The 457068-nt window shown below is 65.4% G+C and carries 414 protein-coding genes, 6 tRNA genes and 8 pseudogenes (2 of these 428 running past the window's edge); 215 read left to right on the top strand and 213 right to left on the bottom strand.

Features of this window, described 5'->3' with window-relative positions:
- From ABIC16_RS07700 to ABIC16_RS07685, 4 genes are all read right to left on the bottom strand, one after another.
- On the bottom strand, nt 1-596 hold the 5' portion of the coding sequence (locus ABIC16_RS07700; protein ID WP_354290642.1) for a hypothetical protein. The gene continues 541 nt to the left of window position 1, outside the view; the window shows 596 of its 1137 coding nt (coding positions 1-596); it begins with the start codon at nt 594-596; its stop codon lies beyond the left edge, outside the window.
- A gap of 178 nt (nt 597-774) precedes the next feature.
- Entirely contained in the window at nt 775-1902 is a 1128-nt protein-coding gene (locus ABIC16_RS07695) for a glycoside hydrolase family 130 protein (protein ID WP_354290641.1), read from the bottom strand.
- Nucleotides 1899-2657, bottom strand: a complete 759-nt coding sequence (locus ABIC16_RS07690) for an SDR family oxidoreductase (RefSeq protein ID WP_354290640.1) — start codon at nt 2655-2657, stop codon at nt 1899-1901. Before ABIC16_RS07690 ends, ABIC16_RS07695 begins: the two co-directional genes overlap by 4 nt.
- Before the next feature lie 36 nt (nt 2658-2693).
- On the bottom strand, nt 2694-3569 hold the full coding sequence (locus ABIC16_RS07685; protein ID WP_354290639.1) for an alpha/beta fold hydrolase: 876 nt from the start codon (nt 3567-3569) through the stop codon (nt 2694-2696).
- A 37-nt stretch (nt 3570-3606) separates the two neighbouring features.
- On the opposite strand from ABIC16_RS07685, the gene ABIC16_RS07680 reads away from it, so the two are divergent.
- The gene (locus ABIC16_RS07680) at nt 3607-4968 is read left to right on the top strand and encodes a protein adenylyltransferase SelO (RefSeq protein WP_354290638.1); all 1362 of its coding nucleotides are present in this window, start codon (nt 3607-3609) and stop codon (nt 4966-4968) included.
- A 51-nt stretch (nt 4969-5019) separates the two neighbouring features.
- On the top strand, nt 5020-6432 hold the full coding sequence (gene astD, locus ABIC16_RS07675; protein ID WP_354290637.1) for a succinylglutamate-semialdehyde dehydrogenase: 1413 nt from the start codon (nt 5020-5022) through the stop codon (nt 6430-6432).
- 44 nt (nt 6433-6476) lie between these two features.
- On the opposite strand, the gene ABIC16_RS07670 is transcribed toward astD, so the two are convergent.
- The 6 genes from ABIC16_RS07670 to ABIC16_RS07645 form a co-directional block, all read right to left on the bottom strand.
- Nucleotides 6477-6794, bottom strand: a complete 318-nt coding sequence (locus tag ABIC16_RS07670) for a hypothetical protein (RefSeq protein ID WP_354290636.1) — start codon at nt 6792-6794, stop codon at nt 6477-6479.
- 105 nt (nt 6795-6899) lie between these two features.
- Nucleotides 6900-7454: a F0F1 ATP synthase subunit B family protein gene (locus ABIC16_RS07665; RefSeq protein ID WP_354290635.1), complete on the bottom strand. Its 555-nt coding sequence runs from the start codon at nt 7452-7454 to the stop codon at nt 6900-6902.
- On the bottom strand, nt 7447-7941 hold the full coding sequence (locus ABIC16_RS07660; RefSeq protein WP_354290634.1) for a F0F1 ATP synthase subunit B family protein: 495 nt from the start codon (nt 7939-7941) through the stop codon (nt 7447-7449). Before ABIC16_RS07660 ends, ABIC16_RS07665 begins: the two co-directional genes overlap by 8 nt.
- A gap of 19 nt (nt 7942-7960) precedes the next feature.
- Nucleotides 7961-8173, bottom strand: coding sequence for a F0F1 ATP synthase subunit C (locus ABIC16_RS07655; protein ID WP_354280586.1), 213 nt, complete (start codon nt 8171-8173; stop codon nt 7961-7963).
- A 60-nt stretch (nt 8174-8233) separates the two neighbouring features.
- Nucleotides 8234-8992: a F0F1 ATP synthase subunit A gene (locus tag ABIC16_RS07650; protein WP_354292275.1), complete on the bottom strand. Its 759-nt coding sequence runs from the start codon at nt 8990-8992 to the stop codon at nt 8234-8236.
- Nucleotides 8993-9012: 20 nt separating this feature from the next.
- Nucleotides 9013-9297 (bottom strand): AtpZ/AtpI family protein, encoded by a 285-nt coding sequence (locus tag ABIC16_RS07645; RefSeq protein WP_354290633.1) that lies wholly within the window; start codon nt 9295-9297, stop codon nt 9013-9015.
- 218 nt (nt 9298-9515) lie between these two features.
- Here ABIC16_RS07645 and radC point away from each other — a divergent pair, with 218 nt between their 5' ends.
- The 4 genes from radC (at nt 9516) to arsH (ending at nt 11841) form a co-directional block, all read left to right on the top strand.
- Nucleotides 9516-10208 (top strand): RadC family protein, encoded by a 693-nt coding sequence (radC, locus tag ABIC16_RS07640; protein ID WP_354290632.1) that lies wholly within the window; start codon nt 9516-9518, stop codon nt 10206-10208.
- A 44-nt stretch (nt 10209-10252) separates the two neighbouring features.
- Nucleotides 10253-10585: an ArsR/SmtB family transcription factor gene (locus ABIC16_RS07635; protein ID WP_354290631.1), complete on the top strand. Its 333-nt coding sequence runs from the start codon at nt 10253-10255 to the stop codon at nt 10583-10585.
- A 13-nt stretch (nt 10586-10598) separates the two neighbouring features.
- Nucleotides 10599-11039, top strand: coding sequence for an arsenate reductase (glutaredoxin) (arsC, locus tag ABIC16_RS07630; protein ID WP_354290630.1), 441 nt, complete (start codon nt 10599-10601; stop codon nt 11037-11039).
- A gap of 64 nt (nt 11040-11103) precedes the next feature.
- A complete protein-coding gene (gene arsH, locus ABIC16_RS07625; RefSeq protein WP_354290629.1) occupies nt 11104-11841 on the top strand; it encodes an arsenical resistance protein ArsH in 738 nt (245 codons plus the stop codon).
- Between the two features lie 235 nt (nt 11842-12076).
- Here arsH and ABIC16_RS07620 read toward each other — a convergent pair whose 3' ends face one another.
- Entirely contained in the window at nt 12077-12529 is a 453-nt protein-coding gene (locus ABIC16_RS07620) for an EF-hand domain-containing protein (RefSeq protein ID WP_354290628.1), read from the bottom strand.
- A 237-nt stretch (nt 12530-12766) separates the two neighbouring features.
- Between ABIC16_RS07620 and purB the strand changes: the two genes are divergently transcribed.
- Nucleotides 12767-14086, top strand: coding sequence for an adenylosuccinate lyase (purB, locus tag ABIC16_RS07615; protein WP_354290627.1), 1320 nt, complete (start codon nt 12767-12769; stop codon nt 14084-14086).
- Nucleotides 14087-14433: 347 nt separating this feature from the next.
- On the opposite strand, the gene dnaJ is transcribed toward purB, so the two are convergent.
- Nucleotides 14434-15558 (bottom strand): molecular chaperone DnaJ, encoded by a 1125-nt coding sequence (dnaJ, locus tag ABIC16_RS07610; RefSeq protein WP_354290626.1) that lies wholly within the window; start codon nt 15556-15558, stop codon nt 14434-14436.
- Between the two features lie 121 nt (nt 15559-15679).
- A complete protein-coding gene (gene dnaK / locus ABIC16_RS07605; protein WP_354290625.1) occupies nt 15680-17581 on the bottom strand; it encodes a molecular chaperone DnaK in 1902 nt (633 codons plus the stop codon).
- 162 nt (nt 17582-17743) lie between these two features.
- Here dnaK and ABIC16_RS07600 point away from each other — a divergent pair, with 162 nt between their 5' ends.
- On the top strand, nt 17744-18190 hold the full coding sequence (locus ABIC16_RS07600) for a copper chaperone PCu(A)C (RefSeq protein WP_277969650.1): 447 nt from the start codon (nt 17744-17746) through the stop codon (nt 18188-18190).
- 9 nt (nt 18191-18199) lie between these two features.
- The gene (locus ABIC16_RS07595; RefSeq protein WP_354290624.1) at nt 18200-18667 is read left to right on the top strand and encodes a vgr related protein; all 468 of its coding nucleotides are present in this window, start codon (nt 18200-18202) and stop codon (nt 18665-18667) included.
- A 74-nt stretch (nt 18668-18741) separates the two neighbouring features.
- Here the strand turns inward: ABIC16_RS07595 and ABIC16_RS07590 are convergent, their stop codons facing one another.
- The 3 genes from ABIC16_RS07590 to glmU all read right to left on the bottom strand — a co-directional run bounded on the left by ABIC16_RS07590 (nt 18742) and on the right by glmU (nt 22891).
- Entirely contained in the window at nt 18742-19650 is a 909-nt protein-coding gene (locus ABIC16_RS07590; protein ID WP_354290623.1) for an ROK family protein, read from the bottom strand.
- Nucleotides 19647-21470 (bottom strand): glutamine--fructose-6-phosphate transaminase (isomerizing), encoded by a 1824-nt coding sequence (gene glmS / locus ABIC16_RS07585; protein ID WP_354290622.1) that lies wholly within the window; start codon nt 21468-21470, stop codon nt 19647-19649. The genes ABIC16_RS07590 and glmS overlap by 4 nt, the downstream gene beginning before the upstream one ends.
- Nucleotides 21471-21541: 71 nt before the next feature.
- Nucleotides 21542-22891: a bifunctional UDP-N-acetylglucosamine diphosphorylase/glucosamine-1-phosphate N-acetyltransferase GlmU gene (gene glmU, locus ABIC16_RS07580; protein ID WP_354290621.1), complete on the bottom strand. Its 1350-nt coding sequence runs from the start codon at nt 22889-22891 to the stop codon at nt 21542-21544.
- 62 nt (nt 22892-22953) lie between these two features.
- Between glmU and ABIC16_RS07575 the strand changes: the two genes are divergently transcribed.
- Nucleotides 22954-23628, top strand: coding sequence for an HAD family hydrolase (locus ABIC16_RS07575; RefSeq protein ID WP_354290620.1), 675 nt, complete (start codon nt 22954-22956; stop codon nt 23626-23628).
- Here the strand turns inward: ABIC16_RS07575 and ABIC16_RS07570 are convergent.
- Genes ABIC16_RS07570 through ABIC16_RS07555 form a run of 4 tightly spaced genes read right to left on the bottom strand, consistent with a single transcriptional unit; the run spans nt 23620 to nt 26175 of the window.
- Nucleotides 23620-24630 carry a nucleotidyltransferase domain-containing protein gene (locus ABIC16_RS07570; protein WP_354290619.1) on the bottom strand — a complete coding sequence of 337 codons (1011 nt, stop codon included), beginning with the start codon at nt 24628-24630 and terminating at the stop codon, nt 23620-23622. The two genes, ABIC16_RS07575 and ABIC16_RS07570, sit on opposite strands and share 9 nt — an antisense overlap.
- Nucleotides 24615-25511: an HprK-related kinase A gene (locus ABIC16_RS07565; protein ID WP_354290618.1), complete on the bottom strand. Its 897-nt coding sequence runs from the start codon at nt 25509-25511 to the stop codon at nt 24615-24617. Before ABIC16_RS07565 ends, ABIC16_RS07570 begins: the two co-directional genes overlap by 16 nt.
- A complete protein-coding gene (locus tag ABIC16_RS07560) occupies nt 25478-25774 on the bottom strand; it encodes an HPr-rel-A system PqqD family peptide chaperone (protein WP_277969658.1) in 297 nt (98 codons plus the stop codon). The genes ABIC16_RS07565 and ABIC16_RS07560 overlap by 34 nt, the downstream gene beginning before the upstream one ends.
- Before the next feature lie 8 nt (nt 25775-25782).
- Nucleotides 25783-26175 carry a hypothetical protein gene (locus tag ABIC16_RS07555; RefSeq protein ID WP_277969659.1) on the bottom strand — a complete coding sequence of 131 codons (393 nt, stop codon included), beginning with the start codon at nt 26173-26175 and terminating at the stop codon, nt 25783-25785.
- Nucleotides 26176-26331: 156 nt separating this feature from the next.
- Between ABIC16_RS07555 and ABIC16_RS07550 the strand changes: the two genes are divergently transcribed.
- The 9 genes from ABIC16_RS07550 to ABIC16_RS07510 all read left to right on the top strand — a co-directional run bounded on the left by ABIC16_RS07550 (nt 26332) and on the right by ABIC16_RS07510 (nt 35217).
- Nucleotides 26332-27600: an ATP-binding protein gene (locus tag ABIC16_RS07550; protein ID WP_354290617.1), complete on the top strand. Its 1269-nt coding sequence runs from the start codon at nt 26332-26334 to the stop codon at nt 27598-27600.
- 92 nt (nt 27601-27692) lie between these two features.
- Nucleotides 27693-28769 (top strand): substrate-binding domain-containing protein, encoded by a 1077-nt coding sequence (locus tag ABIC16_RS07545; RefSeq protein WP_354290616.1) that lies wholly within the window; start codon nt 27693-27695, stop codon nt 28767-28769.
- Between the two features lie 32 nt (nt 28770-28801).
- Nucleotides 28802-30178, top strand: coding sequence for a phosphate ABC transporter permease subunit PstC (gene pstC, locus ABIC16_RS07540; protein ID WP_354290615.1), 1377 nt, complete (start codon nt 28802-28804; stop codon nt 30176-30178).
- Nucleotides 30171-31469 carry a phosphate ABC transporter permease PstA gene (gene pstA, locus ABIC16_RS07535; protein WP_354290614.1) on the top strand — a complete coding sequence of 433 codons (1299 nt, stop codon included), beginning with the start codon at nt 30171-30173 and terminating at the stop codon, nt 31467-31469. The genes pstC and pstA overlap by 8 nt, the downstream gene beginning before the upstream one ends.
- Nucleotides 31466-32236, top strand: a complete 771-nt coding sequence (gene pstB / locus ABIC16_RS07530) for a phosphate ABC transporter ATP-binding protein PstB (protein WP_354290613.1) — start codon at nt 31466-31468, stop codon at nt 32234-32236. Before pstA ends, pstB begins: the two co-directional genes overlap by 4 nt.
- An 11-nt stretch (nt 32237-32247) precedes the next feature.
- A complete protein-coding gene (phoU, locus tag ABIC16_RS07525; protein ID WP_277969665.1) occupies nt 32248-32952 on the top strand; it encodes a phosphate signaling complex protein PhoU in 705 nt (234 codons plus the stop codon).
- Nucleotides 32953-32965: 13 nt separating this feature from the next.
- Entirely contained in the window at nt 32966-33658 is a 693-nt protein-coding gene (phoB, locus tag ABIC16_RS07520; protein ID WP_010187105.1) for a phosphate regulon transcriptional regulator PhoB, read from the top strand.
- An 84-nt stretch (nt 33659-33742) separates the two neighbouring features.
- Nucleotides 33743-34132 carry a hypothetical protein gene (locus ABIC16_RS07515; protein ID WP_354290612.1) on the top strand — a complete coding sequence of 130 codons (390 nt, stop codon included), beginning with the start codon at nt 33743-33745 and terminating at the stop codon, nt 34130-34132.
- A 185-nt stretch (nt 34133-34317) separates the two neighbouring features.
- On the top strand, nt 34318-35217 hold the full coding sequence (locus ABIC16_RS07510; RefSeq protein ID WP_354290611.1) for an SDR family NAD(P)-dependent oxidoreductase: 900 nt from the start codon (nt 34318-34320) through the stop codon (nt 35215-35217).
- A 125-nt stretch (nt 35218-35342) separates the two neighbouring features.
- Here ABIC16_RS07510 and ABIC16_RS07505 read toward each other — a convergent pair whose 3' ends face one another.
- Together ABIC16_RS07505 and epsC are read right to left on the bottom strand one after the other, a co-directional pair.
- Nucleotides 35343-35687 carry a DUF2794 domain-containing protein gene (locus ABIC16_RS07505; protein ID WP_277969668.1) on the bottom strand — a complete coding sequence of 115 codons (345 nt, stop codon included), beginning with the start codon at nt 35685-35687 and terminating at the stop codon, nt 35343-35345.
- The gene (gene epsC / locus ABIC16_RS07500; RefSeq protein WP_277969669.1) at nt 35687-36367 is read right to left on the bottom strand and encodes a serine O-acetyltransferase EpsC; all 681 of its coding nucleotides are present in this window, start codon (nt 36365-36367) and stop codon (nt 35687-35689) included. The genes ABIC16_RS07505 and epsC overlap by 1 nt, the downstream gene beginning before the upstream one ends.
- Before the next feature lie 159 nt (nt 36368-36526).
- Between epsC and ABIC16_RS07495 the strand changes: the two genes are divergently transcribed.
- On the top strand, nt 36527-37306 hold the full coding sequence (locus ABIC16_RS07495) for a sulfite exporter TauE/SafE family protein (RefSeq protein ID WP_277969670.1): 780 nt from the start codon (nt 36527-36529) through the stop codon (nt 37304-37306).
- A 63-nt stretch (nt 37307-37369) separates the two neighbouring features.
- Here ABIC16_RS07495 and ahpD read toward each other — a convergent pair whose 3' ends face one another.
- Both ahpD and ABIC16_RS07485 read right to left on the bottom strand, forming a co-directional pair.
- Nucleotides 37370-37891: an alkylhydroperoxidase, AhpD family gene (gene ahpD, locus ABIC16_RS07490; RefSeq protein WP_277969671.1), complete on the bottom strand. Its 522-nt coding sequence runs from the start codon at nt 37889-37891 to the stop codon at nt 37370-37372.
- 129 nt (nt 37892-38020) lie between these two features.
- The gene (locus tag ABIC16_RS07485; protein ID WP_242137481.1) at nt 38021-38563 is read right to left on the bottom strand and encodes a peroxiredoxin; all 543 of its coding nucleotides are present in this window, start codon (nt 38561-38563) and stop codon (nt 38021-38023) included.
- Between the two features lie 151 nt (nt 38564-38714).
- On the opposite strand from ABIC16_RS07485, the gene ABIC16_RS07480 reads away from it, so the two are divergent.
- Both ABIC16_RS07480 and ABIC16_RS07475 read left to right on the top strand, forming a co-directional pair.
- Nucleotides 38715-39614, top strand: coding sequence for a hydrogen peroxide-inducible genes activator (locus ABIC16_RS07480; RefSeq protein WP_277969672.1), 900 nt, complete (start codon nt 38715-38717; stop codon nt 39612-39614).
- A 76-nt stretch (nt 39615-39690) separates the two neighbouring features.
- Nucleotides 39691-40374: a fasciclin domain-containing protein gene (locus tag ABIC16_RS07475; protein ID WP_354290610.1), complete on the top strand. Its 684-nt coding sequence runs from the start codon at nt 39691-39693 to the stop codon at nt 40372-40374.
- Here ABIC16_RS07475 and ABIC16_RS07470 read toward each other — a convergent pair.
- From ABIC16_RS07470 to pgsA, 3 genes are read right to left on the bottom strand one after another with little or no spacing between them, the layout of a single operon-like run.
- Nucleotides 40371-40811: a molybdenum cofactor biosynthesis protein MoaE gene (locus tag ABIC16_RS07470; protein ID WP_277969674.1), complete on the bottom strand. Its 441-nt coding sequence runs from the start codon at nt 40809-40811 to the stop codon at nt 40371-40373. The two genes, ABIC16_RS07475 and ABIC16_RS07470, sit on opposite strands and share 4 nt — an antisense overlap.
- Nucleotides 40808-41065: a molybdopterin converting factor subunit 1 gene (moaD, locus tag ABIC16_RS07465; RefSeq protein ID WP_277969675.1), complete on the bottom strand. Its 258-nt coding sequence runs from the start codon at nt 41063-41065 to the stop codon at nt 40808-40810. The genes ABIC16_RS07470 and moaD overlap by 4 nt, the downstream gene beginning before the upstream one ends.
- A 3-nt stretch (nt 41066-41068) precedes the next feature.
- Nucleotides 41069-41635, bottom strand: coding sequence for a CDP-diacylglycerol--glycerol-3-phosphate 3-phosphatidyltransferase (gene pgsA / locus ABIC16_RS07460; protein ID WP_277969676.1), 567 nt, complete (start codon nt 41633-41635; stop codon nt 41069-41071).
- A 152-nt stretch (nt 41636-41787) separates the two neighbouring features.
- Between pgsA and ABIC16_RS07455 the strand changes: the two genes are divergently transcribed.
- Complete coding sequence (locus ABIC16_RS07455; RefSeq protein WP_277969677.1) at nt 41788-43077, top strand: MFS transporter; 1290 nt, start codon at nt 41788-41790, stop codon at nt 43075-43077.
- A gap of 31 nt (nt 43078-43108) precedes the next feature.
- On the opposite strand, the gene ABIC16_RS07450 is transcribed toward ABIC16_RS07455, so the two are convergent.
- Nucleotides 43109-43276, bottom strand: coding sequence for a hypothetical protein (locus tag ABIC16_RS07450; RefSeq protein WP_277969678.1), 168 nt, complete (start codon nt 43274-43276; stop codon nt 43109-43111).
- A 176-nt stretch (nt 43277-43452) separates the two neighbouring features.
- Here ABIC16_RS07450 and ABIC16_RS07445 point away from each other — a divergent pair, with 176 nt between their 5' ends.
- From ABIC16_RS07445 to ABIC16_RS07435, 3 genes are all read left to right on the top strand, one after another.
- Nucleotides 43453-45243, top strand: coding sequence for a sensor domain-containing diguanylate cyclase (locus tag ABIC16_RS07445; protein ID WP_354290609.1), 1791 nt, complete (start codon nt 43453-43455; stop codon nt 45241-45243).
- Between the two features lie 40 nt (nt 45244-45283).
- On the top strand, nt 45284-46975 hold the full coding sequence (locus tag ABIC16_RS07440; protein ID WP_502958291.1) for a M28 family metallopeptidase: 1692 nt from the start codon (nt 45284-45286) through the stop codon (nt 46973-46975).
- A gap of 258 nt (nt 46976-47233) precedes the next feature.
- Entirely contained in the window at nt 47234-48268 is a 1035-nt protein-coding gene (locus ABIC16_RS07435) for an alpha/beta fold hydrolase (RefSeq protein WP_354290608.1), read from the top strand.
- Here ABIC16_RS07435 and ABIC16_RS07430 read toward each other — a convergent pair.
- From ABIC16_RS07430 to ABIC16_RS07420, 3 genes are all read right to left on the bottom strand, one after another.
- Nucleotides 48265-50226 (bottom strand): glycoside hydrolase family 127 protein, encoded by a 1962-nt coding sequence (locus ABIC16_RS07430; RefSeq protein WP_354290607.1) that lies wholly within the window; start codon nt 50224-50226, stop codon nt 48265-48267. The two genes, ABIC16_RS07435 and ABIC16_RS07430, sit on opposite strands and share 4 nt — an antisense overlap.
- Nucleotides 50227-50294: 68 nt before the next feature.
- On the bottom strand, nt 50295-51086 hold the full coding sequence (locus ABIC16_RS07425; RefSeq protein WP_277968776.1) for an IclR family transcriptional regulator: 792 nt from the start codon (nt 51084-51086) through the stop codon (nt 50295-50297).
- Nucleotides 51087-51118: 32 nt separating this feature from the next.
- Nucleotides 51119-53557, bottom strand: coding sequence for a glycoside hydrolase family 95 protein (locus tag ABIC16_RS07420; protein WP_354290606.1), 2439 nt, complete (start codon nt 53555-53557; stop codon nt 51119-51121).
- Nucleotides 53558-53727: 170 nt separating this feature from the next.
- Between ABIC16_RS07420 and ABIC16_RS07415 the strand changes: the two genes are divergently transcribed.
- A complete protein-coding gene (locus ABIC16_RS07415) occupies nt 53728-54738 on the top strand; it encodes a zinc-binding alcohol dehydrogenase family protein (protein ID WP_354290605.1) in 1011 nt (336 codons plus the stop codon).
- Nucleotides 54739-54820: 82 nt separating this feature from the next.
- Here ABIC16_RS07415 and ABIC16_RS07410 read toward each other — a convergent pair whose 3' ends face one another.
- Together ABIC16_RS07410 and ABIC16_RS07405 are read right to left on the bottom strand one after the other, a co-directional pair.
- The gene (locus ABIC16_RS07410; RefSeq protein WP_354290604.1) at nt 54821-55114 is read right to left on the bottom strand and encodes a GIY-YIG nuclease family protein; all 294 of its coding nucleotides are present in this window, start codon (nt 55112-55114) and stop codon (nt 54821-54823) included.
- A 1009-nt stretch (nt 55115-56123) separates the two neighbouring features.
- Nucleotides 56124-56417: a GIY-YIG nuclease family protein gene (locus tag ABIC16_RS07405; protein WP_354290603.1), complete on the bottom strand. Its 294-nt coding sequence runs from the start codon at nt 56415-56417 to the stop codon at nt 56124-56126.
- 312 nt (nt 56418-56729) lie between these two features.
- On the opposite strand from ABIC16_RS07405, the gene ABIC16_RS07400 reads away from it, so the two are divergent.
- Nucleotides 56730-58748 (top strand): glycoside hydrolase family 43 protein, encoded by a 2019-nt coding sequence (locus tag ABIC16_RS07400; protein WP_354290602.1) that lies wholly within the window; start codon nt 56730-56732, stop codon nt 58746-58748.
- Here the strand turns inward: ABIC16_RS07400 and ABIC16_RS07395 are convergent.
- From ABIC16_RS07395 to ABIC16_RS07385, 3 genes are all read right to left on the bottom strand, one after another.
- The gene (locus ABIC16_RS07395; RefSeq protein WP_354290601.1) at nt 58741-59694 is read right to left on the bottom strand and encodes an aspartyl/asparaginyl beta-hydroxylase domain-containing protein; all 954 of its coding nucleotides are present in this window, start codon (nt 59692-59694) and stop codon (nt 58741-58743) included. The genes ABIC16_RS07400 and ABIC16_RS07395 overlap by 8 nt on opposite strands.
- Before the next feature lie 359 nt (nt 59695-60053).
- Nucleotides 60054-61616: an alpha-N-arabinofuranosidase gene (locus tag ABIC16_RS07390; RefSeq protein ID WP_354290600.1), complete on the bottom strand. Its 1563-nt coding sequence runs from the start codon at nt 61614-61616 to the stop codon at nt 60054-60056.
- 52 nt (nt 61617-61668) lie between these two features.
- Nucleotides 61669-64899 carry a glycoside hydrolase family 2 TIM barrel-domain containing protein gene (locus ABIC16_RS07385; protein ID WP_354290599.1) on the bottom strand — a complete coding sequence of 1077 codons (3231 nt, stop codon included), beginning with the start codon at nt 64897-64899 and terminating at the stop codon, nt 61669-61671.
- A gap of 491 nt (nt 64900-65390) precedes the next feature.
- On the opposite strand from ABIC16_RS07385, the gene ABIC16_RS07380 reads away from it, so the two are divergent.
- The 7 genes from ABIC16_RS07380 to ABIC16_RS07350 all read left to right on the top strand — a co-directional run bounded on the left by ABIC16_RS07380 (nt 65391) and on the right by ABIC16_RS07350 (nt 70977).
- Entirely contained in the window at nt 65391-66113 is a 723-nt protein-coding gene (locus tag ABIC16_RS07380; protein ID WP_354290598.1) for a FadR/GntR family transcriptional regulator, read from the top strand.
- A gap of 55 nt (nt 66114-66168) precedes the next feature.
- On the top strand, nt 66169-67527 hold the full coding sequence (locus tag ABIC16_RS07375; protein WP_354290597.1) for a glycoside hydrolase family 27 protein: 1359 nt from the start codon (nt 66169-66171) through the stop codon (nt 67525-67527).
- Nucleotides 67528-67613: 86 nt separating this feature from the next.
- Nucleotides 67614-69110 (top strand): helix-turn-helix transcriptional regulator, encoded by a 1497-nt coding sequence (locus ABIC16_RS07370; protein ID WP_354290596.1) that lies wholly within the window; start codon nt 67614-67616, stop codon nt 69108-69110.
- A gap of 127 nt (nt 69111-69237) precedes the next feature.
- Nucleotides 69238-69417 carry a CsbD family protein gene (locus ABIC16_RS07365; protein ID WP_277968764.1) on the top strand — a complete coding sequence of 60 codons (180 nt, stop codon included), beginning with the start codon at nt 69238-69240 and terminating at the stop codon, nt 69415-69417.
- A 58-nt stretch (nt 69418-69475) separates the two neighbouring features.
- A complete protein-coding gene (locus ABIC16_RS07360; protein WP_354290595.1) occupies nt 69476-70387 on the top strand; it encodes a hypothetical protein in 912 nt (303 codons plus the stop codon).
- 136 nt (nt 70388-70523) lie between these two features.
- A complete protein-coding gene (locus ABIC16_RS07355) occupies nt 70524-70790 on the top strand; it encodes a CsbD family protein (protein WP_277968762.1) in 267 nt (88 codons plus the stop codon).
- Nucleotides 70791-70833: 43 nt separating this feature from the next.
- Entirely contained in the window at nt 70834-70977 is a 144-nt protein-coding gene (locus tag ABIC16_RS07350) for an entericidin A/B family lipoprotein (protein ID WP_277968761.1), read from the top strand.
- Between the two features lie 49 nt (nt 70978-71026).
- Here the strand turns inward: ABIC16_RS07350 and ABIC16_RS07345 are convergent, their stop codons facing one another.
- The 6 genes and pseudogenes from ABIC16_RS07345 to ABIC16_RS07320 all read right to left on the bottom strand — a co-directional run bounded on the left by ABIC16_RS07345 (nt 71027) and on the right by ABIC16_RS07320 (nt 77120).
- A complete protein-coding gene (locus ABIC16_RS07345) occupies nt 71027-71896 on the bottom strand; it encodes an RDD family protein (protein ID WP_354290594.1) in 870 nt (289 codons plus the stop codon).
- A pseudogene (locus ABIC16_RS07340) lies at nt 71877-72907 on the bottom strand (stage II sporulation protein M). The gene ABIC16_RS07345 and the pseudogene ABIC16_RS07340 overlap by 20 nt, the downstream one beginning before the upstream one ends.
- Nucleotides 72904-74214, bottom strand: a complete 1311-nt coding sequence (locus tag ABIC16_RS07335) for a DUF58 domain-containing protein (protein WP_354290593.1) — start codon at nt 74212-74214, stop codon at nt 72904-72906. The pseudogene ABIC16_RS07340 and the gene ABIC16_RS07335 overlap by 4 nt, the downstream one beginning before the upstream one ends.
- Before the next feature lie 31 nt (nt 74215-74245).
- Entirely contained in the window at nt 74246-75217 is a 972-nt protein-coding gene (locus ABIC16_RS07330; protein ID WP_502958290.1) for an AAA family ATPase, read from the bottom strand.
- The gene (locus ABIC16_RS07325) at nt 75199-76419 is read right to left on the bottom strand and encodes a hypothetical protein (RefSeq protein ID WP_354290591.1); all 1221 of its coding nucleotides are present in this window, start codon (nt 76417-76419) and stop codon (nt 75199-75201) included. Before ABIC16_RS07325 ends, ABIC16_RS07330 begins: the two co-directional genes overlap by 19 nt.
- Nucleotides 76416-77120 carry a DUF4129 domain-containing protein gene (locus ABIC16_RS07320; RefSeq protein WP_354290590.1) on the bottom strand — a complete coding sequence of 235 codons (705 nt, stop codon included), beginning with the start codon at nt 77118-77120 and terminating at the stop codon, nt 76416-76418. The genes ABIC16_RS07325 and ABIC16_RS07320 overlap by 4 nt, the downstream gene beginning before the upstream one ends.
- Before the next feature lie 160 nt (nt 77121-77280).
- On the opposite strand from ABIC16_RS07320, the gene ABIC16_RS07315 reads away from it, so the two are divergent.
- The 3 genes from ABIC16_RS07315 to hpnN all read left to right on the top strand — a co-directional run bounded on the left by ABIC16_RS07315 (nt 77281) and on the right by hpnN (nt 81206).
- Nucleotides 77281-78066 carry a DUF7847 domain-containing protein gene (locus ABIC16_RS07315; RefSeq protein WP_354290589.1) on the top strand — a complete coding sequence of 262 codons (786 nt, stop codon included), beginning with the start codon at nt 77281-77283 and terminating at the stop codon, nt 78064-78066.
- A 62-nt stretch (nt 78067-78128) separates the two neighbouring features.
- Nucleotides 78129-78614, top strand: coding sequence for a DUF2141 domain-containing protein (locus ABIC16_RS07310; RefSeq protein ID WP_354290588.1), 486 nt, complete (start codon nt 78129-78131; stop codon nt 78612-78614).
- Between the two features lie 3 nt (nt 78615-78617).
- Nucleotides 78618-81206, top strand: coding sequence for a hopanoid transporter HpnN (hpnN, locus tag ABIC16_RS07305; protein ID WP_354290587.1), 2589 nt, complete (start codon nt 78618-78620; stop codon nt 81204-81206).
- 75 nt (nt 81207-81281) lie between these two features.
- Here hpnN and ABIC16_RS07300 read toward each other — a convergent pair whose 3' ends face one another.
- Both ABIC16_RS07300 and ABIC16_RS07295 read right to left on the bottom strand, forming a co-directional pair.
- A complete protein-coding gene (locus ABIC16_RS07300; protein WP_354290586.1) occupies nt 81282-82301 on the bottom strand; it encodes an MlaA family lipoprotein in 1020 nt (339 codons plus the stop codon).
- Between the two features lie 50 nt (nt 82302-82351).
- Nucleotides 82352-82957 (bottom strand): ABC transporter substrate-binding protein, encoded by a 606-nt coding sequence (locus ABIC16_RS07295; protein ID WP_277968750.1) that lies wholly within the window; start codon nt 82955-82957, stop codon nt 82352-82354.
- Nucleotides 82958-83252: 295 nt separating this feature from the next.
- On the opposite strand from ABIC16_RS07295, the gene ispH reads away from it, so the two are divergent.
- From ispH to ABIC16_RS07280, 3 genes are all read left to right on the top strand, one after another.
- Nucleotides 83253-84212: a 4-hydroxy-3-methylbut-2-enyl diphosphate reductase gene (gene ispH, locus ABIC16_RS07290; RefSeq protein ID WP_277968749.1), complete on the top strand. Its 960-nt coding sequence runs from the start codon at nt 83253-83255 to the stop codon at nt 84210-84212.
- Nucleotides 84213-84220: 8 nt separating this feature from the next.
- Nucleotides 84221-85366, top strand: a complete 1146-nt coding sequence (hpnH, locus tag ABIC16_RS07285; protein WP_354290585.1) for an adenosyl-hopene transferase HpnH — start codon at nt 84221-84223, stop codon at nt 85364-85366.
- A 73-nt stretch (nt 85367-85439) separates the two neighbouring features.
- Nucleotides 85440-85757, top strand: a complete 318-nt coding sequence (locus ABIC16_RS07280; RefSeq protein WP_277968747.1) for a hypothetical protein — start codon at nt 85440-85442, stop codon at nt 85755-85757.
- 39 nt (nt 85758-85796) lie between these two features.
- Here ABIC16_RS07280 and ABIC16_RS07275 read toward each other — a convergent pair whose 3' ends face one another.
- From ABIC16_RS07275 to hpnA, 7 genes are all read right to left on the bottom strand, one after another.
- Nucleotides 85797-86555, bottom strand: coding sequence for a phosphorylase family protein (locus ABIC16_RS07275; RefSeq protein WP_354290584.1), 759 nt, complete (start codon nt 86553-86555; stop codon nt 85797-85799).
- Complete coding sequence (locus tag ABIC16_RS07270; RefSeq protein ID WP_354290583.1) at nt 86552-88648, bottom strand: terpene cyclase/mutase family protein; 2097 nt, start codon at nt 88646-88648, stop codon at nt 86552-86554. Before ABIC16_RS07270 ends, ABIC16_RS07275 begins: the two co-directional genes overlap by 4 nt.
- 10 nt (nt 88649-88658) lie before the next feature.
- Nucleotides 88659-89927 (bottom strand): hydroxysqualene dehydroxylase HpnE, encoded by a 1269-nt coding sequence (gene hpnE / locus ABIC16_RS07265; protein WP_354290582.1) that lies wholly within the window; start codon nt 89925-89927, stop codon nt 88659-88661.
- Nucleotides 89924-90763 (bottom strand): presqualene diphosphate synthase HpnD, encoded by an 840-nt coding sequence (hpnD, locus tag ABIC16_RS07260; RefSeq protein ID WP_354290581.1) that lies wholly within the window; start codon nt 90761-90763, stop codon nt 89924-89926. The genes hpnE and hpnD overlap by 4 nt, the downstream gene beginning before the upstream one ends.
- Nucleotides 90760-91599: a squalene synthase HpnC gene (hpnC, locus tag ABIC16_RS07255; protein ID WP_354290580.1), complete on the bottom strand. Its 840-nt coding sequence runs from the start codon at nt 91597-91599 to the stop codon at nt 90760-90762. Before hpnC ends, hpnD begins: the two co-directional genes overlap by 4 nt.
- Nucleotides 91596-92759, bottom strand: coding sequence for a glycosyltransferase (locus tag ABIC16_RS07250; protein ID WP_354290579.1), 1164 nt, complete (start codon nt 92757-92759; stop codon nt 91596-91598). The genes hpnC and ABIC16_RS07250 overlap by 4 nt, the downstream gene beginning before the upstream one ends.
- Nucleotides 92760-93144: 385 nt before the next feature.
- The gene (hpnA, locus tag ABIC16_RS07245) at nt 93145-94119 is read right to left on the bottom strand and encodes a hopanoid-associated sugar epimerase (protein ID WP_502958342.1); all 975 of its coding nucleotides are present in this window, start codon (nt 94117-94119) and stop codon (nt 93145-93147) included.
- Between the two features lie 182 nt (nt 94120-94301).
- Here hpnA and hpnI point away from each other — a divergent pair, with 182 nt between their 5' ends.
- From hpnI to ABIC16_RS07220, 5 genes are read left to right on the top strand one after another with little or no spacing between them, the layout of a single operon-like run.
- The gene (gene hpnI, locus ABIC16_RS07240) at nt 94302-95480 is read left to right on the top strand and encodes a bacteriohopanetetrol glucosamine biosynthesis glycosyltransferase HpnI (RefSeq protein ID WP_354290577.1); all 1179 of its coding nucleotides are present in this window, start codon (nt 94302-94304) and stop codon (nt 95478-95480) included.
- A complete protein-coding gene (hpnJ, locus tag ABIC16_RS07235; RefSeq protein ID WP_277968738.1) occupies nt 95477-96922 on the top strand; it encodes a hopanoid biosynthesis associated radical SAM protein HpnJ in 1446 nt (481 codons plus the stop codon). Before hpnI ends, hpnJ begins: the two co-directional genes overlap by 4 nt.
- 13 nt (nt 96923-96935) lie before the next feature.
- The gene (locus tag ABIC16_RS07230) at nt 96936-97133 is read left to right on the top strand and encodes a hypothetical protein (RefSeq protein WP_277968737.1); all 198 of its coding nucleotides are present in this window, start codon (nt 96936-96938) and stop codon (nt 97131-97133) included.
- Nucleotides 97130-97954, top strand: coding sequence for a hopanoid biosynthesis-associated protein HpnK (hpnK, locus tag ABIC16_RS07225; protein ID WP_354290576.1), 825 nt, complete (start codon nt 97130-97132; stop codon nt 97952-97954). The genes ABIC16_RS07230 and hpnK overlap by 4 nt, the downstream gene beginning before the upstream one ends.
- Nucleotides 97955-97969: 15 nt before the next feature.
- Nucleotides 97970-98866 carry a ferritin-like domain-containing protein gene (locus ABIC16_RS07220; RefSeq protein ID WP_354290575.1) on the top strand — a complete coding sequence of 299 codons (897 nt, stop codon included), beginning with the start codon at nt 97970-97972 and terminating at the stop codon, nt 98864-98866.
- Between the two features lie 28 nt (nt 98867-98894).
- Here the strand turns inward: ABIC16_RS07220 and ABIC16_RS07215 are convergent, their stop codons facing one another.
- The gene (locus tag ABIC16_RS07215; protein ID WP_354290574.1) at nt 98895-100292 is read right to left on the bottom strand and encodes a methyl-accepting chemotaxis protein; all 1398 of its coding nucleotides are present in this window, start codon (nt 100290-100292) and stop codon (nt 98895-98897) included.
- Between the two features lie 249 nt (nt 100293-100541).
- Here ABIC16_RS07215 and ABIC16_RS07210 point away from each other — a divergent pair, with 249 nt between their 5' ends.
- A complete protein-coding gene (locus ABIC16_RS07210) occupies nt 100542-101516 on the top strand; it encodes a lysylphosphatidylglycerol synthase domain-containing protein (RefSeq protein ID WP_354290573.1) in 975 nt (324 codons plus the stop codon).
- 182 nt (nt 101517-101698) lie between these two features.
- On the opposite strand, the gene ABIC16_RS07205 is transcribed toward ABIC16_RS07210, so the two are convergent.
- Together ABIC16_RS07205 and ABIC16_RS07200 are read right to left on the bottom strand one after the other, a co-directional pair.
- Nucleotides 101699-102082, bottom strand: a complete 384-nt coding sequence (locus tag ABIC16_RS07205; protein ID WP_354290572.1) for a winged helix-turn-helix domain-containing protein — start codon at nt 102080-102082, stop codon at nt 101699-101701.
- A complete protein-coding gene (locus tag ABIC16_RS07200) occupies nt 102082-102288 on the bottom strand; it encodes a TOBE domain-containing protein (protein WP_277968731.1) in 207 nt (68 codons plus the stop codon). The genes ABIC16_RS07205 and ABIC16_RS07200 overlap by 1 nt, the downstream gene beginning before the upstream one ends.
- Before the next feature lie 97 nt (nt 102289-102385).
- Here ABIC16_RS07200 and ABIC16_RS07195 point away from each other — a divergent pair, with 97 nt between their 5' ends.
- Nucleotides 102386-104443 (top strand): NAD(+) synthase, encoded by a 2058-nt coding sequence (locus ABIC16_RS07195; RefSeq protein WP_354290571.1) that lies wholly within the window; start codon nt 102386-102388, stop codon nt 104441-104443.
- 84 nt (nt 104444-104527) lie between these two features.
- Here the strand turns inward: ABIC16_RS07195 and ABIC16_RS07190 are convergent, their stop codons facing one another.
- Nucleotides 104528-104860 carry a DUF6481 family protein gene (locus ABIC16_RS07190; protein ID WP_277968729.1) on the bottom strand — a complete coding sequence of 111 codons (333 nt, stop codon included), beginning with the start codon at nt 104858-104860 and terminating at the stop codon, nt 104528-104530.
- A gap of 36 nt (nt 104861-104896) precedes the next feature.
- Nucleotides 104897-104986, bottom strand: a tRNA-Ser gene (locus ABIC16_RS07185).
- 149 nt (nt 104987-105135) lie between these two features.
- Between ABIC16_RS07185 and hspQ the strand changes: the two genes are divergently transcribed.
- The 6 genes from hspQ (at nt 105136) to ABIC16_RS07155 (ending at nt 109584) form a co-directional block, all read left to right on the top strand.
- Nucleotides 105136-105516, top strand: coding sequence for a heat shock protein HspQ (hspQ, locus tag ABIC16_RS07180; protein WP_277968728.1), 381 nt, complete (start codon nt 105136-105138; stop codon nt 105514-105516).
- 163 nt (nt 105517-105679) lie between these two features.
- A complete protein-coding gene (gene rplU / locus ABIC16_RS07175) occupies nt 105680-106030 on the top strand; it encodes a 50S ribosomal protein L21 (RefSeq protein ID WP_010162753.1) in 351 nt (116 codons plus the stop codon).
- Nucleotides 106031-106043: 13 nt separating this feature from the next.
- Nucleotides 106044-106313 carry a 50S ribosomal protein L27 gene (gene rpmA / locus ABIC16_RS07170; protein WP_277968727.1) on the top strand — a complete coding sequence of 90 codons (270 nt, stop codon included), beginning with the start codon at nt 106044-106046 and terminating at the stop codon, nt 106311-106313.
- Between the two features lie 165 nt (nt 106314-106478).
- Nucleotides 106479-107015: a GNAT family N-acetyltransferase gene (locus ABIC16_RS07165; RefSeq protein WP_354290570.1), complete on the top strand. Its 537-nt coding sequence runs from the start codon at nt 106479-106481 to the stop codon at nt 107013-107015.
- Nucleotides 107016-107284: 269 nt separating this feature from the next.
- Nucleotides 107285-107845 (top strand): gluconate 2-dehydrogenase subunit 3 family protein, encoded by a 561-nt coding sequence (locus ABIC16_RS07160; protein ID WP_354290569.1) that lies wholly within the window; start codon nt 107285-107287, stop codon nt 107843-107845.
- Between the two features lie 62 nt (nt 107846-107907).
- Nucleotides 107908-109584 carry a GMC oxidoreductase gene (locus tag ABIC16_RS07155; RefSeq protein WP_354290568.1) on the top strand — a complete coding sequence of 559 codons (1677 nt, stop codon included), beginning with the start codon at nt 107908-107910 and terminating at the stop codon, nt 109582-109584.
- A gap of 30 nt (nt 109585-109614) precedes the next feature.
- Here the strand turns inward: ABIC16_RS07155 and ABIC16_RS07150 are convergent, their stop codons facing one another.
- A complete protein-coding gene (locus ABIC16_RS07150) occupies nt 109615-110475 on the bottom strand; it encodes a metal-dependent hydrolase (RefSeq protein WP_354290567.1) in 861 nt (286 codons plus the stop codon).
- A gap of 85 nt (nt 110476-110560) precedes the next feature.
- On the opposite strand from ABIC16_RS07150, the gene ABIC16_RS07145 reads away from it, so the two are divergent.
- From ABIC16_RS07145 to lptG, 10 genes are all read left to right on the top strand, one after another.
- Nucleotides 110561-111172, top strand: coding sequence for a TetR family transcriptional regulator (locus tag ABIC16_RS07145; RefSeq protein ID WP_277968722.1), 612 nt, complete (start codon nt 110561-110563; stop codon nt 111170-111172).
- Nucleotides 111173-111189: 17 nt separating this feature from the next.
- The gene (gene obgE / locus ABIC16_RS07140) at nt 111190-112236 is read left to right on the top strand and encodes a GTPase ObgE (RefSeq protein WP_354290566.1); all 1047 of its coding nucleotides are present in this window, start codon (nt 111190-111192) and stop codon (nt 112234-112236) included.
- A 29-nt stretch (nt 112237-112265) separates the two neighbouring features.
- Nucleotides 112266-112823: a Uma2 family endonuclease gene (locus tag ABIC16_RS07135; RefSeq protein WP_354290565.1), complete on the top strand. Its 558-nt coding sequence runs from the start codon at nt 112266-112268 to the stop codon at nt 112821-112823.
- 47 nt (nt 112824-112870) lie between these two features.
- Nucleotides 112871-113977, top strand: a complete 1107-nt coding sequence (gene proB, locus ABIC16_RS07130; RefSeq protein WP_354290564.1) for a glutamate 5-kinase — start codon at nt 112871-112873, stop codon at nt 113975-113977.
- The gene (locus ABIC16_RS07125; RefSeq protein WP_354290563.1) at nt 113974-114888 is read left to right on the top strand and encodes an NAD-dependent epimerase/dehydratase family protein; all 915 of its coding nucleotides are present in this window, start codon (nt 113974-113976) and stop codon (nt 114886-114888) included. The genes proB and ABIC16_RS07125 overlap by 4 nt, the downstream gene beginning before the upstream one ends.
- Nucleotides 114889-114947: 59 nt before the next feature.
- Nucleotides 114948-115190, top strand: a complete 243-nt coding sequence (locus tag ABIC16_RS07120) for an acyl carrier protein (protein WP_010185174.1) — start codon at nt 114948-114950, stop codon at nt 115188-115190.
- Between the two features lie 7 nt (nt 115191-115197).
- The gene (spt, locus tag ABIC16_RS07115; protein ID WP_277968717.1) at nt 115198-116457 is read left to right on the top strand and encodes a serine palmitoyltransferase; all 1260 of its coding nucleotides are present in this window, start codon (nt 115198-115200) and stop codon (nt 116455-116457) included.
- 56 nt (nt 116458-116513) lie between these two features.
- Nucleotides 116514-118466, top strand: coding sequence for an ATP-binding protein (locus tag ABIC16_RS07110; protein ID WP_354290562.1), 1953 nt, complete (start codon nt 116514-116516; stop codon nt 118464-118466).
- Nucleotides 118467-118615: 149 nt separating this feature from the next.
- On the top strand, nt 118616-119809 hold the full coding sequence (gene lptF, locus ABIC16_RS07105; protein WP_277968715.1) for an LPS export ABC transporter permease LptF: 1194 nt from the start codon (nt 118616-118618) through the stop codon (nt 119807-119809).
- Nucleotides 119806-120900, top strand: a complete 1095-nt coding sequence (gene lptG / locus ABIC16_RS07100) for an LPS export ABC transporter permease LptG (protein WP_354290561.1) — start codon at nt 119806-119808, stop codon at nt 120898-120900. The genes lptF and lptG overlap by 4 nt, the downstream gene beginning before the upstream one ends.
- Before the next feature lie 6 nt (nt 120901-120906).
- Here lptG and ABIC16_RS07095 read toward each other — a convergent pair whose 3' ends face one another.
- A complete protein-coding gene (locus tag ABIC16_RS07095) occupies nt 120907-122016 on the bottom strand; it encodes a fatty acid desaturase family protein (RefSeq protein WP_354290560.1) in 1110 nt (369 codons plus the stop codon).
- 134 nt (nt 122017-122150) lie between these two features.
- Between ABIC16_RS07095 and ABIC16_RS07090 the strand changes: the two are divergent.
- A pseudogene (locus ABIC16_RS07090) lies at nt 122151-123309 on the top strand (GNAT family protein).
- Between the two features lie 56 nt (nt 123310-123365).
- On the opposite strand, the gene ABIC16_RS07085 reads toward ABIC16_RS07090, so the two are convergent.
- The 7 genes from ABIC16_RS07085 to ABIC16_RS07055 all read right to left on the bottom strand — a co-directional run bounded on the left by ABIC16_RS07085 (nt 123366) and on the right by ABIC16_RS07055 (nt 130397).
- A complete protein-coding gene (locus ABIC16_RS07085) occupies nt 123366-123641 on the bottom strand; it encodes a hypothetical protein (RefSeq protein ID WP_354290559.1) in 276 nt (91 codons plus the stop codon).
- A 178-nt stretch (nt 123642-123819) separates the two neighbouring features.
- Entirely contained in the window at nt 123820-124635 is an 816-nt protein-coding gene (locus ABIC16_RS07080; RefSeq protein WP_354290558.1) for a transporter, read from the bottom strand.
- Nucleotides 124632-125411: an exodeoxyribonuclease III gene (gene xth, locus ABIC16_RS07075; protein WP_354290557.1), complete on the bottom strand. Its 780-nt coding sequence runs from the start codon at nt 125409-125411 to the stop codon at nt 124632-124634. Before xth ends, ABIC16_RS07080 begins: the two co-directional genes overlap by 4 nt.
- Before the next feature lie 30 nt (nt 125412-125441).
- Complete coding sequence (gene erpA / locus ABIC16_RS07070; RefSeq protein ID WP_354290556.1) at nt 125442-125783, bottom strand: iron-sulfur cluster insertion protein ErpA; 342 nt, start codon at nt 125781-125783, stop codon at nt 125442-125444.
- A 57-nt stretch (nt 125784-125840) separates the two neighbouring features.
- Nucleotides 125841-127052 (bottom strand): M23 family metallopeptidase, encoded by a 1212-nt coding sequence (locus tag ABIC16_RS07065; RefSeq protein ID WP_354290555.1) that lies wholly within the window; start codon nt 127050-127052, stop codon nt 125841-125843.
- A 208-nt stretch (nt 127053-127260) separates the two neighbouring features.
- Nucleotides 127261-127731: a peroxiredoxin gene (locus tag ABIC16_RS07060; protein WP_354290554.1), complete on the bottom strand. Its 471-nt coding sequence runs from the start codon at nt 127729-127731 to the stop codon at nt 127261-127263.
- Nucleotides 127728-130397, bottom strand: a complete 2670-nt coding sequence (locus ABIC16_RS07055) for a bifunctional [glutamine synthetase] adenylyltransferase/[glutamine synthetase]-adenylyl-L-tyrosine phosphorylase (protein ID WP_354290553.1) — start codon at nt 130395-130397, stop codon at nt 127728-127730. Before ABIC16_RS07055 ends, ABIC16_RS07060 begins: the two co-directional genes overlap by 4 nt.
- Before the next feature lie 82 nt (nt 130398-130479).
- Between ABIC16_RS07055 and ABIC16_RS07050 the strand changes: the two genes are divergently transcribed.
- The gene (locus ABIC16_RS07050; protein WP_354290552.1) at nt 130480-130701 is read left to right on the top strand and encodes a hypothetical protein; all 222 of its coding nucleotides are present in this window, start codon (nt 130480-130482) and stop codon (nt 130699-130701) included.
- On the opposite strand, the pseudogene ABIC16_RS07045 reads toward ABIC16_RS07050, so the two are convergent.
- Both ABIC16_RS07045 and ABIC16_RS07040 read right to left on the bottom strand, forming a co-directional pair.
- Nucleotides 130682-131327 (bottom strand): annotated as a pseudogene (locus ABIC16_RS07045) (sigma-70 family RNA polymerase sigma factor). The gene ABIC16_RS07050 and the pseudogene ABIC16_RS07045 sit on opposite strands and share 20 nt — an antisense overlap.
- Before the next feature lie 340 nt (nt 131328-131667).
- Nucleotides 131668-132474, bottom strand: a complete 807-nt coding sequence (locus ABIC16_RS07040; protein ID WP_277968702.1) for a response regulator — start codon at nt 132472-132474, stop codon at nt 131668-131670.
- A gap of 172 nt (nt 132475-132646) precedes the next feature.
- On the opposite strand from ABIC16_RS07040, the gene ABIC16_RS07035 reads away from it, so the two are divergent.
- From ABIC16_RS07035 to ABIC16_RS07025, 3 genes are all read left to right on the top strand, one after another.
- Entirely contained in the window at nt 132647-132916 is a 270-nt protein-coding gene (locus ABIC16_RS07035) for a NepR family anti-sigma factor (protein ID WP_354290551.1), read from the top strand.
- A gap of 7 nt (nt 132917-132923) precedes the next feature.
- A complete protein-coding gene (locus ABIC16_RS07030; protein ID WP_354290550.1) occupies nt 132924-134507 on the top strand; it encodes a sensor histidine kinase in 1584 nt (527 codons plus the stop codon).
- 305 nt (nt 134508-134812) lie between these two features.
- Complete coding sequence (locus ABIC16_RS07025) at nt 134813-134947, top strand: entericidin A/B family lipoprotein (protein ID WP_277968699.1); 135 nt, start codon at nt 134813-134815, stop codon at nt 134945-134947.
- 88 nt (nt 134948-135035) lie between these two features.
- On the opposite strand, the gene tatC is transcribed toward ABIC16_RS07025, so the two are convergent.
- The 8 genes from tatC to argS all read right to left on the bottom strand — a co-directional run bounded on the left by tatC (nt 135036) and on the right by argS (nt 141562).
- Entirely contained in the window at nt 135036-135815 is a 780-nt protein-coding gene (gene tatC, locus ABIC16_RS07020; RefSeq protein ID WP_277968698.1) for a twin-arginine translocase subunit TatC, read from the bottom strand.
- Nucleotides 135812-136285 (bottom strand): twin-arginine translocase TatA/TatE family subunit, encoded by a 474-nt coding sequence (locus ABIC16_RS07015; RefSeq protein ID WP_354290549.1) that lies wholly within the window; start codon nt 136283-136285, stop codon nt 135812-135814. The genes tatC and ABIC16_RS07015 overlap by 4 nt, the downstream gene beginning before the upstream one ends.
- Before the next feature lie 18 nt (nt 136286-136303).
- Nucleotides 136304-136540: a twin-arginine translocase TatA/TatE family subunit gene (locus ABIC16_RS07010; protein WP_010162721.1), complete on the bottom strand. Its 237-nt coding sequence runs from the start codon at nt 136538-136540 to the stop codon at nt 136304-136306.
- Between the two features lie 27 nt (nt 136541-136567).
- Complete coding sequence (gene scpB / locus ABIC16_RS07005) at nt 136568-137143, bottom strand: SMC-Scp complex subunit ScpB (RefSeq protein ID WP_354290548.1); 576 nt, start codon at nt 137141-137143, stop codon at nt 136568-136570.
- A complete protein-coding gene (locus ABIC16_RS07000) occupies nt 137140-137880 on the bottom strand; it encodes a segregation and condensation protein A (protein ID WP_277968695.1) in 741 nt (246 codons plus the stop codon). The genes scpB and ABIC16_RS07000 overlap by 4 nt, the downstream gene beginning before the upstream one ends.
- A 224-nt stretch (nt 137881-138104) precedes the next feature.
- Nucleotides 138105-139112, bottom strand: a complete 1008-nt coding sequence (locus tag ABIC16_RS06995; RefSeq protein ID WP_354290547.1) for a glycoside hydrolase family 3 N-terminal domain-containing protein — start codon at nt 139110-139112, stop codon at nt 138105-138107.
- A 48-nt stretch (nt 139113-139160) separates the two neighbouring features.
- The gene (locus ABIC16_RS06990) at nt 139161-139838 is read right to left on the bottom strand and encodes an SPOR domain-containing protein (RefSeq protein WP_354290546.1); all 678 of its coding nucleotides are present in this window, start codon (nt 139836-139838) and stop codon (nt 139161-139163) included.
- Nucleotides 139838-141562, bottom strand: coding sequence for an arginine--tRNA ligase (gene argS, locus ABIC16_RS06985; RefSeq protein WP_354290545.1), 1725 nt, complete (start codon nt 141560-141562; stop codon nt 139838-139840). The genes ABIC16_RS06990 and argS overlap by 1 nt, the downstream gene beginning before the upstream one ends.
- Nucleotides 141563-141731: 169 nt before the next feature.
- On the opposite strand from argS, the gene ABIC16_RS06980 reads away from it, so the two are divergent.
- Nucleotides 141732-143642: a CocE/NonD family hydrolase gene (locus ABIC16_RS06980; protein WP_354290544.1), complete on the top strand. Its 1911-nt coding sequence runs from the start codon at nt 141732-141734 to the stop codon at nt 143640-143642.
- Nucleotides 143643-143841: 199 nt separating this feature from the next.
- Here ABIC16_RS06980 and ABIC16_RS06975 read toward each other — a convergent pair whose 3' ends face one another.
- On the bottom strand, nt 143842-144990 hold the full coding sequence (locus ABIC16_RS06975) for a DUF1501 domain-containing protein (RefSeq protein ID WP_354290543.1): 1149 nt from the start codon (nt 144988-144990) through the stop codon (nt 143842-143844).
- A 5-nt stretch (nt 144991-144995) separates the two neighbouring features.
- Nucleotides 144996-146501 (bottom strand): DUF1800 domain-containing protein, encoded by a 1506-nt coding sequence (locus ABIC16_RS06970; RefSeq protein ID WP_354290542.1) that lies wholly within the window; start codon nt 146499-146501, stop codon nt 144996-144998.
- A 205-nt stretch (nt 146502-146706) separates the two neighbouring features.
- Here ABIC16_RS06970 and ABIC16_RS06965 point away from each other — a divergent pair, with 205 nt between their 5' ends.
- Complete coding sequence (locus ABIC16_RS06965; RefSeq protein WP_354290541.1) at nt 146707-147003, top strand: hypothetical protein; 297 nt, start codon at nt 146707-146709, stop codon at nt 147001-147003.
- Nucleotides 147004-147058: 55 nt separating this feature from the next.
- Here ABIC16_RS06965 and ABIC16_RS06960 read toward each other — a convergent pair whose 3' ends face one another.
- The 21 genes from ABIC16_RS06960 to ABIC16_RS06860 form a co-directional block, all read right to left on the bottom strand.
- The gene (locus tag ABIC16_RS06960; protein ID WP_354290540.1) at nt 147059-148240 is read right to left on the bottom strand and encodes a deoxyguanosinetriphosphate triphosphohydrolase; all 1182 of its coding nucleotides are present in this window, start codon (nt 148238-148240) and stop codon (nt 147059-147061) included.
- Nucleotides 148237-150459, bottom strand: coding sequence for an SPOR domain-containing protein (locus tag ABIC16_RS06955; RefSeq protein ID WP_354290539.1), 2223 nt, complete (start codon nt 150457-150459; stop codon nt 148237-148239). The genes ABIC16_RS06960 and ABIC16_RS06955 overlap by 4 nt, the downstream gene beginning before the upstream one ends.
- A 154-nt stretch (nt 150460-150613) precedes the next feature.
- Nucleotides 150614-152083, bottom strand: coding sequence for a cell division protein FtsZ (gene ftsZ, locus ABIC16_RS06950; protein ID WP_277968685.1), 1470 nt, complete (start codon nt 152081-152083; stop codon nt 150614-150616).
- A gap of 115 nt (nt 152084-152198) precedes the next feature.
- Entirely contained in the window at nt 152199-153461 is a 1263-nt protein-coding gene (gene ftsA / locus ABIC16_RS06945; RefSeq protein ID WP_277968684.1) for a cell division protein FtsA, read from the bottom strand.
- A gap of 39 nt (nt 153462-153500) precedes the next feature.
- Complete coding sequence (locus ABIC16_RS06940) at nt 153501-154499, bottom strand: cell division protein FtsQ/DivIB (RefSeq protein WP_354290538.1); 999 nt, start codon at nt 154497-154499, stop codon at nt 153501-153503.
- On the bottom strand, nt 154496-155440 hold the full coding sequence (locus tag ABIC16_RS06935; protein ID WP_354290537.1) for a D-alanine--D-alanine ligase: 945 nt from the start codon (nt 155438-155440) through the stop codon (nt 154496-154498). The genes ABIC16_RS06940 and ABIC16_RS06935 overlap by 4 nt, the downstream gene beginning before the upstream one ends.
- Nucleotides 155437-156348, bottom strand: a complete 912-nt coding sequence (gene murB / locus ABIC16_RS06930) for a UDP-N-acetylmuramate dehydrogenase (RefSeq protein WP_354290536.1) — start codon at nt 156346-156348, stop codon at nt 155437-155439. The genes ABIC16_RS06935 and murB overlap by 4 nt, the downstream gene beginning before the upstream one ends.
- A gap of 3 nt (nt 156349-156351) precedes the next feature.
- Nucleotides 156352-156546 (bottom strand): hypothetical protein, encoded by a 195-nt coding sequence (locus ABIC16_RS06925; protein WP_354290535.1) that lies wholly within the window; start codon nt 156544-156546, stop codon nt 156352-156354.
- Nucleotides 156543-157961 carry a UDP-N-acetylmuramate--L-alanine ligase gene (gene murC, locus ABIC16_RS06920; protein WP_354290534.1) on the bottom strand — a complete coding sequence of 473 codons (1419 nt, stop codon included), beginning with the start codon at nt 157959-157961 and terminating at the stop codon, nt 156543-156545. Before murC ends, ABIC16_RS06925 begins: the two co-directional genes overlap by 4 nt.
- The gene (gene murG, locus ABIC16_RS06915; RefSeq protein ID WP_354290533.1) at nt 157958-159118 is read right to left on the bottom strand and encodes an undecaprenyldiphospho-muramoylpentapeptide beta-N-acetylglucosaminyltransferase; all 1161 of its coding nucleotides are present in this window, start codon (nt 159116-159118) and stop codon (nt 157958-157960) included. The genes murC and murG overlap by 4 nt, the downstream gene beginning before the upstream one ends.
- Complete coding sequence (locus ABIC16_RS06910) at nt 159115-160329, bottom strand: FtsW/RodA/SpoVE family cell cycle protein (protein WP_277968779.1); 1215 nt, start codon at nt 160327-160329, stop codon at nt 159115-159117. The genes murG and ABIC16_RS06910 overlap by 4 nt, the downstream gene beginning before the upstream one ends.
- Nucleotides 160330-160334: 5 nt before the next feature.
- Nucleotides 160335-161723, bottom strand: coding sequence for a UDP-N-acetylmuramoyl-L-alanine--D-glutamate ligase (gene murD / locus ABIC16_RS06905; protein WP_354290532.1), 1389 nt, complete (start codon nt 161721-161723; stop codon nt 160335-160337).
- Between the two features lie 145 nt (nt 161724-161868).
- Nucleotides 161869-162939, bottom strand: coding sequence for a phospho-N-acetylmuramoyl-pentapeptide-transferase (gene mraY / locus ABIC16_RS06900; RefSeq protein ID WP_354290531.1), 1071 nt, complete (start codon nt 162937-162939; stop codon nt 161869-161871).
- Nucleotides 162939-164315, bottom strand: coding sequence for a UDP-N-acetylmuramoyl-tripeptide--D-alanyl-D-alanine ligase (locus ABIC16_RS06895; RefSeq protein ID WP_354290530.1), 1377 nt, complete (start codon nt 164313-164315; stop codon nt 162939-162941). Before ABIC16_RS06895 ends, mraY begins: the two co-directional genes overlap by 1 nt.
- Nucleotides 164312-165739: a UDP-N-acetylmuramoyl-L-alanyl-D-glutamate--2,6-diaminopimelate ligase gene (locus ABIC16_RS06890; RefSeq protein WP_354290529.1), complete on the bottom strand. Its 1428-nt coding sequence runs from the start codon at nt 165737-165739 to the stop codon at nt 164312-164314. Before ABIC16_RS06890 ends, ABIC16_RS06895 begins: the two co-directional genes overlap by 4 nt.
- Nucleotides 165740-165749: 10 nt before the next feature.
- The gene (locus ABIC16_RS06885; RefSeq protein ID WP_277968674.1) at nt 165750-167480 is read right to left on the bottom strand and encodes a peptidoglycan D,D-transpeptidase FtsI family protein; all 1731 of its coding nucleotides are present in this window, start codon (nt 167478-167480) and stop codon (nt 165750-165752) included.
- On the bottom strand, nt 167477-168136 hold the full coding sequence (locus ABIC16_RS06880; protein WP_277968673.1) for a hypothetical protein: 660 nt from the start codon (nt 168134-168136) through the stop codon (nt 167477-167479). Before ABIC16_RS06880 ends, ABIC16_RS06885 begins: the two co-directional genes overlap by 4 nt.
- The gene (gene rsmH, locus ABIC16_RS06875; RefSeq protein ID WP_277968672.1) at nt 168136-169092 is read right to left on the bottom strand and encodes a 16S rRNA (cytosine(1402)-N(4))-methyltransferase RsmH; all 957 of its coding nucleotides are present in this window, start codon (nt 169090-169092) and stop codon (nt 168136-168138) included. Before rsmH ends, ABIC16_RS06880 begins: the two co-directional genes overlap by 1 nt.
- Nucleotides 169089-169589 carry a division/cell wall cluster transcriptional repressor MraZ gene (locus tag ABIC16_RS06870; RefSeq protein ID WP_277968671.1) on the bottom strand — a complete coding sequence of 167 codons (501 nt, stop codon included), beginning with the start codon at nt 169587-169589 and terminating at the stop codon, nt 169089-169091. The genes rsmH and ABIC16_RS06870 overlap by 4 nt, the downstream gene beginning before the upstream one ends.
- Before the next feature lie 362 nt (nt 169590-169951).
- On the bottom strand, nt 169952-170269 hold the full coding sequence (locus ABIC16_RS06865; protein WP_277968670.1) for a hypothetical protein: 318 nt from the start codon (nt 170267-170269) through the stop codon (nt 169952-169954).
- 50 nt (nt 170270-170319) lie between these two features.
- Nucleotides 170320-171312, bottom strand: coding sequence for a cysteine synthase A (locus ABIC16_RS06860; RefSeq protein ID WP_354290528.1), 993 nt, complete (start codon nt 171310-171312; stop codon nt 170320-170322).
- A gap of 126 nt (nt 171313-171438) precedes the next feature.
- On the opposite strand from ABIC16_RS06860, the gene ABIC16_RS06855 reads away from it, so the two are divergent.
- The 4 genes and pseudogenes from ABIC16_RS06855 to aat all read left to right on the top strand — a co-directional run bounded on the left by ABIC16_RS06855 (nt 171439) and on the right by aat (nt 174792).
- A complete protein-coding gene (locus tag ABIC16_RS06855) occupies nt 171439-172758 on the top strand; it encodes a Y-family DNA polymerase (RefSeq protein ID WP_354290527.1) in 1320 nt (439 codons plus the stop codon).
- Entirely contained in the window at nt 172758-173237 is a 480-nt protein-coding gene (locus ABIC16_RS06850; RefSeq protein WP_502958289.1) for a hypothetical protein, read from the top strand. Before ABIC16_RS06855 ends, ABIC16_RS06850 begins: the two co-directional genes overlap by 1 nt.
- Before the next feature lie 37 nt (nt 173238-173274).
- A pseudogene (locus ABIC16_RS06845) lies at nt 173275-174031 on the top strand (ParA family protein).
- A complete protein-coding gene (aat, locus tag ABIC16_RS06840; protein ID WP_354290526.1) occupies nt 174028-174792 on the top strand; it encodes a leucyl/phenylalanyl-tRNA--protein transferase in 765 nt (254 codons plus the stop codon). Before ABIC16_RS06845 ends, aat begins: the two are co-directional and overlap by 4 nt.
- A gap of 35 nt (nt 174793-174827) precedes the next feature.
- On the opposite strand, the pseudogene ABIC16_RS06835 reads toward aat, so the two are convergent.
- The 5 genes and pseudogenes from ABIC16_RS06835 to ABIC16_RS06815 form a co-directional block, all read right to left on the bottom strand.
- Nucleotides 174828-175061, bottom strand: a pseudogene (locus ABIC16_RS06835) (DUF2155 domain-containing protein); the annotation flags it as partial.
- A 191-nt stretch (nt 175062-175252) separates the two neighbouring features.
- The gene (locus ABIC16_RS06830; protein WP_277968664.1) at nt 175253-175645 is read right to left on the bottom strand and encodes an NADH:ubiquinone oxidoreductase subunit NDUFA12; all 393 of its coding nucleotides are present in this window, start codon (nt 175643-175645) and stop codon (nt 175253-175255) included.
- 42 nt (nt 175646-175687) lie between these two features.
- A complete protein-coding gene (locus ABIC16_RS06825) occupies nt 175688-176185 on the bottom strand; it encodes a DUF192 domain-containing protein (RefSeq protein WP_277968663.1) in 498 nt (165 codons plus the stop codon).
- Nucleotides 176186-176194: 9 nt separating this feature from the next.
- A complete protein-coding gene (locus ABIC16_RS06820; RefSeq protein ID WP_277968662.1) occupies nt 176195-176785 on the bottom strand; it encodes a cold-shock protein in 591 nt (196 codons plus the stop codon).
- Between the two features lie 124 nt (nt 176786-176909).
- Nucleotides 176910-177461 (bottom strand): regulatory protein RecX, encoded by a 552-nt coding sequence (locus ABIC16_RS06815; RefSeq protein ID WP_354290525.1) that lies wholly within the window; start codon nt 177459-177461, stop codon nt 176910-176912.
- Between the two features lie 120 nt (nt 177462-177581).
- On the opposite strand from ABIC16_RS06815, the gene ABIC16_RS06810 reads away from it, so the two are divergent.
- From ABIC16_RS06810 to ABIC16_RS06755, 12 genes are all read left to right on the top strand, one after another.
- Entirely contained in the window at nt 177582-179351 is a 1770-nt protein-coding gene (locus ABIC16_RS06810; protein WP_277968660.1) for a fatty acyl-AMP ligase, read from the top strand.
- Between the two features lie 88 nt (nt 179352-179439).
- Nucleotides 179440-181797 (top strand): putative bifunctional diguanylate cyclase/phosphodiesterase, encoded by a 2358-nt coding sequence (locus tag ABIC16_RS06805; protein ID WP_354290524.1) that lies wholly within the window; start codon nt 179440-179442, stop codon nt 181795-181797.
- 44 nt (nt 181798-181841) lie between these two features.
- Nucleotides 181842-181918, top strand: a tRNA-Trp gene (locus tag ABIC16_RS06800).
- Between the two features lie 164 nt (nt 181919-182082).
- Nucleotides 182083-182280 (top strand): preprotein translocase subunit SecE, encoded by a 198-nt coding sequence (gene secE, locus ABIC16_RS06795; protein WP_131527009.1) that lies wholly within the window; start codon nt 182083-182085, stop codon nt 182278-182280.
- 16 nt (nt 182281-182296) lie between these two features.
- Nucleotides 182297-182836, top strand: a complete 540-nt coding sequence (gene nusG, locus ABIC16_RS06790) for a transcription termination/antitermination protein NusG (RefSeq protein WP_131527007.1) — start codon at nt 182297-182299, stop codon at nt 182834-182836.
- A gap of 115 nt (nt 182837-182951) precedes the next feature.
- Nucleotides 182952-184412: an esterase-like activity of phytase family protein gene (locus ABIC16_RS06785; RefSeq protein ID WP_354290523.1), complete on the top strand. Its 1461-nt coding sequence runs from the start codon at nt 182952-182954 to the stop codon at nt 184410-184412.
- A 135-nt stretch (nt 184413-184547) separates the two neighbouring features.
- Nucleotides 184548-185327 (top strand): molybdate ABC transporter substrate-binding protein, encoded by a 780-nt coding sequence (gene modA, locus ABIC16_RS06780; protein WP_354290522.1) that lies wholly within the window; start codon nt 184548-184550, stop codon nt 185325-185327.
- Nucleotides 185328-185330: 3 nt separating this feature from the next.
- A complete protein-coding gene (gene modB / locus ABIC16_RS06775; RefSeq protein ID WP_354290521.1) occupies nt 185331-186014 on the top strand; it encodes a molybdate ABC transporter permease subunit in 684 nt (227 codons plus the stop codon).
- Nucleotides 186011-186784 carry a molybdenum ABC transporter ATP-binding protein gene (gene modC, locus ABIC16_RS06770; protein WP_354290520.1) on the top strand — a complete coding sequence of 258 codons (774 nt, stop codon included), beginning with the start codon at nt 186011-186013 and terminating at the stop codon, nt 186782-186784. Before modB ends, modC begins: the two co-directional genes overlap by 4 nt.
- Nucleotides 186785-186905: 121 nt before the next feature.
- Nucleotides 186906-187586 (top strand): 50S ribosomal protein L25/general stress protein Ctc, encoded by a 681-nt coding sequence (locus tag ABIC16_RS06765; protein WP_354290519.1) that lies wholly within the window; start codon nt 186906-186908, stop codon nt 187584-187586.
- A 169-nt stretch (nt 187587-187755) separates the two neighbouring features.
- On the top strand, nt 187756-188331 hold the full coding sequence (gene pth, locus ABIC16_RS06760; RefSeq protein WP_354290518.1) for an aminoacyl-tRNA hydrolase: 576 nt from the start codon (nt 187756-187758) through the stop codon (nt 188329-188331).
- Nucleotides 188328-188936, top strand: coding sequence for a TIGR02466 family protein (locus ABIC16_RS06755; RefSeq protein WP_277968652.1), 609 nt, complete (start codon nt 188328-188330; stop codon nt 188934-188936). The genes pth and ABIC16_RS06755 overlap by 4 nt, the downstream gene beginning before the upstream one ends.
- Nucleotides 188937-188963: 27 nt before the next feature.
- Here the strand turns inward: ABIC16_RS06755 and ABIC16_RS06750 are convergent, their stop codons facing one another.
- Entirely contained in the window at nt 188964-189599 is a 636-nt protein-coding gene (locus tag ABIC16_RS06750; RefSeq protein ID WP_354290517.1) for a hypothetical protein, read from the bottom strand.
- A gap of 189 nt (nt 189600-189788) precedes the next feature.
- Between ABIC16_RS06750 and ychF the strand changes: the two genes are divergently transcribed.
- From ychF to ABIC16_RS06725, 5 genes are read left to right on the top strand one after another with little or no spacing between them, the layout of a single operon-like run.
- A complete protein-coding gene (gene ychF, locus ABIC16_RS06745) occupies nt 189789-190889 on the top strand; it encodes a redox-regulated ATPase YchF (protein WP_277968650.1) in 1101 nt (366 codons plus the stop codon).
- On the top strand, nt 190889-191260 hold the full coding sequence (locus ABIC16_RS06740) for a hypothetical protein (RefSeq protein WP_354290516.1): 372 nt from the start codon (nt 190889-190891) through the stop codon (nt 191258-191260). Before ychF ends, ABIC16_RS06740 begins: the two co-directional genes overlap by 1 nt.
- Before the next feature lie 58 nt (nt 191261-191318).
- Nucleotides 191319-192908: a hypothetical protein gene (locus ABIC16_RS06735; protein ID WP_354290515.1), complete on the top strand. Its 1590-nt coding sequence runs from the start codon at nt 191319-191321 to the stop codon at nt 192906-192908.
- A gap of 42 nt (nt 192909-192950) precedes the next feature.
- Nucleotides 192951-194213, top strand: coding sequence for an alkaline phosphatase family protein (locus ABIC16_RS06730; protein ID WP_354290514.1), 1263 nt, complete (start codon nt 192951-192953; stop codon nt 194211-194213).
- A gap of 53 nt (nt 194214-194266) precedes the next feature.
- Entirely contained in the window at nt 194267-194716 is a 450-nt protein-coding gene (locus ABIC16_RS06725) for a MaoC family dehydratase (RefSeq protein ID WP_277968646.1), read from the top strand.
- 8 nt (nt 194717-194724) lie between these two features.
- Here ABIC16_RS06725 and ABIC16_RS06720 read toward each other — a convergent pair whose 3' ends face one another.
- The 5 genes from ABIC16_RS06720 to petA form a co-directional block, all read right to left on the bottom strand.
- Nucleotides 194725-195231 (bottom strand): hypothetical protein, encoded by a 507-nt coding sequence (locus ABIC16_RS06720; RefSeq protein ID WP_354290513.1) that lies wholly within the window; start codon nt 195229-195231, stop codon nt 194725-194727.
- 81 nt (nt 195232-195312) lie between these two features.
- Nucleotides 195313-195843, bottom strand: coding sequence for an adenine phosphoribosyltransferase (locus ABIC16_RS06715; RefSeq protein WP_354290512.1), 531 nt, complete (start codon nt 195841-195843; stop codon nt 195313-195315).
- A 131-nt stretch (nt 195844-195974) separates the two neighbouring features.
- The gene (locus ABIC16_RS06710) at nt 195975-196793 is read right to left on the bottom strand and encodes a cytochrome c1 (protein WP_354290511.1); all 819 of its coding nucleotides are present in this window, start codon (nt 196791-196793) and stop codon (nt 195975-195977) included.
- A gap of 14 nt (nt 196794-196807) precedes the next feature.
- A complete protein-coding gene (locus ABIC16_RS06705; RefSeq protein WP_354290510.1) occupies nt 196808-198112 on the bottom strand; it encodes a cytochrome b in 1305 nt (434 codons plus the stop codon).
- A 10-nt stretch (nt 198113-198122) separates the two neighbouring features.
- Nucleotides 198123-198698, bottom strand: coding sequence for a ubiquinol-cytochrome c reductase iron-sulfur subunit (petA, locus tag ABIC16_RS06700; RefSeq protein ID WP_354290509.1), 576 nt, complete (start codon nt 198696-198698; stop codon nt 198123-198125).
- Nucleotides 198699-198888: 190 nt separating this feature from the next.
- Between petA and ABIC16_RS06695 the strand changes: the two genes are divergently transcribed.
- From ABIC16_RS06695 to ABIC16_RS06685, 3 genes are all read left to right on the top strand, one after another.
- Nucleotides 198889-199344: a tRNA (cytidine(34)-2'-O)-methyltransferase gene (locus tag ABIC16_RS06695; protein WP_354290508.1), complete on the top strand. Its 456-nt coding sequence runs from the start codon at nt 198889-198891 to the stop codon at nt 199342-199344.
- Nucleotides 199345-199472: 128 nt separating this feature from the next.
- Nucleotides 199473-200318: an oxygen-dependent coproporphyrinogen oxidase gene (gene hemF / locus ABIC16_RS06690; RefSeq protein ID WP_354290507.1), complete on the top strand. Its 846-nt coding sequence runs from the start codon at nt 199473-199475 to the stop codon at nt 200316-200318.
- A 16-nt stretch (nt 200319-200334) separates the two neighbouring features.
- Nucleotides 200335-200925, top strand: a complete 591-nt coding sequence (locus ABIC16_RS06685) for a GNAT family N-acetyltransferase (protein WP_277968638.1) — start codon at nt 200335-200337, stop codon at nt 200923-200925.
- Here the strand turns inward: ABIC16_RS06685 and ABIC16_RS06680 are convergent.
- Nucleotides 200898-201635, bottom strand: a complete 738-nt coding sequence (locus tag ABIC16_RS06680) for a hypothetical protein (RefSeq protein ID WP_354290506.1) — start codon at nt 201633-201635, stop codon at nt 200898-200900. The genes ABIC16_RS06685 and ABIC16_RS06680 overlap by 28 nt on opposite strands.
- A gap of 8 nt (nt 201636-201643) precedes the next feature.
- Nucleotides 201644-202498 (bottom strand): hypothetical protein, encoded by an 855-nt coding sequence (locus ABIC16_RS06675; RefSeq protein WP_354290505.1) that lies wholly within the window; start codon nt 202496-202498, stop codon nt 201644-201646.
- Between the two features lie 155 nt (nt 202499-202653).
- On the opposite strand from ABIC16_RS06675, the gene lipB reads away from it, so the two are divergent.
- The 3 genes from lipB (at nt 202654) to ABIC16_RS06660 (ending at nt 204606) form a co-directional block, all read left to right on the top strand.
- Nucleotides 202654-203334 carry a lipoyl(octanoyl) transferase LipB gene (gene lipB / locus ABIC16_RS06670; protein WP_354290504.1) on the top strand — a complete coding sequence of 227 codons (681 nt, stop codon included), beginning with the start codon at nt 202654-202656 and terminating at the stop codon, nt 203332-203334.
- A 95-nt stretch (nt 203335-203429) separates the two neighbouring features.
- A complete protein-coding gene (locus ABIC16_RS06665) occupies nt 203430-203693 on the top strand; it encodes a hypothetical protein (protein ID WP_277968634.1) in 264 nt (87 codons plus the stop codon).
- Between the two features lie 238 nt (nt 203694-203931).
- Nucleotides 203932-204606: a hypothetical protein gene (locus tag ABIC16_RS06660; RefSeq protein WP_277968633.1), complete on the top strand. Its 675-nt coding sequence runs from the start codon at nt 203932-203934 to the stop codon at nt 204604-204606.
- Nucleotides 204607-204673: 67 nt separating this feature from the next.
- Here the strand turns inward: ABIC16_RS06660 and queE are convergent, their stop codons facing one another.
- The 7 genes from queE to ABIC16_RS06625 form a co-directional block, all read right to left on the bottom strand.
- On the bottom strand, nt 204674-205306 hold the full coding sequence (gene queE / locus ABIC16_RS06655) for a 7-carboxy-7-deazaguanine synthase (protein ID WP_354290503.1): 633 nt from the start codon (nt 205304-205306) through the stop codon (nt 204674-204676).
- Nucleotides 205307-205310: 4 nt separating this feature from the next.
- Nucleotides 205311-206009 (bottom strand): 7-cyano-7-deazaguanine synthase QueC, encoded by a 699-nt coding sequence (gene queC, locus ABIC16_RS06650; RefSeq protein WP_354290502.1) that lies wholly within the window; start codon nt 206007-206009, stop codon nt 205311-205313.
- Nucleotides 206010-206217: 208 nt separating this feature from the next.
- A complete protein-coding gene (locus tag ABIC16_RS06645; RefSeq protein WP_277968630.1) occupies nt 206218-206643 on the bottom strand; it encodes a DUF3617 domain-containing protein in 426 nt (141 codons plus the stop codon).
- A gap of 82 nt (nt 206644-206725) precedes the next feature.
- Complete coding sequence (hslO, locus tag ABIC16_RS06640) at nt 206726-207661, bottom strand: Hsp33 family molecular chaperone HslO (protein WP_354290501.1); 936 nt, start codon at nt 207659-207661, stop codon at nt 206726-206728.
- A gap of 154 nt (nt 207662-207815) precedes the next feature.
- Nucleotides 207816-208733: an ornithine carbamoyltransferase gene (argF, locus tag ABIC16_RS06635; RefSeq protein ID WP_277968628.1), complete on the bottom strand. Its 918-nt coding sequence runs from the start codon at nt 208731-208733 to the stop codon at nt 207816-207818.
- Nucleotides 208734-208878: 145 nt separating this feature from the next.
- A complete protein-coding gene (locus tag ABIC16_RS06630) occupies nt 208879-210078 on the bottom strand; it encodes an aspartate aminotransferase family protein (RefSeq protein ID WP_354290500.1) in 1200 nt (399 codons plus the stop codon).
- Between the two features lie 290 nt (nt 210079-210368).
- The gene (locus ABIC16_RS06625) at nt 210369-211223 is read right to left on the bottom strand and encodes an ABC transporter permease (RefSeq protein ID WP_354290499.1); all 855 of its coding nucleotides are present in this window, start codon (nt 211221-211223) and stop codon (nt 210369-210371) included.
- 83 nt (nt 211224-211306) lie between these two features.
- On the opposite strand from ABIC16_RS06625, the gene ABIC16_RS06620 reads away from it, so the two are divergent.
- Nucleotides 211307-212062 carry a GcrA family cell cycle regulator gene (locus ABIC16_RS06620; RefSeq protein ID WP_354290498.1) on the top strand — a complete coding sequence of 252 codons (756 nt, stop codon included), beginning with the start codon at nt 211307-211309 and terminating at the stop codon, nt 212060-212062.
- 179 nt (nt 212063-212241) lie between these two features.
- On the opposite strand, the gene ABIC16_RS06615 is transcribed toward ABIC16_RS06620, so the two are convergent.
- Nucleotides 212242-213078, bottom strand: a complete 837-nt coding sequence (locus ABIC16_RS06615; RefSeq protein WP_277969389.1) for an outer membrane protein — start codon at nt 213076-213078, stop codon at nt 212242-212244.
- A gap of 162 nt (nt 213079-213240) precedes the next feature.
- Here ABIC16_RS06615 and parE point away from each other — a divergent pair, with 162 nt between their 5' ends.
- Together parE and ABIC16_RS06605 are read left to right on the top strand one after the other, a co-directional pair.
- Nucleotides 213241-215223 carry a DNA topoisomerase IV subunit B gene (gene parE / locus ABIC16_RS06610; protein WP_354290497.1) on the top strand — a complete coding sequence of 661 codons (1983 nt, stop codon included), beginning with the start codon at nt 213241-213243 and terminating at the stop codon, nt 215221-215223.
- Nucleotides 215224-215252: 29 nt separating this feature from the next.
- Nucleotides 215253-216488 carry a hypothetical protein gene (locus ABIC16_RS06605; RefSeq protein WP_354290496.1) on the top strand — a complete coding sequence of 412 codons (1236 nt, stop codon included), beginning with the start codon at nt 215253-215255 and terminating at the stop codon, nt 216486-216488.
- Nucleotides 216489-216535: 47 nt separating this feature from the next.
- Here the strand turns inward: ABIC16_RS06605 and ABIC16_RS06600 are convergent, their stop codons facing one another.
- The 6 genes from ABIC16_RS06600 to metZ all read right to left on the bottom strand — a co-directional run bounded on the left by ABIC16_RS06600 (nt 216536) and on the right by metZ (nt 222398).
- Nucleotides 216536-218986: a PhoX family protein gene (locus tag ABIC16_RS06600; protein ID WP_354292273.1), complete on the bottom strand. Its 2451-nt coding sequence runs from the start codon at nt 218984-218986 to the stop codon at nt 216536-216538.
- Nucleotides 218987-219133: 147 nt separating this feature from the next.
- The gene (locus tag ABIC16_RS06595; RefSeq protein ID WP_354290495.1) at nt 219134-219397 is read right to left on the bottom strand and encodes a hypothetical protein; all 264 of its coding nucleotides are present in this window, start codon (nt 219395-219397) and stop codon (nt 219134-219136) included.
- Nucleotides 219394-219906, bottom strand: a complete 513-nt coding sequence (locus tag ABIC16_RS06590) for a GNAT family N-acetyltransferase (RefSeq protein ID WP_354290494.1) — start codon at nt 219904-219906, stop codon at nt 219394-219396. Before ABIC16_RS06590 ends, ABIC16_RS06595 begins: the two co-directional genes overlap by 4 nt.
- A 15-nt stretch (nt 219907-219921) precedes the next feature.
- Nucleotides 219922-220728, bottom strand: coding sequence for a LysR family transcriptional regulator (locus tag ABIC16_RS06585; protein WP_354290493.1), 807 nt, complete (start codon nt 220726-220728; stop codon nt 219922-219924).
- Between the two features lie 25 nt (nt 220729-220753).
- The gene (apaG, locus tag ABIC16_RS06580) at nt 220754-221152 is read right to left on the bottom strand and encodes a Co2+/Mg2+ efflux facilitator ApaG/CorD (protein ID WP_277969396.1); all 399 of its coding nucleotides are present in this window, start codon (nt 221150-221152) and stop codon (nt 220754-220756) included.
- A gap of 40 nt (nt 221153-221192) precedes the next feature.
- Complete coding sequence (gene metZ / locus ABIC16_RS06575) at nt 221193-222398, bottom strand: O-succinylhomoserine sulfhydrylase (RefSeq protein ID WP_354290492.1); 1206 nt, start codon at nt 222396-222398, stop codon at nt 221193-221195.
- Between the two features lie 59 nt (nt 222399-222457).
- Between metZ and ABIC16_RS06570 the strand changes: the two genes are divergently transcribed.
- Nucleotides 222458-223777, top strand: coding sequence for a phospholipid carrier-dependent glycosyltransferase (locus tag ABIC16_RS06570; RefSeq protein WP_502958288.1), 1320 nt, complete (start codon nt 222458-222460; stop codon nt 223775-223777).
- A 323-nt stretch (nt 223778-224100) separates the two neighbouring features.
- Here ABIC16_RS06570 and ABIC16_RS06565 read toward each other — a convergent pair whose 3' ends face one another.
- The gene (locus ABIC16_RS06565; RefSeq protein WP_277969399.1) at nt 224101-224370 is read right to left on the bottom strand and encodes a hypothetical protein; all 270 of its coding nucleotides are present in this window, start codon (nt 224368-224370) and stop codon (nt 224101-224103) included.
- Nucleotides 224371-224543: 173 nt separating this feature from the next.
- A complete protein-coding gene (locus ABIC16_RS06560) occupies nt 224544-225545 on the bottom strand; it encodes an NAD(P)H-quinone oxidoreductase (protein WP_354290490.1) in 1002 nt (333 codons plus the stop codon).
- A gap of 96 nt (nt 225546-225641) precedes the next feature.
- On the opposite strand from ABIC16_RS06560, the gene ABIC16_RS06555 reads away from it, so the two are divergent.
- From ABIC16_RS06555 to ABIC16_RS06495, 13 genes are all read left to right on the top strand, one after another.
- Nucleotides 225642-225839: a DUF1192 domain-containing protein gene (locus tag ABIC16_RS06555; RefSeq protein ID WP_277969400.1), complete on the top strand. Its 198-nt coding sequence runs from the start codon at nt 225642-225644 to the stop codon at nt 225837-225839.
- Between the two features lie 125 nt (nt 225840-225964).
- Nucleotides 225965-228280 carry an ATP-dependent Clp protease ATP-binding subunit ClpA gene (clpA, locus tag ABIC16_RS06550; RefSeq protein ID WP_354290489.1) on the top strand — a complete coding sequence of 772 codons (2316 nt, stop codon included), beginning with the start codon at nt 225965-225967 and terminating at the stop codon, nt 228278-228280.
- 357 nt (nt 228281-228637) lie between these two features.
- Nucleotides 228638-230299, top strand: a complete 1662-nt coding sequence (locus ABIC16_RS06545; protein ID WP_354290488.1) for a sensor domain-containing diguanylate cyclase — start codon at nt 228638-228640, stop codon at nt 230297-230299.
- A 31-nt stretch (nt 230300-230330) separates the two neighbouring features.
- Nucleotides 230331-230531 carry a hypothetical protein gene (locus ABIC16_RS06540; protein WP_277969403.1) on the top strand — a complete coding sequence of 67 codons (201 nt, stop codon included), beginning with the start codon at nt 230331-230333 and terminating at the stop codon, nt 230529-230531.
- Nucleotides 230532-230613: 82 nt separating this feature from the next.
- Nucleotides 230614-232320 (top strand): long-chain-fatty-acid--CoA ligase, encoded by a 1707-nt coding sequence (locus tag ABIC16_RS06535; RefSeq protein WP_354290487.1) that lies wholly within the window; start codon nt 230614-230616, stop codon nt 232318-232320.
- Between the two features lie 135 nt (nt 232321-232455).
- Nucleotides 232456-233067 carry a glutathione S-transferase family protein gene (locus tag ABIC16_RS06530; RefSeq protein WP_354290486.1) on the top strand — a complete coding sequence of 204 codons (612 nt, stop codon included), beginning with the start codon at nt 232456-232458 and terminating at the stop codon, nt 233065-233067.
- An 87-nt stretch (nt 233068-233154) separates the two neighbouring features.
- Nucleotides 233155-234057, top strand: coding sequence for a UDP-2,3-diacylglucosamine diphosphatase (locus tag ABIC16_RS06525; protein WP_354290485.1), 903 nt, complete (start codon nt 233155-233157; stop codon nt 234055-234057).
- A 5-nt stretch (nt 234058-234062) separates the two neighbouring features.
- Nucleotides 234063-235100, top strand: coding sequence for a glycosyltransferase family 4 protein (locus ABIC16_RS06520; protein WP_354292272.1), 1038 nt, complete (start codon nt 234063-234065; stop codon nt 235098-235100).
- Between the two features lie 184 nt (nt 235101-235284).
- The gene (locus ABIC16_RS06515) at nt 235285-235965 is read left to right on the top strand and encodes a DUF1013 domain-containing protein (RefSeq protein ID WP_277969407.1); all 681 of its coding nucleotides are present in this window, start codon (nt 235285-235287) and stop codon (nt 235963-235965) included.
- A 119-nt stretch (nt 235966-236084) separates the two neighbouring features.
- Nucleotides 236085-237230 (top strand): tRNA guanosine(34) transglycosylase Tgt, encoded by a 1146-nt coding sequence (tgt, locus tag ABIC16_RS06510; RefSeq protein WP_354290484.1) that lies wholly within the window; start codon nt 236085-236087, stop codon nt 237228-237230.
- A 15-nt stretch (nt 237231-237245) separates the two neighbouring features.
- Complete coding sequence (locus ABIC16_RS06505; RefSeq protein ID WP_354290483.1) at nt 237246-237434, top strand: hypothetical protein; 189 nt, start codon at nt 237246-237248, stop codon at nt 237432-237434.
- A 218-nt stretch (nt 237435-237652) separates the two neighbouring features.
- The gene (locus ABIC16_RS06500; protein WP_354290482.1) at nt 237653-240478 is read left to right on the top strand and encodes a M16 family metallopeptidase; all 2826 of its coding nucleotides are present in this window, start codon (nt 237653-237655) and stop codon (nt 240476-240478) included.
- A gap of 183 nt (nt 240479-240661) precedes the next feature.
- Nucleotides 240662-241630: a cell wall hydrolase gene (locus ABIC16_RS06495; protein ID WP_354290481.1), complete on the top strand. Its 969-nt coding sequence runs from the start codon at nt 240662-240664 to the stop codon at nt 241628-241630.
- Between the two features lie 120 nt (nt 241631-241750).
- Here the strand turns inward: ABIC16_RS06495 and ABIC16_RS06490 are convergent, their stop codons facing one another.
- The 3 genes from ABIC16_RS06490 to ABIC16_RS06480 all read right to left on the bottom strand — a co-directional run bounded on the left by ABIC16_RS06490 (nt 241751) and on the right by ABIC16_RS06480 (nt 244698).
- Nucleotides 241751-243664, bottom strand: coding sequence for a S9 family peptidase (locus ABIC16_RS06490; RefSeq protein ID WP_354290480.1), 1914 nt, complete (start codon nt 243662-243664; stop codon nt 241751-241753).
- Nucleotides 243665-243727: 63 nt separating this feature from the next.
- Complete coding sequence (locus ABIC16_RS06485) at nt 243728-244141, bottom strand: holin family protein (RefSeq protein WP_277969413.1); 414 nt, start codon at nt 244139-244141, stop codon at nt 243728-243730.
- A gap of 17 nt (nt 244142-244158) precedes the next feature.
- Entirely contained in the window at nt 244159-244698 is a 540-nt protein-coding gene (locus tag ABIC16_RS06480) for a glycoside hydrolase family 108 protein (RefSeq protein ID WP_354290479.1), read from the bottom strand.
- 216 nt (nt 244699-244914) lie between these two features.
- Between ABIC16_RS06480 and ABIC16_RS06475 the strand changes: the two genes are divergently transcribed.
- The 3 genes from ABIC16_RS06475 to ABIC16_RS06465 are packed head-to-tail and all read left to right on the top strand — an operon-like array spanning nt 244915 to nt 249475.
- The gene (locus tag ABIC16_RS06475) at nt 244915-247404 is read left to right on the top strand and encodes a PAS domain S-box protein (RefSeq protein ID WP_354290478.1); all 2490 of its coding nucleotides are present in this window, start codon (nt 244915-244917) and stop codon (nt 247402-247404) included.
- Between the two features lie 34 nt (nt 247405-247438).
- On the top strand, nt 247439-248749 hold the full coding sequence (locus ABIC16_RS06470; RefSeq protein WP_354290477.1) for an ATP-binding protein: 1311 nt from the start codon (nt 247439-247441) through the stop codon (nt 248747-248749).
- A gap of 3 nt (nt 248750-248752) precedes the next feature.
- Entirely contained in the window at nt 248753-249475 is a 723-nt protein-coding gene (locus ABIC16_RS06465; protein ID WP_354290476.1) for a response regulator, read from the top strand.
- Between the two features lie 44 nt (nt 249476-249519).
- Here the strand turns inward: ABIC16_RS06465 and ABIC16_RS06460 are convergent, their stop codons facing one another.
- Nucleotides 249520-250131: a response regulator transcription factor gene (locus ABIC16_RS06460; protein ID WP_277969483.1), complete on the bottom strand. Its 612-nt coding sequence runs from the start codon at nt 250129-250131 to the stop codon at nt 249520-249522.
- A 128-nt stretch (nt 250132-250259) separates the two neighbouring features.
- Between ABIC16_RS06460 and ABIC16_RS06455 the strand changes: the two genes are divergently transcribed.
- A complete protein-coding gene (locus ABIC16_RS06455; RefSeq protein ID WP_354290475.1) occupies nt 250260-251657 on the top strand; it encodes a hypothetical protein in 1398 nt (465 codons plus the stop codon).
- Nucleotides 251658-251660: 3 nt separating this feature from the next.
- Here the strand turns inward: ABIC16_RS06455 and ABIC16_RS06450 are convergent, their stop codons facing one another.
- The 4 genes from ABIC16_RS06450 to ABIC16_RS06435 form a co-directional block, all read right to left on the bottom strand.
- Nucleotides 251661-252014: a hypothetical protein gene (locus tag ABIC16_RS06450; RefSeq protein WP_354290474.1), complete on the bottom strand. Its 354-nt coding sequence runs from the start codon at nt 252012-252014 to the stop codon at nt 251661-251663.
- 380 nt (nt 252015-252394) lie between these two features.
- Nucleotides 252395-252471: transfer RNA gene (locus tag ABIC16_RS06445), tRNA-Pro, on the bottom strand.
- Between the two features lie 42 nt (nt 252472-252513).
- Nucleotides 252514-253221, bottom strand: a complete 708-nt coding sequence (locus ABIC16_RS06440) for a periplasmic substrate-binding domain-containing protein (protein WP_354290473.1) — start codon at nt 253219-253221, stop codon at nt 252514-252516.
- 43 nt (nt 253222-253264) lie between these two features.
- Nucleotides 253265-253576, bottom strand: a complete 312-nt coding sequence (locus ABIC16_RS06435) for a putative quinol monooxygenase (protein ID WP_277969420.1) — start codon at nt 253574-253576, stop codon at nt 253265-253267.
- Nucleotides 253577-253715: 139 nt separating this feature from the next.
- Here ABIC16_RS06435 and yajC point away from each other — a divergent pair, with 139 nt between their 5' ends.
- The 5 genes from yajC to ABIC16_RS06410 all read left to right on the top strand — a co-directional run bounded on the left by yajC (nt 253716) and on the right by ABIC16_RS06410 (nt 258269).
- Nucleotides 253716-254057: a preprotein translocase subunit YajC gene (gene yajC / locus ABIC16_RS06430; protein WP_277969421.1), complete on the top strand. Its 342-nt coding sequence runs from the start codon at nt 253716-253718 to the stop codon at nt 254055-254057.
- 4 nt (nt 254058-254061) lie between these two features.
- Nucleotides 254062-255648: a protein translocase subunit SecD gene (gene secD, locus ABIC16_RS06425; RefSeq protein ID WP_277969422.1), complete on the top strand. Its 1587-nt coding sequence runs from the start codon at nt 254062-254064 to the stop codon at nt 255646-255648.
- Between the two features lie 13 nt (nt 255649-255661).
- Nucleotides 255662-256615 carry a protein translocase subunit SecF gene (gene secF / locus ABIC16_RS06420; protein ID WP_277969423.1) on the top strand — a complete coding sequence of 318 codons (954 nt, stop codon included), beginning with the start codon at nt 255662-255664 and terminating at the stop codon, nt 256613-256615.
- Complete coding sequence (locus ABIC16_RS06415) at nt 256615-256995, top strand: Mth938-like domain-containing protein (protein WP_354290472.1); 381 nt, start codon at nt 256615-256617, stop codon at nt 256993-256995. Before secF ends, ABIC16_RS06415 begins: the two co-directional genes overlap by 1 nt.
- Nucleotides 256996-257087: 92 nt before the next feature.
- Nucleotides 257088-258269: a DUF3089 domain-containing protein gene (locus tag ABIC16_RS06410; protein WP_354290471.1), complete on the top strand. Its 1182-nt coding sequence runs from the start codon at nt 257088-257090 to the stop codon at nt 258267-258269.
- Here the strand turns inward: ABIC16_RS06410 and ABIC16_RS06405 are convergent.
- The 4 genes from ABIC16_RS06405 to mutM all read right to left on the bottom strand — a co-directional run bounded on the left by ABIC16_RS06405 (nt 258255) and on the right by mutM (nt 262573).
- Nucleotides 258255-259427 (bottom strand): glycosyltransferase, encoded by a 1173-nt coding sequence (locus ABIC16_RS06405; RefSeq protein WP_354290470.1) that lies wholly within the window; start codon nt 259425-259427, stop codon nt 258255-258257. The genes ABIC16_RS06410 and ABIC16_RS06405 overlap by 15 nt on opposite strands.
- A 93-nt stretch (nt 259428-259520) precedes the next feature.
- A complete protein-coding gene (gene dnaA / locus ABIC16_RS06400; protein WP_354292271.1) occupies nt 259521-260924 on the bottom strand; it encodes a chromosomal replication initiator protein DnaA in 1404 nt (467 codons plus the stop codon).
- 468 nt (nt 260925-261392) lie between these two features.
- The gene (gene rpsT / locus ABIC16_RS06395) at nt 261393-261656 is read right to left on the bottom strand and encodes a 30S ribosomal protein S20 (RefSeq protein WP_277969427.1); all 264 of its coding nucleotides are present in this window, start codon (nt 261654-261656) and stop codon (nt 261393-261395) included.
- 107 nt (nt 261657-261763) lie between these two features.
- Nucleotides 261764-262573: a bifunctional DNA-formamidopyrimidine glycosylase/DNA-(apurinic or apyrimidinic site) lyase gene (gene mutM / locus ABIC16_RS06390; protein ID WP_354290469.1), complete on the bottom strand. Its 810-nt coding sequence runs from the start codon at nt 262571-262573 to the stop codon at nt 261764-261766.
- A 56-nt stretch (nt 262574-262629) separates the two neighbouring features.
- On the opposite strand from mutM, the gene ABIC16_RS06385 reads away from it, so the two are divergent.
- The 4 genes and pseudogenes from ABIC16_RS06385 (at nt 262630) to coaBC (ending at nt 267338) form a co-directional block, all read left to right on the top strand.
- Nucleotides 262630-263361, top strand: coding sequence for a class I SAM-dependent methyltransferase (locus tag ABIC16_RS06385; protein ID WP_354290468.1), 732 nt, complete (start codon nt 262630-262632; stop codon nt 263359-263361).
- Between the two features lie 139 nt (nt 263362-263500).
- A complete protein-coding gene (ubiB, locus tag ABIC16_RS06380) occupies nt 263501-265033 on the top strand; it encodes a 2-polyprenylphenol 6-hydroxylase (RefSeq protein ID WP_277969430.1) in 1533 nt (510 codons plus the stop codon).
- Complete coding sequence (locus tag ABIC16_RS06375) at nt 265024-266160, top strand: hypothetical protein (protein ID WP_354290467.1); 1137 nt, start codon at nt 265024-265026, stop codon at nt 266158-266160. Before ubiB ends, ABIC16_RS06375 begins: the two co-directional genes overlap by 10 nt.
- A pseudogene (gene coaBC, locus ABIC16_RS06370) lies at nt 266157-267338 on the top strand (bifunctional phosphopantothenoylcysteine decarboxylase/phosphopantothenate--cysteine ligase CoaBC). The gene ABIC16_RS06375 and the pseudogene coaBC overlap by 4 nt, the downstream one beginning before the upstream one ends.
- A gap of 52 nt (nt 267339-267390) precedes the next feature.
- Here the strand turns inward: coaBC and ABIC16_RS06365 are convergent.
- Nucleotides 267391-267618, bottom strand: a complete 228-nt coding sequence (locus ABIC16_RS06365; protein ID WP_354290466.1) for a DUF3072 domain-containing protein — start codon at nt 267616-267618, stop codon at nt 267391-267393.
- A gap of 144 nt (nt 267619-267762) precedes the next feature.
- Between ABIC16_RS06365 and dut the strand changes: the two genes are divergently transcribed.
- From dut to wecC, 5 genes are read left to right on the top strand one after another with little or no spacing between them, the layout of a single operon-like run.
- The gene (gene dut, locus ABIC16_RS06360) at nt 267763-268212 is read left to right on the top strand and encodes a dUTP diphosphatase (protein ID WP_354290465.1); all 450 of its coding nucleotides are present in this window, start codon (nt 267763-267765) and stop codon (nt 268210-268212) included.
- The gene (locus ABIC16_RS06355; RefSeq protein WP_277969434.1) at nt 268209-268601 is read left to right on the top strand and encodes a hypothetical protein; all 393 of its coding nucleotides are present in this window, start codon (nt 268209-268211) and stop codon (nt 268599-268601) included. The genes dut and ABIC16_RS06355 overlap by 4 nt, the downstream gene beginning before the upstream one ends.
- 11 nt (nt 268602-268612) lie before the next feature.
- Nucleotides 268613-269365 carry a HesA/MoeB/ThiF family protein gene (locus ABIC16_RS06350; RefSeq protein WP_277969435.1) on the top strand — a complete coding sequence of 251 codons (753 nt, stop codon included), beginning with the start codon at nt 268613-268615 and terminating at the stop codon, nt 269363-269365.
- A gap of 35 nt (nt 269366-269400) precedes the next feature.
- The gene (gene wecB, locus ABIC16_RS06345; protein WP_354290464.1) at nt 269401-270552 is read left to right on the top strand and encodes a non-hydrolyzing UDP-N-acetylglucosamine 2-epimerase; all 1152 of its coding nucleotides are present in this window, start codon (nt 269401-269403) and stop codon (nt 270550-270552) included.
- Nucleotides 270536-271831: a UDP-N-acetyl-D-mannosamine dehydrogenase gene (wecC, locus tag ABIC16_RS06340; RefSeq protein ID WP_354290463.1), complete on the top strand. Its 1296-nt coding sequence runs from the start codon at nt 270536-270538 to the stop codon at nt 271829-271831. The genes wecB and wecC overlap by 17 nt, the downstream gene beginning before the upstream one ends.
- Before the next feature lie 45 nt (nt 271832-271876).
- On the opposite strand, the gene mnmA is transcribed toward wecC, so the two are convergent.
- Nucleotides 271877-273004 (bottom strand): tRNA 2-thiouridine(34) synthase MnmA, encoded by a 1128-nt coding sequence (gene mnmA / locus ABIC16_RS06335; RefSeq protein ID WP_354290462.1) that lies wholly within the window; start codon nt 273002-273004, stop codon nt 271877-271879.
- A gap of 123 nt (nt 273005-273127) precedes the next feature.
- Between mnmA and ABIC16_RS06330 the strand changes: the two genes are divergently transcribed.
- The 3 genes from ABIC16_RS06330 (at nt 273128) to ABIC16_RS06320 (ending at nt 274127) form a co-directional block, all read left to right on the top strand.
- Nucleotides 273128-273361 carry a hypothetical protein gene (locus ABIC16_RS06330; RefSeq protein WP_277969439.1) on the top strand — a complete coding sequence of 78 codons (234 nt, stop codon included), beginning with the start codon at nt 273128-273130 and terminating at the stop codon, nt 273359-273361.
- A 106-nt stretch (nt 273362-273467) separates the two neighbouring features.
- Nucleotides 273468-273767 carry a CtrA inhibitor SciP gene (sciP, locus tag ABIC16_RS06325; RefSeq protein WP_277969440.1) on the top strand — a complete coding sequence of 100 codons (300 nt, stop codon included), beginning with the start codon at nt 273468-273470 and terminating at the stop codon, nt 273765-273767.
- A gap of 105 nt (nt 273768-273872) precedes the next feature.
- Complete coding sequence (locus ABIC16_RS06320; protein ID WP_277969441.1) at nt 273873-274127, top strand: GlsB/YeaQ/YmgE family stress response membrane protein; 255 nt, start codon at nt 273873-273875, stop codon at nt 274125-274127.
- A 78-nt stretch (nt 274128-274205) separates the two neighbouring features.
- Here the strand turns inward: ABIC16_RS06320 and ABIC16_RS06315 are convergent, their stop codons facing one another.
- The 6 genes from ABIC16_RS06315 to rpiA all read right to left on the bottom strand — a co-directional run bounded on the left by ABIC16_RS06315 (nt 274206) and on the right by rpiA (nt 280827).
- A complete protein-coding gene (locus ABIC16_RS06315) occupies nt 274206-274925 on the bottom strand; it encodes an SIMPL domain-containing protein (RefSeq protein ID WP_277969442.1) in 720 nt (239 codons plus the stop codon).
- A gap of 104 nt (nt 274926-275029) precedes the next feature.
- Nucleotides 275030-275839 (bottom strand): HAD family hydrolase, encoded by an 810-nt coding sequence (locus tag ABIC16_RS06310; protein ID WP_354290461.1) that lies wholly within the window; start codon nt 275837-275839, stop codon nt 275030-275032.
- Nucleotides 275836-276819: a phosphogluconate dehydrogenase (NAD(+)-dependent, decarboxylating) gene (gene gnd / locus ABIC16_RS06305; RefSeq protein WP_354290460.1), complete on the bottom strand. Its 984-nt coding sequence runs from the start codon at nt 276817-276819 to the stop codon at nt 275836-275838. Before gnd ends, ABIC16_RS06310 begins: the two co-directional genes overlap by 4 nt.
- Before the next feature lie 87 nt (nt 276820-276906).
- Nucleotides 276907-278016, bottom strand: a complete 1110-nt coding sequence (gene tal / locus ABIC16_RS06300; RefSeq protein WP_277969445.1) for a transaldolase — start codon at nt 278014-278016, stop codon at nt 276907-276909.
- Nucleotides 278016-280097 (bottom strand): transketolase, encoded by a 2082-nt coding sequence (gene tkt / locus ABIC16_RS06295; protein ID WP_354290459.1) that lies wholly within the window; start codon nt 280095-280097, stop codon nt 278016-278018. Before tkt ends, tal begins: the two co-directional genes overlap by 1 nt.
- 70 nt (nt 280098-280167) lie before the next feature.
- A complete protein-coding gene (gene rpiA, locus ABIC16_RS06290) occupies nt 280168-280827 on the bottom strand; it encodes a ribose-5-phosphate isomerase RpiA (RefSeq protein ID WP_354290458.1) in 660 nt (219 codons plus the stop codon).
- Nucleotides 280828-280930: 103 nt separating this feature from the next.
- Here rpiA and ABIC16_RS06285 point away from each other — a divergent pair, with 103 nt between their 5' ends.
- Together ABIC16_RS06285 and msrA are read left to right on the top strand one after the other, a co-directional pair.
- On the top strand, nt 280931-281560 hold the full coding sequence (locus tag ABIC16_RS06285; protein ID WP_354290457.1) for a DedA family protein: 630 nt from the start codon (nt 280931-280933) through the stop codon (nt 281558-281560).
- Between the two features lie 83 nt (nt 281561-281643).
- Nucleotides 281644-282303: a peptide-methionine (S)-S-oxide reductase MsrA gene (msrA, locus tag ABIC16_RS06280; protein ID WP_354290456.1), complete on the top strand. Its 660-nt coding sequence runs from the start codon at nt 281644-281646 to the stop codon at nt 282301-282303.
- A gap of 57 nt (nt 282304-282360) precedes the next feature.
- On the opposite strand, the gene pdeM is transcribed toward msrA, so the two are convergent.
- Complete coding sequence (gene pdeM / locus ABIC16_RS06275) at nt 282361-283023, bottom strand: ligase-associated DNA damage response endonuclease PdeM (RefSeq protein ID WP_354292270.1); 663 nt, start codon at nt 283021-283023, stop codon at nt 282361-282363.
- A 113-nt stretch (nt 283024-283136) separates the two neighbouring features.
- Between pdeM and ABIC16_RS06270 the strand changes: the two genes are divergently transcribed.
- Nucleotides 283137-285083 carry a potassium transporter Kup gene (locus tag ABIC16_RS06270; protein ID WP_354290455.1) on the top strand — a complete coding sequence of 649 codons (1947 nt, stop codon included), beginning with the start codon at nt 283137-283139 and terminating at the stop codon, nt 285081-285083.
- A gap of 34 nt (nt 285084-285117) precedes the next feature.
- Here the strand turns inward: ABIC16_RS06270 and ABIC16_RS06265 are convergent, their stop codons facing one another.
- Complete coding sequence (locus ABIC16_RS06265) at nt 285118-286230, bottom strand: glycoside hydrolase family 68 protein (RefSeq protein WP_354290454.1); 1113 nt, start codon at nt 286228-286230, stop codon at nt 285118-285120.
- Nucleotides 286231-286301: 71 nt separating this feature from the next.
- Nucleotides 286302-288779 (bottom strand): TonB-dependent receptor domain-containing protein, encoded by a 2478-nt coding sequence (locus tag ABIC16_RS06260; protein ID WP_354290453.1) that lies wholly within the window; start codon nt 288777-288779, stop codon nt 286302-286304.
- A 153-nt stretch (nt 288780-288932) separates the two neighbouring features.
- Between ABIC16_RS06260 and ABIC16_RS06255 the strand changes: the two genes are divergently transcribed.
- A complete protein-coding gene (locus tag ABIC16_RS06255; protein WP_354290452.1) occupies nt 288933-290258 on the top strand; it encodes an MFS transporter in 1326 nt (441 codons plus the stop codon).
- Here the strand turns inward: ABIC16_RS06255 and ABIC16_RS06250 are convergent, their stop codons facing one another.
- The 3 genes from ABIC16_RS06250 to ABIC16_RS06240 form a co-directional block, all read right to left on the bottom strand.
- Nucleotides 290259-291266 carry a substrate-binding domain-containing protein gene (locus ABIC16_RS06250; RefSeq protein WP_277969454.1) on the bottom strand — a complete coding sequence of 336 codons (1008 nt, stop codon included), beginning with the start codon at nt 291264-291266 and terminating at the stop codon, nt 290259-290261.
- Between the two features lie 146 nt (nt 291267-291412).
- Nucleotides 291413-292717: an OmpP1/FadL family transporter gene (locus ABIC16_RS06245; RefSeq protein WP_354290451.1), complete on the bottom strand. Its 1305-nt coding sequence runs from the start codon at nt 292715-292717 to the stop codon at nt 291413-291415.
- 37 nt (nt 292718-292754) lie between these two features.
- Nucleotides 292755-293165 carry a DUF2147 domain-containing protein gene (locus tag ABIC16_RS06240; RefSeq protein WP_354290450.1) on the bottom strand — a complete coding sequence of 137 codons (411 nt, stop codon included), beginning with the start codon at nt 293163-293165 and terminating at the stop codon, nt 292755-292757.
- Between the two features lie 386 nt (nt 293166-293551).
- Here ABIC16_RS06240 and ABIC16_RS06235 point away from each other — a divergent pair, with 386 nt between their 5' ends.
- Entirely contained in the window at nt 293552-293974 is a 423-nt protein-coding gene (locus ABIC16_RS06235; protein ID WP_277969457.1) for a MerR family transcriptional regulator, read from the top strand.
- On the opposite strand, the gene ABIC16_RS06230 is transcribed toward ABIC16_RS06235, so the two are convergent.
- Complete coding sequence (locus ABIC16_RS06230; RefSeq protein WP_354290449.1) at nt 293964-294875, bottom strand: c-type cytochrome; 912 nt, start codon at nt 294873-294875, stop codon at nt 293964-293966. The two genes, ABIC16_RS06235 and ABIC16_RS06230, sit on opposite strands and share 11 nt — an antisense overlap.
- Before the next feature lie 175 nt (nt 294876-295050).
- Between ABIC16_RS06230 and ABIC16_RS06225 the strand changes: the two genes are divergently transcribed.
- From ABIC16_RS06225 to dinB, 4 genes are read left to right on the top strand one after another with little or no spacing between them, the layout of a single operon-like run.
- The gene (locus tag ABIC16_RS06225) at nt 295051-296238 is read left to right on the top strand and encodes an 8-amino-7-oxononanoate synthase (RefSeq protein ID WP_354290448.1); all 1188 of its coding nucleotides are present in this window, start codon (nt 295051-295053) and stop codon (nt 296236-296238) included.
- Nucleotides 296235-296864, top strand: a complete 630-nt coding sequence (gene bioD / locus ABIC16_RS06220; RefSeq protein WP_354290447.1) for a dethiobiotin synthase — start codon at nt 296235-296237, stop codon at nt 296862-296864. The genes ABIC16_RS06225 and bioD overlap by 4 nt, the downstream gene beginning before the upstream one ends.
- Entirely contained in the window at nt 296861-298117 is a 1257-nt protein-coding gene (locus tag ABIC16_RS06215; protein WP_354290446.1) for an adenosylmethionine--8-amino-7-oxononanoate transaminase, read from the top strand. Before bioD ends, ABIC16_RS06215 begins: the two co-directional genes overlap by 4 nt.
- Before the next feature lie 47 nt (nt 298118-298164).
- Nucleotides 298165-299253 carry a DNA polymerase IV gene (gene dinB / locus ABIC16_RS06210; protein ID WP_354290445.1) on the top strand — a complete coding sequence of 363 codons (1089 nt, stop codon included), beginning with the start codon at nt 298165-298167 and terminating at the stop codon, nt 299251-299253.
- Nucleotides 299254-299260: 7 nt separating this feature from the next.
- On the opposite strand, the gene ABIC16_RS06205 is transcribed toward dinB, so the two are convergent.
- Nucleotides 299261-299809 (bottom strand): hypothetical protein, encoded by a 549-nt coding sequence (locus ABIC16_RS06205; RefSeq protein WP_354290444.1) that lies wholly within the window; start codon nt 299807-299809, stop codon nt 299261-299263.
- 286 nt (nt 299810-300095) lie between these two features.
- Here ABIC16_RS06205 and ABIC16_RS06200 point away from each other — a divergent pair, with 286 nt between their 5' ends.
- On the top strand, nt 300096-300809 hold the full coding sequence (locus ABIC16_RS06200; RefSeq protein ID WP_354290443.1) for a PEPxxWA-CTERM sorting domain-containing protein: 714 nt from the start codon (nt 300096-300098) through the stop codon (nt 300807-300809).
- Nucleotides 300810-300851: 42 nt separating this feature from the next.
- Here ABIC16_RS06200 and ABIC16_RS06195 read toward each other — a convergent pair whose 3' ends face one another.
- From ABIC16_RS06195 to ABIC16_RS06185, 3 genes are all read right to left on the bottom strand, one after another.
- Nucleotides 300852-301394, bottom strand: coding sequence for a retropepsin-like aspartic protease family protein (locus tag ABIC16_RS06195; protein ID WP_354290442.1), 543 nt, complete (start codon nt 301392-301394; stop codon nt 300852-300854).
- Nucleotides 301395-301453: 59 nt separating this feature from the next.
- Nucleotides 301454-302362, bottom strand: coding sequence for a hypothetical protein (locus tag ABIC16_RS06190; protein ID WP_354290441.1), 909 nt, complete (start codon nt 302360-302362; stop codon nt 301454-301456).
- A gap of 443 nt (nt 302363-302805) precedes the next feature.
- Nucleotides 302806-305154: an FdhF/YdeP family oxidoreductase gene (locus ABIC16_RS06185; protein ID WP_277969466.1), complete on the bottom strand. Its 2349-nt coding sequence runs from the start codon at nt 305152-305154 to the stop codon at nt 302806-302808.
- A gap of 162 nt (nt 305155-305316) precedes the next feature.
- Between ABIC16_RS06185 and fdhD the strand changes: the two genes are divergently transcribed.
- Both fdhD and mobA read left to right on the top strand, forming a co-directional pair.
- The gene (fdhD, locus tag ABIC16_RS06180) at nt 305317-306138 is read left to right on the top strand and encodes a formate dehydrogenase accessory sulfurtransferase FdhD (RefSeq protein ID WP_354290440.1); all 822 of its coding nucleotides are present in this window, start codon (nt 305317-305319) and stop codon (nt 306136-306138) included.
- Complete coding sequence (gene mobA, locus ABIC16_RS06175) at nt 306135-306674, top strand: molybdenum cofactor guanylyltransferase (protein WP_354290439.1); 540 nt, start codon at nt 306135-306137, stop codon at nt 306672-306674. Before fdhD ends, mobA begins: the two co-directional genes overlap by 4 nt.
- A 9-nt stretch (nt 306675-306683) precedes the next feature.
- Here mobA and ABIC16_RS06170 read toward each other — a convergent pair whose 3' ends face one another.
- A complete protein-coding gene (locus ABIC16_RS06170) occupies nt 306684-307847 on the bottom strand; it encodes a molybdopterin-binding protein (protein WP_354290438.1) in 1164 nt (387 codons plus the stop codon).
- A gap of 596 nt (nt 307848-308443) precedes the next feature.
- Between ABIC16_RS06170 and ABIC16_RS06165 the strand changes: the two genes are divergently transcribed.
- From ABIC16_RS06165 to ABIC16_RS06145, 5 genes are all read left to right on the top strand, one after another.
- Nucleotides 308444-309742: a sugar transferase gene (locus ABIC16_RS06165; RefSeq protein ID WP_354290437.1), complete on the top strand. Its 1299-nt coding sequence runs from the start codon at nt 308444-308446 to the stop codon at nt 309740-309742.
- A 158-nt stretch (nt 309743-309900) separates the two neighbouring features.
- On the top strand, nt 309901-310140 hold the full coding sequence (locus ABIC16_RS06160) for an XrtV sorting system accessory protein (protein ID WP_277969487.1): 240 nt from the start codon (nt 309901-309903) through the stop codon (nt 310138-310140).
- Between the two features lie 138 nt (nt 310141-310278).
- Nucleotides 310279-311169, top strand: a complete 891-nt coding sequence (gene xrtV / locus ABIC16_RS06155; protein WP_277969471.1) for an exosortase V — start codon at nt 310279-310281, stop codon at nt 311167-311169.
- Entirely contained in the window at nt 311166-311882 is a 717-nt protein-coding gene (gene epsI / locus ABIC16_RS06150) for an exosortase-associated protein EpsI, V-type (protein WP_354290436.1), read from the top strand. Before xrtV ends, epsI begins: the two co-directional genes overlap by 4 nt.
- A 51-nt stretch (nt 311883-311933) precedes the next feature.
- On the top strand, nt 311934-312803 hold the full coding sequence (locus ABIC16_RS06145; RefSeq protein ID WP_354290435.1) for a SurA N-terminal domain-containing protein: 870 nt from the start codon (nt 311934-311936) through the stop codon (nt 312801-312803).
- 85 nt (nt 312804-312888) lie between these two features.
- On the opposite strand, the gene ABIC16_RS06140 is transcribed toward ABIC16_RS06145, so the two are convergent.
- A complete protein-coding gene (locus tag ABIC16_RS06140; protein ID WP_354290434.1) occupies nt 312889-314373 on the bottom strand; it encodes a tetratricopeptide repeat protein in 1485 nt (494 codons plus the stop codon).
- Between the two features lie 203 nt (nt 314374-314576).
- Here ABIC16_RS06140 and ABIC16_RS06135 point away from each other — a divergent pair, with 203 nt between their 5' ends.
- From ABIC16_RS06135 to ABIC16_RS06115, 5 genes are all read left to right on the top strand, one after another.
- Nucleotides 314577-315182 (top strand): polysaccharide biosynthesis/export family protein, encoded by a 606-nt coding sequence (locus ABIC16_RS06135; protein WP_277969475.1) that lies wholly within the window; start codon nt 314577-314579, stop codon nt 315180-315182.
- Nucleotides 315179-316474, top strand: a complete 1296-nt coding sequence (locus ABIC16_RS06130; RefSeq protein ID WP_354290433.1) for a hypothetical protein — start codon at nt 315179-315181, stop codon at nt 316472-316474. Before ABIC16_RS06135 ends, ABIC16_RS06130 begins: the two co-directional genes overlap by 4 nt.
- Nucleotides 316471-317907 carry a GumC family protein gene (locus ABIC16_RS06125; protein WP_277969477.1) on the top strand — a complete coding sequence of 479 codons (1437 nt, stop codon included), beginning with the start codon at nt 316471-316473 and terminating at the stop codon, nt 317905-317907. Before ABIC16_RS06130 ends, ABIC16_RS06125 begins: the two co-directional genes overlap by 4 nt.
- A 33-nt stretch (nt 317908-317940) precedes the next feature.
- Nucleotides 317941-318738 (top strand): CpsD/CapB family tyrosine-protein kinase, encoded by a 798-nt coding sequence (locus tag ABIC16_RS06120; RefSeq protein WP_277969478.1) that lies wholly within the window; start codon nt 317941-317943, stop codon nt 318736-318738.
- Between the two features lie 114 nt (nt 318739-318852).
- On the top strand, nt 318853-320034 hold the full coding sequence (locus tag ABIC16_RS06115) for a glycosyltransferase family 2 protein (protein ID WP_354290432.1): 1182 nt from the start codon (nt 318853-318855) through the stop codon (nt 320032-320034).
- Between the two features lie 64 nt (nt 320035-320098).
- Here the strand turns inward: ABIC16_RS06115 and ABIC16_RS06110 are convergent, their stop codons facing one another.
- Genes ABIC16_RS06110 through ABIC16_RS06100 form a run of 3 tightly spaced genes read right to left on the bottom strand, consistent with a single transcriptional unit; the run spans nt 320099 to nt 322730 of the window.
- Nucleotides 320099-321154 carry a glycosyltransferase gene (locus ABIC16_RS06110; protein WP_354290431.1) on the bottom strand — a complete coding sequence of 352 codons (1056 nt, stop codon included), beginning with the start codon at nt 321152-321154 and terminating at the stop codon, nt 320099-320101.
- Entirely contained in the window at nt 321151-321681 is a 531-nt protein-coding gene (locus ABIC16_RS06105; protein WP_354290430.1) for a serine O-acetyltransferase, read from the bottom strand. Before ABIC16_RS06105 ends, ABIC16_RS06110 begins: the two co-directional genes overlap by 4 nt.
- The gene (locus ABIC16_RS06100; RefSeq protein WP_354290429.1) at nt 321678-322730 is read right to left on the bottom strand and encodes a glycosyltransferase family 2 protein; all 1053 of its coding nucleotides are present in this window, start codon (nt 322728-322730) and stop codon (nt 321678-321680) included. Before ABIC16_RS06100 ends, ABIC16_RS06105 begins: the two co-directional genes overlap by 4 nt.
- 128 nt (nt 322731-322858) lie before the next feature.
- Between ABIC16_RS06100 and ABIC16_RS06095 the strand changes: the two genes are divergently transcribed.
- On the top strand, nt 322859-323650 hold the full coding sequence (locus tag ABIC16_RS06095) for a WecB/TagA/CpsF family glycosyltransferase (protein ID WP_502958287.1): 792 nt from the start codon (nt 322859-322861) through the stop codon (nt 323648-323650).
- A gap of 50 nt (nt 323651-323700) precedes the next feature.
- Here the strand turns inward: ABIC16_RS06095 and ABIC16_RS06090 are convergent, their stop codons facing one another.
- A complete protein-coding gene (locus tag ABIC16_RS06090) occupies nt 323701-326433 on the bottom strand; it encodes a calcium-binding protein (protein ID WP_354290427.1) in 2733 nt (910 codons plus the stop codon).
- 823 nt (nt 326434-327256) lie between these two features.
- Between ABIC16_RS06090 and ABIC16_RS06085 the strand changes: the two genes are divergently transcribed.
- Complete coding sequence (locus ABIC16_RS06085; protein WP_354290426.1) at nt 327257-328795, top strand: O-antigen ligase family protein; 1539 nt, start codon at nt 327257-327259, stop codon at nt 328793-328795.
- Here the strand turns inward: ABIC16_RS06085 and ABIC16_RS06080 are convergent.
- On the bottom strand, nt 328776-330110 hold the full coding sequence (locus ABIC16_RS06080) for an oligosaccharide flippase family protein (RefSeq protein ID WP_354290425.1): 1335 nt from the start codon (nt 330108-330110) through the stop codon (nt 328776-328778). The genes ABIC16_RS06085 and ABIC16_RS06080 overlap by 20 nt on opposite strands.
- Before the next feature lie 139 nt (nt 330111-330249).
- On the opposite strand from ABIC16_RS06080, the gene ABIC16_RS06075 reads away from it, so the two are divergent.
- Together ABIC16_RS06075 and ABIC16_RS06070 are read left to right on the top strand one after the other, a co-directional pair.
- Nucleotides 330250-331968, top strand: a complete 1719-nt coding sequence (locus ABIC16_RS06075) for a hypothetical protein (RefSeq protein WP_354290424.1) — start codon at nt 330250-330252, stop codon at nt 331966-331968.
- 38 nt (nt 331969-332006) lie between these two features.
- The gene (locus tag ABIC16_RS06070; RefSeq protein WP_354290423.1) at nt 332007-333092 is read left to right on the top strand and encodes a glycosyltransferase family 4 protein; all 1086 of its coding nucleotides are present in this window, start codon (nt 332007-332009) and stop codon (nt 333090-333092) included.
- Between the two features lie 15 nt (nt 333093-333107).
- On the opposite strand, the gene ABIC16_RS06065 is transcribed toward ABIC16_RS06070, so the two are convergent.
- Together ABIC16_RS06065 and ABIC16_RS06060 are read right to left on the bottom strand one after the other, a co-directional pair.
- Nucleotides 333108-334502 carry an HlyD family type I secretion periplasmic adaptor subunit gene (locus ABIC16_RS06065; protein WP_354290422.1) on the bottom strand — a complete coding sequence of 465 codons (1395 nt, stop codon included), beginning with the start codon at nt 334500-334502 and terminating at the stop codon, nt 333108-333110.
- Nucleotides 334499-336400, bottom strand: a complete 1902-nt coding sequence (locus ABIC16_RS06060; RefSeq protein ID WP_354290421.1) for a type I secretion system permease/ATPase — start codon at nt 336398-336400, stop codon at nt 334499-334501. The genes ABIC16_RS06065 and ABIC16_RS06060 overlap by 4 nt, the downstream gene beginning before the upstream one ends.
- Before the next feature lie 563 nt (nt 336401-336963).
- Here ABIC16_RS06060 and ABIC16_RS06055 point away from each other — a divergent pair.
- From ABIC16_RS06055 to prsR, 4 genes are all read left to right on the top strand, one after another.
- Nucleotides 336964-337422: a pilus assembly protein PilZ gene (locus ABIC16_RS06055; RefSeq protein ID WP_354290420.1), complete on the top strand. Its 459-nt coding sequence runs from the start codon at nt 336964-336966 to the stop codon at nt 337420-337422.
- Between the two features lie 612 nt (nt 337423-338034).
- Nucleotides 338035-338901: a PEPxxWA-CTERM sorting domain-containing protein gene (locus ABIC16_RS06050; protein ID WP_354290419.1), complete on the top strand. Its 867-nt coding sequence runs from the start codon at nt 338035-338037 to the stop codon at nt 338899-338901.
- A gap of 165 nt (nt 338902-339066) precedes the next feature.
- Complete coding sequence (gene prsK / locus ABIC16_RS06045) at nt 339067-341103, top strand: XrtA/PEP-CTERM system histidine kinase PrsK (RefSeq protein WP_354290418.1); 2037 nt, start codon at nt 339067-339069, stop codon at nt 341101-341103.
- Between the two features lie 3 nt (nt 341104-341106).
- Nucleotides 341107-342483, top strand: coding sequence for a PEP-CTERM-box response regulator transcription factor (prsR, locus tag ABIC16_RS06040; protein ID WP_502958286.1), 1377 nt, complete (start codon nt 341107-341109; stop codon nt 342481-342483).
- Nucleotides 342484-342551: 68 nt separating this feature from the next.
- On the opposite strand, the gene rfbB is transcribed toward prsR, so the two are convergent.
- The 8 genes from rfbB to ABIC16_RS06000 form a co-directional block, all read right to left on the bottom strand.
- Entirely contained in the window at nt 342552-343625 is a 1074-nt protein-coding gene (rfbB, locus tag ABIC16_RS06035; RefSeq protein WP_354290417.1) for a dTDP-glucose 4,6-dehydratase, read from the bottom strand.
- Complete coding sequence (rfbD, locus tag ABIC16_RS06030) at nt 343618-344475, bottom strand: dTDP-4-dehydrorhamnose reductase (RefSeq protein WP_354290416.1); 858 nt, start codon at nt 344473-344475, stop codon at nt 343618-343620. The genes rfbB and rfbD overlap by 8 nt, the downstream gene beginning before the upstream one ends.
- Nucleotides 344472-345017 (bottom strand): dTDP-4-dehydrorhamnose 3,5-epimerase, encoded by a 546-nt coding sequence (gene rfbC / locus ABIC16_RS06025; RefSeq protein ID WP_354290415.1) that lies wholly within the window; start codon nt 345015-345017, stop codon nt 344472-344474. The genes rfbD and rfbC overlap by 4 nt, the downstream gene beginning before the upstream one ends.
- Complete coding sequence (rfbA, locus tag ABIC16_RS06020) at nt 345011-345907, bottom strand: glucose-1-phosphate thymidylyltransferase RfbA (protein ID WP_277970635.1); 897 nt, start codon at nt 345905-345907, stop codon at nt 345011-345013. The genes rfbC and rfbA overlap by 7 nt, the downstream gene beginning before the upstream one ends.
- Nucleotides 345908-345999: 92 nt before the next feature.
- The gene (locus ABIC16_RS06015; protein ID WP_354290414.1) at nt 346000-347022 is read right to left on the bottom strand and encodes an SDR family NAD(P)-dependent oxidoreductase; all 1023 of its coding nucleotides are present in this window, start codon (nt 347020-347022) and stop codon (nt 346000-346002) included.
- 115 nt (nt 347023-347137) lie between these two features.
- Nucleotides 347138-347770, bottom strand: coding sequence for a Smr/MutS family protein (locus ABIC16_RS06010; RefSeq protein ID WP_354290413.1), 633 nt, complete (start codon nt 347768-347770; stop codon nt 347138-347140).
- Nucleotides 347745-348992 carry a murein transglycosylase A gene (gene mltA, locus ABIC16_RS06005; protein WP_502958341.1) on the bottom strand — a complete coding sequence of 416 codons (1248 nt, stop codon included), beginning with the start codon at nt 348990-348992 and terminating at the stop codon, nt 347745-347747. Before mltA ends, ABIC16_RS06010 begins: the two co-directional genes overlap by 26 nt.
- 29 nt (nt 348993-349021) lie before the next feature.
- Nucleotides 349022-349666 (bottom strand): Tim44/TimA family putative adaptor protein, encoded by a 645-nt coding sequence (locus tag ABIC16_RS06000; protein ID WP_354290412.1) that lies wholly within the window; start codon nt 349664-349666, stop codon nt 349022-349024.
- Between the two features lie 181 nt (nt 349667-349847).
- Here ABIC16_RS06000 and secB point away from each other — a divergent pair, with 181 nt between their 5' ends.
- The 3 genes from secB (at nt 349848) to trpS (ending at nt 353027) form a co-directional block, all read left to right on the top strand.
- A complete protein-coding gene (gene secB / locus ABIC16_RS05995) occupies nt 349848-350363 on the top strand; it encodes a protein-export chaperone SecB (protein WP_354290411.1) in 516 nt (171 codons plus the stop codon).
- A gap of 80 nt (nt 350364-350443) precedes the next feature.
- Nucleotides 350444-352009: a murein biosynthesis integral membrane protein MurJ gene (murJ, locus tag ABIC16_RS05990; protein ID WP_354290410.1), complete on the top strand. Its 1566-nt coding sequence runs from the start codon at nt 350444-350446 to the stop codon at nt 352007-352009.
- A 16-nt stretch (nt 352010-352025) separates the two neighbouring features.
- Nucleotides 352026-353027 carry a tryptophan--tRNA ligase gene (trpS, locus tag ABIC16_RS05985; protein ID WP_277970628.1) on the top strand — a complete coding sequence of 334 codons (1002 nt, stop codon included), beginning with the start codon at nt 352026-352028 and terminating at the stop codon, nt 353025-353027.
- 42 nt (nt 353028-353069) lie between these two features.
- On the opposite strand, the gene ABIC16_RS05980 is transcribed toward trpS, so the two are convergent.
- On the bottom strand, nt 353070-353894 hold the full coding sequence (locus tag ABIC16_RS05980) for a class I mannose-6-phosphate isomerase (protein ID WP_354290409.1): 825 nt from the start codon (nt 353892-353894) through the stop codon (nt 353070-353072).
- 170 nt (nt 353895-354064) lie between these two features.
- On the opposite strand from ABIC16_RS05980, the gene ABIC16_RS05975 reads away from it, so the two are divergent.
- The 6 genes from ABIC16_RS05975 to ABIC16_RS05950 all read left to right on the top strand — a co-directional run bounded on the left by ABIC16_RS05975 (nt 354065) and on the right by ABIC16_RS05950 (nt 363334).
- A complete protein-coding gene (locus ABIC16_RS05975) occupies nt 354065-355006 on the top strand; it encodes an outer membrane protein assembly factor BamD (protein WP_354290408.1) in 942 nt (313 codons plus the stop codon).
- A gap of 82 nt (nt 355007-355088) precedes the next feature.
- Complete coding sequence (gene recN / locus ABIC16_RS05970; RefSeq protein WP_354290407.1) at nt 355089-356753, top strand: DNA repair protein RecN; 1665 nt, start codon at nt 355089-355091, stop codon at nt 356751-356753.
- Nucleotides 356754-357173: 420 nt separating this feature from the next.
- Nucleotides 357174-357380 carry a cold-shock protein gene (locus ABIC16_RS05965; RefSeq protein ID WP_010164742.1) on the top strand — a complete coding sequence of 69 codons (207 nt, stop codon included), beginning with the start codon at nt 357174-357176 and terminating at the stop codon, nt 357378-357380.
- 107 nt (nt 357381-357487) lie between these two features.
- Nucleotides 357488-357685, top strand: coding sequence for a hypothetical protein (locus ABIC16_RS05960; RefSeq protein ID WP_277970624.1), 198 nt, complete (start codon nt 357488-357490; stop codon nt 357683-357685).
- 37 nt (nt 357686-357722) lie between these two features.
- Nucleotides 357723-359873, top strand: a complete 2151-nt coding sequence (ligA, locus tag ABIC16_RS05955) for an NAD-dependent DNA ligase LigA (RefSeq protein ID WP_354290406.1) — start codon at nt 357723-357725, stop codon at nt 359871-359873.
- A gap of 167 nt (nt 359874-360040) precedes the next feature.
- Nucleotides 360041-363334 carry a TonB-dependent receptor gene (locus tag ABIC16_RS05950; protein ID WP_354290405.1) on the top strand — a complete coding sequence of 1098 codons (3294 nt, stop codon included), beginning with the start codon at nt 360041-360043 and terminating at the stop codon, nt 363332-363334.
- Between the two features lie 217 nt (nt 363335-363551).
- On the opposite strand, the gene ABIC16_RS05945 is transcribed toward ABIC16_RS05950, so the two are convergent.
- The gene (locus tag ABIC16_RS05945; RefSeq protein WP_502958340.1) at nt 363552-364148 is read right to left on the bottom strand and encodes an HD domain-containing protein; all 597 of its coding nucleotides are present in this window, start codon (nt 364146-364148) and stop codon (nt 363552-363554) included.
- 113 nt (nt 364149-364261) lie between these two features.
- On the opposite strand from ABIC16_RS05945, the gene ABIC16_RS05940 reads away from it, so the two are divergent.
- Both ABIC16_RS05940 and ABIC16_RS05935 read left to right on the top strand, forming a co-directional pair.
- Entirely contained in the window at nt 364262-365386 is a 1125-nt protein-coding gene (locus ABIC16_RS05940) for a sensor histidine kinase (RefSeq protein ID WP_354290403.1), read from the top strand.
- Nucleotides 365383-366183, top strand: coding sequence for a LytR/AlgR family response regulator transcription factor (locus tag ABIC16_RS05935; protein WP_277970619.1), 801 nt, complete (start codon nt 365383-365385; stop codon nt 366181-366183). The genes ABIC16_RS05940 and ABIC16_RS05935 overlap by 4 nt, the downstream gene beginning before the upstream one ends.
- Before the next feature lie 127 nt (nt 366184-366310).
- Here ABIC16_RS05935 and ABIC16_RS05930 read toward each other — a convergent pair whose 3' ends face one another.
- Nucleotides 366311-367528: a carbohydrate porin gene (locus ABIC16_RS05930; RefSeq protein ID WP_354290402.1), complete on the bottom strand. Its 1218-nt coding sequence runs from the start codon at nt 367526-367528 to the stop codon at nt 366311-366313.
- 109 nt (nt 367529-367637) lie between these two features.
- Between ABIC16_RS05930 and ABIC16_RS05925 the strand changes: the two genes are divergently transcribed.
- Nucleotides 367638-369374 carry a methyl-accepting chemotaxis protein gene (locus tag ABIC16_RS05925; RefSeq protein ID WP_354290401.1) on the top strand — a complete coding sequence of 579 codons (1737 nt, stop codon included), beginning with the start codon at nt 367638-367640 and terminating at the stop codon, nt 369372-369374.
- Between the two features lie 18 nt (nt 369375-369392).
- On the opposite strand, the gene ABIC16_RS05920 is transcribed toward ABIC16_RS05925, so the two are convergent.
- Nucleotides 369393-369695: a DUF3297 family protein gene (locus ABIC16_RS05920; RefSeq protein WP_502958285.1), complete on the bottom strand. Its 303-nt coding sequence runs from the start codon at nt 369693-369695 to the stop codon at nt 369393-369395.
- An 88-nt stretch (nt 369696-369783) separates the two neighbouring features.
- Complete coding sequence (locus ABIC16_RS05915) at nt 369784-370218, bottom strand: hypothetical protein (protein ID WP_277970615.1); 435 nt, start codon at nt 370216-370218, stop codon at nt 369784-369786.
- A gap of 247 nt (nt 370219-370465) precedes the next feature.
- Here ABIC16_RS05915 and ABIC16_RS05910 point away from each other — a divergent pair, with 247 nt between their 5' ends.
- Nucleotides 370466-370657 carry a hypothetical protein gene (locus tag ABIC16_RS05910; protein ID WP_277970614.1) on the top strand — a complete coding sequence of 64 codons (192 nt, stop codon included), beginning with the start codon at nt 370466-370468 and terminating at the stop codon, nt 370655-370657.
- Between the two features lie 30 nt (nt 370658-370687).
- Here the strand turns inward: ABIC16_RS05910 and ABIC16_RS05905 are convergent, their stop codons facing one another.
- Complete coding sequence (locus ABIC16_RS05905) at nt 370688-371008, bottom strand: hypothetical protein (protein WP_277970613.1); 321 nt, start codon at nt 371006-371008, stop codon at nt 370688-370690.
- A gap of 211 nt (nt 371009-371219) precedes the next feature.
- On the opposite strand from ABIC16_RS05905, the gene ABIC16_RS05900 reads away from it, so the two are divergent.
- The gene (locus tag ABIC16_RS05900) at nt 371220-372983 is read left to right on the top strand and encodes an aspartyl protease family protein (protein WP_354290400.1); all 1764 of its coding nucleotides are present in this window, start codon (nt 371220-371222) and stop codon (nt 372981-372983) included.
- Nucleotides 372984-373046: 63 nt separating this feature from the next.
- Here ABIC16_RS05900 and ABIC16_RS05895 read toward each other — a convergent pair whose 3' ends face one another.
- From ABIC16_RS05895 to ABIC16_RS05865, 7 genes are all read right to left on the bottom strand, one after another.
- Nucleotides 373047-375896, bottom strand: coding sequence for a TonB-dependent receptor domain-containing protein (locus ABIC16_RS05895; protein WP_502958284.1), 2850 nt, complete (start codon nt 375894-375896; stop codon nt 373047-373049).
- A 196-nt stretch (nt 375897-376092) separates the two neighbouring features.
- Complete coding sequence (locus ABIC16_RS05890; RefSeq protein ID WP_354290398.1) at nt 376093-377184, bottom strand: hypothetical protein; 1092 nt, start codon at nt 377182-377184, stop codon at nt 376093-376095.
- Nucleotides 377185-377282: 98 nt separating this feature from the next.
- Nucleotides 377283-378122: a DUF1828 domain-containing protein gene (locus ABIC16_RS05885; protein ID WP_354290397.1), complete on the bottom strand. Its 840-nt coding sequence runs from the start codon at nt 378120-378122 to the stop codon at nt 377283-377285.
- A 747-nt stretch (nt 378123-378869) separates the two neighbouring features.
- Nucleotides 378870-379130 carry a type II toxin-antitoxin system Phd/YefM family antitoxin gene (locus ABIC16_RS05880; protein ID WP_354290396.1) on the bottom strand — a complete coding sequence of 87 codons (261 nt, stop codon included), beginning with the start codon at nt 379128-379130 and terminating at the stop codon, nt 378870-378872.
- Between the two features lie 158 nt (nt 379131-379288).
- On the bottom strand, nt 379289-381133 hold the full coding sequence (gene typA, locus ABIC16_RS05875; protein WP_354290395.1) for a translational GTPase TypA: 1845 nt from the start codon (nt 381131-381133) through the stop codon (nt 379289-379291).
- A gap of 145 nt (nt 381134-381278) precedes the next feature.
- Nucleotides 381279-381983: a 2OG-Fe(II) oxygenase gene (locus ABIC16_RS05870; protein ID WP_354290394.1), complete on the bottom strand. Its 705-nt coding sequence runs from the start codon at nt 381981-381983 to the stop codon at nt 381279-381281.
- 239 nt (nt 381984-382222) lie between these two features.
- Nucleotides 382223-384610 carry a TonB-dependent receptor gene (locus tag ABIC16_RS05865; protein WP_354290393.1) on the bottom strand — a complete coding sequence of 796 codons (2388 nt, stop codon included), beginning with the start codon at nt 384608-384610 and terminating at the stop codon, nt 382223-382225.
- A 174-nt stretch (nt 384611-384784) separates the two neighbouring features.
- Here ABIC16_RS05865 and ABIC16_RS05860 point away from each other — a divergent pair, with 174 nt between their 5' ends.
- Together ABIC16_RS05860 and ABIC16_RS05855 are read left to right on the top strand one after the other, a co-directional pair.
- Nucleotides 384785-385996, top strand: coding sequence for a toxic anion resistance protein (locus tag ABIC16_RS05860; RefSeq protein ID WP_277971395.1), 1212 nt, complete (start codon nt 384785-384787; stop codon nt 385994-385996).
- A gap of 4 nt (nt 385997-386000) precedes the next feature.
- Complete coding sequence (locus ABIC16_RS05855; protein ID WP_277971396.1) at nt 386001-386687, top strand: hypothetical protein; 687 nt, start codon at nt 386001-386003, stop codon at nt 386685-386687.
- An 85-nt stretch (nt 386688-386772) separates the two neighbouring features.
- Here ABIC16_RS05855 and ABIC16_RS05850 read toward each other — a convergent pair whose 3' ends face one another.
- Nucleotides 386773-387348: a PEPxxWA-CTERM sorting domain-containing protein gene (locus ABIC16_RS05850; RefSeq protein WP_277971397.1), complete on the bottom strand. Its 576-nt coding sequence runs from the start codon at nt 387346-387348 to the stop codon at nt 386773-386775.
- A 930-nt stretch (nt 387349-388278) separates the two neighbouring features.
- On the opposite strand from ABIC16_RS05850, the gene ABIC16_RS05845 reads away from it, so the two are divergent.
- Nucleotides 388279-389922, top strand: coding sequence for a bacterial transcriptional activator domain-containing protein (locus ABIC16_RS05845; protein ID WP_354290392.1), 1644 nt, complete (start codon nt 388279-388281; stop codon nt 389920-389922).
- A 127-nt stretch (nt 389923-390049) separates the two neighbouring features.
- On the opposite strand, the gene ABIC16_RS05840 is transcribed toward ABIC16_RS05845, so the two are convergent.
- A complete protein-coding gene (locus tag ABIC16_RS05840) occupies nt 390050-391225 on the bottom strand; it encodes a hypothetical protein (protein ID WP_354290391.1) in 1176 nt (391 codons plus the stop codon).
- Between the two features lie 355 nt (nt 391226-391580).
- On the opposite strand from ABIC16_RS05840, the pseudogene rpoB reads away from it, so the two are divergent.
- The 4 genes and pseudogenes from rpoB to ABIC16_RS05820 all read left to right on the top strand — a co-directional run bounded on the left by rpoB (nt 391581) and on the right by ABIC16_RS05820 (nt 404150).
- Nucleotides 391581-395766 (top strand): annotated as a pseudogene (gene rpoB, locus ABIC16_RS05835) (DNA-directed RNA polymerase subunit beta).
- Between the two features lie 170 nt (nt 395767-395936).
- Nucleotides 395937-400229 (top strand): DNA-directed RNA polymerase subunit beta', encoded by a 4293-nt coding sequence (rpoC, locus tag ABIC16_RS05830; RefSeq protein WP_354290390.1) that lies wholly within the window; start codon nt 395937-395939, stop codon nt 400227-400229.
- Nucleotides 400230-400720: 491 nt separating this feature from the next.
- On the top strand, nt 400721-403510 hold the full coding sequence (locus tag ABIC16_RS05825; RefSeq protein ID WP_354290389.1) for a TonB-dependent receptor: 2790 nt from the start codon (nt 400721-400723) through the stop codon (nt 403508-403510).
- Nucleotides 403511-403601: 91 nt separating this feature from the next.
- Nucleotides 403602-404150: a pseudouridine synthase gene (locus tag ABIC16_RS05820; protein WP_354290388.1), complete on the top strand. Its 549-nt coding sequence runs from the start codon at nt 403602-403604 to the stop codon at nt 404148-404150.
- 146 nt (nt 404151-404296) lie between these two features.
- Here the strand turns inward: ABIC16_RS05820 and ABIC16_RS05815 are convergent, their stop codons facing one another.
- The 4 genes from ABIC16_RS05815 to ABIC16_RS05800 form a co-directional block, all read right to left on the bottom strand.
- Nucleotides 404297-405076 (bottom strand): 3'(2'),5'-bisphosphate nucleotidase CysQ, encoded by a 780-nt coding sequence (locus ABIC16_RS05815; RefSeq protein WP_354290387.1) that lies wholly within the window; start codon nt 405074-405076, stop codon nt 404297-404299.
- Nucleotides 405069-406424: a TldD/PmbA family protein gene (locus ABIC16_RS05810; protein ID WP_354290386.1), complete on the bottom strand. Its 1356-nt coding sequence runs from the start codon at nt 406422-406424 to the stop codon at nt 405069-405071. The genes ABIC16_RS05815 and ABIC16_RS05810 overlap by 8 nt, the downstream gene beginning before the upstream one ends.
- Before the next feature lie 74 nt (nt 406425-406498).
- Entirely contained in the window at nt 406499-407425 is a 927-nt protein-coding gene (gene ubiA / locus ABIC16_RS05805; RefSeq protein WP_354290385.1) for a 4-hydroxybenzoate octaprenyltransferase, read from the bottom strand.
- 147 nt (nt 407426-407572) lie between these two features.
- A complete protein-coding gene (locus ABIC16_RS05800; RefSeq protein ID WP_277971512.1) occupies nt 407573-407887 on the bottom strand; it encodes a hypothetical protein in 315 nt (104 codons plus the stop codon).
- Between the two features lie 276 nt (nt 407888-408163).
- On the opposite strand from ABIC16_RS05800, the gene ABIC16_RS05795 reads away from it, so the two are divergent.
- Nucleotides 408164-408319 carry a hypothetical protein gene (locus ABIC16_RS05795; RefSeq protein WP_354290384.1) on the top strand — a complete coding sequence of 52 codons (156 nt, stop codon included), beginning with the start codon at nt 408164-408166 and terminating at the stop codon, nt 408317-408319.
- On the opposite strand, the gene ABIC16_RS05790 is transcribed toward ABIC16_RS05795, so the two are convergent.
- Together ABIC16_RS05790 and ABIC16_RS05785 are read right to left on the bottom strand one after the other, a co-directional pair.
- Nucleotides 408316-408738 (bottom strand): hypothetical protein, encoded by a 423-nt coding sequence (locus ABIC16_RS05790; protein WP_354290383.1) that lies wholly within the window; start codon nt 408736-408738, stop codon nt 408316-408318. The two genes, ABIC16_RS05795 and ABIC16_RS05790, sit on opposite strands and share 4 nt — an antisense overlap.
- Before the next feature lie 317 nt (nt 408739-409055).
- A complete protein-coding gene (locus ABIC16_RS05785) occupies nt 409056-409721 on the bottom strand; it encodes a YoaK family protein (protein ID WP_354290382.1) in 666 nt (221 codons plus the stop codon).
- 124 nt (nt 409722-409845) lie between these two features.
- Between ABIC16_RS05785 and ABIC16_RS05780 the strand changes: the two genes are divergently transcribed.
- Together ABIC16_RS05780 and ABIC16_RS05775 are read left to right on the top strand one after the other, a co-directional pair.
- Entirely contained in the window at nt 409846-410586 is a 741-nt protein-coding gene (locus tag ABIC16_RS05780) for a 16S rRNA (uracil(1498)-N(3))-methyltransferase (protein ID WP_354290381.1), read from the top strand.
- A 54-nt stretch (nt 410587-410640) separates the two neighbouring features.
- Nucleotides 410641-412014 carry a glutamate--cysteine ligase gene (locus tag ABIC16_RS05775; RefSeq protein WP_354290380.1) on the top strand — a complete coding sequence of 458 codons (1374 nt, stop codon included), beginning with the start codon at nt 410641-410643 and terminating at the stop codon, nt 412012-412014.
- Between the two features lies 1 nt (nt 412015).
- Here the strand turns inward: ABIC16_RS05775 and ABIC16_RS05770 are convergent, their stop codons facing one another.
- The gene (locus ABIC16_RS05770) at nt 412016-412285 is read right to left on the bottom strand and encodes a hypothetical protein (RefSeq protein ID WP_277970208.1); all 270 of its coding nucleotides are present in this window, start codon (nt 412283-412285) and stop codon (nt 412016-412018) included.
- A 116-nt stretch (nt 412286-412401) separates the two neighbouring features.
- Here ABIC16_RS05770 and ABIC16_RS05765 point away from each other — a divergent pair, with 116 nt between their 5' ends.
- The gene (locus ABIC16_RS05765; protein ID WP_354292266.1) at nt 412402-413112 is read left to right on the top strand and encodes a PAS domain-containing protein; all 711 of its coding nucleotides are present in this window, start codon (nt 412402-412404) and stop codon (nt 413110-413112) included.
- A gap of 15 nt (nt 413113-413127) precedes the next feature.
- On the opposite strand, the gene mmsB is transcribed toward ABIC16_RS05765, so the two are convergent.
- The 5 genes from mmsB to ABIC16_RS05740 form a co-directional block, all read right to left on the bottom strand.
- Complete coding sequence (gene mmsB, locus ABIC16_RS05760) at nt 413128-414006, bottom strand: 3-hydroxyisobutyrate dehydrogenase (protein WP_354290379.1); 879 nt, start codon at nt 414004-414006, stop codon at nt 413128-413130.
- A gap of 135 nt (nt 414007-414141) precedes the next feature.
- Entirely contained in the window at nt 414142-414915 is a 774-nt protein-coding gene (locus ABIC16_RS05755; RefSeq protein WP_354290378.1) for an enoyl-CoA hydratase, read from the bottom strand.
- Complete coding sequence (locus ABIC16_RS05750) at nt 414912-415955, bottom strand: enoyl-CoA hydratase/isomerase family protein (RefSeq protein ID WP_354290377.1); 1044 nt, start codon at nt 415953-415955, stop codon at nt 414912-414914. Before ABIC16_RS05750 ends, ABIC16_RS05755 begins: the two co-directional genes overlap by 4 nt.
- Before the next feature lie 108 nt (nt 415956-416063).
- Nucleotides 416064-417209, bottom strand: coding sequence for an acyl-CoA dehydrogenase family protein (locus ABIC16_RS05745; RefSeq protein ID WP_354290376.1), 1146 nt, complete (start codon nt 417207-417209; stop codon nt 416064-416066).
- Nucleotides 417210-417249: 40 nt separating this feature from the next.
- Nucleotides 417250-418761, bottom strand: a complete 1512-nt coding sequence (locus ABIC16_RS05740; protein WP_354290375.1) for a CoA-acylating methylmalonate-semialdehyde dehydrogenase — start codon at nt 418759-418761, stop codon at nt 417250-417252.
- Between the two features lie 385 nt (nt 418762-419146).
- Between ABIC16_RS05740 and ABIC16_RS05735 the strand changes: the two genes are divergently transcribed.
- Both ABIC16_RS05735 and ABIC16_RS05730 read left to right on the top strand, forming a co-directional pair.
- Nucleotides 419147-419269, top strand: a complete 123-nt coding sequence (locus ABIC16_RS05735; RefSeq protein WP_277970202.1) for a hypothetical protein — start codon at nt 419147-419149, stop codon at nt 419267-419269.
- Between the two features lie 191 nt (nt 419270-419460).
- Nucleotides 419461-419534, top strand: a tRNA-Gly gene (locus ABIC16_RS05730).
- Between the two features lie 43 nt (nt 419535-419577).
- Here ABIC16_RS05730 and ABIC16_RS05725 read toward each other — a convergent pair.
- Entirely contained in the window at nt 419578-420135 is a 558-nt protein-coding gene (locus ABIC16_RS05725) for a Rossmann-fold NAD(P)-binding domain-containing protein (RefSeq protein WP_354290374.1), read from the bottom strand.
- Between the two features lie 280 nt (nt 420136-420415).
- A tRNA-Tyr gene (locus ABIC16_RS05720) sits at nt 420416-420501 on the bottom strand.
- Nucleotides 420502-420690: 189 nt separating this feature from the next.
- Between ABIC16_RS05720 and ABIC16_RS05715 the strand changes: the two genes are divergently transcribed.
- Both ABIC16_RS05715 and rlmB read left to right on the top strand, forming a co-directional pair.
- The gene (locus ABIC16_RS05715) at nt 420691-422304 is read left to right on the top strand and encodes a M20/M25/M40 family metallo-hydrolase (protein WP_354290373.1); all 1614 of its coding nucleotides are present in this window, start codon (nt 420691-420693) and stop codon (nt 422302-422304) included.
- A gap of 40 nt (nt 422305-422344) precedes the next feature.
- Nucleotides 422345-423091 carry a 23S rRNA (guanosine(2251)-2'-O)-methyltransferase RlmB gene (rlmB, locus tag ABIC16_RS05710; RefSeq protein WP_354281818.1) on the top strand — a complete coding sequence of 249 codons (747 nt, stop codon included), beginning with the start codon at nt 422345-422347 and terminating at the stop codon, nt 423089-423091.
- Nucleotides 423092-423150: 59 nt separating this feature from the next.
- Here rlmB and ABIC16_RS05705 read toward each other — a convergent pair whose 3' ends face one another.
- Entirely contained in the window at nt 423151-423468 is a 318-nt protein-coding gene (locus tag ABIC16_RS05705) for a 2Fe-2S iron-sulfur cluster-binding protein (RefSeq protein ID WP_277970198.1), read from the bottom strand.
- 81 nt (nt 423469-423549) lie between these two features.
- Between ABIC16_RS05705 and ABIC16_RS05700 the strand changes: the two genes are divergently transcribed.
- From ABIC16_RS05700 to ABIC16_RS05690, 3 genes are read left to right on the top strand one after another with little or no spacing between them, the layout of a single operon-like run.
- A complete protein-coding gene (locus ABIC16_RS05700) occupies nt 423550-424173 on the top strand; it encodes a DNA-3-methyladenine glycosylase family protein (protein WP_277970197.1) in 624 nt (207 codons plus the stop codon).
- Complete coding sequence (locus ABIC16_RS05695; RefSeq protein WP_354290372.1) at nt 424173-424523, top strand: hypothetical protein; 351 nt, start codon at nt 424173-424175, stop codon at nt 424521-424523. Before ABIC16_RS05700 ends, ABIC16_RS05695 begins: the two co-directional genes overlap by 1 nt.
- Nucleotides 424520-425389 carry an S-methyl-5'-thioadenosine phosphorylase gene (locus ABIC16_RS05690; RefSeq protein WP_354290371.1) on the top strand — a complete coding sequence of 290 codons (870 nt, stop codon included), beginning with the start codon at nt 424520-424522 and terminating at the stop codon, nt 425387-425389. The genes ABIC16_RS05695 and ABIC16_RS05690 overlap by 4 nt, the downstream gene beginning before the upstream one ends.
- 239 nt (nt 425390-425628) lie before the next feature.
- Here ABIC16_RS05690 and ABIC16_RS05685 read toward each other — a convergent pair.
- The 5 genes and pseudogenes from ABIC16_RS05685 to ABIC16_RS05665 all read right to left on the bottom strand — a co-directional run bounded on the left by ABIC16_RS05685 (nt 425629) and on the right by ABIC16_RS05665 (nt 433880).
- Nucleotides 425629-426448, bottom strand: a pseudogene (locus ABIC16_RS05685) (HpcH/HpaI aldolase/citrate lyase family protein).
- Nucleotides 426445-427995 carry an efflux transporter outer membrane subunit gene (locus ABIC16_RS05680; RefSeq protein ID WP_354290370.1) on the bottom strand — a complete coding sequence of 517 codons (1551 nt, stop codon included), beginning with the start codon at nt 427993-427995 and terminating at the stop codon, nt 426445-426447. The pseudogene ABIC16_RS05685 and the gene ABIC16_RS05680 overlap by 4 nt, the downstream one beginning before the upstream one ends.
- Complete coding sequence (locus ABIC16_RS05675) at nt 427992-431192, bottom strand: efflux RND transporter permease subunit (protein WP_354290369.1); 3201 nt, start codon at nt 431190-431192, stop codon at nt 427992-427994. The genes ABIC16_RS05680 and ABIC16_RS05675 overlap by 4 nt, the downstream gene beginning before the upstream one ends.
- Nucleotides 431193-431202: 10 nt before the next feature.
- A complete protein-coding gene (locus ABIC16_RS05670) occupies nt 431203-432408 on the bottom strand; it encodes an efflux RND transporter periplasmic adaptor subunit (protein ID WP_277970191.1) in 1206 nt (401 codons plus the stop codon).
- Nucleotides 432409-432611: 203 nt separating this feature from the next.
- A complete protein-coding gene (locus tag ABIC16_RS05665; RefSeq protein WP_354290368.1) occupies nt 432612-433880 on the bottom strand; it encodes a metal-dependent hydrolase family protein in 1269 nt (422 codons plus the stop codon).
- 48 nt (nt 433881-433928) lie between these two features.
- On the opposite strand from ABIC16_RS05665, the gene ABIC16_RS05660 reads away from it, so the two are divergent.
- The 4 genes from ABIC16_RS05660 to ABIC16_RS05645 all read left to right on the top strand — a co-directional run bounded on the left by ABIC16_RS05660 (nt 433929) and on the right by ABIC16_RS05645 (nt 442110).
- On the top strand, nt 433929-436139 hold the full coding sequence (locus ABIC16_RS05660; protein WP_354290367.1) for a penicillin acylase family protein: 2211 nt from the start codon (nt 433929-433931) through the stop codon (nt 436137-436139).
- Nucleotides 436140-436391: 252 nt separating this feature from the next.
- Nucleotides 436392-437576 carry an efflux RND transporter periplasmic adaptor subunit gene (locus ABIC16_RS05655; RefSeq protein WP_277970189.1) on the top strand — a complete coding sequence of 395 codons (1185 nt, stop codon included), beginning with the start codon at nt 436392-436394 and terminating at the stop codon, nt 437574-437576.
- Between the two features lie 4 nt (nt 437577-437580).
- Nucleotides 437581-440748 carry an efflux RND transporter permease subunit gene (locus ABIC16_RS05650; protein WP_277970188.1) on the top strand — a complete coding sequence of 1056 codons (3168 nt, stop codon included), beginning with the start codon at nt 437581-437583 and terminating at the stop codon, nt 440746-440748.
- Nucleotides 440749-440835: 87 nt separating this feature from the next.
- On the top strand, nt 440836-442110 hold the full coding sequence (locus tag ABIC16_RS05645; protein ID WP_354292265.1) for a DUF445 domain-containing protein: 1275 nt from the start codon (nt 440836-440838) through the stop codon (nt 442108-442110).
- Nucleotides 442111-442132: 22 nt separating this feature from the next.
- On the opposite strand, the gene ABIC16_RS05640 is transcribed toward ABIC16_RS05645, so the two are convergent.
- A complete protein-coding gene (locus ABIC16_RS05640) occupies nt 442133-442804 on the bottom strand; it encodes an HAD family hydrolase (protein ID WP_277970187.1) in 672 nt (223 codons plus the stop codon).
- 62 nt (nt 442805-442866) lie between these two features.
- Between ABIC16_RS05640 and ABIC16_RS05635 the strand changes: the two genes are divergently transcribed.
- The 4 genes from ABIC16_RS05635 to ABIC16_RS05620 are packed head-to-tail and all read left to right on the top strand — an operon-like array spanning nt 442867 to nt 446371.
- Entirely contained in the window at nt 442867-443964 is a 1098-nt protein-coding gene (locus ABIC16_RS05635) for an ABC transporter permease (RefSeq protein ID WP_277970186.1), read from the top strand.
- On the top strand, nt 443964-444797 hold the full coding sequence (locus ABIC16_RS05630; RefSeq protein ID WP_277970185.1) for an ABC transporter ATP-binding protein: 834 nt from the start codon (nt 443964-443966) through the stop codon (nt 444795-444797). The genes ABIC16_RS05635 and ABIC16_RS05630 overlap by 1 nt, the downstream gene beginning before the upstream one ends.
- Before the next feature lie 3 nt (nt 444798-444800).
- Nucleotides 444801-445772 carry an MlaD family protein gene (locus tag ABIC16_RS05625; protein WP_277970184.1) on the top strand — a complete coding sequence of 324 codons (972 nt, stop codon included), beginning with the start codon at nt 444801-444803 and terminating at the stop codon, nt 445770-445772.
- Nucleotides 445769-446371: an ABC-type transport auxiliary lipoprotein family protein gene (locus ABIC16_RS05620; RefSeq protein WP_277970183.1), complete on the top strand. Its 603-nt coding sequence runs from the start codon at nt 445769-445771 to the stop codon at nt 446369-446371. The genes ABIC16_RS05625 and ABIC16_RS05620 overlap by 4 nt, the downstream gene beginning before the upstream one ends.
- A 15-nt stretch (nt 446372-446386) precedes the next feature.
- Here the strand turns inward: ABIC16_RS05620 and ABIC16_RS05615 are convergent, their stop codons facing one another.
- A complete protein-coding gene (locus ABIC16_RS05615) occupies nt 446387-447283 on the bottom strand; it encodes a peptidylprolyl isomerase (protein WP_354290366.1) in 897 nt (298 codons plus the stop codon).
- Between the two features lie 121 nt (nt 447284-447404).
- On the opposite strand from ABIC16_RS05615, the gene ABIC16_RS05610 reads away from it, so the two are divergent.
- From ABIC16_RS05610 to ABIC16_RS05590, 5 genes are all read left to right on the top strand, one after another.
- Nucleotides 447405-447495 (top strand) — tRNA-Ser (locus ABIC16_RS05610).
- Between the two features lie 321 nt (nt 447496-447816).
- The gene (locus ABIC16_RS05605; protein ID WP_354290365.1) at nt 447817-448455 is read left to right on the top strand and encodes a GntR family transcriptional regulator; all 639 of its coding nucleotides are present in this window, start codon (nt 447817-447819) and stop codon (nt 448453-448455) included.
- A 155-nt stretch (nt 448456-448610) separates the two neighbouring features.
- Entirely contained in the window at nt 448611-449957 is a 1347-nt protein-coding gene (locus ABIC16_RS05600) for an amidohydrolase family protein (RefSeq protein ID WP_354290364.1), read from the top strand.
- On the top strand, nt 449954-451273 hold the full coding sequence (locus tag ABIC16_RS05595) for an MFS transporter (protein WP_354290363.1): 1320 nt from the start codon (nt 449954-449956) through the stop codon (nt 451271-451273). The genes ABIC16_RS05600 and ABIC16_RS05595 overlap by 4 nt, the downstream gene beginning before the upstream one ends.
- A complete protein-coding gene (locus tag ABIC16_RS05590; RefSeq protein WP_354290362.1) occupies nt 451270-451695 on the top strand; it encodes a c-type cytochrome in 426 nt (141 codons plus the stop codon). Before ABIC16_RS05595 ends, ABIC16_RS05590 begins: the two co-directional genes overlap by 4 nt.
- Before the next feature lie 47 nt (nt 451696-451742).
- Here ABIC16_RS05590 and ABIC16_RS05585 read toward each other — a convergent pair whose 3' ends face one another.
- The gene (locus ABIC16_RS05585; protein WP_354290361.1) at nt 451743-451877 is read right to left on the bottom strand and encodes a hypothetical protein; all 135 of its coding nucleotides are present in this window, start codon (nt 451875-451877) and stop codon (nt 451743-451745) included.
- On the opposite strand from ABIC16_RS05585, the gene ABIC16_RS05580 reads away from it, so the two are divergent.
- The 4 genes in view from ABIC16_RS05580 to ABIC16_RS05565 are tightly spaced (at most 55 nt apart) and all read left to right on the top strand, a layout consistent with a single transcriptional unit that may run on beyond the window.
- Nucleotides 451876-452928 carry an iron-containing alcohol dehydrogenase gene (locus ABIC16_RS05580; protein WP_354290360.1) on the top strand — a complete coding sequence of 351 codons (1053 nt, stop codon included), beginning with the start codon at nt 451876-451878 and terminating at the stop codon, nt 452926-452928. The two genes, ABIC16_RS05585 and ABIC16_RS05580, sit on opposite strands and share 2 nt — an antisense overlap.
- Before the next feature lie 15 nt (nt 452929-452943).
- Complete coding sequence (locus ABIC16_RS05575) at nt 452944-454428, top strand: NAD-dependent succinate-semialdehyde dehydrogenase (protein ID WP_354290359.1); 1485 nt, start codon at nt 452944-452946, stop codon at nt 454426-454428.
- 55 nt (nt 454429-454483) lie between these two features.
- Nucleotides 454484-456631: an outer membrane protein assembly factor BamB family protein gene (locus ABIC16_RS05570; RefSeq protein ID WP_354290358.1), complete on the top strand. Its 2148-nt coding sequence runs from the start codon at nt 454484-454486 to the stop codon at nt 456629-456631.
- A protein-coding gene (locus tag ABIC16_RS05565) for a c-type cytochrome (RefSeq protein ID WP_354290357.1) crosses the window boundary here: on the top strand, nt 456628-457068 show its 5' portion. The gene runs 12 nt beyond the window's last position; only the first 441 of its 453 coding nucleotides appear in the window; the start codon lies at nt 456628-456630; its stop codon lies off the right edge, out of view. The genes ABIC16_RS05570 and ABIC16_RS05565 overlap by 4 nt, the downstream gene beginning before the upstream one ends.

The following is a 457068-nucleotide window of genomic DNA, read 5'->3' as shown; positions in this document are numbered from 1 at the left end:
TTTGCGATCGGACGCGCTTCGGCTTCGGCCATGAGTCGGGCTGCACCGGCAGTGTCGCCTCGCGCGTTGGCCAGTCCAACGCGACGTAGCGTCGCCTGCAAAGCGAGCGATGCGTTTCCTTCGGCCAAGGCGTGGCGCTCTACCGTTTTATACGAAATCTCGGCATTATCCGCATCGTGCTTCCCCAGCCACATATCGCCGATCGCAAACATGGCATCGACGACGGCAGGGTCATCACCGGGCAGATTGTCGCGAAGCGTCTGAACCCGCTGGCCGACTGCCCGCTTGAACGCATCCATATCACCGTCGTGCAAGGACACGGTGGCATAAGCTTCGTAGAGGGCTGAAACCGGTTTGGGATCGGTCGCGGCGTGGCGTTTGTTACGAGATATGGCCGCCTCGAGCGTACGCCGCGCCTTGATGTACGCGCCGTCTCGGAACTGTCGCTCGGCGAAGGCAATCGACACTTGCGCATCCCGCAACGGAGTACAGGTCTGCTTGACGCACGCTGCGTAGGCTTCCGAAAGCCGCGTGCCAGAGACAATGATATCGGGCGACGCACTCTGTAGCGACACCAAGAGGAATAAAGCGATCATCAATCACCTTCCAAGTTCATTCAGAACGAGTTCCGCCGCACGCCTCACGTGACACCAATGTCTCTACTGCATACCCCCTACCTTTTGCATCATCAACAGCAGGTTACGTAATTAAGCGAATCTGGCTGAAGCCCCCCTTCGAAGAACGTGACTCTTCTTTTCTTTTTGCGTAATACTACTAAGCGAACAGCGTCTTCGGCAGATGCGAGATCCGGCACGCCAGATCAGCCTCGCCGCTCGCGACAACATAATGATCCCCCGCATCGGCGATGCCCGTGGTGAAGACGACGTTGTCGATATACATCTGGTCGCGCAGCGGATCGGTCAGCGCAGGGTTGGCTTCGATCAGCGCGTCGTGGCTGGTGTGGAGTACCCGGCTCGGATCGTCGCGGTCCAGCAGCGACCAATAGGTCCGATACACCCCGACCACGCCCATCGGCTCGACCCCGTGCCACAGGCTGAGCCAGCCGCCGCCATCGGGCCCGTCGACCAGGATCGGCGGGGTGCCGCCGCCCATCCGCGCGGTCGCCATGGTCGCCGCATGCGGGCGGATGCCGGGGCGCTCGTGCGGCTTCCAGTGAAGCGCGTCGGGCGAGGTCGACAGGTTGATCGAAGGCCCCGCGCGCCACTCGCTCCCCGGCGGGTAGGCGAAATACAGGTCGCCCAAGGGCCGCGTCTGCGCCCAGTATTTGCCGCCGACCAGCCCTTCGAAGATCAGCATGTCCTTGTTCTGGTGATCGAGCACGATCCCCTCGAGCGTCCAGTCGATCGCATTGTCCGAGCTGTAGAGTGTCGTCGAATGCCGCTCCGGGCTGACCGAACAGGTCGTCATCAGATATCGGTCGCCGACCTTGCTGATCCGCGCATCCTCCACCCCGTAGCATTGGTAGGACGCACGCGGCGCGATCGCCTTGTCGTAATGCACCGCCACCACCGCGGTCCCGTCGGTATTGAGCTCCACCGGCAACAGCCACGACAGCGACGTCAGCGCCATCACCTTCCACCCGCCGCCACGCATCATGAACTTGCGCGGGTCAGCGGTGTCGACGAACTCGATCGGCCAGGCGTCGAGGCAGAAGCCGCCGTCATGCCAGCGGATCGCGTGAATCTGCTGGTCCTTGATCGGGGTCCGCAACGCTTCGGCGATCCGCACCATCAGCAGCAGATTGCCGTTGGGCAACCGCGTCATACCTGGATTGAACGCGCCCAGCACATAGGTTTCCGAATCGATCTGCCCCGCTAGCGGGGACTTGCTCAGATCGACATCGGCGGGGGTGAAAATCAGCGCGTCATGGGTGAAGGTCATTCCGAATCCTGATTCCGCGGCGAAATTGTCAGCTGCTGGATAACCGTTCGACGCGGCTGCGTCAGGATGTAATGCACCCCGACCGCGATATCCTCCGCGCGGAGTGACGTTTCGTCGCGGATCTTCTCGCGCTGCTGTTCGGGCGGGGTGTCCGGTTCCTGCATCGTCGATCCGGTCAGTCCCGGCTCGACCAGCGAGACGCGAATGCCTTTAGGCCCCATCTCGCGACGGAATGCCTCTGCGAAGCCCTGAATGCCGTATTTAATCCCGGCATAGACGGTCGAATTGGGGCCGAGCACATGCGCGCTCATCGACCCGATCAGCACGATGTCGCCTTCGTCACCAATCGCGGGAATCGAGGCGTGCGCGGTCATCAGATAGCCGGTAAAATTGGTCGCGATGGCATAGCGCACCGCCTCCTCCGACATGTCGCTCAAGCCTTCCGCGGCGATCGCGGCGTTGATCACCGAAACGTCGAAACCGCCGAGATGCGCCTTGCCCGCCTCGACGAACGCCTTGGGGCTGGCCTCTTCCGACAGATCGAGCGTGATCCCGTCGCCCTCGCCGACCTCGCGGATCCGCGCGAGCGCATCGGCAAGATGCTCCTCGCTCCGACCGCAGATAAAGACGCGCGCGCCTTCGCTCGCGAGCAGCACCGCGATCGCGCGGCCGATCCCGGTGGTGCCGCCGGTGATGATCACCCGCTTGCCCTTCAGGCTTGGCATCTTGGTGTGCGCGTCGGACAGGTCGGTCATGCAGGGGCTCCCGGGTTCACTCCCTTCCGAGACGCCTCAGCCAGCAGCGGGTTCCGGTACGATCCGCGCCAGCAACCGATCGATCGCGGCGATTGCCTCGGGTTCATCGAGCGTCGGGGCATGGCCGATCGCCGGGATCGTCACCAGTTCGCCCTGCTCCAGCACGCCCGCCATCCGGTCCGCGACGCTCGCCGCGAACACGTCCGAGGTCGCCCCGCGCAGGACCAGCGTCGGCACCGCCCTGAGCCCGTCGAGCGCGCGCCACATATCCGGCCCGGCCTCGTTGCCAGGGACGCGGAACGGCTCGGCGATCTTCATGTCGTAATCGAGCACGATTCGCCCCGCGCTGTTGAGCCGATAGAGCCGCTTCGCCATCGCGAGCCAGTCCTCGAGCTGGAAAGCCGGATAGACCGACTCATTCGCCTCCGCGACCGCGCGCGCGGCGTGGAGCCAGGTCGGCCAGGTATTCGACTTGCCGACGTAACCGCGAATCCGCGACAGACCCTCGGGCATGATCTCCGGGCCGACGTCGTTGAGCACCACGCCCGCCAGAGTCGCGCGCGCGGTTCCGGCGAGCAGCATCGTCACGATCCCGCCGAGCGACGTGCCGATCGCGACATAGCGCTCCACCCCCAGTTCCGCGAGCAGCCCCTCGATATCCTGGACGTAGGTCAGGGGCACGTAGCTCATCGGATCCTTGGCGTAGCCGCTGTCGCCGCGTCCGCGCAGATCGACCGTGATGACTCGCCAGGCCGGCGACAAACGCCGCGCGAGCGCGTCATAATCGCGCGCATTCCGCGTCAATCCGGGCAGACATAGCAGCGGAGGGCGCGTATTCGGCCCGGGATAGTCACGATAATGCAGTCTTACGCCGTCGTTTGACCACCAATATCGGTTTTCATAGGGTGGCATGGTTGCGTCCTGCGGTTGGAGCCCTCCATATTCACGTATGGACACCCCCCCGCAACCCTATCGCCCGGAAACCACGATCCTGGATCTCGGCGACGCTTTCTACGACCCAGTGGTCGCGGCACATTTCCCCGAAACGCACCTGCGCTTCCGCAACGATTCGGCGGCGGCGGAAGTCGGGCTGGAAAGTCTGGGCGGCGCGGAGTGGATCGAGCATTTCGGCCGCTTCGTCCCGCTGCCGGGCAGCCTCGAGAAGCCGCTCGCGCTGCGCTATCACGGCCATCAGTTCCGCAACTACAACCCCGAAATCGGTGACGGGCGCGGGTTCCTGTTCGCGCAGCTGCGCGACCGCGACGACCGGCTGATGGACCTCGCCACCAAGGGGTCGGGCACGACGCCGTGGAGCCGCTTCGGCGACGGGCGCCTGACGCTGAAAGGCGGGATGCGCGAAGTGCTCGCCACCGAAATGCTTGAAGCGCTGGGCGTTCCCACCTCGCGCAGCTTCTCGCTTATCGAAACCGGCGAGGAACTCGAGCGCAACGACGAACCCTCCCCGACGCGGTCCGCGGTGCTGGTGCGATTGAGCCACAGCCATGTCCGCATCGGCACGTTCCAGCGCCTCGCCTATCTGCGCGATGCGGAGAACATGACCCGGCTGGTCGGCTACGTGCTCCGCAACCTGTACGACGAGGAACCGGGCGACAACGCCCCGGCGCGTCTGCTCGATCTCGTCGTCGGCCGCACCGCCACGCTCGCAGCCAGCTACATGGCGGCGGGGTTCGTCCACGGCGTGCTCAACACCGACAACATCAACGTCACGGGCGAGAGCTTCGATTACGGCCCGTGGCGCTGGGCACCGACATGGGACCCGGCCTTCACCGCCGCCTATTTCGATCACGCCGGACTCTATGCGTTCGGTCGGCAGCCTGAGGCGATCCACTGGAATGTCATGCAACTCGCGGTCGCCTTGCGCGCGGTCAGCGAAGCGCAGCCGTTGATCGACATCCTCGAGACGTTCCCGGAGCGTTATCAGCGCGCAGTGTCGGACGCGATCCTGTGGCGGCTCGGCGTCGTCCCGCGGGAACCGACGCGCGACCGTGCGCTGGTCCAGACGATCGAACAGGCGCTGACGCGGAGCGAAACCGGGATCGACCGCTTCTTCTTCGACGCATTCGGGGGCACCGCGCCGGAGGGCGCGGCATCCGACGACCTTCGCGCCGCGCTTGTCGGCTATGCGCCGCGCAAGCCCCGTGCGCATGCCTACTGGTCCGGCGTGCCGTGTTCGATGTTGATCGACGAAGTCGAGGCGATCTGGTCCGCGATCGCCGAGCGCGACGATTGGGGCCCCTTTCACGCCAAGATCGACGCCATCCGCCAAATGGGCGAGGCCCTTGCGGGGTGAAGGTGCGTCAGGAAAGTGGATTAACCCTGAATTCTGGGGCAAGACTCGCCAATGTCGAGTGATCTGCTTTCCTACGAACCCGCCACCGGTGCCCTGCTGTGGCAAAGCCCGATCGGGGATACTGACGTCGAAGTCGCGGCGGCGCGCGCGAGCTGGGCTAGCTGGGCGGCGCAGCCGCTCACCAACCGGATCGAAACGCTGCGCCGTTTCGCCAACGTGGTCCGCGCGCGGGCGGACGCCTTTGCCGACCTGATCGCGCGCGAGACCGGCAAACCCTTGTGGGAAGCCCGGACCGAGGTCGAGACGGTCATCGCCAAGGTCGACATTTCGGTCACCGCTTATGCCGACCGGACGCCGCAGCGTCGGCTCGATACACAGATGGCGGGGCGGATGGCGCTGCGCCACAAGCCGCATGGCGTGTTGGCGGTCCTCGGACCCTATAATTTCCCCGCGCATCTGCCCAACGGCCACATCGTCCCCGCGCTGCTCGCTGGCAATGCCGTGGTGTTCAAACCCTCCGAAAAGACGCCCGCAACCGGCGCGTTCCTGGTCGACTGCTACCGCGCGGGTGGCGTCCCGGAAGGATGCATCCGGCTGCTCGTCGGCGGCGCTGACGAGGGCAAGGCGCTGGCTGCGCACGACGGGATCGACGGGCTGTTGTTCACCGGCTCCGCGCCGACCGGAATCGCACTTAACCGCGCCTTTGCCACGCGCCCGGAAAAGATCCTCGCGCTCGAAATGGGCGGCAACAACCCGATCATCGTGTGGGATTCACCCGATCTTCAGGCGGCTGCCGTCATCATCGTCCAGTCCGCGTTTACCAGCGCAGGTCAGCGCTGCACCGCCGCACGCCGGTTGATCGTCGACCAGAAACTGTACGACCCGCTGATGGACGAAGTCACCAAGCTGGTCGGCCGGGTCATCGTCGATGAACCCCATGCGAACCCGGCACCGTTCATGGGGCCGGTCATCGACAATCACGCCGCCGATATGCTCAGCGAGAGTTTTCTCGAACTGATGATGCGCGGCGGGCGGGCGATCCGTCACCTCGAACGCCCGGTCCCCGACCGGCCGTTCCTGCGCCCTGCGCTGATCGACACGACCGAGCTTAGCGAACGCCCCGACATCGAACTGTTCGGACCGATCCTGCAGGTGATTCGTGCGGCGAGCTTCGAGGATGCGATCGTCGAGGCGAACAACACGCGCTACGGCCTGTCCGCGTCGCTGCTGAGCCAGAACCCCAAGCTGTACGATCAGTTCTGGGCGAATGCGCGCGCGGGGATCGTCAATTGGAACAAGCCGACCAACGGCGCCTCGTCGGGCGCGCCGTTCGGCGGAATCGGCTGGTCGGGCAACCATCGTCCAAGCGCCTATTACGCCGCCGACTATTGCGCCTATCCGGTCGTTTCGAACGAAGCCGACCAGGCACGGGCCAGCATCGGCGTGGGCCTGCGCGACGACTGATCGAATTCCCGGCTCTTTGAAGGCCGGGAATCCAGGACACGACTTTACTTCAGGACGGCCAGGTCCGCCTTGACCTTGACCAGGGCCTCGTCGGTCAGCGCGCCGCCCGACAGCGGTTGCACCTGTGACAGCGACATGCTCTTGAACTGATCGTACATCGGGTGCGCGGTGATGTTGTTGAGGTCCGCGTCGAGCACCTTCTTCGCGGCAGGATCCGCAGCGATCGTCTCGATCGGCGTATCGAGCGTGAATTTCGCGATGGGCGTAGCGGCGGCTGCAACTGGCGCAGCGGACGGCGCCGACTGTGCTGCCAAAGGGGCGGCGGACGCCAGGACGACCGCAGCAAGAACGATGGATTTCATGACGGAGCCTCGTTGAGTGACGACGGCGCGAATCGCCGTGGCTCGCCACCCTAGCTCCGAGTTATGACAAGGGAAATGGAACGCACCGGGCCAGCCGGCGCGCGATCAGTTGAGGCGACCCAGGCCAGCGATCGTGCGGTCGACCAGCGCCTTGTCGGCGTCTGCGCCGTGGCGTTCGGCGATGACCGTCGATGCGACCCGTGCGGCGGCATCGGCCGCCTGCGCACGGACTTCAGCGATGGCGCCACGCTGCGCGGCGGAAATCTGGTCCTGCGCCATCGTCTGGCGACGCGCGACCAGTTCGGTAAGGTCAGCTTCGGCCTTCGCAACCATTGCGGCAGCTTCGGCCTCGGCATGCTTGACGATCGCGGCGGCATCGCCAGCGCTTGCCGCGTCGCGTGCCTTCGCGGCGACGAGCAGCGCCTCGGCTTCGGCCCGCAACCGCGAGGCCTCGTCGAGTTGCGAACGAATCTTCTCGATCTGGCCGTCCAGCATCCGGGCAACCAGGCCCGGTACGTTCTTCCAGAGCAACAGCCCGATCACGACCAGCATCGACAGCGCGACCCAACCGGCTGCGTTGATGCCGAGCGCGGTCGGCTCGTGATGGAGTTCGGCGACGCCCGTCGTTGCTACCGTGTGTACGGTCGAACCCTCAGCCATGCGCCAATTCCGTCTTCACACGCGCTTCGATCGTCGAACGATCCACCGCCACGCCCGAAAGCTTGGCAATGATCGCTTCGACCGCATCGGTCGTTGCTGTTTCAATCTCGGCGAAGGCCTGCGTCTTGGACGCTGCGACCTGCGCGGTTGCGGCGGCAAGCTGTGCCTGCATCGCCGCATCGCTTGCCTTGAGCTTGGCCTCGGTATTCGCGGTGGCGCGATCCTTGGCCTCGCCCAGCGCCAGGGCAGCCTTCGACCGGGCGTTTTCGAGCCCGGTCTGATAGGCTGCCTCGACGGCGTGCGCTTGCGCGCGCGCAGCCTCTGCCGCGGCGATGTCGCCGTCGATCCGGCCGTTACGATCGTCGATCGTCGCCTCGATCTTGGGGACCATCGCCTTGCCGATCCCGAAATAGATCAGCGCGAATACGATCGCCAGCCAGAAGAGCTGAGAAGCGTAGATCGCGGAAATCTGGTCTAGCTGCGGCATCGGATGCGCTCGCTCTTACTTAGCGGACGACGAAGAGGATGAGGATCGCGACGACGAACGCGATCAGGCCGAGCAGCTCCGATGCTGCGAAGCCGATGAACAGGCGACCCTGCTGGCCGTCTGCTGCGCCCGGGTTGCGGAGTGCGCCCTCGAGGAACGAACCGAACACGTTGCCGACGCCGAGTGCCGCGAGGCCGACACCGATCGCTGCCAGGCCGGCACCGATGTACATTGCACCAAGATCAGTCATGTTAAGCTCCTTAGAATACAGTCAGATGGGTGTTGAAAACGATTAGTGCAGATGCACCGCGTCGTGCAGGTACAGCGACGTGAGCAAGGCAAAGACATAAGCCTGGATCGCGCAGACCAGCAGCTCGAGCGCGCTGACGCCGACGATCATGATGAAGCTGAATACGCTGACGATCGGGCCGAGCGCGCCGCCTGCGTTGATGCCCTGCACCACGAAGCTGCCGAACACTTCGAGCAGGATGTGCCCTGCGGTCATCGCGACGAACAGTCGCAGCGCGAGGCTGAACGGGCGGACCATGAACGACACGAACTCGACCGGGATGATGACGGGCATCAGCCAGCCGGGCGCGCCGTGCGGCACGAACAGCGAGAAGAACTTGAGGCCGTGCTTCGCGAAGCCGACGACCAGCACGATCGCGAACGACAGGAACGCCAGGATTGCGGTAACCGTGATGTGGCTCGTCACCGCGAAGGTGTGCAGCCCCGGCAAGATCGCGAGCGGCATGACACCGATAAGATTGGCGAACAGGATGAAGAAGAACAGCGAGAAAATGTAGGGCGCGAACTTCTTGCCGCCCGAACCGATGTTCACGGTGACCATCGAATCGATGAAGCTCACCGCGTTCTCGGCCAACACCTGCCAGCGGCCGGGGATGAGCTGGCGCTTGAGACCCCCCGCCATGAATACCGCCAGCAACACGAACACGACGACCATGAACAGCGCCGAGTTGGTGAAGGAGACGTCGTAACCGAACAGCTCGATATGGCGGCCCAGGACGGGCTCCACCATGAACTGTTCCATCGGATCGATTTTGCCGGCGCTCACTCCGCGCGCTCCTTCGAAATCTTCATGATGTTCATGAACGCTCCAACGACGGCCAGCGCCAGCACGATGAGCAAAGCCCACGGGCTGGTCCCGAACCACGAATCGATCGCCCAGCCAAGAATACCACCGCCGAGCAACGCTCCAAGCAACAACGCGAGAACGCGCGTGCCCTGACCGTAGCCCTTTGCCTGCGGCACCACGCCCTGGCCACGCGCCTGCGATGCCGCACGTGCCGAGGCAATGCGGGCTTCGAGGTCGTCGGTCGGGCGGTTATCGGCCAAAGGGGCGCCTATCCTGATAAGAAAACGCCGCCGTGCCTCATGGCACCGCGACGATATGTGCGGGAAACAGGGGCAACCCCCGTGTGACGGATCGTTTAAGAAGCAGACCGGGGGGTGTCAACCATTGGTCGCGCTCCGGCCCTTACACCTTCCGGCCTGTGCAACCAAGTCCAGCCCCGCGTTGCTTCGTCGCAAGCGTAACGATACGTCTGGCTGCGATGCGCGCGCCAGCCCCTCCCCTCCCCGACCAGGCCGGTCACCGTGCGCGCCTGCGGGAGCGGCTGTTCCGGCAGGGGGAAGAGGCGCTGCTCGATCATGAACTGGTCGAATACCTGCTCGCGCTGGCGATCCCCCGCCGCGACACCAAGCCGCTCGCCAAAGCGCTGATTGCCGAGTTCGGCGGCATCGGCGCTTTGTTCAGCGCCGAACCCGAAGCCCTGATGCGAGTCTCCGGGATGGGCGACACATCCGCCGCTGCGATCAAGATCGTCCAGGCAGCGGCCTTGCGTCTGCTACGGGTCGAGGCGAGCACGCGGCCGGTCCTCGCAAGCTGGCAGGCGCTGCTCGACTATCTTCACGCCGATATGGCACACCGGACCAACGAGCGCGTCCGCGTGCTCCACCTCAACGCGCGCAACATGCTGCTGCGCGATGAAGTGATGAGCGACGGCTCGATCGACGAAGCCGCATTATATGTGCGCGAAGTGATCCGCCGGGCGATCGATCTCGGATCCGCCGCGATCATTCTGGTGCACAATCACCCGAGCGGCGATCCCGCCCCCAGCCGCGCCGACATCGACATCACGCGCCGTGTCGCCGAAGCGGGAAAACGGTTGGGAATCGCGTTGCACGATCACGTCATCATCGCGCGATCGGGGCATTCGAGCCTGCGGGCAATGGGGCTGCTGTAGCGAAGAGGGGTTGCGCTGGCGGACCCATCGTCTAATCTGGATATATGAAATCCACTTTAGCCATCGCCGCGTTGGGTGCGCTCGCCCAGGGAACCCGGCTCGACACATTCCGCTTGCTGACGCGTCACGTGCCTGAGGGCTTGCCGGCCGGCGAAATCGCGCGACAACTCGACGTGCCCCAGAATACGATGTCCGCGCATCTGGCGATCCTGACGCGCGCCGGACTCGTGCAATTCGAACGGCGCGGCCGAATCATCCTGTACCGCGCAGACCTCGATGCGATTCGCGGCCTGATGGTGTTTCTGGTGCAGGACTGCTGCGCGGGCAACGCCGACCTGTGCACGCCGCTGATCGCAGATCTAACCCCGACGTGTTGAGAAAGGGCCCCTTATGGCCACGCCGAACATCACCGCTGTCACCATCTATCACAATCCGAAATGCGGCACCTCCCGCAACACACTCGGTCTGATCCGCAACGCCGGGATCGAACCGACGGTCATCGAATATCTGAAGACGCCTCCTACCCGTTCAACGCTCATCGATTTGATCAAACGGGCCGGGATCAGCCCCCGTGCCTTGCTCCGCACGAAAGAGGCGCCATACGCCGAGCTCGGCCTGGCAAATGAAACGGTGTCCGACGATGTGATCGTCGACGCGATGATGGCACACCCTATTCTCATCAACCGACCGTTGGTCGTCTCTCCGCTCGGCGTGAAACTGTGCCGACCATCCGAAGAAGTGCTCGATCTGCTTCCGACGCCGCAACAAGGCGCCTTTGCGAAAGAGGACGGCGAAGCCGTTATCGATTCGGCCGGTCAACGCATCGGCTGACATCTGGCTTCCGGGCGCGCCGCCGACACGGTGAGCGCCCCCTTATTATGAAAGACCACCGTCGATGCCTCTTCGCCCCCTGCCCGACCCCGACGATTTGCCAGCGCTCGACAGGCGCTATACCCATGCGCGCCCCGCATTGGGACTAGGCGCAGGCGACCCACCGCCGCGGATCCTGTTGCTGTACGGATCGCTGCGGGAGCGCTCCTTCTCGCGGCTTTGCGTCGAGGAAGCCGCCCGGCTCCTGCAATTCTTCGGGTGCGAGACGCGGATCTTCGATCCGTCGACGTTGCCGTTGCCCGATCAGGTCCCCGGTGACGATCATCCCGCGGTGCACGAATTGCGGCAGCTGTCTTTATGGTCCGAGGGCCAGGTGTGGTGCAGCCCGGAACGGCATGGCCAGATCACCGGGATCATGAAGCTCCAGATCGATCATCTGCCGCTGGCGATGGGCGGAATGCGCCCGACGCAGGGCCGCACGCTGGCGGTGATGCAAGTCTCGGCCGGTTCGCAATCCTTCAACAGCGTCAATGCGTTGCGCGTACTCGGCCGGTGGATGCGGATGGTGACGATCCCCAACCAGTCGAGCGTCGCCAAGGCCTTCGCCGAATTCGACGACGCGGGCCGCATGAAGCCGTCGAGCTATTACGACCGGATCGTCGACGTAATGGAGGAACTCGTCCGCTTCACCGTGCTGTTGCGTCCGCACGATGCGCAGCTGGTCGATCGCTATTCGGAACGGAAGGAAGCCGGGCGCGTGATCGACCCGGCGACCGATCTTGCGAGCATCGCCGGGCGCTGAGCGTGCGACGCGTTGGCTGCGACGCAAGCTTCGGCAGCCTCGCAGACTGGTGGCCCCCTCCGTTCGCCCTGAGCGCAGTCGAAGGGCCTGCTCGAAACGGGCAAACCCCAGCGCGGAGCAGTGCTTCGACTTCGCTCAGCACGAACGGGGTGAGAGGAAAGAGTGAAGCGCGGGCACATAGTAATGCCCCCCCCATCGCGCGCTGCAAACACGCGATGAGGGGGCGACCTATCGATCAGCCGGCGGCGGACAGGAAGCTCGTCAACTCGCCCTTCGACACCTTCTTGTTCTTGTCGAAATCGGCCTGCGCAAAGGCGGTCGCGACCCAGGTCTTGGTCGCGGGCGCGGTCGCCTTGGTCGACGGGTCGCTCGCCGTCTTGAGTGCGACCATCCAGGCGCTGAACTCGGTGGCGCTCAGCGAGCCGTCGCCGTTCTTGTCATAGTTCGGAAATTCAGTCCCGACGACATCGGCGATCTGCGCGCCGCTCGCGGGTTGCGCTTCAGCTGCCTGCGCGGGTGCCGATTCGGGCGCGGTCGGCGCCTGCCCTGCAGGTACGGCCTGAGTCGGACTTGTATTCGTCGTGTCCGGCTGCGCGTCGGTAGGAACAGTGGTCGATGGCTGCGTGACCTGTGCAAGTACGGGTGCAGACACCAGGACAGCACCGGCAATAATGATCGACTTCAGCATTACGCGTCTCCTTGACTCGGATCGAACGGGTTTCTCACCCCTCGATACCTCTGCCCTCTTATGCTGCACGATACCGCATATTGCTATGCCTAGAGCCTTTTGGGGCCGGATTTGAAGCCTCGCTCCGTCCCTGCTAACGCCCTGCTCATCCAGTTGCGTGCCGAATCCGCGATGGGCCGATCCGGCCCCTTGTCCGGCACATGACCCCGCCCGCTCCGTTTTGACGAAGGATTGCCGATGGTCCCCCGCTATTCCCGCCCCGCGATGACCGCGATCTGGACGCCCGAAGCCCGCTTCCGCATCTGGTTCGAGATCGAAGCGCACGCGACCGAGGCGCTCGCCGACCTTGGCGTCGTCCCGCGCAAGGCGGCGGACGCACTATGGGCGTGGTGGGCGACCAAGCCCGAGATCGACGTCGCCGCGATCGATGCGATCGAAGCGGTCACCAAGCACGACGTGATCGCCTTCCTCACTTGGGTCGCCGAGCAAGTCGGCGACGAAGCGCGCTTCATGCACCAGGGGATGACCTCGTCCGACGTCCTCGACACTTGCCTTGCGGTGCAGTTGGCGCAGGCGGCGGATCTACTGATCGCCGACATCGACGCGCTACTCGCAGCACTTTCGGTCCGCGCGCATGAGCACAAGATGACCCCGACGATCGGGCGCAGCCACGGAATCCATGCCGAACCAGTCACATTCGGTCTCAAACTGGCGCAGGCCTATGCCGAATTCGCGCGGAACCGGGAGCGTTTGGTCGCTGCACGGGCGGATATTGCAACATGCGCGATCTCGGGTGCGGTCGGCACCTTCGCCAACATCGACCCACGCGTCGAAGAGCATGTCGCCGCGAAGCTTGGCCTGACCGTCGAGCCGGTCTCGACCCAAGTCATCCCGCGCGACCGTCATGCGATGTTCTTCGCGACGTTGGGCGTGATCGCCTCGTCGATCGAGCGCCTCGCGACCGAAGTGCGCCATCTCCAGCGCACCGAAGTGCTGGAAGCGGAAGAGTATTTCGCGCCAGGGCAGAAGGGCTCGTCGGCCATGCCGCACAAGCGCAACCCCGTGCTGACCGAGAATCTGACCGGCCTCGCGCGGATGGTGCGTGGCTATGTCACCCCCGCGCTCGAGAACGTCGCGCTGTGGCATGAGCGCGACATCAGCCATTCGTCGGTCGAGCGCTATATCGGCCCAGATGCGACGATCACGCTCGACTTCGCGCTTGGGCGGATGACCGGGGTGATCGAGAAGCTCCTCGTCTATCCGGTGCGGATGGAGAAGAATCTCAACAAGATGGGCGGTCTCGTCCATTCGCAGCGCGTACTGCTCGCGCTGACACAGGCCGGGGTGAGCCGCGAGGATTCGTATCGCCTCGTCCAGCGCAACGCGATGAAGGTATGGGAATCGGATGGCGAACTGTCGCTGCTCGAACTACTCAAGGCCGATCCGGAAGTGACGGCTGCCCTGTCGGTCGCGGAGATCGAGGACAAATTCGATCTCGGCTATCACCTGAAGCACGTCGACACGATCTTCGCCCGCGTGTTCGGAGCCAAAGGTTAACGGTTTGTCGACAAAAATGCGCTGCTCAACGTGCAAATGCTGCAACTGCGAATGCGAGTAATAATGTTGCTCAGATAAGCAACAATCTCCAAATGCCTCCGTGCCGGGATGAACCGGCACGGAGACCTTACAATGCGCATTCTACAGAACCTGGCCAGCGGCCTTATTGCCGTGGCCGGTGTCGCGCTGGTGGCCGAAGTCCTGATCTTCTAACCACCCGACCGCTCGACCGCCCCTTGCGACAAGGGGCGGGAGAAGCGCGTTAAGTTTCGGATTTCTCGCCGGCAAACCAGGAAGAGGTGGCGCCATATCGCACCACCCCGCGCTCCCCGGATCGTCGCCCCAACCTACACCCAGGCGCTCTTCACCTTCTTGAAGAACCCGCTCGTCTGCGGGCACTCCTTGCCCGTTTCCGTCGCACGGAACTCCTCGAGCAACTCGCGCTGACGCGCAGTCAGGCTGGTCGGCGTCTCGACCTCGACGCGGATCACCAGATCGCCGCGCCCACGCCCCTGCAGCACGGGCATGCCCGCGCCCCGCTGGCGCAACTCACGTCCACTCTGGGTCCCGGCCGGGATCTTGATCGCATGGCGCACGCCATCCGGCCCCGGAATCGTGACCTCACCCCCGAGCGCCGCCGTCGTAAAGCTGATCGGCGTGCGTGCGAACAGCGTCGTCCCCTCGCGCTCGAACAGCGGATGCCGCGCGACGTGCAGGAAAATATACAGATCGCCCGCCGGCGCACCGCGCAGGCCCGCCTCGCCCTCGCCGGTCAAGCGCACGCGCGTGCCCTCATCGACGCCCGCCGGAATATTGACGGTGCGTGTCTTGGTCTGGTCGATCCGACCCTCGCCGTGGCACGCGCCGCACGGATCCGCGATCATCTGCCCCGCGCCGTGGCACGTCGGGCAGGTCCGCTCGACGACGAAGAAACCCTGCTGCGCGCGAACCTTGCCGTGGCCGTGGCAGGTCGTGCAGGTCTTGGCCGAGGTGCCGCGCGTCGCGCCGCTGCCGTCGCACACGTCACACGCTGCCGACACATCGATCGTGATGTCGGTCGCCTTGCCATGGAACGCCTCTTCCAGCGTGATTTCCATGTCGTAGCGCAAGTCGGCGCCACGCCGCGGTCCGCGCGTGGCGCCGCCACCGCGCTGACCACCCATGAACTCGCCGAAGATATTCTCGAAGATATCGGAGAACCCGCCGAAGTCCTGCGCGCCGCCACCTGCACCGCCGCCGCCCTGGCGGAACGCGTCATGTCCAAAACGGTCATAGGCCGCGCGCTTCTGCGGATCTTTCAGGCAGTCGTACGCCTCGCTGATCGCCTTGAAACGGGCCTCGGACTCGTTGCAACCGGGGTTGCGATCCGGGTGATATTTCATCGCCAGCTTGCGATAGGACGTCTTGATCGTCCCGTCGTCGGCGGTGCGCTCGCATTCGAGCAGTTCGTAGAAATCGACTTCGGTGCTCATGTCAGGCCCTCAAACCGGGAGCGGACGGGCGTCCGACAGGAAGCGGCCTCGCGCCGTTCCGCCGAACGCCGTGCCGTCTCGCACGGTGCCCCCGCCCGATCGCGGGCGGGGGCGTTCGTACTTACGCCTTGGTGTCGTCGACTTCGGAGAATTCCGCGTCGACCACGTCGTCCTTCGGTGCCGCCGCACCGTCGGCGGCGGGCGAAGCATCGGCCTGCGCCTGCTTCTCGTAGATCGCCTGACCAAGCTTCATCGCAACCTGACCGAGGGCTTCGGCCTTGGCCTTCATCGCCTCGGGATCGCCACTTTCGACCGCGGTCTTGGCTTCGGCGATCGCCGCTTCGATCTCGCCCTTGAGCGACGCGTCGACCTTGTCGGCATTGTCGGCAAGCTGGCGCTCGGTTGTGTGGATCAGGCTCTCGGCGTTGTTCTTCGCCTCGGCCGATGCACGGCGCTTCTTGTCGTCCTCGGCGAACTGCTCGGCGTCGCGAACCATCTGCTCGATGTCGCGATCCGACAGGCCACCCGATGCCTGGATGCGGATCTGCTGCTCCTTGCCGGTGCCCTTGTCCTTCGCCGACACGTTGACGAGGCCGTTGGCATCGATGTCGAACGTAACCTCGATCTGCGGCACGCCGCGCGGTGCGGGCGGGATGCCGACCAGGTCGAACTGGCCGAGGATCTTGTTGTCCGCCGCCATTTCGCGCTCACCCTGGAAGACGCGGATGGTGACCGCACCCTGGTTGTCGTCCGCGGTCGAATAGGTCTGCGACTTCTTGGTTGGGATCGTCGTGTTGCGATCGATCATCCGGGTGAACACGCCACCCAGCGTCTCGATACCGAGCGACAGCGGCGTCACGTCGAGCAACAGCACGTCCTTGACGTCGCCCTGCAGCACGCCCGCCTGGATCGCAGCACCCATCGCCACGACCTCATCCGGGTTGACGCCCGAATGCGGCTCCTTGCCAAAGAAGTCCTTCACGACCTGACGGACCTTGGGCATGCGCGTCATGCCGCCGACGAGGACGACTTCGCTGATGTCGGCCGACTTTACGCCCGCATCCGCCATCGCCTTCTTGCACGGCTCGAGCGTACGCTGGATCAGGTCCTCGACCAGACGCTCGAGATCCGAACGCGTGATCGCCTTGACGAGATGCTTAGGACCCGTCGCGTCCGCGGTGATGAACGGCAGGTTGACTTCGGTCGTGGCTGCCGACGACAGCTCGATCTTCGCCTTCTCGGCTGCTTCCTTCAGACGCTGGAGCGCCAGCTTGTCCTTGGTGAGGTCGATCCCCTCGGCCTTCTTGAAGTCTTCCGACAGGAAGTTGAGCAACTTGTTGTCGAAATCTTCGCCGCCGAGGAAGGTATCGCCGTTGGTTGCCTTCACTTCGAACACGCCGTCGCCGATCTCGAGGATCGAGATGTCGAAGGTACCGCCGCCGAGGTCATAGACCGCGATCGTCTTGTTGGTGTCCTTGTCGAGACCATACGCGAGCGCCGCTGCGGTCGGCTCGTTGATGATGCGGAGGACTTCGAGACCGGCGATCTGCCCGGCGTCCTTGGTCGCCTGGCGCTGCGCGTCGTTGAAGTAGGCCGGCACGGTGATGACCGCCTGCGTGACCGTTTCGCCGAGATAGGCTTCCGCGGTTTCCTTCATCTTCTGCAGCGTGAACGCAGAGATCTGCGACGGCGAATATTCCTTGCCGCCGGCACCGACCCATGCGTCGCCGTTATTGCCGCGCACGATGTTGTACGGGACCAGCTCGGTGTCCTTCTTGGTGATCGGGTCGTCGAAACGACGGCCGATCAGGCGCTTCACCGCGAAGATCGTGTTTTCCGGGTTGGTCACTGCCTGGCGCTTGGCCGGCTGGCCGACCAGTCGCTCGCCATCCTTGGCGAACGCGACGATCGACGGCGTAGTGCGCGCGCCTTCTGCGTTTTCAATAACCTTCGGCTTGCCGCCTTCCATCACGGATACGCAGCTGTTGGTCGTGCCGAGATCAATTCCGATTACTTTTGCCATTGGTCCTCTTGGGCCCCCGTCAGTCAAAAAATGGACGTTCAGCCATGCCCTCGAAATGAGCGGCACAGCCCGTTACTCCAGCGATATAGGGGGGCTTTCGCTTGTCGCAAGATTTCCGCACGCCTAGAGACGCAGTTCGGTTCCCAATGCGGGAGATTAGATTTGAACTGGCGGATTTTTACGGTTTTCCCGTTGGCTGGGCTGGCGGCGTGCCACGAACCGCCGACTCTGTCGGTCGATCACGGCTATGTCCGCCTGGGCACGATGCCGAGCCGACCCTCGGCCGGGTACTTCACGATCCATGGCGGGCCGACCGAAACGACGCTGATCGCGGTCAACAGCCCGGTCGCGGTAAAGAGCGAACTGCATGAATCGATGACCGCGGGCGGCATGGCGACGATGAAGCCGCTCGGCGACCTGAAGATCCCTGCGCTGTCGACGACCGAGTTCAAACCCGGCGGCAAGCACCTGATGCTGTTCGACATGAACCCCGGGATCAAGCCGGGCCGACCGATCACGCTGACGTTCACCTTCTCGGACGGTCGCCGGATCGACTCGCTCGTACCCACGATCGCGCCGGGCGCTCCCGCGCCAACGTTCAAGGACTGACACGGCACCATGGCGCGCGCACCGAAGCGGACGCTGACCAACGGCGAGATTACGCTTGCGCAAAGCGTGTTCGGAGACGCGATCGATTATGAAAAGGTCCGCCTGACCCAACGCAAATGGGCCTTCTTTCAACCGCGCGAAACGGTGATGGCGCCGACCGGGTGCATCTGCTTCCATCCCAAGGGGTCCCTGTATCACGACGATTTTTCGTGCGGGAATCTCGATGCGCAGGGCCTGCTGATCCACGAGCTGACGCATATCTGGCAGACCCAGCGCGGCATATTCCTTCCGCTCGTCCGCCATCCGTTCTGCCGCTACGATTATGCGATCAGACCGGGACTGCCGCTCAAACGATACGGGATCGAGCAGCAGGCGGAGATCGTCCGGCATACCTTCGTCCTGCGCCGGGGCGGGTTCATCAGAGGCGCCTTGCCGCTGGATACGTACGAAAGCATCCTGCCGTTCCGACCCGTGTAGGACGGTCGTACCCTATCGCCGTCGCGGCTACCCGAGCCCGCGCACGACCCCGTGCCGCCGCCGAGCAAACCGCGCTAAAAAGTTTTAAAGGTTGAACCTTTGCTCAGCGCACGAACCCCGAGCTCGATCGCGCCAAGCGGCCCCGCCATGCCGCCGAGCTCGGCGGGAACGACGAAGGCGTCGATCGGCAGGAGGCCGCGCGCGTTGCCATAGCCCGCAAGGCTATCGACCAGCCGCTCGCGGATCAGCCCGAACAGATGCGGCACGCCGACCATCACCCCCCCGCCCATCACGATCCGCCGCGGGATCCCGGTCAGCACGAGGGTATGGCAAAGCTGCGCCAGCGCGTGCGCGACGCCGTCCCACGTCGGATCACCGATCGCAATGTCCTGCGCGGGCGTGCCGGTCCGCGCGCGGATCGCGGTGCCCGACGCGAGACCCTCGAGACAGTCGCCGTGGAACGGGCAGGATCCGCCCCAGCTATCCCCCGCAAGCCGGACCGGACGGATATGCCCGAGTTCCGAATGGGTCAGCCCCGCCACCGGATTCCCGCCGAGCACCAGCCCGATACCCAGCCCGGTTCCAACCGTGACATACGCATGATCGGCCACCGTCCTGGACGCACCCCAGCGCCCTTCGCCGAGCGCCGCGCCGGCAACATCGCTGTCGAACCCCGTCGGCACGCCTGCGACGCGCGCGAGGCGTTGCCCCACGTCGGTGTCCGACCAGTTCGGCTTCGGCGTCGCGGTGATGAAACCGTGTTTCGGGTCGGCCGGATCGAGCGAAACAGGCCCGAAGCTCGCGATCCCCAACGCTTCGAACCCCGACCAGCGCGCGAGCACCGCCTCGACTGCGCCGAGCGTCTCCTCCGGGGTCGTCGTCGGGATCGTTACCGTGTCGCGAACATCGTCCGGCCCGCTTGCAAGCACGCAGATAACCTTGGTCCCGCCGAGCTCGATCCCGGCCACGAGGGGCGTGCTCATTCGACCGTCACCGACTTGGCGAGATTGCGTGGTTGATCCACATCCGTCCCCTTGATGACCGCGACGTGATAGGCGAGCAACTGCACCGGCACCGCATAGACCAGCGGCGCGATCAGCGGGTGAACCTTCGGCATGGTGATCGTCGCGAGGCAGCCGTCGCCTGCGGCCTGGATACCGTCGTAATCCGAGATCAGCACGACCTTGCCGCCGCGCGCCTGGACTTCCTGCATGTTGCTGACGGTCTTGTCGAACAGCGGGCCGGACGGCGCGATGACGATGACCGGGACGTTCTCGTCGATCAGCGCGATCGGGCCGTGCTTCATCTCGCCCGCGGCATAACCTTCCGCGTGGATGTAGCTGATTTCCTTGAGCTTTAACGCACCTTCCAGCGCGAGCGGATAATCCGTCCCGCGCCCCAGATACAGCACGTCGCGCGCGACCGCGACATGGTGCGCCATCGCCTCGATCGCCTCGTCATACGCCAGCGCGCCGTTGAGCGCGGCCGGGGCTTCGGCGAGATGCTTGACGATCATCCGCTCCTCGGCCGGCGAAAGCTTGCCCTTGGCACGGGCGAGATTGGCGGCAAGCGCAGCAAGCACCGCAAGCTGGCACGTGAACGCCTTGGTCGACGCGACACCAATTTCGGGACCGGCGTGGGTCGGGAGCAGCAGGTCGGCTTCGCGCGCCATCGAGCTGGTCGGCACGTTGACGACGACCGCGATCGTCTGCCCTTCGGACTTCGCATGGCGGAGCGCGGCGAGCGTATCCGCGGTCTCGCCCGACTGGCTGATGAACAGTGCGAGACCGCCCTCCTCCATCACCGGCGCGCGGTAGCGGAATTCGGACGCGACATCGAGGTCGACCGGCACGCGCGCGAACTGTTCGAACCAGTATTTGGCGACCATGCCCGCATAGAAGCTGGTCCCGCACGCGACGATCGTGACGCGCTTGATCGTCGACAGGTCGAACTCGGGGATCGGGAGCGTGACACGCTCCTCCATCCGCTGGAGATACGAGCGCAGCGTCTGCGCGACGACGATCGGCTGCTCGTAAATCTCCTTGAGCATGTAATGCTTGTGGTTGCCCTTGGAGACGAGATCGCCGGTCACCCCCGAGATCGTGATCGCGCGTTCGACCGGCGTGTTGTCGCGGTCATAGACCTGCGCACCGTCGCGCGTCAGCACGACCCAGTCGCCCTCGTCGAGATACGCGATCCGCTGCGTCAGCGGCGCGAGCGCGAGCGCGTCCGAGCCAAGGTACATCTCGCCCTCGCCGTGCCCGACGACCAGCGGCGAGCCGAGCCGCGCGCCGATCAGCAGATCGGGATGCTGGCGGAACAGGATCGCGAGCGCGAACGCGCCATGCAGTCGCGGCAAAATCTCGCGCACCGCCTCGATCGGACCGAGCCCGGCCTCGACCTTTTCGCTGATCAGATGCGCGACGACTTCGGTGTCGGTCTCGCTCGTAAACGTCCGGCCGCGCGCTATCAGCTCATCGCGGAGCGGCTTGAAGTTCTCGATGATGCCGTTGTGGACCACCGCGACTTCGCCGGTCGCGTGCGGGTGCGCATTGTTGGTGGTCGGCCCGCCGTGCGTCGCCCAGCGCGTGTGCGCGATCCCGGTCTTGCCCGGCAGCGGATGCGCCGCCAGCTCGTTCGCCAGGTTGATCAGCTTACCCGAAGCGCGGCGCCGTTCGATTGCCCCGTCGAAATCGGTCGCGATACCGGCCGAGTCATACCCGCGATATTCGAGCCGCTTGAGCCCGTCGAGCAGACGATCGGCGACGTCTTGCGTGCTCAGGATACCAACGATGCCACACATGCGCTTGTCTCGAGACTAGAGGATATGAAGGATGCGAAAAATAGATGCGTGAACTAGAGAGGCCGTGGGCGTCACTTGCCAGCCTTCTTGGCCCGCATCGCCGTCCGGAACCGCGTTGCCCAGCCAACCCGCGACTCCTGCTTCGCGCGCGCAACGGCCAGAGCCTCGGGCGCAACGTCGGCGGTGATGACCGAGCCCGCACCGACGATCGCGCCGTCCCCGATCGAAACCGGGGCGACCAGTGCGCTGTTCGACCCGATGAACGCACCCGCGCCAATCACGGTACGGCTTTTGAAGAAGCCGTCGTAATTGCAGGTGATCGTCCCCGCGCCAATGTTCGCGCCGGGCCCGATGTCGGCATCGCCGAGATAGGTCAGGTGGTTCGCCTTGGCACCCCTGCCGAGCGTCGCCTGCTTCATTTCGACGAAATTGCCGACGTGCGCATCCTCGCCGACGACCGCACCGGGGCGGAGCCGCGCATACGGACCGATCGCGGCACCGGTACCGATCGTCGCGCCCTCGATATGGCTGAACCCGCGGAGCTTCACCCCGTCGCCGACCGTGACCCCCGGGCCAAAGAAGACGTGCGGTTCGATCACGACATCCCGCCCGATCTGCGTGTCATGCGCGAACCAGACGGTTTCGGGGGCGATCAGTGTCGCGCCATCCGCCATCGCGCGCGTGCGCCGCTGCACCTGCCAGTCCGCCTCGACCGCGGCGAGCTCGGCGCGGCTGTTGACCCCGGCCACTTCGTTCGCGCTCGTTTCGATCACCGCGGACTTTCGCCCGTCGCTTGCCGCCAGCATGACGATGTCGGGCAGATAATATTCCCCCGCCGCATTGTCGTTCCCGACGCGCGCAAGCAACGCGAACAGATCGACGCTGCGCACCGCCATCAACCCCGAATTGCACAGGTCGACCGCGCGTTCCGCATCGGTCGCGTCCTTATACTCGACCATCTTCTCGATCACGCCACCGTGCGCGACAATGCGGCCATACGCCCCGGCGTTCTCGGGCCGGAACCCCAGCACGACGGTGGCCGGCGCGTCGGCTTCGTTCAGCCGGTCGAGCATCGCGCGCATCGTCGCGGTCGAAACCAGCGGAACGTCGCCGTACAGGATCAGGACATCGCCAGCGAACCCGGCCAGCGCGTGTTCGGCCTGCGCCACCGCGTGCCCCGTGCCCAGCTGCTCCGCCTGAAGCGCGGTCGCGATGCCGAGCGGCGCGACCGCCGCCTCGACCTGTTCGCGTCCCGCCCCGGTGACGACGACGGTATGCGTCGGGTTCAATGCCGAAACGCTGTCGATCAAGTGCAACAGCATCGCTCGCCCGGCGATCGGATGGAGCACCTTGTGCAGGTCGCTTTTCATGCGGGTACCCTTGCCAGCGGCAAGGACGATAGCGGCAACAGAACGGTCCATGGGGCAAAGTCCTGCCACGACAATCTTGCCAATACCATAGCAAGCCTGCCACGCAGTACGGCATGACGACAAAATCCTTCGAGATCGTGGGCTTCGACCTGGATGGCACGCTGGTCGACAGCAGCGGCGACCTGACCGCCGCAGTCAACGACACCCTGGCGGCGGCAGGGCGCGCACCGCTGACCGTCGCGCAGGTCAAGACGATGGTCGGCGGCGGCGCGAAACACATGCTCAAACAGGGGCTGGAGGCGACCGGCGGGATCGACGAGGACGCGTTCCGCCCGCTCTATAAGCGAATGCTCGCCTATTACGGCGATCATTTGTCGGTGCACACCCGCCCATTCCCCGGCGCCGTCGCAGCGCTCGATGCGCTGGCGGAGCGCGGCGTGCGCGTGGCCGTCTGCACCAACAAGTTCGAATCCTTCGCGACCCGACTGCTCACCGATCTGGGACTGATCGATCGGTTCGCCTGTATCGTCGGCGGCGATACGCTCGGTCCGGGCCTGTCCAAGCCCGATCGCGCGCCGATCGACGAGATGATCCGTCGCGCCGGCGGTGGTCGCACCGCCTTCGTCGGGGATTCGATCTACGACATCATGGCGGCCCGCAACGCCGGCATCCCCGGAATCGCGGTGAGCTTCGGGTTCCTGCTCGAACCCATCGAGCAAATGGGGGCAGATGCGGTGATCGATTCGTTCGACGACCTCATCCCGACGCTGGACCGCCTGTCAGCCTGACGAAGGCCCCGCCCCGCCCCCACGCCACTTGGTCCACAAATGCCGCGCGAGCAGCCCGGGGGGCATCCGCAGCCAGTGCGACCGGATATAGAACGCCATCCGCGTGACCGGTCGGGTGGCGCGTCCCCATCCATCCCGCGCGGTCAGCCGGAACAGGTAGATCCGATCGATCCCGCCGACCGAACCCTCTTTGCCGTACAGCGCCGTCGCCAGCCGCACGGCGCGCGCGACTTCCCGCTCCAGCCCGTGATGGCGTGCCCGCTCTTCCAGCCCGTCGGTCCCGCATTCCTCGATCAGGCAGTGGACGTCCCACAGGTTGCGCATCCCCCCGGCCAGATCGCCATCGGCAAACAGATGCGCGGCGGCGTGAACCAGCATGTCGAGCGGCGACAGCGCGAACATGCCGGGCGCGATCTCGACCGCGTCGGCCAGCAGCGCGACAGGATCCGGCGTGATTCGCGCGGTCGGCGGCAGAATCGTGTGGTGCACGTCGATCATCCGGTCGCGATCGCGGTGGATCAGCGGGGGGAGCTCGTGCATCCAGGTACGATAATAAGCGTCGTCATACGGGTCGGGTTTGACCCACTCCCACCCGGCATCCAGCAGAGCCGCCTCGACCCGCGCGAGCGCGTTCTTCGGCACGAGGATGTCGAGGTCCCCGATCGAACGCCCCAGCCCCGCGCGCAACCCGGCGACCGCGAACGCCGTGCCTTTCAACAGGATCAGCCGTTCGCCGACATGCGACAGCACCCGCCGGGCCACTTCGGCTTCCCACGTCGCGGCAATCTGCCCCTGCGCGGCGGACGTGCGCGCGTCGTCCAGGATCCGCGCGACCTGTGCCGGGACGGCGACCCCCTGCAACCGCGCGGCCAGCGTGCCGATCATCTGTTCCGCACGCGCGATGGCGATCAGACCCGTCCATCCGGCAGCCTCCAGATCGGCGGCGCGCGCCGGGGTCCGCATCACCGACGCGAGCAACCAGCCGTCTACAGCGCGGCCCATGCGGCCTCCACCTGGTCGATCGCGGTGTCGGTATCGGGGTAATCGATCGCGAACGCCGGCAGCGTGGTGACCATCCTGGTCAGCGTATCGAAGCCCCGCTCACCCAGCGCGACATAATTGGTCGATGCCTGCGTCAGCCGCACGAACACTTCGCTCGGCAGGACGGCGCGGGTCGCGCGGGCGTAGCCGAAGCTGGGGAACAGAATCGCGGCGGGCCGCGCGGGGCAGTCCATCTTCGCGACCGCCGTCGTGTCGGGAATCAGATGCCGGATCGTCCCCTTGGGCGTATGCTCGAGCAGCGGCCCCAGCCGCCGTTCGGGAACTTCGGCGGCGATCGTCGCGACGCCCGCGTTCTTCAGGCTGACCGCGCGGGGAAAGGCGTGGACGAGGCCGGTGCGGGGGTCGATCAACGCGAATTCGTCCGCCATCAGGCGCCATCCGCGCAGCGACAACAGCGCGGCGAGCGTCGACTTGCCCGCGCCGGACGCACCGGTGAGGATCATCGCCTGCCCTTCGCGCTCGACCACCGCCGCGTGCAGCAGCAGGTAATGCCGCTGGCCCAGCGCCATTTGCAGGTTCATCCCCATCTCGGCGGCGAGCAACCCCTGCGCGAGTGGCAGCGGCGCGGCTTCGGGCAGGACATAGTCCCCGCCGATCATCACCGCCGGCCGGACGAACCGCCGCCACGGCCGGGCCGCGAACAGCCGCACCGAAAAGTCGGCGATCCCGCCATGCGGCGCGGGATACGCCGCGTAGACGCGCTCCAACGCGGCGATCGGCCCGCGCCAGTCCGAGCCGATGCGAAACCCGACCGGCCCGACCCGCACCGAAAAGACATGCCGCACGCTCAAAGCCCCGGTTCGCAGGACACCAGCCCGCATGCGACCAGCTCGTCGAGCCGCGCCTCCAGCGCCGCCGCATCGGCATCCTCGAGCGTATAGAGCGCGCCCAACCGCGCCATCAGCGACGGCAACGTCTGTCCGGCTTCGCCCAGCGCGGCGAGGATTTCGGGCGCGGGTGCGGCGAGCAGGTGCGTGATCCCCGACGCCCGATGATAGACTGCGGAGAAACTATCGAGATGGACGATGCTCAGCGTCTCGGGACGCGCCATGCGGTACGTCAGCCGCGGATCGTCCCCATCCATGCGGTCCCTCAGCCGCGCGGCATTTGCAACGACGCAAAGCAGGTAAAGCCGCTCGTCCCCGATTGTAGCCGCCGGATGTAGTTGACGTAGGCCCGGCTCTGGCTCGAATTCGTCCCGGGCAACTGCCCACCGGCAAGCGCGGTGCGCACGTCCTCGCCCTTGAACGGTCGTCCGGGCGGGGCAAACGCGCCCTGCGTGCCGGCGGGAACGGTGCTGCCGTCGGCGGCGATATAGCTGCCGGCGCGCCCCGCATCCGGTACCGGGATTTCACAGGTCGAGATGGACGCGGTCGTCGCGGCAAGCGCCGGACGGATCGATACGACCGCAGCCGCCGAAACCGCGCCGAGCATCAGCGCGCGGCGACGCGGTGCCATAGGAGCATCGGGCAGATCATCGTTCATCGTCGTCAGCCCTTCCACATCCGGGATTCGCTGGCAAGCGCGGGGCGCCCCCCGGATCGCGCTTGGCGTCTCTTCCCGGCACACCGCAGTCTCGCCAGGCGAACGCGTGCACCGTGGTTGCTTCCGCCCGCTGCGAACACTCGCTAAGGCACGCGGATGCTGCATGGTTTCGGGTCTCGCACAGTTACCGCCATCGGGCTCGTCATCGTTGCGGCGATTGCGGTGTTCCTCCTGGAATGGAATCTGCAGGCCGCGATCATCTCGCTCGTCGGCGGTGTCGCGGCGGCGCTGGTCGCGACCGGGACGGGCGACCAGCCGATCGAGCTCCCCCGCGAACCCGAGGTCGTGCCCGCCCCCCCCACCCCCGATCTTCAGGAAGTGATCGAATCGGTGCTGGGACCGGTGTTGATCATTGCCGACGGGCTCGTCTCCCACGCCAATGCCGCTGCGCTCGGGTTGCTCGGCCATCACATCGTCGGGGAGGATGTCCGCGTCGCGATCCGGCACCCCGGTGCCGCCGAACGGCTCGCAGGGCCGCTGGCCACCACGCCGCAGGAACCGGTCAACCTCGTCGGGCTTGGCGCGCGTGACCAGCATTGGGAAATGCACGTCAGCGGCACCACGAACGGACAGCGGATCGTCCATCTGATCGATCGTACCGGCAGCCATGCTGCGGAGCGGATGCGCGTCGATTTCGTCGCCAACGCCAGCCACGAACTGCGCACTCCGCTAGCGTCGATCCTCGGCTATATCGAGACGCTCGGCGACGACAAGGCGGGCGAGGACGCGCAGGTGCGCGGGCGGTTCCTGAAGATCATGTTCGACGAAGCACGACGGATGCAGCGGTTGATCGAGGATCTCATCTCGCTCAGCCGGATCGAGTCCGAAAAATATCGCTTGCCCGATCGCGCGGTCGATCTGGCCGAACTGATCGGCGAAGTCCGCTCCGAACTGCTCGACGCGCAGGACAAACGCAGCCGGGACATCGTCGCCGATCTCGACCTCGGCGTCGCGCCCGTCGCCGGGGACCGCGCGCAACTCAGCCAGATCCTCCACAATCTGATCGGCAATGCGATGAAATACGGTCGCACCGGCACCCCGGTGACGATCAAGCTGTGGAGCGACCCGCTCGGAATGGTGCGGATCAGCGTCGTCGACGAAGGCGACGGCATCGCGCCCGAACATCTCCCACGGCTCACCGAGCGCTTCTACCGGGTCGATCCCGGCCGCAGCCGCGCCGCCGGCGGCACCGGGCTGGGGCTCGCGATCGTCAAGCACATCGTCGAACGCCACCGGGGCCGGTTCGACGTCGCCAGCACCGTCGGGGTCGGCACGACCGTCACCCTGATGCTGCCGCCCCACCAGAAAACCACCGCCGCCATCGCCGCAGCGACGCATTCCGACGCCCCTGTCATCAAACGGTAACGCGAACGTCACAGAGGCAGCCTGAGACGATGGTAGTCGGCTCCAGGCGTCTTTTCTTTCGCCTAGCGATTCGACGGCCACAGGGGATCACGATGAACCGGAAACACGCGAATGTCTCGACCGTCGCGAGCCTCTTGGGGGCGGTCGCAGCGATCGGTATGCTGGCGGGCTGTCAGGACCAGGCCAATGGCGGCGGCGCCGGGTCGCGCGATCATATCACCGTGGTCGGGTCGTCCACGGTATTCCCGTTCACCACCATGGTCGCCGAGCGCCTCGTCAACAACCGGCCCGGCACCAAGGCTCCGGCGATCGAATCGACCGGGACCGGCGGCGGGATGAAACTGTTCTGCGCCGGAGTCGGCGCCGCGCATCCCGACATCGAGGACGCCTCGCGCCGGATGAAGGCGAGCGAGTACCGGACGTGCGTCGCCAACGGCGTCACCAAGATCATCGAAGTGCAGATCGGCCTGGACGGAATCGCCTTCGCCGAGGCGAAGAACGGCCCGAAACTGCAACTGACCGCGGTCGACCTGTACAAGGCGCTCGCCGCGCAGCCGAACGGCCAGCCCAACACCGCCAAGACCTGGAAAGACGTCAACCCGGCGCTCCCCGCGATCCAGATCCAGGTCTATGGCCCGCCCTCCACCAGCGGCACGCGCGACGCCTTCGCCGAACTGATCCTCGCGCGCGGTTGCGAGGCGATCCGTCCGCAAATGGCGGCGCTCAAGGAAAAGGACGCACCCGCCTTCGCCAAGGCGTGCACCGCGATCCGCGAGGACGGCGCCTATGTCGACGCGGGCGAGAACGACAATCTGATCGTCCAGAAACTCCAGTCCAACCCGAATGCGATCGGCATCTTCGGCTATTCGTACCTGGAGCAGAACAACGACAAGCTCACCGGCGTGCCGCTCAACGGCGTCGCACCGACCTATGAGACGATCGCGCGCGGCGCCTATCCCGGATCGCGCCCGCTGTATCTGTACGTCAAGGCGGCGCATCTCAGCGCGATCAAGGGCCTGCGCGAGTTCCTCGACCTGTACGCCGCCTCGTGGGAACCCGGCGGTCCGCTGGCCGCCAAGGGGCTGATCGCAGCACCCGAAGACGTGCGCAAACGCAACGCGCAAGTCGTCAAGACCGGCGCGCTCGTCGATCCGTCGCAGCTGCTGTAATCCGTCCTCCAGCCCGAAATCGAGCCTGAAGCGTGTCCTTACTCGCCTTATTCCTGGTCGTTGCCGGACTCGGCCTGATCGGCTGGCTGACCGCGCGGATGCGCGCGGTCGCGTTCCGCCGCGGCAGCACTGCGCGGTTCAGTTCGCTGCCGTCGCACTTCGGCGGCTATGTCGCCTTGTGGACGGTGCTGCCCGCGGCGCTGTTCCTCGCGGTCTGGGCGGCGACGTCCCCTGCCTTGGTCACCAACAGCGTGCTCAAGGACCCGATCGCCGCGCAATTGCCGCCCCCCGGGTTCGACCGCGCGGCGATCCTGTCGGAAGCGCGCAGCCTTGCCGCGGGCACCAGTTTCGGCGCGTTCAACCCACTGGCTGAGAAACTCGCACCGTCCTATGCGGTGGCACAGACCCAGATCGACTGGATCGGCACCGCGGTTGCGCTGCTGCTCGTCTTTGCCACCGGCGGCTTCGCCTATACCCGCGTCCGCCCCGATTTCCGGGCGCGGACGAAGGTCGAGTTCGTCGTGATGGGCGGGCTGCTCGCCGCCTCCCTGATCGCGATCCTGACCACGCTCGGGATCGTCGCGTCGCTGCTGTTCGAATCGTGGCGCTTCTTCGAGATCGTGCCGATCACGGACTTCCTGTTCGGCACGCACTGGAGCCCGCAGGTGATCGACCCCGCCGATCCCGGCGCGACGCTCGGCGCGGTCCCGTTGTTCTGGGGCACCTTCCTGATCGGCGCGGTGATCGCGATGATCGTCGCGATCCCGTTCGGATTGATGAGCGCGGTCTATCTCACGCAATATGCGAGCGGCGCGGCACGCCGCTGGATGAAGCCGATCCTCGAGATCCTCGCGGGCGTGCCGACCGTCGTCTACGGCTATTTCGCCGCGCTGACGGTCGCCCCTGCGGTCCGCGATTTCGCGGTGTCGATCGGCGTCACTTGGGCCAGTTCGGAAAGCGCGCTCGCCGCCGGCCTGGTGATGGGGGTGATGATCATCCCGTTCGTATCCTCGATGGCGGACGATTCGCTGGCGGCAGTCCCCGCCTCGATGCGCGACGGCAGCCTCGCGATGGGGGCGACTTCGTCCGAGACGATCCGCCGCGTCCTGCTCCCCGCGGCCCTGCCCGGGGTGGTCGGCGGCGTGCTGCTCGCGGTGTCGCGCGCGATCGGCGAGACGATGATCGTGGTGATGGCCGCCTCCGGTGTCGCCACGCTGACGCTCAACCCGTTCGCCAGCGCGACCACGGTGACCAAGCAGATCGTCGACTTGCTCACCGGCGAAGCCGAGTTCGACAGCCCCAAGACGCTCGCCGCCTTTGCGCTGGGCCTCACGCTGTTCGTCATCACCCTGCTGCTCAACATCGTCGCCCTCACGGTCGTCAAACGGTATCGCGAAGCTTATGAGTGAAACCCTCGTCGCCCAGCTCCCGGTCGGTCCCGCCGAACCCGCCGAGCGCGCCCCGACCGACTGGCGCACGCAATCGATGCAGCGCCGCATCCGGCAACGTTATGCGGCGGAACGGCGCTTCCGGCTGCTCGGCATGGCCGCGGTCGTCCTGTCCGCGGGCTTCCTCGCCGTGCTGCTCGTAACGATGATCTACAACGGCGCGAGCGGTTTCCTGCGGACGGAGATCGCGCTGCCGGTCGATTTCGCGAACGCCGGACTGACCGTCGATCCCGCGCGGCTCAAGGGTCCCGGCGCGGATCTCGCGCTTGCCGGCGCGGGCGTCGAGAACGCCACCAAGACCGCCGCGATCGCCGCGTTCGGCGCACAGGGCAGCGATCTGCTGTCGGACGGCGCCTGGCTGTCGGTGCGCGCCGCGATCAAGCGCGATCCGGCGATCATGCGCGGACGCTGGATCGTCTGGGTGCCCGCCTCCGACGCGATCGACATCGCCGCCAAGCGCACCGGCACCCCCGAGAACGAAGCGATCGTCGCGCGGTTCAAACAGCGCAATGCCATCGCGACGGGGTTCAACTGGCCGTTCCTGACCGCGTCGGATTCCAACGATTCGACGCGCGCCGGGATCTGGGGCGCGTTCAAGGGGTCGCTGTTCACGATGATCGTGACGTTGCTGATCGCCTTTCCGATCGGCGTGCTCTCGGCACTTTACCTCGAGGAATATGCCCCGCGGAACCGCTGGACCGATCTCATCGAAGTCTCGATCAACAACCTCGCGGCGGTGCCGTCGATCATCTTCGGTCTGCTCGGGCTCGCGGTGTTCCTCGGCACGTTCGGCCTGCCCCGCTCCGCGCCGATCGTCGGCGGTCTTACGCTCGCGCTGATGACGATGCCGGTGATCGTCATCGCCGGGCGCAACGCGATCAAGGGCGTACCCCCGTCGATCCGCGACGCGGCGCTGGGGATCGGGGCGAGCCCGATCCAGGTCGTGTTCCACCACGTCCTGCCGCTCGCGCTGCCCGGCATCCTGACCGGCACGATCATCGGCATGGCCCGCGCGCTGGGGGAAACCGCCCCGCTGCTGATGATCGGGATGCGCGCGTTCATTTCTGCGCCGCCAGCCGGGCTGTCCGATCCGTCGACCGTGCTGCCGGTGCAGATCTTCCTCTGGTCGGATCAGATCGACCGCGGCTTCGTCGAAAAGACCAGCGCGGCGATCATCGTCCTGCTGGTGTTCCTGCTCGCGATGAACGGCATCGCGATCTACCTCCGCAACAAATTCGAGACTCGCTGGTGACCATATCCAACCAACACAAGATCTGCGCCAAACGGGTCAGCGTCTATTATGGGGCGAAGAAGGCGATCGACGACGTGTCGCTCAATTTCGACCAGCGCTACGTCACCGCGCTGATCGGGCCGTCGGGCTGCGGCAAATCGACTTTCCTGCGGACGCTCAACCGGATGAACGACACCGTGCCGGGTGCCCGGATCGAAGGCGACATCACGCTCGACGGCGAGGATATCTATGATCCGTCGATGGACGTGGTGCAGTTGCGCGCGCGCGTCGGGATGGTGTTCCAGAAGCCCAACCCCTTCCCCAAGTCGATCTTTGAGAACGTCGCGTACGGCCCGCGCATCCACGGCCTCGCCGCGAACAAGACGCAGCTCGCCGAGATCGTCGAGCGCTCGCTGCGGCGCGCCGGCCTGTGGGACGAGGTCAAGGATCGGCTGAGCGACAGCGGCACCGCGCTGTCGGGCGGCCAGCAGCAGCGCCTGTGCATCGCGCGCGCGATCGCGGTCGACCCCGAGGTGATCCTGATGGACGAGCCCTGTTCCGCGCTCGACCCGATCGCGACCGCCAAGATCGAGGAACTGATCCACGAACTCAACGGCCGCTATGCCATCGTGATCGTTACGCACAACATGCAACAGGCCGCGCGTGTGTCGCAGCGGACCGCGTTCTTCCACCTCGGCACGCTCGTCGAATATGGCGCGACGTCGGACATCTTCACCAATCCTCGGCAAGAGCGGACCAAGGATTACATCACCGGCCGCTACGGCTGAGGCGAGACACCATGCCAAGCAACGAACATACGATAAAAGCCTTCGATGCCGAGATCGGCCAGCTGCGCGGCTTGATCGCGCAGATGGGCGGGCTCGCCGAACAAGCGATCGGCGCCGCGATGGAGGCGTTGCGGCTCCACGATCTGGAGGGTGCGCGCCGCATCATCGACGGGGACAAGCGGATCGACGCGCTCGAGATCGAGGTCGAGCAACTCGCGGTCCGCATCATCGCGCTGCGCGCTCCGCTTGCGGACGACCTGCGCGAAGTCGTCGCCGCGCTGAAGATCGCGGGCGTGGTCGAGCGGATCGGCGATTACGCCAAGAACATCGCCAAGCGCGTCCCCACGATCGAAAGCCACGGCGAGATCGAGCCGCTGTCGGTGCTTCCCGCGATGTCGGTGCTCGCGGTGCAGATGGTCCACGATGCGCTCGACGCGTTCGCTGCGCGCGATGCCGCCGCCGCGGTCGAGGTCTGCGCGCGCGACCGGCAGGTTGACGATTTCTACAACAGCCTGTTCCGCGTGCTCGTCACGCACATGATGGAAAACCCCAAGACGATCGGTCAGGTCGCGCAATTGCTGTTCATTGCCAAGAACCTCGAACGCGTCGGAGACCATGCCACCAACGTCGCGGAAATGGTGTATTTCGCGGCAACCGGCACGCACATGGCCGAACGCGACCGTGGGCCAATGTCCTATTCAACGCCTACCGCTTGAAGGAATGAACGCCATGGCGCGTGCAAAAATGTTGCTGGTTGAAGATGATGCGGCGCTCGCCGAACTGCTGATATGGCATTTCAAGCGCGAAGACTTCGAGATCGCGCAAACCCCCGACGGCGAGGAAGCACTGCTGCTTGCCAAGGAGAATACGCCCGACATCGTCCTGCTCGACTGGATGGTCGAGGGGCTTTCGGGAATCGAGGTCTGCCGCCGCCTGCGCCGTATGCCCGAGACCGCCAACGTGCCGATCATCATGCTCACCGCGCGCGGCGAGGAAGAGGATCGGGTTCGCGGGCTTGAGACCGGGGCGGACGATTATGTCACCAAGCCGTTCTCCCCGCGTGAACTGGTCGCGCGCGTCGGCGCGGTGCTGCGGCGGGTGCGCCCGGCGCTCGCGGGCGAACAGCTCACCTATTCCGACATCGAGATGGACACGGTCGGCCACAAGGTCCGCCGCTCGGGCGAAGTCATTCCGCTCGGGCCGACCGAGTTCCGCCTGCTCAAGCACTTCCTCGAGCATCCCGGCTGGGTCTTCTCGCGCGAACGCCTGCTCGACGCGGTGTGGGGGCATGACAGCGACATCGAAAGCCGCACCGTCGACGTCCACATCCGGCGTCTCCGCAAGGCGATCAACCGCGGCGATCGGCCCGATATCATCCGCACCGTGCGCTCGGCGGGCTATGCGCTCGATTCGGGAGCGTAAAGATTTTTGGGAGCCATGGGCCAACATGCGCGTTTGTCCCGGCGTGCAGTAAGCGATGCTGCCCTTGATCACAGGAGTTTCTTCATGAAGTTCACCATGTTTGCAGTTCTTGCTGCCGCGGTCGCAATGCCCGCCCTGGCGCAGACGACCCCGACGACCCCCGACACGTCGATGCAGCAGCCCGCCCCCGCGCAGCCCGCTGGCGCGCCCGGCATGCAGCAGGCCCCCGCCGATCCGGCGATGGCCCCCGCAGCACCGGCAGCCCCCGCAGCCGACCCCGCGATGGCACCGGCCGGTGGCCCGGCGATGGCACCGCCAGCAGGTCAGCCGCCGATGGCAGCCCCGGCAGCAGCAGCGCCGATGGCATCGACCACGGAATATCCGGCCTGCTCGCGCACCGTGAAGGACCAGTGCATCGACAAGCGCAACACCGGCGGCGCGCGCAAGGCGTCGATGCGCCGCAGCCGCAAATAATCGTGACGGCGGCGCGTTTCGCGCCGCCGCTTCGAACGACTAGGCCGACGTAGGGGAAAGTCCCTGCGTCGGCTTTTTCATGCCCCGGATTCGGCCGATTCTAGGGCATCGGCGCAGGATTCCCGCCCTTGCGCGGCTTGCGGATTGGCCTAGGACGCGCTCCAAACACGGTAGAGGAGCCCATCATGACCATCCGTTTCGACGACAAGGTTGCCATCGTCACCGGCGCAGGCGGCGGCCTGGGCCGGGCCTATGCCCTCGAACTCGCACGCCGCGGCGCGAAGGTCGTGGTCAACGATCTCGGCGGCGCGCGCGACGGCACCGGCCACAGTGATGCCGCGCTCAAGGTCGTCGAGGAAATCGAGGCGGCGGGTGGCACCGCGATGTCGGATGGCGGCAGCGTCACCGAATATGACCAGATGGTCGCGATGGTCGCCAAGGCCAAGGAAGCCTGGGGCGGCGTCCACATCGTCATCAACAATGCCGGTGTGCTGCGCGACAAGAGCTTCGCCAAGATGGAGCCCGCCGACTTCGAGTTCGTCGTCGACGTCCACCTCACTGGCTCGGCCAACGTCACCAAGGCGGTGTGGGAGACGATGCGCGCGCAGAATTACGGGCGCCTGCTGATGACCGCGTCGTCGACCGGGCTGTTCGGCAATTTCGGTCAGGCGAATTACGGCGCGGCGAAGCTCGGGCTCGCAGGGCTCACCAAGACGCTCGCGATCGAAGGCGCGAAGAACAACATCAAGGTCAACACGATCGCCCCGACCGCGGGGACGCGGATGACCGAGGACCTGTTCCCCGCCGAGGCATTCGCCGCCTTTGCGCCCGAGAAGGTCGCCCCCGCCGCGCTGTATCTCGTGTCGGAAGACGCGCCGACCAACATGATCATCGGCGCAGGCGCGGGCGTGTTCCAGGCGTCCTATGTCACGCTGACGCAGGGCAAGCTGCTCACCGGCGACGATCTGTCGCCCGAAGGCATCGCGGCGCATTGGGCGGAGATCACCGACCGTACCGGCGAACTGACCCCGCAGAGCGGTGCGGAACAGGCGATGAGCATTTTGAAGAAGCTGCAGGGCGGCTGATCCGCCTTGGGGTCGAAGCTTGCGTCCGGTGCAGGCTTCGACTTCGCTCAGCCCGAACGGCGGTAGCGAATACCCGCCCCCCGTTCACCCTGAGCGAGGTCGAAGGGCCCGCGCAACCCCCGCGTCTAGTCCTCGACCACCTTCATCAACCGCCGCTCGACCGGCGCGAGCACCGGCCCCAGCTCATGCCCGCGCTTGAGCACGACGCCCTGTTCGTTGATCAGCGCCCACATACCCTGGCGGTTGCGCAAGGCGGGGCGTTTTTCGATCCGCACTTCCGGACGCTCGGCCGAGCGGCGGAACGCCGCGAACACCGCGACCTCCTGCCCCATGTCCATCGCATAATCGCGCCAGATCCCCGCGGTCACCATCCGCCCATACAGGTCGAGGATACGGTTGAGTTCGAGCCGGTCGAACCCGATCTGCTGCGGCGTCCCGCGCTGCACCGGGAAAGGTGTAACGGTCCCCATCAGGCGCGGTCGCGCACGTCCTGCTGGTCGGCAAGCAAAGCATCCAGCCGCTTGCGCATCGTCTCCAACTCGCAGCGGAGCAATTCGACCTTCTGGGTCTGCGGGTCGAACGCATCGGTGCACGGCGTGCCGTAAGCGAGGAACTGCGCGGTCTGCTTGCCACCGTCGACCATCGTCGCGCGCGCCGGAATGCCAACCATCGTCGCGCCTTGCGGCACGTCGCGCGTGACCACCGCATTTGCGCCGACGCGCGCGCCGACGCCGACCGTGATCGGCCCGAGCACCTGCGCCCCCGAGCCGATGATGACGTTGTCGGACAAGGTCGGATGCCGCTTGCCGGGCACGCCATTGTCGGGGTTGGTCCCGCCCAGCGTGACGCACTGGTAGATCGTGACATTGTCACCGATCTCGGCAGTCTCGCCGATCACAACGAAGCCGTGGTCGATGAAGAAATGCCGCCCGATCTTCGCCCCCGGATGGATGTCGATCGCGGTGAGGAAGCGGCTCATGTGGTTCACCGCGCGCGCGGGGAAGAACAGCCCGGCGCGAAACAGACGATGCGCGACGCGATGATACGCCAGCGCCCAGACCCCCGGATACGTCAGGATCTCCCACCGCGAGCGCGGTGACGGGTCTCTCGCCTTGACCGAATCGAGATAGGCGATCAGCCGTCCCACCATCTGCATAATCCCTGTAATCCGTTCGGCTATTTAGGCCTTCGTGCGGGCGAATTAAAGGTCCGCGCAACCACGATCGACGGTGGCAATACCCGACCAAAGCTATAGGACATTGCCGATACTGCCAAACCGACGCGTCCAAGGACCTGAGAGTACACGCTTATGCCCGATTTCGCCCAGATGGATTTCGCCACGGTCTTCTGGACGATGCTGCCGTTCATCGCGGTCGGCTTCGGTGCGCAGATGGTCGATGGCGCGCTCGGCATGGCGTTCGGGGTCCTTACCAACACCGCCCTGGTCGTGTTCCTCGGGCTGCCGCCGCGTCTCGCCTCCGCGACGGTTCATGCGGTCGAGACCTTCACCACCGCGGCGTCCGGGGTCAGCCACATCCTCCACCGCAACGTCGACTGGAAGCTGTTCCTGCGGCTGGTGATCCCGGGAATGATCGGCGGCGTGCTAGGCGCCTATGTGCTGAGTTCGATCGATGCCGAAATCGCCAAGCCGTTCGTCATGGCGTATCTCGCGTCGATCGGGCTGTACCTGTTGTACCGCGCTTGGCGCGGCCATGTCGAACCGCGCGAACCCAGGATCGTCGAGCCGCTCGGGCTGGTCGGTGGATTCCTCGATGCAGCCGGCGGTGGCGGTTGGGGGCCGGTGGTGACGTCGAACCTGCTCGTCCAGGGCGCGCAACCGCGCAAGACGATCGGGACGGTCAACACCTCCGAATTCTTCCTCACCGCGACGATCTCGGCGACATTCATCGCGACGATCGGGTTTTCGGCGTTCACCGTTCAGGCGATCGGGATCCTGATCGGCGGGGTCGCGGCGGCACCGTTCGGCGCGGTCATCGCGAAACGCGTCCCCGCCCGCCCTTTGATGGGGCTGATCGGCGGATTGCTGACCGCGACCAGCGCCTATTCGGTGTGGGCGGCGCTGACGTAAGGCAGCCCTCCCCGGTTTCGTCATTCCCGCGCTGGCGGGAATGACGAATGAGGGAGCGGTCGATCAGTTGATCGCGGCGTGGACCGTTGCGACCGCCTTCATCACCGCGCCGATCCGGACCGACGTCTGGATCGCCTCGGCGGTGGCGCCGGCCTTCTTCAGGATCTGCTCGTGCGAATCGATGCACATGCCGCACCCATTCATCGCGCTGACCGCGAGGCTGAACAGCTCGAAATCGACCTTGTCGATCCCCGGTTGCCCGATCACGTTCATCCGCAGCTTGGCGGGCATGTTCTGATATTCGGCATTTCCGGCAAGGTGCGTGAAGCGATAATAGACGTTGTTCATCGCCATCACCGCCGCCGCCGCGCGCGCCGCATTGGCCGCTTCCGGGGTCAGCTTGGACGCGACTTCCGCCTCGGCCGCATCGACCAGTGGCTTGTAGCCGGTGGCGTGCGCGCAGGCGAGGAACAGGCCGAACTTCTGCTGGTCGGGCAAATGCGCTTCATTGAGCAGCGATCCGACGTTGAGGCGAATGTCCTTGGCGAAATCCGGGAGCGTCCCGGCGAAATCCTTGAGTGACATGGAATCTGCTTTCTAGCTCCCCTCCCGCTTGCGGGAGGGGTTGGGGGAGGGCCTGACATAGAAAGGGAGGGCGCGTCGGTTGACACGCCCTCCCCTGACCCCTCCCGCAAAGCGGGAGGGGGACTTTGCTTACGCTGCGAGCTGGAGGACGTCGTCGCCCTTGTTCCAGTTGCACGGGCAGAGCTCGTCGGTCTGCAGCGCGTCGAGCACGCGGAGCGTCTCGGCGGGGTTGCGGCCGACGTTCAGGCCGTTGACCTGGACTGCCTGGATGACGTTGTCCGGATCGATGATGAACGTCGCGCGGAACGCGACATGCTCGTTCTTGTCGAGAATGCCGAGCTGCGAAGCGAGCACGCCGCCGTTATCCGCCAACCACGGGAAGTCCGCTGCCGCCAGATCCGGGTCCGACTTGCGCCATGCCAGGTGGACGTGCGCGGTGTCGGTCGATGCGCCGATGAGAACCGCGTCGCGATCCTCGAAGTCGCCCTTCAGGCCGGCATAACCGACGATCTCGGTCGGGCAGACGAAGGTGAAATCCTTCGGCCAGTAGAACAGCACCTTCCACTTGCCCGGGAATGCGTCCTGGCTGAGCGTCTCGCCCGCCGGAAGCGCGCTGGTGCCCTGCTGGACGGGAACGGTGAAGTCGGGGAGCTTGTCGCCGATGGTCAACATGATGGTGGCCTCCTGGTTGAATTTGGGCCTCTCATCGACATCCTCAATAAGCACCGCTTTTGCCACGGCGTCTCGTTGTGATCTCCATATAGGGTCTAGTCTTATCGATCCAAGTGCTTATTTATCGAAAAGTGATCGATTGGAGCGATAAGTGGCAACCTACCTACCGACGTTGAAACAGTTGCAATATCTCGTGGCGCTACAGGACCACGGCCATTTCGGGCGTGCCGCCGAATCGTGTTTCGTCACCCAATCGACACTCTCGGCGGGGCTGCGCGAGCTCGAAACGCTGATCGGCGTGACGCTGGTCGAGCGCACCCGGCGAGTCGTCCGCTTCACCCCGCTCGGCGAGCGGATCGCAGAGAAAGCGCGACGCGTGCTGCGCGAGGCGGACGAACTCGGCGACATGGCGCGTGCGGCGGGCCGGCCGCTGTCGGGTGAGATGCGGATGAGCGTCATCCCGACGATCGCGCCGTTCATGCTGCCACGCATCCTGCCGCGGCTGCGACGCGACTATCCCGACCTCAAACTGTTCCTGCGCGAAGAACCGAGCGGCGCCGCGTGCGAGGGCCTGCATCACGGTCGCGCCGATTGCGTCTTGCTCGCCCTGCCCTTCGCGTGCGGCGAAGTGGATTCGGAAGTCCTGTTCGAAGACCGGCTGTTCGTCGCGGGCGCGCCCGACGAAATGGGCGATGCCACGCTCGCCATGCCTGCGGGTGAAATCGACGAGACCCGGATGCTGCTGCTCGAGGACGGCCATTGCCTCAAGGACCACGCGCTGTCGGCGTGCGCGCGTCCGGAATTGCGCGCAGAAGCGACGATGCTGGGGACCTCGCTCCACACCATCGTCCAGATGATCGACAACGGATTGGGGCTGACAATGCTCCCCGAGATGGCGCTCAAGGCCGGCATCCTCGACCACACCGGCCTGGTCGCACGACCGCTCGACGCGAGCAGCCCATCGCGCAAGATCGCGCTCGTCTGGCGGCGCGGTTCGCCGCGCGAGAAGGACTTCCAGCTGCTCGCCACCGCCCTCGCCGAGGCGGCCTGACGAAACCATTTCGTTGCTCAACCGTATTTATGCCGCGCAGCCCGAACGGGTCGCGACAATTTTACCGGAGAGCCTCATGACCCTCAAGACCACTTTGTACGCCACTGCGATGGCCAGCGTCCTTTCGATCGGCGTCGCCGCAACCGCGCAGACCGCAACGCCCCCAGGCGCCCCGACCGCAGCCGCGCCCGCAATGCAGGCGGCTCCCGCACAGGGTACGCCGATGCAGGCTGCACCGGCTGCCGGCACCCCCGCTGCGCCCGCCGCCACGACCAACCCGACGGTCGGCGGCGCCGCAATGGATGCCACCAAGACGGTCGTCGACAACGCAGCCGCCGCGCCGAACCTCAGCACGCTGGTAAGCGCCGTCAAGGCAGCGGGTCTTGCAACCACGCTGGCGGGCCCAGGTCCGTTTACCGTGTTCGCCCCGACCAACGATGCGTTCACGCGCCTCGCGCCGGGCACCGTCGACACGCTGATGAAGCCCGCCAACAAGGCGACGCTGGTCAAGGTCCTGACGTATCACGTCGTTCCGGGCACGATCACGCTCGCGGACCTGCAGCAGAAGGCGACCGCAGGCGGCGGCAAGGTCGTGCTGACCACCGTCGAGGGTGAGCCGCTGACGGTCGAGATCGCAAATGGTGCAGTCCAGCTGACCGACGTCAACGGCAACAAGAGCTATGTCGAGACGCCCGACGTCCGCCAGTCGAACGGCGTCGTCCATGTCGTCAACGGCGTGGTCCTGCCGAAGCTGAACTAAGCCTTCCACCGCGCGGCGGCGACATCGTCGCTGTCGCGCGGTTCTACCCAGCTGGTCTCGCCGCCGCGCGTTTCCTTCTTCCAGAAGGGCGCCTCGGTCTTCAGGCGATCGATCAGGAACGCGCAGGCCTCTAACGCCGCACCACGGTGCCGCGCCGCCGTTCCCACGAACACAACGATCTCCCCCGGGTGCATGTCCCCCACCCGGTGCGTAATGCGCGCGCCGATCAGGTCCCAGCGGGCGATCGCCGTATCCGCAAGCGCGCGCAAGGCCGCCTCGGTCGCGCCGGGGTAATGTTCGAGCGACAGGATCGCCACGCCGTCGTCGCTCCGGACCAGGCCGACGAACGTCGCGATGCCCCCCGCCCCGCTTGCCGAGATCGCAGCGAACTCGGTACCCGCGTCAATCGTCGCTTCGCTGACCGTGACCGTCATCATCCGCCCGTCACCGGAGGAAAGATCGCAACTTCCCGCGGCGACCCCAGCGGCGCGTCGAGCGCGACGAACACCTGATCCACCGCGGCGCGCAGCCGGTTCCGGTCGACGAACGCGGCGGCATGATCCGTGCTGCCCGCCGCCAACCAGTCAATCAGCGCGGCGACCGTCGTCACCTCGGACGGGGGCGAGACGGTTTCGCTCGCCTTGCCGATCCGTTCACGCACCCACGCAAAATACAACATCTCGATCGTCACAGGTCAGTCCATATGCTTCAGGCCGACGCGCAGGTAATCCCAGCCCGTCACCAGCGTGAGCGCCGCAGCGCCCCATAACGTGATCAGCCCGACCTGATCGACCCACGGATAGGCGGTGAGCGCCCCCCCGAGGATGAGCGCGCCGAGCGACACGAGTTGCAGCGTCGTCTTCCACTTGGCGAGTTTCGAGACGGGCACGGAAACCTGCAGCTGCGCCAGGAATTCGCGCAGGCCCGACACCGCAATCTCGCGCAGCAGGATCACCAGCGCCGCGATCTGGTGGATTCCGGGGATGATCGCGGGCTCCGGCCCGCGCGTTCCGACGAGCAGCAGGATGACCGCCGCCACCATGATCTTGTCCGCGATCGGATCGAGAAACACGCCCAGCTTCGAGACGGTGCCCTGCGTCCGCGCGAGATAACCGTCGAAATAGTCGGTAATCCCCATCAGGCAGTACAGCACGAAACCGGCCGCATAGCCGTCCAACCAGTCCGGCCACCACAGGAACCACGCGAGCAAGGGGATCGCGACGATACGCGACAGGGTGAGGAGGTTGGGAAGAGTCAACACACCCCTGCTCTACCCTTGCCACGCGCCGGACGAAACCCCGTGCGGGTAAATCGTGTCGGCCAAGGGGTTTGGAGATTGGCGGGTTGCCGCTTGGCGGGCGGGTGGGCTATGGACACGGCTTATTTCCGCCACATCGAGGCCACGATCCCATCATGCACAACGCGCTCGGCTTGCTGAAGGAGCGCCGTTTTCTCCCGTTGTTCGTCACCCAGTTCCTCGGCGCGCTCAACGACAATCTGTTCAAGACGGTGATGGTACAGTTCGCGATCTACAAGATCTTCGCGGACCCCAAGCTGGAACAGAATTTTACGGCATTGGCGACAGCCCTCGGTATCCTTCCGTTCTTCCTGTTCTCCGCGCTTGCCGGACAGTTGGCGGATACGAACGACAAGGCCAAGATCATCCGCATCGTAAAGACGGCGGAGATCCTGATCATGATCATTGGCGCCGGTGGGCTGATGCTCGCCTGGACCGGCTATTCGACCGTCGGGCTGGTGCTGATGCTGTTCGCCACGCTGTGCCTCGGGGTCCATTCGGCGTTCTTCGGCCCGATCAAATACGCCATCCTGCCGCAGCATCTGCACGAGGATGAAGTCCTCGGCGGGACGGGTCTGGTCGAGTCGGCGACCTATATCGCGATCCTGCTCGGCACGATTCTCGGCGGGTTCATGGCGGTGCAGCATGCCGCGATCGCGGTGCTGACGGTTGCGATCGTGGGCTGGCTGGTGTCGTTCAAGGTCCCCCCGGCGGCGCGCGAGGGCAAGGAACTGGTCGTCAATTTCAACCCGTTCACGTCGTCGTGGCGGCTGATTTCGGGGACGATGCACATCCGTCGCCTGTTCCTCGCGATCTGCGCGATCAGCTTCTTCTGGACCATGGGGTCGATCCTGATCATCGTGTTCCTGCCGCTCGCCAAGAACGTGCTGACCGCGAACAACCACGTCTTCACTATGATGACCGCGTTGTTCTCGATCGGCGTCGCGATCGGATCGGTGCTGATCAACTCGCTGTTGAAGGGGCATACCTCCGCCAAATACGCGCCCGCGTCAGTCCTTGCGATGGGCGGGTTCGTCGTGGTGTTCTCGCTGCTGGTGCGCGGCTGGCCGGAGGCGCCGATCGGCACGCTCTACGATCTGGCGAGCTTCATCGCGATCCCGCGCGCGATCGTGCTCGTGCTGGTGCTGATGGGGATCGCGATCACCGGCGGGATGTTCGTGGTGCCGCTCTACGCCTTCCTGACGACGACCGTGTCGAAGGACGAGACCGCGCGCACGGTGGCGGCGAACAACGTCGTCAACGCGGGCGCGATGACGATCGGGGCCTTGGGCGTGCAGGGCCTGACCCTGGCGGGCGTGACGCCGGACAACATGCTGCTGGTGGTCGCCGCCATGTGCCCGGTCTCGGCGTGGATCGCCTGGAAACTCCACGTCGCCTGCGACTGATGGGTCGACGGCGCCGGGCGGCCGGCGTCGGTTAGAATATGAACGTATAGAAGCAGATGAAGAACGCGGAGAAGCTCATCACGAAGAGCTTCACGTCCTCCTCGTCGCGCGCGCGCGTACGGGCGATACGGCTGGCCTTCACCGCCTGGCGGAAGGGGTGGCGAGCGCCGGGCGAAGCGAGCGATAACGTGCGTTGCATGCCGCATGGTAACGCTTTGTTTACGATACTCGCCAGCAAGCGTTGCGGTTAACGCCTGTCCCGATCCGGGACGCCGCTTTCCCGCGATGCGTCAGCGCGGCGACACTCCCCCAAAACTTTGCAATCGGTGCAGCTTGTTAACACCGCGTTGACCAGATTGCGTGTTAACCAGCATCATGAGTATGTCGCGTAACCGTTCCGAGCATCTGGTGGCGTTCTGGCTGGGCGTCGTGTTCCTGGCGGTCGCCGCGGCGTCCGTCAGTTTCGCCCGCTTCGATGGCGGCGTGGCCTATGTCTGGGGTGCCGCGGGGTTGTTGCTGGCGCGGCTGGTGACCTTGCCGGTGCGTCGCTGGCATCTGCCATTGCTGTGGTGCGGGCTCGCCTGTGTTCTCGAAGTCTGCCTGTTCGGGCTTGGCTGGCGCGCGGTCCCCGCGCTCGTGCCGGTCCTGCTGCTCGAACCCGTCCTTGCCGCGCTGCTGCTGCGCGCGGTGCTTGGCAAGGGACTTCATATCGCGACGGTGGAGGGCATGGCGTGGTTCATCGCCATCGCCGGGGTCATCGCGCCGCTGGTATCGGGCGTGTTCGCGGCAGAGGTCGTCGTGGTCTTTTCGAAAGCGCCCTATTGGTCGAACCTGCTCCACTGGTTCGTCGCGCACGCGCTGGGCGCGGTGCTGATCACGCCGGCGGCGGTGGCCGTGGGCAATCCCGCCGGGATGGCGCGGATCCGCGACTGGAAACGCCGCGACTTGCTCGCGAACATCGCGCTGCTCGTCGTCGTCGCGGCGACCGCGGCGTACGTCTTCTATCAGAAGACCGCGCCGATCCTGTTCCTGCCGCTGCTCCCGATGGTCCTCGCAACGGTCCGCGGCGGCCGCATGGCGGCAATCACGAGCGTCTTCATCGTCGGCGTCATCGGCGCGGTCCTGACCGCGCACGGGCGTGGTCCGATCAACCTGATGAGTGGATCGACCGGCGAGAAGACGTTGCTGTTGCAGGGCTTCATCGCCTGTGCCGCGCTGCTCGTGCTGCCGGTCGCGTCGTTGCTGACGCAACGCCGGATCATCGCCGACCGCTGGCGCGAAAGCGAGGCGCGCTACCACACGATCGCCGACAGTCTCGGCGATGCGATCATCGACATTTCCGCCGACGGGACGATCCGCTACGCCTCCTCCGCGATCGCCGCGATGACCGACCTCCCCTCCGACGCGGTGGTCGGCAGCAACGCGCGGGATTTCGTTTGCAAGGATGACATGGCGGCGGTGGCCAAGGCGTATCATCAAGCGCTGGAGACGCCAGGCCGTGCGGTCATCGTGCAATATCGCGGTGCCCGCGATGATGACGACGGGCGGCGGTGGTTCGAGGCATCGATCCGCGCCGTCACCGCGCAGGGCGAATCCCTCGGCATCGTCGGGTCGATCCGCGACATATCGGACCGCAAGAGCCTGGAACTGTCGCTCACGCGCGAAGCCCGGCTCGACCCGTTGACCGGCCTGGCGAACCGCCGCGCCTTCCTCGAACAGCTCGAGCAGCGCTGTGGTTCGATCACTTCCGGCCTGCCCAACCCGTGGACCGGCAGCCTTGCGATCCTCGATCTCGATTATTTCAAGCGGATCAACGATCGCTACGGCCATCCCGCCGGCGACGCGGTGCTTCAGGCGGTCGCGACCGAGGCGATGCGCTTCTGCCGCAGCCATGATCTGGTCGCGCGGATCGGGGGCGAGGAATTCTGCGTCATCTTCGGCGGCGCCACCATGGCCGATGCCGAAACCGCGGCGGACCGGCTGCGGCAGGCGATCCGCGCGCTGCGCATCCCGGTCGACGGCGGCCAGACGATCACCGTCACCGCGAGCATCGGCCTCGCCGAGATCGTTCCCGGCACCGCCGCAGCCGAGATCCTGAAACGCGCCGATACCGCGCTGTACGAAGCCAAGCGCCAGGGCCGCGACCGGTTGCGGATCGCCGCCTGACCGGGTTGGCGGCGGGGGAAAGCTCGCCTAAGCATCGGAAATGATCAGCCCCGCTCCCCGTATTCGCCCGCTCCCCTTCGGCCGTCGCATCGCGCTGCTCGCGGTCTCCGCGGCCATGCCGCTCGCCCCCGCCGTCGCGCAGATCAAGACCGACCCCGCGCGGATCGAACAAAGCGTGCGCACGCTCGCGTCCGATACGTTCGAGGGCCGCGCCCCGGGCACCCGTGGCGAGGATCGGACGCTCGGCTATCTGATCGCACGCTTCCAGGCGCTCGGGCTCGAGCCGGCCGGGACCGATGGCGGCTGGGTCCAGAAGGTCCCGCTGATCCACACCCGGCTCGGCACGCCGCGGACGATGCAGTTCGACACGGCGAAAGGTGCGCTCCCCGCCGAACAATCGAAGGACGTCTACGTCTCGACCATCCGCCCGGATGATGCCGCGAAAATCGCCGCCGCGCCGCTCGTCTTCGTCGGCTACGGCGTGACCGCACCCGAGCGGAAGTGGGACGACTTCAAGGGCACCGACCTGAAGGGCAAGGTCGCCGTCTTCCTCGTCAACGATCCCGATTTCTCCGCCGCCAAGGGCGAGCCGGTCGCGGGCACGTTCGGTGGCCGGACGATGACCTATTACGGTCGCTGGACCTACAAGTTCGAGGAAGCCGCCCGCCAGGGCGCGATCGGCGCGCTGATCGTCCACGATACGCCGGGCGCAGGCTATGGCTGGAACGTCGTGGTCAGCAGCGGCGGCGAGAATTACGACATCGTGCGCGATCCCTCCAAACTGACCAGCCTCGCACTACAGGGCTGGATCACGGGCGACACCGCCGCGCGCGTCTTCGCGGCGGGCGGGCTCGATCTCGCGAAGATGCGTGTCGAGGCACGCAAGGCGAGCTTCCGTCCGGTGCTGCTGAAGGGCGTCACCTTCACCGCCGACGTGCCGGTCAGCCACGAGCAGGTCGACAGCTACAACGTCCTCGCCCGCATCCCCGGCACCGAGCGGCCCGACGAAGCGGTGATGTTCGGCGCGCATTGGGACGCGTATGGCGCGGGCAAGCCCGATGCGCAGGGGCGCATCTACCGCGCGGGCGCGAATGACGATGCGCTCGGCATCGCCGGCCTGTTCGAGATCGCGCGCAACATGAAGGCCGCGCCGCCGCCCAAGCGCAGCGTCGTCTTCGCCGCCTGGACCGCGGAGGAGCGCGGGCTGCTCGGATCCGAATATTACGCGACGCATCCCACGATCCCGATGGCGAAGACCGTCGCCAACCTGACGATCGACATCCTGCAAACCGCAGGCGCCGCGAACGACGTCGTGCTCGTCGGCGCGGGCCAGAACACCCTCGAGGACGACATGGCGCGCGTCGCGAAGACGCAGGGGCGCCGCGTTACGCCCGAAGGGTTGCCCGAACGCGGGTTGTTCTACCGCGCGGATCACTTTTCCTTCGCCAAGCAGGGCGTTCCGACGCTGCTGCTGATGGGGATCGCGGGCGCGTCCGACATCAAGCAGGGCGGAGTCGCGGCCGGACAGGCGTGGATCGATGCCTATACCGGCAAATGCTATCACCAGGCGTGCGATGCGTGGAGCGACGACTGGAAGCTGGACGGTGCGGTGCAGGACATCGACCTGATCGGAACGATCGGTTCAGAGCTGGCCAATGCGACCGTTTGGCCGACGTGGAAGGCCGGCTCCGAGTTCAAGGCAATCCGCGACAAGACCCGCCCGACGCGCTGACCGGCGCGTCCGGGTTTTCACCCCGCGCCCCACAGGCTTCCGTCATGCTGAACTTGTTTCAGCATCCACCGCGCAACAGGCCTAGTCCGGACTCGTGGAGGGCTGGATCCTGAAACAAGTTCAGGATGACGGACGGTTGTGCAGAACTCTCGCGAAACGGCGTCTGATCGTCCCGCGCACACCGCACCCGGAACGCCCTGCCCTCCGCAAGCATTAGGGACCCGACGGCGTTTTTCCGGCGAGACGAAGGATTCCGATATGCGCGCGCTCCCTGCCCTGCTGCTGCTCGCCGCTCCATGGACCAGCGCGGCCACGGCACGCGACGTCCCGGCTGCCCCGACAACCGCGACGACCCCACTCGGCGCGAACCTCGAAAAGGTCGCCTACCCCTTCCCGCTCCACTGGTTCGAAGGCCAGTCGCAAGGCGCACCGGTCCGCATGGCATATCTCGACGTCCCCCCGACGAGCCAGCCGAACGGACGAACCGTCGTGCTGCTCCACGGCAAGAACTTCTGCGCCGCGACATGGCAGGATACGATCGGCGCACTGTCCAAGGCCGGCTACCGCGTGATCGCGCCAGACCAGATCGGCTTCTGCAAATCGTCCAAGCCGGCGGGCTATCAATACAGCTTCCAGGCGCTCGGCGCGTTGACGGCGGGGCTGCTCGACAAGGCGGGGGTCGGGGCCGGGGTCGGCAAGGTCACGCTCGTCGGCCACTCGACCGGCGGCATTCTCGCCGCGCGGTTCGCGCTGACCTATCCCGACCGGGTCGAGCGCATGGTGCTGGTTAACCCGCTCGGGCTCAACGACACCTTGGCGCAGGGCGTGCCCTATACCGATCTCGGTGCGCTGCGGCAGGAGGAAGCCAAGACCAGCGCCGCGTCGATCAAGGCGTACCAATTGCGCAATTATTATCACGGCACATGGCGCCCGGCCTACGACCGCTGGGTCGCGATGCTCGCGGGGCAATATGCGAGCGCCGACGGAAACACCGTGCGCGACGCGCAGGCGCGGCTTTCGGACATGATCGAGACGCAACCCGTCGCCGCCGACCTCGCCCGGATCACGGTGCCGGTCACGCTCCTCATCGGCCAGCGCGATCTCACCGCCTTCCGCGCCAACACCGCGCCCCCGGCGATCCGCGACCGGATCCAGACCGTCCCGCAGGCCGCGGAGGACGCGGTCAAGCGCTTCCCCAACGCCCGCCTGATCCGCATCCCCGACGCGGGCCATGCCCCGCAAGTCGAGGACGCGGCCGGGTTCAACGCAACGTTGCTGGCCGAACTGCGCTAGACCGCGCCGGGCAGGACCTTCCAATAAGTCGCATAGCGATCATGCGCGACGCGGTGATACGGGACCAGCCGCACCGCGCTCTGGTCTCCCGACGGAACCGTGAATTCGAGCGGCGCTGCGCCCGGACGAACCTTCCCGGCGATCGTTCCAGCATCGCCCGTGAGCATCGGCGGGGTAAACGGCGTGGCGTTATACTCGCCGTACTTGCGTTCGCTGACGATGATGTCCGCGTCCTTCGCCAGCCCCTTGGTCCCGAACACCCCGGCCAGCACGATCGGCCCATAGGTGAACGCCACCACGTCCGGCGCAGCGGGCGCATGGTCGGTCGCGACCTCCATCGCGAGCCGCAGTTCGACCGTATCCCCATCGCGCCACGTCCGCGCGAGCTTGACGTAGCTGCCCGCCGCATTCGACCGGACGGTCTCCACGCCGTTGACCAGCACGGTCGCGGTCCGGCTCCAGCGCGGATGGCGCAATTGCAGCGTCAATTCGGTCGGCCGCCGCAGCGACCAGCGCAGTGTCGTCGTCGGCGAATCCGGGAAGGTCGTCACCTGCCGCAACACCGCTCCCTTGTCGCGCCACGTCACCGAGGACGGCACGAACAGGTTCACATACAGCGACCCATCGTCGTGGAAGTAGATCGAGTCGCGATATTTGACGTGGTTTTCCATGCCCGTGCCGGTGCAGCACCAGAAGGAATCGACCGGCGTGTGGTACAGCTTCATGTAGCCGGGTCGCGCGCCCTGAAAATAGGTCACCATCCCCGAATCCGGGTCCTGCGACGCGAGGATGCCGTTGTAGAGCGTCCGCTCGTAATAATCGGCATAGTCGGCCTGCGGGTCCTGCAGGAACAGCGCGCGGGTCAGCTTGAGCATGTTGTGCTGGCAGCACGTCTCCGATCCCTTGGCCGAGAAGACGTGCTTTTCGAAGTCCGCCATCGGGAAGAAATGCTCGTTGTCGCCATGCCCGCCAGTCGCGAACGAGCGCGTCAGCGCGACCGTCTTCCAGAAGAACGCCGCGGCATCGCGATACTGCAGGTTGCCGGTCACCTCATAGACACGCTGGAAGCCGATGATCTTGGGCACCTGCGTATTGGCATGCATCCCGTCCAGCCGGTCGCGTCCCGCCGCGAGCGGCTCGAGGATCGCCTTGTGCGAGAAGCGTTCGGCCATCTCGCGATACGCGGGGTTGCCGGTCATCACGAACAGGTCGGCGAAGGTCTCGTTCATCCCGCCATGTTCGGTATCGAGCATCGTCTCGAATTGCGCAGCCGTCAGCGGACGCGTCGCCACGACCGCCCAGTCGGCCATCCGGATCAGGACGGCCTTCGACGCGGTGCTGTCCGCCAGCAACGTCGCATCGCGCAGGCCCGCATAGACCTTGTGGAGCGTGTACCACGGCACGCCGGTGATCTTGTCCCCGCGCAGATGCGCCGCGACCAGCGCCGCGCCATCGGGAAACGCGCAGACCAGCCCCGTCTTGGCGGCATCCTGGCACGCGGCGAGTTCGCCCGCGATATAGTCGATCCGCTGCTTGAACTGTGGCTCGCGAGTCGAGCGATAGGCCAGCGCGCACGCCGACAGGTAATGGCCGAGCGTATGCCCGTGGCAGTTGATCTCCGCCCACTGCGCCTCGGACTCCCACCCGCCATAGACCGGCGCCTTGGGCTTCAACCCCGCGTTGACGCGGAAATTGTGGAGCATCCGGTCCGGGCTGAGGCTGAGCAGATACGCAACGGTCTTGCGCTGCGCATGGAGGAACGGCCCTTCGGACAGCTCGACATCGGCAAGATCGAACGGCTGCAGCGCGGCCTTGGGGCGCGCCCCCGCCGGGATCGTCGGGGCGGCGAACAGCGCGGTCGGGCTCCCCGCCGCCAGTCCCGCGAGCAAGCCGCCCGCGCCCGTGCTCGCAAGGAAGCTGCGGCGCGTATTGCCGCCACGGCGGGTCGTGTTCGTCATGGTACCACTCCTAAAATCGCGCCGCATTCGCTGCGGCGTCCTTAACCTTCATGCGCGCCGCACCGCGATCACGCCGACCGATCGCCCCGATATCCCAGCGTATCCGAAATCCGCCCGACCGCCGCATGCAGCATCGCGCGCGCGGCCTCGGCGTCGACCTTCTGCGATCCGTCGATCAATTCCAGGAACGGAATCGTCAGCGCCGCCACGACGGTGCCATCGAACCCGAACACCGGGCAGCTGATGTCGGTAACGCCGTGCGTGATCGGGCTCTGCCGCCGATCATACCCGCGCGTCCGGATGACTTCCAGTTGCGCCGCCAGCCGCGCGCGGTCGATCGGCTCGGCACGGTCCTGCGCCGCCGCCGCGAGGATCTGGTCCGCGCGCATATCGCTCGAAAACGCGAGCAGCACCTGTCCCGAACAGCTGTTGAGAATGTCGATCTTCGCGCCGACCCGCAGCGAAAAACCGCGGATCCCGGGTTGCTGCTCGCACGCGATGACCAGCCCCGCCCCCGCGTTCGGCACGACGAGGTGGCACGATTGCCCCGCATCCTGCGCCAGCCCCTGCATCTGCGGCAACGCCGCGCGCGTCACGTCCTGCGCGGGCGTCGCGCGATAGGCGACCTCGAGCAGCTTGTAGGTGACGGTGTAGCGATCGGTCCGTGCGGACTTCTTGAGATAGCCCAGCCGCTCCATCACGATGATGATGCGGAACAGCTCCCCGACCGACCGCCCCAGCAACGTCGCCATCTCGCTGACCAGCGCGCCCTCGGGGTGTTGGCCGAGCAGCTCGATGACCTCGAACGCCTTTTCGATCGCGGGTGCGGTATAGGTGCCTTGCGGGCCGCTCTGTTTCATCAGTCCCCTATCATGCTCTTACGCGGGCCGGGTCAGGACCAGCGCCGCGAATACCGACCCGCTGCGGACAGCTTGGCCGTGAAGTCCTCTTTGCCAGCCCGCACCGTCACCGTCGATCCCGCAGGGCCGCGGATCGTCAGCGCTTGCGGCCGCCCATCGCGCCATTGCAGATCGACCCGCAAGTCGCCCCGCGCACGAAACCCGCTGATCGCGCCGGTCGGCCACGCCCCGGGCAACGCCGGGAGCAGATGCAGCGTATCCCCCCACGACTGGACGAGCATCTCCAGGATTCCCGCGGTCCCGCCGAAATTGCCGTCGATCTGGAACGGCGGATGCGCATCGAACATGTTGGGGTAGGTGCGCTTGGGCCCGAGCAACCCGTTGAGCACGTCATGCGCGTGATCCCCCTCCCCCATGCGCGCCCACAGGCACACCCGCCACGCGGTCGCCCACCCGGTTGAGAGATCGCCGCGCCGTCGCAAGCTGACCTTGGCCGCTTCGATCAGCTCGGGCGTATCGCGCAGGTTGATCTGCCCGCTGGGATACACCGCGTAGAGATGCGAGACGTGGCGATGCTGCGGATCGGGCGCCTGCGCGTCCCAATCCTCGAGCCATTCCTGCAACTGGCCCTGCGCGCCGATCCGGTCCGGCGCGATCTTCGCGCGCGCGGCGGCGACCGTGTCGAGCCAGGCGGCATCCCGCCCCAGCCGCTTCCCCGCCACGACCGTATTGGCGAACAGGTCGCGGATGATCTGGCGGTCCATCGCCGGACCGACGCACAGCGACGATCCGAACGGGTGCAAATTTTCCGGAGACACCGACGGCGAGGTGACGAGTCCGCGCCCCTTGGGATCCTCGATCAGCGTATCGAGGAAGAAACGCGTCGCCCCCACCATCAACGGATACAGCCGTCCCAGCACCGCAGCGCTGCGGTTGTGATCCCAGTGGCTGAACAGCGTGTTGCACAACCACGCCCCGCCGCACGGCCACAGCCCCCACAACGGCCCGTCGATCGGCGCGGTCGCGCGCCACAGGTCGGTGTTGTGATGCGCGACCCAGCCACCCGCGCCGTACATCGCCCGCGCGGTGCGTGCGCCCGACACGGCAAGCTCCTCCGTCATCCGCAACAACGGCTCGACGCACAGGCCAAGCCCGGCCGGATCGGCGGGCCAGTAGTTCATCTCGGTATTGATGTTGATCGTGTATTTGCTCCCCCACGGCGGGGTGGTGCCTTCGTTCCAGATCCCCTGGAGGTTCGCCGGCTGCGTCCCCGGTCGCGACGACGCGATCAGCAGATAGCGCGCATAGCGCACATACAGCGCGGCAAGCCCCGGATCGCGCCCGCTCTCCCCCGCCGCGATCCGCCGATCGGTCGGCAGCGCCGCCGCGGCGGCGTTGGTGCCGAGGTCGATCGTCATCCCCCCGTACAGCGCGGCATGATCGGCAACGTGCGCGCGCCGCAACGCCGCATAGGACTTGCCGGCAGCGGCCTTGGCGACCGACCGCACGATCGCCACCGGGTCCGCCCCCTGGTCGCCCAACCCGACGTAGCTCGTCGCCGCTGCGATCAGCAGGGTGACGTGCCGCGCGCCCCGCACCGACAGACCGTCGGGCCCGCTCGTGATCGTCCCGTCGCCCACCGCGACGACCTGCACCGCGTACCGGAGCCCCGCCGGAATCCCGTTGGCGGCTTCGTTCCGCCCGGTGACGAGCATCGCGGTCGCGCCATCGGCCGCGACCGTGACGCCGGGCCGCGCGGGGCCAGCGGTCTCGTGCTGCAACCAGTCGACCGTCGTGGCCGCAGGCGGCGCCGCGCCTTCGACATATTGCTCGCGCGGAATCGCCACCGCGTGCGGCGCGCGATGCGTGATATCGAAGTCGAGCGTCCCGCCCTGCGCGGTCAGCCGCACGACGATCACCTGATCGGGCGCCGAGGCAAACACCTCGCGCGTCTGCGCCGCACCACCGCTGCCATAGCGCGTCGTGGCGACACCCGAGGCGAGATCGAGGTCGCGTCGATAGTCCGCCGGTCGCGTGGCACCCGCGAACGTCACCAGCAGATCGCCCAGCGAGCCGTACGGCATTTGCGACAGCGGCTTCGCCATCATCTTCGCCGACGCGAGATCGGTCGCTTCCTTGTACCGTCCCTCCGCGAGCAACGCGCGGACACGCGGCAACGCGGCCAAAGCGTCCGGATTGTTCGGGTCATAGGGCGACCCCGCCCACAAGGTGTCGCTGTTGAGCTGGAGCCGTTCCTGCGCGACCCGGCCGAACACCATCGCGCCGAGCCGTCCGTTGCCGACCGGCAACGCCTCGGTCCACGCCTGCGCCGGTTGACGATACCACAATTGATGGTCGGTGGAGGGCGCGGTCGTTTCCGCCGCCGACAGCGTGGGAAGCGCGCCCAGTGCGATCCCGCTGACCAGCGTTTCGCGACGCGTCAGCCCCTTCATCCCGTTGCGACGACGCATCCTCTTCTCCTCGGCTTCCGCGATACCGCCCGAGGCGACGCGCTGTTGCGCCAATGGTCTATCACAATGCCGAATGAGTCCAGCTAGATTGCATATATGATCGCTTGCTTGCATATACGGCACGAACCATTGGGCTCGCCCCTGCAGACCCTGCCCGTGAGGATCGGAAAATGAAAACCGTCGTGTGTCGCGAACCGTTCAGCCTCGCGATCGAGGATCGTCCCGCTCCGTCGCCGCGCGCCGGAGAGGTGCTCGTCCGGATTCGCCGGGTCGGACTGTGCGGGACGGATTACCATATCTATGCCGGGCGGCATCCGTTCCTCGCCTATCCGCGCGTGATGGGCCACGAACTGTCGGGCACGGTCGAACAGGCGCCCGCAGGCTCCGCTTTCCGACCGGGACAGATCGTCGCGATCAACCCGTATCTCGCGTGCGGCACGTGCATCGCCTGCCGCAACGGCAAGCCCAACGCTTGCGTCAACATCAGCGTGCTCGGGGTCCATTCGGACGGCGGGATGGCGGAGCTGCTCGCGGTCCCCGAAAGCGCGGTCCTCGACGCGGGCGCGCTGACGCTCGAACAGGCGGCGATGATCGAATTTCTCGCGATCGGCGCGCATGCCGTCGCGCGCGCGGAGGTCCCGTCGGGCGCGCGCGTGCTGGTGGTGGGCGCCGGACCGATCGGCGTCGGCACCGGTCTGTTCGCGCGCTTCAACGGCGCACACGTCACGCTTGCGGATACACGCCCGACCCGGCTCGCCTTCGCGCGCGCCAACCTCGGGTTCGAAACCACGGTCGAGGCCGGCCCCGATATGGCCGCCACGCTCGCCGAGCTGACCGGCGGCGAAATGTTCGATGCGGTGTTCGACGCGACCGGATCGCTCGCCGCGATGGCCGCAAGCCTCGCCTATGTCGCGCACGGCGGCAAGCTGATCCTGGTCGGCGTCGCCCCCGGCGACCTGGTTTTCGCCGACCCCGAATTCCACAAGCGCGAGACAACGCTGATCGCCAGCCGCAACGCGCTCTCCGCCGATTTCGAGCGCGTCAAACAGGCGATCCTGAGCGGCCGTATCCCGACCGACGCACTCCACACCCACAGCCTCGACGCGGACGAAATCCCGACGCGCATGCCCGAGCTGATCGCAGAGGCGGACCACGTGCTGAAGGCGATCGCGCGGTTTTGAGCGGGGGTTCGGGCCAATGCCGGTCATGGTGCTACCCAACCTTTCGTCACCCCGGGCTTGACCCGGGGTCCCGCTTCTAGGCCTAACGTATCGTTTCGAACAGATCCCGCCACTCGGGATTGCCACGTTCGATCAGCGCGAACTTCCACGCACGCCGCCAGTGTTTGAGGCGCTTCTCGTGCGTGATGGCATCGGTGATCGACGGTGTGTGATCGAGCCAAACCAGACGATGCAGGCCGTAGCGGCGGCAGAAGTCGGATCCGTCGCCGCTCCGGTGCTGCTGGATACGGGCGGGTAGGTCGGCAGTGACGCCGACATATATTGCGCCGCGATAACGATCGGCCATGATGTAAACCCACCCGCCACGATGCCTCATCGCGGCAGAAGATTAGAAGCGGGACCCCGGGTCAAGCCCGGGGTGACGATCAATGCGAACGGCAGCTCACCACCTAGGCTGTGTGGAAACACGAAAGTCGGCGCAGTCTCCGCAACAATAATTCAATATTGGCCGGCGCCTGATTCAACCTTTGCGCGACACGCTTGCCCGTGATTCCGTTCTTGCTCGTTTCCGCTGCGACGAAACGTGTTTACACGGCCTCAACCACATTCCGACGTTCCAGCGTTGCTAGCGCGTCTACCCTGCCCGTAACCCCGACCGGCAGCTATTGGGCAAAAAAGCGGTTGGGTAGCACCCGCCCGAGAGCGGACGTTTCGCTTGAGAAAACCACGATATTTGGGTGGTTTATCGGCACCGCAATGATCAGATCGTTAAGAGAATATCAATAACATTCTTGGAGTATTGGATAGAGTACATGATTGTGCCGAGTTAATCCTGTCTCGCTTGGATCAAAGTTTGAACTGGAGCGCACGCAATGTCGAAAAGACCGAAACGTTCAAGGTTATCGCCTAAGACGGTTTGGATTATATCTCTACTATTCACCGTCGCTTTCAATATCATCACCAGGAAATACAGAATATTTGATATTGCTCCCACGTTCGCTTGGGCTGCAAGTACACTGATTGCAATTTGCTTAACATGGCTTGCCGTTAGTTATGTAGTTCGACGCAGGAGGGAGAGACGCGAAAACCAGAACATCGCGTGGCGAAAGCATATTCAGGTCCGTGATATCCGATAGTAAGATCAGAACCCGTAAACTGGATCTGTACGCATCGGAAAGTTGTTCCACGTTCGCCGAAAGACTGAGCTAGATTTAAACGATTTTGGTTAGCTGCACATACCTTGCGACAGTGGAATGTCCGCTGTCCACCAGTTCTTGCCGTTCCCGACTCCTTCGCGGTCGGATGACGGCTCCCGCCCAAAGTCGGACGTGGTGCTACCCGACCTTTCGTCACCCCGGGCTTGACCCGGGGTCCCGCTTCTAGACCTAACGTATCGTTTCGAACAGATCCCGCCACTCGGGATTGCCACGTTCGATCAGCGCGAACTTCCACGCACGCCGCCAGTGTTTGAGGCGCTTCTCGTGCGCGATGGCATCGGTGATCGACGGTGTGTGATCGGCCCAAACCAGACGATACAGTCCGTAGCGGCGGCAGAAGTCGGATCCGTCGCCGCTCCGGTGCTGCTGGATACGAGCGGGTAGGTCGGCGGTGACGCCGACATATATTGCGTCGCGATAACGATCGGCCATGATGTAAACCCACCCGCCATGATGCCTCATCGCGGCAGAAGATTAGAAGCGGGACCCCGGGTCAAGCCCGGGGTGACGATCAATGCGAACGGCAGCTAACCACCACATTCCGACGGTCAGGCGCTATGAACGCGACCACCGTTCTAAAAAGTTGACCGACAACTTGCGGGCAAACACAGATGGTGTCGCAGAGGCGGTACTTTCGCGGCAACCGACGTGCGAAAGCCACCGCCTACACACCCCCCACCCCGCCCAATCGGTTGCCAAGCCACCGGATCGCGCTATTACTCATACTAATGAAGCCGCGCCGTTGCAGCGCGAGCCATGCCCCGGGAGAGACGTATGAAATGGTGTTGGCTCGCGAGCGTCACCCTCGCCCTCCCCTTCGCTGTCCCCCTCGACGCGGCCCCGCAACAGCCGCGCTCCGCCGCCACCTGGACCGCCGACAACGGCAACGGCACCTACACCAACCCGTTGTTCTTCGATGAATTCTCCGATCCCGACATGATCCGGGTCGGCGACGATTTCTACCTCACCGGCACCACCATGCACGCGATGCCGGGCCTGCCGATCCTCCATTCGCGCGATCTGGTGAATTGGGATTTCGTCACCTACGCGCTCGATACGCTCGATCTCGGCCCGGCCTATCGGCTCGAAAAGGGCGAGAACGTCTATGGCCGCGGGATCTGGGCGCCGAGCTTCCGCTATCACGCGGGCACCTTCTACATCTTCAGCAACGTCAACGGGCAGACGACCCAGATGCTGACCGCGCCCGCGCCGCGCGGGCCGTGGAAGCGCACGCCGATGAAGCGCAGTTTCCACGATCTGTCGGTGCTGTTCGACGACGACGGCAAGACCTACGTCATCTGGGGCTATCAGGAGATCCACCTCGCGCAGCTCGACGCGAGCCTGACCGACATCGTCCCCGGCAGCGAACGGATCATCATCCCCAAGGGCAGCGGGATGGGTGAAGGCTCGCACTTCTTCAAGATGAACGGCAAATACTTCATCACCAGCGCGGAATATGCCGGGCCGTTCCGCATGCCCGCCGCGCGGTCCAGTTCGCCGCTCGGGCCGTATGAGATCAACCCCTCGATCAGCCAGTGGGAGGATTTCGGCGAGCAACAGGGCTACCGCGTCAAGGATGCGCGCGCCGATCCGCTGGTGCTGACGCCCCCCAACCCCAAGGCGCGCGGCGGGCTGTCGCTGCACCAGGGCGGAGTCATTCAGACGCCCAAGGGCGACACCTGGGGCTGGTCGATGTTCGAGGGCAATTCGGTCGGGCGGCTGACCGCGCTGTCGCCGGTGACGTGGAAGGACGGCTGGCCGTATTTCGGGCTCCCCGGCAATCTCGGCCGGACCCCGCGCACCTGGATCAAGCCCGACCTGCCGAAGACGCCCGACCGTGCGCCCTACGTTCGGAGCGACTCGTTCGATGGCCCCGGGTTGCGGCCCGTCTGGCAATGGAACCACGTCCCCGTTCCCGCCGCCTGGTCGCTGACCGAACGCAAGGGCGCGTTGCGGCTCCACGCGCTCCCCGCGACCGGCTTCCTGCAAGCGCGCAATACGCTCACCCAACGCGCGATCGGTCCGCAATCGTCGCCGACCGTCGAACTCGATGCGAGCGAACTCAAGGTCGGCGATGTCGCCGGGCTCGGGCTGCTCAATCGGCCGTATAGCTGGTTCGGGGTGCGGCGCGACGAAAGTGCGTTATTCCTGGTGCAAACCGACGAAATCGGCGGCGAAAAGGCACGCGTTCGGCTCGAAAACGGCCACATATGGCTGCGAACCGACGCCGATTTCACGACCGAAACCGCGCGCTACAGCTATTCGCTCGATGGTCGCAGCTTCACGCCGATCGGTGACCCCGTGAAGATGGTGTTTCAGTTGATCACTTTCCAGGGGGTCCGCTACGGTCTGTTTGCCTACAGTCAGGGGGGCACCGCCGGCGGCCAGGCTGACTTCCTGTCCTACGCCCTCGCCGAACGCCGTTCCGAGAGTCGCCCCGCAATCCCTTATAATCGCACGGTTCGTTTCACGCCGGTGGGGACCAGGGAGACGCCTGCGCTGTTGCAGGGCGGCGTCCGCGTGGTCGATCACGGTCTCGGGCGCGTCGGTCTGGAACAGGGCAACCGCGCGCTGACGGCGGCGCCGGACGGCAGCGTGGCGTGGCAACCCAAACGCGCCGACCGCGACCCGGCGCAAAGTTTCCAATGGATGGAGAGCCTTAGCGGGGGCGCGCTGCTGATGGCCTTGTCGACCAACCGCTATCTCCACCTGACCGACACGGGATCGCTCCGCGCCGACAGCCCCGGCGCAACCGCGGACAACGCGGACCGAAGCCGCTGGACCGTCAAGTAATTTCGGCTTTCCGGGTCATTGCCCGCCAGCGTAGAGGCCAACGGATTCGAACAGCACCGTCAACGCCGCGCGCTCGTCGGCCGAAAGCTCGGGGCGCCACACCTCGAACAGCAGAACGACCCGCGTCGTGTCCGCTCGATTTCAACGCTTCATGTTCGATAGAATCGTCGAAAATCATGAGCTTGCCGCGTTCCACGGGTCTGACGTCATTGCCCACGCGCAACGTGCAGCCCGCCGGAACGATCAGCGGCAAATGGCAGATCAGCCGCGTGTTGAGCATGCCCGTATGCGGCGGAATGTGCGTATCCGGCTGCAAAACGGAGAAAAGCGCCATCGGAGACCGCGCGGCAATCACGGGCATCGGCACCCGCGCCAACGCCGCCATCGTCCGCGGAAATCGCTCTTCCGCGCGTGGCACCGGATGGCCGTTCTCGAACAAATGGAACGCACTCCACCGCGGATCGTCGAGCAGCGCATGGCCGCGGCTGGCGCGCGTCGGGTCGGCACGCACATAGGGCGACAGGCCGGCCCCCTCCTCCAGGAACGCGCGAAGTTCCGTTTCGATTTCATCGGTTTCCGTCATCAGACCGGCCGCCCAATCGAATTCCACCGGCGGGAAGAACTGGCGATGCGGCAAGCCCGGAAAGAAGAAGTTCGTCGGGCTCTGGAAGTACAACTGCTTCTCCCCGAGCAAGAGCGCGACCGCCTCCTCGAAACGCGCGCTTGCCGGATGCGCCGCCATTGTGGCTCGAAGATGTGTCGCAAAGCGCTCGGCCATCCGCGTCAGCTTCGCTTGTGCTTGGCTTATCAAAGCTTTGGTCGCGGGATCCGCAACCTGTGCTCCTTGCCCCTGCGAAACGGCCAACTGATAATAAGACGTCGCCGCGCGGTCATCCGCGGCGCGATCTCCCTTTAGGATCAACGCAGCAACGTTGCGCGGCTCCATCGCAAGGACATGATCAAGTGCCTGATCGACAAGGTCTTCGGCACCGGTCGCGATCCGCGCCTGCGCCAGAAGCAGCCACAAAGCGGGGGTCGCCACCCCCGCCGCCGCAACATCCTCGAACAAGGCGCGGGCGGTCACGACATCGCCCCGCTGCCATGCGGCCCACCCCGCCTGAGCGGTCGCGCGCTGATCGTCCCGTGCCATTCCTGGCAGCGTACACCGATATTAGCCAGTGTCACTGTCGCGTTTCATGTGCAGCTACATGTATCGATCCAATGCTTTGCCAAGGCGCGTTTGAGGCGATGTCGTAACGCTTTCAAAGAAGGACCGCGACGTTCCTGGCGCGGCCCCGCTCTCGCTCACTTGATGTCGAGCATCACGATCGCCTTTGCCGGGATCGCGACCGTCAGCACCCCGCCCTGCAGCGTCGCACCGGTGAAGGCGACCGGCTTGACCGTCTCCGGCGAATCGAACGTGTTGTGCGCATCGATCGCGCTTCCCGTCAGGATCCGCCCCGACACGGTCGCGCCCGTCACGCCGTCCAGCTTGACGCTCACCGTCGTGGCACGATTGGGATCGACGTTGGTCAGCCCGACGTGCACCGCGCCGTCCAACCCGCGCACCGCACTCGCGCTGACCGCCTTCATCGTCCACTCGTTCTTGTTGTAATAATGGGACTTTACGTCGATCGGCAGGACCGTGCCGTCCTGATAGTTCTTGTACAGATCGAACACCCAATAGGTCGGGGTCTTCACCATCCGCGCGCCGTCGGTCAGCAGCATCGCCTGAAGCACGTTGACCATCTGCGCGATGTTGGCGCCGCGCACGCGGTCGGCATGCCGTGCGAAGATGTCGAGGTTTAGGCTCGCCACCATCGCGTCGCGCAGGCTGTTCTGCTGGTACAGGAAGCCCGGGTTCGTCCCCGGCTCGACGTCGTACCACGTGCCCCATTCGTCGATCAGCAAGGCGACCCGCTTGGCCGGATCGTATTTGTCCATCATCTTGGAATGACCGACAATCAGCTCGTCCATCCGCAGCGTCTTGGAGAGCGTGCGCGCCCACGCGTCTTCGTCGAACCCGGTCGCCGCGCCCTTCTTTTTCCAGTCATAGGGGATGGTGTAATAATGCGCGCCGATCCCGTCGATCTGGTCGCCCGCCTTGCGCATCATCGTCTCGGTCCAGACGTAATCGTCGACGTTCGCGCCGCTCGCGATCTTGAGCAGCTTCTGGCCCTCGGGCACCTTCAGGAAGGTCGAATAGCGCCGCGTGACGTCCGCGCCATAGTCCGGGAGCATGTTGCCGCCGCAGCCCCACAGCTCGTTGCCGATGCCGAACATCGTCAGCTTCCACGGCTCCTTGCGACCGTTCGCGCGACGCTGGTTGGCGATCGTCGATGCGGTCGGCGAAGTCATGTACTCGACCCATTCCGCCATTTCCTGCGGCGAGGCGGTACCGACGTTGCCCGAGACGTAGCTTTCCGCGCCGACCAGCTCGGCATAATTCATGAACTCGTGCGTTCCGAACGCATTGTCCTCGGTCACGCCGCCCCAGTTGGTGTTGACCTTGACCGGGCGCTTGCCGCGCGGGCCGATCCCTTCCCGCCAGTGATATTCGTCGGCGAAGCAACCGCCGGGCCAGCGGATCAACGGAACCTTGATCGCCTTCAATGCGGCGATCACGTCGCTGCGATAGCCCTGGACGTTGGGGATCTTGCTGTTGGTGCCGACCCAGATGCCCGAATAGATGCCCTTGCCGAGATGCTCGGCGAACTGGCCGAACAGGCGCTTGTCATATTTGGGACCGGGGCGGTCGCCGTGGACGGTGACGGTATCGGTGGTTTCGGGCGCCGCCTGCGCGAACGCGGGCAGGCTCGCGCCCAGCAGCAACGCCGCGATCGTCATTCCGGCAAAACGTTTGATCATCGATAAGCTCCTTCAGTACCGTAGCGACCATCGGCCGCAGGAAGAGTGCGGGTCATTCCCCGGTCGTGGCCGTGGCGGGGAGCGCCTTGTCGGGCGTCGTGCCTGCGCCGGTGAACGGCGCAAGGCGGAAGCTGACACGGGTCGGTGCGAGCGGTACGCGATACTTGGGCAGCGGCTTGCCGAGCTCGCTCCATTGCGTATCCCCGCCGACGCCCCATTGCGCGCCATCGACCAGCAACGTCACCTGCCCGTGCGGGACGACATCGGTCGACTTCCACGTGCCGGGCGTATGCCGGTCGAGATCGGCGTAAGGGAAAGCCAACGCGTTGATCATCAACGGTTTGTCGCCGCTGACGCGCAGGCCGTGCCCTGCCCCGCTCAACTCCATCCAGCGGACGTCGACCTTGTTGCCGGTTTCCTGCGGGCGGATGTAGTCGTGGTTCTGCTCGGCGATCGCGCCGCGCCACAGGCCGATCGGCGCGGACGTCTTGCGGTCGACATAGCTTTCGTGCGGCCCGCGGCCATACCACTCCGCCGTCGTGATGGCGGTCGGCATCGCGAAGGCCAGACCGACGCGGAACGGTGGCGGCAGATCCTGCTTGAGCGGGGTCAGATCGCCCTGCACCGCGACCGCGCCGTCGCCGGTCATCGTGTACAGCGTAGTGAAGGTCGCCGCACCGTCACCCAGCGCATACTCAACGCGGATCCCGGCGGCGCCGTCAGCCCCCGAGACGCGCGTCACGCTGCGGACGGTGCGCGTCTCGCTCATCGTCTTCCACACCGCGAGTTGCTTGGCGGTGCCGATGCCGATGTCGTTGTCCGTCAGCGCACGCCAGAAATGCGGTGCGCCGCCAGTCGCGAGCGTGACGTCGCCCTGCGCATAGCGCCGCACCAGCCCGGTCTTGCGATCGATCGCCAGCGTCGCGCCGCCCGCGCTGAGCGTCAGCGCGCCGTCCCGATCCGTCGTGGCGACGGACCCGCGCGCAGGCACGACCGCCTGTACGGGCGCCGGGCCGGTTGCGAACTGTTCCCAGCTTACCACATAGCCCGCGGGCACCAGCGGCACCGCGCCAGCTTCGGCGCGCGCGCGCACCGTCACGAAATATTCGGAGCCCGGCTTGCGCGGGATCGTGCCGATCGGGAGCGTCACCGTCTCGGTTCCGTGCGCGGCGGTCTTCATCGCGGGCAGCGCGCCCTTGGCGATCGCGACGCCGTCCTCCTGCACTTCCCAGTCGAAGCCGAAACCCGACAAGTCGCGGAAATCATGCCGGTTGCGCACCGTCACGCGACCGGTCGCGGGATCGAAGCCCTCGAACTGGATCGGCGCATAGACTTTCTGCAATTCGTACCAGGCCGGGTTGGGCGTGCGGTCGGACTGGAGCAGGCCATCGCCGAACTCGATGTCGCCGCCGGGATTGGGGCCATATTCGCCACCGTCGCCCCAATAGCGACGACCGTCCTTGGTGTAGCGGTACATCGACTGGTCGACCCAGTCCCAGATGAAGCCGCCCTGCAGTTTCTTCGGATGCGCGTAGATCGTGTTCCAATATTCGAGCAGATTGCCGCCGGAATTGCCCATCATATGCGCATATTCGCACTGGATGATCGGCTGCGCGAAGTTCCAGTTGGTCGCGTAGTTCGCCATCTGATCCGCGCTGTCGTACATCGGCGCATAGATGTCGGCATAGAAGTTCGGGCGGTGATCGTCGATCTTGTCGAAAGTCCCCCAGCCGAGATAGCTGATCAACCGGTTCGGATCACGTGCCCGCGCCGCAGCGGCAGCCGCGGCGAAATTCGGGCCGATCCCGGCTTCGTTGCCGAGCGACCAGAAGATCACCGAGGGATGGTTCTTGTCGCGCTCAACCATGTTGACGACGCGGCTGACGTGCGCGTCCTTCCACGCGGGGTCGAAGCCGAGCTGGTATTTGGCGCGCTCTTCGGCGTGGTTGTTGCCATACTCCATATAGGCGTGGCTCTCGATGTCGGCCTCGTCCATCACGTACAGGCCGTATTCGTCCGCAAGTGCATACCAGCGCGGATCATTGGGGTAGTGCGACGTGCGCACCGCGTTGATGTTGGAGCGCTTCATCAGCTCCATGTCGCGGCGCATCGACGCTTCCGAAATGACGTGGAAGGTTTCCGGGTCATGTTCGTGGCGGTTGGCGCCGCGGATGATGATCGGCTTGCCGTTGACGCTGACCTGGCCGTCCTTCATTTCGACGGTGCGGAAGCCGATCCGCTGTGGCGTCGCCTGGATCACCTTGCCGTCCGTGCCCACCAGTTCGACCAGCAGCGTATAGAGATTGGGCGTCTCGGCGGTCCACGGCTTCACGCCCGGCACGGGGGCAGCGAGCGTCACGGTCTGCGCCGCCGCGCCGGCCTTCACCGCCTGCGCGCGGACCAGCACCGCACGATCCCCCTCCATCAGCGTCATGCGCGCGGTGACGGGCTTCGTCGTCGGCGACACGGTAACCTCGGTCGACAGCACGCCGTCGCGATACGCCTTGTCGAGCCCGGCGTGGACGAAGATGTCGTTCACCCGCGTCTTGGGCGCCGCCATCATATACACTTCGCGCTCGATCCCCGAGACGCGCCAGAAATCCTGATCCTCGAGATAGGAGCCGTCCGACCAGCGATGGATCTGGATCGCGACCGTGTTGCGGCCTGCGGTCACGAAGGGCGTGACGTCGAACTCGCTCGGGAGCTTCGAGTCCTCAGAATAGCCGACCTTCTTGCCGTTGACCCACACGTCATAAGCGGAGCCCGCCGCGCCGATGTGCAGGATCACGTCCTGTCCGCTCCACGCAGCGGGCAGCGTGACGTCGCGGCGATAGCTGCCGACCGGGTTGGTGGCGTGGGGGATCAGCGGGCGGTTGGCGGGGAACGGATAGACGATGTTGTTGTAGCGCGCCTGGTCGAACCCCTGCGTCTGCCAGTCCGCCGGCACCTTGATGTCCTTCCAGGAGGCGACGTCGAAGCCGGGCTGCTCGAACCCGGTCGGGGTGGCATCCGAAGAGGGCGAGAAGGCGAACTTCCACGTCCCGTCAAGGCTGAGGAAGCGCGCCGATCGTGCCTTGTCTCCGGCGAGCGCCGCGGCGCGGGTCTCGAACGGGAAGCTCGTCACGTGGGCAGGCAGCTTGTTGCGCGCGAACACCGCCGGGTTCTCCCAGTCGGGGCGCGACGGATCGACCTGCACCGGCTGAACCTGCGGAGCATTCTGCGCGACAGCGGCGGTGGCAAGACCAAGCGTGCTGACGCCGATCAAAAGGGTGCGAAGCTTCATGTGAGTCTCCCGGTATCGGATCGAGGGGTCGCCGCGCGCATCACGCGGCCGGGCGCGCGACATCGCCGCGCGAAATTGGATTTGTCACAGGTGCCACACCCGGATTCCCAAAAAAAAACGCCGACGTGGCTTTTGGCGCCACGTCGGCAGGAGGGAATCGATGAGGTGCAAGGATCGATCAGCGGCACGGCTGTCGGGGCATCAGGACGAGCATGAACCGGAGCGTTCGACAACCGCAACCGAACCCCGATCCGCCAAGGGCGATACGCACAGACGCGTATTGTGTCGGATGTTTGCGATGGCCAGACCCTCCCTTTCGCCCGTCGATGACGACAACGTATTTCCCGTTGTTCCGATCGACTGCTTGTATGAGTTATTAGCAGGGATTAATTGTAGGACAAGACTGAAATTTGCGCGATAAGGGTTACCGCAATCATTTATGATTGCTTCAGCCAAACGTGGCGGACCAAAGAACAAGGTGGCGAGGAACGATGACGACGAACCATGCGGTTCCCGAACGACGCCGCGAACCGGCGCATAGCGCGGTTGCGCGGGACATTGGCATTGCAATCGTCACGGGCCGTCATCTTCCGCTGTCGATCCTGCCGGGCGAACACGAACTTGCGGAGCAGCGCGGCATCTCGCGCGGGGTCATTCGCGAGGCGTTGCGGATGCTCAGCGCGAAGGGACTCCTCGAAAGCAAGCCGAAGACCGGGACACGAGTCCGCGAGCGTTCCGAATGGAACCTGCTCGATCCCGACCTGCTGGCCTGGATGTTCGAAGCAGAACCCCCCGCAACGTTCGTCCGCAGCCTGTTCCAGCTCCGGCTCATCATCGAACCCGCCGCCGCCGAACTCGCCGCCGCGACGCGGACCTCGCGCCAGCTGTCCGGAATGGGGCATGCGCTGGAGGAAATGTACACCCACGGCCTCGCCTCGCCGATCGGCCAGGCGGCGGACCAGCGTTTCCACCACATCATCCTTGAGGCGACGCACAACGAGTTACTGGTCAGTCTGGCCGGGACGATCGGGTCCGCGGTACGCTGGACGACGATCTACAAACACCGCCAACCGATCCAGCCGAGCGATTCGATGCCGCAGCATCAGCGCCTGTTCGATGCGATCGCCGCGAGCGAATGCGCCGCGGCCCGCGAAGCCACGGTCGCGCTGATCCAGCAAGCCGAAGACGATACCGCAAGCCTGATCGGCGCGTGACATCCACCCCAGTCCACCCTCGAATTCGACTTAGCCATACCGGAGATGACGTGACATGAGCCTGACTCGCCGAACGATTCTGCAAGGCGCCGGCCTGGGCCTTGGCAGCAGCGCGGCGCTCGCGCTGACGCCCGCACTGCCCGCAAAATCAGGTGGCTCGCCCATCCTCGCCCCGACCCCGCCGATGGGATGGAACAGCTGGAACAGCTTCGCGACGACGATCACCGAGGCGCAGGCGATCGAAACCGCGCGCATCATGGCGGACAAGCTGCTGCCGTCGGGCTACGACGTGTTCACCGTCGACATCCAATGGTACGATCCGGCGGCCAAAAGCTACACGTACAACGCCAAGCCGCAGCCGACGCTAGACGCCTATGGCCGATTGGTCCCGGCCCCCAACCGGTTCCCGTCGAGCGCAGGTGGCGCGGGCTTCCGTCCGCTCGCGGATATCGTCCACAAGCTGGGGTTGCGTTTCGGCGTCCACCTGATGCGCGGCATCCCGCGGCTTGCGGTGGAGCGGGACCTGCCGATCCTCGGCACCAATCTGCGCGCCAGTGCGATCGCCGACACGTCGAGCGTGTGCAGCTGGAACCCCGACATGTACGGTGTCGACATGCGCAAACCCGGTGCGCAGGCCTATTACGACAGCGTCTTCGCGCTGTTCGCGTCATGGGGCGTCGATTTCGTCAAGATGGACGACATGAGCCGCCCCTATGATGCGCACGCCCCCGAGATCGAGGCCGCCGCGCGCGCCATTCGCGCCACCGGGCGCCCGATCGTGTTCAGCCTCTCTCCCGGCGAAACCCCGGTCGGGCGCGCCGACCACGTCTCGCGCCATGCGCAGATGTGGCGCATTTCGGACGATTTCTGGGACAATTGGGCGATGCTGGAGGCACAGTTCACCCGGCTCGAGAACTGGAACCCCTATCGCCGCGCGGGTGCGTGGCCGGATGCCGACATGCTCCCGCTCGGGCGCCTTTCGCTCGGTGAGCGCGACACGCGCTTCACGCCGGACGAACAGCGCATGGTAATGACGCTCTGGTCGATCGCCCGCTCCCCGCTGATCATGGGCGGGGACTTGCGCCACCTCGACGCGCCGACGCTGGCGTTGCTCACCAACCTTGAGGTCATCGCGGTCAACCAGGCGAGCCGCGACAATCAGCCGCATTACCTGACCGATGCGGCACGCGTCTGGACCGCCCGGCCGAAAGATGGGCCCGACCGCTATCTCGCGCTGTTCAACACCGGCAAGGAAGCGCATTCCGTGACGCTCGACCTGACCGCGATCGGCGCGCCGCGCGCGGTTCGGGTGCGCGACCTGTGGAGCCGCGCGGACGAAGGCATTGCTCGCGATCGACTGACGCGACAATTGCCGGCGCACGGCGCTGCGCTGTATCGCCTCGCGCCAGCCTGACGGCGGAAATTTGGTGCGGGTATGCTGCCGACCTCGTCCGACCGGCGTTATCGTGATCCTTGCGAAACGACCGGAACCCGAAGGCCATGCCCGCACTCCATCATACCGGCGTCGATCTGCGCCGACTCCAGCAGATCGTGTCCGGCCTTACCGAGGGGGTCATCATTGTTTCGCCCGAGCAGGACATCCTGTGGGCGAACGAGGCGGGCCTGCGGATGCACGGGGTCGAGCGGATTCCCGATCTCGGCAAGACGATTGATGAGTATCGCAGCCGGTTTCGCCTGCGCTATCGCAACAACCACTGGCTCGACGCGCCCGATTATCCATTGGAGCGCGTCGTCGCAGGACAAGAATTCAGCGAGGTGATCGTCGAGGTCCTGCGCGACGGGGATGAGGAAGCGCGCTGGATTCACCAGATTCGCAGTCTGGTGCTGACCGACAGCGACGACAATCCCGACCTGCTCGTGCTGGTCATCCAGGATGTCTCGCTGCGGTTCGAGGCGGAGGAGCGGTTCGAACAGACGTTCAAGGCCAATCCCGCGCCCGCGGTCATCTGCCGCCTGTCCGATCAGCGGTTCGTCAAGGTCAACGCCGGCTTCCTCGAGATGACCGGATGGGAGCGCGAGGATGTGCTGGGGCACACTGTCTATGACCTGGACGTGCTCGCGGACGTGTCCGACCCGGGCCTCGCCAAGCAACGCCTGCGCGAGGGGCGGACGATCCCGCAGATGCAGGCGGACCTGCACTTGCCGGGGGGTGGCCGCAAGCTCGTGATCGTCGGCGGGCAACCGATCGACCTCAATGAACAATCCTGCATGCTGTTCACCTTCGCCGATCTCGAGCCGCGCCGCCGGATCGAAGGCGAATTGCGCGAAAGCGAACAGCGTGCGCACCGCACGTTTGAACTCGCGCCGATCGGCATGGCGGTGGCGACGCTCGACGGGCACCGTTTCCTTCAGGCGAATGCCGCGCTGCTGGAACTGACCGGCTACACCGCTGAAGACATCAAGCAGCAAACGGCCTGCTCGCTCAAACTGGTCGAAGGCGCGAGCGCGCGCGCTGAGGTCGAACAGGCGATGCGCGACCACGGCGGCTTCCAGGCGCGCGATGCATGCCTCCAGCGCAAGGACGGTGAGCGGATCGACGTCCTGATCTCCACCGGCATCATTCCGATGCATGGCAGCGATTGCGTTTTGTGGGTGATCCAAGACATCGCCGAACGCCGTCGCTCCGAACGCGAACTGATCGGCGCGATCGAGACGGTGATGCGCGACACCAACTGGTTCAGCCGGACGATCGTCGAGAAACTCGCCAACCTGCGCGCGCCGAGCGCGCAGCACTATGTCGCCGAAGTTGCCTCGCTCACCGGTCGCGAACGCGAGACGCTGAGCCTGATGTGCGAAGGGCTCGACGATGCGGCGGTGGCCGCGGCCATGGGCGTGTCCCGCAACACCGTGCGCAACAATGTCGCGCGGATCTACGGAAAATTGGGCGTAAACCGTCGTTCGGCCGCGATCATATGGGCGCGCGAACGCGGCTTTCCGCTGCCATCTTCACGCCGTTCTGCAGCAAAGGACGGTTAATTTTACACCCGTTTGCACTAAACGATTGGGTGCAAATCGCTCTAGGGTAGGCACGGTTCGGGACTATTTCCTTTCCTCGAAGGCGACGCGGTCACCCCGCGCCGCCCAGAGCGAAAGGACGGGCAAGATGGATGACCGCATCGAAGGCGCCGGTAAGCAGGCGACCGGATCGATCAAGGAAGCGATCGGCAAGATCACCGGCGACCGTAGCGTCGAAGCCAAGGGCGCTGCCGAAAAGGCCGCCGGCAAGGCGCAGTCCGAACGCGGCGAAGCCAAGGCCGCCGCACGCGACACCCTCAATCCTTAGGATGACCGCGGGCGGTTTTGCCCGACGGTGACGTCAATGATCCATGAGAGAAAAGAAAATGGCACACACGTACGTTGATCCGATCCACGGATCGGACTCCCATCACGCACACGACCATGTCGCGGGAAGCGCAGTCGTCCACCGCTCGCGCATGTCGTGGCAGGCGGTCTTCGCCGGCGTGACGATCGCGATCGCGGTTCAGATCGTCCTCGGCTTGCTCGGCACCGGCATCGGGATGAGCCTGGTCGACCCGGTCAACGGGTCCACGCCCAGCGCGAGCGGTTTCGGGATCGGTGCAGGACTGTGGTGGGTGGTCAGCACGATCGTTGCACTCGGCGCAGGCAGCTATGCCGCATCGCGTATCGCTGGCTTGACCGAACGCTTTGACGGGTTTGTCCACGGCCTCGTCATCTGGGGCGTGACCCTCATCATCACGCTGTACCTGCTAAGCTCGGCCGTAGGGTCGATCATCGGCGGCACGTTCCGCACGATCGGCAGCGTCGCGAGCGCGGCAGGCACCAGCATCGGCGCAAGCGCACCGACCGTTGCCAAGGCAGCGGGAATCGACGTCCAGGATCAGGCCGCCGCCTACCTCGACTCCGCACCGAGCGACCCCGCGCAAATGACCTCGCAGGAAGCGCAGAAGGAAGTCGCCAAGCAGTTGCCCGCAATGGCTCGTGGCGGCGCTGAGGGTAACCAGGCAGAAGCCCGGATCGTCGACATCGTCGCCGCGCAGCGCAAGATTTCGCGCCCGGAAGCAGCGGCGCAGGTCACGCGCGCCAAGCAGCAGTTCATCGCCGCGAAGAACAACACGGTCGAGACCGCCAAGTCCGCAGCCGATACCGGCGCCAGCGCCGCTGCCGGGACATCGTTCACCGCCGTCATCGTGCTGTTGCTCGGCGCCGGTGCAGCCGGGTTTGCCGGGGCCGCCGCTACGCGCCGCCGCGGTCATGAGGTCCGCCGCGTCTAACCGACGCTGGAGGATGCGCGCCAGCCCCTAGGGCGCGCGGAGACGACGGCCACCGCCTGTAGCGTATCAACGCGGTGGTCGTCGGATCCAATGCACCATTCGCATCGCATTGAACGCAATCAAAAGGAGATATTTCATGGACACGCATCAGGTTACCGGCGGGATCAAGCAGGCTGCAGGCTCGATCGAAGAAGGCTTCGGCAAGTTGACCGGAGATCGGTCCAGCGAGGTTTCGGGCGCCGTACGCAAGGTCACCGGTCAGCTTGAAGGAACCTACGGCGATGCCGTCGACGCCGCCCGCGCGACCGTCGAGCATAGCCCGCTGCTCGCACTCGGCCTCACCGCGATCGCCGGATTTGCGCTCGGTGCGCTCGTCACTGGTCTCAGCGCGCGCCGCGCTTGATCTGCACGCGTTCAAGAAATTCTTGCATGAAGGAATTCGAAGCATGAAGACCAAGATGCTTTTCACCCTCGCCGCCGTTGCCGCTGTGTCGCTATCGGCCTGCAACACGGTCAACGGGGCGGGCAAGGACATCAAGTCCGCGGGCAGCGCGGTATCGGATGTGTCCGGCGAAAATAAGAAGCACTGATCCTGCCCTCTAGAAAGACCCCGACGTGGCAATGCTCGCGTCGGGGTTTTTAGCGTTTCGCGTCCGCAAATTTGTCGAGACGCCGCCGGCCGACCAGCAGCCCGCGCTCAAGCCGCACGCACAGGGCCGCATAATATTCGGTCAGGAAGCCGAGGTCGTCGCCGTCGTCGGCCAGGTTCGCCTTTCGCCGGATCGTCGTCGCGACCGTTGCGATGGAATCGCGCTGTCCGGCGCGCAGGACGTCCTCGAGCGTCTGAAGTTCATATTCACCGTACAGGCTGAGCGCGGCATCGCTGAAACTGCGACGCGGTCGGGCCTCAGGCACGGCCAGTTCCGACCCGAGCGCGACGCCGACCGTGCGAACCACCCACGTTCCCGCAAGCAGGTCCCCCACCCGCAACCGGTCCCGGTTGAACAGCGGGAACAGCAGGAAAATTCCGCTCCAGCCGAGCGAAAACAGCGTGACGAACGTATCCGCCGTGCCCTCTGCCGCCTGCGTGCCGAGAAACGTGAGCGGCAGAAACAGCTCGACCTCGCGCATCGCGTTCCGGACGATCAACGCTCCCCCGCTGAGCCGGGCGCCATCGCGCGCGACCACGCGCAGGCCCATGATGCGCTTGCCCGGCGTTGCGCCGCGCCCGCCCATTTCGAACAGCGTGAACCAGCCGTTGCGCAGCACGAAGAAGCCGATCATCCACACGATCGCGAGCGCCGGCGCATGGACCGAAAAGAACAGCGTAAAGACCACGATCGTCGCGACCACCAGGACCGCGACCACCGCGATCGCATCGATCAGAAAGGCGGCAGCGCGCGTTCCCGCACTGCCCAGTGTCAGCCGCAGGTCGACGCCTTCGGGCGTGATGAAGCTGCGCCGCAGACCGTCCGCTTCGGCGCGCGCTTCAGGACGCGGCTGGGGCATCGGATTTCCTCGGCAGGTAGAAATACAGCAGCCACCCGATCAGCATCGCCGTGCCGATCGCGTAGCGGGTGAAATCATCGGTCAGCACCTGCCGCCCGATCCCCTCGAGCAACCCGGCGACGAGCAGCATCACCACCGCCCCCGCCATCGCGACCGCGCCGGTCTGCCCCGCCGCGACCGCCGCATCGCCGCGCGTCCGTCGCCCTGGAAAGGCGATCGCGGTACCGATGCGGAACCCCGCCGCGCCCGACAGGATGATCGCGAACAATTCGGTCGTGCCGTGGATCATGATCCAGCCGACAAAGCCGAACCCCAGCCCCTTGGGCACGAACACCGCCAGAAATGCGCCCAGCATCATGCCGTTATAGGTGATGAGCAGCGCGGTCGGCACCGCGAAGGCGAACCCCAGCGCGAACGAGAAGATCGCGATCTGCGCATTGTGCGTGAACAGATACGCCGCGAACGTCGCCAGCATGTTCTGCTGTTGGGGCGCGCGTACAGCGTCTTGCGCAACGTCTCGACCGAGGCGGACGGATCGCGCCCGCCTGCCATGCTGTCCCCGACGATCGCGAAGAACCACGCTGCGTCGCCGCGCACGATCAGATAGCCGACGACAACCCCGGCAACCGTCAGCAGGAAGGACACCAGCGTCTCGCGCCACAGCGATTGCACCGCGGCCGGCCAGCCCCGCACGAAGAACCGCCTGAGCTGCGTCCAGGCCGACGTCTGGACGCCGTACAGCTGGAAATAGGCCCGCGTACACAGCTGTTCGAGATAGTCGATCAACGCCCGGTCGAGCGACGTCTCGCGCGCGACCGACAGCGACGACAACGCCGTCCGATACAGCAACGGCAGCGCAAGCAAATCGTCCTGCGGCACCGCGCGGATCGACCGCCGCTCGATCCGCCGGATGATCGCGTCGAGCCGTTCCCACTCGGCGGCATGCGCTGCGCGAAAGCGGCTGGCGTTGACCAGCACCGGCTGCGCCACGGGCAATACGGACGCCGTCACAATGCGTTCCTCCGTTTGAGCGCGACATAGCCCGCGACGAGGCGTTCTCCGACACGGTCATGCTCCGCCTCGATGACATGGACGCCGACATGTTCCAGCCGCGCCAGCACCAGCTTGCGGTCGCGCAGCAACGCCGCCGCGGTCACCGCCCGCGTTACGTCGTCCGCGGTGGCGGGCGCGCGATCCACGATCGCCTCGACATCTTCGTCGCGCAGCACCACCACCAGAAGCAGATGCGTCTTCACGATCCGCATCGATGCGCGCACCAGGAAATTCGCGCTGACAAGATCGGTGAATTCGGTAAACAGCACGATCATCGACCGCCGGGTCAGCCGCGTCGCCAGCGTGGTCAGCGCGAAGGTGTAGTTGGTTTCCTCTGCGCTGTAGTCGATCTCAGCCGCCAGCCGCTGGAGATTGGCGAAGGCGGGCACCCCCGACACCAGCCCGCTCGCGATCCGTGGCCGCGAATCGAACGCATGGAGCGCGACCCGGTCGCCCAGCTTGAGCGCGACCCAGGCAGTGAGCAGCATCGCCGACACCGCCCGATCGACACGCGACAGCCCCGCGACCGGGTCCGACATCTGCCGCCCCGCATCGATCGCGAAGACGATCTGGTTGTTGCGTTCGGTGCGATATTCCTTGGCGTGGAGCTTGCTATGCCGCGCCGACTGTTTCCAGTCGATCGCGCGTCGATCCATGCCCGAGCGGAACTCGACCAGCGCATCGAAATCGGTCCCGTCCCCGCGATCGACCTGCGTCAGCAGGCCTTCCATCGCGTGACGGCGGAAAATCTCGGCCCCTTTGTCTTTCAGGACGCGGATGTCCGGCCGGACCGCGATCCGTACGTCGGCGGCGATGCTCCGCTGATGCCAGACCAGCCCCAGCCGACCGCGCCAGCGCAGCCAGATCCGGTCGACCCGCCCAGTCCCGCGGCGCAGCGCCGTCAGCGCGAGCAGCGCAGCACCCTTGCCATTGCGCAGGGCGACACGCGCGCGCGCATCATCCTCGGTCGCGAACAGCGCGTTGACCAATACCGCAACCTCCGCACTGGCCGGCGGGTCACGCCCCTCGAGCGAAACGGTGACGGTCGCGTCGATCGTTTCCCCCACGGCAACGGTATCGGGCGCGTGGACACTCGCGTGCGCCTGCCGCCGACCGGACACCGCATCGACCGTCGCCAGTACCAGCACCGCAAGCGGCCACGCCAAGCCGGCATACCAGCGATCGGGCAACAGCACGCCGATCACCAGCGCAACCGGCGCCCCTGCCGCAGCCGCCAGGACCGCAAGGCGAGTCGGATAGATCACGCGCCCACCGCAGAAGATCCGACCGCCACGCTCACCGCGGCACTTCGATCGTTTCGATGATGTGCGCGACGACGTCCTCCACCGTCCGCCCGTCGATTTCCGCGGCGGGCGACAGGATCAGGCGGTGCCGCAACAGCGCGGGCGCCAGCGCCTTGACGTCGTCGGGAATGACGAAATCGCGTCCGTCGATCGCCGCCCGCGCGCGGGCCGCGCCGGCCAGCATCGCCCCCGCACGCGGCGACGCGCCGCTTTCGAGATCGGCCACCCCGCGCGTGCCACGCACCAGCGCCGCGATATAGTCGATCACTTCGTCGACCAGCCGCACGCTCGTCACCGTGTCGATCGCCGCCCCGATGGTCTCTGCATTCGCCCGGGGTTCGACGCCCCATTCCTCGGGCACCATCGCCTGCTGCTGCGCGCCGTGCGTCGCGATGATCCGGCGCTCCTCGGCAGCGGACGGATAATCGACGCTCTGCTTGAACAGGAAGCGATCGAGCTGCGCCTCCGGCAACGGATAGACGCCTTGCTGCTCGATCGGGTTCTGCGTGGCGACCACCATGAAGCGCGCGCCCAGCGGCAGGCTTTCGCCGTCGATCGTGACGGTGCGCTCCTGCATCGCCTCGAGCAGAGCGGCCTGCGTCTTGGGCGGGGTGCGGTTGATCTCGTCCGCCAGCAACAGATCGGTGAAGATCGGTCCCCGCGTCAGCGTGAAGGTGCTCGTCTGGAAATTGAACAGGTTCGCGCCGATGATGTCGCCGGGCATGAGATCGGGCGTGAACTGGATCCGCCCGAAATCGAGCCCCACCACCCGCGCGAAGGTTCGCGCGAGCAGCGTCTTGGCGGTCCCCGGCGGACCTTCCAGCAACACGTGTCCGCCCGAGAACAGCGCGACCAGCAGAATGTCGACGCTCGCCTCCTGCCCGACCACGGCCTTGCCGATTTCCTGCCGGATCGCCTGCGCGAGCCCGCGTACGTCGTCTACGGTCACCGTGTCTTCTCCCATAACCAATGATGCAGCGCCTGCGCCGCCGCGAGCATGTCGCGGGGGTGCCGCGCTACACGCGCCTGTTCCGCCAATTCCGTAAAGCGCGGACGCCCGGTCAGCGCGTCGAGATAGTGGTCGAGCGCGGTGTCGTGCAGCCGTGCCGGCACGCCGAACACCCCGACCGCGCGATCCCGCACGACATCGACGTAGCGCGCGCCGAGCGTTCCCTGCCGCCGGGCCTTGCGCACCAGCGCTGCGGCATTGTCGATCAGCGTCGCCTTGCCGAACGCGATCGCGCGAGGGCGCCGACGCGGCGCTCCAAACCGTGCGGTCGCCTGGATTCCCGCAAGCAGCACCGCCGCCGCCACCGCCAACGTCATCGCAAGGAACGGGGGATCGAACAGCAGCTTCAGCGGACTGGGCGAGCGCCCGAAGCCGTTCAGCGTCACGTCGAACACGATCGACTCCGCCCCCGTGGAATTCAGCCAGTCGAGCAGTTCGAGCGCGGCGCGCGCCTGGGACGCATCGCGCATCCCGACGTTCGACAGCAGGTCCGGATCGGCGAGAACATAGAACGGATGCGTCCCGATCTGCGCCAGCACGACATGCCCGGCGGCATCGGTCAACAACGGTCGGACGTCGGGCCCGGTGATCGTCTGGACCGCCCGCGGCGCCGCGAAGCGCAGGCTTGAGGGCATCCACGCCAAGCCCTTCAACGGCCGTCCGCCACTGCGGTAGCGCGTCACCACCAGCGGATATTGCGGTGCAAGCACGCCCTGCGGTTCGCCGGGCGGCAGCAGCGCGGCGACGTTGACCCATCCGCTATGCCGGGGATCCTTGGTCGTGGCCCATTTCGGCAACACCACCAGCGTCGGTTTCACGCGCCGTTGGGCCAGCGCCTTGGTCATGTCGGTCGCGCCGCTTTCGGGGGTCAGGACGACCAGATCCTCGGTATCGAGCATCTTCGGGTTGCGGATAATCCGCGGGTTGCGCCCGGTCGCTTCCGCCAGCCGGACGATCCCGCCGAACCCCACCGCCGCCGTCGAAAGAGCGTGTGCGCCGCCGTTGCGGCCGGATCGCAAATCGGGCGCATATGCCCCAAGCACCACCATCGCGAGGAAAGCGACGATGCCGACCGTGATGAGGATCGCAACCGTACGGACGTCGAAGGGACCCTCCCCGTCGCCCGACTTCCCAGGAGCCGCTCCCACGTCGCTCATCCGCGCCACGCCTGCGGCAACGCGAAGTCTTCATAGGCGGCACGCGCACCGGCCCAATCGGTTGCGTCGACCGGGCGCGCGCCGAACAGGCTGCGCTCGACCAAAGCCGCGATCCCCGCGAACAGGCGCCGTGCGGCTGGCGGCACCGCGTCGGCGTCGCTCAGTTCGCGGCTGGTGAGCGCTGGCCGCACGACGTGCGGACGACGCCGCGCGATGTCGTCGACCGACCGGATCAGCAGCACGTGCACCGCTTCGGCATAGCGTCCGCCCGCCGCCAGCCTGTCCGCCTCGCGCAGCCAGGCCTGGGCCGGCGCTGCGTCGGGATGCCAATCGGGGTCGTCCCCGATCGGCTCGGTCTGGCGCGCCCGGCGGCGATGTGGCCAACGCCATTCGCCATGCCGGATGCGCTGATACGCCACCCACACCAGCAGCACGGCAAGGATCGCGATCACCCCCCACAGGAAAATCCGCGCATAGGGTGCCGCCGGCATCTGCCGGCTGATCCAACCAAGCAAGCGCGCCAACGGCTCGAGCACATGCCCAAGCCAGCGCAGGAAAGGTCCCAACCACGCGGGCGGCTCAGGGGGTGCCGGAGCACGACTGAGCGTGAACTGCATCTGCGGATCGGCCCTGAGCGCCGCGTGCGCGGCGGCGAACCGGTCGCTCGCGGCGGCGGCGTGTTGCGCTGTTCCCCCGCTCACTTGGCACTCCCCGGGCCGCAATTGGCGCTACGGCGCCGAACCTAAACCAACCGCCGAAGCGCGCAATCGGCAAAATGGGTTTGCCGGTGCCGCAGCACCGAAACCGGTTGCTCCGCCTGGCATCACGCGGCAGGATCATGATGTCTCTCGGGGAATTTCCATGGCCAGCCTCGCCTCAGCGTCCGACCGTCGCATGTCGATCGGCCGGGTCTTCAATCGCGCCTTCGCCGCGCTCGGTGCCAATGCCGGGACGATGTTCGGCATCGCCTTCCTGTTTAGCGCGCTGCCGATCGCGGTGCTCAATCTGTGGCAGGCTGGGATGGGGCCCACGCGCGATTTCGGAACGAACGCGGTGCTGGTCGGCGGGCTCTATCTGGCGAGCTTCGTCCTGACCCAGCTCGCGCAGGGCGGGCTGGTCCGCGCCACGATCGCGCACAGCGATCATCGGACCGTTGGTTTTGGCGCGTGCGTCGCGACGGGTCTGCGCTTCGCCGTGCCGCTGCTCGCGCTCGGGGTGGTGATGGGTTTCGCGCTATTGCTCGGGTTCGCTTTCTTCATCGTGCCCGGCGTGCTGCTGTACCTCGCCTGGGCGGTTGCGGTGCCGGCGCTGGTGATCGACCGCACGGGCGTGTTCGGTGCGTTCGGACGCAGCGCCTTCCTCACGCGCGGCGCGCGCTGGAACGTGTTCGGGATCGGTCTGGTGATGCTCATACTCTATTACGTCCTGATCGCGGCCGTGGGGATCGTGACGGTTGCGGTCACGGGTTTCCCCGCGGCTGCGCCACGTGGGTTCGATGGGTTTGTGACGCTCTCGTCGGTGTTCAGCGCGCTGTCGACGACGCTGAGCACCGCCGTCGTCGCGGCGATCCAGACGTCGCTCTATGTCGAGCTGCGCGACTGGAAGGACGGCCCACAGATCGAGCAACTGTCCGACATCTTCGCCTGACCCGCGACCCGGCGTGCCGATCCTGCCTTAATCTGGGACGCAATCCGGGCTAGAGGCGCGTAATGACTTCGCCGCCTCTTCCGCTTCGCCTCAAGGTCCTGCTGCCGATCGCCCCGCTGCTCACGATCGGCGCGGCGCCCGCTGCCGGCATTCTGCACGTTAAGGTGGACAACGTTCGCGCGCAGACGGGTCGGGTCCATGTCGACCTCTGCACCCAGGCGCAGTTCCTCAAGGATTGCCCGATCATGGCAGAGGCGCCGCCGCGCATCGGGCTGACGACCGTGACGCTGCGCAACATCAAGCCCGGCCGTTATGCCGCGCAGGTTTCCTACGATCAGAACGGCAACGGCAAGGTCGATCGGGCGCTGTTCGGTATTCCGAAAGAAGGCGTCGGCTTCTCGAACGATGCCAAGATCCGCATGGCGCCCCCCAAATGGGAAGAGGCGGTGTTCGATTACGACGGCCAGGAACGGACGATCCGATTGAAGCTACGCTATTTTATCGGACCCAACGCGCCCGCCTCGTCCGCCCCCGCTGACCGGCCGTAAGCGATGATCGCCCGCTTGCTGCAACGCCTCGTCGGCTTCGGCGTCCGCGCCCCGTTCGCTGTCCTCGGCGTGTGTCTAGCGATGGTCGCCGCGGCCGGACTGTACGCCGCCGGACATTTCGCGATGACCACGGATACCGCCGCGCTGATCTCTCCGACGATCGAGTGGCGCAAACAGGAAAAGGCGGTCGAGCAGGCGTTCCCGCAGCTCAAGGACGTGTTGTTGGTCGTCGTCGACGGCAAGACGCCCGAGCTGGCGGAAGCCGCGACGGCAAAACTGACGGTCGCGCTCGCTGCCGATACGAACCACTTCCGCAGCGTCCAGCGCCCCGACGGCGGTACCTATTTCGACCGGGAAGGACTTCTTTTCGGTTCGGTCGGCGAGGTGCGCGCATCGACCAAGGCGTTGATCGACGCACAGCCGTTGCTCGGCCCGCTCGCCAGCGACCCGTCGCTTCGCGGGATCGCGGAAGCGTTTTCGACGATGCTCACCGGCGTTGACCGCGGGGACATCCCGCTATCGCGGATCGCCCGGCCGATGCGGACGATGGCGGATGCGCTCGATGCGTCGGCGGCGGGGAAACCCGCTTACTTCTCCTGGCAGGACTTGTTCGCCGGGACCGGCCAGACTGCCCCGCCACGCCGCCGCCTGATCCTCGCGCAACCACGGCTCGATTACGGCGCGCTCCAGCCGGGCGAGGATGCGGTCGCCGCGATTACCGCCGAGGCTGCGAAATTAGGTCTCGACCCCGCACACGGCGTGACCGTCCGAACGACCGGAGAAGTACCGCTGGCGGACGAGGAATTCGCTACGCTCGAGGAGAATATCGGCTGGGTCGGCGCGGTGATGGCGCTGGCGATGCTGGTGACCCTGTGGTTCGCGGTGCGCTCGGCGAAGATCGTCGCGGCGATCCTGCTGACGATCGTTGCGGGACTGGTGGTGACGACCGCGCTCGGGTTGCTGGCGGTGGGTGCGCTCAACCTCATCTCGGTCGCGTTCATCCCGCTGTTCGTGGGATTGGGAGTCGATTTCGGGATTCAGATCGCGGTGCGGTTCAACGCCGAACGGCTCGAAGGGGCAACGACCGGTCCCGCGTTGGAACGCGCCGCCAGCGCGCTCGGCGCGCCGCTCGCGCTGGCGGCGGGGGCGGTGTTCCTCGGGTTCGGGGCGTTCCTGCCGACCGATTATGTCGGCATTGCGGAACTGGGAATCATCGCCGGTCTCGGGATGCTGGTCGCGCTGGCCGCGAGCGTGACGGTGCTGCCGGCGCTGTTGATGCTGTTGAAACCGGGCGCCCCGCGCCGCGAGGTCGGGTTCGCCGAAGCGGCACCGGTCGATCGCTGGCTGCATAGCCATCGCAAGACGGTATTATGGGCGTTCGCGCTGTCGATGGCGGGCAGCATCGCGTTGCTGCCGTTCGTCCAGTTCGACTTCAACCCGCTCCACTTGCGCGCCAAGGACGGCCCCGCAATGCGCGCGCTCGTCGACCTGATGCGCGATCCGTTACGCACTCCGAACACGATCAATATCCTTGCGCCAAATGCACCGGCAGCCAAAGCGCTCGTGACGAAGCTGTCGGCGCTTCCCGAGGTTGCCGAAGCGGTTTCGGTCGACGGCTATGTCCCACAGGACCAGGACGCGAAGCTCGCCTTGATCCAGGATGCATCCTTGTTGCTGGATGCGACGATCAATCCATTCGATCTCGCTACCGCACCAACCGACGCGGAGAACGCCGCGGCGCTACGCAAGACCGCGACCGACCTCCGCGCCGCAGCCGCTGCGCATCCGGGCGCCGCAGCAACCGATGCGACCCGGCTGGCAACCGCGTTCGAACGGCTTGCATTAGGAAAGCCCGCGCTGCGCGCCGCCGCGACTGCGCTGCTCGTCCCGCCGCTCGGTACGATGCTCGATCAGATCCGCTCTACACTCCAGGCCGAGGCAGTGACTCGCGAGACGCTCCCGCCGGAGATTGCTGGCAATTGGGTCGCCAAGGATGGTCGCGCGCTCGTGCAGGTGTTCCCGAAGGGCGACAGCAACGACAATGCGGTGCTACGCCGCTTCACCGCAGCAGTCCGCACGGTTGCGCCGACCGCAAGTGGCCTGCCGGTCGCGACACAGGAGGCGGCCAAGACCGTGGCCTGGGCATTCGTCGAGGCAGGCGTTCTCGCGCTCGCGCTGGTCAGCCTTCTGCTGTTCATCGTCTTGCGCGACGTGCGTGAAGTTGCCTTCACGCTGGCGCCGGTCGTGCTGTCGGGGTTCCTGACGCTAGGGAGTTGCGTGCTGATCGGGCAGCCGATCAACTTTGCCAACATCATTGCCTTCCCGCTGCTGTTCGGCGTCGGGGTCGCGTTCCACATCTATTTTGTGATGGCGTGGCGCGGTGGCGCGACCGACCTGCTGCAGTCGAGCCTTGCGCGCGCCGTCCTGTTCAGCGCGCTCGCGACGGGAAGCGCGTTCGGCAGCCTGTGGTTGTCGCACCATCCGGGGACCGCGAGCATGGGCAAGATCCTGATGATCTCGCTCGCCTGGACCTTGGTATGCGCGCTGATCTTCGAACCCGCGCTACTGGGACCACCGCGCAAGAAGGCGTGAACGCGATGCGGTTCAAGGGTCACGCGCCTTCATTCTCACTCGGCCGTCCCATCGCCGCTGCGATATGGTGCGCCGTTACCGGGGTTGGGGTGCGTTAGCCTGCGGTGTGGCAGGATCCTGCAACGGATCTGCCAACGGATCCGCAGGCTTTGGCGCGGCCGACGCGGCGACCGGCGATCCCGCGGCAGGCGCAGGCTCCTGCGGCCCGGCCGCCGGATCGGCGAGCGGATCCGCCAGCCAATCAGGCGAAGCCGCCCCTGTCACGGGAGCCGTCGCCCCATTCGCGGGATCTGCCAACGGATCCGCGAGCGGATCAGCCAGCGGATCCCTCGTTGCGCCTGACGCACGCGCATCGTGCGTCGCCGCAATGCGTCCCGCGCGGTCCTGCAGATAGGACGAGCGCAGCGTCGCATAGGGGTCGATTGCGCTTGCCGTCAGCGCCTTGAGCGGCGCATCCGATTCGACCCGCAGGTCGAGCCCGGTCAGCACCGCTTGCGGAATGCGGAACTCGGCCCGGTCGAACGGCGACCCGATCACGACCGGCAAGGCCTGCGCCTCAGCAGCGCCTGCCGGCAAATCCCGAAACGTACTTGGCCCGAGGAATGGAAGGAACAGGTATGGCCCCGGCCCTACCCCGTAATGCCCGAGCGTATCCCCCAGGCTGTTGTCCCGGTGCGGCAAGCGGAAGTCGCGCGTCTTGGCGACGTCGAGCAACCCGCCGACCCCGATCGTCGAATTGACCACGAACCGCCCGAGGGTCTTCACCGCGCGCTTCGGTTTCAGCTGGAGCACGTCGTTGGCGAACACCAGCGGCTCGCCGATGTTCGAGAAGAAATGCCGGATGCCCTTACGCGCGAAGTTGGGGACAATCGTCTTGTACACCATCGCGACCGGCCGGAAGAAGATCCGGTCGAACACCTGGTTGATCGAAAACATCTTGCGATTGAACCCCTCGAGCGGGTCTCCCTTCGCATGATGCGGACGCACTACGGCGGCCGACGCCTGCGCGCGCGCCGCGGCGCGCGTGATCGTGCCGACCGGCGCCGGTGCCACGACGGTTTCCTGCGCCGCCGCCGTCATCGGCGTTGCCATCATCACGATCGCGACCGCCAGTGTGCTGCTTCCCCCCCGAACGCGCACTCTGTTCAGCGATCGCTCTTGGCGGCCAGCGCGTCGAGATGCGAAATCAGCGCCTTCGCCCCGCCCTTTGCGAACACGCCCGCAAAATCCGCGCGACGGGTCGCGAGCTGGCTGATCGCGTTGCGGTAATAAACGTCGATCACGCGCCACTTGCCGCCGCTCTGGCGCAGACGATAAGCGATCGGCACCGCATCGTCCTTTGGCGCGGACAACGTCGTACGGACCAGCTTATCCGCACCGCGCGTTTCAACCTTCGGGTCGATGGTAAAGCTTTGCCCCGACCAGCTGCTGAAATTGCTGGCATATTGCGCCACCGTCATCCGCCGCATCGCCGCCACCAGCGCGGTCTGATCCGCCGGTGCGACCTTGACCCAGTCGGGGCCGACCGACAGCCGCGTGATCAGCGGAATGTCGAACGTTTGATCGACCACCGGACCGATCTTCGCGATCCGCCCTTGCTGGCCCATGCCGCTCCCGCCCTTCATGATCGCGAGCAGCCCTTCATCGAGCATCTGCACGGGCGCCCGCGCAGGATCAGCAGCCTGCGCCAGAGCGGGCGCGGAAACGGTCAGCAGCACGCCGGTCACGACGGAGCGGATAGGGAAAGTCATGCAGAAACTCCTTGGCGAAAGGGACGACGCCCCTCCCTCCGGGTGAGGCCGGTATCATCCCGTGGGCGGTAGCACAAACCGCTGTAGCCGGGATGAACGGCCAAAGCTGGACGCGGATCCCCTGACGACCCTGCACGCCATCTCGACATTGCGATCAAGGATAAAGATTTCCTCCTTTCGCATATGTTGCGGCGCGGCTAGAATATCTACTTGGGGGCGTGCGTGACGAACCAGCCCGGGCGGTCTATGGCCCGAACCCCGGTTTCGACACGAAAGCGGACGGAAAGGTTTTAGCTTGCAAGTGATTCTCGCCAACCCGCGCGGGTTCTGCGCCGGCGTTGTTCGCGCGATCGAGATCGTCGAACGCGCGCTCGATCGTTATGGTGCCCCGGTCTATGTCCGGCACGAGATCGTCCACAACCGCCACGTTGTCGATACGCTGCGGAACAAGGGTGCTGTGTTCGTCGAGGATCTGGACGAGGTTCCCGAAGGCGCGATGACGGTGTTCAGCGCGCACGGCGTCGCGCGCACGGTTGAGGAAGAGGCAAAGCGCCGCAACCTCCCCGTGTTCGATGCGACTTGCCCGCTCGTCACCAAGGTGCATCTGCAGGGGCGTCGCTATGCGAAGGCCGGGCGGACGCTTGTGATGATCGGCCACGAAGGCCATGCCGAAGTGATTGGCACGCGCGGACAAGTGGACGTCCACGTCCACCTCGTCTCGACCGAGGAGGACGTCGCCGCGCTCGACCTGCCGCTGGATACGCCGATGGCCTACATCACGCAGACGACGCTGAGCGTCGACGACACGCGCGGCGTGATCGCGGCGCTCGGCAACCGCTTCACCGACCTGATCGGCCCCGACGTTTCCGAAATCTGCTACGCGACGCAGAACCGCCAGAGCGCGGTGCGCGACCTGTGCAAGGTCGCCGACCTGATCCTCGTCGTCGGGTCGGAAAACAGCTCGAACTCAAGCCGCCTGCGTGATCTCGGTGCGGACGAAGGGCTGCCAAGCTATCTCGTCGCCGATGGCAGCGCGATCGATCCGGCGTGGTTCGACGGCATCGAACGCGTCGGCCTAACCGCGGGCGCATCCGCGCCCGACGAGCTGGTCGACAGTGTGATCGCCGCGCTGCGCAAGCTCGGCCCGGTCGAGGTCAGCCAGCTCGCGGGTGTCGACGAATCGATCCAGTTCGGCCTTCCGCGCGAGTTGCGCGATGTGCCTACCCCTACCCAAGCTGCTGTAATCAGCGCATAGGAGCCGACATGAGCCTCCCCATCGCCCCGCTGGCGCGCATCGGCGCCTATACCCTCAAGAACCACATCAAGGGCGGCAAATACCCGCTCGTCCTGATGCTCGAGCCGCTGCTGCGCTGCAATCTGGCATGCCCCGGCTGCGGCAAGATCGATTATCCCGATGCGATTCTCAACCAGCGCCTGTCGTTCGACCAGTGCATGGACGCGATCGACGAATGCGGCGCGCCCGCGGTCTCGATCGCAGGTGGCGAGCCTCTGCTCCACCGCGACATGCCCAAGATCGTCGAGGGCTATATCGCCAAGAAGAAGTTCGTCATCCTCTGCACCAACGCACTGCTGATGAAGAAGAAGATCGACGACTATAAGCCGTCGTCCTACTTTACCTGGTCGATCCATCTCGATGGCGACAAGGGCATGCACGACCATGCGGTCGATCAGGCCGGCACCTATGAAGTTGCGATCGAAGCGATCGAAATGGCCAAGGCCAAGGGCTTCCGCGTCCAGGTCAATTGCACCGTGTTCGACGGGGCGGATTCGACCCGGCTCGCGGGCTTCTTTGACGAGATGCAGAAGCGCGGCGTCGAGATCACCATCTCGCCGGGCTATTCGTACGAGCGCGCCGCCGACCAGGAGCATTTTCTGACGCGCGAGCGGACCAAGAACTTCTTCCGCGACGTGTTCCGCAAGGGCGATGGCGGCAAGGCGTGGACCTTCACCAACTCGCCGCTGTTCCTCGATTTCCTTGCGGGCAACCAGACGTATGAGTGCACGCCCTGGTCGATGCCGCTGCGCACCGTCTTCGGCTGGCAGAAGCCGTGCTACCTCGTTGGCGAAGGCTATGTCGACACGTTCGCGCAGCTGATGGAAGGCACCGACTGGGACCAGTATGGCGTCGGCAAGTACGAGAAATGCTCGAACTGCATGGTCCATTGCGGGTTCGAAGGCACTGCGGCTAGCGACTCGATCCGTCACCCGCTCAAAATGTTCACCATCGGCCGCAAGGGCGTGAAGACCGAGGGGCCGATGGCGCCCGACATCGATTTGAGCCACGCGCGCAAGTCGACCGACGTCCATTCGCTTCACGTCGAGCAGGAACTCGCCAAGATCAAGGCGGCGGATCCTGAAGGCTACAAGCGCACCCAGCGCGCGGCCTGATGGACCGTCTGCGGCCGTCGCCCGAGCGGGCGGCGGCCGGGGAGCCATCTTCCCATCAAGGCGTTTGATCGCAATGCCTCACGCCAGCAATATCGTCCTTTGCGACGGACCCGATAGCCCGCACGCATTCGACGTAGTCCCGCTGCAGCATCGCAACGGCATGCTCGATGCGCGGTGCCCGATTTGTCACGGCTTTGGCCAGTGGAACAGCGAGATAGATCTGGTCAGCTTCCGTTGCAAACGCGTGATCTGCGATCATTGCCACGGCGCGGGCTGGGTCGAGACCGGGAACGATCCGGTCGCTCTACCCGACATCGTGCTCGCTCCCGAGGGCTATCCCAAGTGGATCGTGCGGCTTGTCCCACGCGCAGATACCGGTCCGCTACGGTAGGCAGTGGCAGTCCCTCTCCCCGTTCGTTTCGGGAAGGAATTATGGGGCCACTTGCGAGACGAACTGCGCAAACCCCTGCGCCTCCATCAGATCAAACGCACGCCCCAGCGCCTCGAACGCCGCCCCCGCATCGCGTCCGGTGCGAACGAGTGCGGGCAGCTGCGCTGGGTTGCGCGCGAGCGACGCGAGAATCGCCCCTAGCGCCACGCCGCCATCGGGTTTCATCCCCACCAGCGCCGCGGGGGGCAGCGCGTGGTCGGCACTGTCGGAGATGGTACGGACAATCGCGAACGGCAGGTCGTGTCGCGCGGCGACGCGGGCGGCGATGTGCGATTCCATATCGACCGCGATCGCGCCGGTGACGGCATGGAGCGCGGTTTTCTTGGCGACGGAGCCAATGATGCTGTCTACGCCCAAGAAAGTGCCGCGATGCGCGTCGGGCAAGGTCTGAAGGAGCCACTCAACCAATGCGCTACCCCGGCGAAGGCTGGGGCCCAGGAGCGGAGGTGGCTGCAAGGAAGCGCCACGCGAGAGGCTCTTTTGTTCCTCGACTGGGCCACGGCCTTCGCCGGGGAAGGACGTAGGGGCTAGCGTCCCCACCACCACATCCCCCGCGCGCAGCGCCGGGTCGAGCGCCCCCGCCACCCCGCAAGACAGCACCAGCGAAGCCCCAACAACCGCCGCCTCGAGCTCCCGCTCCAGCCGCGCAGAATCCCCGCCGCCCGCCACGACTACGAACCCCGGCCGCGTAAGGATCGCCGCCTCGCGCACCAGCCCGCAGGCGACGAGCACGCTCACATCCCGAACGCCGGCCGCGCGCTGTTCGAGCGTTTGAGGTTGCGATAGCGCGCCACCGCCCACAGCGGGAAGTACGCCGGATAGCCATGATACCGCAGGTAGAACACGCGCGGGAATCCGCCGCCCGTGTACAACTCCTGCCCCCACAGCCCCTCGCTGTCCTGCGTCGCGATCAGGTGGCGCACGCCGCGTTCGACCGCCGGATGATCGACCTTCCCCGCCGCCATCAGCGCGAGCAGCGCCCAGCCGGTCTGCGACGCGGTCGACGGCGCGGGCGTGTAGCCCTTGTAATCGAGCGCATAACTGTCGCAGTCCTCGCCCCAGCCACCGTCGAGGTTCTGGATGTGAAGCAGCCAGTCCGCCGCCTTGCGCACCATCGGATGCCGCCCGTCGAGCCCGGCAGCATTGAGCGCGCACAACACCGACCAGGTGCCGTAGATGTAATTCACCCCCCAGCGCCCGAACCAGCTGCCATCGGGCATCTGCTCCTTCTCGAGGAAGCCCAGCGCCGCCGCCATGCGGGGACTGTCGATCGGCTCGCCGAGTTGCGCGAGCATCGATACGACGCGCGCGGTCACGTCGCTGGTCGGGGGATCGAGCAGCGCGCCGTGATCTGCGAAGGGGATGTTGTTGAGATAGTGATAGCTGTTGTCCGCATCGAACGCGCCCCAGCCGCCGTCCTTGCTTTGCAGGCCGACGGTCCATTCGACCCCGCGTGCGATGGCGTGGTCGTACCCTTCTCCCGTCTCCTTTAGAGGAGGAACTGCACTTCCTTCGCCCCTCCCCTTCAGGGGAGGGGTTGGGGGTGGGGCCGTATCACCTTGCCCCGGCGTCTGGGAAACTGCACGGCCCCACCCCAACCCCTCCCCTGAAGGGGAGGGGCTAAAAGGAACCGCCCGGTCCATCGCCATCACCACCACGGCAGTGTCATCAAGATCCGGATAATGCGCGTTATTATACTGGAACGCCCACCCCCCAGGCCGGACATCGGGCTTCTCGTCGGCCCAGTCGCCCTTCACGGCGAGCACCTGCAACGGCTTCAGCCAAGCAAGCCCAGCCGCCGCCCGCGCCTCGGCATCCTCGCCGCCCGCCTCAAGCATCGCATGTGCTGCGAGCGCAGTATCCCACACCGGCGAGACGCACGGCTGGCAATAAGCCTCGTCGTCCTTCACCACGAGCAGCTTCTCGACCGAACGCCGCGCCACCGCCCGCGCCGGATGGTCTTCGGAATAGCCCAGACAATCGAACATCATCACGCTGTTCGCCATCGCCGGATAGATCGCGCCGAGCCCGTCCTCGCCGTTGAGCCGCTCGGTCACGAAGGTCACGCAAGCGTCGATCGCGCGAGCGCGTGTCCCCTTGGGCCACAATCGCTCGACGCGCTTCAGCACCACGTCGAGCCCGTTGAAGAAGCGCGTCCAGCCCGCCTTGGTCCCCGCCGCCTTGCTCGTCAGCTTCGCGCGTTTCGCGGTGTACAGCTCATCGACCCGCACGCCCGACACATTGCGCGCGACCGGCTTCTTCGCCGCGAGCACCAGCAACGGTACGATCACGGTGCGCGCCCAATAGGACATCTTGGACAGATGCACCGGGAACCAGCGCGGCAGCAGAATCAGCTCGACCGGCAGGGTCGGTACCGAACTCCACGGCGCGCAATCGAACAGCGCCAACTGGATCCGCGTGAACACGTTGACCGCCGCCGCGCCGCCCGCCTTGTGGATCGCCGCGCGCGCACGCGCCATGTGCGGCGCGTCCACATCGTCGCCGATCATCTTGAGCGCGAAATACGCCTTCACGCTTGCGCTGACGTCGAACGCACCGCCGTGGAACAACCCCCAGCCATGATGCGTGGCCGACTGGATCCGGCGCAGGTACACGCCGATCTTGCGCTCGATCTCGGCATCGCGCGGCTCGCCGAGGTAATGCCGCAGCAGCACATATTCCGCCGGAATCGTCGCATCGGCTTCGAGCTCGAACACCCAATGCCCGTCATCGTTCTGGCGCCCCGCCAGCGCAGCAGCCGCGCGCGACGCGGTCGCGTCGGCAGCGGCGACGAGATCGTCACGGTCAAGATTCAGCGTCTGTAGTCCCATGTGCGTGGCCTTAGCCGAGCATCGCTGTCCGCGCCAAGCGGGCAGCGGCTTCGCCCGACCGAATGGCCCCCTCGATCGTCGCGGGCAGGCCAGTCTGCGTCCAGTCGCCAGCAAGGAACAGGTTGCGCCACTGCGTCCGCGTCTCCGGGCGGCGGGCGTCCTGTTCAGGCGTGGCGGCGAACGTCGCGCGCTTTTCCTTGACGATCTGCCACGCGGGCATCTCCGCCGGGCCGCCGTGCACCGCAACGATATCCGCCCAGAAGGCGCGGGCAAGTTCGGCCCGGTCACGATCGACCAGATGGTCCGCCGCGCTGACCGTGATCGAAATGCGATCGGGAAAGGCGAAGATCCACTCCGCCGTACCGCCGAGCACACCGACCATTGTTTGCACGCCCGTCGGCGGCTGGATCGCAAAATGCGCGTTGACGATCGCGCGGAAGTCGTTGGGGACGATCAAATCGGGCAGCAGGTCCGCCGCGACCCACGGCGGCACCGCGAGAATGATCGTCTCGTCCGGCGCGACCGTTTCCGGGCCACGTCCGAAATCGAGCGCGACGACCCGGTCGCCGTCGGTCTGAAGCGCGCGCAACCGCGTGCCAAGCGAGACCGTCGTGCCCTTACCCGCAAGCCAGGCAAGCGCGGGATCGACGAATGCCGCCGCCAGCGTCGGCTCGGCAATCTGCGGCCGCATGGCGCGCCCGCCGCGACCGAGCGTCTCGCGAATGACGCGCGAAGTCAGTCGCGCCGAGCCGGTCGCGGACGCCGTATTGAGCGCCGCCAGCAACACCGGATCGATCAGTTTGTCCCACACCGGCCCGTGCGGATCGACGCGATCGGCGACGACCTGATCCGCCCCTCCCCCGCTCAGCCCCGCCAACCGCAGATAGTCGCGCACCGTCGTCCCGGGAACGCGTCGCCCGTCGCGGCAAATCCACCACGGCACCGGGCCGTCGTTGATCCGCACCGACCAGCGCGCACCCGTCGTGATCTCCGCAAAGGCGAAGTCGGCGTGCTTCGGCCCGCTCAGCCGATCGCTCGCGCCGATCGTGTCGAGATAGCGATGCACCGCCTTGTTCCCCGAAAGGACGAGATGATTGCCATTGTCGATCGTCCGTCCGAGCTGCGGATCGTGATAGCTGCGACAGCGTCCGCCCGCTTGCGCCGCGCCGTCCACGACCGTCGCCAACACGCCCGCCCGTGCCAGCTCGACCGCGGCGGACAGGCCCGCCATCCCCGCGCCGACGATGCGGACGCGCGGCGGGTTCGGACTGGGCCTCACCGGAACAGACTGAGCCGCAGGACGGTGAACAGCAGCGCAGGCTTGTTGACGCGGATGCGCTTGCGCGGCGTATTCCAGCCGGCGCTTTCCATTCGTTTCAGGATCGGTTCGTACACCGCCGCCATCAACCGCGGCGCCAGCAAATGCCCGCGCGGCCGCGTCGCCAAAATCGCCTTCGCCGCGGCGAAATGCGTGTGCGCCTTGGCCGCCAGCATCCGGCACGCGCCGTCGATCCGCGGGTCGGCGACGAGAATAAGCGGATCGCTGAACACGGCCCCCGCCGCGGCGAGCGGTTCGTACGGCAGGTAGACCCGACCGATCGTCGCATCCTCGTCGATATCGCGCAGAATGTTGGTGAACTGCAGCGCTCGGCCGAGATGATAAGCGAGGTCCACGCCGGGACGCTCGTCCATCCCGAAAATCCGGACCGACAACCGTCCGACCGCCGACGCGACTCGGTCACAATAGAGGTCGAGCGTGTCGAACACCGGCCAGCGGATGTCCTGCTCGACATCCATCGCCATGCCGTCGATGACCGCGATAAAGTCTTCCTTCGCCAGATCGAAGCGCGCGACCGCATCCGCGATCAGCACCGCCTGCCCTGGTGCCCCGCCGGCGTAGAGCGACTCGATGTCCGCACGCCACGCGGCCAGCGCCGCCGCGCGATCCTCGCGCTTGCCGCCTTCGTCGTCGGCGATGTCGTCGACCTGTCGACAGAACGCGTAGACCGCATACATCGCGTCGCGCTCGGCCTTGGGCAGCACGCGCATCCCGGCGTAGAAGGAACTGCCCGAGACTTGCGCTTGCAGTTGTGCAGGAGTCGCCTTCGGGTTCATGCCCGCCCTTTAACCATTTGCGTGACCGCCGCCAACGCCGCGAGGCCGAATGCCTCGGGCGCACGGTGGTGAACACGTTGCGACAACGGGTCACGCCGTTTGAGGCGTGCGTTGAGGCTCACCGCGAGCCGGTGGATGATCGCGACCTCCGCCGCAAGCCGACGGTCGCGAATCTGCCGGGCGAACCCGGCGGACTGCGCGAGCAACGCATCGGTCCGAGTCGCGAGATCGACGATCACCGCGCGCAGTGCCGGGGTTGCCGCCGTCCCCGCCAAATCCTCGACGCGGGCACCATGCTGCGCGAGGATCTCGCGCGGCAGATAGACCCGCCGGATCGCGCGGTAATCCTTCCCGCAATCTTGCACATGGTTGATCACCTGCAGCGCCGCGCACAGCGCATCCGACGCCGCCCAGGTCGCATGATCCTCGCCGTGCACGTCGAGGACGTAGCGCCCGACCGGCATCGCCGAATAGCGGCAATATTCTATCAGCGCCGGCCAATCGTCATAATGGTCGACCGTGCAATCCCGCGCGAACGCAACGAGCAAATCGGTCGCATGCTGCGACGACAGGCTGTGCGTCGCCATCGTCCCCCGCAGCGTCAGCGCAGTCGCCTCGTCGTCGCTGTGGCCGAGGATGGTCGCGCGCATCGTGCCGAGCAGCGCGAGCTTCTCGTTCGCCGAGGCGGCGGGATTGTCCGCCACGTCGTCGGCCGCGCGCGCAAAATGGTAAAAGGCCATCACTGGCGCGCGATGCGCCTTCTTGAGCAGCACCGAAGCAACCGGAAAATTCTCGTCCTTATGCCCCTTGCCCGAGGCGAGCGTCGCAGCGGTCATGACGGCAAGCCTTCCTCGTGGCGTGCCGCCTGGACACGCCCCTTCCACATTCCGCCACGCCCGCGGACATGCTGCCATGCCGACAGCAGCGTGCATCCGGCATAAAAAGTCGCGATCAACGGCAAAGCCGGTCCCCACAGTGGCGAGCGTCGGTAGAAGCGCAACATTGGCTGAAACGCCAGCGCCATCAATGCCCAGGCCGCGATCGCGGTCATCCGCACCGCGCCCTGCCCGAAGATCGTCAGCAGCGGCGGGGCGAGATAGGTGATGGCGAGGCCAATCGTGGTGCCCGCCAATAGCACCGGCGAATAGTTGAGCTGCGCATACGCCGAGCGCGAGATCATCTGCGCGACCGAATCCCAGCTGTCGTAGCGCCGGATGCTGATCGCGCGATCGGTCAGGCCGAGCCAGACCGGCCCTTGCGTCTTCATCAACGCGCCGAACGCGCAATCATCGATCAGCGCGGACCGCACTGCCGCTATCCCGCCTGCGGCCTGCAACGCCTGACGCTCGACCAGCATCACGCCCCCCGCCGCCGCGCCCCGCCCGCTGCCGCGCCGGTTCACCGCCGCAAACGGGTACAGCATCTGGAAAAACCATACGAACGCAGGGATCAGCGCGCGTTCCGCGAGACTCTCGCAGCGCAACCGCGCCATCAGCGATACGAGCACGCGCTCCTCCGCAACGGCGCGTGCGACGAGGGTGCGCAGCGTATCGGGAGCGTGCGCGATGTCGGCGTCGGTCAGCAGGAGATAATCGGGCACGTCGCCCGCCGCGGTAATTCCTTGCGAAACCGCCCACAGCTTGCCGGTCCAACCGTTTGCCAGCGGCGCGCCCGTCTCCACCTGCACACGCCCGCCGCCCGCCCCGCGCGCGATCGCGGCGGTGCCGTCGCTGCTCGAATCATCGACGAGAATGATCCGGAAGTCGCCCGGATAGTCTTGCGCCGCCAAGCTCCCGATCGACCGCGCGATCACGTCGGCCTCATCGCGCGCCGGCACGATCGCGACGACCGAAGGCCACGTCGCTTGTTCTTCCCGTGCTGGAAGGAGAGCAAGCGGAGACGTATCGCGCTCGCCGGTCTGCCAGAAGCCATCGCGCGCAAAGACCAGCACCAGCCAGATCGCAAGCGACAGCAGCGCAATCCCCAGCGCGATCACTGTCCACGCCCCAACGACCACGAAGAGCCGCGCCCGTCTCCTCCCCTCCCTGAAAGGGAGGGGTCGGGGGTGGGTCGGCCTGAGAAAAGGACAGACGCCGAAACGGGCCAACCCACCCCCAGCCCCTCCCTTCCAGGGAGGGGAGCAAGGGGAACCGTATTGCACTCGTCAGCCTGCAAATTGCCAGCGCGCGCGATCGCCGTCGACAGCCGCGAAAAACCGAGCCCTTCTCCCCCCCTCCCTGGAAGGGAGGGGTCGGGGGTGGGTCGGCCTGAGGAGAGGACAGACGCCGAAACGGGCCAACCCACCCACGGCTCCGCCCTTACAGGGAAGGGGGAAAGCGCTGTATGTCGCTCACCACTCTGCCAACTACCGGAAAACGCAATCACGCGAGCATCCCCGCTTGCCGGAACCACGCCACCGCATCCTCCAGCGCCACCCGGTAAGGCCGCGCGCGATACCCGAGCTCGGCTTCCGCCCGCGCGCTCGAATAATACATGTCGTGCGCCGCCATCCGCAGCGCATCCAGCGTCAGAAACGGTTCCTTGCCCGTCACCCGCGCAATCCGCTCGTTGACCCAAGCCAGCGGAAACAACGGGCCGCGTGGAATCTGCACCGTCGGCGGCTTGCGACTGACGATCGCCGCGACACTCGCGAGCATCTCGCGCAACGACACGTCTTGCCCGCCAAGCACATAGCGCTCGCCGATCACGCCGTGCGCCATCGCCGCGATATGCCCGTCCGCCACGTCGTCGACATGCACCAGGTTCAATCCACTTTCGACGAACGCGGGCATCCGTCCCGACGCCGCCTCGACGATGATCCGCCCGGTCGGCGTAGGGCGTGCATCGCGCGGCCCGATCGGGGTCGACGGATTGACGATCACCGCGGGCAACCCCTGCTCGCGTACCATCGCCTCGACCAGCCGTTCGGCGACGACCTTGCTCCGCTTGTACGCGCCGACCGCTTGCTCCGGCGTCGCCGGACGGGTCTCGTCGGAGGCCTTGCCATGATCCGGGCGCAACGTGGCGACGCTGCTGGTATAGACGATCCGCGCGACGCCTGCGTCGAGTGCCGCCTGCATCACGGTCTGCGTGCTCACCCGGTTGTTGCGGACGATCTCTTCGGTGTCCGGTGCCCAGATCCGATAGTCCGCCGCAACGTGATACAGATCGCTCACCCCCGCCATCGCGCGCGCCATCGCGGCGGGGTCGCGCGCGTCGCCCTCGACGATTTCTCCCGGAAAATCGGTTAGGTTGGTCCGCGCGCTGCTCGCGCGCGCCAGCCCGCGCACACGTGTGCCCGCTGCGGCCAGCCGTCGCGCGACCGCCGAACCGACGAAGCCGGATACCCCGGTCACCAGCGTAATAGGTTGATTGCTCAAACAGCCTCCATGCGGCGATGCTGTAGAACGCCGCGCCGCAAGCGCAAACAATCTCGCGCAATCTTCCAGCAACAAAGTCTGCACCAGCCCGGACATGACAGCTTTTTCACCCCGGCGTGCCTATCCCCGTCATTCGGGCGAGGCTACGGGGTGGCACCGTGATCCACATCCTGCATCTTCTTGGAGCCGCGCTGGGCTGGCTGGCAATCGTGGTGGCGACGCTCGGCATCATCTATTGCACTGCCGCCGCTTTCATCTTCCGACACTATTTCGCTGCCGCCACGCCGGCGCCTGTCCGGCATGATGCCGTTACGCTGCTCAAACCGCTCTACGGCGACGAACCGCGGCTATACGACAATCTCGCCAGCTTCCTCGCGCAGGATCATGCCGGGCCGATCCAGTTGCTCTGCGGAATTCAGCGCGCCGATGATCCAGCGATCGCAGTGGTCAAGGCTTTGAAGCTGGCGCATCCGGACGCCGACATCCAGCTCGTCGTCGACGGCACGGTCCACGGCGCAAGCGGCAAGATTTCCAACCTCGTCAACATGGAGCCGTTCATCCGGCACGGCATCGTCGTGCTCAGCGACAGCGATATCGCGGTAGCGCCGGATTATCTCGGACAACTGCTTCGCGCACTCGATCGCCCGAACGTCGGAATCGTCACCTGCATCTACGCCGGGCGCGGTGACGCGGGGTTCTGGTCGCGACTCGGTGCGGCGGGCGTGAGTTACCAGTTCATGCTCGGGCTGGTGTTCGGCGTCGCTAACAAGCTTGCCACGCCGTGCATGGGATCGACCATCGCGATGACGCGCGAAACCTTGCAGCGGATTGGCGGCTTCGGCAGTTTCGCGGACAAGCTGGCGGACGATTATGCGATCGGCGAAGCCGTCCGCGCCCTCGGGCTCTCGATCGTCTTGCCGCCGATGCTGGTCGACCACGCCTTCGACGAGACCAGCCTGTCCGCGCTGTGGCGTCACGAACTCCGCTGGGGCGCGACGGTGCGTGACGTCGCCTTCTGGCCGTACGTCGGCAGTATCATCGGGCTCCCCTTGCCGGTGGCCGCGCTCGCGATGCTGTACTGGCCCGCAGCGGGGCTGGTGCTGTTCGCCCTTGCAGCGATCGTACGGTTGGTGGTTGTGCGAAGCGTCGATGCGACTGTAGGGAGGCGCATCGCTTCGTTGGGGTTGGCGCTAGCACATGATGGCATGAGTTTTGCCATCTATATCGCGAGCTTCTTCGTCCGATCGGTTGATTGGCGCGGCGCGACCCTTACAATGAAGACTGAAGGCCGCATTGTTGCGGCGCACAAGATTGAGAATGCGGAGCAACGGGCATGATGCGGGCGCTTTTCCTCCAGGCGCCGTCTTTTGACGGTTACGACGGTGGCGCGGGTGCGCGCTACCAGATGAAGCGGGAGGTCAAATCCTTCTGGTATCCGACCTGGCTCGCGCAGCCGGCGGCAATGGTCGAGGGCTCCAAGCTGATCGACGCGCCCGCGCACGACCAGTCGTGGGACGATATCGCGCATGAGTTTGACGATCGCGACCTCGTGATCCTCCACACCTCGACGCCGTCGTTCAACCAGGACATCCGCACCGCCGCGCTGATCAAGCAGCGCAACCCGCGGATCCTGATCGGCTTCGTCGGCGCGAAGGTCGCGGTCGAGCCCGACAAGAGCCTCGCCGCCACGCCCGACGTCGATTTCGTCGCACGCGAGGAATATGACTTCACGATCCTCGAGATCGCGCAGGGCAAGCCTTTGCGTGAAGTCGACGGCATCACCTGGCGCGATTCGGACGGCGCGTTCATCCGCAACCGCGACCGCGCGATGATCGAGGACATGGACTCGCTGCCGATGGTCTCGCCGGTCTACAAGCGCGACCTGCAGATCGACAAATATTTCGGCGGCTACCTGCTGCATCCGTATGTCAGCTTCTACACCGGGCGGGGCTGCAAGAGCCGTTGCACCTTCTGCCTGTGGCCACAGACGATCGGCGGGCACACCTACCGCTTCCGCTCGGTCGCCAAGGTGATCGAGGAAGTGGAGTACATCATCCGCGAGATCCCCGAGACCAAGGAGATCTTCTTCGACGACGACACGCTGACCGACAACCATGCGCGCGTCGAGGAACTCGCGATCGCGCTCGGCAAGCTCGGCTTCGGCAAGCCCGGCTTCAAGATGTCGTGGAGCTGCAACGCCAAGGCCAACGTGCCGCGCAAGACGCTCGAAGTGCTGAAGGCGAACGGCCTGCGCCTGCTGCTCGTCGGCTATGAGAGCGGCAACCAGCAGATTCTCCACAACATCAAGAAGGGACTGCGCACCGACGTCGCACGGCAGTTCACCAAGGATTGCCACGAGCTTGGCGTGGTGATCCACGGCACTTTCATCCTGGGTCTCCCGGGCGAGACGCTCGAGACGATCGAGGAGACGATCAACTACGCCAAGGAAATCGATCCGCACACGATCCAGGTGTCGCTCGCGGCACCGTATCCCGGCACCTTCTTGTACAAGCAGGCGACCGAGAACGGCTGGTTCGACAATTCGCACGAATTGCTCACCGACGGCGGCAACCAGATCGCGCAGCTCAGCTACCCGCATCTGTCCTCGACGGTGATTTTCGACAAGGTCGAGGAGTTCTACAAGCGCTTCTACTTCCGCCCGTCGAAGATCTGGGAAATCGTCCGCGAGATGCTGACCGACTGGGACATGATGAAGCGCCGCCTGCGCGAAGGCGTCGAATTCTTCGACTTCCTGCGGCGTCGCAAAGAGGCAGTGTAAAGGGTTCGGTTCGATGACGACGATGGCCCGTATGACGGTCAACGAGCGGCTCGAAGCGACCGGGCGGCTCGACGCATGGAACGCCGCGGTCGAGGCGCGCGACATGGATGCGATGGTCCTGTTGCTGCGCCTCGTCGCCGCGCCCGATCCGCGCCGGGTCGCGCAAGGCGTGCTCGCAGACCCCGAATTCTACGGGTTTGCGCGGGCGTGAAGATCGCGATCGTCACCGCGGATGATTTCGGCGTCTCGGTCGAGGTCAACGCCGCGGTCGAGCAGGCACACCGCGAGGGAATTCTTACGGTAACAAGCCTGATGGTGACGGGTGCCGCCGCGATGGACGCGGTCGTGCGGGCGCAGCGCACCCCGACGCTCGGAGTCGGCCTCCACGTCGCGCTCGCGGAAACCCCGCCGGCGCTGCCGCCGGAACAGATTCCCGATCTGGTCGACGACGCCGGGCAGTTCCGCATCGAAACGCTCCCGGTCGCACTCGCCCTCGTCGGCAAGGCATCGGTTCGTCGTCAGCTCGAAGCCGAGATCGACGCGCAGTTCGCGCTGTTCGAAGCGACCGGGCTCCCGCTCGATCACGTCAATTCCCACAAGCACATGCACCTCCACCCGGTGATCGCCGCGACGCTGCTCAAAGTCGGCAAACGCCACGGGATGACCAAGGTCCGCGCGCCGGTCGAACCGCGCGATGTGCTGGCGCAGTTCGAGAAAGCGACCGGGCTCCATATCGCCAAGCCCTTCGCTCAGCGCGTCCAGGGGCAGATGCGCCGTGGCGGGATGAAGGTCCCCGACCATACGTTCGGGCTTGCCTGGTCTGGCGCGATGCACACCGAACGGTTGCGCGGCGTGCTGCGGCATCTTCCGGAGGGCGTCAGTGAGATCTATCTACACCCCGCGACCGCGCATTATCCCCTGTCCGCCCCGACCTACCAGTACGAGGCGGAACTTGCGGCGCTGCTGGATCCGGTTGCGCGCGACATCGTTTCCGACAATCACATCACCCTGGCGCGTTTCGCCGATCTTTGAACCGGGAGAGCCCCGATGAATTTCCATGCCAAATCGATCGCCCCGGCAGGCCCCGCCCCCGGCGTCCGCGTCAAGCTCGGCAGCCCCGAACACAAGACGCTGTTCTGCCGGACGATGCTGGACACGCACGATCCCTATCGCCCGGCGCTGATCGACTGGCCGGTCCTCGATGACGTCACGCGCAACCGGATCGTCTCGCTGCCGATCTGGGACATCGCGGTTGCGACCGAGGGGCGCGCAGGGATGAACGTCAAGACGTACGGCGAGCAAATCAGCGACCCGCTGCTGCGTGATGCGATCGACATGAACGCCTATGAGGAAAGCCGCCACAAGATCGTGCTGGCGGACATGGTCACCTTCTACGGGATCGAGCTCAAGCCGGAAGATCCCTACCTGCGCCCGCGCGATCCGGAGTTCGCGTTCATGCGCACCGGCTTCTCGGAATGCATCGACAGCTTCTTCGGCTTCGGGCTGTTCAAGGTCGCCAAGGACACCGGCTTTTTCCCGGAAGAACTGATCGACACGTTCGAGCCGGTGATGCGCGAGGAAGGCCGCCACATCCTGTTCTTCGTCAACTGGGTCGCGTGGCATCGGCGCAATATGCCGCTGTGGCGCCGCCCGTGGTTCGAGCTCAAGGTCTGGGCGGTGTGGATCGCGCTGATCTGGGAACGGATCGACATGGCCAAGGGCATGGGCGACGACAATACCAAGGCGCAGGAGAATAACTTTACGCTCAACGGCTCGAAGGAGCTCGGCGTCGAGATCGAATTCCCCGAACTGGCGGCGATCTGCCTCGCAGAAAACGATCGGCGGCTCGCGGTCTATGACCCGCGCCTGATCCGCCCGAAGTTCGTGCCGGGGATGATCCGGCTGGTGCTGCGCTTCATGGGCAAGAAACCCGCACGCGCATGACGCGCGGTGGTCGACGTCGGCGGCGCGGTCAGTCCTGGCTCTCATAGGCGAGTTGCAGGACGCCCCAGTGCCGTCCCCCGACCCAGATCGCCGCGATGACCTGTTTGAGCAAAACGACGCTCCCGTTCGACAGCGGCCGGCGATACGCCTTCAGACAGAACGGGGCCTCGATCCGGACCTGGATTTGGGTCTCTGGATAGGAATAGATCAATCCCGCACGGGCATTTTCCTGGTTCCATACACGATCGTTGGACCGCTGCGGAAGCGACCGTTCGGGCATCGCCACCGCACCGAAGCAGTTCCGATCGGTCAGGGTCATGCCAAAGAAGCCCGGAAGCTGCCGCGCCCGTTCCTGGTGCGGTCGGGCCAGCCGCGTGAACAACGCCTGTGCCGCGTGCGTGAAGATCGGCGGATCGCTCCCGGGCACTGGCCTGTAATCGTCGCTCAAGATCGTCTCGAGCGAGATTTCACGCGTACCGACCGCGTGGGCAAGCCCCTCCCCAATCAACCGCGCCGCCTCGAGACCGAACGTGATATGGGGCGAATCAAGGATCTCCGCGCCGCTTTCCGCCAATATCTGCAACAAGGCGTTGGTGTCGTCGCTGACCCCGGTCACGCGTGTGGAAAGCTGCTGTAGCCCGGTGGCATTCTCGGTCGACGCACTCGACAGCGCAAGCAGCCCCGCACGCACCATATCGACCGCCTGGACCATCGATTCGACGCGTTTTGCGACGCTGTCGCTATTCTGTTCCATCCCCTGCATGATCGCACCGAGTTGCTCGACCAGCGTTTCGATCCCTTTGGCGCTCCCGTGCGCCGATTGCGCCTTGGCCACCCCCTGCCCGATCCGATCGAGCATGACGCCTGCTTCGAACGTGAGCGATGCGATCGACTGCTCGATCCGGTTGGTTGCCGCGGCGGTTTCGTTCGCCAGCTTCTTCACCTCGCTGGCGACCACCGCGAACCCGCGTCCGGCATCGCCGGCCCGTGCTGCCTCGATCGTCGCGTTGAGGGCGAGGAGGTTGGTCTGGCGCGCGATCACGTTGATCCCGGCGGTCACCGCGCTGACGTCGCTGAGCGCGGTGTTGAACGCACCGAGACCGTTGTGAATGTGGCTGACCTGTTCGATCAGCTCGACGACATCCGATGTCGCGGTGCCAAGCTGTGCGGTCGAATCCTCGATGACGATCTTGGCCGCTGCCGTGTCGTTTCGCGCATCGCGGGCGGCGATCGCGACATTGTCGACGTCGCCCGACAGGATATTGGCTTCGGACCCGATCGCCTCGATGGTGGTGGCTTGTGCCGTCACGCGTTCTGCCAAAGCGGCGATATCGGCCTGCAGATCCAGCGTCCGGATTCCCAGCTCGCCGGACAGGCGCGCTGCCTGCCGAATGGTGTGATCGAGCGTAAGGGCCTGTGTGGTCATGACAATCATGATGAACGATCAGCCCTTAAAAGGGACTTAACTATGCCAATCCGCGCTCTGCCCACGAAGTCGGGCAAAGCTTCCATCCGCGACTTCCAGGCGGTAATTCACACGCCGTCCGCGTCATTTGGCCCTGAAATCCGTCGCCTGTCGTGCATGCTGCCTTGATTGCCTGTGCCAAAGCCACAATGACGCCGGGATGATGCGCGATTCGTTTCCCCCCGCTCCCGGTTATCGGCAGTTTGCGCGATGAACCGCTCCGCACGCATCGGTTTGTTGCTCGCCACGATCGTCGGCCTGGCGGTCGCGGTCGGCGCGGTCGGCACGGTCGGGCTGCAGCCGGTGCTGAGCGCGATGGCATCGATCGGCTGGGTCGGAATGGCCACATTCACGCTGTGGTCGATCGGCGTGCTCGTCTTGCTGGGCATGGCATGGCAGGCGGTCGCGCCCGGACAGACGGCCGATCGGCTTGGCTGGTTCATCTGGGCACGCACCACGCGGGAGGCGGCCACCGACATCCTGCCCTTTTCGCAGCTTGGCGGGCTCGTCGTCGGCGCGCGGACGCTGGCAGCGTTCGGCGTGCCACAACCGGTGATCTACGCGTCGATGATCGTCGACATGACGACCGAGATGGCGGCGCAACTGATCTTTACGCTCGGCGGGGTTGGCATGCTGTTGCTGGTGCTGTCGGACGCGCCCGTTCAGCAGGGCATCGTGCCGCTCGCGCTCGGCGGGCTTGGCGCGATGGTCGCATTGATGCTGCTGTTCGTCTTTGCACAGAAACCGATGCTCAAACTGGCGGGTTCGCTCGGCGCGCGGATGCTGCCGGGCTCCGTCGCGGCGATGGCGGCGGTGCGCGAGCAACTCGACACGATCTACCGGACACCGCGGTGCGTCATCGCGGCGTTCCTGTTCAACCTTGCCGCCTGGCTCGCGAGCGCCACCGGCGCGTGGATCGCGTTGCGCTTCATGGGCTCGACGATGCCGCTGTGGGCCGTGCTGACGATCGAGGCGCTGATCTTCACGCTGCGCAGCGTCGCCTTCGCGATTCCCGGCGCGGTCGGCGTGCAGGAAGCAGCCTATGTGCTGATCGGCCCGCTGTTCGGCCTGCCCCCCGCGCATGCGCTCGCACTGTCGCTGCTCAAGCGCGCGCGCGACGTGATTATCGCCGTGCCCGCGCTGCTCGCATGGCAGGTCGGCGAAGCACGGCGCGTGGTGACCTGAGAGAGAGGCGGCATCTCCCGCGAATGAACCTCGGTTCGGGCTGAGCGAAGTCGAAGCTGCCCGGCGCAACGCCAGCCCTTCGACTGCGCTCGGGGCGAACGGGGATGGGATAGGCGCACCTTACAGCGATCAAGATCACCGAGGGCACCGGCCCGCAATCGCATCCAGTCGGTTTGCCCCGCCTAAGCGTCCTCGCGCACCGGTGGCAACGGCGCATCCCGCACCATCGCCTCCAGCGCCGTCAGCGACTCCTGCTGCGATGCCGCCGCAAGCCCCGCCTCCAGCGCGCGATACGCTGCCAGCACGGCGCGCCCGGTCTCCGTCAGCGACGCCCCGCGCCCCTGCCCGCCACCGGCCACCGTCTCGACCAACTTGTCCCGCCAGCAACGGTTCATGCTGTCGACCAGCAGCCAACTGCGGCGATAGCTCATTCCCATCGCGCGGCCCGCGCCCGAGATCGACCCCTCGCGTACGATCGCCTCAAGCAGATCGGCCTTGCCCGGCCCCATCGCGAGCTCGTCGCCGCAATAGAGCTGGGCTTTGATCTTGAGCACACCGACGCGCATTATTTCCCGATCAGAACGTCGCTCGCCTTGACGATGACGGTCACGGTATCGCCCACTTCCAGCGCAAGATCGCTGATCGCGTCGTTGGTGATGTTCGACGTGACGATCGTGCCGTTGCCGATGTCGACATGGACCGACCCGTTGACCGCGCCGGGGTGAACCGCGGTGACGGTGCCCGAAATCTGGTTGCGCGCGCTGATCTTCATCGAAAGCGTCTCCTTCGCCGCCGCTCTATCACCGCACGGGCACGGGGGCCAATGCGCACCGGTGGCATCGTACCCCAAACCCCGCTAAGCGGCGGACATGGCGAAAACGAAGGCGCATCCGTTCCGTTCGATCCACACGCACGGCCTGATCCGGGTCGGGGCCTGCACCCCGCGCGCCAGCGTCGGTGATGCCGCCGCCAATGCCGCCGAGACGATCGCGCTCGCGCAGCAAGGCGATGCCGCACACGCCGACCTGCTGGTCTTCCCCGAACTCAACATCACCTCCTATGCGATCGACGACCTGCATCTGCAGACCGCGCAGCAAAGGGTGACGGATGCCGCGATCGCCAGCGTCGTGGCGGCAAGCACGAAACTGCGCCCGGTGCTCGTCGTCGGCGCGGCGTTGCCGCGCAACGGGCGGCTCTACAATTGCGCGGTGGTGATCGCGCGCGGGCGGATCCTCGGCGTCGTGCCGAAGACCTTCCTCCCCAATTACCGTGAATATTACGAGAAGCGCTGGTTCGCGAGCGGCGCCGGGCTGACCGGGCTCGACATCACGCTGGCGGGCGAGACCGTGCCGTTCGGCACCGACCTGCTGTTCGCAGCGAGCGACCTCGCGCCATTCGTCTTCCATGCCGAAATCTGCGAGGACTATTGGGCGCCCACCCCGCCCTCGACGATGGGCGCGCTGGCAGGCGCGCTGATCTGCTGCAACCTCTCCGCCTCGAACATCGTCGTCGGCAAGGCCCGCGAACGCGCGTTGCTGTGCGCGTCGCAAAGCGCGCGGGCGGTGTGCGGCTATGTCTTTGCCGCCTCGGGACCGGGCGAGAGCACCACCGACCTCGCGTGGGACGGTCAGGCGATGATCCACGAGATGGGCGAGCTGCTCGCCGAATCGACGCGCTTCGGGCGCGAGCGCGAGCTGGTGCTCGCCGATGTCGACACCGGGCGGATCGCGCAGGAGCGGATGCGGGTCGGCACGTTCAACGATTCGGCACGGCTGGCGGGCGACCCCGAACTGCGCTTCCGCCGCATCGCGTTCGAGCACAAACCGGACTTTGCCGACGCCGGACTATTGCGCGAGATCCGGCGTTTCCCGTTCGTCCCCAACACCCCCGAACGGCTCGACGACGATTGCTACGAGGCGTTCAACATCCAGGTCGAGGGGCTGCTCAAGCGGTTCGTCGCATCCCGCTCCGAACGGCTCGTCATCGGCGTGTCGGGCGGTCTCGATTCGACCCACGCGCTGATCGTCGCAGCGAAGGTGATGGACCGCCTCGGCCTGCCGCGCGACCGAATCCTCGGTTTCACCATGCCCGGCTTCGCAACCAGCGAAGGCACCAAGAGCAACGCCTGGGCATTGATGCGCGCGCTGGGAATCGAGGGCGCCGAGATCGACATCCGCCCCGCCGCGCGCCAGATGCTCGCCGACATGGGCCACCCGTTCGCGGATGGCGAACCCGCCTATGACGTGACGTTCGAGAACGTCCAGGCGGGGCTACGCACCGATTACCTGTTCCGCCTCGCCAACCAGCGCGCCGGGATCGTCGTCGGGACGGGCGACCTGTCCGAGCTGGCGCTGGGCTGGTGCACCTACGGCGTCGGCGACCAGATGAGCCATTACGGCGTCAATGCGGGCGTCCCGAAGACGCTGATCCAGTTCCTGATTCGCTGGTGCATCCGCACCAACCAATATGATGGGACGACCGATTCGATCCTCGAATCGATCCTGGCGACCGAGATTTCGCCCGAACTGGTCCCGGCGGGCGCCGATGGCGCGATCCAGAGCACCGAAGCGCGAATCGGGCCGTACGCGCTCAACGATTTCTTCCTGCATTATGTCGTGCGCCACGGAATGGCGCCGTCGAAGATCGCGTTTTTCGCGCTCCATGCCTGGGCGGACGCGAACGCGAGCCGCTGGCCGCGCGATTTTCCGGTGACCGGCCGCGTGGCGTACGACTTGCCGGTGATTCGCGGGTGGCTCGAAAAGTTTCTGGTGCGTTTCTTCGCGACCAGCCAGTTCAAGCGGTCGGCACTGCCCAACGGGCCGAAGGTCTCGAGCGGAGGCGCGCTCTCGCCGCGGGGCGACTGGCGCGCGCCGTCGGATGGGACGGCGCAGGTGTGGCTGGAGGAATTGGCGCGCGGACTGCCGTGATCGCATTCCACGCCCGTTCGTCTCGAACGACGTCGAGCAACGAACGGTGCGGAAGATCGAGCGAAACCGCGCTCGGTGAAAGCCTTACTTGCGGCTCTTTCGCGCCGCGTAGCGCGCGTCGCGCGCCGCCTTCTTGTCGATCTCGGCCTGGATCGCGGCCTGCTTGGCCTCTTCGATCGCGCGCTCGGCAGCTTCGGCCTTGGCGATCTTCTCGAGCCGGGCGGCTTCGATCGCAGCCTTTTTCTCTTCGCGCTTCTTGGCTTCCGCCGCTTCCTTCGCTTCGCGCGCTGCCGCTCGGGCCGCCACGACCGCGGGATCTACCGGCGGCTTGGACTTGAGCTTCTCGAGTGCGCGCTGCTTCGCGTCGGCGGACAGGGCCGCGCGGTCCTTGAAGGAAGGTTCTTTGTAGGATGCCATGTGGCGGGCTTTAACCTCATCGAGGAAAGAAGGAAATGGCGGAGAGGGTGGGATTCGAACCCACGGTACCCGCGAGGGCACGCCGCATTTCGAGTGCGGTACATTCGACCACTCTGCCACCTCTCCGCGAGGTCTTATGATGCTGTCGCAATGGCCAGCACCGGTCGGTGAGCGGGGGCCTCTAACGTAGTGATCTGCAGGACGCAAGCGCCGCGATGCAGGTTTGTCGCACAGCAATCGCTTGTCTGCCGCAAAGGAGCGCTTAGATTATCGAAATGCACCGTACCCCGATTACATCCCCGCCGTTCGACAGCTCCATCACCCTCCCCTCCGTCAGCCACGCGCGATTCGGGATCGGAGACGTGGTGCGCCATCGCCTGTTCGATTTCCGCGGGGTCGTGTTCGATATCGATCCGATCTTCGCGAACAGCGCGGAATGGTACGATGCTATCCCCGAGAACATTCGCCCCCGCAAGGACCAGCCCTTCTACCATCTCCTCGCGGAGAACATGGAGTCGAGCTACGTCGCCTATGTCAGCCAGCAGAACCTGATCCCCGACGACACCGACGAACCGGTCGACCACCCGGCCATTCCGGGGCTGTTCGAGGATTATGAAGACGGCAAGTATCCGTTGCGTCGCGAACACCGCCACTGATCCTCCATATGGGCGGGACTGCTGCCGCCTCGAACGACGTTTTTACCGGGGCGCGCGGCACCTCCCCGGTTGACACCGCAAGCTCCTTGGCATAGCTGGCGCTTCTTTCCCGCACTCGGCTCGCCGGGTCGTGGGGCACAGGCATTTTTGAAAGTGATTAGGCATGTTCGCAATCGTGCGCACAGGCGGCAAGCAATACCGTGTTGCCGCCGGAGACAAGATCGTCGTTGAGAAGCTCGACGGCGAAGCCGGCGCGTCGATCACGCTCGGCGACATTCTGCTGGCGGGCGAAGGCTCGGAGCTGCATTCGGTCGAGGGCCTGACGGTCTCGGCAGAAATCATCGCGCAGGCGAAGGCGGACAAGGTCATCGTCTTCAAGAAGCGTCGTCGCCACAACTACCGCCGCAAGAACGGTCATCGCCAGCGTCACACGATCCTGCGCATCACCGCGATCGGCAACAATGACAAGCAGGCAGCACCGGCCAAGGCCGATGCCCCGGCCGCTCAGGCGTAAGGAGTAGTTCGAGATGGCACATAAGAAAGCAGGCGGCTCTTCGCGCAACGGTCGCGATTCGGCAGGCCGTCGCCTTGGCGTAAAGAAGTTCGGTGGCGAGATCGCCATTCCGGGCAACATTCTCGTGCGTCAGCGCGGCACGAAGTTCTACCCGGGCACCAACGTCGGCATCGGCAAGGATCACACCTTGTTCGCGCTCGTCGAAGGCCGCGTGACCTTCCACCAGGGCAAGCTCGGCCGCAAATTCTGTTCGGTCGAGATGCTGGCGCAAGCCGCAGAATAACGGGCAACCGGACGGGTTGCCCACCAGGGCGACCCGCGTATCCGCAAGGGTACCGAAACAAGGGAGACGGGTCGCCCCGGCTCCCTTTTTTCATGGCTCCCTCCCTGACTGTCGTGTCCGTGTCATCCCGGCATGCGAACGACAGCAATCGAGGAGAGTTGTATCATGTTCGCTCGGACTCCGAGATTGACGTTGCGCCCCGGCTGGCCCGAGGACGCCCCCGCGCTGGCCGCCGCAATCGCGCACGAGGCCGTCGTGACCATGCTGGCGCGCGCACCCTGGCCATATACCGAGCTGGATGCGGCCGCGTTCCTCGCCCTGCCCCCCGACCATCGCAACATCCATTTGCTGATCCACGCGCATGAAGGCCCCCGCACGCGACTCGTCGGGGGGATCGGACTTGTGCAGGATCCGTCCGGACACGAGTTCGGTTACTGGCTGACCCCCGATGCCTGGGGTCGCGGCTATGCCACCGAGGCGGGTCGTGCGGTGCTCGACATTGCGCGCCACGCGCTTGGCCTCCGGCATCTCCACGCCGGCCACTTTCAGGACAATCCCGCATCGGGTCGCGTCCTGCGCAAGCTCGGCTTTCGCGAGACCGGGGCCGAGGTGCGTGCTTGCCGAGCGCGGGGCGGCGACGTGCCCGCCATCGGCTATGCGCTCGACCTCGCCCCGCCGCAGGCGATCCCGCTGGCGGCGTGAACCAAGGCACGGCGCCGCACGATTACGTCGACAAAGCACATTCGGTCGGTGCGGGTGAGGCCAGACACGCTTTGGTCTCCGCGTCATCCGCATTGACTATCGGGCGAACGCATGGATAAGTCCGACCACACAAAATAAAAAGTGGTTAGGAGAGGCAGAATGGCCGTCGGTCATCAGCTCGAAATACAGCCGCAAGGCGGTTTGGTAACGTTAACGGGACGCGCAGCGGGGTCGGCCCTCGCGGTTCTCGCGATCATTCCCGGTGCGGCATGGTGATCGACCGCAGGGCCGCGCTCGTCGGCATGGTGGGCATCTTCGGGGCTAACCTGTTCGCGCCCCTCGCCCGCGCCGTCGGCTATCAGCCCAACCGGGCGATCAACACCGGCGCACCCGCCGTCATCTTCACGCCGGCACAACGCGCACTGGTCGGCGCGCTCAGCGAGCGCGTGCTCCCAACCACCGACACGCCGGGCGCAATCGCCGCCGGGGTGCCCGAATATATCGAGCACATGCTTGGCGACTGGGCGGTCAACGACGACCGCGCAACGATCCTCGACGGTCTGACCGCGATCGACGCACGCAGCATGGCCGATTACAAAAAACCGGCGCTCAAGGCATCGGCCGCGCAGCAGGATGCGTTGCTGACGCTGGCGATGAACGGGGGCCTTCCCAGCGCGATCCCGTTCTTCCAGGCGTTCCGGCAGCTCGTCATCACCGGCTATTACACGTCCGAGATCGGGATCACGCAGGAGCGGCATTACCTGCCCGTCCCCGGCGATTACGACGGCGCGTATCTCTATTCGAAGGTCAAACGCATCTTCTCGGCCTGACCCGGCGCGGGCGTCCGGCCTGCGCATCCTTCTTCCATTTTACGATCCGGCGGACAATCATCATGGCAGCTACAGATCGCTACGACGCAATCGTCATCGGCTCCGGCATCAGCGGCGGCTGGGCCGCGAAGGAACTGACCGAAAAAGGGCTGCGCGTCCTGATGGTCGATCGCGGCCGGATGGTCGAACATGGCGAGGATTATCCGTACGACGGCAAGTCCGCCTACGACATCCCCGCGCGCGACCGGATGCCCGCCGCGCTCGCCAAGAGCGACTATTTCGCGCTCAACGGCTGGGTCCAGCCGAGCACGCAGCCCTTCTTCATCAACGACCGGCTCAACCCGTACGACTACGATGCCCCCAACAAGTTCAACTGGGTGCGCCCATCGGTGGTCGGCGGCAAGTCGCTGACCTGGGGGCGGTGGAGCTTCCGCTGGGGTCCGAACGACTTCGAGGCGAACAAGCGCGAGGGCGTCGGCACCGACTGGCCGATCCGCTACGAGGACGTCGCGCCGTGGTACAGCTATGTCGAGAAGTACATCGGCGTCTCGGGCGGGCGGGAAAACCTGCCCTATCTGCCCGACAGCGAATTCATGCCGCCGATGCCGATGAACATCGCCGAGAAATGGCTGAAGACGCGGCTGGAAGGGGAGTTTCCCGGCCGCAAGCTGATCAACGCGCGCCTTAGCAACATCACCGAGGACAAGCCCGAGCAAAACCGCTCGCGTTGCCAAAAGCGCGCGCAATGCCATCGCGGATGCAGTTTCGGCGCCTATTTCTCGACCCAAGCGGTGACGCTCCCCGCCGCCCGCGCGACGGGAAAGCTCTCGCTGCGCTCGGACAGTTGGGTGACCAACCTCGAATATGATCCCGCGCGCAAGCGAGTCACGGGCGTGCGACTGGTTGACGGCAACACCGGCGTGGCGGAAGTGATCCCCGCGCGGATCGTGTTCCTGTGCGCCTCGGCGATGAGCTCGCTCCACATCCTGCTCAACTCACGACCCGCGGGCAGCCAGCGGAGTTATTTCCATTCCAACGGCGCGCTGGGCAGCGCGGTGATGGACCACATCTTCCGCGTCAACGTATCGGGCGAGATCCCCGGCATGACCGACTATGTGGAATACGGTCGGCGCCCGGGCGCGGTCTATGTCCCGCGCTTCCGCAACCTCGTCGACGAAGATCTGCCGTTCAAGCGCGGCTACGGGTATCAAGGCGAAGCAAACCGGCGTCCCGCCGCGCCCGATGGCTTCGGCGCGGCGATGAAGCACGGCATGCGCGAATATGGCCCGTGGCGCTTCCAGATGGGCGCGTTCGGCGAATGCCTGCCGTATGACGACAATCGCGTCACGCTCAACCACAATAAGGTCGACCGCTTCGGCACGCCGCTGCTGCGCTTCGACGTCCGGTTCCGCGACAACGAAATCAAGATGATGGACGATGCGCAGGAGCAGGGAATGGTAATGCTCCGCAAGGCGGGACTGACCAACGTCACCAGCTATCGCGGCAAGCACGTCCCAGGCGAGGCGATCCACGAGATGGGCGGCGCACGGATGGGTCACGACCCCGCGACGTCGGTGCTCAACAAGTGGAACCAGGCGCATGACGCACCCAACCTGTTCGTGACCGATGGGTCGCAGATGGCCTCGGTGTCGTGCGTCAACCCGTCGCTGACCTTCATGGCAATCACCGCGCGCGCCGCGGATCAGGCGTTCAAACAGATGCAGGCGGGGGTGATCTAAGGCGCGCGCACGACTGCCGAGGCCCGCGGCTCAGGCCGCCACCGCCACACGCGGCAAGACCGCGGCGGCATAGTCGCTTTCGGCCAGCGCGATCAGCGCGCGGTCGTCATGTTTCCACGGGTGGAACCCCGGCAGGAAAAACGCGATCCACGCGCCGAGGATCTTGCGCGCCATCCCCGGGCGGCCGAGCGCGTACCACAGGATCCCGCGATGCGCGCGCCAGCCGGTGATCCCGTCCTGCCGCAGCAGTTCGAGCATCCCCTTGTACCGCCCGGCGAAGAACTTCTTGGTCGTCGCCAGCATGACGAGAGACTTCACCGTCCAGCGCCGCCGCCGGGGCCAGTCGCGAGTCGCGTGGAGCCAGGTGTCATACGCGACGCCCTTATGCTCGATCTCCTCGGCCGCATGCCACCGCCACAGCGCCGCCGCCTGCTCGTCGCCGCCGGCCAGATGGCGCGGGTTGGCGATCAGTTCATGCGCCAGCATCGCGGTGAAATGCTCGAGCGCCATCGTCGCCGCCAGTGCGGCGATCGGGGGCTTGCCCTTGGTCAGCGCAAGCGCTTCGTCGATATGCTGCTCCAGCAGCTGCGTTTCATAACCCTGGTCGGTGACATGCCGGTTGAACGCGACATGCTCGCGCGTGTGGATCACTTCCTGCTTGATGAACGCCTGGATTTCACTCCGCAGCCGGGGCGGCGTCCCCTCGCGGAACGCGCGAACGCTGTCGACGAAAAACCCCTCCCCCTTCGGAAAGGTGACTGACAGCGCGTTATAAAAGGCGGTCGCGAACGGGTCGTCGTTGAGCCACCAACGCCGCATCGTCGTGCCGCGCCCGAAGCGCAGGTCGCGCGGTGTGATCGTCAGGTCGGTGGGAGTGGTTGCTTTCGCCATGAAAACCTCCAAACGTGAATGGATTGCAGCATGCCCTAACGGCATGTACTGCTGACAAGACTGTCAATAGGCTTTACTTACACCCGTGTCAATTATCCGAAAACGTCTGAGCCCCGAAGAATCGCGTGAGGCGGCGATCGATGCTGCGCGCGCGCTGCTGATCGAACAGGGGCCGCAAGCGGTCACGCTCAAGGCGGTGGCAGCGCGAATCGGGCGGACGCATGCCAATTTGCTCCACCATTTCGGCTCGGCGGCGGATTTGCAGCGCGCGCTGATCACGCATCTGGCCGACACGATCACCGCGCAGATCGGCGCCGCCGCCAAGCGCGCCCGCGCTGGCGAGGCGGACCCGCGCGAAATCGTCGATCTCACCTTCGACGCCTTTGCGCGCGGCGCTGGCGCGATGGCATCGTGGATGATTCTGTCGGGCAACCAGGACGCACTCGACCCCGTGCTCACCGCGATTCACCGGCTGGTCGACGAACTGGCCGAGGGCGAGGCGCCGGGTAACGCGATCCACGAGGAAACGCTGCAACTGGTGCTGATGGCGATGGGCGATGCGCTGCTGGGTCGCGCGATGGCGAACGCGCTCGGACTGCCGCCAGAGGCCGCCCGGACGATCGCGACTCGCGCGCTGATTGCAGGGCGGACTGGCGAATCGGTTCGCGATTCGGCTAGTCTGGCTAAAATCGCATAATCCGCTAAGGAGCGGCCATGCATTTTCTTGACCAAGCAAAGATCTTCGTCCGCTCGGGCGCGGGCGGCCCCGGCGCCGTCAGTTTCCGGCGTGAGAAGTTCATCGAATATGGCGGTCCCGACGGCGGCAACGGCGGCAAGGGTGGCGACATCATTTTCGAGGCGATTCCCGGCCTCAATACGCTGATCGACTTCCGCTACACCCAGCATTTCCGCGCGCCGCGCGGTGCCGGCGGATCGGGTTCGAATCGGACCGGCGGAGGCGGCGACGACCTCATCATCCGTGTCCCGATCGGCACCCAGGTGTTGTCCGAGGATCAGGAAGAAGTGCTCGCCGACTTCACCGTCCCGGGCGAGCGAGTCGTGTTCCTGCGCGGCGGTGACGGCGGACGTGGCAACGCAACCTACAAGACCTCGACCAACCGCGCGCCGCGCCAGCATGGCACGGGCTGGCCGTCGCAGGAAATGTACGTCTGGCTGCGGTTGAAGCTGCTCGCCGATGCCGGACTCGTCGGGTTGCCCAATGCGGGCAAGTCCACCTTCATCAATGCCGTCACCAACGCGCAGGCCAAGGTCGGCGCCTATCCGTTCACGACCGTCCGCCCGCAATTGGGCGTGGTCAGCCGCTACAACCGCGAATTCGTGATCGCCGACATCCCCGGCCTGATCGAGGGCGCAGCGGATGGTGCGGGGATCGGCGACCGCTTCCTCGGGCATATCGAGCGGTGCAAAGTGCTGCTCCATCTGGTCGACGCGACCGAGGATAACCCTGTGGATAACTACAGGATCGTCCGTGGAGAACTCGAGGCGTACGGCGCTGGGCTTGTGGATAAGCCGCAGGTGATCGGACTCAACAAGGTCGACGCGCTCGACCCGGCGGACGTCAAGAAGCTGATCACCAAGCTCAAGCGCGCAAGCAAGGCCGAGGTGCTCCCGCTGTCGGGCGCAAGCGGCGACGGGATCGATGCGGTGCTCGACCGGCTGATCGAGGCGATCGGCCCGGCGGAGACGGTGGCGAAGCGCGACGACGGCAGCGACGAACCGGCGGAGTGGTCGCCGGTTTGAGGGGGGCAATCCGTCTGGTATAAGGGCGCATGGCAACGCACCTCGTTTACCCACTGCTGACCGCCGAAGCGTTTCTTCAAATCGATTTCGGGGATCAGAAAGCCGAACTCGACAATGGCGTCATTCGCATGATGGCGGGCGGCACCGCACGGCATGCGCGGGTCCAGGGAAACATCTTTCTTGCGCTCGCGCTGCGGCTGCGGGGATCGGGATGCACACCGTACAATTCGGATATGGCGGTTCGGACGCGGCCCGATTCGATCCGTTATCCCGATGTCTCGGTCTTTGGCGGACACGATGGCAAAAGCGACGATGACGCCATAGCGTTCGACGATCCCCGCGCGGTGTTCGAAGTCCTTTCCGACGGCACCGCGCGGACCGACCTGCGCGTTAAGCTCGACGAGTATCGAGCGTTGCCGAGCGTCGATACGATCATATTCATCGATATCGCGAACAAACGCGTGCGGATCGTGCAGCGCACCGGTCCGGGTGGCTGGGTCGACAACAGCTATGACGATCCGACCGAGGTCGCGATCCCCACCCTCGACATCACCATCCCGCACGCCGAGATCTTCGCGCGCGACTGATCCGGGCATTGGCGTGGCGAGCGAGCCACGCTAACGCACATCCATCTATGCCGGTTTTCCCGCCCTCCTCCTGCCCGCGCCTGATCGTCAAGGTCGGCTCTGCGCTGCTCGTCGCGCCCGATGGGACGGTGCGGCGCGACTGGCTTTCCGGGTTGGTCGCGGACATCGCCGACCGGACGCGCGCGGGTCAGCAAGTCGCGGTCGTCTCCTCGGGCGCGATCGCGCTCGGCGCCCGTCGCCTTGGCCTCGCCAAGGGCGGCCGCGCGAGCCTCGAGGATGCACAGGCCGCCGCCGCGACCGGGCAGATCGCATTGAGCCAGGTCTGGGCCGAAATGCTCGGCGCGCAGAGCCTGACCGCCGCGCAGATGCTGGTCACGCTCGACGATCTCGAGGACCGGCGACGCTATCTCAACGCCGCGGCCACGCTCGGTCGGCTGCTGTCGCTTGGCGTCGTTCCGGTCATCAACGAGAATGACAGCGTCGCGACCGAGGAAATCCGCTTCGGCGACAACGATCGGCTCGCGGCGCGGGTCGCGCAGGCGGCGGGCGCGCAGGGCGTCGTGCTGCTGAGCGACATCGACGGCTTGTACGACCGCAATCCGGCTCTTCCCGGTGCCAACCACATCGCGCGGATCGAGCGGATCGACGCCGCCATCGAAGCGATGGCCGATCGCGGGTCGGCATCGGGCATGGGCAGCGGCGGAATGGTGTCCAAGATCGCCGCCGCCCGGATCGCCAACGCCGCGGGCGCGACCCTCGCGATCGTCAGCGGCAAGATCGACCATCCGCTCTCCACCCCTGCGCGCCACAGCGTGTTCCTCCCCGAGAAGAGCGCGACGGCGCGCAAGGCGTGGCTCGCAGGCGGCCTGACGGCGATGGGAGAGATCACGATCGACGCAGGCGCCATCGCCGCGCTGCGGAACGGCAAGAGCCTGCTCGCAGCGGGGGCGACCCGCATCACGGGCAGCTTCGCGCGCGGCGATCTGGTCACCGTCATCGATCCAGAGGGCCGCACGCTGGCACGCGGCCTGAGCGAATATCACGCCGCCGAAGCCGCCGCGATCCTTGGCCTGCGCAGCGATGCGCAAGCCGCGATCCTCGGCTATGCACCGCGCGCCGCGCTGATCCACCGCAATCATATGGCGCTGCTATGACCTTTAAGACTCTCGCCATCACCGGCGGCACCGGCTTCGTCGGGGGCCGCCTGATCGACCTCGCGCTGGCGGCGGGGCACAGCGTCCGCGCGCTCACGCGCCGTCCGCAACCCGACCGCGCGGGCGTCACCTGGGTCCCGGGCGCGCTCGATACGCCCGATGCGCTCGACACCTTGATCGCGGGCTCGGACGCGGTGATCCACGTCGCGGGCGTGGTCAACGCGCCCGACCGCGCGGGGTTCGTCGCGGGGAACATCACCGGCACGCAAGCGGCGGTCGACGCCGCGATGCGTGTGGGGGTCCGCCGGTTCGTCCATGTCTCCTCGCTCGCCGCGCGCGAGTCGGACCTGTCGACCTACGGCTGGTCCAAGCGCGAAGCCGAAACCGTCGTCATGGCTTCGACGCTCGACTGGACGATGGTGCGCCCGCCCGCGATCTACGGCCCCGGCGACATGGAGATGCGCGACCTGTTCCGCATGGCGAGCAAAGGCGTCGCCTTGCTGCCCCCCGGCGGTCGCCTGTCGGTGATCGCAGTCGACGACATTGCGACGCTGCTGCTCGCGGTCGCCGAGACCGACCCCGGCAAGCTGATCCTCGAACCCGACGATGGCCGACCCGATGGGTGGAGCCACGCCGAACTGCTCTCCGCGATGGGCGTCGCCGCGGGCCGGACGCGCGTCGTGCCGATCGCCCTCCCCCGCGGCGTGCTCGACCTGATCGCGCGGGGCGACACGCTGCTGCGCGGCAAGGCGGCCAAGCTGACGCACGACCGCGTCGGCTACATGTGCCATCCCGACTGGACGATCGACCCGACCAAGCGCCCCTCCTCCGAACTATGGACGCCGCGCGTACCGACCGACCAGGGCCTCGCCGCCACCGTGGCATGGTATCGTGCGAACGGCTTGCTATAGGCGGTGCATAAAGCCGCCGCATTTTGGCGCCACAGCGTACCAAGTTTCAAGGATAGAGCATGAGCGACCGTCAAGCCATTTACGACACCGTCACCGCGCAGATCGAGCCGTTCAACAAGAAGGGCGTGACGCTGAGCGACGCGACCACCTTTCAGGGCGATCTCGAATGGGACAGCCTGACGGTGATGGACTTCGTCGCTGCGATTGAGGACGAATTCGACATCATCATCACGATGAACATGCAGGCCGAAATCGAAACCGTCGGCCAGCTCGTCGACGCCGTCGCCAAGCTCAAGGGCTGAATTCACGATGACCGAAGCCGCTGCCACCGCCCACGCGCTCGCCGAGCCCGAGACTGTCGCCCCGGAGCGCGATCTGATGAGCAAGTTCGACGGCCTGATCGCCGAACGCCAGGCGCTGCAGGATACGGGCGTGCGCGATCCGTTCTCGATCGTGATGGACGAGGTCAAGTCGCCGACCGAAGCGGTCATCAAGGGTCGCGATACGATCCTGCTGGGCACGTACAATTACATGGGGATGACCTTCGACCCCGACGTGCTCGCGGCGGGCAAGGAAGCGCTCGACAAGTTCGGGTCGGGCACCAACGGCAGCCGCATGCTCAACGGCACCTTCCACGACCATATGGAAGTCGAGCAGGCGCTCCGCGATTTCTACGGTGTCAGCGGCGCGATCGTCTTCTCGACCGGCTATATGGCGAACCTGGGGATGATCTCGACGCTCGTCGGCAAGGGCGAGTACATCATCCTCGACGCGGACAGCCACGCGTCGATCTATGATGGTTGCAAGCAGGGCAATGCCGAGATCGTCCGCTTCCGCCACAATGACGTGACCGACCTCGACAAGCGGCTGGGGCGCCTGCCCAAGGAAGCCGGCAAGCTCGTCATTCTCGAGGGCGTCTATTCGATGCTCGGCGACATCGCCCCGCTCAAGGAAATGGTCGCGATCGCCAAGAAGCACGGCGCGATGGTCCTGTCGGACGAAGCGCATTCGATGGGCTTCTTCGGGCCGAACGGTCGCGGCGTGTACGAGGACCAGGGCTGCGAGGCGGACGTCGATTTCATCATCGGCACCTTCTCCAAGTCGGTCGGTACGGTCGGCGGCTTCTGTGTCTCGAATCACCCGAAGTTCGAGGCGATCCGCATGGCGTGCCGCCCGTACATCTTCACTGCGTCGCTCCCCCCCTCAGTGGTAGCAACCGCAGCAACCTCGATCCGCAAGCTGATGCACGCGCACGACAAGCGCCGCCAGCTCTGGGAAAATGCGCGCGCGCTGCATGGCGGGCTCAAGGCGCTCGGGTTCCACCTCGGTACCGAGACGCCGCAGTCGGCGATCCTTGCGATCATCCTGGAAGACCAGACCCAGGCCGTCGCGATGTGGCAATCGCTGCTCGAGGGCGGACTGTACGTCAACATGGCGCGCCCCCCGGCGACTCCTGCGGGCACGTATCTGCTGCGGTGTTCGCTTTGTGCCGAGCACACCCCGGCGCAGATCGCCAAGGTCCTCGAAATGTTCGAGGCGGCTGGACGGGCAACCGGCGCAATCGCCTGATCGTTACGGGTACGCTCCCCCTATCACCCGGTCATTCCATCCGCTAAGCAGAGGGAATGATCGGGGACTTCGGCGAGACCGCGGAGGGTGCGACGTCAGGCACGACCTGGCGCTCCTTTACGCTGGTCATGATGGCCGTCCTTGGCGTGCTCGTCGTGGTCGCGCTGGGCCTCACGCTCAAGGAAGCGGATCGCCAACGGGATCGCGCACTCCTGCTGCAGAAGCACAGCTACGAAGTGATGATCCTGTCGGCAAACCTCGCCGGCACGCTGGCGCAGGCTGAGGCCTCGCTCGGCCGCTATCTCATCAGCCTCGATGATCGCCTGGGGCAGGCCTATTCCGCCGACTGGCAACTGGCGTCGCAACAGATCAGCCGCCTGAAGCGAATCACTCACGACAATCCCGATCAACAAGCGGCGATCGTCGCGTTGCGTGGCGCGTTCCGGACTCGCACCGCCGAACTCGACGGCGTCGCGCTGAACACATTCTACAAGCGCAAAGACCAGGCCCTCGGGTCGTATTACAAGACCCTCCAGACCCCTTCGCGCGCCGAAATCGCACGATTGCTTGCCAAGATCGGTGACCAGGAACGGGGAGTATTGGAACATCGCGCCGGTGCGGCACTGGCGTCAGTCGCACGATCGAGCACGATTGCGAGTGCGCTCGGGGTAATCGGGATTTTCATCCTGCTCGGCGCGCTGGCGATGGGGTGGCTGACGGTCGTCGCGCTGGGCCAGCGCGCCGCCGCCCGCGCGGAGGCCGAGTCCGAGCGCGATCGTGCACTCGATCTTGAGGCGGCGGTCGCCAAGGCGTCGGCCGAATTGCTCGCGCAGGAAGCGAAGCTCCGTCAGGTCCAGAAGCTCGAAGCGGTCGGCCAGTTGACCGGGGGCATCGCCCATGATTTCAACAATATGCTCGCGGTCGTCATCGGTGGGCTCGAACTGGCCAAGCGCCACGTCGAGGACGACCCCTCGGCGGCGCGTCGCCACATCCTGAACGCGGCCGAGGGCGCGGACCGCGCCGCGGCGCTCACCCGGCGCCTGCTGGCGTTCTCACGTGAGGAAACGTTGCGCTACGAAACGCTGTACCCGACGCAGCTGATACGCGGGATGTCGGATCTGCTCGACCGGACCTTGGGTGACGGGATCGTGATATCGGTGCGGGGCGGCACCGACACCGGCTGGATGGTCCGATCGGATCGCATCCAGCTCGAGAACGCGGTGCTCAACCTCGCGGTCAACGCGCGGGATGCGATGGACGGGCGCGGGCGGCTGAGCATTGCGGTTTCGCACGTCTCGCTTTCCGAGGGCGATGTGGGGACGTGCCGTACCGGTGATTATATTGCGCTCGCGGTGTCGGACTCGGGCTGCGGCATGTCCCCGGACCTGGTGGAACGCGCGTTCGAGCCGTTCTTCACCACCAAGCCGTCGGGCAAGGGTACGGGACTCGGGCTAAGCCAGGTGTTTGCCTTCGTGCGCCAGGCCGACGGCGAGATTCATCTGGAGTCTGCCCCCGGCAAGGGAACGACGGTCACCCTGTATCTGCCGCGGCACGTCACTGTGGAGGACGCCGAACAAGCGCCGATCCGGGTGGCAGTCGAGGAGCCGGAACGCACCGGGCTCGACATCTTCGTCGTGGAGGACGACCCGCGCGTCCTCAACGCGACGATGGGCGCGCTTGAGGAACTGGGGCATCGGGCGGTCGCCTGCGACGACCCGATTGTGGCGCCCGGAATGCTGGACGGGCTGGGCAACGTCGACCTCATCATCTCGGACGTCCTGATGCCAGGCCGGACCGGACCCGAATTGATCGATACCGTCACGCCGCGCCGTCCCGACATGGCGGTCCTGTTCGTGACGGGGTACGCCGGAGAAGCGGGCGGCGAAGCGGAATTCGGCGGGCGCCACGTCTTGCGCAAGCCGTTCACGCTGGCGGGGCTCGCGCAGGCGATTGACGCTGCGGTTCAGGATCAGTCGTCCGACCCGCCCCACAGCATCGCTGCAGAGTGAACGCGTAGCGCAGCAACCATGGTTTCCCGGCGAAACGACCCGAGTCGACGGCTGGGTACGAAGGATTGGGTAGCTCCGCCGCAAGTGCCGCGATATAGCCGGGATCACGCCCGGCATCCGCCTGGGCCAGAGGCGCCTTTCCTGCCATCATGAAGTCCATCGACCGCTACATGGCCCGGCTTATCGCGGTGCCGCTGTTCTCGACGCTGATCATCTCCGCGATGCTGCTGGTGCTCGACCGGATGCTGCGGTTGTTCGACTTCGTCGCCACCGAAGGCGGGCCGGTCAGCGTGGTGTGGCGGATGCTCGCCAACCTGCTCCCCGAATATCTTGGGCTCGGCATCCCGATCGGCTTGATGCTCGGCATCCTGCTCGCCTTCCGCAAGCTCGCAACCTCGTCCGAGCTCGACGTGATGCGCGCGGTCGGGATGAGCTATCCGCGGTTGCTGCGGGTGCCGTACATGTATGCGATCGCGCTTGGGGCGATCAACCTGGCGATCGTCGGCTTCGTCCAGCCCGACGCGCGCTACGCGTACGAAAAGCTCCGCTACGAGTTGCGCACGGGCGCGCTCGGCGCGTCGATCAAGGTCGGCGAATTCACGCATTTCGGTACCGACATGACGCTCCGGATCGAACAGAGCCATGAATCGGGCCGTCGCCTGTCGGGTATCTTCCTCCGCCGCGACGACAAGAAGGGCGGATCGATCGCGATCACCGCCGCCGGTGGGCAGTTCTTTGCGACCGACAATCCCGACGAGATCATCTTCCGGCTCGACCAGGGCACGCTGGTCCGCACCGAAGCCAAGGTGCCGACCCCGCGCGTGCTGCGCTTCACCGTATTCGATCTCCCGATCCCGCTGCCCAAGACCGAGAATTTCCGCGTTCGCGGCGCCGAGAACCTCGAACGCACGCTTCCTGAGCTCGCCCGCATCGGCCAGGATCGCGACGCGCCCAGCCAGCTCCGCAACACCAGCCGCGCAGCGTTTCACTTCAGGACGGCGGAAGTGCTGACGATCCTGCTGCTGCCGCTGCTCGCGATATCGCTCGGCGTGCCGCCCAAACGCTCGACCTCGGCGCTGGGGGTGTTCCTCTCGATCATCATGATCGTCGCCTATCACAAGGTGAACGAATATGCGCAGGCGGTCGGGGGGCTCGGCAAGATCGATCCGCTCGTGGCGATCTGGGTCCCGTTCGTGGTCTTCGCCAGCCTGACGCTGTGGATGTTCTATACGGTCGCGTTCGTCCCCGGGGGACAACCGATCGGCGCGCTCGAACGCGTCTTCGCCAAGCTCGGCAAGGCGATCCTCAAGCTCCTTCCCGGCCGCCGGGAGAAAGCCGCATGAACCTCGACCTTTTCCCGTCGCGCACGATCGCGATCTACATGGGGCGAATGTTCCTCGTCCGCACCTTCGCGGTGCTGGCGATGCTCGTGCTGATTCTCCAGGCGCTCGATCTGTTGACCGAATCGGGCCATATCCTGGCGCAGCCGGGCAACGGCCAGCCGCAGATCTGGCATTATCTCACGCTGCGCATTCCCGAGATCGTCGCGCAGTTCCTGCCGTTCTCGGTGCTGCTGGGGACGATCATCACGCTGTCGACGCTCAACCAGAACAGCGAAGTCATCGCCCTCAAGGCGACCGGCCTGTCGGCGCATCAGGTGCTCGCTCCGCTGCTCATCACCAGCCTCGGCGTCGCGATCATCTCCTTCACCTTCAACGACCGAGTCGTCAGCCGCGCGACCGCGACGCTCGATGCGTGGCAGAAAGTCTCGTACGGACCGATGCCGATCGACCGTGGCGACCGGACCAACGTCTGGGTGCGCGACGGCGACGACCTGATCCAGGTCGAGCGCGTCAGCGGCACCGGCGACAAGGCGCGGCTGAGCAACGTCACATTGTTCGACCGTACCAACGGGTCGCTCATCGCGGTCGTGACGGGCCAGAGTGCGGTTCACGAAGGCAATGGGTGGCGGATGACGCCGGCAACCCGGTTCGATGTGGTGACGGGCAAGAAGGTGGCGCTTGCGTCGATCGTGGTCGGCAAGGGCGTCCGGCCCGATCAGTTTACACTGTCGACGATCGATGCGGGCGGCCTGTCGTTCGGCGCGCTGCGCTCTGCGATCGCGGATCTGAGTGCGGGTGGCCGGCCGACCAAGGCGCTGGAAGGCGCGATGTGGCACAAATTGTCGGCGCCGCTGTCCTCGATCCTGATGCCGCTGCTCGGTGCGGTCGCCGCCTTCGGGCTGGCGCGCTCGGGCAAGCTGTTCATCCGCGCGGTCATCGGGATGATGCTCGGCTTCCTGTACTTCGTCGCGGACAACTTCGCGCTGGCAATGGGCAATATCGGCGCCTACCCGCCATTCCTGGCGGCGTGGGCGCCGTTCCTGCTGTTCTTCATGATCGGCGAGGCCGTCCTGATCCGAACCGAGGAATAGCGTCGCTCAGCGGCGGAGCATCGTGCTCCGCACCAGCCGCGCGACCAGACCCGGCAGCCCCGCATAATTCGACGTGTGATACGGCGAATCGGGCGCGAGCGTCGCGATCAGCCGGTGATGCGCTTCGTTCAGCGCGTGATACGGAACGCTCGGCAGCAAATGATGCAGCGCATGATAGCGCAGGCCGACCGGCGCCCACAGCACCGGCAGCAGCGCCGGCGGCGGGACGTTGACCGTGTCGAGATATTGCGCAGTGACGGTCATCGTCTCCCCGTCATTGTCCCACAGATGCGCCACCAGGGTCCGAACCTGGTTCAGGACATAAACGCCCGATGCAACCCCGAGCGCGATCGCGAACATAGCGAGCGGGAACACGCCCGAAACGACCAGAGCGACCAGCGTGATCGACCACAGGCTACACGCGAGTTCGAGCCAGCGCCACCGCACCGCGGCTTCATCCTCGGGCTGCCGGCGACGGAACTGCGGGTTGATCGCCAGCGACGAATAGCGTTCGATCAACGTCGCGCGCATCCGCGGGAACAGCAGCGACACGGGCGTCAGGACGGCATAGCGGAACAGCAACGCGACCGGTGCCAGGATCGACGACACCAGAAACAGCGGAAGCGTCCACGGCTTCATATGCGCTAGCGGAAGATATTCCGGGTCTTCGACAGTCCCGTAGCGAGTCTTGTTATGATGCAGGTTGTGGACGCCCTCATACATGAACGACGGCACCAGCAACGGCACCCCGACGACCAGGTTGAAGCCCAGACGGAAACCCGGCAGCGCGCTGTGCTTGATGTGCGACACTTCGTGGATGAACATGCCCGCGCGGTAGAGCCCCAGGATCGCCACGACCGCCGCGAACAGCGCCCAGCCAACCGACCCCACCGTCATCGCGACCGCAAGCCCGGCGTAACCGACTGCGGCGGACAACAAGAGATCGCTCCAGTAGATCCGCGGGTTCGGCGTGTTCAGGTCGCGCGTCAGTTCGACCACCGCGCGCAGCATCGCCTTGTCGTCGGTAATCTCCGACAGTTTTACCCGAACCGGCGGCAGGGCATGGTCCGGCGTACGATCGTGCGCGCGAAGGTCGAGGGAGAGAGATGGCGTCATGGTCGTGGGCATTGGCCCAAGATAGTGGCTATAACTAGGCAAAAACAGGGGCTGCGGATCTGCCGCAGGTGCAACGACTTGACTTGACGGCGCGCGCGCGGGAGGGCGCATTAACTCTGACAAGGCGACCGCCCATGGCCCACTCCCCAATTGCCATCCGCCCGATCTCGAGCAAGGCCGACCGCAAGCGGTTCGTCGACTTGCCGTTCCGCTTGTACAAGGACGATCCGAACTGGGTCCCGCCGCTGAAGGGCGAAGCGCTGGGGTTGATCACGCCCGAGAAAAACGGCTGGTTCAGCCATGCCAAGGCGCAACTGTTCCTCGCGGAACGCGACGGGGTCGTGGTCGGGCGGATCTCCGCGCACATCGATACGCGTCGCGCTGACGATGAGCCCGCTGCAAGGCTTCGGTCCCGGCTGCGGGCAATTCGGTCTGTTCGACGCCGAGGATATGGAAATCGGCCATGCCTTGATCGCCACGGCGGAGGAATGGCTGCGCCGGCAGGGCATGACTCGCGTGCTCGGCCCGATTAGCATGTCGGTGTGGGAAGAGCCGGGGTTGCTGGTCGAAGGCTATGACCATCCGCCGACGATCATGATGGGGCACGCCAAGCCGGAATATCGCACGTGGATCGAATCCGCCGGGTATCACCGCGTCAAGGAATTGCTGACCTACGAACTCGACATCACCGTCCCGTTCCCGCCGCTCCTCCAACGGATCATCTCGTCCGGCGAGAAGAATCCGCGGATCCGGATACGCGAAGTCGACAAGACCAAGTTCGACGAGGAAGCCGCGATCATTCTCGCGATCCTCAACGATGCATGGTCGGACAATTGGGGCTTCGTCCCGCTCACCCCGCCCGAAATCAAGGACGTCGGGGTCAAGCTCAAGCCGATCGTGTTCAACGACCTGATCCGAATCGCCGAAGTCGATGGCCGACCGGTCGCGTTCATGATCACCCTGCCCGACCTCAACGAGGCGATCGGGCCGTTGAAGGGCAGTCTGCTTCCGTTCGGCTGGGCGAAGCTGCTGCTGTTCCTGCGCAAGCCGAAGGTGAAGACGATGCGCGTGCCGCTGATGGGCGTGCTGAAGGAACTCCAGTCCTCCCGCATGGCGAGCCAGCTCGCCTTCATGATGATCGAATATATCAAGCGCGCCTCGGTTGCCAATTACGGCGCGACGCGGGGCGAGATCGGCTGGATCCTGGACGACAATCAGGGGATGAACTCGATTGCGGACGCGATCGGCTGCACCGTCAACAAGCGCTATTGGGTGTACGAAAAGGCGCTGTGACCGCGGCCGGACGGCTGGGCTCGCGCCGGCGAGCGCAGCCTCCGGCCTCCTGCCGGTCATCGCTTGGCAGTCGGATCGAACCCTTCGTCCTGCATCCAGTCCGAACGCGTCTTGCAGATCGTTTGCTGAATGTGAGTGCCGGTCGGTACTTCGCGAATACAATAGCGCTGACGGTCGGAGACGGAAGCTTCGGCGGGGACCGAGGCGGGCAGCGCAACGGACGTGGTGGCCGCCGCCAGCGCGACCGTGTCCATCTTCGGCCGCTCGCGGGCGAACGCCGGGCCAGTAGAGACGAAACCGACGGTGACGAGCATTGCTACGACTTTGAACATGATATCCTCCGTGTATCGAAGCCGGAAGCGACATCGATATACGGGGTAGTGCACTATCCGTGCCATACACCTGATTGACGTAAATTCAATATGTTAGCCGAAACGCACCGTCCCGAACTTCGGAACATCCGCCAAGGATCGGAGAAATGCGCCAATTTTTGGCGAGCGTCCCTCTCCCTCAGAACCGGCGCGATATGCCCCAATAGAGTTCGATCCGCGACGCCGCCGCATTGAGCCCGGCGATCGCCCCCAGATCGAGCTGCAGATGATTGCTCACCCGCCACGCAAGCGCAGACGACGCGTAGACTTGGGTCGTCTTTCCGCTCGGGTCGTCATCCCGCCGCACGGCGCCCTCAACGATGGCGTTGAGCGCCTGCGTTACCGCAACCTGCACGCCGACCACTTCCAGCGCGGCGAAATGCCGACCCGACCCGCTGTCGTTGACCGCGGCGTCGACTTCGCTCGTCACCTCCAGATTGACCGTGTCACTCAGGTCATAGTTGACCGGCACGACGAACCCCGCCCCCCAATCCCCCGCGCCGACGTCGTGCCGCCCGGTCGGCAGCGTGACGAACGGCTCGACCGCGATCGACAGACCGTCGCCATCGGGATTCATCAAATTGGCCTTTACCCCCAATTGCACGTCGCCGACGCCCGAGACGACCGCGATGTCGCCGGTCGCCGTGTCGCGTTTCCGCGACCGTCCGAATGGGGTAAAGCCGACTTGCGCTTCGATTCCATTGCTCACGCCGATCCGCACGATCGTTTCGCCCGCCTCGATCACGTCGCTCCGCTCCTCCGGGGATGTGTCGAGCGTCCAGTCGGTCAGCGCGGTTTCCACCGAAATCCGTCCCGGCGCGATCGTACACGCTGGCGTCCCCAGACCGGGGCGCTGCGGGCAATATTCGCGGTCTTCGGCCTGCGCCGGAGTCGCCAGCAACGATGCAGCACCACTCGCCAGGACCGCCAGAAGCGCGCCCCGTGCGGTGGTCACGAAGCGGCCCTGAGCGTCACCCAGGTCGGCGCATGGTCGCTTGCTTTCTCCCGCCCGCGATAGGCCTTGTCGACCCCGGCGTCGATCAGCCGGTCCGCCGCGATCGGGCTCAGCAGCAGATGGTCGATCCGGAACCCTGCGTCGCGCTGCCACGCGCCGGCCTGATAGTCCCAGAAGGTCCATGTTCCCCCGCCTGGATGCCGGGTCCGCAGCGCATCGGTCCACCCTTGCGCGACCAGCGCGCGGAAACCGCCGCGGCTTTCAGGCTGCATCAGCGCGTCTTCCTGCATCGCGCGCACCGAATAGGTATCGTCGTCATTGGGGATGACGTTGTAATCCCCCGCCAGCACCACCGCGCGCTCCTCCCCCAGCAGCACGTGCGCCCGCGCGGCAAGCCGTTCGATCCAGCGGAGTTTGTAATCGAACTTCGGGCCAGGCCGCGGATTGCCGTTGGGCAAATAGATCGACGCGACGATCAGGTCACCGATCTCGACCTCGAGATAGCGGCTGTGCTCGTCCTCGGGTTCTCCGTCGAGCCCGCGTTGCCGCTCCACCGGGTCACTGCCGCGCGCAAGGACCGCGACGCCGTTCCAGCTCTTCTGCCCATGCCACACCACGCCGTAACCTGCCGCGCGGATGTCCGCCTCGGGGAAGGTCTCGTCGCTGGTCTTGAGTTCCTGCAGGCACACCACGTCGGGCTGCTCTTCGGCAAGATATTCGAGCAAGCGCGGAAGCCGCGCCTTGATCCCGTTGATATTGTAGGTGACGATCTTCACGCTGCAGGCCCCTGTTGGTCGGGGCGGACGTTACACCGAGAAGCTGGAACCGCAACCGCAACCGGAGGCCGCATTCGGGTTGGTCACGCGAAACGCCGCGCCGCCGAGATCCTCGACATAATCGACCGCTGCCCCCCGAACCAGATCGAGGCTGACCGAATCGACCACGAGCCGGACGCCGTCCAGTTCCGCAACCGTGTCATCGCTCTCGACCGAATCCGCAAAGCCGAATCGATATTGGAAACCCGAACATCCGCCGCCATCGACGGCGAGGCGCAGGATCGCGGGCTTTCCCTGTTTCGCCGCGATAGTGGCGACGCGCGCCGCAGCGGACGGGGTGAGCGCGATATCGGGAGCGAGGATGGTGGCCATTACTGGAAGATAAGCGCTTGCGACCTCAACGGCAACCGCTCCGCCATCAGCGCAGGCTCAGTCTGCCGCGTCTGCCGCTGCCGGGCCGCCAACCGAAACCGGGATGGCGTGGATCGACTTGTCCTGCGCCGCCACCAGGTAATCGGCAGTCTGCAGGAACGGCACCGGATTGACCGCATGACCGTCGATCCGCACTTCATAATGCAGATGCGGCCCGGTCGAGCGGCCGGTCGACCCCAGCAGCGCGATCAGCTGGCCACGGTGAACCCGCGTGCCTGCTTCGACGAGGATCTTCGACAGATGGCCGTAGCGCGTCTGGATACCCTTGCCATGATCGAGCTCGACGAGATTGCCGTAACCGCCCGCGCGCTCGGCGCGATCGACCACACCATCGGCGGTGGCATAGACCGGCGTGCCCATCGGGCCGGGGATGTCGACACCGGCATGCATCGCGGCGGTGCCGCGGAATGGATCGGACCGGATCCCGTAATTGCTGGTGTAGGCGAGATGCTCGACCGGCTGGGCCGACGGAATCGCGATCGTCCCCTGCTGGAGCGTATCGAGCTTCTTCCACGTCATGAACAGCGACCGGAACTGCGTGTCGGCGCGCAGATCCGCTTCGGCGGCCGAGCTACTCGCGGCCTCGAACGGACCACCCGTTGCCACGACCTGACGCTTGACCAGCCGCTCGGGCGCGATGCCCAGCGTGCGAAGATGCGCGACGGTGCGCGACAGCCGCTGGTTCGCCACGCGGCGGACGTCGCCGGCGGCGGCAAGTTGCTGCGCCTCGATCTTCTTGAGCGGGGCAACGACATCCGCGGCGATCGCATCCGCCTTCGCGTCGACGATCGGGGTGGGCTGCGACAACAGAGCGACGTCGGCCTTGCCACCGACGGCTGCGACCAGCAGCGCCTGCCGCTGATCGACGCGGACGGCGTGCGCTTCGGCAGCGGCACGGATCGTCGCGATGTCGCGCTGGAGCCGGGCGACGCTCAGGCGCATCTGCGCGACCTTGATTTCGGGAGCCTCGGGGGTGGCGACGATCCCGGTCATCGTCGCGGCGCCGACGGCGGCCTGCGCGACGCCATAGGCCGAGAAACAAATGCTGACACCGACGACCGACGCGGCCATCGCCTGGGCACGCACGCCGACGCGGAAGCGCTTCTGGCTGCGGCCATCATGGAGGATGAAATCGCGAGTCTTGAAATAGGCACCGACACGCGAGGCAAGGCGCGATGCGGCGGCGATCGAGAAGATGTGCGTTTTCATTGAACCCCGACGACCATGTGCGCTTGCCGGAGAGCCCGGCACTCGCGCTTATTCGACCTGTTCTAGCCCCCTAAAACTGGCTGATGCTGGTTTGACGGAACTTTCCTTAATGCGGCAAGTCGCGCAGCCGCTTCTCGCGCCCAACCGGCTGTCCGTTACGGCGAGCCGTTGAAACGTGCGCAAACCGCAGCGTTAACCAAACGAATCGTCAGGAAAGCGCGCGTGCGGCGGTGACGACCGCGTCGACATGACCCGGCACGCGAACCTTCCGCCAGACCCGAACGAGCGTCCCGCCCGCATCGAACAGGAAGGTCGATCGGTCGATGCCCATATAGGTTTTGCCGTACAGCTTTTTCTCGACCCAAACCCCGAACGCTTCCAGCGCCGCGTCCGTGTCGGCGGACGCCAGCGGGACGGTAAGGTCGTATTTCGCCGCGAACTTGCGGTGTTTCTCGGGTGTATCGCGCGAAACGCCGAGCAATTCGACGCCAAGCGCCTGCAATTCGGCGTAAACCGCGCTGAAATCCTGCGCTTCGCGGGTGCAGCCGGCGGTGTCGTCCTTGGGGTAGAAATACACCACCAACGGACGGCCGCGGTACGTTTGCAGATCGATCCGGCCGCCGTCAGGCCCCGCCAGATCGATCGCCGGGAGCGCTGCGCCTTCGACCAAATCCGTCATCCGTCACTTCCTTCGACCGTCGCCAACCACGCCGCGACGTTCTGCCGCGTCGTCTCGAGCGATGCAACGACATGGTCCCAATCGTCCATCCGCAGCGCCTGCGCGATCAGCGCCTGAGTCGCGGGTCCGGGATGCTCCGCCGTCGGCGCCACCAACCGCAAGGTGACGAGCAGCCGTGCCAGCACCGGATACGCCTGCGCTATCGTCTCGGGTGCGGCACCCGCCGAGATCAGCCCCGCGATCGCCAGCTTGAGATTGGGCTCGAGTCCGATCCGCTGGGTCAGTTGGACCATATGGACCGCGAACTCGAGATCGACGAGCCCCCCCGGCAGCAGCTTGGCATCGAGCGGACCGAGCGGCGGCTTGTGCCGCGCCATCTCGCGCCGCATCTCCCGCGCATCCGCCAGGATGTCGCGCTCCGGACGGTCGCCGCGCAAAACGCCGTGAATGATCGCCTTGACCGCCGCGCGCGCCGCGCTCGATCCGTACACCGGGCGCGCGCGCGTCAGCGCCATATGCTCCCAGGTCCACGCCTGTTCGCGCTGATATTGCGCAAAACCATCGAGCGATACGGTCAGCGGCCCCTGCGTCCCCGAGGGCCGCAATCGGGTGTCGATCTCGTACAATGGCCCCGAAGCGGTCGGCACCGACAAGGCCGCGGTCAGCCGCTGCGCAAGGCGGTTGTAATACAGCACCGCACCAAGCGGCTTTCGACCGTTCGACTCGGCAAGATAGTCCCCGGTAAACAGATAGATGAGATCCAGATCGGACGCATGGGTCAGCGCCCCACCGCCAAGCCGCCCAAGCGCCAGGATGACGAGCTCGCTCCCCGGGACCTCGCCGTGCGCCAGCATGAATTCGGCGATCGTCGCGTGCGCCAGAACGCCGATCGCGGCCTCCGCAACCCGCGCATAACCGGCGGAAACGTCGAGCGGATCCGATACGCCCGCGACGATCTGCGTTCCCAGCGCAAAGCGCTTCTCGCCGACCACGCGGCGGACGTGATCCAGCACCGCCTGATAATCCGGCCCGCCCTGCATTTCGCGCATCAGCGCCGCGACATCGCCAACCGGATCCAGCGCGCTCGAATCGATCAGCCCGTCGAACAGTTCGGGGCGTCCCGCCAGATCCTCCGCCAGCGTGACCGCATGGCTGAGGATCAGCCCAAGCAACCGCGCCAAGGCCGGACGCGCCTCGAGCAAGCGGAAGAAATTGACCGCGCTGGTCAACCGCCCCAACATCCGGTCGAGCCGAATGATCGCGCCATGCGGATCCGGAGACCGCCCCAGTGCCGTGATCAGCGCGGGCAACACCGCTTCCAGCGCGGCGCGCGCGGCGGGGCTGCGCAGCGCCGGATAGCTGCCGCTGCGCCATTGCTCGATCCGCTGCACCGCGGTCGTCGTGTCGCCGAACCCGGCTTCGGCAAGCTGCGCCGCCATCGCGGTACCATCGAACGACAAGGCTCCGTCGGTATCGGGATCGAGCCCATCATAGGCATGCGCGGTGGCGGCGACGTGGGGTTGCAGCACCGTCAGCAGCGCTGCCCCGTCCGCCATGCCGTGCAGCCGTGCCAACCCGTCCAATGCCGGACCGCTCGGCAATTGATGCGTCTGGCGATCTTCGATCATCTGGACGCGATGCTCGATCGTGCGGAACAGCGTGTAGGCGGCGCTCAACGCTTCCGCCTCGGCGGGGTCGACCCACCCCGCCGCCGCCAGCGCGGCAAGCGCATCCCGCGTCGCGGGAACGCGCAGCGCGGGGTCGCGCCCGCCGTGAATCAACTGATGGATCTGCGCAAAGAATTCGACTTCGCGAATCCCCCCCCGCCCGCGCTTGAGGTCGAACCCCGGCCCGAACGCCTGGCCCTGGCTGTAATGATCGCGAATCCGGCGCGAGATCCCGCGAATTTCTCCGATCGCGCCAAAATCGAGCGCGCGCCGCCAGATGAACGGCGCGATCGCCGAGAGGAAACGATCCCCGAGCACGCGATCCCCTGCGGCCGCGCGCGCCCGGATGAACGCCGCACGCTCCCACGGCAAGGCAAGCGACTCGTAATAGGAAATCGCCGCATCGACCGAAAGCGCGATCGGCGTCACCTCCGGAGACGGCCGAAGCCGCAAATCGACGCGCAGGACATAGCCGTCGCCGTCACGAGTCTGGAGCAGTTCGACCACACGCCGCGCGATCCGCACCGCTCCGGTTTCGGGCGCCTCGCCGCGCCGACATGGGAGGGTTTCCGGATCGAAGATCAGGATCGGATCGATGTCCGACGAATAGTTGAGCTCCCGACTGCCCTGTTTCCCCAGCGCGATCGCGGCAAACCCCATGGGCGCGGCATCGGGCGTCCGCTCGACGATCGCGGTCCTGATCGCAGTGTCGAGCGCATGATCCGCGAAATCCGAGAGCGCATGCGTCACCGTGGAGAGATCGTCGATCCCGGCAAGATCACCGATGGCTACGCGAAGGGCAAGCCGACGGCGCGCCAACCGCAGGCTGCGGGCAACGCTGTCGTCGGGGGCATCGGTGGTGAGGCCGTCCATCGGCGGCAGCGTTCCGGACGCAAACGCCTGCGCAAGTTCGGGCTCCCGGTCCAGTAACAGCGCCAGGAACGGAGACTCCCGCCGCGCACGGTCCGCGGCAAGAGCAACTGACGGATAAGATGTCATAAAAAGCGGCGATCCCGAAACGCTGTCCGAATTTGCCGTGCAACGTCGAGCAACGATACGCAGCTTCGGTCGTTATAGCGCCATGGCACAGCAATTGACCACGAACATGGAACGAGGTGCGGAAACCGCATTCCTGGTTGCCGCGCCAAGGCCTTGCGATGTCTTGGCAAAGGCTTTGTCGCGCGCTTACCCTTGCCGCGTGGAACCGACCGGCATGTTCACCAATCTTGTGATGGCGCTGGACACTATCGAGCCGGTGTCTTTCGGCGCATCCCAACAGGGGTTCAGCGACGATCCCGACTGAGATCGTCGACTTCTCCCATGATCGTGTCGAGCGCACTCATGCCAGGTTCGTTGCGGTGCGTGCGCCGCGACGGAAGGCTGTTGTCGCCCATCACGGCCTCTAGCGCGACACGGCCACGCGCGACACGGCTCTTGATCGTCCCAACGGCAACACCGCAAATCTCTGCCGCTTCCTCATAGGCAAAGCCGCCCCGCGCCGACCAGGATCAGCGCTTCGCGTTGCGGCTGCGGGAGATGCAACAACGCGCGCTGCATGTCACCGAGTTCGACGTGCTTGTCCTGGCTGGCCGGTGCAGCGAGGATCCGATCGGCAACGAGATCATCCCACTCGCCCTTGAAGCGGGCCCGCCGCATTTGCGAAAGATACAGGTTGCGCAGGATGATGAACGTCCATGCCCGCATGTTCGTGCCGGCCTGGAAGCGCTGACGCGCCGCCCACGCCTTCATCAGCGTCTCCTGGACCAGATCATCCGCAAGATCGCGGTTGCCCGATAGCGAACGCCCGAAGGCGCGCAGGTGCGGGATAACCTGCGCCAACTCCTTCTTGAACTCTGGATCCGAGAGCGCGACGTGCTCCACAACGGGAACGTCGTCCTGAATATCGTCCTGATCGATCGCGTCGGTCATGAAATCCTGTCTCGTGGCGTCATGCACCACACATGGGTATGGCCCTCCGCAAAGTCCATCACCGGACCTGCGGAACGCCATGGTAGCAACTAAACGTTAGCGATTGAAAACCAGCAGTATCACAGCGAATAAAATAATTACGAGCGCAAGCGATATGCCGAGGACGTAACGGGTAACATGCGGGGTAGAACCCGCTCGCGCGTTGTCCCGGTCGACGTGGATTTCTTCCCTGTCCGCCATGCAAGCCCCGTTTCGTTGTGAATCCGTATCGTATGGAACCCAACACCCGGACCCTGCGATGGGTTCCCACCGCTAGGCAGGAACCCATCGCGGCGGGGGTTCAGATCGCGGGAACCGTCGTCTGGTCGAAGAACAACGCCTGGGCGATCGCAGCCTTGACCGTGGACCGCTGGAACGGCTTGGTGATGAGGAAGGTCGGCTCGGGGCGTTCGCCCGTCAGCAGACGCTCCGGGAAGGCCGTGATAAAGATCACGGGCACTTCGAACTCGGCCAGGATGTCCTTGACTGCGTCGATCCCCGAACTGTCGTCGGCGAGCTGAATGTCCGCAAGGACCAGACCCGGACGATCCTCCATCGCGAGCGCGACCGCTTCGTCGCGCGTGACCGCGACACCGGTCACGTCATGCCCCAGATCACGCACGATGGTTTCGATATCCATCGCGATGATCGGCTCGTCCTCGATGATCAGGACGCGCGCACGGGTCTGCTTCTCGATCTCGGTCAGCGCTTCGGCGACGAGCGTGTCGACTTCCTCCGGCTCGACTTCGATGAGATACGCCGCGTCCTCGGGCGTGAAACCCTCCATCGCGGTCAGCAACAGCGCCTGACGCGACAGCGGCGTCATCCGGGCAAGCCGCGCACGCGCGATCGCTTCCTGCCCGTCACCATCGCTCGCGCTCATGTTCTCGGGCGTTTCGTCGTAGTTGGTCGACGTCCAGATCGCATGAAACATGCGGTACAGACCGAGCCGCGGATCGACGTCCCGCGGAAACTCCTCGGGTGCGGCGACGATTGCCTCCAAGGTAGCGCGAACATAACGGTCGCCATGCGTCTGGCTCCCCGTCAGGGCGCGGCCGTAGCGACGAAGGAAGGGAAGATGTGGGGCGAGCTGCTGTCCAAGCGACATGGCTGTCGGGGTCTCCGTGATGGGTCAGGTCGGGTGGTCTTGTGATAGCGCCCCCCGGCAGATGCAACGCGTTTTCCTTGCCCCGAACTTTCGGAGCGGAAATTCGCATCTAAGGTGGAACTATCGAACCGCTATTTGGTTTCATGTCCCAATCGGTCCCCTTGCATTCTTTATGCAGCGGGGCTTCGTGCCGGATTGTTACGGCAGCATTTTGACTCTATCCGGTCATCCGGATCTCAGGGGGACGGCTTTGCGTTCGGGCGACGAATCATCGAAAAAACCGGAAGCGGCCGTGGCGCGGAAGACCGGGGGCTCGACTCCGGGCGCACGGGTTCAAAGCAAGGATCGCGACATGGGCGCGGCGCTGCGCTCGGTGTACCAGCAGACCGTCGAGGAGAACATCCCGTCGGAAATGCTCGACCTCCTTGGCAAATTAGACTGAGCCTGCGGTGAGCGATACCGCGGGCGATGCCATCCCCGCGCGGACTGGCCGACAATTAGACCGCGTCCCGACGGGCGCGAAAGTCTTTCTCATCCTGAGCGCGGCGTTGTTACCGCTCGCAATCATCGCTTTCTTCGCGACGCTGCGCACGGCGGAGCTTGCTGATGAGGCGACCCGCGCGCAGATGCGGCTGACGACGACCGAAAGCGCGCGCAAACTCGCGATCGAACTGATCGGCGACATGACGGCACTGCGGGTTTCGCTGAACGCGCTGGAGGCCGACCCCGCGGACGCACCTAGCTGCGCGCGGGCACAGGGCGTGTTCGCCCCACAGCTTGCGGTCGGTACGCGGTTCGCCATCACCGATGCCCGCGGACAGATCATCTGTGGCGCCCCGCTCCCGATCAAGACTCAGTCCGCACCGCCAAGCATGGACGGTCCCGTCACAGCGCGTATCCACGAGGGCCAGGGGCTGACCCTGTCGACGACGAGCGCTTCGGGGCGAACACGGGCGACGGCGTACTTCCCGGCGGCCGTGCTCGAAGCCGTGGCCACGCCGACCGGATATGCGCAGGCCTATGAAGCGGAGCTGGTGCTCGATCGCCGGACGCTGACGCTCCAACGCCTCCCGCGTGAAAATCCGCTGGAGCGACGGACGGCGCTGTCGATGCCGATCGGGGTCGACGACATCGCGTTGGTCACCCGCACGCCGACGGCACCGATCACGTCCCCCGTTCTGATCGCGCTGATCCTGCCGATCGTGATGTGGGCGGCCGCTGCCGGAATCGGCTGGTTCGTGGTCGATCGCCTGTTGATTCGATCGCTTCGCCAGTTGCGCACCCGCGTCGCCTCGTTCGTCCCCGGGGAGGAAATCGATCCCGGGATGATGCGCGCCCTGCCCGCGCAGGAGATCCGCGAGCTGGGAGAAACGTTCCAGGCGATCAGCCGCACCGTCGCGGAACATGAGGCCGGACTTGCGGAGGGACTGGTCCGCCAGACCCGGCTGACGCGCGAAGTCCACCACCGCGTGAAGAACAACCTGCAGGTCATCTCAAGCCTCATCAACTTCCACGCCCGCGCCGCGCGCAGTCGCGAGGCCGCGCATGCCTATGCGTCGATCCAGCGCCGCGTCGACGCGCTCGCCGTCGTCCACCGCAACCACTTCGCGGAGATTGAGGAAAACCGCGGCCTCCAACTGCGATCGGTGATCGGCGAACTCGCCGCCAACATCCGCGCAACCGCGCCCGAGGGTGCGCAGCTCAGCATCGCGCTCGATATCGCGCCGTTCCTCGCCAATCAGGACATTTCTATCGCCATCGCGTTCCTGATTACCGAGATCGTCGAACTGGCGATTACGGTCGCGCCCACGACGCAGGTGCGGATCTCGATATCGCCCGATCCCTCTGAACAGCGCGCGCTCCTCCGGATCAACTCTCCCTCGCTGGCGGATGGCGATACGATGCGCACGCTGGTGACCGAACGCTATGGCCGCGTGATCGAGGGCCTGTCGCGCCAGTTGCGGTCCAAGCTGCACTACGATCCCCTGGTCGGCGCCTACGAAATCTCGGTCGCGATCACGGGTCGCGACTGATCGAACCGCGGGAAACGGAATTTTCCGGTTCGCGACATTTTCCCGGGAACCAGATCGCCAAATACCCGTTCTGATATTCGGATAGCGAATTTATGCCCCCCCGCTCTCGCTATCCACAACATGGGCCCGGTCGCACCTACCCCCTCCCCCCCCGGTGGTGCGTCCGGGCCCAATTCCCCCAAAATCATCATCACTGACCCGTCCCGACCGAATATGTTCGGCAGGTGGAACGAAGGTCTTTGTCGATCATTCCGCATGCAGGCATTTCGCTCAGGCGCGATGCTCGTCATTCGAAGGAGATTCCCATGCGTAAGGTTCTTAGTCTCGCCCTCATCGCCAGCGCCGTGCTGGTCAGCGCCTGCAACACCGTCGAAGGTGTCGGCAAGGACGTGAAGTCGGCAGGCAGCACGGTCGAGAAGACGGCTGACAAGTCGAAGTAAGACCGGAAACGCTGGAACGGAAAAGGCCGCCCCTGCACTGCAGAGGCGGCCTTTTTCATGCCTGCCGTACGGGGTTTGGCGCTAGGCCTCAGCTCTCGACCAGATCGGTCCCTGCGGCCTTGGTCCGACCGCGTTCGGAAAACCAGATCGCAATCAGCGCCAGTTCGTACAACAGCACCAACGGCACCGCGAGCATGATCATCGACCCCGCATCTGGCGGCGCGAGCACGAGCGCCAGCGCGAAGCATCCGACGATCGCATACCGCCGCGCACCGATCAGCTGCTTGCGCGTGACCAGTCCGGCCCGCTCAACGATCATCAGCACCACCGGCATCAGGAACGCGATCCCGAACCCGAACAGGAATTGCATGATGAAGTCGAGGTAACTCGCGACCGACGTCAGCGCCTCCTGCTCGACCCCGCCAAGATTGCCCTGGAAGCTCAGCAGGAAGTGCAACGCGGCGGGAACGGCAAGGAAATACGCCATCGACGCGCCCATCGCGAACAGCACCGGCGTCGCGATCAGGAACGGGAGCAACGCCTTCTTTTCCTTGCGGTACAATCCCGGCGCGACGAAACCCCACAATTGGTTCGCAATCACCGGGAACGAGATCATTACCGCCGCAAACAGCGCGATTTTCAGCTGAACGAAGAACCCGTCGAACACCCCGATCGTAACGATCCGCGTCTGCCCCGCCTTGAGCAGCGGCTGCACCAGGATCGTGAAGATGTCGCGCGAGAACACATATGTCACGATCACCGCGACGAACACGGTGGCGAGGCAATAGAACAGCCGTCGCCGAAGCTCGATCAGATGATCCAGCAGCGGCGCGCGGCTCGCTTCGAGGTCGTCGGTTGGCGCGTTCATGATTGCACCGTCCGGGGCGACGTCTCGTCGCCGTGCTTCGCCACCGCTGCGGGTTCCTCGGCAGGATGCGGGTTCACCGGGACCGGTGGCTCACCGGTCGGCGCTTCGGGCTGTACCGGTCCGGCAACCTCGTGCGCTGGCTGCACCACCGGCTGCGCCACCATATGCGGCTCCGCCTCGCCATCCCCCCCGTTCGGGACCGAATCGGCGGACGGCAGCATCTGGACCGGGGTCGGCGGATGCTCGCGCATGATGCGCTCATTCTCCGCCGCCCACTTCTTTTCCATCTCGTGCAGCTCCGCCTCGCGGACCATCGAATCGAAGCCCGACCGGAACTGCGTCGCAATCCCGCGCACCCGCCCTACCCAATAGCCTGCGGATCGCATCGCCTTGGGCAGGTCCTTGGGCGGGATGACCAGCAAGGCCACGACCCCGAGAATGATCACCTCGGACGAGGAGACGTCGAACATGCGACTACCGGCCCGAGATCAGGCTTCGCGGTCGCGCACGCGGTTGCCGTCACGGTCGAAAACGGGGTCAGCCGCCGCCTTCGCTTCGATCCGGCTCGGCTCGCGACCGGGCTCGTCCTCTTCGGCCATGCCCTTCTTGAACTGTTTGATGCCCTTGGCGACGTCGCCCATCATGCTGGAAAAGCGACCGCCGCCCAGCACGAGGATGGCGATAACGCCGAAAATGAGCCAATGCACAAGGCTGAAACCACCCATGGTCAATCTCCTAGGAATTCATTCTATCTAGTCTTCATCGTACGGCTTTGCCACCTCCATAGTTTCAAACGCGAGATCGACCGGATCAAGCAGCCCGGCGGCGCGCAGATCTTCCAGCCCCGGAAGATCGCGCCGACTGGCCAGACCGAAGTGCGCGAGAAACGCTGGCGTGGTGGCATAAAGGAGCGGACGCCCCGGAACTTCGCGCCGACCCGCGGGGCGAATCCACCCGGCTTCCATCAGCACGTCGATCGTCCCCTTCGAAATCTGCACGCCCCGGATCGCCTCGATCTCGGCGCGCGTCGCCGGCTCGTGATACGCGATGATCGCGAGCGTCTCGATTCCGGCGCGGCTCAATTTGCGCGGTTCCTCATGCGTCCTCCGGAGCAGGTGCGCCATGTCGGCGGCGGTCTGGAAATGCCAGCGCTCGCCACGCCGCACCAGCTCGATCCCGCGCCCCGCATAATCCGCCTGCAACGCCGCGAGCGCCGCGCGCACCTCGATCCCGCCGAGATGCACCCGGATCGCATCGGCGGTCATCGGTTCGGTCGCCGCGAACAGCACCGCCTCGACCGCGCGAATCGTGGCGTCGGGCGGGGTCATGCCGCCGCCACGCTGATTGCGCGGATGTACAAGGGTGCGAACGGCGACTGCTGCCGCAACTCCACTTTCCCCTGCTTGGCGAGTTCGAGCGCGGCGAGAAACGAGGAGGCGAGCGCCGACTTGCGGAACAGGCCGCTGGCGTCCGCGGGCAGGAAGCTCTCGATCAGCCGCCAGTCGATCTCCACGCCGACCAGCCGCGACACGCGCGCCAGCGCCGCCTCCAGCGTCATTACCGGGCGGTGCGCGACGATGTGCATCGCGGGTCGCGTCCGCGCGGTGATGACGCCGTACGCCGCGATCAGATCATAGATCTCCGCCTGCCACAGCGCCTTGCGCATCGTGCGAAGCCCCTCGGGCGCACCCCGCGTAAAGACGTCCCGCCCGACCCGGTCACGCGCCACCAGTCGCGCGCCTGCCTCGCGCATCGCGTTCAGCCGCTCGAGCCGCAATTGCAGCCGTAGTGCAAGCTCCTCCGGCGAAGGCTCGACCTCGGGATCGCGCGGCAGCAGCAGCGCGGACTTCAGATACGCGAGCCACGCCGCCATCACGAGATAATCCGCCGCGAGTTCGAGCGCCGCCTGCGCTTCCTCGATGAAGCGCAGATACTGGTCAACCAGCGCAAGGATCGAGATCTGCTTGAGATCGACCTTCTGGCTCCGCGCGAGCGCGAGCAGCAGGTCCATCGGACCTTCCCACCCGTCGATATCGAGCGTCAGCGTTTCGGGCGTATCGGTCATGCGTGGCGGCACGCTACCAAATTCACAGGGGCGTGGGGAGCGGCTTATCCTCCGAAGCGCCTTCTAGGAGGTGAGACCCGCAAGTGGGAAACGCCCCCATCCCTCCGTCTTCCTGCGAAGGCAGGAACCCAGGGGAACGCAGAGCCACAGCGGTAATGCCCGGAACGCCTGGACTCCTGCTTTCGCAGGAGAGCAGTTTAGCCCGCCCTCGAACCGACTCAGCGTTACACCAGCGCGAGCAACGCATCCCGCTTGGCGATCAGCGCAGCCATGTCGCCCTCGGCTTCCACCCCGGCGACCGTCGCCATCGCACGATCCATCCGTGCGCGCGACACGTCGGACATCTCGCCCAGCCGCCCCGCGATGTCGACCATCTCGTCCATCCGCGCCCAGCAATCGAGCACCAGATCACACCCCGCCGCGATCGCCCCGGCGGCCTTGTCCCCGGCGGTGCCGCTCAGCGCCTTCATGTCGATGTCGTCGGTCATCAGCAGCCCCTCGAACCCGATCCGGCGACGAATGATCTCCTCGATGATCACGGGGGACAGCGTCGCCGGCCGCTCGCGGTCCCACGCCTCGAACACGATGTGCGACGTCATCCCCATCGGCGCGCCCTTGAGCGCGACGAACGGCTGCAGATCGATCGCCAGCTCGGCGTCGGATGCGGTGACGGTCGGCAAATGGTAATGCGTATCCACCTTGGCGCGGCCATGACCCGGCATGTGCTTGACCACGCCGACCACGCCAGCCGCGCGTAACCCGTCGAGGATCGCCCGCCCCATCGCCGCGACGCGGAGCGGTTCGGACCCGAGCGCGCGCGTGGTGATCGCCTCGGTCGTGTCGGCCTGCGCCACGTCGAGCAACGGCAGGCAATCGACCGTGATTCCTACCTCGGCCAGCATCAGGCCGATCGCCTGTGCATTCGCCTTGGCGGCTTCGATCGCGGAGATGGGCGCGATCTCGTACAGCGCATCGAACGCCGGCCCCGCCGGGAATTCGGGCCATTCGGGCGCGCGCATCCGCGCGACGCGGCCACCCTCCTGGTCGATCAGGATCGGCAGGTCCGCGCGCCCGGAAAGATCGCGCAAGCTGTCGGTCAGCGCACGCACCTGCGCGCGATCGACGATGTTGCGCTTGAACAGAATGTACCCCGCCGGGTCGACCGCGGCGAAGAAGGTGCGTTCGTCGGGGGTGAGGACGGGGCCGGACAGGCCGAAGATGACGGGCTTCATGCTGCCGTCCTATCGTCCGCCGACCGCCGCGTCACCCCGCGCGGGGCATCAACTGCGCGGAACGAAGCACGCCTGACCTTCAGCGGCCAGTTTCGTGCAGAGGCTTTTCGCCTGCCCCGTGCTCCCCGCGTTGACTCGAAGGCGATACACGGTGCGACCGTTGACCTGCGCCATCTGGACCGATTTCCCCAGCGGCGCGAGATAGCTGTGCCGCTTGGCGATCCGCTTCCAGATATCGTTGGCGTCGGCCTCGGTATCGAACGACCCGAGCTGGATCAGCGCGCCGCCGGATATCGCCCCGTCCGCCGACGGAATCGCGGAGATCGCCTTGCGCGCGCCCGAATCGATCCGCGGCGGGGCGACCTTCTTGCCCTCGATCGGAACCTCGGGCGCGGCGGTCATGTCGATCGACGCATTGCCCATGGTGTCGCCGTTGCTCGTCGCGATCGCGGTATCGCCCTCGCCCTGCACGACCATGCCGCCGGGCTCGGGCGGGCGGATCTTGTACGCCCCCTCGGGCGCCGCGATCAGCGCCCCGTTGCCGCTGATCCCGCGATGCGTATCCCAATAGCGATAGCCGAGGATCGCAACCGCGACCACGAGCAGCAGGCCGACGACCATCATGACGATCCGGACGACCGGAACGTCGGCAGTCCGCTCCGGCTCGACCGTTTCCAGCCAGGGAAGCCGATCGCTGTCGCGCATGTCCCGGTCGCCGAACGCCATCAATTCATCTCCTGCACCGCCTGGACGCCCATGATCCCCAGACCGTTGCGAATGATCTGCCCGATCCCCTCCGCCAGGAAAAGCCGCGCGCACGTCACGCCGGGGTTGTCCGCCAGCAGGAAGCGCCGGTCAGGCCGATCGTTGCCGACATTCCATAACGCGTGGAGCGACGCTGCCAAGTCATAGAGGTAGAACGCAATCCGGTGCGGCTCGCGCGCCGCCGCAGCGGTGTCGACGATCCGCGGGAACTGCGCCGCGAACTTCACCAGCGCCAGGTCCTCGGTGTCGAGCAGCGACAGGTCGACGGTATCGCATGCAATCCCCGCCTCGGTCGCACGGCGGTGGAGCGAGGCGATCCGCGCATGCGCGTAATTGACGTAGAACACCGGATTGTCCTTCGACGCCTCGACCACCTTGGCGAAGTCGAAGTCCATCTGCGCATCGGCCTTGCGCGTCAGCATTGTGAAGCGGACGACGTCCTTGCCGACTTCGTTCACGACATCCGCCAGCGTCACGAAATTGCCCGCGCGCTTGGACATTTTGATCGGCTCGCCGTTGCGCATCAGCCGCACCATCTGGACGAGCTTGACGTCGAACCGCGTCTTGCCGCCGGTCAGCGCCTGCACCGCGGCGACGATCCGCTTGACCGTCCCGGCATGGTCGGCACCCCAGATGTCGATCAGCGCGTCGGCGGTCTGTGCCTTCTGGTAATGGTAGGCGAGATCCGCGCCGAAATAGGTCCACTGCCCGTTCGACTTCTTGATCGGGCGATCCTGGTCGTCGCCGAACTGGGTCGAGCGGAACAGCGGCAGCACGACCGGCTCCCAGTCCTCGAGTTCCTGCCCCTTGGGCGCTTCGAGCACACCGTCGTAGATGAGGCCGCGCGCGCGCAGATCATGCTCGGCCGCCTCGGGCTTGCCCGCCGCCTGAAGCTCGGCTTCCGACGAGAACAGGTCGTGATGGATGCCGAGCTGCGCGAGATCCGCCTTGATCAGCACGAGCATCGCCGCGACCGCACGGGTACGGAACAGCACGAGCCATTCGCCCTCGGGCTTGCCGACATACGTATCGCCGAATTCGGTCGCAAGCATCTGCCCGACCGGAACGAGATAGTCGCCTGGATACAGACCCTCGGGGATCTCGACGCTCTCGCCGAGTGCCTCGCGGTAGCGCAGGTGGACCGAGCGCGCGAGCACATCGACCTGCCCGCCCGCGTCGTTGACATAATATTCGCGGATCACCTTATGCCCGGCGAACTCGAGCAAGGCGGCGAGCGCATCGCCGACGACCGCGCCGCGGCAATGCCCCATGTGCATCGGACCCGTCGGGTTGGCCGAGACATATTCGATGTTGACCGTCGTCCCCGCACCCCGGTTCGACCGGCCATAGTCGCCACCCGCATCGTGGATCGCGGACAGCTCGGTCCGCCACGTGTCGTCGGTCAACGTCATGTTGATGAACCCCGGCCCGGCGACCGACACGCTCGAAACCTCGTCCAGCGTTTCCAGATGCGCGGCGATCTTCTCCGCCAGCGCGCGCGGGTTGGTCTTGGCGGGCTTGGCCAGCACCATCGCGGCATTGGTCGCGAGATCGCCATGCGTGATGTCGCGCGGCGGCTCGACCGTGACGTTCGCGCGCGACAGGTCTGCGGGAAGGTCCCCGGCAGCGACGAGCGTATCGAGCGCCGCATCGATGTGCGCGGCGAAACGGGTGTACAGGGTCATGTTCGGTCCGGTCTTGTCAGCGAGCGCGGCGCATAGCCGAGATGCGGCTGCGGGGCAAAACCTCCGTAGCACACCGAGAAAATGTGTAACATTGTACCATCAATGGTTGCGTCCGCCACGACACCTTGCGTACCACCCGCGGCATACACTTTGTGTCGAAAGGTTGCCCATGCATTCCAAGTCGTTCCTGCTCGCCGCCACCGCGGCGCTGATCGCGCTCACCCCAGCCCTGGCGCAGGACAAGGCGGCGGGATCGAGTGGGGGCGACATCCCGAAGAGCTTCACTCCGCCCGAGGCGGCGCGCGACTATGTCAAGCGCGAGGCGATGATCCCGATGCGCGACGGGACCAAGCTCTACACCGTGATCGTCTACGCCAAGGGCCTGACCAACGCGCCGATCGTGCTGACGCGCACGCCGTACAACGCGAAGGGCCGCACCAACCGGATGGATTCCTCGAGCGAGCTGTCGACGCTCCCACTCGCCGACGAGATGTTCGTTAAGGGTGGTTACATCCGCGTCTATCAGGACATTCGCGGCAAATACGGCTCGGAAGGCGACTATGTCGTCACGCGCCCAGTGATCGGCCCGCTCAACCAGACCAAGGTCGATCACACCACCGATGCGTACGACACGATCGACTGGCTGGTGAACAAGGCGAACCTGCCGCAGTCGAACGGCCGCGTCGGGATGATCGGCTCGTCCTATGAGGGCTTTACCGTCGCGATGGCGCTGCTCCACCCGCATCCCGCGCTCAAGGTCGCTGCGCCGCAGAGCCCGATGGTCGACGGCTGGATGGGCGACGACTGGTTCCATTACGGCGCGTTCCGCCTCCCCAACATCGGCTGGCTCGCCTCGCAGACCGGCTACAAGGGCGCGGGCCAATCGCCGCCCTCGGGCGGCTATGACGATTACGACAATTTCCGCACCATCTCGGCGGGCGATTGGGCGAAGAAGTCAGGCTACGACCAGCTCCCCTACTGGAACCGCATGGTGCAGCACCCTGCGTATGACGGCTTCTGGTCGGGCCAGGCGCTCGACACGCTGCTCGCCGCGAGCCCGTCCAACGTGCCCACGCTGTGGGAACAGGGACTGTGGGATCACGAGGACATGTGGGGCGGGATCCACGCCTATGAAGCGCTGGTCAAGGCCGGCCACCAGGCGAACAACTATCTGGTGATGGGCCCGTGGCGCCACAGCCAGATCAACCGCGAAGGCCGCTCGCTGGGGCCGCTGCAGTGGAACGGCGACACGTCGCAGCAATATCGCGAGGGCATGGTCCTGCCGTTCTTCAACCAGTATCTGAAGGACGGTCCCGCGGTCACGCTTCCCGCGGCGGCGATCTACAACACCGGCGCGAACCATTGGGATACGTTCCCCAAATGGCCGCTGGCGTGCGACAAGGGCTGCGCCACGCCGCTCACCCCGCTGTATCTCCAGGCCGACAAGGGCCTCGGCTTCCAGCGCGCGGCGAATGGCGGGGACAGCTATGTCTCCGATCCCGCAAACCCGGTCCCGTACCTGCCGCGTCCTATCAATTTCGACGATGGGCGCTGGGGCGAATGGCTGGTGTCCGACCAGCGCTCGGTCGATGGCCGCACCGACGTGATGAGCTATTCGACCCCGGTGCTCACCAAGACGGTCAAGGTCTCGGGCGTGCCGTGGGCGGACATCTTCGCCAAGACGACCGGGACCGATGGCGACGTCGTGGTCAAGCTGATCGACGTCTATCCGGACGAGGTCGCAAGCAACCCCAAGATGGGCGGCTATCAACTGGCGATCAGCCTCGACATCTTCCGCGGGCGGTACCGCGACAGCTTCGCCAAGCCGACCGCGATCCCGGCGAACAAGACGCAGGAATATCGCTTCCGCCTGCCAGCGGTGAACCATGAATTCCTGCCCGGCCACAAGATCATGGTGCAGGTCCAGTCGTCGCTGTTCCCGGTCTACGATCGCAACCCGCAGACCTTCGTCCCCAACATCTTCCTGGCGAAGCCGCAGGATTACAAGAAGGCGACCGTGACGATCCAGCACGGCAGCGTCGGCGCAAGCGCGGTGTTGCTGCCGGTGGTGGCGCAGTAAGCAGACGCAGTCCCGTGGCCCCGGCGGAAGCCGGGGTCATCCTACCGCGCGGAACGGAACTAAGCGCTCGCTGCCCCAGCCACCGGCGTCACCCTGAACTTGTTTCAGGGTCCACCGTGCGACAACGGCTGGCTGCCCAAGCGGCGAGGTGGATGCTGAAACAAGTTCAGCATGACGGCACAGGAGCGGGTGGCAGGCGCTACACCAGCCCCGCCACCGCCGCCGTCCCCTTCGACGATGGAAACAGCGCCGCCATCGCCTTCGCCGGCTCCACCCCGAAATGCCCCGCGACCGCGCCGCCGATGAACGCATCGAGCTGCAGCGTCGGCCGCAAATCCCGCCCCTCGAACAACGCAGTCGCAGCCAGCCCCGGCCAGTCCGCCAGCACCCGCCCACCTCGCACCGCGCCGCCGAGCAGCATCGCCGAACTCGCGGTGCCATGATCGGTCCCGCCGGTCCCGTTGACCGCGACCGTCCGCCCGAATTCAGTCGCGACCAGCACCATCGTATCGGCCCACAATGGCCCAAGCCCGGATTGAAGCGCGCCGATCATTGCATCCAACCCCTTCAGCTGCGTGCTCAGCCGCCCGCGTTGCCCCGTGTGCGTATCCCACCCCCCGGTTTCGATCATCGCGATCCGCGCGCCGTTCGCGGGCGCCATCAGCCGCGCCGCGAGCGCACCGGTCGCGGCGGCATTGGCCCCGCCCCCCGCCGCCAGGTCGCCCGTCAGCGCACGCGTGCCCATCGCCTCGCTCCACAGCGCATGGAGCTGACTGTCGCCCGCATACAGCATCGAGACACGTTGCAGCAGATCGTCCGACGCTTGCGGCAGGTTCGACGGCGCGTAGGAGGACACGTCGCGCGGCCCGCGCAGCGCCAGCGGAACGGTCGCCGACACCGCGATCGCCTTGGCCTCGGTCGGCGGCAGCACGCCGAGCAGCCGGTTCATCCAGCCGTCCTTGAGCTGATACGCCCCGGTCCCGCCGCTCTCGAGCACGTTCTGCCCGTCGAAATGCGACCGATCGCGATACGGCGACGCGACCGCATGCGCGAACAGCGCCTGCTTGGCACCGTACAGCGCCTGCACCCGCGCCATCGCCGGATGCAGTGCGAACAGCGCATCCAGCTTGGGCGCGCTCGCAAAGTCGAGCGCCAGATCGCCGCGCGCACCGGCAAACGCCGGGTCCCCGACCGGCGCGACGATCCCGAGACCGTCCGCCGCCCCGCGCTGGATGATGAACACGAAGCGTTTGTCGGTCTCGGCCTTGGCAAACGCCAGGCGCGGGCTGAGGGCCGCGAAGACGGCACCGGCAACCCCGGCCCCAAGAAACGCACGACGATCGTACATGGCGATTACCTCCGCAGGAATTCGGGTGCGACGAGCAGCAGCGCGAGCGCCTGCGCCGGGCTCTCGCAATTGGCGAGCGCGGTCTGGGTCGCTGGGCTGACCGACCCCGGCAGCACCTTGGGCGCGAGCGCACGTGCATCGATCGTGGCGGCGCGCGACGCGAACCGCTCCGCCGCCTCGACTCGCCGCAGCACCGCGTCGGGCCCGGCCCAGCTCGCTGCGATGTCGTCATAGCCGATCGGCTGACCTGGCTTCCACGTCGGTTGCCCGAGCTGGTTGAGCAGCCCGACCATCGCCTGCCCGTCCGCCGTCTTCAGGTTGAGCGCGCGCATCGACGACAGCGTCCACTCCCACGGCGTCTTGAACTTGAGCGGCCGCTCGACCCACACCTCGGGCGAGGCGATCAGCACGCGGTACACGGTCGGCAAGTCCCCGCCCGAGTCGAGGAACGCCTTCTGCAACCGCGCGACTAGCGCGGGGGGCGGCGTGTCCCCGGCGAAATGCCGCGCGAGCTTGGTCATCACGTGCGTCGCGGTGGCGGGCGCGATCGACACGTCCTGCAACACCGCGCGCGCCTGCTCGACGCCACCTGCCGGATAGCGCTTCCCCATGATCGTCCGGTCGCCGGGTTCGTGCAGCGCGGCCGCAAACACGAAATCGCCCGGCATTCCGTCGGTCCCCGCGGCGCGCGCGCCCGGCCCCTGCCCGATCCCGGCGACCGTCCAACCGGTCATCGCGCGCGCGAACTCGGTGACGTCGGCCTGGGTATAGCCGGTCCGCACCCCGAGCGTGTGGAGCTCGAGGATTTCGCGCGCGAGATTCTCGTTGAGCCCGACCTTGCGGTTCCCGCGCGCGGCGATGCGCTGGCCGAGCGGCGAGCCCGGACCGACCGACACCGCCTGGTCGAGATACAGCAACATCGCCGGATGCTGTTCCACCGCCAGCAGCATGTCGCGAAAGGTGCCCAGCACATGCGGACGGATTGCCTCGAACTCGAGCGTCCCGGCAAGACCGATCACGGTCAGCTTGTCCGCCGAGACCGCGAAGTGGTTCGCCCAGAAATACACCAGCCGCTCGACGAACGGGGTGTCGGTGACCAGCGCGTTGGTCGCGCGCGCGGCAATCGCGCCGGCATAGTCCGCACGGTTGGTGCGCTGGGCGAACTGGCGCGCCTGCTTCATCGAGTCGTCGCGCGCGGGCTTTTCGGGCTTGGCCGGCGCGATCCCGGGCGTTCCCGGCGGCTGCAGCGGAACCGACATCCCAGCCATCGGTGCCGCCGCTGGCGTTGGCGCGCGACGGGCGAGCTCCATCCGCATCGCCCGCTGCTGCCGGAAATAGTCCGCCAACCCCGCGGCAACGGTGGCGCTGGTCGGCGCATTGGCGATGGAGTCGGGCCGTGGATCGAACGCAGTCAACTGTTGAATCAACCAGTTAACCGGGTCGGGCGGTGGCGGCTGATCGCCCCGCGCGCCAAGTCCGAAGCGGTTGAGTGCAATAGCGGCCTTGATCACGCAAGTTGTCCCGAAACCCGAACCATGCAGGCGCTCTGGACCACCTTTGTCGCAAGACTATGCCGGGATACGAGATCGCGTTCGCTTTGTGCAACTGCTTCCGCGCGATTTGCGCTTGGGGAGAATGCTGCGCTGCAATATGATGATTTTGTCATTAACCCACGGAGGGGATGCTGATCTGGCCTTCATTCGAAAGGAACCGATCATGCTCAAGTTCATCGCCGCCGTCGCAACGGTCGTCGTCGCCACCGCCGCCCCTGCCTTCGCCGACGTCGCCACCGACGCCCGCACCTTCACGCGGGACGGCCAGACGTTCACCTACACGAAAGTCGCCAAGGACGATCACGTCGATATCGACGGTCGCAACCTGACCTCGGGCGCGACCTTCCATCTGGTCGTCCGCGGGAAGCGCGTCGCCGGCGTCTCCAACGGGGTTCCCGTGTCGTTCGCCGTGCCGCCCAAGTCGGCCACGGTCGATGCCAACGGCGGCACTGCCAACTGATCGCGTCGCCCCCCGGCGGCGTGCCGCCGGGGGGTCCGATCGGTGCGAAGCTGACTTAGAACCCGTCCGGAAGGTCGATCGGACCGACCACCTCGCGGAAGCGCGACACCGCATAGCGGTCGGTCATTCCCGCGATGAAATCGGCGATGTGGCGGCTCCGGGCGGGTTCGGCCTCGGGCAGTCGCTCCGCCCACGCCGCCGGCATCGACCGCGGGTCCTCACGATACGCCGTGAACAGCCCCGAGACGATTCCCTCCGCCGCCCGCGCCGCCTCGAGCTGCCGCGGATGATGGTAGAGGTTGGCGTACATGAACCGCTTCAGCGTTCGCTCGTCATCCCGCATTCCCTCCGAAAACCCGACGAGACAACGCCCCGCCGACCGGACGTCCGCGATATCGCCGATCCCCTCCAGCCGCCGCTGCGTCTCGCCGATCAGATCGTTGACCATCGTGCCGATCTGCGTGCGGATCAGTTCGCCGATCAGGCGATCGTTCGAAATACCGGGAAACCGCGTCCGAACGCCGTCCCATTCACGCGCGATGACCGGCACCGCAAGCAACTGGTCGAGCGTCAGCAGACCCGCGCGCAACCCGTCGTCGATGTCGTGATTGTCATAGGCGATGTCGTCCGCGATCGCCGCGACTTGCGCTTCCAGGCTCGGCCAGCGCGTCAGCTCGAACGGAAACGCCGCGTCGCATTCCGCCAGCGCCCAGCCCGGCCGCGCGATCGGGCCGTTGTGCTTCGCCAGCCCCTCGAGCGTTTCCCAGGTGAGGTTGAGCCCCTCCCAGCGCGGATAGGGGCTGTCGATCAGCATCAGCGCGCGCAGCGTATTGCCGTTGTGGTCGAACCCGCCCTGCCCCGCCAGCGCACGCTCGAGCGCATCCTCACCGGCATGCCCGAACGGCGGATGGCCGATGTCATGCGCCAGCGCCAGCGCCTCGGTCAGATCCTCGTTGAGCCCAAGCGCCCGCGCGATCGTCCGTGCGATCTGCGCGACTTCCAGGCTGTGCGTCAGGCGGACGCGGAAATGGTCCCCGTCCGGTGCCATGAACACCTGCGTCTTGTGCCGCAACCGGCGGAAGCTGATCGAATGGACGATGCGGTCGCGGTCGCGCTGGAACGCGTCGCGCGGCCCCCGCACCGACACCCCACCGCTCCCGGCGCTCCCGGCGCTTTCGTCATGCAGGCGCCCCCGGCTCAGCTCCGGGCGGCTTGCCCAGCGCGCGACGCTTCTCATTTCCCGGGCAATTTCGTGACTTTCTGTCCAGCTTCACTCGTGAAGACGAACCCCGACAGGCCCTGCTTGGCGAGCGTGTTGACGAACGCCTGCGCTTCGTCGTCGGTCTTGAACGGTCCGGTCAGCACGCGGTTGGTCGCTCGCTGCGGCGTGACCCACCCCGTCCGCCCTGCAAGCGCCTTGGCGTTCTTGCTTTTGAGCTTGTCCCATTGCTTGGACAGGTCACCGGCATTGGCGCCGCCCGCCACCTGCACCCAATAGCGCTGCGGTTCGAGCAGCTTGGGATCGTTCTTGCGCTTCTCCTCCGCCTTCTTGGCGTCCGCGAGCTTCTTGGCGTCGGCAACCTTCTTGCCGGCCTTGTCGGCGAGTGCCTTCTTGTCGGCAGCGGTCTTGCGCGCCGCACCGACCCGTTCGTCGGCAGCATCCGCGTCCACCACCGGCTTCCCGGAATTGCGGTCGACCATCCGCGTTTCGGTCGGAGTCCGCGCAACCGATGCGCGCGCGGGCGCCGCTTTCGGCAAGGCGGCGGTCGTGCCTTCGGTTTCCAGCGGACGGCTCGGGATCGCGCGCTGGATCGGCGGCGGCGCGGTGACCGCCATCCGCTCGGGCGCGACGCCCAGTTCGGTGCCCGGAATGTTGATCCCCGCGATGATCGCCGCCAGGATCGAATCCTCGCTGCGGACTGGAGCAGGCGTAGCGACCGCAGCCGCAACCGGCGCGACCACGCTGGGCGCAACCGCCGCAGCACCGCTCGGTTCGGACGCCACCGGAGGGACACTCCGCGCGACATAGGCTGGCGGCGTCGAAGTCGCGCCCGGCTGGACCGCTGCGGACGCGGCGTTGGCGCGCTGTGTCGCGGTCAAGGGCACAGCCGCCGCCTTCGCCCGCTGCGCCGTCGGCACATAGGCCGACCGATTCGGCGCAGGAGTCGCCGCCGGATAGGATGGTGCATAACCAGACGAAGCGGCACGGCTCGCGCCCACCACGGTCGACGATCCGAGCGCCACGTTCGAAGGCAATGCGGCAGAACTGCCACCGCCAGCGGACGACGGCCCCTCCGCGAACGCAGACGCCGTCTCCGGCGTGCGCAACGCGCTGGCGGCGGCGAGGTTCGCGGCGCGGGTCGCGCTCGACGCGGTGCTGGTCCGCCCGCCATAGCGCGGCCCCTGATACGGCGTTGCGGACGCCATCGTCGTCGGGCGCGGCACATAGGCCGGGGGCGCCGGCAGCGGCACGACCGGCGGTGTCGTCGCCGCCACGATCGTCACGCGCTCGCGTTCGCGCTCCTTGCGCGACCGGCGATCCTTGCGGCTCGGCGCTGCGGCGACCGTCACGGCGGGGGGCCGCGGCGTCGCAACGCTGTCGACCGGCGCGGTCGGATCGGGGCGCAACGCAGCGAGCGGCGGAATCATCCGCGCGTCGGCAAGCCGCGTGGGCGAAGCGCGCACTTCACCAAAATGTACAGCGAACGCGCGATCCGCCGGGCGCAGCGACGGCAGGATCTCGAAGAACGGCTGCAACCCCTGCGCCATCCCCGCCGGCATCATCGTCGTCGCGATCCGCTCCGCGCCCGCCTTGTCGCCGCCCATCGCCAGGATGAACGCGCGCGACCGCCACGCGCCACGGTCGCTCTTGCGCAACAGCGGTTCGATTTCCTTCAGCGCCAGCTCGCGCTTCCCCGATATGCCGAGCGACAGCGCATAGCGCCGACGCGTCTCGTCATCTTCGGCGGCGCGCAAGGCAACGCGATATTCGCGCTGTGCGCGGTCCTGTTCGCCGATCAGATCATAGGCAAGGCCACGGTCGGCGGCGAAACTGCGGACGTCCCCGCCCAGCGACTCCGCCTCGCCGAAATGCCGCAGCGCTTCGCCCGGCCGCTCGGCGGTGACGAGCAGATTGCCCTCGCCCGCCTTGATCCGCGGATTGCGCGGATCGATCCGCGCCGCGCGCGCGAAGAACGTCGCCGCCGCGGTCGGGTCTTCCAGCTTGAGCGCGAGTTCACCCGCGCGGACCAGTGCCTGAACGTTGTTGGGGTCCGCCGCAAGCAAGCGGATCTCGCTCGCCAGCGCGTCGGCATCGCCGACCGGCTGGACCATCATGGGGGAGGTCTGCGGATAGGGCGTCGGATAGACCGGTGCGCGCGCAGATTGCGATTGGGCCACTCCAGCATCGCTCGCGGCCAGGGCGAGGACGGAAGCGGCGAGGCGGACGATGCGCATGGACGATCCTAAAGCCCGTCGCCGCTGAACCGGCAATGACGGCGGGAGCCGCTTGCGCCGAGACGAAACGGAACTCCGGCGGACGACAAACTCTGTTTCCGGCATCGCCGGAAACCGGACCACCACGCCCGATCGGACGTGGTGGTCATGGTTCTTACTGGTTGTTCTGCCGATGCAGGAAGCGCGGGATGTCGAGCGGATCCTTCTCGGGTGCAGCCTCTTCCTCGCGCGCGGCGCCGCGCGACACGCTCGACATCCGCTCGAACAGCGTACCGCCAAGCTTCACGCGGGGTGCGGGGGCAGCGGGCTCGGCCGGTGCCGCGACGGGTGCGTCTTCCGAAACGGCGGCACCCGGCGACAGCCAGCGGCGCCGCGTCGGCGCTTCGGCGGGGGTGTCGTCGCTGGCCGGTGCCGGAACATCGACATCGCCATAGACGCGCGGCGGGGCGGGCACGACGGCGTCGCTGCCGAGCACCAGTTCATCCGCCTGCGACGGCGCTGGCGGCGCCACCGGTGCGGGCGCAGGCGCGGCGGCTACCGGAGCCGGCGCGGGGGCAGGCGTCGGTGCAGGCGCGGGCGCGGCTGCGGGCTCGTCACTCTTCTTGTTCGAGAAGCTGAACGCGCGTGATGCCGGAGCCGCTGCCTCGGGGGGGCGCGCCTCTGCCTCTATACCGGTGGCGACCACCGAAACACGGATCTTGCCTTCGAGGTCGGGGTTGAACGCCGAACCCCAGATGATGTTCGCATCGTCGTCGACCAGCTCGCGAATATGGTTCGCGGCCTCGTCGACTTCGAGCAGGCGCATGTCGTCGCCGCCGGTGATCGACACGATGACGCCTTTGGCGCCCTTCATGCTGACGCCGTCGAGCAGCGGGTTGGCGATCGCCTTGGACGCCGCCTCAATCGCGCGATTGTCGCCATCGGCTTCGCCCGTGCCCATCATCGCCTTGCCCATCTCCTGCATCACCGAACGGACGTCGGCGAAATCGAGGTTGATGAGGCCGGGCATGACCATCAGGTCGGTGATCCCGCGGACGCCCTGCTGGAGGACTTCGTCCGCCATCTGGAACGCTTCCTTGAAGGTCGTGTTCGCGTTGGCGACGAGGAACAGGTTCTGGTTCGGAATGACGATCAGCGTGTCGACGTACTTCTGCAGTTCCTCGATGCCCGCTTCGGCGCTCTTGGCGCGGCGCGTGCCCTCGAAGGCGAACGGCTTGGTCACGACGCCGACCGTCAGGATCCCCATGTCGCGCGCCGCCTTGGCGATGACGGGGGCCGCACCGGTCCCGGTGCCACCGCCCATGCCCGCGGCGATGAAGCACATGTGCGAGCCTTCGAGCATCTTGGTGACCTGGTCGATCGTCTCCTCGGCCGCCGCACGCCCGATCTCGGGGCGCGAACCAGCACCCAGCCCTTGCGTGATCTTCACGCCGAGCTGGATCTTGTGGCTCGCCGCAGACTGCTTCAGCGCCTGCGAATCGGTGTTGGCTACAAGGAATTCAACGCCTTGCACGTCCGCGCGCATCATGTTCGCGATGGCGTTGCCGCCTGCACCGCCGACGCCGATCACCGCGATCCGCGGGGTCAGTTCGTCGACTTCGGGCGGCAGAAATTCGATGCTCATGTCCCAGTCTCCAACGGGCGCCACAGGCCCGACGCACTCAATTTACTTCAAAGGCGGTTCTGCACTATCACCGCCAGTCGTTCCAGCGCGAACCGCCCGATCGGGTCGTAATTGTTTAATAATTCGCACGAGCCGCCGCCATCAGGCGACGAATTACCGCGAATCCCTTCGGACGATGCACGAGTTGCTGTTTGCTCGACAGCGCGCGCAGGTCGATCGGGTCGGCGGCGGCGTAGAAAGCGAGCCCGGCCAGGGTCGTGAATGCAGGAGTCGCATGCGCTTCGGGCAAGCCGGTCAACCCGCGCGGGCGCCCGATCCGCACCGAACGCCCCAGCGCCGCTTGCGCATAATCCGCGATGCCCTTCAGCTCCGCGCCGCCACCGGTCAGCACGACTTGCCGCCCGACCGGACCTTCGAACTTCAAGTCCTTGAGCGCCTTGGACACTTCGCCGATCAAATGGTCCAGCCGCTGGCGGATGACCGAGATCAGCTGCGCCTTGGTGATCCGCGTCCCGTCGCTCGCATCTTCCTCGGCGGAGATTGGCGCGACGTCGATCATCTCGTGGTTGTCGCGCGGGGAAGCGTTGGCCGAGCCGTGGACGCATTTCATCCGCTCCGCCTGCGCGCGGCGCGTGCCGAAGGCGGACGCGATGTCGTCGGTAATGTCCTGCGCGCCGATCGGGATCGACATCAGCCCGACGAGCATCCCGCCCGCGAACAGCGAGACGTTGGTGATCCCCGCCCCCAGCTCGACCAATGCGACACCAAGCTCGCGCTCCTCGTCGCTGAGGCACGCCATTCCCGTAGCGACCGGCGACGCGATGATCGACTTCACTTCGAGATGCGCGTTGGCGACGCACAGCCCGAGGTTTCGGACCGGCGATCCATCCGCCGCGACGACATGAATGTGAACGCCAAGCCGATCGGCATGCAGCCCGAGCGGGCGCTTCACCCCGGTGAGGCCATCGAGTGTGTACAGCGCGGGCTGCGCGTGCAGCACCATCCGCCCCGCGGGATCGATCGACTCCCGTCCGGCCTGGAGCAGCGCATCGATGTCGGTCTGCTCGACCCGGTGGCCGCCCAGCTCGAATTCGATCGACGCGACGTCGGACACCAGCCCGCCCGCCGAGAAGCTGACCCACACGTTCTCGATGTTGAGGCCCGCGATCCGCTCGGCCTGTTCGACCGCCTCGCGCACCGCGACTTCGGTCGCCGCGGCATCGGCGATATAGCCGCGCTTGACGCCCTTGCTCTCGCGCTGGCCGGTGCCGAGCACGATCAGCTCGCCGCCATCGCCTTTCTGCGCGATCATCGCCGACACCTTCGACGATCCAATGTCGAGTGCGGTGATCAACCCTTCCGGTGCGGTTTTCGCCATGCCCTTACCCCTGTTCCCACCAACGCTTACCGCAATCGCTTAAGCCTGTGAATCCGTGCTCGTTCTTTTTACCGCGGTCAGCCGTGGCGCGCTGCTTTGCGACGCGGCCGGGGTCGGCGTCGCGGACGGCGCGACGGTCGGCACCTGTGTCGGGGCGGTGCCCGGATCCGTGATCGCCTTGTTGGTCGTCACCCCCGGCTTGCGCGCGACCAGCCGCGTCGGATCGCGCATGTCGAACCCGAGCCACCCCTTGCCGAGCAACGGCCGAACCCCGTCGAGCTGCGCGAACTTGACCAGCGCCTTCGCCGCGGCGGTATCGCCTTCGGGCAAGGCGAGCGTCTCGCCGGTCTCGAACGTCAGCGTCCAGCGCCGGTTGCCGACCCAGGTCGCCGCCTTGACTTGCCCTTTCAGCGCGGGCGCCGCGTCGAGCAGCGTGCGGTAGGGCACTTCCTGCTCGTTCGCATGCGGGCCGATCACCACCGGCAGATCGGGCATCGCCTGCGGGTCGACCGGCTCCAGCCACGTCCCGTTCGCGGCGATCAGCGCGAGCTGCCCCTTGTTCTGCCAGATCGCACTGGGCTCGCGTTCGATCACGTTGACCAACAGCGTATCGGGCAACCGCCGCGAGACGTGCACGTCCTCGATCCACCCGCTGTGCGAGACGAGATCCTGCCGGATCTTCTCGAGGCTGACGAGCGGCATCGCCATCGACGGCTGGTTCGCCGCGATCTTGTAGATGACGTTGTGGTCCATCCGGTTGAGCCCGGTGATCTGGATGTTGGTGACCTTGAAGCCAGCGTCGCCGATCCCCTCGCCGATCGCGGTACCGATCGCCGCGGGAATGCCGAACCACGACGCGAGCGCGATCACGCCCACCCCAACCGCGCCGGTGATCGTCCAGGTCGCGAGCTTGTGCAGCGTCGCCTCGCTCACCGGCAAGGCGGAGAGCGCACGATCGATCGCCGATGGCTTGGCGGCCTGTTTCCGCTTGGGCTGGACCGGACGACGGACGGTGCCGCGCTTGATCGTCCCGCTCATGGCGACCCGGCTTTCGCAGCGTTGTCCTTGAGAGCCTCATCGACGATGATCTGGACGAGCTGCGGATACTCGATCCCGCAATGCCTCGCCTGCTCGGGAACGAGGCTCAGCGCGGTCATCCCCGGCTGGGTATTGACCTCGAGCAGGAACAGCCCGTCGACCCCTTGTTCGTCATCCCAGCGGAAGTCCGAGCGCGATGTCCCCTTGCACCCGAGCAACCGGTGTGAATCGAGCGCAATCCGGCGGCAAGCTGCAGCAATTTCGTCGGGAATGGCGGCTGGGAAGACGTGTTCCGTCAATCCGTCGGTGTATTTGGCGTCAAAATCGTACCAACCGTTCTTCGGCTTGAGCTCGGTGACACCCAACGCCCGATCGCCCAGCACCGCGGTCGTCAACTCGCGTCCCCGGATATAGGGTTCGGCAAGCAGTTCTTCAAACTCGGCCCACGGCCCCGCCACGCCGCGCGCGATCGGGTTGCCGTAATTCCCCTCGGCGGTGACGATCGCCACCCCGACCGACGACCCTTCGTTGACGGGCTTGAGCACATACGGCCGCGGCAACGGATCACCGTCGTACAGCGATTCCGACTTCACGATCCGCCCCCCCGGCATGGGGATGCCACCGGGGACAAGAAGCAGCTTTGTCAGTTGCTTATCGATCGCGATGACCGAGGTGGCGAGCCCGCTATGGGTATAGGTCAACCCCATCAGGTCGAGCATTCCCTGCACGGTGCCGTCCTCGCCCGGGGTCCCGTGGAGCGCGTTGAACACGACGTCCGGCGCGGCCTCGGTCAGCCGCGCGGCAACGTCCTTGCCCATGTCGATCCGCGTCACCCGGTGGCCGAGTGACTCCAGCGCATCGGCCACGCCGTTGCCCGACATCAGTGAGACGTCGCGCTCGGCGGAGGGACCGCCCATCAGGACGGCGACATGGAGCGTCATGCCTTCACTCCAACCCGCTGAATTTCCCACAGTAATTCCACTCCCGATTGCGCCTTCACGCGGCCGCGCACGTCTTCCCCGAGCGCCTCGATCTCAGCACTCGTCGCAGCGCCGAGGTTGAGCAGGAAATTGCAATGCTTTTCACTGACTTGCGCATCGCCGCGCGTCAGCCCGCGACATCCCGCCTGGTCGATCAGCGCCCAGGCCTTGTGGCCGTCCGGATTCTTGAACGTCGACCCGCCCGTCCGCGACCGCAACGGTTGCGAAGCCTCGCGCTCAGCCGCGATACGGTCCATTTCCGCTTGAATTACAGACGGTTCCTCCGGCCGACCGCGGAACGTTGCGCTCACCACGATGCAGCCTTCGGGCAAATCCGAATGGCGATAGCTGTACCCGACGGCCTCGACCGGCAGCACACGCCGTTCGCCCGAACGTAGAACGATCTCGCATTCGACCAGTACGTCCTTGGTTTCACGCCCATAAGCGCCGCCATTCATCCGCACGAACCCGCCAACCGTACCGGGGATCGAGCGCAGAAACTCGACACCCCCGATACCCGCATCCCGCGCCGAGGACGACACCAGAATCCCGCTCGCCCCGCCGCCGCAGACCAGCGTCGTCGCATCGATCGCGGTCACCTTGGCGAACGGCTTGCCCAGCCGGATCACCACGCCCGGCACGCCGCCGTCGCGCACGATCAGATTCGAGCCCAATCCCAGCGGCATCACCGGCACCGCCGGATCGAGTGCCGCCAGAAACTGCGCCAGATCGTCGGTGTCGCGCGGCTCGAACAGCCATTCCGCCGCCCCGCCGGTCTTGAACCAGACGAGCGGCGCGAGCGGCGCCTGCGGCGTCAGCCGACCCGCAACCTCCGGCAACGACACGGAAAAGGACGGCGAAGACGCCATGCTTCAGCCAAGCCCCCACATGCGCGCCCAGGCGTTCATCGCCGCGATGTTCGCTTCGGCCGCCTTGCGACCCGCTTCCTGCATCTTGACGAACGTATCGCCCGCACCGAGCGCCTGTTGCCCGGCACTGAGCGACGCCTTCTGCGCGTCGAGCATCTGTTGCTGGAGTTTGATCGATGCGGTGAACCAGTCGGTCATGAACGTGCTCCTTCGATCGCGGTGGCCAATCCTGCAGCCCATTTGGTGATGTCGCCCGCGCCGAGACACACGACCATATCGCCAGCCTGCAACACCGGCGCCAGCACCTCCGCCAGCGCGCCCGCATCGGCGATCGTGGCGGCGGAACGGTGCCCGCGGCGCTTGATCCCGTCGACCAGCGCGTCTGCGTCGACGCCCTCGACCGGCTGTTCGCCCGCAGCATAAACGGGACTTACCAATACCATATCGGCATCGTTGAACGCGCCTTGGAATTCCTCCATCAGGTCGCCGAGCCGCGAATAGCGATGCGGCTGCACCACCGCGATCACGCGGTTGCGCACGCCCTCACGCGCAGCGGCGAGCACCGCGCGGATTTCGACCGGATGATGCCCGTAATCGTCGATGATCGTCGCGACCCCGCCCGGCACCGCGACTTCCCCGACCTTGGTGAATCGCCGCTTGACCCCGCCGAACTTGGCGAACCCCTGCTGGATCGTCGTGTCGTCGATCCCGAGCTCGAGCGCCACGCCGATCGCGGCGAGCGCGTTCTGCACGTTGTGCCGCCCCGGCATCGGCAGTTCGATCCCTTCGATCGATCGGCTCGTCCCGTCACGGTGGCGGATGATGACTTCGAAGCGATTGCCGCCCGGCACCGGAGTCACGTTGACCCCGCGCACATCGGCCTGCGCCGCGAAACCATAGGTCACGACGCGCCGGTCACGGACCCGCGGGATGATGTTCTGGACCTCGGGATGATCTAGGCACAACAACGCTGCGCCGTAAAAGGGCACGTTCTCAATGAACTCGACGTACGCGTTCTTCGCTTGCTCGAAGCTGCCGTAATGGTCGAGATGCTCGGGATCGATGTTGGTGACGACCGCGATCGTCCCGTCGAGCCGCAGAAAGCTGCCGTCGCTCTCGTCCGCCTCGACCACCATCCAGTCGCTCGCGCCGAGGCGTGCGTTCGATCCGTAGGAGTTGATGATCCCGCCGTTGATGACCGTCGGGTCCACCCCGCCCGCGTCGAGCAGTGCCGCGACCATGCTCGTCGTCGTGGTCTTCCCATGCGTGCCCGCGACCGCGACGGTCGACTTGAGCCGCATCAATTCCGCCAGCATTTCCGCGCGTCTTACCACCGGAATGCGGCGTTCGAGCGCCGCTTCAACCTCGGGATTACCGCGTTTGATCGCGGTTGACGTCACGATTACCGCAGCATCGCCAAGGTTATCGGCATGATGCCCGATCAGGACCGGGATGCCCTTCTCGCGCAGCCCCTCGATGACATAACCATCGGCCACGTCCGAACCCTGCACGCTGTAGCCGAGGTTCTTCATCACCTCGGCAATGCCCGACATGCCGATCCCGCCGATGCCGACGAAATGGATCGTGCCGATGTCGGTTGCGACACCCCTCATGCGAATGCTGCCTTCTGACTGGGGTTGCGGCGCTGCGGAGCGCCGATCGGCATATCGCCGCGCGTATTGCCGAGGCTTTCGACCAGATCCGCCAGATCGCTCGCCGCTTCCGGGCGACCACAGGCGCGCGCGCGCGCCGCGGCATTCTGGAGCGCCGCGGGATCGAGCCCGAGCTTCTGCATCTGCTTGGCGAGTTCGACCGGCGTAAAACTGCTCTGCTGGATCGTCCGCGCGCCGCCCGCCTGCGTCATCTCGCGCGCGTTGACGGTCTGGTGGTCGTCGGTTGCGGAGGGCAACGGCACGAGGATCGCCGGGCGTCCCGCGCACGTCAGCTCCGCCAGCGTGGATGCGCCCGCGCGCGCGATCACGACATGCGCCCAGGCCAGTTGCTCCGGCAAATCAGGTAGATAGGTCGCCAAATCCGCCGCGATCGACAGGTCGGCATATTTCGCGCGGCACGCCTCGATATCCTCGATCCGCGCCTGATGCGTCACTTGCAACCGCCGACGGAACGCAAGCGGGAGCAGCGACAACCCGTCGGGCACTACCCGGCTCAGCACACTCGCGCCCTGGCTGCCGCCCGTCACGAGCACGCGGAAAATGCCGTCTTCTTCCAGCAACGGATACGGCTTGGCGCGGAGCGCAAGCACCGCATCGCGCACCGGATTACCGACGAGATACGTCTTGTCGCGCAGCTTCCCGCCCAACCGCTCGACCTCCGCATAGGACGCCGCGATCGCATCCACCTTGCGCGCCACCAGCCGGTTGACCCGACCAAGTACCGCATTCTGTTCGTGCACCGCGGTCGGGATCTTCTGGTTGAACGCCCCCAGCAGCGCCGGCAACGCCGGGTATCCGCCGAAGCCGATCACCGCATCGGGACGAAAGCTCTTGTAAAGCTGGATCGCCATTGCGCGACCCTTGAGCATCGCGCGGGTCGCCTTGAGATACCCCAACGGCCCGCCACCGAGCCGCCCCGCCGGCAGGATGTGCGTCTGGATCCCCTCGAACAATCCCGGGAAGCGCACACCGCGTTCGTCGCTGACCAGCGCAACGTGATGCCCGCGCCGGATCAGTTCGACCGCAAGCGCCGCCGCCGGGACCATGTGTCCGCCGGTCCCGCCCGCGGCCAGTACGAAATGTTTCGCCACGCTCATTCGCCGCTCCATCGCGCGATATATTTGGATCGCATGACGAACGGATTGCGTCGGGTAAACGCCAGCAGCAACCCCATTCCGATCGACAAAGCGATCAACGACGACCCGCCATAGGAAATGAACGGCAGTGTCATGCCCTTCGAAGGCGCGATCCCGGTATTGACCGCCATCGAGATCAGCGCCTGCACACCGAACTGCGTGGCAAGCCCGGCTGCGGCGAACAACCTGAATTCGTCCTGTTCGTCCAGCAGCTTGACGAACACGCGCACAACGATCGCGAGGAACAGCAGCGCGATGATCATGCACGCGATCAAGCCGAACTCCTCGCCGATGACCGAGAAGATATAGTCGGTATGCCCTTCCGGCAGCCGAAACTTCATCGCTCCGCCGCCCGGCCCGGTCCCGCGCCAACCCCCTGCCGTGATCGTGTCATGCGCCGCGTTGGTCTGGTAGTGGTCGGCCGCACCCGGTCCCTCATGGTCGGGAAAGACGAACGCGTTGATTCGCGCGCGTGCCGTGCCGTAGAACATGTACGCCGCGACGAGCCCCGCCGGGACCGCCGCGACAAACCCCGCGATGATCTTTGGCGAGGTTCCGGAAATCAGCAGCAACGCCATCCACACCGCGCAGAACACCACGGTTTGCCCAAAATCCGGCTGGAGCATCAGCAGCACCGCGACCAATCCCGTCATGCCCGCGGTGATCGTCACCACCGGCAACGCATCGTCCTGCGCGCGCATCGACAGGACCCACGCCGCGGTGACGATGAAGAAGGGTTTGAGAAACTCGGATGGCTGGAGCAGCGACACGCCAAGGTTGAGCCAGCGTGTCGCACCGTTCTTCTGGACCCCGAATACCGGCACGAGCATCAGCAGGATTAAGCACGCGACCGTACCGATCAGCGCCATCCGACGCGCAACCGGGACCGGTAGCATCGACACGCCCAGCAGCACGGGCAGCGACACGCCGACCCACGCCAATTGCCACCACAGATAGTAAAGCGGCGCGACGTGGTGCTTTTCGTCCGAATAGCGCGTCGCGGCGGCAGGCGACGCCGCGCCGACCGCAACCAGCCCGACCGCAATCAGCAACAGCGTCAGCAGCAGAAGCATCCGGTCGATATCCCAGAACCACGTCCCGAGCGGCGACCGGTCGCCGCGTCCGCCGCGACCCTTCATGCTCTTCCACAATTTTGGCGGGCTATTGCTCATATCGTTCACTGGAGCGCCTCGACCAGGGTCCGGAATTGGGCGCCGCGATCTTCGAAATCACGGAATTGATCGAACGAGGCGCATGCGGGCGACAGCAACACCGTATCCCCCGGCGCGGCACTGCGCGCGGCTGCGGCGACTGCGGTAGCGAGATCCCCGCACTGCTCGACCGGCACCTTGCCAGCAAGGATCGCGGCGAACCGCGGCCCCGCTCTGCCGATGGTATAAGCGCAGGCGACATGGCCGAACTGGGGGGCGCAGGCATCGAGGTCGTCCGACTTCGCTTCCCCGCCAAGGATCCAGTGAATCCGCCCGAACGCCGCCAGCGCAGGCGCGGTGGATTCGGGGTTGGTCGCCTTGCTGTCGTTGACATAGGCCACGCCGTCTCGGACGCGGATGCGTTCCATCCGGTGCGCCAGTCCCGTGAAGGTCTGCAGCCCCGCATCGATGGCTGCTTCCGGCACTCCCAGCTCTTGCGCAACAGCGATCGCGGCGAGCGCATTCTGTGCGTTGTGCGGGCCTTGCAGCGACGGCCAGCGCGACTGGTCCATGCACACGCCGGGTGCAATCTTGGTAAGATGCTCGCCGCGCGCGGACAGGCTGCGCGCGATCAGCGCGGAGGGGGTGTCACCGATCCCTATGATCGCGGCGTGCTCGGGCGACTGCATCGCGAACAGGCGGGCCTTGGATGCGGCATAGGCGTCGAACCCGTCGTAGCGATCGAGATGATCGGGCGTGATGTTGAGCAGCACCGCGACGTCGCAGTCGAGGCTCTGCGTCAGGTCGATCTGGTAACTCGACAGTTCGAGCACATAGACGCCGCCTTCGGGGAGCGGTTGCTGTTCGAGGATTGGCAGGCCGATGTTGCCGCCCATCAGGCTGGGGATCTTTGCCGTTTGCAGGATGTGGTGGACGAGCGCGGTGGTGGTCGACTTGCCGTTGGTGCCGGTGATGCCGACGACCTTGTGGGAAGGCAGGGATGCGCGCGCCTGCGCGAACAGTTCGATGTCGCCGAGTATGGGGATGTTTGCGGCGCGCGCTTTCTCCGCCACAGGATGACGATTGAGCGGAACGCCGGGGGAGACGACGAGGCCGTCGAAGCGCGTAAGGTCGAACGTCTCGGGATCCGAAAATTCTAAAAGCCCCTCCCCGTTAGGGGAGGGGTTGGGGGTGGGGCGTGTCTCACCGAGAGCAGCGCCTGGTACAGCCCCACCCCAACCCCTCCCCTGAAGGGGAGGAGCTTGAGAAAGAAGAGCTGCCCGCTTCGCCGCATCTGAATCCCACGCGACCACTTCCGCCGAGCTCGCAACCAGCGCACGCACGCTCGCCACGCCCGATCGCGCAAGCCCCAGCACGGCGAAGCGCTTGCCACTCCAAGTTGGCGAAACGATCACGAGAAGGCCACCATAAGAAAAAGCCCCTCCCCTTCAGGGGAGGGGTTGGGGGTGGGGCGTGTCTCACCGAGAGCAGCGCTTGGTACTGCCCCACCCCAACCCCTCCCCTGAAGGGGAGGGGCTTCAGAAAGAAGAACCGCGCGCTTCACCGCAACTTCAACGTCGAGAGACCAGCCAGCGCCAGCACCAGCGCAATGATCCAGAACCGGATCACGACGGTCGGTTCGCTCCATCCAAGCTGTTCGAAATGATGATGAATCGGTGCCATCCGAAACACGCGGCGCCCGGTGCGCTTGTACCAGAACACCTGGACGATGACGCTCACCGCCTCGACCACGAACAGCCCGCCGATGATCCCGAGCACGATCTCGTGATGCGCGACGACCGAGATCGCCCCGAGCGCCCCGCCGAGCGCGAGGCTCCCGGTGTCGCCCATGAACACCGCGGCCGGCGGCGCATTGAACCACAGGAAGGCAAGCCCCGCCCCCACGATCCCGCCGCAGAAGATCGCCAGATCGCCCGCATGCGGCACATGCGGAATCCCGAGATAAGTCGCGAACTTGAGGTTGCCCGCAAGGTACACGATCAGCATGAACGCGACGCTCGCGATGATCACCGGCATCGTCGCCAGCCCGTCGAGCCCGTCGGTCAAATTCACCGCATTGCCGAACGCGACGATCGTGAACGCCGCGAACACGACGTAGAACCAGCCCAGCTGGATCACCGGCCCGGTGTAGAAGGGCAGATACAGATGCGTCCCGTTCTGGTGAACGATGATGGCGCTCGCAACCAGCGCGATCGCGAACTCGCCGATCAGCCGCAGCTTGCTCGATACGCCCGCGGTGCTCGCCTTGCGCACCTTGTCATAGTCGTCGAGGAACCCGATCGCGCCGAACCCCAGCGTCACGAAGGTGCAGGCCCAGACAAACGGGTTGGACAGGTCCATCCACAACAGGCTGGAGACGACCAGGCTGGTCAGGATCATCAGCCCGCCCATCGTCGGCGTGCCGCGCTTCGACAGATGCGATTGCGGGCCGTCGAGCCGAATCGGCTGCCCCTTGCCCTGCCGCACGCGCAGCCAGCCGATGAACCGCGGACCGATCAGCAGCCCGAGGAACAGCGACGTCGCAACCGCCCCGCCGGTGCGGAACGACAGATAGCGGAAGAGATTGAGCCCCCCCGGGAATCCCAGATATTCGGCGATGAAATAGAGCATTACTGTGTCCCGCCCCGCAGGCTTGCGACAACCGCCGCCAACCCTACGCCGTTCGATCCCTTGATGAGCACCGCATCCCCCGCCCCCATCATCGCGGAAAGGGCGGCACGCGCTGCGGCGGCATCCGCGACATGGACGAAATCGCCCCTGCCCTCAAGCGCGTTCGCCAGCGGCGCGATGCGTTCACCGACGAGAATGCCCGCTTCGACCCCCGCCGCGAGGATCGGCTCGGCGAGCGCCGCGTGGTAGGCGTCGCTGTCGTCGCCGAGCTCGCGCATTTCGCCGAGCATGACGATCCGCCGCACGCCCTTCTCCGCCGCCAGCACCGCAAGCGTCGCGCGCATCGACGCCGGATTGGCGTTGTAGCTTTCATCGATCACCATTGCGCTGCCCCCCGTCACCCCGACGGTAAAGCGCGCACCACGCCCGGCGAGCCCGCCCATCTCCGCCAGCGCGAGTCCTGCCAGCGCAAGATCGCCGCCGACCGCGTCGACTGCGGCGAGCACGGCGAGGCCGTTGGACACCCAGTGCATCCCGGCCTGCCCCATGGTGAAGCTCAGTTCGCGCTCGCCCACCCGGGCGGTCACGAACGTCCCGCGCGCGGTGCGCATCGTTTCCATCGCATGGACGTCCGCCGCCTTGTCGAGACCAAACGTCACGATGCGCGCGGCATGTGGCGTGGCGGCGGCGATCAGCCGATCACGGTGACGGCTGTCATAGGGCACGATCGCGACGCCGCCGGGCTCCAGCCCCGCGAAGATCTCGCCCTTGGCGTCGGCGATCGCTTCCTCGTCCGGGAAGAATTCGGTGTGCGCGGGGGCGATCGTGGTGACGATCGCGACGTGCGGACGGACCAACTGCGTCAGCTGCGCGAGTTCGCCCGCATGGTTCATCCCCATCTCGAACACGCCGAAGCGCGTCTCAGCGGGCATCCGCGCAAGACTCAGCGGCACGCCGGTATGGTTGTTGTAGCTCTTGACCGAGCGATGCGCCGCATCGGGCGCGCCACGATCGAGCGCCGCAAACAGCGCTTCCTTCGTCCCGGTCTTGCCGACCGATCCGGTGACGCCGATGATCTTCGCCGCAGTCCGCGCCCGCGCCGCGCGCGCCAGCGCGTCTAGCGCCAGCGTCGTATCGGCGACCAGCACGTGGGGATGCGGTGTCGGCTGCGACACGAGCGCCCCCGCAGCACCTTGAGCAAAGGTCGTATCGAGGAACCGATGCCCGTCGCTGAATTCGCCCTTCATCGCGATGAACAGGTCACCCGCGCCGATCTCGCGCGAATCGAACGCGACGCCCGTTGCGGCGAAGTCGGTGGAGGCAGTGCCCCCCGTCGCGGCGGCAATGTCCGCAGCGGTCCAGAGCGGCTTGGTCATACCCGCGCCTCCTGCGCCATTTCGCGCGCGACGCTGACGTCGTCGAAGGGGAGTACGAGATCCCCGACGATCTGCCCCTGTTCGTGGCCCTTGCCCGCGATCAGCACGATATCCTGCGGTCCCGCCGCAGCGATCGCCGCGCCGATCGCGTCGCGGCGGGAGGCGATCTCGATCGCGCCGGGTGCACTCGCCAGGATCATCGCGCGAATGCTCGTCGGATCCTCGCTCCGTGGATTGTCGTCGGTGACGATGACGTGATCGGCCTGTTCCGCCGCAATCCGCCCCATTTCTGCGCGCTTGCCCTGGTCGCGGTCGCCGCCCGCGCCGATGACGACGATCAGCCGCCCGCCCGCATGGGGTTTCAGCGCAGCGATCGCTGCCTCGAGCGCGTCGCGGGTATGCGCGTAATCGACATAGACCGGCGCACCGCTCGCCGCGATCACCGCGCGTTCGAGCCGCCCGCGCACCGGCTGAAGCCGCGCAAGGTTGGCCAGCGTCACCGCCACGTCCCCGCCAGTCGCGATCACCAAGCCGGCGGCGGTTAGCGCATTCGCCGCCTGATACGCGCCGATCAACGGCAGGGTGAGGGTATGCGTCCGTCCCTCCGCTTCGATCGTCAGCGCCTGGCCGAGCAAGCTCGGCACCCGCTTCACGAGCTTGAGCCGCTCGCCGGTCGTCCCGACCGTCGCAACGGTGATGCCGCGCTCGCTTGCCGCGGCGGCGACCTGCGCAGCAGCGGCGTCATCCGCCCACAGCACCGCCGTGCCATCGTCGGCCAGCACTTCAGAGAACAGCCGCAGCTTTGCGTCGAGATAGGCCGCCATCGTCCCATGATAATCAAGGTGATCGCGGCTCAGGTTGGTAAAGGCGGCAGCCCGCACCGCGAGCCCCTCGGTGCGATATTGCGACAGGCCGTGGCTCGACGCCTCGAACGCGACGTGGCTCACGCCTTCGCGCGCAAGACCCGCGACGTTCGACAGAAACGTCACCACGTCCGGCGTCGTCAGCCCGGTCGAGACTCGGTCGTCCCCGGTGGTCACCCCCAGCGTTCCGATCGAAGCGGCGTGATACCCGACCATGCGCCACAATTGCCGGACCATCTCGACGGTCGACGTCTTGCCGTTGGTCCCGGTGACCGCGACCGCGACTTCGGGAAACGGCGCGAAATACCGCGCGGCGAGACGCGCGAACGCACGGCGCGGATTGGCGTCAGCGATATGCACGGCCCCGACGACAAGCGCTTCCGGCCGCGCAACGACAGCGATCGCGCCCCCCGCCACCGCCGCGGCGATATAGTCCTCACCGTTGACGGCCGCGCCCTGGAACGCACCGAACACCGTCCCCGGTGCGACCTTGCGGTGATCGATCGCGAAGCCGCTTACCGTGGCGCTTTCGTTTCCGCCGGTCAGCGCACCCAATTTCACGGCAAATCCTTCATTCTGCGGTTGCGGCAGGTTTCTTCTCGCCGGTCCATACCAGCGGCAAGAGCTGGGATACATCGATGTCGCGTGTAGCGTCGGGTGTCACCCCCAGTAGCGCCCCAGTCCGCGAGATGACCCGTCCGACAACCGGTGCGGCATTCCATGCGGCGGTGGTCAGGCCGAAGGTTTCCTTGGTCCCGTTGGGCGAATCGAGCATCGCGACGACGACATAGCGCGGCGCATCCATTGGGAACGCTGCCGCAAAGGTCGATACGTTCTTGCTGCGCGAATAACCGCCCGCCCCTGCAATCTCGCCGGTACCGGTCTTGCCGCCGACACGATATCCGACCGCATCACCCTTGCGCCCCGTGCCGAGCAGCACGACCAGCCGCAGCAACTGCCGCATCCGCGCGCTGGTTGCCTCGGTCAGCACGCGACGGCCCTTGGGGGCAGCCCCGGGCGCGACTTTGAGCAGCGTCGTCGGACGGTAGATCCCGCCGTTTACGAGCGTGGCATAAGCGTTCGCGAGATGGAGCGGCGTCACCGCGATGCCATGCCCGTAAGCGGTCGTCATCACCGTCGTCCGGCCCCAGTAGCGCGGCCAGATCGGCCCGGCGCGTTCGCGCAATTCGGTCGCAGGGCGTTCGCCGAACCCGAGCGCAGTGAACATCGCCGCCATCCGGTCCTTGCCCATCCTGTCCGCAATCTGCGCGGTCACAACGTTCGACGAGTAGACGAGCGTCTCCGGAATGTTGAGCCAGCGCTTTGGATCGCCGCGATCGTCGTGGATCGTGAACCGGCCGACCTTGAGCGGCTTGGTTGCATCGAACCGGCGTGTCATGTCGGTGATGACACCGTCGTTGATCGCCGCCGCGATCGCGATCGGCTTGAAGGTCGATCCGAGCTCGTAGACCGACTGCGTCACGTTGTTCCGCAGCGAATCACTGCTCGTGCCGCCGATCTTGTTGGGATTGTAGACGGGCAACGACACCATCGAGATAATCTCGCCGGTATGCACGTCGAGTACCACGCCCGTCGCCGCCTTCGCCTTGAAGTTGTTCATCGCGCGGCCGAGTTCGCTTTCCATCGCGGCCTGCACCCGCGCGTCGATCGACAGCGAGATCGGCTCGCCACGACGGCGCGGGTCGCTCAGTCGTTCGTCGAATGCGCGCTCGATGCCCGCCCGGCCAGCAATGTGCGCGTCGGTCGCGGTCGGTCCGATGTACCCGAGCACATGCGCCGCCATCGTCGATTGCGGATACAACCGCTCGGGCTCACGCGCGAAAACGAGGCCCGGCTCGCCGAGCGCATGAACCTGGTTCACCATGTCGGGCGACGCATGCTTTTCCAGGTAGGTAAACTTCGCGCGCATCGTCAACTTCTGGAAATACCAGTTGGCGTCATGGCCCGGCATGATGCGGGCCAGTCCGTCCGCCAGCGCCTGGCGATCGCCGATGACTTGCGGTGGTCGGACGCCGATCGTCCAGGCGTCGATCGTGCGCGCCAGCGGCTGGCCGTTACGATCCAGGATATCACCGCGCACTTGCGGATTGACCGCCAGATTCGCCGCACCGGCGGGCGACCCCAGGATCCCAAGCAACGCAATCCGTCCGATCACGAGCAGGAACCCCGCCATGATCAACAGCATCAGCATCATCAACCGGACATGCGCGACCGCGACCAGCGCATGGCGCTGATCGCTACCCCGTCGCGCGGGGACTGGCCGGGCGACGAAGGTCGTCACTTCCGCGAACGGATTTCGGCGCGGGCACCACTGCGCAAGTCGCCCAACATGCTGTCGTCGAGCAAGGCGCGATCGAGCATCGCAACCGCCGCGCGCTGCTTGACAGGTGCCGCCGACGCCATCGCGGTGCGTCCGACCGGCGCTGCCTCCCGAACAGATTTGGCACGTGCCGAAACCGGTGCCGGGGTGACTGCCGTCTGAGCGTGCGCCACGGGCGCTGAAATTGGCGCAACCTTGGGAGACAACGCCGCGACGGCCACCGCTCCTGAAGCCACGGCCGCAGCAGGTGCGGCACCCGTCACTGCGTCCGTTACCGGCAGCGGCGCCAGCGGCTTGAACGAGGCAAGTTGCGGACCGTTGGGCATGCTTGGCTCAAGCGCGGCGAGCGCGGCCTCGTCGACGACGAACTGCCCCGCCGACGGCGCGACCAGACCGAGCTTCTCCGCGTTCCACTTGTCGAGCTGGGCGAGGTTGGCGCGCGTGTCGAACTCGGTCTCCAGCGCGCGGATCTCGCGCTGTGCGCGCGCGATTTCCACGACGGTGCGATCGAGCTTCTTGCGCTCGGCGGCGACCTGCAACGGCACGAGCAGGAAGCCGAGCGCCACGGCGACGCTCGCCAGGAACCATCCCAGACTCTTCCAAGCCAGCCCAAGCATTACAACGCCCCTTCCGTCCAGGCGGTGGCACCGGTACGTCGTGCCGTCCGCAATGTGGCTGATCGTGCGCGCGGATTGCGCGCGATCTCGTCTTCGCTGGGGCGCACACCGCGCCCGACCTGCTCGAAACTGGGTTGGTGCTTCGCGGCCACCTCGGGCAAATGTCGCGATCCGGAGGGAAGCCCGCCCGACCGCTCCCGCAGGAAGCGCTTGACCATCCGGTCCTCGAGGCTGTGGAACGTCACGACCGCGAGCCGCCCTCCTGGGGCCAGAACGCGCTCTGCAGCGGCAAGGACGTCCGCCAGCTCGCCCAATTCGCGATTGATATGGATGCGGATGGCCTGAAAGGTCCGCGTCGCCGGGTCCTTCTTGTCGTGCGCCTTATAGCCTAGCGCCCGACGAACGATGTGCGCGAGCTCGCTCGTCCGCGTGATCGGACGCGCCGCGACGATCGCACGCGCGACCCGCCGCGAACGAGGCTCGTCGCCATATTGGTAGAGCACGTCGGCAATCGCGGATTCGTCCGCCATGTTGACGAAGTCCGCGGCACTTTCGCCCTCCTGGCTCATCCGCATGTCGAGCGGACCGTCGGACTGGAAGCTGAACCCCCGCTCGGCCTGATCAAGCTGCATCGAGGATACGCCGATATCCAACGTGACGCCCGCCACCGGCACGGCATCCCGCGCGGCGAGCTCGGCTTCCAGCGCGGAGAAGGTCGCAGGCACGAGCATCAACGCGCCATCGGACGTATCGACCAGCGCTGCACCGGCAGCGATCGCGTCCGGGTCACGGTCGAACGCAATGACGCGCGCGCCCTGCGCCAGCATTGCGCGAGTGTAGCCGCCAGCGCCGAAGGTCGCGTCGACATGAGTCTCGCCGGGGGCAATGGCGAGCGCGTCGATCACTTCGTGGAGCAGCACGGGGACGTGCGGGGAAAGGACGGGTGTGTCGCTCACAGCGCGACTCCCTTGGTCTTGCAGTGATAGCGGCACGCCGCCTGCATTACCGGATCGACATCCTCGGCGTCGAGCAAGGTCCTGGGGTCCCATATCTCGATCCAGTCGAGCGTCCCCCAGAAGAACGCATGCTCCCCGATCCCGGCATAGTCGCGCGGGAAGCCGGGCATGATGAAACGCCCCGAACCGTCGAACGGAACCGGCTCGCCGCTCGCGCCGCGCCGCTTGAAATTATAATTGGGCTCGCCGTCCGCGGCGGTATGCGCAGCTTCGCGCGCATCGAGCTGAGCGCGCAGGATCTTCACATAAGCCGGGTCGTAGGCGCGCAGGCACTTGTGCTTGGGATGGACGCCGACGATCACCGTTCCGCCATCCTTGCCATCCGCACGCGGCGCATTCGCCGCCAGCGTCGCCCGAAGAGAAGCAGGAATCGCGACCCGGCCCTTGTCATCGACAAGGCCAAGACCGTCTCCCTGATAATCCCCACGTTCGTCCACGCTTACCCCGCACAAGCGAGCCAGCCTCCCCCGGCCCAGGAAGTGCAAACCTGCACTTCCCAGCGCTGCAAAATGCAGGCGAGTTCGGGATGCCCCTGTTAGACCAGAGGTATCACGGGGAGGGTCGGGGATACAAGGGGAAACCCGGGGATCAGCAGGGTGAGACCGTCAATCTCACGCTTTTCAACGCAAATCTATTTCCCAGAAATCAAGCCGTTCCCGGTGTGTTCGGTGAGCGGATGTGAAAGCGGCGCCGAATCCCCGACAGAATGGGGGCAGCGACATCATTTCCCGGATTTTCCCCGAACATCCCCGTACCGGCGAAGGCGTTTTCCAAGCCAGTCGAGTCATGCGCGATTCGATCACTGCTGCGCGGCGTCCGGCTGCATCATCGCATTGTCGATCGCCGTGGCGTTCTCGACTTCGGCACTGGGAGCGACGCCGAGTTCGGCGAGCGGCTCCTTGTTCACTCCCGACGCTGTGGAACCGGAGGCGCCGGAGACGATATTGGCGACCACGTCCGCACGTGCGCTCCCGATCGCCACAACCTGACGGTCATGGTTGGCGGTCGAGAAGATGGCAGCGGCGAGTCCGATGAACAGCAGAACTGCAGCGAGTCCGATCATCCCGACCCGGAACCGCTGCGTCGTTTGCGCTGCGTCTTGTGCGATGATTTTCATAGGCTGTGGTATAAATGTAACGTCTTTTGACGCCTCTGTCGATGCAAAGCTTAATCGCCCGCCAGCCACGGCGGAACGGCCAGTCCTTTCGCCTCCAACCATTCCCGGTTGTACACAGTCGACAGGTACCGAAAGCCGGTGTCGCACAGGATCGTCACGACGCGCGACCCCGACCCGAGATGGTGCGCAAGTCGCACTGCGCCCGCAACGTTGATCCCGGACGAAAGACCGAGGCACAGCCCCTCTTCGGATAACAGGCGCGTCACCCACTCCATGCCTTCCGCGTCGGAAATCCGGAATTGCGTGTCGATCGGGGCGCCTTCGAGGTTGGCGGTGATTCGCCCCTGTCCGATCCCTTCCGCGACCGAAGACCCCTCCGATTTGAGCTCGCCATTGGCGTAGTATTCGTAAAGCGAGGCCCCGTGCGGATCGGTCAGCGCGATGCAGACATTCTCGTCGTGCGCTTTGAGACCAAGGCCGACCCCTGCGATCGTCCCACCAGTACCTGCAGCGCAGGTAAAGCCGTCGATGCGCCCGTCCATCTGGTTCCAGATTTCCTCGGCGGTCCCGGTGATGTGCGCACGACGGTTGGCGATATTGTCGAACTGGTTCGCCCACACCGCATTGGCGGTTTCCTCAGCAATTCGGCGCGAAGTGTGGACGAAATGGCCGGGATTCGAATAAGGAGCGGCGGGAACCAGCACCAGTTCGGCACCAAGTGCGCGCAGAGTGTCCATCTTTTCGCGGCTCTGCGTCTCAGGCATGACAATGATCGTCTTGTACCCCTTGGCATTGGCGACAAGCGCGAGCCCAATCCCGGTATTGCCAGCGGTACCCTCGACGAAGGTCCCGCCCGGCAGGATCGCCCCGCGGGCCTCCGCATCCTCGACGATCCCGAGCGCCGCCCGGTCCTTGACCGAAGCGCCCGGGTTGGCGAATTCGCACTTCCCATAGATTTCTGCGCCTGCGGCCTCGCTTGGTCCCTTGAGCAGGACAAGCGGCGTATTGCCGATCAGGGCGAGCGTGTTCGCTGTTGTATGCATGAGGGATAGCTATGCGTCCGGGTGCCCAGCCGCAAGCAAGCTTCGCTTTGCAGCGCGCGAACAGCGCTACGTTACGCAGAAAACGCGCTGTTCGGGCTCCTATTGTTCTGGTATCGTTCCGCAACCATGCAAACCCGCTTCGAGTCCCCTGAAACTGCTTTGGCGCTTCCGCGACGCCCGCTGCGCTGGCTGTTTCTCGATCTGAACAGCTACTTCGCCAGCGTAGAGCAGCAGCTCGACGCTGCGCTCCGGGGCAAACCCGTGTTGGTCGCGCCGATCGACAGCGACACGACGGTGGCGATCGCAGCAAGCGTCGAGGCGAAGAAGTTCGGCATCAAGACCGGCACGCCGGTTTGGGAGGCCAAGCGCCTGTGTCGCGACCTCATCATCACGCCCGCGCGGCACGACAAATACGTCGAGTTCCACGACGCGATCGTCGCCGAGATCTGGCGGCATATTCCGGTGACCAAGGTGTGCTCGATCGACGAGGTAGCATGTCGCTTGCTCGACAATGAAAACAGCGTTGCCGCCGCCACCGCGCTAGCGCACCGGATCAAGGCAGGAATCCGCGCAAACATCGGGGACTGCATGACGAGTTCGGTCGGGATAGCGCCCAACCGACTGCTCGCCAAACTCGCGTCCGATCTGCAGAAACCGGACGGCCTCGTCATCCTGCACGCCGAAACCCTGCCGCAGCGGCTGTATGATCTGCAGTTGCGCGACATCAGCGGGATCGGCGCGAAGATGGAACGCCGGCTCGCGCAGGAAGGCATCAACGACATCCGCCAATATTGCGAGCGGCGCCCGCGTGATGCCGGAAATGCATGGGGCGGCACCAACGGCGATCGCTTGTGGTATCTGCTGCACGGGGTCGACCTGCCGGAAAAGGCCACGCAAAGTCGGTCGATCGGGCACAGCCATGTACTCTCCCCCGGGAAACGCAGCGGGGCGCCAGTGCGGCTTACCGCGCGCCGCCTCGCGCTGAAGGCAGCCAGCCGCCTGCGCCGCAAGGCGTATCGGGCGCGTCTGCTGGTACTGCACGCAAGGTTCGAGGACGACAAATCGGCCTGGCGCTGTTCGGCCAAACTGCCCGCGACCCAGGACAGCTTCGTCGTCCTGACCGCCCTGGAAACGCTGTTCCCGCTGCTTGCCGCAGCAGGCAAGGCGCGTCCTGGTGACTTTCAGGTCCGCATGATCGGCGTGACGCTGGCGGAGATCGAACCGGTCGCCGGAGAGCAGCAATCGCTGTTCGGCCTCCTTGATCCGGACGACCCACTTGCCCGCGAAACCCGTACACTTGCGTTGAGCCGTGCAATGGACCGGATCAACGAGAAGTTCGGTCGACACGCAGTGAGCCTAGGCCCCCAGAACGGCGGAAGACTCGATCGAATAGGCACCAAGATCGCCTTCGGACGAATTCCTGACCTCGACGAATTCCATGAGTAATGATGACGCTACCACGAAATATTTGCTGCAGTGCGTCGATCCGATACGCGCCGCCACAGCGGGGTCTTGACGCTACGTACCGCGTGCGCGAAGAAAATCGAATGCTCAACAAACTGCTCCCCGCCGCCGCCGTCGCGCTTCTTGCGCTGTCGGCCTGTGATAACAAGCCAACCGAAGTTACTTCGGTCTCTGCCGACCCGATGGCGGCGGAAATCGCGAACCGTGCGCCGGTCGAACTTCCACCGGCGATCAAGAAAGAAGCTACGTTCCGCTGCGCCGACAATAGCTTGGTGTATGTAACCTTCTTCGAGGGCGACAAGCAGGCGCTCGTTCGCAGCACGCAGACCGGCACCCCGGTAAAGCTGACCGCCGCAAACGCTGGCGATCCGCTTAAGGCCGACGGCTATGAAATGACGGGCACGGTCAAGGCAGTCACGCTGACACAGCCGGGTAAGCCCAAGCAGCTCTGCGACCTCTAACCACCCTTTATTGCGCACATCGTCGGCATCCGGCACGATGCCCGTTCCTGAGCGAAGGGCTTTGCCGGTGTCGACGATCGCGATCTACAGTTTGAAAGGCGGCGTCGGAAAAACCACGCTTGCCGTGAATCTGGCATGGTCAGCAGCAATCCAGTCCCTCCCGCCGCACGCTCTTGTGGGATCTCGACCCGCAGGCGGCGAGCAGCTTCCTGCTGACGCTCAATGCCGATGTGCCCAAGCACCATGGCCAGGCACAGTCGATCTTCGCCAAGGACGTGGCACCCGAAACGGTGATCGAAAAGACAGCAATCCCGCGGCTCGACCTGATCGGCGCGGATTCATCGCTTCGCGGCCTGGATTTGCTTTTCCACGAAATGGACAAGAAGAAGCGGCTCCAGAAGCTCCTCGCCGGCCTGCGTAAAGATTACGATCGCATCCTGCTCGATTGCCCGCCCGGACTGACCGAGACGACCGAACAGGTAATGCGGGCGGCCGACCTCATCGTCGTGCCCGTCATCCCCTCCCCACTGTCGGAGCGCGCACTGGCGGACGTGATTGCCCATCTCGGCGGGCGGACGGATATCATGCCGGTACACTCGATGGTGGACGGTCGCCGCAAGCTCCACGCCGACGCGCTCGCGCGCCATCCTGACTGGCCGGTCATTCCTACTGCGAGCCAGATCGAGCAAGTTACCGCACGCCGTGCGCCGATCGGCAGCTTCGCCCCGCGCTCAACCGGCGCCGCCGCCTTCGGCCGGCTCTGGCAAGCGATCGAACGTCGTCTCGCGGCATGAGGGCTCCTCCCTCGCCCATCCTCGACGTTCCACCAATCGATCCGCTTGATCCGCAATTGGTGCTGGGGGCGTATGCAGTCGGCGTGTTTCCGATGGCCGACAGCCGGACCGCCGATGAAATCTATTGGGTGGAACCACAGGATCGCGCGGTACTTCCACTGGATGGGTTCCACCTTTCGCAATCGCTGCGCAAGACGATCGCACGCGACCGCTTCCGCGTGACCGCCGACCAGCAGTTCGGCGCGATGATGCGGCTCTGTGCGGAAGCGGTGCCAAACCGCCCCGACACCTGGATCAATCCGCAGATAGAGGACGTGTTCAACCGCCTGCATAGGCTCGGCTTCGCGCATTCGATTGAAGTCTGGGACGGCGATGAGATGGTCGGTGGACTGTACGGACTGGCGCTCGGCCGGGCGTTCTTCGGGGAAAGCATGGTCAGCCGCGCGCGTGACGCGTCGAAAGTCGCGATCGCATGGCTCGTAGCCCGCCTTCGTGCAGGCGGGTTCGTGCTGCTCGATTGCCAGTTCATGACAGAGCATCTGGCATCGCTGGGCGCGGTCGAAATTCCGCGGGCGGCTTACTTGGTCGAATTGTCCGGCGCACTGTCGGCCGTGACCGGTTTAGGCGATTCCTCGGCGGGCGTCGGCGACTTCTTCGCACTCGACCGAGGTGTGGCAGCCGTGGACGGCGTGCCCGCCGAGACCGAGTCGGGTCCGCCTTCAGGGAAGGTCATCGCGCAATTCTTGGTCCAGACATCGTAGATCGGATGCTGAACCACGTTTAGCCCAGGCCGTTCCTTGAACAACCAGCCTGAGAACACACGCCGCCAGCCCTTGTCGGCTCCCGCGATATCGACCTGCACGAAGGCACCGGTATAGTGCTCCTGCTCCCACGGCGCGGTCTGTTCACATGCCTTGAGATGCAACACCACGTCGCCGACGCGGACTGTTTGCCCGGGCTTGAGCACCACGTCACGCGCCTGCCCGTTGCGTTTGTTGAGCAGGCCGAGCGTCGCCACACGTTGCGCCATCGGTGTCGCGCCGAAACTGGGATCAACGCCGCCAGCCACGTCCACCGTCACGACATTCTGTGAACTTGTATCCGCATCGAGCGCGGTTTCCGCAGTAGCGGTCGGCACGGGCGCGGGTGCGTCCGCGGCGCGATCACACCCTGTCGTCGCCAGCAGCGCGGCCACACCGGCCGCGTCCAGCGCGCGGCGAATCACGCGTCCGGCGTCCAGGCTTCGTAATCACCGGTGGCCTGAGCGCGCACACCGCCCTTTTCAATGGCGCCCTTTGGACGATAGGCCAGAACGGTGCCGGTCAGATTCGGTTCGGGCGGGAGTTGCCACGCCCGCGGCGCGGGAAGTGCACGATCCGGCACGTCGGCAACCTGATGGTGCAACCAGCTGAACCATTCGGGAGCGATCCGGCTGGTGTCGTTGATACCGTTGTAAATAACCCAGCGACGCGGGTTGCCGGCAGTATCCCGACCGCCCTCGTAATAGACATTGCCGAGCGAGTCCTCGCCCATGCGCGCCTTGCCGCGAAGCCCGAATGCCGTGCCCCAGCTTGCGCCGGTCCACCAAGTGAAGGGGTTGAGATTGATGCCCATGCCATAGCGCTTAGCGCGCCACGCCGTGCCCTTCAACCAGGATCAACGCCGGGAAGAGGCCGTCCAGCTGATCCGGTCGCCTTCCTTGATGCCAAGATCGACCGAGCGACCGCCCCGAAGCTCGAGCACGGCCGAGACGGGTTCGCCAGACGCTACCGGAATCTCGGATTGGGGGATCGTGTTCTCCGCAATCCGCGCGATCGTCTGGTCCGGGCGAATGAAGATGATGTCGAGCGGCGTCGGCGTGTCCTTCATCCAGAAACTCGCTTCGCGCGGTGCCCCTTGCGGTGGGTAGGGCGCGAACAACATTCCACCATTTTCCGGTATATCCGTTCGGAACATCAGTCCGCGGCGCTGCTCTTCCTCGCTAGCGGCCGACTCTACCAGGAAGCGATGCTGCCCAGTACCGCTGCTGATGGTCACCGCCACCATCCCCGGCGCAACCTCGGTCGACGCCGCGGCGGGTGCGTTGTCACGGCAGCCGCCAAGCGCCGTCGCGAAGCCTGCGAAGGCAAAAACAGTCAGCAATTGCCGGCGCATGGACAGTCCTTAGATCTTCTGTTCGACCGTCACCGCCAGCGGCCCCTTCTCTCCTCCCACCATGCGGGCGAAGAGCACCTGTCCCGGTTCGACTTCCTCCAGGCCGGCGCGACGTAACGTTTCTACGTGGACGAAGATATCGCCGGAATCGTCGCCGCGCACAAGGAAGCCATACCCTTTCAAGCGATTGAACCACTTCACCGCCACGGGCTCGAAGGGGCCAGCCCCCTCGATCAGGGCCGCAGGATCGGGCCTTTGCGATTCAGGGCGAACTTTTGGTGGAGGTTCGACCGCATTCGTAAGATCGATCGAGAGAATCTCACTCGCCTGCAAACCCCGTTCCCGCAACGAGGCTATACATTCGAGCCGAGCACCCTCAGGCAAGCTACGCCGCCCGTGCGGGCGCAATACCGAGAAGTGGATCAAAATGTCGCCGACCCCTTCTTGGTCGGCGACAAGAAAGCCAAAGCCCCGGGTCATGTCGAACCATTTCAGAACGCCTGAATAACGTTGCGAGTCTTCGCTCACGATATCAGCTTCATCATCTATTCGGCCCTCTCGACCCAGCTGCACAGTCGCCGGAATCGGTTCATCACGCATTTTATAAAGTCCCCCGTCCGGGCCCATAGCATGACTTCATGCCGGATCGAAAGGCCCGTGACGCAGCGGTCAATACTCTTTGTATAATTTGGTAAATAGAGCGTTATTCTTCACTTCGGCCGAACTAAACAAATGTTTCGAAGCTTTCGCCAGGCATTAGGTTCACGATCTTCCGCGCGATGGTGAAGCCGTGACCGCCGCGAATCATCGCGGCAATTTGTTTCTCCCGTAGCGGTGCGTCAGCTTGCTGCAAGGCGAAGGGCCCGAACCGTCGCCGCTTCGCAAAAGCGAGCGCGGTCTCTACCGCCCGCTCCTCCACGCCTGGCACGATCGCGGCAGTGTCATCTTCATTGAGGCCAGACTGGCGCAATACCCCAGCGACCCGACGTTGACCCAACCCGCGGCGCGCCATAGCGACCGCTCGCGCCTCGCCGAACGCACGGTCGTTGATATAGCCCAGTTCAGCAAACTTCTCGGCGATTCCGGCGGGGTCTCTTTCTGGCCCTTCCCACCCTCGTTCGCGCACCTTTCGCACGAGATAGGCCGCCAATTTCGCACGCGTCGTTGAAAAACGTTCGACATAGCGTAAGGCGATCCGTTCCAATGCGGCGCTATCTAGCGGCGGAATTGGCTTTTTTTCCCGGGTTGGGGTCTGGTTCTTGGGGCGCTGGTACATGACGCCATCATTGTGCCACACTCGAACTGGATTTTGAACGCTTGGCATAAGCAGGGGTGCTTGCTGAACGGGACCATAGCGTGGTCGCAAAGAGAGCCACGATCGAGGGCGCAGATACAGATGACAGTTGACGTTGCGGGCACGCAGGACCTCGAGGCCGAAACGCCGAAGCTGGTCGCCACGCCCACCGAAGATTTGCTCCCGCGCCGATTCGCGGACTTTGAGACGCTAGGCGCGGCGCTGGATTACGCTGCGAAAGGTCAACGTGGGTTTAATTTTCATGATGCCCGCGGCACGCTGACACGCGCCTACCCGTTTTCCGAAGTGCGCGACGATGCCCTCGCGATGGCGCGACGCCTGATCGCAGCCGGGATCAAGCCTGAAGATCGTATCGCGATCGTCGCAGAAACCGGTACTGATTTCGCCGCGCTGTTCTTTGGCGCGGTCTATGCGGGCGCATGGCCGGTCCCATTGCCTTTGCCCACGTCGTTCGGCGGACGGGATTCCTACGTCGAGCAGCTTCGCGTACAGCTCTCCAGCTGCGAGCCGGTGCTGCTGATCTATCCGCCTGAACTGGCGCAGATGGGAATCGATGCAGCGCGCGCCGCGGGCACCGAAGGAATCGACTGGTCCGAACTCGTCCGACGCCCTGCCCCCGCTGTCGAGCTTCCGCAGGCAACCGGGGATCAGGTTGCCTACCTCCAATACTCGAGCGGATCGACGCGCTTTCCGCACGGCGTCGCGATCACGCATCATGCCCTGCTCAACAATCTGACGGCGCATGCCTACGGCATGCAACTGGTCGCGAAGGACCGCTGCATCTCTTGGTTACCATGGTATCACGACATGGGCCTAGTTGGATGCTTCCTGTCGCCGGTCGCCAATCAGGTTTCCACCGATTACCTGAAAACCGAAGATTTTGCGCGACGCCCGCTGGCATGGCTCGACATGATCAGTCGGAACGAGGGCAATTCGATCAGCTATTCGCCGACGTTCGGATACGACATCTGTGCGCGGCGTATGTCGAGCCAGACCAAGGCGTCGGAGAGGTTCGACCTGTCGCGCTGGCGGCTTGCGGGGAATGGCGCGGACATGATCCGTCCGGACGTGATGCAGTCCTTCGTCGATGCATTTGCCGATGCCGGCTTCAAGGCCGGCGCGTTTTTGCCGAGCTATGGTCTTGCCGAAGCGACCCTCGCGGTGTCGATCATGCCGCCGAACGAAGGCATCCGGGTCGAACTGGTCGAGGAAACGCAACTGTCCGGCGTTGCCGCCGGAGAGGACCGCCCGCAGCGGTATCGTGCGATCGTCAATTGCGGAAAACCCGTGAAGGGCATGACCGTCGAAATCCGCGAGGAGGACGGTACGCCGTTGCCTGAGCGGGCGATCGGCAAGCTGTGGTGTTCGGGCCCGTCGCTGATGGTCGGCTATTTCCGGGACGAGGCCGCGACCGCCGCGTGCCTGATCGACGGTTGGCTCGATACGGGCGACATGGGCTATTTGTCTGACGGCTACGTCTACATCGTGGGTCGCGCCAAGGACATGATCATCGTCAATGGTCGTAATCATTGGCCACAGGATATCGAATGGGCCGTCGAGCAGCTGCCCGGGTTCAAGGCTGGCGATATCGCCGCGTTCGCGATCACCACGCCTGGTGGCGAGGAAACGCCCGCCGTTCTGGTCCAGTGCCGCAGCTCGGACGATGCCGAACGCGTCCGCCTGCGGGAGGAAATCCGCGAGCGGGTTCGCTCGGTCACGGGTATGAACTGCGTGATCGAACTCATCCCGCCGCGCACGTTGCCCCGCACGAGCTCGGGTAAGCTCAGCCGGGCGAAAGCGCGCAACCTCTATCTCAGCGGCGATATCAAGCCGTACGATCTGGCGGCATAAGGCGCCGCGATGGGGGTTGGGCGCGGCCAGCCCCCTCATGGTCTCATCCTAACGAACTCCTAACCTTGCGTAGCGTAGGACGGGCACGGTGAGCATCCGGCCCTCTTCCCAATTTACCAAGCCGCGCATCGACGTGCGGGCTCTGCTTGGACTGCTGGATCCCACCGACACGACCGAATGGGGCCCGATCCGCGCGGCACAGCTGAATGCCGGCAGCAGGCTCAGCGGCTATCTTGTGGCAGCAAACGGGACCGGCGCGGCGCTGGTGGTTGCGATCCTGTCCCGCAGCGTATCCTTACCGTTGCTCGCCGCCTGGGGCGTCAGTGCGACCGCGGTCAGCATCCTGGTTACGGTTCGCCGTCATGCCTCGCGGCATCGTTCCGCTTATACGGCGACGCTCCGCGATGTTCGGCAAACCCTGATCGACGGAATTCTGTTGGGAGGAATCTGGTCCGTCCCCCCAATTATCACCGGACTGCGCGGCGATACCACTACCGCGCTGTACCTGTGGGTCGCATTGTCCCTGATGATGACCGCGTCGTCGGTTGCGATGGCAGCCCTTCCCCTCGCCACCCTCAGCTTCTTGGCGATCCTGGGGGTTTCGATCGCGGCGAGGATGCTGTTGACCGGCAGCCCGATGCTGACGGCAGCCGTACTCGCTTTCACCGCCGTCCTGATCGTCACCTGTTTCACCCGCGCAAAATCGCTGGTCCTGCTCCGTACCAGCGAGATCGCGATTGCCGAGCGTGACGAAACTGTCAGTCTGCTGCTGCGGGAAGCGGAAGAGCATTCGTCGGACTGGTTGTGGGAAACGGACGCGCAACGCCGAGTCGTGCGCGCGTCTCCGCGCTTCGCCACCTCAGTCGGGCTCGACACCAACACCGTAAACGGAAAATCGCTGCTGGAAGTGCTCGCCGGCCCCGCATGGGCCGCGGGCAAGGTCGCCCCCGAACTCGCCCGGCTCGCCGAGTATCTTAAAGGACGCGACGCGTTTCGCGGTCTCAACCTGCCGGTCATGGTGGGCACCGAGGAGCGCTGGTTCGAGATCGCCGCCAACCCGCGTTATGACGAACGCGCCGTTTTCATTGGGTTTCGCGGCGTGGGATCGGATGTGACGGAACAGCGGGCATCAGCCGATGAGATCAACCGGATGGCGCGCTTCGACGCACTTACGGGCCTTCCTAACCGCCTGCTAATCAACGAAACACTTGCGGGCGCGATGGCGGATGCAGCCAAATGGGGCAGCCGTTGCGCGTTCATGATGATCGATCTGGACCGCTTCAAGGCGGTCAACGACACGCTCGGCCATCCCGTTGGGGACCGGCTGCTCGGGCGCGTGTCCGAACGGCTTGCGATTCTAGTCACAGAGAACGAGATCATCGGTCGTCTGGGCGGCGACGAGTTCGCGGTGGTGGTGCGCGATGCGACCGACACCAAGCGGGTCGAGCGGCTAGCGCAGACCATTGTCGATGCGCTCGGGCAGCCGTATGAACTCGATCAACATACCCTGTATACCGGCGCGAGCGTCGGTGTTGCCATCGGCCCGCGCGATGGCAATACCGCCGAGACGCTGGTTCGGTCGGCTGATCTTGCGCTCTACCGTTCAAAGGACGCCGGCGGCGGCACCTATCATCGCTACGAACCGCAACTGCATGTCGTCGCCGAGGAGCGGCGTGTCCTCGAGCAGGCGTTGCGGCATGCGCTGGCGAAGAACCAGTTGCACATCTGCTATCAACCTGTGGTCGACGCCGAGTTCGGTCGGTTGACCGGGTTCGAGGCACTCGTCCGCTGGACTCATCCGGAGCTGGGCGTGATTCCGCCCGACAAATTCATTCCCCTGGCGGAGGACGCGCGGTTGATCGCCCCGATCGGAGAGTGGGTGCTCCGCAACGCCTGCGCCGAGGCCGCGCGCTGGGCAGGATCGGTGCGGATCGCGGTCAACGTTTCGGCCGAACAGCTGCACAACCCTGGCTTCGTCGGGATCGTAACCTCGGCCCTTGGTGCATCGGGCTTGCCGGCGGCGCGGCTAGAGCTGGAGGTCACCGAGAGCGTTTTCATGCGCGACACGACCGCCGCGGGAAAGGTGCTGGAGCGCATCCTCGACCTGGGAGTCAGGCTCAGCCTCGACGATTTCGGCACCGGTTATTCGTCCCTAGGCTACCTCAGCCGCACCCGGTTTTCGACGATCAAGATTGACCGGAGTTTCGTCACCGCAGCCTCGAACGGGGTTCGCGAAGCGGTCGCGATCATTCGCGCCGTCGTCACGCTGGCGCAGAGCCTGGGCATGACGACCACCGCCGAAGGGGTTGAAACGGAGGAAGAGTACCGGATGGTGCGGGATCTGGCCTGCACCAAGGTCCAGGGCTATTATTTCGGGCGTCCGTTGACGGTGGAGGATGCACGCGTCGTAGCGTTGCGCGCCGCGCAAGATCGTGCGGTTGCTTGATCCGCTTGCGATCCGCAAAATGTCGCGATAGAGAGGCCCTAGATAGGGGTGTAGCTCAGTTGGTTAGAGCGTCGGTCTCCAAAACCGAAGGCCCACGGTTCGAGTCCGTGCTCCCCTGCCATATTTCCCGATGAGTACCCGATCGGCCCGCAGCTTGATTTTGCGGCGCACGCGGATTAGGGTCTTATCATTCCGAAATTGGGAATGACCGTCATTCGGCCCTTCACAGGGGCGGGTAGCGGGCCCATGTCCCAAAGCTTCGGCGATAAACACGAGTGCAGCACAGTGGCGAAGACGACCCCCCTCGAATTCATCCGTCAGGTCCAGGCCGAAACCAAGAAAGTCGTGTGGCCGACGCGCCGCGAGACGATCATGACCGGCGTGATGGTCGTCATCATGGCGACATTGCTGGGCGTCTTCTTCTTCGTCATCGATACCGCGTTCGAGACGATCGTCCACTTGCTGCTCACCCTCGCGAAATAACGGACAGACAGACGACATGGCACGTTGGTACATCATCCACGCCTATTCGGGTTTCGAGGGCAAGGTCCGCGACGCGATCATGGCGGAAGCGACTCGCATGGGGCTCGAGCAGCTCGTCGAGCAGATCGAGGTTCCGACCGAGACCGTGACCGAAGCCCGCCGCGGCAAGAAGATCGCGGTCGAGCGCAAGTTCATGCCGGGCTATGTGCTTGCCAAGCTCAACATGAACGACGACGTCTATCACCTCGTCAAGAACACCCCGAAGGTCACTGGATTCCTTGGACCAAATGGCAAGCCGCAGGCGATCCCGGAGTCGGAAGCCGCTCGGATGCTGAGCACCAAGGACGAAGCGGCCGCCGCTGCGCCCAAGCAGAAGGTTAAGGTCGACTTCGAGATCGGCGATTCGGTCAAGGTGCTCGATGGGCCGTTCGCGAGCTTCAACGGGATCGTCGAGGAGCTCGATTTCGATCGCAGCCGCGTCAAGGTTTCGGTGTCGATCTTCGGGCGCGCGACTCCGGTCGAGCTGGAATTCGAACAGGTCGAGCGCAGCAAATAAGCGCTCCCGCGGCCGGGCGTGCGCGCCCGGCCGTTTTCGATTGTTTCTGACTTATTGCTGTAATCGTACAGGGTTAATCCCGCGTTCATCATTCTCGAACGCGTAGGACAGCTGTATGATCTCCCCTCTTCGCTCGGCGGCCATGATCGCCGCTGCGCTGCTTCCGGTCGCGGCGAACGCGGGTCCGATCTACCTCGCCAACGGCACGATCAGCGGGAGCAGCGCGGGGGCGAACGTCGATCTTTCGGGGTTGACCGGGCCGCTTGAAAACGGGCTGCCGGGGAATATCTTGGGTGGGATCGGATCCGGCCTCGCTTATGCCGGCGGAAATACCTTCCTCGCGACGCCCGATCGTGGTCCGAATGCTACCGTTTATAACGCTTTTGTCGACGATACGACGTCGTATATCAGCCGTTTCCAGACGCTTTCGCTCTCTTTAACCGCCAATTCCGCCGGCACCGGCTTGCCCTTCGGCCTGACCGCCGCGTTGACCGGGACGACCCTGTTGTCGAGCCCGACCGCGCTCAATTACGGGAGCGGTGCCGGGCTCGGCACCAAGATCGACGGGACCCCGCTCGGCTCGGGCGCGCCGAGCCAGAACGCCAATGGATCCTATTATTTCACCGGCCGCTCGGACAATTATGCGGCGGGCACGTCTACCAATCCGGCGAACGCGCGGTTCGACCCCGAATCGGTCCGCGTCTCCAACGATGGCAAGAGCGTCTTCGTGTCGGACGAATATGGCCCCTACGTCCGCCAGTTCGATCGCGCGACCGGCAGCCTGATCAAGACCTTCGCGCTTCCCGCCAATCTGGCGGTGACCACCCTGTCTCCCAAGGGCGAAACCGAAATCGCGGGCAACACAATTGGCCGTGTTGCGAACAAGGGGATGGAGGGGCTCGCGATCACGCCCGACGGCAAGACGCTGGTCGGGATCATGCAGGCGCCGCTCGAGCAGGATCCGTCCAAGTTCGTCCGGATCGTGACGATCGACGTCGCGAGCGGCACGACGCATGAATATGGCTACAAGCTCACCGCAGGGTCGGGGGTCAGCGACATCGTCGCGATCAACGACCACGAATTCCTCGTCGACGAACGCGACGGCAAGGGGTTGGGCGATGGCAGCAAGGCCGCCGTCAAACAGGTGTTCCGGATCGACCTGTCCGGGGCCGCCGACATCACGCAGCTGGCGGGCACCGCCGCGAGCAAAGCGCAGACCGTGACCAAGACGGCGACGCCGTTCCTCGATCTCGTCAGCGCGCTGACCGCAGCGGGGGTGGCGACATCGCAGATCCCCGCGAAGATCGAAGGGATCTCCTTCGGGCAGGACGTGATGTACAACGGCACGCTGCTCCACACGCTGTTCATCGCGAACGACAATGATTTCGTCCCCGGGACCGCCGGACAGAATCAGGTGTACGTGTTCGGCTTTACGGATGCCGACCTGCCCGGCTTCGTCGCGCAGAGACTGACCGGCGCGGTGCCGGAACCCGCGACCTGGACGATGATGCTGTTCGGGTTCGCCGGGATCGGAACGATGGCGCGCCGTCGCAAGGCGGTTCCCCGCTCCGCCTGAACGCAACCCCACATCGGGCATTCCGGCGTCGGGCCGGGATGCCCGGGGTCGACTCCGGCGATCCGCTCGCCGCAGCTAGGCGTCATCGCCGATCCGCTATATGTCCGCCGATATAGCTCCCGATCGGACTCGTGCATGTATCGTCGTACCCTGCTTCTCTCGCTCGCCGCGGCTGCCGTCGCGTTCGGCCCGGCGGCCACATCGTACGCCGCCCCCCCTGCCCCGATCACCGTCTTTGCCGCAGCGTCGCTGACCGATGCGATGCAGGCGGTCGGCAAGGCCTATACCCGGCGCACCGGCGTCCCGGTGCGCTTCTCGTTCGCGTCGAGCAGCCTGCTCGCGCGTCAGATCGAATCGGGCGCGAAGGCGGATCTGTTCGTCTCCGCCGACCTCGCCTGGATGGATCATGTCCAGAAGGCGGGCCGGATCGATCCGCGTAGCCGCCGCACGATGCTGCGCGGCCGTCTCGCGCTCATCGCTCCCGCCAATTCACGCATCGCGCTCAAGATCGCCCCACGCTTTCCGCTCGCGCGCGCGCTCGGCCCGACCGGGCGGCTGGCGGTCGGCGATCCGGCCTATGTTCCGGCAGGGATCTACGCCCAGACTGCGCTGACTCGGCTTGGCGTATGGCCGAGCGTTCAAGGCAGGCTGGCGCGAGCCGACAACGTCCGCGTCGCGCTGTCCTATGTCGCGCGGCACGAAGCGCCGCTCGGGATCGTCTACGAGACCGACGCCTGGGCCGAGCGGAGCGTGCGGATCCTTGGCGTGTTTCCCGAATCCAGCCATCCGCCGATCGAATATCCCGTCGCACTGGTCCGGGGCGGCAACCCCGCCGCCGGGGGGTTCGCGTCCTATCTGCAAAGCCCGGCGGCGAAGGCGACGTTCCACCGCTACGGTTTCCGGACGATGGACTGAGGCGTGCTGACCGCCGCCGAATGGGACGTCCTCGCGCTGAGCGTATCGATCGCCGGGCGGGCGGTGCTGGGCGCGTTGCCGCTCGCCTTGCTGGCGGGGTGGATGATGGCGCGCACGCGCTTCCCTGGCAGGACCTTGCTCGATGCGGTGCTACACTCCTCGCTCTTCCTGCCGCCCGTGGTGGTCGGCCTCGTTCTGATCCTGCTGTTCGGGAATGACGGGCCGCTGGGACACGTCCTAGCGGGGTTTGGCGTCCAGTTGATCTTCACCGCGAACGGCGCCGCGCTGGCGGCGGGGGTGATGGCGTTTCCGCTGATGCTCCGCGCGTGCCGCCAGGCGATCGAAGCGGTCGACCCGCGGATCGAGGCCGTCGCGGACAGTCTGGGCGCCGGTTTCTGGGACCGCACGGTAACGGTCACGCTCCCGCTCGCCGCCCCCGGGCTGATTGCGGCGGCGGTGATCGGCTTTGCCGCCGCATTGGGCGAGTTTGGTGCGGTCATCACCTTCGCCGCCAACATTCCCGGCGAAACCCAGACGCTCGCGCTCGCCATCTACGCCGCACTCCAGCAGCCAGGGGGCGAGGCGGTCGCGCTGCGGTTGGCGGGGATCTCGTTCGGCGTCGCGATTCTGGCGTTGCTGCTGTCGGAAGCCTTGCTCGCTTATGGGCGGCGGCGGGGCGGGCAATGATCTCGATCGCGATCCAGCAGCGCGTCGGCGCTTTCAGCCTCGACGTCGCGTTCGACGGACCCGCGGACGGCGTGACCGCGCTGTTCGGGCCGTCCGGTGCGGGCAAGAGCACGACGCTCGCCGCGATCGCCGGGATGACCGCGATCGACACCGGGCGAATCGTGCTGGGCGAGCATGTGCTGTTCGACAGTGCCAGCGGGATCAACGTCCCGCCGCGCGCGCGACGGATTGGCTGGGTGTTCCAGGACGCCCGACTGTTCCCGCACCTGCGCGTCGAGGCGAACCTGCGCTACGGCCTGAAGCGGGCACCCAAGCCGCACCGGATCGGGTTCGACCATGTCGTCGCGGTGCTCGACATCGGCCATCTGCTGTCGCGTGGCGTGCGGGATCTGTCCGGCGGCGAGCGTCAGCGGGTTGCGCTGGGTCGCGCGTTGCTCAGCCAACCCGAACTCCTGTTGCTCGACGAGCCGCTCGCGGCGCTGGACGGCGGGCGCAAGGCGGAGATCCTGGCGTATATCGCGCGGCTCAAGGCGGATTTCGCGCTGCCGATGCTGTATGTCACGCACAGTCCGGACGAAGTTCGCGCGGTCGCCGACCATGTCGTGCTGCTGGAGCAGGGGCGCGTCGTCGCGCGTGGCGATGCCGCCATCGTCGGCGGTGCGCCTGTCAGCGCGCAAGTGGTCGGGCGCGACGAAACGGGGGTGCTGCTGCGGGTGCCGTCTTCCGCAATCGGCCCGGGCGACACAATCACGCTGTCGATCGACCGCTGACACCCGGCCACGCGCTCATCTTGCCTTTTGCGCCGTCTTCGCCTATGCGCTCGCGCTTCGGTCAGGGTCATCCCTGGAGGCTTGGCCGGAGACACCACTTCCAGTATTTCGGAGCATTGCAATGAGCGAACAGATGACGCTCGCAGCCGAGACGCGCGAACAGGTTGGCAAGGGAGCCTCCCGTTTGCTTCGTCGTGAAGGCCGCGTCCCCGCCGTAATCTACGGCAACAAGCAGGAACCCCTGTCGATCCACGTCGAAGAAAAGGCGCTGATGCGTCTGCTCAACACGGGTCACTTCATGAATTCGGTCGTCATGCTCGACGCCGGTGGCAACCAGGTTCGCACCCTGCCGAAGGACGTCACCTTCGACGTCGTCACCGAGCGTCCGGTCCATGTCGACTTCCTGCGGATCGGCGCGCATTCGACCGTCACCGTCGCGGTTCCGGTCGTCTTCACCGATGAGGACGAAGCCCCCGGCATCAAGAAGGACGGCGGCGTGCTCAACGTCACGCGTCACGAAATCGAAGTCGTCTGCGACGCAGCCGAGATCCCCGGCGAGATCACCATCTCGCTCGCAGGCCTCGAAGTCGGCGCATCGATTCACATTTCCGACGTGAAGCTGCCCAAGGGCGTCGAGCCGTCGATCGCCGACCGCGACTTCGCGATCGCCACGATCGTGCCGCCGACGGTTCCGACCGCAGCGGACGAGGAACTGGAAGCAGCGGTTGCCGAAGCGCAGTCGTCTGAAGCCGAAGCCGAAGCAGCGAGCGAAGCCGCTGCCGAGGGCGACAAGGCCGAGTAAGCCCGAGCGCCCTTTCCGGCTTGTGCGGAGAGGGACGGGAAAAGGGGGACAGTCTGCGGCGCGTGCGTCCGGCGGGCTGTCCCTTTTTTACGAATTCACTCTTCAGCGTCTTCCTGCCCGTTCGCTCGAAACGAACGGGACGAGAGAATGAGGGCAGGCAGAACACGACATGCAACTCTGGGCCGGTCTCGGGAATCCCGGTGCGCAATATGCGCTCAACCGGCACAATGTCGGGTTCATGGCGGTCGACACGATCGCCGAGATGCACGGCTTCGGCAGCGTCAAGAAGGCGTTCCAGGGCTGGACGCAGGACGGGCGGATCGGCAGCGAGAAGATCCTGCTGCTCAAGCCCGCGACCTTCATGAACGAAAGCGGCCGCAGCATCGGCGAGGCGATGCGTTTCTACAAACTCACCCCCGCCGACGTCACGGTCTTCTACGACGAGCTCGATCTCGACCCGTTCCGCGTCAAGGTGAAGACCGGCGGTGGTGCGGCCGGGCATAACGGCATCCGCTCGACCGCGCAGCATATCGGCGAGGACTTCCGCCGCGTCCGCATCGGGATCGGGCATCCCGGACACAAGGACAAGGTGTCGCCCTATGTGCTCGGCAATTACGCCAAGGCCGAGATGGACCCGCTCAGCGACGTGCTCGGCGCGATCGCGGCGGAGGCATCGTGGCTGGCGGCGGGCGACGACCAGAGATTTATGAGCGACGTCGCGCTCAGGCTTGGAGATCGCAAATGACCGTCCGCTCGTTGTTCGCAACGCCTTTTTATGATGCGAAGCTCAAGGATGCGGCGCTCGTCGCGGATCTCGACCGGTCGTGCCGGTTGCTGTCGGAAGAGGATCGCGCGGGGCGGACCTGGTCGAAGGCGCATGGCTATCGCGGCTATACCTCCTATGCGTCGCTCAACGACTTGCCGATGCGCGACCCGGCGTTCGCGGATCTGGTCAAACTGCTCAACAAGCATGTCGCGAAGTTTGCGGAAGCGTGCGCGTTCGACTTGCAGGGCGGGAAGCTCAAGCTCGACAGCCTGTGGGTCAACGTGATGAAGCCCGGCGGGACGCATTCGGGGCACGTCCATCCGCACAGCGTGGTGTCGGGCACGGTCTATATCGCGGTGCCCGAAGGATCGGGCGCGTTGAAGCTCGAGGATCCACGGTTGCCGATGATGATGGCCGCGCCACCGCGCCTTCCCGATGCGGCGGAGGAGCAGCGCAGTTTCGTCTATGTCGAGCCCGCGGCGGGGAGCGTGTTCCTGTGGGAGAGCTGGCTCCGCCACGAAGTCGCGCCGAGCTTTGCCAAGAGCGAGCGGATCAGCATCAGCTTCAATTACCGCTGGTCGTGATCTGGCGGGGGCGCCGGAACGCCCCCCTCAGAACGCGTAGGTCATCACCACGTCGGCGACCGGGTTGCGCGCGGTGCGGTCGGTGCTGCCCGCGCCGGGCATCGTCTCGTCCGCATACATTGCGGTCGAGCGCCCGATCATCATCCCGCCCTCGACGCCGATCTTCATCCGGTCGCTGACGAACCGGTCGTAGCCCGCGAGCGCGACCGGGGCATACCCCTCGAACCCGTCGCGCAAATTGACCACGTTCGATCCGCGGCGCGCCGCGCCGCGCGATCCGGGCATCCGCGAGGTCGCGCGGTACGTCATGTGGTAGCTGTTGCCGATCGACATGCGCAGACCGCTGTCGCCGTCGACATAGGCATCGCGCATCCCGGTCCCGCGTGGCCGAAAGCGGCGTTTGAGCGTGGTCTTGAGGCTGTCATCGTCGCGCTGCACGAGCCGCAGATCATAGGGTGGCCGTGCGGCATCATGCCCCAGAGCCGTTTCCCCCGCCCCGCCTGCGAGAACGCCGGATCCAACGGAGGAATTGATCCCCTCGGCGGGGGCTTCCGCCTGCATCGGCAGCACGATTGCCTTGAACCGCGGTGACGGCGCCGCGATGGCGGCGGACGACGTCAGCACGAACCCCAGACCAACATACCAGACCGATGGTCCCCGCATTTACACCGTCCCCACGTGATAATCCCGCAAAGTCCGACCCGAAAAGGGCGGACAAGCTGATGCAAATCAATCGTTTGACCGGAACGTTGGTTCCGCCGAAACATGCCGTGCGTGCGACATGCTGGCGTTTCGCCGCGCGAAGCCCTATCGCCCGGGCTTCCTATTCAAAACTGCGCTTCAAGGACCATCATGGGATTTCGCTGTGGGATCGTCGGGCTGCCGAATGTCGGCAAGTCCACGCTGTTCAATGCGCTGACGCAGACCGCTGCGGCGCAGGCTGCCAATTACCCGTTCTGCACGATCGAGCCCAACGTCGGGAACGTCGGCGTGCCCGACGACCGGCTGTCCAAGCTGGCCGCGGTCGCGGGGTCGGCCAAGATCATCGAGACGCAGCTCGGGTTCGTCGACATCGCCGGGCTGGTGCGCGGCGCGTCGAAGGGCGAAGGGCTTGGCAACCAGTTCCTCGGCAACATCCGCGAGGTCGATGCGATCGTCCACGTGCTGCGCTGTTTCGAGGATGACGACGTCACGCATGTCGAGGGCAAGGTCGACCCGATCGCCGACGCCGAGACGGTCGAGACCGAGCTGATGCTGTCCGACCTGGAAAGCCTCGAGAAGCGCGTCCCCAACCTCGCCAAGAAGGCGACGCAGGGCGACAAGGAAGCCAAGATCGGCGCCGCCGTGCTCGGCCAGGCGCTAGAGCTGCTCCGCGAAGGCAAGCCCGCGCGGCTGACCGTCCCCAAGGACGAGGACGAAGCGCGCGTGTTCGCCCAGGCGCAGTTGCTCACCGCCAAGCCGGTGCTCTACGTCTGCAACGTCGAGGAGGCGAGCGCCGCCGAGGGCAACAGCCAGTCCGCGCGCGTGTTCGAAAAGGCCAAGGCCGAGGGCGCGCAGGCGGTGGTCGTCTCGGCCGCGATCGAGGCCGAAATCGCGACGATGGACGCCGCGGAACGCGGTGAGTTCCTCAGCGAACTGGGGCTCGAGGAAACCGGGCTCGCGCGCGTCATCCGCGCCGGGTACAAATTGCTCTCGCTGCTGACCTTCTTCACGGTCGGCCCGAAGGAAGCGCGCGCCTGGACGGTCCATGCCGGGGCCAAGGCCCCGCAGGCGGCGGGCGAAATCCACACCGACTTCGAACGTGGCTTCATCCGCGCCGAGACGATCGCCTTTGACGACTATATCGCGCTGGGCGGCGAAACCGGTGCGCGCGACGCGGGCAAGCTGCGGCAGGAAGGCAAGGAGTATGTCGTCCACGACGGCGACGTGCTCAATTTCCGCTTCAACGTGTGATGTTGCCGGGCGGGCACGGCGCGCGTACTAGTGCGCGCGTGTTCGCCCGGATGATCCTTGCGCTGTTGCTGCTCGCCTTCGCCTTTCCGGCGCTGGCGAACGCGCCGTGCCATGATGCGCCGCTGGCGCCGCTCGCAATGGCGATGACGCACGCTGGCCATCAAGCCCCGCATCACGGCGTGCCTGCTTCCGACGAACGCGGCGTCGTGCCGCACATGTGCATCGGGTGCATCCCGCCCGCATCGATCGCACCACGCCCGATGACGGCGCCCGTCGCTTACGGCGCGGTTCGCCGTGCGATCGTCGCAAGCGCGTTCCCAGCGGGGCTCAGCGCCCCCCCGATCCTGCCCCCTCCGCGACCGACGGTCTGACGTACTGCGCGCGCTGACAGCGCGCGCGGCGACCGTATCGTTTCGCGAAGGACTTTTGATGAACCGACCCCTGCTGGTCACGGCCTGTGCCGTGGCCGCGCTGTTGCCGTCCGCGGCGCACGCGCAACATGCAATGCCCGGGATGATGCCCGGCATGAAGATGGACGCGCCCAAGCCAAAGCCGAAGGCCAAGCCCAAATCCGCCAACACGCACCCCGTTTCCCGTTCGGCGCCGCGCGCTGCTGCGGCAAAGGCCGACGCACCGTCGCAGAGCGTCGATCCGCACGCGGGACACGACATGCCCATGGACACCGCAACGGCCCCTCAGCCCGAGCCGGTGGCGCGGGAGACCGTCGACCCTCATGCGGGGCACGCAATGCCGATGGAAACCGCGACCGGACCCCGGATGGAAGGACAAGCGACCGCTTCACCAGAGCAACCCGCGATGGACCACGCCGCGCACGCCATGCCTGCCGGGCACGACATGGCTGGTATGACGATGCTCCCGTTCGACGGCGCTTACGGCGAAGGTTCGGGCACGTCGCGCAACCCCGGCAATGCCGGGCAGATGCTGGGCGAGCATCTGATGCTTGGCGACTGGGGCGTGATGCTCCACGGCTATGTGTGGGGCACCTATACCGATCAGGGCGGCCCGCGCGGGGCGAACATGGCGTTCGTCGAATCGATGGCGATGCTGTCGGGCACGCGCGATCTGGGGACGGGCGCGCGGTTGCAGTTGCGCACGATGATGAGCCTCGAACCGCTGATCGGCAAAGCCGGCTATCCCAATTTGTTCGCCACCGGCGAGACCGCCGACGGGGTCAACCCGCTGATCGACCGGCAGCATCCGCACGACCTGTTCATGGAACTCGCCGCGCGCGTCGATGTCGATGCGGGCAAGGGCAGCGCGTTCCTCTACGGTGGCCCGGTCGCCGAACCCGCGCTCGGGCCTTCGGCGTTCATGCACCGTGCCTCCGCCACCTATGAGCCGATGGCGCCGATCACGCACCATTGGTTCGACAGCACGCACATCGCCTACGGTGTCGTCACCGCGGGCTATGCCGCGCCGCGCTGGCAGATCGAGGCATCGGCGTTTCGCGGGCGCGAGCCCGACCAGTATCGCTGGGCGATCGAACGCCCGTCGCTCGATTCGTGGAGCGTCCGCGCGACCTGGACCCCCTCCCCCGCCTGGGCGGTGCAGGCGAGCCACGGACGGCTCAAGAGCCCGGAGCAGCTGGAAGCCTTCCGCAATGAAGCGCGCACCACCGCGAGCGTGCAATATGCGCGGGGCGGGGTCGCCACGCTGCTCGCCTATTCCGCCAAGCACAAGCTGCCGGGGCGCGTGTTGAGCGCCTGGCTCGCGGAGGTGAATTGGGGCGTCAACCGGCACGATACGCTGTTCGCGCGCGGGGAAAGCGTTGCGAATGACGAGCTGTTTCCCGATCCGGCGAGTCCGCTGCACGATCGGAAGTTTCGCGTCGGAAAGCTCGAAGGGGGCTATGCCTACCGTTTGCCGCTGGTCGGGCCGTTGGATCTGGCGGTGGGCGGCGCGGTCGGCATCTATGCCAAACCGAGGGCGCTCGACGCGGCCTATGGACGCTTCCCGGTCAGCCTCAGCCTGTTCGCGAAAGTGTCGCTCGCGCGATGAAACCGTCATGGTTGTGACACTGTTGCCGCGCTAGGGCGGGGCATGCGTTGGTCCACCCGTATTCTCGCCACGGCGCTGTGCGCCGCCCTGCAAGCCTGCGTCACGGCGCCGGTCAACGCGCCGCCGCGGGAGCCCAAGGTTGCGGTGGAGGCGGCGCGCGCACCGGTGACGATCCTGATCTCGATCGACGGTTTCCGACCCGATTATCGCGATCGGGGCGTCACGCCCAACCTCGACGCGCTTGCCGCGAGTGGCATCAGCGCGGCGATGCGCCCGTCGTTTCCGTCGGTGACCTTTCCGAACCATTATACCCTGGTCACCGGGCTGCGGCCCGATCGCAACGGGATCGTCGGCAACCGCATGGAGGACGCGCGGCGCCCGGGCGAGGTCTTCACGATGCAGACCGACGACCCGTTCTGGTGGACGCAAGCCGAACCGCTGTGGGTCACCGCCGAAAAGGCCGGGATCCGCAGCGCGACGATGTTCTGGCCGGGGTCGAACGTCGACTTCAACGGAATCCGCCCCGACGACTGGCAGCAATATGCGCATGCGATCGACGACCGCCAACGGGTGGATTCGATCATCGACTGGCTTCGCCGCCCGGCGGCAACGCGCCCGCACTTCCTCACGCTATATTTCGATGCGGTCGACAGCGCCGGGCACAAGTACGGCCCCGCCGATCGCCACGTCACTGCCGCAGTCCGGGACGTTGATACCGCGATCGGGCGGTTGCGCGACGGGCTGGCGGCGCTGGGACAGCCCGCCAATCTGGTGATCGTCGCGGATCATGGGATGGCCCCGATCAGCGCCGACCGCGTCGTGCGGATCGACCGGATGCTGCCACCCGGCGCGTTCAAGGCGATCACCGACGGACCGTATGTCGGGCTGAACCCCGCGCCGGGGCATGAGACAGAGGTCGCGCGCACGCTGCTGGGCGCGCACGATCATCTGCAATGCTGGCGAAAGGGCGAGGTCCCGGCGCGCTTCCATTACGGGCAGAACGCGCGCGTCCCTGCCTTTGTGTGCCTTGCCGAAACCGGCTGGCTCGCGCTGACCAGGGATGCTCCGATCGACCATCCGGTTTCGGGCGGCACGCACGGCTTCGACCCGGCGGCGCCCGAGATGGCCGCGCTGTTCATTGCCAGCGGACCCGCGATCAAGCCGCTCGGGGTGCTTGCGGGGTTCGACAATGTCGACGTCGCGCCACTGCTGCGCGATCTGATCGGTTTGCCGGCGGACACGACGCTGGATGGGGACGATGCACCGTTCCGGGGGGCGTTGCGGGGTTCAAGACCGCACCGGTGACCGTCATGAAATCAACGCTTGCCCTTGCTCGGTGACCGGTGAACACTCGCGGCATGCAGTATTTCGAAGACATCGTCCCGGGCACCAAGCAGGCGTTCGGGGAGTATAAGGTCACGCGCGAAGAGGTGATGGCGTTTGCCGAACGCTACGATCCGCAGCCGTTCCATCTCTCCGACGAAGCGGCCGCGACTACGCATTTCGGGCGGCTGTCGGCGAGCGGGTGGCATACCTGCGCGATGACGATGGCAATGGTGGTCGCCAATCTGGAAGCAAACCAGCAGGCCGGGCTGGGCTCCCCCGGGATCGACGAGCTGCGCTGGCTCAAGCCGGTCTATCCGGGCGACACGCTACGCTGTGAAACCGAGATCCTCGATACCCGCGCATCGCGGAGCCGTCCGGAAATGGGGAGTTACCGCAGCAAGATGACGGTACTTAATCAGGACGACGTGGTGGTGATGACGTTCGTGTCGACCGGGCTGATCCGAACCCGCCCGGTCGACTGACGCTTCGGTCAGCGGTGGGGGCGGCCACCGCCCGGACGCCGGCCCTCGAACCGCCCGCCACCAAAGCGCTGGCCGCCAAAGCGGCTGCCGCCGGGGCCGCGGTTGCCGAAGCGCTCGCGGCCACTGATTCCGGGACTACCAATGCCGGGACCGCCGCGAACCCCATAGTCGCGCCACATCGGTCGGATTTCCCGCCGCGCGCTGCGCCAGCCCTGCGCGCGCCCCTGCCAATAGCCGCGCTGCTGCGCGTTCCAGCGATAGCGCCGGTTCGAGCGATCGAAGACGTAATAGCCGGTGCCGGGGTAATAGAAATTGTCGTTCCAGCCCCAATAGGGGTTACCCGCGTACCCGCCATAATAGGGGTCCCACGCCGCATTGGCGTAGCCGACGTTGACCCCGCCATAGCCGCCGCCATAGCCATAGCCGTCCGCACAGCCGGAAAGCCCGAGCGTCGACCCGAAGGCAGCGACCGCGATCGCGAGTTTGGCCATCGGCCGGGGGAAGCGAAACGACATGGCGAGCTCCGAAAGGTGCTCGGCGATGGTCGAGCGTCTCCGGATAGAACCGCTCGCGCGGCGCGACGTTCCGCGCGGCGGCTAGTGCCCCGGAAACGCGACCAGCGAATCGACCGACAGTCCGTCGGCGCGGAGCGCGTCGGCGCCGCCCAGATCGGGGAGATCGACCAGGAACTGCGCCTGCTCGACCACGGCCCCCGCCTTGCGGAGCAGCCGTACCGCAGCGCGCGCGGTGCCGCCGGTGGCGATCAGATCGTCGACCAACAGCACGCGCTTGCCGGGCGCGCAGGCATCCTCGTGCATCGCGATCCGGTCGGTGCCATATTCGAGCGCGTAATCCTCGGCGATGGTGACGCCGGGGAGCTTGCCGTCCTTACGGATCAGCAGGACGCCCGCCTTCAACGGCACCGCCAGCGCCGCGGCGAAGATGAAGCCGCGCGCTTCGATCCCGGCGACGAGGTCGACCGGGCCGAGCGTCGCCGCCGCCATCCGCGCGATGCTGGTCGCGAACCCTTCGGCATTGAGCAGCAGCGTCGTGATGTCGCGGAACAGGATCCCCGGCTTGGGAAAATCGGGAATGGTGCGGATCAGTGCCTTCAAGTCATCGTTCACGGCCGAGCTTCCCTTGTCGTTCCGGCAAGTGCCGAGCGTGCCTCCTACCCGCAAGGTGGACGCCGTTCACGCAAAAAAGGGCGGCCCGGAAGTCTTTCCGGGCCGCCCTGTGATCGGTCGTTCGTGAACCCTCAGTGTTTGATGTCGCGCCAGATGTTCTGATACGCCCCATAAGCCAGCGCGGAGAAGACCAGCAGGAACAGTACCACCGCGATGCCTGCGCCATGCCGTGCCGGCAGGTTGGGTTCCGCTGCCCAGGTCAGGAAGGCGGAAACGTCCTTCGCATTCTGGTCGACGGTCGACTTGGTCCCGTCGAGATAGGTCACCTGGCCGTCCTGCTTCAGCGGGGGCGGCATCGCGATGTTGAGGTTCGCGAAATACGGGTTGTAATACAGCCCGTCCGGCGTCTTCGCGTCGGGGAACTTCTTGAGCAGCTCGGCGGGCTGGTCGGCATAGCCGGTCAGCAGCGAGTAGGTGTAGGCGGTGCCCTCATGCCGCGCCTTGGTGATCAGCGAGAGATCTGGCGGGTTGCCGAGGCCGGGATAATAGACCGCGGGGAACTTGTCGGCGGGCGTGTTGGGGCGCTCGACCTTGTCGCCGCTCTTGGGGTCGATATCGACCGCCTTGACCGCCCAGTCCGCCGCGAACTTCTTCACCTGCCCGGCGGAATAGCCGAGCTGGGTCAGGTCACGGAACGCGACGTGCTTGAGCGAATGGCAGTTCGCACAGACTTCCTTGTAGACCTGAAGTCCGCGCTGGAGCTGGCGCTGGTCGTAGGTGCCCAAGAAGCCGTTCGACGCGAGCGACAGCTCTTTCGGATGCTTGTGGAACTCTTCGGTCGCGGTCGGCGCGACCGGGTCGGTGATGAGTCCCGACACCGAGCTGAACAGGGCCAGCGCGAGGACGAAGACGAAGGCAGCGCCGACGGCCCAGGATATGTAGCGGATCATGCTCGAATTGCCCCTTATTCGGCCAGAACCGGGCTACCGCTGACCGCGGTATGCATCGGACTGGTGCCACCCTTGCCCGCCAGGACCGCCTCGGTGATCGAGTTGGGCAGCGGACGCGGACGCTCGGTCCGCGCGATGATTGGCAGGATGATCAGGAAGTGCGCGAAGTAATAGGCCGCGCAGATCTGGCTGAGGATCACGTACACCGGCTCGGCTGGCGAGCCACCGCAATAGCCGAGGATCAGCACGTCCGCGACGAGCACCCAGAAGAACGTCCGGTACACCGGGCGATAGTTCGACGAGCGCACCGGCGAACTGTCGAGCCACGGCAGGAAGAACAGCAGCAGGATCGACCCAAACATCGCGAGCACGCCCCACAGCTTGGCGGGCAGGATGAAGTCGACCGTGAAGGCGCGCAGGATCGCGTAGAACGGCCAGAAATACCATTCGGGGACGATGTGCGCGGGCGTCTGCAGCGGGTTGGCCGGAACGTAATTGTCCGGATGGCCGAGATAGTTGGGCGCGAAGAAGATGAGGCAGGCGAAGATCAGCAGGAAGATGCCGAGCCCGAACCCGTCCTTCGCGGTGTAATAGGGATGGAACGGGACCGTGTCCTGCTCGCCCTTGACGTCCACCCCCGTCGGGTTGTTCGACCCCGGGATGTGCAGCGCCCAGATGTGCATTATGATGACGCCCGCGATCACGAACGGCAGCAGATAGTGCAGCGAGAAGAAGCGGTTGAGCGCGGCATCATCCGGCGCATATCCGCCCAGCAGCCAGATCCGGATCGTCTCGCCGACTACGGGTATCGCCGAGAAGAAGCCGGTGATGACCTGCGCACCCCAGAAGCTCATCTGCCCCCAGGGAAGAACGTAGCCCATGAACGCGGTCGCCATCATCAGCAGGAAGATCGTCACGCCGAGCAGCCAGATCATTTCGCGCGGCGCCTTGTACGACCCGTAATAAAGCCCGCGGAAAATGTGGATGTAGACGACGATGAAGAACATCGACGCGCCGTTCGCGTGCGCATAGCGCAGGAACCAGCCGGCGTTGACGTCGCGCATGATGTGCTCAACCGAATCGAACGCGACCCCGCCGTTCGCCGCATAATGCATGGCGAGGACGATGCCGGTAATGATCTGGATGCCAAGCGCCGCGCCCGCGAGCACCCCGAAGTTCCAGAAGTAATTGAGGTTGCGCGGCACGGGATAGCCCGCGCCGACCGCGCCATAGACGAGGCGCGGGAGCGGCAAGCGCTCGTCGATCCACTTGGTAAAGCCGTTTTGCGGCGCGTAATGTTTGGCCCAGGGAAAACTCATCGTTCTATCCTCAACCCACCGTGACCGTTGTCGGCGTCGTGAATGCATATTCCGGAACCGCCAGGTTGGACGGGGCCGGACCTTTGCGGATGCGCGCCGCAGTGTCGTATTGCGACCCGTGGCACGGGCAGAAATAGCCGCCGTACTGGCCGCGATTCTCGCTGGCGACGATGCCTTGCGGGATGCAGCCGAGATGCGTGCAGACGCCGAGCGTGATGAGCCAGTTCTTCTTGCCGCGAGTCCGCTGCTCGAGCGTCTGCGGATCGCGCAGTTCGGAGAGCGCGACCTTGTCGGCGGCGGCGATCTCGGCCGGCGTCAGGTTGCGGACGAACAGCGGCTGTTTGCGGAAGGACGTGACGATCCCCGATCCGGCCTCGATCTTCGACAGATCGACCTCGGTCGTCGACAGCGCGAGCACGTCGGCGGAGGGGTTCATCTGATTGATCAGCGGGACGATCGCGATGACGCCGCCGACACCGGCGGTCGCCACCGCGGCGATGTTGAGAAAGTCGCGACGGCGCGGTGCTTTCTCGTGAAATGGAGCGGGATCTTCCCCAAGTGGCACGGCGGAATCGACTGTTGCCATTGACTAGCCCTTGTACCTCTGCCCTTCGCCCATCTGCTACGTGGCGACGGTCGATCGTTCATATTGGGAAGGCGCGACACGAATGTGCCTGCCTGCCGATCGCCCCCAAAGCGTTGATCGGGGACGAGCCACGTTAGACGGCGTAACGACATTTTGCCAACAGCAATTCGTGCGTGGTAGCGCTCTGTCTATGCGTATTGCTCTTTACCAACCCGATATCGCCGGCAACGTCGGCGCGATTCTGCGTCTCGGCGCGTGCTTCGGCGTTCCCGTCGATGTGATCGAGCCGACCGGCTTCACCTGGAGCGACAAGGCACTCGCTCGATCGGGGATGGATTATGCCGATTCCGTCCAGGTCCACCGCCATGCCGATTGGGAAGCGTTCCTGCAGACCGTGAAGGGCCGGCTGGTGTTGCTGACGACGCGCGGCGGGACGCGGCTGGATACGGCGACCTTTGCGTCCGACGACACGCTGCTGCTCGGGTCCGAGGGGAGCGGCGTTCCCGACCACGTGCATGCGCTTGCCAACGTCGCGGTGCGCATTCCGCTGGCGGAGGGGATGCGGTCGCTCAACATCGCGGTGGCGGCGGGAATCGGGATTGCCGAGGCCTTGCGGCAGACCAACGGCTTCCCGGACGCCGCATGATCCTACATCCCTGAAGCGAGTGGGGATTCCGCGATGGGGAGCCCCCCACTAAGCACCTTTACCTATGGTTCCCCCAGCGCACCGTGACGAGTAGAGCCCCCTCCCCACCACAACAGGACAGCCAAACCGTGGACATCGCCCTAGACCCCGAACAGGCCCGCGCTCGCACATGGTTCGAGCTGCTCCGCGACCAGATCTGCGCCGAATTCGTCGCGATCGAACGCGAGGCCGGGTCGGACGCGGACTTCGACTATACGCCGTGGGATCGGACCGACCCGGACGGTGCGCCCGGCGGCGGCGGCGTCCGCGGGGTGATGACGGGCAAGGTGTTCGAGAAAGTCGGCGTCAACGTGTCGACCGTCGGCGGGGTGTTCGAGGGCGAGTTCGCCAAGTCGATTCACGGCGCCGCCGAGAACCCGCAATTCTTCGCGACCGGAATCAGCCTGGTCGCGCACATGGCCAACCCGCATGTGCCCGCCGTGCACATGAACACGCGGTTCCTGGTCACGACCAAACGCTGGTTCGGGGGCGGCGCAGATCTCAATCCGCCGCTGCCCTATGACGAGGACACCGCCGAGTTCCACGACGTGCTGAAGGCCGCGTGCGACCCGCACGGTGCCGATTATTACGATCGCTACGCCAAATGGGCCGACGACTATTTCTACATCCCGCACCGCAAGGTCCATCGCGGGGTCGGCGGGATCTTCTGCGATCATCTGGAGGGGGATTTCGACGCCAACTTCGCGTTCATCCAGGATATCGGGCGCGCGTTCCTCGATGTGTACCCACGACTCGTGCGGCGGCGGATGAACTTGCCCTTCACGGCTGCGGATTCGGCGCAGATGCTCGAATGGCGCGGGCGCTATGCCGAGTTCAACCTTGTCTATGACCGGGGGACGCTGTTCGGGCTCAAGACCGGGGGCAACATCGACGCGATCCTGATGAGCCTGCCGCCGCGCGCGACATGGTCGTGACCCGAGGCGGCCGCGCATGGGGCTGATCCCGGTCCGCGAGAATGAGGTGGCGGCGGTCGTCACGACGCTCGAGATGCGTCGTCGCCCGCCGCTCCGGCCGCTGCCCGCGTCACCGTTGCGCCTGGTGCAGTGGGAGCAGCCGACGGTCGAATCGTATCGCGCGCTGTTCCGGCGCGTCGGGGCGCCGTGGCTGTGGTTCTCGCGGCTGGTGATCGACGAGGCGGCGCTGTTGCGGACGATCCATGACCCGGCGGTCAAGGTCTACGCCGCGGTCGACGCCGCGGGGATCGAGGTCGGTTTCCTCGAACTCGACTTCCGCGTCGCCGGGGCGTGCGAAATCTCGTACTTCGCGCTGATTCCGGAACTCGCCGGTCGCGGGCTCGGCCGGTGGCTGATGGCCGAGGCGCTCACCCGTGCGTGGGGAAAAGGCATCACGCGGGTGTGGCTGCACACCTGTTCGCTCGACCACCCGTCAGCGCTGAACTTCTATCGCAAGCAGGGGTTCGAGCCGATTCGCCGCACGGTCGAGACCTTCGTCGACCCGCGCCTCAGCGGGCATCTGCCCGCCGACAGCGCGCCTCACATTCCCTTGCTGAACCGGCGGTAGAGCGCGACCTGGATCAACAGCGTCGCGACCATCCCGATCGTCACGCCGGTCGCGGCGCCGATCTGGAGGATCGCGGCGACCACCGAGTTGGCGAGCGGTGCCCCCGCCAGCGCGGCGCCGATGCTGCGGAACGGCAGCGCCAGAAGATCGCCCATCAACACGGTGACGCAGGCAATCCCCATCAGCACCAGCCCGTGCCCGCGCGTCAGGCGAAAGCTCTGCGTGAAGGCGGCAATCACGCCTTGCCCCGGTTTCGCGACCAGCAGCGGCAGGGCGAGCAACAGCCGGCCCTGCAAGTACAATCCCGGCAGGAACAGCAGCAGCGTGCCCAGGCTGATCGGGATCGACGTCAGCAGCGACAACAGGATCACCCGCGGCAACAGCGCGAGTGCCTGCATCAGGGCGGACTGCGTCGTCGGGCGCTCCCGGTCGAGGTACAGCACCAACACGGTCGCGCTGCCCAGCAGCAGCACGATCGACAGGGCGATCACCGGCAGGCTGTAGAGTTGCGACCACGCCTCGACCGACGCGATCCAGGCGGCGGTTTCCTCGGATGTGGTCGGCATCGCCGGGGGCCGCGCGACGAACATCGCCATCGCGATCTGCGGGACGAGCAGCAGCAAGCCGCAGACCCCGATCAGGACGTCGCGATCGCGTTTCGCCATCGTCCAGGCGTCGCGCAGAACCGCGACGACATCGAGCCGTGCCATTGCCTGCTTCATGCGCCGACGACCGGCGCGTCGAGGTGGGCCGACCGGGCGCGGGCGTCGCGCAACGCCAGGTAGAGTTTGGCGAGGAACGCGACGGCCAGCACGAGGAAGATCGTGGAGACGATGGCGACCACGCTTGCGGTCAGAATCCCTGAAAGCGACATTGGTCCCAATCCCCCCAGCACGATGCCGAACACTGCGCCCGCGACCATGCGCGCGGCAAGCCCCGCCACTTGCGATACGATGAGATACAGCAGCATCACCCCCATGATCTTGAGCGCGCTGCCCCGCGTGAGTCGAAAGGCCTGGGCGAAGGCGCCCAGCCCACGGCGTTCGTCGACGAGGATCGGGATGATCACCGACAGACGCGCGACGATCCACAACAGCACCGGCAGCAACGCCAGCGTGTAGAGGCTGGCGAACAGCACGATCGGCGCGTTGATCGTTTCGAGCGAGGGCTGCGCTCCGGTCATGTCCCCGGTCATCTGATCGGTCGGAATGCCGCTCATCGCAAAGCCGACCATCGCCGGCAGGAACACCAGGAACAGCCCGACCAGCGCGATCACGTTCACCCCCAGGATGGGCAGGAAGCGGCGGTTCGCGGTCCGTACCGCCGACGCCCGCCCCGCCGCCGGGTCGAGCGCAAGCGCGGTCACCGCCACCGCCCCCCAGTTGCTCGCGAGCGACAGGATCACGACCACGATGCCGACGACCGAACTGCCAGCGAGACCGACCGCCCCCATCAGCGGCATCAGATTCCCGATCAGCGCGAGCGGCAGGAAGATGCCGAACAGCGCGATCGGCGTCAGCGAAGCGAGATTGTCGCCGAGGAACTCGGTCGTGCGGTCCCATACCGTACTCATCGTCGCCATCACGTCGCCGTCTCCCGTCGCCGGCCAAACCGGCCCGTTCCCCCGGCCCGTCCATTCGGCAAGGCGCAGTTGCGCGCTGTTAGCGCATGGCCGGACAGCTTGCCAATGACTTGCACCCGCGCCGCGACTGGCGCAATCGAGCAGGCGTGGACCATATTCCAGACGACATCGAATGGCGGATCGCCCCCGCCCCCGTTCCCTATGCCGAAGCGATCGCCGAAATGGAGGCGCGCGCGGCGGCGGTTGCCGAGGGTACGGCGCGCGAACTGATCTGGCTGCTCGAACATCCCCCGGTCTATACCGGCGGGACGAGCGCGGATCCGGCGGATCTGCGCGACCCGCAATTCCCCGTGATCGGGACGGGGCGCGGTGGCCGCTACACCTATCACGGGCCGGGCCAGCGGATCGGTTATGTCGTGCTGGACCTGACTCGGCGGGGGCGCGACGTGCGGCAGTTCGTCCATTCGCTCGAAGGCTGGGTGATCGCCACGCTCGGGGATCTCGGCATCGCGGCGTTTCGCGCGCCCGGGCGGATCGGGATCTGGACGATGGCGCCCGACCCGCTGTCCGCCACGGGCGCGAGCGAGGCCAAGATCGGCGCGATCGGCGTCCGCGTCCGGCGGTGGGTGACGCTGCACGGATTCTCGGTCAATCTCGCGCCCGATTTGTCGCATTTCGCGGGAATCGTCCCGTGCGGTCTGGCGGATTTTGCCGTCACGAGTGCCGAAGCGCTTGGCGCGCCTACCGATTTCGCAACTTTCGACACGGCCCTTGCGCTACGGCTTGCGGCGTTCCTGGAAACTCATTCTTTGGCCCGACAAAACTAGGCTTGAGGGTCAGGCGTAATACGACTAATGTCCACCACGGTTTGGGTATTAAAGGTCTCGAGGCCTACCAATCCTTCTATCTAGGGAGCTTTCCAATGCGTGCATTCATTTCCAAGGTCGCTGCTGGTTCGATGATCGCTGTTGCTGCGATCGCGATTTCGGCTTGCACTCCGAAGACCGAGACGACGACGACCGACAACACGATGGTCACCGACCTGAACTCGACCGACACGATGGCAACGTCGACCAACGACACGATGACGTCGACCGACGGCGCGATGGCAAACGACGGTGGCATGATGTCGAACGACACCATGATGATGTCGAACACCACGACCACGACCACGAACGCGATGTAATCTTCCCGTCCGGGAAGCCCTTACGGGAAACATCGTGGAAGGGGCCGTTCGGGAAACCGGGCGGCCCCTTTCGATTCGAGCCCGACCGGTGAACCGCGCGGCCTGCGCCGATCCGCCTGATCCAACCGAACCGCCTTTGGGAAATTCGGACTTGGTTTGCGATGGATCGATCCGCTAAAAGAGTTGGGAAGGCCCGCGAAAGGCCGTAAGCGCTGACGCGTGAATCGAGAGGGAATGAATGACCGTGTTGCGTATTTTGGCCACGTTGGCCGCTACTTGTAGCGTCACGCTGGCAAACCCGGCTTCGGCGCAATTCTTCTTCCAGTCGCACGACATGACGGCACCGCCGATCGAGGGCGACGAGCCGGGCCAGCTGGCGCTTCCGGGCGCGACGCCACTGGAAGTGCGCGCGAACCTCTTGTGGAACCTGCGGTCCGCGCTCAACGTCGCGGCGCTGCAGTGCCAGTTCGAACCGACGTTGCTCAACGTCGAAAACTACAACGTGATGATCAACAATCACAAGGACGAGCTGAAGGTCGCGTTCGATACGCTGGTGAAATACTTCAACCGCACGAACAAGACGCCCAAGGCCGGCCAGGCTGCGCTGGATCGGTTCGGAACGCGCACCTATTCCTCGTTCACCACGGTCGGCGCGCAGTATGGCTTCTGCCAGACCGCATCGCAGATCGCGACCAATGCCGCCTATGCGCGCCGCGGCGAGCTGTACAAGGTCGCCATCAACGACATGGGCACGCTGCGCAATTCGTTGACGCCGTGGGGCGAACAGCGTTTCGCGCGCCGCCCGCGGATCGAGACGCGCGTGTCGGTGCCGCGGTTCGACGAGATGTGCTGGACCAAGAACGGCGCGTGGGTTTCGCGGCGTTGTGGAGAGTTCAAGGCGACGCTCCGCTAATCCCTTGATCGGATCGACCGGGGTCGCAAGCGCCATGCTTGCGGCCCTCGGCACGCCAGCGAGCGTGTCAGCGCAAGCCCAAGGTCTTGTGCGCCTGCAGCGTCAACCGCCAGCGTGGCCGTGCCATCACCAGATCGATCGCCGCCGCGTGGTTCGCCACTGCCTCCGCGCTATCGAGCGGCTGGATCAAGTGATGCGCAAAGTCCCAGCGTTCGAGCTCGGCGACATCGCTGCCCGGCTGCGGCCACACCAGTTTCAATTCATCTCCGCTGCGCTGGACCACGACGCTCCCCGCCTTGGGGCTGATGCAGACCCAGTCGATCCCGGGATGCGCCGCAAGCGTGCCGTTGCTTTCCATCGCGATCTCGAACCCCGCGCCGTGCAGCGCGTCGATCAGCGCATCGTCGATCTGGAGCATCGGCTCCCCGCCGGTCAGCACCACGAAGCGTTCCGCACGCTCGTCGCCCCAGAAACCAGCGACCGCTGCGGCCAGCGCTGCCGCATCGGCGAAGCGACCGCCGCCGGCGCCATCGGTCCCGACGAAATCGGTGTCGCAGAAACGGCAGATCGCCGCCGCCCGGTCCTGTTCCCGACCCGACCACAGGTTGCACCCGGCAAAGCGCACGAACACCGCGCGCCGCCCCGCCTGGACGCCCTCACCCTGGAGCGTCAGGAACATTTCCTTGACCGCGTAGCTCATCGCGTCAGACCGCGTAGCGAGTCGGGTCGGGCAGGCCAGCGTCCTCGAACCCCTTCTTGCGCAACCGGCAGCTGTCGCAGGTGCCGCAATGCAGCCCCTCCGGCGTCGGATCGTAGCAGGACCAGCTCATGCCCGCATCGAGCCCGAGCCGGTCGCACTCGCGCACGATGTCGGCCTTGGTCATATGCTGGAGTGGCGCGTGGATCTTGAACGGCTCGCCCTCGACGCCAGCCTTGGTTGCGAGTTCGGCCAGGCCTTCGAACGCGGCGATGAACTCGGGGCGGCAGTCGGGATAGCCCGAATAGTCGAGCGCGTTGACGCCGATGAACAGGTCGCGCGCGCCCGCCGCTTCGGCCCACCCCAGCGCGAGACTGAGGAAGATCGTATTGCGCGCCGGGACGTAGGTGACGGGGATGCCCGGCGCCACGCCATCCTTGGGCACGGCGATATCGGCGGTCAGCGCGGAGCCGCCAAACGCCGACAAGTCGAGCGGCAGGACGATGTGCCGCTCCGCGCCGAGCGCCGCCGCGATCCGGCTGGCGGCGGCGAGTTCAACGCGGTGCCGCTGGTTATAGTCGACCGAAAGCGCGAACAGGCGATAGCCGTCCGCCTTTGCGCGCGCTGCCGATACCATGGAATCTAGCCCGCCCGACACCAGCACCACGGCTGCGGGGGCGACCGTTGGGGTCGTTTCATCTGTCATGATGCGCCGGTAGGTAAGCGCCGTCCCCGGGATACGCAAGCACACCGCACGCCGTGGCGACGACCCCAAAAAAATGGGCCGCCCGTAAGCGACCCAGGGGGTGCCCGAGTATGGGCAGATCAGGAGAAAAGCCTTCCATCACGGAATGCAGTCTTCGACCTACCGCCCAATGGGTTAAGACCGTCTTAACGGTACCGCCGATTTCGCGCTATTTTGCCTTGTCCGAACACGGGCCGAGATAACGAGCATCGAACGAATCCTCGAACGGCGCGCCGTTGATGACGCCTTGCGTATCGAGATTGAACGACCGCGGAGTCGCCACCTTGACGATCGTCTGTCCGTGGCTGCCGCGACACGTGAAATGCATCGCGGTGGTGTTGATGTCATTGGCCACGACGGTGTGGTGGCACTGCTCGACCTCATGCGCGTAGTGGATCAGGACTCGCGGATCGCGGATGCACAGCGTGCGGGTGTCGGGATTGGTCCCGACCTGCTTCAACTGCCACTCCCCCCGCTCGACGCGCGCCAGCGCGGTGAGCGACGGCGCGGACACCGCCGCGACGAGGCCGCTGCCCATGAGCAGGCCGATACCGGCGAGTCCCGCCCGTACCCATGTCCGTTTGTTCGCGATCATCCCGAAGTCCCCGTGCCGATCCCGGCGTGCCCGTATCGCCTAGTGCGGCCGGTCAGTCGCTATCTGGGGAGTGCGGGCGAACTTACAATAACGGAGGCGTAACAATCTCGAGGGCGGCGGGGACCGGGAACTTTTGCGCGCAAAAGGCGCAATCGACCACGATCATGCCGTTCTCGTCCGCCATGTCGCGCTGTTCCTCCGGCGGGAACTTCGCCAAGACGGACGCGATATACTCGGGCGAGCACCGGCACCCGCGGACGAACCGGGTCTCGCCCTGGACGCGCACTTCGGTTTCTTCGTTGAACAAGCGCCAGACGAGCGTTTCCAGCGACAGTGCGGGGTCGGCGAGTTCCTCGGGCTTCATCGTCCCGCCCAGGATGGCGACATGCTCCCACTCGGGATGATTGAGCCGGGTGTGGATCCGGTCGCGACCGTCCTCGCCTTCGGGGAGATGCTGGAGCAACAGCCCGCCCGCGACGCGCCCATCCCGGCCGCCCGCGCCGGTTCCGACCCGGATCAGCGTGGGGATCTGTTCGGACTGGAGGAAGTAATGTTCGGCCGCTTCGCTCAGCGAATCGCCGTCGAGCGGCACGATCCCCTGATAGCGTTCGCCGGTGTCCGCCTGGTCGAAGGTGATCGCGAGATAGCCCTTGCCGAACAGTGCGAACAGCGTCGGTTCCTCGGGTGCTTCGGCGAGGCGATCGGCGTCGAAGTCGACATAGCCGCGCAGTTCGCCGCCGCGATAGTCGCACACCAGCAGCTTGACGATCCCGCCCTCGGTCTGCGCCTGCATCGTGAGCTGGCCGCCCGCTTCCTTGAGCGTCGAGCCAATGAGGGCTGCGAGCGTCAGCGCCTCGGTCAGCAACGCTTCGATCGGGGCAGGATAGGCGTGCGCTGCGAGGATCGTGTCAAGCACCGGCGCGAGGCGGACGATCCGGCCGCGGGCGTGGCGCGCGGGGATGGTGAAGCCGATCGCGCGATCGATGTCGGCGGGGGGGGTGGGGGCTTGCGGGGTCATGTTTTTCTCGCGGAAATTACGCCCTCCCAACCGTTCGCCCTGAGCGCAGTCGAAGGGCCCGCGCCACGCATGGGGCTTCGACTTCGCTCAGCCCGAACGGTGGGGAGATAAACGGGACAACAGAACCAAAGAGATAGGAACCCGCAGCCCCCAATCAACCAATCTGCCCGAAGCACCACCGCAGCACCGACTTCTGCGCATGCAGCCGGTTCTCCGCCTCGGGCCAGATCAGCGATTGCGGCCCGTCGATCACCTCCGCGGTCACTTCCTCGCCGCGATGCGCTGGGAGGCAGTGGAGGAACTTCGCGTCGGGCTTGGCGGTCGCCATCAGCGCGGCGTCGACCTGATAGGGCCACATCGCCTTGAGCTTGGTCTCGGCGTGGTCCTGCCCCATCGAGATCCACGTATCGGTGACGATCACATCCGCGCCCTCGACGGCTTCCTTTGCGGTGCCCACGACCCGCGCCCGCCCTTTGCCAAGCGCGACGTCGCTGTCGGCGGGCATGAACCCCTGCGGGCACGCCGCGACCACGTCGAACTGCATCAGCCCGGCGGCTTCCATGATCGACGCGAGGACGTTGTTACCGTCCCCGAGCCATGCGACCTTGAGGCCGGGGAGCGGCTTGCCCGCTTCCATCAGCGTCAGCAGGTCGGCCATGATCTGGCACGGGTGCGAATTGTCAGTCAGGCCGTTGATCACCGGGATGGTCGCATGGCGCGCCATCTCCTCCAGCTTCTCATGGTCGTCGGTGCGCAGCATGATCGCATCGCAATAGCCCGACAGGACGCGCGCGGTGTCCGCGACGGTCTCGCCACGCCCGAGCTGGGTCGTGCCGGAATCGAGAATGATGCTGCTGCCGCCCAACTGGCGGATCGCCATGTCGAAGCTGACACGCGTACGGGTCGAGTTCTTCTCGAACACCATCGCGAGCGTGTGCCCCGCGAGCGGTGCGTCGGCATCCGGCTTGCCCTTGGGCCAGCCGGCGCGGGCGGCCTTGCGGTCGAGCGCGTCGGCGAGCATCGCGGCGACGCCGTCGGGTCCGGCATCGGACAGGCTGAGGAAATTGCGCATCATGCCTCCCGCTCCACGCTCGCGGGGAGAGGGCAAGCGAGCGCAGCGAAGCGCGGGAGAGGGGCAATCACGCGGACGGCAGTGTCAGGCACTGCCCCTCTCCCCGACCCTCTCCCCGCAAGCGGGGAGAGGGAGACTTGGGCGCTCACGCCGCCACCGCCATCGCGGTATACGCCCGCGCGCCGTCGCTCAGCTTCTGGACGAACTCGGCGATGTGCGCCTCCTCGATCACCAATGGTGGGAGCACGCGGACGACATTCTCGCCCGCTGCGACCGTCAGCAGCCCGTGATGATCGCGCAGATGCGCGACGAAATCGCGCGCAACCGCTGCATCCTTGAGCTTGATGCCAAACATCAGCCCCTTGCCGCGGACGCCTTCGAAGATCTGGTCGTGGTTGGGGATCATCTGCTCGACCGAGGTGCGCAGCCGCTCGCCCATCGCGGTGACATGCTCGAGGAAGCCGGGTTCGAGCATCACGTCGAGGATCGCCTCGCCCGCCGCCATCGCAAGCGGGTTGCCGCCATAGGTCGAGCCGTGGGTGCCGAACACCATGCCCTTGGCCGCTTCCTCGGTGGCGAGACACGCGCCGAGCGGGAAGCCGCCGCCGATGCCCTTGGCCGAGGACAGGATGTCGGGGGTGATCCCGTAATGCTCATAGGCCCACATCGTGCCGGTCCGGCCATAGCCGCACTGGACTTCGTCGAGCACCAGCAACAGGCCGTGCTCGTCGCACGCCTTGCGCAGGCCCTGGAGGAACTCAGGCGTTGCGGCGGAGACACCGCCCTCGCCCTGGATCGTCTCGACCATGAAGCCCGCGGTCGTGTCATCGATCAGCGCGAGCGCTGCCTCGAGATCGTTGAACGGGGCGTAGGCAAAGCCCGGCAGCAATGGCTCGAACCCGTCGCGCATCTTGGGCTGGTTGGTCGCCGAGATCGCGCCCATCGTGCGCCCGTGGAACGCGTTGTTGAAGGTGATCAGCGTGGTCCGCTGCGGGTTGCCGGTGACGAAATGATAGCGCCGCGCAGCCTTGATCGCGCATTCGACCGCTTCGGTGCCCGAATTGGTGAAGAACACGGTGTCGGCAAACGACTGCTCGACGATCCGCTGCGCGAGATGCTCGCCCTGTGGGCTACCGTAGAGGTTGGAGACGTGCATCAGTGTCGCGGCCTGGTCGGCGATCGCCTTGACCAGCTTGGGGTGGCCGTGGCCGAGCGCGTTGACCGCGATCCCGGCGGCGAAGTCGAGATATTGCGCGCCGTCCTCACCGTAGAGATAGACGCCCTCGCCTCGCACCGGACGCACGCCACACCGTGGGTATACGGGCATCAGGGCTGGGGTCGACACGACGCGTCTCCTTCAAAAAGCAAAAGGGCGACCTGTGCGGTCGCCCGATCACGGTTTTTACGGGGATTGGGGGGCGAGCGCAACACCATGTGTTGGTGGGTGTGCGTCGGGGTCTATGCAGGAAGGGATGATCGCACAAAGCCACGAAGACACGAAGAGCGAAGAAGGCAGATATGAAGCTGCCGCAGGCAAAATCTGATGGACACGCGCACCACGCTGCCTTGCGAGCCTCCCTCTTCGTGTCTTTGTGCCTTTGTGCGATCAAACCCTTCTTGAACCGCCGAAAAACGTCAGTTCTTCAGCCGCCACCCGCTCCGCAGCAGCAGATAGCACAGCAGCCCGAGCACGATGTCGATCGCCAGGATGATCACCGACCCCAGCAGCACCGGCGAATCTGCCGTCCCCAGGAACCCGTAACGGAACCCCGAGATGATATAGAAAAACGGATTGGCATGACTGAAAGCCCGAAACGCCGGCGCCAGTTTGTCGACCGAGTAGAACGTCCCCGACAACAACGCCAAAGGCGTGATCACGAAGTTGGTCACCGCCGCCGCGTGATCGAACTTGTCCGCCCAGATCGACGTCAGCACGCCCAGGAACGACAGGAACGCCGCCCCCAGAAACCCGAACCACAGGATCGCCAGCGGATGCTTCGGCGTGACGTGCACGTCCGGGTAGATCGCCATCGCCAGCCATACCACGAACCCGACGATGAACGCCCGCGTCATCGCGCCGCCGACCAATGCGGTCAGCAATTCCATCGTCGACAAGGGCGGTTGGAGATAATCGACGATCGTCCCTTGGATCTTGCCGACCATCAGCGAGAAGCTCGCGTTGGCGAAGGCAGGCCCCATCATCCCCTGGCTGATGATCAGCCCGGGCGCGATGAAATCGGCGAAGGGGATCTCGACGCCGCCGACCAGAACCGGGCGTTTCGCGCCGGTTGCGATGGTAAAGACGACCAGAAACAGCAGCGTGGTGATCGCAGGCGCCCACACGGTTTGCAACTGCACCTTGAAGAAGCGGCGAACCTCCTTGATATAGAGCGTTCGCAGACCGCCCCAATTGACGCTCCGGATGACCGGGACGCCGGGGGCGTTCATCGCCGTTGTACGAATTTCGCCGATTGGGGGCTGGCTGCTCATGGCATGGTCGCTAAAGACTGCCGACGCCGCCCGCAACCCGGATTAGGGATTTGGCGGCCCGAGATGATTGGAAACGAGAGCAGATGAGCTGGACCGACGAACGCATCGATATGCTGCGCAAGATGTGGGAAGCAGGGCAGACCGCGAGCCAGATCGCCGAGGAACTCGGCGGCGTCAGCCGTAACGCCGTGATCGGCAAGGCCCATCGCCTTGGCCTGCAATCGCGCCCGTCGCCAGTGAAGCCCAATGACGGCACCGCCAAGGCGGCCGCGGCAGCCGCCGCCGCTGCGGCCGTTCCGGCGCCCGCTGCGCCAGAGCCGGCCCCCGCCGCGCCGCGCCCGCCCGTGGAACGCGCAGCCCCGGTCGTCGCCGCAGCGCCACCACCACCCCCGCCCCCCGCGCCGCGCCCGGTGGTTGAAGACGTGGTCGAGGACGAGGTCGAGACCGACGACGACGCGGGCGACGCGACGGAAACCCCTGCAGCCCCGCCACGTCCGGCCCCGCCGATCCTGCGCTCGGTCGGCCCCGGTGGGTTCCTTCGCCAGGCGCCCGGCGAACAGCAGGCACCGATCACGCCCGCCCCGCCACGTCGCCTCGTCCCGGCGAAGCCGTCCGCCGACATGGTCGGCAAGACGACGTTGCTCGATCTGAGCGACAAGATCTGCAAATGGCCGATCGGCCATCCGGGCGAACCCGACTTCCACTTCTGCGGTGAGAAGGTGAACCCCGGCTTCCCGTATTGCGTCGGGCATTGCGGCCACGCCTATCAGGCGCAGCTCCCGCGCCGCGATCGTCGCCCGGCGCCGCCGCTGCCCTTCGGTGGCCCGCGCGCCCGCTGAGCCACGACGGCAGGCACGAAAAAGGGGCCGCGGACCATTAGGTGCGCGGCCCCTTTTTGTTGTCTGTTGCCGCATAACGTCACCGTTCTCCCGCGAAAGCGGGAGCCCAGGGTTCCAGACGCTCCGCCCGTAACCCTGGGTCCCCGCCTACGCGGGGAAACAGAGGTGCCCGACCTACCTTAGAAGCGGAACTGCGCGGTCGCGCGGACGCTGTGCCAGCGGAACTTGTCGTCGCTGCGGCGGAAGTCGGTGCCGACCGTGTTCGGCGCGAGGACGAACGGGTTGGTCGCCGGCGCGGACCCCTGCGTCACGCGAACCCGCGCGCCATCGTCCTTATACTGGTTGTACAGATACTCGAGCCCGATCGAGAAATGCTTGCCGAGCTTCTGCTCGACACCACCGCCCGCGACAAAACCCCAGGCATCGTCATCGCCACCCGCGGCAAAGGCATTCGCGCCATTGCTCGTCTGGAAGGTCGAGTCGATCTTGGCATAAGCGACGCCGCCGGTGCCGTAGAACAACGTGCGGTCGAGCGCATAGCCAGCGCGCGCGCGGACGTTGGCGTTATAGTCGACCTTGCGCGTCATCGTGTACGACGCGGGCGTCGTGCTGAACCCCGACACGCTGTCGCGGACTTCGCTCTTGCCGAATTCCCCGACCACGCCGACGACGATGTTGCTGAACTGCTTGTCGAACCCGACGCGGCCCGAATAGCTGATGTTGTCCTTGTCGTTCCGGCAGTTGGCATTCGCGCTCGATCGCGCTGCGCCGTTGCAGAAGCCCGGCGAGAACGCATTGCCGCCCGCCGCGGTCGTCACCGTGTCGCCGAACCGGCCATCCAGGTTGCGATCGAACAGAATCGAGGACCCGACGTCGTTCGGTTGCGCATCGAAGCCCACCGTGCCGCCGACATAGACGCCGTCGAATGGCTTTTCGTCCATGTCCTGCGCGAACGCGGGCGCGGCAAAGGATGCCAGCGCGACGCCAGCGGCCGCGAGCAAATAGGTCTTACGCATTGAAAACTCCCTGTTGTGCTTACACAAAGCAGCACAGGAACGTCCCGAAACGGGGATAGAAGCAGCGGACACATTACCTTACAGCAATCGTCCAAACCGGCAAAAGTCGGCGGGCCGCGATGCCGCTTGGCAGTCCTGCCTTGCGCGCCGTATAGCGGTTGCATGTCCGAAGACCTGTTCGCTGCCCCCCCCAAACATATCCCGACCGACTATGACGCAGCGTCGATCGAAGTCCTCGAAGGGCTGGAGCCGGTTCGGCGGCGGCCGGGCATGTATATCGGCGGCACCGACGAGCGCGCGTACCACCATCTCGCCGCCGAAGTCCTCGACAATGCGATGGACGAAGCGGTCGCGGGCCATGCCACGCGGATCGAGATCGAGCTCGCGCCGGGCAACCGGCTGACCGTCTCGGACAATGGCCGCGGCATTCCGGTCGACCCGCATCCGAAGTTCCCTGGCAAGTCTGCACTCGAGGTGATCCTGTCGACGCTCCATTCGGGCGGCAAGTTCGACGGCAAGGCCTATGCGACCAGCGGCGGGCTTCACGGCGTCGGGGTCAGCGTCGTCAATGCGCTGTCGTCCGACACGGTGGTCGAGGTCGCGCGCGGACGCGAGCTGTACCGCCAGAAGTTCGCGCGCGGCGAGACGCTCGGGCCGCTCGAACATGTCGGTGCCGCCCCCAACCGGCGCGGGACGACCGTCGCGTTCACCCCCGATACCGAGATCTTCGGCCCCGACATGGGGTTCAAGCCAGCGCGGCTCCACCGGCTGGCGCGGTCGAAGGCGTATCTGTTCGCGGGCGTCGAGATCCGCTGGAAATGCGCGCCCGAGCTGATCAGCGACAACACGCCCGCCGAAGCGGTGTTCCAGTTCCCCGGCGGCCTCGCCGATCACCTGCGCGAACAGCTCGGCACACGCGAATGCGCGACCACCGAACTGTTCGTCGCGCGGCAGGATTTCCCCGGCACCGCGGGCCGCGTCGAGTGCGCGGTCGCCTGGCCGCTGTGGAGCGACGGGTCGTACAGCTGGTATTGCAACACCATCCCCACCCCCGACGGCGGCACCCACGAAACAGGCCTGCGTGCCGCGCTGGTCAAGGGAATCCGCGCGTTCGGCGATCTGATCGGCAACAAGAAGGCGAAGGACATCTCCGCCGAGGACGTGATGACCGGCAGCGAGCTGATGCTCAGCGTCTTCATCCGCGACCCGCAATTCCAGAGCCAGACCAAGGACCGCCTCACCTCGCCCGAAGCGGCGACGCTGGTCGAGCGCGCGGTGCGCGACCATTTCGACCATTTCCTCAGCGACAATATGGACCGCGGCAAGGCGCTGCTGAGCTATGTCGTCGAGCGGATGGACGAACGCCTCGCGCGGAAAGCCGAGCGCGAGGTCAAGCGCAAGACCGCCACCTCCGCGCGCAAGCTGCGGCTCCCGGGCAAGCTGACCGATTGCTCCTCCAACGGACCCGAGGGCACCGAGATCTTTATCGTCGAGGGCGACTCGGCCGGTGGCTCCGCCAAGCAGGCGCGCGACCGCAAGACGCAGGCGATCCTCCCCATTCGCGGCAAGATCCTCAACGTCGCGTCGGCGACCTCGGCCAAGATCCACGCCAACCAGGAAATCGCCGACCTGATCCTCGCGCTTGGGTGCGGAACGCGCAAGGACTGCAACCCCGAGCATCTCCGCTACCAGCGGGTCGTTATCATGACCGACGCAGACGTCGACGGCGCGCATATCGCGACGCTGCTGATGACCTTCTTCTTCCAGGAAATGCCCGAGATCGTCCGCGCCGGGAACGTCTTCCTCGCACAGCCGCCGCTGTACCGCCTGACCGCCGGGACCAAGAGCCTCTACGCGATGGACGACGCGCACCGCGCGCAGCTCGAGGCGACCGAGTTCAAGGGCAAGAAGGTCGAGATCGGGCGATTCAAGGGCCTCGGCGAGATGAACCCGATGCAGCTGCGCGAAACGACGATGGACCCGAAGACGCGCTCGATGCTGCGGATCACGCTGCCACAGGAATATGAAGCGCGCGCAGGCGTGAAGGATCTGGTCGACCGGCTGATGGGCACCAACCCAGCGCATCGCTATGCTTTCATTCAGGAAAATGCGGCGCGGATGGACGAGGACGCGATCGACGCCTAGCCTCGCCCCCTAATCTGGGAGTCGGGACGATGGTAGCGACGCGATGGTTGACGGTTGGGGTCCTGCTCGCGACGCCGCCGCTGACGGCACAGACCCTGCCGCCGCCTGCCCCGACGCCCCCCCCAACCACCGGGCGCGACATCGTCGTCGTCGCCAGCCGTGCGCCCGACCTGCGCAAGCGCCTCGACACCTGCATCGCGCAAGGCTGTCGCCCCGATCAGGACATTGCGATCACGCTCGATCTTGCGCAGGCGCAGTTTGAGGCGGGGCATTATGAAGACGCGGAAGCATCCCTGCACGCCGCGCGCCAGCGCACCGCGCGCTTTGCCAAGGACTATCCGGTCGCGGTCGCCAACCTGTTCCACGCGAGCAGCGTGATCTCCGCGCACCTCGGCTATCCAGAGCCGGAATGGTCGAACGCGCTCAACATGGTGAGCGCGATGAAGGCGGGCATGTCCGAAACGGATCCGCGCGTGTTCGTCGAACGGATCCAGCTGGGCGACGCCTATGCCCGCGCCGGACGGTTCGACGAAGCCAGCGTGCAATATCGCGAGGTCGCTGGCCGCGCGCACAAGCTCGGGATGATCGAAACCGAGGGGTTGGCGCGCGTGCGCTACGCAACGCTCAAGACTCGCCTCGCCGAACAGGTGTATGCGCATTACGCGCCGGTCGCGCGCAAGGCGATCGACGCGATCCTCGTCCGGCGCGAACCCGAAATGCAGCCGATGGTCGAAAGCGCGCGCCAGCTGAAGATCCAGCTCGCCGCGATGACCGCGAGTGACGCCGAGCGCGACCAGCTGATCGCGCACTATCCGACGCAGGCGGAGGGCGCACCGTCGGTCTTATTGTACGCGCCACCGGTGCTGATGACTCCGACCGGGCAGCGCCGCCCCAATGGTACCGCCGCCGACAGGTACACGCTGTTCAAATTGAACCCGACGACGCTCTTCCTGGAGTATCTGGACTATCTCTGGATCGACGTCGCCTACACGATCGGCACGGACGGTCGGGTCCACGACGCGCACGTCGCGCGTCGCGGCAAACATGTTCCCGAAACCGGGGACTGGCCGGACAAGATCGTGGAGTCGATCGCCGCGCGCCGGTACGCAACCCAGGCGAGCGCCACGAACGGACTCGAGCGCTACACCTTCACGTCGAACATGGCGGTCAAGAAAGCGACGCGCATTCCCAGCCGCAGCGGCGTGCCCCGGCTGCTGCGCGCCGACCTCGACCCCGACACACCGCCGCCCGAACCCCAGTCATGAATCGTGCGGGATCGGCGACGCGCACGTCGCCGATCCCGCCCGGTGCCTTACAGCGCGACCACGCCGCCGTCGTTCTTGGTGATCACCACCGTGGCCGAGCGCGGGCGGATCGTCGCCGCGGCGGTGCCGGTCGCCTGCGTGTCGGGCCAGTGGCTGGTGATGTTCGACGGGTTCCCGTTCTCGCCCGGATGCTGGATGTTGACGAACAGCGTCTTGCCGTCCGGGGTCGAATCCACGCCGGTGATCTCCGCCTCGATCGGGCCGACGAGGAAGCGGCGGAGCGTGGTGCCCGGTGCCTTGCCGACGCGCGTTGCCTGCGTGCGCCCGGCGTTGGTGACGGTCTTGACGCCGCCGTCGTTGACCGGCCCCGGCATCGCGGCGAGCATCATGCAGTTGGTGACGTCGGTATAGGCGCTGTCGTCGGTCTGGATCCACAGCACCGGCGTCACCTTGCCCGATGCGTTCGAAGACCGCCCGAACCACAAGCCGTCGGGGCTCGAGAAATCGTTGGTCGCATCCAGCCCCGACAGGTTGATGTTGGTCGGGTCGAGATCCGACCCCGCGCCGAACGCGTAGATATCCCAGGCGAAAGCGAGGGCCTCGGACGTGTCCCCCGTCTCGCGCAGACGGATGATATGCCCGTTGCGGTTCGACACCGAGGTGCTGGGCGGGTCGAGATAGGCGCGCGGGTTGGCCGCGTCGGTGTTGGCCGCGGTGCGCGAGCTGTTGTTGGTGAGCGTCAGATACACTTCGCCGCTGACCGGGTTGACCGCGGTCCATTCCGGACGGTCCATCTTGGTCGCGCCGAGCGCATCGCCAGCGAGGCGAGCGTTGGCGAGCACGTCGGCCTGATCCGCGAACGCATAGGTCACATTGCCCGCGGTCAGCGGTCCGCTGCCGAAGGTCAGCGGCGACCAGCTGCCCGACCCGTCGGCGTTGAACTTCGCAACGTAGAGCGTGCCGTTGTCGAGATACTTGTCCCCGATCGACAGCCGGTCGGCGGCGGTTGCATCGGCTTCGGCCCAGGGCGTGGCGGACACGAACTTGTAGAGATATTCGTTCTGCGCATCGTCGCCCATGTACCAGGCGGGCTTGCGCCCGACGACGAAGTTGGACGGCCAGCAGCCCTCGTGGTTGAACCGGCCGAGCGCGGTGCGCTTGCGCGGCACGCTCGCCTTGTCATACGGATCGATCTCGACCACCCAGCCGAACTGATACGATTCGTTGCGGAAATCGTCGGTCGCGGTCGCGCCGGAAACGCGCGCGTCCCAGCGGCGGTAAAGCGTGTTGGTGCTGTCCGCGGGCACGACCGTCGACCAGCCGTAATTGCCGCTCGCGCTCGTCACACCGAAGCGCGTCAGCGCCACGACTTCGCGCGGGGTGCGTAGCGCATTGTCGGTCGCGGTCGGGCGGCGGAAATAACCTGCCCAGTTTTCCTCGCACGTCAGGTTGGTCGCCCACGGGGTATAGCCGTTGGCGCAATTGTTGATCGTGCCGCGCCCCGCCACGCCGGTCGGCGAGAAGGCGGTCTTGAGCAGGTTGCTCCCCTTGACCGGGCCGTTGAACACCGTCGGCGTCAGCGGCGTGATGCGGCGATTGAGCGCGCCCGCCTGGACGTAGCTCCACGCGCCTGCGCTGCTGCGCGTGACTTCGACGACGCTGAGGCCGTGGCACTCCATTTCCTTGAGCGCCTCCGCCTCGGGGCGAACGCCGCCGGCATTGGTTGCGCCGCCGACATGGAGATACGGCTGGTTGATGTTCTCATGGTTCATCACGAGCAGCCCGCGCGTGCTGCTGGTGTCGTCGCGAGTCGATCCGGCGGCGGCGAGGCCGAACCAGTGCAGCGCATCGCCATGATCGCCCGCACGTGTCGCGTAGCTCGTGTCGGTCCCGTCGTTCTTGTACGCGGGCGTCGCCGCATCGATCGGGTCGCCGAGCCGGTAGAGCACCGAGACGGTATATCCCGCGGGAACCGTGACGACGTCGAGCTTGTTCTTCGAAACCGCGGCGAAGCCGAGCGTGGCGGGGGTGATCGAGACCGACGTGTCGGTCGAGAAGGTCAAGCCTTTGCTATCGGTGGCGGTGTAGCGGAACACCAGCATCGTCGCCGCCGCCACGCTTGGGGCAATGAAGGTGGTCCCCGTCGCGCCTTGCGTCAGCGCGACCGGCGGGCCGGACACCTGGCTGAAGGCGCTTTGCGCGGTCCCGGCGGTATTGCTGGTCGAACCGGTCAGCGTGACGACCCGGCCCGAGCTGGTCTCGCCAGAGGATCCGGCGGTGATGGTCGGCCCGGCATCTTTGGACTCGTCTTCGCCGCATGCCGCCAGCACCGCGCCGCCGAACACCGCGAACGCCGCCGCCTTGGTCCCGCCCAGCAACGCCGCACGCCGCGAATAGCGCCGGTCGATCAGCGCGTTGAGCGAATTGCCGCCGGTGCTGCCGTTGGTGTCGATATCGCCGTCGTCATAGCCAATCGTGATGCTGGTCGAGTCGGTCATGCTGCTACCCCCGTCGAACGCGTTGTTCGCGTCGCTTCGGGACATGCCATGCAGCGCTAAACTGACGGGGAAATGTCATCCCGGCGACAGAATGGAGACGGTGCCGTGACGAAACGATGACGGACGCACCGTTTCAGGGGGAAAGCGTCACCCTTCGGGGTGCATCCGCTTCTGATGATATTTCACCCGGACGACCACCGCGGCGATCATGTGCAATGCGGCCACGGCCAGCAAGAACAATGGCAGCACCATTGGAATCTGCGGCGCATAGCGCGCGCGCACCAGCGCCAGCACCGCCGCAAGCACCGCGATCACGACGCCGAGCCACCGCACTGGGCGCGCGACCATCCGCAACTCGCGCTGATACGCGGCGCGCTCGACCGGGTCGGTGAGATTGGGCGGAGGGGTCATCGGTCGTTCCATTCGGTCGCGAGCAACCCCCATAGGAAGGTGTCGCGGACGCCGATATGCGTCTCCCACTCTGCCCGCAAGCGTCCCTCCAGCGTGAAGCCGAGTGATTCGAGCAGCGCGTTGGAGCGGATATTGTCCGGATCGGTATCCGCGAAGACGCGGCGCTGGCGCTCCGTAACGAACAGATACTGGAGCACGCCCGCCACCGCCTCGCGCGCCAGTCCCGTTCCCCAGTGCGTGCGCGCGAGCATATAGCCGATTTCGGACACGGCCCCTTCCCGCTTCTCGCCGACCGAGACGAAACCGATCGCGGTATCGTCGTCCGGAAGCGTCATCGACCAGGCCCGCCAGGTCCCGGACGGCTCGGCGAAGTACGCGCGGACTGCGTCGACCGATTCGAACGGTGGATGCGACCAATAGGTCATGGCGTCCGGATCGGAGAGCGTCGGAAACAGCGCTTTGGCGTCGTCGACCGTCCGGGGGCGCAGCCGCAGCCCGCGCGGTCGCAAGCACCGGGACCGGTGTCACCCGGTCAACGCGGCGACGAGCGTCTTGACCTTCTTCTGCCGCCATTGCGGGAGCGGTGCGACCAGCCAATAGCCGAGCCGATACGCCTTCGCCCCCCCCACCGCGACGATCCGCCCCGACGCGAGATCCGCCGCCGCGAGCAGTTCGGGCACCGTCGCACGGCCAAGCCCCTGCGCCGCCGCATCGATCGCGAGACCCGCGTCGCCGACCCGGACCAGAGAGGTGGCATCGTCCTCGACGCAGCCGGGCCACGCGATCCACGTATCCGCGCCGCCGCCCGGCCGCTCGACCGTGACCATCCCGGCGGACGCGATCGCTTCGCCTTCATGCTCGCCCGGGCCATCGCCCCAGCGGATCGCGAGATCGAGGTTGGCCTCGGTGAAATCGATCGCAGCGCTGGCGTTGGACGCGTCGGCGGAGATCAGCACGAAGCGCATTTCGGGATCGTCGCGCGCGATGTCCGCAAGGCGCGGCATCAGCCACTTCTCGGTCAGGTCGCGCGGGGCGGCGATCGTCAGCGACTTGCTCGTCTGCCCCGCCTGCATCGCACGGACCGCTTCCTCGAACTGCAGGAAGCCGTGGCGGAGCGCCGCGAGCCCGCCCTCGCCTTCCGGCGTCAGTTCGAGCCCCTTGGTGGTCCGGCGGAACAGCACGACGCCGAGCGTATCCTCCAGCGCGCGGATCTGCTGCCCGACCGCGGCGGGCGTCACCGCGAGTTCGTCCGCCGCGCGCGTAAAGCTCAGGTGGCGCGCGGCGGCATCCAGCACGCGCAATCCGTTGAGGGGCAAATGCGTGCGCTTCATCGGCGGTATGTCCCGGTGCCGGGCGTCATGCGCCCACTGCCGGCGCGATCAGCGAGAAGCGCGGGATATCGACGTCGAACCCCGCCCCGTCCTCGCCGAGCATGTGATAGCTGCCGACCATCGCCCCGGTCGGCGTCGCGAGCGGGCAGCCCGAGACATAGTCGAAGCTTTCCCCAGGGGCGATCATCGGTTGCTCGCCGATGACGCCCTCGCCCTCGACCGAATGCCGCGCGCCGCGCCCGTCGGTGATGATCCAGTGGCGGGTGAGCAACTGGACCGTCCGCTCCGAATCGTTCTCGATCCGGATGTGATACGCCCAGAACCACCGTCCCCGCTCGGGTTCGGATTGTTCTGGCAGGAAGCTGACCGACACGCGGACCACCACCCCAAGCGTTTCCGCGACATAGGGGAACAGCGCCTTCACGACGCGATCCTTCGATCCCGTGCGCCGCCGCACCGCACGCTCAAAGCCCCGCCGCCGTCAGCGCCTGGTCGATGTCCGCGATCACGTCGTCCGCGTCCTCCAGCCCGACGTTGAGGCGGAGCAGCCCCTCGGTCACGCCCATTTCGAGCCGCTTTTCCTCGGCGACGCCGGAATGCGTGGTCGAGGCGGGATGCGTCATCAGCGACCGCGAATCGCCGATGTTGTTCGAAATGTCGACCAATTCAAGCGCATCGAGCAGCGCATGCGCCTGCGTGCGCCCCGCCACTTCGAACGCGAAGATCGGCCCGCATGCGTCCATCTGGCGCATCGCCAGTTCGTGCTGCGGGTGGCTCGGCAGGAACGGATGGAGGATCCGCGGCACGCGGCCCTCGATGAATTTCCCGACCTTGAGCGCATTCTCCGACTGGCGGCGAATGCGCAGGTCGAGCGTCTCGAGCCCCTTGAGCACGACCCACGCGTTGAACGCGCTGAGCGTCGGCCCGGTGTTGCGTGTGAAGGGCAGCAACGTGTCGTTGATGAACGCTTCGGTCCCGCACACCGCGCCCGCGAGCACGCGCCCCTGCCCGTCCATCATCTTGGTCGCGCTATAGGCGGTGACGTCCGCGCCGAATTCCATCGGCCGCTGGAGCGCGGGCGTAGCGAAGGCGTTGTCGACCACCGAAGTGATCCCGCGCGCGCGCGCGATGTCGCACACTGCCTTCAGGTCGACGACGTCCATCGTCGGGTTGGCGGGGGTCTCGAAGAAGAACACCTTGGTGTTGGGGCGGCACGCATCCTCGAACTGCTGCGGGTCGCGCGCGTCGATCGTGGTCGTCTCGATCCCGAACTTGGGGAGCAGCGTATCGACCAGCCAGCGGCACGATCCGAACGCCGCGCGCCCGGCGACGACATGGTCCCCCGCCTGGAGCTGGCACAGCAGCACCGCGGTCATCGCCGCCATGCCCGTCGCCATCGTGCGGCACGCTTCCGCGCCCTCCAGCAGGGCGATGCGGTGCTCCAGCATCTCGACCGTCGGGTTCTGCAACCGCGAATAGGTCATGCCGGTCTGTTCGCCGGCAAAGCGCGCGGCGGCGTCCGCGGCGCAATCATAGGCATAGCCCGAGGTGAGGAACAACGCCTCCGACGTCTCCCCCCATTCGCTGCGCGCGGTGCCGCCGCGCACGGCTTGGGTTGCGGGGCGCCACTGGCGGGTGATGCTCTGGTCTTGTCCGGTGCGGCGTTTCATGCGGCACGCTTTGCCGGTTGGCGGCGGGGCACGTCAATGCCCGTTCCCTGCGACAGCGCTTGAAAGCGTCACCTTTCGGCTGGATAGAGGCGGACGTGAGCCACGCGCGCCCCCACCCTTACCGTGCAGCGGCGGCGCTCGCGCTGCTCGCGCAGACGCTGTTCAGCTATCGGCTGACGATCCCGACCAAGCCGATGTTCGACGAAACGCATTACGTGCCCGCCGCCCGCACGCTGCTCGCGCTCGCCGGGCCGACCAACATCGAACATCCGCTGTTCGCGAAGGAAATCATCGCTGCGGGCATCCTGTTGCTCGGCGATACCAGCCTCGGGTGGCGGTTCTTCTCGACGCTGGCGGGGACGGGCGTCGTGCTCGGCGTATTCGCGATCGTCTGGCTCATGCTCGGTCGCGTCCGCCCGGCAGTGTTCGGCGCGCTGTTCGCGCTGTTCAACGGCACGGTGTTCGTCCAGGCGCGGATCGGGATGCTCGATGGCTTCATGGCCGCGTTCGCGATCCTCGGCCTCGCCGCGTTGCTGTGGGCGATGCGCGCCGAACGCGGGCGCGATGCGTGGTCTCGCTGGATCCTCGGCGCGGTCCTGCTGGGGCTGTCGGTCGCGGCGAAATGGGCGGCGGCGCCGCTGATCGGCTTCGCCGCGCTTGGCTTCGTCGCATTGCGGCTGGATGATGCACGCCGGAGCGGACGTTCGGTGTTCGGTGCGCTCAATGCCGGCGGGCAGCGCCATTGGCCGCAGATGGCGGCGATCCCCGCGATGCTGGTGCTGGGCGGGGTCAGCGTCACGGCCTATTTCGCCACCTTCGCCCCGGCGTTCTTCTACACGCACGATCCGCTGACCTTCGGCACGCTCTTCTCGTTCCAGCAGCGCATGTACGACCGCCAGACGCTGCCGTTGCCGTCGCATCCCTATCAGTCGGCCTGGTGGTCCTGGCCCGTGATGGTCCGCCCGATCTGGTATCTGTACGAGCGCGTCGACGGGGCGCAGCGCGGCGTGTTGCTGATCGGCAATCTCGCGATCCTGTGGGGCGGGCTGATCGCGGTGGCGGCGTGCGGCTATGGCGCGATCCGCGACCGGTCGCCGCCGCTGCTCGCCGCGGCGGCGCTGTGGGTGGCGAGCTATGCGGTGTGGATCGTGATCCCCAAGAAGATCGGGTTCTTCTATTATTATTATCTGCCAAGCATCGCGCTCTGCATCGCGCTCGCGGTGGCGTTCGACCGCTTCCCGGCGGCGCGGCGGCGTGACACCGCGTTTCTCGCCGTCGTGATCGTGCTGTTCGCGGTGTTTTATCCGGTGTTGTCGGCAGCCCCGCTGCCGGGCCCGGCGGCGTTCCATTATTGGACGTGGTTTCCCAGCTGGGTGTGAGCGGCAACGTGCGCGGTCCCCCTTACCTCATCCCATCCGCCCCCACCCGTTCGTCCTGAGTAGCGACCGAGTAGGCGGAGCCGTATCGAGGGCGCGTATCGAAGGACAGGTTGTCGCGTGCGGCGGTCCTTCGATACGCCCCCTCGATACGCCCTGAAGAAGGGCTACTCGGTCGCTACTCAGGACGAACGGAAAGAGAGAGAGAGAGAGAGAGAAGGAGCTGCATCACCCCGCCCCCCCCCAAAAACAAAAGGGCGCCCGGGTTTCCCCGGACGCCCCACCAGTTCGAGCTGCGCTTGGGAACAGCCCGATCTGTTCCGTGATTACATGCCGTTCGACAGGTTCGTGTCGGCATCGTTGGTGCGCATGTCGGTTGCCTGGTTCTGGCCCGTTGCGCGCACTGCGTCCGCCTTGTTCTCGAGCATTGCTTCGCCTGCCGGGGTCGCTGCGTTGTCTGCTGCTTCCTCGAGGTTGTCTGCAACGGCTTCGGTGTTGGCTTCGATATTGTCAGCAGCCTGCTCGCGCGGGGTCGAGTTGCAGGCAGCCAAGGAAACGAGGCCAGCAGCGGCTGCGAGAACGAACATCTTCTTCATCGTGATATACCCTTTTCGAACGGCTCGAAGGCCGAAGGCAGATAAGACATAACGCCGTGATTTGTTCCGAAAACCACGAAAACTTTCTTACTATTCCGCAAATGTCGTTGTAAACAAAGAATAAGTATTTGGCGCGACCCTGCCGCAGTTGACTCTGCGGCGGGATCGAACGCTCAGTCGAGCGTCAGCACGATCTTGCCGACATGGTCGCCCGCCTCCATCCGGCGGTGCGCCGCGGGCGCCTCCTCCAGCGAGAAGGTGCGGTCGAGCACCGGCTTGAGCTTCCCGGCCTCGACATGCGGCCAGACGGTGCGATGCAATTCGTCCGCGACCAGCGTCTTGAACGCGGTGTCGCGCGCGCGCAGCGTCGACCCCGTCAGCGTCAGCCGCCGCCGCATGATCTCGAATAACGGCACCGTCGCGGTCGCGCCGCCCTGTACCGCGATCGAAACGTGGCGCCCGTCCTCGGCGAGGCACTGCAGGTTACGCGCGACATAATCGCCCCCAACCATGTCGAGCACGACCGCGCATCCCGCGCCGCCGGTGATGTCCTTGATCCGCGCCACGAAGTCCTCGGTCTTGTAATTGATCGCGTGCGCCGCGCCGAGCGCCTTGGCGGAAGCGCATTTGTCGTCCGACCCGGCGGTGACGATGACCGTCAACCCGAAGATCGCGCCCAGCGCGATCGCCATGGTTCCAATGCCGCTGGTGCCGCCGTGGACCAGCACGGTGTCGCCCTCGGTCGCGTACCCACGCTCGAACAGATTGGTCCACACCGTGAACAGCGTTTCCGGGAGCGCTGCCGCCTCGACCATCGACAGCGCGTTCGGCACGGGCAGCACTTGCCCCGCGGCAACTGCGACATATTCGGCATATCCCCCGCCGGCGACCAGCGCGCAGACTGGTTGGCCGAGCAGGTTCCCGCCGACGTCGGCCCCTTGCAACACGACGGTGCCCGAAACTTCCAGCCCGAGGATCGACGGCGCTCCCGGTGGTGGCGGATAGCCGCCCTTGCGCTGGAGCACGTCCGGGCGGTTGACGCCGGCCGCGACCACCCGGATCAGCACTTCATGCGTCGCAATCGTGGGCACAGGCCGTTCGACGACCACCAGAACCTCCGGCCCACCCGCCTCGCTGGGGTCGATCGCGCGCATCGTTACCGGCAGATCCTGCATCGCTTCCAAGCCCCGTTTTACGCGGCGTTCGGACAAGTCCCGTTTCGCCAGCGCGCCTTATTGACATCCCCTGCGCGTGGGTCAACGATCCTCCCCATGGACATCGACGAGATTCTCCCGAACAAAGCGGGCGATCCGCTCGCTGCGGTCATCGCACAGGACCTGGACCCGCTTTCGGTCAAGGAACTCGACGATCGCGTCGCCGCGCTCGAGCGCGAAATCGTTCGGACTAGGGAAAAACGGGATAGTGCCGTTAACCACCGCGCAACCGCAGATATGCTCTTTAAGTCGTAAAGTGACTGGTTCCGGAACACAGGAACACCGAGAGTCGTTTTCAAGAGGTTGATGCGGGCGACCTTCCTTCCGACATAGCTGGAAAGGGTCGCTCGTCTTACGTGGCCCGCATGGAGTAACTACAGATGCCATCCTTCGCCTCCGCGCTGGAAACCACGTTGCACAAAGCCCTTGAGGCTGCGTCTTCGCGCCGGCACGAATATGCTACGCTAGAACATCTGCTGCTCGCCTTAATTGATGACGAGCATGCTTCGAAGGTGATGCAGTCCTGCGGCGTCGATACCGCCGAGCTGACCTCGACCGTCAAACACTATCTCGATACCGAACTGGAAGCGTTGAAAGTCGACGCGGCGACCGACCCGTCGCCGACCTCGGGGTTCCAGCGTGTCGTCCAGCGCGCGATCCTGCACGTCCAATCGTCCGGACGCGACGAAGTGACCGGCGCAAACGTGCTGGTCGCGCTGTTCAGCGAGCGGGAAAGCTATGCCGTCTACTTCCTGCAGCAGCAGGATATGAGCCGGCTCGACGCGGTCAGCTTCATCAGCCACGGTGTCGGCAAGGGTGGCGCTGCCCCCGAGGCGACCTCGCCCAAGGGTGCCGAGGAAGAGAAGCCGCAGAAGCCCGGCGAGAAGGGCAAGGAAAGCGCGCTCAAGCAGTTCTGCGTCGACCTCAACGAGAAGGCCAAGAAGGGAAAGGTCGATCCGCTGATCGGTCGTGGCCCCGAGGTCGATCGTACGGTCCAGATCCTGTGCCGCCGTTCGAAGAACAACCCGCTGTATGTGGGCGATCCCGGCGTCGGAAAGACCGCGATCGCCGAAGGTCTCGCGCGCAAGATCGTCGAGGGCGACGTGCCGGAAGTGCTGCTGCCGGCGGTGATCTACTCGCTGGACATGGGCGCGTTGCTCGCAGGCACCCGGTATCGCGGTGACTTCGAGGAGCGCTTGAAGGCGGTCGTGACCGAGCTGGAGAAGATGCCCGACGCGATCCTGTTCATCGACGAGATCCACACCGTGATCGGTGCCGGCGCGACCAGCGGCGGCGCGATGGATGCGTCGAACCTGCTGAAGCCGGCGCTGTCGGGCGGGACGATCCGCTGCATCGGCTCGACCACCTACAAGGAGTTCCGCAACCACTTCGAGAAGGACCGCGCGTTGCTGCGGCGCTTCCAGAAGATCGACGTCAACGAACCCACGATCGAGGACACGATCAAGATTCTGGCCGGTCTCCGGACCGCGTTCGAAGACCATCACAAGGTGAAATATACCCCCGACGCGATCAAGTCGGCGGTGGAGCTGTCGGCGCGCTACATCAACGACCGCAAGTTGCCGGACAAGGCGATCGACGTGATCGACGAAGTCGGTGCGATGCAGATGTTGGTGCCGCTCGCCAAGCGCAAGAAGACGATCACCAGCCGCGAGATCGAGCAGGTCATTGCGACGATGGCGCGCATTCCGCCGAAATCTGTGTCCACGGACGACACGAAAGCGCTCGAATCGCTCGAAACCGACCTCAAACGGGTGGTGTTCGGACAAAATGCGGCGATCGAAAAGCTCGCCTCCGCGATCAAACTATCGCGCGCGGGTCTGCGCGATCCCGAGAAGCCGATCGGCAACTATCTGTTCACCGGCCCCACCGGCGTCGGGAAAACCGAGGTTGCAAAGCAGCTTGCGACGATCATGGGGATCCCGCTCCAGCGCTTCGACATGTCCGAATACATGGAACGCCACTCGGTCTCCCGACTGATCGGTGCGCCCCCGGGCTATGTCGGATTCGACCAGGGCGGCCTCCTCACCGACGCGATCGACCAGCAGCCGCACTCGGTACTGCTGCTCGACGAGATCGAGAAGGCGCACCCCGACCTGTTCAACATCCTGCTGCAAGTCATGGATAACGGGCGCCTTACCGACCAGCACGGTAAGACGGTCGACTTCCGCAACGTCATCCTGATCATGACGACGAACGCGGGTGCCGCCGATATGGCACGCGAGACTCTAGGCTTCGGCAACCTCACCCGCGAGGGCGAGGACGAGCAGGCCGTCCAGAAGATGTTCACGCCGGAGTTCCGTAACCGTCTCGATGCGATCGTCCCGTTCGGTTATCTGCCGACCGAGGTGGTGGCACGGGTCGTGGACAAGTTCATCCTTCAGCTCGAATTGCAGCTGGCGGACCGCAACGTTCACATCAACTTGGACGACGAAGCTAAGACATGGCTGACCGCCAAGGGGTATGACAAGCTGTACGGTGCCCGCCCGATGGGCCGTTTGATCCAGGAAAAGATCAAGCAGCCGCTCGCCGAGGAACTGCTGTTCGGCAAGTTGGTCCATGGCGGCGAGGTGACGGTGAAGATGAAGGACAACGCGTTGTCGTTCGAAATCACCTCCGCCCCGCCGAAGAAGCCGCGGCGCAAGACGACGAACAAGGTCGACAGCACCGCAAAATAAGTGGGCCAGTCGGTTACAAAATCAGCGCGGGTTCGGCGATGCCGGACCCGCGCTTTTTTTGTTCTTCGAAGTCGCGACCTTGCGCCCATGCCGTTGGTCGCTCGCCTCGCTTTCGGGCAAAATCAACCGATTCGCTCGCATGGCCAAGACATCGCTTGCGGCGCACCAATTGCCGTACGTCGCGTGTGCTACCACCCCGTTAACCACCGTGTTCGTGGACAATCCGCCACAATCAGTCCTTGAAAAGCAAATCGAACGCCAAATTTTACTTTCCGTTCGTCATCATGGAGCTAGGAATCGAGCATGCGTCCAACGCCCCGCTCTCGCCTGTGCGCCTTTCTCCTGATGTGGTGCGCCATGTTTCTCGCGGGCGAGTCGGCTGGGGCAACCATCACAAGCGCTGGGGAGCCGATCAGGGCGTGTATCACACGCGACCGCGTGGGGCTTACTGCGCACGCGCTTTTGCTCCCCTCGGCGCCTTTTAGGTGCGAAACCGATCAACGCACGCTCGGTCCCGGCAGTTACTGGCTTCGCTCGGCGCCGTTGCGTCGCAGCGGAGCGGTCAACGTCCGAAGCGCAAGCCTTTGGCAAGGAACGGTAACGCTCTATGCCGTGTACGCGGACGGCGTAATCCTTCGTCAAAGTGTGGACCAACAGGGCGCTTCGCGTCGTATGCAGTTGGGTGCGATGGTCGAAGTCGCCTTGCCGCACCGTCCGGCCCCGCTGGTCCGCCTGCTGTGGCACGTCGACGGGGCCGCCAACCTGCGTGGCATCCTGCGCGACGTTGAGCTTACGACCGTAGACGAGAGCAGGCAGGCCAATCTCGTGCTTGGAGGGCTTTATGCCGCCTTTGCCGGGCTGTGCATGGCGCTGCTGTGCTATAACTTCGCGCTTTGGGTGGCACTGCGGCACCGCTTTCAGCTCGCCTATTGCGCGATGGTTCTGAGCCTGCTGGCGTACGCCATATCGTCCTCGGGCTATCTCTCCTGGATGTACCCGGACATCGCCAACAATGATCGGATCCGGTGTAACTACCTGTCCCTGGGCATCGCCACCGTTTCCGCCTTCGCCTTCGCCCGAGCATTTTTCGAAGAACGCGTTTTTGCCGGCTGGATGGGCCGATCCGTGCGGATCGTCAGCGCAATCACCGTTTTGGCGTCGCTTGCCTTTTTCCTGTTTGCGCCATGGAACGTCTGGTTTTTCGATCGGCTATATTCGGTTGCCTTCGTCGCTCAAATGGCAATGGTCCTTCCGCTGTTGTGGCGGGCCTGGGCGCTGCGGAGCAACTACCTGTGGGTGTTCACCCTTGCCTGGGCCGTGCCGATCATCATGGCCACCGTGCGCGTCGTCAGCGCGTTCGGCTTGATCGGGTGGAACTTCTGGCTCGACAATTCGACGATCGTATCGATGACGGTCGAAGCGCTGCTGTCGAGCGTCGCCATCGCGTATCGCATGCGTTTGTTGAGCAACGAACGCGACGAAGCCCGCGAACGGGAGATCGCCGCGCGGTTGCTGGCCGATACCGATCCGCTGACCGGATTGCTCAATCGCCGCGCTTTCCTGCACCATGCGATCGGACGCGAGGGCGAGCAAATCCTGATGATTGCCGATCTCGACCACTTCAAGCAGGTCAACGAAACCATCGGTCACGACGGCGGAGACGAAGTCCTGCGTGTCTTCGCCCGAACGCTGTGCCAGTCCGTCCCAGCCGAGGCGCTGGTCGCGCGCATGGGCGGAGAGGAATTTGCGGTCGTTACGGCGGCGGAGACCGCGTTCGACCCTGAAAACATTTTGGCGAGTCTGCGAGCCGAACGGATGCCGTTCGACGTGACCATCACCGCGAGCATCGGGGTTTGTATTGGTGCACTCGAACGCGAGCAGGATTGGAAGGCGCTCTACGGATGCGCCGATCGCGCCCTGTTCGAAGCCAAGTCCGCCGGTCGCGATCGCGCGCGGGTACGCCTCTTGAGCCATCACCATCCGGTTCAGGCGCCCACGCTTGCTGCCCTTCGCCAGTAAGGCTATAACGGTTGCGTAAGGAGACGGCCTGGTGCGCAATCGGAATATGGTCATCGCGATCTGTGCTCTGTTGGTCGTAACAGCAACGGTGAAGAACCATCCGACCGCGGACATTCGTGTCCTGACGCACGACGCGTCCGATCCGATGCCGCATCAGATCAAGGCAGCGCTCGATCTGGGTTTGCTGGGCATCTCCGTCCTGTACACCTGGACGGCACGCCCGATCGGCTGAACGGCGGTTCCGTCGCAAGCGCGCGGCGGACGCGGTTTGCAACGGCTTGCAGGCAACGGATGCCTTGCTTACACCTTTGTCAATGAACAGACCCGAAGCGCTCTGGCGCGAATCGTATCGTCATCCCGCTGCCTGGGACAGCGCCTTCCCGCCCCTATCGATGGCGACGCTATTCGACGAAGCCGCCGCCCGGAGCGGGCAGTCGCCGCTGATCGATTTCCTCGGTCGCCATTACTCGTTCGCCGAAACACTGGACGGTGCGAACCGCGTCGCCGCCGGCCTGTCCGCGCTTGGATATGGCCCGGGAGACCGGATCGGTTTGTTCCTGCCCAACGTGCCCCATTATGTCGCGGCGTATTACGGGATTCTCAAGCTCGGCGCGACGGTGGTGAATTTCTCGCCGCTCTACACCGCAGCCGAACTCGCGCATCAGGTCGAGGATTCGGGTACACGACTACTGTTCACGCTCTCCGCCAACCAACTGCTCCCAACGGCGCTCGACGTGCTGGACCATAGCGGTCTGGAACGGTTGGTCGTCGGGTCAATCGCCGGCGCCTTGCCGACGGCAAAGTCGCTCCTGTACCGGATGTTCAAGGGCGGCGAAGTGACGAAGCGGCCGGACGATCCCCGGATCCTGGCATTTTCCAAGTTGATCGCAAACGATGGTGCCTTTCCGCGTCCCACCCTGTCGCCCGAAACCGACGTCGCCCTGATCCAATATACCGGGGGCACCACAGGAACCCCGAAAGGCGCGATGCTGACGCACCAGAACCTTGCCGCCAACGCGCGGCAGGTGATGGCGATCGACCCGCATCCAGCCGCGCCAGACCGGATTCTCGGGGTGCTGCCGATGTTCCACGTCTTCGCCAACACCTGCGTGCTCAACCGAACGGTGCTTAACGGCGGCTGCATCGTGATGCTCCCGCGGTTCGAGGCGGGGGCGGTGCTGGCGGCAATCGCGCGGACCAAGGCGACCGCGCTCCCCGGCGTGCCGACGATGTATCAGGCCCTGCTCGACCATCCCAAGATCGGTGCGACCGACTTCTCTTCGCTGAGAATCTGCATTTCGGGCGGCGCGCCGCTCGCACCCGAATTGAAGGCGAAGTTCGAGAAGGTAACGGGTGCGACCGTGGTGGAGGGCTATGGCCTGTCCGAGAGCTCGGGCGTACTCTCCGCCAACCCTTATGAGGCCGAGGGAAAGACCGGGACGATCGGCCAACCGCTTCCCGCCACGCAGCTTCGACTGGTCGACAAGGCCGACCCGACACTGGATGCGCCCGATGGTGAACCCGGCGAGATCGTCGCCCGGGGGCCGCAGATCATGAAGGGCTATTGGAACCGCCCGGACGCCGACGAGGACGTCTTTGTGACCACCGCGGATGGCAAATGGCTGCGCACCGGCGATGTCGGGACGATCGATGCGGACGGCTTCGTCAAGATCGTCGACCGGCTGAAGGACATGATTTCGGTCTCGGGTTTCAAGGTCTTCCCAAGCCAGATCGAAGCAGTCCTGTATCATCATCCCGCCATCAAGGAGGCGCTCGTAGTTGGTCTGCCCGATCCGTATCGCGGCGAGCATCCCCGCGCCTATGTCACGCTCAACGACACGACGGACATCAGCGGCGAAGCGTTGCGCGACTGGCTCAACCCGCAGATCGGCCGGCATGAACGCGTGGACGAAGTAGTGTTGCGGTTGACCATGCCAAAGACGATGATCGGCAAGCTCAGCCGCAAGGACCTGATTACGGAAGTAATGGCGGAAGGCACCAAGACGACTGGAGAAAACTAAGCTTCAGACGCCGTTTCGCGCAGCTGCGGCGGAGGGACGAAATGTCGGCGGATGTGTTCGCCGTCTCGATCTCGAGGTGAAATTGCGTTCCTTTCGCGGCATATCTTGCAGACCGACTGTCTGGGGAGACGCCGCATGACCGACCTGATCCTGCATGAATATGCCGCGTCCGGGAATTGCTACAAGATCCGCCTGACCGCTGCTCATGCCGGCATTCCGTTGGAACGGCGGGAATATGACATCACGGCGGGCGCGACGCGGACACCTGCCTTTCTCGAACGAATCAACCCCAATGGGCGAATCCCGGTTCTGCAGGTCGGCGACGACTTTCTGCCCGAAAGCGGTGCCGCCTGCCTGTACCTGGCGGACGGGTCGCCTTTGATCCCGCAGGATCGGTTCGATCGCGCCGACATGCTCCATTGGATGTTCTGGGAGCAATATCATCACGAGCCGAACATCGCGACGCTACGCTTCTGGCGCACGACGATCGGCGAGGCGGGCCTCGACGATGTGCAGCGTGCCCTGCTTCCGGTGAAGCGCGCTGCCGGGGAGGCCGCGCTGGCAGTGATGGACGCACATCTCGCGCGGACCCCATTCCTGGCGGCGGGCCGCTTCACCGTCGCCGACATCGCGCTCTATGCCTACACCCATGTTGCGGAAGACGGCGGTTTCGCGCTGCGTCTTTACCCTGCAATCCAGGCGTGGTTGCGCCGTGTCGCGGCGCTCCCCGGGCATATTGCCATGTGACAGTTGGATGAAGGTCGATCCGTGCGATTGTAACATTGGCGAGGCATAGAACACAGTCATCCACAGGCTTTGCGGGATGGCGGAACGATGGACGCAATTACCAGGATCGCTCTCGATGGTCTGGTTGGCCAAGGCACGGTCGCCGACTTCGCGGATTTCGCGCATTCGAACCCGGTCATTCCGGAACGGCCGATCGATTTCCGCCGCAAGTATCGCACGATCTGGATTTCCGACATTCATCTCGGCACGCGTGGCTGCAACGCTCGAATGCTGATCGACTTCCTCGACCATGTCGACAGCGAGCGGATGTACCTGGTCGGTGACATCATCGACGGCTGGCGGCTCAAGAAGAAATTCTACTGGCCGGTCGAACACAATGACGTGGTGTGGCGGCTGCTGAAGCGCGCCAAGCGCGGCACCGACGTGATCTACATTCCCGGCAATCACGACGAGGTGATGCGGCAGTTCACCGGGCTCGACTTCGGCGGCGTCGCGATCCGGCGCAAGGCGATCCACGAAACCGCGGACGGTCGCCGGCTGCTCGTTCTCCACGGCGACGAATTCGACGCGATCACGCTCGCGCACCGCTGGCTCGCGCATGTCGGCGACGTTGCGTACACCGTGCTGATGGCGCTCAACCGCTGGGTTAATGCGTATCGCCGCTATTTCAACTTGCCGTATTGGTCGCTGTCCAAGCACGCCAAGGCGAAGGTCAAGAACGCGGTCGAGTTCATTTCCAATTACGAGGAAGTGATCGCGCAGGCGGCTGGATCGCGTGGGGTCGACGGGGTTGTCTGCGGGCATATCCACACTGCGGAATTCCGCGACATCGATGGCATAGCCTATTATAACGATGGCGACTGGGTGGAGGGCTGCACTGCCTTGGTCGAGCATTTCGACGGTCGCATGGAGTTGCTGCATTGGGCGGACGAGATTGCGGCGCGGGAGAAGGCACAGGTGAGCGCGAAGATCGCGCAGCTGGCGGCCTGACGCCGGTGCGCATCGCGATCGTCACCGACGCGTGGAGCCCGCAAGTGAATGGCGTGGTGCGTACGCTCCAGGCGGTCCGCGCGGAGCTCGAGCGGCAGGGGCACGATGTCCTGATCGTCTCACCCGACCTGTTCTATTCGATGCCGTGCCCGACCTATCCCGAGATCCGCCTCGCCTTCGCCCGCACCGCCGCGGTCGGCAAGATGCTTGCGGACTTCGTGCCGAACGCGATTCATCTTGCGACCGAGGGACCGGTATGTCTCGCCGCGCGGCGCTGGTGCCTGTCGCGAGGCTTTCCCTTCACCACGGCGTATCACACGCAATTCCCGGATTACGTGTCAGCGCGGACGGGGGTGAACCCGGAGTGGGTGTGGCGGTATATCCGATGGTTCCATTGGCCGGCGCAGTCGATCCTTGCGTCCACGCCGTCGATCGCTGCCACGCTGAAGGCACATGATCTGACCCGGGTGCGGCACTGGGGCCGCGGGGTCGACCTGTCGACGTTCGGTCCGGACATCGCGCCGGACCCGACGATCCGCGCGCTCGCCGACGGAGGCAAGGGTCCGATCCAGCTTTATGTCGGGCGCGTGGCGGTCGAGAAGAACATCGAGGCGTTCCTTGCCGCACGCACGCCGGGGGTAAAGGTCATCGTCGGCGACGGACCGGCCCGCGCCACGCTCTCTGCCAAATACCCGGACGCGCATTTCCTCGGTCCGCTGTTCGGGGACGACCTTGCCTCTGCCTATACCGCCGCCGACGTGTTCGTCTTCCCCAGCAAGACGGACACGTTCGGTCTGGTGATGATCGAAGCGATGGCGTGCGGCGTACCGGTCGCGGCCTATCCAGTTACGGGGCCGATCGACGTCCTTACCGCGAAGGTCGGCGCGATGGACCCGGACCTGGACGTCGCGATCGCCACCGCGCTGACGTTGGACCGTGCGGATTGTGTTGCCTATGGGCAAAGCTTCACCTGGTCGGCGAGCGCGCGACAATTCCTGGGCGCGCTGGTACCGGTCAATCATCCCGAAGCGATCGCGGCCTAGACGTTCTTCGCGGCAGGGGACCACGATGCTGTAAGAAAGATCGCCCGATCGGCGGCTCTGGCAGCCCCCAAAAGCGCGTCTGAACCGCGCTTGCCACTTCCCCCCATCCGTTCTACATCTAAAGTCAGCACAAGTGGCCGCTCCGAAAGGGGCGGCCCTTTCCGTTTCTGAAGGAGTTCACCGCATGGCTCAGCCGCTTATGCCCCATGCCACCGCATCGTGGCTCGTCGACAATACCGCGCTCAGTTTCGAGCAGATCGCGGATTTCTGCGGTCTCCATATCCTTGAAATTCAGGCGATTGCGGATGATACCGCCGCCACCAAGCTGACCGGACGCGACCCGATCCGCGCGCATGAGCTGACGCAGGTCGAGATCGACAAGGGTCAGGCCAATCCGGACTACCGGCTGCAGATCCTGAAAGGGCCGGAGCAGGTTCGCCGCACCAAGGGCCCGCGCTACACGCCGGTATCGAAGCGGTCGGACAAGCCCGACGGCATTTCGTGGATCATCCGCAACCATCCCGAGATCACCGACGGTGCGATCAGCGCGCTGATCGGCACGACCCGCACGACGATCGCGGCGATCCGCGACCGCAGCCACTGGAACATCGCCAACATCACGCCGAAGGATCCGGTCACGCTCGGCCTGACGACGCAGCGCGAGCTCGACGCCGCGGTCGGCAAGGCCGCCAAGGCCGCCGGGATCGAAGCACCGGTCGACACGCGGCTCGAGGGGGATCGCGAGGCGCTCATCACCGAGTTGCGCGCCAACCGCGATCAGCTCGCGCGTGACACCGAAGCCGCCGAGCACGGCGAACCCGCGCCGCGCGCCGAACCGACGGCGGAGACGCTGTTCAAGCGCTGACGCCTGCTCCCCTCCCTGGAAGGGAGGGGCTGGGGGTGGGTCGCTCTGAAACCGGCACCACACCCGCCACGGGCCAACCCACCCCCGACCCCTCCCTTCCAGGGAGGGGAGGAACTAAGATGACCAATTCCCCCCGTTTCGCCTTCACCATCGCCGCGACCGACGGCAAGGCGCGCACCGGCGAAATCGCGATGCGCCGCGGCACGATCCGCACCCCCGCCTTCATGCCGGTCGGCACCGCCGCGACCGTGAAGGCGGTCAAGCCCGCCGACGTCCGTGCAGCGGGCGCGGACATCATTCTCGGCAACACCTATCACCTGATGCTTCGCCCCGGCGCGGAACGCGTCGCGCGGCTCGGGGGCCTGCATGATTTCATGGGCTGGGACCGCCCGATCCTCACCGACAGCGGCGGCTATCAGGTGATGAGCCTCAGCGACCTGACCAAGCGCGACGAAAATGGCGTGACCTTCAAGTCGCACCTCGACGGCACGCGCCACACATTGAGCCCCGAACGCTCGATCGAGATCCAGCGGCTGCTCGGCTCGGACATCGTGATGGCGTTCGACGAGCTCGTCCCCACCACCTCCACCCCCGAAGTCCAGGCCGCCGCAATGGCGCGCTCGATGCGCTGGGCAAAGCGTAGCCGCGATGCGTTCGATGGCGCCGGCGCGCATGCCGAGGGTGCGGCGATCTTCGGGATCCAGCAAGGCGCGCTCGACCAGACGCTGCGCGGCGACAGCGCGGGTGCCCTGATCGACATCGGGTTCGACGGCTATGCGGTCGGCGGGCTCGCTGTTGGTGAGGGGCAAGAGGCGATGTTCGGCTGCCTCGATTTCGCGCCCGACCAGTTGCCGGTCGACAAGCCGCGCTATCTGATGGGCGTAGGCAAGCCCGACGACATCGTCGGCGCGGTCGAGCGCGGGATCGACATGTTCGATTGCGTGATGCCGACCCGCTCGGGCCGCACCGGCCAGGCGTTCACGCGGCAAGGCCCGATCAACTTGCGCAACGCGAAGTTCGCCGAGGATCAGGGGCCGCTTGATCCGGTCTGCGGATGTCCGGTCTGCGGCACATGGTCGCGCGCCTATATCCATCATCTGGTGCGGTCGCAGGAAATTCTCGGCGCGATGCTGATGACCGAACATAATCTGTGGTTCTATCAGGGGTTGATGGCGGACCTTCGCGCGGCGATAGCGGAAGCACGCCTTAAAAGTTTCGCGGATGCGTTCCGACAGGCGTACAAGGCGGGGAACGCGCAAGCGTAAAGTCGAGAGGGAATCATGGCTGAAATCAACGAAATCGAAGCGGCAGCCCGCGATCACAAGCGAGTCCGCGATGCCGCAGAGGCCGCCCGCAGCGCGGTTAAGGACAGCTGGCCGATCGTTCCGATCGCGATCGGCGTTGGAGTTGGTTCGGCCGCGCTCGCGGCAGTGCTGATGTACACCAACCGGGATCGCGAAAAACCCTGATGGGGATTGACGGAACGGCGTACACTGCCCTTCCCGTCAAACCGGACTACTCTTGGTATCCACCGCGCCGCATGTCCTGCTAGCCGCAGAACGGAAGCCGGTGGATCCGGCCCGGATGACGCCGTGGCAAACCACATGCTGTCCTCCCTGTCCGATTGACATACCACACCTCCCGGCAACACAGTGCAGCATCAGCCTGCACCGCCGGAGTCTCCCCCATGCGTTTGTCCCGTGCCGCCCTCCTGTTGGGCGCCGCCCTGCTGCCCGCGACTCTCGCGCAGGCGCAACCGACCGCCCCCGCCCCAGCCGTCAAGCCGATCGCCTTCACCGAACGCACGCTCGCCAACGGCCTGCGCGTCTATGCGATCCGCGACACCAGCACCCCCAACGTCTCGGTCCAGATGTGGTACGACGTCGGCTCGAAGGACGATCCCGCCGGCCGCTCGGGCTTCGCGCACATGTTCGAACATCTCATGTTCAAGGCGACGCGCAACCTGGTGTCCGAACAGATGGACCGGCTGACCGAAGACGTCGGCGGCAACAACAATGCGTCCACCAACGACGACTATACCGAATATCACGAGACGATCCCCGCCAACCACCTTCAGCGCCTGCTGTTCGCCGAAGCCGACCGGATGGCAAGCCTGGTGGTCGAGCCCAAGAGCTTCGCCTCCGAGCGCGACGTGGTGAAGGAGGAACTCCGCCAGAACACCAACGCCCGCCCCTACGGCAAGCTGTTCTCGCAATATTTCCCCGCGATCAGCTACACCCGCCACCCCTATGCGCGCGGGACGATCGGCAGCATCGACAATCTCGACAGCGCGCAGATCGACGACGTCCGTGCGTTCCACGCGACTTTCTACCGGCCCGACAATGCGGTGCTGGTCGTCTCGGGCAATTTCGACCCCGCGCAACTGAACCAGTGGGTCGACCAGTATTTCGCGAAGATCAAACGCCCGGCCCGTGCGATCCCGCGCGTCACCACGACCGAGCCGCCGCGAACGCAAGCCGTCAGCCGCACGGTCTATGAAGCGAACACCCCGCTCCCCGCGGTCCTGATCAGCTACCCGATCCCCGCCGACCGCGACCCCGACAGCGCGGCGCTCGCGGTGCTCAACACGATCCTGTCGCAGGGCGAAAGCTCGCGGCTGTACGAGAGCCTCGTCTATCGCGACCAGCTCGCGCAGTCGGCGGAGACCTATCTCGACGTCAAGCAAGGCCCCGGCAACTTCGCGGTGATCGCGATCATGGCCGGCGGCAAGGACGTCGCAACCGGCGAGGCCGCGCTGCGGCGCGAGATTGCGCGGATGCGCGACACCGCGGTCAGCCCGGCTGAGCTGGCGAAGGCGAAGAACCAGATCGTCACCGCTGAACTGCTCGGTCGCGAAACCGCCGAGGGCAAGGGCCGCACGATCGCGCAAGCGACGATCATCGACGGCGACCCGCACGCCGCCGACCGGCAACTCGCAGCAATCGGCCGTGTCACCGCCGCCGACGTCCAGCGCGTTGCGCGCAAATATCTGCAGGACAATCGTGCCGCGACGATCCGTTACCTCCCCGCCGAAAGCGCGAACGGCGCGAAAGGCGATACGATTGCGGTCGCGGACAGCGTGATCGCGCAGAAGCTCGTCACCCCGCCAGACGTCCAGATCGTCACCCCTGCCAGCGTCGCCGACCGTATCGCGCCTCCCGCCCCCGCCGCGACAGTTCAGGCGAGCAGCCCGAAGCCGGTAGAATTCGCGCTTGCGAACGGAATGCGGGTCGTGGTGGTCGAAAAGCATGACCTGCCGCTGATCACGGCATTGCTGGTTGGCCAAGGTGGCGGCTCGAATGATCCCGCCACGCTGCCCGGCGTCAACAGCTTGGCCGCGACGCTATTGACCAAAGGCACCAAGACCCGCAGCGCGTCCGACATCGCGCAACAGATCGAGACGCTCGGCGGCGCTATTTCGAGCGACGCAAGCTGGGATGGCGCGAGCGTCGACATCACCGTCAAATCTGACCAGGCGGCCCCCGCACTTGGCATTCTCGCCGACGTCGCGCGCAACCCGGCCTTCCAGCCCGACGAGATCGAACGCGCGCGGGCGCAGGCGATTGATGGCGTACAAGTCGCGATGAAGAACCCAAGCCAACTCGCTGGCCTCGTTGCCGCGCGCGCGGCGCTCGGCACAACATCGTACGGCCATCCGCTGGAGGGGACGCCGACGTCGCTCAAGGCAATCGGCGCAAGCGACATCCGCCACGCCTACGCTGCAACCTGGACACCAAAACAGGCAACGTTGGTGATGGTGGGCGACGTCACCCCGGTACGCGCACGGCAATTGGCGGAGACAAGCTTTGCGGGCTGGCGTGCGGTCGCGGCACCGCAGGCGCGCGTTGCGGCCGGCAATTACCCCAAACCAAGCGTCGTCGTCATCGACATGCCGGGTGCGGGCCAAGCCGGCGTCGTGGTCGCGCGCCCCGGATTGGCCCGCAATGACCCTCGCTATTATCCGACGGCGGTCGCCAATACGGTTCTGGGCGGCGGCTTCTCTTCGCGGCTCAACCAGGAAATCCGTATCAAGCGCGGACTCGCTTACGGCGCTGGCAGTTCGCTTCAGGCAGGGCGTCAGCCCGGGATGATCGCGGGTCGAACGTCGACGAAAAATCCGTCCGCCCCCGAGACGGTGTCGATCATTCTCGCCGAGATGAAGCGCCTCGGCGTCGAAGCGGTGACGCCTGCCGAACTGGAAACACGCAAGGCGGTCCTGATCGGCAATTTCGGCCGCGCGACCGAAACGACTGGTGGTATCGCCGGGACCGTCGGCGGCTACGTCGTGCAGGGCGTGCCGCTGAGTGAGCTCGGCACCTATGTCGACAAGGTCACGGCAGTCGAACCCTCAGCGGTCCAAGCAGCGGCGGCGGCGCTCCTCGATCCAGCAGCAGCGAGCATCGTCGTGGTCGGGGATGCGAAGGATTTCGTCGACCCGCTCCGCAAGACCTATCCCCGCCTTGAGGTGATCCCAGCGGGCGCCCTCAAGTTGGAGGCGCAAGCGCTGCGCTGATGGCCAGCCGAGTTCTTGTAGAGGGCTGAGCCCGGAGTCTCCAACGCGTGCGGCGACGCGATGTGGACTTTCGGGTTCCTTCCTAGCGTCAATGCGGCGCAAGGATTGCCGGGATCGGATTGGCCTCCCTCCTGAGAACAAGCGTCAGCAACCTGGTAACCCCGACGCGCTATTCGCGGGGGAATGGATCTTGCGCGCCGCCTTTACGATTATCGTTTCGCCCCAGCGCCTGTTCGCCTGCTGGGTGTTGGATGTGCGATGGTGGTCGTCGCGCTGTGCGGCATTTCGGCGATGCGGGCGATCGTCGACCAGACCGCCAAGGCCGAGCAAATCGATTCGGACAAGAACGGCTTCGACACAGAAGATCATTTCCCGGGTGCCGCCTATTTTTACGCCGAGGACACCGCAACGCCCACAGCGATCAGAACAACTGGCGCGCTGCCGTTACTGGCGCGACTGCTGGGTGGGGACGGAACGGTGCGTGCCGCCGCGCCTTTCTCCACCGCCCGCGCCAGTCCGACCGATCGCGGCCGCGCACTCCAGTGCTTGAGCGCGGCGATCTATTATGAAGCAGGTGGGGAACCGGTCGCGGGTCAACGCGCGGTCGCCCAAGTCATTCTGAACAGGGTGCGCCATCCGGCCTTCCCCGTGACCATTTGCGGCGTCATCTATCAGGGTTCGACGGAGGGGCATTGCCAGTTCAGCTTTGCGTGCAACGGTGCGATCACGCGCGGCATGCCCGATCAGGCCGCATGGTCGCGGGCTCTGGGTGTGGCGGCGGCGGCGCTTGATGGCGGCGTGATGCGCGATGTTGGCCTAGCGACTCATTACCACACGTTTGCGGTGACGCCCGACTGGAACCGAAGCCTCGTGATGACCGCCGTAGTAGGCGCGCATTTCTTCCACCGCTGGCAAGGGCGCTCAGGAACGTTCGCTGCGTTCCGCCGAGTCTATCGGGGTGGCGAACCCGTGCCCGGGCCGCTCCAAGTCGCCACGACCCGAAGCGCGCCCATACCCGTCCGGCCCGCTCAGGCGCCCGTTGCGAAGGAAGCCAGCGTCCTGAAAACCGCGCTTACGCCGCCGGAACCAAAGTTGCCCGACACTTCCGAAATCCTAGATAAATGGAAAGAGTCCGGCCAGCCTTTGTCGTAGCATCACGCTGTTACGGCGACGTGAAAGGCTAGTGATGCGGTTCGCTGCGCGAAAACCTCCCGTCGCCCACCCCCCGGCACAGGGCCGGGACGTTGCATCATGAAGATATGCCGAGCGGACCTACTGTACGGGCTTCAGGTACCGGTCAAACCAAGCCAGCGTCCGTCTCCGTAGATCGACAGAATTGGCTGGTGCGCGAATGCCATGCCCCTCTTCCGGATAGATCACCAGGCTCGTCGGAACACCCTGGTCCTTCAGGCCATGCCAATATTCGACCGACTGGGTCGGCGGAACCTCAATGTCCCGCTCGCCGACGTAGATGAAGGTCGGGGTCTTCGCACGAGTGATGAAATTCACGGCGGAATCGTCTTCATACGCCTTGCGGTCCTCGTACAGGGTCTTCCCGAAGAACGGCAGCATCCACTGGTCGATCCCGTTGGTGCCATAATAGCTGACCCAGTTGGACAGCCCCGCGCCCGCGACGATCGCCTTGAAGCGGTTGGTCTGGGTATTGGCCCACATCGCCATGAACCCGCCGTAGCTGCCTCCCGTCAGCCCCAGCCGCGCGTCGTCGATCGGCGCGACCTTTTCGGCTGCATCGATCCCGGTGAGAATGTCGCGCAGATCGCCGCCGCCGAAATCACGCTTGTTCGCGGCCGTGAACGCCTCGCCCTGACCGTAGCTTCCGCGTGGATTGGGCAGGAAGACATAATAGCCCGCGTCGAGCAGATCGCTGTAGCCACCACCGAAATACGGCGTGTTCGCCGCCGAAGGACCGCCATGGACGATCGTGATCATCGGCGCCTTCTTCGTCGGATCCGCGCCCAGCGGGGCGAGCAGCCAGCCCTGCGCAGTGAACCCTTCGTTCTTCCAACTGATCGAACGCGCCGTCATCGTAGGCGAAATTGCGTCGTTCTCGTGCGTGATCTGCACCGGTGCGGACACCGGCCCCGCAAAAATCGCGGGAGCATGGGTAAAGTCCTGTGCGACGGTCGCGACCGTCTGACCGTTCGTGCTCCACGCCGCCTTGGCATCACCCGCGCTTAAACTGGCAGGGCGCGACCAGCCGAACCCGTCCGCGCGGTCGCTCGATGCAGAAAACAGACCGGCCTGATCGCCCCGCAACGCTGTCCCGCGGATTGTCCCATCCGTCCACACCAGCGACGTAACCGTCAACCGCGCCCTCGGCGTGATATTCTGTGGCTCGCCCCCCGCAAAAGGTACCGTCCAGACATCGCCCCCGACCGAGCCGAAATCGCTCATCAAACCGCCGATGAACGCGACGGTCTTGCCGTCGGGTGACACACGCGGAAAATTGAGCTGTGTCTTGGGCTTGGCGATCGTCCGGACCACACCGCTGGTTGCGTCGATGGCATCGAGCGTAGCAACCCACCAATTGTTGTCGCCATTCCCTAGGGCTGACGTGACGACGAAGCCGGAACCGTCCGGCGTCCAGTCATATTCGTAAATGTAGCGGTCTGCCGGCGAGACCGGCTTGACCGCATTTGCTGCGATTGGCCCCGCCGCGAGATCGAACACGGCGATCCGCTGTTCGTCGCTCTTTTCGCCGATCTCGCCGACCTGACGGACACCGGCTTGCGCGGCGCCCGCTTCCTTCGCGGCGCCAATCGTCACCAATAGCGCGATCCGCTTGCCATCAGGACTGAAGCGCGGCGTCTGGGCGATGCCCTTGACCGTCGCGATGGTACGCACCTTGCCGTTCTTATCGACCGCAAGCATCATCGTTCCCGCAGTCCGGTCGCGTTCGAGCCACGCAAGCGTGCCGTCGGATGCGAAGGTCAATCCCGACAGCGAGCAGGCGCTGCGACACGGATCGAAGCTTCGCAATACCTTGCCGCCCCGTACGCTGCGGAGCGTGATCGTGCTGTTGCCTGGCGACTCCGTGCTCTCGACCGACGCAACCTGATCTCCCTGCGGGGACAGAGCAAGGCTGGCAAACCCATGGACCTGCGGCGGTGCGGCAAAGGCGGGGGTGGCGGTCGCAGCAAGCAGGAAGGCGAAAGCAGGGCGCATCGGGCAACTCCAGGGGTGGTGGAGCGGGATAGCACAGTGATGCAGCCAGGCAATTCTACACGATCATTTGTCGAGGCCACGCGCCTTTCCCCAGGACCGCGCCGCCGTGTACCCGAGATACCCCGTGCCGAAGAGCGCATAGAGTGGTTCCGGAATGCCCGACAGATAGGCGTTCATTCCCGCGGCAATGTCGTTTGCCATCTTCGGCTCGACTGCGGCGATCAGCCCCATCGGGATGGACCACAGGAGCATCGTGTACATCACGTAGAGGAAGCTGGGCCGCGCTCGGCTCGTCCAGGGGTCGGTCGATTGCGCCTCTGCTAGGATCGCTGCGATCTGCGTCTTGACCTGTTCCAGATCTTGGCTGCCTTGCAACGCAAGCAGTTTCAGCTTCGCCTCGTCACGCGCTTTCGGGTCAGGAATGATCTTGTCGATGATCCCGGCGATCGGCCCGATTATTCCGTCCAGCAATGTCATATTCCCACTCCTCTCGGTTAACCGATCCGGTTGGCTAGCCAACCGTACAGGAACGTCTCATCCGTTGGCCGAGCTTCCGCCAAGGCGACATAGCGTTCTCCGCGTAACGCCTCGATCGCCTTGACGAGAACACGCTCGCCTCGCTTCCCCCGCCGTGCGACGAAGCCCGACAAGGCGGCAAGGGTCGCGCTTCCGATGGCGCCGTCCGGCACGACGTCGGGATAATCTCTCGCCCCGCGATTCAAAGCGTTGAGCGATCGTTGGAGGAAGGTCGCCGCCACCGACGGCCCCATGTTTACAGCCGTGTCGAAGAGGATGCCCCCGACCTCTGGCGCGTATTCCGCCACCGCATCCAGTTTCGGTCGCTCCCAATAGGTACTTCGGTAGATCTCCCGGGCGGTGGCGATCGGAAAGCGCCGCATTGGCCCAACATACCCATGCGCGCGCGCCACCGCAGCGGTGATGCCGTACCGTGTCTCTCCCCCCGCATCGGCGCGATCATTCGCGTAACCGCCTTCTTGCTCGAGAACTCGGTCGATCAGTCCGTCAATCGTCATGGCAGCCTCCTTAGGAAGGCAATTAACCGTTCTGGTTCCTGTAGGACAGCCGTGGAGTTACCTCATCTGGTCCACGACAGCGTTCGCATGATTTGCTATCAATTCGGGCATTCCTCCTTCTTCAGTGAGAACAGAGCATTGCCACAGCGATCCGATCAGCAGAGGCGGTGGCTCGATCGGGGAGTTTGGTTGCTGGGCCGATGCGCGTTCGGCGCCATGATCTTCGGGCTGGCCTGGGTTGGAATCGTCCTGTCGGTGGGCAGCGACTCGATCGCAGCGTTGTGGCTTCCCAATGCCTTACTCACGGCCGCCATTCTGCGGAGCGGATGGACGCGGTCCGGCGGTTGGATCGTGGCGACGCTGATCGGCCTTGCGCTCGCCAGTTTTGCCGTCGGTGGCCTCACTAAAACGGACCTGACGTACCCGTTCATCAACGTCGCCGAGGCCGTATTTGGCTGCGCCCTGTTCTTTCAGTCTAAATCCCGCCAACCCGATATGCGCGAGATTTCGGACGTCGTGCGATACGGGCTGTGCTGCGCCGTCGCGGCACCGCTGGTTTCGGGCTTTGTCATCGCATTGCATATGGCCAGCCCCGGGGAATGGATCGCTTGGCGAGCATGGCTGTCCTGGTCGCTCGCAAACGGGTTGGGCATGCTGATCACGGGTCCCGTTGCGTTGATCGCGATCGATGCCTGGCCCAGACGGCACGAGATCGACCGCAACCGCATTCCAGAAATTGCGGGTATCCTGCTCGGCAGTGCAGCGCTTGCCGTCGCGGTGTTTGGCCAGACACGCTATCCGCTCGCCTTCCTGTGCTTGCCGATGATGATCGTGTCGGCGCTCCGTCTCGGGATCATCGGCACGGCGGCGACCATCCTGGTGGTGTCCGTCGTGGCGACCGTGGAGACGCTACGCGGGTCCGGACCGATGTGGCTGATCGACGCGACGTTCAGTATGCGTATCCATGTCCTGCAGGTGCTGCTCGCAACCGCGTTTGGCATCGGGCTTCCGTTCGCCTCGATCTTGAGCACGCGAGACCGGACTCGCGCCGAACTCAAATATGCTCGGGACTTTTCGGACACGTTGCTGGCAGCGATGCAGGAAGCGGTGTTCCGTACCGATGCCGAGGGTCGCTGGATTTTCCTCAACCGGGCGTGGGAAACGCTGACGGGCTATTCGGTCGAGGAGAGCCTTGGGTGGAGCACTGCGCGGCTGTTGCATCCTGAGGATCGCACCCATGCCGCCACGCATTATCCCCGGATCGTTTCGGGCGAAATCGAGGAAACCACGCTCAAGCAACGCTTCTACACCGCGTCCGGCGAGTGTCGCCATATCGAGGTCACGCTCCGCCGCCTTGCGCAACCGAATGGCGATTTTGACGGTACGATCGGCACGATCCGCGACATCACCGCAGCCGTCGCGACCCAGCGCGCACTGGAAGACAGCGAGGGCCGTTTCCGCCGCTTGGCGGAGGCGGCACCGGTCGGCATTTTCCGCGCCGGCCCTGATGGAGGATTGACCTACGTAAACCGCGCATGGGCGAACAAGATCGGCCTCACGGTTGAGGAATCGCTCGGAACCGGCTGGATGAAAGCGCTGGCCGACCCCGCGACCTTCATTCGCGAACCTGCTTGGAAAGACCTGAAACCGGGGGTCGTCAAAGTCCGCGACTTTGCCTTCCGCGATACAGGCGGAGGCGAATTATGGGTGCAGAGCGTCAACGGCGCTGAATTCGACAATGAAGGCGTTCTCACCGGCTTCGTCGGCGCGGTCGTCGACATTACGGAACAGCGGCGATCCCGGATCGCGCTTGCCGAGAGCAAACGGTTGTTTGAAACGCTGGCGGCGTTGTCGCCCGCGGGCATCTATCGCTCAAACGCTCAGGGCGGCATCATCTATGCCAATCCCGCTTGGCTGGATGTCGCTGGAATGACTCTCGAACAGGCATTAGGGGACGGCTGGATCCCGGCGGTTCACCCGGACGATTTGGCTCGATTGCGGCAGGAGTGGCGGGATACCGTTCTCCATTCGCATCAATTGCGGACCGAATTCCGCTTCGTCCGACCGGACGGATCAATCCGCTGGGTGGAGACGATCACCGCAAGCGAATATGACGATTCCAACCGTCAGGTCGGCTTCATCGGCGTTAACGTCGACATCACGCGCCGCAAGGCGACCGAGGCGGCGCTGCGCGAGCGCACCGAACAGTTGAAGCTTTTGGCGGAAAACGCGACCGATGCGGTGTTCCGCACGACCATCGACGGCGTCTGCCTCTATGTATCACCGTCGGTCTTCGATCTTGTCGGCCTCACGCCGGACCAACTGGTCGGGCGGAACATGTTGCGCGGATACCATCCGGACGACGTCGACCGAGTGCTCAGCGCTCACACGGCCCTTGGCACGGGCCTGATCGATCGAAAAGTCGTCGCTTACCGCATGAAACGCGTCGATCAGCCTGACACGTGGCGCTGGCTCGAATCGAACAGCGGGTTGGTGCGTGACCCCGTGACGGGGGAGCCGCGCGAAATTATTTCGTCAGTGCGCGACATCACGGAACGCAAACGGCTTGAATTCGAACTCGATTCTGCACGCCGCCATGCCGAAGTCGCAGCGCAGGCGAAATCGAGTTTTCTTGCCAACATGAGCCACGAGATTCGCACGCCAATGAACGGCGTCCTTGGGTTCACCGAATTGTTTGCTCGCTGAAAACCCTCGCGCGGACCAACAGCAGAAGCTCCAGATGATCGCCGATTCCGGAAAGGCGATGATGCGGCTGCTCAACGACATTCTGGACTTGTCCAAGATCGAGGCAGGCCATGTCACGCTCGCGCAGGACCGGGTCGACTGGCACCATCTTGCGCGCAGCTGTGCACGGCTGATCATGCCCCTGACCACCACCGCGGGTATCGCCCTCGAGGTAGAGGTTGCCGACACGGTCCCTCCAGCGGTGCTTGGCGATGGTCTGAGGCTGCGGCAAATCGTGCTCAACCTGCTCGGCAACGCGGCGAAGTTCACCGAACGCGGGTCGATTCGGCTCAGTGTGACGTGCGAAGACGGCATGATCGTCGTTGCGATCGCCGATACGGGTGTCGGGATCGCGGCAGACCGCCAGGGAGCGATTTTCCACGAGTTCGTTCAGGAAGATCCCAGCACTTCGCGGCGGCACGGTGGCACAGGGCTTGGGCTCGCGATTTCGAACGAGCTCGCGCAATTGATGGACGGCTCCATCTCCTTGTCCAGCACGGTCGGCGTCGGAACGACGGTCACGGTTCGCCTTCCGCTGATCGTTGCGCCGGCGGAGCCATCGGCGCCCCTTTCCGCGCCCGCAGAGGTGCCGATGCTACCTGCGGTCCCCGGCGCCCGCGTGCTGGTCGCGGAAGATCATGAGGTCAATCAGACCCTTATTAAGGCTATGCTAACGCGGCTTGGCTACCGTCCGGAGATTGCCCGCACAGGGTTGGATGCGATCGCGATGGTCGAAAGCGCGAACAGCGCGGGCACGCCTTTCGCGCTGATATTGATGGACATGCAAATGCCAGAACTGGACGGGATCGAAGCCACCAAACGGATTCGGGAATCCGGTATTTCAGCCGAAACGCTCCCGATCGTTGCGCTGACCGCGAACGCCTATGCCAGTGACGTAGAAAGCTGTGTCGCGGCGGGGATGCAGGGACATCTTGCGAAACCGGTCCAAATGGGTGCGCTCGACGAGATCGTGCGGCGTTGGGCGGTTCCCAGGCGTTCGCTCATTGTTGCGCCGGCAACCAATGACGACGAAGAACTTCAGGGGCAGTTCGACGCGCGTGTTCGTAAGTTGTTCGCATTGTACGACACGACGATGGCGCTGGAAACGATCGATACCGCGGCAATCGATGCGCTTCGCCATGCGCTCCACCAGGTTGCCGGAACCGCGGCGTTCTTCGGGCATGGCGAACTGGGGACGGTCGCGCGCGAAATCGATGACCAACTTGATGATCCGACCACGGCGCAGCGCGAAAGCGCGCTTCGCTCTGGTCATGCGCAGTTGCAGCGCATCAAGCGAACGGGGTAGCCGATGGCCCGCATCGTCATTGTCGACGACGACGAATTGATCTGCGCAATCGTTGCCCGGACGCTGACCCCGCTGGGACACACGGTGGTGTCGGTCCGCGACGGCGCCGATGCGCTCGACAGCCTGTGGGAAAGCGGGCCGGACCTTGTAATCCTCGACTGTGCGCTGCCCGGGAAGACCGGCCTGACGATCCTCGGCGAAATGCGGGCGTCGGCGATGTTCCGCGACTTGCCGGTGCTGATCCTTACCGCGCGACGCAGCGACTGGCACGTCAAGATGGCGCTGGATGCCGGTGCGAACGCGTACGTTCGCAAGCCGTTCGCGCCCGAGGAACTGATCGCCAACGTCACCACGCTGCTGGCTGGCGCAAACGGCGCGGCGAAGGCGGCGCCGGCGCCCGTCGCGCTGCTCGATTGCGAGCGGCTGGTCGATCTGCGGGGTGCGGTTGGGGAAGCGGATGCGAACCGGCTGCTCGAAATGATGGTGCGCGACATCGCGGCGCGGAGCGAGGCGATCGCCGGGGCGCTCGGCGGGGGCGATTATGTGCGGGCCGAGCGCGAAGCGCATGCGCTGCGCGGGGCGTGCAATGGGATCGGCGCGCTCGAACTCGGGCTGGCGTGCCTTGCGATCGAACGTGGCGAATGTCGCACAAGCGAGACGCTGCAAGACCTGGCGGTGCGGACCATGGCGGCGATCGAGGAAGCGCGCAGGACGCCCGCCCCCTGATAGGGCTCCAGATTTAAACCTTATAAAACAATATTATACGACACTCAGGCGGCGACATCCAGCGCCTGGAGCGCAAGAATTGCCTGCGTTCGGTTGGTCACGCCGAGCTTGCGGAAGATTTGCGCGAAATGCGTCTTCACGGTCGTTTCGGCGATCCCGAGTTCGTAGGCGATCTGCTTGTTCTGGCTGCCATCCGCCGCCGCACGCAGGACGCGGAACTGTGCCGGAGACAATTCGCCGATCCGCGACGGAACCACCGTCCCGGCGGGGTCCGGGTCGAGCATTTCGGCCGGGAACGCGTTGACTCCCGCAAGCAGCGAACGGATCGACTCGACCATCGCGCTCATCGGGGCGCTCTTGGGGATGTAGCCGCTCGCGCCCTCGCGCGCCGCGCGGCGCATGACCGCGGGTTCGTCGGTGCTGCTGACGATCGCGATTGTCGCGCGCGGCTGGAGCCGGCGCAGCATCAACAACCCGGCAAAGCCCTGCACGTCCGGGAGCATCAAATCGAGCAGGATCAAGTCAAACCGGCGTTGCTCCGCAACCGACACCGCTTCCGCGATCGTTCCAACCTTGACCGTGTCTGCGCCCGGCGCGACCTGTTCTGTCGCCATCGCAAGCGCCGTCGCGCACATCGGATGATCATCCGCAATCAATACAGCCTGAGCCAAAATGAAACTCCCCCGGATATATTACCCCTTATAGTCAATCCTTCCGCGCAAAATTGCAATCCTCTGCAATTGTTGCGTGACGACCCTCCGGTTGAACATGCTAACCGCGATCCATGCGAAGTGCCATCCGCCCGGTCCCCCGCGTCGCGCTGCTGATCACGCTTGCGACGCTTGTCGAACTGGCGGCGTTCTGGCCCGGAATCATGACGTGGGATGCGATCCGCCAATATGGCCAGGCGGTTAGCGGACGCTATGACGATTGGCACCCGCCCGCGATGAATTGGTTGTGGCACCAGCTGCGGCATGGCGCGGCGGGACCAGCGCCGATGCTCGTGCTGCAAGCCATTCTGTACGCGAGCGGGACCGGCTTGCTCGCAGTCGCCGCGCTGCGCCGGGGACAGCGCTGGGGGAGTATCGCGATCCTGGCGTTCGCAGCGTCGCCGATCGCGCTGGTGTTGCTCGGCACGATCCTCAAGGACAGCCTGTTCGCGGGGACGCTGCTGCTGGCCGCAGGGTTGATCGCGGTGCCGTCCGAGCACCACCGACGGCCGAAATTCGCCGCCATAATCCTGCTGATTGCCGCCGCAACGCTGCGGTTCAACGCGGTTCCGGCCTGTCTGCCGCTGCTTGTTGCGCTCACACCGCCGGCGTGGCGCCGATCGCCCGCGCGATTCACCGCGACGGTGGTGCTGGCGGTGGTGCCGTTGCTCCTCGCCCTCCCCCTCGCGAACGCGGCCTTGCGCGCACAGCGCAGCGGGGTGGAGCTGTCGTTGGTGATCTACGATCTTGGCGGGATCGGGCGATTCGCGAACGCGAACGTCTTCCCACCGACCGAGGTCGCCAACCCGGTGGCGGTCAATCGCGCCTGTTACTCGCCCGTGTCCTGGGATCGCTACGCCTGGTGGGGAGAGGAGCCGTGCGCGATCGGATTCGAGACCGTGCAAGCGCCGTTACGCGCGCATCATGCCGCATATCGCTGGTGGTTTGCCGCGATTGTGGCGCATCCGCTGGCATATCTCGACCATCGGCTGGCGCATTTTGATCGCAATACGCGCTTTCTGGTGCGGGACGGTGACCTTCCCGGCCTGTCGCTCGCCTCGGATCCCAACCGCTGGGGCTATGCTGTCGCGCCCAACGCGCTGAACCGCGGGATCACCACGGTCGCGACGATGGCCCTCGCAACCCCGCTCGGCTGGCCGGCATGCTGGATCGCGCTGGCGTTCGGACTCGTCGTGCTGCGACCGACGATAAGCCAGCCGGGCGGCAAGGACGCCGACGTCGCGTCCGCGCTGGCGTGGTCCGCGCTGCTCTATGCGTTGAGCTACCTGCCGCTCAGCGTCGCCTCGGAAGTCCGCTACCATTTCTGGACGATCACCGCGACGGGCGCGGCGGCGGCGCTGATGCTCGGTCAACGCGAGGTCTGGGCGGTCCCGCGCTGGCGCCGGGTCCTCGCGGTCGGCCCAGTCGCCGCGATCCTGCTCGGCAGCATCGCGGCGCGGGTCATGGGATAGAGCTTACTTCTTGGCGGCGGCGGGCTGCTGGCTCTTGGCGACGCCTTGAATCAGCTCCGCAGTCGCGATCTGCTTGGCTTGAAGCCCACGTGCGCAATTGGTCATCGTCTGGGCGATTTCCTTGCCCATCGGCTCCTTGCCGACCGCGATCACCGAGCTGCGGAACTGCGCGGGCGACAGCTTGGCGTCGATCCGGCCAAGATAATAGGCGACCGAAATAATCGCGACCTGCTTCTTCTTGGGGTCGGCTTCCTTCTCCGCGAAGACGTTGCTGACCAGCATGCAGCGCACGTCCGGATCGGCGGCCTGCGCGGTGGCGACGGCAGGAAGCAGCGACAGGCCAACGGCCAGCGACATAAGAATGGTTTGACGACGCAAGAATGTTCTCCGGACAAGCACATGGCGCAAACGCCATGCGAGCGTCGCGCTCTAGACTTGGACGGGAGGCACCGCAACGGCGCGACCGGCATCCGGTCCGGAACCAGCCAAGTCCCGCGACCGCGCGATCCCGGCATAAGACGAGCCGCATTCCGCCAAGGCGAGTGTCCGGAAGAATGCGCAGTCTATACTGTCCCACGAGCCCCCAGATCCGTGGCGCAATACCAGAGTAAAAGGCGGATAGGCCGTTGACCGTCGCGGCCTACAGCGATCCTGCTGCAGTCGACGGTCCTGATCACGGATTTCCGATGTGTCATGGATTGACCGGCGGGCGCGCCGCCCGGGCCGATCTTGATCTCTGGTCGGGGCGACAGGATTCGAACCTGCGACCCCCACACCCCCAGTGTGATGCGCTACCAGGCTGCGCTACGCCCCGACCGAGGGAGGCGCGTTAGTCCGAGAATGCGGCGGATGCAAGTCACTTGAACTGACCGAGCGGCAATAAGCGGTTCGCGAGCGCCTGAACCGCGCGCGGATCGCGGTTCTTGAGGGGGCCGATCAACTGGGCCGCGCGGCGTTGCAGGATGCGATCGAGTGCGGTCGGAGTCGAGCCACGTGCAGCGGCCTCGGCCAGCGAGGCACCGACCGGGTCGCCAGGGTCGATCGCCAGCCGCAACAGCGCGGCCAGCCCCGGAAACAGCGCACGGGGCCCGCCGAGCGCGACCGCGCGGTCGAGCGCGTCGAGCCCCGCCACCTTGCGCGCGCCGAGCGCACCGCGCGCGACCAGCCCGCCAAGCGATTTGACCGCGCTCAAATGCCATGCGCCGAGCGCAGCCTGCGCTTCCGCATCGCGGGGATTGCGTGCGGTGATCGCCTCGAACTGCGCCTTGGCGGCGAGCGCGTCGGACCGGCTGTTGGTAAGCTTCGCCCGGTAGCTCGTCGCCATCGCGCGCGTGAGCTGCGCCTCGACATCCCCCGGGCTTCGCATCAGCGTTGCAATCGCGGTGGCCTCGACGGTCGCGATCTGTCGCAGCGCACTGTCCCGATCTGACGCAACGAACGCGGTTTGCGTCAGCGTCTCGCGACTGCTTTCGGCCGCGCTCGCCGGGATTGCCGCCGCGATCGCACCGATCGCGACCACGGTTGCGAGAATCGCGACGGAGCGTGTCTTGATACGTTTCGCCAAAGCTTTTTCCGACCGTTACGAGCCAAACCGCCCGATCAACGGATCAATCGCCCATCAGGGTCCGAGAAAAGCTGCCTTCCCAAGTCTTTACGCTCATATCCACGATACCGAGATCGCGCAGCGCGCGACCGAACGCCTTTTGGTGCTCGGCATGGCCATGCGCGGCCAACGCATCCTCCGTGGTCCAGCGTTCGGCAATGCGGATCACGTCGGGGTCGGCGACGTCGAACGAGAAGGCGTAGAGTTCGCAACCCTCCTCCTGTTCCACCCGCGCGACGTGGGCGACGAGCAAGTCCTTGATCCGGGCGGCATCCCCGGGAGCGGTCTTGATGTGTCCGAGGACGAGGATGGTCATGGTCGCGTCTCCTGAAGTCATGATCCGTTGCACCGGCGCGCGTGAGATGATAGCGCGCGCTGCTTGTAGCGGGACGTCTTCGTCCCGCAATCCCGCATGTCCCTTGTGTACAGGCGGGCCAGCTTTACCAAGGTAGCCCATGTTCGCCACCCCAGCATTCGCCCAGACCACCGGTGCCGCCGCCGGCCCCGATGGCTTTCTTTCGCTGCTCGTCAATTTCGGCCCGCTGCTGCTGGTCTTCGTTGCCTTCTACTTCATGATCCTGCGCCCGCAGCAGTTGCGCGCGCGCAACCAGGCGGCGGCGATCAACGCGGTCAAGAAGGGTGATTCGGTCGTGACCGCGGGCGGCATCGTCGGCAAGGTGACCAAGGTCGAGGAACGCTTCGTCGAGGTCGAGATCGCGCCGACCACGCGCATCCGCGTCGTCAAGGCGACGCTCGCCGAAGTGACGCCGCTCGGCTCCAAGCCCGCGAACGACTGATCCGATGCTCGATTTTCCCCGCTGGAAGGTCATTTCGATCTTCGCTTTCCTCGCCGCGCTGATGGCGCTGGCGATCCCGAGCTTCCTGCCCGAGTCGGTCACCGACAAATGGGGCGCGTTCCCGCATCCGCGGGTGAACAAGGGGCTCGATCTGGCGGGGGGCAGCTATCTGCTGCTCGAGGCGAATACCGACGAGCTGGTGAAGAACCGGCTCGAGGCGATGCGCGAGCAGATCGTCTCGCAGATGGCGGTCGGCCCGGTCATTCCGATCGGCGACATCGCCACCGACAACGGCAAGCTGAGCTTCATGCTGCGCAACGTGACGCAGCTCGATGCCGCGCGGGAACGGCTTAACAAGCTGACCGGCGGGGTCGGGCTGACCGGCCAGCGTGACTGGGACTTGCAGGTCGTCGATTCGTCGCGGATCGTGATGACCCCGACCGAGGCGGGCATCAACGCGTCGATCAAGGAAGCGATGGCGACCGCAACCGACGTGGTGCGGACCCGTATCGACAAGCTCGGCACCAAGGAGCCGACGATCGTCGGCCAGGGCACCAACCGCATCGTCGTGCAGGTGCCGGGGTTGAAGGACCCGCAGGCGCTGAAGGAGTTGCTCGGCAAGACCGCCAAGCTCGAGTTCAAGATGGTCGCGGACCAGACCTATGTGCCGGGCGGGATCATCCCCGCGGGCACGCAGGTCCTGCCCTATCCCGAGGGTGGACCCGGCGCGAAGATCCTCGTCAAACGCCAGGCGATCATCACCGGCGACCAGCTGCTGACCGCGAAACAGTCGTTCAAGCAGGAGGACAACGCCCCGATCGTCGACTTCAGCTTCAACTCCGAGGGTGGTCGCAAGTTCGCGGAAATCACGCAGGCGAATACCGGCAAGCGGTTCGCGGTGATCGTCGATGACGCGGTCATCTCGGCGCCGCGGATCAATACGGCGATCCTTGGCGGCGCTGGCTATATCGAAGGGTCGTTCACGGTCGAATCCGCGAACAACCTCGCGATCGCGCTGAGCTCGGGCAAGTTGCCGATCTCGCTGAAGGTGGTCGAGGAACGCACCGTCGGTCCGGATCTGGGTCAGGAATCGATCAACGCGGGCGTCCGCGCCTCGGCGATCGCGGTGATCCTCGTGATCGTGTTCATGGTGCTGACCTACGGTCGGTTCGGCTTCTATGCCGACTATGCGGTCATCATCAACGTCGTCGTCATCATGGGCGTGCTGGCGCTGCTCAACGGGACGCTGACGCTGCCGGGGATCGCGGGCTTCGTGCTGACGATCGGTACCGCGGTCGACGCGAACGTGCTGATCAACGAGCGTATCCGCGAGGAACGCCGGCGCGGTCGCAGCGTGATCCAGTCGGTGGAGCTCGGGTATAAGGAAGCCAGCCGGACGATCTTCGAGGCGAATGCGACGCATGCGATCTCGGGCGTCATCATGCTGATGCTGGGCTCGGGTCCGGTGAAGGGCTTCGCGGTCGTGCTGCTGATCGGCATCGCCACCTCGGTGTTCACCGCCGTCACCTTCACGCGGATGCTCGTGGTATTGTGGATTCGCCGCAACCGCCCGACCGACATCAACATTTGATCGGCCAGACACCATGCGCCTGCTGAAAATCGTTCCGGACAACACCAACCTTCCCTTCGTTTCCCTGCGCAAATGGGCGTTCGGGTTGACGCTGCTGCTGTCGATCGCCGCGCTTGCGCTGGTGTTCACCAAGGGGCTCAACCTCGGCGTCGATTTTGTCGGCGGGCTGATGATCGAGGAGAAGTTCGCCTCCCCGCCGTCGCTCGACAAGCTGCGGACGACGATCGACAATCTCGAGCTGGGCGAAGCGCGGCTCCAGACGGTCGGCAACGACAACACCATCTCGATCAAGCTTCCCCCGCCCAAGAGCAGCGACGAGGGTGCGGCCAACCGTATCGTCCAGCAGGTCCAGGTGGCGATCTCGCGCGATTTCCCCGATGCGCGCTTCTCGCGGCAGGATTCGGTGAGCGGCAAGGTCTCGGGCGAATTGATCTGGAAGGGGATCCTCGCGGTCGTGCTCGCGGTCGTCGGGATCGGCCTGTTCGCGATCTTCCGGTTCGAATGGCAGTTCGGCGTCTCGACGGTCGTCGCGATCGTCCACGACGTGCTGATGACGCTCGGCTTCTTCGCGCTCAGCGGGTTCGAGTTCGACCTCAACATCGTCGCCGCGGTGCTGACGATCATCGGCTATTCGATCAACGACAAGATCGTCATCGATGACCGTATCCGCGAGAACATGCGCCGCTATCGCAAGATGGACATGTCCGCGATCGTCGACCTTTCGGTCAACGAGACGCTGCCGCGCACGGTGATGACCTCGGTCACGATCCTGCTCGCGCTGTTCGCGTTGCTGATCTTCGGTGGGCCGGTGCTGCGCGGGTTTACGGCCGCAATGATCCTCGGCATCTTCGTCGGCACCTATTCGTCGATCTACGTGTCGTCGTCGCTGCTGATCTCGCTCGGGCTGCGGCCCGATCCGAGCCAGGCTGAGCCGGTCGCCCCTGTGAACCAGCCCAAGACGCGCTGATGCAGATCGACCGCGCCAGCGGAACCGGCCCGGCGATCACCGGCTTTTCGCCCAACGGCTACAAGGTCGAGGCGGGGACGTTCCGCGGCGTGTACCGCGCGCTGACGATCACGCCGGAAGCGGTTGCGGAATGGGATGCACCCGCGCTCGAAACGCTGACGCCGGAGTCGCTCGCGGACCTGCTGCACGTCGAGCCACGGCCCGAGTTCCTGCTGCTCGGCACCGGCGCGACGATGCGGCGCCCCGCCCCCGCCTTCGTCCGCGCGCTCGAGGCGCAGGGCATTGGCGTGGAGGCAATGGACAGCCGTGCGGCGGCCCGTGCCTGGGCCGTGCTGCGCGGAGAGGGGCGCTGGGTGGTCGGCGCGCTCTATCCGCTTTGATCGACTGACTCGCCGCGCTATTGGTTTCGCAGGACATGCGCCTGCCGGACGGTAGCTCCCTGGCGAGGCGCGAGAAGGTCGGGACCGTATCGATGAAATCGCTTGCCGCCATCCTGCTGGCCACTGCCGCCCCGACCGTCGCGACGGCGCAGTCCCCCGCCCCGGCCACGCCGCAAGCCGCCCCCACCTACACCAACCCGGACGACTGGCTGTGCCGCCCCGGTCGCACCGACGCCTGCTCGGCAAACCAGGACGCGACGATCATCCGCGCCGATGGAACGCGCACGATCGAACGCTTCGACGCCGACGAGAACCCCAAGTTCGATTGTTTCTACGTCTATCCGACGGTTTCGGCCGACCCGACCCCCAATAGCGACATGGCCGCCGGCCCCGAGGAAGTCGCCGTCGCAACCAGCCAGGCGGCGCGCTTCACCAAGCATTGCCGCGTGTTCGCGCCGCTATACCGCCAGATGACGCTGGTTGCGCTGCGCGAGGCGCTGCAGGGCAAGCCGATGCCCGACATCCGCGCGCGCGCCTTCGCCGATGTGAAGGCCGCGTGGGAGGAATATCTCGCCTATGACAACCACGGCCGCGGCGTCGTTCTTATTGGCCACAGTCAGGGTGCGGGGCTGCTCAAGGACCTGATGGCGCGCGAGATCGAAGGGAAGCCGGTCCAGCGCCAGATCATCTCGCTGATCATCCCCGGCACCAATGTCGCGGTTCCGGTCGGCAAGGATGTCGGGGGCGATCTCAAGTCGACGCCCATGTGCCGCAGCAACAAGCAAAGCGGCTGCCTGGTCAGTTACGTCAGCTTCCGCGCCGATTCCCCGCCGCCCCAATTCAGCCGCTTCGGGTCAGTCGATCAGCCCGGCATGACCGCCGCTTGCGTCGATCCCGCCGCGCTCGACGGGCAGTCCAAGCCGACCGACGCATATCTTGGCGCCGCGGGGGCCGGAATGGGCAGCGCGCGGCAAGGCGCCTGGAGCCAGGACGGCGCGCCGGTCACCACCCCCTTCGTCAAGGTCCCCGGCCTGATCAGCACGCGCTGCGTCACCGCCGGGCGGTTCCGCTATCTCGCGGTGACGACCAACGCCAACCCTGCCGACAAACGCACCGACACGATCGTCGGCGAGATCGTCCGCGACGGACGCCCGCTCGCGGCTTGGGGGCTGCACCTCATCGACATGCCGGTCGTGATGGGCGATCTGGTCGAACTGACCGAAGATCAGGCGAAGGCGTGGCTGGCGAAGAACCCGCCCTCACCTGCGGGCTGACACGATCCCCGCGAGATGCGCGTGGAGCGCGGCGGCGTTCGCCGCCCAGGTGAAACGCGTCGCGCCACGCCGGACCGCGATCGGATCGATCGATTCGGCCAGGACCGCCGAAAGGCCGGAAGCGAACCCCTCAGGGGTGCGCGCGACGATTCGTCCGTAGGCGCGATCGGTCATCACTTCGCGCGCGCCGCCAGCGTCGGCGATGACGATCGGTGTCCCGCACGCGAGCGCTTCGACCCAGGCATTCGCCAGCCCCTCCGATTCGGACGCAAGCGCCATCGCATCCGCCGCCGCGAGCAATGCGGGGAGGTCCGCGTGCGGGACGGCGCCAAGCAACCGGACGCGGTTGCCAAGCTTCAGCGCCTCAACCCGCGCCGCGAGCGCCGCCCGCTCCGGGCCATCGCCCACGACGATCAGCGTGGCGTTGGGCAAATGGGCGAGCGCGTCGATCACGATGTCATGCCTTTTGCGCGGGATGAGCGCGCCAAGCGAGACGATCAGCGGACCGGAGACGCCGAGCGCAGCTTTTGCCGCCGCTTGTGGCCGTGGCGCGAATCGGTCGAGGTCGACGCCGGTGTGGTGAACGCGAATCCGGTCGCCCGGCATGCCGAGCGCAATCATGTCGTCGCGCATCGCCTGCGAGACCGCGAGCATCCCGTCCGCCGCGCAGCCTGCGGCAAGCACGCGCTGTGCGGTAGACCGACTGCGCCCCCAATGATGGATATCCGCGCCGCGCGCCTTGATCGACACCGGCACCCCGAAATGCCTGCCGAGCGCGATCGCGGCGGGGCCGTCCGGGAAGAAGAATTCGGTGTCGATCACGTCGAACGCGAAGTCGCGGCGGATCGCCCGCAGGACCGGGATCAACGCGCGCGTTAGCGCGGCGGCATGAAACCGACCGCCGGTCCCCGGGATCGTCAGGAAGCGCGGGCGGCGCACGTCGAGCCCGCGCCACGTCTCCTGCCGCGGCAAGGTGGCCAGCGCACCGAAGCGCGCGTGACTCGAGAGTGGCCATGGCGGCAAACCGACGGGGGCAACGACGCGGAGCTCGACATCGTCGCGCGCCGCCAGCCCGATCGTCTGGCGTTCGACGAACACCCCGAAATTGGGGCGCGTCGCATCGGGGAAGAGGGTCGACAGGGTCAGGACGCGCAGCATGCACCGTCGCTAGCGCGCTTTCGATAACGAAAGGTGTGCGGCCTGCCCCTTTGGTGATCGCCTGGCGGTCCCGGTCGCGCCGGGACCGCTGGCTTAGCCTTCCAGCTGCCGCAGCAGCGTGCGGACCGAGCTGTCGATCTCATGGTCCTTGTCGCGCAGATCCTCGATCCGGCGGACCGCATGGATCACGGTCGAATGATCCCGCCCGCCGAACTTGCGCCCGATCTCGGGGAGCGACCGCGTGGTCAGCCGCTTCGCGAGGTACATGGCGATCTGGCGTGGCCGTGCGACGACAACCGCACGGCGTGCCGAGACCAAATCGATCGGCTTGATTTCGAAGTGCGCGGAGACCGCCTTCTGGATCTCGTCGATCGTGACCCGGCGTTCGGCCCCGCGCAGCACGTCGCCGAGGGTGGCGACCGCGAAATCGAGGTCGATCTCAACGTTGCTGAGCTGCGCATATGCGACGACGCGGTTGAGCGCGCCTTCGAGATCGCGGATGTTGGCGGTGATCCGCGATGCGAGCAGGTCGAGCACCGGCGCGGGCACGCGTGCATTGGGCATGTCGACAAGCTTGCGGTCGAGCACGCGCCGCCGCAGCGCCAGATCCGGCGCCTTGATGTCGGCGACGAGACCGCACGACAGCCGCGACGTGATCCGTTGCTCGACACCGTCGAGGCCCTGCGGGCAGCGATCGGCCGAGATGACGAGCCGCTTACCCGCGCCCATCACTTCGTTCATCGTGTGGAAGAATTCTTCCTGCGTCGCATCCTTGCCCGCGATGAACTGGAGATCGTCGATCAGCAGCAGATCGGCGGCGCGCAACCGCGTCTTGAACGCATGCGTCTCGCGCGTGCGGAGCGCCTGGACGAATTCGTACATGAACCGCTCGGCCGACATCAGCAGCACGCGCGCGCCGGGGACCGCCATGAGATAGGCGGCACCGATCGCGTGCATCAGGTGGGTCTTGCCCTGCCCTGTGCCGCTGTGGAGGAACAGCGGGCTGAACCGCGGCGCTCCCGGCTGCGCCAGTGCAACCGCCGCATTGTACGCGACGAGGTTCGACGGATCGACCACGAACCGGTCGAAGGTGAACCGCGGATCGAGCGACGGGCGCTCGATCGTCGGCACCGGGTCCGCCGGTGCGATATTGGCGGGTGCGGGGAGCGTCTCCACCGTCACCACCTGTGCCGAGCGTGCGAGCGTCTCGATCGAGACGCTGCGCACCGCCGGGATGAGCACGCGGAACTCGTGCAACAACCGGTCGGCGTAATGATTCCGTACCCAATTTGTCATGAATGCCGACGGCAACCCCAGACGCACCGCGTCCAGGTCGCTTCCGGGAATCAAAACGATCGGCTTCAGCCACTGGTCGAACAACCGTACGCCCGAAGACTCGCGGAGATTCGTACGGACCGTGGCCCATGCCTGCGCAACCATGTCGTCCTGCGTCTCGCTGGCGCTATGGTTGTTCGCGATCGCTACCCCCTGCCCCAAAGATGCCACGACAAAACCCTTCCTTCGCCCCCCGGCCAAACCAGCGGGGCGTTACTGTAAAACGGACAAAAAACCCCACAGCCGGAATCAAGTCCGCCTGAACGTGCCATTCGAATTGAGTCGCGAGACGATCGTCTGCGCGGTGAGGGGCCAGTTATGAAGAAGCACCCGAGTCTATCAATCCCTGCCCCAGTCAGATTTCTGAAATAATCAGGATTGACTCGGATTCAGCCAAGGATTCACGTCAAAAATCTTACAATCCTTTGAGATTGCTCAGTTTTTGATCGTTACACTTCCGTGAAGGTTATGCGAATCGCGGTAAATGCGGGCTTTCCCAGAACGGGACGACGCAGGTTCTTGCGATGTTCTTCCGGGGTCGAAAATACACCTTTCGGACGATGCCGAAAGCACGACAAAAAGCCCGCCGGACAGTGTCCGGCGGGCGAATTGATTACGCGAACGAAGGGTTCAGGCGAGCGCGGTAAGGCGCTTCGTCAACCGTGCGAACTTCCGCGATGCGGTGTTCTTGTGCAGCACGCCCTTGGCGACGCCGCGCATCAGCTCGGGCTGAACCTGCAGCATCGCAGCAGACGCTGCTGCCTTGTCGCCGGACTCGAGCGCCGCTTCGGCCTTCTTGACGAAGGTACGAATGCGGCCGACGCGGTTGCCGTTTACCAGTGCCCGTGCAGCGTTGCGACGGATACGCTTTTTCGCCTGTGGCGTGTTCGCCATGAAGCCCTCTGACTTTAGAAATAAGAAAGGGCGGGAGATGTCTCCCGGCCCCGGAAGCCGCTGCCCTTACCGAGAAGGATATCGTCGGTCAATCACTTTGCGCAGGATTAGCGCTGACAGGTGGGGCACCAGAAGGTCGACCGCCCCCCTTCGGCATAGCGCTGGACCAGCCCGCCACAGGCGCACGGCTGCCCTTCGCGGCCATAGACCGCGAACTGCTTGGAAAAATATCCGAGCTCGCCATCGGGCTTGGCGTAATCGCGCAACGTCGATCCCCCCGCCTCGATCGCGGCGAGCAATACCGTGCGAATCGCCGGCACGAGTCGCTCGAGCTTCGCGCGCGAGACCTCCCCCGCGGCGCGCTTGGGCGAGATCCCGGCGAGGAACAGCGCCTCGCACACATAGATGTTGCCCAGCCCCGCAACGATCCGCTGGTCGAGCAGCATCAGCTTGATCGACGCGATCCGGTCCTTGAGCATCCTGTGCAGATACGCAGCGGTGAGATCCGGCCCGAGCGGCTCGGGTCCGAGCGCGAGGAACGCCGGAAACGCCGCGAGCGCTGCGGTCGAGACGAGATCGACCGAACCGAACCGACGCGCGTCGTTGAGCGCGAGCCGGTGCTTCGCGGTTTCGAGGATGAGGTGATCGTGCAGCAACAGCTCGACCGGATCGACTCGCCAGCGCCCCGACATGCCGAGGTGAAAGATCATCGTGTCGCCGCGATCGGTAGCGATCAGCCCGTATTTCGCGCGGCGACCGAGCGCGGTGACGGTCGCGCCGGTCAGGCGTTGCCCGAGATCCTCGGGGAAGGCGCGGCGCAGGTCGGGGCGGCGGAGCTGCACCGCGGTAATGCGCTGCCCCTCGAGTACCGGGCGCAGGCCCCGCACGGTGGTTTCGACTTCGGGCAATTCTGGCATCGCAATCAGCTAGGTTGCGTTTGCCCGCGCCACAAGCACTGGCTAGAGCGGGCGGCATGAACGATACAGTCTCCTTCGGCTACGAAGACATCCCCGCCTCCGAAAAGACCGCCCGCGTCGGCGGCGTCTTTTCCAGCGTCGCCTCGCGCTACGACATCATGAACGATGCGATGTCGGGGGGCATGCACCGCGTGTGGAAGGACCGCTTCGTCCGCCGTCTCAAACCGCGGGAGGGCGAGCAGATCCTCGACATGGCGGGCGGCACCGGCGACATCGCCTTCCGCATCGCTGAGTCTGGCGCGAGCGTGACGGTTGCGGACATCAACCCACAGATGCTCGAAGTGGGCATGGAGCGCGCGGCCAAGCGCGGGATCGACGGGTTGGTGTGGACCGAGGCGAACGCCGAGACGCTGACCTTCCCCGACCGTTTCTTCGATGCGTACACGATCGCGTTCGGGATCCGGAACGTGACCGACATCCCCAAGGCACTCCGCGAGGCGCACCGCGTGCTGCGGCGGGGCGGGCGGTTCTTCTGCCTCGAATTCTCGACGACCGTGTGGCCGGGGTTCGCGGACGTGTACGACGCCTATTCGCACAAGGTCGTGCCGCAGCTCGGCAAGCTGCTCGCGCAGGATGCGGACAGCTATCGCTATCTGATCGAATCGATCCGGCGCTTCCCCGACATGCCGACCTTCGAGGGGATGATCCGCGATGCGGGGTTCATCCAGACCGGCGTCGAGCCGATGCTCGGCGGGCTGGTCGCGATTCACCACGGCTGGAAGATTTGATGGGGCCGTCTCTCAAAGCCCCTCCCCTTCAGGGGAGGGGTTGGGGTGGGGCCGTAGCGGGCGGTTGTGCCTGCGGCTGCGTCATCGCCCAGCACTGCCCCACCCCCAACCCCTCCCCTGAAGGGGAGGGGAGAAGCGTATGACCGCGCCTGCTGTTCATCTGTGGCGCTTGCTTCGCTGGGGTCGCACGCTTGCGCGCCATGGCGCGTTGCAAGGGATCGAACGTGATCCCAACACCCCTGCCCCGGTGCGCCGCCTCGCGCGGATCGCACGGTTCGGGGCGCGCGTGCCCAAGGTGCCGCGCTATGCCGATGCGCTCCAGGCGATCGGCCCCGCCGCCATCAAGCTCGGGCAGACGCTCGCGACTCGTCCTGACATGGTCGGCGATGCCGCCGCGCTCGACCTGATGCGGTTGCAGGATGCGCTGCCCCCCGTCCCGTACGAGACGATCCACGCCGCGCTGACCCGCGCGTTCCAGCGCGACCCCGCCGAGCTGTTCCAGTCGATCGAGCCGGTGCCCGTCGGCGCCGCGTCGATCGCGCAGGTCCACCGCGCGGTGACGACCGACGGCCGCACCGTCGCGATCAAGGTGCTGCGCCCCGGGGTCGAGGAAGACTTCACTCGCGCGATCGACACCTACGAATGGGCCGCCGCCCAGGTCGAGGCGATGGGCGGCGAACTTTCGCGCCTGCGCCCGCGCCTGACGATCGAGACGTTCAAGCGCTGGACCGCGCGCGAGCTCGATTTGCGGCGCGAGGCCGCGTCTGCGTCCGAGCTCGCCGATTCGATGCAGGCCGAGCCCGACTTCACCGTCCCCAAGATCGACTGGCAGCGCACCACCGGCAAGGTGCTGACGCTCGAATGGATCGACGGTATCAAGCTGTCGAACCGGCCTGCGCTGATCGCGGCGGGGTATGACTTGCCCAAACTCGCGGACACGCTGGTCCACGCGTTCCTGCGGCAGGCGATCGCGGAAGGATTCTTCCATGCCGACATGCACCAGGGCAATCTGTTCGCTTTGCCCGGCAACAAGATCGCGGCGATCGACTTCGGCATCATGGGCCGGATCGACCGGCGCGCGCGCGTCTGGCTGGCGGAGATCCTCTACGGGCTGATCACCGGCAATTACAAACGCGTCGCCGAAATCCATTTCGAAGCAGGCTATGTGCCGTCGCATCACAACGTCGCCGAGTTCGCGACGGCGCTGCGCGCGGTCGGCGAGCCGATGCGCGGGATGGCGGTGAAGGACATGTCGATCGGGATGATGCTCGACGGGCTGTTCAACATCACGCGTGACTTCGACATGCAGACCCAGCCGCATCTGCTGCTGCTGCAGAAGACGATGGTGATGGTCGAGGGCGTCGCGACCAGCCTCGATCCCGAGATCAACCTGTGGGATGCCGCCGCGCCGTTCGTGCGCGAATGGATCCGGACCGAACTCGGGCCGGAAGCCGCCGTCGCAGACCGGATCGTCACCGATCTGCGCACCTTCGCCCGCCTGCCCGACCTGATCCGCAACATCGAGCGGCGGTTCCCGGATCCGCCCGGCGCGCCGCCCGAGCCGCCCTTGCGCCATATCGAGATCGTCCGCTTCGGCGGGTGGCGGTACGCGGTCGTCGCGATCGTCAGCGCCGCCGCGAGTCTCGGCGCCGGGTGGATGCTGTGGGCGTAGCCACGCCCCCGCCGGTAACGACTCGCACGCCGCTGTGGCTCACGCTGCCGTCGCGCTTCAACGCGCTGACGCGGGTACAGGCGCTGTGGACGCTGGGGCTGCTCGCGCTGTTGCTGACGGCGACGCTGCTCGCGCTCGCGGCGCCCGGCCCCGGGGCGGGACATGACGGCGCATCGGTCGCCGACGTGCAGGGCGAGGTCGTCCCGTACGAAACGATCGTATCGGGCATTCGCGGCGGCGGGGATTATTACACCGTCACCGCCAACGCCTTGCGGCGCGGCGCCTATCCGCTGCGGCCGTTCCTCACCTTCCGCCTGCCGGGGCTCGCGGTGATCGAGGCGCATGTTCCGCCGCTGGGGATGCAGGCGATCCTGTGGGCGCTGATCGCCGGGACCGCCGCTGCGCTGTTTCTGCGGTTGCGCCCAGCCTTTATCGGACCGATCCCGCTCGCCTCCGCGATGCTGTTGCTCGCCGCCGGGATGGTGGCGTTCGTCCAGAACGGGTTGATCGCGGTTCACGAAGTCTGGGCCGGGCTGCTGATCGCGCTGTCGCTCGCGCTGCGGCGCGACGATCGCTGGGTTGGCGCGGTTTCGTTCGGGCTGATCGCGATGCTAATCCACGAAACCGCGGCATTGTATGTCGCGATCATGGCGATCCTCGCGCTGCTGGAAGGCAACCGGCGTGAAGCGTTCGGTTGGGGCGCGACGCTGTTGGTGCTGGCGGCCGCGCTCGCCTTCCATGCGCACGCCGTGTCCGAGGTGGTTCGGGTGACCGATCCATTGGCGTCCGAGGGGGCGGGCTTGCTCGGCTTCGGGTTCTTCGTGCGCGCGATGACAGTGTCGACCGCGCTGGCCGCCCTGCCCGTCGCGCTGGCCGCGCCGCTGGTAGGACTTGCGCTGTTCGGCTGGGCCAGTTGGGCGGAGCCGCTGGCGCTCCGCGCGCTGACGGTGTTCTGTGGTTATGCTGCGTTGCTCGGGGTGTTCGGGCGCACCGACACTTATTATTGGGGGTTGATGATCGCGCCCCTGCTTCCGATCGGCCTCGCCTTCGCGCCGGATGGCCTCCGCGATCTGGCGGCACGCGCGCGGGACCGTCGCCGGATCATCGTCAAAAGGCTGGTGCGATGAAGATCCTGCTGATCATCGGGGGCGGCATCGCGGCCTATAAGGCGAGCGAACTGATCCGGCTGTGCCGCAAGGCCGGGATTTCGGTCAAATGCGTGCTGACCGCGGGGGGCGCGCATTTCGTGACGCCGATGACGCTCGCTGCACTGTCCGAAAATCAGGTGCATACCAGCCTGTGGGACCTGAAGGACGAGGTCGAGATGGGGCACATCCAGCTCAGCCGCGAAGCCGATCTGATCGTCGTCGCGCCCGCGACTGCGGACTTGATGGCCAAGATGGCGGCAGGCATCGCCGACGACCTCGCCACCACGCTCCTGCTCGCAACCGACAAGCGCGTACTCGCCGCGCCTGCGATGAACGTACGCATGTGGCAGCACCCCGCCACCGTCCGCAACGTCGCGACGCTGCGGGGGGATGGCGTCACCGTGCTGGACCCCGACGACGGCGCGATGGCATGTGGCGAGTTCGGCCCCGGACGCCTGCCCGAACCGTCCGCGATCCTTGCCGCGATCCAGCGAATGCTCGGCGCCTGAATGGCGGACGAACTGACCCTTGCGGGACGGCACGTGCTCGTCACCGCCGGTCCGACGCACGAGCCGATCGACCCGGTGCGGTATCTGGCCAATCGCTCGTCCGGAAAACAGGGGTTCGCGATTGCGGCGGCGCTGGCGGCGCTCGGTGCGCGCGTGACATTGGTGGCTGGCCCGGTCACCCTGCCGACTCCCGCTGGCGTCGACCGGATCGACGTGGAAACCGCGCTGGAGATGGCGGCGGCGGTCGACGCGGCGCTGCCGGTCGACGTCGCGGTGATGGTGGCCGCGGTGGCGGACTGGCGAGTCGAGGGCGCTGCGCAGAAGATCAAGAAGGGCGGCGAAACGCCTGTCCTGCGGCTGGTCGAGAATCCGGACATACTTGCGACGCTGGCGCGCAGTGCGCGGCGGCCGCGTCTGCTGATCGGCTTCGCGGCGGAGACCGAACACGTCCTCGAACATGCCGCAGCAAAGCGGGCGCGCAAGACCGTCGACTGGATCGTCGCCAACGATGTGTCTGGGGACGTGATGGGCGGCGCCGCGAACACGGTACACCTGCTCACGCAGACTGGGGTAGAGAGCTGGGAGCGCATGCCCAAGGATGCGGTTGCTGCTCGGCTGGCAGAGCGGATCGCCGCCGCCTTGGTATAAGACTCGCGCTGCCGCCGGCCCCGGTCCGGGACGACGGCAGCGTGCGATCGGCTTAGTGGCCGACCTTCTTCTTCAATTCGTCGATCATGATCGACGCATCGGCCTTGCTCAGGTCCGCGCTCGGCGCGTCAACCTTGGCTTCTTCGGCCAGCGTGGTGAGGTAGGACGCCTGCGCCCCCGTCATGGGATCACCGCCCGAGACCCAATCGGCTGGATCCTTCTCGGTGTTCGAATCGGGATGTTCGTCGAGTTTCGGGTTGTGGAGCGTCTCGTCGGCCATGATAGGTCTTCCTGTGTTTCTCGTATGTTCTCAACCCGCAAGCGCGTTTCAGGTTCCGCACATCGCGACCGGAACGCCGGACTTTAGGCAAGGAAAGATCGACGCGGGTTCGCGCGGCGGCGAACGCGCGCTAAGGGTGACCGCATGACGACACTTCCGATCACGATCCAGTTGAAGACCCTTCCCCACGGCGAAGGGCTCCCGCCCCCCGCCTATGCAACCGACGGCGCCGCCGGCATGGACGTCGTCGCGGCCGAAGCCACGACGCTGCAGCCCGGCGCGCGCGCGGCGATCGCGACGGGCTTTGCGATCGCGATCCCGCCGGGGTTCGAGGTGCAGGTTCGTCCGCGCTCGGGGCTTGCGCTGAAGCACGGCGTGACCTGCCTCAATACGCCGGGAACGATCGATTCGGACTATCGCGGGGAGGTGAAGGTGATCCTGATCAATCACGGACAGGCCGCGTTCGAGATCGCGCGGGGTGACCGGATCGCCCAACTCGTCCCCGCCCCGGTTCAGCGCGCGTCGCTGGAAGCGGTCGACGTTCTGGACGATACCCAACGCGGCACTGGGGGTTTTGGATCGACGGGACGATGATCGCTGCACTTCTCCTTCAGGTTGCGGAGGCGCCTTCGGGGCCCCCGCCGCTGCCCTCGGATTGGTCGGCGCTGCCGACGCTGCCCTATGTCGCGCCGCGTCAGGCGACCCCGCAAGTCACCGCCTTTGTCTCGCGCGAAATCGCTGCCGGGCGCTGTGTCGCGCAACGGCCGGCCGACGGGCATTATGTCCTGCCGGTCGAGGTCGCGACGCTGGTCGGCGTCGATGGTAGCGTCCGGCGCGTCGTGCCGCATGCGATCGCCTGCCCGACGATCGAACAATATGCCGCGGGTCTGGTGTCCGGCTTCGCGCGCGGCAACGTCGCGCAGTTCAAGCCGGCCGCCGACACTTGGTATCGCACCACCATCGTGTTCGACTGGCACGGATGACACAGGCAGGGATGACGCCCCTCGAAGACGCCGAACTCGACCGCTACGCCCGCCACATCGTCCTGCGTGAGGTCGGCGGCGCGGGTCAGATGCGGTTGAAGGCGGCCAGCGTCGCGATCGTCGGTGCCGGCGGCATCGGCAGTCCGGCGATCCAGTATCTTGCCGCGGCGGGAGTCGGTCGGCTGGTGATCATCGACGACGATCATGTCGACGTGTCGAACCTGCAACGCCAGACGCTGTTCGGCGACGCGGATGTCGGCGTAGCGAAAGTCGCCGCCGCCCGCGCCGCTGCACTCCGGATCACGCCGCACGTCGCGGTGGAAACGCGCGGGGAACGGCTCGACGCCGGGAATGCGGCGACGCTGCTCGCGGGCGTCGACGTGGTGCTCGACGGGACCGACAGTTTCGCGACGCGCCTCGCGGTGGCTGATGCCGCGCACGCCTTGCGCATCCCGCTTGTTTCCTCGGCGGTCGGGCAGTTCGAAGGGCAACTCGGCGTGTTCCGCGGCTGGGAGCCGGACAAGCCGTGTTACCGCTGCTTCGTCGGCAGCGCGCAGGACGCTGCGGGCGACACTTGCGCCGAACAGGGCGTGATCGGCGCGATGACGGGGGTGATGGGCAGCCTCGCCGCGCTCGAGACGCTGCGCAGCATCGTGGGCTTCGGGGAGGACAGCGCGGGCAAGCTGTTGCTGGTCGACGCGCTTGCGTTCCGCTTCCGGACGCTCACACTCCCCAAGGACCCGGGATGTTCGTGCTGCGGTTAGCCTGACTTTAAGCGATGGAGGATTAGGGGCGGAGCATGATCGAACCCGCTCCCCTCCGCCGCCCGCGCAAAGTCCTCGTCATTTTCGGCACCCGCCCCGAAGCGATCAAGTTGTTCCCCGTCGTTGCCGCGCTGTCGGCGACGCCGGGGTTAGTGGTGCGGACCTGCGTGACGGCGCAACATCGCGGGTTGCTCGACCAGGTCCTGTCGATCGCAGGCCTTGTGCCCGATGTGGATCTCGACCTGATGGAGCCCGGCCAGTCGCTCGACCGGCTGACCGCGCGGCTACTGACCGCGCTGGGCGACGTGATGGATGCCGAGCAGCCCGACCGCGTGATCGTCCAGGGCGATACCGCGACCGCGATGGTCGGGGCGCTCGCGGCCTATTATCGCAAGGTGCCGGTCGCGCATGTCGAGGCGGGGCTGCGCTCGGGCGACATCTACCATCCGTGGCCGGAGGAAGTGAACCGCCGGATCGTCGCCCCGATTGCGGACCAGCATTACGCGCCGACCGAAACCGCCGCCGCCGCGCTCCGCCGCGAGAATATCGACCCCGCGACGATTCACGTGACCGGCAACACCGTGATTGACGCGCTGCACGCGACGCGCGCGAAGCTCGCCGCCGATCCGTCGCTCGCCGCCGGGCTCGACGACATCGCCATGCGCTTTGCGGGCAAGCGGATCATCCTCGTCACCACGCATCGCCGCGAGAATTTCGGCGGCGGGATGGAGAATATCGCGCGCGCGCTCGCCCGGATCGCGCAGCGGGACGACACCGCGATCCTCTTCCCGGTCCACCCCAACCCCAATGTCGTCGCGGTGATGGACGCTATGCTCGGCGACCGGCCCAATATCGCGCGGATCGATCCGCTCGATTACCCGCACTTCATCCGCGCGCTCGATCTCGCGCATATCGTGCTGACTGATTCGGGCGGCGTGCAGGAGGAAGCACCCGCGCTCGCCAAGCCGGTGCTGGTCATGCGCGAGACGACCGAACGCCCCGAAGGCGTCGAAGCGGGCACCGCGCGGCTGATCGGGACCGATTCCGACCGCATCGTTTTCGAAATATCAACGCTCCTCGACGAAAAGCAGGCGTATCAGGCCATGGCCCGCGCCCACAATCCGTTCGGCGACGGCCATGCGTCCGCAAGGATCGCAAAGGGTGTCGCCAATGGTTTCGGATTCTGAACTCAAGGTCGTCGTCGTTGGCCTCGGGTATATCGGCCTCCCCACCGCCGCGGTGATCGCCCGGACCGGCGCGAAAGTGCTGGGGCTCGACGTTTCGGCGCATGTCGTCGAGACCGTCAATTCGGGCAAGGTCCATATCGAGGAAGTCGACCTCGACGGGCTGGTTTCGGGCGTCGTCGCGCGCGGATACCTGCGCGCCTCGACCGAGATCGAACCGGCGGACGTGTTCGTCATCGCGGTGCCGACGCCGTTCGCGGACGATCATGCCCCCAACATCGGCTATGTCCTGCGCGCGGCGACGACGATCGCGGCGGTGCTCAAGCCGGGCGACGTGGTGATCCTCGAATCGACCTCGCCCGTCGGCACGACCGAGAAAGTCCGCGACTTGCTCGCGCAGTTGCGGCCCGATCTCAAGGTGCCGGGGCGGACCGGCGAAAGCGCCGACGTGGCGATCGCCTATTGCCCCGAGCGCGTTCTGCCGGGACGCATCCTGGTCGAGCTGATCGACAATGACCGCGTGATCGGCGGCATCACCCCGCGTTGCGCACGCAAGGCGTTGCAATTCTACCGCCGCTTCGTCCGTGGCGCATGCGTCACCACGACCAGCCGCGCCGCCGAGATGACCAAGCTGACCGAAAACGCGTTCCGTGACGTCAACATCGCCTTCGCCAACGAACTCAGCCGCGTGGCGGACACGATGGACGTCGACGTGTGGGAAGTGATCCGCCTCGCCAACCGCCATCCACGCGTCAACATCCTGTCGCCGGGCCCGGGCGTCGGCGGGCATTGCATCGCGGTCGACCCGTGGTTCCTGGTCCATGCCGACCCCGCCAACACGCCGCTGATCCGCACCGCGCGCGAAGTAAACGACGCGAAGATCGACTATGTGGTCGATCGCGCAGAGGCGATGGTCGCAGCCAATCCGGGCGTGCGCGTCGCGTGCCTCGGGCTCGCGTTCAAGGCGAACATCGACGATTTCCGCGAAAGCCCGGCGCTCAAGGTGGCGACCGCGCTGGCGCAGCGGTTCGGGGATCGGCTGTGCGTGGTGGAGCCCTATACCAACGCTCTCCCCGCCGCGTTCGACGGGACGGGCGCGCGGCTGGCCGACATCGATACCGCGATCGAGACGTGCGGGATCATGATCGTGCTGGTCGATCACGACGTGTTCAAGTCGGTGCCGGTCGATGAGCGCGGCGACAAGATCGTCTACGACACGCGCGGCATCTGGCCGGACCAGCCGCGGAGCATCCCTCGCGAGCCAATGCGGCTGGCGGGGTAACCGTGACACGTTCCTCCGGTTGAGGGAGTGTCAAACCCTAGTCAGTCAGCCTGAAACCGCGAACGTCTCCGCGGCAACGTAGGCGCTCTCGGTTTCCTCGATCCAGCCGCCGCCGATCACCCGGTCTCCGCCGTACAGCACGGTCGCCTGCCCCGGGGCGACGCCATATTCGGGCGCGTCGAACACCACCCAATCGCCGTCGCGGCGCGCGGGCACGGGCTTGGCGAGCGAGCGGACCTTGGCGGTCAGCGGACTATCATAGTCCCCGCCCAGCCAGTTGATCCCGCTCAGGCGCGCCGCGCGCACCGCGAGCGCTGCACGCGGGCCGACGACGACGCGGCGAGCCTCAGCCTCCAGCCGGATGACGTAGAGCGGCTCGGGCGTACCGCCGATCTCGAGCCCGCGCCGCTGGCCGACGGTGAAGTGGATCAACCCCTTGTGCCGCCCGAGCACGCGGCCCTCGGCATCGACGATCTCGCCCGCGGTATCCGCCTCCGGGCGCAGCTTCTTGACCAGCCCGGCATAATTCCCGTCAGGCACGAAGCAGATGTCCTGGCTATCGGGCTTGCCCGCAACGCCGAGGCCGAGTTCAGCCGCGATCTCGCGCACGCGCGGCTTGGGCAAGCCACCAAGCGGGAAGCGAAGATAATCCAGCTGGGTCTGCGTCGTCGCGAACAGGAAGTAGCTCTGGTCGCGCGCCGGGTCGAACGCCCGGTGCAACTCGGCGCCCGCCGGTCCCTCGACGCGGCGGACGTAATGCCCCGTCGCAAGGCAATCCGCACCGAGATCACGCGCAGCGGTGAGCAGATCGGTGAACTTTGGCCCCATGTTGCACTGGATGCACGGGATCGGGGTGCGACCGGCGAGATAATCGTCGGCAAAACGGTCGATCACCTGGTCGCGGAAGCGCGTTTCGTGATCGAACACGTAATGCGCGATCCCCAAACGGTCGCACACCGCGCGCGCGTCGCGGATATCGCGCCCCGCACAGCACGATCCGGCCCGCCCGACTGCTTCGCCGTGATCGTAGAGTTGCAGTGTGATCCCGATCACTTCCGCCCCCGTCCGCACCGCCAGCGCGGCGACGACCGAGCTGTCCACGCCGCCCGACATCGCGACGACGATGCGCTTGCCCGCGCCATCGGGGCCCAACTGAAAATCTGCGTCTGTCATGATGCGGGGGAGATAGGCCTTTCCCGCGCAACTTGCAAAACCGGTCCGAATTCTACCGGCAGCTTTACGCGCCCTTTAGAACCTGTGGCGTAAACACCCGCATCGCCCCTCGTGGAAGTATGTGTGGACCTCAGCTTTTCCAGATTTGAATCGGACGTGCATGTCGTGGCCTTGTCGCCCGAGCTTGCCGTTCTGATGGTCGGGGTGGCGGCACGACAAGCCGCGAGCCCGACCGCGCTGGCACAGGCCCGGTTGCCCCGCATTCACCGCAGCGATCCGTTCACACCGACGCACGGCGCGTTCAACCTCGCGGCCTGGGATATGGTCGCCGCGCGAGACGAGCGGAGGAAAGCGTGAACCCGCTGTTTACCGAGACGCTTTAGCCAGCGTTCAAGTCCAGTGCCTTATGACCGTAACAACTTCGCTGATAGGGGCCACCGCCCCGAGACAAGGTCTTGTAAGAATGATCGAGAACCAAAAGATCCGCCCCGCAAGAGTGATCGGTCCGCTCGGTGAACCCCTGACGCTCGAATCCCTGCCCCCGCCCGAGACGACCCGCTGGGTCGTGCGGCGCAAGGCGGAGGTTGTGGCGGCGGTGAACGGCGGGCTGCTGTCGGTCGACGAGGTTTGCGAACGCTACGGTCTGACGGTCGAGGAGTTCGCCGGATGGCAGCGCGCGATCGACCGTTCGGGGATGCCGGGCCTCCGCGTGACGCGGATCCAGCACTATAAATCATTGTACGAACGTCAGCAAAAATACTGATTTACGTTTCAGCGCGGCTTTGCTCGATCCGGGGCCGGAACAAAAATCAGGGTTTGTGAGTCTTGTCTCCGTCATCCCGGACATAACCGGGCAACGGAGGGTAAAATGGTTGGACTTATTGTTTGGCTCGTCGTCGGTGGCGTGTGCGGTTGGCTTGCCAGCATGATCATGCGTACCGATGGCCAGCAGGGGATTATCCTCAACGTCATCGTCGGCATCATCGGTTCGGTGATTGCATCGTTCCTGTTCGGCGCTGGGATCAACCAGGCGATCACGATCAACACGTTCATCTATTCGCTGATCGGTGCAGTCATTCTGCTCGCGATCGTGAACCTGGTGCGTCGCGGTACGGTTCGTTAAGACGACAGTCCAACCGGATGATCGGGCCGCTGGGGAAACCCAGCGGCCCTTTTCATGTCCGGCGTTCGCGGGCGCCGGTTACTTCAGCAGGAAGCGGACCGAGACGGTGACGCTGACCTGCGTTTCACCCGCGGCGATCGGCGTCGAATCGCTTGCCTTCATCGCGCGCGCCATGGCGAAGACCGGCGGCTGTGGGTTCGACCCGTCGTTCGTTCCATTTTCGCTGATCGTGACGATCCGCACCACGCTCATGCCGGCGGCCTTGGCGTAGAGCTCGGCGCGCGTCCGCGCGATTTTCACCGCATCGGCGCGTGCTTCGTCCAATGCGGCTTCGGGCTTGTCGAGCGACAGCGTGGGGCCGTCGATCTGGTTGGAACCCTGCGCCACGAGCGCATCTAGGATCGCGCCCGACTTGGCGACGTCGCGGAAGCGGATCGAGACACTGTTGCTAGCCTGATAGCCGGTCACCGCGGGGGGCTGGCCCTCGGTGTAGCGATATTGCGGATTGAGCGCGACGCTTGCGGTTCGGATGTCGCGCTGTGCGACGCCCGCCTGCTTGAGCGCGGCGAGCACGCGCGTCATGCGCGTCGCATTCTCGGACAGCGCGGCGGCGGCGGTCTGGCCCTGCGTCACGACGCCCGCGCGGATCGTCGCCACGTCGGGAACGCGCTCGGTACGCCCTTCGGCGGACACGTCGAGCAGGGCACCGTCGGGCAGGATCGTCGGTGCGACCTGCGCCATCGCAGGGGTGGCCATGGCCAGAACCGCCGGAACCAGCAGCATCATCTTCGAACGCATCGTCTTCTCCCAGAATAACGGGCGCAGGCGCCCGGTCGGGACCCTGTTGCCATCTTTGGATGAAACGAGCGATGAACAATCGTTACGCACGGCGCGCGAAACGGTCAGCGATCCCCGAGGATTGCGGTGATCGCCTGGGCCACGCCGTCGTCGTCGTTGCTGGCGACGACATGGGTCGCCTTGGCACGAACCGCTTCCGGCCCCTGCCCCATCGCGAACGACACCGCAGCACGCGCGAACATCGGCAAATCGTTCGCCTGATCCCCGAATACCGCGATCTGGTCGAGCGGAACCGCAATGGCATCGGACAGCGCGGACAGCCCGTCGCCCTTGTTGCCGGTGCGCGGCGTCACATCCAGATAATAGGTCTGCGACTGCACGATCGTGGCGCTATCCGCGAAACCGTCCATCCGCTTGCGCAGATCGATCAGCAAGTCGGGATCGTCGCTGACGAAGGTGACCTTGTCCGCGCGGTCGAACAGGTCGGAGAAGTCGGACGTCACGATCGGGTCCTGGTTGGACGCGCGCTTTTCGCTGTCGACATGACCGCCGACAGCGGTGCTGGCGTACCACAGGTCGTCCGCGAACACCCAGGTGTCGACCGCGGCATCCTTCGCTGCGGCAAAGATCCCCTCGACCACGGCGCGGTCGATCCGGTCGGCCTGCAGCACGGTGCCATCGCGGCGGAAGACGGTGCCACCGTTGAACGCCCCCATCGGCCAGTCGATTTCCAGCGCCTCGGCGATCGGCATCATCCCCGATCGTGGTCGTGCGCTGATGATGCTGAAGCCGATCCCGGCGGCGCGCAGGCGCGCGACCGCGTCGCGCACCCCCGCCGTGACCGCCTTGCTGCTGTCGACCAGCGTGCCGTCGACGTCGGACACGACCAGCTTGATCGCGGGGGCCGTGCTCATTGCGGCATCTCGACATGCCCGCCGAAGCCGAAGCGCATCGCGGACAGCAGCTTGTCCCCGAACGTGTGGTCGACCCGGCTGCGATACCGCGCGAACAGCGCCGCCGACAGGACGTTGACCGGAACCGCTTCCTCCATCGCCGCCTGGACGGTCCAATGGCCCTCGCCCGAATCGGCGACCTGCCCCGAGAAATGATCGAGCATCTGGTCCTTGGCGAGCGCCGAGGCGGACAGATCGAGAAGCCACGACGAAATCACTGACCCGCGCCGCCACACTTCGGCGATATCGGTCAGGTTGAGGTCGAACCGCTCATCCTCGGGAAGCTTGTCCGACGACTTGCCCTTGAGCACGTCGAAGCCCTCGGCATAGGCCTGCATCAGCCCGTATTCGATGCCGTTGTGGACCATCTTGACGAAGTGCCCGGACCCGGCCGGCCCAGCATGGATATAGCCCTGCTCGGCGCGCGGGTCCGCCGTCGCTACGTCGCGTTCGGGGGTGCGGGGAATCGTCCCCATGCCGGGCGCGAGCGCGGAGAGGATCGGATCGATATGGTCGACCGCTTCCTTGTCGCCGCCGATCATCATGCAATAGCCGCGCTCCAGCCCCCACACGCCGCCGGACGTGCCCACGTCCACATAGCGGATGCCCTTTTCGGCGAGCATCTTCGCGCGGCGGATGTCGTCCTTGTAGAAACTGTTGCCACCGTCGATCACGATATCGCCCGACTCGGCAAAACCGCCGATCGTGGCGACGGTCTGTTCGGTCGGCTCGCCGGCGGGGAGCATGACCCAGTAGATTGCCGGGCTGTCGAGCTTACTCCGCATGTCGTCGAGCGACGTCGCCCCGGCGGCGCCATCGCCGACAAGTTTCTGGACCGCGGCCTCATCCCGGTCGAACACGACGGCCTGATGCCCCGCGCGCATGATCCGGCGCGCGATGTTGCCGCCCATACGGCCAAGGCCGATGATACCGATTTTCATGATGCGCGCACTCCAGGATGGGATCAGATATGAGAACGTCCGCCCCGGGGGCTCCCCGGGACGGACGCGTAAACGCCTAAGGACGTGTTAGGCTGCAACCGGATGCTTGGCGGCGATCGCGCCGAGCAGATCGTCGAACGCCTTGGAGAAGGAGGCCACTCCCTCGTCCACCAGTTCGTCGGTCACGCCGTCGAGATCGAGCCCGAGCCGTTCGGCTTCGGACAGGACATGACGCGCACCGGCGATATCCTGCGTCAGCGTTTCAGCCGCCGTACCGCGGAGGCGATAGGCGTCGAGCGTCTTGGGCGGGATCGTGTTGACCGTGTCCTTGCCGATCAGCGTGTCGAGATACAGCGTGTCGGGATAATCGGGATTCTTGGTCCCGGTCGATGCCCACAACAGCCGCTGGACCTGCGCACCCTTGGCGGCGAGCGCCTGCCAGCGCGACGAGGCGATGAACTCTTCATACCATGCGTACGCCAGCTTCGCGTTGGCGATTGCGACCTTGCCCTTGAGCGGCTTGGCTTCGTCGCCACCCACTCCCGCGTCGATCTTGTCGTCGATCTTCGCATCGATCCGGCTGACGAAGAAGCTCGCGACGCTGGCGATCTTGTCGATCGGCTCACCGCGCGCGGCGCGCTTCTCTAGACCCTCGACATAGGCTTCCGCCACCGCCTGATAGGCACTCTGCGAGAACAGCAGCGTGACGTTGACGTTGATCCCGGCGTCGATCGTCGCGGCGATCGCGGGGACACCGGCTGGCGTGCCCGGGATCTTGATCATCACGTTGGGCCGGTTGACCGCCTTCCACAGCTTCTGCGCCTCGGCGATCGTCGCATCGGTGTCGTTCGCCAGATAGGGCGAAACCTCGAGGCTGACATAACCGTCCTTGGCATCGAGCCGGTCATAGACCGGGCGGAGCGTGTCCGCCGCAGCCTGAATGTCGAGGATCGCCAGATGCTCGTACCGGTCGATCGTCGGCGCGTCGGGGTTGGACTTGTCGTACGCGGCGAGCTCGGCATCATACGCGTCGCCATGCCCCATCGCCTTTTCGAAGATCGACGGATTGGATGTCACGCCGGTCAGCGCGTCCTCGTCGACCATCTTCTGAAGGCTGCCCTCGGCGAGGAACTTCTTCTCGACGAAATCGAGCCAGACTGCCTGGCCGAGTGCCGCCAGTTCGTTGAGCTTGCCCATCACTTGGTCTCCCGCAGTTCGTTGGCGATCTTCACGATATTGTCGACCGTGAAGCCGTATTTGTCCTGAAGCTTGGTGATCGGCGCGGACGCGCCGAACGTCGACATGGTGACCGTCCGACCATCGAGCCCGACATAGCGATCCCAACCGATCTCGCCCGCCATCTCGATCGCGATCCGCGCCTTCACGCTCTTTGGCAGGACCGATTCCTTATAGGCCGCATCCTGGAGCTCGTAGCGATACCAGCTCGGCATCGACACGACCCGCGAAGCGACACCGCTTTCCTTGAGCTTCTCGTGCGCGGCGACCGCGAGCGAGACTTCCGAACCGGTCGCGATCAGGATGACCTCGGGGTTCTCGTCGCCGTCGAGGACATAGGCGCCCTTCTTGAGGCCATCCGCGCTTGCATATTTGGTGCGGTCGAGCGTCGGCAAAGCCTGACGCGACAGGACCAGCGCGGTCGGGTGGCTCGCATCCTCGACGACAGCGCGCCACGCGGCGGCGACTTCGTTCGCGTCGCCCGGACGGATCGTGTCGAGCCCCGGGATCGCCCGCAGCGTCGCGAGATGCTCGATCGGTTGGTGAGTCGGGCCGTCTTCGCCGACGCCGATCGAGTCATGCGTGAACACCCAGACCGAGCCGACTTCCATGATCGCCGAGAGGCGGATCGGTGCGCGCATGTAATCGCAGAACACCAGGAAGGTGGAGCCGTAGCCACGCAGGTGCGATAGCGTCATGCCGTTGACGATCGAACCCATGCCGTGCTCGCGCACGCCAAAGTGGAAGTTGGTGCCGCCGTAATTGTCCGCCTCGAACGAGGGCGCACCCTTGATGTCGGTCTTGGTCGACGGCGCGAGATCGGCGGAACCTCCGAGCAGCCACGGCAGCTTGGGCGCGATCGCGTTGAGCACCTTTCCCGAGGAATCGCGCGACGCGACGCCCTTGGCGTCCGCCTCGAACACCGGAATGTCCGCGTCCCAACCATCGGGCAAGCTGTCCGACAGCATCGAATCGAGCTGGTTGGCGAGTTCCGGGTGCGCCTTGCGGTACTCGACGACCTTGGCTTCCCATTCCGCGCGCAGCGGTGCCGCGCGGTCGAGCATCGATGCCTTGAAACGCTCCGCGACGCCGTCGGGAACGAGGAACTGCGCGTCCTCGGGCCAGCCGTACGCCTTCTTCGTCAGGCGGATGTTGTCCGCGCCGAGCGGCTCGCCATGCGCCTTTTCGCTGCCCGCCTTGGGGCTGCCATAGCCGATTACCGAGTGGACGACGATGAAGGTCGGCTTGTCGGTCGTCGCCTTGAACGCGTCGAACGCGGCAGTGAGCGCACCGACGTCATTCGCATCGTCGACGTGGATCACGTTCCAGCCATAGGCCACGAAGCGCGCGCCGACGTCCTCGTCGAACGCGAGCGCGGTGTTGCCCTCGATCGAGATATGGTTGCTATCGTAGATCCAGCACAGGTTGGACAGCTTGAGATGTCCCGCGACCGATGCGGCCTCGGCAGTAACACCTTCCATCATGTCGCCATCGCCGCAGAGCGAATAGACGTCGTGATCGAACAGCGTGAAGCCCGGCTGGTTGAACCGCGCCGCGAGCCAGCGCTCAGCGATCGCCATGCCGACCGAGTTGCCGCAACCCTGGCCAAGCGGACCGGTCGTGGTCTCGACGCCGGTGGTGTGGCGATACTCGGGATGGCCCGGCGTCTTCGAGTCGAGCTGGCGGAACTGCTTGAGATCCTCGAGGCTCAGCGCCTGCTTGCCGGTCTTGTTGCCCTCGGCATCGATTTCTTCGATTCCGGCGAGGTGAATCAGCGAATAAAGCAGCATCGACGCATGGCCGACCGACAGGACGAACCGGTCACGGTTGGGCCAGTCGGGCGTGGTCGGGTCGTAGCGCAGGAACTTGGTCCACAGCGTCTGGCCGACCGGCGCGAGCGCCATCGGGGTGCCGGGGTGCCCGGAATTGGCCGCCTGGACGCCATCCATCGAGAGCGTCCGGATCGTATCGATCGCGAGCCGATCGGCACTGCCGTCTTCGTAAACGCCGGCATCGGCGGTTTGGATCGGGGTATCAGCCATGGAGCAGGTTCACCTTGTTGTTGCGCCCTGAACGCTTCCGCGTCGGTCGGGTTGCCGGAATGGGTGGGGTTTAATCCGGAGCGCGTCTGCGTTCCAGTCGCGTAACGATGCCATGGTCAGCGATATAGGCAGCGGAAACTTCGTAGAGAAACAGGCCGTGGCCGAGCGCGCCCGGGATCTGCGCAATGTCGGCGGCGAGGCGGACATGGTCCGTGTCGAGCGGAAAGTGACAGTCCAAAACGGGGTTTCCCTGATCGGAGACGAACCCCGCGCGCGGGACGACCGTGCCGCCGAGCGCGACGAGGCGGGCGGCGACAAAGACTTGCGCGAAGGGGAGGACTTCGACCGGGATCGCCGCGGCGCCAATGGTCGCCACCCGCTTGGACGAATCAGCGATCACGATCATCCGCGCGCTGGCGCTGGCGACGACCTTCTCGCGCAGCATTGCCCCGCCGGCGCCCTTGATTGCCCAGAACTGCGAATCGATCTCGTCGGTACCGTCGATCGTCAGGTCGATCCGCGCGGGCAGATCGATCAGCGCGATCCCCGCCGCACGCGCCAGCGCTTCGCTCGTCAGGCTGGTCGCGACCGCGCGAATATCGAGCCGACGCTCGCCGAGCGCGGCAATCGCAAACGCGGCGGTCGACCCCGTACCCAGCCCGACCACCATGCCCGGCTGGACCTCTCCTATGGCAGCGAGCGCAGCGGCGCGTTTGTCCGACTCGTTCATGCCGCACGCCTTAGCATCATGGCCGCGCGCGGGAACCCCGCTCACCCGCTCAGGTCATATTTCCGCTGGCCCCCCGCCGCGCCACAGGGCAAAGCCCGACCCCATGTTCGAAAAGATCCTGGCCACGCTCGCCACCTTCACCATCTGGGTCATTTCCAGCGGGGGCTATGTCGGCATCGCCCTGCTGATGGCGATCGAGTCCGCCTGCATCCCGCTGCCGTCCGAGATCATCATGCCGTTCGCGGGGTATCTCGTCTCGGTCGGGCGGTTCAACCTGTATTGGGCGGCGACCGCGGGCGCGATCGGGTGCAACCTCGGGTCGATCGTCGCTTATGAAATCGGCAAGCGCGGTGGACGCCCGATGGCGGAACGCTGGGGCCGCTACGTGCTGATCGGGCCGGGCGAGCTCGACACCGCCGACCGTTTCTTCGCGCGGTTCGGCGGAATCGCAGTGCTGATCGGCCGGCTGCTCCCGGTGATCCGCTCGTTCATCGCCTTTCCGGCGGGCGTCGCGCGGATGCCGCTGATCCCGTTCCACCTCTACACCTTCCTCGGATCATGGCCGTGGTGCTTCGGGCTTGCCTGGGTCGGCATGAAGCTCGGCAACAAGTGGAACAGCGACCCGCGCGTCAAGGCGGCGTTCCACAGCGCCGATCTCGTCATCGGGATCGTGCTGATCGCCGCGATCGCTTTCTATATCTGGCACCGAGTCCGTGGCTTGAAGCGGCACTGAGGCATACCGACATCCTTTTGCAGCGGCGCGCGTAGCTTCTCCGGTCACGCCGGAACGCGCGCCGAGTCGAAAGGTCCGCCACGATGCTCAAGCCCGTCCTCTTCACCGCCGCCTGTGTCGGCGCGGTCGCCTTCGTCTTTGCCGGTGGCGCGGCGCAGGCCGAGCGCGCGGTTCCGATCCCTGCCGCCGTTGCCGACGTGACCGGTGCGACCGGCCCGCAGACTGCGGTGTTCGCGGGAGGCTGCTTCTGGGGGATGGAAGCGGTGTTCGAACATGTGAAGGGCGTCCGCCAGGTCACCGCGGGCTATGCGGGTGGCACGCGCGACACCGCGACCTACGACCAGGTCTCGACCGAGACGACGCGCCACGCCGAGGCGATCCGCGTGGTCTATGATCCGGCGAAGGTCAGCTATGCCACGCTGCTGCGCGTCTATTTCTCGATCGCGCACAATCCGACCGAGCTCAATCGGCAGGGGCCGGACAGCGGGATCAGCTATCGCTCGGCGATTTTTCCGCAGAACGCGGCACAGCGCGGGGTAGCAACAGCTTACATCGCGCAACTGGGCAAGGCACATGCGTTCCCCAAGCCGATCGTGACGAAGATCGAGACCGGTGCGTTCTATCCGGCAGAGGCGTATCACCAGAATTTCTACGACCGGAACCCGAACCACCCGTATATCGTGACGTTCGACAAGCCCAAGGTCGCGGCGTTCCGCGCGGGGTTCCCGCAACTGGCGAGCTGATCGAGGCGGCCGTCCCGACCACAGTCGGGGCGGCTCCTTCAGATCGGTGTCGAGTCCCTACGCCGCCAGTCGGAACCGCAACAGCCGATCCTGGATCGGAATGAGCGCCTCGGCCCCCTTCCCCACCGCGCGCACGATCTCGGGGTGCTGCGCATCCAGCCCGCCGGTCAGCGCGCCGAATGCGGGCAGGATCAGCTTGGTCGGCGTCGCGACGAAACACCGCCGCGAAACATTCTGCCCGCGCACGCGCAACCGCAGTTTGGGGTGGAAATGCCCGGAGAGTTCGGGCCGCGTCTCGGCAGGGTCCGCCTCGTGCCGCAGCACCAACCCATCGACGACCGCTTCGTCGACCACCGTGCCGCCGCAGCGATCGACCATCCCGCTGTCGTGATTGCCGGTGATCCACGTCCAGCGCGTTGCGCCGGTCAGCGTCCGCAACTGATCCTGCGCCATCGTCGGCAGCCGATCGCACCCGCCATCGTCGTGGAAACTGTCGCCCAGGCACCAGACCTCGCGCGCGCCGGTGGCGGCAAGATCGTCTGCGAGTCCGCTCAAGGTGACGAGCGAATCGTACGGCGGCAGCATCTGCCCGCGCTGCGCGAACCAGCTCGCCTTTTCGAAGTGCAGATCGGCGACCAGCAGCGCCGTGCGGTCCGGCCAGAACAAGGCGCCGCTACGGAGTGCTAGGAAATCGTGACCGGCGAACGAAAAGGGAACCATGTCCTTGCCCATGCCGCAAAGCCTTGCTTCATGCAACGTTCACGAAAGCGCTTGCGCTCCGTGTCCACAAGCGTAAAGCGCGCCGTCCTTTCCGGCAGGTCGCCTAACCCATTATGTCCGCTGCCACCGCCACTTCCACCGCTTCCCCGCCGCATGGCGCGACCCCGCATCCTGCGCTGTTTGCGCTGACGATCGGCGCGATCGGCGTCGTTTTCGGCGATATCGGGACGAGCCCGCTCTACGCGTTCCGCGAAGCGCTTGAGCTGACGGGCAAGGACGGCCTGGAGACCGGCGAGATCCTTGGCGTGCTGAGCCTCGCAATCTGGTCGCTGATCCTCGTCGTCACGGTCAAATACGTCGTCTTCCTGATGCGCATGGACAATCAGGGCGAAGGCGGCGTGCTCGCCCTCACCGCGCTGGCGCGGCGTGCGCTCGGCAAACGATCGCTGATCGCGCTCGTGCTCGGTTCAGCGGGGGCATCGCTGTTCTATGGCGATGCGATCATCACGCCCGCGCTGTCGGTGCTGTCCGCGGTCGAGGGACTAAAGACGATCCCGGGGCTCGAAACCGCCATCAACGAGCAAGTGATCCTGTCGATGACGATCGTCATCCTGATCGCGCTGTTCGCAATCCAGAGCCGTGGCACCGCCAGCGTTTCGAAGCTGTTCGGGCCGGTGTGCTTCGTGTGGTTCCTCGTTCTCGGCGGTCTGGGCCTCTGGCATATTGCGGACGAACCCTCGATCCTGCGGGTCGTCTCGCCGCACTATGGGGCGCTGTTCCTGCTCGACCACGGCGTCACCGGGCTGTTCGTGCTCGGTGCCGTGTTCCTGACCGTCACGGGTGCGGAAGCGCTCACCGCCGACATGGGGCATTTCGGTCGCCTGCCGATCCGCATCGGCTGGTTCGCACTCGTCTTCCCGTGCCTGATCTGTAATTACCTCGGCCAGGGGGCATTCGCGCTCAATGCGCTGGAAGCCGCCAAGGCCGCGGGCCAGCCGTTCCACAACCAGGACTGGTTCTTCCTGATGGCGCCCGCGTCGATTCGCCCGGGCCTGATCGTGCTCGCGATGGCGGCGACCGTGATCGCTAGCCAGGCGGTCATCACCGGCGCCTATTCGCTGACGCAACAGGCGATCCAGCTCGGGCTGCTACCCCGGCTCCGCATTCGCCAGACCTCCGCGACTCAAGCGGGACAGATCTATTTGCCTTCGATCAACTGGCTGCTGCTGTTCGGCGTGCTGGTGCTGGTCGTGCAGTTCCGCACCTCGTCCGCGATGGCGGCGGCGTATGGCATCGCGGTGACGGGCACCATGGTGGTGACCACGCTGCTCGCGTATATCGTCGTGCGGCATCGCTGGAACTGGGGCCGTCCGCTGGCGCTTGCGGTGATCCTGCCGTTCCTGACGCTCGACCTGATCTTCTTCGGCGCAAACATCCTGCGCGTGATCGAGGGGGGCTGGGTCCCGCTGGTCGTCGCGAGCGGTATCGGGCTGGTGATCTACACCTGGAACCGCGGACGCGGGATCGTTCGAGCGTTCGAGGCGCGGCAGAGCGTCCCGCTCGCCGATCTGGCGGCTGCGCTGGGGAAGCGTCCGCCCGAGCGGGTCGAGGGGACCGCAGTGTTTCTGACCGCCAACCCCGACAGCGCGCCCGGCGCGTTGCTCCACAATCTGAAGCACAACAAAGTCCTCCACGAGAAGAACCTGGTCGTCAGCATCCGCACCGCCGACCGCCCGTCGATCGCTCCCGAGGAACGCGCCGAAATCCGCCCGGTGGATGCGAACTTCACGATCGTCGTGCTGACCTATGGATTCATGGAATCGCCCGACGTGCCGCGTGACCTCGGGCTTGAGGCGACGTCGCACAAGAAGACGCTCAACCCTGCGAAAACGAGCTATTTCATCGGTCGCAACACGATCAAGCCAGCCGCCAACCAAGGCATGCCGCTGTGGCAGGACCGGATCTTCATGTTCCTTCAGCGGAACGCCAGCGACCCGACCGAATTCCTGCGGATTCCGCCGGGCAAGGTGCTGGAATTGGGCGAACAGGTTACGGTCTGAAGGGCGGCCCACCGCCGCCCTCGTCGCGATGCGATCAGGCGATCGTCGCGCGGTCTCCATCCAGCGCGAGCCGGAACGGAACCGCCGGCGTGCCACCGAAATGACGCCGCGCCTCGTCGATATCGACCGGGTTTCGCGCAAGTCCGGGACGGTCTACGAAGCTTAGAACCCGTAAATCGTCGAGGACCAGCCAGCTATACGCCTGGAGCGGGGCTTCGGGCGGATTGCCGCAAACCAGCCCGCTGCCGTTGAGCGGTACCCACGGCCCGGCGAAGCGATCCGCGACCATCCCGTACAGCCCGGTCGGACCCGAGGGACCGTCGCTCGCGAACACCTTCCGCTGTGTGACCCAGAAACAATAATAGTGCCCGTGGTGATGGACGATGTGCGGGCGTTCGAGTTCGTTGTTGAGGCCGTCGGCGGTGATCAGCGGGGGCTGGAGCCGCCACTCCCCCTGCTCGCGCCGCGCGACGCCGACCGCGCCGTTCCACGGGGATGTGGACTGCTGGAGCGACGCCGCGAACAGGAGATATTCCGCGCCGTCGGCCGGATCGCGAAACCACGCGGGATCGCGGAACGCCTTGATCGTCCCGATCCCGCCGCCGCCGGTCATGTCGCGCGTATAGGTCACGCCGTCCGCCACGACCGACTCGATCGGCGTCGTCCAGCCCGACAGCTGCGGCAGGCCATCCGCAATCGTGAGTGCGGCGCTGGTCTCGAACAGGCGCTGGTCGAAACTGGGTTCGGCCTCGCCGCGATGACCAGCGGCGGTGAAGTACAGCGTCACGCGGTCGTGCTCAGGCGAGACGATCGCCGACCCCGACCATTCGCGACTTCCTGGCGCGAGGCCGTCTGGCAACAGATCGCCGAGATCGCGCCAACCGTCCGCCGTCTCGTGCATCGCGCGGATCCGCGCGAGCGCATGGCGCGATTCAGGATCGGGCAGCACCGGCGCGGACAGCAGCATCTGCAAGGCGCCGCCAGCGATGTCGGCGACGCTCCCGTCACGTTCCTGTACGGGCCAGTAATCCCACAGGTCGAAACCCGGCAGGATCGGGGGAAGTTCGTTCGCCGCGATCGCGGGCACTTGCACAAACGGCTGGTGCGCGATCGAGGCGACCGCATCGCGGGACCAGATAGTCGTCATAAACTGCTACTCACTGGGGAGGAAAAGCGCAGTCGGCCCGGGCGCGCTGCAGCACGCCCGGGCCGTCCGGTTCAGAAGTCGAGCTTGACCGCGGCGGACACGGTGCGACCATTGATCGACCGTGCCCGAACGATCCCGTTGGTCGGGATCGACGCTTCCTCTGCTTCGGTAAAGCCCTTTGTGTCGAACAGGTTGTTCGCGTTGATCGACACTTGAACGCGCTGGACCGGACGCACGCTGAGGAAGGCGTTGACCTGGGTGAAGCCCGGCAGCTTCAACTGGTTGGTGTCCTGCGCATAGCTCGACGTCGTGCCGATTGCGCTCGCGCCGACGGTGAACAGCCCGGTCGTATATTGCGGGGTCACCTTGTAGACGAACTCGGCCTGCCGCCGCGGACGGTTGCCGATCACCGCGGGGGTGACGTTGTCGCTGATGATCTTCGCCTTGGTGAACGTGCCGTTGGCCGCGAGGCTGAACCCGCCGATGCGATAATTGCCCTCGAGCTCGACGCCGTACGCGCGGTACGTGCGGTCAAAGAACGCCCGACTGGTCGCCTCGAAATTCTGCTCGGCGGTCTTCGCCCAGAAGGCGGTGCCGTACAGGTTGAACCCGGCGTGGCTGTACTTCACCCCGCCTTCCGCCTGCCGGACGAAATCAACCGGCCGCGCGCCGGGCTGGAGCCGGCCCGAGACCGAACTGACGTTGTTCGGGTTGAACAGGAACCGGTCCGCGTTCGCACGACCCCCGCGGCTGTAGCGCGCGAAGATCGAGAGGTCGCTCGCCAGGCGATAGTTCGCGCCGAACGAATAGGACGCATAGTGGAAGTTGTAATTGACCGGCTGCGGGTTGTTGATCGGCAGGATCGTCGTCTGCGTCTCGGGGTAGGAAATCGTGCCGTTGCCGTCGACGTCGAAGCTTGTCACCGGGCCATCGCCGACCACGAAGCCGCGCGCGCTGCCGGTGTCGTAGCGAACGCTGGCGTCGACGTTGAAGCCGCCGCCAGTATAGCCGATCGACGCGAACGGCGCATTGGTGTCGTAATCGACATTGTAGCTGCGGCGGCAGCAATTGCCGAAATAGGACGCGCCGTAAGCAACCAGCCCATTGTCGGTCCGCGACAGCCCGGTTGCGGTCTGCACGTTGAGCAGCGCGGCGTTGTTGCCCTGCGCATCAAGCAGATAGGACGACCAGGTCCAGTCGATGTCGATCGTCTGGCGCGACTTGTAGAAACCCGCCGAGAAGTCGACCGTCCCCGCCCCCGCGGCGAACCGGCGGTTGACCCGCAGGTCGTTGGTGATGTTGTTCAGGCTGTTGAGCTTGGAGTTGAACAGCACGACCCCGATCGCGTTCGAGGTCGTCGGGTTGGCGTAAAGCTGCCCCGCATTGGGTCCGTTGGCATAGCTCAGGATCGCGCCCGGGCCACCGATCGCATTGGCTAGGTTCTGCGCGGTGTCGACGCTCGCCGGGAACGGCGAGATGAACCGACCGGAAATGTCCGAATAGCGGAACTTGTCGCTGACCTTCCATCCGTCGGCGACCTCGAATTCGGTTTCGAAGCCAACCGCCTTGACGACCGGATGCATCCCGTCGCGAATATCGTCGACCTCGCGGTTGTTGGCGCCGTCGAGCGTGACCGCACGCGTGAAATAGATGCTGTGGATCGTGTCGCTATTCGCGCTGAGACCCGGCAGCGAGGTGTATTTCGGGTCGCTGTTGCTCCCCGTCACACGAACCGGGCTCGGCAGATAGGCGATGGCGCGATCGTCCAAGTATTTAACGTTCAGCCGGAAAAAGCCGCGATCGAAGGTCTTGGTGATGTTGCCGCGGATCTGGCCACCCTTGTTGCCGTCATAGCCCGCGCGCCGTGGCCCTTCCCCGACGCGGTAGAAACCGCCGACGTTGAAGCGCAGCGTATCGCTCAGCTTGCCACCGTAATCGGCGTCGATGCGGTATTCGCCGTAATCGAGCCCGACCGTTCCCTGGATCGAGCCGCCCTCCTGCTCGCCGGTCTTGGAGATGAGGTTGATCACGCCGCCGGGCGAATTGGAAGCGAAGGTCGAGGCCGACCCGCCACGCACCGCTTCCACGCGCGCGACGTTGAAGTCCGCGCGCAGGAAGATGTCGGTGTTGGCGAAGGCGATGTCGCCATATTCGAGGATCGGCAGGCCGTCTTCCTGCAGCTGCAGGAACTTGGCGCCGCCCGACGCGACCGGCAGGCCACGCACCGCGATGTTGGCGTTGCCCTCGCCGCCCGACGATTCGGAGCGGATACCGGGCAGGCTGCGGAACAGTTCGGCGGCGGAGCGCGGTGCGGCCTGCGCGATCGCGTCGCTGCTGATCGAACTGACCGAGACCGAGCTGTCGAGCCGGTTCTGGCCGCGCGCGACCGCGGTGACGATGATGTCGTCGCCGCTCGCTGCTGCGGTATCGGTTGGCGTATCGATCTGGGGTTCGGCGGGCGGGCTGGCCGCTGGCGCTTGCTGGGCATAAGCCGGGGCGGCGACCATCAACGCGGTCGTCGCAAGGAAAAGGGTGCGCCCTTTCAACATGTCACTCTCCTGGAACGGAACGGCCGGTTATTCGGCTCGATCCGGACCTAATCCCGTCTCGCAAACGATTGCAAGCACAATTTGCAATCGTTTGCGCAAACAGCTACAGCGCGTTGCAGGACGGCAACAGTTCGTCGACGGGGAGAGTGAGACGTGACCAGCGTATCGGCCGGCAAAGTGCATCTGTCGTTCGCCCGTATCCTGCAGATGAACCTCGGTTTTCTCGGGCTGCAATTCAGCTTCGGGCTGCAGCAGAGCAACATGGGGCCGATCTACAGCTATCTCGGCGCGGACGAGGGCAGCATGCCACTCCTCTGGCTCGCGGGGCCGATGACCGGGCTGATCATCCAGCCGCTGATCGGCGCGATGAGCGACCGCACCCGTACCCGACTCGGGCGGCGCACCCCCTATTTTCTCGTCGGCGCGATTCTGTGCAGCCTGTGCCTGCTGGCGATGCCCTACAGCCGCACGCTGTGGATGGCGGCGAGCTTGCTGTGGGTGCTCGACGCCGCGAACAACGTCACGATGGAGCCGTATCGCGCTTATGTCAGCGACCGCCTCGACGAGACGCAACGCCCGCTCGGCTTCCTGACGCAAAGCGCCTTCACCGGACTGGCGCAGACGCTGTCTTACCTCGCGCCGTCGCTGCTGGTGTGGTGGGGCATCAACAAGGACACGCTCGACAGCAACGGGATCCCGGAAATCACGCGGATCAGCTTCCTGATCGGCGCGGTGCTGTCGATCACCACCATCCTGTGGTCGGTATGGCGCGTCCCCGAACTGCCGCTGACCCGCGAGGAAGACGCCGCGATCACCGCCGACCCGTTGTCGTTGCGCTCGACCCTGAGCGGGCTTGCCGCGGCGATCCGCGACATGCCGCCGACGATGCGCCAGCTTGCGGTGGCGATGCTGTTCCAGTGGTTCGGGATGTTCTGTTACTGGCAGTATGTCGTGCTCGCGCTGGCGCGCGGCGTGTTCAACACCAGCGACCCGACCAGCGTCGGCTTCCGCGACGCCGGACTGCTCAACGGACAGCTTGGCGCCTTCTACAATTTCATCGCCTGCGTCGCGGCCTTTGCGATGGTGCCGTTCGCGCGGCGCTTCGGCGCGCGACCGATCCACGCGGTCGCGATGGTGGCTTCGGGGTTGGCGATGATGACGATCGCGTCGACCGGGTCGATCCCGCTGCTGATAGTCGCGATGATCGGAATCGGGATCGGCTGGGGCAGCCTGATGGGTAATCCCTATCTGATGCTCGCCAACGCCATCCCGCCCGAGCGGACGGGAGTGTACATGGGCATTTTCAACATGTTCATCGTCATCCCGATGATGATCGAGATCCTGTTCGTGTGGCTCGCCTATCGCCCGTTGCTGGGCGGCGATCCACGGAACGTGCTGCTGCTGGGCGGCGGGATGATGCTGGCGGCGGCGGTGGCGACGTGGTTCGTCCGCACGCCGGATACGCGCGCCCGCCCCTGATCAGGCGGAGGCGCGCAGGATCAGTTCGGGCGGCATCGCCACCGACTGCACGTCCTCGCCGGCAATCCGGCGGAACAGCAGGTCGACCATCGTCACCGCGCCGCGCGCGACGTCCTGTCGCACCGTCGTCAGCGGCGGATTGGTGTGCATCGCGATCACCACATCGTCATAGCCGACGACGCCGACGTCCTGCGGCACCCGCTTCCCGCGCCCGGTCAGCGCCCGCAAGGCGCTCATCGCAATGACGTCGGACGCGGCGACGATGCCGTCCGGGGAAGCGTGGCTCGCCAGATACGCCTCGATCGCGCTGTACGACGCTTCGCTGGTCAAATGGACCGGCAGCAGCGCCGCCGGTTCGATTCCCGCCGCCGCCAGTGCCTGCTGGAACCCGGCGTAGCGCGCGGCGAATTCGGGCACGTCGGTATTCCCAAAGAACGCCAGCCGCCGCCGCCCCTGCGCGAGCAGATGGTCCGCGGCGAGCCGCCCGCCCGTGACATTGTCGGTGCCGACGGTGGTCTGCATCCGGCCGGGCATCGTCGCGCCCCACACGACCACCGGGCGATAGCGTTGCGCGACACGCTCGATCGCGTCGATCTGGTTCGACTGGCCGACCACGATGACGCCGTCGACGCGCCCGGCATCGACGATCGCATCGAGCCAGCGATCGTCGTTCGGAATGACGCGCGACAGCAGCAGGTCATGCCCGCGATCCGCGATCGCATCGGCGAGCGGCCCCAACAGGCTCATGAAGAACGGATCGGAGAGATGCTGCTCGGCCTCATGCCCGAGCGGCAGGACCACGCCGATCGCACCGGTCCGCCCGAGGCGGAAGTTGCGCGCGGCCTGATTGACCTGGAAGCCATGTTCACTCGCCAGCGCGACGATGCGTTCGCGCGTGGCCTTGGCGATCACGGTGTTACCGGAGAGCGACCGGGATACGGTGGCGACCGAAACGCCTGCAAGTTCGGCAAGTTCGGCAAGAGTAGAGACTGTTGACGTTACGCCCATAAGTCCGTTGTGCCGTGATCCGCGCGAAACGCCAACGGTTGTTGTTGTAAGCCTTGGGTGCGTTCCCGAACCGGGACGCGCAGTTGCCTCCACGATCCTTTCGCCGAACGGGCGATGGGGAAGCCTTTAGCCTCCCCACCGTCCGGTCAGAAGGTCACGCGCCCCCCGAGCGAGAGCACGACGGCATGCGCATTCCGCAACAGGCCGTTGGTGACGACGGGCGTCTGCGCCGGGGTTCCGGCATAGGCCGCGGTCACGCGGTCGATCGTCGTGTCGCTGAAGTCGACATAGCTTGCCGCCGCGTCGAGCGCGATGTGCGGGGTCAGCTGGTAGCTGCCGCCCGCTGCATAGGTCCAGCGGTTGGCATCGGGCACGCGCGCGTCGCGCAAGCCGTCCTGCGTCGGCGTGATCGTGCGCTGGAGACCGGCACGCACCGTCGCCTTGGGGCTGAGCGCATAATCGACGCCGCCCGCGAGGCTCCAGCTGTCGCGGTAATTTTCGGGCAGCGCGACGTTGAGCGGCGCGCCGAGCCGAATCGCGTCGAACTTGCTCCAGTTATACGCGACGACCTGCGCGTTGAGCGTCAGCGCGTTGGTCGCCTTGAGACGCCCCGCGACCATCACCTGCCCCGGGGTGCGGAACTTCGCCTGCACGTCCGACAGCGACGTGTTCGATGCGGCGAGCGGACCGACCAGATTGTAGATGTTGAGCTGGCCGGTCAGCGTATGCTCGATGCTCGACTTGTAGCTGATGCCGACGGTGGCGATGTCGTTGTGGAGCTGGACGCCCGCGGTCCAGCCGAAGTCCCAGCCGTGGCCCTTGAGTGTCTGCGTGCCGTCCGGAAGGGATGCAAGGACGTTGGGGAGCTGGTTGCTGAGGAAGGCGTCGGTATATTCGACGTTGAGCGCGCCGCCGACCCGCAGCCAGTCAGTGAGGACGATGCCGACCGAAGGCTGGATGTCGATCGTCCGCAGCCGCGTCTTGTCCGCGCTGTAGCGCGCCCAGCTGTTGGCGTCGTAATCGGTGGTGAAGCTGAACGGCGAGGTGACCGCGAGGCCGACCGCGATCCGGTCGTTGATCGGATAGGCGATCGCGCCGCTCGGCAGGACGCCATTGTTGATCGGGTCGCGCGACACGCCATTGCCACCGACCGGCGCAAACGCCTGCCCCGGGCGGCGGATCAGCGTACCATTGTCGATCACCTCGCCCTTGGGCAGGATCGCGGTCGCGCTGACAGCGGCTTCAGCATCGGTGATCCCGGCGATCGCGGCGGGGTTCCACCACAGCGATGCAGGTCCGGTATCGGCGGCCTCCCCCGAAAACGCACGGCCCGCACCGCGCGCGGACTGCGCCTCTAGGTAGAAGGCGTCGGCATGCGCGACGCCGGCGAAACCGATCGACGAGACAAGCGCGGTCGCGCCCAGCAACGGGGCTTTGAAACGAATTGGCATTGAGGTTTCCTGTACTGGTAAGCGGAGGAGGAAAGCGTCAGCGCACGCGCGTCCAGGTCTGTGTCTTGCACAGCGGGAAGAAGACGCAGCCGCGCAATTTCAACTGGTTGGCACCGACAGGCGTAATCTTGCCATTGTAGGTCTTGCCGTCGTCGGCGTTGTAGACCTGACCGTTGCTCCACACGCCATCGGTGTCGGGCTTGAAGCCGGTCAGGAACAGCATCCCTTCGATCGGGCGGCTGCGCAGGGCGGCGTTGGAATTTCTGCTGTCCTTCATGCCGGGATTCGCGCGGAGCGCATCCGACGTCACGATCCGCCCGCAGATCGACGCGCCGCAGCGCGCGATTTCGACGATGGCATTGTGGGTTTCGGTCTTCCAGCGACCGATCACGGTATCGGTGGCAACCGGTGCAACGGCAAGCAGTGCGCTGATGATCAGCAAAGACATCCTCTATCCTCTCCAACCTGCCCGTCGACCCGCTGGGGCACGGACGTTTCGGTATGGACGCCACATCTGTGCGGTCGTCCGTCGTCGTTCGGCCCCCGTCTTATGCGCGAGCCCGATGCCGTATACGGCATGTCCGACGTCGCCTATAAGGATGAGCGGCAGCGTCAAGCATTCTTGCATCGAGAAAGCGCGATGCGGCGTGAAACGTGACACTTGGGCAACGCCTTAGGTGACGTTCCGGACGGTTCCTCGATCCGACGGAAAGATGGCGTTTCCCTTATCGTCGCAAATCCGCGACACTCACACCCAAGACGCGCGGCACGCCGCCTTGCCCTTCCGGGGCGGGTGCGCGCCCTCATTCCTCGACGCGTCATTGGAGGAGCGGATTGGAAGACCGGCAAGAGCTGACGGGAATCAACGCGGTCGCGCGGATGCTCGACATCACGCCACGGACGTTGCGCTTCTACGAAGACCGCGGGCTCATCACGCCCGGACGAGTCGGTGCGATCCGCGTCTATACCAAGCGCGAGATCGCACGGATGCAGTTGATCCTGCGCGGCAAGCGTCTCGGCTTCACGCTGGCGGACATCACCGAGTTTCTCGACCTGTATGATGCCGACCCGCAGCATGTGGAACAGATGCGCGCGCTGGCGGAACGCTGTCGGGAACGGATCGACCGGCTTGATGCGCAACGCGACGCCATCGCGGAAACACTCGGCGAGCTGGAGAAGATCGAAGCGCAAGCGCTCGACCGGATCGCCAAGGCGTCGCGCGGTGTGCCCCCCGGTCTGCGGGCTGTTACCGGGTGACCGCGTGCGACGTCGGCTTGCCTCCAACGCCAGCGGCGCGGTTCGTGAAATAGGTCGCGATCGCCGCAACATCGGCGGGGGGTAGTTTGGCAAGGCCGCGTGCCACCGCCGCCATCGGCCCAGCGGGCGCGCGGTGACGCGGGCTGGTCCCACCCGACAGATACGTCACCAAATCCTCGTGCGACCACGCCGCCGCACCTCGAGCCGGGGGGAGCGCAGGTGCGGTCCAGCCGTCGCTCCGCCCGCCCGTATAAGCCAGCGCCGTCTTCTCCGCGCCAAGGATGTCGCGCGGGGTATGGCATCCACCGCAATGCGCCACCGCTTCGGACAGATAGGCACCGCGGTTCCATTCTGCGCTGCGTTCGGGGTCGGGAACGAAGCGACCGGGCCGGAAGGACACAACTTTCCACCCCGCCTGCAGCGCGCGGACGTTGAGCGGGAACGGGATCGTCGAACTTTCCTCCCGCGCAAAGACCGGGGTCCGCGTCATGAAATAGGCGTAAAGCGCGGCGACGTCGCCGTCCGCGAGCTTGCTGAAATGGCCATAGGGGAAAACCGGAAACAAATGCGCGCCGTCCCGCCGGACACCCTGGCGCATTGCGCGATCGAACGCCTGTTCGGACCAGTTGCCGATCCCGGTCTTCGGGTCCGGCGTGATGTTGGTGGCGTAGACCGTTCCCACAGCAGTTTTCATCGCATAACCGCCCGCGTAGGGCTGACCACCGCGGACGGTATGACAGCGCGCGCAATTCCCCGCACTGGCGAGGACCGCGCCTTTGGCAACCAGCGCCGGAGCGAAGCGGGTGGCATCCGGCCGGGGAATCCTGGCGATCGACGGGCGCCATGCGAACACCCCGAACCCCACCGTACCGAGCGCCGCGATTCCGATCACGAAAATCATGACACGTCTCAGCATATTAGCCACGGTCCCATCGATACGCCCTTCGTGGTGGCATGCGGTGCGCCTTGCATCTACCTGCGACGGAGGAACGTCCAGCGTTAGATGCTCCCCGCGTTCGAAGCGCAGCGGGAAGATCGTGGATAGTGCGGCAGAAGGGTTTCGACGGTTGACGACAATGGACTGGAATATCGAGCAAAACCGCGACGCTACCGAAAGCGGTTGGCGTGAGGGCGCGACACCGTCCGTGTGGGCGACGCACCAGCAGGACCTTGGCGCGATCGAACGGCAAGCCCGCCTTCGCCGGCTCCAGCCGCGCAGCGGAACCGATTTTTCGTCTAACGACTATCTCGCGCTGTCGGGATCCGCTCGGTTGCGCGACTCGGTCGCCGCCGCATTGGCGCGTGGCGTTCCAATCGGTTCGGGCGGATCGCGGCTGCTGCGCGGCAACGACCCCGAGCATGAAACGCTGGAGACCGAGGCGGCGGCGTTCTTCGGCAGCGAGACCGCATTGTTCTTCGCAAGCGGCTACGCTGCCAATACGGCACTGCTCGCGACTTTGCCGCAACGGGGCGATCTGGTCGTCCACGACGCTTTGGTCCACGCGAGCGCGCACGAAGGCATGCGGCTCGGCCGCGCCGAAACCCGCGCGGCGACACATAACGATGCGGAGGCGGTCGACACGGTGATCACGCAGTGGCGCGCGACCGGCGCGACGGGGCGACCATGGATTGCGGTCGAGAGCCTGTACAGCATGGACGGTGATCGTGCGCCGCTCGACGATCTGCTCGCGGTCGCGACGCGGCACGACGCGATGCTGCTGATCGACGAAGCGCATGCGACCGGCGTGTTCGGGCCGGACGGTCGCGGTCTGGCGGCGGCGCTGGAGGGTCGCGAGACCGTCATCACCTTGCGGACGTGCGGCAAGGCGCTCGGTAGCGAGGGCGCGTTGGTGTGCGGCCCGGCGGTGGCGCGCGATTTCCTCGTCAACCGCGCGCGCGGCTTCATCTTCTCGACCGCGCCCTCGCCGCTGATGGCAAGTGCGGTGCGCGAAGGCTTGCGGATCCTGGCCGACGAACCCGCGCGGCGGTCGCGGCTGGCGGCGTTGATCGCGCATGCCGAACGCGTGCTTGCCCCGTGCGGCGTGACGCCGACCGGATCGCAGATCCTGCCGCTGCTGATCGGCGACGACGCCGCGACGATGCGCGTGGCGGCGGCAGTCCAGGCGGCGGGGTTCGACATTCGCGGGATCCGCCCGCCGACCGTCCCGGCAGGCACCGCGCGGCTGCGGATTTCGCTGACGCTCAACGTGGACGAGGCCGCGATCGACCGCCTCGCCGAAACCTTGCGGGAGATCCTGCCATGACCACCCCCACCGTCATCGTCACCGGGACCGACACCGACGTCGGCAAGACCGTCTTCTCCGCCGCGCTCGCGGGGGCCATGCGCGCGCATTATTGGAAGCCGGTGCAGGCCGGGCTCGATCCCCGCAGCGACGCCGACAGCGTCGCCGCGCTCTCGGGATTGCCCGCCTCTTACATCCTGCCGGAAGCGTATCGTCTCGCCACCCCATGCTCGCCACACCGCGCGGCGGCGATCGACGGGGTGACGATCGAGCTCGACCGGCTCGCGCTCCCCGCCGTGACCGGGCCACTGGTCGTCGAGGGTGCGGGCGGGGTGCTGGTGCCGATCACCCCCGATCTGCTGTTCGCGGACCTGTTCGCGCACTGGGCCCGCCCCGTGGTGCTGGTCGCACGCACCGGGCTGGGGACGATCAACCACAGCCTGTTGTCGATCGAGGCGCTGCGCGCGCGAGGCGTGCCGATCCTCGGCGTTGCGTTCATCGGCGAATCCGAACCCGACAGCGAAGCGACGATCGCCCGGATCGGCAAGGTCCCCCGTCTGGGCCGCCTGCCCCGCCTCCAAACGCTCGACGCGGCGACGCTCGCCGCCGCGTTCGCCGAGCATTTCGACCTGGCGGCATTCCGATGATCGACTCGCCGATCTGGCACCCGTTCACGCAGCACGGGCTCGGCGAACCGATCCCGCGCGTCACCCATGCCGAAGGCGCGATCCTGCACACCGCGGATGGGCGACGGATCGTCGATGCGATCTCATCCTGGTGGGTGACGACGCACGGGCATTGCCACCCGCGCATCATGGCCGCGATCGCCGAGCAGGCGCAGCGGCTCGATCAGATCATCTTCGCCGGCTGGACGCACGAACCCGCCGAGACGCTCGCGCGCGGCCTGACGGCGTTGCTGCCGCCAGCGCTGACGCGCGTGTTCTTCTCGGACTCGGGCTCGACCAGCGTCGAGGTCGCGTTGAAAATGGCGCTGGGCTATTGGGCCAATCGCGGCACGCCGCGCGACCGGATCCTCGTGCTCGAACACAGCTACCACGGCGACACGATCGGCGCGATGTCTGTGGGGGCACGCGGGGTGTTCAACCAGGCGTATGGCGCATTGCTGTTCGACGTGGGGACGATCCCTTTCCCGGCCGCGGGGCACGAACAGGCCACATTGGATGCGCTAGAGGCAGCCTGTCGGCAGCAGCCCGCCGCGTTCATCGTCGAGCCGCTGGTGCTCGGCGCGGGCGGGATGCTGTTCTATCCGGCTTGGGTGCTCGCCGAAATGCGCGCGATCTGCGCGCGGCACGACGTGCTGTTCATCGCGGACGAAGTGATGACCGGATGGGGCCGCACGGGCACGCTGCTGGCATGCGAACAAGCGGGCGTGGTGCCGGACATCCTGTGCCTGTCGAAGGGCCTGACCGGCGGCGCGGTCCCGCTCGCGGTGACGCTGGCGACCGACGCGATCTACGACGCGCATTTCTCGACCGACCGGTCGAAGATGTTCTTCCATTCGTCGAGCTACACCGCCAACCCGATCGCCTGCGCGGCGGCGAACGCCAACCTCGCGATATGGCGGGAAGAGCCTGTCCGCGCGCGCATCGCCGATCTCGCGGCGCGACAGGCACGCCACCTCGCCGCGCTCTCCGGTCACCGCAACATTCGCGGCGCGCGGACGCTGGGGACGATCACCGCGGTCGATCTGGTCGATCCGGCGGGCGGCGGATATCTGTCCAGCCTCGGTCCCGCGCTGCTCAAGCGGTTCCGCGACGCGGACCTGCTGCTGCGCCCGTTGGGGAACACAGTCTATGTCATGCCGCCCTATAGCATCACGGATGCGGACCTCGACCGGGTCCATGCGGCGATCGGCACTGCGGCGGACGCGCTCGGGTGATGCGCTAAAGCGTTCCCCTTCCGTTCGTTTTGTCCTAATAGGCGCGGATGGAGCCGCCGCCGCCCCGCAAGATCATCCATGTCGACATGGACGCGTTCTTCGCCTCGGTCGAACAACGCGACGACCCATCGCTGCGCGGAAAACCGATCGCGGTCGGCCATGCCGCTGCGCGCGGCGTCGTGGCGGCGGCGAGTTACGAGGCGCGGGTGTTCGGCGTGCGGTCGGCGCTCCCATCGGTAACCGCGCTGCGGCGCTGCCCCGATCTGGTGTTCGTGCCGCCACGGTTCGACGTCTACAAACAGGTCTCGCGGCAAATCCAAGCGATTTTCCGGGAGTATACGCCGCTCGTCCAGCCGTTGTCGCTCGACGAGGCGTATCTCGACGTCACCGCCAACGTGCAGGGCCTGCCGACCGCCTGGGCGACCGCAAAGGCGATCCGCGCGCGAATCCTCGAGGAGACCGGGCTGACGGCATCGGCGGGAATCTCGTACAACAAGTTCCTGGCGAAGCTCGCGTCCGACCAGCGCAAGCCCAACGGCCAGTTCGCGGTCACGCCCGACATGGGCGCGGCGTGGGTCGAGACGTTACCGGTCGCACGCTTCCACGGGGTCGGCCCCGTCACCGCGAAGAAGATGCAGGCGCTGGGAATCACCACCGGGGCCGATTTGCGCGCGAAGCCGATCGCCTTCCTGCGCGCGCATTTCGGCAATGCTGCCGACTGGTACCACGCGATCGCACGCGGCGAGGATCATCGCCCGGTCGATCCGGACCGGATCCGCAAATCGTCGGGCTCGGAAACGACGTTCAACCGCGACCTGCTCGACCCGATCGAGATCGAAGCCGGAGTGCGGCAGATGGCGGACGACGTGTGGGGCTGGTGCGACAAGGCGCAGGCGTTCGGCCGGACGGTGACGGTGAAGGTCAAATACACCGATTTCCAGCAGATCACGCGCAGCCGCACTTATCCCGGCCCGATCGATACCGCCGAGAAACTGCACACGGCCAGCACCGACCTGATCCGGTCGGTGCTGCCGCCGGTCAAGGGCATCCGGCTGGTCGGCGTGACCGTGTCGACTTTCGATTCGCTTGCCGACGGCCCCGTCGCGCTGCCGTTGTTCGGCGACGACGCGACTTGAGCGCGGCTTAGAATAGCCAGTTGCTCCATTGCCCGACCGCGACCCAATCCCGATCGCGGCGCTTGAACGCGTAGGTCGTTCCCCAATGCTCGATATTGATTGTCACAAAGCCCAGATCGTCCATCCACACCGGATCCGAAACGACGTATTTCAGATAGCATTTGCGCGATAGCCGGACGAACGGCCACCAGCGCGCATCGACGCGCGGGTTGTCGAAGCCACCGGGAAAATCGACCGTCCTGGTATGCCCCCTGCGTGACTGCACCATGGCGGCATTGTTGAGCTGCTGCTGCTCGAGGAAACCAAGCGCGGGGGTGGTGTTGGTGGGGTCGGGGATGTGCGAGGGCTTATCGACGATCGTGTCCTGATAGATCTGCCGCGTCGTCAGCGCCTCACTCGACCGCAGCGGCACGACGTGATGCCACGCCAGCGGGCGGCGCGACGGCGCCGGGGCGACCGCCATGGTCGCGAAGATCGCCAGCGGCTTTCCGTTCGTGCGATTGTCGACGCAAATCACGTTGCCATCGTTGGTCAGGATCTTGAGGGTTGCTCGCACGAGCTTTTGCGAATCATCATACGGTGGTTTCGGCGCGCCCCCGCATCCCCCCAAACTCAATACGGTAGCGGCAGCGACGCTGAGGAGGATCGGGCCGCGAACGGTCCCATGCGGTCGAATCACGAGCAAGCCACCGAAAGGTTCATTTCCCACCCCGTTTTGTCTGTCTACCCAACGGCATGCTTGGGCACCGAGCGTGCCTTACCCTAAATGAAACCCGTCCCACAGCGGGAATCACCATGATGAAACAGGTCGCAATTTTGCTAGACGATGCTATAGATCCGTGATGGCTGAGCAAGTATCCGAATTGAACCGCGGCGAAAACACGGCCCGCACCGTTACGGTCGGCGCGCTGAGCGTAGTATTCCTGATTGCTGCCGCAGCACCGCAGAATACACGTGCAGTCTTCATTACCGATGGCGGCCTGCCCAAGGCCTTCACCGCGACCGTTGATTCGGATGGTCCCGCACGCCGTGCCAGTTATCTGTCGGGTCTGGCTGGACCGCGCGGTCCCGCGGCCACGCGTAGCGGCAATCCGCCGGCCGATCGCGGCACGCGCCGCGCCGAATATCCAGGTGTAGCGTTCGCGCGCGGCTTGCCCCCCGTATCGTCCGCTGGAGACACGGTCGCCGACCCGAACGCCATCCCGTTTGTACAGGATGTCGTTGCGGATGTCGCAACCGGAAGCCCCGCGCCCGAAGGAGCAGGACAACCGTTCTCCCCCGTGATTGCGCAGGCCGTCACCGGCGCGCCCGGATTCGTTGCAAGCCCTGGCGGCGGCACACCCGGAACCGGCGGCACCGGCGGTACACCAGGAACGGGCGGTACGCCCGGCACGGGCGGAACGGGCAATCCAAACACGGGAACGAACAATCCCACCCCCGTATCCGCAGTTCCAGAGCCGTCGACGTGGCTGTATCTGCTCGGCGGGTTCCTGATGATCGGCGGCGCTCTGCGGCGTCGGCGTAGTGGCACCTTGTCCGTCGCAGGATCGCGCTAAAGCCGGAACCGGCCCGCGCCGCGCGATCGCCGGTTCGGAACTTCAGTTCAGTTCTAGCGCGTTGCCGGATATGGTGACCGGCCCCAGCTGCGACAGCAGGTCCTGACCGAGCAGCGAGACCTTCAACCCGCGCCGCACGACCGCTGCATCGACATCCGTAATGCGATGTCCGGCAATCGCGACGTGATCGAGTGTGATACGATCGATCGCCGAAGGCCCAGCGGCGGTTTCCATCATCGTATGTCGCGCCGGTCCGCCAAACGCCGCGCCGACGCGGGTCGCGTCTGCCGGCGTCAGGACGACCATGGTCGCGCCGGTATCCAGCAGGAAGCGTACCGCAACTCCGTTGACCCGCGCGGTGACGTAGAACAATCCATCGCGCGATCGGCGGAAGCGCCGTTGCAGTGGCGGGGCCGCATCATCGTCTTGCGCACTCGCGACGGGGACCGCGGCACGCGCGACATCGCTCAGCGGGACCACCGCCCGCGCCTGCACGACGGGCGCGTGCGCGGTCAACGACAGGCCAGCAAACGCCAGCAAGCCGAAGACGCCGGGGAGCGCAAGGATGGGCTTGAGCAAGAACACACGGTCTCAATGCCCGAATGAGCCTAAACAGCGGGTGCGCGGACGTGGTTAGTGTTTCGTTAAGCTTCCGCGACCTCCACCGTCGCGGTCCGTTCCCGTCGGATCAGGCGGCGGCGCCGGAACCACTGGGCAAGCGCGGCAATACCGATCAGCAGCCCCGCCACGCCGAATTCAGCAATCCACACGATATACGGCCAGCGCATCGTCGCCGCCGAGCGGAACAGCACATAGTGCGTCGGGACGACGTGATAGCCCGCATAGCGGTACAGCCGGTACAACTCCCCCGGCAGACCATCGGCGACCAGGATCCCCTGACGCGCGCTCACTGCCGCGGCCTGTGCGGATCCGTCGGTCGGCGACAATTCGATGAAATACCGGATGTCCGACGGATCGGCGCCCGGATCGGTCATCGGCGCGAAACGGACATTACGACGTGCCAGCCACAGATCCTCGTCGAACGCCGATGTCCGGGTGTAGACGATCGTGCCGTGCAGCTCGGTCAGGCCCTGCGTGGGAACCATCGGGATCGTGGTACTCGCGGTAATCCGCTGCATCGGCCCTTGCGCGCTGGGGAGCATCACCATCATGATGAGCGCGATCACCGCTGCGATAAGGCACCCGGCGGCCGTGAGCAGCAGGATGTTCAGAAAGATCGTCGAATCATGGATCGCCCGCGCGAGGTGGTTCTGCGCGGCAACGGCTTCGGCGTTCAGGTTTGTCGCGCGAACCGCCTTCCGCCGCCGACGAGTGAACAGGAACGGCAACGGGGCCAGGAGCAGGATGAAGATCAGGAACGTCAGCAGCGGATGATACACGCCGAATTCGTTGAACTGCCATTCGGCGAGCAACGCAACCACGCCGCGATACGTCCCCGACTGCCAGGTAAAGAACCCAACCACGAGGACGATCCACAGCGCCAGCAGCACGTACGACGGATTTTCCCGCACCGATTTCAGCCGTACGCGCATCCTAGATCCTTCTCATATCGCGAACGCTTCACGATCAGTCCATAATGCGGCGTACGACTGTGTCAAAACGGGATTGTCGCAATATGCGGCATCCGTCGAGAGACGATCACGTCCCCGGAAAGGACAGACGGAGAGTGTCACGGTTCGAAGGGTTTCCGACAAAAGGCGCGTAATCTTCCCGCCCTCCTAAATCATGGCATTGCTCATTCTAGATCCTTCTCGACGCAATACCACCTTTAGAGCATTAGAAATTGCGGCCGCTCGCACCTCCTTCTCCAGAACAGCCAACACCGTCTTCATATTTCATCAACTTTTCGTCGGCCCGCTGGCCTGGGCGGTGGATCGATTTGGGGCTGTCCACCCCTTGAGTCGGCAGCCTGCTGACGAAATCCGCTTGATTTCACGAACTGCGCCGTGCCGTCGACCGGCACGGCGCGGCACGATCACGCCTTGGCCGCATCGACGTCCGCGACGATTCGGACGGGCACGGACTTGCTCGCGGGTGTCTTGGACAATTCGTCGTGGTGGCTCATCGGCACCAGCACGTTGCATTCGGGATAATAGCCCGCCAGCGTCCCACGCGGGATCTTGTACGCGGTCAGCGTGAGACCGCCGAGCTGCCGATCCTGCCCATCGTCCACGTCGGTGATCAGCCGGATCTTCTGACCGTCGCTCAATCCCGCTTCGGCGATATCCTCCGGGTTCATTAACAGGACGTCGCGCGTCCCCTCGATCCCGCGGAAGCGGTCGGAATAGCCGTAGATCGTCGTGTTGAACTGATCGTTCGAGCGCAGCGTGATCAGGCGGAAACGTCCGGGCGCATCCTGGAAGCCGATCGCGTTGAGTTCGCCCGGCGTGGTGAACACCGCCTTGCCCGATTCGGTCTTCCACACTCGCTCGTGTGCCGCATTGCCGCGGTAGAACCCGCCCGCCTCATACATCCGCTGGTTGTACGCGCGGAAATCGTCCGGGTAGGTCTGCTCGATCAAATCCCGCACCAGCCCGTAATCCGCGGTCCACGCGTCCCATTTCAGATGCTCGCTCGGCGCCAGTGTCGCCTTGGCGATGCCGGTGACGATCGCCAGTTCGCTCATCACCTTGTCCGAGACGGGCGTGCGATGCCCGATCGACCCGCTGATCATCGAGAAGCTGTCCTCGGTCGTGATGGTCTGCGGACCGCTCGCCTGCTCATCTTCCTCGAACCGACCGAGGCACGGCAGGATGTACGCGAGCTTGCCCGGAAACAGATGGCTGCGGTTGAGCTTGGTCGACACCATCACCGTCAGGTCCTGCGACGCCCAGGCTTGCTCCATCCGCTTCTGATCGGGCACCGCGCGGACCAGATTGCCACCGAGCGAGATGAACGCGCGGACCTTGCCCTCGAACAGCGCCTCGCTCGCCTCGACGATGTTCATGCCATCCTCGGCTGGCGGGTCGAAGTGGAACAGCGCCTTGAGCTTGTCGACCGGGACCAGGTGAACCTTCTCGGCGATCCCGACGGTGCGTTGCCCCTGGACGTTGCTGTGCCCGCGCACTGGGCAGCACCCTGCCCCCGGCCGCCCGATATTCCCCCGCAACAGCAGCAGGTTGACGAGCATCGCCACGTTGGTCGCACCGTGCGCGTGCTGGGTCAGCCCCATGCCATAGACGCCGATGACGTTCTTGGCGGCAATATAGACCTGCGCAGCATCGCGGAGCGCCGCTTCGCTCAGCCCGCTTTCCTGCTCGATCTCGGACCAGGCGACCGCACGGCAGCGGTCGAGGAACGTATCGAAGCCGGTGGTGTGCTGCGCGATGAACGCGTGATCGATGACGTGCGCGGCACCGGCGGCCTTGGCGGCATCGTCCGCCTCGACCACGACCTTGCACATGCCGAGCATCGCCGCGATGTCGCCGCCCGCCTTCAACTGATGGTATTGATCGGAGATTTGGGTCTCCTTGCCGGTCAGCATGGCAGCAGGACTCTGTGGATCGACGAACGACACCAGCCCCTGCTCGACGATCGGATTGAACGTGACGATCTTCGCGCCGCGATCCTTCGCGTCCTTGAGCGGGTGGAGAAAGCGCGGGCTGTTGGTCCCCGGATTCTGCCCGAAGAAGAAGAACGCGTCGGCCTGCTCCAGATCGTCCCAGACGATCGTCCCGACCGGCGAGCCGATCACCTTGGTCAGGCCTACCGATGTCGTTTCGTGGCACATGTTGGAGCTTTGCGGCAGGTTGTTGGTGCCATAGGCACGCGCCAGCAATGCGTAGAGATACGATGCCTCCAGCCCGGCATGGCCCGAGGCGTAGAACACCGCGCTGTCCGGATCGAGCGGCTTGAGCACCCCAGCGATCCCGGCAAACGCCTCCTCCCACGTCGTCTCGACATAGCGGTCGGTCTCGGCATCGTAGCGGAGCGGATGCGTCAGCCGCCCGGTCATCTCCAGATCATGGTCGCGCCACGACCGCAACTCGGTTACGCTATGACCCGGCTTGGTCCAGAACGCCGGACCGCACCGCGCGCTGGTCGATTCCCACAAAGTCGCCTTCGCGCCGTTCTCGCAGAATTCGAACGCGGAATAATTGGCGGGCTTGGGCCAGGCGCACGACGCGCACATGACGCCTTTCGGCTTGTTGAGCTTGCCCAGCGACGCGAGCGATGCGGGGTTCGACCATGTTTCCCCGAACACGCTGGCGATCCCGCGCAGCGACCCCCAACCGCCAGCCGGACCCGGCGAATGCGGCAGATCGTCGGGAAGATCGGCAATCTGCGAAGGTGTGTGGGACATCTTGTGGTCGGACATGGTCATTCCCATCGCTCGCGGCCCGATCGCACGATGGGCCAAGTGTAGCATGATGCCAGCGAAGCGAGTGGCGAACGGCTTCGGTTCCGAACGAAGCCGACGCTTTTTCCGCGCGTTGCAAATTTCCGCGACGCTTCCACCAACGCGGGCCGTGCGTTACGTCGGGCGATGCCCGAGACTATCGCAACCCGCGCCGCCGCCCCCCTCCTCGAGACGCTATCCCCGAGCGGCGAGCGCACCCGCTCCCGACGCGGAATTGCCGAGGAAATCGCGGTGGCGATCGAGCTGGATGGGGTTGGGTTCGCGGTGATGATGGCGACGCCGCATGATCTGGAGGATTTCGTCGTCGGGCTGCTGCTTGCGGAGGGCGAGATTGCCGCAGCGGACGACCTGTCGAGCATCGATGTCGCAGCTCTCGATATCGGCGTGATCGTGCGGGTCGACCGCGTGCGGCCGGACCCGGTGTCGGTGATGGAACGGATGCGCCCGCGCACCACCGATTCCGCCTGCGGGCTGTGTGGGCGCGACAGCCTCGACCGTGCGCTCGCGCCATTGCCGCACGTCACCGCGCGCAGCCTGGCGGACGCGGCGGCGCTCTTCGCGGCGGCTTCGGCGTTGCGCGATCACCAGCCGCTCAATCGGGAGACGGGCGCAGTCCACGCCGCCGCGCTCGCGGGAGCCGACGGGACGATCCTGCTGGTGCGGGAGGATGTCGGCCGGCACAATGCGTTCGACAAATTGATCGGCGCGATGGCGCGGGACGGGATCGGCTGGGACGGCGGGTTCGCGCTGCTCAGTTCGCGCTGTTCGTTCGAACTGGTGGACAAGGCAGTGCGCGCGGATTGTCCGCTGCTCGCGACGATCTCGGCGCCCACCGCGCTGGCGCTCGACCGTGCGGCGGCGGCGGGGCTGACGCTCGCCACGCTGGTGCGATCCGATACGCTGACGCTGCAACTCTGCCCCGCCTCCGCGCCCGGACTGGTCGCATGACCGTGCTGGGCGCGGTGCTGGCAGGCGGGGAATCCCGCCGCTTCGGCAGCGACAAGCTCGCCGCGCGCCTGGGCGACCGCACGCTGCTCGATCATGCGATCGCGTGGCTGACGGCGCGGACGGACGCGGTCGTCGTTTGCGGACGCAGCGTCTCGGGTGTCCCGAGCCTGCCCGATCGCCCCGCCCCCGGGCTTGGCCCGCTCGGTGGCCTTGCGGCGGCGTTGCATCATGCCCAGCGGCACGGCCATTCGGCAGTGCTGTCGATTCCGGGCGACACGCCCGCGCTGCCGGCGGACCTGTTCGAACGGCTCACGGCGATCGGCGCGCCGGTGTTCGTCCGCGGGTGTCCGGTGATCGGGCTATGGCCCTCGTCCTGCGCCGATGCCCTCATCGCGCGACTGTCGAGCGCGGACGATCGATCGATGCGCGGCTGGGCGCGGACGATCGACGCGCAGGCGCTGGCGCTGGAAGACCCGATCCCGAACGTCAATTTTCAGGACGATCTCACCGCCTTGCGCGGTACCACCAGCGCATAGGATCCGCGCTCAGAACCGCAGGCACGGCACCGATGCGCCGACCGGCAGCGCGGGTCCGTGCGCCGGGCGCGCGACGAGTCGATCGGCGGACGCCAGCATCATCTGCCCCGCCGTATCGTAGCCCCGATCCAGCACGCGGACGCCCCCCGCTTCCGCCGTGGCGCACAGGAACGCCTCGCGCGCCCCGGTCGACACAACCGGCGCAAGCAGCGGCATCGGCTCCCACGCGAGGGCTGCCGCCGGGTCCTCGCCCGCCAGCCGAAGGAGCAACGGCGCAAGCAGCAACCGCGCAACCGTCACCGCAGCGGTGGGGTTGCCAGGCAGCGCGAGCAGGTGCGTTTCGCCGATCCGCCCGTACCACGTCGGTCGGCCCGGACGAATCGCCAGGCCATCGAACCCGAGCTTGAGCCCGAGCGGCCCAAGCGCGTCCTTGGTCGCATCGCGCGCGCCGTGCGCCGCGCCGCCGACCAGCACGATCACGTCGGCGCGATCGCGCATTGCCGATACCGCCGTGAGAAACACGTCCGAATCGTCACCGATTCGCACGGAATCGCCGGGACGCCCGCCCCAAACCGCAGCAAATGACAGCAGCGCCTGACCCAAAACGTCGGGAGTTGCGTCGCGCGACGCCGCGGCATCGCCCGGTGCGACCAGCCCCGCCCCGCGGACCAGCACGCCGACGCGTGGCCTGCGTCGGACCACCACCGTCGCAACGTCCGCCGCCGCAGCGGCGACCAGCGCGCGTGGACCAATCCTGCACCCCGCCGCCAGCGCAATCGCCCCAGACCGCAGATCCGACCCCCGCGCCCGTATGCCCGACCGTTCGAGCGCTGCACCATCCGATTCGACCCAACCGTCCGTGACGATGGCGCGTTCGATCGGAAGAACGCACATCGCCCCTCCGGGCAACGGTGCACCAGTAGCCACGCGCATCGCCTTGCCGCCGGACAGCACAGTGGTGGACGTATCGACGATCTCCCACCGCAGTGGCGCGCCAAGGACGGGATCGGCGCCCAGAGCATAGCCATCCATCGCTGCCGCATCGCGGCGCGGGATATCGATTCGTGCCCGAATCGGCTCGGCAAGACTGCATCCGTCGGCATGCGCAAGCGGGCGGACTTCGACGCCCAACGCAACCGCCGCAGTCACCATACCATTGGATGTCTCGGCCAAGGTCGCACGGACGTGGGGAGCGCGAAGCGGTGCTGAAAAAACGGGGGGCGGCATAGCGTTATCTTACCCCGAAACCCGTCCTTTCGCGAGCGGGGTGACGGGCACCGACCTTTTCTTGGCGGACGGTTCACCTGCTATTAACAGGATTTGGTCATGATTACCGGACATTACAGGGGATGCCGATCATTCATGATCGATCGCCCCCAGATGAAGGATTTCGCGCATGCAATATCTGTACGGGTAAGATACATGGTTTGACGTACGGGGCATGTTGCTCTCCGTTCGCGTGAGAGCGTTAACCGATCGCCCCTAGCGACAGACCCCCGGACTGCAGTCTCTGCATTCCTTCAACAACGCTGTTGATGTTACGCAACCGACCGATTAATCGATGCGTCCGCCTGTCCTGAGGGTTTGTGCGTGGCGCGAAAGAAGTCCCGCGGGAACAAGCAGTTCGCGGGTTTTCCCTGTTCCACGCCTTGCTTGCACCGGAGTCTGCCAGAGACATGCTGCAGAAAGCAGACGGCGAAACTGAATTCCAACGCCTACATGCCGGGGCGACACCCATATCCAAACAGACGCGTCGGTTTCAACTGTACGTGTTGCTGGCGGTGTTCGACGTCGTCGCGATCCTGCTCGGCTTCCTGATCGCGGGATTGCTGCGGTCGGAGCCGACGTTCGGCGAGAACGGCCTGCGGCTGGCGATCCTCGTCACGCCGATCTACGGTCTCGTCGCGCTCAACGGCAACGCCTATGGCTATCACGTCCTGCTCAACTGGAAGCGCGGGATGGCGAAGGCCGTCGGCGCGCTGATCTTCGCGATGGCGGCGGTGTTGTTCGTCGCCTTCTTCTCGCGGGCGTCGCTCGAATTTTCGCGGCTGGTGTTCGCCACCGGCGCGTTCCTGGCGATCGTCCTGCTCGGGATCGGACGCTACAGCTTCAACAGCGTCGTCAAGCACACGCTCGGTTCGGTGATGCGCACCGAACTCATCATCGTGGACAATTGCGATCTACCGCCGCTGGGCGACGCGTGGGTGATCGACGCGGCCGCTTACGGCCTGCGCCCCAATCTGCGCGACCCCAACATGCTCGATCGTCTCGGCACCGCCGTGCGCGGCGCGGATTTCGTGCTGGTGTGCTGCGCGATCGAGGATCGCGCGGCGTGGTCGCTGCTGCTCAAGGGGACCGACGTCCAGGGGTTCGTGCTTGCGCCCGAATTCGACGAGGCGGGCGCGAACCGGATCATGCGGTACGAGGGCCAGAGCGTCATGCAGGTCGCCTCAGGTCCGCTCGACGTCCGAAATCGCGCTATCAAGCGTATCATGGACCTGGCGGTCACGGTCCCCGCGATCATTGCGCTGTCGCCGCTGCTGCTGACCGTCGCCTTGGCGATCAAGCTGGACAGCAAGGGACCGATCCTGTTCCGCCAGCAGCGGCTCGGCCGGTCCAACCGTTTGTTCTCGGTGTTCAAGTTCCGCTCGATGCACGTCGCGGATTGCGACGCCGACGGCAACCGCTCGATCACGCGGAACGACCGCCGGGTGACCCGCGTCGGCGCGCTGATCCGGGCGGTCAGCATCGACGAACTGCCGCAGTTGTTCAACGTGCTGCGTGGCGAGATGAGCCTCGTCGGTCCACGCCCGCACGCGCTTGGGTCGCTTGCCGGCGAGCAGCGTTTCTGGGAAGTCGACCAACGCTACTGGCACCGGCATGCGCTCAAGCCCGGGATCACCGGGCTCGCGCAGGTCCGCGGCCTGCGCGGCGAGACACGCGAACGCGACGATCTCGTCAAACGGCTGCAGGCGGACCTTGAATATCTCAACGACTGGACGCTCGGACGCGACATTGCGATCATGCTCGCGACGTTCCGGGTGATCGTCCACGACAAGGCCTATTGACGCCGGATTCCCGGCGTCGGCCGCTACCGCGATCGACTGTAAAATTGCCGATGTCTTCATCACGGTTATGAGGCTATTTACCTGTAGCGCCGTAACTAGACGAATTGGCAGATATCCGCCCTGTGCCGGCGACGACATGGGGATTGGGAGGGAAACACTTGGAAACGCCTTACGACTGGATGACGCTGGCCATTTTTGCCGGACTTATCATTCTTTTCTTGCAACGTTCTACCGCGGAGACGCCGAGCGACAAGATGATCCACTACGCCCCCCCGGCGATCGGCTGCGCGGTGGCAAATTACCTCGGCAATCATGAGCAGCATGCGCTGGCGGTCATCGCGATCGTCGCGATCCTTGCCTATATCTGGTATGTTCTCAAACCCTTGCAGCGCACGTGAGCGTTGCTCGGTAATGTGCCGGAGGGTCCTCCGTCGCATGCCCGAGCATCATAACGATTGCTTGTCCTATCTGCCCCCATTCGGTGTTCCCGATTCGGGTCGATCCTTCCCAAATTGCTCTCGCCGAGGCACCGCGTGATGTTGACCACAACCGCTCCCCCCGACATCACGACGCGGCTCCGTTCCTGGACGCCGGCGATGGTGTTCCTGATCCTCGCTGCGCTCGCGTTCACCATTCCGACGATGCTGACGGTGGCACAGGAAAGCTGGAGTACCGAACAGGGCGCGCATGGTCCGCTGGTGATGGCCACCGGGATCTGGCTGGTGCTGCGCGAACGGCACCGCATCACGGCGGTGGCGCGACCCGGCAACCTCCTGCTGGCGATAGCGATCCTCGTGCCGCTCCTCGCCCTGTTCATCCTGGCAAGGATCACGTCGATCATCGAGATCGAATCGATCGTCATGTACCTCAGCCTGGTCGCGGTGTTCTACGCGCTGTTCGGCGGCGCGGCGGTCGGTGCGGTCTGGTTTCCGCTGGTCTATCTGCTCTTCGTGTTTCCGCCGCCCGACACGCTGTTCGCGGCGATGACGCAGCCGCTCAAGATCGCCATTTCGGAATGGTCCGTCGATATCCTTTACCTGCTCGGCTATCCCGTCGCGGGGTCGGGGGTGACGATCCAGATCGGGCAATATGAGATGCTGGTCGCGGCGGCCTGTGCCGGCCTCAATTCGCTGATCAGCCTGACCGCGCTGGGCCTGTTCTACACCTATCTTCGCCACAGTTCGAACTGGCGCTACATGCTGCTGTTGGTGGCGTGCATCGTGCCGATCGCGGTGCTTGCCAACCTCGTGCGCGTGCTGATGCTGCTGCTCATCACCTATCACTTCGGCGAGGCCGCCGGTCAGGGCTTCTTCCACGAATTGGCGGGGATGACGATGTTCGTCACCGCGTTGCTGAGCATCTTCGTGATCGACTGGCTCTTCACACCGCTGCGCCAACGTTGGGCACCCGCAGGACACCTCGCATGACCGAATCGATCATCGACGCACCCGGGGCGACGGCTCCGTCCGAAGTCGCCAACTTGCCCCGCCGCCAGATCCTGGCGGGGGCCGCGCTGCTCGCCGCCGCAGGTGCCGCCTTCGCCCTGAAACCCAGGACGGTACTGCGCACGCTCGGCACCGCCAAACTGGACAAGCTGGTGCCCCACGATTTCGACGGCTGGCATTTCGAAGCGTCGAGCGGGTTGGTGCTGCCCCCGGCCGACCAGTTGCGTGACAAGCTTTACAGCGAGTTGGTGACGCGGGTCTACAAACGCGCCGATGGCAGCACGATGATGATGCTGATCGCCTATGCCGGATCGCAGGATGGCACGATCCAGGTCCACCGCCCCGAGGTCTGCTATCCGGCAAGCGGGTTCCATCTGACCGACATCGAAGATCGCGACGTCACGCTTGCGCCCGGGGTCGACATTCCGACACGTTTCATCGTTGCGGAAACCGAGTTGCGGACCGAGCAGATGATCTACTGGACTCGCCTGGGCCATCTGTTCCCGCGCAAATGGTCGGAACAGAAGCTCGCCGTGGTCGAGGAAAACCTGCGCGGCATCATTCCGGACGGTGTTCTGGTGCGGATCTCGACGATCGGCGAAGGCAATGCCCGGACGAGCCTCGACCAATTTGCGGCCTCGCTCTACCGCGCCGTCGGCCCGCGGATGAAGTCCGTGCTCGTCGGCCCGGCCTGACGTGGACTACCAGTACAACCGCCTTTTAACGAACCACAAAAGGGTAACAGAATGATGCGCAACAAGACCATGCTGATCACCGGGGCCGGTGCGCTGCTCCTGCTCGTCGGCGGCTGCGACAAGAAGGTCGGCGGCCAGGTGGTCGCCGTCGTCAACGGTGAAGAAGTCACGCAGCAGGAAGTCAACGCCGAGTTGCAGGGCGCCAACATTCCCGCCACCGCCGACCGCAAGGCGATCATGGCGCAGGTCGTTCAGCAGATCGTCGATCGCAAACTGCTCGTCCAGAAGGCCAAGGCGGAAGGTCTCGACAAATCGCCGAGCTATCTCGAACAGCTTCGCCGCGGCGAAGACGCTTTGATCATCAACCTGCTGACGACCAAGGCCGCCAAGGGCGTTTCGCTCCCCGATGCCACTGCCGTCGACAAGTTCATCGCGGATAACCCGACGCTGTTCAGCCAGCGCAAGCGCTACACGCTCGACCAGATCTCGTTCCCGCAGCCGAGCGATCAGGCGGTGCTCCGCCAGCTCGAACCCGCGCATTCGCTCGAGGCGGTCGCGGCCACGCTGTCGGCAGCCGGGATCCGCTTCACGCGCGGCACCAACACGCTCGACACCGCGATGCTGGCTCCGGCCGTCGCGGCCAAGATCGCCGCCCTTCCTGCGGGCGAACCGTTCGTGACGCCGGACAAGGGACAAATCGTGGCAAGCGTGATCACCGCGACCACGCCCGCGCCGACCGCGGACGCCCAAGCGCGTCCCGCGGCGCTCGAGTTGCTGCGCCGCCAGTCGCTCGGCAATGCGATGCAGAAGCAGCTGGAAGCCGCGCGTGCGTCCGCGAAGATCACCTATCAGCCCGGTTTCGCGCCGCCCAAGACGCCCGCAGCCGGTGCCACCACCACGGCCCCCGCTACCGCGCCCTGACCCGACCATAATCCGGGCCTCCGCAACGGAGGCTCGGGTTCCTGTGCCGTCTGCCCCCGTGACGCAGGCAGTCGTTACTCCGCCGTCACCGCGATAGCGGATCGTCGGACAGGTGGAAACTGGCGACGACTGCATCTGCCCGCGGGCTGATCCGCGCAGCGCGCGCCATATCCCGCAGGACCGTCGACGCTGCTTCGCGCTGCCCGTTCCGCTCGATTAGCAATTTCGCGAGCCGAGCTGCCGCCCGCGTCGAGTACGGGACCACACCCAAGGCCTCGCGCAAATTACTCTCGGCAAGATCGGGCTGGTTCTGCTCCAGCAGAATATCGGTCAGCGCCAACCGTGCGGTGATATTGCCGATGTCGTCGGTAACCAACTGCCGGGCATCCGACAACGCGCCCCTATAGTTCTTCGTTGCCGCGCGGAACCGGGCGCGTGCCAGCAAGGCACGCGGCTGCGTGGCGTCTACGTCCAGAATGTCTTCCAACCGCCCCAATGCGTCCTGAACCGCACCGTTCAATCCGATCGCGAACGCCATGGCGGCCTTGGCGTTGGAGTTGCCAGCGTCCGGGGCGCCCTTCGGGACGGCTGTCCCCAACACGCGCAGTGCCAGGTCGGGTTGCCCGGTCTCGTTGGCGAATTGCGCGAACGTCGCGCGAATCTCGAGCGAATCCTCCTGCCCGCCGAGCAGAATCTGCTTGGTCGACAACGCGTCGCGCCCCTCGTCCAACCACATCTCGAGGATCTGGGACGCCAGGGCGATATTCTTGGGGTTCCGTCGCAGCACCGGCATCACGAAGTCGAACGCGCTGTCCGGACGTTGCGTTTGATACAGCCAGTCGGCGTAATCGAGTTGCATTCGGGTGTCGTTTGGGTTGGCATTGGCGAGGCGAGCCAACGTTCTCTGATATCCCTCACGATTGCCGTTCGAGAGATACAGATCCCGCAGGAACACCAACCGCGAGGTGGGATCACCCATCGTCGCAAGCGATTCCTCGATCAGCTTGGCGGACGTAGCATTATCCCCCTTGTAAGCGAGCGCCTGCCCCTTGAGGATCAACGCGCCGACATCGGTTGGGCTGATGGCGAGCACGCGGTCCGCGAACGCCATCGCCTTTTTCCAGTCTCCGCGTTGCAGCGCGGCGCCCCCTTTCATCGTCAACGGCAAGGAATCGTTGGGATTGATGACGAGCAACTGATCCGCATAGCGATCGACCTTGTCAGGCAAACGAACGGTCAGCCCCAGCTGGCACAATTGCCGAAGCGCTTCGAGATTGCCCTTGTCGAGTTGATAGACGTTTTCGAACGCATTGAACGCGTTACCGAAGTTCTGCGTGGCGAGTGCAATGCGCGCCGACGTCAGCCAATAATCGCTGACATCGTCGCGATTCCTGATCGCCGTATCGATATTGCGTCGCGCCGCAGCGAAGTCTCCTTGCTGCAGTGCGGTATCAGCCAAGGCCGCTGCTTCCGCAGCGCGCGAGTCCTTCGTCGAACACCCGCTCACCCCCCCGACGAGGAGAAGCGACGCGGCAAGCGCCGCTGCGAACCGTGCAGGCAAAGGCTTCATTGCAGGAAATCATCCGATGATGCGTAAGGTTAGGCCACGTCGACCGTGCCGGGGCCGGACGCGCGTTGTCAATGTCTTCATCTGGGATGGCCGATACAGCAATCACCAGTCGCCCTATAAACGCGGCGTTAAGGCTGCTTTCACTAGCGTAGTCTAGTGCAGTTGCGCTAGGAACGACAAAACCGGTGAACAGGGAAATTGCTATGATCTTTTCGGGACGAACCGCACGTCATTGTGCGGCGGTGGGACTTCTGGCGCTTGCGGTTCCAACCGTTGCGCAATCCGCACCGAACGCGCCGACACAGTTGCGTGCATACCGGATCAATCCGGGCGACGAGATCGAGATCTACGTTTGGGGCGAAGAGCGCCTGCAGCGCGTCGTCAAGGTGCTGCCGGACGGCACCTTCTCCTTCCCGCTGGTCGGGCAGATCGACGCGCTGAACAAGCTGCCGGCCGATATCGAGACGCTGGTGTCCAAGGGTCTGCGGTCGCAATATCGCGATACGGTTCCGCAGGTCACGGTTTCGGTCAAGGCGCCGACGGGCTTGCAGTTCAGCGTCGCCGGCAAGGTGAAGGCTGCCGGTGCCTTCACTGCGGGCCGGTACGTCAACGTGCTCGAGGCGTTGGTCATGGCGGGCGGTCCTGCCGACTTCGCCGATGTCGGCAACGTCGCGATCCTGCGCAAGTCGGGAACCGGGCTGAACGTGATCAAGGTCCGGCTGACCGACATCCTCAAGGGCAACCCCAGCGGCCGCGACCTCGCCGGTCTTCCGCAGCTGGAAAGCGGTGACACGGTGATCGTACCGTGAGGGCGCGTACCTGTCTTGCGCTGTGTGCGATTACCGCGGCGACCCCTGCGTTCGCGCAAACCACCGAAACCCGGTTGAGCGCGGACGTATCGAGTTCGCTCGGCTATTCGAACAATCCCTTCGCGACGACAGGATCCAATACGGGTGCAGGATTCGTGCAGGTCGACATTCGACCGCAACTGCGATTCCTGCGCGAACGCAGCGTGCTCACGCTCAACGTCGATGCAAACGTGCAGCAGTATTTCAGCCGCTACACGCGATCGGACAATTACTCGGCCGGGGTGGACTATGCGTTCGTTCCGTCGGAGCACATCCGTGCGCATCTGAACGCAAGCGCGGCAAGTTCGCTGGTCGGATCGACCAATGATCTCTCGAATCGCTTCGTGACGGTGAATCCAATCGGCAGCACCCCAGGAACCGGCAGCATTGCCGATCCGGTAAACCCGCTTCCGATCGACACGCTCCCCGTCAACAACGGCACCGACATCGGGCTGTTCGGAATCGGTGCGCGGCGCCGCTCGCTCAACGCCGGCGGCGACGTGACCGCGACGCTCTCGGCGCGCGACGTCGCCACCGCGAGCGCGTTCATCATCGATTCCCGCTACTCCAACACACAGGCGACCGGCGGCGGGTTCAACGCGCTCGGCGACTATACCGGTTACGGTGGCTCGGTCGGATACAGCCGACAGCTCAATGCCTATATCCAGGCGGGTCTTCAGGGAACGGCGTCGCGTTACGATTATTCGACCGTCGGCGGAGACACCACCGTCTATTCGGTGCAGGCGACGACCACCGCACGGATCAACGAATATTGGACGCTGGACGGTGCTCTTGGCATCTCCTTCATCAATCGCGAGATCGGCGGCGCGCAGACCGCACTGTCGGGCAGGCTCGCCTTCTGCCGTCGCGGCATCCGCTCGGTCTATTGCCTGACCGCCAACCGCGCCGTTCTGCCGACCGGCACGCTCGGCACGCAAATCTCGACCTCGGCCGGGGGCAGCTATTCGTATCGCCTGACCGAGCGCAGCAACATTCACGCATCGGCAGACTACAGCAAGAACAGCACGCCCGGGAACGGGATCGGCACCGGGATCGGCGTGATCCCCGGAAATGGCTTGCTCTTCGGCAACGAGTATCTGCGTGCGTCGGTCGGCTATGATCGCCAGCTTCGTCAGCGCCTGCGTCTGATCACCTCTGCCAACTACCGCAAGATTTTCGGCGGCAACTCGAAGCGTCCCAGCGATTTTGGCGGGATGGTTGGCGTTGCAGTGCGCCTCGGGGACATTCGATGAACGACGAACTCGATCTGGCACAGGGCCAGGAGTCGGACACATCCTCCAACTTCATCGGCAGCCTGCCGGTCATCCTGTGGGAGCGGCGCTGGTTCGTCATCGTCCCCTTCGTGATCCTGAGCATCGCTGGGATCGCGGCGGCCTTCCTGCTCCCGCGCTCCTATCGGTCGAGCGCGACGTTGCTGGTGGAATCGCAGAACCTGCCGAGCGACACGACCGCGGCAGCGGGCCCGGGCGACACGGTCATCGACCGCCGCATGGCCAAGATTCGCCAGCAGATCCTCAGTCGCCCCGATCTCGTCGGCCTGATCCAGGCGAACAACCTCTACAACGCGTCGGCGCGTGCAGAGCCATTGTCGGCGTTGGTCGCGCGGATGCGCGATGCGACCGGGCTGACCGCGGTCAATGCCGACGTCGGCGGCGGCGGCAAGGAAGGGTCGATCGCCTTCTCGTTGACGTTCGACTATCCGACCGCACCGCAAGCGCAATTGGTCGCACAGACCTTCGTCGACCGGCTGCTCAAGCTCGACGCATCCCAGACGCAGGAAGAAGCGCAAACCAATGCGCGGTTCCTGGAAGACCAGGAGGCCAACCTCCAGGCGCAGGTCAGTGCGATCGAGACCCAGATCAACCGCATCACCGGCCAGAACGGCGCCGCACTTGCGGCTTCGAACATGGGCGTGAGCGTGATGACCAGTGGCGGCGACTATGACGGTCAGATCGCGTCGTTGCAGCGCCAGAACGCCGAATTGCAGGCGCAGGTCGGTAAGCCCGCCGTTGGCCGGGATCCCAACGTGATCGCCGCCCAGGCGCAGTTGGCAGCCGCCCGCGCGCAATATTCTGACGACCACCCCGACGTAAAGCTTGCCGAGAGCCGTCTCGCAGCCGCGAAATCGACCGCGTCGGCGTTCCAGACCAACAGCGTTTCGTCTGTGGTCCAGCGTCAGTTGCAAGCAAACAACTCGGCGATCGCGCAGTTGCGCAGTGCGAAGTCCATGACGGAAAGTCGCGCGTCGACGATGGCGGCGGCGCAAGCCCGTGGGCCGATCATCGCGCAGCAGGTCGCGCAGTTGCAGGCGCGTGCCGACGTGCTTCGCGTCAACCTTGGTCGTGTCCAGACCAACCTGCTCAACGCCCGTTCGGTCGTGAAGATTTCGGACGAACAGCGCGGCGAGCGGCTCACCCTGATCGACCCGCCGGTCACGCCTGATACCCCGACGCAGCCGAACCGCCCCATGCTGATCCTGGGTGGCATTTTCGGCGGCCTCGCGCTCGGTGTCGGTCTGGCGCTGTTGTTCGAGCTGATCGCACGACCGATCCGGAGCGTCGGGACGCTTACGCGCCTGACCGGCGCTCCCCCGCTCGCGGTTATTCCGGTGATCTCGAAGAAGGCCGCACGCCGTCGTTCGAACGCCCCCAAAGCCGCTGCTTAACCTGCGCCTTACCTCTTCGACATAAGGTACCCTATGCCGCGTTCCTGGAACTCCTCGACTACCGACGGTGCCGCGCCGGATCTGGTGTTGTCGCCCGAAAGCATTGCCGAGCCGATCGAACAGTTTGATTCTCCGCGGCGTGGCGTGTTCGGCTTCAACAGCCGTGATCGCCGGTCGCGTCCGTTCAACCTGCTCCGCTCGCAAGTCGTCAAGATCATGCGCGCGAACCAGTGGAAGGTGATCGGCGTCACCTCGGCCACGCCGCGCGTCGGCAAGTCGTTCATGGCGGCCAACCTCGCGGCATCCTTGTCGCGTATCCCGGGCACGCACACCTTGCTGTTCGACCTCGATTTGCGGCGCGGGTCGATCGCCGAGATCTTCGAGATTCCCGAAGGCGTCGGCATCAACACTTTCCTGGCGGGTGAAGTCGATTCGCTCGACGCCGCTTCGCGCGAAATCACCGGTACGGGGCTGACGGTGTTCCCCTCCTTCCCGACCGAGCACAGCTCGGCCGAGCTGCTCGCAGGGGAACGGTTGCGCACCCTCGTCTCGGCGATGCGCAAATTGCCGGACGACGTGATCTGCATTTGCGATCTGCCGCCCGCCTTCGCCAACGACGACGCCTCGATCGTCCTGCGCGAAATCGACGCGTATCTGATGATCGTCGAAGAAGGCAAGACGACCGCCCGCCAGGTCAAGGACACGCTGGAAATCCTTCGTCCGGCGCCTTGCATGGGCACCGTGCTCAACCGCTACAAGGGCGGAGTCGGCGGCGACGATTATGGCTTCGGCTACGGCACGCAGCGCTATTACGACGCCTATTACTCCTGATAGGATCGGCCGCGGCCGGGACCGGACAGGACGTCGGCAACAGGGGACGGTCGTGCGAAGTGGAAATCGAATCGGGGGCGATTGCGCGTCCGGTCCCAATCGGAGGATCGGGTGATGGGTCCGTTCGACGTGCTCGCTACGGTCGCGCTGGCGCCGGTCGCATTGATCGACGCCGCATTCCTGCTGGAAACCGGGCTCGGGTTGCGTTCCGACCATAGCCCCCCGCCTCCTGCGCGCGACAAGCGCGTGGTGGTGCTGGTGCCGGCGCATAACGAGGAACGCACGCTCGCGGCTTCGGGCGCCGGGCTGGTCCGGTTGCAGAACGCCTCCACGCGGGTGGTGCTGATCGCGGACAATTGCAGCGACGAGACTGCCGCCGTCGCCCGCGGCATGGGGCTCGAGGTGATCGAGCGACAGGACGCGGTCCGCCGCGGCAAGGGCTATGCGCTGGCGTTCGGGCGCGATCATATCGCCGCGTCGCCGCCCGACGTGGTGGTGGTGGTGGATGCCGATTGCGAGATCGACCCCGCCGGGCTCGCGCGACTCACCGACAGCGTGATGGCGACGGGCCGCGCGGCGCAGGCAGCGTATCTGTTCCGCCCCGCACCGACCGCACCGCCCGTGGTACAGATTTCGAACTTCGCCTTTTTCGTCAAGAACCGCATCCGCCAGCGCGGGATTCGGCGGATCGGCGGCGCGGCGATCCTGACCGGATCGGGCATGGCGTTCCCGTGGGCGCCTTACGCCGCGCTCGACCTGGCGACCGGAAACGTCGTCGAGGATCTCGCGATCGGGATCGGCCTGATCGAACTCGGGCAGCCCGCTACCTATTTCGACGGGGCGACCGTCCGCTCGGATTGCAGCAGCGACGACGGATCGAGCACGCAGCGCGCGCGGTGGGAAGGCGGCTTCCTCGCGATGGCGCGACGCCAAGGGCTTGGGCTGCTCGGATCCGGGATCGCGCGGCGGAACTGGTCGCGGTTCTGGATGGGGGTGCATCTGTGCGTCCCGCCTTTGTCGATGCTGCTTGCCGCGAACGTGGCGATCACGCTGGTGCTCGCGGTTGCTGCGGTGCTGGGCGTTTCGCCCGTTCCGGTGATCGTCGCGGTGCTGCTGCTGGGGCTGCTGGGTGCGGTCGTCGTGTTGGCATGGGCGGGCGAAGGTCGCATGCATCTGCACCGCGACGCAGCGGTTCGGTTGCCCCGCTATCTGGTCTGGAAACTGGCGATGTATGCCCGGTTGCTAACCGGCCGCCAGCGCGTCGCCTGGACGCGAACCGAACGGATCGATCCCTAAGCCGGGTCCGGAGCGCTGACGCCGTTCGGGTCAGCGACCTTTTCGTAGAGCATAAACGGCGGCATCACCCCCGCCGTGTCGCCATCCAGGCCGGCGGCTGATCGATCGGGTCGTTCCACCGGGCGACGTGCGGTTGCAGGTCGGCCTTGCTGGGCAGCATTCCGTGCCGCAACAGATCGCGTCCTTCATTGGCGACGGGCAAGTGCTGGCCACCAAGGCCGATCGCGCGCCGCAACAGATACACACCGTGCCCCGCGATCCAGAAACCGTTCGCCAGCGTCGCTCCGGTCCGCCCGTGGGTGCGCGCATACATCCGGCGACGCGCTTCGTACCAATAGCGCGGCAGCGGCGGCAGGGTCTTGGCCGCCTTGCGTTCGTAATTGACCCCGGTCGACGCGCCGCCGATGTGGCGGACGCGGCTGGCGGGCTCGTGCCGGATCGTCCAGCCCGCCTTACCCAGCCGGGACATCAGCTCGACTTCTTCGAAGTAGAGGAAGAAGCCGGTATCGAACAAGCCGGACTGCTTGAGCGCGGTCGCACGGAACATCGTGCTCGCCCCCGTCACCCAAGCCGCCTCACCGGGTTCGGTAACCAGCATCGGCTTGATCCCGAGCACGCGCCCGAGCGTGTTGACCCGCGACCCGCGGACGAGTTCGCGCAGCGGCGACATGGTGCCGAACGCCGACCCCGATTCGCTGCCATCCGCATTGAGCAGCAGGCTGCCGACCGCGGCGCAGCGCGGATGGCTGTCGAGCACCTTGCGCAGCTTGGTCACCGCGCCCGGTTCAACTTCCGTATCAGGGTTGAGAACGTGGAGATAATCGGGCGCATCGACGGATTGCAGCAGCCGCTGGATCGCCTGATTGTTCGCCCAGCCAAACCCGCCGTTGATCGGCAGTGCGAGCAGCTCGACCCACTCCGACAAGGCCGGATCGGCAACGCCTGCGCGGATCACGTCGGCGGAGGAATCCCCCGATCCGCCATCGACGATGACGACACGCAACCCGGGGTTATCCGCCCGGTCGGACATCACCGCGCGCGCCGCCGACAGGGCGAGCTCCGGCGTCCGATAATTGACGATGATGACGGCGACCTTGGTCGCTGGAACGGCGTCGCTCATCGGACTTCCCTCATGCTGATACTCTTTGCCGGAATCCCGACCGCGACTGCGCCGGGCGCGACGTCCGCCAGCACCACCGCATTCGCGCCGATCGCCGCGCGATCGCCGATCCGGACCGCGCCGAGGATCACCGCCCCCGCCCCGACGTCGACCCCCACCCCGAGGATTGGCGCGTCGTCGGGTGCATCCATCCGCCGGATGCCGAGCGTGCAATTCTGCCGGATCACGCAATCGTCGCCGATCACGCTATTGCCGTGAATCACGATCCCGCCCTGATGTTCGATCACGACACGACGTCCGAGCACGACCGAATAGGGCAGTTCGATGCCATAATTGTTGCGGCATCGGCGGAACATCATCCGGTACAGCAGACTGAACGGAATGCGCAGCGGCTTGGGGCGGACCCCCATCCGCCACACGCCGAAGCGATGGATCGCGACCGCGCGGAAGCCGGGACGCGTCCAATCGCGACCATGCGCCACCCAATCCTCGCGGATCTGCGCCCATAGCGATGGCGTATCGCTCATTTGCGCACGGGGCCGCTGTTATATTCGATCAGGTCGGAGCGTCGTCCGGTCAGCCGCCCGATCTGGAAGCGCGCCAGTCCGATCATCTCGGCCCCCTTGCCGATCATCAGGAACGCCCCCGTCAGCAACGCCTGCCGCGGTTGCAGCGTCGCACGCCGCCGCGCCGCGATCCGCAGCGCCTGCAACGGCCACACCGCGGCGAACGCAACGGCGGGCACCAGCCAGAGCGGTCCGAACACGATCGCGAGCAGCACCATCGCCAGCACCAGAATCGGCAACACCCCGCCCCACAGCAGGATGCTGCGGCACTGACGCCGCCAATCGGGCTCTCGCAGACCCGGATGCCGATCCGCGAGTTCGCCGAACGCGTGGCCGGAACGCTCGGTCCGGCGCCACCATTGGCCGAACCGCAGGATCGCCGCATCGTGAATCGTCATCTCATGGTCGATGCGGTACAGGCGCCAGCCCGTCTTGCGCAGCCGGATCGACATGTCCGGGTCCTCGCCCGCAATCATCTCGCCATCATAGCCGTTTATCGCGGTGAGTGCATCGACCCGCACCATCACGTCGCCACCACCGGCAGCGGCTTCGCCGACGGGGACGTTCCATTCGTCATCGCAGAACGCGTTGTAGATCGACCGTTCCGGGAAGCGCTCGCGCCGGCGACCGAACACCAGCGCAAGACCGGGATCGCGTTCCAGCGCATCGCGCGCCGCATCGAGCCAGCCCGGCGCAAGCTCGCAATCGCCGTCGACCATCTGGACGAAGACGAGCCCAGGATGATCCTCGCGCAACCGCTCCAGCCCGGCGTTACGCGCGCGCGCCGCGGTGAACTTGGGCGGTACCGCAAGCTCCACCACCGTCACGCCCTGCGAACGCGCCCACGCCACACTGTCGTCGGTCGACCCGGAATCGACGTAAACGCGGGCAGCGGTCCCGCTGGTCGAGGCAATGCAACGGCGCAGACGCTCGCCCTCGTTGCGGCCGATCATGACGACGCCCACGTGCGCGCCGATCGTTTCAGGCCGCGAATCCGGCGAGGGCGACACAATTCGATCCATTGGCTGGGCTAGCCTCACGGGGCCCCCGCTTGTCAACCGCATGATGGTCGGCGCTTGACGTCGGGGTTGCCAAACTGGCACCGGAAGCGCCGTTCATCAGCAGGGGAAAGATTGCCGTGACCTCGACGCGACAACCAGACGTTCCCCGGAACGACCGTTTTCCAAGGACGACCTTCCTCGACCTCGATTTCGACACCGTGACGGCAGCGGAGGTCGTCGCGTTCCTGCGGACGCGGACTGCGGAGGATCGGTTCGGCTACATCGTCACGCCGAACGTCGACCATATGGTCCAGATCGACGCGCAGCCCGAGCTTCGGCCGGTCTATCAGGGGGCGCTGCTGTGCCTCAACGACAGCCGCGTCCTCGCGCGGCTCGCCAAGCTCTACGGGATCGCGCTGACCGTCGTTCCCGGGAGCGATCTGATCGTCGCGCTGTTCGGTTCGGTCCTGCAGGACGGCGACCGCTTGTGCATCGTTGGCGCGAGCGCCCCGCTGGTCGCGCAATTGCGAACGCAATATCCGCGCATCACGATCGTTCACCACGAACCGCCGATGGGATTACGCCGCAACGCCGCGGCGCGGCAGGCCGCGGTCGATGCGGTTGCGGCGGCGAACGCGCGGTTCACCTTGCTCGCCGTCGGGGCGCCGCAGCAGGAAATCCTCGCGTCGGAGATGGCGGCGGCTGGAACGGTCACGGGCACGGCCTTCTGCATCGGCGCGGCAGTCGATTTCATCGTCGGGGCGCAGGTGCGCGCGCCGCGGATCGTCCAGCAGGCCGGGATGGAATGGTTCTGGCGCCTCGCCGGAAGCCCGCGACGGCTGGGCCGGCGCTATCTGGTCGAAGGACCGAAGATCTTTAGGATCGCGCTGCGCTGGCAGCGGAACCGGCGGCGCAGCACGCCGCACTGAGGTCAGAGACCCCTGCCGGGAGGAAAGCCCTTCCGGCAGGGGCCTCTGGATCAGAACACGAAGTCGGTCGACAACACGCCCGCGGTCGACTTCACGGTCAGCACCATGTCGGCGACGCCGTCGCCGTTGGTGTCGGCGGAAACGATCCAGTCGCTGCCGCTAGCCTGGACGCGAAGCTCACCGGCCTTCTTGGTGAAGTCCGCGCTGCCGACGAAGCGGAACGCGTCCCGCGTGGTCGTGGCCGTGTTGGCGTCGATCGCACTCAGGTTGATCTTGTCGCCCTGTCCTGCGCCCAGCACTACGGTCGCCGATGTCGCCGCCGTCTTGCCGAGTTCACCCGGCAGGAACCGATAGGTATCCGCGCCAGCACCGCCGTCGAGGAAATCCTTGCCCCCGCCGCCGTACAGCGTGTCGTTGCCGGCATCGCCGAACAACTGGTCATCCCCCGTGCCGCCGTACAGCGTGTCGTTCCCGCCACCGCCGCGCAGGATGTCGTTCCCGCCGCCGCCGCGCAACACGTTGGCGGCAGCATTGCCGGTGATGGTGTTGGCGCCGGTGTTGCCGGTTCCGTCGATCGCCGCATTGCCGTCCAGCCACAATGTCTCGACATTGTCGGACAGGGTGTAGCTGACGCTGGCGCGAACAACGTCGTTGGTCCCTTCCCCGGCCAGTTCGATCACCTTGTCGTTGACGTCGTCGACCAGGTACGTGTCGTTCCCGGCACCGCCATACAGCGTGTCCGCCCCCGCGCCGCCGTCCAGCACGTCGTCGCCGGCATTGCCGTACAGCGTGTCGTTGCCGGCCCCGCCCCACAGATAGTCGTTGCCCGCACCGCCCCACATGGCGTTGGCGCTGGCCGACCCCATGCCGATGAAGTTGGACGACCCGAGATACCGCAGGTTCTCGACATCGCTCGACAGCATGTACATCGACAGCGTGGTATTGACCGTATCGTTGCCGCCGTTGGACAGTTCGATCACCTGATCAGCATACGTGTCGACGACATAGGTATCGTCGCCCGCGCCGCCGGTCATCTTGTCGGAACCTGCGCCGCCGTCGAGATAGTCGTTGCCGTCACCGCCGAGCAAAGCATCGTTCCCCGCGCCGCCGATCAGCCGGTCGTTCCCCGCCCCGCCCGACAGCGTATCATTGCCTGCACCGCCGGTGATGACGTTGTCGAGCGCGTTACCCGTTCCGGTGAACGCAGCTGTCCCGGTGTAGCTGAGGTTCTCGAGATTGGCACCAAGCGTGAAGCTGGCGAGCGTCGTGCGGATTTCGTCGGTCCCACCGTCCGCCGCTTCGGTGACGACGTCGCCCGCATTGTCCACGACATAGGTGTCATTGCCAGCGCCGCCGATCATCGTATCCGCGCCGATCCCGCCATCCAGAACGTCGTTCCCCGCCCCCCCGGTGATGAGGTTGTCGAGCGCGTTGCCCGTGCCCTTGAAGGCCGCGGTGCCCGTGTACGTCAGGGTCTCGAGGTTGTCGCCCAGCGTGTAGCTCGCGAGCGAGGTCCGCACCTCGTCCTTCCCGCCCGCGGCGAGTTCGGTAACGACATCGCCTGCGTCATCGACGATGTAGACGTCGTTTCCGGCTCCGCCGACCATGGTGTCGGCGCCCGTGCCGCCATCGAGCACATCGTCGCTGGCCCCGCCGACCAGCCGATCCTGACCAGCGCCGCCCGAAAGCGTATTCTTGCCGTCGCCGCCGAGGATGACGTTGTCGAGCGCATTGCCCGTCCCGACGAACGCACCGGTGCCACCGAAGGCGAGATTCCGTTGGGTCGCATTCAGGACATACTGGTTGAGCGCGGTGGCGACATCCAGCTTGTCGCCGGACGAGATCGTGTCCGCCGGATTGGCAGCGGTCCGCCCCGCATTGGCCAGCGCCACCAACGCATCATATTTTGCGCTGCCTGCGTCATAGGTGCTGGCGAGCGCACCCCATTCGCCGTATTTCGAGGACGGGCCGACGTTGTTGAACGCGTTGATTTCGGTGCCACCTGCCGCCGCAAAGCCGGCCGCCATCTGGTTGTAGAGATCCGCCATCCGGGGATCGTCGCTGAGACGCTCGAGGAACGCCTGGATTTCGGGCTGCGCTGCAGTGGAGTAGCGCAAGGACGCCGTGCTGACGCCGCCTTCGTAAGCAACGAGGTCCAGACCTAACTTTTTCGCGACTGCCGCTTGATATACGCTTTGCGCCTGCACGCGAGCCAGCGAGTCCTTGAACGCCGAAATTCCGGAGGCCATTCCGGCATCCCCGGCGCGCGACCAAGCCAGAAGATCTGCTTCACTTACCTTGTCGAGATCGAAATAGGTCGTGACTGCATAATCGTCGAACAGCTTCGAGACATCACCAACCCGTGCAACACCCTTCAAGATGCCGTTTTCAAGCCCGAGCCAGGCAGTCTGCGTAGAAAGAACGCTCTCCTGACGGCTCGGCGCGTCCGCGAAAATGCCTTTCGCAATGGTCGCGATTTGAGCAGACCGGTATCCATAAAATTGCGTGTAGCCGTCCCCCACATGCTCAGCCGGGTTATTGCGGTCAATGACCCCGTCACCGTTCACGTCCTTACCGAACAGCAAGTTGCCCATCTTCAGCGCATATTGCGCCTGGGTAAACTGCCAGTTCCAGACCTCGTTCGAATACTCGACCTTAACCTTCAGCGTCGGATCGAGGTTGTCGTGGACATATTGCAGGGCATTCCGAACATATTGGTCGTCCGCTTCCGCTGGGATGTTCAACCACATGTTGTTGTGCGTCTTGTTTGCTAGCGCGACCATCACCTCGATCGGAACGTTGCCTGACCAGGAGGCAGCGTTGATCGATTTGCGGCTGTCCCAGGTTGTGACCTTTGACCCGTTCGTGGCCCCCCAATCCATAAAGCGCAACGTTGAGAAAGGGTCGATTTTCTCTAGGAACGCAGGGTTGAAGATCTCGCCGGCGTCAAGCAAGGGAAGTTGGTCCTGCCTTACGATCTGTATGCTGGATGGCGGGTTCGCCGAATTCAAAGCGTTTATGCTAAGCTGCGCCTGAGAAGAACCGTTATACCGGAAAACGATTTCACCCGGTTTCTGGCTGATAATTTGACTGGAGGAAATCGAAAAACTTGCCTCGCCCTTGTACCGAAGAACATAAACGTCGGGCATTGAAAGCGATGCCGGATCAAGTTCCACCATCGCGTACATCGACGCTCCGCCCGCCGGTATGGCGGCCGGATATCCATTCGCGTTAAGTGGCGGCGGGCCCATTGGAGTATACTTGTTATCACGGACAGTCCAAGCGCCCGATGTCTTGAAGCGGTCTAAAAACGGAAACTGGCTGCTATAATAGCTAACACCAGCGAGGTTCATTCCAATGGCGAGCGTATCAGTCATCTTTACTTCCCCAAAGTCAGTGCTTTGGACAGTGTCTTACTGCAAGTGCCGTATGAGAATTGCTAGCGTGTTTGGTTAAAATTTGGCCAACCTCCGTTTTTTAACCGAGCGCTCGTTCCATCGAGCTCAGGAAGAGAATCGGCGCACTTTCCTCATCAGTCGAATGCTCTTAGGAGAAGGGGTCGACCACCCCTGCCGCCGCTGACGGGCAGCCAATCTCGAGCAGACCATGCTAGCACTCGCCAAGAATTTTGCCTACCTTGAGGTCGTTTTGGCGATCGGATGGGCAATTTACTTCACGATTCTGAAGCGGGAAAGCAAGATGGTGGTGGGGCATTTTCCATTCATCGTCATCACGGCGCTCAATTCGGCGCTATTCATCAGTCCATACTTTCCCGTTGCCCATCTGGCGGTTTTCTTGATCCCGATTCTTCTCGCGCGGACGAAAAAGCAATTGTTGGTAGTTATGGTGGTGGGATGCCTTCTAACGCCCGCGCTTGCCGCGAGTCTGAGCATTGGGGGCATCTATCTGTTCGGATGGACGCTTCAATCGACACTCGGACTTGGCGGATTGGTCGCAATCGCATCCACGCAAAAGGATCGGGGGGCGGAACCGGCGCGATGGAATATCGCACTCGCCGCATTCGTCTTGCTCCTGATCATCATTGCGATCCGCGGGACAAGTGCGACGAACTGGTTAAGACAAATCCTTGCGGTCGTTATGTCTTATGGTATTCCCGTATTGGTTATCGACCAATGCATGCGATCAGCCGCAAATCGACGGACGTTCCTCCTCACACTGGCCGGGATCGGCAGTATGCTCGCTGCCATCCTGACGTATGAGTCTCGAGTCCACTGGCCGCTTTATACGTCACTATACAATAAGTTTCAGGTGCTTTTGCCTGGTCTAGTCGTCAAGTTTCGCGACGGTTCGATGCGGGCTTATGGTCCACTTGACGAGGCAACGAGCGCGGGCTTTGCCTTGGTCATAACATTCGCCGCCGCCCTGGCGTGTCACCGCGACTTTCGAAACGGGCCCGCGCGCTATGTCGTACCGGCCTTGATCGGGCTCGGTATCCTTGCACCGCAATCGCGCGGGGGCATGATCGGCGCGGCCGTCGTTCTGGTCTGCTATGCTTTCTACCATTACGGAAGTGCGGGATTGGCCAAGGCTGCTGCCTTGCTGGCACCGCTTGCCGCCGTATATTTCGCTCGGTCCAATTCCAACGGCGGGGGCACCGCGGACGCTCAAAATACCGTTGATTATCGCCAGCAACTCTTCCACCGCGGCATGGAGGAATTCTGGAAGAACCCGATTATCGGGGACTCGATGGATGATGTGATGGCGCGCATGGAGGATATGCGCCAGGGCGAAGGAATCATCGATTTCGTCAACAGCTATCTTTATTTCGGATTGGCACTGGGCGTGATCGGCGTGGTCCTGTTTTGCATCGTGCTATACTATCCGACGGCACGGCTGCTTCTTGAAAGGCACCGGTTGAACCGCCATGCCCCGACGGGCACGTTCGGCGGCTTCGCCTTCGGTGCACTGCTTGCGGCTGGCGTGATGCTTGCCTTTACCTCAATTCCGCAACGCCCGATTATTGTCACGCTGGCAATCGCGGGCGCGGCGCTGGGCTTGCGACCACCCCGGCGGCCGTTACGGAACGCCACGCCGGACACGGCGGCACCCATGGCGCCGCCGTCCGATTTCGGAATTACGCAAACGGCGGTTGCCCACCTCGGCCTTAAAAATACAGGATCTTGATGAAGATCGACATCACGACGATCAGGCCGAGACACAGGGCATCGACCTTCACCGAGAACAGACCGTCCTTCGCGGCCATGTACGCGACGTAAATGTAGCCGACAAACGTTGCGATGCCCCCGCCAATCAGCATGCCGATGGTCCCGCCAGCGTAGAACCCGAGCACGGTGCCGAGGATCCGCGTGACCATGAACACTGCCATCAGGTTGGCGTGCAGCCTAACCTTGCCCAACGCCATGAACGCGCTTTGATAGCCGGCGGACACGATCCCGATCGGCCCGGTCACACAGAGCAATGCCATGTACCCCGCCGCCGCATGGTAGCGGGAATCGTACAGCCCCCAGATCAAAGGACCCGCGGCAAGCCCGAGAACAAAGAAGATCGGCAGCGACCCCAGCAGGATCCGCGTCCGGATCTTGGCGAAGGTCCCCAGGAACCGCTCCTGCCCATGGATCCGCGCTTCCGATAGGGCTGGAAACCCGACCAGATTCTGTACCTGCGTCGCAAGTTCGGCCGGCATCGTCGCGAAGGTCGTTGCGATCCCCAGAATGCCGAGCGTCTCGATCGAAATCAGGCCGCCCTGAATCGCGCGAATACCCTGGCCGCCCAGATAGGTGACCATCGTGGAGACAAAGATCCACCGACCGAATCGCAACAGGTTGCGGGCAGCGACCGGATCAAGGTGCAGCTTGTGACGATGCCCCGGCAGCGCCACGAAACCCAGTACCGTAGAAACAAACGCCCCCGCAACGCCGCCATAAGCAAGCGCCCAGACGGTTCCGAGCCACCACGCGAACAATGCGGTGATGGTCAGCGTAATGAACTGCCCGGCGACCTGCACCGTGACCAACGCCCCCAGGTGAAGCTTCTTTTCGCGCAGCGCCAGCGTCGTCGAGGCGAACCCGTTGATCGCCGCGGTCGCCCCCAAGACGCACATCAACGGGAATAGCACCGGCTGCTTGTAAACGAGCGCCGCCGGCCACGCGATCAGGCAGCACACGCCCCACAGGATGAAGCCACGGATGACCTGTACCGTCCAGGCGGTGTTGAGATACTCGTCCTTCGCGCCATCTTCGCTCTGAACGATCGCAGGCTTGATCCCGACATCGCTGAACATCGCCAGACCGATCAGGATGACGTTGGCCAACGTCATCAGACCAAAGGCTTCCGGGAACAGCAGCCGAGTCAGGATCAGGTTGGAGGCCAACTGCATGACCCGCTGCATGCCAAACCCCGCAACCGCCCATACGCTGGCCAGCGTTGCGCGCTGACGCAAGGTGTCGGCGTTCGAGAGGAGTGCCGTCAACCGCTTCATGACCATCAAATCTCACCGTATTGGAACAACGCCGAACTCGAGCAACACCACAGAGCTTTCGCGTGATCCGCGTTGCGGACGCCCAGTGGGTGGATCGCCAAGGATGGTCAGCGAGGAAGGTCGCGTATATAGCCACGAAATGCTGATCGATAGACGAAATCTACTGCGATGGTCGGGTGCCGGAATTAGCGCCCTGATGTTCGGTTCCTGCGCGCGCGCCATGCCGCAGGACCTGAACTGGCCCGGCCCTGTCGTTCCGCCGTCCCAAATGCCGCATTTGCCGATTGGCATGAACCTCGCGGCTATTTCTGATTACGCGCCCGGTTTCCCGTTTCACAACCTAATGTGGGGCGCCCGGCCCTGGATGACTCACAACACGTCCGGCGGTGGTGAATGGAATACAGATCAGCAGGATGCGTTCACCTTCGACACTAACGGCTATCCCCGTGAAGTGCCGATGAAGGTTGACGGGATGCCGCCCCAGTGTGTCTTCACCCTTCTCCCGAACACCCTTAAGCCGGGAAAATATGTTCTTCTTCACGACGGTGAAGGCGTGTTCAGAGGCGTGATGGGCACGCGCGTGATCAGTCAGGGACGCGGCCGCGCGCTCCTTGAGATGACCCAAAACGGGAAGTTGACGGAAGGGATCTCGATCGAGCGATCAAACCCTGCGAATCCCGTTCAGAACATGCGTATCGTCCCGATCGCGAGCGAACATATCGATCTCGCGGAGAATCCGTTCCTGCCCGAATTCCTCGACTTCTGTCGTCCGTTCCATGCATTGCGGTTCATGGACTGGGGCGCGACCAACAATTCGATCGAAGAGTCATGGTCGAGCCGCCGCCTCCCGTCATTTTATACCATGACCCCCAAAACTGGTAATCCTGACGACACGAAAAGCCGTGCACCTAATGCGTTTGACCGTCGCTTCTCCGGCGGCGTCGCACTTGAAGTCATGATCGCGCTCGCGAATACCTTAGGGATCGATCCCTGGTTTTGCATTCCGCACCGCGCAACGGACGAATATATCGCTGAGATGGCCAAGCTGGTGCACACCAAGCTTGACCCCAAGCTGACCGCTTATGTCGAGGTTTCCAACGAAATCTGGAACTGGCAGTTCTTCCAGGCTGGCTGGATGCTGAACTCACAACGTCTTGGCGCGATCGTTGAGGCGAAAGGCGGCAAAGCATGGAACGATGCCGCCAAGACGAAGGGCACGAACCATCCAGAACGGATCGGGGCGTTGTTCGGGCACTTTTTCCAAGTCTGGCAGCGCAACTGGCCCGCCAAGGACAGGTCGCGCACCGTACGCGTTTGCGGGACACAAACCGCTTGGCTAGACGTCGCGCTCCGCACTATCGACGCGACTATGGCAAACGGGGGCTGCGATGCGGTTGCACAGAGCGGCTATTTTGGGCCTCGCGACGAGGAATATCAGTATTTCGCCGAGCGTGGGGCTGCGTTGACGGCCGACGACGTCATCAAGGAACTACGCAACGTCATTGCCGTACAGGCGCAGCCTGGTGCGGCACTGAGTGCTGCGCAGCGCGCCAAGAAGCTAGGACTGCGCTACGTGGTCTACGAAGGTGGCCAGCATCTTCAGCCGAAAAATCAAGCAGATTTGCCGTACAATCCGGCACTGGGTGCCGCGCAGACTCACCCGGCAATGTACGACCTGTATCTCGAGAATTTGCGCGGACAGGTCCACCTCGGCTGTTCGCTGTTCTGCGCATATAGCAGCATCGGTGGTCAGGGGACGCGCTGGGGCAGCTGGGGCGCCAAGAGCAGCTATGCTCAACCTAACGCGGAAGCACCAAAGTACAGGGCGCTGCTGGCTGCGAATGAGCCCCGTCGCTGATGGGACGCGAAAATGATGCAATGACAGGTTTGCCACACATGCGGATTACGATCGTGGCCGCGTCGATCGACAATAGTGGTGGATTTCGGGTCGTGTCGGCACTTGGCCAACGGCTACTTGCCAGCGGTCACGACGTGCGCATCGTCGCTCCGACCAAGGCACAGCCAGGGTTACGAGCAAAACTGCGCGCTTTAAGGCATCGGCAAACCTTGCGACCGAGACAACAGCACAGCGACCACCTCGGGTCCTTGCAGGACCGTACGACGGTCGTTCCTCACCGCGCGCCCCTCGTTGCCGATGATCTTCCAGACGCCGACCTGATCATTGCAACGTGGTGGGCAACGATGGACTGGCTTCAGGACCTTCCGGCGACGAAGGGCACACCGGTGCATCTGGTCCAGGATTATGAAACCTGGGGCGGTCCGTCGCACAGTGTAGATCACGTAATGCGGATGGGGGGACCGAAAGTCGCGATCTCCACCTATCTCCACAAATTGCTCACCGATACCTTTGGCCAGCGCGACGTGCTGCTGTTGCCCAATGCGGTCGACCACACGTTGTTTCATGCCGAGCCGCGGTCGAAACAAAAGACCCTTACGATGGGATTTGTCTACGCACCGGATCCCCGAAAAGGCACGGATCTCGTCCTAAAGGCGTTGGATCGGGTCAGGCACACAATGCCGAATATCAAGGTCGTTGCGTTCGGGCATCATGCGCCAACCAAGGAACTCCCCCTTCCCTCTTGGATCGATTATACCATCTCGCCGAAGCAGGAAACATTGCGGGCAATCTACGCCAGCTGTGACGTTTGGCTGTTTGGAAGCCGCAGGGAGGGGTTTGGTCTGCCGATCCTCGAGGCGATGGCCTGTCGAACACCGGTTATTGCACTCAATGCCGGCGCCGCGGCGGACTTGATCGACGACGGTTCCGGCATCTTGTTAGACAACGAAGATTGGACTGGAATGGCGGACGCGATCCTTCGGATCGGAGCAATGTCCGAAGAGGAATGGCGTGCCTATTCGGACCGTGCGCATCACCGTGCGGCAGAACAAAATTGGGACCGTGTCGGCTCCGCGCTGGAGCATTGGCTGGTAGACGTCGTTGCGCGGCCCCGATCGCGCTGACCTCCTCGCCACCCCCTACCGTTCGCGCAACGCAGTCTTGCGCGCCTCGTCGATCGGGCTCGTCAGATAGCTGAAGAAGCTGCGGTCGCCCGTCACGATGTCAGCGGTGACCATCATCCCCGAGGTCACCGGCACGTCGCGGTCGCCGCGCGCCATCCGCGTCCGGTCGAGCGCGACGCGTAGCACATAGACCGGGCCGAGCTTCTCGTCGTCGACCGCATCCGGGCTGATCCCGAGCACGTGCCCGGGGATCAACCCATAGCGCGTGAACGGAAACGCATCGAGCTTCACGCCGACCTTCTGCCCGATGCTGACGAACCCCGCGTCGCGATTGAGCAGCTTGACCTCGGCGACGAGCTTCCCGTCGCCCGGAACCACCGTCATGATCGGCTTTGCGGCTTCGACCACCCCGCCCTCGGTATGGACCGACAGTTGCCCGACCGTCCCCGTGACCGGCGCGCGCAGCGCCTGGAGCGTGGTCCGCTGGGTCGTCTTGACCAGTTCGTCCTGGCGCAGCCGCATCTCTGCCGTCGCCTTGACCAGTTCGTCGAGCAACGCAGAGCGTGCATCGGCACGCGCCTTGCTCGAATTGCTCGCGGCCCCGCCCGCCTGCGCGGTCGCGCGGCGGATCGATTGCAGCGCGCTATCGCGGTCGCGCACCTGCGCAATCCGCTGGCGCCGCATCTCGAGCACCTTCATTTTCGATACGAACCCCTTGGCGAGCAATTGCTCGTTGGCCGAAATCTGTTCGTCGAGCAGCGGGAGCGTCTCGGTCAGCTTGGCGACTTCCGCGCGCGCCGATCCGATCTCCGCGCTCGCCACGGCATTGCCCGCCTGCTGCGCCTGAATCGACGCGTTCACTTCGGCCAGCTTCGCGCGCGCGAGCGATTCCTGCAAGGCGGCGGCCGACGGATCGGTGCCCGCCGGGGCGACGAAGCGGAAGCCCTTGCCGTCGAGCGCATCGACCACCGCCCGCGTCCGGGCGACCTGGAACGATACGGTGTCGAGCGCCTTGCGCGCCTGCGCCGCATCGGTCGCCGAGACGGTCGGATCGAGCAGCACGAGCACCTGCCCCTTCTTCACATGGTCGCCGTCATGCACCAGGATCCGCCGGACCACGCCCGCTTCCGCCGGCTGGACCAGCTGGACCGCGCCGGTCGGCACGATCCGCCCCTGCGCCGAGGCGATGATGTCGGTCCGCCCCAGCGTCAGCCACAGCCCCAGCGCGGCGACGCCGGCGAGCAGCACCTTGGCCGTGATCCGCGCGGTCGGCGACACCGGTCGCTCGATCACTTCGAGCGCGGCGGGCAGGAACGCGGCATCGTCGATCCGCAACCGCCCGACGTTCCGGGCCTTTTCCTCGGCGAGCGTGGCGGAGATCATCCGCCAGTTGGTCGTCAGCGCGTTCATGCGGCGATATCCTTCAGGCCCGATTGGCGGCGGTGGAGCTCGGCATAGCGTCCACCCTTCTTGATCAGTTCGTCATGCGTGCCGACCTCGACGATCCTGCCCTTCTCCAGCGCGACGATGCGGTTGCAGTCGCGCACGGCGGACAAGCGATGCGCGATGACGACGACGGTGCGCCCCTTGGCGATCGCGCTCAGATTGTTGCGGATGATCTCCTCGCTCTCGGCATCGAGTGCGGAAGTCGCTTCGTCGAGGATCAGGATCCGCGGATCGGTGACCAGCGCGCGCGCGATCGCGATCCGCTGGCGTTGCCCGCCCGAGAGGTTGACGCCGCGCTCGACGATCGGCGTGTCATAGCCCTGCGGCTGTTGCAGGATAAAGCCGTGCGCCCCCGCCAGATTCGCCGCACGCATCACGCGGTCGAGCGGCATCGCCGGATTGACCAAAGCGATGTTCTCGCGGATCGAGCGGTTGAACAGGATGTTCTCCTGCAGCACCACCCCGATCTGCCGCCGCAGCCAGGTCGGATCGACTTGCGCGATGTCCATCCCGTCGATCAGCACGCGACCGCTTTCGGCGAGGTACAGCCGCTGGAGCAACTTGGTCAGCGTCGACTTGCCCGACCCCGAGGAGCCGACGATCCCGATCGATTCGCCCGGCGCGATGTCGAGCGTCACCCCGTCCAGCGCCGGCTGGCTGTCCACCGCATAGCGGAAGCGCACCGCCTCGAACGTGATCCCGCCCTTCATCGCGGGGAGCGTCACGCGCGAGGTCGCCTGCGGCTCGACCGGATGGTTGAGGATGTCGCCCAGCCGCGCGACCGAAATCCGCACCTGCTGGAAATCCTGCCACAGCTGCGCGAGACGGATCACCGGCCCCGACACACGCTGCGCGAACATGTTGAACGCGACGAGCCCGCCGAGCGTCAGCGTCCCCCCCATCACCGATTTGGCGCCGAAGAACAGGATCGCGGCGAAGGTCAGCTTGGAGATGAGCTCGACCGCCTGGCTGCCGGTGCTGCCGACGTTGGTGACGCGGAGCGACGCGGCGCTTGTCGCGGCGAGCTGGCGTTCCCATCTATCCTGCCACTGGGGTTCGACCGCGGCGGCCTTGACCGTCTGGATCCCGCTGACGCTTTCGACGAGCAGCGCGTTGCTCGCCGCGCCGCGTTCGAACTTTTCCTCGATGCGCTGGCGCAATGTGCCAGTGACCATGACCGAAACGGCGACATAACCGACCAAACTGACGACCACGATGCCGAAAAGCGGCGGCGAATAGACCAACATCGCCGCCAAAAAGACGCAAACGAACAGCGGATCGACCAGCACGCTGAGCGACGCGGTCGTCAGGAATTCGCGGATCGTCTCGAGCTGCCGGACCCGCGTGACCGTATCGCCGACACGGCGCTTCTCGAAATAACTCAGCGGCAACGCGAGTAAGTGTCGGAAAAGGCGCGCGCCGAGCTCGACGTCGATCTTCTGGCTGGTCTCGGCATAGACCCGGCTGCGGATCCACCCGAACATCGTCTCCCATACCGAAACCGCGACAAAGCCGATCGCCAGGACATTGAGCGTCGTCTGCGCATTATGCGCCAGCACCTTGTCGATAACGTTTTGAAAAAGCAGCGGTGCCGCCAGCCCGAGCAAGTTGAGTGCAAAGGTGATCAGCAGCACTTCGCCGATCAGTCGGCGGTATCGGACGATCTGCGGCACGAACCAGCTGAGGTCGAATCGACCGTTACCCGCCCCGCGCGCTTCGCGTGTGGTCAGCAGGATCAGCTCGCCGTCCCACAGCGCATCGAGCGTCGCGCGATCGACCTTTTCGACCGCATTTCCAGGACGTTGGATCAACACGCCGTCCTCGACGAGCCGCCCGATCACGAACCATCCCGCCGGGTCCACTGGCGAGCGCCGGAAGCGGTTGCCGCGACAGCCGGCCGGGTTCGACGGTGACGGACTTGGCCTTGGCCCCGTCCTGCCGACGCGCCAACCGCACGATATCGCGCGCTGTCAGCGGTTCGGCATGCCCCAGTTCGTGGCGCATCTGCGCGGGATCGACCGAAACGTTCTGGATCGCGAACAATAGCGCCAGCGCGCGTGGACCCGTTTCCGGATCGATCTTGCGTGCCTCTTCCGGGCCAAACGCCTCGGACAATCTGCGCTCGACGCTCTCGTGCAATTTCATGAATGCGGACCTGACAGCCTTGGGATACCGTCTATTTGCCGCGGATTGGTAAAGATTAGGGTAACGACACACCCGGCCGTTTTCAGGCCGCTAGATAAAAACGCGGTCATCCAGACGGTTGTAGCGGGCGGGCGCAACGCCATCAGCATACCCGTTAGACGAAAAAGTCGTACCGGATCACCAAAGCCCTTCCGCAATCGTTCGCACTATGGCACAAACATGACACGACGCACGTTGAACGATGCGTGAGTGAGTGCCCTTTAGGAGAGTGAGCAAGACCATGATGTTCGCCGCCACGCTATCGAACGCTGGACGCTCCACCACCCGCATCCCGACGGCACGACCGGCGACGCTCCGCGACGCGCAGCGGCAACCGATCGATATCTTCATCGAGAACCTTTCGGTCGACGGGTTCGGCATGTCGACGACGACCAGCCTGTCGCGCGGAGAGCGCGTCAGCTTGCAGCTCGCGGGGATCGAACCCCGGGAGGCGCGTGTGGTGCGACGGCTCGGGCTGAGCTACGGCTGCGAATTCGTCACGCCGCTCGACCCACGCGATCTGAGCTTGGCGCTCGACGCGGGGATCGTCCTCAACGGTCAGTTCACGGCGAATGACGACGCAACCTCGCGGCGTGATCGACAAGGACATGTGTCCAGGCTCGGACAGATCGGCATCATGGTATCGCTCAATATCCTGCTGTGGTCTGCGATCGGCGTGAGTATCCACGCCATTCTGTGATCGAAGCACGGTAACAGCAGCGAACTGTCGCTATAGTTTACAACGCCGCATAGGCGGAACCCGTGTGCTTGGAGCGACTATCCATCGCAGGCATTCGAAGTGCTGTGGTTTATCCATATGTCCATGCCGCTGTTTACCGCCAGGCTCGCGGTTTGCGCGCATAGCTGGTCTCGTCTTCTTTGCTTGATATCCGCAGCCTCGCAAGCTGCATCGGTATAGGATCAACCGATCCTCTTGAGGACGGCGCGGTTCCTGAGCACAAATGCCGTTCCGCTAAGCGGACGCCGGTTCGCAAACACCGCCTCTTGCGTGGGATCATCAACTCGAAAGTCCTTGGCGCAAACGGAAGCCTGAACAACTCTCAGGCAACGATCAACGGCTCTTTCTTACTCCCCTTTCGGCTACAGCCCGCGAAGATCGTTCTGTCGCAGGCTACATCTTGGCGAAGACCTGCGATTTGCAAACAAGTGGACGTGATTAAGATCGTTACGGTGTAAGAACTTATTACACTTTCAACTTCTGGTTACCTCTATCCCCTTGAAATATCAAAAGTCTAAAACCGGCATTGATATTGCATAGCATGAAATACGCTAACGGTACCGGTATAGTGCCTTGGCGCGAGTAGAGTGTACAACTGTTCTCGTGCAAGGATTCCTTATAATGCAGTTTAAATCGCTTTTCCGTTCAGGATATCGTCTTGCAGCGGTCGCCGCTTTAGCGGTTGGCGCTACGCAGGCGTCCGCTGACGTCCAGACGTTTGCAACCTTCTCCTCCATCAGCCCTACCAAAAACATTCGCTTGGTAAATTCCGGAACCGGCGCTAGCCGCACGTCGGACTTTGACATCTATACCACGTCGACAGCTACCAGCACGTCGGTCGGCGCGACCCAAGTTAATTTCAGCTTCCTCCAGAAGGGGCTGAGCGCCGTCATCTCCAATGCCGTTGCCAACTTCACGCTCTCGGCAGCAGCGACCGCAAACGAGCAGGCCATCGCCGCAGGGTCGACTCTGGTTCAGCCCACGATTTCGGGGTTCATGACCTTTACGTCTACGCAAGCCATCACGCTGACCAGTCCGTTCTTCGCGACCAAGACCTTTGCTGCCGGCGCAAACTTGCTCACGGTGACGTTCGACGGTGCCATGTCCGGGACGAAGAACGGCAGCAACGTGAACATGGGTGGATCGACCGAAGGCGGAAACAACATCGTCTTTACGTCGGACTTTCTCGACTTCTCGAACGTAAACAACAGCGATCTGACCACGTCGTTCAGCGCCCTCACCGCGGGCCTGGGAATCGACACCAACAAGTCGCTCAAGTCGTTCCGCGCGACCGCTGGCGGACAGTTCTCGTCTGATCCTGCGCCGCTCGTCCTCAACGTCGTTCCTGAGCCGGTGACCTGGGTCATGATGGTTACCGGTTTCGCAATGCTTGGTCTGGCCATACGTCGCCAGCCACGCGCCGCGCGCCTCACCGCCTGACATCTGTAAGGATCGGGATGTCGAACCATTCGACATCCCGATCCTCTTTTTCCGGTCGCTCACTGTGTGGACCGTGGGCCCGAATTGGGCAGACGCAAATGACCCATTAATAGGCAATCGATCGTCACAATTTTTTACGCCAAAGCGATGGCGACGGTGTAGACGGTGGTGGTGGTGTTGTTCTGGATCCTCGTCGCTACCGGCGTCGCTTATGCCATGTTGGCGGCATGGCGTGTTTCCCTCGGAACCGGACGGGATCGCGCACCGACCCTGGTGCTGGCCTTTGTCGGCATGGCCGCCTGGGCCGTGTCGGGACTATCGCAAGACCTTCTTCTGATCGTCGGCGCGCAATTGTTCCGCAATCTGGCCTGGCTCGTCTATCTCGCGAACGCGACCCATCCGTTCGCCGATTCCTCCGGACGGAGGACGCACAGCGCGACCGTGCTCGGAGCGCTCTCGGTCTTTGGCGCGGTTGCAGCGGTGATGGGGTTGATCCAAGCTCCCGAGACCCCCGGCGCGATGACCTGGGCCCTCGTCACGATCGCGTGCCGTCTGCTCCTGGCGATCGGCTTCATCATCTATCTGCACAATTTGTACAACGGGTTGACCAGCAACAGCGGCACCGGCTTCCGGCTGATCCTGTTCGCGCTCGGCATGCTCAACGCTTATGATCTCAACCTCTACACGGTCGGGCTGCTCGGATATCACGTCGCCGAACCGTTGAGCATCGGACGTCCGGTCCTCGCGCTGCTGCTCGTCCCCCTCTTCCTCGTCGCCGCGCGCCGCCGCGAACATTGGAAGATCGCGCTGTCCCGCAAAGCGACGTTCCAGTCGCTCTCGCTGGTGGCGATCGGCCTGTATTTCGTGAGCATGTCGATCGTCGCGCGGTCCGGCACCACGCTCGAAACCGCGGCCGGCCCGGCGATTGCGATCGGGGCGGTGCTGGCGTTGTCCGCACTGGGGGCGATCGTGCTGTTCTCCAGCCGAACGCGCGCTTGGCTCAAGGTCATCATCGTCAAGAACCTGTTCCGTCACCGTTATGATTACCGTGCCGAATGGCTGCGGTTCAGCGCTACGATTTCGGATTCCAAGGGGTCTGCCCTGTCGCTCGAGGAACGCGTGGTCAAGGCAGTCGCCGACGTCACCGAGTCTCCCGCCGGACTGCTCCTGATGACGAGCGACCAGCACGCTTTCGATGTGGCGGCAGCGTGGAGCTGGGGCCATCGCGCAATGCCGGGAAATGGCGTGGTCCGCTTCCCCGAGGTAGAACGGGCGCAACTCCAGCAGGGCTTGATTACCACGCTGGATCCCGAAACGCGCAACACGTTCGCGGCGTCAGACCAGACGGACGACAGCGAAGCGATCGGGGACGCCTGGGTTGCGGTCCCCCTGATCTGGTTGTCGACGATGATCGGTGTCGTCATCCTCGCAAAGCCACGCCTGGCACGCGCACTCGACTGGGAGGATTTCGATCTCCTCAAGGTCATCGGCCAGCAAGCGGCGGTCCATCTGTCGGATGCGCACAAGCAGCTCGAACTCGAGGAAGCGCGTCGGTTCGAGGAATTCAACCGCCGCTTCGCCTATATCATCCACGACATCAAAAATGTCGTGAGCCAATTGTCGCTGCTCGCCAGCAACGCGCAGCAACACGGCTCCAACCCGAAGTTCCAGGCCGAAATGAGCCGTAGCCTGACGAGCGCGGTTCAGAAGATGAACGTGCTCCTTGCTCGCCTGTCGCCGGACCGGGTCCTGCAATCCGCGACGCCCGAGAGCATCGACATCGACCGGTTGATCGATACCGTGGTGACCGGGCGAGTCGATCAACGCTCGCTTTCGATCGGGCTACGCTCGGGCGCGCAGGCGCGCGGCGATCTGGAGAAGCTCAAACTTGCGCTCGACCATCTCGTCCAGAATGCGATCGAGGCCAGTCCTGCCGACCAGCCCGTGGTGGTGTCTGCAACAGCCGAGAATCGGCAATGCCTGATTACCGTCGCCGACAAGGGGATCGGCATGTCCGCCGACTTCATCCGGAAGGGCTTGTTTAAGCCTTTTGTCTCTACAAAGGGCGGTGGCTTCGGAATCGGCGCTGCGGAAGCGAAGGCGTTGGTGACGGGAATGGGCGGATCGCTCCGCGTGACCAGCACCGAGGGGCATGGCAGCGTCTTCACCATCGAACTTCCGCTAAGCGACGTGCGTGATTAGGTAATGGCGGACATGGTCGACAACATCCAAAAACCAAAACTTTTGATCGTCGAGGACGATCTCGATCTCCAAGCGCAGCTCGAGTGGGCGTTCACCGATTATGAGGTCGTGACCGCGGGCGACCGTGCAGCCGCGCTCACCGCGCAGCGCACCGAGAACCCCGCGGTCATCACGCTCGACCTGGGGCTGCCGCCAGACCCGGACGGGACGTCCGAAGGGTTCGCGACGCTCCGCGAGCTGATCGCACAGAACCCGACGGTGAAGGTGATCGTCGCCTCCGGGCATGAAGCCCGCGAAAGCGCGCAAAAGGCGATCGCGCTCGGCGCCTATGATTTCTATTCGAAGCCGATCAACATCACCGATCTCAGCCTGATCGTCGGGCGCGCCTTCCATCTGGCGGAGATCGAAGCCGAGAACCGCCGCCTCGCCGAACAGGCCGATCAGCTTGCCAGTGCAGAGGGCATCATTACCGGCGCGCCGCAGATGCTGACGGTGCTGCGCACGATCGAGAAGGTTGCCGACGTCGATGCGTCGGTGATGCTGCTGGGCGCGTCCGGCACGGGCAAGGAACTGCTTGCCAAGGCGATCCACACCAAGAGCGCGCGCGCGCGTGGGAATTTCGTCGCGATCAATTGCGCGGCGATCCCCGAAACGCTGCTCGAATCCGAGCTGTTCGGCCACGAAAAGGGCGCGTTCACCGGCGCGGTCAAGGCGACGGTGGGCAAGATCGAGATGGCGAACGGCGGCACGTTGTTCCTCGACGAAATCGGCGACGTCCCCTTCGCGATGCAGGTCAAGCTCCTCCGCTTCCTGCAAGAGCGCGTGATCGAGCGCGTCGGCGGGCGCAAGCCGATCCCGATCGACGCGCGCGTGGTGACTGCGACGCATCAGGACCTCACCACGCTGATGCAGGAAGGCAAGTTCCGCGAGGATCTCTACTTCCGACTTGCCGAAATGGTGATCCGCATCCCCTCGCTCGCCGAGCGGCCGGGGGACGCAGTGCTCCTCGCCCGGTTCTTCCTGCGCAAGATGAACACCGGGAAACAGGCGCGGATCAAGGGGTTCGCGCCGGATGCGCTGACCGCGATCAACAACTGGCCGTGGACCGGCAACGTCCGCGAACTCGAGAACCGGATCCGTCGCGCGACGATCATGGCGGAAGGATCAATGATCACCGCGCAGGATCTCGATTTCGAGCCGACCACCCAAGGAATGGAACGCACCGAATTGCGCGTCGCGCGCGAGCGCGCGGATCGTTCGGCGATCGCGGCGGCGATCGCGCTCAATGACGGCAATCTGTCGGCGGCGGCGCGTGATCTCAACATCTCGCGCCCGATGCTCTACGACCTGCTCAACACCTACGGCATGACGAAGAACTAGCCAACGCTACCCCTTCCCCGGCCCGCGCCGGGGAAGAAGCGCGTCAGCTTGAAACCGCGGACCCGCTTTTACTTGCTGGTCAGCTTCGCGCGTTCCAGCATCGGCTGCCACCACGCTTCGTTCGCGAGATACCAGGCGAGCGTATCCGCGAGGCCACCCGCGAAATCACGCGCCGGCGTGTAATTGATCTCCGCCCGCGCCTTGCGTTCGTCGATCGCGTAGCGGCGGTCGTGGCCCTTGCGATCCTCGACGAAGGTCTTGAGCGTCGCAGTCGCTTCCCCGCGCGCGGCGGGCGAATTGGAATAGCGCTCGGCCAGCGACGGATCCGCGGCAAACGCCGCGTCGACGCTGCGGCAGATCTCGTCGATCACGGTCAGGTTGGGGACTTCTTCCCCGCCACCGATGTTATAGACTTCGCCCGACGTGCCGCGCTGCAGCGCCGCTTCGATCCCGCGACAATGGTCCGACGTGTGGAGCCAGTCACGCACGTTCATCCCGTCGCCGTAAATCGGCAGGTTACGACCGTTGAGCGCGTTGATCAGGAACAGCGGGATCAGCTTTTCGGGGAATTGGAACGGGCCGTAATTGTTCGAGCAATTCGTCGTCGTCACGTCCAGCCCGAAGGTGTGATGATAGGCACGCACCAGATGGTCCGCCCCGGCCTTCGATGCCGAATAAGGCGAATTGGGTGCATAGGGTGTGGTTTCGCTGAAGGCGGGATCCGTCGGGCCGAGCGACCCGTAGACTTCGTCGGTCGAGACGTTGTGGAAGCGATGCGGCGTGCCGCTGCCGCCGTCGAGCCACACCGTCCGCGCGGCGCGCAGCAGGCTGTGCGTGCCGAGCACGTTTGTCGTGACGAACGCGTCGGGATCGAGGATCGAGCGGTCGACGTGACTTTCCGCCGCGAAGTGCACCACGGTGTCGATCGCATGGTCGCGCAACAGCTTCGTGACCAGATCGGTGTCGAGGATGTTGCCGTGGACGAAGTCGACCGCCTCGACCCCGTCGAGGTTCGCGCGATTGCCGGCATAGGTCAGCGCATCGAGCACGACGATCGCATCGTCGGCATGGTTGGCGCGCCAGTAATGCACGAAGTTCGCGCCGATGAAGCCGGCGCCACCGGTAACGAGCAGATTAGCCATGGTTCTGGATCTCTTCGATCATGATGTGGAGATTGTCGCGCCACGGCGTCGGCGCACGGTCGAGCGCGGCATAGGTCGCCGAACAGTCGAGCACCGAATAAGCCGGGCGCCGGGCAGGCGTCGGATAGTCCGCAGTGGTGATCGACACGATCGGGACGGCCTTCTCGAGCAGGCCTGCGGCGAGCGCCTCTTCCTGAATCGCGACCGCGAAATCGTACCAGCTCGCCTGCCCGCCGTCGCTGAAGTGATACACACCCGTCACGCCGCGTTCGGCCAGTCCCCAGAGCGCCGCCGCCAACGCGGGCGCGTAGGTCGGGCACCCCACCTGATCGCCGACGACCCGGACTTGCGGATGCGCCTGCATCAACCGCAGCATCGTGCGGACGAAGTTGGCGCCGACCGGGCCGTACAGCCAAGCGGTGCGCACCACCAGTGCGTCCGGGCCAGCCGCCCGTTCACCGGCAAGCTTGGTGCTGCCATAGACGCCGAGCGGTGCCGGCGTGGCATCGGGCGCGTACGGCGTGGTCCCGCTGCCGTCGAAGACGAAGTCGGTCGAGACATGGACGAGCTTCGCGCCAAACGAGCGCGCTGCGGCGGCCAGGTAGCCGACCGCATCGCCGTTCACGGCCTGTGCGAGCGCCGCATCGCTCTCCGCCTTGTCGACCGCGGTGTACGCGGCGGCGTTGAAGATCACGTCGGGCGCAACCTCCTGGACATAGGCCGCAACCCGCGCGGCATCGGTGATGTCGAGCACGTCCTGGTCGCCCGAGACGATCTCGACCCCTGCCGGGGCCGTGGCGATCAGGGCATGGCCAAGCTGTCCGCCGGAGCCAACGATCAGCGCCTTCATGACGCGGCGATCTGGTCGAGGGTCTGCGCGACCTGGTCCTTCGCGGACAAGGTCGGTTCGATTCCGTCGAGCGGCCAGTCGATCCCGACCTGCGAGTCATTCCACAGCAAGGCGCGCTCATCCTTGGGCGAATAGGTGCTGGTGCACTTGTAGAGGAAGTCGGTGTTGTCCTCGAGGCTGAGGAACCCGTGCGCCAACCCCGGGCCGACCCAGAACATCCGCTTGTTCGCCGCGCTCAGGTGCACGCCGGTCCATTGGCCGAACGTGGGCGACCCCTTGCGGATGTCGACAGCGACGTCGAACACCGCGCCCGACACCACGCGCACCAGTTTCCCCTGCGGGTTGGGTTGCTGATAATGCAGTCCGCGCAACACGCCCTTGGCCGAGCGGCTGTGATTGTCCTGAACGAACGTCCAGTCGAGCCCGAGGTCCTTGAAGGTCGTGTCGTTCCAGCTTTCGAGGAAAAAGCCGCGATCGTCACCGAACACCTTGGGTTCGAGGATCAGGACGTCCGCAATCGGCGTCTTGATGACGTTCACCATTGCGGATGCCCCTCTTCGAGCAGGCCGAGCAGGTAATCGCCATAGCCACTCTTGCGCAATTCACCGCCGAGCCGCTCCAGCTGCGGCGAATCGATGAAGCCCTTGCGCCACGCGATTTCCTCGGGGCAGCAGATCTTGAGGCCCTGCCGCTCCTCGATAATGCGGACGTAATTGCCCGCGTCGATCAGCGAATTATGCGTACCGGTATCGAGCCAGGCATAGCCACGCCCCATGATCTCGACGTTGAGTTGGCCCGCGTCGAGATACATCCGGTTGAGATCGGTAATCTCGAGCTCGCCTCGCGGCGACGGCTTGAGCTGATGCGCGAAATCCACCGCGCGCTCGTCGTAGAAGTACAGGCCGGTCACCGCATAGTTCGACTTCGGGTTCTTCGGCTTTTCCTCGAGATCGATCGCCGCCCGCGTCTTGGGGTCGAACGCAACCACACCGTACGCCGACGGGTCGCGGACATAATAAGCGAAAACCGTCGCACCAGCCGTGCGAGCATTCGCCGTATCGACCAGATCCGCCAAGCCGTGACCGTAGAAGATGTTGTCGCCAAGCACGAGCGCCGACGGCTTTCCGTCGACGAACTCGGCGCCGATCAGATAGGCTTGCGCCAGCCCGTTGGGCTCCGGCTGCACTGCGTAGGTGATCGAGATTCCGAGCCGGCTGCCATCACCCAGCAACCGCTGGAACGCGCTTTGCTCATGCGGGGTCGTGATGATCAGCACCCGCTTGATCCCCGCGAGCATCAGCGTCGACAGCGGATAATAGATCATCGGCTTGTCGTAGACCGGCATCAACTGCTTGGACGCCGCCTGAGTCAGGGGGTGCAACCGCGTCCCGGATCCGCCTGCCAGGATGATTCCGCATCTTTCGACCGTCATGCTCTATCTCTTATCCTTGCCCTGAACCGCAACGTTCGAACCATAGGCGTGCCATTTTTCGCCTACTTAAGTTCTGCGTCGGTTCCTAGGCGTTATTGTTCAGGCGTGGCGTAATAGCCGCGATACCATGCGACGAAGTGTTTGACCCCGGTGCGAACGTCCGTCGCAGGGGCGTAACCGGTCAGGCGGCGCAACAGATCGGCGTTCGCCCAAGTGGCGGGCACGTCGCCGGGCTGCATCGGCAGATATTGGCGCACTGCCGGCTTGCCGACTTCCGCCTCGATCGCCTCGATGAAATCCTCGAGCCGGACCTTGTCCGAATTGCCGATGTTGACGATCCGATACGGCGCGACCGGCGAAAGGCTGTCGCCGGCGACGATGTCCTGTGCCGACGCGGGACGCTCCGGCACGACATCGATCAGCAACCGGATGCCGCGCACCAGGTCTTCGACATAGGTGAAATCGCGCCACATGTCGCCGTGGTTGAAGATCTCGATCGGCGTCCCCTCGAGGATCCCCTTGGTAAACTTGAACAGCGCCATGTCCGGCCGCCCCCACGGTCCATACACCGTGAAGAAGCGGAACATCGTCGTCGGAATGTCCCAGACGTGCGCATAACTATGCGCCATCGCTTCGTTCGCCTTCTTGGTGGCGGCGTAGATGGTCAGCGGCGTGTCGCTCTTGTCGGTCTCCGCAAACGGCATCGCTTCGTTCGCCCCGTACACCGACGACGTCGACGCCATCAGCAGATGCGCAACCTTCAACGCCCGCGCGACTTCCATCACGTTGAACGTCCCCGTCACGTTGGTGTCGATATAAGCGCGGGGGTTTTCAAGGCTGTAGCGGACCCCGGCCTGCGCCGCGAGATGGACGATCACGTCGGGGCGCGCCCGCGTAGTATAGTCCATCAACCGGTCGGCCTCGAGAATGTCGAATTCCTCCGCGGAGAAGGCATTGCTGCGCTGCAAGTCGGCGTGCCGGGCGCGTTTCAGACCAACGTCGTAATAATCGGACATCGAATCGACCCCGACGACCCGAAAGCCTTCGGCCAGCAAGATCTTGCAAAGATGATAGCCGATGAAACCAGCCGATCCGGTGACCAATATTACGCGCACGGAGCCATTCCAGCGATCCTTTTCGTCATTCGACCGACCGGCCCGGGGAGACCGTCACTTTGCACGGCCAGCCGCGACCGCCAAGCCTGTTCCCACACGCAGGGTTGCTATTGCTTTAAAGACCCCGGGGTCGCTTGAGCACAATGTACAGCGCGCCGGCGCCACCATGCCTTGGATGTGCCGCCCGGACGGCCGCGATCGCGGAGCTGTGCCGGGAGCCTGCCAGCCAATCCCCCGTCGCCGCCCGGATCGCGCCCCGCGCATGCGGGCGCTCGCTTGCCGGACGCGGTGGCTTTCCCGTCACGAGCAGGACGGTGCGGTCCCCCGCGCGAATCGCCTGCGCCAGGGCCGCGTCAAGCAGATCATACGCGCTGGCGAGCGTATGCCCGTGGAGATCGACCGTCCGGTCCGGCGACACCAGACCGCGCGAGAGCTTGCGGTCCCAGCTCCCGTCGAGCGTGTTGGCAACGACTGGCGGTTGCGCGCGCACGGCACGCGGCGGCACCGTCGGGCCGGTTCCCGCGAAGACGGACGCCGGAGACCGGGACGGCTTCACCACCATCGTCAACGTCGGCGGCAGCGATCCTGCCTTGGGCTTGATCGCTTGGGCCGGTTTGGGAGCGGCGGCGGATGGACTGACCGGTTTCTTCGACAGGGGTTCCGCCGGTCGGCGCGCAATGGGACGCACGCCGGACATGACGCGGACCCATAAGGCGGCCTCGTCAGGGCTGAGGGATCGGTGCCCCATTGGCCCTCTCCTGCGTCAGGCGTGCGATCGTCCCGGTCGGCACGAGCAGGAACGCCGTACCGCGCGCCGACATGCCGCCAGCGGTTGCCTCCGCGTCGGGCCCGGCACCCCAGAAGGTATCGATCCGGTTGGGCCCCTTGATCGCCCCGCCGGTATCCTGCGCGATCCAAAGCCGGCTCGCGTCCGCGCGGTCCATCGACAACAGGACCGGCGCGCCCAGCGGCACGAACTTCGGGTCCGCTGCAGCGCTCACGCCGCCCGTCACCGCGACGCCCAGCGCGCCCTGCGGCGCGCTCGCCTGCTCGCGGAAGAAGACGTAGCTCTTGTTTTCGCGCATGATCGCGGTTGCCTCGTCGGGATGCGCGTGCAGCCACGCGACGATCCCCTGCATCGAGGTCTGCCCCGGCCCGAGCAGCCCGCGCCGCTTCATCAGCGCACCGATACCGGTGTAGTCGCGGCCGTTCTGCGACGTGTAGCCGATCCGCACGATCGATCCGTCGGGCATGCGCAGCCGCCCGGAACCCTGCACCTGCAGGAAGAACAACGCGACCGGATCCGCCGCATAAGAGATGATCGGCGCCCGCCCGCCAAGCGTCCCCTGCTCGATCGCGGTGCGATCGTCATAGGGGACGAAATTGGACCCAGACACGCGACCGCGAATCTTGCGGCCTTTAAGCGAATCGCTGAACAGCCCGAGGTCGACGTCGATCAGGTCGTTCGGGCGACCGTAGATCGGCACCGCATAGCCCGGGACCGGCTGGCGCGACGCTGCGATCTCGGGTTCGTAATATCCGGTGGCGAAAGCCTTGCCGTCGCCGACCTGCACCGGCTCGAAATATTGGGCAAAGAAGGCGCGTGCACCGCCAGGGGCAACTGTCGGCGCTGCGGCACAGGCCGCCTGCCAGTCGCTGCCCCGCGTCAGTCCGGACGAATCCGTCCGCCGCTGAAGCGATGCGCACGACGTTCGGAATGCAACGACCGCGCGCACTGCATCCTCCTCGCGCAGCGGCAAGTCGGCAACCGGTGGACCAGCGACAAAACCCGAAGCGACGGCGTTGACGCTCCCGGGAACGGCAACCGTCGGTACGGCTTTGATCGGCGTCGCGGGAACGGGCCGGGCGACCGGCGCCGGACGCGATACGGGTGCGGGTCGTTCGACCTGCCCACCGCACGCCGACAGCAGCATCGCCACACCGGCACACAGCCCCCGCCAGGGCAGCATACGGGCCACTTCCCCCCGTTGCACGGTCATCACGCCTCGTCGGTGTCGGCGAGCTTCCAGTTCGGATCGCTGCTCTTCAGCGTCCGCGTAAAGGTCCACACGTCATGCGTTTCCACCGCGTCGGTCATCGACCCGGCGATCACCACCGACTCGGCGTCTCGCGTAATCGCAACGATGTCGGCATCGAAGCGAACCGTGATGCGCGCGACCTTGCCGTCGAGTACCGCATCAGAGACGATCGCTTTTTCGATCGAGACGACGCGATTTTCGAGCTTGTGACCGGCTTCCTTGCGCTCGTCGATCGCGGCGACGAACGCATCGCGAACGCCGGCTTCGGTGAGCCAATCCAGTTGTTCGGTGTCGCCCTGCCAGTATGATTCCAGAATCATCCGGTACGCCGCCTGCGCGCCTTGGAGGAACCGTGCGACGTCGAACGACGAATCCGCCGAAATGATCGAGCGAATGCCCGACTCGGCCTTGGGTTCGACCAGCCGACTTGCAGGCTCCCGTGATTCAGCGATCGCTTCGACAGGGCGCGGGACGAGGGTCAGGGGCGCCCTGTCCTCCGCTGGCTTGGGCAAAGGCTGTTCGTGCCCGGTGCGCTTGCCCAGGACTCGATACAGTTGGAGCGCCATGAAACCGGCGATCATCGCGAGAATAACTAATAGGAACACGCGGCCTCCGGCGGGTTGGCAGACAGGGATACATAGGCGCAACGCACGAAGGTTTCAAATGATGCGCCACGTGCGTGACAACCGGCGCCCGTTGAACTCGGCTCGCCCCCCTGCTACGCGCGCGGCTTCGACTGCGCCACCCGTGGCGATATCTATAGTACGGACATTAAGGACGCGTTGCATGAGCGAGCAGGACGACGGCTTCATCACTTCGACCGGGATTGCCGGTGAGCCTCTCGCCAACGGGGCGGACACCGCCCCCGCAGCCGGGATGATCTCGCAGTATATCAAGGACTTCTCCTTCGAGAACCCGAACGCCCCGGCAATCTTCCAGAACCAGACCGCACCCGCGATCGACGTGCAGTTCAACATCGCATCGGCACAGGTCGGGGACGATGTGTACGAGATCGTGCTGCGGATCGAAGTGAAGGCGGACGCCGACGGACAGGTCGCGTTCCTGGTCGATCTTTCTTACGCCGGGCTGTTCGGCCTGCGCAATTTCCCCGCCGAACATCTCCAGCCGTTCCTGCTGGCGGAAGCGCCGCGCCTCATGTTCCCGTTCGCGCGCCGCGTCCTTGCCGATGCGATTCGCGACGGTGGCTTCCCGCCGCTGCTGCTCGAGCCGATCGACTTCGGCGGCATCTTCCTCGCGCAGCAGGAAGCCGGCGCGACCGCCAACCCGCTCGGCTCGGCCTGATCCGATGACGTCCCCCCGGCGCTGCGCCGGGGGGATACCGGGTCGCGCGCACATTTGATCTTGGAAAGCGGCCCGACTCGATGAACCTTACCCGCGCGCTCGGATCGATCGGCAGCCTTACGCTTGCCAGCCGCATCCTCGGGCTCGTCCGCGATTCGCTGTTCGCGCGCTATGTCGGCGCCGGCTTCGCGTCGGACGCGTTCCTCGTCGCGTTCCGCCTGCCCAACCTGTTCCGCGCCTTGTTCGCGGAGGGTGCGTTTTCGGCAGCGTTCATCCCGATGTTCAACCAGAAGGTCGGCGACAAGACCGGAGACGGCCTCCCCACCGGCCTCGCCTTCGCGCGCGACGTACTGTCGGTGCTGCTGCCGATCCTGATCGTCATGACCGTCATCCTCGAACTCGCCGCCTGGCCGGTGACGTATCTGCTCTCCGGTGGCTTCAACGACGTCCGTTCGGACCAATTCGATTTCGCGGTGCTGCTGTCGCGGCTAACCATCCCCTATCTCATGCTCATCAGCGTCGTTTCGCTGCTCGGCGGAATCCTCAACTCGCTGCAGAAATTCTGGGTCAATGCGGCCGCACCGATCCTGCTCAACCTGACGCTGATCGCCGCGCTGCTGGTCTTCCATGCCAGCGATCCGGCGGGGACTGCGCGGAATCAGGCGGTCGCGGTGAGCGTGTCCGGGGTACTGCAACTCGGCTGGCTGGTCTGGGCGTGCCGTGCCAACGGCGTCCGGCTCGGGTTCAGCATGCCGCGATTGACCCCCGACGTCCGCAAGATGCTGTCGCTGATCCTCCCTGCCGCGGCGGGTGCGGGGGCGGTGCAGATCAACCTCGTCGTCTCGACCGCGCTGGCCGCCTCGCTGCTGCCGCACGGGTCGGTCACCTATATCTATCTGGCGGACCGCGTGAACCAGCTTCCGCTGGGCCTGATCGGGATCGGGCTGGGCACGGTGCTGCTCCCGCTGATCTCGCGCCAACTCGCCGCGGGCGAAGAGGCGACCGCGATGACGACGCAGAACCGCGGACTCGAACTCGCGTTGCTGCTCACCCTGCCCGCGACGGTCGCGCTGGTGCTGTGCGGCGCGCCGATCGTCGCCGCGCTGTTCGAGCATGGCAAATACGGCACGCTCGACACCCTCTATACGGCACAAGCGCTCGCCGCTTTCTCGATCGGCCTGCCGAGCTACATTCTGGTGAAGGTGCTGACCCCGGGCTTTTATGCACGGTCGGACACGAAGACGCCGGTCCGCTTCGCGACGATGTCGATGGGGGTCAACCTACTGCTCAACCTCGCGCTGATCATTCCGCTCAAACATATGGGGCCGCCGCTCGCGACCGCGCTGGCGTCGACCTTCAACGTCGTGCTGCTCTATCGCACCCTGCGCCAGCGCGGGCATTTCGAACCCGACGCCCGGCTCAAGCGCCGCGCGTGGCGGCTTGCGCTTGCGGCACTGGCGATGGGGCTGATCCTGTGGCTGCTGCAAGGGCTCCTCGCCCCCTATACGCACGGCACCTGGATGATCCGGACCGGCGCGATGGTCGTACTGGTCGCCGCGGGCGGGCTGGTCTATGCGATCATGACCTTCGTGCTCGGGGCGTTTACCCGGGACGATCTTTCCTTCCTGAAGCGCAAACGCGCCTGACGTAAGAGACCTGACCATGCGCGTCGTTTCCGGCATCCAGCCAACCGGCAATCTCCACCTCGGCAATTATCTCGGCGCGATCCGGCAATGGGTCGCGATGCAGGATGCGATCCCCGCGGGCGACGATTGCCTGTTCTTCCTCGCCGATCTCCACGCCTTGTCGCAGCCCGTGATCCCCGCGGAGCTCGACGCGAACACCACCGAAATGGCGGCGACGCTGCTCGCGTGCGGGATCGATCCGAAGCGGTCGATCCTGTTCAACCAAGCGCGCGTACCCGCGCACAGCGCACTCCACTGGATCCTCGGCGGCACCGCGCGGATGGGCTGGCTCAGCCGGATGACGCAGTGGAAGGACAAGGCGGGCAAGAAGGGCGAGACGCAGAGCGTCGGGCTGTTCACCTATCCGGTGCTGCAGGCCGCCGACGTCCTGCTGTATCAGGCAACGCACGTCCCCGTCGGCGAGGACCAGAAACAGCATCTCGAACTCGCGCGTGACATCGCGGTCAAGTTCAACACCGATTACGGCGACACCTTCGCACTCCCCGAACCGCTGATCTCCAAGGCCGCGCCGCGCATCATGAGCCTGCGCGACGCGAGCGCCAAGATGTCCAAGTCCGATCCGTCGGACGCATCGCGGATCAATCTGGTCGACAGCGACGATCTGATTTCCAGCAAGATCCGCAAGGCCAAGAGCGACGCGGACGCGCTCCCCGAAGCGGTGGCGGATCTGGCGGAGCGGGCCGAGGCGCGCAATCTCGTGACGATCTACGCGGCGCTGGAAGGCAGCACACCCGATGCGGTGCTGGCGCAATATGCCGGTCAGGGGTTCGGCGTCTTCAAGCCCGCGCTGGCGGACCTCGCGGTGGCGACGCTCGCGCCGATCCGCGATCGATTGACGGCGCTGCTCGAGGATCGCGCCGCGGTCGCCGCCGTGCTGGCGGACGGTGCGGCGCGCGCCACGACGCTGGCGGCACCGACCCTCGCCGCCGCGCAGCGCGCGGTCGGCTTGCAGGTCTGAGATCCGCCGCTTCGGGGAGTCCCCGAAGCGGCGGGCTCCAGATCAGATCCGCTTCGCGCCCGGATAGGCCAACGCCAGATCGCTGCCCGCATCCACGGTAAGGTCGCACCGGCCTTCCAGCGTCAGGCATTCGCCCGCCTTGAACGCGACGCCGTCGACGACGCCCGCGCCCGTCAGCGGAACCAGCCAGCCGGTCAGCCCAGCGGGCAAATCGATCGTGTGCGTGCCGCCAGCAAGGCGTTCGATCACGAACTTGGGCCCTTCCGCCAATACGATACGGTCGGTGCCGTCCTGCGGCGGAGTCGGCAGCGGTACGAACGGCACGGGGTCCGAAACCTTGACGCCCGCATCCAGATGCAGTTCGCGGTCGCTGCCGTAATCATACAGCCGATACGTCAGGTCGACGTTCTGCTGGATCTCGACCAGCGTGACGCCCGCACCGATCGCATGGACCGTGCCCGCTTCGGAATAGAAGAAGTCGCCCGCCTTGACCGGCTTCCAGTCGAGCAGATGCTCGATCGATCCGTCGAGCGACGAAGCCCGCAGCGCGTCCTTGGTCATCGGCTCGAGCGTCCCGAGCGCGATCGTCGAATCGGGCTCCGCCGCGAGGATGATCCACGCCTCGTCCTTGCCGCGCGGATAGCCTGCCGCCTGGGCGGCCGCGTCGTCGGGGTGGACTTGCACCGACAATTTCTCGCTCGTGAAAAGATATTTCACCAGGAGATCGGGTTCGCCTGCGTGCGGGGTCTGGAACCACACCTCGCCGACCTTTTCGCCGTCCGCGGGCGGATTGGCAAAACCGGGCCACAAGGTATGGCGACCCCATGGCTTTTCAACGCGTTTGGTGGCGAGCAAAGTAGCGGTCACGGGGGTGTTTCTCCTGGAGGGTCCAATGGCGCAAACGCGGCACTGGCGCGATGTGATCCGCGCCAGCACTGCAACGTTCAAGGGAAAAGCGCTAGCCGGAAGGGTGCGTACGGGAAAGCACGGTGAAAAGGATTGTTCGCGCCTCGACGGTTCGGCTAAGACCACCCCCGATGCGTACCCCCCATGCCCGCTCGCCCCTGTTTCGTGCCACAGCGCTCGCGCTGATTGCCGCCACCGCTTTCACCACCGCTGGCTGCGCGAAGCGTGGCAAGTCCGACATTCCGTATGTCGCGCGCGACGTGGGCACCTTGTACACGACCGCACGCCTGCGGCTCGACCAGGGCGACTATAAGATCGCGGCTGCGCTGTTCGACGAAGTCGAGCGGCAGCACCCCTATTCGGTCTGGGCGCGCCGCGCGCAGTTGATGAGCGCGTTCAGCTATTATCTCGCGCATGATTACACCGCCTCGATCCAGTCGGCGCAGCGCTTCTTGTCGGTGCATCCGGGCAACCGCGACGCGCCCTACGCCTATTACCTCGTCTCGCTCGGCTATTACGAGCAGATCAGCGACGTCACGCGCGACCAGAAGATCACGCAGCAAGCGCTCGATTCGCTCGGCGAACTGATGCGGCGCTATCCGAACAGCAAATATGCCGCCGATGCGCGGCTCAAGGTCGATCTCGTGCGTGATCACTTGGCGGGCAAGGAAATGGAGATTGGCCGGTTCTACGAACGGCGCGGTCTCTGGCTCGCGGCGAGCGGACGGTTCCGCCGCGTCGTCGACGATTATCAGACGACCACCCATGTCCCCGAAGCGCTGATGCGCTTGACCGAAACATCGCTCGCGCTCGGCGTGCCCGACGAAGCGCGCAAGGCGGCCGCAGTGCTTGGCGCCAACTATCCCGGCACGCCTTGGTATGCGCGCGCCTACAAGCTGTCGCAGGAATATCCGCCGGTCGCGGTCGCCGCGATCCAGCCCGGCCAGCAGATCGTACCGTTGACGAGCGCGCTGAGCATCCCGACCAAGTCGAAGGAGATCAACCGCGACACGCGCGCGGCGCCGGTGGGCGGATCGTCGACCAACCCGAACAACCCCAATCCGGTCCAATAAGCCGCGTGTCCCCGGTTCCGCCGGCGCCGGATGCAAAGAACAATTCCGGAACGGCGCAGGATAGTCTAGAGGCGACGGCACGATGCTGATTTCGCTGGCCATTCGCGACGTCGTCCTGATCGAAGCGCTCGACTTGCACTTCGTCGCGGGGCTGGGTGTGCTCACCGGGGAGACCGGCGCGGGCAAGTCAATCTTGCTGGACGCGCTGGGCCTCGCGCTCGGTGGTCGTGGCGAGGCGGGGCTCGTGCGCCAAGGCGCGACGCAGGCGGTCGTCACCGCGACCTTCGATACGCCCGCCCCCGAAGGGCCGATCGCCACACTGCTCGCCGAGAACGGCTTCGATACCGAACCCGGCGAACCGCTGATGATCCGCCGTATCGTCAAGGCGGACGGCGGCAGCCGCGCGTTCGTCAATGATCAGCCAGCATCGGCAGGACTATTGCGCGAAATGGCGCAGCATCTGGTCGAGATCCACGGCCAGCACGACGATCGCGGCCTGCTCAACGCGCGCGGGCACCGCGCCCTGCTCGACGCGTTCGGGCGAGTCGATACCAGTCCGGCGGCAGGCGCGTACAAGGCGTGGCGCGCCGCCGAGGGCGCACTGGCGACCGCGCATGCGACGATCGAAAGCGCCGCGCGCGACCGCGAATGGCTCGAACACAGCGTCGCCGAACTGCGCGCGCTGTCGCCAGAACCGGGCGAAGAGGAAACCCTCGCCGAGCGCCGCCGGTCGATGCAGCGCTCGGAAAAGATCGCCGCCGACCTTTCCGCGATCGAGCAATGGCTCGAAGGCTCCGACGGCGGTCTTGCCCAGCTCCGCCAGGCGGCCCGCGTGCTGGAACGCGTGGCGGAGGACCATGAGGCGCTGGCCGAAGCGCTCGCCGCAATCGATCGCGCGGTAATCGAGGGCGCGGTCGCCGAGGACCAGTTGCGCATTGCCAAGACCGATCTGTGGTTCGATCCGTCCGCGCTGGAAGATGACGAGACTCGCCTGTTCGAACTGCGCGGGATGGCGCGCAAACATCGCGTCCAGCCCGACGATCTGGCCGAGCTCGCCGCCGAGCTCGAGGCGAAGCTGGCCGCGCTCGACGCGGGGGAAGAAGGCATCGCCGCGCTAGAACGCAAGCTCGCGACCGCGCGCGCCGAGTTCGATCGCGCCGCCACCACCCTCACCAAGGCGCGGACCGCCGCCGCCGAACGGCTCGATGCTGCGGTGCGCGGCGAGCTTTCGCCACTCAAGCTCGACGCCGCGCGCTTCCGCACCGTGGTCGCGCCCGCGACCGCCGATGCGTGGTCGTCGGCGGGCAAGGACCGGGTCGAATTCGAGATTTCGACCAACCCCGGCGCGCCGTTCGCGCCGCTGGTCAAGATCGCCAGCGGCGGCGAATTGTCGCGCTTCATCCTCGCGCTCAAGGTCGCGCTGGCCGAACAGGGCAGCGCCGCGACGATGATCTTCGACGAGATCGACCGTGGCGTCGGCGGCGCGGTGGCGAGCGCGATCGGCGACCGGCTCGCGCGGCTCGCGGGCGGCACGCAGGTGTTGGTCGTCACGCACAGCCCGCAAGTCGCCGCGCGCGGGGCACAGCATCTGCTGATCGCCAAGCGGCATGACGGCGTGGTGACGCGCACCGGAGTGACCCCACTCGACGACACCGACCGCCGCGAGGAAATCGCGCGCATGCTGTCGGGTGCGGAGATCACGCCCGAGGCGCGCGCGCAGGCGGACCGGTTGCTGGAAAGCGTCTAGCGCAGCCGCAACGACGTCTTTCAGTTGCGCTCCCCCGGGGGATCGGCAGGAGCAGAAGCCGTACTCCAGGCGACCAATTGTGCGAAAGCCATGGTGGATCGCGGCCCCCCGCAATCATCGGTTGAGCAAATACCGCGACAACCCCGTAATAACCTGCTACACCACCCAAATCGCGCGACACCGCTCCCAAGCATCGCGCGGCTGAGAGACGTCCCGCGCTCCCGCTTGTCACACCGGACGTGGTCTCTGTTCTTCTCTCTTTCCCTTTCAGGTCAGCCTGTTCGCTGCGGTTTTTCCGCGCACGGCTGATCAAACGCCATCGGATGCGCCGGCCGGGGCCGGACGTCGCATTCGTCTTCGATCTCGGCCCCATCCGGAAGCTGCCCAATCGGGGCACCGTCCGGGCTTAAGGAATACGTTATGGCTATCGGCACAGTTAAGTTCTTCAACGCCGACAAGGGTTATGGTTTCATCGCGCCTGAGGGCGGCGGTGGTGATGCGTTCGTCCACATCAGCGCGGTTGAAGCCGCCGGTATGGCGACGCTCGATCGCGACCAGCGCGTTTCGTACGAGCTGGAAGAAGATCGTCGCGGCAAGGTCTCGGCTGTAAAGCTCGCCCAGGCCTGATCGGTTTACGATCCGGGGGTGTCGCCGTCATGGCGGCACCCTTGCTCGTCTCCCCCCGGCGAGCGCGTTTCTTTCATGCGTGGAGACCCCCTACGAACACGACCGCAATGTTCTATCGTGATCGCGCCGTTCAGGCCGAAACCGATGCAGCGTCCGCGACGCTGGACAATGTCCGCAGCCGCTGGCTTCGCGCAGCCAAAGCCTGGCACGAAATGGCCACCCGCGCCGAAAAGACCGCGGAACGCCGTTCGACCAACGAAGAGGCCAAGCACCTCGCCGAAATGGACGCCAGCGAAGACGATTAGCTTGATGTACGGCACGGCCCTCCGCTAGCGCAGGGCCATGCCCGCCACGCCTCCCCTCCCCGCGCTTCCCCAGACCGAAACCGACGCCGCTGCCGAACTCGCGCACCTCGCCGCTGAGATCGCCCGTCACAACACCCTCTATCACACGCAGGACGCGCCCGAACTCTCGGACGCCGACTATGATGCGCTGGTCCGCCGCAACACCGCGCTCGAAGCCGCCTTCCCGCAGCTGATCCGCAGCGACTCGCCCAATACGCAAGTCGGCGCCGCCCCCGCCGCGCATCTCGCCAAGGTCGCGCACGCGCGCGCGATGACCAGTCTCGACAATGCGTTCACGGATGAGGACGTCGCCGATTTCGTCGGGCGCGTCCGCCGCTTCCTCGCGCTTCCGGCCGATACGCCGGTCGATCTCACCGCCGAACCCAAGATCGACGGCCTGTCCTGCTCGCTCCGCTACGAAAAAGGCCAGCTCGTCCAGGCGCTGACGCGCGGCGATGGGCAGGTCGGCGAGGACGTTACCGCCAACGTCCGCCACATCCCGGACATCCCCGATACCCTGCCCAAAGGCGCGCCGGACGTCTTCGAAGTGCGCGGCGAAGTGTACATGGCGAAAGCCGATTTCGCCGCGCTCAACGCGCGCCTTCTCGCCGAGGCGGAGGCAACAGGGAAGGAAGCCCGCCAGTTCGCCAATCCCCGCAACGCCGCCGCCGGATCGCTCCGCCAGAAGGACGCCGCCGTCACCGCGACTCGCCCGTTGCGCTTCTTCGCCTGGGGCTGGGGCGAAACCAGCGCCCTCCCCGGCGATACGCAGGCGGACATCGTCGCGGCGATCCGCGGCTGGGGCTTCCCCATCGCCGAGGGCTTTGCGCACGCGACCACGACCGAGGCCGCGCTCGCGGTCTATCGCGGCATCGAACACGCCCGCGCCGACTTGCCGTTCGACATCGACGGCGTCGTCTACAAGCTCGACCGGCTCGACTGGCAGGCCCGCCTCGGCACCGTCGGCCGCACCCCGCGCTGGGCGATCGCGCACAAATTCCCCGCCGAGCGCGCCGAGACCACGCTGACCGCGATCGACATCCAGGTCGGGCGCACCGGCGCGCTCACCCCGGTGGCACGGCTAGCGCCCGTAACCGTCGGCGGAGTCGTCGTCACCAACGCGACGCTCCACAATGCCGACGAAATCGAGCGGCTCGGCGCGCGCGTCGGCGACCGCGTGGTGCTGCAACGCGCCGGCGACGTCATCCCGCAGATCGTCGAGGTCCTGACCCGCGACGAGGACCGCCCCGCCTTCGCCTTCCCGACCACCTGTCCCGAATGCGGCTCGCTCGCCGAACGCGGCGAGGGCGAAGTCGTCGTGCGCTGCACCGGCGGCCTGATCTGCCCCGCGCAGCGCGTCGAACGCTTGATCCACTTCGTCTCGCGCCACGCGTTCGACATCAGCGGCCTCGGGCTCGTCCGGATCGAGGAGTTCTTCCGCGACGGCTTGATCGCCTCCCCCGCCGACATCTTCCGCCTCCACACCCACCGCGCGGCACTGATCACGCGCGAGCGGATGTCCGAACTCGTCGTCGACAAGCTGATCGCCGCGATCGACCTGCGCCGCGAGATCGGGCTCGACCGGTTCCTCTTCGCGCTCGGCATCCGCCACGTCGGCGAAATCACCGCGCGTGACCTCGCGCGGCGCTATGTGTCGGCGCGCGGATTCGCGGCGATGGTGCGCAGCGCGCTCCGCGTCCGCCGCGCGACAAAGCCCGTCCTCGGTGAGACCGACGCCAAGTTCGTGCTCCGTCGCGGCAAGACGCTCGCCGCCGCGATCGAGACCGCGGGGATCGGCCCCGAAGTCGCCGACGCATTGCTCGAATTCTTCGCCGAACAGCACAATCGCGCGGTCGTCGCGGCATTGCTGCGCGAGGTAAAGCCGCTCGACGTCGTCCATGAGACCCGCGAATCCCCGGTGTCGGGCAAGACCATCGTGTTCACCGGCAGCCTCGAAACGATGAGTCGCGACGAAGCCAAGGCCCAGGCTGAGGCACTCGGCGCGCGTGTGGCGGGGTCGGTTTCGGCGAAGACGAATCTGGTGGTTGCGGGCCCGGGCGCAGGATCCAAGCTCAAGAAAGCGGCGGATCTCGGCATTTCGGTCATCGATGAAGCGGCTTGGGCGGAGATCGTTGCGCAGGCGATGTGATGCTATTTTGCAACGCACCATGAACGGATTGTCAGATACGCGATAAGTTCCATTGCGAGTGTCATCCAACCGAAATATTTCACGTGCAGTGGCTCGGGCAAGACGATGCGGACAGGGTCACAGGCCCACCGGGATCGCTGTTTCCGAGATCCTGTAGGGGGACCCCAATGCGACACAATCTGCTCCTTGGCGCGGCCGTAGCGGCGCTGATCATTCCTGCTGCCGCAAGTGCGCAGGAAACTACGTCGACCATTCGCGGCACCGTGACGGCCAGCGGCGCCCCGGTCGCCGGGGCAAAGGTGTCGATCACCAACAGCGCGACCGGCACGGTTCGGGATCTGACGACCGATGCGGCGGGCACGTTCAACGCGCCCGGCCTTCCGATCGGCGGTCCCTACACGGTCGGCGTGACGAGCGCCCAGGGCAACTCCGAGGTGACCGACGTCTTCACCGTCGCAGGCCAGCCCTTCCTCCTTCCGGTTGAAGTCGGCGCGTCCGAAGGTCCGGATATCGTCGTGACCGCCAGCCGTGTCCGCGGCGCCGGCACCACCGCGAGCGGCCCGACGACCGTGCTGACCGCCAACGACATTTCCAAGGTCGCTTCGGTCAACCGCGACATTCGCGATCTCATGCGCCGCGATCCCTTCGCAACGCTCGACACCAGCTCGACCAACGGCCGCCAGGTCACGTTCGCGGGCCAGAACCCGCGCTTCAACCGCTTCACCATCGACGGCGTTCCGATCACCGACAGCTTCGGCCTCAACCCCGACGCGCTGCCGTCGCGTCGTGGCCCCGTTCCGCTCGACTCGATCGGTCAGTTCGAAACCAAGGTCGCGCCGTACGACATCCGCGAAGGCTTCTTCCAGGGCGGCGTGATCAACGCGGTCCTGCGCTCGGGCACCAACAGCTTCCAGGGCACCGGTTTCTACACGCAAAGCAGCGACGGGCTGACGGGCAACCGCACGCGTCCGTATCTTACCAACACCACCGGCAAGATCACGCAGCCGAAGTTCAAGTCGGAAGATTACGGCGCAGAACTGTCGGGCCCGATCATCAAGGACAAGCTGTTCTTCATGATCGCCGGCGAGCGTGTCCGCGCCGCAGTGCCGCTGCCTTACGGTACGGTCGACGACAATGCCGGCCAGCCGGTCAACGGCCTGACGTCGGCAACGGTCAACAGCATCGTCGCCACCGCAAAGTCGCGCTATGGCTATGACGCCGGCGGGATCGTCCGGACCAACGGGGACAAGGATGATCGCCTGGTCGGCAAGCTGTCCGCCAACCTCTCGAACACGCAGCGTCTGACCGTCACCGGCATCTATACCAAGGATGCGCTGATCGTCCCGACCACCACCGCGACCAACGCGCTCAGCCTGGCGTCGAACGCCTACACCAAGCCGAACGAAGTCTATGCCGGCGTGGGTCAGCTGAACTCCGACTGGGGCAGCAATCTCTCGACCGAAGTCCGCGGCCTGTACAAGCGCTACACCAGCGGCCAGGTCCCGCTGACGGGTCGCTCCGCACAGTTCGCGGTCTGCACCGCGCCGACGTCGGATCGCTCGAACAACGGCACCTCCGTCTCTACGACCAATTCGACGACGTGCGCCTCGGGGGTCCCCCAGGTCCAGATCGGTGCCGGTGGCCCGAGCCAGACCAACATCCTGCGCGTCACCACCTATGGCGGGTCGTTCCTGGCCAACCTGCGCGCCGGCGATCACAACCTGCGCCTGCTGACCGAGTATCAGCACAATTCGACCTTCAACGCGTTCGTCAATCCGTCGGCCGGAACCTATTATTTCGACTCGATCGCGGACTTCAACGCGGGCAACGCGCAAAGCTTCAGCTACAATAACGCGCCTTCGCTCAACCCGAACGACGCCGCGGCGAACTTCAGCTACAGCACCTATACGTTCGGTCTGCAGGACGACTGGAAGGTCACCTCGAACCTGAACGTCTCGGCCGGCCTGCGCTACGACCTGTTCGGCTCCGACAGCCGCCCCACGGTCAACCCGGTCTTCTTCAGCCGCTACGGCTTCTCCAACGCGTCGTTCATCAGCGGCCGTGGCCTGTTCCAGCCGCGCTTCTCGTTCGATTACCGTCCGGTCCGCCACGTCAGCGTCCGTGGTGGCGTCGCCATCTTCGGTGCGGGTTCGCCCGACGTATATTCGGGCAACTCGTTCTCGAACACGGGCATCGCCAACGTCACGGTCAGCGCGCGGCAGACCGACGGCGGCATCTACCAGCTCAACAACGTCACCAACGCCTCGGGTGCGGCGATCCTGCGGAACGTCAACATCAACACCGTCCCGGCCGCCGCCAATACGGCGCTGCAGTCGGCAACGCAGAACAACCTCACCTCGATCAACGCCCTCGCGCCGAACTTCAAGCTGCCGTCGCAGCTGCGCAGCACGCTGTCGATCAACTATGACGGTCCGCTCGGGCCGCTCGGTGATGGCTGGAACTTCGGTGTCGATGGCCTCTACTCGAAGGTCCGCAACCAGGTGATCGTGACCGACATCCGGTCGGTGGCGAACGGCACGCTCACGCCGGACGGGCGCCCACGCTATTCGAGCGTGATCACGTCGAACCCGTCGGACACCAACGCGGATTACCTGCTGACCAACACCACCAAGGGTGTCGGCTATGTCGGCGTCATCCATGCGCGCAAGGACTTCGACTTCGGTCTCGGCATCGGCGGCAGCTACACCTATCAGTGGGTGAAGGACGCTGGCGGCCTGACCTCGTCGCAGGCGTCGTCGATCTACGGCAACGGCGCGGCCCTGGATCCGAACTTCGGCGCCTATGGCCATTCGAACGACGAAGTCCGCAGCTCGTTCAAGTATAACGTGTCGTTCGAGCACGCGTTCATCGGCGACTACAAGACGCGGCTCGACCTGTTCGGTGAAACGCGCAGCGGCTCGCCGTACAGCTACACCTTCCAGGACAACACGACGCGCAGCCAGGCGGGCAACGTGTTCGGCACGGTCAGCACCAACGCACGCTACCTGTTCTACGTGCCGACCGTGAACGACGCCAAGGTCGTCTATGCCAACGCCGCAACGCAAAGTGCGGTCGAAGCGCTGATCACGTCGACCGGCCTGAAGAACTATCGCGGCCAGATCGCGCCGCGCAACGGCTTCCGCTCGAAGTGGTTCACGAAGATCGATCTGCATCTCGAGCAGCAGATCCCGACCTTCATCGGCAAGTCGCGCGTCTCGGTGTTCGCGGATATCGAGAACGCGCTGAACCTGATCAATTCCGATTGGGGCCAGCAGCTGCGGGCGAACTTCCCTTACTCCAAGGCAGTCGTTCGCGTTTCGTGCATTGCTGGCGCCGCTGGTCCGTGCTCGCAATATCAGTACAGCAACTACGACCCCAACACGGTGGTCAACGACCAGCTCGTGACCGCGAACGGGTCTTCGCTCTACTCGGTCCGTCTCGGCGCACGGTTCAGCTTCTAAGCCGCGCTCCAACGCTTCCTAGACACCTGGCCGTCGTTCCCTTCGGGGAGCGGCGGCCATTTTTTGTCTTCGCCCTTCCCGCACGGGCGCGCGTTCTGGAAGACCGGCCGTCATCCTGAACGCGTTTCAGGATCCAGCCCTCCGCGAGTCCGGACCGTGCCTGTTGCGTGGTGGATGCTGAAACGAGTTCAGCATGACGGCAGATTTTGGGGATGTTCTAACCCCCAGCCCCAACTGCCGCAGCCGCAGCCTTCGCATAGATCGAGTTGATCGGCCGCGAGAACACCCGCCCCACCATCGGCTCGAAGAACGCCAGCGGCGCACTCTCGAACGCCGGGTCGAACGCCGCCTGGTCGTATTTCTCGCAAAACTCGGCACACGCCTCGAAATGCGGGTGCCCGCGATACGCCTCGCGCAAGTCGCGATCCGCGCCGATGTAGTGGAAGAAATAATAGCCCTGGAAAACGCCATGCGTGTTGGCGATCCAGTGCAACTCCTCCGACACGAACGGCCGCAGCATCGCCGCCGCGATCTCGGGATGGTTGTACGTCCCCAGCGTGTCGCCGATGTCGTGCAACAGCGCCATCACGACATACGCCTCGTCGCGCCCGTCGCGATGCGCGCGCGTCGCGGTCTGCAACGAATGCTCGAGCCGGTCGACCGGGAACCCGCCATAATCGCCGTCGAGCAGCTTGAGATGCGTCAGCACCCGCCCCGGCAACGTCTTCGCGAAATCACCGAAATGCGCGCCGATGATGCGCCAGTCGGCCTGGGTTCCGTGCTCCATCGCGGTGAACTGTGCACGGTCGGGCATGTCGTTCATGGCAACCTCTCCACTCGGCCCGGTCGCATCATAGCGTGCTCCTCGGGACCCCGCGATCATAGCGCGCTTTGCGCTTCCCGCCAGTGCGGGCTAGAACGCGCGCCATGCCGCTGACCACCAAGCCCACCCTCTTCTCGCGGCCGTTCTTCGAGGACAAGAGCCGCGCCTTCTGGACGCTGCAGGCGGCCGGCTGGACCGGCTACCTCATCCTCCGCGGCGTCTCGAGCATCTCGAACGCGAGCGAGCTGTCGGTGCTCATCCCGGTCGTGATCGAATCGATCGTCGGCTACAGCATCACGCTGCTGCTCTCGACGCTGTACCAGATGTACCGCCGCCAGCCGCGGCTCGCGATGGCGCTGCTGACGATCGTCACGCTCGCGATCGCGACGTTGCTCTATTCGGTGCTCGACGCCTTCTCCTTCTCGTTCATCAAGCTGTCGACCCCCGGCCTGACGGTCAGCCTCGTGCTGGGGACGATCTTCCTCAACTTCACCGTGCTCGCCGGCTGGACTGCGCTGTATTTCGGGATCAACTTCTACCTGATCGTCGAGGAACAGATCGACCAGCTCGCCACGCTCGAGAACACCGCGTCCTCGGCGCAGCTCGCGATGCTGCGCTATCAGCTCAACCCGCATTTCCTGTTCAACACGCTCAACTCGATCTCGACGCTGGTGCTGCTCAAGGAAACCGAGCGCGCGAACGCGATGCTCGGGCGGCTGTCGTCGTTCCTGCGCTACACGCTCGCCAACGAACCGACCGCGCACGTCACGGTGCAGCAGGAGTTCGAGACGCTGAAACTGTATCTCGAAATCGAGAAGATGCGCTTCGAGGAACGACTCCGTACAGAATTCGAGGTCGACCCGCGGGCGGCGCAAGCCCGGTTGCCGTCGCTGCTGTTGCAACCGCTCGTCGAGAATGCGATCAAATATGCGGTGACGCCGCAGGAAGACGGCGCCGACATCTCGGTCAGCGCGCGGCTCAACGGGGATCGGGTGCAGATCGTCGTATCCGACACCGGTCCCGGCTTGAACGAAGCGAAAACGCGGACAAGCGTTTCTCAGAGCCATCCCCTTTCCACTGGGGTCGGGCTTGCCAATATCAGGGAGAGACTGGCCCAGGCGTTTGGGCCGGATCACAAGTTCGAGACACGATCGATCCCGGGGGGCGGATTCGGGGTCGAAATTGAAATCCCGTTCCAGCTCGAGGAACCGAAGAAAGAGGCCGCATGACGATCCGAACCATCCTCGTCGACGACGAGAAACTCGCCACCCAGGGGCTTCAGCTCCGGCTGGCGGCGCATGAAGACATCGAGATCATCGACACCTGCCAGAACGGCCGCGAGGCGATCCGCAGCATCAAGACCCACAAGCCCGACCTCGTTTTCCTGGATATCCAGATGCCGGGGTTCGACGGCTTCTCGGTCGTCCAGGGGCTGATGGAGGTCGAGCCCCCCTTGTTCGTCTTCGTCACCGCTTATTCCGACCACGCGCTCAAAGCGTTCGAAACGGATGCCGTGGATTATCTGATGAAGCCGGTCGAGGAGAGCCGCCTCGCTGATACGCTCGACCGTGTCCGCCAGCGGCTTTCCGAAAAGCGCGGCGCGGTCGAGGTCGACCGGCTCAAGGAAGTGATCGCCGAGATCGCCCCCGACTCGGTCGAGAACCTCACCGACGGCGGCGAGCAGGTTTCCTCGAACCGCTTCGAGAAGCTCATCAACATCAAGGATCGCGGGCAGATCTTCCGGGTCGACGTCGACACGATCGAGCGGATCGATGCCGCCGGCGACTACATGTGCATCTACACCGGCGATAACACGCTGATCCTGCGCGAGACGATGAAGGATCTCGAAAAGCGCCTCGATCCGCGCCGGTTCCAGCGCGTCCATCGCTCGACGATCGTCAACCTCGACCTCGTCAAGGAAGTGAAGCCGCACACCAACGGCGAATGCTTCCTGGTGCTCCAGTCGAACGCGCAGGTGAAAGTCTCACGCAGCTACCGCGACGTCGTCGCACGCTTCGTCCACTAAGCAAAAAAGCCCCTCCCCTTCAGGAGTGGCGGGTGAACCGCACCCCGTGCGGTTCAGATCAGGCTGGGAGCCTGATCGACCCGCCACTGGGTTGGGGTGGGGCAGTCCAGCAAGCTGCCCCCCCCTTTTAAAACCCAGCAATCAACCGCAACCCCAGCACCAGCGTCCCGCGCTGCCCCGCCTCCGCATACGCCCGGCGGATGAATTGCAGGTCGGGCTGCACCGACAGCCACGGGGCGATGCGGTCCTGATAGCTGATCTCCAGCCCCGTCTCCGCATGCGACGCGTCGCTTCCCGCCACCTGCAGGGTCGCGCGAAAACACGATGACAGCACGCCTTGCGCAATGCCGAAGGCGAACTGCCCCGCGGGCCGCCCCGCGACATACCCCCGCAACAGCACGCCCGTCTGGAAGCCGCCCTGGAACGGCGTCGTCCGCCCTTCGGAAATGCCTGCCCGCAGGAACACGTCGACCCCGCGCGCATCGTCGCCCGCAACACGCTGGTCGATCAGCAGATACGCCCCCGTCGCGATGCGGCGGAGCGGGACACCGGCGGCGTCCAGCGCGAACAGGTCGTCCTGTCGCCGCGTATAGCGCCACGCCCCCACCGCCAGCTTCCCGCCACGAGTCGTCCCGGCCTCCGCGATCAGCAACGCGCCATCGCGCATCGAGAGATCGATCCCCGCCGCATCGCCGATCACCCCTGCACGCGCATCGACGACCGCGGCGCGGACATAGCCGGTGGCGCCCACTGCGACGTTGAGCCGTACGGTCAATGCGGTCGAGGGGAAGATCGACGGTCCATTGGGTCCGGTCGCGGCGAGTTCGGACCCGACCCCGAACGCCGGGGCGATCAACAGCCCGGCCGCATCGTTCTGGTAGAATTCGGCATTGAGGTCCGACAGGCCTACCAGCAGCCCGACCCGGCCACCCGCGAACGTCTGCTCGATCCAGGCTTCGTACAGCTTGGTCCGGCCCTCGGTCACTTCGATATTGTCGATCCCCTGCAGGGTTCCTGCCAGCGTGTTGATCGCGCGCCCGTGGTTGCTCAGCAGGTGGACGTGCGCACGGGCGCCGCCCCACCCGATCAGTCGGTCCAGATCAGCCTCGGCGGTCAGTTCGGCATTGCCGAGCACCCCGACCCCGCGCCGTTCGCCACCATCGGCCACGCCGATCATGTCGAGGATGTATTTGCCCTCCAGCGTGATCGTTCGCTCCACCGCGGCAACCGCGGGCGCCGGTATGTCCGCGATTACCGTCTGCGCAAAAGCGGGACCGGACCACGCTGCCCCCAATGCGAGCACCGCCGCAACGCCGCGAGACCGGGACCTGACCATTAAATTCATCGACCGTCCTCCGCCTCGGGCTTTTTCCGATATTATAGGAAGGAGATGAGCCAGTGTTCGAACGAGGTCGTAAATGTCAGGATCAACAAGTACCGCCTCGCGCCCAGACATGTCGCTCAGCCGCGCCCTCCGCTTCGCAGGGTTTGCACTCGTCGGCCTGATGACATTTTCCGGGGGTACCGGGATCGGTGCAGCGTGGATGCAGTCCGCCGCCCTTCGGCAGCAGACGGAAGCGTCGGCGCTGTTCGCCAACCACGAGCGCGCAGACATGATGCACGACGCGATCCGAAGCGACGTGCTCGCCGCCTTCCAATCGGTCGAAGCCGGCAGCGACATCAAATATGATGACATCCTGAAGGACGTGCGCGCGCATGTCACCGATCTGCAAAGCGGCATCGCCGCTGATGCGGCCTACGACGGCTCACCGGATGTCGTCGCGGTCACGTCCAAACTGGCCGTTCCGATGAAGGCCTATGTCGATGCGGCAATCGAAATTATTGGAAAAATAAAGGAGGACCCCGCAACGGCAAAACGCATGTTGCCGGGCTTTTTCGAGCAGTTCCGTACCCTCGAAGGGTCGATGGGGGCCGCCTCCGACGCGATCGACAGCAACAGCAAGATCTCCGCGCGAAATGGCGAGCGGATCGGGCTGATCGCGATCGTGTCGCTCTTCGTGGCGCTCGCGCTTGGGATTGCCGGGATGATCGGCTTCGTGAAGCTCTCGGTTCGGAAGGTCGTTCGCCCGATCGAGGGCCTTGCCGCAACCATGCGGGAATTGGGGTCGGGCAATTTGGCGGCAGAAGTGACCGGGGCGGAGCGCGGCGACGAACTCGGCGACATGGCCAAGGCAATGCTCGCCTTTCGCAACCAGTTACAGGCGGCCGAAGCATCGAAGCAGGCGCAAGCCGCGCTGATCGTCGAGAGCATCGGCACCGGGCTCACTGCGCTCGCCGCGGGCGACCTGACCGCCGAAGTCACCGCCGATCTCCAGGCGCCGTTCACCGCGCTCAAGCTCAGCTTCAACACCGCGGTGCAAAGCCTGCGTGGTTTGATCGGGTCGGTCAGCAGCAGCACCGCCACGATCCGCACCGGATCGAACGAGATCGCGCACGCCAGCGAGGATCTGGCGCGGCGTACAGAAAGCAACGCCGCCAGCCTGGAACAGACCTCCGCCGCGATCACGCAGATGGACCAGCGTTTGCAGGCGACCGCGATTGCAGCGGGGCGCACGGTCGAACGCGCGGACGGCGCGATGACGACAGTCGCGGGCGGCCGCGGGATCGCCGACGAAGCCGTTCAGGCGATGACGCGAGTCAGCGAAAGCGCAAAGGGCATCGACACCGTGATCGAAGGGCTCGACAAGATCGCGTTCCAGACCCGCGTCCTGGCGATGAACGCCGCGGTCGAGGCGGGTCGCGCCGGACAGGCGGGCAACGGCTTTGCGGTCGTCGCCGATCTCGTCTCCGCGCTGGCCAAGCGCGCCGAGGAAGAGGCGGGTCGTGCGCGCGAGCAACTCACCGCCACCCAAACCGACATCGGCACCGCCGTCGAACGAGTCCAGCGCGTCGACGGCGCGCTGCTCAATATCGCGAAGGACGTCGGAGAGGTGCACACGCTGCTCGCCAACATCGCGGTCGACAATCAGGCACAGTCGACCGCGATCACCGAGGTGTCCGCTGCGGTCAACGCGATGGACAAGGCAACGCAGCAGAATGCCGCGATGGTCGAACAAACCTCCGCCGCGGCGCGCAGCCTGACGTCGGAAGTCGCCGCACTCGCGCAGCAGGCGGCAAAGTTCATCGTCATCGGCGGGACGGCAGCACCCCGAACCCGCCTGGCGGCCTGAGCCGGGACGCGGCGGGCGTCAGCCCGCTTCGGACGCATCCTGGGAAGGCGCATCGCCCTCAGCGGGGCGTTCGAACCAGGCTTCGACCTCGCCCGACAGCTTCAGCGTCAGGGGTTGCCCGTGCCGGTCGACCTTCTTGCCGAGCGCGACGCGGATCCAGCCTTCCGACCGGCAATATTCCTCGACGTCGGTGCGCTCGGCACCCTTGAAGCGGATCCCGATCCCGCGCGACAGCGTGTCCTCGTCGAAGAACGGGCTGCGCGGGTTGGAGGAGAGGCGGTCTGGGGGAAGATCGGTATCGGTCATGATGACCGCGCTCATGACGCAAAACGGCGCAATATGCCAGACACGAAAACGGCGCGGTCCACAGACCGCGCCGTTCGCGCATTCGAGCCGGAGTGCGCTGCGATCAATCGCAGACGCGCACCCGGACATAATCGTCGTAATAGCGGTCGTAACGCCGCTCGACCCAGCACCGGCCCCAGTCGCGCTGCGACCGATAGGCGTAATAGCCGTCATTCGGGTAATAGCCGTGGCTGCGGTAATAGCCGTCGTCATAATAAGGCTGGTACCCGCGCTGGCGGTAATAATCGTCGCGGTAGCGGTCGTTGCGGTTCGCGGTCAGCGCCGCACCGATCGCCAGCCCGGCGATCCCGGCAACGACGGCGGTGCCCGCGCCGTTGTTATACCCGCGATAGCCACCGTGGTAGCCGCCGCCATACCCATAGCCATAACCGCGTCCATAGCCGCCGCGCCAGCGCTGCGCATCCGCGGGGGCCGCTGCGGTCAGTGCCGTCGCGGCAAGCGCGAAGCCGAGACCGACTTTCTTCAACAAGCTGTTCATGTCCAATCTCCTCAATCCAGCAGGCCCTGTGGTCGTCAAACGCATGGGGGGCTAGCGTGTTGCAGGATATGCCGCCTACCGCCTGAACTGACGCGGAATACGGTGTTTAGCGCGCGTTCACCTTTCGCCGCAAAGCGCCCTGCAACGCGGTGCGATCGTACGAGCGATCCATCGGACCGGGATGCTGGTGGAGCCCTGTCCGCAACCCCGCGTTTCGGGTACAGTCGTCCAAGAAGTGGAGTCCCGGATGTTCGTCGATTTCCAGAATGGCTGGCCCCCGCCGGAGCCGTGGACTCCCAAACCCCCGCCCCGGCGCATGACCAAGCGGGCGGAGAAGCTCACCACCTGGATCATCGGGTTCAACCTGCTGATGCTGCTGATCGGCCCGCTGGCGGGCGCGACGCTGTTCGATGCGGTGCGGGTGTTCTGGCACGGGTGAAACCCGCCGGATGATACGACGGATAGGGCCTCAGTTGCCCTCGGCGTCCACCGTAAAGACCATCGGCTTGCCGCGTGACGTCGGCTCCCACCCCGCGACCAGCGCCGCCCGCACGCAGCGCGAGACGGTCGGGTCGTCGATCTGGAGTCGCCCGCGCGGCAGCCCCTTGAGCAGCCGCTTGGGGGCGGGGAATTCCATCAGCGCCTCGCGCCGACAGTCTTGCTCCAGCAAGGAAATCGTCATTCCCTTCCAGCCGTCGGCATCCGACCATTGCGGCTCCCGCTCGAGGCGCCAATCATAAAGGGTACCATCGACGGTGACGGTCCCGGCATTGCTGCGGATGTTAGACATGACGGTGCCCTTAGCATGCCTGCGGTCGCATGCCACGCCTTCGACAAATGCCCGGCCGGCCGGCGGACCTTCGTCCCGACCGAAACGCGGTAACGACCTCGCACGCTTGCGATCGTGCCCCCTTCCCCGGCGCGCTGTTTCATGGTGATGTTGCACAGCGAATGCGTCAGGGGAACGATCGACGCGCAGCGGCGGGATCAAGGGGAAAGCCATGAATCGTTGGAGTTTTATCAAGGCGTTCATGGCGGGCGCAGTGCTGTCACCCGGGGCGGCGCAGGCGGCGCAAGGCGAGTGCCGCCTCGCCCGCTTTCTCACGATCCCTGTCACGATGGAGGGCCGCCGCCCGATGGTCACCGCGCAGATCGCGGGGCGCGACGCGCGATTCATCCTGGATAGCGGCGCGTTCTTCAGCACGATCGCCCCGGCCAACGCCGCCGAATTCGGCCTCACCATCCGCGATGTCGCGCCCGGCGCGCAAATGACCGGGATCGGCGGGACGACCGCGCTACGGCAGACGACGGCCCGCGACTTCACGATCGGCGGACAGACCTTGCCGCAATTGGTGTTCGCGGTCGGCGGAACCGATACCGGGCGGACCGGGCTGATCGGACAGAACATCCTCGGCCTCGCTGATGCGGATTATGATCTTCCCCATGGGATCGTCCACCTGACCAAAGCGAGCGGGTGCCGCAACGGCGGCGTGACCTATTGGGTCGGCAGCAAACCCTTCACGATCGTACCGCTGATGCCGACCAGCGTGACGCAGCGCCATACGATCGGGACGATCACCGTCAACGGCGTCAAGATGAAGGCGATGTTCGATACCGGAGCCCAGAGGTCCTACCTCGCTCTGTCCGCGGCGCGGCGGATCGGCCTTACCCCGCAGACTCCCGGCGTCGTCGAGTCGAACTTCGCTTACGGTCTCGGCACCGGGCGAAGGCGGGCGTGGACCGCCCGCCTGGCGACGATCGATTTCGGCGGCGAGGCGATCGCCAAACCGTCGATCGATATCATCGATGAGGATCTGTTCGGTGTCGACATGCTCATCGGGGTCGACTTCTTCCTGACCCATCATCTCTATGTCGATAACACCAACCACCGCATGTACATCACCTACGAAGGCGGCCCGTTGTTCGGGATCAATCCGAAAGGGGCGTTCGACAATACCGGCAAGCCGTTGGACCTGAGCGACACCGCACCCGTGCCGACCGACGCCGCCGAATTCAGCCGGCGCGGCGCCCTGCTCGCCAGCCGTCGCGATTTCACCGGCGCGCTCGCCGATTTCGACAAGGCGGTCGCGCTCGCGCCGAAGCAGGCCGAGTATCGGATCCAGCGCGGGATCGCGCATTTGAACAACAGTCAGATGCTGCTCGGCGCGAGCGACCTGGACGCCGCGATCCTGCTCGCGCCCGGCAATGCCGACGCGCGTCTGGCGCGCGCGCGGTTGCGGATGGAATCCCGCGATCCCAAGGGCGCACGCGAGGATCTGGAAGCAGCCGACGCCGCGCTCGCCCCCGCCTCGGACGCCCGCTTGCAGCTTGCCGGGCTGTACACCGAAGTCGGTGCCGCGGATCGCGCGGTGCCAAGCTTCGACGCGTGGCTCAAGTTCCACCCCGAGGACAGCGGCCGCGCGCGTGCGCTCAACGGTCGATGCTGGGCCAGCGCGCTCGGCAATCAGGATCTCGATCGCGCGCTCGCGGATTGCAACGCCGCCTTGCGGATCCGCAGCGGCGACCCGTCCTATCTCGACAGCCGCGCGCTGGTCTATTTCCGTCGCGGCGAAACCGACAAGGCGATCGCCGACTATGACCGCGTCCTCGCCGCGCAACCGCGCAACGCCTGGTCCCGCTTCATGCGCGGGCTGGTGTTCCAGCGCACCGGGCAAACCGCCAAAGCCAACGCCGATCGCACCGCCGCGCTGGCGATCGAGCCCGACGTGGCCGACCGTGCCAGACACTATCACCTGACCGGGTGATCGCGGGATGCTTCTTCGTCACCCGGGGGCTGCCCCCCGGGTGACGGATCAGACCCCCTGCGCTCAGAACCCGAACGACAGACGCGCATACCCGAACTGCCCCGGCAGATCGTAGGTCGTCGGGTCGAAGTTCGCGCTCTGGCAGGTGAAGCACGGCGGCGGTGCCTTGTTGAAGATGTTGTTGACCCCCAGCGTCAGCCGCCACCGGTAATCCATCCACGCCGGCGACAGATAGACCTGCGCATCGCCGTAGAAGGTCGCACCCATCGTGTGGATGCCGTCGCGTTCGTCGACCTTGCTGATGTAACGCCCGGTGAAGGATGCGCCATAACCCGGCGTCGACCAGTCGAGCGTCGCGTTGAACTTGAAGCGCGGATACGCCTGGTCCGGGCTCCCACGCTCGGTTCCGGCATATTCCTGGACCGGCGCGTTGAGGTCCGCCGGCGGCACGATGTTGTACTTGAGCAGATACGCGGCGTTGACCATCAGGCCGACCGTCCCACCGCGGACGTCCTTCGAGCGGAACAGGAACGTCCCGTCGAGCCCTTCGGTCTGGATCGCGTTGAGGTTGAGCAACCGCCCGTTGATCCCCCCGACTTGCCCGGCCGGCGTGCGGCGCACTGCGGCGCAGCTGACCGGATCGGCGTTGAAGGCGCAACGCGACAGCGTCAGTGACGCGGGCACCGAGTCGATCGCGTTGGTCAGGTCGATCTTGTAGTAATTGACCTCGAGGCTCAGCCCGCGCGAGAAGCCACGTCCCCAGGACGGGCTATAGACCCCGCCCGCGGTCCAGGTCTTTGCGGTTTCAGGGCGCAGCGCTGCGTTCCCCTGCGAGAACACGCCGAGCTGCCCGCCATTGGGTTCGATATAGCTGCCGTTCGCGGGCACCCCGTTGGCGATGCAGTTCGCGCGGACGGTGGCGTTGGTCTGGAACGATCCGCCTGGAGCGCTGGTGCACGGATCGTCGATCGTCGCGTCGAAGCGCGATGGTCCGGCGTAGAGTTCGCCGATGCTCGGCGCGCGCAGGCTCTCCGCGAACCCGCCGCGCAGTAGCAGGTCGGGGACCGGCTTCCACAGCCCGGAGGCGGTGAAGGTGGTGTTGCTCCCGAACGACGAATAGTTCGAATGCCGGACGGCGCCGTCCAGTTCGAGCCGGTTGAAGAACGGCACGTCCTTCAGGATCGGCACGCGCAATTCGCCGTAGATTTCATCGACGTTGAACCCGCCCCGCGCCGGGCTGGTCGGCACGTCCGCGCCGAGCCCGGCAACGATCAGCGGATCGGGATCATAGCTCGCATATTGGTCGCGATGCTCATAGCCGATCGCGACGCCGATCGGTCCCGCGGGCAGGTCGATCAGCTCGCCCGACAGGTTGGCGGTGAAGTCCCACAGCTGTTGAAGGCTCTTGTCGCGCTGGTCGAAGGTCACGTAGCGCAGCATTTCCGGCGTGATCGACCCCGCCCCGCCGATCGTCGCGCCGCCGAAGATGTTGAACGGCACGCACGCCCCGGTGCAATTCGCGACCGGGCCGAGCGCGCGTGCAAGGTTCGCCGCATTGACGTTCCCGGTGAACAACTGGTGCGCATCGTTGAGGCCATAGACGCCGTTGACGTCCCAGAACCACTTGTGCTCGCCGACATGGAACGACCCGTCGAACCCCATCGTCGCCGAGAAGGTATCGACATCCTGCGTGAACACGCGCTGCCCGCCCTCGACGAAGCGGCGGCGGATCGTCGAATAATTGGCCGGCGTCCCGTCCGCGCCCGAGGACAGCGTCACCCCGAACGGATTGAACGGGTTGGTCCGGTCGATCGAGATCGTGTCGAGCAGATTGCCGTTCCCCGCATCCGGCCCGACGAACAGCGGCAGGAACGCCGCCTGCGTCTGCGAGTGGCGATGCGTGTAGATCAGCTTGGTGCGGAAATTGACATTATCCGACAAAGCCTGCTTGAAGTTGAGGAACGCGCCATAGCGTTCGGACGGCGTCAGCAGATAGTTGAACGGCGCGAAGTTCCAGCTGTCGGTCGCCGAGGAGTAGCGGCGGAAGTCGCTCGGGAACACGCTGTTGCGGCCGATCACGGGGGCGTTGAGCGTATAGCTCCCGCCCAGCACGTCATACCGCCCGCCCGGCGTCGCGCTGGAGCAGCCGCCCGCCGCGCAGCTCGTCGCGCCCGGGGTCGGCCATTGCGAGATCTTGCGGTCGGCGGTGCTCACCCCGTCCTGCTTGGTGTAATTCCCGCCGAACACGACCGAGGTCCCGCTCGCCTTGTTCTGGACGCCGTAGCTCGCCTCGTAATTCTGCGTGTGCCCGTCGCCCTGGCGATAGGTGCCATATTGCGCCGATGCCTTGAGCCCGACCTGCGATTGTTTGGTGATGATGTTGACGACACCCGCCACCGCATCCGACCCGTAGAGCGGCGACGCACCCGACTGGAGCACTTCGATCCGCTCGATCATGTTGGTCGGCAGCGTGTTGAGATCGACCGAGGCGGGAATGCCCCCCGCCGCCGACCCGTTCACGAAGCGCAGGCCGTCGACCAGGATCAGCGTCCGCTTGGCGGCGAGATAGCGCAGGTCGACTTCCGCCGAACCCGAGCTCACCCCGGTGCCGTCGGGCGGCCCGCCGACGTTGCCCGCGTTGTTGACCTTGGTGTTGAGCCCGCCCGCCGCGCTCGGCAGCCGCTGGAGCACGTCCGCGACCGAGGTCAGCCCGGTCCGCGCGATCGACGTCTGGTCGACCGTGACGACGGGCTTGTCCGAATCGAGCGGGCTGCGGCGGATGCGCGACCCGGTGACGACGATGTCGTCGGCGGGCGCCGCGGTTTCGTCGGGTGTGGCGACCTGCGCCTGTGCAGGTGCAGCGGCAATCGCCGCGAGGAGGACGAGCGCACTCGTCCCGAGAAGGTGTTTCACCGTAGGCTCGTGCATGACATGTTTCCCCTGTTCACGCTTCCGAGACATCATCCCCCAATGTCATGGGCAATTTTGAAACGATGTTGCGACGCGGAACAAGGGTTAATGACATATGAACGTTTTTTGACGGTGGACTGTGGTCCGGAAGTAACACTGTCCGAAAGGACGAGCCCCCACGCCCCCGCAGGAGCGCCCGTCACGCAGGGTCGGAGGCGTCGTCCTCGCGCTGCGGCGGCGGAGCGTCGGGCAAGTCCACCCCCGCGCACGACCACGGCAGTTCGTGCACGAAGCGCGGGTCCATCCCCGTCCCGTCGTTGAGCGTCCCGTCGGGCCACAGCGTCTCGTCGAACTGCGCGGCATCGCCGAACGCGTCCGCCGGGTCGCGCTCATAGGTCGGTTCGAGCTGCCCCCAATGCTGCTCGTCGAGCCAGCCGATCTTGACCAGCCCGCCCCGCCCGTCCGCGAGCTTCTGCGCGATCGCATCGTCGCCCCCCGCCGCGATCACCGCATCCGCCGCGCGCCGCCGCGCCGCGCAATCCTCGACCGCCGCGGTGATCGCAGCGGCGGCGGTAGCATCGAGCGTCACCCCGTCGAACGCGTCGAGCGTCGCCGCGAGCGTATCCTGCCGCGCGGCCTGCGCGTGCGCGTCCGACCCGGCGGCATCCCCCGCCGCGTCGCAGCGATCCGCGGCCCCGCCAGTCGCCACCGAGAGTCGCCCGCGCGTGACCGTCCGGATCGTCGCGGAGGCCTGCGCCACCGCCGTCGCCGCTCCATCCCCCTCAGCACCGGCTGCGTCGCCCCCGGTGCGCGCGCCAGCGCCCGCCCCCGCCCCTGCCCCTGCCATCGCGGCGGCGCTGTAATAAGCGATGGTGGTGCGCCGCCCCTCGGCGTCATGGCCATAGTGGCGCAGGCAGAACATCAGCAGCGCGTCATTGGTCTTGCGGCGATAGCCCATCAGCCGCCCGCCGACGAACACCGGCACCTGATACCCCTCGATCGCGCGTTCGAACGCAATGTCCTTCAGCCGCTGCAACCCGAAGTCGAGCGCGGCATCCCACGCGCGGCGGAATTCCTCCGCACCGGGCGCGCGGCGCAGCGTGTAGCAATTGGCCTGCGCCATGTTGACCATCGCGGCGGCGCGGCTGACGCAGCCGGTATCGGCGAGCGCCTCGATGAACGCCTTCTGCCGCTCGGGCGTCCAGCCATCATGCCGGTATTTGCGCGGCACGGGCGCGAACTCGGGAAGATCCGGCCGATCGCTGCGCGCGACGGGGGTGCGGTTCTGCATGGCGCTGCCTCCTGTTGGGGTGGTGGCGTGCAGATTAGGCAGGATGGGGGTGTGTAGGACAGGGGTTTGTGCTTGGTTTGTTCTTTAGTATTGCTTGATTAAACATTGGCTCGCATCGGCAGATGTAACTCTCGGGCAATTCTCGTCATTGCCGCCTCTTCATCCCCCCGAAATATCGGCATTGGCAACGACCTGTTTTGTGCGCGTTGGAACCTCTTTCTACTGATAACTTTCATATCCGGCTCTTCGATCAAGGCTAGTATTGAAAAATCCTCACGGCCCTGCATTTGTTTCTCTTGAAACGCCAACAAGGCTTCGTTCAACTTGTCATTCGAGCTGATTAAATAGATTGCTCCAGGCCGAGCACCATCAACCATTGACGCGGGTTGAAGTACAATATCTGCAGGAAACTCCGCAAAGTCGTTCGCAACGACACCGTGATCCTTGATAGATATATTTGAGCCAAAGCGATGCAAGAGAGCTGATACAACATCTTCTCGAAACGTCGAATTTACCACCTCCCGCGTCACCAGTTCCAAGTCCCGAACTCGTATCAAAGAGGACAAGAACTCAATAGTTCGATTTGGCAAATCTTTAGCTGGAAAAGAACCAGATTTAATTTCAAAAGTTTCCCTATCCCAGTAGGCTTTGCCTTGCTCCAATATAGCATCTAGAAGTTGCCCCCTCGTACCTTCACCAATTGGTATATCGCGAGCAATGAGGTGCGCGAGATAATCACCATCGTCCTCAATTTGATAGCCGTCGGCAGTTTCCGACAAATAGAAGGTAATCTTGTCACCTGATGAATCGGAAAATGCGGAACTAACGGCATACCCGCTTGGAACAGGACGCACGTTTATTGCGCCGCAAAAGGCTGCGCATAGCGTTTTGGAAAAGTCTTCAGGGAGCATATGTAAATAGTGGGCCAGGTTGATCATCAATACGGTAGAACGACTTTGCTGCGGTCCAGAATGTCGACAGCGTCCACGCATTCTGGCGTCGATGCGTCATTGATGCTGGCGGAATTCGAACCAAACCGTTGATGCCAATAGGTCCGATCTCAATTCCGCCACGCTCGCAGTGCGCATGGACGTGCACGCCGGGATGACTTTCATGATGCTCGAATCTGGCTACGACAGAATGGTCCTCGCCGACTTTAACTAGCAACATTGATTTCCAGTTACCACGGTTGGGATTGCAGATTGCAACCATGGTGAACTCGTGCCCATCAACCGCAGCGCTCAAAGACCGCCACTGCCATCCAGCCCGAGAGGGACGAGATTTAGTGTAAATTGGGCAATGCCGTGGCGGCAAGTCTTTTACGGACCAAACGGCAGTATCTGCCGTTTGCCGCTTTTTTAGCGCTATAAGATGCCGAACCCGCAAATGCCGCCCCCCCTAACCATGGTAGCGTAGCACGCATTTTGAAACCTTCGAGCAAATTGATCCGAGACTGCAAATGAGAGCAGGACCCGGAGCCCGCAGGGACGCCGGTGAGTTCAACTGTCCGTTCGCGAGTCTGCTCTCAAACGTCTTTAATCGGCAGCTTCGCCGACGAAATTCCCCCGCGCTAGTTCGATTTCATTGAGCGGTTGCGCTGTCCGGTCAACTTAGGCGGGTGTCCGCCGCGAAAGTCCGGCTGTAGATGAATACTTACGCCAGAGCGTGGGTAGCGAGCAACAGCCTCAAAGCGGCTTGTCGCTCCTTAGATCGAGGCCGAGGTACTCGTCGAGCAAAGGGGCAAGCGCCTCGTCGCCGATGTCGCCCATTCGTCCTTTCATCGCCCCAAGTAACGGCTTCTTAGACACAGAGACTGCAATGCCCGTCCGCACCAGGCGGACGACCGGTTTCGCATCACGCTCGATAACGACGTCCTCGCCCGCTAGTACCCGTTGGATCAGGCGGGAGAGGTTTGTCTTGGCATTGTGGATGCTGACGATGGGCATGTGTTCGGTTTACACGAACAGGCCGCCCTCGCCAACGCGACGGGCATCTCAGGCCCGTCGTGGCAAAGCCACGCCGTCGGACCTCGCTTCGGGCGAGGCCGGCCGGACGGGGCGCCGGATGCACGCCGCAGCTACGCTGCTGCGGCGCGCGACCCGCCTTAGCTGCTCAGCTTCGCCCGCGACGCCCGCTTCCGCTCGTTCGCATCCAAAAACCGCTTGCGCAGCCGGATCGACTTCGGCGTCACCTCGACCATCTCGTCGTCGTCGATATACGCGATCGCCTGCTCCAGCGTCGCGCGCTTCGGCGGGGTCAGGCGGACCTGGTCGTCCTTGCCGCCCGAAGCGCGGAAGTTGGTCAGCGCCTTGGTCTTCATCGGGTTGACCTCGAGGTCGTCCGGCTTGGCGTTCTCGCCGACGATCATGCCCTCGTACAGCGCCTCGCCGTGGCCGACGAACAGGATGCCGCGCTCCTCGAGCGGACCCAGGGCGTAGTTATTGGCTTCGCCCGAGCCGTTCGAGATGAGCACGCCGTTCTTGCGGCCCTCGATGTTGCCCTTGAACGGGCCATAGCGCTCGAACAGGCGGTTCATAATGCCGGTGCCGCGCGTGTCCGACAGGAACTCGCCGTGATAGCCGATCATCCCGCGCGACGGGGCGGAGAAGGTGATGCGCGTCTTGCCGCCGGTCGAGGGCCGCATGTCGGTCATCTCGGCCTTGCGCAGGTTCATCTTCTCGACGACCGTGCCCGAATATTCCTCGTCGACGTCGATGATGACGGTCTCGTACGGCTCGGTCTTCTTGCCTTCCTCGTCCTCGCCGAATAGCACGCGCGGGCGGCTGATGCCGAGCTCGAAGCCCTCGCGGCGCATCGTCTCGATCAGCACGCCGAGCTGGAGCTCGCCGCGCCCGGCGACTTCGAAGCTGTCCTTGTCGGAGGCTTCGGTCACCTTGACCGCGACGTTGCTCTCGGCTTCGCGGAACAGGCGCTCGCGGATCATGCGGCTGGTCACCTTGGTGCCCTCGCGGCCCGCCATCGGCGAATCGTTGACCGCGAAGCGCATCGACAGCGTGGGCGGATCGATCGGCTGCGCGTGGAGCGGCTCGGTCACGGTGATGTCGGCGATCGTGTCGGCGACGGTCGCGACCGAGAGGCCCGCGAGGCTGATGATGTCACCGGCCTTGGCTTCGTCGACCGGCACGCGGTCGAGCCCGCGGAACGACAGGATCTTGGAGGCGCGACCGGTCTCGATGATCTTGCCGTCGTTATCGAGCGCGTGGATCGCCTGGTTGAGCTTGACCACGCCCGAGTTGACGCGACCGGTGAGAATACGTCCCAAAAAGGGGTCACGATCGAGCAAAGTGACGAGAAACGTGAACGGAACGCCGGCGACTTCGACCTTGGGGGCGGGAACATGCTGGACGATCGTCTCGAACATCGGGATCAGCGTGCCTTCGCGCGCGTCCATGTCGGTCGAGGCATAGCCGTTGCGGCCCGAGGCGTAGAGCACGGGGAAATCGAGTTGCTCGTCGTTCGCGTCGAGGCTGACGAACAGGTCGAACACTTCGTCGAGCACTTCCTGGATGCGCGCGTCGTTACGATCGACCTTGTTGACGACGACGATCGGTTTCAGGCCGAGTGCCAGTGCCTTACCGGTGACGAACTTGGTCTGCGGCATCGCGCCTTCCGACGAATCGACCAGCAGGACGACGCCGTCGACCATGCTGAGGATGCGCTCCACTTCGCCGCCGAAATCGGCGTGGCCGGGCGTGTCGACGATGTTGATGCGGATGCTCTCGGATTCCCCCGGGGGCGTCCAGTCGACCGAGGTCGGCTTGGCGAGAATGGTGATACCCCGCTCTTTTTCCAAGTCGTTGGAATCCATAGCACGTTCTTCGATCCGCTGGTTGTCGCGGAAGGTGCCGGATTGGCGGAAGAGCTGGTCGACCAAGGTCGTTTTGCCATGATCGACGTGTGCGATGATGGCCACATTGCGGAGGCTCATGGGTGTCTCGTTGCTAAATCGGGAAAAAGGATCGCGTGCCCCTAGCGGAAACCTTGCGTTGCAACAAGGGCGGGGGCGAAACGAGCGCGGGCCGAGTGGCGCGTGCGCCACCCGGCCCGATGCCCCTGTAGGGTGAGGTTGTGATTCAGATCCGCTTGATCCGGCGGCGAACCACCGGCGGGACCCAGTCGTCGAGGAAATGCTTGCTCCGGATCCGCCAGTCGACTTGATCGGTCGATCTTGGGCGCACCTGGAACGCGGTGGTGCGCTTGGGGACGCGATCGAGCCCGCCTTCCACCGCCTTGTAATAATAAAGCGCCATCGACCGGCGCGACAGTTCCGGCGGGCACATCACCGGGTCGGGCTGGCCGTGGTAGCTGTCGAGCGTGGTCGTGAACACGACCGCCCGCCCGAGCACCGGCAACACGCTGACCTCGCGCGTCTTCATGCTCTTGTCCCACAGTTCGAGATTGCCGCCGTAGCTCTCCTCCCAGTTTTCGTTGAGATAGATCAGCAGATTGAGTTGGCGCACGACATTGAGCCGGACATGCTGGTTGAAGTCGGCGTGAACCCCCAGATGGCCGCCACGCTTGGTCTCGTGCAGCCCGCCGCCGACGAACGACGGATCGACGATCAGCCCGCTTATCCCAGTCATCTCCTCCAGAAAGCCGACAAAGGCGTCGCTATTGAACGCGCTGAACAGGCTATGCGTAATCGGCCCACCCCATTCGCTGGGCGGATACTGGTATTTCAACCGCTCTTGCGAACGGTCGAAATACGTCTTGCCCTCCGATTTGGGGAACTCGGACAAGACCTTGCGCAACAAGTCCGGGCTCAGGAAGTCGTCCATGACGATACTTGGAAACGGGCTAGCCGATACATATTGGTCATGCAGCGACTTTCCGATCGCGCGGCACTTCTCTTCGTTGAAAAATACCACATCCGAATCGATCGTAGGATCAAGTACCGCCATAAAACGCCCCCGCTTATTGTGGAGGAGGTTTACCCTATTAGAATGATACCAGCAATATATCGTTACGGTAACATGCGGTCTATTCGGAGGATCAGGCAAGGTACTGAGCCCGTTAGTTAGAAACGCCCGCTGAGTTCCACCCCGTAGACCTGCGGTTCGCCACGAATGTAGGTCGGTATCCCGAACCCACCCCCGGTGTTCCCCGCATCGATCAGATACTTGCGGTTGAGCAGATTGCGCGCGAACCCGCCGATCGCATATTTGCCGCCCTCCAGTTCGACGCCTGCGCGCAGGTTGACCAGCGCATACGCACCCTGGCTGATCGCCGCACTGTTGGGCAGCTCGAAGAACTGGCTGCTCTGATAGGTCGCGGACGGCGTGGCGTAGAGCGTCATCGTCTGCACCGGCACGCGGATCGTCGCGCCGCCCGACGCGGTATATTGCGGCTGCAGGCGGAAGCGCGCGCCCGAATAGACGCCGTAGCTGGCGTTCTTGGCGATCTTGCCGTCGACATAGGCGAAGTTGCCGAACAACTGGACGAAGCGGCCGAGCTTGAGGTTGCCCTCCGCTTCCACGCCCGGGCTGCGCGCCTTGCCCGCGCTTTGCGTCGTGGTGGCGCCGTTGTTGGTCACCGAGACCTGGAAGCCGTTATAGTCCTGGTAGAACGCACCGAGCGACCCGGTGAACGGCCCGACCGTGCCCTTGATCCCGGCTTCGTAGTTCCACACCACTTCGTCGGGGACGATCTGCAGGTTGGGCACGACCTGCCCGCCCACGCTCGCCGCCGCGAGCTGGACGACCGGCGAGCGGCGGCCCTTGCTGATCGTCGCGTACAGGTTGATCGCATCGGTCATGCGGTACAGCACGTTGGCGCGCGGCAGGATCGCCGCGAAGCTCTTCTCCGCTCGGAAGATCGTGCCGTTGGTGTTGGCGGTCCCGAGCAGGCTGGTGCGCACGCCGAGCCCCGCCAGCAGCACCGAGTTCGGCTGGACCGAGCTGTAGCCCGACTTGCGCCGCTCGATCAGCACGCGCGCGCCCGCGGTGATTTCGAGCTTCGGCACCGGAATCCACGTTCCGTCGGCGAAGACCGAATAGGTGTCGTTGGTCCCGTAATTGGTGAAGACCGACTGATACGGCAGCTGCGTCAGCGCACCCCGCGAGAGGACCGACGTCGCACGTGCCGCGGTGACCGTGCCGTTCGGCGCGACGCACCCGGACACACCGTTCGCCGCCAGCGCCCCGCGCACCGCGGCGAACGCGGGCGAAACCGAACAGCCGATGTACGTCCCCTCCTCGGTGGAGAAGGGCACCCGCTGCAGGTTGTTCTCGAAGAACGCGTTCCAGCCGAACGACGCGTGATAGGTGTCGCCGGTGAAGTTGAACCGCCCCTCATGGCTCCACTGGTCGCCCCGCGCGTCCTCGGCAAATTCGAGATACCAGGCGGGGCCACCGTCCGCGTCGAACACTTCGTTGCTGTTGAACTTGCGATAGCCGTTGACCGTGGTGAAGGTGACGCCGGGCGAAAGCTCGTAGGTCGCGGTCAGATTGGCATCATAGACGTCACGCTTCAGCCCGAGCTTGCGCGCGCCGAGCACGGTTTCGCTGAACGGCGAGCCCGACAGCTCGGCATAGGCATAGTCGCCGCCATTGCCGCCGGTTGGCGCCAGCGCGCGCGAGCGGAAGGCGGTGCCGGGGTTGCGCTGGCCGTCGTAGCTCAGCACGAGATTGGCGGTCAGCCGGTCGCTCGGCGCCCAGCGCAGCGACCCACGAATGCCGCGCTGGTCCTGGCCGTTGAGATCGTCCTGGTCGACCTTGCCCTGGTTCTGGTTCGGAACCTTGGGGTCGCCTGCGATATTGCGGACGAAACCGTCGTGATATTTGTACGCGAACGCCAGCCGCCCGGCGAGCGTATCGTTGCCGACGTTGACGAAGCCCGACACCTGCCCGCGATTGTAATTGCCATAAGTCCCGATCAGCTGCCCCGACGTGCCCGCCCGCGCCGGCGCGGAGATCATGTTGACCGCACCGACCGCCGAGGCCGTACCGAACAGCGTCGCCTGCGGTCCCTTGACCACTTCGATCCGCTCCAGATCGTACAGATCCTGATACGCGCCGCGCGTCCGCGAGATGTCGACGCCGTTATAGTAAAGCGAAACGCGCGCGCCCTGCTGCGACGATCCGCTGTCCGAGGTAATCCCGCGGATGACGAAGCCCGGATTGTTGGCGCTCTGCTCCTGAATCCGCAGACCCGGAATGTAGAGCGCGACCTCGGCGAGCGAATTGACCCCCAGTTCCGCCATCCGCGCGCCGGTCACCGCGCTGACGGTGATCGGAACGTCCTGGATGCGCTGCTCGCGCTTCTGCGCGGTGACGACGATGTCGCCGCCCTCGCCGGCCTGGACATCCGGCGCCCCAGCAGGCACCACCAGAGTCTGGGCGATCGCCGCCGACGAACAACAACCGAGCAACGCCGCGGATGCCGCGAACGTGATGACCTTACGCATGTTATGTTTCCCCTTATGCCGCGCTGCGGTATGCCGGAGGTGTTGCGGTATGGCGACGAAACCATTGCACTAGCGTTACAGTCCCCGTGTTTTGCGTGTAGTGTTGTGTTAATACACTTGAAGCGTCGGGGGATCGGCGGCATTTATGGGCGACGCGTAAGTGGGAGATTGACGATGGCGACGACTGCACCGACCGATACGGATGCCGCGGCGTCCGGGCTGGTCCTGACCCCGCCCGATCCCGTTCCCGTCCTCGCGCCCGAAAAAGCGATCGGCCTCGTCCCCGTGGAGGACGGCGTCCGCAGCAAGTTGCAGGACAAGGTCGCGGGCTTCGTCGACGATCTCGTCGCGCAGGACGTCAATTCGCCCGAGTTCGGCAAGCGCGTCGATGCGATCGCGGCGATGGGCCAGAAGGAGATCCGCGCGGCGGCCGAGCAATCCAACCGCTTCCTCGATCGCCCGGTCAAGGCGATGGACGGCGACACCGGCGTCGGCGCGGACCTGACCGAGCTTCGCCGCACGATCGAGAAGCTCGACCCCTCGACCAACAGCAAGCTGATCTCCAGCCGCGGGATCATGTCCAAGTTGTTCGGCGGCAGCATCAACACCTATTTCGACAAATACCGCTCCTCGCAGTCGCACATCTCGGCGATCCTCAAGACGCTCGCGCGCGGCAAGGACGAGCTGCTGATGGACAATGCCGCGATCGATACCGAGCGCAGCAACCTGTGGACCGCAATGGGGCGGCTCGAACAGATGATCGTGCTGTCGAAGGAAATGGACGCGCGGCTCGAGGAAAAGGCGAACGACCTCGACCATAGCGACCCCGCCAAGGCCAAGGCGATCCGCGAGAGCGCGCTGTTCTACGTGCGCCAGCGCACGCAGGACCTGCTGACGCAGATGGCGGTGACGGTGCAGGGCTATCTCGCGCTCGATCTGGTCAAGAAGAACAACGTCGAGCTGATCAAGGGTGTCGACCGTGCCTCGACCACCACCGTGTCCGCGCTGCGCACCGCGGTGACGGTCGCGCAGGCGCTCGCCAACCAGCGGCTCGTGCTCGACCAGATCACCGCGCTTAACACGACCACCGCGAACATCATCGATGCGACCGGCAAGCTGCTCAAGTCGCAGACCGCGACGATCCACGAACAGGCCGCCGCTTCGACCATCCCGGTCGAGACGCTCCAGCGCGCGTTCCAGAACATCTATGACACAATGGACGCGATCGACAGCTTCAAGCTCAAGGCGCTGGATTCGATGAAAACGACGGTCGGCACGCTGTCGAACGAAGTCGAGAAGTCGAAGGGTTATATCGCGCGCGCTGAGGGGGCCGCACAGAACCGGCTGTCCGGCCCCGGCGATACCTTCAAGCTGGAAGCGGAGTGATCCGATGACCGACGTCGACCGCCAGGTTGCGCGTGCCGGAGAGATGCTCGATCGAACACGCGCCGCGCGCGCGCTGCAGCGGGGGCGCCGGCGCGCCGCGACGAGCCTGGCGAAACGCGTCGGGTATGCCGCCGCCGCCGACCTCGCGATCCTCGTCGCCGCCATCGCGGTCGGCTGGTTCGTTCCGCTCGGGATGGGCGGCGCGCTCCTCGTCTTCGTGGTGATGGCGATCGTCACCGCGACCCTGCTCTTCGCAAGCCTGACCCCGACCGTCCGCGCCGAACAGTTGCACGCCGTCCCGCTCAAGGCGCTCCCGCTGATGACCGAACAATGGCTCGATACCCAGCGTGCGCTGCTCCCGGCGCCGGCGCAGACGCTGGTCGACGGCATCGGCGTCCGACTGGAGGCGCTCGCACCGCAGTTGCAGACGCTCGACGAGCAGCAGCCCGCCGCAACCGAGGTGCGCAAGTTGGTCGGCGAACAGCTTCCCGAACTGCTGCGCGATTATGCCAAGGTTCCAGCCGCGCTGCGCACGGTCGAGCGCAACGGCCGCACCCCCGACGCGCAGCTTGCCGATGGCCTGCGCGTGATCGACGAGGAAATCGGACAGATGTCCGCGCAACTCGCGCAAGGCGATCTCGACTTGCTCGAGACACGCGGCCGCTTCCTGGAAATCAAGTATCGCGACTGAGCGCTACGGCCCGACCGACGCCGGACAAAAAAATACCGCCGTCTCGCAAGCGAGACGGCGGTATCTCTACCCGAAGGTTTTACGCTCAGGCGTAGGTGACCTTGGTCGACGAACGCTTGTACGAGCGCAGGCCGAAACCGATCATGCCGAAGCCGATCAGCATCATGCCCCACGTTGCCGGCTCAGGAACAGCCGACGAAACCGTGAAGTTGTACGCGCCGCCATTGTCACGATAGACATCGTCAGCAACGCCGAACGACAGGACGCTGGCGTTCGCCTGCGTCAGACCGGTGTTCAGGACGAACGAGTAGGTGTTGTTCGCGTTGAACGTCGGGAAGGCACCGACGATCGAGTTCGCTGCGGCCTGGGCGCGCGTTGCACCGGTCGAAGCGAACGTGCCGGCGGTGTAGGCGAGCTGGTACAGGCCGGAGTTGCGCGCCTGCGAAACCGTCTGGAAGAACGCGTCGTTGACGGTCTGGCCATTCGAGAAGCCGGTGCCGCTGACGGTCACGCGAACCTGACCGAAGAACGTTCCGGTGGTGGTTGCGCCCAGCGGGTTGTTGAACTGCGCGGTGAGGTTTTCCGTGATGTTCTCAGCGGCAAACGCCGGAGCGGCCGTTGCCAGCAGCGCCACGGCTGCTGCGCTCAAAATCTTCTTCATACTCGCTACCCTCTTACTAATTGCTGGTCCAGTTGGACACGGCTGAAAGGTTAACAAGTTTCGTGCCAACCGCAGAAACCCGCCGTTTCGCACGCTGCAGTGCAGCAGAATGTCAGGATTCATCGTCCTGTGCGACAGGCGGAGACGCGGTCAGGTGGCAGACAAGTGTTAACCATGGTCAGATGCACGCACCGCCCTCAACCGGCGTGAATGCGTTGTAAGAGTGAGCGACACCCTAGATTAAACGTAGCATTTTCCGCGTACAGTTCCGGCTTTCTGTGAAGCTTGGCAGTGTCTTGCTCGGAAGTTTGGCTAATTTGAAATGCGCTTATTTGATCTTTTCCGCCGAAAACAAACTTTCTCTCCCTGCCCGTCGCAAATGGATGGAAGAGTAGCATTTCCAGAGCGCACGATCGCGAACGGTAAAGACCCCAGCGGGACGCGGCGCGTTCAGACCGGCGCACTCGAATGCAATACATGGCACACCGTCGATTTGAGCCTGCCAAACTCGTAACGGAACGTCGTCAGTTTCGGACTCGCGTCCTATCGACACCAAGACGATCCGGATTTCGGGGTATCCCTTTCCGTCCCCATCGCTGACCGCCAACGTCTGCCGACGTTTGCGACCTAATGACGTCGCGCCGTCTTCGGACTACCTCCATGAGAAGACGGCGATCTTGTAGATGCCACCATTCGGACCGCGCAGACTTCGCTTCCAAGAACCTTGATTTTGGACCCGACCAGGCGCTTCATCACGATCCGGATACGCGGGAGGGCGATGTGAGGCTTCGAACGAAGACGCGGTGGATGCTTTTCCTCGCGGGTGCTTCCGTGGGCTTGCCCGCGCCCGCGCAGCTGACGGCACCGGTGAGAAACGGCGATATGCCGATCACGGTCACGGGCGTCAGGACGCGCGATTCCGAGAAGGAGATGAGCAACTGGCGCGTAGCGGAAACGCCCCACGTCGTCGTTTTCAGCCAAAGCAGTGAGCCGGGATTGCGACGGACCGCGCACGATCTCGAAACGCTGCACTTTCTGCTCTCCGCCCTGTTCGGTCGGGCGGACGCGCCGGACGAGACGATCAAGATCGCAGTGACGATGATCGGCAATGCCGGAGCGTTCGAGCAGCTTCGATTGACGGACCTGCGCTGGCAATATGGGCCGTTTCCGCAGGCCTTTTCCAAGACGATCTATTATGACCCCCGCGAAGAGGGGTCCGTTCTCGCGACGACCGAGGACGGCGTGAATCTGGTGCTACAACCGTCGCTCGGGCGTCCGACGAACCGCAATTGCGTTGGTGGCGACGCTGATCCTCCGGTGGCGCAATTCTTCCTGAACCCCACGATCAGTCCGACCGGGGAAGAGGGGTACGACGTCTTCAACCTGCTCAAGCAGCTTCCCGTGAACGAAATCGCGGTTTGCCAGTCGGCGCAATCCCGTCTCTACGCCGGCTTCGCACAGAACTACCTGATGACCTACTTTCCGGCAGCCTATCCGCGCTGGTTTCTGCAGGGCTTCGGAGAGCTGTTCGCGACGATGGTGGCTGGCGAAACCTCCGTCGAATACGGACAGCTTCCGTCTGGTTTCCGTCAGGTCATGGAGCATTACGGCGACTATCCGGTCACGGACGTCCTGAATGGCCACTACCTCTCGGGCAAAGGCCGCGCCTGGACTCCCTATCAGGCGTGGCGGCTGGTCCACCTCTTGTATTTCTCGGACGCTTGGAAACCGCGGCTGCGGGCCTATCTCAGTGCCGTGACACAAGGTGCAGATCCACAAAGCGCGGCAAGCGCCTTGGGCAATCCGGCCGAGCTCCAGCGCGCCGTGAACGCCTATCGGGGACGCGCGGTTCAAGCGGAACGCATGACCTTTCCCGCCGAACGCGCGCCTGCGCCGATCGTCCGTCGCCTGACTCGGGCGGAGGCTGGCTTGATCCGGGGTCGGCTCGAGCTTGGGGCACGGATCGGCCTGCCGGCCGAAGGCAGCAGCGCGCGCGCAACCGCCATTGCTCGCCGCTCGGCCTGGCTCGGGCGGCTCCGCGAGAATGCGCGGCAGTTCCCCGGTTTCATCGAACACCCGTTGCTTCTGGCGGAGGCGGAATGTCGCGCCGGGAATGCGGACGAATGCCTGGGGGCCGCCGAACGCGTGGTCGCCACATCGCCGACGGATACGCGGGCGCTGGTGTGGAAAGGCACGGCGCTTGCGCAACTGGCGGCGCGCACCCCCGCCGCCGACCGGAGGCAGTCGCTGGAGGATGCGCGACGCGTCCTCGTCAAGGCCAACCATCTCGACCCGGAGGGCATCCTCCCGCTCATCGCCTATTACGACAGTTTCGGCGTCGCCGGGAAAGCCGCCCCGGACCGTGCGGTGGAAGGATTGTCGAAGGTCGTTCACGCCGTCCCTGCCGCCGCCAGCCCGAGGGTAAAGCTGGGGGCGGAACTGGTCGCGCGTGATCTCGGAGAGGAAGCGCGCACGACGCTCCTGCCCGTGGCGCAGGGTCCGTTCGACACCCCGGAACGACCTGCCGCCGCCGCTTTGCTACCCAAACCAGCGACAAAACAGCGCGAACCGTAGTCATACTGCGCGAAAACCGGTTCCGGATGGGCGCAAACCGGTCATGATCGGCGGTTAATGGCGTCACCCCGGACAGCGCCCGGAACGTCCTCGTTCACCCTTATCCTTCCCGACAAACGGCGCTCGGTCAGCGGGTTACGCCGTCGGTGTACGCGATGATCGCAATGTTCTGCACCATCCGCGCGGCGCTATCGATCCGGAACGGCTGCAACCGCCCCCCCGTCCCCGGATCGACCCCGATCACGAACGGTCGCGCAGTCTGCCCCGCGCCGCCCTCCAGCCAGCCATAGCGCACATTGACCGAGAGCAGCGGTACGACCATCCGCCGCCCACCGATCTCCACCGTCTCGATCGTTTCCTTGGGGTGCATCGCCATCCCACTGAGATCGACCGCAGTTCCCGGCGGAAGATCGAACGGCGCGGCGATCGATTTCTCGATCGGCAGCGCGAAAAGCGCGTCCAGCAGCGCGTCGTGCTGCGCCCCCATCCCCAGCAGCCGCAGATCGAGCCGGATCCCGCTCGCCAGCGCGTCGCCGACGTTGCGCACTACGATGCGATAATCGACTGCCACGCTAAGCAGATTGGTCCCGGCCCGCGTCGCGACGCAATCGATCTCGAGCCGCGCGCGCGACTCAAGCGCGGCTGTGGCAACCGGTGCCGGCTCCGCCCGCATCACCAACGGAGCATCGGCAACATCATTGGCAACATCCGCAAAAGTGGGGGCATTCGCATCGACCTTCCGCCGGCGCAACGCCAGAAAGCCAGCAATCGCGACCCCCAGCCCGCCCAAGACCAGCCACACCCAAGACGTCCCCGCTTCACCCCGCTGCGCGGTTTGAGACGGAGCAACCGGCGTCGTCCTCGCTCCGTCAGGCGTCGGCGACACCACAGCGACCGGCGCGGCCGTCGGCGTCGGGACCGGCTCGAGCGCGGCGGGCGTCGGCGCGGCGACCGGGGTGGGCGTCGCGACCGGCGCCGGCCGCACGCGCACCGTCACGCCGGGTTCGCTCGATGGTCGAGCGACCGGGGTGACGCGCACGGTCGGGACGACGCGGGGCGGTGGCACAGGCGCAGCGACCACCGGCGCGGCAGGCGCTGGTGTCGGTGTCACCGTCGGACGCGGCGCCGAGGCGCCGGTCGTCGGCTCCGCGTCGGGCGCGACCCTTGGCGTGGGGCGCGACGATGGCAGGCTGAACCCGTCAAGATCAGACAGCGGTGTAGCGGGCGTGGACGTTTGCGCCTCCGCCTGGGTTGCCAACAGAAGTGCGAACAGGAATGGAGCGGTGCGGGGGATGTTTTTCACGGCACCGCCCATAGCGACAATAGCGCAACCGCCAAAGCCGCGCTTCCGGTACCCGCGACCAATTCGCCGCGCCGCCTGCTCTGTTCGCCCTATCACAGGCGCGCACCGTGCAAAACTCCGTCAACCCACGATTTGACACGTCCCCGCACCGTCCCTATATGGCGCATTCGACCATAATCTTCGGGAAAGGACGTGCCGTCGCGCAGCATGTCGATCGTATTGGGATTGTGGTTTTACGAGACGCATGAAAGCTGCTGTCGTTCCGCCTTGCGGAGGACATGCGGCTTTTTGCGTTTTCGGCGTGCCCGCCCGGGCGTTTCCGGGCACGAATTTAGAGCTTGAGGGCAAAAACTCCATGGCGACCAAGGCAACCAACGAGGGCACGGCCAAGCCGCGCGCAGCAGAAAGCGGCACCGCCAAGCGCCGTATCCGCAAGGTTTTCGGCAACATCCACGAAGTCGTGCAGATGCCGAACCTGATCGAGGTCCAGCGCGAGAGCTACGAGCAGTTCCTGCGCTCTGACCCCGCGATCGGTTATGTCTCGGGTCTCGAGAAGACGCTGCGCAGCGTTTTCCCGATCCGCGATTTCGCCGGCACCGCCGAACTCGACTTCGTCAATTACGAGCTCGAGCCCCCCAAGTTCGACACCGACGAGTGTCGCCAGCGGTGGTATCACCTATGCGGCACCGATGCGCGTCACGCTGCGCCTGATCGTGTTCGAGGTCGATGCCGATACCGATTCGCGTTCGGTCCTCGATATCAAGGAGCAGGACGTCTACATGGGCGACATGCCCCTGATGACGGGCAACGGCACCTTCATCATCAACGGCACCGAGCGTGTCATCGTCTCGCAGATGCACCGTTCGCCGGGCGTCCTGTTCGACCATGACCGCGGCAAGACCCACGCATCGGGCAAGTATCTGTTTGCCGCGCGCGTCATTCCGTATCGCGGGTCGTGGCTCGACTTCGAGTTCGACGCCAAGGACATCGTCAACGTCCGCATCGATCGCAAGCGCAAGCTGCCGGTGACGGCGCTGCTCTACGCGCTCGGCATGACCGGCGAGGAAATCCTCAACCACTTCTACAACCGCGTGACCTTCGTCCGTGGCCAAGGTGGCTGGATCATCCCGTTCCAGGCTGAAAACTGGCGTGGCCAGAAGCCGATGTACGACATCATCGACGCCAAGACCGGCGAGATCGTGTTCGCCAACGGCCAGAAGATCAGCCCGCGCGCAGCCAACAAGGCAGCTAAGGACGGCCTGACCGACCTGCTGATCCCGACCGAGGAAATCTTCGGCCGTTACAGCGCCTATGACCTGATCAACGACAACACCGGCCAGATCTACATCGAGGCGGGCGACGAAGTGTCGGCCGAGAACCTTGAGCTGCTCGACCAGGCCGGGATCGATCGGATCGAACTGCTCGATATCGATCACGTCGCGACGGGCCCGTGGATCCGCAACACGCTCAAGGTCGACAAGGCCGAGGAACGCGAGCAGGCGCTGTCGGACATCTACCGCGTCATGCGCCCGGGCGAGCCGCCCACGCTCGAGACCGCAGAGTCGCTGTTCAGCGGCCTGTTCTTCGATCCCGACCGCTACGACCTGTCGGCTGTCGGTCGTGTGAAGCTCAACATGCGTCTCGACCTCGATGTCGAGGACACCGTTACCACGCTGCGCACCGAGGACATTCTCGAAGTCGTCAAGACGCTCGTGAACCTCAAGGACGGCAAGGGCGACATCGACGATATCGACAACCTCGGTAACCGTCGTGTGCGTTCGGTCGGCGAGTTGCTCGAGAACCAGTATCGCGTCGGCCTGCTCCGCATGGAGCGCGCTGTGAAGGAGCGTATGTCGTCGGTCGACGTGTCGACCGTGATGCCGAACGACCTGATCAACGCGAAGCCAGCGGTTGCCGCGGTCCGCGAATTCTTCGGCTCGTCGCAGCTGTCGCAGTTCATGGATCAGACCAACCCGCTGTCGGAAGTCACCCACAAGCGTCGCGTGTCGGCCCTTGGACCGGGTGGTCTGACGCGTGAGCGCGCAGGCTTCGAAGTCCGCGACGTTCACCCGACGCATTATGGCCGTATCTGCCCGATCGAGACGCCGGAAGGCCCGAACATCGGTCTGATCAACTCGCTCGCGTCGTTCAGCCGCGTCAACAAGTATGGCTTCATCGAGACGCCGTACCGCAAGGTCGTCGACCACAAGGTGACCGACGACGTGGTGTACTTGTCGGCGATGGAAGAGGCCAAGCACACGATCGCGCAGGCCAACGCCGAGCTCGATTCGACCAACGGCTTCGTCGAAGAACTCGTCTCGTCGCGTCAGGCGGGCGAATTCCTGATGGCGATCCCCAACAACATCACCCTTATGGACGTCAGCCCCAAGCAGCTCGTCTCGGTCGCGGCATCGCTCATTCCGTTCCTGGAAAACGATGACGCCAACCGCGCACTGATGGGCTCGAACATGCAGCGTCAGGCGGTTCCGCTGGTCCAGGCCGAGGCACCGTTCGTCGGCACCGGCATGGAAGAGACCGTGGCACGCGATTCGGGTGCTGCAATCTCGGCCAAGCGGGCTGGCATCGTCGACCAGGTCGACGCGGCGCGTATCGTCATCCGTGCAACCGGCGAGATCGATGCCGGCCAGTCGGGCGTCGACATCTACACGCTGATGAAGTTCCAGCGCTCGAACCAGAACACCTGCATCAACCAGCGTCCGCTGGTGAAGGTGGGCGACGTGATCCATGCTGGCGACGTCATTGCCGACGGTCCGTCGACCGAGTTCGGTGAGCTCGCGCTCGGCCGTAACGCGCTCGTCGCGTTCATGCCGTGGAACGGGTACAACTATGAGGATTCGATCCTCATCTCCGAGCGTATCGTCAAGGACGACGTCTTCACCTCGATCCACATCGAGGAATTCGAAGTCATGGCGCGCGACACAAAGCTCGGGCCGGAAGACATCACGCGCGATATCCCCAACGTCGGCGAGGAAGCGCTCCGCAACCTCGACGAAGCTGGCATCGTGTACATCGGCGCAGAGGTCGAACCGGGCGATATTCTCGCGGGCAAGATCACGCCGAAGGGCGAAAGCCCGATGACGCCGGAAGAAAAGCTGCTCCGCGCGATCTTTGGTGAGAAGGCGTCGGACGTGCGCGACACGTCGCTCCGCCTGCCGCCGGGTGTTGCGGGTACGGTCGTTGAGGTCCGGGTGTTCAACCGCCACGGCATCGACAAGGACGAGCGCGCGATGGCGATCGAGCGCGAAGAGATCGAGCGCCTCAAGAAGGATTCGGACGACGAGCGCAGCATCCTCAACCGCGCGACCTGGTCGCGTCTGCGCGAGATGCTGATCGGCCAGACGGCAACCGCCGTTCCCAAGAACGGGCCGAAGAAGGGCGTGGTCATCGACCAGGACGTCCTCGACAGCGTCGATCGTCACGAATGGTGGAAGTTCGCGGTTGCCGACGACAAGACCCAGAGCGATCTGGAAGCGGTCAAGACGCAGTATGACGATGCCGCCAAGCTGATCCTCGACAAGTTCCACGATCGTCGCGACAAGCTCGAGCGTGGTGATGAGCTGCCGCCAGGCGTGCTCAAGATGGTCAAGGTTTTCGTCGCGGTGAAGCGCAAGCTGCAGCCGGGCGACAAGATGGCCGGCCGTCACGGGAACAAGGGCGTCATCTCGCGGATCCTGCCGGCGGAGGACATGCCGTTCCTCGCCGACGGTACGCCGGTCGATCTCGTGCTCAACCCGCTGGGCGTGCCGTCGCGCATGAACGTCGGTCAGATCTTCGAGACGCATCTCGGCTGGGCTGCCCGTAACCTGGGGCAACAGGTCCACCGTGCGCTCGAGGATTGGCGCGACGCCAACCCCGAACCCAAGGCGGGCGACATGCCCGACGCGGTCAAGGCACGGCTGCTCGAAGTGTACGGCGATCACTACGCCGCAGACATCGAGGCGCGGACCGCCGAGCAGATCATCGAGCTGACGGACAACCTGCGCACCGGCATCCCGATGGGAACGCCTGTGTTCGACGGTGCTCGTGAAGCCGACGTATCGGCGATGCTGGAACTGGCGGGTCTCGATCCGTCGGGTCAGTCGGAATTGTTCGACGGGCGCACCGGCGACAAGTTCGATCGCAAGGTCACCGTGGGCATCATCTACATGCTCAAGCTGCACCATCTGGTCGACGACAAGATCCACGCCCGGTCGATCGGGCCGTACTCGCTCGTCACGCAGCAGCCGCTGGGTGGTAAGGCGCAGTTCGGTGGTCAGCGCTTCGGTGAGATGGAGGTCTGGGCGCTTCAGGCCTACGGCGCTGCGTACACCTTGCAGGAAATGCTCACGGTCAAGTCGGACGACGTCGTCGGGCGCACCAAGGTCTATGAGGCGATCGTCAAGGGTGACGACACCTTCGAGGCCGGGATTCCGGAGAGCTTCAACGTTCTCGTCAAGGAAATGCGTTCGCTCGGCCTCAACATCGAGCTGACCACGACCGAGCATTTCGACAGCGACGGCGTCGCGATCGCGGCAGAGTAACACGAGCCTCCCCTCCCGCTTGCGGGAGGGGAATGAGGGGTGGGCTCCCGGCCCGCGGCGGACCGCACGGTCGCTTCCGGGTGCCCACCCCCTCCCAGCCTGAAGAGGCTGGGCCCCTCCCCCTCCCGCAAGCGGGTGGGGGGTAAGATTTCGAGGAAAGGTTCATCTCCATGAACGAACTGACCAATTTCGCGAACCCGGTCGTCAAGGCCGAGACCTTCGACCAGATCCAGATCGGCATCGCCAGCCCGGACAAGATCCGCAGCTGGTCGTTCGGTGAGATCAAGAAGCCCGAGACCATCAACTATCGCACGTTCAAGCCCGAGCGTGACGGCCTGTTCTGCGCGCGCATCTTCGGTCCGATCAAGGATTACGAGTGCCTGTGCGGCAAGTACAAGCGCATGAAGTACAAGGGCATCGTCTGCGAGAAGTGCGGCGTCGAAGTCACCGTCTCGAAGGTCCGGCGTGAGCGCATGGGCCACATCGAGCTGGCCGCCCCGGTCGCGCACATCTGGTTCCTCAAGTCGCTGCCTTCGCGCATCGGCTTGCTGCTCGACATGCAGCTGAAGCAGCTCGAGCGCGTGCTGTACTTCGAGGCGTATATCGTGATCGAGCCGGGCCTGACCCCGCTCGAGAAGTACCAGCTGATGACCGAGGACGAGCTCCTCGACGCGCAGGACGAGTATGGCGAAGACGCCTTCTCGGCCGGCATCGGCGCGGAAGCCGTCCGCATCATGCTCCAGGACCTCGATCTCGAAGGCGAGCGCAAGGAGCTGCTCGAAGAGCTCGCGGTCACCAAGTCCGAGCTGAAGCCCAAGAAGATCATCAAGCGGCTCAAGGTCGTCGAGAGCTTCATCGATTCAGGCAACCGCCCGGAGTGGATGATTCTCGAGGTCGTTCCGGTCATTCCGCCCGAGCTGCGCCCGCTGGTGCCGCTGGACGGTGGTCGTTTCGCGACGTCGGATCTGAACGATCTGTATCGCCGCGTGATCAACCGCAACAACCGCTTGAAGCGCCTGATGGAGCTGCGTGCGCCGGACATCATCGTCCGCAACGAGAAGCGCATGCTGCAGGAGGCCGTCGACGCGCTGTTCGACAACGGTCGCCGCGGTCGCACGATCACGGGCGCCAACAAGCGGCCGCTCAAGTCGCTGTCCGACATGCTCAAGGGCAAGCAGGGCCGCTTCCGTCAGAACCTTCTCGGTAAGCGCGTCGACTATTCGGGTCGTTCGGTCATCGTGACCGGGCCTGAGCTCAAGCTGCACCAGTGCGGCCTGCCGAAGAAGATGGCGCTCGAGCTGTTCAAGCCGTTCATCTACGCCCGTCTCGACGCCAAGGGTCTGTCCATGACCCTGAAGCAGGCGAAGAAGTGGGTCGAGAAGGAGCGCAAGGAAGTCTGGGACATCCTCGACGAGGTGATCCGCGAGCATCCCGTGATGCTGAACCGCGCGCCGACGCTTCACCGTCTGGGCATCCAGGCGTTCGAGCCCGTGCTGATCGAGGGCAAGGCGATCCAGCTGCACCCGCTGGTCTGCTCGGCCTTCAACGCCGATTTCGACGGCGATCAGATGGCGGTCCACGTGCCGCTGTCGCTGGAGGCGCAGCTCGAAGCCCGCGTGCTGATGATGTCGACCAACAACATCCTGTCGCCCGCGAACGGCAAGCCAATCATCGTACCGTCGCAGGACATGGTGCTGGGTCTCTATTATCTGTCGATGCTCAAGGAAGGCGAGCCCGGCGAGGGCATGATGATCTCCGACATGCAGGAGGTTCATCACGCGATCGAGGCTGGCGCGGTCACGCTCCACACCAAGATCATCAGCCGCGTCCCGCAGACCGACGAGGACGGCAAGCAGTACCTCAAGCGCTATGAGACCACCCCCGGTCGCATGCTGCTCGGCGAGTGCCTGCCGCAGAACCACAAGGTGCCGTTCGACATCGTCAACCGCCTTCTGACCAAGAAAGATGTCGGCGACGTGATCGACGAGGTCTATCGCCACGCCGGCCAGAAGGACACGGTGCTGTTCGCCGACGCGATCATGTCGCTGGGCTTCAAGCATGCGTTCAAGGCGGGCATTTCGTTCGGCAAGGATGACATGATCATCGCGCCGGACAAGGAAAAGCTGGTCGACGAGACGCGCGATCAAGTGAAGGACTTCGAGCAGCAGTATCAGGACGGCCTGATTACGCAGCAAGAGAAGTACAACAAGGTGATCGACGCCTGGAGCCGTTGCGGCGACCTGGTGGCGAACTCGATGATGAACGAGATCAAGGCGGTTCGGCATTATGACGACGGCCCGATGAAGGGCCGCGAGAAGGACATCAACTCGATCTACATGATGGCCCACTCGGGTGCGCGTGGTTCGCAGGCGCAGATCAAGCAGTTGGCCGGCATGCGCGGCCTGATGGCCAAGCCGTCGGGCGAGATCATCGAAACGCCGATCATCTCGAACTTTAAGGAAGGCCTGACCGTCCTTGAGTACTTCAACTCCACCCACGGTGCCCGTAAGGGTCTCGCGGATACGGCGCTGAAGACCGCGAATTCGGGCTATTTGACGCGACGTCTCGTCGATGTGTCGCAGGATTGCGTCATTATCGAGGAGGATTGCGGCACAACGCGCGCACTTGAGATGCGGGCGATCGTCCAGGGCGGTTCGACCATCGCATCGCTCGGCGAGCGCATCCTTGGCCGCACCACGGCCGAGGACATCGTGGACAGCAAGACCGGCGAGATCGTGATCCCGTCGGGCACGCTGCTCGACGAGCCGATGGTCGCGCGGATCGAGGCGATCGGGACGCAGTCGTGCAAGATCCGCTCGCCGCTGGTCTGCGAGACCAAGATCGGTGTCTGCGGCAAGTGCTACGGGCGCGATCTCGCCCGCGGGACTCCGGTGAACATCGGCGAAGCGGTCGGCGTCATCGCGGCGCAGTCGATTGGTGAGCCGGGCACGCAGCTGACGATGCGTACCTTCCACATCGGTGGTGCAGCACAGCTCAATGAGCAGTCCAACCTGGAGGCAGTGGCCGACGGCACGATGGAATATCGTGATCTTCGCACCATCACCGACCAGCGTGGCCGCCGCGTCGTGCTTAGCCGTTCGGGCGAAATCGCGATCGTCGACATGGACGGCCGCGAGCGCGCGGTGCACCGTATTCCGTACGGCGCCTACGTGCTCTTCGACGATGGCCACATCGTCGAAAAGGGCGATCGTCTGGCGGAGTGGGATCCGTTCACCATGCCGGTGATCACCGAGAACCCCGGCGTCGTGAAGTATGTCGATCTGATCGAGGGCAAGACGCTCGTCGAGCAGGCCGATGAAGCGACGGGTATCTCGCAGCGGGTCGTGATCGAATATCGCGCGACCACCAAGGCCAAGGAGGATCTCCGTCCGCGCCTTACCCTCACGGGTGAAAGCGCCGAGGAAGCCGGTCGGTACATGCTCGTCGCGGGCGCTACGCTCTCGGTCGAGGATGGGGCGACGGTTTCGGGCGGTGACGTTCTGGCCCGTGTCAGCCGTGAAAGCGCCAAGACGCGCGACATCACCGGCGGTCTGCCGCGTGTTGCCGAGCTGTTCGAAGCGCGCAAGCCGAAGGAGAATGCGATCATCGCTAAGGTCTCCGGTCGCGTGGTGTTCGGCAAGGATTACAAGGCGAAGCGCAAGATCGGTATCCAGCCCGAGGACGGCGGTGATGTCGTGGAGTATCTGGTGCCGAAGTCGAAGGTCATCGACGTGCAGGAAGGCGATTACGTCAAGCGCGGCGACAACCTTATCGGCGGCTCGCCTGATCCGCATGACATTCTGGAAGTGCTCGGCATCGAGCCCTTGGCCGAATATCTCGTGTCGGAAATCCAGGAGGTCTATCGTCTCCAGGGCGTGAAGATCAACGACAAGCACATCGAGACGATCGTTCGTCAGATGCTGCAGAAGGTCGAGATCACCGACGGCGGCGACACCACGCTGTTGGCGGGCGAACAGGTCGATCGCGACGAGATGGACGACATCAACTCGAAGATCGACAAGAAGGAGCGTCCTGCTCAGGGCAAGCCTGTCCTGCTCGGCATCACCAAGGCGTCGCTGCAGACCCGCAGCTTCATCTCGGCGGCGTCGTTCCAGGAGACCACCCGAGTCCTCACCGAAGCATCGGTGCAGGGCAAGAAGGACACGCTGACCGGTCTCAAGGAGAACGTCATCGTGGGTCGCCTGATCCCGGCGGGTACAGGTGCGGGGCTAAACCGCCTGCGCGTCACCGCTTCGTCGCGCGATGCGGCGCTGCGGGTCCAGCAGCGGCGTCTCGCCGAGGTTGCGATCGTCGCGCCGAACTCGGCGAAGGAAGAGCATGAGGCAGAGCTCGCGCGGTCCGCGCGCGACTCAGGGGGTGCCGGGAGCGATCCGCTCGCAGCCGTCACCACCAGCGGTCATGGTAGCGACGCCGATGCGGGTGAGTATCTGAACAAGGAGTAATCTCCGCGTTTGGGCACACCGCCTGACATGACAAAAAGCCGTCGACCCGTTCGGGTCGGCGGCTTTTTTTGTACGTCATTGAGATGTCTACGGTTTGGCGGTGCGCAACCTGATATCGCCGCCCCCAGGCCCGCCACAGATACCGCGCACCATACCGCTGCCCCGGGACTGCAAAACCATTTCAGAAATTCGGTATTGTTCATACTTTGGGAGGATCTGCGACCGCGCGGCAGCGTCTTCTGACTTCCGACGCCTTTCTAAGTTATTGTTTAGACTATATTATTTAAGGAATGGTCCGATCCAACGTCGCTATGTCAACGAAATTGGGAATAGATTTATTATTTCTTCTTTGTTACTCAATCGGGGCAAAACAAGGTCACCAGAGCACACCAATGCCGGACCTTTCGTTGGAATGTTGGTTGCCCGGCAACAGCGGGGCGTTTGGCGCTGAGCAGTCTACTGCTGCCGGGCCGGTCTAAGGGGTGGATTTCATGAAGTTTTATACCGGATTGCTAAGCTCGACCATTCTCGCGGGGCTTACCGTCCTGCCCGCAGCGGCGCAGACCGCGCCGGCCGAAGCGCCAGCAGCGACCGCCCAGGCAACAGCACCCGCAGACTCCTCTGACGGCGACATCGTCGTTACCGGACTGCGGGAAAGCCTCCGCAGCGCCATCTCCGTAAAGCGCAAGGCGAACGCCGTCGTCGACGTCATCACGTCAGAGGCGATCGGCAAGTTCCCGGATCGCAACGTCGCAGAATCGCTGTCGCACATCCCGGGCGTCAGCATCGATCGTCGCTTCGGCGAGGGCGAGAAGGTCGCGATCCTCGGTACCGACCCCGCGCTCAACCGCATGCTGCTCGACGGCCACGCGCTCGCCTCTGCCGACTGGGGTGGCAACGACAACGATCCGTCGAGCCGTACCTTCAACTATTCGCTGCTTGCGCCCGAACTGGTCGAGCGGCTCGAAGTCTACAAGTCGCCGGAACCGCGGGTCGAGGAAGGCAGCCTCGGCGGCACCGTTATCGTCCGCACGCGGCGTCCGCTCGACACCCCCGCCAATTCGATCTTCGCGTCGGGCGGCTACACGTACAACGATCGTTCGGACAAGGGGAACATCCGGGGGTCGGGCCTCTACAGCTGGAAGAACAAGTCCGACACCTTCGGCTTCCTCGTCGCCGCGACCTACGACAAGCAGAGCCTGACCCGCGCAGGCGTCGAGTTCTTCGGCTATGACAACGTCGCCCCCAACGCCAATGGCACCTACAGCAGCCCCTTCGTCAACCGCGCCGCCGACGGCACGCTGAGCCTCAAGAGCCCCGGCGCGACGATCAACGGCGGGACGATCTCGGACCTGTACAAGGCCGCATCGCCGTTCGGCATCAACTATGCCTATTTTCAGCAAACCCGCGAGCGCAAGAGCGTGTCCGGCACGGTCCAGTATCGTCCGGTGCAGAACCTGACGCTGACGCTCAACGGCTTGCACATTGACGGCAATTACAACAACTACAGCCAGTCGATGTACACCATCCCAGGCGCGTGGACGGGTGACGTGCTGACCTCGGCGACGATCGCCAACGGCACCGTCACCGGCGCCACGTTCGCAGGCGCGAAGAACCAGAGCGCGCAGCTCGATACGCTCGTCCGCAAGACCAAGCTCAAGACCGACAACATCAACCTGTTTGCGGACTGGGAAGGCTCGGGCGGCGCGAAGATCGCGTTCGCGGGCGGCTGGAGCAAGGCGACCGGCGGGCGCAACCCGGAATATCTGTTCAACGTCCAGACCAAGCTACCTTACAGCTATGCCTTCACGCCGAACTCGGCGACCGTGAACTTCGTCGGCGATCCGACCAACGCTGCGAACTATTTCACCAACCCGAGAAACAACGCCGCGCAGATCGAGGGCCGTCCGGTCATCGTCAACGGCACGCAGCTCAACGGCGCGCAGATCGGCGGACAGGACTTCAGCGTCACGACCGACCGCGACATCTTCGGCGGCTATGACGCGACCATCCCGGTCTCGTTCGGGCCGTTCACCGAAGTGCTGCTCGGGTCGCGCGTCACCGATCACCTCAACCGGATCGACGGCCGCGGCATCAACACCTACCTGACGACGTCGAAGCTCGGATCGCAGCTTGGGGTCACCACGCTCGCGACGCCGGACGGGACGTTCAGCGGTAGCGGCGGCAACGGCAACGCCACGCAATACCTCAACCTGCCGGAACAGTCGGTGATCGACATCCTGGCGAATTCGATCAACACGCCGCTGATCACCAAGGTGGGCGCGACGACGAGCGTCAAGGAAACCGTCGCGGCATCGTACCTGCAGGCGAACTTCAACCAAGGCGGGTTCCGCGGCAACATTGGTGGTCGCCTTGTCTATACGCGCGACGTTTCCAACTATGCGCTGACGCTGCCGACGGTTGCGAACCCGACGCCTGCCCCGGTGCCGACGACCTCGACGACCGATTATCTGAAATTCCTCCCAAGCCTCAACATCGCCTATGAGGCGAGCCAGCAGATCATCTTCCGCGGTGCGGTGGCAAAGGTCATCTCGCGTCCGCGCTACCAGGATCTGGCAGCATCCATCACGCAGAACGACACGACCTTCGACGCTGGCGGCGGCAACCCCGATCTCAAGCCGTACGAATCGGTAAACTACGAACTGACCGCGGAATATTATCCGCGCGCCGGTACGCTGCTGGCGGTCGAGCTGTTCCGCCGAGAGATCTCGAACTATATCATCAACATCCGTCAGCAGAACGTCACGCTGTTCAACTCGCTGACCGGGCAGCTCGACAACCGTTACAACGTCTCGCGGCCGATCAACGGCGGCAAGGCGACGGTCAACGGCGCGCTCGTGTCGGGTCAGGCGGAAATCTGGGGTGGATTCGGGCTTCAGGCGAACTATTCGTATCAGGACAGCAAGACATCCTCGGTCGATGTGACGGGCGCGGCGCTCAACCTGCCGTATCTGTCCAAGCACACCGTCAACGTGATCCCTTATTTCGAGAAGGGTCCGTTCCAGGCGCGGCTGAGCTACAGCTACCGGTCGTCCTACTTCCGCACGATCGGTCGCCTCGGGTCGCGCGAGATGGTCGCGCCGTACAATCAGGTCGACCTTTCGGCGAGCTTCAAGCTCAACGATTCGATCACGTTCACGGCCAACGCGCAGAACCTGCTCGACGAGACGTACTTGCAATATAACGGCACGCCGGATCGCCCGACCGCCTTCTACAAGAACGGCCGGACCTTCGTCGGATCGGTTTCGTTCCGCATGTAAGCCTAACCCTGCCCGTCAGACCGAAACGCCGCCCGAAGACTCTCCGGGCGGCGTTTTTGTGTTGGAGGGGCTTTGCGCGTAGGGAGCGGCAATGGCGCGCCTGATCCTGCTCAACAAACCCTATGACGTCCTGTCGCAATTCACCGATGCCAAATCGCCCAGTCCCAGACCGACACTGTCCACCTACGTCACGGTGCCGGGAGTCTATCCCGCGGGGCGGCTCGACCGCGACAGCGAGGGATTGATGCTGCTGACCGACGATGGCCGTCTGCAGGCGAGGATCGCGGACCCCAAGTTCAAGCTGCCCAAGACCTATCTGATCCAGGTCGAGGGCGACCCGGATGACGCCGCGCTTGCGCCGCTTCGAAAGGGCGTGCTGCTCAAGGACGGAATGACGCTGCCGGCCGAGGTCGAGCGGATCGCCGATCCCGCGTTATGGCCGCGCGATCCGCCGGTACGGTTTCGCAAGAGTGTGCCCGATGGCTGGATCTCGCTGACGATCCGCGAGGGGCGCAACCGGCAGGTGCGGCGCATGACCGCTGCGATGGGGTTTCCAACCTTGCGGCTGGTGCGCTGGCGGATCGGGGAATGGACGATCGAGGGGCTTGCGCCGGGGGAGATGCGGGAGGTTGTTGTTTGAGCGGCGAGGTGGGTTCTCGGTGAGACACCCCCCACCCCCAGCCCCTCCCCTGAAGGGGAAGGGAGATCCTTTTGTCTTCTTAGCCCCTCCCCTTAAGGGGAGGGGTTGGGGTGGGGCCGCAAAGCAAAGCAACCCCCTCAGCAAGCTCACCCAGAAAGCGCCACAGCGCGCTCCCGCAACCGCTCGATCGCAGCCGCATGGATCCCCGGCACGCACGTCACCACCCCGAAAGCCTGCGCCCGCGGCGTGTTGAACGTCAGCCCCTGCCCCAGCGCATCGCTCACGGCCGCCCCCGCTTCGGCTGCGATCAGCACGGCAGCAGCGACATCCCACTCCCAACCCCAGCGCAAGGTCGCGACCAGATCTGCCTCATCCGCCGCGACCATCGCGATCCGAAGCGCAATCGAATTGGGTTTCGCCACCGCGACCAGATCGCGATCGACCTTGGGCAGAGCGTCGGTCGGCACGCGCGATCCGCTAAACACGCGCCGATCGCCGACCGCCAGCCGCATGCCGTTGCCCCACGCCCCCTGCCCCAGTTCAGCGCGAAACACTTGCCCGCGCGCCGCAGCGTCGAGCACGCCGATCACCGGCCGCCCGTTATCGACCAGCGCGATCGACACCGCCCAACCGTCCCGCCCGCGGATATAGTCGCGCGTCCCGTCGATCGGATCGACCACCCACAGCCGCGCGCACGCGAGGCGGTCGGGATTGTCGGCGGTCTCTTCCGAAAGCCATCCTGCGTCCGGCAGAAGCGCCGACAGGCGTTCGCGCAGGAAGGCGTTCACTTCCAGGTCGACCGCACAGACCGGGTCGCCCGGCGCCTTCTCCCAGCGCGCGAAGTCGGTGCGCCACTGACGCAACGCCAGCGCACCCGCGTCGGCGGCAATCGCCGCGACCGCGTCCGCCAGTCCGGGTTCAACCACTGGCGACGGTCATCCCCTCGACCCGCAGCGTCGGGACGTTGGTGCCGTAGCGGAACTCAAGGTCGTTGGCGGGAATGAGGTTACGGTACATTTCCCGCAAATTGCCCGCGATCGTGAATTCGGCGACCGGCCCGGCGATCTTGCCGTCGACGATGCGGAACCCTGCGGCGCCGCGCGAATAATCGCCCGTCACGCCGTTGACGCCCATGCCGATCAGCTCGGTGACATAGACCCCGTTCGCAATGTCCTCGATCAGCGTCTGCACCGGCACCTTGCCCGCGACCATGTGGAGGTTGCTCGGCGAAACACCGGGTCCACCGCCGACACCGCGCGCAGCATGGCCGGTTGGCTCCATCCCCAATTGCCGGGCCGCGGCGCTGTCGAGCAGCCACGTTTCGAGCATCCCGTGCTCGACGATCGCGCACGGGCTGACCGGCAGCCCCTCACCGTCGAACGGACGCGAGCGCAGTCCATGCGGACGATGCGGATCATCCAGCACGGTGACGCCGTCCGAAAATACCTGCGTGCCCAGCGCATCGAGCAGGAAACTCGTCTTGCGCGTAATCGCCGCGCCCGAAATCGCACCCGTCAGATGCCCCAACAGGCTGGATCCGACCCGCGGATCGTACACCACCGGCATCGGCCCGCTCGCCAATCGGCCGGGGTTCACCCGTGCGACCGCGCGTTCGCCCGCCTTGGTCCCGATCGTCTCGGGTGCGTCCAGCGCGCGGCGATGCCGCGTCGAATGATACGCATAATCGCGCACCATTTCGCCCCCGCCCTCGGTCGAACCCGCCAGCACGCTCGCGGAGACGCCATAGCCGGTCGCCGCATAGGCTGCGGCGAAGCCGTGGCTCGTCGCCAGCGCCCAGATCGATCGTGATGCGCTCGCCGAGCCGCCTTCGCTGTTGGTGACGCCGGGCACCGCGCGCGCCGCGTCCTCGGCGGCTTGCGCGACGGCACGCAGGCTTTCAGGCGACGCCTCGCCGCCATCGTCGAGATCGAGCAGCGGGGGGGCGCCACGCATCAACCGTTCCTTGGGCGCCAGCCCGGCCCAGGCATCCTCCGGCGCCTCGCGCGCCATCGCGACTGCACGGTCGACCAGCTCGGCAATCGCGGCCTCCGACAGATCCGAGGTCGAGACGCTGGCCGACCGTTTGCCGACGAACACCCGCAGGCCGAGCTCGGCGCTTTCCGACCGCCCGACATCCTCGAGCGCGCCGAGCCGCACGGAGATGTCGAGCGACATATCGGCGGCATAGACGGCATCGGCGGCGTCGGCTCCGGCGGCGGTGGCACGAGTGACGATAGCGGCGGCGCGGTCCTGCGCCTGATCTGGGGTTAGCATCGCTTGGACTTAAGGCGTCGCACCGCCCGATGCTAGAGCGCTTTCGCTGTTCGTCACCGCGCGCGCCACGCGGATCAGATCGTCGTGCCCACCACCACGCACGCCAGGAACATAAGCAATCCCGCAAAGCGGTTCGACCGAAACCGCGCCAGCGCGCCTGCGCCGTCTTCGGGTCGCAGCGTCGCCACTTGCCACAAGAAATGCAGCGCGACCGGCAGCAGCGCGACGACCGCCAGCCAATCCGGGCGCAACAGCCAGATTGCCGCCGCCCACAACGCCAGTGCCGCCGCGTAGAATGTTGCGACCCCCGCCCGCACATGGCGTCCCATGCGCAAGGCGGACGAGCGCACGCCAATCAGCGCATCGTCCTCGCGGTCCTGAAGTGCATAGATCGTATCATAGCCGACCACCCAGCAAATCGACCCCGCGTACAGCAGCAGCCCGGGCACCGAGAGCGTCCGCGCGATCTCCGCCCATCCGACCAGCGCCGCCCAGGAAAACACCAGCCCGAGCCAGATCTGCGGCCACCAGGTAATTCGCTTCATGAACGGATAGGCGGCCACGGGGGCAAGGCTCGACACCGCGATCACCGCCACGAACCAATGCAGTTGCAGCAGCACGACCAGCCCGATCAGGCACAGCAGCACCAGCCAGATCGCCGCCGCCTTTACCGATACCGCGCCGCTCGCCAGCGGGCGACTGCGGGTGCGCGCGACTTGCCGGTCGAGATCGCGGTCGACGATGTCGTTGAAGACGCATCCCGCGCCACGCATCGCGATGCTCCCGAGCAACAACCACAGGAGCAGATCCCACCGCTCGACCGCCCCCCCGGCCAGCGCGACGCTCCACGCGCCGGGCCAGAACAACAGCCACCATCCGATCGGTCGGTCGAAGCGCGCCAGCAAGGCGAATGGTCGCGCTGCTGTGGGCATCAAGCCGACCATTCCGCGATGTTCGGTATCGGGGGTCAGATGCGGAGCACGGGGATCGGTGGCAGCCATCGGTGTGCCGTAGCGCAAGACGACAGGCCGGGGAAATACGGCACGCCGCTTTTACGCGGGACCGAAACCCGACCGACGCTGCGTCCTATAAAAAAGGCCCCCGTCCCGGAGGGGCGGAGGCCTTTCGAACGTTCTCGAAAGAACGACTTACTTGTTGTCGTCCTTGACGCCGATGGTCGGGACCGAGACCGTTTCCTTCTCGGTCTTCACCTTGGGGACCTCGACGGTCTTCTCGGACGTGCCGACGACCACTTCCTTCGAATCCATGTCGACCTTCGGCAACTCGCCGCCCTTGACCGAAACTTCCGGCAGGGCGCCGCTCTTGGTCACATTCGCACTCCAGAAACCCGTCGCGAACAGCAGGCCGACGACGACGGCGATCACCACGAGGATGATCAGAATGGTGCGGCCAGCGCCGCTGCGCTTTTCGACGACGGGGTCGGTGCGACGGTAATCGGACATGAATTTCTCCCTTTAGAAACGATCGGTGACGATCTGTAATACCGGTGTGGAAACGACACGTACGACGAGTGGTTCCCAGACGCCGACGAACCGCTTGTTCGGAAATGGGATTTACGCCTTGTCCTGAAGGTGATTTTTCCGCGTGGCAGAGAGAAAGGACGTTGACCGGCGTCATTCTGCCTCGCTTTTTGAAGCCGCGTCCGCCACATCATCTCTTTGCATTTGCCTGGCCCCCACCTCAGACAACACGTGCCCGCTGGCCCGGAGAACCCGCTTTTGGTCCATCTTTCCGTTGCGATCGGACGCTTTTTCGAGGCCTTGCTGTGGGCCGTCGCGCGCAGCGTCGGGATGGTCGCCGCTTGGGTCGTATTAGGTACGATCGCCGTCGCGCTGCTCCTGATGCTGGTGCGCGCCGGGATGCGCCGACGCTAGGTCTGTAATACCCGGCCCCAGCGCTTCGGGTGGCGTCCCCTTCGATCCTGCGCTTTGCGCCCCAAGGCAGTCAACGCGATCACCACGATCCCGCCCAATTCCATCACATGGTTGATTTTCGCCCCGGCCCAAGTGCTGCTCAGCACCGCGTCGATATGGTGAAACGACGCGGCCCGGATCCCGACGAACGCAAACAGACTGACCAGCCCGATGGTTGCGGCCATTTCCCATCGCCCGGCGCGGCGCGCGAGCACAGGCAGGGTCGCGCCGCACACCAGCGCTATGACGGCGACCGCGCTAACGAACTGCCGCTGGACGCCCTGACGCGCGTCGTACCACCCCTGTTCCCGCGCGGTGGCGCGTCCGATGTCGGTCAGCAGTGTCTGAAGATCGAGCTGCTTGTTGATCCCAAGGCCCAACAGGACAAATCCTGTTACAATCCAAAACCGCCGCCGTGCACGGGATCTGAAGAATGCGTTTGGTCCTGGTCGCGTCGGGAGACGGTTAGCGTGCCAATTACAGTAACTGATTGCTGCCGCTACAAAATAGAAAAATACTGTCAACCACCCATAAACCGTCGGATCACCGATTGACGGGCTCCAACCATATAGCATGTATTACCCCATAGGTGCGATTCGAGCACATACTACTGCAGCCCTGCCTCGCTGTCCCGGGACGATCTCCGATCCGCGCTGTCATATTCGTCGCGTGCCCTCCTAGCGAGGGCGGTCCGGCCCTACGGACGAACTCGGGCAACGCGCGAGGGAGCGACCGGCCCGATCGACATCGCAAACCCGGCCAGTGCCACCGCCACCCCCGCCGCGCCCCAGATGCTCGCGGTGCCGAAGCGAAGGTACATCACGCTCCCCGCGACCGCGCCGGCGACCAGCCCAAGCCATAGTGCCAGATACGGCACCCATCCCCAGCGCGGGCCGCCCAGCAATGCATCCGCCAGCCGCTGCCCGAACTTGACGAGCGTGCCCGTCATGTAGGTGACACCGATGCTGACTTCGCCTGCGCGCTGGAAGGTGGTGTTCACGCATCCCATCGCAGCCGCCATCAGCGGTGTCGCCCAGCCACCCCAACCATACAGGTCGAGCGCCCCGGACAGCGCGAGCAACCCGCCGACGACCAGCAGGATCACGCGCTTGCGCCACGATCCCGCCGCCGCCGAGATCAGCGTGCCCGCAATCACCCCCCCGACAAACGCCGCCAGCAACGTGATCGCCATGCGCGCGACTTGCGGGTCGACCACCATGCCGACGGCAAGCCGAGTGGAATTTCCGCTCATGAACGACACGAACAGCCCGCCCAGTTTCAAGAACCCGACCGCATCGACATAGCCCGCCACACTCGACGTGCCCGCCGCCAGCACCCAGACCCTTCTGCCGTACCCCGTCATGTGCTTTTCCCCGGCTTTCGACTGCCTGTTTTACAGCGATAGCACGGGAACAGGAACGCAGGGCTTCCGATAGGATCCGCGACACGCGATTGTGTTGCGCGGGCAATCCGCTCTACGAGGCTCCATGCCCGCTACCCCCGCCTGGCCGCCGCAATCCACCCCGCGCCTGTTCGTCGAGCACCCGCTCCTGCCCGGACCGCTGCGCATCGAGGGCGCACAGGCGCATTACCTCGTCACCGTCATGCGAATGAAGGCGGGGGATCCGGTCAAGCTGTTCGACGGCGAATCGGGGGAATGGCTCGGCATCGCCGCCAGCGTCGGCAAGCGCGACCTGATGCTCGATGTCACCGAACGGCTGCGCGAGCGAGAACATGTTCCCGACCTGTGGCTGTGCGCAGCCCCGATCAAGAAGGGCCGGATCGACTGGGTCGCGGAGAAGGCGTGCGAACTCGGCGTCGCGCGGCTGTTGCCAGTGCTGACCCGGCGGACCATCATAGACCGACTGAACGGCGAGCGCCTTCGTGCGCACATGATCGAGGCGGCGGAGCAATGCGGACGAACCGCGGTCCCGGAACTGGCCGAGCCCGTCAAACTCGCCAGCCTGCTACGCGACTGGCCGGCGGACCGGGCGCTCTATTTCGCCGACGAAACCGGCGGGGTGCCGGCGGCGGAAGCAATGCGCACGGGACCAGCGAGCGCCGCGATCCTAATCGGTCCCGAAGGCGGATTCGACGATGCCGAGCGCGACGCGATCCGCGCCGTGCCAAGTGCCGTCGCTATCACGTTGGGCCCCCGGATCTTGCGCGCGGACACCGCCGCCGCTGCTGCAACCGCGCTGTGGATGGCCGCGCGCGGTGATTGGTAGGTGGCGGATCGAAACCTGCTGGCGGGCGGCCTCCCACAGCGCTAAGGCGCGACGATGACGACGCGATCCGACACCATCAAGACCTCGCCTTTGATCGAATCGCGCGACCAGCTCGTCGCGAGTTTCGCAGCCGGGGAAAAGCCGCCCGAACGCTGGCGGATCGGCACCGAGCACGAAAAGTTCGTCTACGCCGACAGCGATCATCATGCGCCAAGCTACACTGAGAAGGGCGGCATCCGCGACCTGCTCGATGCGCTTCAGGCCTATGGCTGGAAGCCGGTCGAGGAGAATGGCAACGTCATCGCCATGTCCGGCAGCGACGGCTCGATCAGCTTGGAGCCCGCCGGCCAGTTCGAACTGTCGGGCGCGCCGCTCGAGAACCTCCACCAGACCTGCGCCGAGACCGGACGTCACCTGGAACAGGTCAAGGCGATCGGCGACAAGTTCGGGATCGGGTTCCTCGGTCTCGGCATGTGGCCGGACAAGACTCGCGCCGAACTGCCGATCATGCCCAAGGGCCGTTATGCGATCATGCTGCGCCACATGCCGCGCGTTGGCAGCATGGGCCTCGACATGATGCTGCGCACCTGCACGATTCAGGTGAACCTCGATTACCAGTCCGAGGCGGACATGGTGCGCAAGTTCCGGGTCGGGCTCGCGCTGCAGCCGCTCGCGACCGCGCTGTTCGCCAATTCGCCCTTCACCGAGGGCAAGCCCAATGGCATGCTGTCCTACCGCAGCCATATCTGGTCGGACACCGACCCGGCGCGCACGGGGATGCTGCCGTTCGTGTTCGAGGACGGCTTTGGTTACGACCGCTACACCGACTATGCGCTCGATGTGCCAATGTACTTCGTCTACCGCGAAGGCCGCTACATCGACGCGGCGGGGCTGTCGTTCCGCGACTTCCTCAAGGGCGAATTGTCGGTCCTGCCGGGCGAGACGCCGACGCTCGACGATTGGAACGACCATCTGTCGACCGCCTTCCCCGAAGTCCGTCTCAAGACGTTCCTCGAAATGCGCGGCGCGGACGGTGGTCCGTGGGGCCGGATCTGTGCCCTGCCTGCTCTGTGGGTTGGCCTGTTGTACGACGATCAGGCGCTGGATGCGGCGTGGGACCTCGTCAAGCACTGGACGATCGAGGAACGGCAGACGCTGCGCGATTCGGTCCCGCGCCTCGGACTCGACGCGCCGATCGCGGGCGGACGGACACTGCGCGACATCGCTGGCGAGGTGCTCGACATTTCGCACGCCGGCCTGACCGCACGCGCGCGGCTCGACGGCGGCGGGAGCAACGAGACGGGTTTCCTCGATCCGCTGCGCGAAGTCGTCCGCACCGGCAAGGTGCCCGCCGAGGTGCTCCTCGAGAAATATCACGGTGCCTGGAACGGCGACGTCTCGCGCGTTTACGAAGACCTGCGCTTCTGAATTACTGCGAAGGATCGTCCGCCGCGGCGATCATGTCGCGGATCGCTTCGGCGATCCGCTGCCATGTTTCCGCGACCGACGGCTGTTCGGGTGTCGCTGCGTCGACTTCCGCCTGTACGACGGCCAATGCGCGCGCGCCGAAGGTATCGATCATGACGGCGGCCATCGCCTCGGTCTTTCCCGGCGCCTGCGCTGCCGTGGACTCGCCGGTCGCATCGGAGCCGACGGCTCCCGTCTCGGCATTCGTCCCCCCGAATTCGCCCATAGGCATGGCGCGACACTCCCAGCAAAGCGGTGCACTCTTGGATACCCGCCGGACCGGCACTGTACCATAGCGCAAAAGGATCAATTAGGGCATTGAATCTGCACCCAAGATTTATGGACGTGATGAACCTGCAAAGTTTTCTCGACTCTGCCGCGCCGACCGCCCACGTGCTGACTGACCTGACGGGAACCTATCTCTCGGTCGATGATGCCTATTGCGAGGTCCTTGGGCGCGATCGACGCGAACTGATCGGGAAGGTTGCCGTCCAGTTCACCAACCCCGTGGAACAGGCGCGGCACACCGCGGTGGTCGAGTGGATGCGGCAAACCGGCGACCCGGTCACGCTGACGAAGAGCTACGTTCGATCGGACGGAAAGCTCAGGCGTGTGCAGAATCATGCATCGGTCATATCGGACGGCATCGGCCCGCGCCGGCTCATCGCGACGGTTCGGTGCCTGATCGATACCGCCCCGATCGGGACGCTCGAAACCGATTTTCTGACGGTCTCGCGAATGCTTCGCGCACGCCGCAGCCGGATCGAAACGTTCGGGCCTGACCGCTTTGCGGGCCTCAAATGGGATGTCGCGCTCGCCTGCTTCAAGCTCGAATGCGCGGCCCCCCGCGTGACCGTCGGCGAGTTGTGTCGCGAGATCGGTCTCGACCTGTCTTCGGGGACATTGCTGGTGCTGGAGATGGTTGCACGCGGCGATCTCGATATCGAGCGGGCGGGACAAGGTTTGGAGGATTCGTCGATTCGTATGGCGCTGACGCTGCAGAACGATCTCCGAAGCTATCTCGCGCGGTATGGCGGGCCGCCCAGCCGGTGCGACTGAGCGGCACCGTACGCGTCACCCGCGCAGCATCTTGATGATCGCGGAAAAATCCAGGCCGCCCTGCCCGGCGTCCGCGAACCGCTGGTAGAGGTCCGCCGCCTTCGCGCCCATTGGCGTGTTCGCATCCGCGTCTTTCGCCGCTTCCGCCGCGAGCTTGAGATCCTTGAGCATCAGCGCGGTCGCGAAACCGCCCTGATAATCGTGGTCGGCGGGTGTTTCCGGTCCGACCCCCGGCACCGGGCAATAGCGCGTCATCGACCAGCTTTGCCCCGACGAGACGCTGGAGATGTCGTAGAAGGTCTGTGCGTCGAGTCCGAGCTTCTCAGCCAGCAGGAACGCTTCGCACGTCGCGACCATCGTCGCCCCAAGCAGCATGTTGTTGGCGATCTTGGCCGCCTGGCCAGTGCCGTTGCCGCCGGCGTGGATCACCGCCTGCCCCATTGCCTCCAGGACCGTTTTGGCCTTGGCGAAGCCCGCGTCGGTCCCGCCGACCATGAAGGTCAGCGTGCCGGCATTGGCCGCGCCGATCCCGCCCGACACGGGCGCGTCGACGGCGGTGATGCCGTTGGCGAGCGCAAGCGCGGCAACGTGCTTGGCGGTGGCGACGTCGATCGTCGAGCAATCGATCAAAATCGTCGCGGGCGAGACGTGCGCGGAGAACAGTTCGGCATAGACGGCCTCGACGTGGCGACCGGCGGGGAGCATCGTGACGATCGCTTCAGCCCCATCCGCTGCCGCGGTGGCGGACCCTACGGGCAAACAGCCTGCCGCCTTCGCGCGGTCGAGCGCCTCCGCCGACAGATCGAACGCGCGGACGTCATGCCCCGCCTTCGCGAGGTTCGCGGCCATTCCGCCGCCCATGTTGCCGAGCCCGATGAATGCGATGCGTGCCATGTCTCTTGTTCCTTCCTCCCCTCCCGCTTGCGGGAGGGGACTGAGGGGTGGGCGCCCGGTTGCCATGATCCACTCCACCTCCAGCCGGGAGCCCACCCCCGGCCCCTCCCGCAAGCGGGAGGGGAGGCAGAAGTTCTATCGTCCCGTCCACACCCCTTGGCGCTTCTCCACGAAGGCGCTCATGCCTTCGCTTTGGTCCTCGGTCCCGAACAACGCGTGGAACAGGCGGCGTTCGAACTGGACGCCCATGCTCAGGCTGGTTTCGAACGCGGCGTTGACCATTTCCTTGTTCGCCAGCACCGCGAGCGGGGCCATGCCCGCGATCGTCGCGGCGACCTTGACCGCTTCCTCGACCAGATCGGCGGCGGGGATCACGCGCGAGGCGAGCCCGGCGCGTTCGGCTTCGTCCGCATCCATCATGCGTCCGGTGAGGCACATCTCCATCGCCTTGGCCTTGCCGACCGCGCGCGTCAGCCGCTGCGAGCCGCCCATGCCCGGCGAGACCGCGAGCTTGATCTCGGGCTGGCCGAACTTTGCGCTGTCGGCGGCGAGGATGAAGTCGCACATCATCGCGAGCTCGCACCCGCCGCCGAGCGCATAACCCGCGACCGCCGCGATGATCGGCTTGCGCCTGCGGGTGAAGCGGTCCCACCCGGCAAAGAAGTCATGCGCGTACATGTCGGCGAAGCCCTGCGCCTGCATCTCCTTGATGTCCGCCCCCGCCGCGAACGCCTTCTCGCTGCCGGTGATGACCGCGCAGCCCTGCGACGGATCCGCATCGAACGCCGCCATGGCTGCGAGCAAGTCGGCGAGGATCTGGCTGTTGAGCGCGTTGAGCGCCTTGGGGCGGTTGAGCGTGATCAGCGTGACGCGGTCGCGCTGTTCGACGAGGATCGTTTCGTACGTCATGCCGGGGTCCATTCATCGGCTGGAGAGAGAGGCGCAAAGATCTGGTCGATCACGTGATCGGTCACGTCCTCCGGGGTTGCCGGGTCCCAGCGCGGGGCATTGTCCTTGTCGACGATCACCGCGCGGACGCCTTCGAGGAAATCGCGCCGCTGCACGACGCGCGAGCCGATCGCATATTCCTGCCGCATCTCGTCCTCGAAGGTCGCCATCATCTTGCCCTCGTGGAGCAGGCGGAGCGACACCTTCATCGTCTGCGGCGACTTGGTCCTAAGCGTGGCGAGCTGCTGCGTCGCCCATTCCCCGCCATCGGCCTCAAGCGCCGCGTAGATGTCCTCGAGCGCGTCGGAAGCGAACAGCCGGTCGATCGCCTCGCGCTGCGCAAGGATCTTCGCGTCCTGCGGGGTCTCGCTGAGCGCGTCGAGCGTCGCCGCGATCGCCTGCGGGTCGGCAGCGATCCGTGCCTTGGCATCGTCGAGCGCCGCGCTCGGCACGTAATGCGTCGCAAGACCAAGTGCGCGGCACTCCGCCCCGTCGAGCCGGTGCCCGGTCAGCGCGAGATATTGCCCGATCCGCCCGGGCAGTCGCGACAGATACCAGCCGCCACCGACGTCGGGGAACAGGCCGATCCCGGTCTCGGGCATCGCGAATTTGGTGTTCTCGGTCGCCACGCGGAAATCGCACGGGCAGGCGATCCCCACGCCGCCGCCCATCGTGATCCCGTCCATGAACGCGACCGTTGGCTTGGCATAAGTGAACAGCCGATGGTTGAGCCGATATTCGGTATGAAAGAACGCCCGCGCCGCCACGCCATCCGCCGCGCCGCTTTCCGCGAGCATCCGGATGTCGCCACCCGCGCAGAAGCCCCTGCCCTCGGCGTGGTCGAGCAGCACCGCCTCGATCGCGGGGTCGGCACGCCACGCGTCGAGCGCATCGAGCATCGCAGTGCACATGTCGGTGGTCAGCGCATGAAGCGCCTTCGGGCGGTTGAGCCGGATCCGGCCGACAGGCCCTTCAAACGAGGTCAGGACGTCGCTGGTCATGCACGGTCTCTCATCACTGTCTTCGTGTCTTTGTGGCTTCGTGCGCGAAGACTCTTTCTCGCACAAAGCCACAAAGCCCCGAAGAGGAAGGGGCTTCGCTTCGCGGGATTACTGGCGCGTCAGTTCGCGCCCGATGATCATCCGCATCACCTGATTGGTCCCTTCGAGGATCGAATGCACCCTGAGGTCGCGCCAGAAGCGTTCGATCGGGTAATCCATCAGATAGCCGTAGCCGCCATGCAACTGGAGCGCTCGGTCGGCGACCAGCGAGCCGGTGTCGGTCGACAACCGCTTCGCCATCGCCGCGAACTTGGTCTTGTCGGGCGCGTTCGCCGTGACCTTGGCCGCCGCCATGTACAGCAGCGCGCGCGCCGCCTCGAGGTCGGTCGCCATGTCCGCGAGCATGAACTGGGTATTCTGGAAATCGCCGATCGCCTTGCCGAACTGCTTGCGATCCTTGGTGTAGCCGATCGATTCATCGAGGCACCGCTGGGCGCCCCCGAGCGAACATGCGCCGATGTTGAGCCGCCCGCCGTCGAGCCCCATCATCGCGATGCGGAACCCCTCGCCCTCCCCACCCACAAGGTTATCCACAGGGACATGCACATCCTCGAACACCACTTGCGCGGTCGGTTGCGAGTGCCAGCCGAGCTTGCGCTCGTTCGCGCCGAAGCTGACGCCGGGCATGTCCTTCTCGATCACGAGGCACGAAATGCCCTTGGGGCCGTCCTCACCGGTGCGGACCATCGTGACGTAAACTTCGTTCTCACCGCCGCCCGAGATGAACTGCTTGGTGCCGTTGACGACATAATGATCGCCATCCCGGACCGCGCGGGTCTTGAGCGCGGCGGCGTCCGAGCCCGAGCCCGGCTCGGTCAGACAGTAACTGGCAATCCGGTCCATCGTGACGAGCGACGGGAGGTACTTGTCCTTCACCCCCTGCCCGCCGAACCGGTCGATCATCCAGCTCGCCATGTTGTGGATCGAGATGAACGCCGAGGTCGACGGGCAGCCATAGGCCATCGCCTCCATGATCAACGCCGCTTCGAGCCGCCCGAGGTTGATCCCGCCCGATTCCTCGGAAACGTAGATCGACGCGAAGCCCAGCTCCGCCGCCGCCTTGATCGTGTCGCGCGGGAAGATGTGCTTCTCGTCCCACTCCGCCGCGAACGGGGTGATCCGGTCGGCGGTAAAGCGGCGCGCGAGCTCCTGGATCTCGCGCTGATCGTCGGTGAGGTCGAACTGGTCGGTCATGATAGGCCTTTTGGTATCGGGTCGCAGAGCAGACGCGGGCTCAGCCCATCGTCGGAATCACAAACGCATTTGCGCCGTCGCCGACGCCGCCATCGGGCCAGCGTTGCGTCACGGTCTTGACCTTCGTCCAGAACTTGACGCCTTCCATGCCGTGCTGGTTGGTATCGCCGAACGCGCTGCGCTTCCACCCGCCGAACGTGTGATAGGCGACCGGCACCGGGATCGGAACGTTGATCCCGACCATCCCGACATTGACCCGCGCCGCGAATTCGCGCGCCGCATGGCCGTTGCGCGTGAAGATCGCGACGCCGTTGCCGTACTGATGCTCGCTCGGAAGCCGGACGGCGTCCTCGAAGTCATTGGCGCGGACGATCTGCAGGACCGGCCCGAAGATCTCTTCCTTGTACGATTCCATCGACGGGGTGACATGGTCGAACAGCGACGGCCCGATGAAGAACCCCTTCTCATGCCCCTGCAGTTCGAACCCGCGCCCGTCGACGACCAGCTCCGCGCCCTCGTCGACGCCGGTCTGGATCCACTGTTCGATGCGCGCGCGGTGCGCGGCGTTGACGACCGGACCGTAATGCGCATCCTTGTCGGTCGAGACCCCGACCCGCAGCGCGGCGATCGCGGGGATCAGTTTCTCGCGCAGCGCGATCGCGGTCTTCTCGCCGACCGGCACCACGACCGGCAACGCCATGCAGCGCTCGCCGGCCGAGCCGAATGCCGCACCCGACAGATCCGCGACGACCTGATCGAGATCCGCATCGGGCATGACGATCCCATGGTTCTTCGCCCCGCCCATCGCCTGGACGCGCTTCCCCGCGGCGACGCCGCGCTTGTAGACGTAATGCGCGATGTCGGACGAGCCGACGAAGCTCACCGCGCTGATCGCGGGATGATCGAGGATCGCGTCGACCATTTCCTTGTCGCCATGGACGACCTGGAGAATGCCCTCGGGCAAACCCGCCTCGCGGAACAGCTCGGCGAGCCGGACCGGGACCGAAGGGTCACGCTCGGAGGGCTTGAGGATGAACGCGTTGCCCGTCGCGATCGCGACGCCCGACATCCACAGCGGGATCATCGCGGGGAAGTTGAACGGGGTGATCCCCGCACCGATCCCGAGCGGCTGGCGCATCGAATAGACGTCGATCCCCGGCCCCGCGCCCTGGGTGTACTCGCCCTTGAGCACATGCGGGATACCGCAGCAGAATTCGATCACCTCGAGCCCGCGCTGGATATCGCCCTTCGAGTCCGCGATCACCTTGCCGTGCTCGGATGACAGCAGCTCGGCGAGCTCGTCCATATGCAGTTCGACCAGCCGCTTGAACTCGAACATCACGCGCGCACGGCGCTGCGGGTTGGTCGCGGCCCAGCCCGGCTGCGCCTTTTGCGCGGCGGCAATCGCCGTATCGAGGTCGGCCTGCGTGCCGAGCGTCACCGTCGCCTGGACCTGCCCGGTGTTGGGGTCGAACACGTCACCGGTCCGGGTCGCGCCACCAGCTGCCCCGCCATTCGCGAGCCCGGCGATATGATGATCGATAATCCGCATGGCATCCTCTTCGCTTGTTTCGCTGGCCTGTCGCCGATTCCGTAACGCACGCCAAGGCCCAATGACGTCAGGAATGGTTGCAGAAGAAACTTTTTGCGGCGGATTGCCGCCGCAGACCGCTGGCCCGTTCGTACGTCCGCTGTCCATCGTGGCTGGCCATCAACCAGCCAGAACGTTGCCGTCCCGATTTGAGCCACACGCCGGGCAAGATAGGATTAACGAAGCGTTAACGCCCGTTGTGAATCTTGCGTCGGTCCATACACTCTTGAACATCGGATGGGCGATCCCCACGATCCCCCGCCGAGAGCGTAATAGTCGCGGCTCATATCTCCCGTCGGACACCGGCGGAGAGAAAACGCTTGCCGGACGAGTAGGAGATGATCGCTTGGATATGCTGAAACGCGCCGTGGGTACGCTTGAACCAGTCGCGGTGGTGCTGGTCGTTATCCTGCTCTTCCTGGTCGCGTTTGCGGGCTATTGGATCGACAATTCCGAAGCGAACGCCTGAGCGGATCGGCGCATACTAGTCTGGCCCAGCCTCTCCGAATCCGTCTCCAGGTGACGGAAGGAATGTCGCGGAAACGTCGGCGGGATATTGACCGCCAGTGCGCGATCATGCGAATGGCCATCCCATCGACGGACGGTGGCCCACTCATGGTAGCCTGCGCCGCCGACATGACGGTGTGACGCCAACGCGTTGCGGGTATAGTACAATGGTAGTACAGCAGCCTTCCAAGCTGAATACACGGGTTCGATTCCCGTTACCCGCTCCACCGCCGACCCCGATAATCCGGCAGCTGCGTTCCTGGTCCGGCTTCAGCTTTTCGAGATCGCCACGGTCGCCTGCACTGCGTGCATCGACGGCGCTGCTCCCCGCACCGCTTCGCCAGATACCGGCCGTTCCGCATGGGACGCCAACCGCGCCATGACACGGGCGTAGAGCACGTCGCCCGTCACCAACTCATGGTAGAACGGGTTGTTCTTGTCCCCCGCGACGCCGTCGCCGGGGAAATACCCGATCCGATCGGTCACGACATTGGCGCCTTCGCCACGATAAAAGGCGACGAGCTGTTCGATTACCAGCTTCGCGCGGCCGTAAGCCGTATCGGTCCCGATATGCATCGACGACGGAATGAACATCCCGCCCAGACGTCGCCAATCCTCGAGGTGTTTCGCCGCGCGCTGGACGTGCCCGACCGGATCCTCATGCTGGTAGGCGCAGTCGAACAGATAGGCGCGTGCGTCGATCATCGGCCACTCGATCCGCGAGATCGCCTCCCCGGTGATCACCTCGAACCCGTCCCGCGCAAGACGCGACGCGAACGCGCTTCCGACGCGGCCCTGATGGCCGTGAACTATGGCGACGCGGCGCATGGCGAATCCTTGACGGTTGGTCGATCGACCGGGAAGGGTAAGGCCCTGGCACGACGCCATTGCCCGGCAGGGAAGAGTATTCGAAAACTGCGAGACGATGTGCGCACGCCGTGGTTCTGTAAAGATCCCGCCGACCCACGAACCCGGCAGTCACGCCGGATCGGTTCGTACGCGGCGCCAGGCGCACATGACGCCCGCGCACCGATCGATCATGTCCCCCCAAGGGGCGACATCGACCTGCTCTCTGACGCTGAAATCTTCCGGAACCGCCGGAAGAAGATGGTGGACAGGGCTGGATTCGAACCAGCGTACGCTTGCACGGGCAGATTTACAGTCTGCTGCCTTTAACCACTCGGCCACCTGTCCCCAGGCTCGCATCCCCGGGGGGATGGTCGCTCCGAAAAGCGAGGGCGTCCAATGCCGACCGGTTGGCGTGCTGTCAACGCCCCAGCAGCGGGAATTTGTACAATCGGGTCGGGCTTGCACCGGTCGCGCTGCCCGCATACCGGTCAGATTGTCGCCGGTCGGGCGGCGTTCAACGACCGGGGGGTTATCATGCGTCGATTCCTGCTTCTTGCCAGCACCGTCGCGCTCGTCGCCACGATGCCCGCGTTCGCGCAGAGCGGTGACCGCGCGCAACTCGCCCGAATCCTCGACGAAGGCACCGCGCACAGCGACGTCATGCCGATTGCCGCGCACCTGTCCGACGTGATCGGCCCGCGCATGACCAACTCCCCCGCGATGCGGCAGGCCGAAGCCTGGACGCAGGCAAAATTCACCGAGTGGGGCCTGCGCAACGTCCACAAGGAGGGGTTCGATTTCGGCCGCGGCTGGTCGATCGTCAGTTCCAGCGTGCGGATGCTCACCCCGCGCCCGATCCCGCTGACCGCGATCCCGATCGCCTGGACGCCCGCCACCAACGGCCCGCTCCGCGCGCCGATCATCGTCGCGCCGATGAAGCGCGAGCGCGATTTCGCCAAATGGCACGGTCAGCTCGCGGGCAAGATCGTGCTCGTCACCCTCCCCGACACCGGCTCCGAGCCGAAGGAAGCCGCGTTCGAGCGCTACACCGCGGAGGAATTGCGCAAGCTCGATCAGTACCAGCAGCCGACCTACGACCCCGACGCGGTCGACCGCCGCGTCAAGCGGCTCGACTATGCCAAGAAACTCGATGCGTTCCTCAAGGCGGAAGGCGCGGTCGCGATGGCGACCATGGCGTATCGCGACGGGAAGCTCGTCAGCGGCGAAGGCTATACGTTCGGGGTCGGGGACACGCCGTCGCTCCCCGCAGTGCAGATCGCGGCGGAAGATTACCGCCGCCTCGCGCGCCTTGCCAAGGTCGGCCCCGCCCCAACGCTCGAGATCACCAGCGACGTGCGGTTCGATGACAGCGATACGCAAGCGTACAACGTCCTCGCCGAAATTCCCGGAACCGACCCCAAGGCTGGTTATGTCATGGCGGGTGCGCATCTCGATTCGTGGGTCGCGGCCGATGGCGCCGCCGACAATGGCGCCGGCTCCGCGATGGTGATGGAGGCCGCGCGGATCATCGCCAAGACCGGCATCCGCCCCAAGCGGACGATCCGCTTCGCTTTGTGGGCGGGCGAGGAACAGGGGCTGCTCGGCTCGCTCGCCTATGTCGAGAAGCATCTCGCCACGCGCGGCACCCCCGGCGACCCGAAGCTGACTGGGCTGAAACTCTACACCGGCTGGGCCAACCGCTGGCCGATCACGCCACGCCCGGGCTGGGGCGATCTTGCGGCCTATTTCAACCTCGACAATGGCTCGGGCAAGATCCGCGGCATCTATGTCGAGAACAATCCGGCGGTGGTGCCGATCTTCCGCGACTGGCTCGCGCCGTTCGCACCGATGGGCGCGACCGACGTGGTGATCCGCAAGACCGGCGGGACCGATCACGTCTTCCTGCAGTCGGTCGGCGTGCCGGGATTCCAGTTCATCCAGGATCCGCTCGACTATGACAGCCGGGTGCACCATTCGAGCATCGACACGTTCGATCACCTGAAGGGCGACGACATGCGGCAGGGCGCGACGATCCTCGCATCGTTCCTGGTCAATGCAGCAAATGCGGACAAGGCCTTGCCTCGCCCGCCATTGCCGACCAAGCCGGTCGCGACCGACCCCTTCGCTTATTCCGACGAGGAAGAATAATCGTGACTAACTTGCGTTTCGTAAAGCTGGAGCAGCGTTGATGGCAGCACGTCGTGGACATCGTCCGTCCCAGGCCCCGGCGGGCCGCCCGCGGTTCTGGGGGCGGCACGCCGTCGCCGCTGCGTTCGAGAACCCCGAACGCGTCGTCCGCAAGATCTGGGCGACGCGCGAAGCGAGCGCGGCGCTCGACATCCCCGCGGATGTGCCGATCGTGTTTGCCGAAGTGACCGACCTCGCGCGGCTTGTGCCGGGCGACGCGCCGCACCAGGGCATCGTGATCGAAGTCGAACCGCTCGAGGACATGTGGCTCGCCGACCTGTTGCAGCAGGGGCAGGACGACAAGCGTCCGCTGATCGTGCTCGACCAGGTCACGGACCCGCACAATGTCGGCGCGATCATGCGCTCGGCGGCGGCGTTCGATGCACTTGGGATCGTCACGCCAGACCGGCACGCGCCCCCCGAATCGGGGACGATCGCACGCGCGGCGTCTGGCGCGCTCGAGATCGTGCCGTGGGTTCGCGTAGTCAATCTGGCCCGTGCGCTCGACGAGATCGCGGAAGCGGGGTTCTGGCGGGTCGGGTTGACCGGCGAGGCGACGCAAACGCTCAATCAGGCAATGGGCACCCAGCGGGTCGCGCTGGTGCTGGGGGCAGAGGGCGAAGGCATGCGGCAGAACACTGCATCGCATTGCGACGAGCTCGCGCGGTTGCCGATTTCGCCGAAGATGGAGAGCCTCAACGTCTCCAACGCCGCTGCAATCGCGCTCTACGCGGCAGCGAGCCGGTAGCATTCTTTTCCTAAGCCTCTCCCCGGCAATGGCCGGGGAGAGGCTTAAGGGGATACCGTTCAATCCTCGGCGGCGATCGTCACCTTGAGGCCATCGAGCGCGTCGGTGAAGGCGACCTGGCACGACAGACGCGACGTTTCGTTACGATCGGCGGAGGAATCGAGCAAATCGTCTTCGTCCGCGCTCATCTTGGGAAGTTTGGCGACAAAGTCCGGGTCGACATGGACATGGCACGTCGCGCAAGAGCAGCAACCACCACACAGAGCGAGCAGCTCGTCGATCCCGGCGTCGCGAATGACTTCCATCACCGAAAGGCCGGCCTCTCCCATGATCTCGCGTTCTTCCCCTTCACGAGTCACGACGATAAGCTTGGGCATAGGTGAATCCTTGTATCACTGCGTCGCGCTTGCCATGCCCAGCCGAGCGCCGCGACGCAAGCGGCAAGCACGGGGTTCGACATGGGCTTGACCACAGAACAGTTGACCGAAGCAATGGACGCGCTCGCCGCGCGCGAACCCGCGTTCGCGGTGGCGCTGGAGCGGATCGGCTATCCCCCGCCGCGGATCAGCGAGCGCGGCTTCGGCACGCTGTTGCGCACGATCATTGGGCAGCAGGTCAGCGTGACCTCGGCGCAGGCAACGTACCGGAAGCTTGAGGGGATCGTCGGCAGCCTCGATGATCCCGCGAACATCATCGCCGCGACAGACGAACAACTCCGCGCCGCGGGCCTGTCGCGCCAGAAGGCGAGCTATGCGCGGAGCCTTTCCACGCTCGTCACCAGCGGAGAACTCGATCTCGCCAATTTGCCCGAGGACGATGAGGAAGCGATCGCCAAGCTGGTCGCAGTCAAGGGCATTGGGCGCTGGTCAGCTGAAATCTATTTGCTGTTCGCGGAAGGCCGCACCGACATCTGGCCCGCGGGCGATCTGGCGGTGCAGATCGAGATCGGGCGCCTGCTCGGCCACGAAGCGCGCCCAAGCGAGAAGCTGGTGCGCGAACTGGCCGAAGCGTGGCGACCGCATCGCGGCGCGGCCGCGATCTTCGCCTGGTATCATTATCAAAGCGACATGAAGGTCATCTGATGGCGCGTGCCGATCGTCTCGCCCGGATCGATGCCGACCGCATCGCGCATGAAACCGACTATCGCACCGCGCTGATCGCAGCGTTGCAAACCACCGCCAAGGGGCGCTGGGGCCTGTTCGGGCATCAGGGCAAGAAGGGCGAGACTCCGGCGTCGGTCGCGACCGTCACAGCGTTGATCGAATTGGGCGAGACGATCGACGATCTGCGCGACACGCTGGGGATGGAGCCGTTTGCGCTCTACGCGGACTTCGTCGCGGCGCGCGGACCGGTGCGATCGGACGCGGTTGGGGAACCCAAGCAAGCGCAAGCATGGCTCGCGCGTCTGGAACAGGAATCGGGAACGGCATGAGCGCAACTTGGAAAATCGGGATCATTGGCGGTTCCGGGCTGTATGCGATCGATCAACTGGAAAATCCGGAATGGCGGCGGATCGATACGCCGTGGGGTACGCCCTCGGATGAATTGCTGTTCGGCAATATCGGTGCGGTCGAGCTGGTGTTCCTGCCACGCCACGGGCGCGGGCATCGCATCAGCCCGTCCGAGTTGAACGCACGCGCCAATATCGACGCGCTCAAACGCGTCGGCTGCACCGATATCCTCGCGATTTCCTCGATCGGATCGCTCCGTGAGGAGCTCGAACCCGGCCGGTTCGTCGTGGTCGACCAGTTCATCGACCGCACCACGCAGCGGACCCCCAGCTTCTTTGGCACCGGCATGGTCGCGCATGTCTCGATGGCAGAGCCGGTCTGCCCCCGCCTGTCCGCCTTCGCCGCGGAAGCCGTCGCCAGCGCGGGCGGCAACGTCACCAAGGGTGCGACCTACCTCGCGATGGAAGGCCCGCAATTCTCGACGCGGGCGGAAAGCCTGATGTATCGCCAATGGGGCGCCGACGTCATCGGCATGACCGCGATGCCAGAGGCCAAGCTCGCGCGCGAAGCGGAGCTGCCGTACGCGCTGATCGGCATGGTGACCGACTATGATTGCTGGCGGGAGGAAGCGGCGTTCGTGGAGGTGAGCGAAGTCATCAAGCAAATGGGCGCGAACGGCGCGATTGCGCGTCAAACGGTTGCGGCTTTAGTCGCCGCACTTCCGCCCGAACGGACGCCCTCGCCGCTCGATACGGTGCTCGACCACGCGCTGATCACCGCGCCCGACGCGCGGGATCCGACAGTGTTGGCGAAGCTGGATGCAGTCGCCGGACGCGTGCTGCGCTAACAGCGCCGCAGGCTTTCACTCCTGCCTTCTACCTTTGTGGCATTGTGTCTTCGTGCGAGAAAAAGACTTTCTCACGCAAAGGCGCAAAGGCGCGAAGATTGAAGAGCAAGAAGATGCCGCGCGAGAAACAGGAATCCTTCTCTCTTCGCGGCTTTGCGCCTTTGCGTGATTAAATTTTCTCGCACAAAGACACAAAGCCACAAAGGTAGAAGAAGGACTGCTGGCTTCGCCGGTTTGGGTTAGGCGCTAGCCACGATTTGCTCGGCTTGCGCCAGATGCAACCGCTCGATCATCTCGCCGTTCACGCGGATAGCGCCCAGCCGCACATTCTCCGGCAAGGCGAACGCCGCGATCACCGCCTCTGCCCAGCGCACCTGCTCCGCCGATGGCGCGAAAGCGCGGTTGGCCGGGGCGATCTGTGCCGGGTGAACCAGCGTCTTTCCGTCGAACCCGAACGCCGCACCCTGCGCACATTCCGCCGCCAGCTCTGGCGTATCCGCCCAGCACGTTGGAAACACCGTCCAAAGCCATCAACCCATGCGCGCGCGCAGCCGTGACGATTCCCACCAGATGTGGCAGCAACGGCATCCGGTCAGCCCCCGGCGTGCAGCGCATCTCCTTCGCCAGATCATTGGTCCCCGCGATCAGGCACCCAAGCCCCGGCGCCGCTGCAATCGCGGGCAAGGCAAGCATCGCCGCGCACGTCTCGATCATCGCCCACACACGCACATCGCCCAGCGTCGCGCGTGCCAGCGCGAGATCGTCGGGATGCGACACCTTCGGCAGCAGCACCGCATCGAACCCGGCTCCACGCGCCGCCTCCAGATCCGCCTCGCCCCAGTCAGTGTCCAGCGCGTTGACGCGCAGCACCAGCAACCGATCGCCGAACCCGCCGACCCGCGCCGCCGCAATCGCCTGCGCACGGGCATCGGCTTTGCTGTCGGGCGCGACCGCGTCCTCCAGATCGAGGATCACCGCGTCGCAGTCGAGCCCGCGCGCCTTCTCGATCGCGCGTGCGTTGGACGCGGGCGTGAACAAGGCGCTGCGAATCCGCTTCACGGCTGGACGACCGGCTCGCGGCGGACCGGCGCGGGGGCATCTTCCCACCCGCCGCCGAGCGCCTTGAACAGGCTGATCTGCGCATCCGCCACCGCCGCATCCGATTGCGCCAGCGCGGCGCGTGCATCGGCACGATCGCGTTCGGCCTGGATCAGCAGCAGGAAGCTGTCCGCGCCATAATCGAAGCGCAGTTGCGACAGTTTCGCCGCCGCGCTGCTCGATGCTTCGGCACGGCGCAACGCGGCGTTGCGATCGAGCGCGCCAGAATAGCGGGCGAGCGCCTGCTCGACTTCCTGCAACGCGGTCAGCACGCGCCCGTCGAAGGTCGCGAGGCTAGCATCCGCGCCGGCGCGCGCCTGGCGGATCCGCGCACGCGCGATCGTCTGGTTGGGGAAACTCCACGAGATCAGCGGGCCGGCCGAATAGGTCACCGCGCTGCTCTTGAACAACTGGCTGCCGCGCTGTGCGTTGAGGCCGATCGACCCGAGCAGCGAGATTTTCGGGTACAGCTCCGCGGTCGCGATCCCGATCCGCGCGGTGTCCGCCGCAAGCGTCCGCTCCGCCGCGCGCACATCGGGGCGACGGCGGATCAGCGCGACACCGTCGCCGATGGGCACGATATCGTGCACTCTTGGCGGGGCCTTGCAGGCATTGGCGGCCGCGTCGATCTGTTCGGGCGGCAGGCCGGTCAGCACCGCCAGCGCATACAGCGACGCGCGCCGCTCCGCCTCGAAGCCGGGGATCGTCGCCTGCGTCTGCGCGAGCAGCACGTCCGCACGATCGACGTCGCGCCGCGTGCCGCGCCCGGCGGTGAACAGCGTGTTGGTCAGGCCCAGCGTACGCTGCTGCAACGCGACCGTCTCCGTGGCGACCGCCCGCTGCTGCGCGTTGCTGCACGCGCTGGCGTAGGCGCGCGCGGTTTCCGCGGCGACCGATACGCGCGAGGCGTCGAGTTGCGCCTGCGCCGCCTGCACGTCGCCGCGCGCCGCCTCGATCGCGCGGGTGATGCCGCCGAATAGGTCGACCTCATAAGAGGCGTCGAAGCCGAGCTTGAAACTGTTGAACACGAACGACTGCGGCGTCACGGCACCGCCGGTTCCGGTTCCGGTTCCGGTTCCGGTTCCCGTTCCCGTCCCGGTTCCGGTCCCAGTTCCTGTGCCAGTCCCGACACCCGTCCCCGCGCCCCCAAAGCCAAGGCTCGCGGTATTGATCTGCGCGCGCGTGAAGCTCGCGGTCGGGCTGGTGGTCGGCAACCGCGCGCCACGCTGTTCGGACAGGACGGCACGCGCGCGCTCGAGGTTCCCCGCCGCAACGCGGATGTCGGTGTTGTGCGCCAGCGCGTCCGCCACCAGCCGGTCGACGACGGGATCGTTGTACAGCCGCCACCAATGGTCGGGCAACGGCGTGGGGGTAACTCCCTTGCCGATCCCGGCCTCGGCAAACGCGCCACCCTTTGGCGGCACCGGGGTCGTCGGGGTCTTGTAGTTCGGCCCGACGACGCACGCCGACAGCGCGAACACAGGAAGGACGCTCAGGATACGCTTCATGCCGGTTTCCCTTCCGGAGCGGGCAGTGCGGGCGGATGGTCCTCCGTCGCGGCCCCACGCTTCCGGCGCATTTTCGAGGCGACCCAATCGCCCCCCTTGCGGCTGATGACATAGAAGCTCGGCGTGAACAGCAGGCCGAACGTCGTCACGCCGATCATCCCGAAGAACACCGCCACGCCCAACGCCTTGCGCATTTCCGCGCCAGGCCCCGACCCGAGCACCAGCGGCAACACGCCGAGGATGAACGCGATCGACGTCATCAGGATCGGGCGGAGACGCTGTTCGGCGGCATGTTCGGCGGCGGCATGGAGCTCCATCCCGACATCCTCATTGGCGCGCGCGAACTCGACGATCAGGATCGCGTTCTTCGCGGCAAGCCCGATCAGCACGACCAGCCCGATCTGGGTCAGGATGTTGTTGTCCATCCCCATCAGGTTCACGCCGACGATCGCCGCGAGCAGGCACATCGGCACGATTAGGATGACCGCGAACGGCAGCACGAGGCTCTCGTAATTCGCCGCGAGCAGCAGGAACACGAACAGCACCGCCAGCCCGAACACCAGCGAGCCGGTATTGCCCGCCTGCTGCTGTTCGAACGCGATCTCGGTCCATTCGTAGCTCATGCCCTTGGGCAACGTCTCGCTCGCGATCTTCGCCATCGCCTGCAGGCTCTGCCCGGAGGAATAGCCGCGCGACGTGTCGCCCTGCAATTCCGCCGACGGATACAGGTTGTACCGCACCACGCGATACGGGCCAGTATCGTTGCGCAGCGTCATCACTGCATCCAGCGGCACCATGTTGCCCGCCGCCGACCGAGTCCGCAGATGTCCGACGTCGGACACCTGATCGCGATACGGCGCATCCGCCTGCGCGGTGACGCGGTAGGTCCGCCCCAGATAGTTGAAGTCATTGATGTACGACGACCCCAGATAGCTGCCGAGCGTCGAGAACACACTCGACACGGGCACGCCCAACTGCTCGGCGCGCTCGCGGTCGATGTCCGCGAACAGGCGTGGCGTACGGTTGTTGAAGCTGGTGAACGCGGCGGTGATCCCCGGTGTCTGGTTCGCCTTCATCATCATCCCGAACGCTGCACCCTCAAGTGCCTTGAACCCCAGATTGCCGCGATCCTCGATCAGCATCTTCCAGCCGCCGCCGGTCCCGATCCCGCGCACCGGCGGTGGCGGAATGACGAGCAGCAACCCGGCACTGAGCGGCGCGAACGCCTTGCGCATCTCGTTGGCGATCGCATCCGCGGCACCACGATCGGCGTGCGGCTTGAGCGTGATGAACATCGCGCCGCCGTTGGACGCGGTCGAGAAGGTCGCGCCGTCGAGCCCCGCGAACGCGACCGTATCCTGCGTCGCCGGGTTCTTGTGCGCGATCTCGGCCGCGCGCTTGATCAGTTCGTTGGTCCGCTGGAGCGAAGCCCCCGGCGGCAACTGCGCCGCGACGATCAGATAGCCCTGATCCTGCGCCGGGATGAACCCGGTCGGGGTCGCGGCAAAGCGCCATCCGGCAAGCCCGATCAGGATGACATAGGCGATCCCGATGATCGCAAGACTGCGGATCGCGCGTGCGGTGAACTTGCCGAAGCGGTTGCCAAGCCAGTCGAACCCACGGTTGAACCCGCGGGCAAACCGCGTGCCGACTCCACGGATACCGGGCTTGGGCTCGGCATCATGCTTGGGCTTGAGGATCAAAGCGGCGAGCGCGGGCGACAAAGTCAGCGACACAAAGGCGGAAATCGCAGTTGCGGAGACGATTGTGAGCGCAAACTGCTGGTAAAACTGCCCCGAAATGCCCGGAATGAAGCTCGTCGGGATGAACACGCCGCACAGGACGAGCGCGATTGCGATCAACGCACCCGACACTTCGTCCATCGTCTTGTGCGCTGCATCGCGCGGGGAAAGCCCCTCCTCTTCCATCAGGCGTTCGATGTTCTCGACCACGACGATCGCATCGTCGACCACGATCCCGATCGCGAGCACCATGCCGAACAGCGACAGGTTGTTGAGCGAGAAACCAAATCCCGCGAGCACCGCGAGGCTGCCGAGCAGCGACACCGGGATCGCGATGATTGGGATGATCGCAGCACGCCAGCTTTGCAGGAACAGCAGCACGACCAGCGCGACGAGGACCAGCGCCTCTACCAGCGTATGCTCGACCGCTTCGATCGACGCCTGGATATACTCGGTCGGGTTGTACGGGATCGAATAGGTCAGGCCGGGCGGGAAGCTCTTGGCGACGTTGGCGACTTCCGCCTTCACCGCATCCGCCGTGCTGAGCGCGTTCGAGCCCGGCAACTGCGTGATGCCGATCGCGGTCATCGACTTGTTGTTGAGCATCGCGTTGATCGTGTAATCCTGCGCGCCCAGCTCGATCCGCGCAACGTCGCGCAGGCGTGTCAGCCGCCCCTGATCGTCCCGCTTGACGATGATCGCACCGAACTCCTCGGGCTTGGTCAACCGTCCGGTCGCCTGAATCCCGAGCTGGAACGCGGTCCCGCCCTCGTTGAACGGCGGCTGCCCGACCGACCCCGCGGCGACCTGTGCGTTCTGCGCGCGGACCGCGGCGACGATCTCGTCGACGGTCAGGTTGCGCGACGCCGCACGATCGGGATCGACCCAGACGCGCATGTTATAGTCGCGCCCACCGAACACGCGCACGCCACCCACGCCGGGGATACGCGACAAGCGATCGATCAGCTGCGTCGTGGCGTAATTGGAAACATAGGACGAACTGAGCGAGCCATCCGGCGACGTCAGCGCGACAACCATCAGAATGTCGGGGGAATTCTTGCGGACCGTCACGCCGATCTGGCGGACTTCCTCGGGCAGGCGCGGCTCGGCGGTCGAGACGCGGTTCTGCACCAGCACCTGCGCCTGATCGACATTGGTGCCCTGCTTGAACGTGACGGTGATCGCGAGCGCACCGTCGCCGGTCGCGGACGAGGACATGTAAATCATGTTCTCGACACCGTTGATCGATTCCTCGAGCGGCGCGGCGACGGTGGCGGCGAGCGTCTCGGCGTTCGCCCCCGGGAAGGTCGCGTTGACGACCACGGTCGGCGGCGCGATCTCGGGATATTGCGCGACTGGCAACCCCGGATACGCCACGACCCCGAACACGATGATCAGGATCGACAGGACCGCCGCGAAGATCGGGCGATCGATGAAGAAATGGGGAAATCTCACTGGCTGCGCCTCAGTTCGCGGTCGCGTCGGAGGCGGGTGGCGCGCTTTCTTGGGTCGATTGCGGCGCGGTGTCCGCCGCCTTGGGCTTCATCTTGACCAGGTTTTCCTTGACCGTCGCGCCGGGTTGCAGCGTCGTGATCCCGTCGATGACGACATGCTCGGTCGGCGCGAGCCCCGACTTGACGACACGCAGCCCCTCCACTTGCGGACCGGTCTCGACCGGGCGAGCGATGACCTTGCCTTCCTTCCCGACGACATAGACGAGCTTGCGCGTCTGGTCGGTGATGACCGCTTCGTCCGGCACCAGCATCGCGCGGTAATGGCCGGAGCCCAGCAACCGGGCGCGACCGAACAGGCCCGGCGTCAGGAAGCCATCGGGATTGGCGATGACGGCGTGCGCGCGGATCGTCCCCGAATTGGGGTCGATCGCATTGTCGACGAATTCCATCTTGCCGTGCCAGCGAAAGCCCTTCTCGTCGGCGAGTTGGACTTCGACCGGGTTGGCGGTGTTGCGCGACGAGCCGCGCTCGCCGGACTTCGCCTGGCGCAAATATTTGAGATAGAAGCTCTCGGCCCCTTCGAACGAGAACCAGATCGGATCGGTCGAGACGACTCGCGTCAGGACGGTGGTGGCCTCGGTCGCATAATTGCCCATGCTGACGCGCCGGTCGGACACGATCCCGGTGATCGGCGACCGGACGGTCGTGAAGCCCAGGTTGAGTTGCGCCGTCGTCACATTGGCACGCGCGGCGCCCAGGTCTGCCTGCGCGGTGCGGACCGCGGCGAGCTTGGTCTCATATTCCTCGCGCGCGATCGCTTCGGCCTTGAGCAACACGTTGGCGCGGGTGAGTTCGGATTGCGCGTTGGTCACCGACGCCTGCGCCTTGGCGACTTGCGCACGCGCTTGCGCCAGCGCGGCCTGATAGGGGCGCGGATCGATCGTGAAGAGAGCTTCGCCCTTCTTCACGCGCTGGCCGTTGTTGAAGAAGATTCGCTCGATCGTTCCCGAAACGCGCGGACGCAGTTCGACGTCCTGGATCGCCTCGAACCGGCCTACGTATTCATCCCAATCGGTGACGTCGCGCTGCAACGGTATAGCGACACTGACTTGCGGCACCGGCGGCGGCGGCGGTGCCTTTTGCGCACAGGCAGCAAGCAGCCCCAACGCGGTCGCGCCGAATACCGGGCGCAAGATGCCCACATATGAAGTCGTCACTCTATGATCCCCATGTCGCGCATCGCTTTGGCTGGCCGGCCAGCGCGGCCTTGCTCTTTCGGCATGCCGCCGCAATGCGGTCACAAAGGTGTCGCCGCGAATGCTGCATTGCAAGAAGAATATACCGTCCGATCGGTACATATTTATTAACATGCTGTTTTCACAGCAGAATTATAACTCGTTTTAACAGCATGAATTGGCGGTCAGCGCGGTACGACGACTCCGCCTTTCATCCCCCAATCGACCCGGCGGACCGCGTCGAGCGCGTGCAACGGGTCCCCGCGGACCGCGATCAGGTCGGCCAGCAGACCCGGCTTGATGCTGCCGCGATCGGTCAGGTGGAAGGCGCGGGCGTTCCCGGAGGTCGCCGCGATCAGCACGTCGGCGATCGGCATTCCGGCCTCCGCCAGCAACACCATTTCGCGCGCATTCTCGCCATGCGCGAACACACCGACGTCGCCCCCCATGCAGATCGGCACCCCGACCGATCGCGCCAGCGCAAGCGCAGTACGGTTCTCCGCCACCGCCTGCGGTACCGGGTCCGCGCCGGTCCATCCCCGATAGCGCGACACCGCATCGGATGCGGCAAGCGTCGGGCACAAGGCGATCTTGCGCGCCGCCATCGCCCGGAAGATCTCGGCTGTGCCACCATAGCCATGTTCGATCGTATCCGCCCCCGCCGCGATCGCGCGGCGCATGCCTTCGGGCGTAGACGTATGGACCGCGACGGTCCGACCCGCGTCATGCGCGGCGGCGACCGCGGCGGTCATCTCGGCCTGCGAGAAGGTCGCGCGGCTCGGCTCGCCCGGGCCCCAGCGATAGTCGCCGTACAGTTTCACCACGTCCGCCCCGGCCGCGATCTGGCTGCGGACGACGCGCACCACGTCATCGACGCCGCTCGCTTCCTCAGCCCCTTGGGGAACGTCGACGCCCGGTTCGTACCCCTTGGGGCCATACGCCCCCTTTGCGACGATCGCGCGTGTCGCGACGAGCATCCGCGGCCCCGGCACGATCCCCTGCGCGATTGCCTGTTTGAGCCCGACATCGGCATAGCCAGCCCCCTCGGTCCCGAGATCGCGTTCGGTCGTGAAGCCCGCGAGCAACGTCGCCCGTGCGCTGACCGTGGCACGCGCGGTGCGCAGCGCGAGCGGTTCGTGGAGCACCTGATCGTCCCACGACGTCTCGTTATAAGGATGGAGGAACAAGTGCCCGTGCCCCTCGATCATTCCGGGCATCAGCGTTTCGCCCGGCAAGTCGATCGTCTCCGCGCCCGCCGGCACCGCGAGCGCCGGACCGACCGCGACGATCCGTTCGCCCGCCACCAGCACTTGCCATCCGGGATGCGCGACTGGATCGACCCCGTCGAACACCGCAGCGGGTCGCAACAGGATCGTGCGCGTCGGTGCAGGTGCTGCGCCTATCGCCAGCAAGGCCACCCCGATCAGCCACGTCTTCGCGATCCGCCGCATCATCCACCCCAAGAGTTGTCGCGAGGCACGATGCCCGATAGCCTCGCCCTCATGGATACCCCCGCCCCCGCCATGCGCAAGCGCGCCGCTCTCCTTCTGGCGGCGACGCTGCTGTCGCCGGCGGCCGCGCCCGCCCCGTCGGAACGCGCGCGCTGGAAGGCGGAGGCTGCCCGCGTCACGATCACGCGTGACACCTGGGGGATCGCGCATGTCCGCGGCACGACCGATGCGGATGCGGCGTTCGGCGCGATCTACGCGCAGGCGGAGGACGATTTCGCACGGATCGAAGCAAATTATCTGACGGCGCTCGGCCGCACCGCCGAAGCCGAGGGCGAGACCGCCTTGTGGGCGGACCTCCGCCAGCGTCTGTTCGCCGACCCGATCGATCTGCAAGCGCGCTATGCTGAGAGCCCCGCCTATCTGCAGGCGCTGATGCGCGCATGGGCGGACGGGCTCAACTATTACCTCGCGACGCATCCCGGGATTCGCCCCAAAGTGCTGACGCGGTTCGAACCGTGGATGGCGCTGTCGTTCACCGAAGGCAGCATCGGCGGCGATATCGAACGCATTTCGCTGACCGATCTCGCCGCCTTCTATGGAGGCCAACGCATCGCGGTGGCACATGAAGACGCCGGCCCCGTCCCCCGCGAACCCCGCGGATCGAACGGCATCGCGATCGCGCCGCGCAACACGGTCGACGGGCACGCACTGCTGCTGATCAACCCGCACACCAGCTTCTACTTCCGCGCCGAATTGCAAATGACCAGTCGCGAGGGGCTCAACGCCTACGGCGCGTCGACCTGGGGCCAGTTCTTCATCTACCAAGGCTTCAACGAGAAAGCCGGGTGGATGCACACCTCCTCGGGCGTCGACAATGTCGATTCCTTCGCAGAGGACATCACGCGCGCCGGCAACGCGATCACCTACCGCTACGGCACCGACCAGCGGCCCGTCACGACCCGCGCCATCACCCTCGCCTATCGCAAGGCGGACGGGAGCCTCGCACGCCGCAGTTTCACCACCTACGCCACGCACCACGGCCCAGTCGTCGCGGCGCAGGGCGGCAAATGGATCACGCAAGCCTTGATGTGGAAGCCCGTCCCCGCGCTCGAGCAAAGCTGGCTCAGGACCAAGGCGCAGGACCTCGCCAGCTACATGAAAGTCGCCGAGCGCCAGGCCAATTCGTCGAACGACACGCTGTTTGCCGACGCAAAGGGACAGATCGCCTATCTTCACCCGCAGTTCGTACCCGTTCGCAACGACGGTTTCGATTATGCCAAGCCGGTCGACGGCGCGGATCCCGCGACCGACTGGAAGGGCCTGCACACCGTCGCCTCGCTGCCCAATGCGATCGACCCCGGCGTCGGCTGGGTACGCAACACCAACGACTGGCCGTGGAGCGCAGCGGGGCCGGACAGTCCCAAGGCCAAGGATTACCCCCGCTATATGGACACATTCGGCGAGAACCCGCGCGGGGTCCATGCCGATCTGCTTCTGACGGGCAAGCACGACTTCACGCCCGAACGGCTGATGGCCGCCGCCTATGACAGCTACCTGCCCGCCTTCGCGCGGCTGATCCCGCCACTGCTGAAGGCGTATGACGCGCTGCCCGACAAGGACGCGCGCCGCGCGAAATTAGCGGGGCCGATCGGCGTGCTGCGCGGCTGGAACTATCGCTGGGGGGCGGACTCGGTCGCGACCACGCTCGGGGTGCTGTGGGGCGGCAAGATGTGGCGCGAAGCGGGTACCTTCATTCAGGCCGAGCAGATCAACGTCCCCGATTACATCGCCACCCGCGTTCCCGATGCGCGGAAACTGGACGCACTGGGCGAAGCCGCCGACCAGCTCACCCGCGACTTCGGAACGTGGCAGGTCGGCTGGGGCCAGATCAATCGTTTCCAGCGGCTCGACGATTCGATCCAGCCGCATTTCGACGACGCGCAGCCGAGCATCCCGGTACCGTTCACCTCGGCGCAATGGGGTAGCCTCGCCTCGTTCGGCGCGCGCCCCTATCCAAACACGAAGAAGCTGTACGGATCGAGCGGCAACAGCTTCGTCGCGGTGGTCGAGTTCGGGCCAAAGGTCCACGCCTGGGCGGTGACCGCGGGGGGCGAAAGCGGCGATCCGGCCTCCCCGCATTTCCGCGATCAGGCAGCGCGCTATGCCGGCGGCAAACTTCGCCCCGTGTGGTTCTACCCGGCAGACGTCGCTGCGCATGCGACACGCCAATATCACCCCGGACGTGCCGTACTAAAACGCTGAACAGCATCATCGGATACTGGAACGGCTTCCAACGTGTCTGGCGTCGCCGGGCAGCACACGTTCAATTCCTGTAGCGACACGCCATGCTTACCTTGCGGCGCGCTTCGAAAAGCGGCATGTAACGCACGATAATTACCCCTCTTGAGGTTGGTGGTTTATTCCTATAACACAGTGTTGCAGGCACGGTTGCCGTTCATGGACGGCACGGGCGGGGGTAGGGTCGCAAGACCCTGAGGATCTGGATTGGCTCAGATGAATTACGAGACGCGTGCGATCGGCAATGAGGAGATACTCGGGCTCCCCGGTCCGGACGCACCGCGCCGCGGGCGGACCGGGCTGATCGTCGGAATCATCACCGTCATCCTGATCGTGGCGGCGATCGCCTATTTCACGTTGGGCCGCGCGAAGCCGGTCGCCAAAGCGGTCGAGCAATTGCCGCTGGTGTCGGTGGTGGTACCGGGTCGGTCGAGCGTCGCGCGCGTCGTTTCGGCGACCGGCTCGCTCGCTGCGCGCCGCGAGATGCCGGTCGGTGTCGCCGGAGACGGCGGGATGGTCACGCGCGTCCTGGTCGAGCCCGGCCAGTGGGTCGCCAAGGGCCAGGTCCTCGCGCTGGTCGATCGCTCGGTCCAGACGCAGACCGCGGCATCGCTCAACGCACAGATCGCGGTCGCGAAATCGGATGCCGCGATCGCGCAATCCGAACTCGATCGTGCGCAGACGCTGGTGACGCGCGGCTTCTTGTCCAAGGCAGACCTCGAACGCAAGGCAGCGACCCGCGATGCGGCACTAGCGCGCGTCCGGGTCGCGCAGGCGACGCTTGGGGAGGCCAATGCGCGCACCAATCGGCTCGACATTCGGGCGCCCGCGGCGGGCCTGGTACTGACTCGCGCGGTCGAGCCGGGCCAGATCGTCGGGCCCGGCACGGGAACGCTGTTCCGCCTCGCGGAAGGCGGCCAGATGGAAATGCGCGCCCAGATCAGCGAAAGCGACCTGCGCGGATTGCGGATCGGGGCACGCGCAAACGTAACGCCGGTCGGCGGCAGCGACAGCTTCACGGGTGAAGTGTGGCAGGTCTCCCCCGTAATCGATCCCACGAGCCGACAGGGCATTGCGCGCATTGCGCTCGCGTACAATCCGGCGCTGCGCCCGGGCGGGTTTGCCTCCGCCTCGGTCGTCTCGGGCATGACGGACGTACCGCAACTGCCCAATTCTGCGATCCAGAGCGACGAGAAGGGCAATTTCGTGTATGTGATGGGGCCTGGCGACAAGATCGTCCGGCGTTCGATCAAGGTCGGCGAAGTCTCGGATCGGGGCGTTTCGATCGTCGAGGGGCTTAACGGCACCGAACGGGTCGTCCTGTCGGCAGGAGCGTTCCTGACGCCGGACCAGAAGGTCAGACCGACGCGGGTTGCGGCGGCGACGGCAAAGCAGGGATAGCACGATGAGCTTCCGGAACATCTCGGCTTGGTCGATCCGCAACCCGGTCCCGTCGCTGGTCCTGTTCTTCATGCTGACGATGGCTGGCATCGTCAGCTTCACCCGGCTCGACGTCAACAACCAGCCTGACATCGATTTTCCGGTCGTCATCGTCGAAATCAGCCAGCCCGGCGCCGCGCCGACCGAACTCGAGACGCAGGTTACCCAGCGCGTCGAAGCCGCACTCCGCAGCCTCCAGGGAATCGACGAGATCGATTCGACCGTGACCGAAGGCCAGTCGGAAACCGTCGTCCAGCTCGCGATCGGCACGCCGATCGACCGCGCGGTCGAGGACGTCCGCTCGGCGGTCGCGCAGATCCGCAGCAACTTGCCCGACGGCATCCTCGAGCCGCAGATCATGCGCGCCAACACCACCGGCAACGATCTCGCGAGCTATGCCGCGATCAGCACCGACATGACGGTCGAGCAGCTCAGCTGGTACATCGACAACAACGTCGCGAAGGAACTGCTGTCGGTGCCCGGCCTTGCCGGCGTGCAACGCAACGGCGGCGTTGATCGCGAGATCCGCGTCATCCTCGATCCCGCGAAACTCTCCGCGCACGGTCTGACCGCGTCGCAAGTCAACCAGCAGTTGCGTCAGGTCAATCTCAACGCCGCGGGCGGCCGCGCGCAGCTGGCAGGATCCGAACAGTCGGTCCGCGTGCTCGGCAACGCACAGAGCGCGTACCAGCTTGGCCAGACGCAAATCGCCACCGGCCTCGGCCAGACGCTCAAGCTTGCCGACCTTGGCCGTGTGCAGGATTTGTACGCCGAGCAACGCTCGTCGTCCGCGCTCAACGGGCAGCAAGTGCTGTCGTTCGATTTCCAGCGCGCCAAGGGCGCGTCGGACGTCACCGTGTTCGAGGAAGCCGAGAAGAAGCTCGCCGCGCTCGAGGCACGCAACCCGAAGGTGCATTTCAAGCGCATCTCGGACTCGGTCAAATACACCAAGCAGCAATATGATTCGGCGATGGAAGCGATGGTCGAGGGCGCGTTGCTCGCGGTCGTCATCGTGTTCGTCTTCCTGCGCGACTGGCGCTCGACGATCATTTCCGCGCTCGCCATCCCGCTGTCGGCGATCCCGACCTTCTGGGTCATGGATTTGCTCGGCTTCACGCTCAACAACATGACGCTGATGGCGCTCAGCCTCGTTGCGGGCGTGCTGGTGGATGACGCGATCGTCGAGATCGAGAACATCGTCCGGCACATGCGCATGGGCAAATCCGCCTATCAGGCGTCGATCGACGCCGCCGACGAGATCGGCCTCGCGGTGCTCGCGACGACCATGGCGATCGTCGCGGTGTTCCTCCCGGTCGGCCTAATGCCGGGCATTTCCGGCCAGTTCTTCAAAAACTTCGGCCTGACCGTCGTGGCATCGGTGCTGATGAGCCTTGCGGTCGCGCGCCTCATCACGCCGATGCTCGCCGCCTATTTCCTCAAGGCGCATGGCGAGGCCTCGCATGGCGAGGGCTGGATCATGGATCGCTACATGGCGATCCTGCGCTGGACGCTGCTGCATCGCTGGTCGGCGATCCTTGCGGGTGCGGTCGCGTTCGGCGCGACGATCTATCTGTTCATGTCGATCCCGGCGACGTTCCAGCCGCTGCGTGACAGCGATTCGAGCACCGCGACGATCGAAATGGTGCCGGGCACGACGCTTGCCGAGACCAAGGCGGTCGTCGCGCAAGTCGCTGACATCCTGCAAAAGCAACCGAGCATCGAGTCGGTCTATTCCCGCGCCTTCGTCGGCAACGGTCGCGTCACCGCGATCTTCAAGCCGAAGGAAGAGCGCACGATGAAGAGCTACGATTTCGAACGTGCGCTCGCGCCGACGCTCCAGACGATCCCCGACGCGCGGGTCTCGTTCCGTTCGTCGAGCGGCTGGGGCAGCGCTGGCCGTGCGCTGACGATCACGCTCGGCAGCGACGATCCCAAGATCCTCGCCGAAACCGGTGCCAAGCTGGTCGAGGAGATGAGCAAGTTGCCCGATCTGGTCGCGCCCCGCATCAGCGGTGACCTCAAGCGGCCCGAGATCGTCATCACGCCGCACATGGACCTCGCCGCGAGCATGGGGGTGACCACCGCCGCCATGTCCAGTGCGATCCGGATCGCGACGCTGGGCGACATTGACCAGAACAGCGCGAAATTCTCCTTGTCCGACCGTCAGATACCGATCCGCGTCGCGCTCGACCAGGACTCGCGCCAGCGGCTGTCGACGATCCAGAACCTGCCGGTGCAGACTGCGAGCGGCGGATCGGTGCCGTTGAGCGTCGTCGCGGACATTGGCTTCGGGGCCGGGCCGACCAAGATCGAACGCGTCGCACAGCAGCGCCAGTTGACGATCGGTGCCGATCTCGCGCCCGGCGTCGTCAGCGGCACTGCGCAGAAGGAGATCCACAACCTTCCGCTGTTCAAGACGATGCCGATCGGGGTGAAGGAGCTCGTGCTGGGCGAGTCCAAGTGGCAGGAAGAGCTGATTCAGAACTTCATTATCGCGCTGGTTGCCGGCATTTTCCTGCTCTTTGCCGTCCTTGTGCTGCTGTATCGTCGCCTTTTGCCGCCGTTCATCAACATTATGTCGCTGCTTGTGGCGCCCCTCGGCGGATTGATCGGGCTTGCCGTCACCGGAACGCCGATTTCGATGCCAGTCTATATCGGGCTGATCATGCTGCTCGGGATCGTCGCCAAGAACTCGATCCTGCTGGTCGACTTTGCGCTCGAGGAAATGAACAAGGGCGTCGACGTCGTCACCGCGATCATCGATGCCGGGCACAAGCGCGCGCAGCCGATCGTGATGACCACCGTCGCGATGGTGATGGGGATGATGCCGACTGCGCTCGCGCTGACCGGCGACGGATCGTCGCGCGTGCCGATGGGGATCACCGTGATCGGCGGGCTGATCCTGTCGACCGTGCTGACGCTGCTGATCGTGCCCGCAAGCTTCAGCCTCGCGGTCGGGATCGAAAGCCGGGTCGGGCCGGTATTGCGGCGGCGCCTGCTCACCTATCGTCCCGGCGACGATGGCGGCCCGCTGATCGAACATCGTCCGCCGACCCCGCCGCAGCTGGGGCCGGGCGACCCCGGGCGGATTCCGTACCACCCCGGTGACGACAAGCCGCAGCCGGCCGAATAGGCGCCGTAGCCCCCCATTCCGCGGAAAAAACGTTGCTTGGGCGTATCGACGCTTGAACAATCCGCGGCTTGGGGGATTGGTCCCGTGATGCGACGTGTCCCCCCTCCCCGTGCGTTCGAGGCACCTCCGGCGGGGTTGGTGCGAATGCGCTGGATCGCCGGCGGGCTGCTCGTGGCGATGGCGATCACCTTTTTCGTGGCGCGCACGCTCTACGACCCGCGAACCCAGTTTGGCACGACAATGGGCTTCGTCCGTTCCTTTGCCGAGGCGGCAATGGTCGGCGGGCTAGCCGACTGGTTCGCGGTCACCGCGCTGTTCCGCCATCCGTTCGGCCTCCCCATCCCGCACACCGCGATCATCCCGCGCAACAAGGATCGCATCGGCACCACGCTCGCTGCCTTCCTGCGCGACAACTTCCTGATCCCGCGCGTCGTCGCGCGGCGGATGAACGGGCTGGACATTGCGGGCGCGGCGGGGCGCTGGCTCGCCAACCCGCCCGGTGGCGACGGGCGGCTGCGGCGGGGTGCGTCGCGGCTGGCCGCGCATATGCTCGAGGCGTTCGATCAGCAGCGGCTCGGCGGGATGGTCAAGGCCGGGATCGGGCAGCGCCTGCGCGCGCTCGATGCAGCGCCGCTGCTTGGCCAGGCGCTGACCGCGGCGATCGCGGAGGACCGCCACCTCCCGCTGCTCGACGGAATCGTGCGCTGGGCCGCGCGGGTGCTGGAGGCGAATGAGCATCTGGTCCGCGCAATGGTCAGCGAACGGTCGGGGTCCGTCATGCGCTGGACCGGGCTCGACGAAACGCTGGCGAACAAGATCATCGCCGGACTGAACGGGCTGCTTTCCGGAATTGCCGAGGACCCGGACCACCCACTGCGCGAAAAGGCGGAGGAAGGGCTCGCCACGCTCGCGCAGGATCTGATGCACGATCCGCGGATGCGCGAACGCGTCGCATCGGTGAAGGGCGAGATCATCGACAATCCCGCGATGCAACGCTGGCTCGACGGGCTATGGGAGCAGGCACGCACCGGCATGCTCAAGCTCGCGCGCGATCCCGATCGCGTGCTGGCGGGACCGGTCGGGGATGCGCTGCGCCAATTGGGCGGGACGCTCCAGACCGACCCGCGGTTGCGCCTGACGATCAACCGGTTCGTGCGGCGCGCGGTGGTCGGCCTTGCGGCGGACTATGGCGACGGGATCGTTCGCCTGGTGTCGGAAACGGTTCAGGGCTGGGACGCGCAGACGATCACGCGGCGGCTGGAGAATGCGGTCGGCAAGGACTTGCAATATATCCGCGTCAACGGAACGATCGTCGGCGGTCTGGTCGGTCTCGCGATCCACGCGATCGACACAGCCCTGTGACGCTCAACACGCCAGCGCTGCGTTACCGCTTCCAGTCCTCGACCGCCCACCCGCGCAGCGCGGCCATCGCGCGCAGCGGCGGATGCGGGTTCACCGCGATCCCGACGTCCGCCCATTCGAGCGCGGGTGCATCGGAAGCATGATCGGAATAGAACCGAATCACCGCGTCGTCGCGCGCGATCCCCTGCCCCGCCATCCATGCCTCGATCATGCGCAACTTGGCGGGACCGTAGCAATTCTCGCCGTCGATCCGAGCGCGGACTCGGCCATTCTCCCGCACCACGCCGGTGGCGATCACCGCGTCGAACCCGAGTTGCTCCGCGATCGCCTCGGCGTAAAACCCATACGACGCGGTCGCCATGACGATCCGGTAGCCCGCCGCGCGGTCCGCTGCGATCTGATCACGCGCGCCGGCATAAACCCCCGATTCGGCGACGGTTGCAGCGAAGCGATTCGCGGCACGCGTCGCGTCGGCTTCGGTCATGTTGCCACCGAGCAGCAAGCGCTGCGCAATTTCCTTCAACCGCGCACGGCCCATCAGGCGCAGCGTGTAGCCGAGCCCCGCCACTGCCACGATCGGGAACAGAGCAAGCCGCCACGGCGCATTTGCGCGCGCGGTGGCGACCAGGAATGGGGTCCAGGTCGGGGCGTAGGTAAGGGTCTTGTCCATGTCATAGACGGCAAGTTGGTGCATAGCGGCGTTCAAACCACACCAACGCTTGCCGATCCACCCCGATTGCAGCAAGGAAGGCGCGCATGACCGACACGGCCGCCTTCTCCCAAGACAGCGACACGGTACGCTTCACCGGCAGCCTCGTGCTCGCCCGGATCGGCGACCTGCCCGAACGCCTCCGCGATTCCACCGAAAAGGTCGCGCATGTCGACCTGAGTGGCGTCGACCGGATCGACACGGTCGGTGCCTGGGTCGTCCATCGATTCGCAGCGCAGCATCAGGCCGACATCATCGGGCTCGATGCGGACGGCGAACATCTGCTCGAACAGGTCGCCAAAGCCGACCAACCCGTCGCGATGCGGCCCGCCCCGGTCGGCAGCTTCCAGCGCGTGGTCGGCGAATTGGGCGATGCGGTGGTTCAGTCAGGTCAGACCCTGTACGGCCTGCTCGGCTTTTTCGGCGCGACGCTGATCGCCTTCTGGAATGTCGCGACTCACCCCCAACGCTTTCGCTTCAACGCGATCGTCCAGCGGTTCGAAGTCGTCGGCGTGACCGCGCTTGGCATCATCGGCCTGATGAGCTTCCTGATCGGGATCGTGATCGCACAGCAGGGCTCGGTCCAGTTGCAGCAATTCGGGTTCGAAGTGTTCACGATCAATCTGGTCGGGCGACTCACTTTGCGCGAACTCGGCGTGCTGATGACCGCGATCATGGTCGCGGGCCGGTCGGGCTCGGCGTTCGCCGCGCAATTGGGCACGATGAAGCTGACCGAGGAAATCGATGCGATGCGCACGATTGGTGTCTCACCGATGGAGGCGCTGGTGTTGCCGCGCGTGATCGCGTCGGTCGTGATGATGCCGCTGCTCGGCATGTACGCGTCGATCATCGCGATCGTCGGCGGCGGGCTGCTGTGCTGGATTTCGCTCGACATTCCCCCCGTAACCTTCGTCCAGCGCATCCGCGAAGTCGTGCCGGTCACCGATCTGTACGTCGGGCTGATCAAGGCGCCGTTCTTCGGGCTGATTATCGCGATGGCCGGATGTTTCCAGGGGATGCTGGTGGAGGGCGATGCCGAGCAAGTCGGCACGCGCACGACCGCCGCGGTGGTTCAGGCGATTTTCCTCGTGATCGTGCTCGACGCGTTCTTTGCGGTGTTCTTCACCTCGATCGGGTGGGTGTGATGGAAACCGGCAACGCAAAAGGCAAAGAGAACGACGACGTCATCGTGGTGCGCGATCTCGTCAACGGGTTCGGCGAACAGCTGGTCCACGACGGCGTCAACCTGTCGGTCCGGCGTGGCGAGATCATCGGCGTCGTCGGCGGGTCGGGTACGGGCAAGTCGGTGCTGATGCGGTCGATCATCGGGCTGCAGACGCCGAAATCGGGATCGATCGAGGTGTTCGGCGAATCCACGCTCAATCGCGAGACGACCGAGCTGGCCGACCTGACGAAGCGCTGGGGCGTGCTGTTTCAGGGCGGTGCCCTGTTCTCGACGCTGACCGTGGCGGAGAACGTTCAGGTCCCGCTGCGCGAATTCTATCCGGGGCTCGACCCTGCGCTGCTCGACGAGATCGCCGCTTACAAGGTGGTGATGACTGGCCTTCCCGCTGATGCCGGTCCTAAATATCCGTCCGAACTGTCGGGTGGGATGCGCAAACGCGCAGGACTCGCGCGCGCGCTGGCGATGGACCCCGAACTGCTGTTCCTCGACGAACCGACCGCCGGGCTCGACCCGATCGGGGCGGCGGCGTTCGATGAACTCACCCGGTCGCTTCAAAAGACGCTGGGCCTGACGGTCTTCCTCATCACGCACGATCTGGATACGCTCTATGCGATCTGTGATCGGATTGCGGTGCTGGCGGACAAGAAGGTGATCGCGGTCGGGACGATCGACGAACTCCTCGCGCTGGACCATCCGTGGATCCAGGAATATTTCAAGGGCCCGCGCGGCCGGGCCGCAGTGGCGACACTGGAGCGCAACGAACATGCTGACGCTGCAGCGGAAGGGCAATAGCTGATGGAAACCCGCTCGAACCATGTGCTGGTCGGCTCGGTCGTGCTCATCCTGCTGACGGTGATGCTGCTGTTCCTGGTCTGGATCCTGCGCTGGGGCACCGCCACCGACAAGGAATATGACATCTTCTTCAAGCAGTCGGTCGACGGCCTGGCGAAGGGGTCGGGCGTCGCCTTCTCGGGCGTCGTGTCCGGGCAGGTCAAGGAAATCGCGCTGTGGAAGCCCGATCCCTCGCTCGTCCGCGTCCGCATCAGCGTCAACCCCGACACGCCAATCCTGATCGGCACGACGGCCTCGTTGCAGGGCAGCTTCACCGGCACCAGCACGGTCCAGCTCGATGGCGCGGTCAAGGGTGCGCCGCCGATCACCTGCCCGGCCGAGAACCCGCTCGCGGATTGCCCCAACGGCGTACCCACGATCCCGACCAAGCCGGGTGGCCTCGGCGCGTTGCTGAGCTCGGCGCCGCAATTGCTCGAGCGGATCTCGACACTGACCGAGCGGCTGTCGGACATGCTTTCCGACAAGAACCAGCAGTCGATCCAGGGCATCCTCGCCAACACCAACCGCCTGAGCGCGGCGCTGGCAGACCGGGGTCCTGAAATCGCGGCGACGCTGGCAGAGACGCGGCTTGCGATCCAGAAGGCGGGCGTTGCCGCCCAGCAGATCGGGCAGTTGGCGGATACGACCAACGGCGTGCTCAAAGACGACGTCAAGCCGGTGATGGCCAACCTCAACAAGACGATCGCCTCGGCGCAGCATAGTGCCGAGACGCTCGATGCGGCGATCGGCGATGCGCGCCCGGGGCTCCAGGCCTTCTCGAAGCAGACGATCCCCGAGGTCGGCCAGCTCGTTCACGACCTGCGGCAGATGTCGATGGCGCTCACCTCGGTCGCCGAAAAGGTCGATCGTGGCGGCGCGGGGGCGCTGGTCGGCCAATCGAAGCTGCCTGATTACAAGCCCGGAAAGGGACAGTGACCATGATCCGTTCGACCTCGAAATCGCTGCTCGCCGTGGCCGCGCTGGCCTCGCTGTCCGGCTGCATCAGCTTTGGCGCCAAGCCGCCGCCCTTCCTGATGACGCTGACCTCCGCGAACACGCTGCCGGTCAACCAGACGCAGTCGTCGAGCACGTCGCCGACGATCACGATCCAGGTCCCCGCCGTCGCGCAGTCGATCTCGGGCGTGCGCGTACCGGTGCAATCCAGCACGACGACGATCGCCTATGTCGCCAACGCGCAATGGGTCGAGCCGCCGTCGCGGATGTTCGCACGGCTGTTGTCGGATACGCTTCCGCCACGCACCGGGCGAATCGTGTTGAGCAGCGCGCAATCCTTCTCGGATCCGGGCGCGGTGTTGTCGGGGGAATTGCGGTCGTTCGGCGTGGATGCGGGCACCAACATGGCGATCGTCTCCTTTGACGGATCCCTGATCCGCAGCACTGGCAAGGTCGTCGAGAAGCGCCGTTTCGAAGCGCGTGTGCCGGTCAGCAAGATCGAGGCGGGTCCGGTTGGCGCTGCGCTCAACACAGCGGCCAATCAGGTTGCGGTCGAAGTGGCGGACTGGGTCGGGCGCTAACGAAGCGCCGTCCCCTTACCCGGTCGGCGTCATTTTCCGTACCGGACCCATCAGGTTGCACAGGTCCGCCGTCCCCGCCGGGACGGTGAAGAACGGCAGCCCGCGATTGGCGCGCGCCTCCAGCGTGGCGGTGAAGGCGGGTGTCCCGGGGCGCAGGAATTCATACGCGACCTGCTCGGCGGGCGGCAGGTCCGCCGCGATCGTGATCCGCTTGATCGGCACGCGCATCTTCGGGTCCTCGTACAGGCCCAGCCCCCCGCCAGTCCCGCGCGGCAACGCCGACAGCGCCCCCATCCCGTCGATCACCCGTCCGACCACCGCAATGTTGCGATCGAGATGCCGCGGCGCATGGCCGATCACGGTGTACAGGTCCCCGCCCGTCCCCGTATCGGGCGCAAGATCGCGCGCGACGCCGACCATGCCGTAGCAATGCGGCAGCCATTGGCGCTTGCCATCCCCCGCCAGCGGCCAGCCGCTCGCGCTGAACCCGGTCCGCGACGCATAGGCATCGCGGAACGGATTGGCCACGATCTGGCCATGCGCGCCCCACGCCCACTCATATTCCGCCGGGGGTCGCCGGGTGATCCCGGCGGCGGGGGGCTTCTTCTCGGTCGCATCGCCCCATTGGGTGACGTAATTGTCCTGGACGCGGTACACCGTCGCATCGCTCCACCAGCCGCTACGCGCGATGATGCGGATGTTCGCGACGTGCACCGGCGCATATTCAGGCGCGAGCCAGATCACGCTGCGCTGCCCGTCGGCAAAATCAATCAGCAGCAGATCCTCGGGCTTGATCGCCCCCCATGCCGCAGCGGGCGCCGCCGCGGCGATCTGCGTCGCGGTCGGTTTTGACGGTGCGGGCACGGCCTGGGCCGCGGCGGTTATCGACAGGAGATGGGGAAACAGGATCATTTCGGCATGGTGACATGCGCGTCCGCCGCAGCGCAATCCCCGCTGATTTGCGCGACGTCGATCGGCACGCTTGCACAGCCGCCGCCGACCCTCTAGGGCCACGCATCTGTCCAGGACATGCGGAGCGGTGGCCGAGTGGTCGAAGGCGCTCGCCTGGAAAGTGAGTATACGTCAAAAGCGTATCGAGGGTTCGAATCCCTCCCGCTCCGCCACTTGCCTTCTGCGTCCAAGGCGCCTCTTCGAGATTTATCCCGCGTCGCCATTCGCTTGCCCACTCGAGGCATGGTTCGCGGGGAGATGCGCGCCCGTGCGGGGGGCATGAAGGCAACAGACCTGTACCGGCAGCACGGGATCAGCGACGCGACGGGCAGTATCGATCGCGACGCGAAAATACGAAGAATACGGGCGTTCAGCTTCCGCTGGATCAGCGAATCCTATATTAAACTGGTATGACGACGAATGTACCGCCCGTAAGCCGACACGCTCCCTCGCATTCCGGACTACGAGGGCCCCGCAACACAGCCGGTCCAACCATGGTAGAGCATGCGTATCAGCACCTGCTGGCGATGCTGATGAGCCTCGAGATTGCCCCCGGAGAGCGGATCGCGATCGACGCCGTGGCGCGACAGCTCGGCATTTCGCAAACGCCGATCCGCGAGGCGCTGAGCCAACTCGAGGCGGAGAAGCTCGTCACCAAATTGCCCAACGTGGGCTACCGCGCGAGTGCGCAAATGTCGCGGGAGGACGTTCGCGACCTCTACACGCTGCGCCAGCTCATCGAACCCTATGCGGCAGCGCGCGCGGCGCAAGCAATGACCGACGAGTCGATCGCGATCCTTGAGGCAGTCGGTCGCGACATGTCGAGCATCGCCGACGGGGATGCGCATGCCTATTCCCGATTTGCCGAGGCGGATGCGACGCTCCACCGGCTGATTGCAACCGGCAGCGGCAACCGGTTGATCGCGGAGACGATCGAACGGCTGCACGCGCATCTCCATATTTTCCGTGCCCTCTATCACACCAACGCGCCGCAAGAGGCTGCGGCTGAGCATCGTTTGATCATCGATGCGCTGGTTGCACACGATCCCGGTGCGGCTGAGCAGGCGGTGCGACGACATCTGGAATGTTCGCAGCAACGCATGGATCGGGTACTCGCCGCGACCGACGAATAACGTCGAGGACAGGTCCCGGTAAGCACCTCACTACGCTTGACACCACCGAACCTACAACCTACTCAAATCCTATAGGATATGAATGGGAGAGGCGATCGATGCTGCAACGGCGGCGAGATCCATCAAAGCGAAGAGCAGCAAGCGTTGGTCTGGCCATGTCCGCGCTGCTCCTTGCGGGTAGCGCGCACGCGCAAACCGTGGTGCTCGAGCATTTCACGCTGATCGACGGGACCGGGCGCGCACCGGTCACGGATCAGTCGCTGGTCCTGGTCGACGGCCGGATCCGCTGGGTCGGCCCGGCGGCCAAAGCGCCCGCCCCCAAGTCTGCGACGACCGAAGATCTTCGTGGCAAATATCTGATGCCCGGGATCATCGACAGCCACGTCCACCTTGGGCTGGTCGATGGCGTCGACCAGAATTACGCGAAATATTATAATCGCGCGAATATCGAACGACAGCTCCACCTGTACGCCGCTTATGGCGTCACGTCGGTCTATACGCTCGGCACCGACGGCGATGCGATCCACGACGTCATCGCCGACCAGCGGCGCATCGGGCGGATCGACATGGCGCGCGCCTATACCGCGGGCCGCGGAGTGGTGTTCAAGGGGAGCTATGGCGGCGTACCCGGGCTCGACCAGATGGTCGCGACCCCCGCCGAAGCGAGCGCCATGGTGACGCGCGAAGTCGCAAAAGGCGACGACTTCATCAAGCTGTGGATGGACGACGAATTTTCGACGATCGCCGAACGCATGCCCTACGCGATGAGCAAGGCGGTGATCGATACCGCGCACAAGGCGGGCAAGAAGACCGCCGGGCACATCTTCTATTATGACAATGCCGCCGAACTGACGCGCGAGGGCATCGACGTCTTCATGCACCAGATCCGCGACCGCACCGCCGGGCCCGAACTGTCGCGCACGATGAAGGCGCGGGGGACGTGGCAGCTTGCCTCCACGCTCAGCCGCGAGGCGTCGTTCACCTATACGCTGCTCCCGTTCGTCGACGATCCGTTCTTTGCACGCGGAGTCGCGCCGACGACGATCGCCGCGCTCAAGGCACCTGCGCGGCAGCAGAAGCTCGGCAGTTCGCCACTCTTTCCCAAATACCCAGCGGCGTTCAGCAACGCGATGGCGAACTTCGCGACGCAAGCGAAGAATGGCGTCGCCTACGGCATGGGCACGGACAGTGGGCCGTCCGCGCGCTTCCCCGGCTATTTCGCGCATTGGGAACTCGAGCTGATGGTCAAGGCGGGCGTCACCCCGCTCCAGGCGCTCACCGCGGCGACCGGCACCAATGCCAAGTTCCTCGGCACGACGCAGACCGGCACGATCGAAAAGGGCAAATGGGCCGACCTGCTGGTGCTCGATCGTGATCCGGTCGCGGATATCCGCAACACCCGCGCGATCAACGCGGTCTATATCGCAGGCCGCAAGGTTCCGACGATCTGGCAGACTTGCATCGGGCGCGCAGCGGATGCCTGCGGGCCAGCGGTTCAATGACCGGCGCCCGGGCCGCGATCCTCGGCTCCGTCGGCACGCGTCTCAAGGCCAGCCGCACGCGGTATCTCGTGCTGGCGTGCGTCGTCGCCGCGTATTTCATCACCTATCTCGATCGCGTGCTGCTGTCCGTGGCAACGCCGTTCATCGAGAAGGAGTTCTCCTTCGACACGATCACGATGGGCTGGGTGCTGTTCAGCTACAGCATTGCCTACGCGTTGTTCCAGATCCCCGGCGGCTGGTTCGGGGACAAGGTGGGGCCACGCACCGCGCTGACCTGCGTGGTGGTCTGGTGGTCGGCGCTGACCGCGCTGACGACCCTGTCCTGGTCGGCGACATCGATGGCCGTCTTCCTGTTTCTGATCGGCATGGGCGAAGCGGGCTCCTTCCCGATCGCCAACCGCGCGCTGTCGCGCTGGATGCTGCCGTCGGAGCGCGCGATCGCGCAGGGTACGACGCACGCCGGCTCCCGTTCGGCAGCGGCGATCACACCGGTAGTGGTGGTGGCGCTGATCGGCATGTCGTCGCTCGGTTGGCGGCTGCCGTTCCTGATCTTCGCCGCGGTCGGCATCCTGTGGGCGATCGGCTGGTATGCCTTCTATCGCAACACGCCCGGCGAACACGCGCGGGTCAACGAAGCCGAGCTGGCCAGGATCACCGACGCGCTCGGCCCGTTCAAGACCGGCAAACGCGCGGTGCCGTGGAAGCAGATCCTGTCGAACCGGCAGATGTGGCTGCTGGCCGCGATGTACTTCTGCTACGCCTATGACATCGGCACCTTCCTCAGCTGGTTTCCGAAATATCTCAATGCCGCGCGCGGGATCGAGCTCGCCAAGCTCGGCCTTTTCGCGAGCCTGCCGTTCGTCGCTGGCCTGATCGGCGACATTTCGGGCGGCGTGCTGTCGGATACATTGCTCAAGCGGACCGGCGACGTGAAGTTCGCGCGGCGCGCCGTCCTCGCCGGAGGCTTTTTCGTCTCTTCGATCGCGGTGCTGTTTGCGGCGTATACCGAAGCCCCCGAGGTAAGCATCGCCTGGTTTGCGCTCGCGCTGTTCGCGCTTGAACTGACGGTGGGCGTATCGTGGGCGGTGACGCTCGACGTCGGCGGCGAATTTGCCGGCTCGGTCTCTGCGGTGATGAATACCACCGGCAACATCGGCGCGGCGATCGCGGTCGCGCTGACCGCGTGGCTGGCGACCCACTACGGCTGGGCCTCGGCCTTCGCGGTCATTGCCGGGCTCGCGCTCGTCGCCTGCCTGCTGTCGTTCACGATCGACGCGTCCAAGCCAATGTATCGGCTTGCGGAGGAACCTGCATGATGCCGCGTCCGTACCGACGGATGTTTCCAGCATCCTTCGGTCTCGCCCTCGCCGCGCTGGCAGGCGCGATGCCGGTGTCGCCGAGCGTTGCCGCCCCCGCGGCGGGCGATGCGGTCAAGGGCAAGGCGGTGTTCGCACGCTGTGCCGCGTGCCACCGGGTCGACCCGGCGGCGACCGGCGGGATCGGACCGAACCTCTCCGGCGTTCACGGCCGCCGCGCGGGCACGCTCCCCGGCTATCCCTACTCGCCCGCGATGAAGGCGTCGGGGCTCAAGTGGGACGACGCCACGCTTTCGCGATACCTGTCGGCGCCGACCAAGGTCGTGCCCGGCACCAAGATGATGGCCCCCCCGGTCGGCGATCCGCAGGATCGCGCCAACGTCATCGCATATCTCAAAACAGCAGGCGGCACGAAAAAGTGAACGACACCCCCCCCATGTTCGGCGCGCTGCGGCTTCCGCGGAGCATTTTATTCGGGCGCGGCCAGCGTGCCGCGCTCGGCTCGACGACCGCACGGGTCGGTCGGCGCGCGTTGCTGTGCACCGACGAACGCCAGGCGGCGCAACCCGAGTTCGCCGCGATGCTCGCCGATCTCGCGGCGCATGGCGTCGAAACGCCACGTCTTCGACGGCACGATCCCCGATCTGCCGTTGCAGTCGATCGACACCTGTATCGACCAGGTCCGCGCGTTCGCGCCCGATGTGGTCATCGGCGTCGGCGGCGGCAGCTCGATCGACCTGGCCAAGGTCGTTGCGGTGCTGCTGACGCATGGCGGCAGCGTGCGCGATTATTATGGCGAGTTCGCGGTGCCCGGCCCGGTCATCCCGCTGATCGCGATCCCGACCACGTCGGGTACCGGATCCGAAGTGACTCCGGTTGCGGTCGTCGCCGACGAAGAGCGCGGCGCGAAGGTCGGGATCGCAAGCCCGCATCTGATCCCGCAAGTCGCGATTTGCGACCCCGAGCTGACGGTCACCTGCCCCCCCGCGTTGACCGCCTTCTCGGGATCGGACGCGCTGACCCACGCGGTCGAGGCGTTCACGACGCTCGCACGGCCAATCGACGCGATGCTGACCGAGGAGCATGTGTTCGTCGGCAAGAACGTGCTGTCCGACCATATGGCGAAACTCGCGGTCACCAACGTCTTTAAATATCTCGAACGCGCGTATCGCGACGGCAGCGATATCGAGGCGCGCGAGGGGATCATGCTCGCCTCACTCGCGGCGGGGTGCGCTTTCGGCACGGCGGGGACTGCGGCGGCCCATGCGCTGCAATATCCGGTCGGCAATCTGACGCATACCGCGCACGGGCTCGGCGTCGCGACGCTGCTGCCGTTCGTCATGCAGTTCAACCGCCCGGCGTGCGCGCCCGCGTTCGCCGAGCTTGCCGAACTGATCGGGCTGACGGGCGAAGACGAAGCAGCCCGGTCGCAAGCGTTCATCGACGCGGTCGCCGACCTGTTCGCGCGGATCGACATTCCACTCTCGCTCGAAGCGCTAGGGCTGCGTGCAGACCAGCAGGATTTCGTCGCCGAACATTCGCTCGATGCGGCGCGGCTGATCAAGAACAACCCGCGCCCGCTCGACCTGCCCGCCATGACCACCATTACCCGCGCGGCGTTCGCGGGCGACCGTGCGTCGCTCGTCGCTGCTTGAGATCAGGATTTCCGCATGACCTCGCTTAGCTATACGCCCCCCGCCGCCGGCAACCGCCCGGCCCCGTTCGCGATCCCGACCGGATTGCTGATCGGCGACGCCTGGGTCGATTCCGCCACCGCCGCGCGGATCGACATCATCAATCCGTCGACCGGCGAGACGCTGACCGCGGTCGCCGATGGCAGCGTCGCCGAAGGCATTGCCGCGGTCGACGCGGCGTCTGCCGCCGCCGCGGGCTGGGCGGCGACACCGCCGCGCAAACGCGCCGACATCCTGCTCGCTTGTTTCCATGCGATGATGGCCGAGCAGGAATGGCTCGCACAGCTGATCTCGCTCGAAAACGGCAAGGCGCTGAGCGATGCGCGCGGCGAAGTCGCTTATGCCGCCGAATTCTTCCGCTGGTATGCCGAGGAAGCCGTGCGCATCACCGGCGAGATGGGGATCGCCCCCGGCGGCGCGAACCGCATCCTCGTGCAGTACCAGCCGATCGGCGTCGCACTGTTGATCACGCCGTGGAATTTCCCCGCGGCGATGGCGACCCGCAAGATCGCCCCTGCGCTCGCTGCGGGCTGTACCTGCATCCTCAAGCCTGCCGAGGAAACCCCGCTGACCGCCCTTGCGGTGGCGGAGATCATGCGCCGCGCGGGCGTTCCGGCAGGCGTCATCAACGTCCTCAACGCCAGCGACCCCGGCCCGATATGCAGCGCGATCCTCAACGATTCGCGCGTCCGCAAACTCTCGTTCACCGGATCGACCGAAGTCGGGCGGATCCTCCTGCGCGAAGCGGCGAACACCGTGGTCAGCGCTTCTATGGAACTCGGCGGCAACGCGCCGTTCCTCGTGTTCGACGATGCCGATCTCGACGCGGCGATCGAGGGCGCGATGGTCGCCAAGATGCGCAACGCGGGCGAAGCCTGCACCGCCGCCAACCGCTTCTACGTCCAGCGCGGGATCCACGACCGGTTCGTCGAGAAGCTCGTTGCGCGGATGGGCGCGATGACGGTCGGCGCGGGGTGCGACGCCGCGACGCAGTGCGGCGCGATGATCAACCAGGCATCGATCGACAAGATCGAGCGGCTGGTCGCGGACGCCGTCACCAAGGGCGCGGACGTCCGGCTCGGCGGCAAGACGCTGGAGCGCGAAGGGTTCTTCTATCCGCCATCGGTGATCGCCAACGTCCAGCCGGGGTCGGACATTCTCGAGGACGAAGTGTTCGGTCCGGTCGCCGCGATCATCCCGTTCGACGACCCCGAAGACGCGATCCGGTTGGCGAATGCCACGGAATATGGTCTGGCGGCCTATGTCTATTCGGAAGACCTGAAAAAGGCGCTGCAGATCGCCGAGCGGATCGAATGCGGGATGGTCGCGGTCAATCGCGGGCTGGTCTCGGATGCGGCGGCGCCGTTCGGCGGCATGAAACAAAGCGGTCTTGGACGCGAGGGATCGCATCACGGACTGATCGAATATTGCGAGATCAAGTACATCGCCGTCAGCTGGTAAGAGCCGGATACAGGCTCATCGCTGAATTGGGATGATTGGAGAGGAAACACGCGCGATGTGGGATATATCTCGACGCAGACTCTTGGGCGGCACTGCCGCGACCGTCGTCGCGGCAGGGTTCGGCACCCCCACGCTCGCCTTTGCGCCGTTGCAGGCCCCGCAGCCCGCCCAAGACGACGGCAAGGACACCGAATGGCGGCATTACGCCGCCGACCAGGCCAATACGCGCTATTCGCCGCTCGCGCAGATCACCGCGGAGAACTTCTCGGACCTCGAAGTCGCGTGGAGTTTCAAGACCGACGTGCTCGGCGCACGCAAGGAATTCCAGTTCGAGCCGACGCCGTTGCTGATCAAGGGACGGCTGTACCTGCCCGCAGGATCGCGCCGCGATTGTATCGCGATCGACGCCGCGACGGGCGAATTGCTGTGGATGCACCGGCTCGACGAGGGGCAGCGCGCGCTCAACTCGCCGCGGCAATTGTCGGGGCATGGCGTGTCCTACTGGACCGACGGGACGCTCGAACGGATTCTGTATGTCACGACTGGCTATCAGCTCGTGTCGCTCGATGCCGCGACGGGAATCCCCGACCCGGCGTTCGGGACCAACGGGATCGTCGACCTCAAACGCGACTTCGACCAGGAGCTCGATGTCGAGACCGCGGATGTCGGATTGCACGCCACCCCGCTGATCGCGCGCAACACGGTCGTCGTCGGTGCGGCACACAGCGCGGGCGACGTGCCGACGGTGCGCAAGAACGTCAAAGGCTATGTCCGCGGGTTCGACGTGCGCACCGGCAAGCGCAAGTGGATCTTCCACACGATCCCGCGGAAGGGCGAGTTCGGCTACGACAGCTGGATCAACGGCGACGCGGACGAAGCGGGCAATGCCGGCGTATGGGCGGAAATGTCCGCCGACGAGGGGCTCGGGCTGGTCTATGTGCCTGTAGAATTGCCGACCGGGGACGAGATGGGGATGTTCCGCCGCGGCAATGCGCTGTTCGGGGAGTCGCTCGTCGCGCTCGACCTGGAGACGGGGGTGCGCAAATGGCATTACCAGTTCGTCCATCACGGCCTGTGGGACCGCGACATCCCGTGTGCCCCGATCCTGTGCGACATTCCGGTCAGGGGCCGCATGGTCAAGGCGCTCGCGCAGCCGACCAAGCAGGCGTTCCTCTATGTGCTCGACCGCGAGACGGGAAAGCCGATCTGGCCGATCTCGGAACGCAAAGTCGAGGCGGGGGACGTTCCCGGCGAATGGTACGCGCCGACGCAACCGTTCCCGTCCAAGCCGCCTGCGTATGACGTGCAGGGCGTCACGATCGACGATCTGATCGACTTCACGCCAGAGCTGCGCGCCGAGGCAGTGGAATTCGTCAAGAATTACAAGATCGGGCCGCTCTATACGCCGCCTGTCGTGAGCAAGCCGGGGCGCTGGGGGACGATTACAAACCCCGGCATCCAGGGCGGGACCAACTGGCCGGGCGGCTGCTACGATCCTGAAACGCACATCGTCTACGTCTATTCGAAGAACCAGCCGAGCGTGATCGGGATCGTCCCCAACGCCAACGACAAGGTTTCGCAGTTTCCGCAAATCCACGGCATTGCGGGTGCCACACCACGACCGCAGACGAACATGGGCGCAGCGGGTGGCGGCGGCTATGGCGGGATGCTCGGCCCCGACGGCCCGCCTCCCGGCGTACCGCGTCCCGGCGGACAACCCGGCGGCGGACCCGGCGGTCGCCCCGGCGGAAGCCTTCCTCCCGGGTTCCTTGCGATCAAGGGATTGCCGCTGCTCAAGCCGCCGTACGGCCGGATCACCGCGATCGATCTCACCAAGGGCGATCTCAAATGGCAGGTCGCGCACGGCGAGACCCCCGACAACATCCGCAACCACCCCGCGCTCAAGGGACTCAAGATCCCGCGCACCGGTCGGGCAGGCAATCTCGGGCCGCTACTGACCAAGACATTGGTGATTTGTGGCGAGGCCGGGTTCTACACGAATGAATATGGCATCCGCGGCGCGATGCTGCGCGCGTATGACAAGGCGACTGGCGAGGAAAAGGGGGCCGTCTACATGCCCGCCCCGCAAAGCGGCTCGCCAATGACCTATCGCCTTGAAGGAAAACAATATATTGTCGTAGCAACCGGCGGTGGCAACACCAGCGCCGAGCTAATCGCGTACCGTCTTCCAGGAAAAGCATGATGGCCCAGTTCAAGATGACCACGACCGGGATGATCGCTGTCGCCAGCATGATTGCGTTTGGCGGAGCGGTCGCGACGCGCGCGCAAACGGCGGAGAAGACCGTCTGGACGGGTGCTTATACGGCGGAGCAGGCGACTCGCGGCAAGGCGGCCTATGCGGAGAGCTGCGCGGCCTGCCACGGCGAAAGCCTTGCCGGGATCGACGTTGCGCCTGCGCTGACCGGCGCCGGCTTTCTCAACAACTGGAACAATACCTCGGCGGGCGATCTGTTTACCCGGATCAAGACGACGATGCCACTCAGTGCGCCGGGCAGCCTGAGCGGGCGCACGGTGTCGGATATCGAGGCTTATGTTTTACAGTCGAACGGCTTTCCCGCCGGCGAGGTCGCGTTGCCACCCGCTGCGCCGATGATGTCCAACGTCAAGATCATCGCGCAG

This window comes from Sphingomonas sp. PvP055 (assembly GCF_040546365.1).
In the GTDB taxonomy this organism is placed as follows: Bacteria; Pseudomonadota; Alphaproteobacteria; order Sphingomonadales; family Sphingomonadaceae; genus Sphingomonas; species Sphingomonas echinoides_A.
The sequence above is the reverse complement of the archived record's forward strand: the minus strand, read 5'-3'. Positions and strand labels throughout refer to the sequence as shown.

What these genes read in the sequence shown, in the direction of transcription:
- ABIC16_RS06495 (WP_354290481.1), top strand. Translation starts at nt 240,662, where the DNA reads ATGGATCTTGCGCGCCGCCTTTACGATTATCGTTTCGCCCCAGCGCCT.
- ABIC16_RS06600 (WP_354292273.1), bottom strand. Translation starts at nt 218,986, where the DNA reads ATGACCGACTCGACCAGCATCACGATTGGCTATGACGACGGCGATATC.
- ABIC16_RS06055 (WP_354290420.1), top strand. Translation starts at nt 336,964, where the DNA reads ATGATGTTCGCCGCCACGCTATCGAACGCTGGACGCTCCACCACCCGC.
- ABIC16_RS07515 (WP_354290612.1), top strand. Translation starts at nt 33,743, where the DNA reads ATGAAGTTCACCATGTTTGCAGTTCTTGCTGCCGCGGTCGCAATGCCC.
- ABIC16_RS07315 (WP_354290589.1), top strand. Translation starts at nt 77,281, where the DNA reads ATGGCCAGCCTCGCCTCAGCGTCCGACCGTCGCATGTCGATCGGCCGG.
- ABIC16_RS05770 (WP_277970208.1), bottom strand. Translation starts at nt 412,285, where the DNA reads ATGCCTATGGGCGAATTCGGGGGGACGAATGCCGAGACGGGAGCCGTC.
- ABIC16_RS06595 (WP_354290495.1), bottom strand. Translation starts at nt 219,397, where the DNA reads ATGACCCCTCCGCCCAATCTCACCGACCCGGTCGAGCGCGCCGCGTAT.
- ABIC16_RS07125 (WP_354290563.1), top strand. Translation starts at nt 113,974, where the DNA reads ATGACCTTTAAGACTCTCGCCATCACCGGCGGCACCGGCTTCGTCGGG.
- ABIC16_RS05745 (WP_354290376.1), bottom strand. Translation starts at nt 417,209, where the DNA reads ATGACCGACCAGTTCGACCTCACCGACGATCAGCGCGAGATCCAGGAG.
- ABIC16_RS06105 (WP_354290430.1), bottom strand. Translation starts at nt 321,681, where the DNA reads ATGAGCGATACGCCATCGCTATGGGCGCAGATCCGCGAGGATTGGGTG.
- ubiB (WP_277969430.1), top strand. Translation starts at nt 263,501, where the DNA reads ATGACCGCGCCTGCTGTTCATCTGTGGCGCTTGCTTCGCTGGGGTCGC.
- hpnD (WP_354290581.1), bottom strand. Translation starts at nt 90,763, where the DNA reads ATGAACCCGAAGGCGACTCCTGCACAACTGCAAGCGCAAGTCTCGGGC.
- ABIC16_RS07545 (WP_354290616.1), top strand. Translation starts at nt 27,693, where the DNA reads ATGAACCGGAAACACGCGAATGTCTCGACCGTCGCGAGCCTCTTGGGG.
- ABIC16_RS06530 (WP_354290486.1), top strand. Translation starts at nt 232,456, where the DNA reads ATGACCGACCTGATCCTGCATGAATATGCCGCGTCCGGGAATTGCTAC.
- murB (WP_354290536.1), bottom strand. Translation starts at nt 156,348, where the DNA reads ATGGCGTCTTCGCCGTCCTTTTCCGTGTCGTTGCCGGAGGTTGCGGGT.
- fdhD (WP_354290440.1), top strand. Translation starts at nt 305,317, where the DNA reads ATGCCCGAGACTATCGCAACCCGCGCCGCCGCCCCCCTCCTCGAGACG.
- ABIC16_RS05950 (WP_354290405.1), top strand. Translation starts at nt 360,041, where the DNA reads ATGCGACACAATCTGCTCCTTGGCGCGGCCGTAGCGGCGCTGATCATT.
- ABIC16_RS07160 (WP_354290569.1), top strand. Translation starts at nt 107,285, where the DNA reads ATGGTGATCGACCGCAGGGCCGCGCTCGTCGGCATGGTGGGCATCTTC.
- ABIC16_RS07560 (WP_277969658.1), bottom strand. Translation starts at nt 25,774, where the DNA reads ATGGATGGGGACGATCCGCGGCTGACGTACCGCATGGCGCGTCCCGAG.
- ABIC16_RS06855 (WP_354290527.1), top strand. Translation starts at nt 171,439, where the DNA reads ATGCAAACCCGCTTCGAGTCCCCTGAAACTGCTTTGGCGCTTCCGCGA.
- ABIC16_RS07510 (WP_354290611.1), top strand. Translation starts at nt 34,318, where the DNA reads ATGACCATCCGTTTCGACGACAAGGTTGCCATCGTCACCGGCGCAGGC.
- ABIC16_RS06615 (WP_277969389.1), bottom strand. Translation starts at nt 213,078, where the DNA reads ATGCGTAAGACCTATTTGCTCGCGGCCGCTGGCGTCGCGCTGGCATCC.
- ABIC16_RS05870 (WP_354290394.1), bottom strand. Translation starts at nt 381,983, where the DNA reads ATGGACGACTTCCTGAGCCCGGACTTGTTGCGCAAGGTCTTGTCCGAG.
- ABIC16_RS07655 (WP_354280586.1), bottom strand. Translation starts at nt 8,173, where the DNA reads ATGTACATCGGTGCCGGCCTGGCAGCGATCGGTGTCGGCCTCGCGGCA.
- ABIC16_RS07455 (WP_277969677.1), top strand. Translation starts at nt 41,788, where the DNA reads ATGCACAACGCGCTCGGCTTGCTGAAGGAGCGCCGTTTTCTCCCGTTG.
- ABIC16_RS06135 (WP_277969475.1), top strand. Translation starts at nt 314,577, where the DNA reads ATGATCTTTTCGGGACGAACCGCACGTCATTGTGCGGCGGTGGGACTT.
- ABIC16_RS05700 (WP_277970197.1), top strand. Translation starts at nt 423,550, where the DNA reads ATGGGCTTGACCACAGAACAGTTGACCGAAGCAATGGACGCGCTCGCC.
- ABIC16_RS07670 (WP_354290636.1), bottom strand. Translation starts at nt 6,794, where the DNA reads ATGAAATCCATCGTTCTTGCTGCGGTCGTCCTGGCGTCCGCCGCCCCT.
- ABIC16_RS06685 (WP_277968638.1), top strand. Translation starts at nt 200,335, where the DNA reads ATGGGGCTGATCCCGGTCCGCGAGAATGAGGTGGCGGCGGTCGTCACG.
- ahpD (WP_277969671.1), bottom strand. Translation starts at nt 37,891, where the DNA reads ATGTCACTCAAGGATTTCGCCGGGACGCTCCCGGATTTCGCCAAGGAC.
- murJ (WP_354290410.1), top strand. Translation starts at nt 350,444, where the DNA reads ATGAACCTTACCCGCGCGCTCGGATCGATCGGCAGCCTTACGCTTGCC.
- msrA (WP_354290456.1), top strand. Translation starts at nt 281,644, where the DNA reads ATGCTCAAGCCCGTCCTCTTCACCGCCGCCTGTGTCGGCGCGGTCGCC.
- ABIC16_RS07280 (WP_277968747.1), top strand. Translation starts at nt 85,440, where the DNA reads ATGCCTCACGCCAGCAATATCGTCCTTTGCGACGGACCCGATAGCCCG.
- ftsA (WP_277968684.1), bottom strand. Translation starts at nt 153,461, where the DNA reads ATGGCGAAAACCGCACCGGAAGGGTTGATCACCGCACTCGACATTGGA.
- ABIC16_RS06320 (WP_277969441.1), top strand. Translation starts at nt 273,873, where the DNA reads ATGGTTGGACTTATTGTTTGGCTCGTCGTCGGTGGCGTGTGCGGTTGG.
- ABIC16_RS06140 (WP_354290434.1), bottom strand. Translation starts at nt 314,373, where the DNA reads ATGAAGCCTTTGCCTGCACGGTTCGCAGCGGCGCTTGCCGCGTCGCTT.
- ABIC16_RS06475 (WP_354290478.1), top strand. Translation starts at nt 244,915, where the DNA reads ATGATCTTCGGGCTGGCCTGGGTTGGAATCGTCCTGTCGGTGGGCAGC.
- ABIC16_RS07010 (WP_010162721.1), bottom strand. Translation starts at nt 136,540, where the DNA reads ATGGGTGGTTTCAGCCTTGTGCATTGGCTCATTTTCGGCGTTATCGCC.
- ABIC16_RS07690 (WP_354290640.1), bottom strand. Translation starts at nt 2,657, where the DNA reads ATGACCGACCTGTCCGACGCGCACACCAAGATGCCAAGCCTGAAGGGC.
- rfbC (WP_354290415.1), bottom strand. Translation starts at nt 345,017, where the DNA reads ATGGTGAACGTCATCAAGACGCCGATTGCGGACGTCCTGATCCTCGAA.
- lptG (WP_354290561.1), top strand. Translation starts at nt 119,806, where the DNA reads ATGAACCTCGACCTTTTCCCGTCGCGCACGATCGCGATCTACATGGGG.
- ABIC16_RS07665 (WP_354290635.1), bottom strand. Translation starts at nt 7,454, where the DNA reads ATGGCTGAGGGTTCGACCGTACACACGGTAGCAACGACGGGCGTCGCC.
- mmsB (WP_354290379.1), bottom strand. Translation starts at nt 414,006, where the DNA reads ATGGCACGCATCGCATTCATCGGGCTCGGCAACATGGGCGGCGGAATG.
- ABIC16_RS05965 (WP_010164742.1), top strand. Translation starts at nt 357,174, where the DNA reads ATGGCTATCGGCACAGTTAAGTTCTTCAACGCCGACAAGGGTTATGGT.
- ABIC16_RS06470 (WP_354290477.1), top strand. Translation starts at nt 247,439, where the DNA reads ATGATCGCCGATTCCGGAAAGGCGATGATGCGGCTGCTCAACGACATT.
- ABIC16_RS06740 (WP_354290516.1), top strand. Translation starts at nt 190,889, where the DNA reads ATGTTGCCGGGCGGGCACGGCGCGCGTACTAGTGCGCGCGTGTTCGCC.
- ABIC16_RS07025 (WP_277968699.1), top strand. Translation starts at nt 134,813, where the DNA reads ATGCGTAAGGTTCTTAGTCTCGCCCTCATCGCCAGCGCCGTGCTGGTC.
- ABIC16_RS06560 (WP_354290490.1), bottom strand. Translation starts at nt 225,545, where the DNA reads ATGCAGGATCTGCCGGTAACGATGCGCGCGATCGACCCCAGCGAGGCG.
- argF (WP_277968628.1), bottom strand. Translation starts at nt 208,733, where the DNA reads ATGCGCAATTTCCTCAGCCTGTCCGATGCCGGACCCGACGGCGTCGCC.
- ABIC16_RS05885 (WP_354290397.1), bottom strand. Translation starts at nt 378,122, where the DNA reads ATGATCAACCTGGCCCACTATTTACATATGCTCCCTGAAGACTTTTCC.
- ABIC16_RS05570 (WP_354290358.1), top strand. Translation starts at nt 454,484, where the DNA reads ATGTGGGATATATCTCGACGCAGACTCTTGGGCGGCACTGCCGCGACC.
- ABIC16_RS05850 (WP_277971397.1), bottom strand. Translation starts at nt 387,348, where the DNA reads ATGAAGAAGATTTTGAGCGCAGCAGCCGTGGCGCTGCTGGCAACGGCC.
- ABIC16_RS05915 (WP_277970615.1), bottom strand. Translation starts at nt 370,218, where the DNA reads ATGAACAGCTTGTTGAAGAAAGTCGGTCTCGGCTTCGCGCTTGCCGCG.
- ABIC16_RS06215 (WP_354290446.1), top strand. Translation starts at nt 296,861, where the DNA reads ATGATCGACTCGCCGATCTGGCACCCGTTCACGCAGCACGGGCTCGGC.
- ABIC16_RS07135 (WP_354290565.1), top strand. Translation starts at nt 112,266, where the DNA reads ATGGCAACGCACCTCGTTTACCCACTGCTGACCGCCGAAGCGTTTCTT.
- ABIC16_RS06230 (WP_354290449.1), bottom strand. Translation starts at nt 294,875, where the DNA reads ATGATTTTCGTGATCGGAATCGCGGCGCTCGGTACGGTGGGGTTCGGG.
- ABIC16_RS06880 (WP_277968673.1), bottom strand. Translation starts at nt 168,136, where the DNA reads ATGCTTGGGCTGGCTTGGAAGAGTCTGGGATGGTTCCTGGCGAGCGTC.
- secD (WP_277969422.1), top strand. Translation starts at nt 254,062, where the DNA reads ATGCTCGATTTTCCCCGCTGGAAGGTCATTTCGATCTTCGCTTTCCTC.
- ABIC16_RS05725 (WP_354290374.1), bottom strand. Translation starts at nt 420,135, where the DNA reads ATGCGCCGCGTCGCCATAGTTCACGGCCATCAGGGCCGCGTCGGAAGC.
- hpnN (WP_354290587.1), top strand. Translation starts at nt 78,618, where the DNA reads ATGATCGCCCGCTTGCTGCAACGCCTCGTCGGCTTCGGCGTCCGCGCC.
- aat (WP_354290526.1), top strand. Translation starts at nt 174,028, where the DNA reads ATGAGGGCTCCTCCCTCGCCCATCCTCGACGTTCCACCAATCGATCCG.
- ABIC16_RS07425 (WP_277968776.1), bottom strand. Translation starts at nt 51,086, where the DNA reads ATGAAACAGAGCGGCCCGCAAGGCACCTATACCGCACCCGCGATCGAA.
- ABIC16_RS05855 (WP_277971396.1), top strand. Translation starts at nt 386,001, where the DNA reads ATGACCGACGTCGACCGCCAGGTTGCGCGTGCCGGAGAGATGCTCGAT.
- ABIC16_RS05880 (WP_354290396.1), bottom strand. Translation starts at nt 379,130, where the DNA reads ATGCCCATCGTCAGCATCCACAATGCCAAGACAAACCTCTCCCGCCTG.
- ABIC16_RS07190 (WP_277968729.1), bottom strand. Translation starts at nt 104,860, where the DNA reads ATGGCATCCTACAAAGAACCTTCCTTCAAGGACCGCGCGGCCCTGTCC.
- ABIC16_RS05960 (WP_277970624.1), top strand. Translation starts at nt 357,488, where the DNA reads ATGTTCTATCGTGATCGCGCCGTTCAGGCCGAAACCGATGCAGCGTCC.
- ABIC16_RS06270 (WP_354290455.1), top strand. Translation starts at nt 283,137, where the DNA reads ATGTCCGCTGCCACCGCCACTTCCACCGCTTCCCCGCCGCATGGCGCG.
- ABIC16_RS06090 (WP_354290427.1), bottom strand. Translation starts at nt 326,433, where the DNA reads ATGGTCGCGCTAGCAAACAAGACGCACAACAACATGTGGTTGAACATC.
- ABIC16_RS06225 (WP_354290448.1), top strand. Translation starts at nt 295,051, where the DNA reads ATGGACTGGAATATCGAGCAAAACCGCGACGCTACCGAAAGCGGTTGG.
- ABIC16_RS06145 (WP_354290435.1), top strand. Translation starts at nt 311,934, where the DNA reads ATGATGCGCAACAAGACCATGCTGATCACCGGGGCCGGTGCGCTGCTC.
- ABIC16_RS06500 (WP_354290482.1), top strand. Translation starts at nt 237,653, where the DNA reads ATGCGTTTGTCCCGTGCCGCCCTCCTGTTGGGCGCCGCCCTGCTGCCC.
- queE (WP_354290503.1), bottom strand. Translation starts at nt 205,306, where the DNA reads ATGAGCTACGCGGTCAAGGAAATGTTCCTGACGCTCCAGGGTGAGGGC.
- ABIC16_RS07505 (WP_277969668.1), bottom strand. Translation starts at nt 35,687, where the DNA reads ATGGGGACCGTTACACCTTTCCCGGTGCAGCGCGGGACGCCGCAGCAG.
- ABIC16_RS06120 (WP_277969478.1), top strand. Translation starts at nt 317,941, where the DNA reads ATGCCGCGTTCCTGGAACTCCTCGACTACCGACGGTGCCGCGCCGGAT.
- murG (WP_354290533.1), bottom strand. Translation starts at nt 159,118, where the DNA reads ATGAGCGTGGCGAAACATTTCGTACTGGCCGCGGGCGGGACCGGCGGA.
- ABIC16_RS06535 (WP_354290487.1), top strand. Translation starts at nt 230,614, where the DNA reads ATGAACAGACCCGAAGCGCTCTGGCGCGAATCGTATCGTCATCCCGCT.
- ABIC16_RS06935 (WP_354290537.1), bottom strand. Translation starts at nt 155,440, where the DNA reads ATGACGCTCCATGTCGCCGTCCTGATGGGCGGTCCCTCCGCCGAGCGC.
- ABIC16_RS07155 (WP_354290568.1), top strand. Translation starts at nt 107,908, where the DNA reads ATGGCAGCTACAGATCGCTACGACGCAATCGTCATCGGCTCCGGCATC.
- ABIC16_RS06625 (WP_354290499.1), bottom strand. Translation starts at nt 211,223, where the DNA reads ATGAGCAGCCAGCCCCCAATCGGCGAAATTCGTACAACGGCGATGAAC.
- rpsT (WP_277969427.1), bottom strand. Translation starts at nt 261,656, where the DNA reads ATGGCGAACACGCCACAGGCGAAAAAGCGTATCCGTCGCAACGCTGCA.
- metZ (WP_354290492.1), bottom strand. Translation starts at nt 222,398, where the DNA reads ATGAAACGCCGCACCGGACAAGACCAGAGCATCACCCGCCAGTGGCGC.
- ABIC16_RS07555 (WP_277969659.1), bottom strand. Translation starts at nt 26,175, where the DNA reads ATGAACGATGATCTGCCCGATGCTCCTATGGCACCGCGTCGCCGCGCG.
- ABIC16_RS07085 (WP_354290559.1), bottom strand. Translation starts at nt 123,641, where the DNA reads ATGTTCAAAGTCGTAGCAATGCTCGTCACCGTCGGTTTCGTCTCTACT.
- ABIC16_RS05590 (WP_354290362.1), top strand. Translation starts at nt 451,270, where the DNA reads ATGATGCCGCGTCCGTACCGACGGATGTTTCCAGCATCCTTCGGTCTC.
- epsC (WP_277969669.1), bottom strand. Translation starts at nt 36,367, where the DNA reads ATGGTGGGACGGCTGATCGCCTATCTCGATTCGGTCAAGGCGAGAGAC.
- ABIC16_RS07205 (WP_354290572.1), bottom strand. Translation starts at nt 102,082, where the DNA reads ATGCGCGTCGGTGTGCTCAAGATCAAAGCCCAGCTCTATTGCGGCGAC.
- ubiA (WP_354290385.1), bottom strand. Translation starts at nt 407,425, where the DNA reads ATGGCTGCCACCGATCCCCGTGCTCCGCATCTGACCCCCGATACCGAA.
- ABIC16_RS07095 (WP_354290560.1), bottom strand. Translation starts at nt 122,016, where the DNA reads ATGACGCCATCTCTCTCCCTCGACCTTCGCGCGCACGATCGTACGCCG.
- ABIC16_RS06010 (WP_354290413.1), bottom strand. Translation starts at nt 347,770, where the DNA reads ATGGGGCACCGATCCCTCAGCCCTGACGAGGCCGCCTTATGGGTCCGC.
- ABIC16_RS07295 (WP_277968750.1), bottom strand. Translation starts at nt 82,957, where the DNA reads ATGACTTTCCCTATCCGCTCCGTCGTGACCGGCGTGCTGCTGACCGTT.
- ABIC16_RS05975 (WP_354290408.1), top strand. Translation starts at nt 354,065, where the DNA reads ATGCGTACCCCCCATGCCCGCTCGCCCCTGTTTCGTGCCACAGCGCTC.
- ABIC16_RS06565 (WP_277969399.1), bottom strand. Translation starts at nt 224,370, where the DNA reads ATGAAGAAGATGTTCGTTCTCGCAGCCGCTGCTGGCCTCGTTTCCTTG.
- ABIC16_RS07680 (WP_354290638.1), top strand. Translation starts at nt 3,607, where the DNA reads ATGGACACCCCCCCGCAACCCTATCGCCCGGAAACCACGATCCTGGAT.
- ABIC16_RS05940 (WP_354290403.1), top strand. Translation starts at nt 364,262, where the DNA reads ATGCCGCTGACCACCAAGCCCACCCTCTTCTCGCGGCCGTTCTTCGAG.
- ABIC16_RS06765 (WP_354290519.1), top strand. Translation starts at nt 186,906, where the DNA reads ATGAGCGAACAGATGACGCTCGCAGCCGAGACGCGCGAACAGGTTGGC.
- ABIC16_RS07405 (WP_354290603.1), bottom strand. Translation starts at nt 56,417, where the DNA reads ATGAGGCATCATGGCGGGTGGGTTTACATCATGGCCGATCGTTATCGC.
- modC (WP_354290520.1), top strand. Translation starts at nt 186,011, where the DNA reads ATGATCTCGATCGCGATCCAGCAGCGCGTCGGCGCTTTCAGCCTCGAC.
- ABIC16_RS07350 (WP_277968761.1), top strand. Translation starts at nt 70,834, where the DNA reads ATGAAGACCAAGATGCTTTTCACCCTCGCCGCCGTTGCCGCTGTGTCG.
- ABIC16_RS05860 (WP_277971395.1), top strand. Translation starts at nt 384,785, where the DNA reads ATGGCGACGACTGCACCGACCGATACGGATGCCGCGGCGTCCGGGCTG.
- hspQ (WP_277968728.1), top strand. Translation starts at nt 105,136, where the DNA reads ATGCACCGTACCCCGATTACATCCCCGCCGTTCGACAGCTCCATCACC.
- ABIC16_RS06680 (WP_354290506.1), bottom strand. Translation starts at nt 201,635, where the DNA reads ATGGCACGGCTCGATGTCGTCGCGGTTCTGCGCGACGCCTGGACGATG.
- ABIC16_RS05785 (WP_354290382.1), bottom strand. Translation starts at nt 409,721, where the DNA reads ATGACGGGGTACGGCAGAAGGGTCTGGGTGCTGGCGGCGGGCACGTCG.
- mraY (WP_354290531.1), bottom strand. Translation starts at nt 162,939, where the DNA reads ATGCTCTATTTCATCGCCGAATATCTGGGATTCCCGGGGGGGCTCAAT.
- ABIC16_RS05775 (WP_354290380.1), top strand. Translation starts at nt 410,641, where the DNA reads ATGACGACGCGATCCGACACCATCAAGACCTCGCCTTTGATCGAATCG.
- arsC (WP_354290630.1), top strand. Translation starts at nt 10,599, where the DNA reads ATGGCCACGCCGAACATCACCGCTGTCACCATCTATCACAATCCGAAA.
- secF (WP_277969423.1), top strand. Translation starts at nt 255,662, where the DNA reads ATGCGCCTGCTGAAAATCGTTCCGGACAACACCAACCTTCCCTTCGTT.
- ABIC16_RS07590 (WP_354290623.1), bottom strand. Translation starts at nt 19,650, where the DNA reads ATGAGCACGCCCCTCGTGGCCGGGATCGAGCTCGGCGGGACCAAGGTT.
- ABIC16_RS07570 (WP_354290619.1), bottom strand. Translation starts at nt 24,630, where the DNA reads ATGGGCCGCGCTGTAGACGGCTGGTTGCTCGCGTCGGTGATGCGGACC.
- ABIC16_RS06310 (WP_354290461.1), bottom strand. Translation starts at nt 275,839, where the DNA reads ATGAGCACGGCCCCCGCGATCAAGCTGGTCGTGTCCGACGTCGACGGC.
- ABIC16_RS05865 (WP_354290393.1), bottom strand. Translation starts at nt 384,610, where the DNA reads ATGCGTAAGGTCATCACGTTCGCGGCATCCGCGGCGTTGCTCGGTTGT.
- ABIC16_RS06415 (WP_354290472.1), top strand. Translation starts at nt 256,615, where the DNA reads ATGCAGATCGACCGCGCCAGCGGAACCGGCCCGGCGATCACCGGCTTT.
- ligA (WP_354290406.1), top strand. Translation starts at nt 357,723, where the DNA reads ATGCCCGCCACGCCTCCCCTCCCCGCGCTTCCCCAGACCGAAACCGAC.
- ABIC16_RS06830 (WP_277968664.1), bottom strand. Translation starts at nt 175,645, where the DNA reads ATGGGCATCAATCTCAACCCCTTCACTTGGTGGACCGGCGCAAGCTGG.
- ABIC16_RS06385 (WP_354290468.1), top strand. Translation starts at nt 262,630, where the DNA reads ATGAACGATACAGTCTCCTTCGGCTACGAAGACATCCCCGCCTCCGAA.
- ABIC16_RS07440 (WP_502958291.1), top strand. Translation starts at nt 45,284, where the DNA reads ATGATCAGCCCCGCTCCCCGTATTCGCCCGCTCCCCTTCGGCCGTCGC.
- hpnC (WP_354290580.1), bottom strand. Translation starts at nt 91,599, where the DNA reads ATGACCGCTGCGACGCTCGCCTCGGGCAAGGGGCATAAGGACGAGAAT.
- hpnH (WP_354290585.1), top strand. Translation starts at nt 84,221, where the DNA reads ATGAGCCTCCCCATCGCCCCGCTGGCGCGCATCGGCGCCTATACCCTC.
- ABIC16_RS06940 (WP_354290538.1), bottom strand. Translation starts at nt 154,499, where the DNA reads ATGAGCGGGACGATCAAGCGCGGCACCGTCCGTCGTCCGGTCCAGCCC.
- ABIC16_RS06410 (WP_354290471.1), top strand. Translation starts at nt 257,088, where the DNA reads ATGAAATCGCTTGCCGCCATCCTGCTGGCCACTGCCGCCCCGACCGTC.
- pth (WP_354290518.1), top strand. Translation starts at nt 187,756, where the DNA reads ATGCAACTCTGGGCCGGTCTCGGGAATCCCGGTGCGCAATATGCGCTC.
- ABIC16_RS07635 (WP_354290631.1), top strand. Translation starts at nt 10,253, where the DNA reads ATGAAATCCACTTTAGCCATCGCCGCGTTGGGTGCGCTCGCCCAGGGA.
- ABIC16_RS07150 (WP_354290567.1), bottom strand. Translation starts at nt 110,475, where the DNA reads ATGGCGAAAGCAACCACTCCCACCGACCTGACGATCACACCGCGCGAC.
- ABIC16_RS06250 (WP_277969454.1), bottom strand. Translation starts at nt 291,266, where the DNA reads ATGGGCGTAACGTCAACAGTCTCTACTCTTGCCGAACTTGCCGAACTT.
- rlmB (WP_354281818.1), top strand. Translation starts at nt 422,345, where the DNA reads ATGGCAGCACGTCGTGGACATCGTCCGTCCCAGGCCCCGGCGGGCCGC.
- ABIC16_RS06695 (WP_354290508.1), top strand. Translation starts at nt 198,889, where the DNA reads ATGCGTATTGCTCTTTACCAACCCGATATCGCCGGCAACGTCGGCGCG.
- queC (WP_354290502.1), bottom strand. Translation starts at nt 206,009, where the DNA reads ATGACAGATGAAACGACCCCAACGGTCGCCCCCGCAGCCGTGGTGCTG.
- ABIC16_RS07485 (WP_242137481.1), bottom strand. Translation starts at nt 38,563, where the DNA reads ATGTTGACCATCGGCGACAAGCTCCCCGACTTCACCGTTCCCGTCCAG.
- ABIC16_RS05695 (WP_354290372.1), top strand. Translation starts at nt 424,173, where the DNA reads ATGGCGCGTGCCGATCGTCTCGCCCGGATCGATGCCGACCGCATCGCG.
- ABIC16_RS05910 (WP_277970614.1), top strand. Translation starts at nt 370,466, where the DNA reads ATGTTCGTCGATTTCCAGAATGGCTGGCCCCCGCCGGAGCCGTGGACT.
- ABIC16_RS07565 (WP_354290618.1), bottom strand. Translation starts at nt 25,511, where the DNA reads ATGCGGGCTGGTGTCCTGCGAACCGGGGCTTTGAGCGTGCGGCATGTC.
- ABIC16_RS06955 (WP_354290539.1), bottom strand. Translation starts at nt 150,459, where the DNA reads ATGCGCATCGTCCGCCTCGCCGCTTCCGTCCTCGCCCTGGCCGCGAGC.
- ABIC16_RS07445 (WP_354290609.1), top strand. Translation starts at nt 43,453, where the DNA reads ATGAGTATGTCGCGTAACCGTTCCGAGCATCTGGTGGCGTTCTGGCTG.
- ABIC16_RS07215 (WP_354290574.1), bottom strand. Translation starts at nt 100,292, where the DNA reads ATGACCACACAGGCCCTTACGCTCGATCACACCATTCGGCAGGCAGCG.
- ABIC16_RS07410 (WP_354290604.1), bottom strand. Translation starts at nt 55,114, where the DNA reads ATGAGGCATCGTGGCGGGTGGGTTTACATCATGGCCGATCGTTATCGC.
- ABIC16_RS06265 (WP_354290454.1), bottom strand. Translation starts at nt 286,230, where the DNA reads ATGACGACTATCTGGTCCCGCGATGCGGTCGCCTCGATCGCGCACCAG.
- ABIC16_RS06850 (WP_502958289.1), top strand. Translation starts at nt 172,758, where the DNA reads ATGATGACGCTACCACGAAATATTTGCTGCAGTGCGTCGATCCGATAC.
- tgt (WP_354290484.1), top strand. Translation starts at nt 236,085, where the DNA reads ATGACCAATTCCCCCCGTTTCGCCTTCACCATCGCCGCGACCGACGGC.
- ABIC16_RS06750 (WP_354290517.1), bottom strand. Translation starts at nt 189,599, where the DNA reads ATGCGGGGACCATCGGTCTGGTATGTTGGTCTGGGGTTCGTGCTGACG.
- radC (WP_354290632.1), top strand. Translation starts at nt 9,516, where the DNA reads ATGCGCGCGCCAGCCCCTCCCCTCCCCGACCAGGCCGGTCACCGTGCG.
- bioD (WP_354290447.1), top strand. Translation starts at nt 296,235, where the DNA reads ATGACCACCCCCACCGTCATCGTCACCGGGACCGACACCGACGTCGGC.
- ABIC16_RS07620 (WP_354290628.1), bottom strand. Translation starts at nt 12,529, where the DNA reads ATGCTGAAGTCGATCATTATTGCCGGTGCTGTCCTGGTGTCTGCACCC.
- ABIC16_RS06825 (WP_277968663.1), bottom strand. Translation starts at nt 176,185, where the DNA reads ATGCGCCGGCAATTGCTGACTGTTTTTGCCTTCGCAGGCTTCGCGACG.
- ABIC16_RS07330 (WP_502958290.1), bottom strand. Translation starts at nt 75,217, where the DNA reads ATGGGAGAAGACACGGTGACCGTAGACGACGTACGCGGGCTCGCGCAG.
- ABIC16_RS06860 (WP_354290528.1), bottom strand. Translation starts at nt 171,312, where the DNA reads ATGCATACAACAGCGAACACGCTCGCCCTGATCGGCAATACGCCGCTT.
- ABIC16_RS07395 (WP_354290601.1), bottom strand. Translation starts at nt 59,694, where the DNA reads ATGGAGCCGCGCAACGTTGCTGCGTTGATCCTAAAGGGAGATCGCGCC.
- ABIC16_RS06435 (WP_277969420.1), bottom strand. Translation starts at nt 253,576, where the DNA reads ATGACCATCCTCGTCCTCGGACACATCAAGACCGCTCCCGGGGATGCC.
- ABIC16_RS07435 (WP_354290608.1), top strand. Translation starts at nt 47,234, where the DNA reads ATGCGCGCGCTCCCTGCCCTGCTGCTGCTCGCCGCTCCATGGACCAGC.
- ABIC16_RS06065 (WP_354290422.1), bottom strand. Translation starts at nt 334,502, where the DNA reads ATGAACGCGCTGACGACCAACTGGCGGATGATCTCCGCCACGCTCGCC.
- ABIC16_RS05635 (WP_277970186.1), top strand. Translation starts at nt 442,867, where the DNA reads ATGACCGACACGGCCGCCTTCTCCCAAGACAGCGACACGGTACGCTTC.
- ABIC16_RS06555 (WP_277969400.1), top strand. Translation starts at nt 225,642, where the DNA reads ATGGACATCGACGAGATTCTCCCGAACAAAGCGGGCGATCCGCTCGCT.
- ABIC16_RS06185 (WP_277969466.1), bottom strand. Translation starts at nt 305,154, where the DNA reads ATGACCATGTCCGACCACAAGATGTCCCACACACCTTCGCAGATTGCC.
- ABIC16_RS06995 (WP_354290547.1), bottom strand. Translation starts at nt 139,112, where the DNA reads ATGAAGCCCGTCATCTTCGGCCTGTCCGGCCCCGTCCTCACCCCCGAC.
- ABIC16_RS06110 (WP_354290431.1), bottom strand. Translation starts at nt 321,154, where the DNA reads ATGAGCGACGCCGTTCCAGCGACCAAGGTCGCCGTCATCATCGTCAAT.
- ABIC16_RS07230 (WP_277968737.1), top strand. Translation starts at nt 96,936, where the DNA reads ATGACGACGATGGCCCGTATGACGGTCAACGAGCGGCTCGAAGCGACC.
- ABIC16_RS06910 (WP_277968779.1), bottom strand. Translation starts at nt 160,329, where the DNA reads ATGAGCAATAGCCCGCCAAAATTGTGGAAGAGCATGAAGGGTCGCGGC.
- ABIC16_RS05905 (WP_277970613.1), bottom strand. Translation starts at nt 371,008, where the DNA reads ATGTCTAACATCCGCAGCAATGCCGGGACCGTCACCGTCGATGGTACC.
- spt (WP_277968717.1), top strand. Translation starts at nt 115,198, where the DNA reads ATGACCGAAGCCGCTGCCACCGCCCACGCGCTCGCCGAGCCCGAGACT.
- mutM (WP_354290469.1), bottom strand. Translation starts at nt 262,573, where the DNA reads ATGCCAGAATTGCCCGAAGTCGAAACCACCGTGCGGGGCCTGCGCCCG.
- ABIC16_RS05680 (WP_354290370.1), bottom strand. Translation starts at nt 427,995, where the DNA reads ATGAAGCGTATCCTGAGCGTCCTTCCTGTGTTCGCGCTGTCGGCGTGC.
- ABIC16_RS05945 (WP_502958340.1), bottom strand. Translation starts at nt 364,148, where the DNA reads ATGCCCGACCGTGCACAGTTCACCGCGATGGAGCACGGAACCCAGGCC.
- ABIC16_RS07220 (WP_354290575.1), top strand. Translation starts at nt 97,970, where the DNA reads ATGAATTTCCATGCCAAATCGATCGCCCCGGCAGGCCCCGCCCCCGGC.
- ABIC16_RS06315 (WP_277969442.1), bottom strand. Translation starts at nt 274,925, where the DNA reads ATGCGTTCGAAGATGATGCTGCTGGTTCCGGCGGTTCTGGCCATGGCC.
- rfbA (WP_277970635.1), bottom strand. Translation starts at nt 345,907, where the DNA reads ATGACGGTCGAAAGATGCGGAATCATCCTGGCAGGCGGATCCGGGACG.
- ABIC16_RS06355 (WP_277969434.1), top strand. Translation starts at nt 268,209, where the DNA reads ATGATCGCTGCACTTCTCCTTCAGGTTGCGGAGGCGCCTTCGGGGCCC.
- pdeM (WP_354292270.1), bottom strand. Translation starts at nt 283,023, where the DNA reads ATGGTTCCCTTTTCGTTCGCCGGTCACGATTTCCTAGCACTCCGTAGC.
- ABIC16_RS06815 (WP_354290525.1), bottom strand. Translation starts at nt 177,461, where the DNA reads ATGTACCAGCGCCCCAAGAACCAGACCCCAACCCGGGAAAAAAAGCCA.
- ABIC16_RS06245 (WP_354290451.1), bottom strand. Translation starts at nt 292,717, where the DNA reads ATGCCAATTCGTTTCAAAGCCCCGTTGCTGGGCGCGACCGCGCTTGTC.
- ABIC16_RS05935 (WP_277970619.1), top strand. Translation starts at nt 365,383, where the DNA reads ATGACGATCCGAACCATCCTCGTCGACGACGAGAAACTCGCCACCCAG.
- ABIC16_RS07165 (WP_354290570.1), top strand. Translation starts at nt 106,479, where the DNA reads ATGTTCGCTCGGACTCCGAGATTGACGTTGCGCCCCGGCTGGCCCGAG.
- ABIC16_RS05655 (WP_277970189.1), top strand. Translation starts at nt 436,392, where the DNA reads ATGAATTACGAGACGCGTGCGATCGGCAATGAGGAGATACTCGGGCTC.
- murC (WP_354290534.1), bottom strand. Translation starts at nt 157,961, where the DNA reads ATGAGGGGTGTCGCAACCGACATCGGCACGATCCATTTCGTCGGCATC.
- ABIC16_RS06465 (WP_354290476.1), top strand. Translation starts at nt 248,753, where the DNA reads ATGGCCCGCATCGTCATTGTCGACGACGACGAATTGATCTGCGCAATC.
- ABIC16_RS07380 (WP_354290598.1), top strand. Translation starts at nt 65,391, where the DNA reads ATGACGACGAACCATGCGGTTCCCGAACGACGCCGCGAACCGGCGCAT.
- ABIC16_RS06455 (WP_354290475.1), top strand. Translation starts at nt 250,260, where the DNA reads ATGCGAAGTGCCATCCGCCCGGTCCCCCGCGTCGCGCTGCTGATCACG.
- ABIC16_RS06080 (WP_354290425.1), bottom strand. Translation starts at nt 330,110, where the DNA reads ATGAAGCGGTTGACGGCACTCCTCTCGAACGCCGACACCTTGCGTCAG.
- ABIC16_RS06545 (WP_354290488.1), top strand. Translation starts at nt 228,638, where the DNA reads ATGTTTCTCGCGGGCGAGTCGGCTGGGGCAACCATCACAAGCGCTGGG.
- ABIC16_RS05780 (WP_354290381.1), top strand. Translation starts at nt 409,846, where the DNA reads ATGCCCGCTACCCCCGCCTGGCCGCCGCAATCCACCCCGCGCCTGTTC.
- hslO (WP_354290501.1), bottom strand. Translation starts at nt 207,661, where the DNA reads ATGACCCCGCAAGCCCCCACCCCCCCCGCCGACATCGATCGCGCGATC.
- ABIC16_RS07495 (WP_277969670.1), top strand. Translation starts at nt 36,527, where the DNA reads ATGCCCGATTTCGCCCAGATGGATTTCGCCACGGTCTTCTGGACGATG.
- ABIC16_RS05920 (WP_502958285.1), bottom strand. Translation starts at nt 369,695, where the DNA reads ATGAGCGCGGTCATCATGACCGATACCGATCTTCCCCCAGACCGCCTC.
- ABIC16_RS05595 (WP_354290363.1), top strand. Translation starts at nt 449,954, where the DNA reads ATGACCGGCGCCCGGGCCGCGATCCTCGGCTCCGTCGGCACGCGTCTC.
- nusG (WP_131527007.1), top strand. Translation starts at nt 182,297, where the DNA reads ATGGCACGTTGGTACATCATCCACGCCTATTCGGGTTTCGAGGGCAAG.
- ABIC16_RS07415 (WP_354290605.1), top strand. Translation starts at nt 53,728, where the DNA reads ATGAAAACCGTCGTGTGTCGCGAACCGTTCAGCCTCGCGATCGAGGAT.
- ABIC16_RS05605 (WP_354290365.1), top strand. Translation starts at nt 447,817, where the DNA reads ATGGTAGAGCATGCGTATCAGCACCTGCTGGCGATGCTGATGAGCCTC.
- ABIC16_RS07685 (WP_354290639.1), bottom strand. Translation starts at nt 3,569, where the DNA reads ATGCCACCCTATGAAAACCGATATTGGTGGTCAAACGACGGCGTAAGA.
- rpoC (WP_354290390.1), top strand. Translation starts at nt 395,937, where the DNA reads ATGAACGAACTGACCAATTTCGCGAACCCGGTCGTCAAGGCCGAGACC.
- ABIC16_RS06190 (WP_354290441.1), bottom strand. Translation starts at nt 302,362, where the DNA reads ATGCGCGTACGGCTGAAATCGGTGCGGGAAAATCCGTCGTACGTGCTG.
- ABIC16_RS06260 (WP_354290453.1), bottom strand. Translation starts at nt 288,779, where the DNA reads ATGTTGAAAGGGCGCACCCTTTTCCTTGCGACGACCGCGTTGATGGTC.
- ABIC16_RS07060 (WP_354290554.1), bottom strand. Translation starts at nt 127,731, where the DNA reads ATGACGGATTTGGTCGAAGGCGCAGCGCTCCCGGCGATCGATCTGGCG.
- ftsZ (WP_277968685.1), bottom strand. Translation starts at nt 152,083, where the DNA reads ATGAGCATCGAATTTCTGCCGCCCGAAGTCGACGAACTGACCCCGCGG.
- ABIC16_RS07420 (WP_354290606.1), bottom strand. Translation starts at nt 53,557, where the DNA reads ATGCGTCGTCGCAACGGGATGAAGGGGCTGACGCGTCGCGAAACGCTG.
- ABIC16_RS05575 (WP_354290359.1), top strand. Translation starts at nt 452,944, where the DNA reads ATGACCTCGCTTAGCTATACGCCCCCCGCCGCCGGCAACCGCCCGGCC.
- clpA (WP_354290489.1), top strand. Translation starts at nt 225,965, where the DNA reads ATGCCATCCTTCGCCTCCGCGCTGGAAACCACGTTGCACAAAGCCCTT.
- tatC (WP_277968698.1), bottom strand. Translation starts at nt 135,815, where the DNA reads ATGAACGCGCCAACCGACGACCTCGAAGCGAGCCGCGCGCCGCTGCTG.
- tkt (WP_354290459.1), bottom strand. Translation starts at nt 280,097, where the DNA reads ATGGCTGATACCCCGATCCAAACCGCCGATGCCGGCGTTTACGAAGAC.
- wecB (WP_354290464.1), top strand. Translation starts at nt 269,401, where the DNA reads ATGATCGAACCCGCTCCCCTCCGCCGCCCGCGCAAAGTCCTCGTCATT.
- parE (WP_354290497.1), top strand. Translation starts at nt 213,241, where the DNA reads ATGTCCGAAGACCTGTTCGCTGCCCCCCCCAAACATATCCCGACCGAC.
- ABIC16_RS06515 (WP_277969407.1), top strand. Translation starts at nt 235,285, where the DNA reads ATGGCTCAGCCGCTTATGCCCCATGCCACCGCATCGTGGCTCGTCGAC.
- ABIC16_RS06480 (WP_354290479.1), bottom strand. Translation starts at nt 244,698, where the DNA reads ATGACGATTGACGGACTGATCGACCGAGTTCTCGAGCAAGAAGGCGGT.
- ABIC16_RS05825 (WP_354290389.1), top strand. Translation starts at nt 400,721, where the DNA reads ATGAAGTTTTATACCGGATTGCTAAGCTCGACCATTCTCGCGGGGCTT.
- ABIC16_RS06710 (WP_354290511.1), bottom strand. Translation starts at nt 196,793, where the DNA reads ATGATCCGCTACATATCCTGGGCCGTCGGCGCTGCCTTCGTCTTCGTC.
- ABIC16_RS05600 (WP_354290364.1), top strand. Translation starts at nt 448,611, where the DNA reads ATGTCCGCGCTGCTCCTTGCGGGTAGCGCGCACGCGCAAACCGTGGTG.
- ABIC16_RS06240 (WP_354290450.1), bottom strand. Translation starts at nt 293,165, where the DNA reads ATGTCTTTGCTGATCATCAGCGCACTGCTTGCCGTTGCACCGGTTGCC.
- ABIC16_RS05585 (WP_354290361.1), bottom strand. Translation starts at nt 451,877, where the DNA reads ATGCGCCGCGAGATCGGCGAGCATCGCGGCGAACTCGGGTTGCGCCGC.
- ABIC16_RS06660 (WP_277968633.1), top strand. Translation starts at nt 203,932, where the DNA reads ATGACCGTGTTGCGTATTTTGGCCACGTTGGCCGCTACTTGTAGCGTC.
- ABIC16_RS07385 (WP_354290599.1), bottom strand. Translation starts at nt 64,899, where the DNA reads ATGAAGCTTCGCACCCTTTTGATCGGCGTCAGCACGCTTGGTCTTGCC.
- gnd (WP_354290460.1), bottom strand. Translation starts at nt 276,819, where the DNA reads ATGAAAATCGGTATCATCGGCCTTGGCCGTATGGGCGGCAACATCGCG.
- ABIC16_RS07370 (WP_354290596.1), top strand. Translation starts at nt 67,614, where the DNA reads ATGCCCGCACTCCATCATACCGGCGTCGATCTGCGCCGACTCCAGCAG.
- ABIC16_RS06085 (WP_354290426.1), top strand. Translation starts at nt 327,257, where the DNA reads ATGCTAGCACTCGCCAAGAATTTTGCCTACCTTGAGGTCGTTTTGGCG.
- ABIC16_RS05890 (WP_354290398.1), bottom strand. Translation starts at nt 377,184, where the DNA reads ATGCAGAACCGCACCCCCGTCGCGCGCAGCGATCGGCCGGATCTTCCC.
- ABIC16_RS05660 (WP_354290367.1), top strand. Translation starts at nt 433,929, where the DNA reads ATGGATACCCCCGCCCCCGCCATGCGCAAGCGCGCCGCTCTCCTTCTG.
- ABIC16_RS07365 (WP_277968764.1), top strand. Translation starts at nt 69,238, where the DNA reads ATGGATGACCGCATCGAAGGCGCCGGTAAGCAGGCGACCGGATCGATC.
- secB (WP_354290411.1), top strand. Translation starts at nt 349,848, where the DNA reads ATGAGCGAGCAGGACGACGGCTTCATCACTTCGACCGGGATTGCCGGT.
- ABIC16_RS05645 (WP_354292265.1), top strand. Translation starts at nt 440,836, where the DNA reads ATGCGACGTGTCCCCCCTCCCCGTGCGTTCGAGGCACCTCCGGCGGGG.
- yajC (WP_277969421.1), top strand. Translation starts at nt 253,716, where the DNA reads ATGTTCGCCACCCCAGCATTCGCCCAGACCACCGGTGCCGCCGCCGGC.
- ABIC16_RS07595 (WP_354290624.1), top strand. Translation starts at nt 18,200, where the DNA reads ATGGCGCGCGCACCGAAGCGGACGCTGACCAACGGCGAGATTACGCTT.
- modA (WP_354290522.1), top strand. Translation starts at nt 184,548, where the DNA reads ATGTATCGTCGTACCCTGCTTCTCTCGCTCGCCGCGGCTGCCGTCGCG.
- ABIC16_RS06990 (WP_354290546.1), bottom strand. Translation starts at nt 139,838, where the DNA reads ATGGCGTTCGGCGACCGGGACATGCGCGACAGCGATCGGCTTCCCTGG.
- ABIC16_RS05665 (WP_354290368.1), bottom strand. Translation starts at nt 433,880, where the DNA reads ATGATGCGGCGGATCGCGAAGACGTGGCTGATCGGGGTGGCCTTGCTG.
- ABIC16_RS06665 (WP_277968634.1), top strand. Translation starts at nt 203,430, where the DNA reads ATGCGTGCATTCATTTCCAAGGTCGCTGCTGGTTCGATGATCGCTGTT.
- ABIC16_RS06810 (WP_277968660.1), top strand. Translation starts at nt 177,582, where the DNA reads ATGACAGTTGACGTTGCGGGCACGCAGGACCTCGAGGCCGAAACGCCG.
- ABIC16_RS06720 (WP_354290513.1), bottom strand. Translation starts at nt 195,231, where the DNA reads ATGTCGTTTCGCTTCCCCCGGCCGATGGCCAAACTCGCGATCGCGGTC.
- ABIC16_RS06365 (WP_354290466.1), bottom strand. Translation starts at nt 267,618, where the DNA reads ATGGCCGACGAGACGCTCCACAACCCGAAACTCGACGAACATCCCGAT.
- ABIC16_RS05800 (WP_277971512.1), bottom strand. Translation starts at nt 407,887, where the DNA reads ATGTCCGATTACCGTCGCACCGACCCCGTCGTCGAAAAGCGCAGCGGC.
- ABIC16_RS07575 (WP_354290620.1), top strand. Translation starts at nt 22,954, where the DNA reads ATGACGACAAAATCCTTCGAGATCGTGGGCTTCGACCTGGATGGCACG.
- rpiA (WP_354290458.1), bottom strand. Translation starts at nt 280,827, where the DNA reads ATGAACGAGTCGGACAAACGCGCCGCTGCGCTCGCTGCCATAGGAGAG.
- ABIC16_RS06350 (WP_277969435.1), top strand. Translation starts at nt 268,613, where the DNA reads ATGACGCCCCTCGAAGACGCCGAACTCGACCGCTACGCCCGCCACATC.
- ABIC16_RS06705 (WP_354290510.1), bottom strand. Translation starts at nt 198,112, where the DNA reads ATGAGTTTTCCCTGGGCCAAACATTACGCGCCGCAAAACGGCTTTACC.
- ABIC16_RS06605 (WP_354290496.1), top strand. Translation starts at nt 215,253, where the DNA reads ATGGTAGCGACGCGATGGTTGACGGTTGGGGTCCTGCTCGCGACGCCG.
- ABIC16_RS07310 (WP_354290588.1), top strand. Translation starts at nt 78,129, where the DNA reads ATGACTTCGCCGCCTCTTCCGCTTCGCCTCAAGGTCCTGCTGCCGATC.
- ABIC16_RS07110 (WP_354290562.1), top strand. Translation starts at nt 116,514, where the DNA reads ATGATCGGGGACTTCGGCGAGACCGCGGAGGGTGCGACGTCAGGCACG.
- purB (WP_354290627.1), top strand. Translation starts at nt 12,767, where the DNA reads ATGGTCCCCCGCTATTCCCGCCCCGCGATGACCGCGATCTGGACGCCC.
- ychF (WP_277968650.1), top strand. Translation starts at nt 189,789, where the DNA reads ATGGGATTTCGCTGTGGGATCGTCGGGCTGCCGAATGTCGGCAAGTCC.
- erpA (WP_354290556.1), bottom strand. Translation starts at nt 125,783, where the DNA reads ATGGCCACCATCCTCGCTCCCGATATCGCGCTCACCCCGTCCGCTGCG.
- ABIC16_RS07650 (WP_354292275.1), bottom strand. Translation starts at nt 8,992, where the DNA reads ATGGAACAGTTCATGGTGGAGCCCGTCCTGGGCCGCCATATCGAGCTG.
- pstA (WP_354290614.1), top strand. Translation starts at nt 30,171, where the DNA reads ATGAGTGAAACCCTCGTCGCCCAGCTCCCGGTCGGTCCCGCCGAACCC.
- ABIC16_RS06645 (WP_277968630.1), bottom strand. Translation starts at nt 206,643, where the DNA reads ATGATCGCGAACAAACGGACATGGGTACGGGCGGGACTCGCCGGTATC.
- rfbD (WP_354290416.1), bottom strand. Translation starts at nt 344,475, where the DNA reads ATGAAGGCGCTGATCGTTGGCTCCGGCGGACAGCTTGGCCATGCCCTG.
- scpB (WP_354290548.1), bottom strand. Translation starts at nt 137,143, where the DNA reads ATGACCCCGCCCGACGCCACGATTCGCGCGGTCGAGGCGGTGCTGTTC.
- prsR (WP_502958286.1), top strand. Translation starts at nt 341,107, where the DNA reads ATGGCGGACATGGTCGACAACATCCAAAAACCAAAACTTTTGATCGTC.
- ABIC16_RS07055 (WP_354290553.1), bottom strand. Translation starts at nt 130,397, where the DNA reads ATGACATCTTATCCGTCAGTTGCTCTTGCCGCGGACCGTGCGCGGCGG.
- ABIC16_RS06075 (WP_354290424.1), top strand. Translation starts at nt 330,250, where the DNA reads ATGCTGATCGATAGACGAAATCTACTGCGATGGTCGGGTGCCGGAATT.
- ABIC16_RS07470 (WP_277969674.1), bottom strand. Translation starts at nt 40,811, where the DNA reads ATGATGACGGTCACGGTCAGCGAAGCGACGATTGACGCGGGTACCGAG.
- ABIC16_RS06620 (WP_354290498.1), top strand. Translation starts at nt 211,307, where the DNA reads ATGAGCTGGACCGACGAACGCATCGATATGCTGCGCAAGATGTGGGAA.
- ABIC16_RS07360 (WP_354290595.1), top strand. Translation starts at nt 69,476, where the DNA reads ATGGCACACACGTACGTTGATCCGATCCACGGATCGGACTCCCATCAC.
- ABIC16_RS05630 (WP_277970185.1), top strand. Translation starts at nt 443,964, where the DNA reads ATGGAAACCGGCAACGCAAAAGGCAAAGAGAACGACGACGTCATCGTG.
- trpS (WP_277970628.1), top strand. Translation starts at nt 352,026, where the DNA reads ATGCGCGTCGTTTCCGGCATCCAGCCAACCGGCAATCTCCACCTCGGC.
- ABIC16_RS06070 (WP_354290423.1), top strand. Translation starts at nt 332,007, where the DNA reads ATGCGGATTACGATCGTGGCCGCGTCGATCGACAATAGTGGTGGATTT.
- ABIC16_RS07325 (WP_354290591.1), bottom strand. Translation starts at nt 76,419, where the DNA reads ATGAGCGACGTGGGAGCGGCTCCTGGGAAGTCGGGCGACGGGGAGGGT.
- xrtV (WP_277969471.1), top strand. Translation starts at nt 310,279, where the DNA reads ATGTTGACCACAACCGCTCCCCCCGACATCACGACGCGGCTCCGTTCC.
- ABIC16_RS06925 (WP_354290535.1), bottom strand. Translation starts at nt 156,546, where the DNA reads ATGACCGACTGGTTCACCGCATCGATCAAACTCCAGCAACAGATGCTC.
- ABIC16_RS06730 (WP_354290514.1), top strand. Translation starts at nt 192,951, where the DNA reads ATGCGTTGGTCCACCCGTATTCTCGCCACGGCGCTGTGCGCCGCCCTG.
- ABIC16_RS06675 (WP_354290505.1), bottom strand. Translation starts at nt 202,498, where the DNA reads ATGAGTACGGTATGGGACCGCACGACCGAGTTCCTCGGCGACAATCTC.
- ABIC16_RS06585 (WP_354290493.1), bottom strand. Translation starts at nt 220,728, where the DNA reads ATGAAGCGCACGCATTTGCCCCTCAACGGATTGCGCGTGCTGGATGCC.
- ABIC16_RS07400 (WP_354290602.1), top strand. Translation starts at nt 56,730, where the DNA reads ATGAAATGGTGTTGGCTCGCGAGCGTCACCCTCGCCCTCCCCTTCGCT.
- ABIC16_RS06405 (WP_354290470.1), bottom strand. Translation starts at nt 259,427, where the DNA reads ATGCTGCGCGTCCTGACCCTGTCGACCCTCTTCCCCGATGCGACGCGC.
- ABIC16_RS07195 (WP_354290571.1), top strand. Translation starts at nt 102,386, where the DNA reads ATGGCGAAAACGAAGGCGCATCCGTTCCGTTCGATCCACACGCACGGC.
- ABIC16_RS06125 (WP_277969477.1), top strand. Translation starts at nt 316,471, where the DNA reads ATGAACGACGAACTCGATCTGGCACAGGGCCAGGAGTCGGACACATCC.
- dut (WP_354290465.1), top strand. Translation starts at nt 267,763, where the DNA reads ATGACGACACTTCCGATCACGATCCAGTTGAAGACCCTTCCCCACGGC.
- ABIC16_RS05925 (WP_354290401.1), top strand. Translation starts at nt 367,638, where the DNA reads ATGTCGCTCAGCCGCGCCCTCCGCTTCGCAGGGTTTGCACTCGTCGGC.
- hpnJ (WP_277968738.1), top strand. Translation starts at nt 95,477, where the DNA reads ATGATGCGGGCGCTTTTCCTCCAGGCGCCGTCTTTTGACGGTTACGAC.
- ABIC16_RS06490 (WP_354290480.1), bottom strand. Translation starts at nt 243,664, where the DNA reads ATGCGCCCTGCTTTCGCCTTCCTGCTTGCTGCGACCGCCACCCCCGCC.
- ABIC16_RS07015 (WP_354290549.1), bottom strand. Translation starts at nt 136,285, where the DNA reads ATGTTCGACGTCTCCTCGTCCGAGGTGATCATTCTCGGGGTCGTGGCC.
- ABIC16_RS07040 (WP_277968702.1), bottom strand. Translation starts at nt 132,474, where the DNA reads ATGTCGCTTGGACAGCAGCTCGCCCCACATCTTCCCTTCCTTCGTCGC.
- ABIC16_RS06285 (WP_354290457.1), top strand. Translation starts at nt 280,931, where the DNA reads ATGTTCGAAAAGATCCTGGCCACGCTCGCCACCTTCACCATCTGGGTC.
- ABIC16_RS06725 (WP_277968646.1), top strand. Translation starts at nt 194,267, where the DNA reads ATGCAGTATTTCGAAGACATCGTCCCGGGCACCAAGCAGGCGTTCGGG.
- ABIC16_RS05615 (WP_354290366.1), bottom strand. Translation starts at nt 447,283, where the DNA reads ATGATCCTGTTTCCCCATCTCCTGTCGATAACCGCCGCGGCCCAGGCC.
- ABIC16_RS07210 (WP_354290573.1), top strand. Translation starts at nt 100,542, where the DNA reads ATGAACCGCTCCGCACGCATCGGTTTGTTGCTCGCCACGATCGTCGGC.
- ABIC16_RS05580 (WP_354290360.1), top strand. Translation starts at nt 451,876, where the DNA reads ATGGCGTCGAAACGCCACGTCTTCGACGGCACGATCCCCGATCTGCCG.
- phoU (WP_277969665.1), top strand. Translation starts at nt 32,248, where the DNA reads ATGCCAAGCAACGAACATACGATAAAAGCCTTCGATGCCGAGATCGGC.
- rpmA (WP_277968727.1), top strand. Translation starts at nt 106,044, where the DNA reads ATGGCACATAAGAAAGCAGGCGGCTCTTCGCGCAACGGTCGCGATTCG.
- tal (WP_277969445.1), bottom strand. Translation starts at nt 278,016, where the DNA reads ATGGGCAAGCTCAACGAACTGGCGGCACTCGGCCAGGCAGTCTGGCTC.
- astD (WP_354290637.1), top strand. Translation starts at nt 5,020, where the DNA reads ATGTCGAGTGATCTGCTTTCCTACGAACCCGCCACCGGTGCCCTGCTG.
- ABIC16_RS05900 (WP_354290400.1), top strand. Translation starts at nt 371,220, where the DNA reads ATGAATCGTTGGAGTTTTATCAAGGCGTTCATGGCGGGCGCAGTGCTG.
- ABIC16_RS06450 (WP_354290474.1), bottom strand. Translation starts at nt 252,014, where the DNA reads ATGTCGCTGGCCGTTGGCCTGTCGCTGCTTCCTGCCGTCGCCACCGCG.
- ABIC16_RS06865 (WP_277968670.1), bottom strand. Translation starts at nt 170,269, where the DNA reads ATGAAAATCATCGCACAAGACGCAGCGCAAACGACGCAGCGGTTCCGG.
- ABIC16_RS06965 (WP_354290541.1), top strand. Translation starts at nt 146,707, where the DNA reads ATGCTCAAGTTCATCGCCGCCGTCGCAACGGTCGTCGTCGCCACCGCC.
- ABIC16_RS06505 (WP_354290483.1), top strand. Translation starts at nt 237,246, where the DNA reads ATGGCTGAAATCAACGAAATCGAAGCGGCAGCCCGCGATCACAAGCGA.
- ABIC16_RS07450 (WP_277969678.1), bottom strand. Translation starts at nt 43,276, where the DNA reads ATGCAACGCACGTTATCGCTCGCTTCGCCCGGCGCTCGCCACCCCTTC.
- proB (WP_354290564.1), top strand. Translation starts at nt 112,871, where the DNA reads ATGCCGGTTTTCCCGCCCTCCTCCTGCCCGCGCCTGATCGTCAAGGTC.
- ABIC16_RS07475 (WP_354290610.1), top strand. Translation starts at nt 39,691, where the DNA reads ATGACCCTCAAGACCACTTTGTACGCCACTGCGATGGCCAGCGTCCTT.
- ABIC16_RS06755 (WP_277968652.1), top strand. Translation starts at nt 188,328, where the DNA reads ATGACCGTCCGCTCGTTGTTCGCAACGCCTTTTTATGATGCGAAGCTC.
- ABIC16_RS05715 (WP_354290373.1), top strand. Translation starts at nt 420,691, where the DNA reads ATGCGTCGATTCCTGCTTCTTGCCAGCACCGTCGCGCTCGTCGCCACG.
- ABIC16_RS06785 (WP_354290523.1), top strand. Translation starts at nt 182,952, where the DNA reads ATGATCTCCCCTCTTCGCTCGGCGGCCATGATCGCCGCTGCGCTGCTT.
- ABIC16_RS07375 (WP_354290597.1), top strand. Translation starts at nt 66,169, where the DNA reads ATGAGCCTGACTCGCCGAACGATTCTGCAAGGCGCCGGCCTGGGCCTT.
- ABIC16_RS06525 (WP_354290485.1), top strand. Translation starts at nt 233,155, where the DNA reads ATGGACGCAATTACCAGGATCGCTCTCGATGGTCTGGTTGGCCAAGGC.
- ABIC16_RS05845 (WP_354290392.1), top strand. Translation starts at nt 388,279, where the DNA reads ATGAGCAACTGGCGCGTAGCGGAAACGCCCCACGTCGTCGTTTTCAGC.
- ABIC16_RS07000 (WP_277968695.1), bottom strand. Translation starts at nt 137,880, where the DNA reads ATGACCGATACGCCCGAAACGCTGACGCTCGATATCGACGGGTGGGAA.
- ABIC16_RS07270 (WP_354290583.1), bottom strand. Translation starts at nt 88,648, where the DNA reads ATGGGACTACAGACGCTGAATCTTGACCGTGACGATCTCGTCGCCGCT.
- glmU (WP_354290621.1), bottom strand. Translation starts at nt 22,891, where the DNA reads ATGGACCGTTCTGTTGCCGCTATCGTCCTTGCCGCTGGCAAGGGTACC.
- lptF (WP_277968715.1), top strand. Translation starts at nt 118,616, where the DNA reads ATGAAGTCCATCGACCGCTACATGGCCCGGCTTATCGCGGTGCCGCTG.
- ABIC16_RS05755 (WP_354290378.1), bottom strand. Translation starts at nt 414,915, where the DNA reads ATGACGTACGAAACGATCCTCGTCGAACAGCGCGACCGCGTCACGCTG.
- ABIC16_RS06980 (WP_354290544.1), top strand. Translation starts at nt 141,732, where the DNA reads ATGCATTCCAAGTCGTTCCTGCTCGCCGCCACCGCGGCGCTGATCGCG.
- ABIC16_RS05705 (WP_277970198.1), bottom strand. Translation starts at nt 423,468, where the DNA reads ATGCCCAAGCTTATCGTCGTGACTCGTGAAGGGGAAGAACGCGAGATC.
- epsI (WP_354290436.1), top strand. Translation starts at nt 311,166, where the DNA reads ATGACCGAATCGATCATCGACGCACCCGGGGCGACGGCTCCGTCCGAA.
- ABIC16_RS06115 (WP_354290432.1), top strand. Translation starts at nt 318,853, where the DNA reads ATGGGTCCGTTCGACGTGCTCGCTACGGTCGCGCTGGCGCCGGTCGCA.
- dnaK (WP_354290625.1), bottom strand. Translation starts at nt 17,581, where the DNA reads ATGGCAAAAGTAATCGGAATTGATCTCGGCACGACCAACAGCTGCGTA.
- typA (WP_354290395.1), bottom strand. Translation starts at nt 381,133, where the DNA reads ATGAGCCTCCGCAATGTGGCCATCATCGCACACGTCGATCATGGCAAA.
- rfbB (WP_354290417.1), bottom strand. Translation starts at nt 343,625, where the DNA reads ATGGCTAATCTGCTCGTTACCGGTGGCGCCGGCTTCATCGGCGCGAAC.
- ABIC16_RS05810 (WP_354290386.1), bottom strand. Translation starts at nt 406,424, where the DNA reads ATGCTAACCCCAGATCAGGCGCAGGACCGCGCCGCCGCTATCGTCACT.
- ABIC16_RS07050 (WP_354290552.1), top strand. Translation starts at nt 130,480, where the DNA reads ATGGCACAGCAATTGACCACGAACATGGAACGAGGTGCGGAAACCGCA.
- ABIC16_RS07300 (WP_354290586.1), bottom strand. Translation starts at nt 82,301, where the DNA reads ATGATGGCAACGCCGATGACGGCGGCGGCGCAGGAAACCGTCGTGGCA.
- obgE (WP_354290566.1), top strand. Translation starts at nt 111,190, where the DNA reads ATGCATTTTCTTGACCAAGCAAAGATCTTCGTCCGCTCGGGCGCGGGC.
- ABIC16_RS07390 (WP_354290600.1), bottom strand. Translation starts at nt 61,616, where the DNA reads ATGATCAAACGTTTTGCCGGAATGACGATCGCGGCGTTGCTGCTGGGC.
- ABIC16_RS05750 (WP_354290377.1), bottom strand. Translation starts at nt 415,955, where the DNA reads ATGACCAGCGACGTCCTGACCTCGTTTGAAGGGCCTGTCGGCCGGATC.
- ABIC16_RS05640 (WP_277970187.1), bottom strand. Translation starts at nt 442,804, where the DNA reads ATGCACCAACTTGCCGTCTATGACATGGACAAGACCCTTACCTACGCC.
- ABIC16_RS06895 (WP_354290530.1), bottom strand. Translation starts at nt 164,315, where the DNA reads ATGACCAAGCCGCTCTGGACCGCTGCGGACATTGCCGCCGCGACGGGG.
- ABIC16_RS07200 (WP_277968731.1), bottom strand. Translation starts at nt 102,288, where the DNA reads ATGAAGATCAGCGCGCGCAACCAGATTTCGGGCACCGTCACCGCGGTT.
- ABIC16_RS07035 (WP_354290551.1), top strand. Translation starts at nt 132,647, where the DNA reads ATGCAGCGGGGCTTCGTGCCGGATTGTTACGGCAGCATTTTGACTCTA.
- mnmA (WP_354290462.1), bottom strand. Translation starts at nt 273,004, where the DNA reads ATGACAGACGCAGATTTTCAGTTGGGCCCCGATGGCGCGGGCAAGCGC.
- ABIC16_RS06735 (WP_354290515.1), top strand. Translation starts at nt 191,319, where the DNA reads ATGAACCGACCCCTGCTGGTCACGGCCTGTGCCGTGGCCGCGCTGTTG.
- argS (WP_354290545.1), bottom strand. Translation starts at nt 141,562, where the DNA reads ATGACCCTGTACACCCGTTTCGCCGCGCACATCGATGCGGCGCTCGAT.
- ABIC16_RS06820 (WP_277968662.1), bottom strand. Translation starts at nt 176,785, where the DNA reads ATGCGTGATGAACCGATTCCGGCGACTGTGCAGCTGGGTCGAGAGGGC.
- ABIC16_RS05650 (WP_277970188.1), top strand. Translation starts at nt 437,581, where the DNA reads ATGAGCTTCCGGAACATCTCGGCTTGGTCGATCCGCAACCCGGTCCCG.
- glmS (WP_354290622.1), bottom strand. Translation starts at nt 21,470, where the DNA reads ATGTGTGGCATCGTTGGTATCCTGAGCACGCAAGACGTCGCCGATCGT.
- ABIC16_RS05740 (WP_354290375.1), bottom strand. Translation starts at nt 418,761, where the DNA reads ATGCGGATTATCGATCATCATATCGCCGGGCTCGCGAATGGCGGGGCA.
- ABIC16_RS07550 (WP_354290617.1), top strand. Translation starts at nt 26,332, where the DNA reads ATGCTGCATGGTTTCGGGTCTCGCACAGTTACCGCCATCGGGCTCGTC.
- ABIC16_RS05690 (WP_354290371.1), top strand. Translation starts at nt 424,520, where the DNA reads ATGAGCGCAACTTGGAAAATCGGGATCATTGGCGGTTCCGGGCTGTAT.
- mobA (WP_354290439.1), top strand. Translation starts at nt 306,135, where the DNA reads ATGACCGTGCTGGGCGCGGTGCTGGCAGGCGGGGAATCCCGCCGCTTC.
- ABIC16_RS06960 (WP_354290540.1), bottom strand. Translation starts at nt 148,240, where the DNA reads ATGAGAAGCGTCGCGCGCTGGGCAAGCCGCCCGGAGCTGAGCCGGGGG.
- ABIC16_RS07120 (WP_010185174.1), top strand. Translation starts at nt 114,948, where the DNA reads ATGAGCGACCGTCAAGCCATTTACGACACCGTCACCGCGCAGATCGAG.
- sciP (WP_277969440.1), top strand. Translation starts at nt 273,468, where the DNA reads ATGATCGAGAACCAAAAGATCCGCCCCGCAAGAGTGATCGGTCCGCTC.
- ABIC16_RS05930 (WP_354290402.1), bottom strand. Translation starts at nt 367,528, where the DNA reads ATGAATTTAATGGTCAGGTCCCGGTCTCGCGGCGTTGCGGCGGTGCTC.
- wecC (WP_354290463.1), top strand. Translation starts at nt 270,536, where the DNA reads ATGGTTTCGGATTCTGAACTCAAGGTCGTCGTCGTTGGCCTCGGGTAT.
- ABIC16_RS05765 (WP_354292266.1), top strand. Translation starts at nt 412,402, where the DNA reads ATGAACCTGCAAAGTTTTCTCGACTCTGCCGCGCCGACCGCCCACGTG.
- ABIC16_RS07065 (WP_354290555.1), bottom strand. Translation starts at nt 127,052, where the DNA reads ATGAAAACGCACATCTTCTCGATCGCCGCCGCATCGCGCCTTGCCTCG.
- mltA (WP_502958341.1), bottom strand. Translation starts at nt 348,992, where the DNA reads ATGCTGCCCTGGCGGGGGCTGTGTGCCGGTGTGGCGATGCTGCTGTCG.
- ABIC16_RS07355 (WP_277968762.1), top strand. Translation starts at nt 70,524, where the DNA reads ATGGACACGCATCAGGTTACCGGCGGGATCAAGCAGGCTGCAGGCTCG.
- dinB (WP_354290445.1), top strand. Translation starts at nt 298,165, where the DNA reads ATGGAGCCGCCGCCGCCCCGCAAGATCATCCATGTCGACATGGACGCG.
- ABIC16_RS07695 (WP_354290641.1), bottom strand. Translation starts at nt 1,902, where the DNA reads ATGACCTTCACCCATGACGCGCTGATTTTCACCCCCGCCGATGTCGAT.
- ABIC16_RS06200 (WP_354290443.1), top strand. Translation starts at nt 300,096, where the DNA reads ATGGCTGAGCAAGTATCCGAATTGAACCGCGGCGAAAACACGGCCCGC.
- ABIC16_RS06485 (WP_277969413.1), bottom strand. Translation starts at nt 244,141, where the DNA reads ATGACATTGCTGGACGGAATAATCGGGCCGATCGCCGGGATCATCGAC.
- dnaJ (WP_354290626.1), bottom strand. Translation starts at nt 15,558, where the DNA reads ATGAGCACCGAAGTCGATTTCTACGAACTGCTCGAATGCGAGCGCACC.
- ABIC16_RS07345 (WP_354290594.1), bottom strand. Translation starts at nt 71,896, where the DNA reads ATGCCCCAGCCGCGTCCTGAAGCGCGCGCCGAAGCGGACGGTCTGCGG.
- phoB (WP_010187105.1), top strand. Translation starts at nt 32,966, where the DNA reads ATGGCGCGTGCAAAAATGTTGCTGGTTGAAGATGATGCGGCGCTCGCC.
- arsH (WP_354290629.1), top strand. Translation starts at nt 11,104, where the DNA reads ATGCCTCTTCGCCCCCTGCCCGACCCCGACGATTTGCCAGCGCTCGAC.
- ABIC16_RS05625 (WP_277970184.1), top strand. Translation starts at nt 444,801, where the DNA reads ATGGAAACCCGCTCGAACCATGTGCTGGTCGGCTCGGTCGTGCTCATC.
- ABIC16_RS07660 (WP_354290634.1), bottom strand. Translation starts at nt 7,941, where the DNA reads ATGCCGCAGCTAGACCAGATTTCCGCGATCTACGCTTCTCAGCTCTTC.
- ABIC16_RS06975 (WP_354290543.1), bottom strand. Translation starts at nt 144,990, where the DNA reads ATGTACGATCGTCGTGCGTTTCTTGGGGCCGGGGTTGCCGGTGCCGTC.
- petA (WP_354290509.1), bottom strand. Translation starts at nt 198,698, where the DNA reads ATGGCAACAGTCGATTCCGCCGTGCCACTTGGGGAAGATCCCGCTCCA.
- ABIC16_RS05820 (WP_354290388.1), top strand. Translation starts at nt 403,602, where the DNA reads ATGGCGCGCCTGATCCTGCTCAACAAACCCTATGACGTCCTGTCGCAA.
- rplU (WP_010162753.1), top strand. Translation starts at nt 105,680, where the DNA reads ATGTTCGCAATCGTGCGCACAGGCGGCAAGCAATACCGTGTTGCCGCC.
- recN (WP_354290407.1), top strand. Translation starts at nt 355,089, where the DNA reads ATGCTGATTTCGCTGGCCATTCGCGACGTCGTCCTGATCGAAGCGCTC.
- ABIC16_RS07430 (WP_354290607.1), bottom strand. Translation starts at nt 50,226, where the DNA reads ATGACGAACACGACCCGCCGTGGCGGCAATACGCGCCGCAGCTTCCTT.